Raw genomic sequence first — 461373 nt, 5'->3', positions numbered from 1 at the left:
GTACATTTCTTACGGTGCTCGGAGTCGTCATCGGAACAGCATCTATCGTAGTTATGGTGTCTCTTGGACTTGGACTTCAGAAATCAGTCTATGATGAGATGGAGCAGTCAGGGGGACTTACGACTATAAACGTAACGGGCAGCGGATCTGCCGGAGGTGGGATGATGCATTCATCGAACTCCGATAAATCCGATAACTCCGATAAATCCGATGAGGCAAGCAAATATATTGATGACAATTGTGTGAAAAAATTCGGTGAGCTGGAACATGTAAAAGCAGCAGCACCAATCTATGAAACATCCGCAATTTGTCTGAAAGGGAAATATGAAGGAAATATTTCCCTGTACGCAAGTACACCGGAGGGCTTGAGAATGAGAGATATCAAGCTGGCAGATGGAGGAACTCTTCCAAAATCCGGGACTGGAAAGCTGGAGCTGGTTTATGGTAACAATGTTCTGGCCAATTTCAGTGAGAGAGGAAATAATTCATCAGGATATTGGGAGACAGGAGAACTTCCGGATATTGATCTGATGAAGGATTCTATGTTTATGATCCTGGATCAGGATGCTTATTACAACAGGCAGAGTTCCGGTGGGCTTCAGGGCGATGCAGGAACTGACGGAAATGGAACATCCAATGTTCCGAAGTCAGCCAAGAAACATATTGTAACTGCCAGTGGCGTTGTGGCAGGAGGCGTTGACGATTATAATGTGAATTCCTACTATGTATTCTGTGATCTGGATACATTAAAACAGATTATGAAAAAGGAATTCAAAGGAAGAGTGATTCCGGGGCAGCCGTCTACAAAGTCAGGGAAAGCCTACAAAGAATTCTATTATTCTTCAGCGCAGGTCAAAGTAGATGATATGAGTAATGTCAATGATGTGGCAAAACAGATCCGCGAGATGGGATATAATGTAGAGACAAATGTTGAATATATGGACAGCATGAAAAAGCAGATGGCAGTGATCCAGGCAGTGCTTGGTGGAATCGGAGCGATTTCCCTGATTGTTGCAGCAATCGGAATTGCAAATACGATGATGATGTCCATATATGAGAGAACAAAAGAGATCGGAGTCATCAAAGTACTTGGCTGCAGCCTGAAAAACATTAAGCAAATGTTTCTGATTGAAGCAGCATTTATCGGACTCCTTGGTGGAATAGTCGGAAATATGGTGAGCTTTGCAATGTCTGGTGCAATCAATATAGTAACAGCACAAAGTTCGACACTGGGAGTAGAAGGAAATATTTCTTATATTCCGGTATGGCTGGTGCTTATTTCTATTGGATTTGCGATGCTGGTCGGTATGGTGGCGGGATATTTCCCGGCGCTTCGGGCAATGAGACTGAGTCCGCTTGCGGCAATCCGCAGTGAATAAAGTAAGCAAGAACAGGTGAAAAGGGGACAGGTGAAAAAATCACCTGTCCCCAAGTCTTTTATTCTTCTATTATATGAATTTCCAGATAGTCAAATTCAATAGAATCTACGAAGTTATCCTGATGAAATCTTGTCTTTGCATGTCTTTTGAATTCATCAATATTAGAATCCAGCCAGATTGGGTTGCTCAGATCAAATTCATGGCAGACTTCGTCAATTGCATGAAAAATCTTGTGTGTGCGGGTGTCATCGTTATCAACTTCTATGACAGTATCCCGCAGCATTCTATTATCTTTAAATTCTTTTGCCCATAATCGGAACATAGAAAATCCTCCTTGTATAATTTTTAGCGGTTGATAATAATGATGTAATCGGATTGCTCCATTGCTATGCAATTCCCGCAATCCTTGAACACCTCGAACTCCCATAAAATGGTGTATTCACACCAGTTTATTTCGTCCTCGGTGTTCAGCGTGTCAAAAAGTATAAATTGCTTATTTGTGCGAGCACAAACACAATTTATACTTTTGACACTTACATCATATCGATCACATTTCCGTCCAGATCTTTCCAGATGAATTCCTGGTCATAGATCATATATCCATGTGCGGAATTCTCTTTTGGAATAGACACAGAACCTGGATTCATGTAAGTGAAATCAGCCATATCCTGATTTGCAGGAATGTGTGTGTGTCCATTCAGGAGAATATCTCCCTTCTTTAACATTGGCGGATTTGCAGGATTATGGTGATGACCGTGAGTTGCAAAAATAGTATGACCGTCCAGTTCAATAAAACAGTAATCGGCAAGAATTGGGAATTCCAGTACCATCTGGTCTACTTCGGTGTCGCAGTTGCCGCGGACACATAACAGATCCTCTTTCATAGCATTTAACATAGCAATGACAGCCTTTGGGTTGTAGTCTTTTGGCAGATCATTTCTTGGCCCATGATAAAGAAGGTCACCTAATAATAATAGTTTGTCAGCTTTTTCCCTTTTGTATGCTTCAATCATTTTCTCGCAATAATATGCAGAACCATGTATATCAGATGCAATCATTAATTTCATAAGTTTTATTTCCTCCAGAATTCGTAAATATATTTAGTTACAACTTTTCTACGACGGATTATAGCACAAAAGCGGGCAGCCGTGTATAATTATGATAAATTCGAGTAGATTTTAAACAGAAGGGAATGGAATTATGGAAAACGAAGTACTTAAAATATATGAATATGCGGAGCAGACGATAGAGATTTCGCTTGTAAAGGAAGAGGAAATACCTGTGATGCTGGAACTGATGAATACAATATATCAGGAGCTCCCGGACAAGAGCTGGTTTAGCATGGACAGCGAAGAGAATCTTATACGATATATGTCAACTTCCGGATTTGCTTTAAAAGCTCAGGTATTTGGGAGAGATGGGCAAGGGAAATTGGCAGCAGTCTTTGTAGCGCGGACGTCAGAACTTGGGGAAGAAAATCATGGAAAATATATGAATTTAAAGGAAAAAGATCTTGAACGTGTTGCGCATATGGAGATTGCAATGGTAGATAAAAAATTTCGAGGAAGAGGAATGCAAAAGAAACTGATGGAAGTTGCAGAAGATCGTCTGGAACTTTTGGGATTTCGTTGGCTTATGGGGACAGCTCATCCAGAAAATGTATATAGTGTACATAATTTTCAGAAACTGGGATACGAGATCGTGGCAGAAGCATTGAAATACGGTGGGTTCCTGAGATATGTTTTCTGTAAAGAAATATAAAAATATCCAGAAAATAAATGTGAAAAAGAATCATTTGTTTTCTGGATATTTTCTAATTTTGAATATTAGTTGTCAGATTCCCAGCGTCCCGAAGCGCCACATGGAAGGATCAGTCCGGAGCTTGTGACCGGAAGACCGATTTCCTGAGAGTCTACATGTCCATGGAAGGATTTTAACTCTGTTCCGAGCATGTAAGTTAATACTGCAGGAGCAAGCCCTGTTGTATAGGAGTTGATCAGGAAGAAAAGCGGATCCTCAGAAAGAATCTGAGTACACAGCTTAATAAGTGGATGAATGGCATCCTCGATCTTCCAAATCTCACCTTTTGGTCCGCGTCCGTAAGACGGCGGATCCATAATGATAGCATCGTAATGATTGCCGCGACGGATTTCTCGTTCTACAAATTTTACACAGTCATCTACAAGCCAGCGGATTGGTTTATCGGACAATCCGGATGATGCGGCATTCTCCTTCGCCCAGGCTACCATACCTTTGGAAGCGTCCACGTGAGTGACATGTGCGCCGGCAGCGGCTGCTGCAAGTGTAGCTCCGCCGGTGTAGGCAAACAGGTTCAGAACTTTGACCGGGCGTCCGGCATTGCGGATCTTATCACCAAACCAGTCCCAGTTTGTTGCCTGCTCCGGAAAAAGTCCAGTGTGTTTGAAACTGAATGGTTTTAAATTGAATGTCAGCTCACCATAGTGAATTTGCCACTGTTCTGGTAAATCAAAAAACTCCCATTCACCGCCGCCTTTTTTGCTGCGGTGGTAGTGACCGTTCCTATGCTTCCAGCCTTTTTCTTTTTTTGGGGTATCCCAGATGACCTGCGGGTCCGGGCGTACCAGTGTGTAATCACCCCAGCGTTCCAGCTTCTCGCCGCCGCTGCAGTCGATGACTTCATAATCTTTCCATTTATCTGCAATCCACATAATAAAACTCCTTTAAAATTTATATAGAAAATCATTGGATATTTTACGGATTTTACCGTTCAGACTGAAGTACAGTGCTATTTTACACAAAAACTCAGTATCATAAGTGTAGCATAGGCACAACACATTTTCAATTATAGATATTTTCTATATAAACGGACAATTATTATAAAAGTCAATTTGAAGATGAGCGAGAATCTTCTTATAATATAAAGAGGAGGGAAAAATTATGTTTATTGACACACACATGCATGAAATGACATATTCACCAGACAGCTTCCTGAAGCTGGAAGAGATGGTTCGGATCGGTAAGGAGAAAGGGCTTGGAGCGCTTTGCATTACTGACCATGACAGTATGGGGCTTAAGGACTATGCAGCAGAATATACAGCGAGGACAGGCTTCCCGATTTTTGTTGGGATTGAGTATTATTCTCTTCAGGGAGACATTGTCGCATTTGGAATTGAAGATTACCCGAAAGAGCGGATTCCGGCACAGGATTTTATAGATCTTGTAAAAGCACAGGGAGGCGTTTGTTTTGCAGCGCATCCATTTCGCGATAATAACCGCGGCCTGGAGGAGAATTTGGCTGTGGTGCGCGGCCTGGACGGTGTGGAGGTGCTCAATGGAAGTACATCTTTTGCTGCATGTATGAAAGCAGCGGCATATGCAAGGCAGTATGGATATTTTACACTTGGTTCCAGCGACTGTCATGTGCTGGAAAAAGTCGGTGTGTGTGCGACATATTTTCCAAATGAGGTCAGAACGATGGATGAGTTCCTGGCAGAGTTCAAAAAAGGACAGATGAAGCCGGCATATTATGTTCAGGGTGGTTATCGTGTCCTGGAAGTCCAGAATAATGACAAAAAAGTCCAAAATAGTATAAAAATACCATTTACCTTTCCAACTATAAGTGATAGTATGTAGCTATAGTGTGCGTAAGAAATGGTATATTTTAAATAAAAGAAAGGTGGAAATATACAATGATTACAGTTGACGCAATGGGAGATAATTGTCCGATTCCGGTTATCAAGACAAAAAAAGCAATGGATGCACTTACCGGGCCGGAGACAATCGAAGTATTAGTTGATAATGAGATTGCCGTACAGAATGTGACAAAGATGGCTACAAGTGCCGGAGGAAAAGTTACATCTGAGCAGAAAGCTGAGAAAGAGTATGTTGTTACGATTGAGATGGAAGGAGCACCGGCAGCAGAGGATGATGCGCAGGACGACAACACAGTTGTTGTAATAAGCTCTGACCGTATGGGTACGGGTAACGATGAACTTGGTAAAGTCCTGATCAAAGGATTTATTTTTGCTGTAACTCAGCTTGATAAATTACCAAAGACCATGCTTTTCTATAATGGAGGAGCAACACTTACAACTGAAGAATCTGATTCATTAGAAGATCTGAAATCTCTGGAAGCACAGGGAGTAGAGATTATGACATGTGGAACATGTCTGGATTATTATGGCTTAAAAGACAAGCTTGCTGTAGGTTCTGTGACGAATATGTACAGCATTGTTGAGACACAGGCAAAAGCAACTAAGATCATTAACCCATAAGATGAGCACGCGAAGGGCGTGCCAGATGCTGTCTTGGGGGACAGCTCTGGAATTACCAGATTGAGATGAAAAAAGGAGCCTTCTGTTGTGACTGAATGGAAAGCTCCTTTTATTCATATATATTTATTCAACATTGAGGAGGAATTAAGAAAAATGAAAACAAATGTCAAGTTGACTAGCTTAAGCAAGACTTCGGGGTGAGCGGCCAAAATAGGTCCGGAGACCCTTGCTCAGGTACTGAGTAAGCTGCCAAAATTTCAGGATGATAAGTTAATAGTAGGGATTGAGACGTCCGATGATGCAGCCATCTATAAAGTCACTGACGATATCGCGATGATTCAAACAGTAGATTTTTTCACTCCGATTGTTGATGATCCTTATATGTTCGGACAAATCGCCGCAGCCAATTCATTGAGTGATGTATGGGCTATGGGTGGGGAACCGGCGGTTGCACTGAATATTGTTGGATTCCCGAATTGTCTGGATCCGGCAATCCTTGGTGATATACTGGCTGGTGGAGCAGATAAAGTAAAAGAAGCAGGAGCAGTGCTGGTAGGCGGACATTCCGTACAGGACGATGAGCCGAAGTATGGATTGTGCGTGTCTGGTTTTGTACATCCAGACAAGATATTCAAGAACTATGGATGCAGACCGGGAGACATTCTTGTATTGACAAAGCAGATTGGGAGCGGTGTGGTAAATACAGCGATCAAAGCTGATATGGCATCACCTTCCGCAATCCGTGAAGCGGAGACGGTCATGGCGTCATTGAATAAACTTGGAAAACAAGTAGTTGAGAAATTCGACGTATCTGCGTGTACAGATATTACAGGATTTGGACTTTTAGGACACTGTGTAGAGATGGCATCTGCCAGTGAAGTGACTTTCGAGATCAATGTCCGTGATATCGAATATTTTGCAGACGCAATTGACTATGCGAAGATGGGACTTGTCCCGGCGGGGGCTTACAAGAATCGAGGATACTCTATCGATCGGGTCGAGGTTGGACATGTGGAAGATTTCTATCTGGATCTTCTGTATGATCCACAGACATCAGGTGGATTGTTGATGAGTGTGGCGCCAGAGAATCTTCAGGAGATGCTTGCAGATTTTCGCGCGGCACATATGGATACAAAAGTTTCTGTTATTGGAAAAGTGGCAGAGAAGAGCGATAAACTGATTCGTCTGTATTAGTCAGACGAACAAAAGAAAAAGAAGGGGAACAAAGAAGTCATGAATAAGAATATGTTATACCGCAGCATTCCGAAAGTGGATGTATTGCTGGAAGACCCGGAGATTCAGGGGCTGATTGAAACATACAGCCGGGATACGGTAGTGGAATCGATTCATTTGGAGATGGATGCACTCAGAAAATATATCGGAACATGCGAGGATGAGGAAAAGGCAAAAGAACAGATTGAGAATTTGAATACGAATGTTCGAAGAACAGTAACTGCCATGCATACACCGAATATGCGTTCAGTCATCAATGGTACAGGAACGATTCTTCATACGAACCTTGGACGAGCACCAATCAGCCAGAAACACATGAAGCGGATCGCTCAGATTGCAACGGGATATTCTAATCTGGAATACAATCTGGAAGCCGGAAGACGCGGAGAGAGATATTCACATTTTGAAAAACTGCTCTGTAAGATTACAGGTGCAGAGGCTGCAATGGCGGTAAATAATAACGCGGCAGCTGTTATGCTTATTTTAAGTTCCCTTGCAAAAGGAGGCGAAGTCGTTGTATCCCGCGGTGAGCTTGTTGAAATCGGTGGAAAGTTCCGGGTTCCGGATGTTATGGAACAAAGTGGAGCAACACTGGTAGAAGTCGGAACGACTAACAAGACACATTATGATGATTATGAGAGTGCGATCACAGAAGAGACAAAGGCGCTTCTGAAAGTTCATACAAGTAATTATCGAATCGTAGGATTTACAGATACAGTAGGAATTGATGAATTGATTCCGATTGCGAAAGAACATGACATTCCGGTCATTGAAGATCTGGGAAGCGGTGTTCTGATCGATCTTAGCAAATATGGGATCACTTATGAACCTACTGTTCAGGATTCCATTAGAAAAGGAGCAGATGTGGTGTGCTTCAGCGGTGATAAGCTGCTTGGAGGTCCGCAGGCTGGAATTATTATCGGTAAGAAAACATATATCGATATGATGAAAAAGAACCAGCTTACTCGTGCTCTTAGAATTGATAAATTTACAGCAACAGCATTGGAACTGGTACTTCAGGAATACCTGTCTGAGGAAAATGCAATCCAGAATATTCCGGTACTTAAGATGATCACAAAGTCTTATGACGAGACGGTTGCAGAAGCAAAGACATTTAAGCGTATGCTTCAGAGAGCAAAGCTGCCTGCAGCTTATGAAGTTGTGGATTGTGAATCGCAGATTGGAGGAGGATCTCTTCCGCTGGAACGAATTCCAAGTGCTGCAGTTGCAATCCATCCGGAAAAGATCAGTGTTCCGGAACTGGAAGAACGTATGAGACATTTGCCTGTTCCGATTATTCCAAGAACGGTAAATGATACGATTCTTTTGGATGTGAGAACATTGGATAAAGATGCAATGACACTTGCTGTAAAGCAGTTAAAAGAGATGGATATATTAGAAGAAACAAGTCTTTTATAGAGACAATTAGGAGTATAGAGACAGATGAAGAATATTATCATTGGTACAGCTGGGCATATCGATCATGGAAAGACAACTTTGATCAAAGCTCTTACAGGAAGAAATACAGACCGCTGGGAAGAAGAACAGAAGAGAGGAATCACCATAGATCTTGGATTCACATATTTTGATCTTCCAAGTGGAGACCGTGCGGGAATTATCGATGTTCCTGGACATGAGAGATTTATCAACAATATGGTGGCCGGAGTTGTAGGAATGGATCTGGTGCTTCTTGTTATTGCGGCGGATGAAGGAATTATGCCGCAGACAAGGGAACATATGGATATCTTGCATCTTCTGGGAATTGAAAAGAGTATTATTGTCCTGAATAAATGCGATATCGTAGATGAAGAATGGCTGGAACTGGTGGAAGAGGAAGTGCGTGAAGAATTAAAAGGCACATTTCTGGAAAAAGCACCGGTATGTAAGGTGTCTGCTGCAACCGGTCAGGGACTGGAAGAACTGATTCAGGTGATCGAGCATATGACAAGTGATGAAGTTGTAGCTAAAGATGTGAATACAATTCCGAGACTTCCGATTGACCGCGCATTTACATTGTCTGGGTTTGGCACGATTATTACCGGAACCCTTGTGTCTGGTACGATTCGTAAAGAAGATACTCTGGAAATGTATCCGATTGGCAAAGAGTGCAAGATTCGCAGCATTCAGGTACATGGTCAGGATAAAAAAGAGTGTTATGCGGGACAACGTGTGGCAATTAATCTGTCTAATGTTAAGAAAAAAGAAATTCAGCGAGGCTGTGTGCTGGCACCGCCGGCAAGTATGAAAAATACAGACCTGCTGGATGTGAAGATGAATATACTGGACTCCTCTATGCGGGTATTGACGAATCATACGAGATTACATCTGTTTACAGGAACGAGTGAAATTTTATGCCGTGCAGTACTGCTTGATAAAGAAGAAATCGGACCAGGTGAGAGTGGATATGTTCAACTTCGCCTGGAAGATGAAATTGCAGTACGCAGAGGTGATAAGTTTGTAGTCCGTTTTTATTCTCCGATGGAGACGATTGGGGGAGGCGTGATTCTTGAGCCAAATCCGGGTGTGAAGAGACGTTTTCAACAAGATGTGATTGAAGAACTTAAGAGAAAAGAATCCGGTTCTTCAGCGGATGTAATTGAACTTCATATAAAAGAACATGGAGACACAATGATCACTTCTGCAGAACTTGCAAAGCTGACGGCATTGTCCATGGATGAGGTGAACCAGGATATAGAAGAATTAAAAGAGAATGGCCAGATTTATGTATTCCCGATGAAAAAAGATACATTTACATGGCATGCGGATTCAAAACGTGGAGCAGTACAGGCGATTGTGAAGAGTCTGGAATCCTATGAAAAAGAGAATCCGTATCGTTATGGAATGAAGAAAGCGGAAGTGCAGATGACACATTTTAAGGGAATGAAACCGAATGTGTTTGATAAAGTCATTGAGCTGTTGGAAACTGAGGGATATGTGAAACGTGTCGGAGAATTTTTGTGCACACCTCAGTTTGAAATAAAGAAAGATGAGACGTATAACAAGATAGCAAAGACCGTGCTTGGTACATTTGAAAGTGCGAAATATGACTTTGCAAAATATTCAGAGATTGACTTTGGAAAGACTCCAAGAGCAATGGCTGATGATATCCTGAATGTATTGCTGGTCGAGGGTAAAGTAGTAAAAATCGCAGAAGATATGTATACACTGACGGAATATATGGAAGAAGCAAAGAATATCATTCGGGAGAAATTAGCGGAAGATCCGGTGATTACGATTGCTCAGGTACGAGATATATTTGCGACCAGCCGAAAGAGTGCGAAACCAATTTTGGAATATATGGACAGTATCAAAGTTACCAAGAAAGTTGGAGCGGAAAGTGAAAGGGTAGCATACTAATGAACTTGAAACAATTAGAGGCTTTTGTACAGGTATCTGAAAGCGGCAGCTTTTCGAAGGCTGCCAAAGAACTTTTCCTGACACAGCCGACCATCAGTGCGCATATTTCCTCCCTGGAAAAGGAATTGAATGTACGGTTATTTATAAGAAATACAAAAGAAGTAAGTCTGTCAGATGACGGAAAAGATCTGTACCGTTATGCGAAGCAGATCACAGATCTTGAAAAGGCGATAGAAGAACGGTTTTATATGGATAGTGATGATGGAAAACATGTTATCACAATTGCGGCATCAACAATACCTGCGCAGTATCTTCTGCCGAAAGTATTGATGTGTTACAGAGAACGCTATCCAAAAGAGCAGATTAAGATTATGGAAACCGATAGTAGTGAAGTGGTTACACAGGTTGTAGATCACATGGTTGATGTCGGCTTTACAGGTACTGTACTTGAGAAAAAGCACTGCAAGTACATACCTTTCTATAAGGATGAACTGGCTGTGATCACTCCGGATACACCGGAATATAGAATACTGAAAGAACAGAATCGTGATGACATTGACTGGATCAAAAGGAAACCGCTGATTTTACGTGAAGAAGGATCAGGTACTAGAAAAGAAGCGGAAAAACAGTTGAAAAATGCTGGAATATCCATGGAGGCTTTGGATATTGTGGCGAGCATTGCGAATCAGGAGACAATTAAAAAGTCTGTAAAACAAGGCATGGGGATTACGGTTCTTTCCAGACTGGCAGCTGAGGATGAAGATGGCCTGCTTATATTCCCGATTCCGGGCGCTGATGAAGGACGAGATATCAATCTGGTCTATAATAAAAATTATCAGATGACAAGATCGGCAGACCGTTTTATCCGGATCGTAAAGGAAGTATATGACATAGAATAGTGGTTACGGAACATATAAGTGACTATGAAATATGCCAGTGACTTGTTTGAACAAAGAGATAGAATTAAGCTTATACAATAAATATATAGAAGCGACGAAAGGGGATATTAGCGTGATATATATGGATAATGCAGCAACGACTATGCATAAACCGAAGACGGTGATCGATGCGGTAGTCGCAGCTATGAGTTCTATGGGAAATGCCGGACGTGGTGCGAATGAGGCGTCTTTAAGTGCATCAAGAATTATTTATGATACGAGAGAAAGGCTTGCAAAATTATTTGGGGCAGAAAATCCGAAGCAGATTGTGTTTACAATGAATTCGACAGAAAGTCTGAATATTGCGATTAAAGGATTGATTGAACCGGGAGATCATGTGATCACAACCATGCTGGAGCATAACTCTGTGCTTCGACCACTCTATGAGATGGAAGACAGAGGCGCGAAGCTTACGATTATAAAAGCAGACAAGCAGGGGAATTTTTCCCTGGAAGATATGGAAGCTGCGATCACGCCAAAGACAAAAGCTATAGTATGTACCAATGGTTCCAATCTTACAGGAAATTATGTGGATGTTGCAGCTGTCGGTGAGATGGCACATAGACACGGAGTTCTTTTGATCGTAGATGCATCTCAGACGGCGGGAGTATTTCCGATTGATGTTCAGAAAATGAATATTGACGTGCTTTGTTTTACTGGACATAAAGGTCTGCTTGCTCCGCAGGGGACCGGAGGTCTGTATGTCAGAGAAGGGATCACAGTGCAACCATTGTTGAGCGGTGGAAGCGGAGTTCAGACTTACAATAAAAAACATCCGGTGGAGATGCCGACGGCATTGGAGGCAGGAACACTCAATGGTCATGGTATTGCGGGAATGAATGCAGCTCTTGCATATCTGAAAGAGACTGGAATTGACACGATCAGGGAGCGCGAGCAGGAACTGATGTGGAAATTTTATGAAGGTGTTAAAGATATTCCGAATGTTACGGTATATGGTGATTTCAGCACAAAGAACCGTTGTGCGATTGTCGCACTGAATATTGGAGATTATGATTCAGCAGAGGTCAGTGATGAATTGCTTACGGAATATGGTATTTCTACAAGACCGGGTGGTCATTGTGCTCCACTGGCACACGAAGCACTTGGAAATGTAGAACAAGGAGCAGTGAGGTTTAGTTTTTCCCATTACAATACAGATGAGGAAATTGAAACTGCAATCCGTGCAATTGAAGAGCTTGCACAGGATGAAGAGTAAAAAAGATAAAGCATAACTTGAGATAGAAAAGGAAGACACTGATGAGAAAAAAAGAATTGAAACTGGTAGTTACTTTCCATACAACTGCAGATGCGATGGCTATGGAAAAGGCATGTAAAGAGAATAATACACCGGGCAGAATCATCCCGGTTCCAAGAGCTATCTCAGCAGGATGTGGACTTTCCTGGTGCGCAGCACTTGACGAGAGAGAAGAAATCGTTGCCATGATGGAGAAAGTTGGGATTGAACCAGAAGACCTGCATGAGTGCCTTGTATAAAAAAATGCAATAAATACTTGTAAAATATCGAAAAATATGATATTCTATCATAGCGTGATTAAAACGTGCGTAATTTAATACGGGGGTAGTTGGGTAACTGGTGTGCCTCCTAGTCTTCAAAACTAGTGTGGGGCGTTAAGAGCGTCCCGGGTGGGTTCGATTCCCACATGCCTCCGCCAAAAGAGAGGATTCAGATCTATTGCAAGAGCGATGGATCTTTTTTATTACATCATGGAAAAATGTAAGAAAATGCATTTTTATATATAAAAACTCATTGAGAAAAACGAAAGAAATTGAAAATAGAATCTTTAAAATAATCAGGGAAGAAAAAAGGAGGACAATAAATTACAGGAAACTTCAAAAAAGAACGATAAGTTACAAAAATAATAGAAAAACATTATGAAAAGTATTAATTATATAGAAATACAATAAATAGAATGGGTAAATTGACTAAAAGAGTAGAGAATGAAAATGCTTATTTGTCATATCGTATAAAAATACAAAAAAACACTGGGATTCAATTGACGAAAGCGCTTGCAAGTGGTATATTATAAGCAACTTAAAGATGTTCAGACCAACGGCGGTTATCTTAATATGATTCATATAGATGACTGCTATTATATTTTGAGACATGTTTAAGTTAAATGACAACTTTGGTTGTGATTGCAGTTAAGCTGTTGCCGGCTGTTTCCCCCAAGAATAGTCTTGCAACGGTAAACTCCAATTAATATATATACTTCCTCTTCGGAGGAGCATTCCCCAGCTTTGTATATAATAACAAACTGCAATGCAACGAGGAAAACCTCTCAATGACATACCAAAAAGAAAGAGCACGACATGAGCAGATGTCGTGCTTTTTCTTTGTTTGCGCGCCATGGGCGCGCTCTAACGGGTGTAAGTCCCGAACATGCCCAGGTAGTGGGAAATGTATAGCCGAACAGCAAGGGTGTCTACCGTGAGGTGGAATCTGAAGGAAGCTGTAAGCAAATCTCTGGTCCGACGGACAGAAATCGCATATAAGGCTAGGCTTCGAGTGATAAGCTGGCAAAGAACAGCGAAGTCTAATAACTACCACGTTTGTAGAAGCAGAGTAAATGCGGCGGATATATGGAGAGAAAGAGCGTGCACCTTAAGCGTGGAGGTCTCACAGAGGTTTCATTAGCCTAGTAACAACGAACTGTGAGAAGTCAGCCGAGCCCATAGTAGTGAAGAAGTCTCTGTAATGGGGATGGAGCGAAGGGGCGAACAATCAATCAGTTTGAGTATGTCTCGTATTGCAGAAATGACAACATCTGCCGTAACCAATCGGGTAAAAGGTGGTCAAATCAAGCGAGACGGAAAGGAAAGAACGCATGGACACAAGTAATCTAATGGAGCAGATATTATCTAGTGATAATCTCAACAGAGCATATCTGCAAGTCGTACGAAACAAAGGTGCTGAGGGAGTGGACGGAATGAAGTACACAGAACTGAAGGAACACCTTGCAAAGAACGGCGAAACCATCAAGGGACAGTTGAGGACAAGAAAATATAAGCCTCAGCCAGTACGAAGAGTGGAGATACCAAAGCCTGATGGCGGTGTCAGAAACCTGGGAGTACCAACAGTAACAGACAGATTCATACAACAAGCCATCGCACAGGCGTTAACACCAATCTATGAGGAACAGTTCCATGACCACAGTTACGGATTCAGACCTAATAGATGTGCACAGCAGGCAATTCTAACGGCACTTGATATAATGAATGACGGAAATGACTGGATTGTAGACATCGACTTGGAAAAGTTCTTTGACACAGTAAACCATGATAAGCTAATGACTTTAATTGGAAGAACAATTAAGGACGGAGATGTCATCTCTATTGTAAGGAAGTATCTAGTGAGCGGAATTATGATAGACGATGAGTATGAGGATTCCATTGTGGGAACTCCACAAGGCGGAAACCTTTCTCCATTGCTGGCAAACATCATGCTCAATGAACTTGATAAGGAAATGGAAAAGAGAGGGCTTAACTTTGTACGATATGCAGATGACTGTATTATCATGGTCGGAAGTGAAATGTCTGCGAATAGAGTTATGAGAAATATCTCACGATTCATCGAAGAAAAGCTAGGGCTCAAGGTCAACATGACTAAGAGTAAAGTAGACAGACCAAGCGGACTTAAATACCTTGGATTTGGGTTCTACTTTGATTCAAGAGCGCATCAGTTTAAGGCAAAACCACATGCAAAATCAGTAGCGAAGTTTAAGAAGAGAATGAAAGAACTCACATGCCGTAGTTGGGGTGTTAGCAACAGCTGTAAAGTGGAGAAGCTCAATCAGCTCATAAGAGGTTGGATTAACTACTTCAAGATAGGCAGTATGAAAACACTATGCAAGGAATTAGATTCAAGAATCCGTTATCGGCTTCGCATGTGCATTTGGAAACAATGGAAAACACCACAGAATCGAGAGAAGAACCTTGTAAAACTTGGAATAGACAGAAACACAGCTAGACGAGTTGCATACACAGGTAAAAGAATAGCTTATGTATGTAACAAAGGCGCAGTAAATGTTGCTATAAGTAACAAAAGATTAGCCTCATTTGGACTAATCACAATGTTAGATTACTACACCGAAAAGTGTGTTACTTGTTAAGTTGATTGAACCGCCGTATACGGAACCGTACGTACGGTGGTGTGAGAGGTCGGAATTTCTCATTTAAGAGAAATTCCTCCTACTCGATTGTCCGATAAAATAAGCTGAGAGATGACTCCCGCCTCTATAGGTGGTGAGAAACAAGCTGGTATCAGTGACGGGAGCCAATCCCCCCAGCTGATATAGCCTCCGGCAGGATTGCAAAGGTGCGCAAACCTTGAAAATACGTGATTTTTAGATTGTACTGGAAAAAGTACAAAAAAATAAAAAAAAGACTTGCATTATTGCCTTGGATTAGATATACTAAGAGAGCTGTGACATGATAGCAATGAAGCGTGAGGTTGCCGTCGAGAATGACGGGTTTTCCGTGGAGCGAATGTCAAGTTAGGAAACTGGCGACAAGTCACTGTACGAATCAAAAACTGATTACTGATTACCATTAGGTATAAGTATGAAACAACGTGTGAGTTTCTCACGACACACACGGGAGAGTGTACAGTCACCGCTTGTCGTACTGAAGTTAAAAGTACGAAAAGGAGGCGACTTTTTTTATGGCAAGTCAAGTAATGAGAATCACATTAAAAGCGTATGATCATCAGTTAGTAGATGCATCCGCAAAAAAAATCATCGAAACTGTAAAGAAGAACGGAGCACAGGTGAGCGGACCGGTTCCACTTCCAACTAAGAAGGAAGTTGTAACAATCTTAAGAGCTGTTCACAAGTACAAAGACTCCAGAGAGCAGTTCGAGCAGAGAACTCATAAGAGACTGATCGATATCGTAACACCTACACAGAAGACTGTAGATGCGCTATCAAGATTAGAGATGCCGGCAGGTGTTTATATCGATATCAAAATGAAAAACAAATAAGACACAGTAATTCCTAAAATTTAGGATGAACGCCAAGCTGCGTTCCGCTGTAAATCACAGGAGGTAATTATAATGAAGAAAGCTATCTTAGCTACAAAAGTCGGAATGACTCAGATCTTCAATGAAGACGGAACACTGACACCTGTAACTGTACTTCAGGCTGGTCCTTGTGTAGTAACACAGATCAAGACTGTAGAGAATGACGGTTACGAAGCTGTACAGGTTGGATTCGTTGACAAGAAAGACAAAACTGTAAACAAAGACAAAAATGGTAAAAAGGAAATCGTTCATCGTCATGGTGTAACCAAGGCTGAGCAGGGACATTTCGCAAAAGCTGGAGTAACTGGAAAGAGATTCGTAAAAGAGTTCAAATTCGAGAACACAGCTGATTATGCACTTGCACAGGAGATCAAAGCTGACATTTTTGAAGCTGGCGACAAGATCGACGCTACTGCCATTTCTAAAGGAAAAGGATTCCAGGGTGCTATTAAGAGACACAACCAGCACAGAGGACCTATGGCTCACGGTTCTAAATTCCATCGTCATCAGGGATCTAACGGTGCTGCATCTGATCCGAGTAAAGTATTCAAAGGAAAGAAGATGCCAGGACACATGGGAAGCAAAAAGATTACAATTCAGAATCTTGAAGTTGTCCGTGTAGATGCAGAGAACAACCTTCTTTTAGTAAAAGGCTCTGTACCGGGACCTAAGAAATCCTTAGTAACAATTAGAGAAGCAGTAAAAGCTAACTAGGTTTTGACGAGGAAGGAGGAAGACTTAAAATGGCAAACGTATCTGTTTATAATATCGAAGGTAAAGAAGTTGAGACAATCGAATTAAGCGATGCGGTATTTGGTGTTGAGGTTAACGAGCACCTTGTACACATGGCAGTTGTTAATCAGCTTGCAAATAACCGTCAGGGAACACAGAAAGCTAAAACACGTTCTGAAGTTTCCGGTGGTGGAAGAAAACCATGGAGACAGAAAGGAACTGGTCATGCAAGACAGGGTTCAACAAGAGCTCCACAGTGGACAGGCGGCGGAGTAGTATTCGCACCAGTACCGAGAGATTACTCATTCAAGATGAACAAGAAAGAGAAGAGAGCAGCTCTGAAATCCGCTCTTACTTCCAGAGTAGAAGAGAACAAGTTCATCGTAGTTGACTCACTTACATTTGATGAGATCAAAACAAAGAATGTAGCAAACGCACTTAAGAACTTAAACGTATCTAAAGCATTAGTAGTATTAGAGGACGGAAATGTTAACGCAGAGCTTTCTGCAAAGAATATCGCTGGTGTTAAAACAGCTAAAACTAATACGATCAATGTGTATGATGTTATGAAATACAACACAGTAATCGCAACAAAGGCTGCTGTTAAAGCAATCGAGGAGGTGTACGCATAATGGCAAACGTTCAGTATTATGATGTAATCCTTAAACCAGTTGTAACTGAGAAGACAATGGAGCTCATGGGAGATAAGAAATACACATTCCTTGTACACCCGGAAGCAACAAAATCTCAGATCAAAGAAGCCGTTGAGAAAATGTTCGACGGAACAAAGGTAGCGAAAGTTAACACAATGAACTGCGAAGGAAAGAAGAAAAGAGTTCGCGGAACATTCAAATATGGTAAGACTGCTGCAACAAAGAAAGCAATCGTACAGTTAACTGAGGACAGCAAAGATATTGAGATCTTCCAGGGTCTCTAAGATCTTTGGAGAGCACATGAGGAAACTCGCCGTGCTCAATGCATACGGAAAGCAACCGTGATAATAAACAATCGAAAGGAGAAACACCATGGGAATTAAGACATATAACCCATATACGCCTTCCAGAAGACAGATGACTGGTTCTGATTTTTCAGAAATCACAAAAAAGACACCAGAGAAATCTCTGTTAGCTCCAAAGAGCAGACAGGCAGGCCGTAACAACCAGGGAAAAATCACAGTTAGACACCGCGGAGGCGGAGCTAAGAAAAAATATAGAATTATCGACTTCAAGAGAAGAAAAGATGGAATCGCTGCTACAGTAATCGGTATCGAGTACGATCCGAACAGAACAGCTAACATCGCTCTGATCTGCTACGAAGATGGTGAGAAAGCTTATATCCTTGCACCAGAAGGATTAAAAGACGGCATGACAGTCATGAATGGACCAGAGGCTGAGGTTAGAGTAGGAAACTGCTTGCCACTTTCTCAGATTCCAGTAGGTACACAGATCCACAACATCGAGCTTCACCCAGGAAAGGGCGGACAGATGGTTCGTTCTGCTGGTAACAGCGCTCAGTTAATGGCTAAAGAAGGAAAGTATGCAACACTGAGACTTCCTTCAGGAGAGATGAGAATGGTTCCGCTTGAGTGCAGAGCTTCTATCGGAGTAGTAGGAAATGGTGACCACAACCTGATCAACATTGGTAAAGCAGGTCGTACACGTCACATGGGTATCAGACCGACAGTTCGTGGTTCTGTTATGAACCCGAATGACCATCCGCATGGTGGTGGTGAAGGTAAGACTGGAATCGGACGTCCGGGTCCATGTACACCTTGGGGTAAACCAGCACTTGGTCTTAAGACAAGAAAGAAAAATAAAGCTTCTAACAAGATGATCGTAAGAAGAAGAGATGGTAAATCTATTAAATAGTTTTCGTAAGGAGGTTAGAACCTATGGCACGTTCAGTTAAAAAAGGCCCATTCGCAGATGCAAGCCTGCTTAAGAAGGTTGACGCAATGAACGCAGCAGGAGACAAGTCTGTAATCAAGACATGGTCCCGCCGTTCTACAATCTTCCCAAGCATGGTTGGACATACAATCGCCGTTCACGACGGAAGAAAACATGTACCTGTATATGTAACAGAAGATATGGTTGGACACAAACTCGGAGAGTTCGTAGCAACCAGAACATACAGAGGACATGGAAAAGACGAGAAGAAATCAAAAGTTAGATAATTATATTGTGAAAGGAGGGTTCATCCATGGCTAAAGGACAACACAGATCCCAGATTAAGAGAGAAAGAAATGCTAACAAAGATACGAGACCTTCTGCTAAGTTATCTTATGCAAGAGTTTCCGTACAGAAAGCATGCTTCGTATTGGATGCCATCAGAGGTAAGGATGTACAGACAGCACTTGGTATTTTAACTTATAATCCAAGATATGCTTCTAGTTTAATAAAGAAATTATTAGAGTCAGCAATCGCAAATGCTGAGAACAATAACGGTATGAATGCTGAGAACCTTTATATTGCAGAGGCTTATGCAAACAAAGGACCAACAATGAAGAGAATCAGACCTAGAGCACAGGGTAGAGCTTACAGAATCGAGAAGAGAATGAGCCACATTACACTCGTGCTTGATGAAAGATAAGGAGGACAATCATGGGACAGAAAGTTAATCCTCATGGCTTAAGAGTCGGTGTTATCAAAGACTGGGACTCTAAGTGGTATGCAGAAAAGGATTTTGCAGACTACCTGGTAGAAGACCATGAAATCAGAACGTATCTTAAGAAGAGATTATACAGCGCTGGTGTTTCCAAGATCGAGATCGAAAGAGCATCTGATCGCGTTAAGATTACAATTTATACAGCTAAACCGGGTGTTGTTATCGGTAAAGGCGGAGCTGAGATCGAGAAAGTAAAAGGTGAGCTTGCACAGTTTACTGACAAGAAATTAGTTGTTGATATCAAAGAGATCAAGAGACCGGATAAAGACGCTCAGTTAGTAGCAGAGAATATCGCATTACAGCTTGAGAACCGTATTTCATTCAGACGTGCTATGAAATCATGCATGTCCAGAACAATGAAGTCTGGAGCACTCGGAGTTAAAACTTCCGTATCCGGACGTCTTGGTGGAGCTGATATGGCTCGTACAGAGTTCTACAGCGAGGGAACAATCCCACTTCAGACACTGAGAGCAGACATTGACTACGGATTCGCTGAAGCAAACACAACTTATGGTAAAGTTGGAGTTAAAGTTTGGATTTACAAAGGCGAGGTTCTTCCGGAGAGAGCACATAAGGAAGGAGATAGATAATCATGTTAATGCCAAAAAGAGTAAAACGTCGTAAACAATTCCGTGGTTCCATGAAGGGTAAAGCTCTTCGCGGAAACAAGATTACTAATGGTGAATATGGTATCGTTGCAATGGAGCCATGCTGGATCCGTTCCAACCAGATCGAGGCTGCCCGTGTTGCTATGACTCGTTATATCAAACGTGGTGGTAAAGTTTGGATCAAAATATTCCCTGATAAACCTGTAACTACGAAACCAGCTGAGACACGTATGGGTTCTGGAAAAGGAACCTTAGAGTACTGGGTAGCAGTTGTTAAACCGGGTCGCGTAATGTTCGAGATTTCCGGAGTAGCTGAGGAAGTAGCTAAAGAAGCTCTTCGTCTTGCAACACACAAGCTGCCATGTAAATGTAAAGTAGTTTCTCGCGCAGACTTAGAAGGCGGTGATAACAGTGAAAATTAATGCATTTGTAGAAGATTTAAAGACAAAATCAGCTGCAGAGCTGAATGAAGAATTAGTAGCTGCTAAAAAGGAACTCTTCAACTTAAGATTCCAGAACGCAACAAATCAGTTAGACAACACAAGCAGAATCAAAGAAGTTAGAAGAAATATTGCCAGAATTCAGACAGTAATTACTGAAAAGGCAGCTCAGAATTAAGAGTAGACTCATAAACCCCAGGAAAGGAGTTACAGACTGTGGAAAGAAATCTTAGAAAAACCAGAGTTGGTAAGGTTATCAGTAATAAAATGGATAAAACCATCGTTGTTGCAATCGAAGATCATGTAAAACATCCGCTTTACAAAAAGATTGTAAAGAAGACATATAAGCTGAAAGCTCATGATGAGAACAATGAATGCAACATCGGAGACAAAGTAAAAGTTATGGAAACAAGACCTCTGTCAAAAGACAAGAGATGGAGACTTGTTGAAGTTATGGAAAAAGTGAAATAGTATAAGGAGGGAAACCTGCATGATACAGCAAGAAAGCAGACTTAAAGTAGCAGACAACACAGGTGCGAAAGAGTTACTGTGTATCCGCGTACTTGGCGGTTCAACAAGAAGATATGCAAGTATCGGAGACGTTATTGTTGCGACTGTTAAAGATGCAACACCAGGCGGCGTTGTTAAAAAAGGCGATGTAGTTAAAGCTGTAGTTGTTCGTACTGTAAACAGTACTCGCCGTAAAGATGGATCTTACATCCGTTTCGACGAAAACGCTGCTGTAATTATAAAAGACGATAAGACACCAAGAGGAACCCGTATCTTTGGGCCAGTAGCAAGAGAGCTTCGTGACAAACACTTCATGAGAATTGTTTCCTTAGCTCCGGAAGTACTGTAGGGAGGTGCAAAGGAATGGCAATGTTAAAAATTAAAAAAGGTGATACAGTTAAAGTTATCGCTGGTAAAGATAAAGACAAAGAAGGCAAAGTTATCGCTGTAGATCACAAGAACGGAAGAGTTACTGTAGAAGGCGTTAACATGCTTACAAAGCATACAAAACCTAGCATGACAAACCAGAATGGTGGAATCGTTCACCAGGAAGGATCTATCGACATTTCCAACGTTATGTACTTACACAAAGGTAAAGCTACAAGAGTTGGAATCAAAATGGATGGAGACAAGAAAGTTCGTTTTGCAAAATCTACTGGTGAAGTGATCGATTAATTGAGGAAGGAGGGCTTAAGCTTTGAGTAGACTGAAAGAACAGTACCAGAACGAAATCGTTGATGCATTAACGAAAAAGTTCGGTTATAAGAATATTATGGAAGTGCCAAAACTTGATAAAGTTGTAATCAACATGGGTGTTGGCGAGGCAAAAGACAATGCAAAACTGTTAGATTCCGCAATTGCTGATCTTGAGAAGATCACAGGACAGAAAGCAGTTGTTTGTAGAGCTAGAAAGTCCGTTGCTAACTTCAAACTGAGAGAAGGAATGGCAATCGGTTGTAAAGTTACTTTAAGAGGAGAGAAGATGTATGAGTTCGTTGACCGTCTGGTTAACCTTGCACTCCCTCGTGTACGTGACTTCAGAGGTGTAAATCCTAACGCATTTGACGGAAGAGGAAATTACGCTCTTGGTATCAAAGAACAGCTTATCTTCCCTGAGATTGAGTATGATAAGGTTGACAAGGTAAGAGGTATGGATATCATCTTCGTTACAACAGCGAATACAGATGAAGAGGCTCGTGAGCTGCTTACACAGTTCAATATGCCTTTTACAAAATAGGGAGGTAAATTATGGCTAAGACAGCAATGAAAGTAAAACAGCAGCGTCAGCAGAAATTCTCTACAAGAGAATATAATCGTTGCAGAATTTGTGGACGTCCTCATGCATATTTAAGAAAATATGGTATCTGCCGTGTTTGCTTCCGTGAACTGGCATACAAAGGACAGATTCCAGGCGTTAAGAAAGCAAGCTGGTAGGCACTGAACACTTGGCGAGGCCAAGCGCCCAGCGCCGGCCGAGTTTGGTGAGAAGGCCGTTCTCTGAGTCTGGCGAGGTATTCCACGAGCCCGGCGAAGAGAACTACATTAAACAATCCATCAGAAGAGGAGGAAAACAATTCATGACTATGAGCGATCCAATTGCAGATATGCTTACAAGAATCCGTAATGCAAATACTGCTAAACATGATACAGTAGATGTACCTTCATCCAAGATGAAGCTTGCAATCGCAAATATCTTATTAGATGAAGGATATATCGAGAAATATGACATCGTAGAAGATGGAGTATTCAAAACAATCCATATTACATTAAAATATGGTGCAGACAAGAATGAGAAAGTTATCACAGGACTTAGAAGAATTTCTAAACCAGGTCTTCGTGTATACGCTAACAGCGCAGATCTTCCGAGAGTACTTGGAGGACTGGGAACAGCGATCATTTCTACAAACCACGGTGTAATCACTGACAAAGAAGCTAGAAAGCTTGGCGTTGGTGGAGAAGTTCTCTGCTACATTTGGTAGTCACTGAACAATTGAAACTGAAAACAGAGTGAGCAAAGACTCATTCCGAGAATCTAAGTTAAGGAGGATTTAGATATGTCACGTATCGGAAGACATCCAATCGCAATCCCGGCAGGAGTTACTGTTGAGATTAAAGAAAACAATGTAGTGACTGTAAAAGGTCCAAAAGGAACACTTGAGAAAGCACTTCCTACAGAGATGGAAATCAAGCAGGAAGGTGATGAAGTTGTTGTAACAAGACCAAACGATTTAAAGAAAATGAAATCTTTACATGGTCTTACAAGAACACTGATCAATAACATGGTTATTGGTGTAACAAACGGATACGAGAAAGTCCTGGAAGTTAACGGTGTTGGATACAGAGCAGCAAAATCAGGAAACAAATTAACACTGAACCTTGGTTATTCTCATCCAGTTGAGATGACAGATCCTGAAGGCGTTGAGACAGTAGTTGAAGGTCAGAACAAGATCATCGTTAAAGGAATCAGTAAAGAAAAAGTTGGCCAGTTTGCGGCTGAGATCAGAGACAAGAGAAGACCGGAGCCTTATAAAGGTAAAGGTATTAAGTATGCTGATGAAGTTATCAGACGTAAAGTTGGTAAGACTGGTAAAAAATAAGTAAGGAGAGTGTGAAAATGGTTAGCAAGAAATCAAGAAGTGAAGTTCGTGTAAACAAGCACAGAAAATTACGTAACCGTTTAGCTGGAACAACAGAGTGTCCACGCTTAGCTGTGTTTAGAAGTAATAATCATATGTATGCTCAAATTATTGACGATACAGTTGGAAATACACTGGTTTCCGCTTCCACTCTTCAGAAAGATGTGAAAGCAAACCTTGAGAAAACTAACAACGTTGATGCAGCAGCATATTTAGGAAAAGTCATTGCCGAGAAGGCACTTGAGAAAGGTATTAAAGACGTTGTCTTCGATAGAGGCGGATTTATTTACCAGGGTAAAATTCAGGCATTAGCAGACGCAGCTAGAGAAGCTGGGTTGAATTTCTAGAAGGAGGAGCACACATGAGACAGGAACGTATTGATGCTAGTCAGTTAGAGCTAGAAGAAAAAGTAGTGTCAATTAAACGTGTAACGAAAGTTGTTAAGGGTGGCCGTAATATGAGATTCACAGCTTTAGTAGTTGTTGGTGACAAGAACGGTCATGTTGGCGCTGGTTTAGGAAAAGCTACTGAGATTCCGGAAGCAATCCGCAAAGGTAAAGAGGATGCTGCAAAGAACCTTATCAAAGTAGCATTAGATGAGAACGATAGTATTACACATGATTTTATCGGAAAATTCGGAGGAGCTTCCGTGCTTCTTAAGAAGGCTCCGGAAGGAACTGGAGTTATCGCCGGTGGTCCGGCACGTGCCGTAATCGAGATGGCAGGAATCAAGAACATTCGTACAAAATCTCTTGGTTCAAACAATAAGCAGAACGTTGTTCTTGCAACTGTTGAGGGATTACGTCAGGTAAAAACTCCGGAAGCAGTAGCTAAACTTCGCGGTAAATCAGTAGAAGAAATCTTAGGCTAAGGAGGAAGAGTGAAATGGCAGATTTAAAAGTAACATTAGTAAAATCTACAATTGGAGCTGTTCCGAAGCATAAGAAAACTGTTGAAGCTTTAGGTTTAAAGAAGCTTAATAAGACAGTAGTTCTGCCGGATAACGCAGCTACAAGAGGAATGATCAAACAGGTTCAGCACCTGGTAAAAGTTGAAGAAGCATAGATTAAAATTCAGATAAGGAGGTGTCACAATGGATTTATCAAACTTAAGACCTGCTGATGGAGCAAAACAGAGTGATAATTTCAGAAGAGGACGTGGACACGGTTCTGGAAATGGTAAGACAGCTGGTAAGGGACACAAAGGTCAGAAAGCTCGTTCTGGAGCACCAAGACCAGGTTTCGAAGGTGGTCAGATGCCATTATATAGAAGAATACCTAAGAGAGGATTTACAAACAGAAATTCTAAGACTATCGTTGGAATTAACGTAAGTGCTCTTGAAGTATTTGACAATGATGCAGTTGTTTCCGTAGAAACACTGATCGAGCAGGGAATCGTTAAGAATCCAAGAGATGGTGTTAAGATTCTTGGTAATGGTGAGCTCACAAAGAAGCTTACTGTTCAGGCAAATGCATTTAGTGCTGGTGCGGTAGCTAAGATTGAGGCGTTAGGTGGAAAAGCAGAGGTGATCTAATGTTAGAGACATTTCGAAGGGCATTTCAAACAAAGGATATTCGTAGAAAACTTGGATATACTTTTTTGATGTTGATCGTAATCAGACTGGGATCACAGTTGCCTACACCAGGAGTAGATCCGACTTATATTAAAGAGTTTTTTGCTCAGAATTCCGGGGAGGCGTTCAACTTGTTTAACGCTTTCACCGGAGGCTCTTTTGAGCAGATGTCAATTCTGGCATTGAGCATTACTCCATACATTACATCTTCCATTATTGTTCAGCTTCTTACAATCGCAATTCCGAAACTTGAGGAGATGCAGAAAGATGGAGAAGATGGAAGAAAGAAGATTGTAGCAATTACACGTTATCTGACAGTTGGACTTGCTCTTATGGAGTCAACAGCTATGGCCGTTGGTTTCGGAAGACAGGGACTTTTGAAAGAATTTAATTTTGTGAATGCTGCAATCGTAGTTCTTACACTGACCGCAGGCTCTACATTTCTGATGTGGATTGGTGAGCGGATTACTGAAAAAGGTGTAGGAAATGGAATTTCAATTGTGTTGGTAATTAATATTATCTCACGTATTCCAAGCGATATGACAACGCTCTTTACGAAATTCGTAAAAGGAAAAAGTCTCGCATCAGGTGGACTTGCTGTTGTTATTATAGTTGCTATTATCCTCGTACTTGTTGTATTCGTAGTAGTACTTCAGGACGGCGAGAGAAGAATTGCAGTACAGTATTCACAGAAGGTGATGGGAAGAAGAACTTACGGTGGACAGTCCACGAACATTCCGCTGAAAGTCAATACTGCAGGTGTTATCCCGATTATCTTTGCATCTTCATTGATGCAGTTCCCGATTGTGATTGCAACATTTGCCGGCAAGGGAAATGGAACAGGAATCGGAAGCGAGATTTTAAGAGGTCTTAATCAGGGTAACTGGTGTAATCCTCAGATGCCGAAATATAGCTGGGGACTGGCAGTATACATCATTTTGACAGTATTTTTTGCTTATTTCTATACATCAATTACATTTAATCCGTTAGAGATTGCAAATAACATGAAGAAAAATGGTGGATTTATCCCGGGTATCCGTCCAGGAAAACCGACTGTTGAGTATTTGACAAAGATTCTGAATTACATTATCTTTGTTGGCGCATGTGGTCTTGTATTGATTCAGCTTGTACCGATCATTTTTAATGGATGGTTAGGAGCAAGCGTGTCCTTTGGTGGTACATCACTGATTATCATTGTCAGTGTAATCTTAGAGACACTTAAGCAGATCGAGTCACAGATGCTTGTACGAAATTACAAAGGTTTTTTAAATAAATAAGCAGGATAACTCGCGGAAGATTCTTTCGCGGGTTATTATGCTATAAAGGAGAGTAATTATGAAGATTATTATGTTAGGTGCGCCAGGAGCTGGAAAAGGCACACAGGCTAAGAAAATTGCAGCTAAGTACGAAATCCCACACATTTCTACTGGAGATATCTTCAGAGCTAATATCAAAGAGGGAACAGAGCTTGGTAAAAAAGCAAAAACATATATGGATCAGGGACTTCTTGTACCGGATGAACTGGTAGTTGATCTCGTAGTTGACCGTGTGAATCAGGAAGACTGCAAGAATGGATATGTTCTGGATGGATTTCCGAGAACCATTCCTCAGGCAGAAGCACTTGATAAAGCACTGGCAGAGCTTGGACAGAAGATGGATTATGCAATTGATGTAGATGTACCGGATGAGAATATCATTCACCGTATGGGTGGACGTCGTGCCTGTGTTGGCTGTGGAGCTACATACCATCTGGAATATGCTCCTACAAAAGTTGAAGGAATCTGTGATGCATGTGGTAAAGAACTCATTCTTCGTGATGATGATAAACCGGAGACAGTAAAGAAACGTCTTGATGTATATCACGAGCAGACACAGCCACTGATTGATTACTACACAAATGCAGGAATCTTAAAGACAGTTGACGGAACAGTTGACATTGATGTTGTGTTCCAGAACATTGTGGAGATTTTAGGAGCGTAACAGCATGCCGGTCACGATAAAATCAGCAAGAGAAATTGAACTAATGGCAGAAGCCGGAAGAATTCTTGAGATTGTACATAATGAACTACGTGACGCGCTCCATGTGGGGATGAGTACGCTGGATATCGACAGATTAGGAGAAGAGATTATACGCAGTTATGATTGTATTCCTTCCTTCCTGAATTATAACGGATATCCGGCATCCATCTGCGTATCTCTGAATCAGGAAGTTGTTCATGGAATACCGGACAAACACCGACTGATTCAGGACGGAGATATTGTAAGTCTGGATGCAGGAGTCATCTACAAGGGGTATCATTCAGATGCGGCCAGAACTTATGGAGTAGGTGAAATCAGTAAAGAAGCAAAAAATCTGATGCAGATAACAAAAGAATGTTTCTTTGAAGGTATAAAATATGCCAGAGAAGGTAATCATTTATTTGATATATCCGGTGCGATCGGAGATTACGCCGAAGAACATGGATATGGTGTGGTTCGTGATCTGTGTGGACACGGAATTGGAACACATCTGCATGAGGCACCTGAAATTCCGAATTTCAGGATGAACCGGAAGGGAATGCTTCTGAAAGCAGGTATGACATTAGCGATTGAACCAATGATCACAGCAGGTGGTCATGAAGTTGACTGGCTGGATGATGACTGGACAGTTGTCACCAGAGATGGTTCACTAGCAGCACATTATGAAAATACAGTGCTGATCACAGAGGGAGAACCAAAACTTCTCTCGCTTAGTGAGAAGGTATTATAATAGAAGAAAACGATCTGACAGTCAGATTCGAACTCAATATTATGATTCGAGAGAAACTCAAATATAGGAGAGATCGCTATGGAACAGTTTGAAACAGGAATGATGGCCCGGTCCCAAAGTGGACATGATGCCGGAAAGGTGTATGTAATCACAAAGGTTGAAGAGGCATACGTATATTTAGTGGATGGAAAAGTAAGAACACTGGATAAGCCGAAAAAGAAAAAGAAGAAGCATGTCCAGTTGATCAAAGAAAGCTTTGATATTCAGGGCGCCACAGATGTGGACATAAAAAGATGGATCAAAATTTGGAATAAGGAAGATAATCAGAATTAGGAGGAAGCGTATATGTCAAAGGCTGACGTAATAGAAATTGAAGGAACAGTAGTAGAAAAATTACCAAACGCAATGTTTCAGGTTGAACTTGAGAATGGACATCAGGTTCTGGCACACATCAGCGGAAAACTTAGAATGAACTTTATCAAGATCTTACCAGGAGATAAAGTAACACTTGAGTTATCCCCATATGATCTTTCAAAAGGAAGAATTATCTGGAGAGATAAATAGGAAGAGATTTAAAATAATCTTGAAAAGGATATAGAAATATATCTGAAAATTCGAAAATAGACATTAAAATAAGCTAAAAAATACTCGAAAAAAATAATCGAAAAAATTAAAAAAACTCAAGAAAAAGTATTGACTTTATTTGAGATATAATGCTACAATATATAAGCGCGTTTCTGGGCGCTTATATTTGCGTTATCATATATTTGAAGAACAGTCGGTGATACAGTCTTCAGATATTTTCATGAGTTGCAAAATGATATGATAAAAGAAACCGTGCGAAACAAAAGGCAGAGCAATGGATGAAAGGAGGATCCCCTAATGAAGGTTAGATCATCAGTAAAACCAATTTGCGAAAAATGCAAAGTAATCAAAAGAAAAGGAAGCGTTCGCATTATCTGCGAAAACCCGAAACACAAACAGAGACAGGGTTAATTAATTAGGCGGCTGATAGTCAGGACACGCCAGGCGGTGTGTAGAGACTATTTTAAATATACAAGGAACACCTTTAGCCGGTGATGATTCCTCGTATATTGCTTCTAATGCCGGTCCGTCATTACCGCGCAGCTTCCATAAAAGATGCGGTGACCGGAAAGGGCATGATACCGAACATGCCTGGGACATGGAGATGTGTCCCCTATTAAAGACGATAACAAACAAAGAAAGTGGAGGAACAGTCACATGGCACGTATTGCAGGTGTAGATTTACCAAGAGACAAACGAGTTGAGATCGGATTAACTTATATCTACGGAATCGGTAGAACAAGCGCAACCCGTATCTTAGCACAGGCAGGAGTTAATCCTGATATTCGTTGTAGAGATCTTACAGACGACGATGTAAAGAAAATCAGTGCAGTAATCGACGAGACTCAGACTGTAGAAGGAGATCTTAGAAGAGAGATCGCTCTGAACATCAAGAGATTACAGGAGATCGGATGCTATAGAGGAATCCGTCACAGAAAAGGACTTCCGGTTCGTGGTCAGAAGACTAAGACAAATGCAAGAACAAGAAAAGGTCCTAAGAGAACAGTAGCAAACAAGAAGAAATAAGTAACAAATAACAAATAACACAAAAAGGAAAGCGTAGGTTAGTTTTATTATGGCAAAGAAAGTTACAAAGAAAGTGACAAAGAAACGTGTCAAGAAAAACGTTGAACATGGACAGGCTCACATTCAGTCATCTTTTAATAACACAATCGTTACATTAACAGATGCTCAGGGAAATGCTCTTTCATGGGCAAGTGCGGGCGGTCTTGGATTTAGAGGTTCAAGAAAATCTACCCCTTATGCAGCTCAGATGGCAGCTGAAACAGCAGCTAAAGCAGCATTAGTACATGGTTTAAAATCAGTTGACGTAATGGTTAAAGGACCAGGTTCAGGTAGAGAAGCAGCAATCCGTGCACTTCAGGCATGCGGAATCGATGTAACAAGCATCAGAGACGTAACACCGGTACCACACAATGGTTGCCGTCCGCCGAAGCGCAGAAGAGTCTAGTTACAATAATTACGTTAATGGATTGTAGTATCCGAATATTTATAGGAGGAAAATTAAAACATGGCAGTAAATAGAGTTCCGGTTCTTAAAAGATGTAGATCCCTCGGTATGGATCCAGTATATTTAGGAATTGATAAAAAGTCCAACAGACAGTTAAAGAGATCCAATAGAAAGATGAGCGAGTATGGTCTTCAGTTACGTGAGAAACAGAAAGCGAAATTCATTTATGGTGTATTAGAGAAACCTTTCAGAAACTACTTCGAGAAAGCTCAGCGTATGAACGGAATGACAGGTGATAACCTGATGATCCTTCTTGAGTCCAGACTTGACAACGTAGTATTCCGTATGGGATTTGCTAGAACAAGACGTGAAGCTAGACAGATCGTTGATCATAAGCATGTACTTGTAAACGGTAAGCAGGTAAATATTCCATCTTACCTGGTCAAAGCTGGTGATACAGTAGAGATCAAAGAGGCTAAAAAGAGCTCTCCAAGATACAAAGAGATCGTAGAGGTCACAGGTGGACGTATGGTTCCAGACTGGTTAGAAGTAGATCAGGAGAACCTGAAAGGAACAGTTAAAGAGCTTCCTGCACGTGAAGCAATTGATGTTCCAGTTGACGAGATGTTGATTGTCGAGTTATATTCTAAATAATAACCAGTAACCCCACAGGAGGTGGACTTAGTGTTTGATTTTAATAAACCCAATATAGAAATAACAGAGATTTCAGAAGATAAGAAGTATGGAAGATTTGTTGTAGAGCCTTTGGAAAGAGGTTATGGAACAACATTAGGTAATTCTCTTCGCAGAATTATGCTTTCATCATTACCAGGATCTGCTATCAGCCAGGTAAAGATTGATGGTGTTCTGCATGAGTTCAGCTCCATCCCAGGAGTGAAAGAAGACGTTACCGAGATCATCATGAACCTGAAGTCACTGGCTATCAAAAATACATCTGAGACAGATGAGCCGAAGACTGCATATATCGAGTTCGAGGGTGAAGGTGTTGTCACAGCTGCAGATATACAGGTAGATCAGGATATTGAGATCATGAATCCAGAGACTGTTATCGCTACATTGAATGGTGGAGCAGACAGCAAATTATATATGGAGCTGACCATTACAAAGGGCAGAGGATATGTAAGTGCTGAGAAGAATAAGAACGATGAGTTACCAATTGCAGTAATCCCAATCGATTCTATTTACACCCCAGTGGAGCGCGTGAATCTCACAGTTGAGAATACACGTGTCGGACAGATTACAGATTTTGATAAACTGACATTAGATGTATATACAAATGGTACATTACTTCCAGATGAGGCAGTCAGCCTTGCTGCAAAGGTGTTGAGCGAGCATCTGAAACTCTTTATTGATCTGTCAGAAGTAGCACAGGCTGCTGAAGTCATGATTGAGAAAGAAGATGACGAGAAAGAGAAAGTGCTTGAGATGAGCATTGATGAACTTGAGTTATCTGTTCGTTCATACAACTGTCTGAAGAGAGCTGGAATCAACACAGTTGAAGAGCTCACAAACAGAACATCTGAGGATATGATGAAAGTTCGTAACCTTGGACGTAAGTCACTGGAAGAAGTTCTTGCTAAGCTTGATGAATTAGGATTAAGCTTAAGCAAAGGAGAAGAGTAAACACTGAATACTTATAGGAATGTGAGCCGTAAGGTGATACATTCGTTAAGCATTCAGTGAAATAGATGTTATCTGCTGGTAAGACCGTAAGAGCACAGCAGAGCATTTGGCTAGTAAGCCCGAAGAGTATAACCAAGTGTTAAATATGGAGGAAATTTAAAATGGCAAAGTATAGAAAACTCGGCAGAACATCAAGCCAGAGAAAAGCTTTATTAAGAAACCAGGTAACAGCACTTCTGAATAACGGAAAAATCGTTACAACAGAAGCTAAGGCTAAAGAGATCCGCAAGATTGCTGAAGGTCTTATTGCTATGGCTGTAAAAGAGAAAGATAACTTCGAAGAAGTTACTGTAAAAGCTAAAGTTGCTCGTAAAGACGAGAATGGCAAGAGAGTAAAAGAAGTTGTAGACGGAAAGAAGAAAACAGTTTACGACGAAGTTGACAAGACAATCAAGAAAGATATGCCTAGCAGACTTCACGCTCGCCGCCAGATGCTGAAAGTTCTTTACCCTGTAACAGAGGTTCCTACAGCACAGGCTGGAAGAAAGAAAAACACAAAAGAAGTTGATCTTGTTGCTAAATTATTCGACGAGATCGCACCAAAATACGCAGATCGTAAAGGTGGATACACAAGAATCGTTAAGATTGGTCAGCGTAAAGGTGATGCAGCTATGGAAGTTCTTATCGAGCTTGTATAATTGCAAATACTTCGATAATCTGAATAAGATAATTTTAAAGCTGTCATGTGAAAACATGGCAGCTTTTTGTAATTTGTAAGAAAATAAAATATTTGCAAATAAGATATGTTGTCTTGTAGTTTACGATAGAAGGGATAGCGGTATAATAGGATATAAGGTGCGAGCTGAGAAATCAGCATAGCTGATTTCCCCTAGCAAGCGGAAGTAATTCAGCAAGCTTTGGTAAGCTGATAATAATACAGTAGGAAAATCCTATCAGGTAAGGTCTAACCAACCGCCTGTACCGAGTCCTTGGAGTCGAAGCGGTAACGTTAGGTTTAAGCGTAGGACAGGGAGCAACAGAGCCGAAACGAAAGTGAAGTGATTGAGCTGGGAAATTATTATGAGGTTGGAAATGGTCGATGTGTTCTTATTCACAGCAGACAATATCGTTGTAACCGTTAGGGCGAGGTTATGATGGCATCCCCCAGTCAGAGAACTTGGCGAGGTTGATGATAAGTATGTTATCGGAACAGCTGAGGTCCTATTATCTCCTCAAATGAGGTATGATGTACAATCAAAGGAATAAGAGAGGAAGTCAAACGGATAATAGGAAGTCCGAGTGCTCATAGTACCGAAGAAACTGCTAATCACAGTGGAGGGAAGGGGCACACCTTATATGGATGTAAAGAATTATTGCGTGGACAAGAGAGCCAATTAGTGTAATGCTCGAAGTTGAAGTATAGGGTTAAGCCGTATGCCTTAATAGGGCATGTACGGTTTGAATGAGGGATATGGGGAGCAATCCCCATATCTACTTAAGCATACGATGTGCTTATCGTCTTGCCTGACAGGGAAGAATATTAGACATTTAACTCCAGAGCGATATTGTCAGAGAAAAATGGAAGGAATAGACAGTGATATTTGTTAGCTGAAACTGCAAGATTACAAAGAAAATCGGACAGACGGTCTATATTTGTTGTCCGCTATCATTTCAATGAAGATGCAAAGGAAACAATGCAGGAGAAAATCAACTGAATGCTGGTTGCAGAAGCAAGCCGAATGGCAGTGTATTAGAATTAGGTGGATGTAATTGGAAAAATAGTATGATATCATGTAGGTAACAAATTAGAAGCTATAAGGAGGAATTAAGAAATTAATGCAAACAGAGAAAAAACAGCTTTTAATCTATGTGATTGTAGCATATGGAATTACCTATGTGCAGGGACTTCTGATGTGGTATGGCTATGGAAAAGATCTTGATCTCAGTGCTTTTCCAAAGGCGCAGATGTTGTATCCAGCAGCCGGTGTGATGATGGCTTATTTAATTACTAAAAAGGAAGATAAAAATCTTCCAAAGACCTTTTACATATTCTTTGTGGCGCTTACGGCGGTGCTGGTTGTCTGCACGGCGGCTTCTGTTCTGGCTCCGAAAAATATAGATCTGATGGGCACGATGTTTTCTCAGTGGGGGCTGATTTTGGAGTGCATTATGATAGGTGGCAGTGTTATTTTCTGGCTTCTTCTTCTGGCATCCGGTAATGAAAAGTGCAGAGTCTATGGATTGAACAGTGGCCATTGGAATATATCTGTTCTTATGATTCTGTTGTTTATCGGCTTATATCTTCTCAGATTTTTGATTGCCAGCGCTTTCAGAGGTCAGCTTTCTGAATTTGGCAAAATAATGGTAAATCCTGCTACTTGGAGCATGTTTTTTACTGTTTTGATGAATTTTTTCATATCAGTAGTGGCATTCTTCGGAGAAGAATACGGGTGGAGATATTATCTTCAACCTCTTCTTCAGAAGAAATTTGGTCTGAAAGGCGGCGTGATACTTCTGGGTTGTGTGTGGGCTGTATGGCATCTGCCGATAGACTTCTTCTATTATACTACGCCGGATATGGGGCTGACGGCTCTGGCAAGCCAGTTTGTTACCTGTATTTCACTGGGGCTTTTTATGGCATATACTTATATGAAAACTCAGAATATCTGGGTTCCGATAATTATTCATTTTCTGAATAATAATATGGCGGTAGTTTTTTCAGGAACATACTCTGCGGATGTACTTCAGAATCAGCAAATCCACTGGGGAGATATTCCTGTGGCACTGGTAATTAATCTGCTGCTCTTTGGCTGGGTGATATTTCTGAAGTCATTTAAGGAGAAAAAAGAATAATAATAAGTTCATTCAAATTATTTAGATTAATTCTGAAGCACTATGGAGATGAGACGCTGACAATCATAGAGGCTAATGCCGAATATGATTGTCGCTTTATGTTGCCAAGCATACGTCAAAACATATATTCTTACAACATACTTCTTCCTTAATCAGCGTAAATTAAAACTTCAGGAGCAAGCCAATAAACAGGAATACAAAGCAAAATACATGCCTGTGTGCGACTTGGGTACAAAGGCATGTATTTGCTTATAAGTATTCCGTCTTATTTACATTTATTTACGCTGTAATCTTCTCAACTTTAACCGTACATACTTTGTACTCCGGTGTACTTGAGATGGAATCCAGGGCATCGCTTGTCAGCCAGTTTGCTCCACCTTCGATATAGTGGAAAGGCATCCAGCATTCACCAGGATTTGTCTTGTAGGATACGGTAGCTTTTGCCTGAATCGTTCCACGTCTGGAAGAAATGGAAACCATCTCTCCGTCTTCAACGCCAAGCTTTTGTGCATCTTCTGTGTTTAACTCGATAAAGGACTCACTGGCAATCTGATTGATTCCTTCTGTCTTATCAGTCATAGCACATGCATTGTAATGATAGAGAATACGTCCTGTCATCATGATCAGAGGATACTCCTCATCTGGAAGCTCCATAGAAGGTGTGTATGCAGCTGGTCTGAAATATCCAAGACCTCTTGCAAATTTTCCTACGTGCATAATTGGTGTTCCAGGGTGATCTTTTGATGTACATGGCCACTGAAGTCCCTGTCCGTTTACTTCTTCGCTGTCCAGCCTCTCATGGCTGATACCGGCAAATGAAGGAGTTACAGATGCAATTTCATCCATAATCTGTGCAGGTGTCAGATGAGGCTGTGGATAGCCCATACGACGCATGATCTCAGTGAAGATCCAAGTATCAGGCTTCGTATCACCTTCAATCTCTACGGCCTTTCTGACGCGCTGTACACGTCTCTCTGTATTAGAGAAGGTTCCTTCTTTTTCAGCATAAGAACGTCCTGGAAGAATAACATCAGCAAGTTTTGCAGTCTCAGTCATGAACAGCTCATCAATTGCGAAGAAGTCCAGTGACTCAAGAGATTTTATTACGTGATGTGTATTCGGATCTGTTCTGACCGGATCCTCTCCGAAGATAAACAATCCTTTAATATCTCCACTGATCATCTTAGGGAAGCAGTCCGTAGCTTTTGTACCAATATTCGGATTCAGCTTCGTATCCCATGCTTTTTCAAATTTCTCAAGAACTCCCGGTTTGTCGATGTTCTGATATCCGCTGAACTGGGTCGGCGAAGCACCCATATCGCAGGCTCCCTGTACATTGTTCTGACCACGGATTGGGTTAACACCGCATCCAGGTTTTCCAAGTTTACCAACCATCATAGCCATGTTAGAAATGGACATAACACCTTCTGTACCAGTATGATGCTCTGTAACACCAAGACAGTACATAATTGGAGCCCGATCAGCTTTTGCGTAAATACGTGCAGCTTCTCTCAACATATCTGCATCGATCTGACAGATCTCTGCTACTTTTTCAGGTGTATAATCTTTGACCATTTCTTTCATAGCTTCGAAGTTCTCTGTACGGTCTTCGATGAATTTGTGGTCGATTAAGTCTTCTTCAATGAAGATATGCATCATACCATTTGCAAACGCCACGTTTGTACCTGGTTTTAATTTCAAATGGATATCAGCATCTTTACACAGGTCGATATCACGTGGGTCAACTACGATGAGTTTAGCACCGCGCTGTACGGCCTGACGAACCTGCATTCCGATAACCGGATGTGCATGTTCCGGGTTAGATCCTACAAGGAGGATAGCATCAGATTCATGAGTAATATCATAAATAGTATTTGTCATAGCTCCTGAGCCAAGTGTGGTTGCCAATCCGGCAACAGTAGGAGAATGTCAAACGCGCGCGCAGTTATCGGTATTGTTGCTCTTAAACGCTGTTCTTACCATTTTCTGAAGCATGTAAATGTCTTCGTTGGTAGAACGAGAGCAGGCAAATCCGGCCAGCGCCTCACCTCCATATTGATTTCTGATTTCTGAGAATTTGGAAGCTACGAGATTTAAAGCCTCATCCCATGTAGCACGCTCAAATTCACCAGTTTCTTTGTTCTTAATTAATGGATAACGGATTCTTGCATCACAGTCTATGAAGTCGAAAGAAGCACTACGTCCTTTGACACAGAGCAGATTGTGGTTGGAAGGACCGTCTGCACCCTGCACGTCTACGATTTTGCCGTCTTTTATGTACAGATCCATCTGACAGCCTGTAGCACAGTGCGGACAGGTTGTGCGGACTTTCTTAACTTCCCATTCACGATAATTTTTTCTTCTCTTAATCGTAAGAGCACCTGTAGGACAAGCCTGAGCACAGTTTCCACAAGACTCGCATAAGGAATTCTCCCAGCCTTCGCCGAACGGTACTTTTACATACACACGTGCACCGTTTCTCTCAAGAGAAAGAGCATGTCTTCCGGTCGCATTTGCACAAGTGCTGATACAACGCTGGCACTGGATACAAAGACCAGGGTCATAGGAGAGGAATGGATGAGCGTCAAATGGCTCATGCTGTACATCTCCGTGTGATGATTTAAAGTTTGGCACATCAATACCATATTCGCGTGCCATAGCCTGAAGCTCACAGGCACCATTTTTAATACATTTGAAACAGTTTGTTTTATGCTCAGCCATCAAGAGATGGAGAGTGTTCTTTCTGGATTCGATAACAGCTGGGCTGTCTGTTGTAATGTTCATGCCCGCTTTTACTTTTGTGTTGCAGGCAGTTACAAGTTTATTCATGCCTTCTACTTCTACGACACAGATACGACAGGAACCAATTTCATTAATTTTTTCCAGGAAGCAAAGTGTAGGAATATGGATTCCATGCTCCCTTGCGGCGCTTAAGATTGACTGACCTTCTTTTGCTTCAATCTGTACGCCATCGATTGTCAGATTAATCATAAGTCTCTACCTCCTACCATAGCTCCACATCCGAAGTGGTCACAACGCAGACAGCGACATGCTTCCTGCATAGCTTCTTCATGTGTTAAGAACTCTTCTACGTGTTCGAAATCTTTCTTGCGGATATTTGCCGGGCGCTCACCAATCTCTGTACGTCCCATAAGATCACGCATATTTTCTTTTGGTTCCGGTACAACAGCTTCACAAGTAAGTGTGTGGTGGTAACCAAGATATTCATCAATATTGTGTGCAGCTACTTTTCCGGCAGCGATTGCACGAATTACAGTAGATGGACCAGTTGCACAGTCTCCGCCGGTGAATACACCAGGGATTTCTTTTACTTCTGTGTCAAGTCCGGCCTGAAGGATATTCCATTTTGCAGGGATACCAAACTCTTCAAATGGAGCGGATACAATATCCTGTCCAACTGCGATCATAATAACATCTGCTTTGAATTCCTGTTTTTCTTTTGCAGCATCCTTTGGTGCCGGTCTGGATCCGCGGTAAGCACTAATCATCTGTGGTTGTGTGATCAGAGATTTACAGTTACCATTTTCATCTTTTGTAATCTCGACCGGAGCCTGCAGTGTTACAAGTGCGATTCCTTCCATAACTGCGGATTCAATCTCGGATTCCAGGGCAGTCATGTCTTTCTGACGACGACGGTAAATGATAGATACTTCTTCTGCGTTACATCTGACAGCACTTCTTGCACAGTCCATAGCAACGTTACCACCACCGATAACAACAACACTTTTGCCAGTGTAATCAGGAAGATTTCCATTTCCAATCTGATCCAGAATATCTACAGCAGATACAACATTTCCGGCGTCAGCACCTTCAATACGAAGTGTCTTACCTGTCTGAGCACCAATTCCAACAAAAATTGCATCATGTTTCTCGTAAATATCTTTGACAGGAATATCTTTTCCGATTGTTGTGTTGTATGTAACATGGATATCACCGCTATTTAAAATCGCACGGATATCTTCATCTAGACGATCTTTCGGAAAACGGTAATTCGGAATTCCATAACGGAGCATTCCGCCAAGTTTGTCATGCGTTTCATATATTTCAATCTTATGTCCCATAAGAGCTAAGAAGTATGCTGCAGTTAGTCCTGCAGGACCACCACCAATGACACCGATGGATTTTCCTGTAGAAGGATTCGGTTTTGGTGTAGCAACTTTGTCGGCTGGCATCATATCAACTGCATATTTTTTCAGTGCACGGATGTTGATCGGTGACTCCAGCATCTTTCTTCTGCAACGCTCCTCACAAGGATGCTCACAGACCATAGCACAGGCTGTCGGGAACGGATTGTCTTTACGGATCAGATTAATTGCTCCGGCGTAATCCTCTTCACCAACTAATGCGATATATCCAGGAATATTTACATGTGCGGGACATAAGGAGATACAAGGTACCTTCTGTCCGATGGATTCCAGACATTTTTTATTTTCAATGTGGCTCTGATATTCGTCTGCAAACAGGTCTAATCCTTTTAAGACCTCATCAGCGGCATTCCAACCGATGGCACAGTCAGCAGATGAACGGATCATCGTAGCCATCATACGGATGTTATCCAAAGTTTTTCCTGTTGCACGTCCATCTAACACTTTCTGCATCAGACGCGCTACAAGTGGAAGACCGTCGCGGCACGGAACACATTTTCCACAAGTCTGGTTTGCAGCCGTACGCAGCATAGAAATCTGCATAGTGATCGGGCAGCTTCCAGGAGGATAAACCTCAACTTTATGAGAAAAATGTCGTGCGATTTCATTCATTTTCACGTCATAACCTGACGGATCAGCAAGATATAATTTGCTCATAATTTTCCCTTTCTAAATTCAATAAAGATTTTTTAGTCGTCTTTTAAGTAAACGAACCAGTAGGCAAGACCTACCAAAACTACTCCGCCGATAATGTTCCCCAACGTTACCGGAAGAAGATTTTTGGTGAACATAGCTCCCCATGTAAGGCCAGATACGTCAGCGCCGGCAGCAGTTGCAGCTTCAAGATAGGCTGCATTTCCCTTAGCAAAAATACCGGCAGCAATATAGTACATATTGGCTACGCTATGCTCGAATCCACATAAAACGAACATCATGATTGGAAAGAACAATCCGATGATCTTGGAAGACACCTGCTTGGCAGCAAATGAAATCCATACAGCGATACATACAAGGAAATTACATGCAATTCCGCGAAGAAATGCATCGCCAAAGGAGAGTGATACCTTACCGGCAGCAGTGCTGATCATAGAAGCAGCAAGACCGTTGTTAAAAAGACCGGCCTGATGGCTGAATACACAGATTGCAGCAACACCAATTCCACCGACCATATTGCCAAGGTATACAACTACCCAGTTCTTCAGCATTCCGCCAAGAGTAATCTCTTTTTTGCAGAGCGGAATAACCAGAAGACAATTACCTGTGAACAGTTCACTTCCAGCGAGGAGTACCATAGTCAGTCCTCCTGGGAAGATGCATGCTCCAAGAAACTTGCCTGCAGATGCCAGCGGAATAGATACAGCGACTGCAGTAGAAGCAACGCCTCCAAATGCGATAAAGATTCCGGCCAGTATTCCAAGAACGAACATCTTGGCGACAGGAGTGTTTACCTTCCCCTTTCCGATAGCAATATAATTGTTAGCAATTTCTTTTGGTGAATTCATAACAAATTCCTCCCTTCCCCTAAAATTTTATTTCTAATATATATGATGCCGGCAAAAAGTTACGTAAAAACATCGTTTGCCCTGATATCATAATATATAGACTTCAAGCTTGTCGCCTGCCGCAAGAGGTTTACTTCCGGCAGGAATGATGGCCAGCAGATCACAATCGCTCATGGAAGAAACAGAACCATTGTGCTGGTTGCTAAGTGGGGTGAAATATAACATACCATTTTTGAAATCTGAATGACCTTTTAAAATTCTAGTCACAGGACTTGATTTTTTAAAATCAACCCCAAGATAAGCAGTTGCCTGTGAAAATGTGATGTCAGATCTTCCCGAGAGTTTTCTCATAAATGGAAAGCCGACACACAACAGACCTGTTGCGGCAGCACCCGGATTACCGGATAAGCCCAGAATGACTTTTCCGTCTTTAAATGCTCCAAGCATTGCACCGCCCGGTTTGAATTTTAACCGGTGGAAGAGAAGGTCGCCCCCAATACGACGTATCACTTCCGGCATATAGTCGAAATCACCGGCAGATACACCGCCTGTCGTGATTACGATATCATTGGTCTTGAGGGCTTCAAGTACGGCCCGACACAGGGAATCCAGATCATCACTGACCGTGTTAAGGTAGTTGGCAGTCATATGATGTTTTTGAATGTAACCGCCTAAAAGATATGGATTCGTGTTATAAATCTTACCGTATTCTAAAGGGGAACCCGTATTCAAAAGTTCGCTTCCGGTACTGATAAGCCCGATGGAGAGCTTTTTATAGACCCCAATTTCAGCAATCCCCTGTCCGGCAATCAGTGCCAGGTCAGAAGCGGTAAGTATTTTGCCTTTTGGAACAAGCAAAGTTCCAGCTTTAACATCTTCCCCAGGTGGAATGATGTTTGCGGAGGTAACGGGCGCCGTTAAGGTAACGGTATTCTCAGTAAAGGAAGTGCGCTCATGCATGATAATGGCATCGACACCTTCCGGAACCGGTGCGCCGGTCATGATCCGTGCAGCTTTTCCTTCTGTGATTGGATAGGTTGGAACACTTCCGGCAGGAATTACCTCGGTAACGTCTAAAGTCACGGGATGTTCCGGTGAAGCAGCGGCTGTGTCAGCCTGACGAAGTGCATATCCATCATATGCGCTTTTGGCAAAAGAAGGCACCGGAATTTTAGCTGTAATATCTTCTGCAATAATTCGTTCAAAAGCATCTTGTAGTAAAATGTGTTCTATCGTCTGAGTTTCTGGTTTTGCCAGATTCAGGAGACAGTCAGATGCTTCTTTTAAAGTCTGAATGTTCATATGTATGTTTTCCTTATATAAATGTATCGATTATTTATAAATGTTTTAAATCTCCGTTATGATAATGTTGTAATATACAGTCAGCGATAGCTTCGATATTATCCCGACAATAAACGGGTGTATCTTGTATCAACTGTTCGGTTGAAAAATCAGCAGTGATATAGGAGATACAATTAGAAGCAGAAGCGAGTAAGCTGTTATTTTGTTCATCACTTCCAGTCAATAATATAAGCTTTGGATAATCGCTCCATTTGAAGCCTTCTAAAAGAATAAGATCAGCATCGCCGACAAGCTCCGCAATTGCAGATTCCTGTAAAGGTTCCCGTTTTACAACTAAGTATTTGTCGTTATCATAGACGATGGAAGCACTCACGCCTGCCTGCCAGAACCGATAACTGTCTGTTCCGGGAGAATCAGGTTCGAAAGAATGTCCGTCATGTTTGACTGTGGCGACCTTAAGTCCCCGGTGGATCAGCTCTGGGATCAATCGTTCCATTAAAGTGGTTTTTCCGGAGTTTTTAAATCCGGAAATGGCCAGGCAGCTTTTTGCAGTCAGCTTTTGGTATTCCTCTGGTGTATTGATATTCTGTAGCTGCCAGGAATCTTCTTCTACGTGATAAAAATGAACCTTTAAGTTGTTCAAAGCATCCATGATCCGAAGATTTCCATTATCTAAGCACCTCTTTAGTACAGGGGTGCAGCTTTTGCGATAAATACCACACAGGGGGTGGATCCGATCATCCGCCGTGACACAGATAAGTGCATCCGTATCAGAATGCTTCATGACTTCCTGAAGGTGATGAGCCAGTGTTCCGGAAAAAAGAGGAACGTCACAGGGAAGAACGAGCAGCGCATCCGACTCGCAGACAGACAAGGCACTGTAAAGTCCGCTCATAGGACCGCAATCTGAATATCGGTCATCAATCATTGAATAAGGGATTTCCGGATGCCGGGCGGCATCATCGACTGAAACCAGAATCTCAGGAAAATCGCGTAGTTCAAAAATCAGTTTGTCGAGAAATGTTGTTCCATTCAGTCTCAGAGAGGATTTCCGATATCCCATCCGACGGCTTTTTCCTCCTGCCAGTATCAGGCAGCCTGTGTTCATCTGTATCACCTCGTGTTGTATTTATCTATAAACAAGCGCGCTTATAGGCGTTTCTTTCGGTTAATTATAGCATTTGAAATTTAAAACCACAAGGAAAGATATATGTTTCACAGGATTGATAAAATTGGGACGGGTTTTAAATGAAACTAACTAAATTATATTTTAGAAAATATAAGGACGTTTATAAAAAGAAACTATAGAAAAGACGCTGATATTGATAAAAAAATAGCATTGTGACTAATTTGGATAAAAGTATTTACAAAATTTTATCCAAATGTTACAATATGACCGTTACTTATTCTAAAAACAATCGGTAGAGAGGGAAGGAATAAAAAAAATGAGTAGATTAACGATCGATACTCCTAGCAGGGCAGACCTTGTTATGGAGCAGCTCTACAAGGATCTTGAGCGCAGAATCGAATCAAGCCCACCGGGATTATGTCCAGTAGACTTGTCTCGCGCATTTTTGGAGTTATGCCATGCTCAGACTTGTGGAAAATGTGTACCTTGCCGTGTCGGTCTTGGTCAGTTGAATCACCTGATCAGAAAGGTACTGAACGGCAACGCAACAATGGAGACACTTGATACTATGGAGCAGACAGCAAAGTCTATTATGGAGTCTGCCGACTGTGCGATTGGATATGAGGCAGCGCATATGGTATATAAGGGACTGATCGGATATCGCGATGATTATATCGAGCATATCAAGAACGGACGCTGTACCTGTACATATAATCAGCCGGTACCATGTGTATCCTTATGTCCTGCACATGTTGATATTCCAGGATATGTAGCGTTAGTTGGGGAAGGACGCTATGCAGATGCAATCCGTCTGATCCGTAAGGATAATCCATTCCCGACAACATGTGGATTTATCTGTGAGCATCCATGTGAGGCAAGATGCCGTCGTAACATGATTGATGATTCTATTAATATCCGTGGCCTGAAACGAGTGGCAGCAGACTTTGCAGGGGAAGTAGAGCCGCCAAAATGTGCACCAGGCACAGGTAAGAAAATTGCTGTATTAGGAGGAGGCCCGGGAGGACTCAGTGCAGCTTATTATCTGCAGCTTATGGGACATCAGACAACGGTATATGAGATGCTTCCAAAGCTTGGAGGTATGCTCCGCTATGGGATTCCGAACTACAGACTTCCGAAAGACCGTCTGGACGAGGATATCAATGCAATCTTAAAGACAGGAGTAGAAGTAAAATACGGTCTTAAGATCGGTGAAGATATTACAATCCAACAGCTTCGCAGTGAGTACGATGCTGTTCTGATTACAATTGGAGCAAGTACAGATAAGAAACTTGGACTGGAAGGCGAAGATGCAGACGGAGTCATCTCAGCAGTACAGTTCTTAAGAGATGTAGGAAAAGACGAAGCACTTGACCTGACTGGAAAAGAAGTCGCAGTTGTCGGTGGTGGTAATGTATCTATGGATGCAGTCCGTACAGCCAAAAGACTGGGTGCTAAGAAAGTCAGCATTGTATATAGAAGAAGAGTTGCAGATATGACAGCTCTTCCGGCAGAGATTGAAGGAGCAATTGCAGAGGGAATTGAAGTACAGACTCTGAAGGCCCCGGCATCTCTGGATATTGATGAAAATCATCACATTAAAGGAATGTATGTTACACCGCAGATGATCAGTGAGATCAAAGGCGGACGTGCAAGCGTAAAAGCAACAGGAGAGCCAGATCAGTATATTCCATGTGATATCCTTGTTGTGGCAATTGGTCAGAATATTGAGACAGATCATTTCGCAGAAGCAGGAATTCCGGTAGAGCGTGGTAAGATCGTGACAACTGCAGGAGGAGATTTCCTGGATATGCCAGGTGTATTTGCAGGAGGAGACTGTGCAAGTGGTCCGGCTACTGTGATCAAAGCGATTGCAGCAGCAAAAGTTGTAGCTGCCAACATTGATGAATATCTTGGATATCATCATGAGATTTCCTGTGATGTAGAGATTCCGAAAGCAAGCCTTCATGACAGAGTACCTTGCGGACGTGCAGAACTTACAGAGCGCGAGGCATGTGAGAGAGTCTGTGATTTTGAAGGAGTGGAGAACTGCATGACCGAAAAAGAAGCAAAACAGGAAGCCTGCCGCTGTCTGCGCTGCGATCATTTCGGATATGGAATATTTAAAGGAGGCAGAGAAAAATTATGGTAAATCTTACAATAGATGGAAGACAGATTTCAGTAGAAGAGAATACCACAATTATGGAAGCTGCCAGATCCGTTGGTATTCAGATTCCGAGCCTTTGTTATCTCAAAGGCATCAATGAAATAGGCGCCTGTCGCGTGTGTGTGGTAGAGCTGGAAGGAAAAGACAGACTGATCACCGCCTGCAATAATATTTGCGAGGAAGGTATGGTCATTTATACAAATAGTCCGAAAGTCAGAAAGGACAGACGTACAACAGTAGAACTGATTCTTTCTGAGCACGACTGTCAGTGTGTAACTTGTATGAGAAGCGGCAACTGCAGTCTTCAGAAAATTGCAAATGATCTGGATATTTTAGAACTTCCATTTCATCAGTATCTGGAACACCAGCCATGGGATAAAACATTTCCACTGATTCGTGATTCTGCAAAATGTATCAAATGTATGCGTTGCGTGCAGGTGTGTGACAAGGTTCAGGGGCTTGGTGTCTGGGATGTAGAAGGAACCGGTTATCACACAACAGTTAATGTGTCAGGTCATAATTCTATCCGAGAGGCAGATTGTGCACTTTGTGGTCAGTGCATTACACATTGTCCTGTCGGAGCACTTCGCGAGAGAAGTGATACGAATGAAGTATGGAAAGCAATTGAAGATCCGGATAAGATCGTGGTTGCTCAGGTAGCACCTGCTGTCCGCACAGCATGGGGAGAGGAACTCGGACTGGCACCGGAAGATGCAACAGTTGGAAAAATCATAGATGCCCTTAAGAAAATGGGAATAAACTATGTATTTGATACAACATTTTCTGCGGATCTTACGATTATGGAAGAGGGAAATGAATTTGTAAAGAGATTTACAAGTGGTGAATTAAAAGACCGACCGATGTTCACTTCCTGCTGCCCGGGATGGGTGCGCTTTATTAAGAGTCAGTTCCCACATCTGGTAAAATATCTGTCTTCCGCAAAATCACCACAGCAGATGTTCGGTGCAGTTATGAAGACATATTTTGCAGAGAAGCTGGGCGTAAGTCCGGAGAAGATCTATACTGTATCTGTTATGCCATGCGTGGCTAAGAAGTCAGAGCGTGAGATGGATCTTTATTATGAAGAATATGCAGGACATGATATTGATGCAGTTATCACCACACGTGAGCTGATTCGAATGATCCGTTCTGCACATATCAGCCCACAGACACTGGCGGATGTTGAGAGTGACCGCCCGATGCATGAGGGAACCGGAGCCGGAGTCATCTTCGGTGCAACCGGTGGAGTTATGGAGGCGGCACTTCGGTCTGCTTACTATATCATCAAAGGTGAGAATCCGCCGGCAGAGGCATTTACAGCAGTCAGAAGCCAGGGATTCAATGAAAATGACGGCGTTCAGGAAGCAAATTTCCAGATTAATGATATTACAGTGAGAACTGCAGTAGTCAGCGGACTTGGAAATACAAGAGAATTGATTCGCAAGATCGAATCCGGTGTAGTGCACTATGACTTTGTAGAAGTTATGGCATGTCCGGGAGGATGCGTCGGTGGTGGCGGACAGCCGATCCACGACGGCGAAGAGCGCGCATTTGAACGTGGAAAGAACCTGTATTATCTGGATCGCAATGCGAACCTTAGATTCTCTCATGAGAATCCAGATGTCATTCAGATGTACAAAGAGTACTTTGAGGCACCGATGTCTCACAAAGCTCACATGCTTCTGCATACTGAGCATAAGAAAAATATGTAGAAAAATGCGTAAGAAAGACAGGCAGTCTGTGTGTATCATAGTTGGGGGCTTTTGCACCCGACATCATAAAGAAAATGATGGATAAGAGAAGGGGCGTGTGAAAAAACGGAAGTTTTTTCATGCGCCCTTTTTGCATAATGTAGAATTGTATTCAAGAATGCCTCGGCATTCTTGCTGCGAGGTGCGCGTCATGCAATTGCATGACATACTTCTACTGCGCACCTCCGCAATCCTGCCGGAGGCTATATCAGCTGGGGGATTGCCCCCACCACTGATACCAGCTTGTTTCTCACCACCTATAGAGGTGGGAGTCATCTCCCGGCTGATATAGATTTACAAATGAGAACAGGTTGTTTTTACATAAGCTTAGAATTATAATAAAGAGGTAGTTAGAAAACTTGAAATACTCTTGACATTATGCGTCCTTTGAGTATAATCAGAATTAAGAGATTTCATAATATGAAAATAGGTTCCACATAATGAAACTGAAAAAGAAGAAGGAGAAGAAGATCATGAATGAAGTATTAGAGAAGATTCAGAAAATTGGTATTGTACCAGTCGTTGTATTAAATGATGCAAAGGACGCAGAGCCACTTGCAAAAGCTCTTTGCAATGGAGGACTTCCATGTGCAGAGGTTACTTTCCGTACAGATGCAGCAGAGGAGTCAATCCGTATCATGTCTGAGAAATATCCAGAGATGCTTGTTGGAGCCGGAACAGTTCTGACAACAGAGCAGGTAGACCGTGCTGTAGCAGCCGGAGCAAAATTTATCGTAAGCCCAGGACTGAATCCTAAGATTGTAAAATACTGTGTAGAGAAGAATATTCCGGTCACACCAGGAATCTGCACTCCAAGCGAGGCTGAACAGGCAATCGAAAATGGTCTTGAAGTTGTAAAATTCTTCCCGGCAGAGCCAGCAGGCGGACTGAAGATGATCAAAGCTATGGCAGCTCCATACACAGGACTGAAATTCATGCCTACAGGTGGAATCAATGCGACAAATGTAAAAGAATATCTTGCATATGACAAGATTCTTGCATGTGGCGGAAGCTGGATGGTAAAAGGAAGTCTTGTAGAGGCTGGAGAGTTCGACAAGATTGAAACAATGACAAAAGAAGCTGTAGAGATTGTAAAAGAAGTAAGAGGCTAGTCTTATGAAGAAAAAAGCATTTGATCTGCTGACATTAGGAGAGATTCTGCTTCGTCTGTCCCCACCGGACAATGAGCGTATCGTACGTGGAGAGACATTTCAGAAGCAGGTTGGCGGCGCAGAACTTAACGTAGCTTCCGGTGTATCTCTTCTTGGTCTGAGATCCGGTATCATATCAAGAATTCCAGACAGTAGTATCGGTATGTTCGCAAAGAATAAGATCCGATTCTGTGGAGTCAGCGATGATTATCTAGTATACGATACAGGAAAAGATGCAAGATTGGGCGTGTATTACTACGAGAACGGAGCATACCCGAGAAAACCGGGCGTGGTCTATGACAGACAGCATTCGTCCATGACCAGAATTGACATCGATGAATTTGATGACAGTATATATGAATCGACCAGATGCTTTCATACCTCCGGAATTACTCTGGCGCTCAGTGAAGAGTGTCGGAAGACCGGAGTAGAGATGATTAAGAGATTTAAAGAAAAAGGCGCACTCATTTCATTTGACGTGAACTTCCGCCTGAATCTCTGGTCAGGAGAAGAAGCAAGAAAATGTATTGAAGGAATCCTTCCTTATGTAGACATTTTCTTCTGCTCCGAAGACACTGCAAGACTGACATTTGGAAAAGAAGGCAATGTAAAAGAGATCATGGAAAGCTTTGCAGCTGAATATCCAATCTCCGTCATCGCATCCACCCAGCGTACTGTATTAAGTCCAAAGATACATAACTTTACTTCTGTAATTTACGACGCAAAAGCGAAGAAATTCTATGAAGAGAAACCATACGAGAATATCGAAGTTGTAGATCGTATCGGAAGCGGAGATGCTTATTGTTCCGGAGTGCTGTATGGACTTTTGAGAGAAGACGGAGGGTGTGCAAGTGCTCTTCGCTATGGAAATGCCAGCAGTGCAGCCAAGAATACTATCCCAGGTGATATGCCGTCATTGGATCGTGAGGAGATAGAGAATATTATCCATGATCACGAGACAGTCGGATATCATAGTGAGATGAATCGGTAAAATTGAATATATAAACTGTAAGAGAATGTGCTAAATCAGGTACATTCTCTTTTTTTGATATTTGCGCTACGATAAAATGGAGTATAAAGCTTCTGGAATTTGGCATGGAAAATTATAATCCTGAAAATAATAAATTCAAAACTAGCATACGGGAGGTAAATAATTATGGGGAAAATTATGGAGAAATTTACAGATTCAGTTGCACGGAAAATTTGGAATCAAATGGAAGAAGAACAGCGAAAATGTAAGGAGAGTAAAATTCAGACAATTACAGAAAAACAAATTAAAGAATTTGGAGAGAGTCTTTATGAAACGGAACACTCAGATAACACAATTCAAAGATATTGTCAGGAAGTGAGAAAATTCATGGAATTTCTTGATGGAAGGGTACCGGAAAAACAACTTTTCGTGGAATATAGGGACCTGGAAAAGAAACAATATAATGTACGTTCGGTTAATGTTAAGATTTCAGCGATTAATGCATATTTTGTGTGGAGCAAAAGACCAGAATTAAAAATGCATTTCCTTAAGATTCAGAAAAAAGCATTTATCTCAGAGAAAAGGCAACTATCTTCGGAAGAATTTTCAAGACTTCTTACAGTGGCACAGAAAAAGAGTAGTCAGAGATTATATATGCTTTTGCAAGTACTTGTAAGCACGGGAATAAGGATCAGTGAATTGCCTTTTATTACAGTTGAATCCGTGGAACAAGGTGAAGCAGAGATATCGTTGAAAGGAAAAACAAGGTCTGTAAAATTTCAAAATGAACTCCGAAAAAATATATTAGAATATTGCAGAAAAAATAAAATCGAATCAGGATATATATTCCGGACACGGAATGGAAAAGCGGTAGATCGTTCTAATGTTTATCATGAAATGAAGAAATTATGTGAAAAAGCAGGTGTGGAAAAGGAAAAAGTATTTCCGCACAATATGAGACATTTATTTGCGAGGATTTTTTATCATACAGAGCAGAATCTGGCACATCTGGCAGATGTACTTGGACACAGCAGCATCGAAACGACCAGAATATACGTGGCGGAGACGATAGATACTTATGAAAAAATACTGGAGAAAATGAAATTTCCCGTACAAGTTAATAGAAATGGATCAGAAAAACAAAAAGACCACAGAATCTATATTCTGTGGTAAATAAAGCAAACTCTAATACATATAAAAATTTTTAATACTAATAATTTTACCCCTGTATTTAGTAAATGTCAATATATTTACATGAAAATACATCACTTAAATACTGTTAAAATTCCCACAATATAAATTGAAGCATGAAAAATAATCCCTGTCTGTGATGTGACAAACAGAAAGAGGGACTTTTCATGCTTTTTATCTCAGTCGAGAAAACTCCTGGAAGGGTGGAATGTAATAATATTACCACGGAATATAGATTCTGTAGTGATAAGGCTTTTGTATATAAGGTCAGGACAGGAAAACTGTTTTAGACCATTCCCTAAAAAAGAGAAGGAGGAGAAGAGTATGAATCATAGGGGAAAATATCGTGCACATTCTAAAGTACTGCGTGTACTGGCAGTGGTGCTTACTTTGTCAATGCTTTTGGGAATGTCTGGAATACAGGCATTTGCTGAAGAAGACACAGTGGCAAAGATTCCGTCAGGAGCAAGTACAGAGTGTGATCAGGGTGAAGAAAATATGATATTCACACCTGAAAAACAAATGAAAGGAATTACAGTAAAAGCGAGTGCCGTAAAAGGGGTACTGCCAGAGGACGTAACATTTTCAGTGAAGGCGTTGAAATCCGAAGGGGAGACAGCAGAACATTATAAAGAGGTGGAGACAGCACTGACAGATGGTGAGACAGCATATGATGGATTTCAAGCTTTTGATATGTCATTTGAAGATGAAAACGGAGCTTGTCAGCCGACGGGTGGAAAAGTGGCTATTGAGCTGCAGATCGATGCCAAAACACTGGCAGAAGAAGTTGACCTGAATACCATTGCAGTACAACAGCTCATAAAAACTGAGACAGGACTTCAGATGAAAAAAGTTGCTGATGCCACAGATGGGAAAATAAGTGTAGACGGAAATGTAATCACAGCAAAATATGACGTCGAGAGTGTTTCTGCATTTGCACTGACATGGACAAAGACAACGGCTTCTGATGAGAGTGAGGGCTCAGATGGAAGTGTACAGGAAGATGTTATGCCACTGGCAGTTACGACATTTTCACTGGAGAATCATATCAAAGATCAGGGAACATTGAATGTTCCGGAATCCGTCGTTGCAGCCAGCTATAAGTGGTTCAAAAGTGACAACGGAACAAGCAACTGGACAGAAGTTGTAAGCCGTAAGATTACCGGAGATTCCTACAACATTTCAGAAGATGGAAAAAGTCTGAATGCAGCACTTGATAATGGGGCAAGAAAATACTACAAGGTGGAAATTTATGATGAACAGGGAAATAAAACTGGTGAGTCAATAGCAACTCAGGTTTCTTATTATTCAGCACTTCAGAATGGAAGCTTTGAAACGCCGCTTTGTAATAATTATAGCAATTACCAGCCGTATATAACAAGTGATACGCAAGGAATCGTATGGAAAACAACAGCTTCTGATAACAAGATAGAAATTGTCAATGCTTCAACTAATAAGAGAGAAAGCCGATGGATATGGGCAAATACATATCAAGCGTTGTCTCAAAAGCATCATCAGGTCGATGCGGCAGCCGATGGAGAACAGTTCGCAGAACTGAATGCAAATGAAGTTGGCTCTTTATATCAGGATGTGCTGACGACACCGGGGGCAACATTGAACTGGGGACTGGCTCATCGGGCAAGAGGAGATAAGACAGCCAAAGATACCATGTATGTCCTGATCATGCCGACGAAACTTGCAGAAAATATTAACAATCAGGCAGATGTCGAAAAGGTTATTCAGGCTATAAAAAATGGAGATGAGACTTATAAAGGTGCAACAGTCCAGGAGATTACAGATGATAATCAGAAATGGTATACGCATACCGGAACATATGAAGTCCCAGAGGGACAGTATCTGACCAGATTTTTCTTTGTGTCAGGACCGACCGCATATGATTCCAGTTCTGGTGCAAAAGAGAATTTGAAAGGAACGATTGGAAACCATTTGGACAATGTGTATTTTACATCAGAACTTCCACAACCGAATCCGGATACGGGACATTTGAAGATTGTAAAAACAATTCAGGGATTGACGCAGGAAGAGGCAACTGACTATTCCATTGATGTAAAAATAGAAGGACCAAATGCTTATACGACGAAAACTGTTACACTGAATCGATTTAGCTGGAACGAGGACAAGCAGGCTTATACGGCTACATATGTAGAACAGAATGTTCCAATTGGAAGTTATACCGTAAGTGAGGTTGCAGATTCCACACAGAGAGACGGATATACCGTAAGTGTGAAGGTAAATGGAACGGATAGTCCGGAGGCTTCGGGGACTGTCAGTATTCAAGACCGGAAGACTTCTGAAATCTGGTTTGAAAATACATATACTCCGAATACATATGTGCTTTCCGTTAAAAAGGTTTTGACGAAAGGAAATGATTACGCAGATCGGACGAAGGCATTTGATATCGACATTACATTAAAGGATAAAGATGGAGAAAATGTAAGCGGTGAATTTGATATAGATGATGGTGAAAAAATCAGATTTACAGATGGAAAAGCAACCGTTTCATTAAAGGATAATGAAACTATAAAGATTGTTGGAATCCCAGCGCAAGCAACATATGAAGTCCAAGAGACAAGCGACAGCTCCAAAGGATACGATGTCCAGTATGATCAGAAGACAGGAACAATGAATCGTGACCAAAGTGTTACCGTAACAAATACTGCAAAAGATATTCCGACAAGTGGCGTAGACACAGGCAACTGGGTTGCCGGAGGAATTTTGATGGCAGCATTGATGGCGGCAGCAGGATCCATCTATGTGATCATCTGCCAGAAAATGAAGCGTGTGGCAGGCCACAGACGGAGAAGATTCTAAGATGCAGGAAGAAAGACAACCGGTGCCGCTTCTTGTGGATATCGGATATCTTTTGCTAAAGATTTTGATTATAGGGGCTTTGGCAGTAGTGATGTTTACATTTCTATTTGGCATCTTCCGTAATCCAGATGCTTCCATGACCCCGGCTATGAAAGAAGGAGACCTGATAATTTATTATCGTTTGAAAAAGGATTATCAGGTTGGAGATGTAGTGGTAATCAGGCAGGAGAAAGAGACAGAACTTCGACGAATCGTAGCGCGGGCGGGGGATGTAGTGGATATTACAGAGGAAGGATTAAGTGTCAATGGCTATATACAACAGGAAGATGACATTTATATGGAAACACTTCCATACTCAGAAGGAATTACATTCCCAGTCACAGTAGGCAAAAATCAGGTGTTTTTATTGGGTGATAACAGAAGCAGTGCAAGAGACAGCCGGATATATGGACCGGTAGACATAGCAACAATCAAGGGAAATGTTATGACCATTATGCGCCGCCGTAATTTATAAAGCAGGTGGCAACAATTTCAGATAGGAAACAATCTGTTGGCAGGCAGGATTGAAGACAGGAAGAAAAATAGATTGCTTTTTATTATAAATGAAATACAAGGATATATTAAGGAGGGGAAACAATGAAATCAGGAAAAATCAAAGGAATGCTTATGGCAGGGATGCTCACAATGAGCTTATGTGCTGGAACAGCAGTAATGGCAGAAGAGGTACAGGTTCCAACAGTTGGACAGGCAGGTGTTACCAAGAATTTGCATATTGCAGAAGGAATTACCGTACCTGATACAACATTTACATTTAATATCACTCAGACCGCTGGAGATGCGACAACTGTTACAAAAACTACGACAGCAGCTTTTAAAGCGGATACGGTGACGAATGATCTTGTATCGAAAGCAGCAACAACAGAACTTGCAGATGCAACAAAATATCCACATGCAGGTGTTTACACATTTACCGTCAATGAGGTAAAAGGCGATGTAGCCGGCATGACATATGATACAAAAACTTACACAGTAAATGTATATGTAGTAAATGATGGCGATGGTTTAAAAGTAGACAGCATTACTGCAAATGATGGAGAGACAAAAGTATCAGATATGTCTTTTGACAATACATATGTAAAAGACTCTAGTCTCACAATAGAAAAGAAAGTAACAGGAGCTCAGGCAGACAAAACAAAACACTTCAACTTTACAATTAACATGACAAAAGCGTCTACAGATACAAGAGCTTCCTACACAGGAACAATTGTAAAAGGTGACAAATGTAAAGAAACACATCAGAATGTAGTACTTACATTTGATAATAATGGTAAAGCAACAGCAAATGTAGAACTGTGTGACGGAGATACAATCACATTTGACAACATTGCAGCAGGAACAAGATATACCGTTACTGAAGCAGGAGCAACAGATGGATATACACCAAGTGTAGCAGTTGTTGAGAATGGTGCAACAGCAGTGCAAACTAACGCAACCAGCGAAGCTGACGGAATTACAGCAGATAACAAGCTGATTGGCGAGAATGCAAACAGTGTCGTATTTACCAATGCTTATGCTGACACTCCGATTACAGGTGTTATCATCAATAACCTTCCATATGTTGTCCTTGTTGCAGTAGCAGCATGTGCTCTTGTGGCACTCGTACTGATCAACAGACGCAGACAGTATCGCTAAAAAATGTTGGTGCGTATAGCAGACCGGATCGTCAATTTTGTAGTACTGATATTCACCATGTTGCTGATTTTGTACGGCGTGTATGCATTTTGGGACACAAGACAGGTCTATGATGCGGCTTCTGCGCAGAAATACAAGACCTACAAGCCGGAAAAAGATGACTCGGTGTCATTTGAACAATTGCAGGCGCAAAACCCGGAAGTTATAGGCTGGCTGCATGTATATGGAACGAAAATTGATTATCCGTTCACGCAGGCAGAAGATAATTCAAAATATGTGAATACAGATGTTATGGGTGAATATGCACTGTCGGGAAGTTTATTTCTGGATTGCATGAACGCACCGGATTTTAGCAATTTTAATAATATTATTTATGGACATCATATGGAAAAAGAGTTGATGTTCGGTGATCTTGGTCACTATGAGGATGAGACGTATTTCAATACACATGAATATGGAAATCTATATTATAGTGGTCAGGATCATGGTGTGCATTTTTTCGCATTTGTGAAAGCAGATGCATATGACAACATGATTTACAGTGTCAGAATTGCAGATCAATCAGAAAAATCGAAGTATTTATCATATGTACGGGAACAGGCATTGTATTACCGGGATTTAAACATTTCTGTGGAAGATGAAAATGTACGGATTATAGCTTTATCTACTTGTAATTCACAGACTACAAATGGCAGAGATGTGTTGATCGGTGTGATTTCAGATGAAACTTATCCAGATACGTTTGCAGAAGGAGAGACAGAAAAACAGCAGGGGATAGCAAGAAATCTTCTTGAGCAAATTCCGCTTTGGTGGTATGGGCTTTTAGAAAGTGTACTTATAGGGCTGGAGATAGTAGCTATTCTTCGATATATCAGAAAGAAACATAAGAATTGTATGGCGGTAAATAATCGTGCAGTACAAGGACAGAAAGGAGGGGAGATAAATGATAAGAAACCGGAGAACGGAAAATATAAAAAATAGGGGGAGATTTTCTGCATTTGTTGCAGGGATTGCTCTTGCAGCAGTTCTGTTGCAGGGATTGCCGGTGAAGGCAGAGGCAGCCTCTCAAAAAACTGTTGCAAAAATACCAGTGTCCCAGACATTTGAAATAAAAAATCAAGCGCCGGACGGACTGAACCGAGAGTTTCAATATATAATGACCTGTGAAGAGACAAAAGTTCCGATGCCCGAGGAGACTTCAGAGGGAGCTTATACATTTACTCTAAAAGATAATGATAAAAAAGTAATCGAAATTGCTTATGAACATGCCGGAGTATATTATTATAATCTGAAACAGCAAGTATCTGACAAAAAGGATAAATTCAGTTATGATGAGACGAACTACAAGGTAGCAGTATATGTGACGAATGCAGACAATGGAGGACTTGATACACAAGTTGTTGTAAAAAATCCGGATGGGACAAAGAGTGAAGAAGCATATTTTCATAATTCTTATACTGGAGACAAACCGGCGAAAGGAAATACTATTGTAAAAACCGGCGATACACAGAATATCATATTGTGGTGTTCGACAGCAGCAATAGCAGTCGTGGTATTTTTTCTTGCAGTATTTATCAGGAGAAAGAAATGTCAGTGATTCGTGATCTGAGTGGACAGAAATTTGGAAGACTGACTGCCTTGTATCCGACAGAAAAACGTGACAAGAGAGGCTCTGTATATTGGCACTGTAAGTGTGAATGTGGAAATGAAGTAGATGTTTCTCTTAGTGGACTTGTATATGGTAATTATAAAAGCTGTGGATGCCTGAAGAAAGAATGTGAAAAAAACGTGCATGACCAGCTTCATTTATTGAACGGAACTTGTGTTGAATGGCTGAAGCACCGGAAAAATCGATGTGACAGTACGAGTGGTTTCCGTGGAGTGTACAAGACGAAAGCGGGAAAGTATCGAGTGACAATCGGCTTTAAAGGAGAACGATATCAGCTCGGGACATATCGCGAGTTTCAGGATGCAGTCGACGCAAGACTGGAGGCAGAACATCTGATTCATGACAGGTTTCTGGAAGCATATGAGAAATGGTGCAAGCGCCAGAAAGAAGATCCCAAATGGGCAGAAGAGAATCCATTGATTTTCGATGTACATCAAGAGAATAAAATTATAACAGTAGAAACAAATATGGAATAAACGAAAGAACGTGGAGGGCAGCTTCCACGTTTTTTCTAATGCCTACTTTAGAATATATCGGTGGGGAAAAATAGCGAAATAGTATCTATATTACAGGCTTTCCGCTTAGCCTGCATAATGCAATTTCGGCGTAAGCCGTCCTGCTTCCAAGCAGTTTATTATTTGGCATTTATTGGAAAACTACAGGATATGAAAAAAGCAGTTCACGGAAATTATTCCGTTTTATGTCCCGTGAACTGCTTTATATAATAATATTTCCAACAAATGACAAAAAATAAACAACAATGTTAAAAAAATATCATTTATATATTGACAAATAATTAACGATAATTTATACTACCAAATGTAAAGAATAAAAGACGTCTAATTAAGCAAACTATAATCCATACTTTTTATTTACAGGAGGGAATCCAGATGGCTAAGAAGAAAGATGTTGTACCGGTATTTGTTGACAATGTGGAAGCGTTGGAAGCGAAGATGCAGGCGATGCGCGAGGCGCAGAAAATCTTTGCCACCTATACACAGGAGCAGGTTGACAAGATTTTTTATGCGGCAGCAGTTGCAGCGAACAAAATGCGTATTCCACTTGCAAAGCAGGCAGTTGAGGAAACCGGACGTGGTATTGTTGAGGATAAAGTAATCAAAAATCACTATGCAGCAGAGTATATTTATAATGCATACAAAGACACAAAGACTTGTGGTGTGATTGAGGAAGATAAAGCATTCGGAATTAAGAAAATCGCAGAGCCAATCGGTCTTGTGGCAGCAGTTATTCCGACAACGAACCCGACTTCAACAGCAATCTTTAAGACATTGATCTGTCTGAAGACGAGAAATGCAATTATCATCAGTCCGCATCCGGCAGCAAAAGCTTCCACAATTGCAGCAGCAAAGGTTGTTCTGGACGCAGCAGTGAAAGCCGGAGCACCGGAAGGAATCATTGGCTGGATCGATGCACCGTCACTGGAACTGACCAATATGGTCATGAAAGAATCTGACATCATCCTTGCAACGGGTGGTCCGGGAATGGTAAAGGCAGCTTATTCTTCCGGAAAACCGGCACTTGGAGTTGGAGCCGGAAATACACCGGTTATTATTGATGACACAGCAGATATTAAACTTGCAGTTAACTCCATCATTCATTCCAAAACATTTGACAACGGTATGATCTGTGCATCTGAGCAGTCCGTAACGGTTCTGGACAGCATTTACGATGAAGTAAAGAAAGAATTTGCATACAGAGGCTGCTATTTCCTGAAAAAAGGAGAAGAGCTTGATAAGGTTCGTAAGACGATTATTATAAATGGAGCATTGAATAACAAGATTCCTGGAAAATCTGCATATGAGATTGCAAAACTTGCAGGTGTGGAAGTTCCGGAAAATACAAAGATTCTGATCGGTGAAGTAGAATCCGTAGATATTTCTGAAGAATTTGCACACGAAAAATTATCACCGGTACTTGGAATGTATCGTGCGAAGACATTTGACGAAGCCCTTGAAAAAGCAAAGCGCCTTGTAGCAGATGGAGGATATGGACACACGGCTTCTCTTTATGTACATCCTGCTGAGACAGAGAAAATTGCAAAACATGCTGAAGCTATGAAGACATGTCGAATCCTGATTAACACACCGTCTTCTCACGGCGGAATCGGAGATCTCTACAACTTTAAACTGGCACCGTCACTGACACTTGGCTGCGGTTCCTGGGGAGGAAACTCCGTATCTGAAAATGTAGGTGTAAAACACCTGATCAATATTAAAACAGTTGCAGAGAGGAGAGAAAATATGCTTTGGTTTCGGACTCCGGATAAGGTATACTTTAAGAAAGGCTGCATGCCGGTAGCGCTAGATGAACTTAGAAATGTACTGCACAAAAAGAAAGCATTTATCGTAACAGACAGCTTCTTATATAAGAATGGTTACGTAGCTCCGATCGAGCAGAAACTGGATGAGCTTGGAATCCAGCACACATGCTTCTTCGAGGTGGCACCGGATCCGACACTTCAGTGTGCTGAAAAAGGTGTGGATCAGATGCGTGCATTTGAGCCGGATACGATTATTGCTCTTGGCGGTGGATCTGCCATGGACGCAGCAAAGATTATGTGGGTAATGTATGAGCATCCGGAAGCTGACTTTGAGGATATGGCCATGGACTTCATGGATATCCGCAAGCGTGTATTCACTTTCCCGAAAATGGGCGAGAAAGCTTACTTTGTAGCAATCCCGACTTCTTCCGGAACAGGTTCCGAGGTGACACCATTTGCCATTATCACAGATGCTGAGACAGGCGTAAAATGGCCAATTGCAGATTATGAGCTTCTTCCGAATATGGCAATTGTAGATGTAGATAACATGATGACTCAGCCAAAAGGGCTGACCAGTGCATCTGGTATCGATGTTATGACTCATGCAATTGAGGCATATGTATCTATTATGGCGACGGATTACACAGACGGACTTGCCCTCAAGGCAGCAAAAGCAGTATTTGAGTATCTGCCGAGAGCATACGACAATGGTGCAAATGATCCGGAGGCCAGAGAGAAGATGGCAAATGCTTCCTGTATGGCTGGAATGGCATTTGCGAATGCGTTCCTTGGACTGAACCACTCCATGGCACATAAACTTGGTGCATTCCACCACCTGCCACATGGAGTCGCAAATGCAGTGATCCTGACAGAAGTCATGAGATACAATGCTGCAGAAGTGCCGACAAAAATGGGAACATTTTCACAGTATCAGTATCCACATGCACTGGAAAGATACGCTGAAATTGGCCGCTTTGTAGGCTGCCAGGGAAAAGACGATGCAGAAGTATTTGAAAACTTTATCGCAAAACTGGAAGAGCTGAAAGAAAAAATCGGTATTAAGAAGTCCATTCACGAGTACGGCATTGATGAGAAATATTTCATGGACACACTGGACGACATGGTGGAGCAGGCATTTAACGATCAGTGTACAGCAGCAAACCCAAGATATCCACTCATGAAAGAAATCAAAGAGTTATACTTAAAGTGCTGGTAAGGAGGTAAATGTGATGAAACTTACGAATCCGGAATTAATTGTGAAACGTTCTTATAAGGAAGTCTACAAGGACGGGGATAAGATTGTAAAAATATTTGAAAAAGATCACCCGAAGTCAGCCGTTTTTAATGAGGCGCTGAATACCGTTCGAGTCGAGGAGGCGGGACTGGATATTCCGAAACTTGATGAGGTCACACAGATCGATGAAAAATGGGCACTTGTTATTGAGTGTCAGGCAGGCGAGACTCTGGAAACAGTCATGGAAAAGGATCCGGATAATCTGGAAAAATATATGGCAGAGTTCGTAGATCTTCAACTTCAGATCCACGCAAAGACGGCTCCGATGCTTACGAAACTGAAAGACAAACTGGCAAAACAGATCAATCAGTTAAAAGAACTGGATGCGACCCAGAGATATGAGCTTCTGGTACGTCTGGAGAGCATGCCGAAGCATACAAAAGTATGCCATGGAGACTTTAATCCAAGTAATGTCATCGTAGGCGAGGACGGCAAGCTGACAGTTGTAGACTGGGCACATGTTACCCAGGGAAATGCCAGCGCAGATGCGGCACTTACTTACCTTCAGTTCGCACTGAAGAACCGTGTGGCAGCAGAGATGTATCTGACTATGTTCTGCAAGAAGAGTGACACTGCGAAACAGTATGTACAGCAGTGGTTCCCGATTGTTGCAGCAGCACAGCTTGAGAAGAACAATGAGCTGGAGAAGGATTTCCTGATGAAGTGGATCGACGTCATGGATTATCAATAAAAATATTTGACATAGAATAAGCAGACTGATATATAATTTGATTAAAATAAATAATAAAGCATATATAAGAAGATATATTGACAAACTTCTATGTATAATGTAAAGTGTGAATAGAACGAAACCGGTACGAAAGTTCGTGCCGGTTTTTATAAAACTAAGACATAGAGATATTTCTATATTTCTATATAATGAATTGTTTATAGAAATATCTAATGTTTAAAAGGAGACGTTATGGGTGCGATTAAGACAGGCTGGGATTTTTTTCAGGACCAGATATTAGGTATGCACTGGCTGAAAGATCTCATAGGAAATCTGCTTGTAAAGGCAGGAATGGGGGAGAGTAGATTCCCCGGTGAATTTTTACATTTTTTTATTTATGATGTGATTAAGATTTTTGTACTGCTTGCGGTGCTTATTTTTCTGATTTCTTATATTCAGAGTTATTTTCCGCCGGAGAGAAGTAAGAAGATTATGGGAAGATTCCATGGTATCTGGGCGAACATTATCGGGGCATTGCTTGGAACGGTGACACCGTTCTGCTCCTGTTCTTCAATCCCAATCTTTATGGGATTTACAAGTGCGGGACTGCCACTTGGTGTGACATTTTCATTTCTCATATCTTCTCCAATGGTAGATCTTGGATCACTGGTTCTGCTTATGAGTGTGTTCGGTGGCAAAATTGCATTTGCATATGTGATAGTAGGACTGATTGTGGCGGTCGTTGGAGGCACTTTGATTGAGAAACTTCATATGGAAGATCAGGTGGAGGAGTTCATCAGACAGGCTCAGAATGTGGAGATTGAATCCCAAAAGCTGACGGTAGGAGACAGAATGAATTATGCAAAGAATCAGGTGGTATCCACCGTGAAGAAAGTTGCACCATACATTTTTGTTGGAGTAGCAATTGGGGCGGCAATTCACAATCTGATTCCGGAGCATATAGTTCGAAGCATATTAGGAGAGCAGAAGTGGTATGCGGTGCCGCTGGCGACGGTGGTCGGAGTCCCGATGTATGCAGATATTTTCGGAACGATACCGGTTGCGGAGAGTCTGCTGGCAAAGGGCGCAGGGCTTGGAACAATTCTGGCATTTATGATGTCTGTGACGACTATTTCGTTCCCATCACTGGTGATGTTGTCAAAAGCAATTAAGAAAAAACTTCTGGGAACATTTATCGGAATCGTATGTGTGGGAATTATCATTGTAGGATACCTGTTTAATATCTTTGGATATATGTTATTATAAAGACACCAGAGACAAAAGTTAGAATCAATTTAGCAGGATGTTTGCTATATTAGCCAGAAAGTTTTAAAGCAACAAGGAAGGTGGATGAGATATGAATGATGAGGCAATGATAGATTATGCAAAATATGCCCGTATATTTAAGGTAATGTCAAACCCAAAGCGTCTGAAAATTATAGATATGCTTTCCGAAGGGGAACTTTGTGCATGCAAGATTCTGGAAGAGTTTCACATCACGCAGCCAACGTTATCTCATGATATGAAGGTAATGTGTGACCTTGGAATTGTGAAAGCGAGAAAAGAAGGAAAGTGGATGCAGTATTCACTGGATATAGAAGTTTTAAATGATGTGTATAAGACCGTCGGAAGACTTATGATACCAGGAGCTTATGCGGGACTTTTAAATTGTAATTGTAATACAGAAAGGAAGAATGAGAAGAATGAATCAGATTAAATTATATTTTCTGACAGGTTTTTTGGGATCAGGAAAGACAACACTTTTAAAGAATCTTTTAGAGAATATGGAAGGAACGAAAGTAGGAGTCATTCAGAATGAGCTTGGAAAAATCAGCATTGACGGAACAGTACTACAGAATGATGACATTCACATGGTAGAGCTGAATAGAGGATCTATTTTCTGTAGTTGTCTGCGACTTTCTTTTGTCGATGCGCTTGCGAAGATGTCACAGCAGGGATTGGAATATGTATTTGTTGAAAGTTCCGGTTTTGGAGATCCTTCCAATGCGGAGGAGATTCTGGAAGCTACAAAAGTACTGGTTGGGGAAGTATATGATTTCCGTGGCTGTATCTGTCTGGTGGACTGCTACAATTTTCTGGATCAGCTGGAGGATGAAATTACTATCGACCGTCAGTTAAAGCACTGCAACCTTGCAGTACTGACAAAAGTGGATCTTGTGGATCGAGAGAAGATTGAATTGATTAAAGAAAAAGTACAGGAGATTAATCCGGTCTGCCCAATTACAGAGAGTGAGAATGGCAATATTAAACGTTCATTTTATGATATGGATCTGATGAAGTATCAATGGGCAGAATGCGAGGAGACAACCAACTCAGCAGAGACAAAGCCAAAGACATTTTCCATGAACTTTGCAGGTGAGATTGAAAAAGACAAACTGGAAGCTTTCCTTGAGAGAATTGAGCCGAGTGTTTATCGAGCGAAAGGCTTTTTCAAGGTAAAAAATGAAGGCTGGGAGAAGGTCGATGTAGTTGGAAAGAAACTGGATTATGCGCCATATGAAGAACAGGAGAAGTCAGAACTTGTATTTATCTCCAAGATTGGAATTGCACTGATCCGGGAGATTAAGGAAGCATGGGATGGGTGTGTCGGACTTCCGATGGATCTGAAGAACTAGGATGGAATTTTAGTTGCCAAGCATGTGACAAAAAGGTCCGGTGGACCTTTTTTAGAGAATGTGATGAGATAAGGAGTCAGATATGAATATAAAAGTAATTGGTAGTGGCTGTGAGAACTGTGATAAGACGAATGCAATTATAGCAGAGTGTGTAGAGGAGCTTGGGATTGACGCGAAGATTGAGCGTGTTGCAGATCTGGTAGAGATTGTAAAGCTTGGAGTTATGACAGCTCCGTCTGTCATGATTGACGGAAAGCTTGTTATTTCGGGACAGGTACCATCAAAGAAACAGATGATGAAGGTTTTAAAAAAGTAAAGAAAATTGAAAAAACATATGCATCATGGTATCATAAATTTATGTTAATGCTGTGTGGAAGAACAGATTAAACATTCCAGTTGGTATTTCTGATTTTAGAGAAATAATATGCTCCCCTTTTATTAGTTATAAGAACTGGTAGAAGGGGATTTTTGAAAAGAACTGTTCAATTGCTTGTTGGAGTTTATATGTATGTGCTTAAAAGGAGAAATAAGAAAATGAACATCAGGATGATTGGTTTTGATCTGGATGGAACGCTTCTGACAACAGATAAGATTCTGACGGAGAGAACGAAGAAAGCATTGGAGGCAGCGGCAGATCAGGGAGTCGTTCTGGTGCCGGCAACGGGGCGTCCTTTATGCGGACTTCCGAAAGAACTTTTAGCGCTTCCGTTCATAAAATATGCAGTGACAGCTAATGGTGCCAGAATTTTGGAGACAAAAACAGAACAAGTTTTATCAGAAATGTTAATTTCGGTAGAAAAAGCGCGCGAAATATTGGATATTTTCTCAGATTATGATACACTACGAGATGTGTATTACGATGGAATCGGTTACTCAGAGAAAGAGAAGCTTGCCCATATTCAGGACTATGTCATGACAAAGGCCATGGGCGAATATATTCTTAATACTCGTGTTCCTGTTGAAAGTGTAGAAGAGAAGTTTGAGACAGAGAATCGAGGGACAGATAAAGTACAGGCTTTGTTCCGATACCAGACTGACAAGGAAGAAGCATGGAAGCGTATCCGTAAAGTGACAGGAGTGGAAGCAACCGGAGCATTGGAGAATAATATAGAGGTCAATGCAGAAGGTGTCCATAAAGGGATGGCTCTTTTGAAACTGGGCGAGATATTCGGGATCAGTCGTGAGGAAATTGCAGCCTTTGGTGATGGATCCAATGATACGATGATGCTTAAGACAGTCGGAATGGGAGTCGCTATGGCGAATGCAATGCCGGAAGTGAAGAAAGCAGCAGACAGATTGACAGATTCCAATGATGAAGAAGGCGTGGCAAGATTCATAGAAAAATACATATTAAAAACTGAATAGGAGGGTAACTAATGTTAGACGTATTGAAAGTCATTTTACTCGGAATCGTGGAAGGAATCACGGAGTGGCTTCCGGTCAGCAGTACAGGACATCTGATTCTGGTGGGGGATGTTTTAAAACCGGGACTCAGTGATGCTTTTATGGAGATGTTCAACGTAGTCATCCAGCTTGGTGCTATTATGGCGGTCGTTGTTCTGTATTTTCATAAGTTGAATCCGTTTTCACAAAAGAAGACTCAAAAACAGAAGCTTTTGACCTGGCAGATGTGGATCAAAGTATTGATTGCCTGTGTACCGGCCGCTGTAGTGGGATTGCTTTTCGATGATATTCTGGATAAGATTTTTTATAAGCCGCTTCCGGTAGCTGTGATGCTGATTGTATATGGTGTACTATTTATTATAGTAGAAAACCGTAATGAAGGAAGAAAACCGGCTGTCCACAGAATCTCTGAACTGGATATTAAGATGCTGTTGTGGATCGGTGCTTTCCAGATGCTGGCCCTGATACCAGGAACTTCAAGATCAGGTGCAACAATTGTCGGCGCGCTGATCATCGGAGTATCCAGAGAAGTGGCAGCTGAGTTCACATTTTTCCTGGCAATTCCGGTCATGTTCGGAGCAAGTGCACTGAAGCTTATCAAATTCGGATTCCACTTTACAGCAGCAGAATTCGGATTCCTGATGCTTGGCTGTGTAGTTTCTTTTGGAATGTCTGTTATTGCGATTAAGTTCCTGATGAACTATATCAAGAAGAATGATTTCAAAGTATTTGGATATTATCGAATCATATTAGGTGCACTGATTATTCTGGTAGCACTATTTAAGATGCTGCTTGGATAAAAATGGGCTTGAGTTTTAGCTGAAACGTGTTAAAATATGTATTATGCAATAAATATGTATAATCATGCAGAATAAAATTTTAGGAGGACAGGGTTATGAAAATGAAAAAATTAACCAGCGTACTTTTGGTTGCAGCATGTGCGCTTTCATTAGTAGCATGTGGCGGATCAGGAGACAAAAAGGACAGTTCCAAGGGCGGTTCATCATCAAAAACAGCAAAGGTTATCGATATTGACCTTACAAATGAAGAGTATGCATTCGGAGTAGATAAGACTCAGCCAGAGCTTCTTGAGAAGACAAATGCATTTATTGAGAAAATTAAAGGTGACGGAACATTAGATAAAATCTGTGACAAATATTTTGGAAGCGGAGAGCCAGAGGCAGTTGAATCTGCAAAACTCGACAGCTCCAAAGATCAGCTTGTAGTAGCTACAAATGCAGCATTTGAACCATTTGAGTATACAAAGGGAGACAGCTACTACGGAATCGATATGGAGATCGCTAAGCTTCTTGCTGATGAGCTTGGAAAAGAGCTTGTAATTGAGAACATGGATTTCGATGCAGTATGTCTGTCTGTAAGCCAGCAGAAATGTGATATTGCTATGGCAGGTCTTACAATCAATGAAGAGAGAGAAGAGTATGTAACATTTACAGATTCTTACTATTCAGCATCACAGAGACTGATCGTACCAAGCGACAACACTACATTTGATGACTGCAAGAGCGCAGATGATGTAGCAGCACTTCTGGCTAAGACAGAGAAATCTGATAAGATTGGTGTTCAGGCCGGAACAACAGGTCAGTATTATGTAGAAGGAAGCGAGGACTGGGATTTCCCTGGACTTCCTGCAGAGTGTGTAACATATAAGAGTGGTTCCCTTGCAGTTCAGGATATGCTCAATGGAAACATCACATATGTAATCATCGATGCAGCACCTGCATCAGCTATTACAGAATCTATCAACGAGATGCAGTAATTCTCAAGTGATAGATTAGAAGAAGAGAGAGATTATGGGTAATTTTGATCAGAAAGTAAACAAGTTTATAGAGATTTTTGTGGAACAGAATGGTTATGCAAAAGTAATTCAGGGTCTGCAGAATACACTGTTAATTGCAGTGACAGGTTTAATCATTGGTATCATTGTTGGAACTTTGATTGCAACAGTGCGTGTACTTCCAAAGTATAAAACATTGCCAAAAGTATTGAATGGCATCTGCAGCTTTTATGTAGCACTGTTTCGTGGAACACCTATGGTAGTTCAGCTGTTGGTATTTTATTATGTACTTCTTCCAATCATCGGACTGAAAATTACAGGAGTACAGGTAGCCATGCTTGTATTCGGACTCAATAGTGGTGCATATATATCAGAAATTATGCGAAGTGGAATTCAGTCTGTGGATTCCGGACAGATGGAGGCCGGTCGTGCAGTTGGCTTAAGCTTTGGGACAAGCATGATGAAAATCGTGATTCCACAGGCAGTAAAAAATATTCTCCCGACTCTTGGAAATGAGTTTATTTCCCTGATCAAGGAGACTTCAGTTGTAAGTTTTGTAGGAGCAGCAGATCTCTATGTTGCATTTAACTATATTGGAAGTAACAGCTATGAATTCATGGTTCCGTACCTGGTAATGGCACTGATTTATATTGCACTGGTATTGATTATTTCCTTACTGATAAAATTGATGGAAAGGAGCCTGAAGAAGAGTGATAGACGTAATTAATCTGAAAAAAAGCTTCGGTGATGTCGAAGTGTTAAAAGGCATCGATATAACCATCAATAAAGGGGACATCGTAGCAATTATCGGACCGTCCGGTTCCGGTAAGAGTACATTCCTAAGATGTCTGAACTGTATGGAAGATCCGACGTCCGGACAGATTATTTTTAACGGTGTAGATATTGCAGATATGAAGGTGGATATTAATATTCACCGCCGTCATATGGGAATGGTATTCCAACATTTTAATCTGTTCAATAATAAGACAGTTATTGAGAATATTATGCTTGCACCGGTTTACACAAGATGCCAGGATCTTAAAAAAGCAAAGAGAAAGAAATTATTCGGAAAAGGTGGGGCAGATGCATCACTTACAAGTCTGACAAAAGAGCAGATCAAGAAAGAAGAGAAGGAAAAGGCAATGTCCCTTCTTAAGAGAATCGGTCTGGAAGATAAGGCAGATGTATATCCGTCAACGTTATCTGGTGGACAGAAACAGCGTATTGCGATTGTCCGTGCACTTGCTATGGATCCGGATGTCATTCTTTTTGATGAGCCGACATCAGCACTTGACCCAGAGATGGTAGGTGAAGTACTGGAACTGATGAAGCAGCTTGCAAGCGAAGGAATGACCATGGTAGTTGTAACACATGAGATGGGATTTGCAAAAGAAGTGGCTTCCAGAGTTGTATTTATCGACGAGGGAGTTATCAAAGAAGAAGCGGCTCCGAAAGAGTTCTTTGAAAACCCGAAAGATGCACGATTAAAAGAATTTTTATCAAAAGTATTATAAGAAATTATAAAAAAGATATAAAGAGACAGAGTGGAAAGAAATCCATCCTGTCTCTTTTTGTATTCAATGGCTCATCGGAATGGTTTGCACAGGGAAGGAAGAGGCATGCTCTCTTATTTATACACGAAAACTATACTTTACAAACATTTTACAAATCTCCCGTTTTTGATTTTACATTCTCCTTTTATGATAATAACTGTCGACAAGGTAAATAATAAAAAAAGAATTATTGTACAAGACAAAAGGAGATTACGAAAATGAAATTGAAAAAGTTTATTGCAATGATGGCAGTAACAGTAATGGTTGCAGGAATGGCAACAGGATGTGGCGGATCAAAACCAGATGCAGGATCTGATTCGACAGGAAGTGATACAAAGACAGAAAGCTTAAGCGGAACCATTACAGCAGCTGGTTCTTCAGCATTAAAACCGCTGGCAGATGATGCAGCAGATTCCTTCTTAAATGAGAATCCGGACGTATCTATTACAATTGATGCAGGAGGATCAGGAGAAGGACTGAAGCAGGTATCCGAAGGAACAGTTGATATCGGAAACTCTGATGTAGCCGCTGAGGATAAGTTGGATGCAGATAAAGCAAAAGAACTTGTAGATCATCAGGTATGTGTTATTACAATGGCACCAATCGTAAATGAGGATGTTGCAAAGGCAGGAGTTAAGAGCCTTACAAAAGATCAGCTCATCAGCATTTTCACAGGAAAGACAACAAACTGGAAAGAAGTTGGTGGACCAGATGAGGACATCGTACTCGTAACAAGACCAGAATCTTCAGGAACAAGAGCTACTTTCCAGAAATATGCATTAGATGGAAATGAAGAAGCTTCCAATGCATCTATGGAGACAGACGATTCAGGAGTACTTCTTACAAATGTAAAAGATACAAAGGGTGCAATTGGTTATGTTGCTCTTTCTTATCTGACTGGTGATGCAGGAGTTGAGACAGTTGCAATTGACGGAGTAGAGCCTACACTTGAGAACACATACAGTGGAAAGTACCCAGTATGGACATTTGAGCATATGTATACAAAAGGTGAGCCAAATGAAGTTGTAAGTGCATTCCTTGATTACATCACAGGTGACAAATATGGAAGCCAGATGGAGAAACTTGGATATGGCGTTTCTTCTAAGATGACAAAAACAGAGCACTAATCAGGAAAAACGAGAAGTGGCAGGGCAGACGAAAATATATCAATGTCTGCCATGCCATTTCTTATGAAAATCAGGTGAATGATATGAATAAAAAACAAAGTATGTTTGCAAAAGAATATGCCTGGAGAGGACTTATGACAGCCGGAGGTCTTCTGGTTATCGTAATCACGATCTGTATCGGAGCCTTCCTTGTATATAAAGGTTCTGGCACATTTACCATATTCCACCATTCCCTTTCAGACTTTCTGTTCTCAGCAGATTGGGGACCGGCAGACAATGCCGAAGGTGGTGGTACGGTCGGAGCATTGATCTTTATCGTAGGTTCTCTTTGTACATGCGGACTTGCACTTCTGATTGCAACACCATTTGCACTGGGATCAGCAATCTTTATGATTGAAATTGCACCGAAATTCGGTGAAAAGTTTTATCGTCCGATTGTAGAAATATTTGCAGGTATTCCATCTGTTGTATACGGATGGGTCGGATTGACAGTGTTGATTCCGGCAATTAAAAAAATATTTGGATTACAGGTCGGACATTCTATACTGGCAGCGGGAATCGTACTCGCACTTATGATATTTCCAACGATCAGCAATGTGGCAGCAGATTCTATAAGTTCTGTTCCGAAAGATTATCGTATGGCGGCTTATGGACTGGGATCGACCAGATGGCAGTCAATCTATAAAGTTGTACTTCCGGCAGCAGGCTCAGGAATTCTTTCCGGTATTATCCTTGGACTTGCAAGAGCATTTGGTGAGGCGCTTGCAGTTGCAATGGTTATCGGACAGACGACAGCACTTCCAACTGGCATTTTCTCTACGACAAAGAGTCTGACAACGGAGATTGCGGCACAGATGGGAAATGCGACAGAAGGTGGAGAGATGAAGACAGCACTTTGGACAATGGCATTACTGTTATTCGTATTGTCCCTTGTATTTATTCTGCTGATCCATTATTTCTCCAGACCGAAGAAAGACAAAGTGTAAGGAGGAGACGAGAAGATGAACAGAATAAAACGTGCGCGTGGAACCAATAGCGTAATGACAGGCGTATTCTATCTGATCGCAGTTTTCTTTTTTGCACTTTTGATTTCATTTGCATCTTATGTGATTATAAAAGGATTCAGCGGTGCGACTCCGGAAATGTTCCGCTTTCTGAGAAAAGGAAGTATTGGAAACCAGTTATTCAATACGATTTATCTTGTATTCATATCACTGGTGTTTTCCGTACCGCTTGGAGTAACTGCAGGAATTTATCTGTCTATGTATGCAAAAAAAGGATTTTTGACCAAGTTTCTTCGCATCTGCATCGAGACACTTTCCTCATTACCATCTATCGTAGTCGGTTTGTTTGGATATTTGGTATTCCTTGTGTTTTTCGGACTTGGAAAAAGTCTTCTTGCCGGAGCACTTTCCATTTCCATACTGGCAATTCCAGTTATTACAACGACGACAGAGGATGCGATCAATGGACTGCCAGATGATTATCTTCAGGCAAGTCTGGGACTTGGTGCAACGAGGTGGCAATCCATCTATCACGTACTTCTTCCGGCCTGTATTCCACGAATTATGACGGGTGTGATACTGGCAGCAGGAAGAGGATTTGGTGAGGCGGCAGCGCTTCTTTATACAACTGGTTCCGGAACAGATATCCGTTGGGGTAATTGGAACCTGGCAGCACCGACCTGTCCGTTAAATATATTCCGTCCGGCAGAGACGTTATCATTACAGATCTGGGGCTTACAGATTAATGGACAAGATCCGAATCTTGCCAATCTGTCAGCGGCAGTTTTGATGATCCTCGTTCTGTTATTTAGTATCGGGGCAAATGCCTTGAGCCGACATATCAATAAAAAGACGTCAGGTGAAAGTGTGTAGAAAGGATAAAAAATTATGGCAGATCAATCAAAAAAATATAAATTTGATATCAGTAATCTGAATCTGCATTATGGTGATTTTCATGCATTAAAAGATGTAAATATGCAGATTGAAGCAAATAAGATTACTGCTTTTATCGGGCCGTCCGGATGTGGAAAGTCTACATTTTTAAAGACTTTGAACCGCATGAATGACTTGGTAGAGAATTGTAAGATCGATGGAAAGGTGCTGCTTGATGGCACAGATATTTATAAGGATATGGATGAAATTACTTTGCGTTACCGTGTCGGAATGGTATTTCAGCAGCCAAATCCTTTTCCGAAGAGCGTATATGACAATGTGGCATATGGCCCAAGAATTGCCGGAATCAAGAAAAAATCGCAGTTGGATGAGATTGTGGAGCGAAGCTTAAGACAGGCAGCTATCTGGGATGAATTAAAAGACAGGCTTCATAAAAGTGCACTTGGACTTTCCGGTGGACAGCAGCAGAGACTTTGTATCGCAAGAACACTTGCGGTAGAGCCGGAAGTCATATTGATGGACGAACCAACTTCTGCACTGGATCCGATTTCAACATCTAAGATTGAAGACCTTGCGATGGAACTGAAAAAAGATTATACTATTGTCATGGTAACTCACAATATGCAGCAGGCTGTCCGTGTATCTGACAATACTGCATTCTTCCTGTTGGGCGAAGTGATCGAGTATAACGATACAGAAAAATTATTCTCTATTCCTTCTGACAAGCGTACAGAAGACTACATTACAGGGAGGTTCGGTTAAGATATGCGTAATAAGTTTGATATGCAGCTGGAACGTCTCAACAGCCAGCTGACCCATATGGGAGAGATGTGTGAGATTGCAATTACCAGAGCAACGAAGGCTTTGGAAGATGGTAAGATTGACGAGGCGAAAGCTGTCCGTGAGGCAGATGAAGAGATTGACCAGTTAGAAAAAGACATCGAACGTCTTTGTCTGAAGCTTCTGTTACAACAGCAACCGGTGGCAAGAGATCTTCGCCAGATTTCAGCGGCACTTAAGATGATTACAGACATGGAACGAATCGGAGATCAGGCATCTGATATTGCGGAGATTATTATTTCTGAAAAGAAGGCTGAGGCAGCAGATATTCCGGTTATTGTGAAGATGTCTGAAGCAGCAGCAAAGATGGTTCGGGACAGTGTGAATGCTTATGTGGAAAAAGACCTGGAGCTGTCACGTGCTGTTATCGAATACGATGATGTTGTAGATGAGATGTTCGAGGAAAATAAAAAACAGCTGATCGATTACATTTCCAAGAATGGCGGAGAAGGCGGAAGAGAAGCCATCGATCTGATTATGGTCGCAAAATACCTGGAGAGAATTGCAGACCATGCGACCAATATTGCAGAGTGGGTAGAGTTTTCCATTACAGGAATCCACAAGGAGAGCAAAGTATGATATTTTGTGTAGAAGACGATAGTAACATTCGAGAATTAGTCATATATACACTTGAGACCACGGGCTTTAAAGCGCGTGGTTTTGAGGATGGAAAGGAATTTTTAGAAGCGCTGGCACTGGAGACACCGGAATTGATCTTATTAGACATCATGCTTCCGGGAATGGATGGGCTGGAGCTTTTAAGTAAATTAAAAGCGTCACCGAAGAACCGTGATATTCCGGTCATTATGTTGACAGCAAAAGGCTCTGAGTACGACAAAGTAAAAGCGCTGGATGCCGGGGCAGACGATTACGTGACCAAACCATTTGGAATGATGGAGCTTGTATCCAGGATCAAAGCAGTCCTTCGAAGAACACAGAAAGATACACAGGATCCACAGGACGTCATTGTTCTTGGTGACATTGAGATGAATACGAAAAAACATGAAGTAACTGCAGATGGAGAAGTCGTGACACTGACACTCAAAGAGTATGAACTTTTGAAGCGCCTTATGAAGAACCCGAACATTGTCATGACACGAGACTGTCTGCTGGAAGACATCTGGGGATACGATTTCGACGGTGAGACAAGAACTGTCGATGTACATGTAAGAACACTCAGACAAAAACTTGGCAAAAGCGGAGAGAAGATCGAAACCGTCCGCGGCGTCGGATATAGAATGAGTGAATAACAGGGGACGGGAAAGGTACGCATATGAAACTTAGAAGCAAAATTCAACATAGTATGATCATGGTCATCACAGTGACGCTTCTGGCGGCATATGCGCTGACCACACTGGTTATCTACAGACAGAATGTAGGTTTAATGGAGCGGGAGACGCGTCAGGAAGCGGATTATATTGTAAAGGCAATCGAGATATCCGGAACAGATTATTTAAAGCAGATGGACGAGGTAGAAAAGAATACAAGAATTACCTTGATTGATCCGGCAGGCGATGTTCTGTACGATTCTACGGAAGACGCGGTGACTTTACAGAACCACAAGAATCGTCCGGAAATCAAGGCTGCCCATAAGAATGGTACTGGTCAGGAAGTCAGAAGATCCATGACGATGAGCAAGGAAATGTTCTATTATGCAAAGCTTCTTCCGGATGGAAATGTACTTCGTGTATCCAAGACTATGAACACAGCGCTTCACACAGCAATTTCGATCCTGCCGATTATGGGATTGATAGCAGTTGTGGCTCTTGCATTTGCATATCTGCTTTCCAGACAGCAGGTGGCAAAGCTGATTCGACCAATTAATGAACTGGATCTGGAGGAACCTCTGGAAAACGAAGTTTATGAAGAGCTGACACCGCTTCTTGAGAGCATTGATAAGCAGAACAAAGAAAAAGAAGCCATTGCCAATATGCGAAAAGAATTTTCAGCAAATGTGTCTCATGAACTGAAAACGCCACTTACCTCAATTTCAGGTTATGCTGAGATCATGAAGAGCGGAATTGTGAAACCCGAAGATATGCCACGTTTCTCAGAGAAAATTTACAATGAGGCAAGGCGATTGATTACATTAGTAGAAGATATCATCAAGTTATCACATCTGGACGAAGGAAAAGTCGAACTAGAGAGACAAGATGTAGATTTTTATGAACTAACGAGAGAAATTATAAGCCGTCTGTCACCACAGGCTTCGGCGAAGAAAGTCCACATGGAGTTGACCGGAGAATCCGTCATTTACAATGGAGTCCGGCAGATTCTAGATGAGATGGTCTACAATATTTGCGAAAATGCCATCAAATATAACAAAGAAGGCGGAGAGATCCGCATCTGGGTCGGAAACACACTGAATGGAAAGAAGATTATCGTGACAGATACAGGAATCGGAATTCCTAAAAATCAACAAGAACGGATCTTCGAGCGGTTTTATCGCGTAGATAAGAGCCACTCAAAAGAAATTGGCGGAACCGGACTGGGACTATCCATCGTAAAACATGGCGCAATATTACACAATGCAAAGATTCATGTAGACAGTGAATTAGGAAAAGGAACGAGGATGGAATTGACATTTTAACAACAGGGGATGTAGTCAACTGGCGATTGACTATATCCCTAATTGCGTTCTTGGGTATAAAGAATAGGCCACTGTGAGAATGCAAAGGAATTCTTGAATTGACATATATTATATTTAATGTTAATATAGATATATCAAAAGAATAAGAAAGGTGCTACCGCTGACGGTTCGCCTGATATTAATGGGTTATGAATAACCGCTCATGTTTGCAGGACGATGGGCGGTTATTCTTCTGTCTTGGAGTTATGCTTTCCATGCATATACCCAAGACTATAAAAAGTCGCACACATCTACAATAACAATAAAACATTCAAAAAATATATTAAAATATGCTGAAACAATATATTGTGGAAGATACACTAAAGGAAAGAACATGTGAATTGTTTGGTAGACATGCTGTTTTCCTAAATAATCCACGATTATGTCGGTTAGAGTCTGGTCTCGGGTCTGCGCTTATATATAATAATTTCCTGTACCGTTGATGATTGTATATCCATTCTTATCTCTTAGGATACAAAAAATGTTGAACGACAACTGAAACTGTCATTCAACATTTTTTAAGGAGTTTTATTTATTTACATAATTCTTCTGCCAGGTTTTCAAGTTGTGTTGTGCTTTCTTCGTTGAGCGCTGACATAATCTTTACAGTAGTTTCTGTAAATGTGATTTCTTTGCTCTTTTCAAATAACTGACGCATGACTTTGGCAGCGGTTGCAGCCCAGGAACCGTTTTCAATCAGTCCGATGGTACGTTTCTGGTAATTGCGTTCGGTCAGTGATTCAATGAACTCTCGCATAAATGGGAAGACATCCCCATTGTAGGTTGTTGTTGCCAGTACGAGGCGGTCATAGCGGAATGCATCTTCCACAGCCTCGGCAATGTCATCTCTTGCAAGATCTGTGATCGCAACTTTCTCACAGCCTTTGTCTACTAACATCTGAGCCAGTAATTCAGCAGCTTTCTTTGTATTTCCATAGACGGAAGTATAGGCAATGAGCACGCCTTTATCTTCCGGCTCATAAGCAGACCATGTCTGATACAGGTTCAGATAGAAGTCCAGATTTTCGTTCAGTACTGGTCCGTGGAGTGGGCAGATGGTCTGGATATCAAGACCGGCAGCCTTCTTAAGAAGTGCCTGCACCTGAGCGCCGTATTTTCCAACAATTCCGAAATAATAGCGTCTTGCTTCGCAAGCCCAGTCTTCCTCAACATTCAATGCACCGAATTTTCCAAATGCATCTGCGCTGAAGAATACTTTTGCATAGGAATCGTAAGTCATAATGACTTCTGGCCAGTGAACCATAGGTGCTGCAACAAATGTAAGTGTATGTTTTCCAAGTTCCAGTGTGTCTTTTTCTTTGACTACAAGCTGGTGCTCTGCATAATCACATCCAAAGAATTGTTTCATGATGTTAAATGCTTTCGCGCTTGCCACAATTGTGGTATCTGGATAATTCTCCATAAATATGCCAATACTTGCGGAGTGATCAGGTTCCATATGTTGAATGATCAGATAGTCTGGTTTTGCATCACCGAGCACATTTTTTATATTTGCAAGCCATTCTTCTGAAAAATGTGCATCAACGGTATCAAAAATGGCAATTTTATCATCCGTGATCACATAAGAATTGTATGCCATACCATTCTCTACCTGATACTGTCCTTCAAAAAGATCAATGTCATGGTCGTTCACGCCAACATATTTGATATCTTCTGTAATAGTCATATTGATTAATACCTCCTGTATTTTGAATTTGTCATTAAAATTAAAAAGTACATCCGCAATTTTTGTAAGAACAAAAGCTGCCTCGTACAAAGCTCAAATTCGTCAGGATTATTATAACGCCATCGAAGAAAAAAAAGATAGTATTTTACAAAGTGTATTTAGAAAAATACAAAAGAGATTTCAGAATATGTTGACAATAAAAAATGTTGTGCTAATTTATAGAAAAATAATTTAATTAACTAAACCGTTGAAGCGGAGATTAAAGCAATCATGCGCGCACAGAGAGTCCGGGGAGGTGAGAGCCGGGTGGAGATGCAGTTTGCCAAATGGACCGCTGAGGGCGCAGTCGCAGTTGTGATCAGTATCGGTTCGATATCTGCATACAAGTATATCACCAGTCCGAAGGAAGAGAGCATCCCGCTCGAGACTACACTGGAAGATGCTGCAGAGCTGACCACACAGAAGATGATCATCTCAGATGTATTCAGGAGCACAAAGGGAACCATCCCGCACTGCACGATCGATGAAGATTCGATCAAGATCAAGTCCAGTGACCTGAAAATCTATGACACGAACTTCGCAATTATGAGTGTAGATAAAGAGGCAGTCATGGAATTAGTCAGGGAAGCAAAAAAGAAGGCAAAGAAAAAAGCAGAATCAGACGAATATGGATTCCTTGAAAATGCAGATGAGAATGCAAAGAAAGTAATCAAGGGGATGTTCGAAAATGTGGCAGACGGACGGGAAGTCGTCGTAGAATTCGCAAAGTAAGACGATAAAACCGGAGAATGATAAAGCAGAATAGAAAATAAAGGCAAAAGCTATTGCAGATATTGGATGCAATAGCTTTTGTCTTATGCTGCGATGTGTCCGGAAGAAGCTGCCGGATGCTGCAACGGTCATCAGAATGTCAGCATATGTCTATAAAAAAATAGCAGAGAGAAAAAGTATGCATAAAAAACAAGAAAAAGGAAAATAATGGGTCTGCTTGAATTGACTTAATGAGAAAAAGGAGTTAATATAAAATTAACTGTGGGAGTCTATGCCCACGGGGGAAAATATTTTTGGAATGAAAAATTAATAGGAGGAGAAAAGCGATGAAGAAGAGAAAGTACAAGCAGTTGCTGGCATCGGTAATTGCCTGTTCTATGGTGCTTTCAGGAATGCCGGCAACCGCATACGCTGCCGGAAATGACACCGCTCAGGAAGTACAGTCAGAAGACCAGACTTCAGGAACTGCCGGATCAGAAGATTCAAGCAGTGCCGGACAGCAGGAAAATACTGGAAACCAGACGACTGCCGGAACGAATGAAAGCACATCGACTGAATCAGACAGCAATAGTCAGACAAACAGTTCACAGGATAACACATCCAAGAACAACACAGCACAGTCAGACACAACACAGAACAACACAGCACAGTCAGGCACAACACAGAACAACACAGCTTCCCAGCCGGCAGCAGCTGATGCGCAGAGTGCGCAGGATGCGAAAGCGGTTAAGGCAGGAACACCGTTGGAGATTCATAAGAGTGAGGGAATTTCAGGCAGTGAGTTAAAACAGAAAGCAGTAGATTGTTTTGGCGGAAATATTAGAACGACAATGTATTACTATAAAGAGGGTAATGATTGGAAACTAATTAATAGATTTTCGTCAGATTCGTATAAATTTGCATCAGGCGAATTAGAAATTGGAGCAGGTTCCTTGAAAGGGATTGTATCCAAAGGGAAACTTACAATCAAAAACTACAACAATGTAACTTTTAGTGCTTCTAATGTTTCCGGTGCAGGCGTTAAGATTGACAATCAAGATGTTACAACAGCCGTAAAGATATATGATACGGAGTCTAAAAAGTTTAAAGTAAACGATGTAGAAAATTGTGATGTAACTGTAAAAATAGGTAAAATAGTACTTGAAAAAGCAGCAGATGGTACCTATACAGTGCCGGCTGGTTTAACTGAGGATACAACGGTTAATGTTGTATATGTAGCTAAAGAAGGAGTAAACATTGCTGTAACACATCCTGCAAATGGAACAATTACTATTAATGACCAGAATGTAGAATCTTCTATAAAGGTTGAAAAGAGCAAGAATTACAAAGTAACAGTAACTCCGGAAGATGGATATGCTGTAGAAAGCATATTGGTAGACAATGCTGCTGTTCCAACAGCGAATATTGTTTATGAAAATCAGACAGCAACAGTTACTTTATATTCTGGTGATGTGAATGATGCGACAATTAATATTACTGCTCAGACAGTTCAGTGTAAGTTAGATGTGAAAAATGCCGAGGTATCATATCACAATGGAATGTCAACAGATAAGATTGCGCAGAAGATCTTTGAGGCAGTTGTTGGAACAGAAAATGTACCAGATATTACATTGAATGATGTGACAATTGAATATGATGCATCAAGTAATAATTGGAAAAATCTAGATTATAACCCGAGTGGAGTGGAGGAAGTTTATTGTCATAAATTCGGAAGAACACGGTGGGATTTGAAAGATAGTGATACTGAAAAAATCCGTATCACCTACAACGGAACAGACAAGTATCCATCCATGCAGAAGACTGCTAAAATCACATTAAAAGACCTTCGTAAGGAAACTACACTTTCTATCAACGATGGAATTATGATGAAGTATCAGTCAGCTGAGATGATGGATGCAGTAATCAAAGTTCTGATCGCTCAGAATGCAACTGTAACAGATAAAGCAGGTAATAAGATTGAGACAACAGCAGATGACTTTACTTATACTCCATCTACAGATGAATGGAAAGCAGGAGAACAGGAAATCACAGTTACCTATAACGGAAATGAAGATTATCTGTCAAGTTCTGCGACAACAACCATCACAATCAAAAAAGGTGATGCAAAGGTATGGGTAAACAGCCAGAATATTAAATATGGCGAAAGCTTCTCTCAGATATTCGCAAGTGATCCATCAGATGCAGCACCACTTGGAATGATTGTTGGAATCGATGGAAATGGAAAATCATTTGTTGGATTTGATGTTTCTAATATTGTTATCAAACAGAAAGTTCCTGTAATTGGTACAATAGAAGTACCATTGGAACAGGCAATTTTAGCATTAGTACCGGATGGAAAAGTGAACGTTGGAAATCTTATGAACGTTATCAACAAGCTTCCTAATTTTGGAGATAATAAAGGTATTATTTCCGCTGTACAGAAAGTTGTTAATCAGATTCTGAAGATTTATCCGGCAGCAGCTGACTGGTCTATTTCTTTCAAACGACCAACAGAATCAGGTGTATACCTTGCAGTAGGAGCATCTACAAGCCAGAACTACAACACAGCAGTAGGTGTTGGATATCTGACAATTGCACCTCGGTCAAAAGATGTAAAACTGGAGTTCAATAGTCCACTTCCAAAGAATTGTACTTTAACGTATGAGGAAGCACAGAAATTTGATTTTAGTGGAAAAGCAACACAGAACGGGCAAACTGTTAGTGCGAATATTAAGACAAAATATGTGGGTGTAACAGCTGACGGAAAATGGGTAAGCAGTAAAGGCAATGAGCCGGAAGATGCACTCAGAGAGCCAGGTAACTATGTAGAAAAAATCTACACAGTTGGTGGCAATTATGTAGCGGCACCAATCGTCAGATGCTATACAGTAAAAAAAGCTGAGACAGAGATTAGATTTGATAGTATAGATCTTGAAGTTCCGTATGATGGACAGCCACACGGCATAACAGCAGGTGTATACCATGGGAACGAAAGAATCGCAGAAGCAGATATCATTTATATGAGTTCATCAGGATATAAGAGTGCAGAAGAGCCGACAGATGTAGGAATGTATCAGGTAATGGCTTCTTACAAAGGTGATTCTAAGTATGCATGTGTAGATGCTAAATACACAAGATTATTCATCAAACAAAAAGCAGTTACAGTTAAACCAAATGCTCCTCAGAATCCAATTTACTATCGTGATCAGTTACCAGAATTCACTTACACAGTAACAGATGAAAATGATAATACATTGTCTGAAGAAGAGATTGCAAGTCTTGGAACAATCTCTGTTGTTAAAACACCAGAAGATGTAACACCAGGACACTACACAATCAAAGCCCAGGTTGAAAATCCAAACAAGAATTATAACATTACTTGTGGAGAGACAACATTTGATATTCTTGCAAGACCAATCACAATCAAGACCATGGATATGGCCATCGAATATGGTGATGATGTACCGGATGTTGATTATTACATCTCCGACATGAACGGTGAACTGGCAGATCCAGCAATTGTAAGTGGAGCAGACTTCCCGTCATTAAGCTTCAGCATCGAAGGACAGGAAGAAGGAAAACATCTGGCAGCAAACGCAACATATGTGATTAATGTCAGTGGATTAGACAATGCAAACTTCGCTGTAAAATATGTAGGCGGAAGCCTTACAGTTAACCCAAGAAAGATCAACATCTCTATCGACTCTAAGAAGAAGGTAGAAGGTGACGCTGATCCGGAACTGACATACACAGTATCAAGAGCAACTGGAGAAGCTGTTGCACAGGCAGTTGAAGATACAGCTGCAGCAAGTGCTGTTGTAGAAGGTGACGAGCTTGGAGTTACATTAACCCGTGAAGCTGGTGAGACAGTTGGATTATATGACATTTACGCAAATGTAGAAGGATTAAATTCAAACTATGCATTAGCTGAGACACCGGACGGAACAGATAAGTTCGAGATCGTGAAGAAAGGAACTGTTATCGATGATAATAAGAAACCTTCTGATCAGAACCCATCAGGCGATAAGACGACTGTAAAGGGTGACAACAAGAACAACAAGAATACAAACACTGCCAAGAAAGCTGACAATACAAAGAAGAATCAGCCGAAGACAGGTGACAATTCACACGTTATGTTCTATCTGTTCATGATCGAGGCTGCAATGGTTGCAGCATTCATTACTCTGATCTTCAGAAGAAGACGCAGAAGGTAATCAAAGATCATAAAAGATATAATAGAAATGTCTGTCAAAGACGATAAATAGGAGACCGCAGGTCAGGCCCGTTTAAGAGCCGGATCTGCGGTCTCTCTTGTATTTTCAAAAAGGTGGTTTATACCGGTAACAGTTCAATAAACCAGGGGAGCTTGTGAGACAAAGCTGAGAGTAAGGTATGACCTTAGACCCTAGAACCTGTTTGGATAATGCCATGTAGGAAGTGTTAAGGCAACTACGAAAAGACAACACATTCAGGCGTTTTCCGGTCTGCCGGGAAATGTATTCCGACAGATATACGCCGGTTGAGGTCATGCGCATTTTAAGAAAAGAAAGCAGGCACTGCTATTTACTTGAGAGTGCGGGCCAGACCGAGCAGTGGGGACGATATTCATTTTTTGGATACGATCCATCCATGGAGATCACTTGTACCGACGGGAAGATGCGGATCAGAAAGACCAGTCTGGGAGGCTGATCAGAGGAAGAATACGAGGAAATGATAGAGAAAGCGAAGCATTATATTCGGGAGGGAGACATTTTCCAGGTAGTTCTGTCAAATCCGATGCGGGCGAAGGCTGAGGGAAGTCTTTTTGATACATACCGGGCGCTTCGGACGCACAATCCTTCTCCGTACATGTTCTATTTTTTCAGTGACGACATCGAGATCGCTCACGCAGTAGCATATGCAAAGAAAATCGTACCACAGATGGACAAAGATGAGATTGTAGTCATTACATTATCCGGACGCGGAGACAAGGACTGTGCAGCAATCGCACGTTACAGAGGGGAGGATATCCATGAATAAAAACATAAAAAAAGCATTTGAAAAAGGGAAAGCATTTATTCCATTCATCACGTGTGGTGATCCATCGCTGGCGGTGACAGAACGGATTGTGTACGCTATGGAAGAGGCAGGCGCAGACCTCATTGAACTTGGAATTCCATTTTCAGATCCGACAGCAGAAGGCCCGGTCATTCAGGCGGCAAATGTACGGGCGCTCTCAGGCGGCGTGACAACCGACAAAATATTTGACATGGTAAGGCGTATTCGTCAGAAAACTTCTATACCAATGGTTTTCATGACCTATGCAAATGTGGTATACTCTTATGGTACAGAGCGCTTTGCGAAAGCGGCAGCAGAAATCGGGATGGACGGACTTATTTTGCCGGACGTACCATTTGAAGAGAAAGAAGAATTTGCTATACCATTTAAAGAGCATGGACGGGATCTCATCTCCTTGATCGCACCGACTTCCCACGAGAGAATTGCCATGATCGCAAAAGAAGCAGAAGGATTCGGGATCTCGGAACCTAAGCAGACGAAGAAAATGGCAGCCCAGTCAGATGGAGTTATTGTAGGTTCAGCAATCGTGAAGCTCTGTGAAAAATATGGAGCAGATTGTGTCCCACACATTTCCACGTTCGTGAAAGAGATGAAGGACGCAATCCGGTAGAAAGGACATGCGTAGAAAATGGCAAGATATGTGAAAAATCTGGTGCTGAACAAACCAGAAGATTTTGTAACATTTATTATGAACGACTATTTACAGAAAAATCAGTTCGTTGTATCAGAGTGGAAAGGTGAGCCGGCTTACCGGACAGGAGATGCGCTGATCGAAGGATACAAGTATCTGAAATGGTCCTATGAAAATGGAACACTTCATCTGGAAGCATGGATGAAAAGCACATTTGGAAAAGAAATGGGTCTGGATGGATTCGTAGGAGCTTTGCAGAAAAAGCCGTACAGAGAAGGACTGGAACAGCTCTTTCATGTATTGGAACAGGCAATTCCTGAGGCCGGTATGAATGAGATGACAGGACAGCAGGGCATGAATGGGGCAAATGGACAGCCAAAAACACAGCCGGTTCAGGTGAAGACCGTGGATAATTCCAGCGCAGCAACGATGGCACTTGTGTTCGGAATTCTGGCATTTGGTATCAGCTTTTTATCACCATTGATTTCTATTATCCTTGCAATACTTGGCTACAGTAGAGCACGCATAGGCATGCAGTCCGCATTAAAAGGACGGGCAAAAGCCGGGCGCAACTTCTGTATAGTTGCAATTGTACTTTCTATAATTCTATGGGTAACGAACCTTGTGCTGACAATCATGGTCCAGTAAATGTTATGGAGCTTAGAGAGCGGATCTTTCAGGAGACAGAACGAGAAAAAGCGCAGGATTATCTATGGAACGAATTAGTCCTGCTACAGAGTCAGACCTTTCGTACCGTGAAGGGACTGGAGTATACATATCAAATCCGTGGAAATGAAATGTTAGTGTCAAGAAAGACGAAATCCATAACGAAAGCTTCCGTGAATCTGGCACTTGAAAAAATCATAGAATTAAGTGGAGAGGTGGCAGGACCTAAAAAACTGAAATGCTTCGGCGCAAGCTACCTGTATCCGATATTTATAGAAATGGGACTTATTAAGAGCAGCTAGTTTATGAGAAAACAGCTGATATAGCATCCGGCAGGGCGCACATTGTCCGGTGGACAATGGTTTTGCGCCGATCGAAACGGAGTGTAGACTTGCAGAGGCATTCTTGAATGAAATATGAAATAAAATTATGAGAGGCAGACTTAAGGAAAACATAAGAAAACATTCCTTGAGACTGCCCTTTGCTGTCGCAGGAAGGAAGATATGTTATGGAGATACAAATATTGAATTGGCTGCAGAGCTTACATACGCCAATTTTGGACAAGATCATGCAGTTGATCACACATCTGGGAGATATGGGAATTATATGGATAATTCTTACGATAGTTATGCTCCTGATTCCAAAGACAAGAAAAAGCGGTGTGATCATGGCAGCAGCACTGATTGTAGATGTGATTTTATGCAATGTAATTTTAAAAAATCTGATTGCGAGAGTGCGGCCATACGATGTCAACACAGCAGTACAGGTATTAGTTGCAAAACCGAAAGATTTTTCTTTTCCGTCCGGACACACAGCAGCGTCGTTTGCCAGTGTGACAGCCCTTTATCTGGCAGGAGAGAAAAAACTGTGGAAACCAGCCCTTGCGCTGGCAATTCTAATCGCATTTTCCAGAATGTACCTGTATGTACATTATCCGACAGACATTCTCGGTGGAGTTATCTTTGGAAGTTTAAGTGCATGGATTGGATACCAGTGTAGCAAAAAAATGTTCAACATTTTTCAAGTCGAACGTCCGTGAGACTTGGCGCGTGATTCTGGTCAGAGAAGCTGACATATTCCTATCAGAATCACTGCGCATCCTCGCGGAGCGTTTATCTCAGTCGGAGACCTAACTCCCACTGAGACAAATTTGCTATTACTCACCACCTGAAGAGGTGGGAGTCTTCTCGACTGAGATAAACATTGGAATATAAAGTAATAGAAGTTTTTAATTCAAATTTAACTCGACGATTGAATTAAAACGAGTTATATTAAAACAAGAATCAACTATTTAGTAGAAATGAGGGATTTTAGGTGGGAACGACATCTGAAACGAAACCAAAACGATATATCAGCGTGGGGCTTCTGGCACATGTGGATTCTGGAAAGACAACGCTTTCAGAAGGAATCCTTTATCTGACAGGACAGATCCGTAAGCCGGGGCGTGTAGATCATGGGGATGCGTTCCTTGACAACTACGCGCTGGAACGACAGAGGGGGATTACGATTTTTTCCAAGCAGGCAGTGTTTCAGCTTGGTGACAGCCAGGTGACACTTCTGGATACACCGGGGCATGTGGATTTTTCCGCGGAAATGGAGCGGACGCTCCAGGTGCTGGATTATGCGGTTTTGGTAGTCAGCGGAGCTGATGGCGTGCAGGGACACACCCGCACGCTCTGGAATTTGCTTGCGCGCTACCGGATTCCGACATTCATATTTGTCAATAAAATGGATCAGCCAGGGACGGACAAGGCGCTGATTCTAAAAGAGCTGAAGAAAAAACTGGATGCTTCCTGTGTGGACATGGAGGATCCGGAAGATATTGCCACGGGGGATGAACGTGCACTGGAAGAGTATCTGGAAGCGGGAGAAGTTTCTATAGATACCATAAGCCGGATGATCGCAGATCGTCAGATTTTCCCTTGTTATTTTGGTGCTGCGTTGAAATTACAAGGTGTACAGGAATTACTGGACGGGATTGGAAAATATGTGGGAGATAATGTTTCGGCCAATTATGATCAGGCAGATAATAGATTACAGAACAGTGGAGATGCTCAGCAGTTTGGTGCGCGTGTCTATAAGATTTCCCGTGACCCTCAGGGAAACCGGCTGACTCACATGAAGATTACTTCCGGTGAATTAAAAGTTAAATCTTTGCTGAAAGGTGGACAAGTCTCTGAGCCGTGGGAAGAGAAGGCAGACCAGATCCGAATTTATTCCGGAGAAAAATTCGAGACAGTACAACAGGCGAAAGCAGGCATGATCTGTGCTGTGACAGGATTAAAGCATACATTTCCAGGGGAGGGACTTGGAATTGAAGCCGGTAAACAGGCAGTAACACCGATGTTAGAACCAGTTCTGAATTATCAGGTTTATTTCCCTGATCAGGTGGATGCACACACCATGCTCGGCTATATGCGTCAGATTGAGGAAGAAGATCCCATGCTTCGGGTCATTTGGAATGAAGAACTGGGCGAAATCCATGTTCAGCTTATGGGCGAGGTGCAGACAGAGATTCTGAAAAGTCTGGTAAGCGAACGATTCGGAGTAGATGTGACATTTGGCACTGGAAATATTGTATATAAGGAAACAATAAAAAATGTCGTAGAAGGTGTAGGGCATTATGAGCCGCTCCGCCATTATGCGGAGGTGCATCTGATTCTGGAGCCGGGACTTCCGGGCAGCGGGCTTGAGTTCTCAACCGACTGCAGTACGGATGATCTGGATCTGAACTGGCAGCGGCTGATTCTCACACATCTTTTGGAACGGGAGCATAGAGGTGTGCTTCTTGGAGCGGCAATTACTGATATGAAGATCACACTGGTAGCAGGAAGAGCACATTTGAAACACACGGAGGGCGGTGACTTTCGACAGTCTACTTACCGGGCGGTGCGCCAGGGACTGATGCAGGCGGAAAGTGTACTGTTAGAGCCATATTACGAATTCCGTCTGGAAGTGCCGTCAGAAATGATCGGGCGTGCACTGACGGATGTTCAGCGTATGTACGGTGAGTTTGCGCCACCGGAGACAGACGGGGATCAGAGTGTGCTTACAGGAAGCGCGCCGGTTGCCTGTATGCGTGATTACCAGAAAGAAGTGGTGAGCTACACAAGAGGACGGGGACGGCTGACACTTGTATTTCAGGGCTATGCACCATGCCATAATACAGAAGAGATTCTGGAAAATGCAGGCTATGACCCGGAAGCGGATAACGAGAATCCGACCGGTTCTATATTTTGCAGTCACGGAGCCGGATATTATGTACCATGGCAGGAAGTGCCGGAGCATATGCACATTTCCTCTAAGTTGGAGGAGTATCTCAGAAAAGACAAAGATGCGGGGGAAATGCACGAAGGAACTGACGGCAATGGCAGAGGTGTATTAAGAAATGGTGCTGCCGGTGGAAGCCCTTCAAAATCAGGCAGAAGTCGTGATTTTGGCGCGGAAGACCGGGAATTGGAAGAGATTTTCATGCGGACTTACGGAAAGATTGAACGCAAGAAACCAGGCACCGGACCGCGTACGATCATTGCCCAGTCCCAATATAAAGAAGAAAAACCACAGGAGAAGGTTGCGGAATATCTTTTAGTAGATGGGTACAACGTCATTTTCGCGTGGGACGAACTGAAAGAACTGGCAAAGGTGAACATTGAGAGTGCCAGAAATAAATTAATGGATATCTTAAGCAACTATCAGGGATTTAAGAAATGTACCGTGATCCTTGTGTTTGATGCATATAAGGTGGATGGTGATACGCTGGAGATTCAGAAATACCACAACATTCACGTTGTTTATACGAAGCAGGCGGAGACGGCAGATCAGTACATAGAAAAGGTCGTGCACCACATCGGACGAAAACGTCATGTGACAGTCGTAACTTCCGATGGCGTGGAGCAGGTTGTGACCCAGGGACAGGGAAGCGCACTTATTTCTTCCAGAGAATTTTATGAAGAGGTAGAAATCACCCGCAGACAGATTCAAGAAGAAATTAAGGAGCGCACAGGCGGCACAAAAAATTACCTTTTCGATCATATGGATGAAGCATTTGTAAAAGAGATGGAAGATGTCCGCCTTGGAAAGAAGGATATTTGATGTTATATACCATACCAGATTATTATAAAGAATTTTCTTGTATCGCCGCAGACTGCGAGGACACCTGTTGCGCGGGGTGGCAGATTGTAATTGATGAGAAGTCGAAGCGGCGGTACGCAAAGGCAGCAACAGGACTTAATAATATTGAAAAGAATCTCGCCCGCGAGCTGCGCCGCTGTGTCAACTGGCGCGAGGGCGTCTTCCGTCAGGATACGGAAAAGCGCTGTGCATTTTTAAACCAGAATAATCTCTGCCGGCTTTATCAGATGGCGGGACCGGACAGCCTGTGCCGGACTTGTAAAATGTATCCGCGCCACATAGAAGAGTTCGAGGGAGTCAGGGAAATCACGCTCTCCCTTTCCTGCCCGGAGGCAGCAAGAATCATATTAGGCAAGAAAAATCCGGTGCATTTCTTAAGTTATGAGAAGCCGGGAGAAGAAGATTATGGCGACTTCGACCTGTTCTTTTATTCACAGTTGGTGGACGCAAGAGAAAGCATTTTAAAAATGCTTCAGGATAGAAGTCTCTCCATTCATCACCGCATGGCGTTGGCACTGGCGATCAGCCATGATATGCAGGCACATGTAGACCGCAGGGAAATGTTTTCCTGTGAGGATATTCCGAAGAAATACGAGTCCGAGACAGCCAGAAAGTACACAAAAGAACGTCTGGAAGCATTTGAAAAAGACGAGACCGGACGATTCGAATTCGCACAGAAAACATTTCAGTATCTGTATCGGCTGGAGCTTCTGAAAGAAAACTGGCTGTATGTGCTGATGGACGCAGACAAATTACTTTACGGCGGTCTGGCAAGTGTGTATGAGGATTCGGTGAAGAGCGATGCAGAACAAAAAGGCAATGCAATACAAAAAGGCAATGCAATACAAAAAGGCAATACAGCACAAAAGGGTGGAGAGGAACAGTCAGAGGAAGACATTGACCAGCTCAGATACTTTGTAAATCTCCAGGAATTTGAACTGTGGAAGCAGGAGCATATGCCGGATTGGGACATTATGCTGGAACAAATGCTGGTGTATTTTGTGTTTACTTATTTCTGTGGGGCAGTTTATGATGGACGTATTCAGGCGAAAATGCAGGTGTGCGTGTACAGTGTCTATATAATAGAAGAAATCTTGCGCGCCAGATGGCTGGAAAATGAAAAGACACTTTCCATGGAAGAAGTTGTGGAGCTGACCTACCGTTACTCCAGAGAGGTCGAACATTCCGACCAGAACCCGGAGCGTCTGGAACATTTCATGGAGAAAAATCCGTGGATCCGTGTAAAGAAGTAAAAGGAAAATAGAATAGAAAGAACCGGAAGAAACAGGAAAAGAGGGATTTAATATCGTGGAAGAAGGCAGAGAATATAAAGACACAGTGCAAAAGCTGTTTACATTTATTGAAGAGAGCCCGAGCCAGTATCATGCCGTTGATACAATGAGAAAGCATTTGGAAGCGGCTGGCTATGAGCAGCTTTTAGAGAGCGGAGCGTGGAAGCTGAAATCAGGTGGGAAATATTATGTGATCCGCAGTGGTTCATCACTCATTGCATTTCGAATTCCGGCGCAGGATTCTCAGAATTACTGTGGGTTCCAGATTGTGGCGTCCCATAGTGATTCTCCGAGCTTTAAGATTAAAACAAATCCGGAAATGAACGTGGAAGAACATTATGTAAAATTGAATGTTGAAAAATATGGCGGTATGCTCTGTGCACCGTGGTTTGACAGACCACTGTCTGTTGCAGGGCGTCTGATCGTAAAAGAAAATAACAGACTTGTCACGAAGCTGATCAACGTAGACCGGGATTTGGTCATGATTCCGAATCTGGCTATTCATATGAACCGGGAGGCAAATAAAGGCTACGATTATAACATACAGAAAGATATGCTGCCACTTTACGGCTGCGGCGAAGCAAAAGGAAAATTTATGAAGCAGATTGCAGAGGCGGCAAATGTAAAAGAGGACGCGATTCTTGCAAGTGACCTGTTCCTTTACAATCGCATGAAAGGAAGCATCTGGGGAGCTTGCGAAGAATTCATTTCCAGTCCGAAGTTGGATGATCTTCAGTGCGCATTTTCTTCATTAGAAGCTTTCTTGCAGTCTGAAGAACCTTTGCCATCGGAAAATGTACAGGCAAATGAACAAAGCGAAGTCGATGGAAAAAATGTAATCAATGAAAAAAATGTAATCAATGGAAAAAGTATCCCAGTTCACTGCGTATTCGATAACGAAGAAGTCGGAAGTGGGACAAAACAAGGAGCTGCATCTACATTTCTTGCAGATACACTGATTCGGATTAATCATGCCATGGGACGGGACGAGGCCGGATACAGGCAGAGTATTGCCAACAGCTTTATGCTCTCGGCAGATAATGCTCATGGCGTACACCCGAACCATAGCGACAAGGCATGCCCGACGAATCGGCCATATCCGGGAAATGGCGTGGTCATCAAGTACAGCGCCAATCAGAAATATACTACCGATGCAGTATCAGCAGCGGTGTTTGAGGAAATTTGCAACCGGGCAAATGTACCATATCAGATCTACGTGAACCGTTCCGATATACTGGGAGGTTCCACACTCGGGAACATTTCCACGACACAGGTACCAGTCAACACAGTAGACATCGGACTGGCTCAGCTCGCCATGCATTCCCCATATGAGACAGGAAGTGTGAAAGACACAGATTACATGATCCAGGCTATGAAGACATTTTTTGAAGCTTCCGTGCGGCAGACCGAAGATGGATATGAACTCAATTTTCTTTAACAAAAGTTAGCAAGAAAAATGTGATTTCGTGTTGAAAGAAGTAAAATTTTATAATAGTTATTATGTAAACTAATAAATGGACAAAGGAGCGGTTTTTTATCTGATTGAGATGGAAGAACCGCTTTTAGAATATAGCTTTTTAAAATGTGGTATGCTATCATGAAAATGTTGTTTTTATACACTACAGGAACGAAAGGGGAACATCATGTTAGAAAAAGTATTTAAACTTAGTGAAAACAAGACTGACGCGAAAACAGAAATACTTGCCGGAATCACAACATTTATGACAATGGCATATATTCTTGCGGTCAATCCAAGCATACTCTCAGCAACAGGTATGGATTCAGGAGCTGTATTTACTGCCACTGCTCTGGCAGCATTTATCGGAACACTGCTCATGGCAATCTTTGCAAACTATCCATTTGCACTGGCACCTGGTATGGGACTGAATGCATATTTTGCATACACAGTCGTATTAGGAATGGGATATAGCTGGGAATATGCACTGACAGCCGTATTTGCAGAAGGAATCATCTTTATTCTTTTGTCTGCAACAAATGTACGAGAAGCTATTTTCAATGCAATCCCACAGAATTTAAAAGCAGCCGTCAGCGTAGGAATCGGACTGTTTATCGCATTCATCGGACTTCAGAATGCAAAAATTGTAATCGGAGGATCTACACTGCTTCAGTTATTCTCCGTAGATAAATATAACGAAGTAAACGGAGTATCCGCGTCATTTAACGATGTAGGAATCACAGTACTCCTTGCAATCATCGGAATTATCGTTACAGGAATTTTAGTAGTAAAGAACATCAAAGGAAATATCCTCTGGGGAATCTTGATCACATGGCTGCTCGGAATCATCTGCCAGTTCACAGGACTTTATGTACCAAATGCAGATCTTGGATTCTATAGCCTGCTGCCAAATTTCAGCAACGGATTATCCATTCCAAGTCTGTCACCAATCTTCTGCAAACTGGACTTCAGCGGAATCTTCTCCCTGAACTTTATAGTCATCCTGTTTGCATTCCTGTTCGTAGACTTATTTGATACAATCGGAACACTGATCGGAGTATCCGCAAAAGCAGACATGCTCGACGAGAACGGAAAACTTCCAAGAATCAAAGGCGCACTTATGGCAGACGCAGTCGCAACAACAGTCGGAGCCGTAATCGGAACATCAACAACAACAACATTTGTAGAAAGCGCATCAGGAGTATCCGAAGGAGGAAGAACCGGACTTACATCAGTCACAACAGCAATCCTTTTCGGACTGTCACTGTTCCTGTCACCAATCTTCCTTGCAATACCATCATTTGCCACAGCACCGGCACTAGTAATTGTAGGACTTTACATGCTCACGAACGTAACAAACATAGATTTCAACGATATGTCAGAAGCAATCCCTTGCTATGTATGCATCATCGCAATGCCATTCTTCTACAGCATCTCCGAAGGAATCTCAATGGGAGTTATCACATACGTGGCACTCAACCTGATCACAGGAAAAGCAAAAGAAAAGAAAGTCAGCATACTCATGTACGTACTGGCAGTACTGTTCATATTGAAATATGTATTTTTATAAAAAATTGGGGACGGGGTTTTTTCAAAAAAACCCCGTCCCCAATTTCACTTCTACCTGTCCCTTTTTGAATTGTGTCAAAATTTCAACCGCCATTTTCCGGGACTTCCTAAAATTCTAACCTGTCCCTTTTTGAATTGCGTATAATTTGGCTCCAAATTGTTTTTTCGCCATGGCTTCTGATCCCATCGCGTCTGCGGATTGCATAAAAGGTCGACTCCCATTTTGTCTCGGAAAGTGGAAGAACGTCTACATTCCGGTTTTTGAAGATATCCAGATATGGCAGGACAGAGATGCCAAATCCGTGTTCAATCATATTTAAAATCACTTCTATTTCTTCTGCTTCGCAGGCAGGGGCTGCAGAAATTCGATAATCTTTGTAGATTTGTTCCTGAAGCTTTCGCATTGGGCTTGTCCGTGTGAAGAAAATCTGTGGGTATGTAGTAATATCACGAAAGGTGAAAGCTCCTTTTGACATTAATTCATGTCCTTTTGGAACGACGATTCCAACATAGGATTTTTGAACAGGGCAGTATTCAAATAGTTCTGATGAGGGCTGTCCGGAGCAAAAGCCAAGATCATAAGTCATATTTTCCAGACCGTGAAGAATATCCGGAGTCATTCCATTGTAAATTGCAAATGGAAACTTCACAGAACAGGATTGGATCAGTTCCGGAATGAAGCTTCTGGCCAGGGGATAGACGCTGGCAATCCGGATGATTTTATCTTCTCGGTGGAAGTCAGAGATGGTCTGTTCTAATTCGTCCAAGTTGTTTAAAATGACATCTATATATTTTTTTATTTCTAGTCCATAAGGGCTGAGCCGTACATTTCTGCCAGTCTTTTCAAAAAGTGGAAGTCCATAGTCTTTTTCCAAGGAATGAATCGCATGGCTGAGTCCCGGCTGGGAAATGTTTAATTCTTTTGCAGCATTTCCATAATGTTGGAGTTCTGCAAGAGTGGAAAAGTAGCGAAGGTAATCGGTGTTCATAAATAATCCTTTCAGTTATATGTGTCAAGAGGTCCTATGATGCCTGCGGATTGTTTCGCGCTGCGCACTCTCACAATCCTACCCAATATTATACTATATTCATTCTAAAATAGAATAGATATATTCAAAAAATACATTAGTATTTATGGATTCTTGGGTCTATACTAAAATACGGTCAGCAAAATCTGACTGAAATTATACAGAAAAATTAACATTCAAGAATGTCTCGGCATTCTTGCCACGAGGTGCACGTCATGCAATTGCATGATATACTTCTACTGCGCACCTCTGCAAGTCTACACTCCGTTTCGGTCGGCGCAAAACCATTGTCCACCGGACAATGTGCGCCCTGCCGGAGGCTATATCAGATGTATGCAGTAAAAGTATATGAGGCGTATATCACAACAAGATTAAAAGAAAAGAGGATTATCATGAATAAAAAATATCTCCCTGGAGAACTGGCTCTTTGCATCGTACTGATCATCAACAGTCTTGGAGTGTGCCTGATGGCAAAGAGTGGCTTTGGAATTTCAACGATTTCATCTGTGCCATTTGTATTCAATAAAGTATTTCCGGCACTGTCGTTTGGAACATGGAATTACATTTTCCAGACAATGCTCGTATTAACACTTATGATTTTAAAGAAAGCATTTTGTTTCGAATATATCTTTTCCTTTGTTGTAGGAATCGGTTTTGGGAAAATGATTGATGACCACGATGCGTGGCTGGCACTTCTGCCAAATACAATGGCGTTAAATGTACTGTATTTTGCATTGGGATTTTTGATTATCGGCTTTGGAATCGCACTGGCGAATCGCTGTATGCTTCCGATTATTCCGATGGATACATTTCCAAGGGATATGTCAGAGATTCTGAACAAACCATATAAATATGTGAAGACCACATTTGACTTGTGTTGTCTGACTACAACACTGGTACTTTCCATTGGAATCCTTCACGGACTTCACGGCGTAGGAATCGGAACAGTACTCTGCACATTCATCACAGGAAAGACAGTATCTATGTTTCAGAAAGTGTTAGATGACCATGTTATATTCTATCGAGCGGTAATTCGTCCGACGAAGCCGGAGATATCCGGACGGACGGTGTAAGATGGATTCTCTAAAAACTAGAACTTCAATATAGAAATAAGTTTCAGAGACATTGCTTTTTTGAAAAAAAGTTATGCCTCTTTTTTTAATCAAAAAGGAAAACAAAATATTTAATAAGACTTTTAGTGAATATATACAAGTCCATGATATACTTTTTGTTAATTCCGACTGTTTAGATATGAATGATGAGAAGATGAAAAATAGTGCAATAGATTATAACAATAAAAAGGCTTAATCATATAAATAATCAATTTGTCAATTATATGAAGAGGAGAATACAATATAGATGTTATCAATACTATATAGGAGGAAATAGAGAAATGAAAAAGAAACTAATTGGAATGATGCTTGTACTTGCAATGATGGCATCTCTGCTTACAGCATGTGGAAAGTCTAATTCAAGTTCAGACAGCAATTCAACAAAAAAGGCAAAAAATGAAAGTAGCGAAAACTTAACATCTGATGGTAAGGCAAAGAAAGCTTGCTATATTACAAATTCACCATTAGGTAACGACTTTACAGATTCTATTTGGTCCGGTTTTCAAGCTATGAAAGATAAGGGCTGGGAAGTTAAGAGTATTGAAGTTAGTGAAGAAGGCGAGTATGCAGAGCAGATTCGTGCCATGGCAGCAGAAGGATACACTGCAATCTTCACAATGTTTGATGAAGTAAGTGACGTGGCGTTAGAGCTTGCAGACGAGCTGAAAGAGGAGTATCCAGACCTTCATATTTTCATGCTTGATACATATATGGAGCACGATAAAACAAATTGCACAAGTGTTTCAGTAGATCCGTTCGAGTCATCATTCGTTGCAGGTTTCGTGGCAGCAAATATGACACAGACTGGAACAGTAGGATGGATTGGACATTCTGATATTCTCAAAATTTGGAGATTCAGAGATGGATTTAAAGCTGGGGTAACTTATGCAAATAATGGAACACAGGTTGTGACCGCATTTACAGGAGATTATAAAGATCCTGTAAAAGGACAAGAGACAGCAAAAGCAATGATTGATGAGTACCCGGTAGATATTATTTATCAGTGTGATTATCTTGGAGGAAGTGGCGTCATTTCCGCATGTGCAGATGCTGGTATCCAATGTATCGGTGTAGATGACTGGCAGGGTGGAATTGATAAATGTGTATTCTGGTCAGCAATCAAAGCTATGAATGTAGCAGTAGAGTCTATTCTTCAGGATGTAGATGACGGAAGAGAATTTCCTACGGCAATTAACTTTGACTTAAGTTCAGGCGGTAGAGTTTATGATGATCGTGACTGGAATAACATTCCAAAAGATCTTCAGGATAAAGTAACAGAACTTATCAATGGAATCAAATCTGGAGATGTAGATGTTTACGCAGGATTTGATGAGTACAGATTACAGTACTAAGAATAAGTATAATTAGCAGTGATAAGATGGCGGTTCTTTTTATAAGAATCGCCATTTGTTCTAACGAAAGAAGACAGTGGAGACGGTATGGAGAGCAACGAATATATTCTTGAATTAAATAATATATATAAACAGTTTGGCAACTTAATTGCGAATAATCACGTAAGCATTAAAATAAAAAGAAATTCCATCCATGCCATAGTGGGAGAAAATGGTGCGGGGAAAAGCACATTGATGAATATATTGACCTGTGTTTATAAGATGGATGCAGGAAAGATTCTCTTAAATGGAAAAGAAGTACATTTCCATTCACCCAAGGATGCAGCAAAGGCCGGTATCGGTATGGTACATCAGGAGTTCATGCTTTATAAAGGAATGACCGTATTAGAAAATATTATACTGGGAACAGAAAGAAGTCATATAGGTTTCCTAAATAAAAAAAGAGACTATAAAGATATTGAAGAAATCAGTAATAAATATCATTTTCAGCTTCCATTGAAGGAAAAAATTGATGAATTACCGGTTGCCATGTTGCAGCAGATTGAAATTGTAAAAGTATTGTACAGAGAAGCGGAAATATTTATTTTTGATGAGCCGACTTCAGTACTTACGCCACAGGGAGTGAAAGGCTTATTTCAGGCATTTCAGTTTTTGAAAGAGAAAGGAAAGACAATCATATTTATCACGCATAAGCTTCAGGAAGTTCTTGAAATTGCAGATTATGTGACAGTTCTAAAAGATGGAAAAGCAATTGGAACAAGAAAAAACGAGGGACTTACTGAGGAGATACTTGCAAGTATGATGGTTGGACGTGAGGTCATGCTTCATGCAAATAAACCGGCATGTGAAAGCGGTGAGATTATTTTAAGCGTCAATCATTTATCGGTGAAAGATTTTAATAATATTTTGCGAGTAGATGATGTGTCTTTTGATATTCACGAAGGAGAAATCGTTGGTATAGCAGGAGTTGCCGGATCAGGACAGAGCGAAATTGCAGCGACTCTTATGGGACTTGTTTCGCCAGAGCCGGACAGTGAAATCTGTTTTCTGGGAAAGAATATAAAGAATAAAAGTGTAAGAGAAAGAAGAGCTTTAGGAATAGGATATGTACCGCAAGATCGTATGAAAAATGGAATCAATAGACAGGGAACAGTCTGGGAAAATGCAATTATGGGATATCATTTGCAGCATGGAGTAAAAAAGAGTGGTGTCATAAATTTTAAGGAAGTACATGATTTTACAAATGATGTGGTAAATCAATATAGTGTAAAAGTGCAGAAAGATGAAGATATTGCCGGTACTTTGTCAGGAGGAAATATACAGAAACTGATTGTTGGAAGGGAATTTTCTCAAGATAAGAAGTTGTTGATTATTGAGGATCCAACCAGAGGAATTGATGTGGGAGCTATTGAATTTATCTGGAAAAAGATTATTGATATTTCGAGGAAAGGAGCTGCGGTTCTGCTTATCAGTCATGAATTGAATGAAGTTATGCAGTTATCAGACCGGATATTGATTGCATACAATAAAAAATTGCAGGCTCCAAAGAATTCAACTTCTCTTTCAGAAGAAGAAATAGGATTATTGATGGCAGGAGGAAAGATAAGTGAGCAGTAAATGGAAAGAAAAATGGAAAGATATGCGAATGATCTGCCTACAGTATGTGATTGCATTGCTACTTACGTTAGCGTTGGGAGCACTTCTGATCTATCGTCTGGGGGAGCAGCCAATGACTGCTGTTTATTACATCTGGGATGGAGCTTTTGGGAGCCTTTACAAATTTGGCAGTACATTAAGATGGATGACTCCATGCCTTTTTACCGGAATTGCAGTATCATTTGCATTTAAATCAGGAATCTTTAACTGTGGAATTCAGGGACAAGTATACATGGGGGCAATCACAGCGGCTACGATAGGTTATGCAGTGCCGATGCCAGCCGGAATTCATGCGTTTGTTTGTATCGCAGCAGCAGGGATTGTCGGAATGCTATGGGCATTGATTCCTGCAATTATGAGACTATATTTTAAAATAGACGAAGTTATTACTTCGCTGATGTTTTGCTTTATTGCAACCTATATTACTTCATATATTGTAATCTGGAAAATTATTGGTGGAAAAGCAGATTCCATGGCATCACAGGCAAATGCGTCACCACAGATTATGGACACAGCAAGAATTCCGAAGCTAATCGAGGGAACAGAATTAAATTGTGGAATGTTGTTTGGATTAGTGATAGTAATCATTATCTTTTTAATCTATAAACATACAAAAATTGGATATGAGCTGAAGCAGATAGGTCAAAATATAGAGTTCTGCAAAGCAGGAGGAGTCAATACAACAAAGTTATTCCTTGGAGTATTTTTGATTTCCGGATTGATTTCCGGATTGTGTGGTGGAATCGAAGTATCTGGTTCTTATGGAAGATTTAATACAAATTTCAGTAGTAATATCGGATGGGATGGAATTATGATTGCCAGAGTGGCAGGGAATAACCCACTTGGAGTGATTGCTGTTTCGTTTGTCTGGGGTGCTTTAAAAGCAGGAGCAATGAATATGGAACGCCTTACAACATTGAACCGACTTACAGTTAATATTATTCAGATGTTTTTTGTATTATTGATATCTGTTGATTTTAAAGCATTGTGGAAACGTTTTGGTGTTTACAGACAACGTCGGAAGATTAAAAAGATGGAGGAAACAGTATGATAAAAATATTATTTGGAACGATTACTCTGTCTGCAACATTAAGACTTGCGACTCCGATTATCATAGCAGCTGTAGGAGGAAGTTTTTCACATAAAGCGGGTACTTTTAACATTGCATTCGAATGTTTTATGTTATTTGGCGCATTTTTTGGAGCATATGGAAGTTATCTGACGGGGAGTCCGATGGCAGGAGCGCTGCTGGCGGCTGTTTCGGGAGGGGTACTTTCTCTTGTATTTGGATTATTTGTATTTATTTTAAAGGCAAACCCGATGATTATCAGTATTGCTATGAATAACGGAGCCTGGGCAGTCACGACGCTTATGTTGACACTGGTATGGGGAGTCAGAGGATCCTTTGTAAGCCCGGAAATTGTTAGTTTTAAAACACTGGATATTCCAGTACTTCGAAATATTCCTTACATAAAGAATATTGCAAATAACCAGATTATTCTTGTGTATATGGCATATGCAATTATTATCATCGGAACAATTATTATGTATAAGACAAAGTTCGGACTGCGAGTCAGAGGAATCGGTATCAATGATGTGGCAGCCCAGACCGCTGGTGTAAATGTTGGAGCGACTAAGTGGATTGCGCTGATTATTATGGGAACAATGGTTGCTTTTGCAGGAGCCTACTGTCCATTGTGTGGGTTAAGTACATTTTCAGAAAATATGACAGCAGGAAGAGGATTCCTGGCGTATGCATCAGTACTTGTTGGAGATGGAAATCCACTGGTCAGTGGTTTGATAGCGGTAGTTTTTGCATACGCAGATGCATTAATGCTTACACTGACACAAAAAGGATATCCAACACAGTTGATTCAAACATTTCCTTATGTAGCAGTTATTATTGTATTATTTGTAACAAATATAAAGAATTTTAAAAAGAGTGCAAGTGTGTAAGAAAATGGCAGGTGATGTAAATGAAAAATTTATTTAAAAGACTTCCCACTTTTTCAGCAGATTACAGTGGCGTATGCAATGCCATACAGCATATGCGCTGCCTGATAATACTACATGGTCAGGGAGGATGCATTGGCGAAGTGGAGAAAAGGCAGTTTTTCTGGAATTGGAAAAAAATTTTCCAAACCGGCAAAAAAGAAAATCGTGTGAATATTATTGGGGATACGTGTTTGTCCGGCTGGACAGAGGACAGGCGGACAAACTTAAAAAGCAACCTGCAAAGACAATACGATAAAGTCATTTCATGGAATGATAATGCTGGGATAGAAGAGTTACAGAAGATGTGTAGTGCCAGTATAAATATTGTGGCATCTGTCTCAGCACTTCCAACAGTCAGGAAGCTGGAAGAGGATTATGGAGTTCCATATATGATAGCAGAGGAGGAGTTAAAAGAGATAAAGGGAATGGAAGTATTTAATAAGACAGGATCTATTTTACTGGTTGGAGAACAGGTGATTATGAATCAATACAGAAAACAATTCCGAAAAAATGGATATACGGGTCGAATTTCCGTATGCAATTTCTTTGAGATGAATCTAGAATGGATGGAAGAAGGAGACTGCCGTCTGGAGGGCGAAGATGACTATATAAAATACCTCAAAGAGCAGGGCGGTTATGAATATATTGTCGGAGATCCGCTGTTGGAACAGTTTGGGGGATATCAAAAGGAATTTATAAATGTACCGCAAATTGCATTGAGTGGAAGATTATTAAATGACAGGTGATATGTGAAAAAGATTTTGAAGCGGGAGCGAGAAATATGAGTACAAGATCAATTTTTAGTATAGAGGAAGTTTATCAGTCAATTAAAGAGGAAAAAAATCTGACAGAAAGTCATCTTGGCGTTCCGGGAAATTCAAAAGGCTGTGGAGGAATTATAGATATTGCATTGATGATTCCAGAATCAGTGGTGCTATTTGTAGCACCACTCGGGTGTGCGCGTCATGTGACGACTCACAGCTGGCAGCGGGATGGCAGAGTATTTGCACTAGCATTGGATGAGGCAGAAGTTGTAACTGGTACACATCTCAACACCATTGAACAGGCAATTTTGGAGATTTATAATGATTGTAGAAATAAGCCAAAACTGCTTACTATATGTGGTTCCTGTATTGATCGTCTGATGGAATCGGACTTTGAAATGGTGGCAGAGCGGTTATATGGACAGATGCCTGGAAGAATCCTGGTCATCTGGATGGACCCGGTAGTAGGAAGAAAAGAACATTGCCAGGTCAGATGCTGGGATAAAGTTTATTCCATGTGGAGGACAGGTGAAAAGAAAAACCTGTCAGTGAATCTTATAGGTCGTCTGTATCCACCGGCACAGAATAGTGAACTTCCACAATTACTGAAAAAAGCTGGAGTTGAGAACGTAAAGCATATGGCTGAGTGCGAAACACTGAATGAGTTTTATGAGATGGGAAATGCATCATTAAATATTCTTGGAAGTAATCTTGGTGAGAAAGCGGCAAAAAAACTGCAGAAAACAAAAGGAATTCCATATATAAAATGTCAGCCAACATTATCGGTAGAAAAAGTGTATAATATGTACAGGCAGCTGGAAGATATTTTGAAAATTAAAATCTGTGATGAAGAAATCTATAGATTCACGAAAAAAGAAGTGGAGCAATTCAAAAAAGAGCGCAAAAACAATCCGGTACATATGGCAATAGTAGAAGCCTATGCGAGCCATGAAGATGCTTTTTCCATGGCAAAGGAGATTGCAGAATTAGGAATTAGTGTTGACTGGATTTATTCCGATGGGAAATTTAGTGGGAAATCGGAACAGATTACCTGGCTGTATGAAAATCAGAAAAATGCAAAAGTTTTGCTATTATCACATCCGGGCAGCAGGAAAATGATGCTAGATCCGCCAGAAGTGGATGTGGCATGGGGGATGAATGAAAAGTGGTTTTTAAAGAAAAAGAATAATCATTGGATTGATGTAGAAAGCAGACCAATAGACTGTGATTATGCTAGTGTTTTATGGTTTATAAATGTTGTAGAAAATGAATTGAAAAGAAGGAAAGATAAATGAAGAAGATTGCAATTTATGGAAAGGGTGGAATTGGGAAATCCACAGTGACAGGAAATCTGGCGGTAGCATTTGCACAGACTGGGTATCGGGTGCTTCAGATTGGCTGTGACCCGAAGGCAGATTCTACAATGAACATAGTAGGAGAACAGGGAATAGAACCTGCCATGGATGTTCTGCGAGGTGGGAATATATATCCAGCATTGGAGGATATTTGTAAAGTCGGATTTGCAGGAGTATATTGTGTAGAGGCAGGAGGCCCAATTCCGGGAATGGGATGCGCAGGTCGAGGAATCATTACAACATTCGAATTACTGGAAGAGCTGGAAGCATTTGAAAAATTAATCCGGACATTGTATTATTTGATGTTCTGGGTGATGTTGTTTGTGGAGGATTTGCAGCACCGATTAGAGATAATTACGCAGATGAGGTAATCATTGTTACCTCCGGTGAGAAAATGTCCCTATATGCAGCAGGGAATATTGTAAAGGCGGTAAAATCTTTTGAGGCTCGTGGATATGCGTCAGTGAAAGGCGTCATATTAAACCGACGGAATGTTGAAGACGAAGAAGTGGAAGTTGCCAGATTTCTGGAGGAAAACGAATTACCTCTATTAGGTGATATCCCACGTGATAATCTGATTCAGCAGTGCGAGAAGAAATCACAGACTGTCTTGGAAGGAGCAAAAGAGTCAGAGGTGGCGGAAATGTTTCGATATCTTGCAAAGAAGATAGTGGAGGAAAAATTATGATTCACAGAATTTTGTCACTTGGAACGATTGCAGTTGATACAATGCTTTATATTGACAAAATGCCAGGAAAAGATGGATTTGGACATGTATATTCTGAAAAAGTTGTTCCAGGAGGCAGCAGTGCAAATGTCGCTGTTGCAGTAAAAGAATTAGGAAATATAGTTTTACAGTCAGGGAAAATAGCAGATGATTCATTTGGAGTTATTATTAAAAACAATCTGAAGGAAGAAGGAATTGATACAAGATATCTGGTGACAGAACCAGGTGGGGAATCTTTACATACGTATATTGTTGTGGATAAATCAGGAGAGCATTTTATTCTAGCAAATTCCGGAAACTGTGTAATGAATCTTGAAAAAGAAGAAATACCAGATCAGTTGTTTGAAGATATTGATTTATTTTATACAGATCTTGCATCTCCAAGGGCAGCAGTTTATATTGCTGGAGAATGTTACAGGAGAGGAATTCCGGTTGTGTATAATCTTCGGAATCCACCATCTATGGATCAAGGAGTAACATCAGAAGTTATAGATGAAATGTTGGAATATACCAGTTTATTTATTACAGGTAAAGCCACAATCTGTGCGACAACAGGAATAGATGATCCAGTTCAGGCAGTGAAGACATTTATCGGAGAGCACCATCTTCCAGATGGATTCATCTGCACCCAGGGGTCTGCTGGGGCAGACTGGTTTACAGAAGAAGAATACCATTGTGGTATCTGTGAAGTAGACAGTGTCGATACGACCGGAGCCGGAGATGTATATATTGCTGGAATTATGGATTCTTATTACTGTAAACAGAAATCAAAGCAGGAAAGTATGAAAGATGCGGCAGTTGTTGCAGCATTAAAAACAATGCAGACAGGACCGCGTTTTAGTATGGACAGAGAAAAACTAGAAGAAATGAGAACGATGTATATATCGTAAAAATGATTGGTGGGAGAATTATGAATGAAAAATATCTGGTGGAAAGTTGTTTACTTACACATGGACTTCGTTCTGTTACAGATGAAGAGATGATGCAGACATGGCAGGGAGTAGATGCGACATTTGCTTGGATAGATAAGGGAAAAATCCAAACTGGTTCTGTGGAACAATTCATAGAATTTCGAAAAAGAAAGATTAAGCTCAGAGTAAATTACAAAAATATAGATGAGATGCTGGAGAAAAAGGTTCCGGGAGCATTAACTGCGTCAGGAACAATGGAAGTATGCCGGAGATTAGAAATTCCGACAGCTGTGACATGTGGAATTGGAGGAATCGGAAATATTCCGGGAGAAAAAATTTGCACAGATTTGCCTGCCTTGGCAGAGATTCCGGTAAATCTTGTTGCAACATCTCCAAAGGATATGATAAATATTCCACAGACATTTACATGGCTTCGAGAAAGAGATGTAAAAATTTTCGGATATCATACAGATTACTGTACAGGATATGTATTTTACAGTGCACATGAGAAATTGGACGGAACATTTGATACAGTACCAATGGAGCGGACAGGCAAAACATTACTTTTAAATCCAATACCGATGGAAGATAGAATTCAGGATAATCAGATTCTGGAACAGGCTGTAAAAGAAGCATTTGAGGCAGTGAAAAGAGGTGAGTATTTTCATCCGGCTGCCAATGGAGCAATAGACAAACTGACAGACGGAAAATCTTCTTATATTCAACTAGCATCTATTGTAGAAAATGCAAAACTTGCAGAAAACATAGCAAAAACCCGTTAGTCTTTCGACCAACGGGTTTTTGTTGTTGTTATAGTTATCTAAAGGAATGAGAGTAAGTGCTTTCGCACTTTATGAGGGGGAGATAGTTGATTTATGTCTCTCTCAACTATCTGACTTTATTATAGCCAAGAATTATGTCTAAAATATGTTAAAACAATAAAACAAATCTGAAATTTCTTATGAAAACCTTAAGAAAACAGGAAAGTAGGTTAAGAAATCCCAATTCAATCTAGTGTTTCAATAGAAATATCTTCACTTTTTTGAGCAAGACATTCTGCCGGTGAAATTTTATAGGTATTTTTAAATGCTCGATAAAATGAAGAATAATCATTAAATCCAACTTGTGAAGCAACTTGTTTGAACGGAACACCTGCTCGGATAAGTCGTACAGATTCGGCTAGTCGTTTTTTCCGGATATATTGATAGCAACTAATACGTAACTTTTTTTGGAATAAACTGTTCAAGCAACTTTTGCTGATATGGTATTTTATAGACAAATCTTCTAGGCTGATATTATCAGTAAAATGCTCATCAATATAGGCAATGATTTCATTAATCAATTCAGGTTGTAGTTCTGTGATTGCCTTTGTGCAGGAGGTGGCGAAGCTGGCAATTTTGACTAACAGGCAGAGTACTGCACCGCATAAATATGCTTCAGATAAAGAGCCATATGTGTCTGAAATTTTATATAATGAAGGAAAATCTATTCCAAATTCGAGTGCGCTATCTGCAGTATGAAGAATGCTCGGAAACTGAAATGAGAAATTAATATGATTAATTTCATCAAATTTATTCATTAATATTTCAAAATAATCATTACTGATCCATAATGTATATATATCAAAATAATTCGAAACCATTTCACTGGATGTAAAATGGTGATTTGTATTTGGCGGAATAATAAGAATATCACCATTTGTAAGATAGAGCGTATCTTTTCCAAGGGTAAATAATATATCACTGCTTTTACAGAAATTTATTTCATAAAAATCATGTTTATTCATGTGAAAATCATCATTTAAATATCCACTGTGATGCATACATTTTACATAACGTATATTCAAATCAAGGCTATATTTTTCTTTTGGAGTTTTTCGGTTCAGAGTAATCATAAGTACACCTCATTGTGAAAATGCATGTTAACAGATACGGTATAAGTATACCATGTTATGATAATAAATGCATGATTTAGATTGTAAAAAGTGTTATATGTATTGCAAAAAGAAGTTGAAAATAACATATAGAAAAAAACAATATATGTATAAAAAATGGAAAAAGCCTGAAAATTGGCAGTTACTTATAGGCAAAAGAAATAAATAAAAAAATGCATAAAAAAATATCTATTTGCGACGATAATTAGAAAGTGTTACTTTTTCAGAAATAAATATTTCATATATCCGTTATGAAATGTAATTCAGAACAAACAGGAGGAAGAGTAAAAAATGAAAAGAAGAGTAGTAGCAGTATTTTTGAGCCTTGCTATGGTAGCGGCTCTTGCTACAGGATGTGGAAATTCTGGAAAAGAAGCAAGTGGTACGAGTAGTGATACGAAAACTGAAAGTACGAATGATAAAGAAAGCGTGTTTATTCAGCCAATCACATCTATGCCGGCATCATTACAGCCAAGTACAAAGAGTGATGATCAGGTTACTAAAACAAGACCTGTATCAGACCGATTACTGGCTGAAACAGCCGATGGTATTGAATATTATCTGGCAGACAGTCTGGAAGTTTCAGATGATGGAAAAGAATATACACTTCATTTAAATGAAGATGCAAACTGGAGTGACGGAGAGCCGATTACCGTAGATGACATCTTATTTACAATCGATTATGCAGGTGTAAGTTCGAATGGAAATTCATCTGCAAACACTATTGCAGGACAGCCGATCAATTTTGAAAAAGTAGATGATAAGACTTTAAAAATTCAGTTACCAATGCCATATGCAACATATGTAAGAACGCTGGATCAGATGTGCGTACTTCCATCACATGCATTTGACGGAGATGCTACAAAAGTAAATGATAGTGATTATTTTAAACAGCCTGGATTTGCAAGTTCAGGAGCATATGTAGTATCAGAGATCAACGATGATAATATTGTATTTACAGCAAGAGATGATTATTACAGAGGAACACCGTCTGTTAAGAAAATTATTATGAAGACAATTGGTTCCGGAAGCACCAGTGATATCGCACTTGAAAATGATGAGATTTCTTATATGCGTGTAACAACAGCAGATCAGCTTGAAAAATATAAAAAAGCATCTGATGAGTATACATTATATGAGTTATCTGAGGCACGCTTAAACTATCTGCAGATCAATCCTGCATCAAATTTAACAGATGATGAGAGAAAAGCAATTTTCTTAGCATTAGATGCTCAGGAGATTATTGATGCAGCATATGGTACAGATGAGCTTGCACAGCCAGCTAATAGTCTGATGACACCGGATCAGAGCTTCTATGATAAAGACTGTAAAGGTTACAGCCAGGATATTGAGACAGCGAAGAAACTTGCAGAGTCTTCCGGACTTACAGGAAAGACAATCAACTATAAGTTTAATTCAGACCGTGCTAACATGGAGGCAGTTGCAACGGTTGTTCAGCAGCAGTTAGAGAAGATTGGTGTAAAGGTAAATGTACAGGGAGCAGATTCAACGACATTCTTTAAGAGCTTCTTCTATATGTGGTATGGAAGCGGTGAGAAAGATACAAGCTGGGATTTAGCTTCCAATGGTTGGGATTCTGAAAGAGGAACAGATCTTGGACAGTCCCTTTCTTATTTCAACAGTTCATTTGGATACAGTGACGAAATTAAAACACTGGCACAGCAGATCAATGCAACAGTAGATCAGGATGAAGCAAAGACATTAGCAAAAGATCTTCAGCAAAAGACATTAGATGAGTACTATCAGTATCCATTAACATATACCAATTATATTATGGTATCTAAGAAAAATGTAACAGGGCTGGATACATGTAAGATTATTCCGGAATTTAATGATTATCTGGAAATTTCAGTCAAATAATTAATGTTGAAATAATTACAAATTCGAGTAAAGAAGATAAGGCAGATATTCGAACAATATCTGCCTTATCAACATATGAAGTGAAAGAAAGGATTAGAAATGTTAAAATATTGTGCAAAAAAGATAGCTCAATTACTGATTGTATTAGTATTGATTTCCTTTTTTTCTTTTGGGATCATTTATTTTGCACCAGGAGATGTTTCTTCCATGTACATTACTCAGGATATGACAGATGAACAAAAAGAACAGGTGAGAAAAGATCTTGGATTAGACAGAAGTATGATGGAACAGTATACAGAGTGGGCGAAACGTGCAGTTCAGGGTGATTTTGGTGTATCTCTTGCAAATAAAAATTCAGTAGCACCACAGATCATGAACCGACTTCCGGCAACAATACAACTGATGGGAGCGGCATTGTTGTTGTCATTGATTTTGGCTATTCCGCTTGGACTGGTGGCAGGGGCGAAGAAAAATACATGGATTGATAATTTTATCAGCAGCATTTCCTATATAGGAATGTCAGTACCATCGTTCTGGCTTGGAATGCTATTGATCATTTTCTTTACAGCAAAGCTTCACATACTGCCATCTTCAGGTATGCATTCTGCGGGAATGACATCTCTGGGGGATACTGTAAAGCACATGATAATGCCGTGTATTACGTTAAGTCTTGGTAATCTGGCAGTTTTCATCCGCTACGTGCGGGCAAACACAGTTGGTCAGTTGAATGAAGAATATGTTGTGACAGCAAGAGCAAAAGGAACACCGGATATGAAGATTTTATTCAATCATGTGATGAAAAATACATTGTTGCCGATTATTACTTTATTGGGAATGAATATGGCATCTTTGGTATGTGGATCATTTATTATAGAAACTATATTTGGCTGGCCTGGAATTGGAACCTTGGCAATGAGTGCAATTGGTTCCAGAGATTATCCGATGATCATGGCATATGTCATGATGTCCGGCTGCATTCTTGTAATAGGAAATTTTGTGGCAGATGTTCTTTATGCTGTAGTAGATCCGAGAATCAAACGGGGGATAGATGATGCAAATGGAAAATAAACTGGAATATACCGATGATTTATTTGTCAGGACAAATAAAAAGTATAAAGAAGAAGTGAGTGTAGCTCGCCACAGTGTATGGAGAGATATTAAAAAAGAACTGTTAAGCAATAAGATTGCAGTTATCTGCCTGGTGATTTTATGTGTGATTATCATTGCATCATTTCTGGCACCATTAAGCCCGTATGATCCGAATGTAATTGATGTTACGCACAAATTAGAAGGACCGTCATCTGCACACTGGTTTGGAACAGATGACTATGGCAGAGATTACTTTACAAGGGCATTATACGGAGGAAGAGTGTCACTTACAGTTGGTTTCTCAGCAATGATCGTAACTGTGATACTTGGAACAGCAATTGGTGTCATTTCTGGATATGTAGGTGGAAAACTAGATATTCTGATGATGCGTTTTACAGATATATTTCTTGCGCTCCCAAGTATGCTTTTAATGATTGTATTAAATACTATGTTAAGTCCGGGGCTTGTGACACTGATATTAGTCCTGAGTCTGTTTTCATGGGCATCGGTTGCCAGAATTACAAGAGCGGAGACAATGTCCTTAAAAGAAAGAGATTTTGTAGTTGCTTCAAAGAATCTGGGGGCTGGAAATATTCTGATTGCAGTGAAACATATTGTTCCGAATATTATGGGACCTGTTACAGTTGCTGCAAGTCTTGGCGTTGCAAATGCAATCTTAACGGAATCCTCTTTGAGCTTTTTAGGACTGGGAGTGCAGATTCCGCAGGCGTCCTGGGGAAGCATGTTACAGGGAGCACAGTCTCATATTATGGATACCCCAATGCTGGCAATTTATCCAGGAGTTCTGATATTATTTACAGTGTTGAGTTTTAACCTGTTAGGAGATGTGCTTAGAACAGCATTGGAACCTAAGATTGTGAAGTAGGAGACAGGAATGAAATCATTAGTAGAAGTAAAAGATTTATCAGTATCATATTATACATATGCTGGAGAAGTGCAGGCGGTAAGAGGAATTTCGTTTAACATTTGTGAAGGAAAGACAGTTGCGCTGGTTGGAGAATCGGGCTGTGGAAAATCTGTAACAGCCAAGACGTTATTAGGTCTGATTGATAAGCCGGGAAAGGTAAAAAATGGAAGTGTGGTATTATTTAGGGGAAAAGATATACTGAATAATAGTAAAAAAGAATGGAATGATTTCCGAGGGAAAGACTGTTCTATGATTTTTCAGGATGCCCTGGTTTCTCTGAATCCGACAAAATCAATTGGCAAACAGATTATAGAGAACTTAAAAAATCATCAAAAGGAAAATAAACAGGAAATGTGGACGAAAGCGGTCAAGATGCTGGCAAAGGTAGGAATTCCTGATCCAGAGACATGCATGAATAAATATCCACATGAACTGTCTGGAGGAATGCGGCAGAGAGTGATGATTGCTATGGCAATGATTACAAAACCAGAACTTTTGATTGCAGATGAACCGACAACCGCTTTGGATGTTACGATTCAGGCACAGATTCTGGAGTTGATGAAGGAACTGCAGGAAGAAACAAAGATGTCAATTCTCATGATTACTCATGACATGGGTGTGGTGGCAGATATTGCAGATGAAATTATTGTAATGTACGCGGGAAAGATTGTAGAAAAAGCTCCTTGCAGAGAACTGTTCTATCACCCGCAGCATCCATATACATGGGCACTTCTGAATTCTGTTCCAAGAATTGATTATGAAGAAGACAGTAAACTGATTGCAATTGAAGGAAGCATACCGGATATGACCAATCCGCCGAAAGGCTGTGGATTTTGCGCAAGATGTCCGTATGCAATGAAGATATGTGAAGAATACGAGCCGCCGAAAACGCAGCTGGAAAAAGAGCATGAAATCAGCTGCTGGCTGATGAACGAAAAGGCAGACAGGTCAGGACTGCCGTATGAAATAGGAGGAAAGACAGATGAGTAGTGATTCTGCAAAAGAAATAGAGCTGGAAGTACGGAACCTGTGCAAATATTTCCCTGTGAAGCATAAGGGAGTGTTAAAGGCTGTGGATCATGTCTCATTTCAGATTCAAAGAGGAGAAACATTAGGAATTGTTGGAGAATCGGGTTGTGGGAAAACAACATGTGGCAAGACCTGTATTGGAATGTATGAGCCACAGTCCGGCGAAGTCTTGTATCAAGGCAAAAATATTCATAAAATGAGTAACAAAGAGCGCTTTGAACTTACAAGTAAAGTTCAGATGATTTTTCAAGATCCATATGCGTCACTGGATCCGCATCAGAAAGTATACGATATTATTGCAGAAGGAATGCGGATACATAAGCTGGTATCTAATCAGTCGGAAGAAGAAAAGAAAGTTATGGAACTTTTGGAAATGGTAGGACTTAGTGCAGAACATGCCAACCGTAATGTGCATGAATTCTCTGGAGGTCAGAGACAGCGGATTGGAATAGCAAGAGCATTGTCTGTAGAACCGGAATTCTTATTTTGCGACGAACCCATTTCAGCATTGGATGTATCCATTCAAGCACAGATTGTAAATCTTTTGGAACGGCTGAAAGAAGAACGGAATCTGACAATGTTGTTCATAGCACATGACTTGTCTATGGTAAAACACATTTCTGACAAAATTGGAGTGATGTACCTTGGAAATATGGTAGAAATGTCTTCGGCAGCAGATCTTTATAAGAATCCATATCATCCATATACCGAAGCATTGTTATCCGCAGTGCCGATTGCAGATCCGGATGTGGCAAAAACAAAAAAGAGAATTTTTCTTCAAGGAGATGTGCCAAGTCCAGTCAACCCGCCAAAAGGATGCCGTTTTTGTGGACGTTGCAGCAAATGTATGGACATTTGCCATGAGACATGCCCGGAATTAAAAGAGATTTCCAAAGACCACTGGGTGGCATGTCATCTATACGATGAATAAGATAGATGTTATAATTTTTCCATAAATGCTTTTTTCAATATTAAAACAAGTATGAGACAGGAGAGGAATAAAATGAAATACGATTTTACGAGTATTATTGACAGAAAAGGAAAGGATGCGATTGCGGTAGATGTATTACCAAATCTGCTTGGTCCGAAGAATCCGATTCAGGTAAGAGACGGTCTTGACATGATTCCAATGTGGATTGCGGATATGAACTTCCCGGCTTTACCAACGATCACTGAGGCAATTATCGAGAGGGCAAAACATCCCACTTACGGATATTTTAAGACAAGAGATGAATATTTTGACAGCATCATCAGATGGCATGAGATGAGAAATCATGTAACAGGTCTTGAAAAAGAGCATATCGGTTATGAAAATGGAGTTCTTGGAGGTGTTGCAAGTGCGCTTCATGTGCTTTGCTCTCAGGGAGATCATGTACTTGTTCATGCACCGACATATATTGGATTTACAGGAACGCTCAACAACAACGGATATCATATTGTGCACAGTAATCTGAAAAAAGATGAAGAGGGAATCTGGCGTATGGATTTTGAAGATATGGAGGAGAAAATAGTAAAAAATAAAATTCACGCTGCAATTTTCTGCTCTCCACATAATCCAACCGGACGTGTCTGGGAGCGCTGGGAGATTGAAAAAGCAATGGAACTTTATGCAAAATACGATGTGACAGTTATTTCTGATGAAATTTGGTCTGACATTATTCTGGACGGACATCAGCATATTCCGACGCAGTCTGTTTCAGAAGATGCAAAGAACCGTACAGTAGCACTCTATGCGCCATCCAAGACATTTAATCTGGCAGGACTGATTGGCAGTTATCATATCATTTATAATCGGACACTCAGGGAGCGCATTATAAAAGAATCCTCTCTGTGTCACTATAATTCGATGAATGTGCTGTCTATGTATGCGCTGATAGGTGCATATAAACCGGAAGGCTGCGAGTGGGTGGACGAACTCAGACAGGTCATCGGAGAAAATGTGGCATATGCCTGCGATTATATTGACGAGCATTTCGAAGGTGTGCATGTATCTAGACCACAGGGAACATACATGCTTTTCATTGACTGTGAAGAGTGGTGCAAGGCTCATGGAAAAACTGCAGAGGAACTGTTGAAAATGGGCTACGAGGCAGGAGTGTTTTGGCAGAGCGGAAAAGCATTTCATGGAGAATGGTATATCCGCATGAACCTCGCTCTGCCGAATTCCAGAGTGAGAGAAGCATTTGACAGACTGGATAAATACGTATTCAATGCGTAAGGACTTTTACAGCTGGTAAAGGTTCTTGCACCTGGTAAGATTTCTTGAAACTATAGGTAAACAAAATATCTCAATGAATATATTATAAATACCAATTTGTCCGATATTAATAAAAAGACTACAATAAAAATCATATTGAGATACGATATAATTTTCCATGCATAATTATATGGTGGGGAAATGAAAACTTAAGGAGGAAGCAACATGGAGTTAGTAAAAGAATTGCCTGAGATTTTCGAAGAATTTGCAGAGCAGAGGCAGAAATCATTTTTGGTCATGAAAGAGGTAAAAGATAAGGGGATTCCAGTAATTGGCGCGTATTGTACATATTTTCCACAGGAAATTGCCATGGCTATGGGAGCTGTAACAGTCGGACTTTGTTCCACATCTGATGAGACAATCCCGATTGCAGAAAAAGATCTTCCAAAGAACCTTTGCCCGATGGTAAAAGCAAGTTATGGTTTTGCTGTAACTGACAAATGTCCATTTTTCTATTTTTCAGATGTGGTTGTCGGGGAAACAACTTGCGATGGAAAGAAAAAAATGTACGAGTTAATGAAAGAGTTTAAAAATGTGTACATTATGGAACTTCCAAATACTCAGAATGAAGCAGCATTAGAACTTTGGAAAAAGGAGATTATACGATTCAAAGAATATCTTGAAGAGACATTTAACACAACAATCACAGAAGAACAGGTTCGCCATGCAGTTCATGTTGCTAACCAGGGACGGCTGGCACTTCGCAGGTTTTATGAGACAATGAAAAATGATCCGGCGCCAATGGAAGGTTCCAAGCTTTTTAATGTTCTTTATGGAAGCCAGTTCAAATTTGATAAAGAAGCAATGCCGGCAGAAATTGATGCACTGACAGAAAAAATCATGAAAGAATACGAAGAAGGAGAAAAGCCAGAGAGACGAAAGAGAATTCTCCTGACAGGTTGCCCAAGCAGCGGTGCTCCGATGAAGGTTGTAAAAGCAATTGAAGAAAATGGTGGAAATGTCGTTGTATATGAGAACTGTGGAGGTGCGAAGTCAGTGGATCGCCTGATCGATGAAGATGCAGAAGACATTTATCAGGCAATAGCAGAACGTTATCTGGCAATTGGCTGTTCTGTCATGACTCCAGACACGAATCGTTATGAATTGTTGGAAAGATTGCTTGACGAGTATCAGGTAGAAGGAGTTGTTGAGATGACCCTTCAGGCCTGTCATACATATAACATTGAGGCAAAGAGCATCGAGAAGCGTGTAAAAGAAAAAGGACTTCCTTATATTCATATCGAGACAGATTATTCACAGGCAGATGTAGGACAGCTTGATACACGAATCGCAGCATTCCTTGAGATGATTTAAGGATACTACGAACATAAAAGAGTAGCATTTGCAGACTAAAAAAGGTCCACCGGACCTTTTTGTCGTATGCTTGGCAACAAAAAGCAGGTAACTTAGTGTTATCTGCTTTTGTCATGTCGGAAAGTGTGTTATTATATCAGATATGAGATGGCTCTCGCCTTTGCAGATGGCGAGCAAAAAAATCCGAGGCATTTTTGAACAAAAGTTGTTCTATTGTCAGACTGATAGAAGGAGAGATTAGCATGCGAAAAAAAGAACTAGCTCTGGAAGTAATCCGTCGCCTGAAAGAAGAATATCCGGATGCGGATTGTACATTAGATTATGATGAAGCCTGGAAGCTTCTTGTCAGTGTACGTCTGGCAGCCCAGTGTACAGATGCGAGGGTCAATGTAGTCGTAGAAGATCTCTATGCAAAATTTCCAGATGTAAATGCACTTGCAGATGCGCCGGTGGAGGAGATAGAAGAGATCGTAAGACCGTGTGGACTTGGAAAAAGTAAAGCAAGAGACATCAGCGCATGCATGAAGATACTTCGGGATGAATATAATGGAAAAGTCCCAGATGATTTTGACAAATTATTAAAGCTCCCGGGAGTGGGAAGAAAGAGCGCGAATCTGATCATGGGGGATGTGTTCGGCAAGCCGGCAATTGTTACAGATACGCATTGCATCAGATTATGTAATCGAATCGGACTTGTAGACAAGATGAAAGATCCGAAAAAAGTAGAGATGGCATTGTGGAAGATTATACCACCAGAAGAAGGAAACAGCTTCTGCCACAGACTGGTTAACCATGGAAGAGAAGTATGTACAGCCAGAACAAAACCTTATTGCGATAAATGCTGCCTCCAGGACATTTGTAAGAAAGTGGATGTGAAATAATATGGCAAATGTAATAGATGTGTTAGATGAATTACAGAACCGGGCGTTAAAAGAACCAGAACTTAAGGAACGGCTTAAGAACACAAAGAAGGAAAAAGAACCGCTTAGTGCATTTTGCAGAGTCTGTCAGGAGCTGGGATATGAAATTTATGAAATGGATATTATTTGCGCAGGAGAGGAATTCCATGCAGCTATGAAAAGAAGTACGAATGGTGGGGGAGAAAATTCACCAATGCTTGCCGGAGAAGATGATTTTTACGAATTATTTATGGCAAATTTGAAATAAGAAATGGAGAATTGTAGATGATAGGAACTGGAAGGATACATGTATATTACGGAGACGGAAAAGGGAAAACGACAGCAGCTATGGGATTAGTGCTGCGTGCGGCAGGAAGTGGTCTGGATGTTCTGATGTTCCAGTTTTTAAAAGACAACTCTTCCAGTGAACGTGTTATTTTGGAGCAGATCCCGAATGTGACCTGTCTGCCGGGAAAAGATCGTGTGAAGTTCGTTAGCAAGATGAATGCAGACGAAAAAGCAAGATTAAAGCATTATAACAATAAAGCACTGGATGAGATTATAAAATTTTGCGGTCCATTTGATGTACTGGTACTGGACGAAATATTATGTGCAGTGCAGCTGGGCGTATTAAGTGAAGAAAAGCTGGTAGAGTTTCTGGAGCACAAACCACGTGGTCTGGAAATAGTGCTGACCGGTCATGCTGTCTCAGATAAAGTGCTGGAGCTTGCTGATTATGTAACCGAGATCCGAAAAGTCAAACATCCATATGATCAGGGAATTACAGCAAGAGAAGGAATTGAATATTAAGAAAAATCAGTGGATATTATAGAGTGGAGTCTTCAGCCCCGAATATCATTTATTAAGTTTTCGTGAACAGACCCACAAGTGAAGTGGAGTGTGTTATAATAAACAAGTACGAATTTTTCTCTTCAATATGGAGAGGAGAAGTGAGATATGGAGCGTGTAATAAAGAATTATGAAGATGTCGATAGTTGGAAAACGGTTATGTTCTTATACCAGTCGGCATTAAAAGAAGTCGGAACAAAACTGGAGATATTGAATGATGAATTTCAACATGTTCATCAGTATAATCCGATTGAACATATTAAGACAAGAGTAAAGACAGCAGAGAGTATCGTAAAGAAACTGAAACGTTACGGATATGAGACTTCCATAGAGAATATGGTAAAGTATATCAACGATATTGCAGGTGTGCGGCTCATTTGTTCCTTTACATCAGACATTTATCGTCTTGCAGAGATGATTGGTAATCAGAGCGACTTGAAGGTTCTGTCCATCAAAGATTATATCAAGAACCCGAAAGAAAGTGGATATAAGAGTTATCATATGCTGGTGTCTGTGCCGATTTTCTTGTCTGACAGTGTTGTTGATACAAAAGTTGAGATACAGATTCGGACCATTGCCATGGATTTCTGGGCAAGTCTGGAACATAAGATATATTATAAATTTGAGGGAAATGCACCGGATTACATCAGCCGGGAGTTGCGGGAATGTGCGGAGATGGTATCTTCGTTAGATGACAAGATGTTGTCACTCAACGAGGCAATCCAGACGTGTGTCCTGGAGCAGGAAGAGAAAGAAAATCGTACGAATGAAGGAAGTCTGAGTTAATATACTCAGGCTTTCTTTTGGAAAAGTGCTACTTCCAGGAAATAATTGGGAAATGCTACTTCCAGGATAATAATTGGGAAATGCTACTTTCAGGAAGTAATTGGAAAGTGCTACTTCCAGGAAGTAATTGGAAAGTGCTACTTCCAGGAAATAATTGGGAAAGGGAAATATATGAAATATCAGAATATCCGAGTAGGACATTTTATCAGCCGTCCGAACCGATTTATTGCAAAAATAGAGATTGAAGGCGCAGAAGAGACAGTTCATGTAAAGAATACCGGACGATGTGCGGAACTGCTGGTACCAGGGGCAGAAGTCTATGTCCAGGACAGCCAGCAGGAAGCCGAAGACTGGTTGTCAGATAATGAATTTTTACAAGGCGAAATGCAGGTGGCGGTTAGTTCAAAATCTACGAATATTGGGAAAAAACGTAAGACGCGCTGGGATTTGATTGCTGTAAGAAAAGGGGATAGGCTGATTAATATGGACTCCCAGATTCCCAATAAAATCGTAAAAGAATGGCTGGAACAGGAAAAATGGAATCACAATCTGCACAACCAGAGTGATCGAATCCATGGTATCACAAAAATTCAGCCGGAGTACACATATGGAAAATCAAGGATCGATCTCTATGTAGAAGCCCAGGATCGAAAAATTTTGATTGAAGTCAAAGGTGTAACATTAGAAGAAAATGGTGTTGTGCGATTTCCGGATGCCCCAAGCGAGCGCGCGGTAAAGCATGTCCATGAACTAAAAGAAGCATTAAAAGAAGGTTACGAATGCTATGTGTTTTTTGTAATACAAATGTCTGGCGTGCGTTATTTTACGCCGAACATGGACACACATCCGGAATTTAAAGAAGCACTTAAAGAGGCAGCAGAAGCCGGAGTACATGTAGTTGCTTACGATTGTTCGGTCAGAGAAGATGAAATCCGGATACAAGATCCAGTCCCGGTAATATTAGAAAACCCGGAATTGTATGAACTGAGCCAGGTGCTGGTACCATGGTATCAAAAAGCACGAAGAGATCTTCCATGGCGTCACACCACGGACCCATATCGAATCTGGGTTTCAGAAATAATGCTTCAGCAGACACGAGTAGAAGCAGTAAAGCGCTATTATGCAAGGTTCATGGAAGCACTTCCGAATGTAAATGCTCTGGCAAATGTTGAAGAAGACAAGCTCTTAAAATTATGGGAAGGCCTTGGATATTACAATCGTGTCCGGAATATGCAAAAAGCAGCCAGACAGATCATGGTAGATTACAATGGGACATTTCCAAAGACATATGAAGAAATTCAGTCACTCACCGGCATTGGCAATTACACTGCCGGAGCAATCAGTTCATTTTCCTTCGGACTTCCGTATCCAGCGGTAGACGGCAACGTTCTGCGCGTTATAACAAGAATCACTGCAGACGACAGCGACATCATGAAGCAAAGCACAAGAAAACAAATCGAAGAAAAACTTAAAAAAATTATTCCAAAAGATTGCGCAGGAGATTTTAACCAGGGACTCATTGAACTCGGCGCAATTGTGTGTGTTCCAAATGGGGAACCCAAATGCGAAGAATGTCCGGCAGCACCATTTTGCCAGGCAAGAATACAAGGAAAAATCCAGGAACTTCCAGTAAAAGAAAAAGCAAAAGCAAGACGAATCGAAAAAAAGACAGTGTTCATCTTGCGAGATGAAGATAAGATTGCTATTTGCAAACGACCAGCAAAAGGGCTTCTGGCAGGACTTTACGAACTCCCGAACATAGAAGAACACTTGAACAAAAAAGAGATAACACAGTATTGCAAAGAGATTGGACTCATGCCGATTCACATAAAAAAATTGCCCGCAGCAAAACACATTTTCAGCCACATCGAATGGCAGATGATCGGATATGATATACGCGTAGACGAATTGGAAAAAACAAACAACAAGAAATATCTTTTCATTCACCCAGAAGAAATTCAAAAAGAGTATCCTATCCCGTCAGCGTTCGAAAAGTATATGAAATTGATATAATTTTAATTGGGGACGGGGTTTTTTCAAAAAAACCCCGTCCCCAATTAAAATTTAACCTGTCCCAATTAAAATTGTCTTAATTGTACAAAAAAATCGTATTCCTTTTTCAAGGAATACGATTTGAGGTTACATATATTTAAGATCCATGTATAAATCCTGATTATAATCTTCCACCGTTTTCGCGCATATTAATATATTCTGCAACGGAACGGTCAAAACTGCTGATGTGGCGGTAGAACCACTTTACTACATGTTCTTCTACCTTCTGAACGAATGCATCGGAAGGACCTTCTTCTTCCTGGAGCATCTCATTCAACTCTTGAATCGTCTGTTTGAATTCTTCGTGTTTTGCATGGTGTTTGTCGTAATCCGGATAACAGACTTCTTTCTGAAGCGCTTCTTCATCACCAAAGTGTATGTCTGTGTACTTGGCAAGGTAGTCTAACATCTTTATTGCACTTATTTTTCCTTCGCCTGCTTCACAACTGTCGAGGAGTTTGTTGATTCGACCGATTAATTCTTCGTGCTGTGAATCGATTAATTCGTTTCCGGTAATCAGATCATCTGTAAATTCTGCTCTCATATTTATTCTACCCCTTCTTTCGTGTGTATATCAAACAGGAGACATCTCCAGTTTTAACCAAATATTAAATCAATTGCTGTGAAAGTTTTGTTTCTTTCTTTTCCTGCGTTGCATATACAAATGGATAAATCATACATGCCATTGCGAGGGCGGCAATCACATCTGTGATGGAATGCTGCTTCAAAAATACTGTAGAGAAAATAATCAAAATTCCAAGTACATAGGAGCCAATCTGAACTCCGCGGTGCTTTTTCAGGGATGTGCTGTGGGCAATTGCTGCCATAGCTCCGATGGAGTTATAAACGTGAATACTCGGCAGCACATTGGTCGGGGTATCCACCGAATATATCATTCGCACCAAATCCGTGAAGATATTTTCCCGTGGAAATGTGACCGGACGCAGGTTCAGCCCATTTGGGAAAATGGTACAGACAATGAGGAAAATGGTCATACCGCTGCACAGAAATGCTGCCAGCCGGTAAAAGTCTCTGCGGTTCGTAAAGAAAAAGTATGCACCGGTTACGGCGAGAAATACGAACCATAATAAGTATGGAATAATAAAGTACTCGACAAATGGGATATACTCATCCAGTGGTGAGTGGATGAGATAGTGGATTGTCTGACGCTTTTCCAGGTAGCAGAACCATGGCATATAAATCAGACCATATAACAGAACCCATGCATGCCGGTACTTCAGAATCAACGATTTCATTTTGGATATCGCTTTCATATGAATCCCCTTTTCAAACGAATAAATCTTAATCAGGTTACGTTCTTTTGTTTCAAACGGATAAATCTTAATCAGGTTACGTTCTTTTGTTTCAAACGGATTATAACATGAAATCATCTGTGCAACAAGAAAGTTCACTATTTGTTAATAAATTTTACCGGGTTTTCAAAAATCTGAATATCGTATTCCTGTTTCCCCTCGTGGATAGCGTCTTTTGTGCGAAGTGTCCACACTGCGATGGTTGTTCCGGAGAAAATGCGCAGCAATGTCACCGTGAGTTTGGGCAGGTCAGTCAATTTATAAGCAATAAAGTCCGGGCGCCCAAGAAAATTACACCACAGATTTTCCACAAAGAACCGTAAAAACCAGGATACATCGGATTTCTCCTTTGTCAGTCTGGAAGATAATTGTCCTCTTAGGACTTCCGGAGCATTTTTCCGGAACCAGTACAGACCTTCGGAATTAAAGGATTCAAGAAGAAATGCACCGTGGTAAGAGCGTAGCATTTCGTATGCTTTTTGGCAAATCTGCATGTTTCGTTCCGGAATTTTTAACTCTACAAGGAGTGGAACCTGGTCATTTACGAGTGCAAGCACATCGCGAAACAGCGGGATATGTTCTTTCGTACCAAGAAGCGTACATTTTGTCAGCTCCGCAGCAGTCAGATCCTCCGGACGTTCCGGCCGTCCGCAGACACGTTTCAGGTCATCGTCGTGGAAGACGACCAGCTCACCGTCGCGTGTCAGATGAAGATCCAGCTCAATTCCGTAATTTTTTTGAATTGCGGCGCGAAAAGCTGACATGGAATTTTCCGGAATTCCGTGAGTCTTACTGTGAAGCCCTCTGTGGGCGAACATAATTCCATGAAATGCTTTCATGCGCTTTTGTCTGGACATTTCCGGGAAAATCGCAAAACAATATAATAATATGAAAAGAATCAACAGTATGATGACAACATGCATGAAAAAATGCCTCCTTTATTGTTTCATATCATTAAGAGCGGATGAATCGGATCCGGTCCGGCTCCAATGCAAATGTAGCGGTGTCGGAGCGAAGATCAGCCTCACCATCCGTGTGTACAGGCAGAACCTGCACGCTTTCAATTTTAGCACTTTTGCACTGGTAGGTATAGATTCCTTTAAATTTTGTGTGCTTTCCCTTATATGCGGTCGGCAGCAGGCAGAGAATCTTGAATTTGCTTAAGCCAGACACGACAATAATATCCAGCAGATCGTCTTTGGGATCCGCTTTCGGACAGAATTCAAAGCCGCCGCCCTCGTATCTCTGGTTCATAGCTGCAATAAAATACACTTTTGGAAATGTAATCGGCTTTTGATCATCCAGTGTAATCCGCATGGATTTTGGATTGGAAGTCAAAAGCAAATGGAGCGCAATGGCAGTATAGGAAAGCTTTCCAAGTTTACATTTATTCAGGAAATGCTTCAGTTTCGAAGACAGATTATTGTGGTAGCACACATCTGCATCAAAACCGATTCCGGAACTGACGGCGTAGCGTCTCTCTATTTGTGGTGTTTTCAAAAGCCCCACATTAATGTACGCGTAGTCTGTGGGATTTAAGATATGTAAGAGGGCTTTCGTCGGATCTTTTGTCAGCTTCATAGACCTGGCAAAATCATTTCCAGAGCCAATCGGGATATAAGCCAGGGTCAGCTTTGTGAGATCACGAATTCCGTCAACAACTTCGCCGATAGTGCCATCTCCGCCAAGAACGACCAGCGTGTCAGCATCGGTGTCACAGATTTGCGCAGCAAGCCTGGTACCGTGTCCCGGACGTCTGGTGAAATAAATCTGATAATCGATATGTCTTTCTTTTAATATAAGTTCTAATTGTTCCCAGATCTTAAGGCCGAGGCCGGATCTGGAATTCGGATTTACGATAAATGCATACATAGTCGTTCCTCCACCTAATCTTTTGTGCTTGAATTCAAGAATGCCTCGGCATTCTTGCTGCGAGGTGCGCGTCATGCAATTGCATGACATACTCTACTGCGCACCGCTGCAAGTCTACACTCTTCTAGTGTATCATTATATTGCCGGAATGTCCTGCTTAATATTTGAAAATCCTTGAATTCAATCATTGTTTCGTGGTGGGATCTCGATGATAGTTGTAGTTCATTTAGACCAGAAAAACAAGAGTATTTTAAAAATATAGATAAAATCTATAAGTTACCTGCTATATAATAATAAGCAATTGGATTTTTTTTGCAACCTGGACTATAATACAAACATAAAGATATTATTGTTGGCATTAAGAAATGCCATTTCCCTTCTAAAATAGAAAGAACCTTTAAGAACGCTCACTTAAAGGTTCTTTTTATGTCTGCAAATAAAGTTCACTGCAACAAAATGCTTATTTCCAATAAAATGTTTGTTCTCAATAAAATATTTGTTCTCAATAAAATATTTGTATTTAATAAATTCATTCTGACTGTTGATTCCATAATGATAAAAAATGATGCTGCACGAAAAAATGCTTTTGAAACATTTGTATTTTTCGTACAACATCAGTTGTTAGAAGACTCCATTCATATAAGATTCCAGGGAACGTTTCATATTTCCCTCAAAATCTGCGTTCCCCTCTTTCAGGCACCATTCGAAAACATTTCCAATAACGATCATACGAATATCTGTCGTGATATCCTCAATATCCTGATTCGGGGAAATGATTCCGGCACCGATACATTTCTGCAGATAATTGTGTACAGTCACGATCGGGTACGGACGTTCGGTACGGATCAATGGGTTCAAAGACTGGTTTTTCGGAGTATAATAATTCGCCATAAATTCAACGCCGAGTTCCTGGCAATAATGCACATAATTCAGGTAGACATATACAATGGCAGATTTAACTTCATCAGCACTCTTTGGTATATCAAGAAGATCTGGGTTAATATTCGGCTGCTCTTCAATATAGTAGGAAAGCAGATCATCTTTAGTCTTAAAATGATGATAAAAACTTCCGTTAGAAACGCCGGCTTTTTCACAGATATTTTTGATAGAGAGCGCTTCATATCCGTGCTTCTGCAAAATGTGTTTTGCAGCCCGGAAGATCTTAGCTTTCGTCTCTTTTGACTTCAGTTGCTGCTTCGATAATATTTCACTCATTTTCTTAAAAATCCCTTCGGTTTAATTCTATGCGTAGTATAACATAGAAGGAGAAAATTATCAAGAAAACAGAGCAGACTCTGTTTACACACTTTTTATAGGAACTTTTTATACAAACTGCTTCTACAAAGCTTTTCTAAAAAAATGCGAAAATGTTTTTCAGCAAATATTTCAGCAAAATGTGAAAATGTTTTTAAGCAAATATTTCAGCAAAACGTGAATACAGAATAGGAAGATGCATTAAGGATTGCGCCAAGGATTTTTGAAAATGTTGTAAATAAAAAGTAGTTCGAGTATAATAATGCAATATGATGCTGCTTTTTGATACAGGCATCACGATAATGGAGAAAGGATACTATATATGGATATTAATCAGAAGATAACAGAAGAACTCGGTGTGAAACTCTGGCAGGTCGAGGCAGCGGTGAAGCTGATCGACGAGGGAAACACAATTCCATTTATTGCCAGATATCGAAAAGAAGCAACCGGAACGCTGGATGATGAACAGCTCCGTAAATTATATGAAAGACTCGTTTACCTGCGCAATCTGGAAGAAAAGAAAGAACAGGTATTAGCGTCCATCGAAGAGCAGGGAAAACTTACTGAAGAACTGAAAAAGCAGATTCTGGAAGCACAGACTCAGGTTGTTGTAGAAGACCTGTATCGTCCGTATCGGCCAAAGAGACGGACTCGCGCGACCATCGCAAAAGAAAAAGGACTGGAGCCTTTGTCCACACTGATCATGCTGCAGAAGACAAAAGAGTCTTTAGAGGAAGTTGCAAAGCAATATATAAATGAAGAAAAAGGCGTGGCAAATGTACAGGAAGCGTTGGAAGGTGCCAGAGATATTATCGCTGAGAATATTTCCGATGAGGCGGATTATAGAAGCTGGATCCGGAAGCAGACGATGCAGAAAGGACATATCATTTCCAGTGCAAAAGACGAGAAGGCAGAGTCTGTTTATGAGAATTATTATGAATTCGATGAGCCGGTGAACCGTCTGGCTGGATATCGCACGCTGGCACTGAACCGTGGCGAGAAAGAAAAATTCCTGACCGTGAAAATCGAGGCACCGCAGGAGGACATTCTCCGGTATCTGGAAAAGAAAATTATCCATGGTGAAAACCTGAGTACAACACAGATTCTCAAAGAAGCAATCGAAGACAGCTACAAGCGACTCATTGCTCCGGCGATCGAGCGCGAAATCCGAGGCGAATTGACCGAAAAAGCAGAAGATGGAGCCATCGAAGTATTTGGCAAGAATTTAGAACAGCTTCTGATGCAGCCTCCAATCGTGGGACACACAGTTCTTGGCTGGGATCCGGCATTCCGTACCGGCTGCAAACTGGCTGTCGTAGACCCAACCGGAAAAGTTGTAGACACTACCGTCATTTATCCTACAGCACCGACGACACCACAGAAAATCCAGGCTGCAAAAGACACGTTAAAAAAGCTCATTGCAAAATATAATATCAGCCTTATTTCCGTTGGAAACGGAACAGCTTCACGCGAGTCCGAGATGATCATTGTAGACCTTCTGAAAGAAATTCCACAGAAAGTACAGTACATCATCGTAAATGAGGCGGGAGCTTCCGTATATTCTGCAAGTAAACTTGCAACCGAAGAATTCCCGAACTTTGATGTCGGACAGAGAAGCGCAGCGTCCATCGCAAGAAGACTGCAGGACCCGCTGGCAGAACTAGTAAAAATCGATCCGAAATCCATCGGAGTCGGTCAGTACCAGCATGACATGAACCAGAAAAAGTTAAATGATACATTGTCCGGAGTCGTAGAGTCTTGTGTAAACCGCGTAGGCGTAGACCTGAACACAGCTTCCGCACCACTGCTTTCCTACATATCCGGCATTACCTCAGCCATAGCGAAAAATATTGTGGCATACCGGGAAGAACAAGGAAGATTCGAGACAAGAAAGCAACTCTTAAAAGTAGCAAAATTAGGACCAAAAGCATTTGAACAATGCGCCGGATTCTTACGCATTCAAAATGGAAAAAATCCACTGGACACAACAAGCGTACATCCAGAAAGCTACGAGGCAGCGGAAAAACTCCTGAAAAAACAAGGATTTACCACCGAAGATATCTGCGCCGGTAAACTAGCAGGCTTATCCCTCACCATCAAAGACTACAAAAAACTCGCAGAAGAACTGGAAATCGGAGAAATCACGCTGCGCGACATCGTAAAAGAACTGGAAAAACCAGGACGCGACCCACGAGACGAGATGCCAAAACCAATCCTACGCACAGACGTCCTGGAAATGAAAGATTTAAAAGAAGGCATGATTTTAAAAGGAACCGTCCGAAACGTAATCGACTTTGGAGCATTTGTAGACATCGGAGTCCACCAGGACGGACTTGTACACATATCCCAGATGACAAACAAAAAATTCATCAAACATCCACTAGAAGTCGTCAGCGTAGGAGACATCGTAGACGTCAAAGTCATGAGCGTAGACTTAAAGAAAAAAAGAATACAACTCACCATGAAAGATGTGTAAGTATTTAAAACAATTTAATTGGGGACGGGGTTTTTTCAAAAAAACCCCGTCCCCAATTAAACTTCAACCTGTCCCTTTTTCATTTTCCTTAAATTGCATCATTTTCATCTACAATTTCCAAGCTGATATAGCCTCCGGCAGGGCGCACATTGTCCGGTGGACAATGGTTTTGCGCCGACCGAAACGGAGTGTAGACTTGCAGAGGTGCGCAGTAGAAGTATGTCATGCAATTGCATGACGCGCACCTCGCAGCAAGAATGCCGAGGCATTTTTTTTGAATTATTGATAAAAGTTCTCAATAGGAGCACCGCTTTTTCAGGCCTTTCTATTTCTGCGTTTTGATTCTGTGATAAAATGTAGTTGCATTAAACTAACTACAGGGAGTGAGGAAACAATATATGTTTATTGAGATCAATAATCTGAAAAAGAGTTTTGGCAGTGATTCGAACCGTGTGGAAGTGCTGCGGGGTGTGGATTTTTCTATAGAGAAGGGTGACATTTGTGTATTACTTGGACCGTCTGGTTCGGGAAAGTCTACACTGTTAAATATTATCGGTGGAATTGATGATGCGGATGCGGGATACATTTCCATCGGAGGTGAGCGCATGGCCGATATGAATGAGAAAAAACTGACGGCATATCGGAGAAAGCATCTGGGCTATGTGTTTCAGATGTACAATCTGATTCCGAATCTGACTGTCCGGGAAAATATTGAGGTTGGGGCTTATCTAAGTGACAGACCGCTGGATGTTGATGAATTGTTACAGACGCTGGGACTTTATGAACACAGGAAAAAGTTACCGAACCAGTTGTCGGGCGGGCAGCAGCAGAGAACGGCAATCGGGAGGGCAATTGTCAAAAATCCGGATATTTTGCTCTGCGATGAGCCGACAGGAGCTTTGGATTATAACACGTCCAAGGATATTCTGGAGCTGATCGAGCGTGTCAACCAGAAGTACGGTAACACGGTCATTATGGTCACACACAATGACGCAATCAAAGACATGGCGGACATCGTGATTCGTCTCCGTGACGGTGCGGTGAGAAAAAGTTACCGCAATGAGAAGAAGATTCCGGCGAGAGAGCTGGATTGGTAAGGAGGACGCGTGATGAGAAGCCCGTTAAATAAACGTCTGTTCCGGGAGCTTCGTGTAGAATTTGGAAAATATCTGGTCATTTTTATCTTGATGACGCTGACAATCGGAATGGTATCAGGATTTCTGGTGGCCGATGGAAGTATGATCCAGGCGTACGAGGAAAGCTTTGAAAAATATAACATTGAAAATGGACATTTCCGGACAGAAAAGAAAATGAACAATGCTCAGATTCAGGATATCGAAGATCTGGGCATCAAATTGTACGAGAATTATTATGTAGAGGAAGCTTTAACAAATGGAAGTACAATGCGCATTTTCAGGAATCGTGATGAGGTCAATAAGGTGTGCCTGATGAAGGGGAAAATGCCTGAAAAACCAGGAGAAATCGGTATTGACCGTATGTATGCAGACAATAATGATCTGAGCGTGGGTGATGAGATTGAAAGTGGCGGACATACATGGAAGATTACCGGTCTTGTGGCGCTTTCAGATTACAGCGCCTTGTTTTCCAATAATAATGATTCCATGTTTGACTCGGTAAAATTTGGCGTGTCGGTAGTATGCCCAGAGGAGTTCGACAGCTACAAGGCCGATCAGTTGAATTACAGCTACGCATGGAAATACAATACTGAGCCCAAAAATGAAAAGGCAGAAAAAGACATTTCGGAAGATCTGATGGAAGATGTGGCAAAAGAAGTGACACTGGAAGAATTTGTCCCAAGATACACGAACCAGGCAATCATTTTCACTGGGGATGATATGGGCGGTGACCGTTCGATGATGATCGTGCTTCTTTATATCATCATCGTGATCATGGCATTTGTCTTTGCAATCACTACCAGAAACACGATCCGAAAAGAGGCAAATGTAATCGGCACCTTGCGGGCATCCGGCTATACAAGAGGTGAACTGATCCGGCATTACATGGCAGCCCCGGTATTTGTCACATTTATCGGAGCGATTATTGGGAATATTATCGGCTATACGGTAGGAAAAGATTATTGCGCGGGACTTTACTATGGAAGCTACAGCCTGCCGACCTACGTGACCATCTGGAACGCGGAAGCATTTCTTCTGACAACAGAAGTGCCGATCCTCATTATGCTTGTGGTGAATTCTGTGCTGCTGTGGTACAAATTAAAACTATCACCACTGAAGTTCCTGAGAAGGGACTTAAGCAGACGTAACCAGAAACATGCATTGCCGTTGAGTGAGCACCTTGGCTTTTTCCACAGATTCCGGATACGTGTGATCCTTCAGAATATGAGTAACTACGCGGTATTGTTTGTGGGAATTATTTTTGCAAATATGTTGTTGATGTTCGGACTGATGCTTCCATCTGTGCTGGACCATTATCAAGTGGAAATGGAAAATGGCATGCTCAGCAAATATCAGTACATGCTGCAGATGCCGGCGAGCATGGCAGGTGGAGACAGTAAGCTTGAGCAGATGGTGTCCATGATGATGTTCAGTCAGGCAGTAGAGACAGAAAATCCGGATGCAGAAAAATTCAGCGCCTATTCACTGAGCACCCTTCCTGGAAAATATAAGAGTGAGGAAATTATCCTCTACGGTGTGGAAAACAATAGCAAATATATCAACATTAAGTGGAAAACATCAGATTCCGCATCTGATACAGATGTGAAAAATGTGGAGAATATCCCTGAGGTATACCTCTCCTCTGGCTATGCAGAAAAATTTAGTCTGAAAAAAGGTGACACAATTACTTTAAAGGAAAAGTATGAAAATAAAAAATACAAGTTTAAAGTTGCAGGTGTATATGATTACGTAGGTTCACTCTCCATATTTATGCCAATACAGGAACTCAACAAAACATTTGATATGGACAAAGACAGCTTCAGCGGATATTTCTCTGATTCTGAAATTACGGATATTGATGAAAAATATATCGGTTCCACCATTGATGTTGAGGATCTGACCAAGATTTCCAGACAGCTCGACGTGTCCATGGGAAGTATGATGAATCTGATGGACGGATTTTCCGTGATCATTTTCCTCGTATTGATTTATCTCCTGTCCAAGATCATCATCGAGAAAAATGCGCAGTCTATTTCCATGGCAAAAATCCTGGGATATACAAACGGCGAAATCAGCCGGCTGTACATTATGTCCACGTCTATCGTGGTCGTGCTGTTCATCTTGATCAGCCTGCCATTGGAGCTGGAAATCATGCAGATTCTGTTCCGGGAAATGATGCTGACAAGCATTACCGGCTGGATCACATTTTACATAGATCCGAAAATTTTCGTGGAAATGTTTGTGATCGGCGTGGCGGCATATGCCATTGTGGCAGCAATTGAATATCGAAGGATCCGAAAAATTCCAATGGATGAAGCGTTGAAAAATGTGGAATAGTGATCCAATGGATGAAGCGTTGAAAAATGTGGAATAGTGATCCAATGGATGAAGCATTGAAAAATGTAGAATAGTGATTCAATGGGTGAAGCATTGAAAAATGTAGAATAGAGATTCGTAGAAATCTTGAAACAGTATGCTGGAAAAATGAATAAGGAATGTTAGAAAGATGAGAATCAGAAGGAGGAGAATATGAAACGACCAGTTGTAATGATATTATTAGCAGGTGCGCTGACGTTGTCTATGATAGCGCCGTCAGCACTTCCGGCAGTGGCAGGCAATGTAAGTGTTGTACACGCGGCAGCAAAGATATCCAATACCGCGCCGGCAGAGACATCCAATGACGCAGCAGTAAAGGCATCCAATGACGCGGCAGTAAAGACATCCAATGACGTGACAGCAGAGACATCCAGTGACGAGGATGCAGGTGAATGGAAAGATAAGACAGAAACAGTTTATGTCGATGCAAATGCAGACGGTTCAGTTAAGAAGATTACGGTCAAAGACTGGCTGCGCCGGAATGGTGACGGTGAGATCATCGATTTTTCCAATTTGAAAGACATCAAAAACACGGAAGGAGACGAAGAATATACGCAAAATGCAGACGGAACTATCACATGGGAGAACAAAGGGGAAGACATTTCCTATGAAGGTACTTCCAATCAGCAGCTTCCGGTGACTACAAAAGTAACCTATTATCTGGACGGCAAGGAAATCAAGCCGGAAGATCTGGCAGGAAAAAGCGGCAAGGTGAAAATTCGGTTTGACTATACGAATAATGAGAGCCGGACGGTGAATATCGATGGTAAAGACGTAGGAGTAAAAGTTCCATTTCTTGCAGCGTCCATACTCATGCTTCCTGGGGATAAGTTTAAAAATGTGAAAGTTTCCGGTGGAAAAGTCATGGCAGACCAGGATCAGAGCATTGTGATCGGAACCGCATTTCCAGGACTTGCAGACAGTTTGGAGTTGAAAGATTACGAGGCAACAAAAGATATTGACCTGAAAGACTATGTGGAAATAACTGCGGATGTGGAAAACTTTGAACTGGATTTCACAGCGACTGCAATTTCCACATGTGGGCTTAGCGATATGAAGGACGGTGACCTTGACGATGTCAATGACATGATTGATGGCGTAAAAGAAATGACCGGTGCTTCCGATGAACTGGTGGAATCCATGGGACAATTGAGCACCGGAGCCGGAACACTGCAGGATTATTTAAGTCAGTATACAAGAGGCGTTTCACAGGTGGATGCGGGAGCACAGGCACTGGCGGAAGGTTTGAGTGAACTGGATGAACAAGTAACTACACTCATGGGCAGCTTAAGCGCAACAGGCAGTGATGATACGACTGCGCAGGCAGTTACACAGATTCAGAAAGATCTTGGAATATTACAGCAGGAGCTTGGAAGCGTCACAACACTGGCGGAGTATGTAAATACAATCAGTGAGAATGTAACCACTGCCAAGAGCGAACTGGATAAAATCAACGTTACAGATTTGGAGACAGAAGCGTCGAATCAGGCGAAAGAAAAAGCAAAAAAAGCAGTGAACACAGCAATTTCCGAAACGGAAGCATCTACAAAGAAGGCTGTCATGGATCGTTTAAAAGAAACAGAAAGTTATAAATCGCTGACATCGGGACAACAAGAAGAATTGGAAAAGGCAGTAAATGCAGCCAGCGGTACATCAAGTTCAGCTGAGAAAGAATGTGACAGCATGAATATTTCCCTTACGAATGCGTCCGGCGTCAAGACAGCGATAGACCAGGCAGTAAGTGCGCTGGCAGAAGCAAAGGCCATGCAGGTGGATACGACTACAGCCCAGAAGGCTCTTGCGGATTTAGTGACTCAGTTTACGGCTTTATCTGACAGCCTTTCTGACATGCAGGGTATGGCCGAAATCGGCGGCAAACTCCAGTCAGTCATCAGCCAGCTTGCCCAGGGGGCGGCTACACTCAGCACCGGAACAAGCCAGTTAAGCTCCGTTGGTACACAGCTTAACACGGGCGCAGGAACACTCGCCCAGGGCGCCAGCCTTCTGGAAGCCGGAATGAAGACATTCGACGAAGAAGGAATTGAAAAACTGGGAGACCTTGCAGGAGATGACCTTGCAAATGTTCTGAATCATTTCAAGGCAGTAAAAGAGGCAGAAAAGACATACACCAACTATGGCGGGATCAGAGAAGGCGCAAGCGGAAGTGTCAAGTTTATCGTAGAAACAGCAGAAATTAAATAACGGATGGGAGATGTTCTTCCAACATTGATTCAATTGAGGGGCGTGTGAAAAAACGAGAGTTTTTTCATGCGCCCTTTCTTTTTTGGGGACTATTCTTTTTTTTACAGCCCCTCGATTTTTAGAAATGATTTTTAAAAATTGTATCAGAAAAAACAATTATCGGGAAAATATACCATGATTTTTCCATAATTTCCAAGCGAGAAAAGTGGATATATTTTGCCGATAATGCTATGATAATTCAGTTACAATGATTAAAATTGGAGGATTGATTGTGAGTAAAGGAAGTGAATTTCTGCCGGAGGTACTTGGTCTGATAGAAAAACGTCTGAGAGAGATTGATGAAAATATACAGGCGGTACGCCAGGACATTAACAGTATGAATGAATATTACTGGGATAATTACACGGAAATGGACCAGTATGGATATGAGGACTATGACAACCAGCAGGCGCTGAAAATGCAGGTGAATGCCAATCAGGAGAACTGGAAAATGCGCCGGCGTCTGAAACGTATGCTGGATGCACCATTTTTCGGAAGTGTAGAATTCGTCTATGACGGAGAAGACGAGCCGGAAGATTTTTATATCGGAATCGGTAATTTCGCAAGAGAGCGTGGCGCATTGCCGCTCATTTACGACTGGAGAGCCCCGGTGAGCAGCCTGTTTTATGACTACGACAAAGGCGAGGCGTCCTACGAAGCGCCGGGCGGGCGCATGGACGGAGAGATTCTGTCCAAATGGCAGTACAAAATCCGTGGCGGCAAGATGATCTATGAATTTGAGAGTGATGTGAAGATTGACGATGACATTTTAAAGCAGGAACTTGGCGCCAACAGCGACACGAAACTGAAAAATATTGTGCGTACAATCCAGAAGGAACAAAATGCAATTATCCGCAACACGAAGGACAAGATTCTGGCTATTCAAGGAGTGGCAGGCAGTGGCAAGACGTCCGTTGCGCTACATCGGATCGCCTATCTTTTGTATCATGACAGAGAGCATTTGAATTCGTCAAATATCCTGATTCTCTCGCCCGGCGGTGTGTTTGCCGACTACATTTCCCATATCCTTCCTGAACTTGGCGAGGAAAATATACAGGAAATGAGTTTTGATCTGTTTGCATATCATGAACTCAGGAGAAATACTGCAACGCAGGGAAATGTGATATATGGGAATGCTGGCAATCAGGAAAATGCGATATATGGAAATGCTGGCAATCAGGAAAATGTGATATATAGAAATAAAAATAGAAATCAAGGCGGAAATCAAGGGAAAAATTCAAGTGGAAATTCAAAAAGTAGTTCAGCCGGGACTGGTTGGAATAGCAAAATGATAGCCGCCGACTGTGAAGACAAATATCATCAAATTGAGCGTGAAATCGCAGGAGTGGATGATGCAGATCAAAAACGTTACGAATGGAAGCAGTCCGTGGAATACGTTCAGGCAATCGAAGGCTTTCTGATTGAGCTGGAAGATCGGCTGGTAGATTTTGAAGATGTAGAGTTCAAGGGCATTCGCAAAAGTGCCAGCGAAATCATGGAATTTTTTTATGAAAAATATACCGGTACACCACTTTTAGATAGAATGGGCGCGGTCATGGATTATTTTATCGACGAAGTCGAAACCTTACGCGGACGCAGCCTAAACGACGAAGAACAAGAAATCATTTGCAGAAAATTCATGAATATGTACGTAACTAGAGACATTTGTCAAATATACAACTGGTTCCTGGAAGACTACGGATTCCCGGCACTTCCGGACATGCCGCCAGAGCGCCGTGTACTGGAATACGAAGACGTTTACCCGATTCTCTATCTAAAATACAGCCTGACGGCAGCCGGCCAGCGCAAGAACATTCGCCATCTCGTCATTGATGAGATGCAGGATTACTCCTATTTACAGTACGTACTTCTCGCGAAAATGTTTTCATGCAACATGACAATACTGGGCGACAAGGCACAGACCATCGCCGGAAAACAACAAGACGTTCTCACATTTTTACCAAAAATATTTGGAAAAAAAGTCAAACGTATCGTCATGAACAAAAGTTACCGCAACACAAGCGAAATCGCAGAATACGCCAAATCCATCGGCGGATCCAAAGACATCCAGTATGTAGCAAGACACGGAAAAGCAGTCGAAAGACATACCATAAAAACACTAGAAAAAACATGTAAAGAAATCAGCGGAAAATTGAAATTAGGAGAAGAATACGAAACAGCAGCAATCCTCACCATGACAGAAAAAGAAGCAGAACATATTCAAGAAATCATGCACAAACTAGGCGCAGAAGCACATTACATCAACCGTGACAGCGCACAATTCAAAAAAGGCCTGACAGTAACCACCTACTATCTGGCAAAAGGCTTAGAATTCGACCAGGTATTTATTGTAGGCGGCGACCGTAACAACAAAATGTACCAAGGATATCAATACATCTGCGCAACAAGAGCACTACACGAATTGTATGTGTATGATGCATAATTTTAATTGGGGACGGGGTTTTTTCAAAAAAACCCCGTCCCCAATTAAAATTTAACCTGTCCCTTTTTGAATTGTCTTAATTGTCTACTGTGGACAGATTTCTACCCAGTAGCCGTCAGGATCATTGATGAAATAAATTCCCATGTCCGGGTTTTCGAAACACACGCAATCCATTTCTTTGTGAAGTGCCAGGGCAGCGTCCATGTCATCGACATGGAATGCCAGATGAGATTCGTTATCTCCGAGATCGTACGGGCGGTCCATGTCGCGAAGCCATGTCAGCTCCAGTGAATGTGGTGTTGTGCCGTCTCCGAGATAGACGAGTTTGAAGCTTCCGTCCGGTGCATGGAATTCTTTTGTAACTTCAAGTCCGAGAGCTTTTTTGTAAAACTCTACAGATTTGTCCAGATCCAGGACGTTGATGTTATTGTGAAAAAATGTAAATTTCATAGTGATGTCCTCCTGTGAAAATATAATTTGAATCTGTATTGTCTATAATATAACACTTACACAACACCTATGGCAAGGAAATGAAAGATATGCTATACTTAAATCTTGGTAGAGCGTTACTGTTTGCTGAAATATTGTAGACGGTAACATTGGTAGCCCTCGTATAAAATTTTGCTTTGCAAAAGGAGGACAGGATGATGGAAAAAATCATAGAGTCAAATAAAGAACAAGATACTTATGACCTGGGATATGAACTGGGGCAGCATGCGAAGCCGGGGCAAGTGTTCACGCTTGTCGGTGATCTGGGCGTAGGAAAGACCGTATTTACAAAAGGACTGGCCGCCGGACTTGGCATTACAGAGCCGGTCAGCAGCCCGACATTTACAATTGTGCAGGTGTATGATGAAGGGCGCCTGCCGTTCTATCATTTTGATGTTTACCGGATCGGTGATGTGGAAGAGATGGACGAGATCGGTTATGAGGATTATGTCTACGGCGAAGGGGTCAGCCTGATCGAGTGGGCGAATCTGATTGAGGAAATATTGCCGGAACACTTCACCGAGATTAAGATAGAAAAGAATTTGGAAAAAGGATTTGATTATCGGAGGATAAGTATATGCGAATTTTAGCACTGGACAGCTCCGGCCTTGTAGCCAGCGTAGCTGTTGTTGAAAAAATAGAAGAAGAGGAACAGGTGATCGCGGAATATACAGTGAACTATAAGAAGACACACTCACAGACGCTGCTCCCGATGCTGGACACAGTATCCGACATGATCGAGCTTGACCTGAAAACAATCGACGCCATCGCAGTTGCCGGCGGACCGGGTTCATTTACCGGGCTTCGCATCGGCTCCGCCACAGCGAAAGGTCTGGGACTTGCCATGAACAAGCCGTTGATCCACATCCCGACACTGGAAGGACTGGCGTACAATCTGTGCGGAACAGACGCTATCGTGTGCCCAATCATGGATGCGCGCCGCGGACAGGTCTACACCGGAATTTACGAGTTTTGTGGAAATGAATTGGTTGTCCTGGAAGATCAGATGGCAATCAGCATCGAAGAATTAGGCGACCATTTGAAAAAATATGACAAACGCATCATTTTCCTGGGAGATGGTGTGCCGGTATTTCGTGCGAGATTGACAGACGAGATTCTGGCAGAAGAAATAAAAGCAGGCAGAGACATTCAGTTTGCACCGGCCAACATGAACCGTCAAAGAGCAGCATCAGTAGGAACATTAGGACTTCGTTATTATGCTGCCGGAAAGACAGAGACTGCCATGGAACACGAGCCGGATTATCTGCGCCTGTCACAGGCAGAACGCGAACGCAAGGAGCGCGAAGCGAAATCTATACAGTAAAAATGTATCAAAACCCCGCGGGGCGTAAGCATAAGCAGATATGTTGAAAACCCGTGCAACTATAATATAGAAAAAGCAACATGAGAGGTATTGAAGAAATGATTCAGTTTCAGTGTGATTATGAAGAGGGCGCATGCCCACAGATTCTGGAACGTCTGGTGGAGACGAATCTGGAGCAGACGGTTGGATATAGTGAAGATGAATATTGCAAGCAGGCAAGAGAAAAGATCAAAAAAGCCTGTGATGCACCAGAGGCAGATGTACATTTTCTGGTAGGAGGGACCCAGACGAACTATGTAGTGATCCGCTCAATCCTCCGTCCGTATCAGGGCGTAATTTCAGCAGTGACCGGTCATATCAACGTGCATGAAACAGGCGCGGTCGAAGCAACTGGACACAAAGTCCTGGCACTTCCAAGCAAAGACGGAAAAATCACAGCATCACAGGTGCGCGCATATTACGATGCACACTGGAATGACGCAGATCATGAGCACATCGTACAGCCGGGCATGGTCTACATTTCCCATCCAACGGAAAATGGAACAATTTACAGCAAGTCTGAATTACAGGAACTTTACGCAACCTGTAAAGAACTTGGCCTGCCATTATTCATGGACGGAGCAAGAATGGGATATGGATTAATGTCTGAAAAATCAGACATGACACTGGCAGATATTGCGGCAAATACAGATGTATTTTATATTGGGGGAACGAAGGTAGGAGCACTTTTCGGCGAGGCAGTCGTAATTACAAAATCCGCTCTTAAGAAAGATTTTCGTTACTGCATGAAGCAGAGTGGAGCAATGCTGGCCAAAGGACGCCTTCTGGGAATCCAGTTTGATACATTGTTTACAGACGATTTATATTTCAAAATTGCAGCTCACGCAGACAAATTAGCTATGAAGTTAAAAAATGCATTTCTTGAAAAAGGATATAAAATGTATTTTGATTCTTACACGAACCAGCAGTATCCGATTTTGTCAAAGAAAGACCGCGAAAAATTAGCACAGAAATATCAGTTTAGTTTTTGGGAACAGATAGATGAAGACTATGCGGCAGTGCGCTTCTGCACAAGTTGGGCAACAAGTGAAGAAGCAATAGACGAGCTGATCCAGGATATTTAAGAAGCTATAATAAGATGGAGCCTAGAAGCAATATAGAAAAGTTAAAAGACAGAAAAATCAAAAGATAGAAGATATGGAAATAATAGAAATTAAAAAAGACCAACAGCAATATATTTCTGAGATTGCAGCGCTGGAATCCGATATCTTTCCGGATCCATGGAGTGAAAAAAGTATCAGGGATACGCTTGAAAATCCTCAGGCACGGATTTGGGCTATTATAAGCAGACAAGCGCCGCCATGCTCCTGCGCTTCAACGGCGCCGGAGCATGCAAGTGAGACTGCAGCTTCCTGCGATTCAACAGCGCCGGAGCATGCAGGCAAGCCACAACTCCTTGGCTATGTGATTTTTTATTATGTGTTAGATGAGGGAGAAATCGCCAGAATTGCGACAACGCCGCAACATCGCCGGCAGGGGGTGGCTGTAAGACTTCTTGAAAAAATGCGTGCATTTAGTTACGAGCAGAATATTACAAGATGGCTGCTGGATGTTCGTATTTCCAATGAAACAGCAATACATTTTTACAAGGCAGCAGGATTTGCCGAAGACGGTGTGCGAAAGAATTTCTATGCAAACCCGCCGGAAGATGCTATACTTATGAGTTGTGAAGTCGAAACTTCAGGCAGCGACCGAGCCTGAAGCCTGTCCAAAAGCCAGGCGTGGCTGCATGAAAAATGAAGTTGGAAATGAACTGGCAGATGCTCCAACACTTCCCACTGGGAAATGCGCATCTGACCAGATATAATATAGGCGTAATAAATCAATCCGGTGCCCGGGTGGCAGATACCACACATTTTCCACACAGGCACACCAGACTTCAAGGAGGAATTGTATGCGCCAGTATCATACAACTGTAAAAGAAACAAAAGAAATCGATAAGATCATCTGCAACCGCTGTGGCAGAAGTATTCCGGTAATCCAAGGGGATCCCCGCGAGGACGTACTGGCAGTATCCAAGCGCTGGGGCTATTTCTCGGAAAAAGACAACCGGCTGGACGAATTTGACCTCTGCGAGCAGTGCTACGATGAAATTATAAGCGAATTTAAAATAAAAATCTGATTCAGAGTCTGCACGAATATCCGGACGCTGAAGAAAATCAAAAACAAGCGGACCGGCAGGACATTTGCCTGGCGGCTCCGGATAAGAGGTAAAAAAATATGTTAGACGTATGTTTGTTGGGAACGGGTGGCATGATGCCCCTCCCGTACCGCTGGCTCACCTCGCTTCTGGTGAGATATAACGGCAGCAGTCTTCTAATTGACTGCGGAGAAGGTACGCAGATTGCAATAAAAGAAAAAGGCTGGAGTTTCAAACCCATCGATGTGATTTGCTTCACACATTACCACGGCGATCACATCAGCGGACTCCCGGGCCTGCTCCTGACTATGGGAAATGCAGACCGCACGGAACCGTTGACTCTGATTGGACCGAAAGGACTGGAGCGGGTAGTCAACTCACTTCGCGTTATTGCGCCGGAACTGCCATTTCAGATAAAATACATCGAAATCACACAGCCGGAGCAGATATTTGAGATGAATGGCTATCGCCTGAAAGCATTTCGCGTAAATCATAACGTCACTTGCTATGGCTACACGATGGAAATCGACCGCGCCGGGAAGTTCGACGTGGATCGTGCAAATGAAGCGGCGATTCCGCAGAAGTTCTGGGGCAGTCTGCAAAAAGGTGAAAATGTCCAGGACGGAGATAATTTATACACACCGGACATGGTTCTTGGACCTGCGCGAAAGGGAATTAAACTGACATACTGCACAGACACGAGACCGACGGACTCTATCCGCAACAACGCGAAAGGTTCCGATCTATTTATCTGCGAAGGAATGTACGGTGAGAAGGATAAGCTGAAAAAAGCAAAAGAATACAAGCATATGACATTTTACGAGGCAGCGCAGCTTGCAAAAGAAGCAGAAGTCGCAGAAATGTGGCTGACGCATTATAGTCCGTCGCTGACGCACCCGGAAGAATATATGGATGAGGTGAAGAAAATCTTCCAAAATTCCATAGCAGCAAAAGATAAACGAACGGTAGAACTGACATTTTCAGATTAATGAAAATGAATTCAGAAGATTGAAGGGATAGAATATGAAGGAAGATGTATTGATTCTTGCAATTGAAAGCTCCTGTGATGAGACGGCAGCAGCAGTCGTAAAGAACGGAAGAGAAGTTCTTTCAAATGTAATCTCTTCCCAGATTGCACTGCATACTCTCTACGGAGGTGTTGTGCCGGAGATTGCATCAAGAAAGCATATAGAGAAGATAAATCAGGTCGTACAGGCGGCTCTTGATGAGGCAGATGTTACATTAGACGATATTACTGCCATCGGAGTTACTTACGGACCGGGGCTTGTAGGCGCACTTCTGGTCGGTGTAGCAGAGGCAAAAGCCATCGCATATGCAGCAAAGAAACCATTAGTCGGAGTGCATCATATTGAAGGACACATTGCAGCAAATTTCATTGAGCACAAAGATCTGGAACCGCCATTTTTCTCACTGGTCGTTTCAGGAGGACACACACATCTTGTGCGAGTCAAAGATTATGGCAAATTTGACATTATCGGACGCACAAGAGACGATGCGGCAGGAGAAGCATTTGATAAAGTTGCACGCGCGATCGGACTTGGATATCCGGGCGGACCAAAGATTGATAAAGTATCCAAAGAAGGAAACCCAGAAGCCATTGCATTTCCACGCGCACACGTTGAAGATGCACCATATGACTTTAGCTTCAGTGGTCTGAAATCTGCAGTTCTGAACTATATCAACGGCTGCCAGATGAAAGGAATCGAATACAACCAGGCAGATATTGCGGCATCATTCCAGAAAGCCGTGACAGATGTTCTTGTGGCAAATGCGATGCATGCAGTGGAAGAATTTCATGTGGACAAGCTGGCGATTGCCGGTGGTGTTGCATCCAACAGCGCACTTCGCGCAGCTATGAAAGAGGCGTGCGAAAAGAGAGGGGTAGAATTCTATTATCCGTCTCCGATTTTCTGTACCGACAATGCAGCAATGATCGGCGTGGCAGCTTACTATGAGTATATCAACGGCACAAGAAGCGGATGGGATCTCAATGCAGTGCCGAATCTGAAACTGGGCGAACGGTAGAAGAACCTTAAGGCAATACGTAAAAGCAGATACAGAAATTAAGAATAAGAACGTCAATATAAACGAGGAAAATGAGGAAAATATATGGATAAGAAAAAATGTACGGCAATCGTATTATCTGCCGGTCAGGGGAAACGTATGGGAACTGCCATACAAAAACAGTATATTGAATTATCCGGAAAACCAATCATTTTTTATACTTTGGATGCATTTCAAAAATCCGAGATCATTGATGATATTGTACTTGTAGTAGGTGAAGGGCAGGAAAACTGGGTCCGTGACGAGATCGTAGAAAAGTATCAGCTTACAAAAGTACGCTCGATCATCCCAGGTGGAAAAGAACGTTATGATTCCGTATGGGCAGGACTATGCGGACTTCATGCGCTCAAAGAACAGCCGGAATATGTATTCATTCATGATGGCGCCAGAATGTTCGTGGACGAGCAGATTCTTACGCGTGGATATGAAAATGTAGAACAATTCGGTGCCTGTGTAGCTGGAATGCCGAGCAAAGATACGGTCAAACTGGTGGATGAAGATCAGTTTGCAGTGAATACACCGCCAAGAAAATTAATCTGGGCGGTACAGACTCCACAGATTTTTAAGGCAGATCTCATAGAAAATGCTTATGCAAAGCTGATGGAAGAGGTGCCGGATAATATCACTGACGACGCTATGGTAGTGGAACAGATGATGAAAGTACCGGTTAAATTATATGAAGGCTCTTACGAAAATATCAAGATCACAACACCGGAAGATTTGGAAATCGCAAAAGTATTTCTTGCGAAACGCAAAGAAAAATATCATAAATAGTTTATGCTGGTTCATAAAAAAGGTTCACAAAAAAGAAAAAATATCAAAAATTATTCTTGACAGTGCAATGGGGATATGATATGATAACTATCGTCTCTGACAGAGCGATATCAATTGCATAGATGGAGAGGTATCGAAGTGGTCATAACGAGGCGGTCTTGAAAACCGTTTGTCCGCAAGGGCGCGTGGGTTCGAATCCCACCCTCTCCGTTTCAGGAGTTTCGCAGATGCGGAACTCCTTTTTGCGTAACGGGGGACGGAAAAAATGACACAAAAAATAAAACATTACATTTGTGAAAAAGACGGAAGAATCAAGTGGCAGTTCCGCCTGATTTTATCAGCAGCTATATTATCAATAATGCTTGCTGAAAGCCGATTTTTATATTATCATAGTCCTAAAGATACAAAATGGTTGATATGTATTATTTACGCTCTGACTGGTTATTATTGTCCGGGGTGTGGAGCAGGCCGCGCGTGCTATTGCATTTTGCACGGTCAGATTTATCAGGCATTTCGCTATAACCCGTTGCTTGTACTTTTGTTGCCGTGGATAGGCGCATATCTGGCATTATGCGCGTGCCAGTGGCTATTTACAGGCAGAGAAAGCATAAGCCGCCGGATACCGATGTGGATATTATGGACAATATTGGCAGTTATACTGATATACGGAGTTTTGAGAAATGTAAATGCATATCCATTTGTGTTACTATCCCCGACAAGGGTCAGATAAAAGGAGGAATGAGCATGAAGTGTAAATTTTGCGGAAATGATTTGCCGGAAGAATCAAAGTTCTGTCCGTCATGTGGCGCACCGGTAGAGCCGGAGGAGAAGCAGGAACAGTCAGAACAATCAGCAGAAGCGAAGCAGCAGGAAAACCAGAATCCTTATGAATATGGCGTGCCAGGAACAGATAATGGAAGTGCAGCACAGAATGAGAATCCATATCAGTATGGAAGTGAAGGACAGGATAACGAGAACCCATACCAGTATGGAAGTGAAGGACAGGATAACGAGAACCCGTACCAGTATGGAAGCGCGGGACAGGATAACGAGAACCCGTACCAGTATGGAAGCGCGGGACAGGATAACGAGAACCCGTACCAGTATGGAAGCGCGGGACAGGATAACGAGAACCCATACCAGTATGGAAGTACAGGACAGAACACGTCTGCACATTATAATGCTAATAATGGGACTTATGGTCAGCCGCAGAAGCCGATCAATGGAACGACCTATTTAATATTCGCTATCATTTCAACAATACTTTGCTGTCTTCCGCTTGGTATTGTGGCAATTGTATATGCCAGCAAGATCAACTCTCTGCAGAGAAATGGAGACTATGCCGGAGCTCAGAATGCCGCAAAGAAAGCGAAGATGTTTACGATTATCGGAACAGTAGCTGCGCTTGTAGTATCTATCTTTTATATTATATTTGCAGTTGTGATCGGAATTGGAAGCAGCGATTTCGACGATGATCCGGTATCTAATGTTGTGGAAAATGTAATCAAAGATAAGAATGATTCTAAAAAAGCGGATGACAGCGATAAGTCGGATAAAACAGCAAAGACTACAGAACCGGCAGCAGCCAGCAGTGGACTGGGAACAAGCTGGGACAGTTATACAGTACAGATTAATGATAAAGTCCTGACATTTCCGTGCACAAAAGCCGATATTGAGGCAGCGGGTCTGAGTATGGATACAGAATATACAGCGGAAAATTATGTGGTGAATGCTAACCAATATGAGTTGGTTTATTTCATGGATGCCAATGATAATGAGATTATGGCATATGCGATCAACAATACAGATACAGCGATGGAAGTAAAAGACTGCCTGATTGGTGGCGTTTCTGTGGATGACTATGATCTGGAGAATGGCGGGCTTACTGTAATATTCCCAGGCGGGATTCAGATGGGTGCTTCAAAAGATGCAGTAACTGGAGCTTATGGAGAAGCAGATGACACATATGACGGAGACAGTCGGTCTATGTATAGCTGGTATTCAGATGACAGTTACTATAAGAGCTGCGAGATTGACTTTGACGCAGAGTCTGGACTTGTATGCATGATGACTATGCAAAACTTTGGTCAATAAGAGCTGTAAACTAAAAAGTAAAGTATAAAGATAATAATAAATGTCTGGTATGTGAGGGTCAGAGATTCTTTGCATATCAGACATTTTTTGCTTTCTTAAGAAAGAACTTGTCAGGAGGCACATTCATTGTTCTGCGGAGTGCATACAAAAAGTTACAAAAAAATTAAAAAAGGACTAGACAAATGTGACGAGATATTGTATAGTAATCAACGGACTGATTTGAAAGTAAATTTTAAAGAAATTTAAAGTAAATTTTTAAATCGAATTTAAAAATGAATTTTTGAGAAGTCAATTTGGAGAAATACCCAAGCTGGCCGAAGGGGCTCCCCTGGAAAGGGAGTAGGTCGTTAATAGCGGCGCGAGGGTTCAAATCCCTCTTTCTCCGTTAATCCGATATCTTATTACAAGATAGAAGATAAAAATGGAATAAAAAAGTTGTTGACAAATGTCGATGAACGTGATATTCTAATAAAGCTAATTTGCAAGACAGAGATGTCTAATGCAAAGAAAGCGAAAAATAAATTTGAAAAAAGTTGTTGACAAGCGGTTGCGAATATGATAATATAAATAAGCTGTCGCTGAGACGACGACAAAGAAAAAGAACCTTGATAATTAAATAATAGACAACAACCCTGAAGATTCTTTAAGAGAAAATTCAGAACGGACATTGAATGACAATGTCAACCTTAAAACAGTAAAAGGGATAAGAAAGCTAGTAGTTTTCTTGACCTGGAACGAACTTTGATTTTAAATCCGAGTCAAATCGGAATTAAGATTTTTAAACGAGAGTTTGATCCTGGCTCAGGATGAACGCTGGCGGCGTGCTTAACACATGCAAGTCGAGCGAAGCACTTAAGTTTGATTCTTCGGATGAAGACTTTTGTGACTGAGCGGCGGACGGGTGAGTAACGCGTGGGTAACCTGCCTCATACAGGGGGATAACAGTTAGAAATGGCTGCTAATACCGCATAAGACCACAGTACTGCATGGTACAGTGGTAAAAACTCCGGTGGTATGAGATGGACCCGCGTCTGATTAGGTAGTTGGTGAGGTAACGGCCCACCAAGCCGACGATCAGTAGCCGACCTGAGAGGGTGACCGGCCACATTGGGACTGAGACACGGCCCAGACTCCTACGGGAGGCAGCAGTGGGGAATATTGCACAATGGGCGAAAGCCTGATGCAGCGACGCCGCGTGAAGGATGAAGTATTTCGGTATGTAAACTTCTATCAGCAGGGAAGAAAATGACGGTACCTGACTAAGAAGCCCCGGCTAACTACGTGCCAGCAGCCGCGGTAATACGTAGGGGGCAAGCGTTATCCGGATTTACTGGGTGTAAAGGGAGCGTAGACGGCTGTGCAAGTCTGAAGTGAAAGGCATGGGCTCAACCTGTGGACTGCTTTGGAAACTGTGCAGCTAGAGTGTCGGAGAGGTAAGTGGAATTCCTAGTGTAGCGGTGAAATGCGTAGATATTAGGAGGAACACCAGTGGCGAAGGCGGCTTACTGGACGATGACTGACGTTGAGGCTCGAAAGCGTGGGGAGCAAACAGGATTAGATACCCTGGTAGTCCACGCCGTAAACGATGACTGCTAGGTGTCGGGTAGCAAAGCTATTCGGTGCCGCAGCTAACGCAATAAGCAGTCCACCTGGGGAGTACGTTCGCAAGAATGAAACTCAAAGGAATTGACGGGGACCCGCACAAGCGGTGGAGCATGTGGTTTAATTCGAAGCAACGCGAAGAACCTTACCTGATCTTGACATCCCGATGACCGCTTCGTAATGGAAGCTTTTCTTCGGAACATCGGTGACAGGTGGTGCATGGTTGTCGTCAGCTCGTGTCGTGAGATGTTGGGTTAAGTCCCGCAACGAGCGCAACCCTTATCTTCAGTAGCCAGCATTTAGGGTGGGCACTCTGGAGAGACTGCCAGGGATAACCTGGAGGAAGGTGGGGATGACGTCAAATCATCATGCCCCTTATGACCAGGGCTACACACGTGCTACAATGGCGTAAACAAAGGGAAGCAGAGCCGCGAGGCCGAGCAAATCTCAAAAATAACGTCTCAGTTCGGATTGTAGTCTGCAACTCGACTACATGAAGCTGGAATCGCTAGTAATCGCAGATCAGAATGCTGCGGTGAATACGTTCCCGGGTCTTGTACACACCGCCCGTCACACCATGGGAGTCAGTAACGCCCGAAGTCAGTGACCCAACCGAAAGGAGGGAGCTGCCGAAGGTGGGACCGATAACTGGGGTGAAGTCGTAACAAGGTAGCCGTATCGGAAGGTGCGGCTGGATCACCTCCTTTCTAAGGAAGATGGATAAAGTAGGCTGCAAAGCAGCCGAATCAATCCAACTAAAACGGAAGATGGATAAAGTAGGCTGCAAAGCAGCCGAATCAATCCAACTAAAACGGAAAAAGTAAGGGCTGTTGTCTGTTATTTAGTCATCAAGGACTGAGCGCGGAATTGGACGCGCGAAGGACATAATGACAAGTTATCAGTTCCGTAAAAAGAACGAATAACATTTCCGGTGGCGATGCGCTTAGGGGTAACACCCGTTCCCATCCCGAACACGATGGTTAAGACCTAAGCGGCCGATGGTACTTTACTGGAGACGGTACGGGAGAGTAGGTGGCTGCCGGATTGAAAAAATAAACTGGTTTTACCAGTGATCAGAGAGCTGAAGAGATTCAACTTCCTGATGGCTGATAAAACAGTCAAATGCTTACATTGCACCTCAAGAACTTCGTTCTTTCGGTCGCGTGCAGGCACGCTATGAAACAGAATATTTCACAGCTTATGAATGCAAGCATTCAACGCAGAAAATATTCGTTTCGCAATGTACCTTGAAAACCGCATATAAGAAATATAGATAAGATATTAAATATCTAATCAAGACATCCGAGGTAATTGTTATAAACAGAGTAATAATTACTACACAATTCGAAGAAAACGAATTCAAAAAATTGACCTAGAAGCCAACGCATGCAACGCTATGCATGTGTCGATGAAGAAAGCAACCCGTAGGCGGCGATGTCAAACCGGTTAGCTCACAAGCTTTGCTTGTTTCGCTATCCTTTGCTTCGCAAATGATTGCAGAACTTCAGACGGTTCCAGATGAATGCAAGCATTCCTCTGAGAACAGTCAGAACTTCCGCACCGCTTTCGACATCTATTGGTTATGCTAATAAGAGCGTATGGTGGATGCCTTGGCACTAAGAGCCGATGAAAGACGTGATAAGCTGCGAAAAGCTTCGGGGAGGAGCAAATATCCTATGATCCGGAGATCTCTGAATGGGGAAACCCACCTGAGCAAACCTCAGGTATCCTAACGCCAATACATAACGTTAGGAGGGGAACCCGGTGAACTGAAACATCTAAGTAGCCGGAGGAAGAGAAAACAACATGTGATTCTGGAAGTAGCGGCGAGCGAAACCGGAAGAGCCCAAACCGGAGTGCGTGCACTCCGGGGTTCGGACCGCGGAATTGATCCAAAAGACTTAACAGAACGGCCTGGGAAGGCCGGCCAGAGAGGGTGAAAGCCCCGTAAGTGAAAGGTCGATTGGCATGGCGGAATCCAGAGTAGGTCGAGACACGTGGAACCTTGACTGAATATGCGGGGACCACCCCGTAAGGCTAAATACTCCTTAGTGACCGATAGCGCATAGTACTGTGAAGGAAAGGTGAAAAGGACCCCGGGAGGGGAGTGAAAAAGAACCTGAAACCATATGTTTACAAGCTGTGGAACCACTTTAAATGTGGAACCGCGTACTTTTTGTAGAACGGTCCGGCGAGTTACGCTGGCTGGCGAGGTTAAGTCCTTAAGGGATGGAGCCGAAGGGAAACCAAGTCTGAATAGGGCGAAGAGTCAGTCGGAGTAGACCCGAAACCGGGTGACCTATCCATGTCCAGGATGAAGTTGCCGTAAAAGGCAATGGAGGTCCGAACCCACATCCGTTGAAAAGGGTGGGGATGAGGTGTGGATAGGGGAGAAATTCCAATCGAACCCGGAGATAGCTGGTTCTCCTCGAAATAGCTTTAGGGCTAGCCTCATACAAGTCTTGCGGAGGTAGAGCACTGAATTTCCTAGGGGGCGTCAAAGCTTACCGAAGAATATCAAACTCCGAATGCCGCGTAGATGGTGTATGGGAGTCAGACTGCACGAGATAAGTTGGGTAGTCAAAAGGGAAAGAGCCCAGACCTGCAGCTAAGGTCCCAAAATGTGTGTTAAGTGGAAAAGGATGTGGGATTTCGAAGACAACTAGGATGTTGGCTCAGAAGCAGCCATACATTCAAAGAGTGCGTAATAGCTCACTAGTCGAGAGGTCCTGCGCCGAAAATGTCCGGGGCTGAAACACACTGCCGAAGCTCAGGAATGTACTTGTACATTGGTAGAGGAGCATTGTATACGGGAAGAAGCAGTACCGATAAGGAGCTGTGGACTGTATAGAAGAGAGAATGCCGGAATGAGTAGCGAGAGGAAGGTGAGAATCCTTCCGGCCGAATATCTAAGGTTTCCAGAGTAAAGCTGATCTGCTCTGGGTAAGTCGGGGCCTAAGGCCAGGTCGAAAGACGTAACCGATGGACAACAGGTTGAAATTCCTGTACCGCGATATAACAGAACTGTGGGGACACGTGTGGAGAGCACAAGCCGGGAATGGAAAGCCCGGCGCAAGCGAGGTAGGAGTCGTACCGGCAAATCCGTACGGCAATCCGAAGACGTGATGCGTACCGAAATAAGAGTAGGGAAGAGTGTGAGCCATGCGTCAAGAAAAGCCGCTATTGTTTGTATCGCGCCCGTACCGTAAACCGACACAGGTGGATGAGGAGAGAATCCTAAGGCCGACGGGAGAAGCATTGTTAAGGAACTCGGCAAAATGACTCCGTAACTTCGGGAGAAGGAGTGCCACTGAGAGGTGGCCGCAGAGAATTGGCCCAAGCAACTGTTTAGCAAAAACACAGGTCTATGCAAAACCGAAAGGTGAAGTATATGGGCTGACGCCTGCCCGGTGCTGGAAGGTTAAGGGGAGAGGTTAGCGCAAGCGAAGCTTTGAACTTAAGCCCCAGTAAACGGCGGCCGTAACTATAACGGTCCTAAGGTAGCGAAATTCCTTGTCGGGTAAGTTCCGACCCGCACGAAAGGCGTAATGATTTGGGCACTGTCTCAACAATGCACCCGGTGAAATTGAAATACCAGTGAAGATGCTGGTTACCTGCGCCAGGACGGAAAGACCCCATGGAGCTTTACTCCAGCTTGATACTGGGATTCGGTATTGCATGTACAGGATAGGTGGGAGGCTTTGAAGCGGTGACGCCAGTTGCCGTGGAGCTGCTGTTGGGATACCACCCTTGCAGTACTGGGTTTCTAACCAGCGGCCTTAAACAGGTCGGGGGACAATGTCAGGTGGGGAGTTTGACTGGGGCGGTCGCCTCCGAAAGGGTATCGGAGGCGCTCAAAGGTTCCCTCAGAATGGTCGGAAACCATTCGAAGAGTGCAAAGGCAGAAGGGAGCTTGACTGCGACACCGACGGGTGGAGCAGGTACGAAAGTAGGACTTAGTGATCCGGTGGTATAAAGTGGGATTGCCATCGCTCAACGGATAAAAGCTACCCTGGGGATAACAGGCTTATCACTCCCAAGAGTTCACATCGACGGAGTGGTTTGGCACCTCGATGTCGGCTCATCGCATCCTGGGGCTGAAGTAGGTCCCAAGGGTTGGGCTGTTCGCCCATTAAAGCGGTACGCGAGCTGGGTTCAGAACGTCGTGAGACAGTTCGGTCCCTATCCGGCGTGGGCGTAGGATATTTGAGAGGAGCTGTCCTTAGTACGAGAGGACCGGGATGGACTGGCCGCTGGTTGATCTGTTGTTCCGCCAGGAGCATAGCAGAGTAGCCAAGCCGGGACGGGATAAACGCTGAAGGCATCTAAGCGTGAAGCCCCCCTCAAGATGAGATATCCCAACGAAAGTTGTAAGACCCCTTGAAGACGACGAGGTAGATAGGACAGAGGTGGAAGTGTGGTAACACATGGAGCTGACTGTTACTAATAGGTCGAGGGCATAACCAAGTAAGGTGGATAGGTAAGATGTTAAAAAGTTTCTTATATGCGATTTTGAAGGTACATGTACCTAATATTCCTCGATAGCTCAGTGGTAGAGCATTCGGCTGTTAACCGAAGGGTCGTAGGTTCGAACCCTACTCGGGGAGTTAAAACCTGTAAGTATAATACTTACAGGTTTTTTGTATAACCGGGATTGCATTTCCTATCATACAAAACTCTACGTCAAGTTGTTAAAAACTTAGCATAATATTAACGTCTTTAAAGCTTCAAAAAACAACTACATTTATGTTAAAATAATTAAAAGATGCTGGGGCGAGTCCCAAGGTCGTTAAGCGAGTCCCAAGTTCATTAAAAGAGTGTTCGAAAAGGTACTTTATTAAAGGATACATATTAATTAATACATATTAAATATAGAAGAAAGGCGTTTATGGGATTACAATTATATCAAAAAAATTTACTGGAAAAACTAAAAGAGTCATTAGGAGCTGTGTTGCCGATCATAGGCATTGTGCTGGTGTTATGCTTTAGCATTGCGCCCATTCCAAACAGCGTCCTGATGACTTTTGTTGTTGGTGCGGTTCTCCTGATCATCGGAATGATGTTCTTTACACTTGGTGCGGAGATGGCGATGACTCCTATGGGAGAACGAATAGGAACGAAACTGACTAATATAAGAAAGATAAGTGTAGTGATAGTGCTGTGTTTTATCCTTGGCTTTATCATCACCATATCAGAACCGGATCTTCAAGTATTGGCTGAACAAGTTCCATCCATTCCCAATTACACGCTGATTATTGCAGTAGCAACAGGAGTTGGAATATTTCTTGTAGCCTCAGTACTTCGAATGTTATTTGGGATTCCACTGGCACATATGCTTTTAATTTTGTACCCGATCATATTCATTTTGGCAAGCATTGTTCCACAAGATTTTCTGACAGTGGCATTTGATTCAGGCGGAGTAACAACAGGACCTATGACAGTACCATTTATTATGGCGTTAGGAATCGGATTTTCAGCAGTTCGAAGTGATAAACACGCGGAAAATGATAGCTTTGGTCTGGTTGCATTATGTTCAGTCGGACCAATTCTGGCAGTATTGCTGCTTGGCTTACTTTACCACCCAGGGGGAAGTGGATACGAACAGACAATGATTGTGAAGACCGATAATTCAGTAGAAATGTGGCAGCTTTTTCAAGAAGGGCTTCCTTATTATATGAAAGAAATGCTGATCTCTTTACTGCCAATTATTTTATTTTTCTTCTTTTTTCAGATTGTATCATTACATCTTCATAAAAAGACATTGGTAAAAATTATTATAGGAATCATTTATACATACATAGGTCTTGTACTTTTCCTGACAGGGGTAAATGTGGGATTTATGCCGGCAGGTAATTATCTGGGTCAAGTGATTGCGGGGCTTTCTTATCCATGGATCATCGTGCCGATTGGTATGCTGATCGGTTACTTTATCGTAAAAGCGGAACCAGCAGTATATGTATTAACGGAACAGGTAGAAGAACTGACTTCCGGAGCCATTTCCGCAAAAGCAATGGGAATGAGTCTGTCCATCGGAGTCGCACTCTCTCTGGGACTGGCAATGGTGCGGGTGCTTACCGGCATTTCGATTTTGTGGTTTTTGCTCCCAGGATACGCAGTAGCCCTAGGATTAACATTTTTCGTGCCCAAAATATTCACAGCAATCGCATTTGACTCAGGAGGCGTAGCATCCGGACCGATGACAGCAACATTTTTACTGCCATTTTCAATGGGAGCATGCGAGGCGCTAGGTGGAAATGTTGTGACAGATGCGTTTGGAGTGGTAGCTATGGTAGCAATGACGCCGCTTATAACAATTCAAATTCTTGGACTGATCTATCGGATTCAGGAACAGATGAAAGAAAAACAGGCAGCAAAAGATTACACAAGTATAAAAGTATGCATAGAAAATCTAGACAATGTAGACAATCAAGAAATCATTGAGTTGTAAACAGTCGAGTTGTAAACAGGGATAGAGATTTTTACAAGGCGCATATTAGTGAAGATGGAAAATGTTTAAGAAAATTAGAAAGTTCGGAGATAATTTATGAGTAGATTATATATGATGGTGACGATTACAGACAGGAACCGAAAGAAGAAATTTGAAGAATTTTATGAGAAAAATGAGCATATGGTTTTCTTTACAACATTGGGACGTGGAACCGCAAATAGTGAGATGTTGGACTATTTCGGATTGGAAGAATCAGAAAAGGTCGTAATTTTATCGGTGGTAACAGAAGAAACGTGGAAGAAACTAAGGCGGGAAATGATTGTAAAGATGCAGATCGACGTGCCGGGAACCGGAATTGCATTTATCGTGCCACTCAGCAGCATCGGCGGAGAAAAAACATTACATTTCCTGATACAGAGCGAGAAATTCGAACGGGAGGAGGAGTCCACTTTGAAAGAAACAGAATATGAATTATTAGTAGCAATTGCCAATCAAGGGTGCATCGACACCGTGATGGACGTGGCGAGAAGTGTAGGAGCCGGAGGCGGAACCGTAATCCATGCGAAAGGAACCGGCATGGAAACAGCAGAAAAATTTCTTGGCGTATCACTGGCGGCAGAAAAAGAAATCATATTGATCGTCACAAGAAAGAAACAGAAAAATGCAATCATGAAAGCCATGATGGAGCAGACAGGACTTGCCAGCAAAGAAAAAACAATTATATTTTCCCTGCCGGTCACAAGCACAGTAGGACTTAGAATGTATATAGATGAAATGGATATGGATGAGGAAGAAAAAGACTGATAATTCGTGCGTAATGATATTCAATTTCAGTTATAATGAGAACGAAAATCAATAAACCTGCTCAAGTGAGTAATAATTATCAATAAGGGAAAAAGAAGTGGAAATGAAAAAACAAATGCGTTACAATTTAGTGAATTCAAAGTGATGATATAGTACTGAACCAAAAAGTACATATCACATATACTAACATCATATAAGAACCTAGAAGTAGAAAGAAAGGCAGGAGACAAAAGATGTCAAACATTTTAAAAGGCTTAAAAAAAGTAGATGGAAAGAAGACAGGAATCTTTGCAGCAGGAGTATTATTCGGAACTGCAGGAATCAAAGTTCTGTCCAGCAAGGACGCTAAAAAATTATACACAAACTGTACAGCAGCAGTTTTAAGAGCAAAAGAGTGCGTGCTTAAGACAGCAGCTACAATTCAGGAAAATGCAGAGGACGTATATGCAGAAGCACAGCAGATCAACGAAGACAGAGCAGCAAAAGAAGAGCAGGAGTACGCAGAGGCAGTAGCAGCAGAAGAGGCCGAAGAAGCAGAGAAAGCAGCAGAAGCAGATGAGACAGATTTTGCTGAAGAGACAGCAGAGTAAGAACGCAGATAAGACAGCAAAGTCAGACAGGTAAGTAAGACAGCAAGGTCAGACAGCAGGGTAGTTCAAGGAGAACTAGCAAAAAAAATATTGTGATAATTATAAAAATGTAAGGAAAAATCGGGACACCTGTGGTTAAGACTGCAGGTGTCTTGACAAGTTGTAAGAGAATCAATAGCAAGTGAACCACTGCAAGCGAATCACTGCGAGGTAAGCTGTAAGAGAATCAACAGCAAGTGAACCACTGCAAGTGAACCACTGCAAGCGAATCACTGCAAGCGAATCACTGCGAGGTAAGCAGGGAAGGAAGAAAGCAGGGAAAGAAGGAAAATATACATGAAATTTGTAATCAAGCATGAGATTAAAGGCAGGATCCGTGCCCATGCTGTACAGTACAGAATGACATTTGAGCAGGCAGACCGGATGCAATATTATCTGGAATCCCAGGATATGATTACATCTGCAAAAGTACAGAACCGCACGGGAGATTTTACAATCTGTTACAAAGGCGACAGAGAGAAAGTAATCAAACTGCTTCAAACATTCCGTTATGAGGAAGTTGACATTCCGGAAAATTATGTACAGAATTCCGGACGCGAACTGAATCAGGAATATTGGGATAAGTTAGTTGAAAGTGTAATCTATCATTATGGAAATAAATTATTTTTGCCATATTCGGTCAGAGCATGTATCACAGCAGTAAAATCTGTGAAATATCTTTGGATGGGTGTGCGTACACTGGCAAAAGGTAAGATTGAAGTTCCGGTATTGGATGCGACCGCAATCGGAGTATCTATGTTCCGCGGAGATATCGCAACTGCAGGATCCGTCATGTTCCTGCTTGGAATCGGCGAAATACTGGAAGAGTGGACACACAAGAAATCCGTTGGTGACCTGGCAAGAAGCATGTCACTGAATATCAGCAAAGTATGGCTTGTCAGCGACGGTCAGGAAGTATTAGTACCATTTTCAACTGTAAAGAGCGGTGATATGGTACGCATCCACATGGGAAATGTAATTCCATTTGACGGAACAGTTGTGGAAGGCGAGGCAATGGTTAACCAGGCGTCTTTGACTGGAGAGTCCGTGGCAGTACGCAAGATAGAAAATGGAGAAGTGTATGCCGGAACGGTTGTGGAAGAAGGCGAGCTTACTATACGTGTAAGAGAGGCAAATGGATCAAGTAAATTTGAGAAGATCGTGACGATGATCGAAGAATCCGAGAAACTTAAATCCGGACTGGAAAGCAAGGCAGAACATTTGGCGGATAAACTCGTTCCATACACATTGGCAGGAACAGGTCTTACCTATCTTCTTACAAGAAATGTAACAAAAGCACTGGCTGTATTGATGGTAGATTTTTCATGCGCACTGAAACTGGCCATGCCGATTGCCGTATTGTCTGCAATCCGTGAGGCAAGCAGCTACAACGTCACAGTCAAAGGCGGAAAATATCTGGAAGCAATGGCAGAAGCAGACACCATCGTATTTGACAAGACAGGAACACTGACAAAAGCACAGCCGACAGTTGTAGATGTCGTACCATTCTGCGATAAGACACCAGACGAATTGCTGAGAATCGGCGCCTGCCTGGAAGAACATTTTCCACACTCCATGGCAAAAGCAGTTGTAAATGCAGCACAGGACAAAGGGCTTATCCATGAAGAGTTCCACTCAAAAGTAGAGTACATCGTGGCACACGGCATTTCCTCAAAAATCAATGACCAAAAAGTTGTTGTTGGAAGCTATCATTTCGTATTCGAAGATGAAGAGAGCCAGATTCCAGAAGGAATGGAAGAAAAATTCCAGGAACTGCCATCCGAATGCTCACATTTGTACATGGCAATCGAAGGAAAACTGGCAGCAGTCATCTGCATCGAAGACCCGCTGAGAGAAGAAGCACCACAGATCATCAAAAATCTGAAGGCAGCAGGCATCAGCAAAGTAGTTATGATGACTGGGGACAGCGACCGTACCGCAAAAGCAATCGCCAAACGAGTAGGCGTGGACGTATATTACTCGGAAGTATTGCCGGAAGACAAGGCAAACTTCGTAGAGCAGGAAAAAGCCGCCGGACGAAAAGTCATCATGATCGGAGACGGAATCAACGATTCACCGGCACTATCCGCAGCAGACATCGGAATCGCAATCAGCGACGGCGCAGAGATCGCCCGCGAAATCGCAGACGTGACCATGAGCGGCGACGACTTGAGCGAGATCGTAACACTGAAGTTGATCAGTAATAAATTAATGAAACGAATTCACAAAAATTACCGCAACATCGTAGGATTCAACACCGCCCTCATCATACTCGGCGTCACCGGAATCCTCCAGCCAACCGTATCAGCACTACTTCATAACACATCAACCCTGTACATCAGCCTGAAAAGCATGGAGAATCTGCTGGAAGAAGAAAACGAAGTGGAAGAATATATATAGGTAAAAAAGCGTCAGTTCAGAAAGAATTGACGCTTTCTTCGTATGTAAAAAGTGCGTAAAAAACAAATTGTACAAAAACATTCCACAATTCCAAAAAGGGACAGGTTAGAAAAACCGGAACCCCCACAAAAACGGAAAAGTAAAAAAATACACAATTCAAAAGGGACAGGTAGAAGTCTGTTTGGGGACGGGGTTTTTTTAAAAAAACCCCGTCCCCAAACAGAAATTGACAGCTTTTGTCTATTGCAAATATTGTCAAAACATGGTAGCCTTAATTAGTAATAAAAGGTAGTCAAGAAATAGGACTAACTAAATACTATTTTTGCAGTGCATGAAATAGTGATAACGCAGATTGATAATTTTCCCACCTTGTGTACATGTCAAAAGTATCAGGTGGCATTTGTGCTGTAAAAAATAAGTGAAATTTATATACAATACATATACAGGAGTAGAGATGAAAAAGATAGATATGCACTGTCACATACTACCTGGTATAGATGATGGATCTGCAAATCCGAAAGAGACATTAGCGATGCTACGCATGGCATTGAATCAGGACTTTGTAGGTATGATCGTAACGCCACATGGCTCAGTCCGTAATGCATCCGTAGAACGAGTGCAGGAGATTCGAACATTGTGTAAGAAGTTCAGAATTCAGGCATATCAACGACTTGGAGTCAGGCTTCCGGTATTTGCGGGACAGGAAATTATGTATTCGGTAGATACAAGACAGTTACTAAAGGAAGGAAAGCTTCTGACGCTGGCAGATAGCAGATATGTGTTATTGGAATTCCTCCCGGGGACAGCTTACTCTAAGATATTCAGCGCAGTGCGCCAGATGCAGATGGCAGGTTATGTCCCAATTTTGGCACATGTAGAAAGGTATCATGTGTTAAGAGAAGAAGGCAGACTGGAAGAGCTGGCTGATACAGGAGCAAGAATCCAGATGAATTACAGCTCTATAGATGGAGGATGGAATAATAATACAGCACAGTGGTGTAAGCGACAACTGAAAGATGGTCTGGTCCATTACCTGGGAACAGATATGCACAATAGCGGAGAACGCAGTCCACAGACAGAACACGTTGAGAAGTGGCTGAACAAGAATCTGCCTGAAGACTATGTATGGGCATTGATACAAGGCAATGCAAGAAGAATATTAGATGACCGCGGATCACACAAGCCTAAAACATAAATTGTTCCAAAATTTTTTACAATTCAAAAAGGGACAGGTTAGAAATAAAAGAAACCCTAGAAAATGGGAGGGTAAAAACACACACAATTCAAAGAGGGACAGGTAGAAGTCCAATTGGGGACGGGGTTTTTTTAAAAAACCTCCGTCCCCAAAACCCCAAAAACCCCGTCCCCCAAGAAAGGAAATCAGATTAATGGGAAAGAATTACGACAATGATGAGATGGAAATTGACTTACTGGAGCTCTTTTATGTGCTCAAGTCGAAGATACTGGCGATCCTGGGAGTGGGACTGCTGTTCGGCTGTATTGCGTGTGCGTATGCCGGATTCTTAGCGAAGCCGCTGTACACATCTTCTTCCATGATGCTTGTACTGACCAAGGAGACGACGCTTAGTTCTCTGGCGGATCTGCAGATTGGCTCACAGCTTACCAAGGACTATTCCATCTTGATCACAAGCCGTCCGGTGCTTACAGATGTTATCGATCAGTTAGATCTGGACATGGACTATAAGCAGCTGAAGAATATGATTACAGTTACAAACCAGGACGATACGCGTATTCTGCAGTTGTCTGTGGAGTATTCTGATGCCAAGCAGGCGAAGGAGATTGTAGACAAGCTGTCAGAGGTTGCTTCTGAGTATATCGGAGATAAGATGGAGGTTACACCGCCTAAGATCATTGAAAAAGGTGAGGTTCCGACTTCCAGATCGAATACAGGCGTGGCGAAGATGGCAGTGATGGGTGTGCTGGCAGGTATGATCCTGTGCGCAGGTGTGATTGTTATCCGCACGATCATGGACGATACGATTAAGTCTGAAGAAGATATAGAAAAATATCTGGGATTATCTACACTGAGTGTAATTCCGGACAGAAAGGATTATATTAATGGATCAGGAAAGAAGAAGTCAAAGAGAAATGATGCAGGAAAACGAAAAGCAAGCTAGAACTACATATACAAATGCGCAGGCAAAAGCGGCAATGTCCCGCCGTGATAATAAGGCATCTAAGCTTAGGGTGGAGCTGACGGATCCTCGTAAATCAAATTACTTTTACGAGGAGGCGTTAAAGACGCTGAGAACAAATATCCAGTTTGCGGGAGCGGATATTAAGACGATTCTTGTGACAAGCTGCTTCCCGAATGAGGGAAAGAGCGATGTTGTCTTCCAGCTCGCAAAGGAAATGGGTATGGCCGGTAAGAAGACGGTGCTTCTGGATGCGGATATCCGAAAATCTGTCCTTGTGCAGAGATATCTCGTGGATAGTGACGTGAAGGGACTATCCCAGTACTTAAGCGGACAGGCACCGGTGCGCGATATTTTATATGGAACAAATTATGAAAATATGGACGTGATCTTTGCAGGACCGATGGCTCCGAATCCATCCGAGCTTCTGAATGGCAAAGTATTTGCGAAGTTGATGATCGAATTGAAACAGAGATATGATTACGTCCTGATCGATACACCTCCTATGGCAAATGTGGTGGATGCTGCTATTGTTGGCAAGGTGTGTGATGGAGCAATTCTGCTGATCGAGAGTGGATTTGTAGGATACCGTGCAGCGCAGAAAGCAATCAAGCAGTTGGAAATGAGTGGAACACATATGCTTGGAGCTGTGCTGAATAAGGTTGATGCAAGAAAAGAAAAATATTATTCCTATTACAGTTATGGAAGTAAGTATGGTTATGGCTATGACCAGAATCATGAAAATGCGTAGGAAAGGGATGTAAAGAACAGTATGAAGAAAAGAAAGACGAACCCGAAGGTTCAGAATACTCTGCTGTTGATTGCATGTATCGTATTATTCCTGATATTAGGTTCGCTTTTATTTTTCAATCATAAGAAAGAAGCTGCAAATAGCAGTGAGTTAAAGAAAGCGGCGCAGGAAGAGATTCAGAAGGAGAAATCAGATCAGACATGGACAGAGAACCAGAACAGCGAAGATCAGAACAACGCCAGTCAGACAGACGAGAATCAGAACAGCGAAGAACAGACAGACGAGAACCAGACAGACGAGAATCAGACAGGCGAGAATCAGACAGACGGGAACTAGACAGGCGAGAATCATCAGGAAAACGCCACGGAAGATTCGCAGCAGTTATTATCGCAGGCGCTGCTGTACTTGCAGTGGCAGGTCTGGGATATGCAGGTATCCAAAAAAAGAAAGCAGCAGAAGCGGCAAGTGCGAAAGCAACCACGGAAGCAGATGATTCCAACACTGTCACCTGGCAGGGAAAGAATTACAAATACAATCAAAATCTCAGCAACTACTTATTACTTGGGGTAGACAAGCGTACACCGGCAGAGACAAGAGTCGGAAAAGCCGATGCAGGACAGGCAGATGCCTTATTCCTGTTGTCACTGAACCGCAAGACAAAGGAAATGACGCTGATTTCGATTCCAAGAGATACGATGACAGATGTGGAAAGCTTTGACCTGGAAGGAAAAAGCCTTGGAAAATCCAAAGACCACATCAGCCTCTCCTATGGATATGGAGACGGCGGTGCCGAGAGCTGCAAACTCACACAGGAAGCAGTGTCCAATCTCTTTTACGGACTTCCGATTCAGGGATATCTTGCCATGAACTTAGACGGGATTCCAGAGCTTACAAAAAGTGTAGGAGGTCTGACAGTGACTGTGCCAAATAACAGTCTGGAGTATGAATATCCGGAATTTGCCGAAGGCACAGAAGTAACACTGACCGAAGAAAATACAGAAATATTTGTCAGAAGCAGAGATGTAGATGAAAGCCAGAGCGCCATCTACCGGATGGAACGCCAGAAAGCATTCTTAGATGCGTTTTCAAAAAAGGCAAAAGAATGCTATGAGCAAAATGCAAAATTTGCAGCAAATCTGTTCGTGGCGATCAAACCATATACCGTCACAAATATCAGCGAAGACCGTCTGATGAAGTTATTCCAGACAGCAGACGAAGGAGACGGCTATACAGAATGGACTGTTCCGGGAGAAGGAACACAAGGTCTTTCCTACGATGAATATCAAGTAGACGACGATGCTCTGTATACAAAGATTATGGAGACGTTCTATCAAGAAATAAAATAGATGAAAAAACAGACAAATGAGCAATAAGACGTAAGGGGCTATAGAATCATGAAGAAACGATACGTCGTAGCAGGGATACTGGCAGCAGCCGGACTGATCTGCGGAGGAATTGCATATTACCAATATTATCAGGATGCCCATGCAGGGCAGGAATATGAAAAAATAAAAGAAAAAGTCGTGACAGAAGAACCGGAAGAGACACAAAAAAGTACCGTCGAGATACCAATCGATTTCCAGACATTACAGAACATGAATCCAGATATATATGCATGGATTAAAGTACCGGGAACCGTCATCGACTATCCAATCGTACAGAGCGAGACAGATAACAGCTATTATCTGAACCACAGTGTGGAACATGATGAGAACAAAGCCGGAGCAATCTTTACCGAGGATTACAATACGAAGACATTCGAAGATCCGAACACCGTGGTCTACGGACACGGCATGGCAAATGGCTCCATGTTCGACGGTCTGCATCAATATATGGACCGGGATTTCTTTGATCAGAACAAAGAAGTCATCATCTACATGCCGGACAAGATTTTGCACTACCAGATCTTTGCAGCATACCTGTATGACAACCGGCATCTGCTACAAAGCTTTAACTTTGATAACAAAGACATTTACCAGGCTTACCTGGATATGGTATTCGATATCCGGGAGATGAAGTCGAATATTGATACAGCAGCGAGTGTGACTGCAGATGACAAGATCATCACACTATCTACCTGCTATGCAGGTATGGACAACCGTAGATATCTGGTACAAGCCGTACTAGTATCTATAGAACAATAATTAGGAAAAGGAGGTAAGGACCAATGAAGAAGAAACTGATCAGCCTGGCTATGCTGGTAACAGTATTTGCAATGCAGGTTGTAGGTGTATCCGCTGCAAGTAAGACAGCAACAATGGCAGCAACTGGAGCAGCTCAGGGAAAATATGACGTAGAAGCTATGTCACAGAGTGAGATTGCAGATGTTGCTAAAGTTAATCAGTCAGCAGCAGATCTGATTAAAGACGTCAATGCAGGAACTAAGAAACTGGATGATATTGCAAAAGCTGAATCTAGCATCGCATCAGATCTTGCAGGGGAGTCTTTAGTTACTGCATTCATGGATGTAACACCAATTAATAGTGGCGTTCAGCTTGCAGACGGAAGATATCAGGTAACATTATCTGTACCTGCACTTACAAAAGGAATGACAGATGTAAAAGTACTTCACTTCAGTACTGCACGTAATGTATGGGAAGTTATTACACCATCTAATGTAGATCTTAACAATAAAGAGCTTACATTTGAGGCTCAGGATCTGTCACCAATCGCAATTATTGCGAAAGTTGATGCTTCACAGGCAGTGACAAACACAGCAGGAACATCACCAAAAACAGGTGTTGATTCCACAAACACAGTGCCATTCGCTGGCGCAGCAGTCATTCTTTTAGGAGCGGCAGCAGTTGTAGCATTCAGAAAAAAGAATGCTTAATTGAAAATGCTAGGGCTTAGGGGAGCTGAAGTATGAACATTATATGTCAGCTTCTCTTGGGCTTGAGAAATGAATGACATAAACGAGACAATGAATTTGAAAATAACTATCATAAGGTAAAACCGATAGATAAGATAAAATGCAACAAATGATAGCGGTAAAAAGGATTTAAGGGTAGTAATTTAAGAATGAGTAAGATGAATGAGGAAAAAATAGATTTGAAAGAACAAGTGGATAAAAAACAGTTTCATATGCCAATAATTGGTGTGTGTGTTTGGCACAGAGTGTTTCTTAGTAATGTTGAATGTCATCTACAAAGTTCCACAAAGAACTGCGTAATTTCTTATAAAAAATTTTTGCTCGTTGGAAAGTCAGATGTTTGTAACAGCTAGTTGGAAACGAACGTAATAGAATCTGAAAAAAAGAGAGAGGAAAGAAAATTATGTATAGGAAAGATTCTACGGGATGGATAAAACATGTGGATTTTATCATCTTAGACTTAATCTGTTTGCAGGTGGCGTTCGTTTTGGCGTATGCGTTAAGCGGATATGGAGCTAATCCATACCAGCTAATTCTTTATAGAAATATGGCTGTCTTTATGGAAGTAGCAGATCTGGTAGTGCTGTTTGTAATGGGGACGTTGAAAAACGTTCTGAAAAGAGGACATTATAAAGATTTTGTTGTAACCGTACAGCATGGAGTGATTCTTGGGGCAATTATGATACTATACTTGTTTATGCTTCAGGAAGGGCCGCAATATTCCAGATTGGCATTGGTGCTGAATATTGTGATCTATATCCCACTTACTTATCTGGTAAGAGAGCTGTGGAAACTTTTGCTTAGAAAGAAAATGAAAGATGGTGAAGATCGTTCCTTACTTCTGGTTGTTTCGGCAGATGTAGTGAGTGCAGTAGTAGAGAGTATGAAAGAGCATAATTATGCCAGGTATAAGATCGCCGGAATTGCTGTTATAGATAAGGAAATGACAGGAAAGTATATAGATGGCGTGAAAGTAGTTGCCAATATGGAAAACGCAGCAGAGTTTGTCTGCAAAGAATGGATTGATGAAGTTCTGATTGTGACATCCGGTGTAGTTCCATATCCCAAAGAACTGATCGAGCAGTTTACGGAAACCGGAGTAACCATGCATCTGAATCTTGCAAAGGTACAGAGCGTGCCGGGGAAAAAGCAGTTTGTAGAAAAAGTTGGAGATTATACAGTACTGACTACCAGCATTAACTATGCATCTACAAGAGATCTGATGCTGAAGCGACTGATGGATATTGCCGGAGGTCTGGCAGGATGCCTGATTACCGGAATCTTATTTATATTTGTTGCTCCGGCAATTTACATAGCATCACCGGGACCAATCTTTTTTGCACAGGAACGTGTAGGAAAGAATGGAAAAAGATTTAAAATGTATAAGTTCCGAAGCATGTATATGGATGCAGAAGAACGTAAGGCTGAACTGATGAAAGATAACAAACTTGGGGATGGCAAGATGTTTAAACTGGACTTTGATCCTCGTGTTATCGGAAATAAGACACTTCCGGATGGGACACATAAGAGAGGAATCGGTGATTTTATCAGACGAACAAGCTTGGATGAATTCCCGCAATTCTTTAACGTGTTACGTGGCGATATGTCGATTGTAGGTACTCGCCCACCTCTCATCTCAGAAACGAACTTGTATGAGCTTCACCATCGTGCAAGGCTGGCAATTAAGCCGGGAATCACCGGTATGTGGCAGGTAAGTGGACGAAGCGATATTACTGATTTTGAAGAAGTAGTTCGTCTTGACAAAGAGTATATCACAAACTGGAACATGGGGTTAGATATAAAAATATTGTTTAAAACGATATTGGTAGTCCTTAAGAAAGATGGCTCGATGTAAATCCTACAAGTAGCTTGTTTTAGAGAAAACAAGCTACAAAAGGATAAATATAGATAAGATACAAATATGAAATAACGGTTGGAGAGAAGTAATGGAAGGAAAAATCAGACTTGCGGTTTTTGGACAGAAACGTCTTTCACGTGAAGGTGGGATAGAAATTGTCGTAAAAGAATTATGCACCAGGATGGCACAGAATGGTTGTGAGGTAACTTGCTACAATAGAGCAGGCCATCATGTGAGCGGTGCAGAGTATGACAAGACGATGGAATATGATGGTATCCGTCAAAAGGTTGTTCCGACCATTGAAAAAAAGGGACTTGCAGCAGTAAGCTCTTCATTTTTCGCAACTCTTTATAGTGCTTTTGGGAGATACGATGTGGTACATATCCATGCAGAAGGGCCGGCCTTTTTCTGTTGGTTACCGAAACTTTTTGGCAAGCGTGTAGTCAACACTGTACACGGTTTGGACTGGGATCGCGAAAAATGGCGCGGGAGCGTTGCATCTAAATTTATTCGTGGCGGCGAAAAAAATGCCGTCAAATATGCGGATGAAATCATTGTTTTAAGTAAGAGCGTTCAGAAATATTTCATGGAAACATATGGAAGAGAAACGCATTTTATACCCAATGGTGTCAACAGGCCAGAGATTCGGGAAGCAAAACTGATTACGGATAAATTTGGACTGAAAAAAGATTCCTACATATTATTCCTCGGTCGTCTGGTGCCGGAAAAGGGGATTCGATATCTAGTCGAGGCATTCAAGAATGTTAAGACAGATAAAAAGTTGGTTATTGCAGGTGGCTCTAGTGATACGGATTCCTTTATGGAGGAACTAAAGGAACTGGCAAAGGGTGACGATCGGATCCTCTTTACCGGATTTGTGCAGGGAGCGATGCTAGACGAACTGTACAGCAACGCTTACATTTACACATTGCCGTCCGATCTGGAAGGAATGCCATTAAGTCTGCTGGAGGCAATGAGCTATGGTAATTGCTGTCTGGTTTCCGACATTCCAGAGTGCACAGAGGTTGTAGAAGATAAGGCATTGATTTTTGAAAAATCGAATGTTGAGGATTTGCAAGAGAAATTGCAAGATGCCTGTGAACATCCTGAAATGGTTATGAATATGAAGAAGCAGGCAGCTGACTTTATCTGTGAGAAATACAACTGGGATGAAGTTGTAAAGGAAACGATGAAACTGTACAGGAGAAAATAATAGATGAGAGTATTGCTAATAAATAATCTCCTCTAACCGAACACAGGTAGTGAGATGTACATAGTGAAAACGCCGGAAAATAGCGTATTTACGGCACTTTTCAAGAGATAGGTAGAGCTGTGAGAGCGTTTTTTATCTCGCTACCTAGGTTCAGTAACAGCAGATGATTTTATCATAAGAACTTTCTGTATCACTACCTGCGTTTGTATGGAGCACTCTGGTTTATGAGTAATACATTGGAAGTGCTTCATCTGAACAGAGCTAGTGAAATAGAACATAAATACAGTACGAAAAAAGGAAGTTAGGATATGCGAATTTTACTTGTGAATAAATTTATATTTCCCAAGGGTGGAGCGGAAACGTATACATTCGATGTAGGAAAAATGTTAGAAGAACATGGGCACGAAGTCCAGTACTTTGGTCTTGAAAATGAAAAAAATACAGTAGGAAATCGAATCGGTTCATATGTAACGAATATGGATTTTTCTCAAGGAATAAAGGCAAATTTAAATGCACCTTTTCGCATTATCTATTCAAGAGAAGCACGCAAAAAAATTCGTGCGGTTTTAGATGATTTTCAGCCAGATGTAGTGCATCTCAACAATATACAGTATCATCTGACCCCTTCTATTATTCTGGAAATTAACAAATGGCGTAAAGAAACAAAAAAAGAATGTAAGATTGTTTACACGACACATGATTATCAGCTTGTTTGTCCCAGCCATGGAATGTTCGATGTGAACATGAAGCCGTGTGAACGATGCTTGGATGGTCATTATATTCATTGTCTTCAAACTAAATGTTTGAAAAATTCCAGAGCAAAAAGTCTCCTTGGAACGTTGGATGGATATATGTGGAAATATAGCAAAGCATACTCATATGTAGATGCCTATATTTGCTGTAGCTTTTTTCTTAAATCAAAATTAGACACGCAGAAAAGATTCCGTGATAAAACTATTGGGCTGCATAATTTCAAAAAAGAGATGCCGCACTTGGATAACATTCAAAAAAAGGGTTATGTATTAGAGTTTGGGCATCTGTCGCGAGACAAGGGAACAGATACTTTGCTTGAAGTAGCCAAGAAGATGCCAAATACAGAATTTGTGTTTATTGGCTATGGCCCATCAGTTGATAAAATGAAGGATATTCCCAATGTGAAGTATCTGGGATTTAAGACAGGAGAAGAACTCTATCGCATTATTGCTGAGGCTGCAATCAGTGTTTGCCCGTCTGAGTGGTATGAGAATTGCCCGTACTCCGTTATGGAGTCGGTACTTTTGGGTACGCCTGTTGTTGGATCTAAAATGGGAGGAATCCCCGAATTAATTGAGCCTGGAAAAACCGGAGAATTGTTTGAAGCGGGTAATGTGGAAGATCTGATGAAGGCGATAAAGAAAGTTCTTCAAACACAAGACGTATTGGAAAGATATACAAAGAATTGCAGTCAGGTGAAATATGAAACGACAGAGAGCTACTATATAAAACTGATGAAAATTTATCGAGGAGAAAAGAATGTGGAACAAATTTCTTCGTAACCCACTTCATATTGTCAAGGATTATGAGCTGAGAAAACTGCTTTGGCAATCGGGGGGGGGGCACAGAGGTCTGCAAAAAATGTTTGAAGTTCAGAGATACCGTTCCTGAAAAGCTGACATTTCCAGAAACCCAAGTGGATGAGCCTATTTGGTTGTTTTGGAATACAGGGTTGGAGCAGGCACCTGAGATAGTGAAGACTTGCTATCAATCTATAAAAGAATATGCTGGCAGACAAGTTGTTTTGCTTACAGAAAACAATGTGCAGAACTATATAAATATGCCGGATTATCTGAATGAGAAATTGAAAAGCGGAGTCCTTCCATTAGCGATTTATACAGATTTGATGCGTGTAGCATTATTGGAGCATTATGGTGGGACATGGATGGATGCAACAATACTGCTAACAGATGAAATCCCACAGGAAATATTAAATAGTGATTTTTTTGTGTTTCACAATTCACTCGGTGAAATTGATAATCCCGTATTGTATCCGGTCTGGTTCATCCACGCCAAGCAACATAATAGAACGATTTGTGAGATTCGTAATGTCCTATTTGCTTACTGGAAACGAAAAAATCATGTACCAGAATATTTGTTTTCAAATATTGTAATTACACAAATAATGAGGTCATCACCAGAGGTTGAGAAAAAGATGCCTTATTTGAATAGTGACTACAGCGAATATCTGGTTAGAGTATTAGGAGATAAGTTTACAGAGGAAAAATTTAATTGGATTAAGCGACTTACTGGGATACATAAACTAACCTATAAATTAGAACCATCGATTGATAAGGAGGAAACAGTTTACCATTATCTGGTGCGGAATCTATGAGCCTTTTGAATAGTAGTTTCTGCAAGATAAAGGGAGACAATTAAATTATTATGCTGAATGACTACTATCAAAATATTGGTATGAAAGGCTTTATTCAAAGATATGGAATTGTGAATGCCGTCAAACGAGGGGCATTTATGTTTATCAAATTGCATCTTGTCAAGGATTATGAGGTGCGGAAGGTATTGTGGCAGGAACGTGTTTCATCCAAGATAAAATCATATTTAAAGTATAAAGACACAGATGTTGAGGGGCTTAGCTTTCCCGAAAATGATGTAGAGAATCCGATCTGGATTTATTGGAACAAAGGTATTGAACAGGCACCGATCATTGTTCAGAAGTGCTATGAATCTGTATGTAAACATTCCAATCAAAAAATCATTTTGCTGAATGATCAAAATCTTGCAGATTACATTCGATTGCCAGATTACATTGAAAAGAAAAAGGATGCTGGACAGATTCCGATGGCGGGGTATGCGGATCTGATGAGATTTGCATTACTGGAACATTATGGTGGAACATGGATTGATTCAACGGTATATCTTACAGATCCTATTCCAGATATGATTTTAAATAGCGATTTTTTTGCAGTACGAAATTCACTGCTGCTGATAGATAACCCTGTGCTATATCCTGCATGGTTTCTTCATGCAAAAAAGGGAAACAAAACAATTCGAGAAATAAGAAATGTTGCTTTCGCATATTGGCTCAAAAACGAACATGTAATTGAGTATCTGCTGCCGAATTTGATTATCACTTTGGTGGTAAAGAGCAATCCGGAAGTTGAGCAAGCGATTCCCTATATGAACAGTGATTATAGCGAGTATCTTGTTAAGGTTTTAGCCGATGATTATTCAGAAGAGAAATGGAATTGGATCAAAAAGCTTACAGGTATTCATAAGCTGACATATAAATTATCACCGGACATCGAAGCAGAAGGCACATTTTATAAGGCGTTGATTGAAAACAGTATAAAATAAATATTGCAAAGTGGGGTGGAAAAGAAGTATGGGCGCAATTGAGTTAATAAAAAGTGATTTGTTTCGCTATGCCGGAACAATATCATCTAAGGAATTTATTAAAACATATGTAAAAGAGGCTGGTTTTCGCTTTTCTGTGGCATTTCGATTGGTAAATGCTGGGGGGATGTTAAAACTGCTTGGAATAATCCTATGGAAATTGAGAAATCACCAGCAGATCCAGATACTTAGAAAAACGATAATTGGATATGGACTATATATTAGCCATGGAGGACCTGTTGTTGTTAACCCTTCAACAGTTATTGGAAATAATTGCAATCTTTCTCAATTTGTAACGATTGGCTCAAATGAAGGAAAAGCAGCAGTAATAGGAGATAATGTTTATATTGGCCCTAATACTTGTATAGTTGAGGATGTATGTATTGGAGATAATGCTACGATTGGTGCAGGAAGTGTTGTTACCAAGGATATTCCATCAAATGCAACGGCGGCGGGAAACTATGCAAAAGTGCTGAATTTTAATAATCCGGGTAGATATATTCAAAACAGATATTTGGAATAGTGATTTGAAGAGTAGAAGAGGAATATTATGAAAAACATATTGTTTGTGATGCCGTCGTTAGGCAGTGGCGGAGCAGAAAAAAGTCTTGTGAATTTATTAAATCTTATAGATTATGAAAAGTATGCAGTGGATTTGTTGCTATTCAAACGAGAAGGACTGTTTTTGTCTCAAATTCCTAAGAAAGTACGATTATTACAGCCTACAGATTCACTGCAATATGCTTATAAAATTGATAGAGGGATGTTTAGCTCAGTTTCAGGTATTAAAGCTGGAATTCTAAGAGGGACAAGTACATTTGTATGTAAACTTCTTTACAAGGAAAATGCAAGACAACAGAGATGGATAAAATTCTATAAACGATACTTGCCAAATTTGGAAGAAGAATATGATGTTGCTATTGGATTCTTAGAGGGCGATGCATCATATTATGTGATTGACAAGGTTAATGCAAAGAAAAAAATACTTTGGATTCATAACGATTTCAATGAAATAAAAAAATATGAAGATGCAAAGATTTACGAAAAGTATTTTCAAAAAGCAGACAGCGTTGTAAGTATCTCTGATAAATGTGTGCAGATATTAAAACAGAATTATCCTGCCTTGGTAAACAAATTTTATTACTTGCCCAATTTAACATCAGGCTCTTTATTGAAAAAAATGTCGGAAGAGTTCGATGTATCAGAGTTTGAAAAAAATCAGTTTAATGTTTTGTCAATAGGCCGTTTAACAAGACAAAAGGGCTATGATTTTGCAATCGATGCGGTGAAAATCTTGAAAGAAAAGTATTCAGATATTCATTGGTGGATTATAGGAGCAGGTGAGCTTGAAGAGCAGCTAAAAAAACAAGTAAAAGAAAATGATCTAGAGGAGTATATTACATTTCTGGGATTGAGAGCAAATCCATACCCGTATATTAGGAGTTGCGATTTGTTAGTACAGCCTTCCAGATGGGAAGGAAAATCAGTTGTTTTGGATGAAGCAAAAATACTGGAAAAACCAATACTGGCAACTAATTATTCTACAATTAAGGATCAGTTGAAGGATAAGAAAGAGGGACTGATTACTGATATAAGTCCTAATGCAATAGCAGAAGGAATAATTGAACTTAGAGAGAATCCTCAATTGTATAACTCCATTCAGTGTTACTTGGATGAACATGAGTATGGTAATGAAAAAGAGATTCTACAATATTATGAATTGCTAGAAAAACAAGGTAACTAGTGTGGATATGAAAATATAAAAAAGAGGAACAATCGTATGAGGGTTTTGTTTATATCAAAAAGCATTCATGATGTATCAGGGGCAGGAGTAGGCTCAAGAATGCATTTGAATGTATTGAAAAAATTAGTTGGAGAAGAAAATGTATATGTAGTGGATGTTGGGGTATCTGAGACTGCCTGCAGAGAAGAAAAGTATATTGCGTATGGAAAATATCACGGTATTTTAGATCGACTGAATAGGTGTTTAGAGGGAAACACATATTTATTCAGTAATAAGATTATAGGTGATATATGTCAATTGATAAAAAATGAGAGTATTTCTTTTGTTTTTGTTGATGATTCTTACTATGGAAATTTAGTAAAAACGATAAAAGAAAAATGCGATGCAGTGGCAGTTGTCACCTTTTTTCATGACGTCAAGGCAGAGTTGTTTAGAATTTGGATAAAAAACGCACCATGGTACGACAAAATTGATTTCAGAATTGGATTGACCCAGGAAAAGATCAGTACGACACATACAGACGCTAATATCGTCTTAAACCAAAATGAAAATAAGTTACTAAAAAGATATTATAATGTGGATGCGGACTTTAATTTTCCTGTATGCGTATCGAAAAATCACACGCAACAAATGGGCTTGAATCCATATTGTGGAAATAAAAAACATATTCTATTTGTTGGCACATATTATTTGCCAAACATTCAGGGCCTGCATTGGTTTTGTGATACGGTATTTGATAGTGTAAAAGAGAATTATGATATATGGGTAGTTGGAAAAGGACTAGAAAAAGTACGAGATGAGTTTAATGACAATGATATCCATGTGATTGGGTTTGTTGATAGTTTATCAGAATACTATAATTACGCAGATATGGTGATAGCACCATTAACAGATGGTGGAGGTATGAAAATAAAAACTGCAGAGGCAATCTCATATGGAAAGATGTTTTTAGGATCTTCAGAAAGTCTATATGGATACTGGGAGGAAATCCCAGATGATTTGAAAGATAAAGTTGTGTTTAAATGCGATACAGCGGAAGAATATCTGAAAGCTTTCAACAAGATAGATAGAAAGCCAATCTGTAAGAAAAATGAGGAGCTGATTACGCTTTATGATCGACTCTATTCTGAAAATGCAGCTTATAATATCATGAAGGAAATTGTCGAAAAAACAACAGGAGCTAAACTATGATTATTACAAAAACACCATTCCGCATGTCTTTTTTTGGTGGCGGAACAGATATGGAAAGTTTTTTTAGGGAAAACGGTGGAGCTGTTTTATCTACCACATTTGACAAGTACTGTTATGTGAATGTACGCCATTTACCAAGATTCTTTGACTATTCTACGGAGTTGTCGTATTCAAAGACGGAGCGCGTGACAAACATTGATGACATTCAGCACCCTGCAATCCGCAATGCAATGAAAATGTTAGATATGCATGAGATTCGTCTTACATATGAAGCAGACCTTCCGGCACGTTCTGGTTTGGGAACTTCAAGTTCCTTTGCGGTAGGAATGTTGAATGCTTTCTATGCGTTAAAGGGTAAGTATGCTGACAAGAAAAGACTAGCAGATGAAGCGATTTATCTGGAGCGGAATCTCTGTCAGGAAGCTGGTGGTTGGCAGGATCAAATTGCTGCTTCTTTTGGTGGATTTAACCGAATTAACTTTAATGCGGATGGATATGAAGTTTTGCCAGTTATTATTTCGCCGGAGAGAAAGAAGCAACTTAATCAGAATTTAATGATGTTCTTTACCGGATTTACTCGCTTTTCTTCGGATGTGCAGAAAGCAAACGCAGCAGGAAAGCGGGATAAGACAGCACAGCTGAAAGAGATGCTTGCTCTAGTTGATGATGCTGAACGCGTTCTGACAGATAAGAACGCGGATCTTGATGATTTTGGCAGAATGCTGGATCACACTTGGAAACTTAAACGTCAAACCGGAGCGGCTGTTTCTACAAATAGTATTGATGAACTTTATGCAAATGGCGTAGCTGCTGGCGCTTTGGGAGGAAAACTACTGGGTGCTGGTGGTGGCGGATTCCTTGTATTCTATGTTCAGCCTGAACGTCAGGATGCGGTGCGTTGGACGATGCGTGACCTGATGCATATTCCGTTTGCATTTGAGGATGGTGGTACGAGGGTGATTCATTATACACCAGAGGCTTATGAACCAAACATGTAAAGAGGTAGAGGCAATGAAGGAGCTTAGAAAAAAAATGAAAGAACATGTCGAACTACTGATTGCGAGATATCCGATGTTAGAAGGTTGTGAAGATAGCATAATTCGCGCCTATTTTCTACTGGAAGAAAGTTATTCTAAAGGAAATAAATTGCTTGTCGCAGGCAACGGTGGCTCTGCAGCAGATTCGGAACATATCGTTGGAGAATTGATGAAGGGATTTAAACTTCCAAGAAAATTGGATGCAGAAATTTCTCAAAAATTAATTGATGAGAGTGAAGAACTTGGAAAAATTCTTGCAGAGAATCTTCAAGGAGCTCTGCCGGCAATTGCATTAGATGGTCATCTGGCACTATCAACAGCATACATGAATGACTGCGAACCGTTACTATGTTTTGCACAACAAGTTAATGGCTATGGGGTAGAGGGGGATGTGTTTTTAGGCATATCCACAAGCGGAAACAGCAAGAATATTCTGTATGCAGCTGTTACTGCACAAGCAAAAGGGATGAAAGTAATTGGCTTGACAGGAGCTAAAAATAGCAAGCTTGAACAGATGAGTGATGTTTGCATTAAAGTGCCGCAGACAGAGACCTACATGATTCAAGAACTGCATTTGCCAGTATATCATTGTCTGTGCTTGATGCTGGAAGATAGATTTTTTAATTAAATAAAAGGATGAGGAAAAAGCATGAAGATAAAATATAGCTCAATAACAAAATTTTTAATATGTATACTGGTGTTGATGCACTTGTGCTTTTTCTTGATTCCGTTGAGTGGTACAACTATGTTTTCAACATCCTATATAACAAAACCAAGAATGTTCTTATTTTTGGCAATTGTTAGTTTGGCAGTAATATTAAGCATAATGTATACTCATCCAGATGCAAATGAATTTATTAAATATGAAATAATTTTTTTAGGAATATCCGTGGTGCGAGCGATTGTGGGTGCTTTGCAATCAGGAACAGCATGGGATGATGTAGTAGGGTTGATATGGCCATATTTGTATTTGATTATTGCTATTCCATTGATTAACTTATTTAGTGCACATAGATGGGAGCCACAAAAAGTAGCAAAATTCTTAGTTATAACTACTAGCGTAGATACATTGGTAAAGGCATTTATGTCATTTTATGAATCAAAAACAGGCGTTCTTTTGTGGCCAAATCTGGTGTATGGAGAAATGGGATATCGGAATGGGCTATATAGAATAAACCCATCGGCACTTTCGATACTTGTGATACCGTTATCATTCTGGCTGATTTCAAAATCAAAGAGAAGAAAAGAGAAGCTTTTTTATATTATTGCGATATTAATAGATATCTTGTATGCATACATCATTTGGCAGGCAAGATCGGCACTTTTATATAAAACGATTATTATTGTGATGATATTTTTCTTACAGCAGACGAATGATAAGAAAAAGGTTGTGATAGCTTTCATATTGATGATAGGAGCCGTAGTTTTGATAAACACACCTGTTTTCAATTCATTTATTGATTCGTTCAGTGCAAATAATAAGATGTATAGAGGCTCGTCTTTAGCGAGAATGAATGCCTATGCTTATTATGGAGCAATGTATTTAAAATCACCATTTTGGGGAGTCGGATGCCTTGCAACAAGTGAACGATATGCCCCGGGAGTTAAAGGAGGAATGCTGGAAGATACGGGATTCTTTTATGGATTGGTCCAATTAGGAATACCGATTGTTTTATTTTATATTATAATATTTACTAGAGGAATTTATATTTCTATAAAATTAAGAAGAAAGAATATTGCAGATTCGCTGCTGTGTTTATCTATGACACTATTATTTATCATGTTTGGAGTTAATATGGATCCATTTTATGCATTCGCACTTGCGCTTCCATTTTATGTGTCATTTGTTGAATATGTTAGATGGAATAATGTAAATGAAACAAGGTCTGATTGAGCTTAGCTAATTGAAGTAGAGAGAAGGCGCAGGATTAGCCTGTTCGTTTGTATTTGTGATAAAATACATTGATAAGAATGATTCTTGGATATTACAATAAGTCGACAAATATATGGAAAGATATATACATATTTGTCAGAATTGGAGGAAATAGTGAATCAAAAAATAATAAAGGCACTGGAACTTCATGCAAAAATTCCGTATAGTGTTATAAAGATTTTCAAAAGAAAATCTTCTAACTTTGTTAATAGAGAAATGAAAGCGGCTTGTGTTGCAGCAGAAAGCAATACAAATTGTTATGTTACATATCGTCTTCGCTCTAAATCTATGACAGATATCCCAGTTTTACCGTACTCGAGTTGTGATGTAGATGACAAAATAGCGATTGTAATGCAGGGACCATTGATGGCTGAGAATGACTTTACGTTTGAAACAGCAAAATTTTATAAAAGGTGCTACCCACAAGCAATAATTATCGTATCAACATGGAAAGACAGTGACTCAGAGACAGTCGAAAAACTTAAGCAACAGAATGTTGTTGTTGTCCTGAGCGATTTTCCGGAAAATTGTGGAAACCTGAATATTAACTATCAGACGGTGAATACTTTAGCTGGCGTAAAAAAAGCAAAAGAAATGGGTGCAGAATTTGTTTGCAAAACACGCACTGACCAGAGAATTTATCATACGGATGCAATGCACTACTTAACAAATCTGGTTAAGACATTTCCTGTAAATAATGAGGATTTTGTTGAGAAGCAAAAGGGACGTATTGTTACTATGTGTATGCCATATGGAGATTTGTTTTATCCATATTGTTTAGCAGACTTTCTATATTTTGGGTATATCGAAGATATAGAAGAACTTTTTTCTTTACCGCTAGACAAGCGGCAAAAAGGAGAATATGGAAACGGAAAAACCAGACGAAAAGTTGCAGAAGAAATGATTGCACCAGAAATTCAATTTTTGCGTGAGTACATCCGCCGCATGGGAGGAAATAATGAATGCACGGTGAAATCATACTGGCAGTTTACAAAAAATCATTTAGTGACGATTAATAAGGATGAAATAGGCCTGTTTTGGCCAAAGTATGAGGGGAGATACTCGGAGAATACTCAGAATGGCTCGTATTATTTAAATGAGGAGGAAAATGCCTTTCATTGCTACAATTTTGACTTTATTCGATGGCTAAATCTTTATCAAGGTACCTTAAAATACGATCAAAAGTATGAAGAGTACGCTGAATTTATTTTATAAGGAGGAAGTGGGATGACAGATAAAAAGGTCATTATTCCGGCTGCTAAAATTGTTCCTGAAGAACTTCAGAAACTTGGAAAGCTTCCCGGTATCATTTATCCAGTCAATCAGAAGATAACATTTGATTATTTATATGAGGAATATAAAGAGCATTGCTCTTCAATGGATATCATTTGCTTTGAAAAGGCAGATAAGGTACAAAGAAGGTTAAAAAACTATCTTGGAGAGAAAGTGAATATTAAGGTTCTCCCAGAACTAAGAGACTTAGGTCATACTATTTATTTTGCCTTAAAAGATGTTGTGGATACGGTCATTATAAATTTTGCTGATACAATTGTGCTAGATAATGTTGCAGAAATCGAAGGCGATGCTTTTTTCTGCCAAGAGGACTATATGTCTGACACGTGGACGTATTTTGATGAAAAAGATGGCAGGATTGTACAGATTTATGATAAAGAACCTGTAAAGGAAGAAGTAAGGAAGAAACTGTTTGTCGGAGTATTTCAATTTGCTGATGCTACTTGCTTTAGAAAATGTTTGGAAAGTGCTTTTAAACAAGATTCTTTGAAGATAAGTACCTTTTATTATGCATTGCAAGAGTATAGTAAAATACATCCTATGCGACCAGTTTTGACGAACAGCTGGTTTGACATTGGACATGAGGATAAATACTATAATTCAAAACTTGAGGTACGTGCTAGAGAATTCAATCATATTACAATTGATAAAAATCGTGGCATTCTAAAAAAGACAAGCGATGATAAGGATAAGTTTATCGGTGAAATTAAATGGTATTTAAAGTTGCCGGCGGACGTTGAGTATGTCAGACCTAGAATTTTTGATTATTCGACATCGTATGTTAATCCATATGTTTCTATGGAATATTATGCATATCATACTGTCCATGAATTGTTCCTCTATGGTGATTTGACATTACAGCAATGGATTGACATTTTTAATCGAATTCGTTTTGTATGTGATGATTTCAAACGTTACACAGTCCAAGACGCTAATATTCGCCAGGCACTGGAAGAAATGTACCTGACAAAAACTTTGCAGCGTTTTGAAAAGATGAAGAAAGATGAACGATTTTTAGCTTTCTTCGAGTCACCGATAACAGTGAATGGAAAGAAATATCAGTCCTTGGAGAAAATCATTGTAGCATTAGAAACGACAATACCAGAGATGCTATATGATGTGGATACTTTTAATATTATTCACGGGGATTTGTGCTTCGCCAATATTATGGTGGACTCGAATTTCTCTTTTATTAAAGTGATTGATCCGCGCGGTAAATTCGGTACATATGATATTTACGGTGATTTCCGCTATGAGCTCGCAAAATTGTTCCATAGTGTAGATGGAAAATATGATTTTATAATAAAAGATTTATTCGATCTTGATTATAATATCGAGACATCTTGCATTAATTATCGCATTCAAGATCGTAAGAGAGAATTTAATTTGTATAAAGTGTTCCTGGATACGTTTGCGGCAGAAATCGGAAATGATCTGAGAAAAGTCGAACTAATAGAAGCGTTGCTTTTCCTAAGCATGATTCCACTTCATGGTGAGAGCATTAGACACCAAATGGTTATGCTGGGAACTGGATTGGAAATTCTAAATAGAGTGGTTAATATACAAGTTGAAGGAGAAGAATGATGTTTGAAGAATATTCATTTGTTTTTGATATAGACGGAACATTGTGTCCAATAAAGAAAAAGGATGAAAAATATGAAGACCTAGTACCATACAAAGAAATGGTGGAGAAATTGAGATTTTACCATGATAATGGTGCTAGAATTGTTTTATTTACTTCTCGAAATATGAATTCCTACAATGGAAATATGGGTCTAATCAATAAAAATACTGCGAAAGTATTGTCAGCGTGGTTGGACAAGTGGAACATTCCGTACGATGAAATTTTATATGGGAAACCGTGGCCAGGACATAAAGGATTCTATGTTGATGACAGAACAGTTCGTCCAGATGAGTTCCTAAGTTGTTCAGTGGATGAGTTGAATGATATCTGCAATAAATCTAAATGCATAGATTGAGAGGAAGATTCTAAATGGATGTTATAATTACAATGGCGGGGTTGGGAAGCCGTTTTCGGAAAGCAGGATATAATTGTCCCAAGTATATGATTGAAGCTAAAGGTAAGACACTGTTTGACTGGTCAATGGATAGCTTGATTGGATACAATAAGAACGTTGACAGATATGTGTTTGTTGTCAGATCAGAGGATCATGCAGAGGAGTTTATTAAGAAGCATTGTGCTGCATATGGAATTCATGATGTGAAAATTGTTGAATTGGATCATATGACAGATGGACAGGCAACGACTTGTATGCTGGCAATTCCTTATTGCGACCAGAATTCGTCTATTATGGTATATAATATTGATACTTATGTGGAACCCAATGAAATGAAATATGAGGATATTTCTGGAGATGGGCACATTCCGTGCTTCCATGCGGATGGAGACCATTGGAGTTTTGTGAAACTGAATTCGGAAGGAAAAGCTGTAGAAGTACGAGAAAAGAAGCGTATCTCTGATAATTGTACATTGGGTGCTTATTATTTCTCATCCGCTAAATTGTATAAGGAACTCTATGAGGAGTATTACGCAGATGAGAGTCGTTTAGAGAAAAATGAGAAGTATATTGCTCCTCTTTACAATTTTATGATTGAAAAAGGCATGCCTGTAACAATTAGCATTGTTGATGCAAAGAAGGTTCATGTCTTGGGAACCCCGGAAGAATTGCAAGTTTTTTTACAGGAGAACTAAGATGTTTGAAAAAGTAATGAAAGGAATCCAGCGACGATTAAAGGAAGCTAGAAGAGGAACGCAGCTTATTTGTTCAGATCTTCTTCAAAATTGGCTTGCAGCAGGAGTGGTATGTCCTATTAAACTCAGATCCATTTTGTATCGGCTGGCTGGAAATAAAATTGGAAAAAACTGTTATCTTTCTCCAAGACTCTTTCTTGGTCCTGGACCGGGAAAACTGTCCGTGGGGGGGTCATTCATTAATTATAATTGCTGGTTTGATTTAGGAGACGACATTGAAATTGGTGAAAATTGTAATATCGCAATGAATGTTCATTTTATTAATGGAACACATGAAATTGGCGAGGAAAATAGACGTGCAGCTCAAGGGATTACAAAACGTATTGTAGTTGGTGCTGGTTCTTGGATTGGTGCGGATACAATAATAATGCCTGGAGTAACTATTGGAAAGGGTGTAGTTATTGGGACAGGTTCTCTTGTAACAACCGATCTTGAAGACAATGCCATTTATTTTGGAAGACCAGCACGTCTCTATAAAAAGTTATAATATAACAATGAAGAAATGAGGATAGATGGATGCAACACACAGTAGAAACAATTAAAAATAAGTATTTGGGAATGTCCAAACCTGTTAAAGCAGCATTTTGGTTTACCGTGTGTAGCTTCTTACAGCGTGGTATTAGCATGATAGCGACCCCTATATTTACGCGGTTGCTTTCAACAGAAAATTATGGCTTGTATAGTACATATCTTTCGTGGGAAACTGTATTGATGATGCTTGTAACACTTAGTCTATATAAGGCTATGATGAATTTGTATGTCAAATACGAGAATCAAGAGATGGTGTTATCAGCAGTATGTGGATTAGAGTTGGTATTGTCTTTAACATGGTTGGTTATTGGAATTAGCTTTAGAAATTTGGCTGCAGAATGGTTGGGATTATCTCCTCAACTTGTCTGCTGCCTTTTTGCAAGTTTTATTTTTCAAGCAGTTGTTCAATGCTGGTCATTATATAAAAGATACATCTATGATTATAAAACACTTGTAGCGGTTACACTGCTATCTACAGTTGGATCAACCTTGTTTGGAGCTGTTGCAGTAGTTTTCGTTAGTCCTACGGCAGAAGCGAGAGTTCTTTCTAATGTAATTGTAATAGCACTGATAGGAATCGCACTATATTATTCAGTGTTTAAAAAAGGAAAGAAATTCTATGATAAAAGAATTTGGTTGTTTTCATTAGGATTTTGTATTCCGTTGATGCCACACTATCTGTCGGAATTCGTTTTACAAAGTTCTGATAAGATTATGATTAACTATTTATGTGGTTCAAGTGATGTGGCTCTATATAGTATTGCGTATTCCGCAGGAAGTTTGATAAACCTTATTACAAATGCCGTTAACTCTACTTTTGCACCATACCAATATCAAAAATTAAAATCTGGTGAATATAAAGTTATGGCTAAGAGAGCGGATCAGGTGCTATTTTTTGTCGCTGCAATGCTGGCTGTCATTATGCTTTTTAGCAGAGAGATTGTATTGATCTTTGGCGGAACGAAGTATATTGAAAGTGTTGATGTAATTATCCCGATTTGTATCGGCGTTTACTTTAACTATATGTTCCAACTGTTTGCAAGAGTACAGGAATACTATGAAAGAAAATTTACGGTTGTTATTCCGTCAATCCTATGTGCAGTGCTTAATTTGATTTTGAATTATATTTTCATAAAACTATGTGGGTATCAAGCAGCAGCCTATACCACTTTCTTTTGCTATGCATTGTTTTGTTTTATTCATTATTTGTTCTACAAAAAGGTCTGTACAGAAATTTTGAATGGTACGCAGTTATACGATGTCAAAGGACTTCTTGCAATCTCAGTAGGTGTAATGTTTTCGGGTGTTGTTATTACATTCATTAACAGGTTGCTATGGCTAAAGTACACTATTCTGGTCGTGGTCCTTGTTGCACTCATTATTAATAGAAAGCGCGTTTTTAGCGCTTTAAAGTCTGTTCTTGGAAAGTAAGAGGAAGCAAAATAAAAACAGCGATGATGATACTAGTAGGCGTAATTATTCATGGGTGGTTTATACCAGGTATGGATGAAAACGAGATGATATAAAAAACGAATTCGATTTATAAGAAATAAATTAAGTGTAGGTTGGAGAACTATTAAAATGATATCAACAAAAGAAGATTTGAAAAACATAATAGCACTTGAAGAAAAGGGGTATGGCAGAAGTAGCCTAATACGCCGATACTTACGAGAATTAAGAATTTGTGAGTACTATAAAAATTGTGGGGGGGCACAACACGACTCTTATTTAAACTCCATAACTTTTATAGAAATAGGTTAGGGTTGCGATTAGGGTTTGAAATTCCGTTAAATGTTTTTGGAAAAGGACTACATATATTTCATACAGGAAACATTATCATCAATGAAACTTCATCTGTCGGAGAATATTGTAATATAATTGGATCTACTTGTTTGGGCAGTAAAGATGGTGGAAACGGTCCCACAATAGGAAATCATTGCGAATTAGGGATGAATTCAGTTGTCATTGGAAATGTTAAAATAGGAAATAATGTTTATATTGGAGCTGGGGCAGTGGTAACTAAAAGCTTTGAGCAGAATGGAGTTTCTTTGGCTGGGGTTCCAGCTAAAATTGTAGCAAGCAGAAAAGATAGTAAGAAAGTTGATTGAAAAATTATGAAAACAGTGATTATGGCCGGAGGGCGAGGAACTCGAATATCTGAATTATTCCCCGATATTCCGAAGCCTTTGATTCCGATAGAAGGTGTTCCAGTTCTTGAGCGAGAGATTATCTCGTTAAGAAATCAGGGATTTAAAGATATCATTATGACAGTTTCCCATATGGGAGACAAAATCATGAACCATTTTGGAGATGGCTCTAAACTTGGGGTTTCGATTCAGTACTACAATGAAGTCACACCGCTTGGAAATGCTGGTGCACTTTTTAAGTTGCGAGAGCAATTAGGGGATAGACCGTTTCTACTTTTGAATGCGGATGCCATTTTTGATGTTGATTTCAACCGGATGGTTAGATTCCATCAGGAACATGGTGGATTGGTGACATTGTTCATCCATCCAAATAACCATCCGTATGATAGCGGGCTCATCATTGCGGAAAAAGATATGTCAGTTAAATCTTGGCTGGCGAAGGAGGATGTTCGCCCAACATATTACAAAAATAGAGTCAATGCAGGCCTGCATGTAATTGATCCTAAAGTCCTTGATATGGTGTCGATTGATGCAGAAAAAATCGGTACTGTGGACAAGATGACAGGAAAAACTGTAAAAGTAGATTTGGATCGTCAGCTTCTAAAACCTTTGGCTGGAACTGGTAAGATGTTTTGCTATGACTCGCCAGAATATGTAAAGGATATGGGAACACCAGATCGCTTTCATCAGGTGGAAGAAGACTTCAGAGCTGGAATAGTAGCGGCTAAGAATCTTTCAAATAAGCAGAAAGCTGTGTTCCTCGACCGGGACGGTACGATTAATAAATATGTTGGATTCCTTAGAAACATTAATGATTTTGAGTTGGGTGAGGGTGTGGCGGAGGCAATCAAGAAGATCAATGCATCTGGTTATCTTGCAATTGTAGTCACAAATCAGCCTGTTATTGCGAGAGGAGAGGTGACGTTCCAAGAACTGGAAGAAATCCATAACAAGATGGAGACAGAACTTGGCTTGCAGGGAGCCTACCTTGATGCAATTTATTATTGCCCTCATCATCCACATAAGGGATATGAAGGTGAAGTTCCAGAATTGAAGATTGAATGTGATTGTCGCAAACCGAAGCCGGGAATGCTGCTGAATGCGGCTAGTGATTATAATATCGAGCTGAGCCAGAGCTATATGATTGGCGATGGTGAGAACGATGTTAAAGCTGGATTGGCAGCTGGATGCAAAGCTGTTCTGGTTAATGGAGATGGAACAGATGCTAAGAGTAAAGACTTTGGACAGGCCGACACATTGGCTTCAGTATTGGAATTTGTAGACAAGTATTTGTGTTGAGAAAAGCCTAGAATAATATTTATTGGTAAATTAAACTGCGAGTACAGAGAGGAGAAGTATGAAAACAACATTACTTATTATGGCAGCCGGTATCGGTAGTCGCTTCGGAACAGGAATCAAACAGTTGGAGCCGGTGGATGCTTCTAATCACATTATCATGGACTATTCCATCCATGATGCGATCGAAGCTGGCTTTAACCACGTGGTCTTTATCATTCGCAAGGATATCGAGAAAGAGTTCAAAGAGGTCATCGGCGACCGAATCGCCTCCATTTGCTCTTCTCATGACGTAACTGTAGACTATGCTTTCCAGGACATTAACGATATTCCGGGAGAATTTCCGGAAGGCCGTACAAAGCCGTGGGGAACCGGTCAGGCCGTGCTTGCGGCAAAGAGTGTAATCGATACCCCATTCATCGTCATCAACGCAGACGATTACTACGGCAAGGAAGGCTTTAAGGCCGTCCATGAGTATCTGGTGAATGGCGGCAAGTCCTGCATGGCTGGTTTCGTTCTGAAGAACACGCTGTCCGATAACGGTGGTGTGACCCGTGGTGTCTGCAAGATGGACGAGAAGAACAATCTGACCGAGGTTTTGGAAACAAAGAACATTGTAAAGACAGCAACTGGAGCAGAAGTAAACGGTGTGTCTGTTGACGTGAATTCTCTGGTTTCCATGAATATGTGGGGGTTAACTCCTGATTTCTTGGGTGTACTGGAGGAAGGCTTCAAAGAGTTCTTCGAGAAGGAAGTGCCGGGTAATCCGCTAAAGGCAGAATATCTGATTCCAATCTTCATCGGTGAGCTGCTGGAGCAAGGCAAGATGTCCGTAAAGGTTCTGAAGACCAATGATACATGGTACGGAATGACCTACCACGAAGATGTCGCAGCTGTAAAGGACAGCTTCAAGAAGATGCTGGAGAACGGGGTGTACAAAGCTGACTTGTTCAGTGATCTGTAAATGATGATGAAAGAAACGATTGATTTACTCGGAAAAATCCTCACAAATATACTGACTGCTCTCTATGAGCCGTTTGGTTTTTCGCTCCTGCTTTCCTTCTTGGTTATGTTCTTCTATCTATATGCTTATGAGCCTGCCACAGCAGGTAGAGGCTGGAAAAATGCCATAGTAACATGGTATCAGAAGTTCAAAGAGAGCGTGTTCTTTCGGAAGTTGTTCTTACTGGCTTTTGTGACATCAATGATCTTATTCAGAACGCTACTGAATCGGAATCTGTGGATGAATCCTTTATCTGATGTCATGGGTGGTTGGGGCATTTGGGAGACCGTGAATGGAGAGAGACAGCTGACTACCGAGTGTATAGAGAATGTGATCATGATGGTGCCGTTTTCAGCGGTAGTGATGTGGACATTCGAAGAAAAGATAGGAAAGGGCTGGAAGAAGATAGTGTGGTATAGCGGAAAGATAGCGTTTTGCTTTTCTTTGACGATAGAGATGTTGCAATTATTGCTTCGCTTGGGTACGTTCCAGCTATCAGACATCTTTTACAACACAGTCGGTGGAATGATTGGCGGTTTAATGTACTACGGAATTATGAAGGCAAGAAAGCGTCTGTAAAAGAATATAATAAGAAACAGAGGACAGCTATCGGAGCATTAGTCAGAGCAGGGAATCCTCTGTTTTGGGTGTAAGGTGATTGGATTCACATGGAAATGGGAGTTATAAAATGGCAGGAAGACCAAAAAAAAACCAGAATATGATCCGGAACTTCAATTTAATCATTTTCTTCAAGAGTTAAGAGATGCCTATGAAGAAGCAGATTTCTTAAGATCGTTGGCGGATGAGTTAAATATTAGTCTGCTTAAACTCCGTAAGTTGCTTATTACTGCCGATGCATTCACCTCAGACATATGTACAGAAATCAATGCTCTGCACCGTTCGGGAAAAAAGATTCCGGAGATTATGAAAGTAACAGGTCTTTCCAGAGCATCGGTTCATTCTTATTTGCCCTACACGAAGGGACTTTATAATGCAGCAGAGATAAGTCTCAATGCGGAGCGATCGTGTACTGCAGAAAGCCGGATACTATGCATATGGCGATGAAAATACATATGATGCATCTATGGAGAAGAATGTAGTGATTGGCGTATATCGCCTTACCATGAAGTCCAACTCTGATAACTTCCGTCAGTCATCAATTCAGGGAGTAATGAAGCGTATCAAAGCCAAAGGTGCAACAGTGATCATTTACGAACCGACATTGGAAGATGGCAGTACATTTTTTGGCAGCAAGGTAGTGAATGATCTGGAGAAGTTCAAAGAACAGAGCCAGGCGATCATTGCCAATCGATACGATAGCTGTTTGGATGATGTGAAAGATAGGGTATATACAAGAAATTTGTATGGTAGAGATTAGAAAAGAATACATATAAGGCAGATCTGTTTTCGGATTTGTAAGGGGAAGCTACGGGAGACCGTGGCTTCTGTGTTTATTTATATAGAATGTTCACGATTCCACTGGCGGATAAATTGTAGTTGCTCCTCGTCACTTGTGTACAGATCATAGAGGGTATTCGTCTTTATGGCACAATATAATAGAAAAAGAATAGTTAACATAGCAATACTCCTATAAAATGGTATAATAAATTATATGCAGCTGATAAAAAAATAGAAGAATTGAAAAGAAATATTATCATCGAAAGAGCTGGCAATCTATGAGGAACAATTAGAAAAAGCACGTGAAGATGCAAAACAGATGTCATATCCTGAGACTCGATTTTATCAAGATGAAAAATTAGAGATTGTCGGACTGAATAAGGAGGAATTAACAGAGCAGAGAACAAAAGTATTAAATTGCGGTTATCAGGTGGCGAAAGAAAGACTTTCGGAGCTTGTGAAAAATGAAGATTTAAAAAATCAACAGTCCATTATTAAAAAGATTATTTTTTATTGGGAAACGAAGAGTGAAGATATTCAACGTGCAATGAAAATTGGATTTTTGAAGAATACAGATGCAATTACGATTCGTGAAAAGAAACTAAAGAAATTAAATGGATTGTCTCTTTCGAAGGACATGATTTTTCGGGAAGGGGAAGATGTTGTTGCCTTAAAAAATAATGAGTTTACGTAGTCTGATTTTGATGAGAAGAAGAGTGCAATAAAAGAAAAAGAAAAAAAGGTGAAAGATCTTTCAGCAGATATTGAGTTGCTTTCCAAGAATAATAAGATGTTGAATCTGTTATCTTCTCTTTCTGCAAATAAACAAGTGTTAATTGAATATAGAGATGACGCACTCAAAGAGAATGGCGATGTTCATTGTCCGGTTTGTGGTTCAGAGATATTTGCCACCTTGGACAAGGAATTAATTCTTAAAGAAGCAGATGAATATATTAGACAGAATGGAGAAGTCGTAAAAATAAAAGAAGTCGAGAAAGCTTCGTTAGAGACTGAGATTCTAGAACTTTATCAGAAGATTATTAGTAGTGCAAAAATAGTAATGGAGAAAGAAAAAAAGGTTCTGGAAACAGAGATTAAGGAGTTGAAGAAGCTGAAGGATGAAATACAGCCATGGAGGAGTTACCATTTGATTAATAAATCGGTATATCTTTATCGGTAAAATAAGTCGTAAAAATACTGGAAGTTAACATATATGAAAAAGTGTTTGGAATCATCTTGACAAACATGTTGAATACGACATATTATAATTACAAAGAAGAAGGAGCATACTAATGTACGAGATCATTTTATATGATACAGAAGATGAAAGATGCCCTGTGCAGGAACTATTAGATTCCCTGGAGCCTAAGTTGCTGGCAAAAACATTGCGGACAATTGATTTACTGGAAATGAACGGACCATTGCTTCGTGAGCCATATTCAAAACCATTGGAGAATGGGATATTTGAGCTTCGTGCCAAGCAGGGATCAGATATTACAAGAGTACTGTATTTCTTTATTGTAGGCAAGAAGGCGGTACTGACCAATGGATTTATAAAAAAATCGCAGAAGACACCAAAGGCAGAAAAAGAACTGGCAAAGAAGTATAAAGCAGATTATGAACGGAGGTATGGCAATGAGTAGCTATAAAGATTATAAAAAAAGAGCATTGCAGAATCCGGAGGTAAAGGCAGAATATGATGCACTGCAACCGGAATATGATATTATCCAGGCGATGATTGATGCAAGAGTGCAGCAGAATATGACACAAAAAGATTTGTCAGCTAAAACCGGAATTACGCAGGCAGATATAAGCCGGATCGAGAACGGAACAAGAAATCCCAGTCTGAGTATGGTAAAAAAACTTGCACATGGATTAGGGATGCAATTAAAACTGGAATTTGTTCCGATGCCAACAAAAAATAAAATGTGAAGAGTATGTTTTAGGCAAAATCTCTCGTTTTGTAGTACAAATGCAAGATGATTTTGATTACTGGTTTGATATGGCAAAATGTTTATTTGCAGGAGAATATGGTAAAATTGATTATGAAAAAGGCGAGAAAACAGTTGAAATGTTACTGGTAAAGCTTGCAAAGATGGAAGTATCTATAAAAAATAGATTGAAGGAGCTTTGTGATTTTTCTTAAAAAGAAAGTTGAAGAGGTCAGACCCCAATGTGGTCAACCTAGTGTCAACTTAAGATAACTGCCTGGCCAAAGTAATGGCTGATGGTGTGAAATCGAGAAAAAGGAAAGTAGATTTGAAAAGAAGCCGCACTTTAATAAAGCTTCACGGAAAAGCCATATGAAAAGCTATTGATTATTAGAATGCCACTTTTTTGTTGTTAAAATGTGTCCTTCCTATTGCTTTGTTCTTTTTTCGTCGGAATGTTCTTCCGGGTATAATTTGAGATCTGCATCGGAGAGATGTCAAGATTCAATTGCTATACAAGAGAGATAAAAGAATATAGGGACAGGAGATGAGGCAGAAAATGAAAATTTTCTGTCTTATTTTGTCGAATGGCGTCAGTTTTTGACAGGTGAGGTGTATTATATATAAGGGAATAAATGGTATGTCTGAAGTCAAAAGGGCAATGTTAAAAACAGGGATGTAGAATAAGATATATAAGAAATGATGTAAAGTTGTAAAATATGCAATAAATGCTTGAATATAAAAAAATAAAAGTATAAAATTAAGGAAAAACAATAAAAAGTTGCATATATAGAAATAAAATGGCTAAAGGGGAGTAATGGAAATGAGCAAATTTATAGAAAATCTGAAAAAATATTTGGAAAATAGAAAGATTAGACAGACCTATGTTTCGCTTATGACTGGATGGGACAAAAGCCGGGTAAGTAAGATTCTTAGTGGGACAATTGACTTAAAAGAATCAGAAGCCGAGTTTTTAGCAAAAGCTTTGGGGCATGATATGTCTTATTTCCTTACTGATTTTTCTGATCAATATAAAGAGCAGGCAGTAAATGGACAATTAGCTTTTTTTGCAGGCACGTTAAACGATGAGGATAAAAAGACGGCTGATAAATTGGTTGAGATGCTTCGCTTTTATGATGCATTGACAATGATTGAAATATAGCTTTTATAATCCAGTATATATAATATTAGTGGGATTTAGGGGAGAAAATCTATGAATAAAGAAAAATTATATAAGATATTGGAATTTAATAAGACACACAGTAAACAAATAGCGTATGCCAAGAATATATTTTATGATTTTGTTGGAACACAAAGTTCCATGATTATCCGCGATATGCAGACATTTGCACAAATGATATTTGATAATAAAGAATATAAGTTCATGCGAATTCCGATGAAAAGCAAGGAAATTGGTGCATTTCAGCTTAGACTCAATAATTTCAATTATTTGGTGTTGAATACGGCAAAAAGTCTGGCAAATAATAATTTTGCAATTGCCCACGAATTGTATCATGTCTTGATTCAGGAAAATCCAGGTTTAGGAAATGCAGGGGAATTGTATTTAAATAATTATGAAGATATTGAAGAAGAACAGATGGCAAATGCTTTTGCCGGAGCCATTATAATGCCGACAGAAGACGTAAGACAGGTTGTTGGATTATTGAAAAATACAAAAAAAATACCAGATGAACTTCGACAGAATTTTTCGTATATTCAGGAATTGATTACGGTTTTTGCTTTGATGAGTTATTATCAGACGACATATATGTCTGTGGTAATCAGATGTTATGAGTTGGAAATTTTTGATACGCAGGATTCAGATTTGATGGAAATCTTATTGTATAATAATAGTGAAGAAAAGCAAAAGAAACTATTTGATAATATACCTATGCGTAAGGGGAATCGTTCTATAATGGAACCGACTTATGAAGATGATTTTGCACAAATGTATAACGAAGCAGAGAAAATGGGTCAAGAGAATGTTAAAAGAGGTATTTTAACAGAAGAAGATTTCAGATATCGTTTGGAAGGACTGAAAGAGGCGTATCTTTCTGTAAAGGGGGAAGCGTAGTGACAATTAAAGATTGTATTTCTCAAATGATATCTTCTTCAGGAAATATATTTGAAACAGATCAAGAAAGGGTAATAGCATCGATTTTACAATCGGAAAATGTTATGTTCTTAGATACATGTTTTATTACAAAATCATCTCATATAGAAAAAGAAGGTTTATTTGAAGCATTTGAAAAAATAGCCGGTGGTAAGGAAAAACAAAAAATAGTGTTTGTTGTTACAGAACTTGTTTTGTATGAACTTAAAGATTCTGTTTCTAATGTGTTACAAGTAAAAAATCAAGAGTTTTTAAAAAAAATGATAGAGCATGGATTTTGTTTGCTTTTGTTGATGGAAGAAACTGTTTTTGAAAATATCAAAACATTTATGAGGTATTCGAGTGAAAAGTGGAACCGGATTTTTTCGACATTAATTCATGATAATATTGCAAATTTAAGTTTTAATGGTTTGATTAGAAATGATAGAAGGATGCCATATTACGGTTTTTCGGAGTGCGGATATAATGTTCCGGCTGATAGGGATTATATAAAAGATATTATAGTGTATTTGAAAAATGCAAAGAAAAGTAAAGACAGTATGGCAGAAGAATTAATTTGTATTTCGCTTTTTAGTATATTTGAACTGACACATGGTTCAACGCGTAATACATATATTTTTTGTACACATGATTTCGGAGCAGTGGCAAGAATGAATAAGGCAATACAAACATCATATCCGGATGAATTAAAGCAATTTAAAAATATAAATGCATTTACAATGATTCAATATATGATAAAAGAAGAAATTATTACTTCAAAAACACAGGCGTTAAATTCAATGAAAAAAATTATGGGTGAAAGAGTCAAATTAATGATTCGAGAAGAGGCTCTGTTTTCGTCTATTGAAAAGACAATAGAAATAGAAGAAGCGGTTGATAGAATTTTTAATAAAGAATCAGTTGTCCTGGTTGGAAACAAGGGGATTGATTAAATTTTGGACCAGTATAGGAAAAGATATATATAAAATTATAAAAGTTATATTTTTTAATATCACTGGTCAAATAAAAGATTATTTGTTATCAGAGCTTAAATTTGGTAAGCGCTATGAGGAAATCTTAGATTTTAGCCAAGGGAAAGCAGAGGGTTCAGGTGAATAATCAAGAGAGAAAAAGAAATGCAAGGTTATGATGAAAAGCGAAGAATAAAATATGGAATATAATGAAAAGAATCTGCCGTTGGCAAAATGGCTAATCGATAAGACAAATACAAGGGACTATCGTATAGGAAATCTCTCAGGAATGAAGCACCCAAAGGTGGATGGGGATCTTTTGAAAATAGTGGGTGGCAGAGATGAACTGGTCAGACAGGCAAAAGTTTTAGAAAGAATTCCAGCATTAGGCGGAGAAGAATATCTGCATTTTGACTGGAGAGAAATGAATACAGATATCACGGAGATTGATTATCGGGTAGAAGTAATTCCTGGATTATGTGACTTAATTGGGGTCATTGATCCTAGAGAACGCCAGTTACAGGCAATAACAAGAGTGTGCAAACTGCAGGAGGATGTCTCCGGAAGCTGTCTGTTCGCTTATTGTAATCATGTGCTGGAACAGTTGAATAAAGGGAATACGAAAGAGTTATCCAAAGCGGAGGATGAAGCATTTCTTAAGTGCCTGAAAGCGTTAGCTGATCTGAAAGAACCGGAATGGAAGCGCGTGTTTAGCTCCAAAGTATTTGAAAAGAAAAAGGATATCATGCCATCTAAAGTTTTCGAACGCATTTATCAAGGTGCAGTTATCGAAGCTTTGAAATACTCTCCGCAATATGAAGAAGGCATGTCAGATGATGAGATACTGGCAGTACATGGAATATTAAGTTATTCTCAGACATTAGAATGGAAAGGTGCCGTGGAGTATTGCATGACAGATCGAAATGGCACAGCGATAGAGAAGAAAATCGACACTTCCTTGAATTATTATGGAACGGTAATTAATGCACAGACATTAGAGCATGCCGTACCAAACTTACGAAATAGTGTTGAAAAAATCATTGTGATTGAGAACAAAGCGAATTATGAAAGCATGGAATATGATCCAAAAGTTTTATATATCTTTTGTCATGGCTACTTTTCGCCAAAGGAAGTTCGCTTTTTGCAAATGTTAATGAAGACAGCACCGGAAGAAATCCAGTGTTATCATTGGGGAGATATGGATTACGGTGGAATACAGATTTTTTTGTATAATGAAAAGAATATTTTCCCAAATCTGATTCCGTGGAAGATGGACGTTCCCTCTTATAAGGCAGCGTTGGAAAAGGAAAAAGGAATTAAGCTATGCAGCAAAAAGCAGAAAAAGTTAGAAGCATTGAATGCCGGTAAATTAGAAGTACTGAAACAGTGTATATTGGAAAATAAGATGGAAATCGAGCAGGAGATGTTAATATAAAAATGTCTCGATCTCATCGACAGTCATCATATTATAGATACTCTGGCAAAGCAAATTCAATTACAATTGAGTCTCAATTACAAAGATAGATTTGAATCAGCTTCATCTCTTGCGCCAGCGCAGCTTCTATGGTATACTTACACGGATTGTAGAATTGACTATATAATGACAAATAAGAGAAATCCGGTCGCAAAAAAGCGTTTTTAGATACCGGATTTCGTATCGGGGCTCAAGAGGGAGTCTTGAAGTGTACATATACAAGAGGCGCAGTGAAAGGAGTTATAGTATGTGTGGGATTGTAGGATTTACAGGTGATATGCAGGCAGCACCAATTCTGTTGGATGGTCTTTCTAAGCTGGAGTACCGAGGATATGATTCAGCAGGAATCGCAGTAAGAGATGGAGAGAAAGAGACAGAAGTCATAAAGGCAAAAGGTCGTCTGAAAGTTCTGGCTGAGAAGACGAATGGCGGAGAATCCGTACCTGGAACATGTGGTATCGGACATACAAGATGGGCGACTCATGGAGAGCCATCAGAGACAAATGCACATCCGCACATCAGTGATGATGGCAATGTTGTAGCAGTTCACAATGGTATTATAGAGAACTATCAGGAACTGAAAGATAAGCTGATCCGCAAAGGTTATTCTTTTTACTCAGCAACAGATACAGAAGTTGCTGTAAAATTAGTTGACTATTATTATAAGAAATATCTCGGTACACCGGTTGATGCAATCAATCATGCATTGATCCGTATTCGTGGTTCTTATGCACTGGCAATGATGTTTAAGGATTATCCGGGAGAGATTTATGTGGCAAGAAAAGACAGCCCGATGATACTTGGTGTAGATGGTGAGAATTCTTACATCGCATCTGATGTTCCGGCTATTCTGAAATATACAAGAAATGTGTATTACATCGGAAATCTTGAGATGGCCCGCGTAAGAAAAGGAGAGATTACATTTTATAATCTGGACGGAGACGAGATTCAGAAAGAGTTGAAGACGGTCGAGTGGGATGCAGAAGCAGCTGAAAAGGCTGGATTTGAGCATTTCATGATGAAAGAGATCCATGAGCAGCCAAAAGCAGTTTCTGACACTTTGAATTCTGTCCTGAAAAATGGAGCGATTGATTTATCGGAAGTAGGATTATCCGAAGAGGAGATGAAAGAGATCAGCCAGATTTATATCGTAGCATGCGGATCTGCTTATCATGTAGGTATGGCAGCACAGTATGTCATCGAAGACCTGGCAAGAATTCCGGTACGTGTGGAACTGGCAAGCGAATTCCGTTATCGTAATCCAATCTTAGATCCAAAAGGTCTGGTCATTATCATCAGCCAGTCCGGAGAGACGGCAGACAGCCTTGCAGCACTCCGCGAATCTAAGGAGATGGGAATTAAGACACTTGGTATTGTAAATGTGATCGGATCTTCTATCGCAAGAGAAGCAGACAACGTATTCTATACACTGGCAGGACCGGAGATTTCTGTAGCTACAACAAAAGCTTACAGCACACAGCTGATCGCAACTTATGCACTTGCAATTCAGTTTGCAAAGGTTCGTGGACAGATTACGGAAGAACAGTATACAGGATATATTGAAGAGCTGCAGACAATTCCGGATAAGATCAGTAAGATTATTGCAGATAAAGAGAGAATCCAGTGGTTCGCAGCAAAGCAGGCTAATGCAAAAGACGCATTTTTCGTAGGAAGAGGAATTGATTATGCAATCAGTCTGGAAGGCAGCCTGAAGATGAAAGAAATCAGTTATATCCATTCTGAGGCATATGCAGCAGGAGAATTGAAGCACGGAACCATTTCTCTGATTGAAGATGGAACACTGGTAATCGGAGTGCTGACACAGCCAGATCTCTATGAGAAGACAGTCAGCAATATGGTAGAATGTAAGAGCCGTGGAGCGTACCTTATGGGATTGACTACATTTGGTCATTACAATATTGAGGATACAGCAGATTTCACTGTTTATATTCCAAAGACAGATCCACATTTTGCAACATCACTTGCAGTTATTCCATTACAGTTGATGGGATATTATGTGAGCGTGGCAAAGGGATTAGACGTAGATAAGCCGAGAAACCTTGCAAAGAGTGTAACAGTGGAATAAGAATAATAGAATAAGAATGTTAATTGAGGACATAGTGTTTATTTAAAATGCTATGTCCTTTTATAAAAAATGAAGCCTCCCACTTAAGGAGCCTTCATTTTTTATGAGTGTCTGACAAATTTCAATTATGATATTTGTTCAGATACAAAATGTTCAATTTGAAAATAATCCGATACTGGGATTTACTCAGTCTCTTCACTGTCTTCGTCATCAGCAATTGCAATATGTGATTCAGTTACAGTAACAACAGTTGTCTCAGGATCTGTAACCAAGTGGACATCTTTATCCTGTGCAAGTGACAGATCTTTTACTTTAATCGTATCGCCGACACGGAGTTCTGCTACATCAATCTCAACTTTGTCAACAAGTGCAGATGGAAGTGCTTTATAAGAAACTTCCTCTAACTGTTGCTGCAATACACCAGATTCAAGTTTGTCATGGTTTACAAGAACAATCTCTGCAACAGAGTGTACAACTTCACCTTTGACAAGAGCCTGGAAATCCATCTCGTCTACTCTGCCTTTTAATGGGTTATAATCAACCTCTTTGATCAATACATTGTGGGATTCGCCGTCAATATCCAACATGATCTGGCTTCCTTTATTGCTCGTCTTAAGCAGGCGGTCAACTGCGGCAGCATCCATTTTTACTGGAATGGACTCTTTCATCTCTTTGCCGAATACGTTACCGGTAACATAGCCCTCTCTTCTTAATTTTTTTGCCTTTACGTCAAGTGTTCTTTTTTCAGCTTTTAAAGTATTCATTTATCTTTTCCTCCAAGTCTGAATAATTTATGAGTTCTATTTGTTACAACTGTAGTATAGCACCTGCGAAATGTTATGATTAACCAAAAAATATAAAAAACAGAGAAAAAGATTATGCAAAATAGACAAAACAATAAGACCTGATGTTTCATGTATAACGGATAAAACAGATGAATAATGTTACCAGGTCGTTACCAGGTGACGTTAACGGGCAAGAAAGCATATATTGACAAATATTCATTTTTTAGTATAATTAATACAATGCTCTCGGAAGTGAGAGCGTTCTTTGATTATAGAAAAGGAGAGAGAACATGACAACAACAGTATCTATATTAATTGCATTTGGCGTCTATCTTTTGGGAATGATCGGAATTGGGATCTGGAGCATGAGACAGACGAAGGGGGCAGACGATTTTTTCCTCGGAGGACGAGGACTTTCCGCTCCGGTAGCTGCAATGTCTGCACAGGCATCTGACATGAGCGGCTGGTTGCTGATGGGACTTCCGGGCTCTGTATATGCACTTGGAACCGGGCAGGCATGGATCGCCGTAGGACTTGGACTTGGAACGATTGCTAACTGGCTTATTATCGCAAGACCACTTCGTGCATATACAATTGTAGCGGGAAATTCTATGACGCTTCCGGAATTTTTCGGAAACCGTTATCACGATGAAAAGAAGATTTTACTTGGTATTTCTTCAGTTATTATCGTCATTTTCTTTCTGGTATATACAGCTTCCGCGCTGGCAAGCGGAGGTAAGCTTTTTAACACTGTATTTGGATTGGATTATCATATAGCTTTATTTCTGGGTGCAGCAGTTATTCTGATCTACACATTTATGGGAGGATTTCTTGCAGTGTGTTCTACAGATTTCTTCCAGGGATTACTGATGTTGATTGCAATTCTTGCAGTACCGGTGCTGGCATGGGGATTTGTAGGTGGTGATTTTCATAACATGCTTGCAAATACAGGAGTGAATCCGGACAATTACTTAAGTTTTACATATAATGGAGATCGTCCGATCACAGCGGTAGAGATTATTTCTAATATGGCATGGGGACTTGGATATTGTGGTATGCCACATATCCTGATTCGTTTTATGGCAATCCGCAGTGAGAAAGAACTGAAGAAATCTTCAGCAATTGCAATTGTGTGGGTTGTACTTTCCCTTGGATTTACGATTGCGATCGGACTGCTCGGACGTGCTTTTCTCTATCCGGAGATTCTCGGAGTAACAGAGGGAGCGCCGTCAGCAGAGTCAGTATTTATTGAGATGATCCAGAAGATTTTCATCGAAAAGACTCCGATTCCATTTATTGCAGGATTATTTATCTGTGGAATTCTGGCAGCTGTAATGTCAACTGCAGATTCACAGCTTCTGGTATGTTCTTCTTCCGTATCTAAAGACATTTACCAGAACATTCTGAATCCGGAAGCTTCTGATAAGAAGGTATTAAACGTAGCACGTCTGACAACATTTGGCGTAGCTGTAGTAGCATTTTTCATTGCATGGGATCCGAACAGTTCTATCATGGACCTGGTATCTGATGCATGGGCAGGACTTGGTGCAGCATTTGGTCCGCTTGTCGTTATGAGCCTCTTCTGGCGCAGAACGAATCTTCCGGGAGCTGTGGCAGGACTGGTGTCCGGAGCAGCGACTGTGCTGATCTGGGATTATCTTCCAATTGTAAATGGACAGACGATTGGAAATGCAACAGGAATTTATTCTTTGTTAGTCGGATTTGTTATCAGCCTGTGCTTTATCGTAATCGTCAGTATGGTTACAAAAGCACCGGACGAGACAATTCTTGCGCAGTTTGATGAATATAAAAAATACGAAGAAAAAGATATGTAAGAATAGAAGTGTAAATAATAAGAAATGTAAGGATAAGGTCGCTATAGGGCTAATGTTAACTTCATGACATTGGCTGTATGGCGCCTTTTTCGTTGCCAAGCATACGACAAAAAGGTCCGGTGGACCTTTTTTTAGTTACATAGCAGGAAATGTTAAATTATCTATATTTGATATAATATTAACTCAAATTGATGAAAAAAGTTTGTTTTTTAACTATCAATCGTATTATTTATAGAAAATTGCGAAAAATAGTAAAGTAATATTGAATTGAGTGTAAAAATGTGATATGGTACGTTATACAAGAAAAGGCTTACTGAAAGGAGAATGAAATATGGGATTTTTAACAGGCAAGACAGCGATCATCACAGGAGCGGGACGCGCGGTATTAAGTGATGGCAGATGTGGATCTATCGGATATGGAATTGCAACTGCATATGCAAAAGAGGGGGCAAATCTTGTTATTACAGGACGTAATGTGCAGAAACTGACAGATGCAAAAGAAGAATTAGAGAGACTGTACGGAATAAAAGTACTTCCGGTACAGGCAGACGTATCTGCAGGCGCAGACAATAAAGCAGTTGTTGACAATGTTGTGAAACAGGCAATCGATACATTTGGGCGAATCGATGTGCTGATCAACAATGCACAGGCTTCTGCATCCGGAGTTACACTGGCAGATCATACGCAGGAACAGTTCGATCTGGCAATGTATTCAGGATTGTATGCAGTATTTTATTATATGCAGGCATGCTACCCATACTTGAAAGAGACAAAAGGAAGCGTTATCAACTTTGCTTCCGGTGCGGGACTTTTCGGTAATTATGGTCAGTGTGCATATGCAGCGGCAAAAGAAGGAATCCGTGGACTGACAAGAGTTGCAGCAACTGAGTGGGGACCGGACGGAATCAATGTCAACATTGTATGCCCGCTTGCATGGACTGCACAGCTTGAAAAATTCGAGCAGGCTTATCCGGACGCATTTAAGGCAAATGTAAAGATGCCGCCGGCAGGTCACTATGCAGACGCAGAGAAAGAGATCGGAAGAGTGTGTGTACAGCTTGCATCTCCTGACTTCAAATATATGAGTGGTGAGACACTGACACTGGAAGGTGGAATGGGTCAGAGACCATAAATAAGAATTTATCAATAAAAAGATGCATGATCGCAGAAAAAAATTCTGCAGTCGTGCATCTTTTTTCTTTATAAGTATCCCCCGTCAAATGTGACGATCTGTCCGGTGAGATATTCTGGCGCGCAGATTAGTTTCCACACCATTTCAGCAACTTCTTCAGGGGTGGCGAAGCGTCCGGCAGGGATATCTTCCGCAAGTTCTGCCCGCTCTGCTTCGTCTAATTGTTTATTCATTTCGGTATCGATGACACCACATGCAAGAGCATTGACTGGAATTTTACTTCTTGCCAGTTCTTTGGCAAGTGCCTGGGTGAGCCCGCCGACACCGGCTTTGGAAGCAGAGTAAGCCGCTTCACAGGATGCACCGTTTACGCCCCACATGGAGGAAATGTTGATGATCCTTCCGCTTCCGTGTGACAGCATAGGAGGAATGGCAGCGCGGCAGCAGTAGAAGACGGAGGAGAGATTACTGGAAAGCACCTTGTCCCAGTCTTCATCAGTCATATCCATGAGAAGCCCGATGTGGGAAATCCCGGCATTGTTTACCAGTACATCCAGATGGTCACAGGTCTTGGCAATCGTATGGAAGATTTTCCGCACAGTATCAGGATTTCCAATGTCACCTGGCACCAGTGTACATGTGCCAATCTTTTCAATTTCTTGTCTGGTTTCTTCCAGTGCGTCAAAAGAGCGGGAACAGTTCAGGAAGATATGATAGCCCTCAGCCGCGAGTCGAAGGGCAATCGCACGTCCGATGCCACGGGAAGAGCCGGTAACAAATGCATATTTTTGTGTATATTCAGACATAATGACCTCCAGGAAAATGTTTTTATGCATTACAGTTGAGGCAAAAATCCACAACATCATCTTATAAATACATATTTATATTTATTATATACTGGAATTATTGATATTTGAAGAACGAGATGCTATTATTTAAATAATAGTTGATAAGCACGCTTGTAATATAGAACTTATCAATAAGACAGTTGACTGGCAGCGAATATGGGGATAAAATTTTGAACGAATTAGAAAAGAAAGGGCAGATGGTCGCTCGTGCGATTGCATTTGCTACAAAGGCACATGAGGGGCAGTTCCGAAAAGGGACGAAAAGACCGTATATTGTTCATCCATTGGAGGTGGGTGAGATTGTCGCAACACTGACTTTTGATGAGGAGATTATTAGTGCAGCGCTTTTGCATGATACAATCGAGGATTGCCAGGGAATTACACGGGAAGTACTGGCGCAGGAGTTTTCTGAGCGTGTGGCAGCGCTGGTGGATCAGGAGAGCGAAGACAAGTCAAAAACATGGTTTGAGCGCAAGAGTCATACGATTGAGCATTTAAAATATGCACCGTATGAGGTGCGTATGATTGGTCTGGCAGACAAGCTTTCTAATATCCGTGATATCGACAGGGATTATCCGGTCATGGGAGAAGAGTTGTGGAATCGTTTCCGAATGAAAGAAAAGAACACGATTGGCTGGTATTACAAAGGATTGCGGGAATCTCTGCGCGAAGGATTTGAGCAGGAAGAAGCATTTCGCGAGTACAGTTATCTGGTAGATAAGAATTTTGGGATAGATGAGTCATCTCACATCTGATATAGCTGTGTAAAAAGGAGACGCTTCAGATTTATAATAGAATCTGAAGCGTCTCCTTTTTGTTGTTGCCAAGTTAATTGAGGAACCGGGCGACCACAACGTTTGATTAAGTGCTGTTCGCACTTAAAATTTGGGTTGGGTAAAATTAATAATACAATAAAAATTTGATTAAATTATATTGCAAAATTATGATAATATCAAGACATTTTTACAAAATAAAAAATTTTTTATAAGAAAATTTTTAACCGTAATTTTTCGCCTAAAAATTTATAAGAAATTTTTTACATGCTCCTGGAAAGTTCTTCGCAAGTTTTCATGGCTTCGATTACGGAGCTGCGGAAGCCTTTTTCTTCCAGGACACGGACAGCTTCAATAGTTGTTCCTGCCGGGGAACATACCATATCTTTTAACTCACCTGGATGCTTTCCGGTTTCCAGAACCATTTTCGCGCTTCCAAGAACTGCCTGGGCAGCGAACTGGTAAGCCTGAGCTCTTGGCATACCACCGGAAACGGCTGCATCAGCCATAGCTTCGATAAACATAAATACATAAGCCGGGGAGCTTCCGCTAACAGAAACGACGGTGTCCATCAGGCGCTCTGGAATGATCTCAACGCGTCCGAAACTCTCCAGAAGTGTGAGGACATAAGCAATCTCTTCTTTTGTCATATATTCATTCGGGCATGCGGCAGTCATACCTGCTCCCACAAGCGCCGGAGTATTTGGCATTGTACGGACAATTTTTACATTTTTACCAAACTGTTCCTTTAACCACGCCAAAGTTTTGCCTGGTGCGATTGTGATAATGATCTGATCTTCACGAACATCATTTTTGATTTCGGCAATTATCTCTGCATAGAACTGCGGCTTTACAGATAAAATGACAATATCAGAACTATTGATGACTTCATGGTTGTCAGCAGTTACCTGAATTTTGAACTGCTCTTTTACACGCTCGCGTCCAGCTTCCATGACATCTGCTCCGATAATATCATTTGCAGGGATGATCTGATTCTTTATAATACCGCCCATAATAGCAGACGCCATATTTCCAGTGCCGATAAAACCTAATTTCATAGTGATTCCTTCTTTCTTATTATTTGCCTTGCCCATGTTCGTTCATTTCCGGGTGGAAAATGTGTAGTTTAGCCGTATTGCTAAGATTCGTTTGGTAATCATTTTCCAGGCATCTTAGGAAAATAATAGCATTCTGGAAAAATGAAGTCAATCCGAAGTTAAAGGAATCGCTCTTGCGCGTTTTGACAGGGATGACATTGTGGGACTCGCTCTTGTAGGAAGTGACAGAGTTGGATATAATATACAAGAAATAATTTTTGCATTTGCATTTTTGAAATTAAGTGAAAATATATAGAAATTTGGTTAGGAAGTGACTGAATATGAAAAAAGAACTGGATTATTTTACAATAGAAGGGTGCTACGGAGGCAATCAGGACTGGTTCACGAATCTGATTATGCATATGGGTGGCTGTGCTGCAGCGACCGCATGCGACAGTTGCATTTATTTCGGACTTCAGAATGAAAAGATGAAGCCGCTTTATCCATTCAATATAGAATGCCTTACAAAAGAAGATTATAAGGCATTCAGCCAGATCATGAAACCTTACCTCAAACCACGTGCTGGCGGTGTACGGAAGCTTAGCTGGTTCGTGGAAGGTCTTGAACGATATATTCAAGATGTGAATGAAGCGAAACACACGGATATTTACATCGGGATGGAAGAATTCTGTGGTGATCATACATGGCAGGAAGCAGCTATATTTATTAAAGAACAACTAGATCAGGACATTCCTGTACCGTACCTGCTTTTGCGCCATCAGAACGAAGCCTACAAAGACTATATCTGGCATTGGTTCCTGCTCACCGGATACGAAGAAAAAGATGGAAAAATGTACATCAAAACAGCAACTTATGGGGAAAGCGACACCTTCGAACTCGAAGACTTCTGGAACACCGGCTGCGAAGAAAAAGGAGGCCTCATACGCCTTACACCACACTACAATTAATTAGGCAACGTGTTTGACCATTCAGATTTCAGATATAGAATATATATATCAGTATCAGGAAATATTGACGATACACCTAACCTACGCTACAATATTACTCAGGATTTTCGAAAATTACCGGGAACAGAATGACTGCAAATTTCGATTCGCTTTTCGGGTAATTTCCAACAATCTGAGAAAAATTAAAATAAAAATATAGAAGAAAGAGGTATACAACATGGCAAATCCAATCGTAACATTTGAAATGGAAAACGGTGACATTATGAAAGCAGAATTATATCCGGAAATTGCTCCGAACACAGTGAACAACTTTATTTCACTGGTTCAGAACGGATTCTATGACGGACTCATCTTCCACAGAGTGATTCGTGGATTCATGATCCAGGGCGGATGCCCGGATGGAACAGGCATGGGCGGTCCGGGATACACGATCAAAGGCGAGTTCTCACAGAATGGTTTTGCAAATGATTTAAGACATACAGAGGGTGTTCTTTCTATGGCAAGAGCAATGCATCCGGATTCAGCAGGTTCCCAGTTCTTCATTATGCACAAGAATTCCCCGCATCTGGACGGAGCTTACGCTGCATTTGGTAAGATTACAGAAGGAATGGATATTGTAAATAAAATTGCTGAGACAGCAACCGATTACAGTGACAGACCACTGGAAGAGCAGAAGATGAAAAAAGTTACGGTAGACACAATGGGAGTAGAATACCCGGCTCCGGAGAGAGTTTAAGATAAAAGTAAACAGTTAAATTAGAGGAGGCACAAAAAGCCCATGGATATGATACAGACAGACAAGCTGGTATTTGAATATGACAAACGGGATGAAGATGGCAATATTATCGGCAAGTCCCGGGCAATCGATGAGGTGGATATCGATGTGAAAGAAGGGCAGTTTATTGCAATTCTTGGTCATAACGGTTCGGGAAAGTCCACATTTGCAAAACATATAAATGCGCTTCTTGTGCCAACGGATGGAACGATGTGGGTAGATGGCCGTGACACAAAAGATCCGAACGAGCTGTGGAATGTAAGACAGAGTGCGGGTATGGTTTTTCAGAATCCAGACAATCAGATTATCGGAACGGTCGTGGAGGAAGATGTTGGATTTGGCCCGGAGAATCTGGGCGTACCAACCGACGAAATCTGGAAACGTGTAGAAGACAGTTTGAAATCTGTTGGAATGATTTCTTACCGGCATCATTCACCAAATAAGCTTTCCGGTGGACAGAAGCAGCGTGTAGCAATTGCCGGGGTCATCGCTATGGAGCCGAAATGCATCGTTCTTGATGAGCCGACAGCTATGCTGGACCCGATGGGGAGAAAAGAAGTTTTAAAAACAGTGCAGAAGTTAAGAGAGCAGAAGAAAGTTACGGTTATACTGATCACACATTATATGGAAGAAGTGGTCGATGCAGACAAGATTTACGTTATGGATCACGGGCATGTAGTGATGGAAGGAACACCGAAAGAAATCTTCTCTCAGGTCGATACATTGAAGCACTACAGATTAGATGTTCCGCAGGTGACGATTCTTGCGGACGAGCTTAAGAAACGAGGACTTGACATTCCGGATGGAATTTTGACGAAGGAAGAACTGGTGGAGGCATTATGTCAATTAAAATAGAACATTTGAATTATGTATACAGTGAAGGCACAGCCTACGAAAAACATGCGTTAAAAGACATTTGCCTGGAGATTCCACATGGAGAATTTGTGGGGATCATCGGACATACAGGTTCCGGAAAGTCTACGCTGATCCAGCATCTGAATGGACTGATCAAAGGAACAAGCGGAGCCATCTATTATAATGGAGAGAACATTTACCAGGATGGGTACGATATGCGGGCACTCAGAAGCCAGGTGGGGCTTGTGTTTCAATATCCGGAGCATCAGTTATTTGAAATAGATGTGCTGACGGATGTGTGTTTTGGACCGAAGAATCAGGGATTGTCACGGCAAGAGTGTGAGGCACGGGCGCTGGAGGCATTGAAGCTTGTAGGATTAAAAGAAAAATATTATAAATCATCACCATTTGAACTCTCAGGAGGGCAGAAGCGAAGAGTTGCAATTGCCGGGGTACTGGCAATGCGTCCGAAGGTGCTTGTACTGGACGAGCCGACTGCGGGATTAGATCCGAAGGGGCGCGACGAGATTCTGGATCAGATTGCATATCTGCACAAGGAATCGGATCTGACGGTGATTCTGGTTTCCCATAGTATGGAGGATATCGCCAGATATGCGGATCGGTTGATTGTGATGAACAGTGGTGAAGTGATGTATAACGATACCCCGAAAAATGTGTTCGAACATTATCAGGAACTGGAGAAGGTCGGACTTGCAGCGCCGCAGGTGACATACATTATGCATGATCTGAAGATGAAAGGATTCCCGGTAGGTGTGACTGCTACAACTGTAGAAGAGGCAGCAGATGAGATTATGCACGCATTAGGAAGACAATAGCAAAAAAAAGATAAAAGGCTTGTAAATAGATATTGGAGATATAAAAAATGATTCGAGACATTACAATAGGACAATATTATCCGGCAAAAAGTATATTGCACAGACTGGATCCAAGAGTGAAGGTTGTATCCACACTTTTATTCTTGATTTCATTATTCCTGTTTCGGAGTATTCCAGGATACATCATTGCGACCGCATTTCTTGTGATGGTAGTACGTTTGTCAAAAGTACCGTTTGGTTATATTGTGAAAGGTCTGAAGCCGATTATCATGATTTTGATGTTGACGGTATTATTTCAGTTGTTCCTGACAAGAGGCGGTGCCACATTAGTTCACTGGTGGATCTTTACAATCACAGAAGAAGGACTGGTAAATGCGGTGTATATGGCGATCCGATTGATTTATCTGATTATTGGATCATCATTAATGACATTTACAACGACGCCGAATGAGCTGACAGATGCTATTGAGAAGCTGCTTGGACCGTTGAACAAAATTCATATTCCGGTTCACGAGATCGCTATGACAATGTCTATAGCACTTCGCTTTATCCCGATTCTTCTGGAGGAGACGGACAAGATTATGAAGGCACAGATTGCCAGAGGTGCAGATTTTGAAAGTGGAAATATGCTTCAAAGAGCAAAAGCTATGATTCCAATCCTTGTACCGCTTTTTGTATCTGCGTTCCGCCATGCAAATGACCTTGCCATGGCGATGGAGGCAAGATGCTACCACGGAGGAGAAGGACGTACGAAGATGAAACCGCTTCGTTATGTGAGCCGTGACCATGTGGCCTATGCAATTGTGATTCTTTATGTGGCAGCAGTATTCGTGATTGGAAGATATGTACCGTTTCATATCTGGATTTTTTAACAGGAGGTTTTGAAGAGTGAGAAGAATTCGGATAGTAGTTGCCTATGACGGTACCAATTACTGTGGCTGGCAGATTCAGCCGAACGGTATTACAATAGAAGAAATCCTAAATAGACAGATCAGCAAACTGACCGGAGAAGATATCCGGATCATAGGTGCAAGCCGGACAGATTCCGGAGTACATGCACTTGGAAATGTAGCCGTTTTTGATACAGAATCCCGGATTCCGGGAGACCGGTTCGCATATGCACTGAATCAGAAGATGCCGGAAGATATTGTGATCGTAAGATCTGACGAAGTGCAGATAGATTGGCATCCGAGATATCAGAACGAGATATCCAAAACATATGAATATCACATTTATAACACGAAGGTGAGAAATCCGCTGAAAAACCGGTACAGCACCTTCGTTTCTTTCGATTTAGATGTGGAAAAGATGAGACAAGGTGCGAAATACATTTTAGGGGAGCATGATTTTGCAAGCTTCTGCAATGTACGGACTAATGCGAAAGATACTGTGCGTACGGTGCATGAAATAACAATTAAAGAGATTCCGATGGATAAGTTCCGGGCTTCGAATTGGGGACAGGAAAATTCAAATTTAGAAAATGAAAAAGAAATCGTTATTCGTGTAACGGGAAACGGCTTCCTATATAATATGGTTCGTATCATTGCCGGAACGTTGATCCGTGTGGGGCGTGGATTCTATGAACCAGAAAAGATCAGAGATATTCTGGAGGCGAAGGAACATACTTCCGAGGGAATAACAGCACCGCCGAATGGACTGGTGCTTGTATCAATAGATTATCCACTGTAAACGCTTTCAACAGAAGAATATAAGAAAAACGTAAGAAAAAAATAAGAAATTTGTATTTTTTCTTTGAATTATTAAGAACTCTGTGATAAACTATCTAGGATATATAATTCTATGGAGGGATTGGACAATGGACAATTACATGTATCTGGTTCCGGTTGCGGCTGTAGTAGCTTTGTTATTTGCTGCATACCTTGCAAATAAAGTAAGCAAAATGGACGCTGGAACTGACAGAATGAAAGAGATTGCAGATGCAATCGCTGAAGGTGCTCGTGCATTCTTAGGTGCAGAGTACAAGATTCTTGTTATCTTCGTTGTAGTACTTTTCGTACTGATCGGAGTAGGAATTCAAAACTGGATTGAAGCTATTTGTTTCGTAGTTGGAGCGCTGTTCTCAACAATCGCAGGATACTGCGGAATGACAGTTGCTACAAAAGCTAACGTTAGAACAGCTAACGCTGCAAAAGAGCACGGAATGAACAAAGCTCTTTCAATTGCATTCTCAGGCGGAGCAGTTATGGGAATGTGTGTAGCAGGACTTGGTGCGCTTGGTGTCAGCCTTGTTTATATTTTTACTAAGAACACAGACGTATTATTTGGATTCAGTCTTGGTGCTTCATCTATTGCGCTTTTCGCACGTGTAGGTGGAGGAATCTATACAAAGGCAGCTGACGTTGGAGCTGACCTTGTAGGTAAAGTTGAGGCTGGTATTCCAGAGGATGACCCGCGTAACCCGGCAGTTATCGCTGACAACGTTGGAGATAACGTAGGTGACGTAGCAGGAATGGGTGCTGACCTGTTCGAGTCATATGTTGGATCATTAGTATCTGCTCTGACACTTGGTGTTGGTGTGGCAGCTGTAGAAGGAGTATTATTCCCACTGGCTATTTCCGGATGTGGACTGATCGCTTCTATCATTGCTACATTCTTTGTAAAAGGTGATGAGAACTCTAACCCGCAGAAAGCTCTTACAAGAGGAAGCTATGTATCTGCAGCATTAGTTATCATCGTATCTCTGGCACTTAGCTGGACATTATTTGGAAACATGAACGCAGCAATCGCAGTAATCGCTGGTCTGGTTGTCGGCGTTATCATTGGTAATATTACAGAGTACTACACATCTGCAGATTACAAACCGGTTCAGGGAATCGGAGAGCAGTCTGAGACAGGTGCAGCTACAACAATCATCAGTGGACTTGCAGTTGGTATGAAATCAACAGCTATCCCGCTTCTTCTGATCTGTGTAGCTATCTTTATTTCATATCAGACATTTGGACTTTACGGAATTGCTCTTGCAGCCGTAGGTATGCTTTCAACAACAGGTATCACTGTTGCAGTTGATGCTTATGGACCGATTGCTGACAATGCCGGTGGTATTGCAGAGATGTCTGGTCTTGAGGAGTCAGTTCGTGACATCACAGACAAACTTGACTCTGTTGGTAACACAACAGCAGCTATGGGTAAAGGATTCGCTATCGGATCTGCAGCTCTTACAGCACTTGCACTGTTTGTATCATACGCACAGGCAGTTAAACTTGATTCCATCAGTATCCTTGATTACAAAGTAATCATCGGTATCTTTATCGGTGGTATGCTTACATTCCTGTTCTCTGCATTTACAATGGAGTCAGTATCTAAAGCAGCTTACAAGATGATCGAGGAAGTTAGACGTCAGTTCCGTGAGAAACCGGGCATCATGAAAGGTGAGGAGAAACCGGACTACAAGTCATGTGTAGGAATTTCTACAACAGCAGCTCTTCACGAGATGCTTCTTCCAGGAGTTATGGCAGTAGCAGCTCCATTGGTTGTAGGTATCGTTCTTGGCGTTGAGGCTCTTGGCGGACTTCTTGCAGGAGCTCTTGTAACAGGAGTTCTTATGGCAATCTTCATGTCCAACGCAGGTGGAGCATGGGATAACGCTAAGAAGTACATCGAGACAGGACATCACGGTGGAAAAGGAAGCGAGGCTCACAAAGCAGCCGTTGTTGGTGATACAGTAGGAGATCCGTTCAAGGATACTTCAGGACCGTCAATCAACATCCTGATCAAACTTATGACAGTAGTATCTCTCGTATTCGCACCATTATTCTTATCAATTGGTGGATTACTGTAATACATATTATGAGATTAAAAACGAGACATTGAAAAATGTCTCGTTTTTTTACGCAATTAACAATATCGGTCTCTCTTTTTATGAAGCTGATTCTCTAATGGAACGATGCTGACATATTCTGCGTTGTTCTCCTCGATGCATGTTTTGGCAGCTTCAATATCATCAGGATGTATCAGAAGCGCCATTCCACAGGCGGCTTTGCCATCTGTCGCCCGAGGGGCCGGTGCGATACGATTCGGGATATCGTGATCGCACAGAAGCTCGTGGAGCATCATCCCCTGGGTGTGATTATCAAAGAGTATGTAATAGCGGATATGTTCGTTTTTATCTTCCATTATTTGCTTAACATCTCCACAAATGCACCGATTCTTGTGCGGAGCTGTTCAGCATCTGTATCGGTGTAATCTGTTTCCAGAGAGAGAACCGGAATGTTCTTTTCTTTTAATGCTTCAGCAACTGCACGTTTCTCTGTATCATACAGGCAGCAGAACATGAGGCTGCAGTCGATGACTCCATCTACCTGGTATTCATCTACCATGCGGAGAATGTCATCGATACGTCCGGTGTTCGGTGTGAAGCAAGCACAGTTTGTCTTCATGTAACGTCTGGACAGATTCATGAACTGCTCGTCCAGTGTCTCACCAGATTCATCAACAAGGTTTTCGAAGTATCTTGTTCCGGTACACATCTCTTCACAGACAACAGCAGCGCCGCTTGTCTCAATGATGTTGTGTAATTTCCAGTTTGGAACTGCAAGAGGTGTTCCTGTGATCAGGATACGTTTTGTTCCTTCCGGAACGACAGATACACCATCTTTGATGCGCTGCTCCAGTTCGTCAGCCAGGCGGTTACACATCTGAGCACAACGTACCGGATCATCAAAGAAGGAAATCTGAGTCATAAGCAGAGCATCACGTCCGGAGATTGGCAGACATTTTGATTTTCTGCAATCATAAACTCTCTGCATTGCTTTTCGTTTTTCGTTACAGATTTTGATTGCCTCTGCAAGTTTCTCCGGTGTTACTTTGTTACCAGTGAAATCTTCTACAATTTTTGCAAAATCAGCAATTTCATCTTTCCATTTTACAATATCTTTTTCGCGTTTCATCTGAGGAACATCCATAATATGCATCGGAACGTCTTTTCCAAGAATCTCATAAGCTTTCTTTTTGCCATCACATGTAGTTTCCCCGACATACATGTCTGCAATACGGAAGAATGGGCAGGTACGTCCAAGTCTTGCACCAACAGAAGCTTTTACAAGCGGGCACATACTTTTTGGCAGGACTTTTTCACCGTCCGGAACCCAGAACTGGGAACCACCACAGAGTCCGGTCACAATACCATTAGCAGCGATGACAACTTCATCTGGTACATATACGCAAAATGTTCCGAATACTTTGCGTCCTTTTTTCTGCTCCTCAATTAATTCAGCCGGGCGGATACCATGTACCTCAGCAATGACCATATCCCAGAAATCCATTGCTTTTGGTCGGTTCTCCTGTGTCATAAATACATCCCCAACTGCTGTTGGAAGAACCTGACAGAGATTGTCGTGATTATTGATATCCATTCCAAGGTCTTCCCACATTTTTACATAATCAGCCATGTTATTATTCCTCCTCTTTGACATTGACTCTTTGATTGTTAGAACCAAACATTCATTGCGATTAATCCTATGTGATTATTGTAAGAAATAACGAATAGGTTAGTCAATGCATACGAAAGATTGTGAAAAATAACTATAAATGATGAACTCTTATAGAAAAAATAAATAGGTTAGTTTTGGCTTACATAGCCTTGAAACACAACATTTTTTGTGTTAATATAAAAAACGGAACATATTTTTGTATTTAATATCGAAGAGAGGTAATAAACGTGACAAAAGTTGACATTATATCTGGATTCCTTGGAGCCGGAAAGACTACATTTATTAAAGAACTGATTGAAAAAGTTTTCGCAGGCGAGAAGCTTGTGCTGATTGAAAATGAATTTGGTGAGATTGGTATTGACGGTGGATTTCTTCAGGATGCAGGAATCGAGATTACTGAAATGAACTCAGGCTGCATCTGCTGTACACTGGTCGGAGATTTTAGTGTAGCACTTAAAAAAGTACTGGATGAGTATCACCCAGATCACGTAATTATTGAGCCATCAGGAGTCGGCAAACTTTCTGATGTTGCAGCAGCGATTGAAAATGTAAAAGAAGATGCAGACATTGAAATAGAAGGAAGAATTACAGTTGTAGATGGAAAGAAGGCGAAAATGTACCTGGACAACTTTGGAGAGTTTTTCGAGAACCAGGTAGAGCATGCATCGACAATCGTAATCAGCAGAACTCAGAATATGACAGACGAGAAGATAGAGGCTTGTGTACATCTTTTAAGAGAGAAGAATGACAAGGCTACAATCATTTCCACACCGTGGGATCAGCTGAGCGGAGACGCAATCCGTCACGCTCTCGAGCACGGTGCAGAGATCGAAGGATTATTTGAGCATCATCATGACCATGACGAGGAGTGTACATGCGGCCATCACCATGAGCATCATCACGACCATGATGAGGAGTGTAGTTGTGGATGCGGACACCACCATCATCACCATCATCACCATGCGGATGAAGTGTTCACAAGCTGGGGTAAGGAAACTGCGCACAAGTACACAGAGGAAGAGCTGGATTACTTATTGAAAGCATTGTCTGAGACAGATGCGTATGGAACAATCCTTCGTTCCAAAGGAATTATCCAGATGACAGACGGTAACTGGAAGCAGTTTGATCTTGTTCCGCAGGAGTATGAGGTCAGAGATGGAAATGCTGATTATGCAGGACGTATGGTTGTAATTGGAACAGATCTCAAAGAAGACGAACTGGCTAAATTATTCCATGTACAATAGTAAAGATATAAAGGAGCAGCAAAAACAATGATGGAACCAACACCAGTATATATATGTACCGGATTTCTGGACAGTGGAAAGACGTTGCTTGTCAAAGATACTTTGATGGAGCAGGAATGGATCGAACCGGGACTTACACTTCTGATTCTTTGTGAAGAAGGTGAGGAAGAATATTCCAAGGAATATCTGGAAGAAAATGATATGGTGCTTTTAAAGATAGATAAATTTGAGCAGTTAAATGCAGCATTTTTTACAAACTGCGAGAAGAACTATCATCCGGCGCAGGTTGTCATTGAATACAATGGAATGTGGAAGCTGGAAGATTTGTTACAGCTTAAGTACCCACGCAAATGGCAGATTCAGGGAATTTATTCTACTGTTAATGGAACGACACTGGATATGTACCTGAAAAACATGAGAAATATGTTGATGGAGCAGCTTACCGAGTCAGAGCTTATCATTATCAACCGTTGCCCGGAAGGTGTGGATCGTTCCGGATTCAGACGTGCACTTAAGGTACAGAATCCAATGGCACAGTTGATATTTGAAGGAATGGACGGCAAGATCATTCAGCCGACAGCTGAAGACCTGCCATTTGATATTAAGGAAAATCCAATTAAAATTGAAGATGAAGACTTTGGAATCTGGTATGTAGATGCATATGATCATCCAGACCAGTATATGGATAAAGAGATTGAGTTTGTCGCACAGGCATTTCGTCCGAAAGGAATGAAGAATGATATGTTCGTTCCTGTCAGAAAAATTATGACCTGCTGTGCAGATGATGTCCGTCTGTATGGATATCCGTGTAAGATTCCAAAAGTTACAAATATCCAGATGCAGAAATGGTATCGTGTTCGTGTAAGATATTCCTTTGAGCCGACAGAGCCATTTGCACCAGAGCAGCCGATACTGTATCTGATGCACATTGAACCGGCCGAGGCACCGGAACAGGATTATGTATATCTTGGATAAATGTATTACACAATCTGCTTGACAAAGCATGTCAAATCAGTTAGCATAACAGCAGGGTAAAGAAAATATAACCAATATGCAAAGGCTATGAAGGGAAGAAGTAGTGGTGGATACACCCGTACAGAGAGCAGCCGGCAGGTGAGAGGCGCACGAAGGAAGAGACTACGAATACATCCCAAAGCTGCACACCGAAATCCAGAACCATGCAGAATGAGGAGACGTACAATCAAAAAGAACGTAAGAGAAATGTATTCTGAGGCAGGGACGAGTAGGCTGTGACGAGAAGCACCCGTTAACGTGCTTAAGCCGTGAATGCGGCTTAACGAGGCTGGCAGGCGTAAGTTGTCAGTAAAATAAGGTGGTACCACGATATATGTCGTCCTTGTCCGGTAGCGGACAAGGACGTTTTTATATAATAGGAAATTGCATTTCCTATTATATAAAAAAGCCTCCGGCAGGATGCGCACTCGCGCGAATAAGAACCAACATATCGTCCTTATAAAAATATGAATGAGATAAAGGAGAGAAAATCATGGGAATTTATGAAGAGTTACAGGCGAGAGGTCTGATCGCTCAGGTAACAGACGAAGAAAGAATCAGAGATTTAGTAAACAATGGAAAAGCAACATTTTATATTGGATTTGATCCGACGGCGGACAGTCTTCACGTAGGACATTTTATGGCACTGTGTCTGATGAAGCGTCTGCAGGAAGCAGGCAATAAACCAATTGCTCTGATCGGTGGGGGAACAGGATACATCGGAGATCCATCTGGAAGAACAGATATGAGAAGTATGATGACTCCAGAGCAGATCCAGCATAACTGTGATTGCTTTAAAAAGCAGATGAGCCGTTTCATCGATTTCTCAGAGGGGAAAGCACTTATGGTTAATAATGCAGACTGGCTTCTTGGGCTGAACTATATAGAAGTCCTTCGCGAAATTGGCCCGCATTTTTCTGTAAACCGTATGCTGACAGCAGAGTGTTACAAGCAGAGAATGGAAAAAGGACTTAGCTTCCTCGAGTTCAACTACATGATCATGCAGGCGTATGATTTCTATGAGTTGTTCCAAAAATACGGCTGTAATCTGGAATTTGGCGGAGATGATCAGTGGAGCAATATGCTTGCAGGTACAGAGTTGATTCGTCGTAAACTTGGAAAAGATGCTTCTGCTATGACAATTACACTGCTTCTGAACTCCGAAGGAAAGAAGATGGGCAAAACACAGAGCGGTGCGGTATGGCTTGATCCAAACAAGACTTCCCCATTTGAGTTTTACCAGTATTGGAGAAATGTAGGAGATGCTGACGTTCTCAAATGTATCCGTATGCTGACATTCCTTCCGTTAGAAGAGATTGACGCAATGGATAAATGGGAAGGAGCAGAGCTTAACAAAGCGAAAGAAATCCTTGCATTTGAGCTGACAAGTCTTGTTCATGGTGAAGAAGAGGCTAAAAAAGCACAGGAGGCTGCAAAGGCATTATTTAGTACAGGTGCTGCAGCAGATATGCCTAAGACAGAACTTACAGAGGCTGATCTTACAGATGGCAACATTGATATTATGACACTGCTTGTAAAATGCGGTCTGACAGCTTCCAAATCTGAAGCACGCCGTGCAGTACAGCAAGGTGGAGTGTCTGTAGATGGAGAGAAAATCACAGATATTGCCCACACATTTGCCGGAGAAGATTTTGGCGGAGAAGGAATCGTTCTGAAAAAAGGAAAGAAAAATTTCCGCAAGGTCATTGTAAAATAAAATATAATTATATAAAATGATGTTGGGGACTTTTGCCCCAACATTATAAAGGTAAATATTATCATAAGTAGAGGGTGGAGCCTATGAAGTGTCCAAGATGTGACAAACCGATTAACGATGGAGAATCTTACTGCCCACATTGTGGGTACAAACTGGAAAAAAAGAAATCAAGGACATGGATCATGATAGGCGGCGTTGCGCTGGCTGGAGTCGTGCTTGGCTCTGTTGTTGCACAGACCGGTTACCATGCGTTCGAAAAACAGGTCAGTGAGACGCAAAGTGAGCTGACTGCAGATTCGAAAGATGCACTGCCGGATCAGAAGACAATAGAGGCAAATAAGAAGAAAAACGAGACAGAACGAAAGAAGGAAGAACGGCAGGAACAGGAAGATGAAAAAGAAGCTGAGATTACAATTTCTGTAGACGAAGCAACTCCTGTGGATCTTGATTCTTATGTACAGATTCAGCCTGTATCTTCCAAGGCGAGTTCAGAACTTGATGATAACACAGCCGAGAAAGCAATTGACGGTCAGGAAGTGACGTCGTGGCAGGAAGATGTAGCAGGATACGGACAGGGTGAAAATCTTACACTTAAATTTGAAAAAACATATACGGTAAAGTATCTTGCACTGAAACTTGGAAGCTGGGAAGATGATGCTGCGTATGAGCAGAATAACAGACCGAAAGAACTGGATATTCAGACCGACCATTTCATTCGGAAAGTTACATTTTCAGATGAAAAAAAAGAATACTGGGTCACATTTTCAGATACATGTAAAACCTCTGAACTTAAGCTGATTATTGAGCAGGTATACAGAGGTCTCAAGACGAGCTGGAATGACACTTGTATTGCAGAAGTGCAGGTTTATGGAACTGAAGAATAAAAGGAGTGAATGAAATATGGCATTTCATGAAGTACCAATTGAAAGTCTTGAATTTAACCCATTTAAGAAGATAAGTAAACAGTGGATGCTGATTACAGCAGGAGATGAGAAGAAGTCAAACACGATGACAGCAAGCTGGGGAGGTCTTGGTATTATGTGGGGAAAGAATGTTGCAACCGCATATATCCGACCAAACCGTTATACAAAAGAATTTGTAGATCAGACGGATCACTTTACGTTATCATTTCTCCCGGAGGAGGAGCGTAAAGCGCTGAACTACTGTGGAACAGTCAGTGGACGTGATGTGGAGGATAAGTGGGCGGCAGCCGGACTTCATCCTTATCCGGTCGACGGAACAACAGGAGTGGAAGAAGCAGATATGATTTTTGTATGTAAGAAGTTATATCATCAGGAAATGAAACCAGAGTGCTTTGATGCACCGGAAAACGATGAGAGATGGTATCCGGAGAAAGATTACCACATAATGTACATGGCAGAAATCGAGAAAGTACTGGTGAAATAATGAAAGTTTCAACAAAAGGAAGATATGCACTTCGGATCATGATCGATCTTGCAGAGCATAACACAGGCGGATATATTCGCTTAAAAGATATTTCAAAGCGACAGGGGATTACATTGAAATATATGGAGCAGATCATGCCGATCCTCACGAAATCAGGATATGTAAAGAGCTTTCGTGGAAATAACGGTGGTTATATGCTGGCAAAAAAACCAGAAGAATATACAGCTGGAGAGATTTTACGGGCAGCAGAAGGCAGTCTGGCTCCGGTAGGCTGCATTGAAGATGAGCCAAATGCATGCAAACATTATGAACAGTGTAGGACAGTGAAGTTTTGGGAAGGTCTTTGGGATGTGATCATAGAGTACACGGATCGATTTACTCTTGCAGATCTGATGGAAAATGAAGACATTGAAAACCCAATATGCAAAGAAGGCTAAAACGTAAGACAGGAGTGTAAGATATGACACTGACACAGTTAAGATACGTGATTACAATTGCAGATACCGGGTCTATGAATGAGGCATCAAAAGCACTTTTTATCTCGCAGCCAAGTTTGTCGCAGGCGGTCAAAGAGCTGGAGACAGAGATTGGAGCAGAGTTATTCAAGCGAAGCAACCGAGGGGTGTCGGTTACCCAGGAAGGAATCGAATTTCTGGGATACGCAAGACAAGTTGTAGAACAATATGAACTGATTGAGTCTCATTATATCGAACGTAAAAATGTAAAGAAAAAATTCGGAGTGTCTATGCAGCATTATACATTTGCAGTCAATGCATTTGTGGAAATGGTCAGACAGTTTGGCATGGATGAGTACGAGTTTGCGGTCCGTGAGACGAAAACATATGAAGTCATTGAAGATGTAAAGGAATTCCGCAGCGAGATAGGAATTATTTATATCAATGATTTTAATCAGAAGGTATTGACGAAGATGATTAAGGAGTCTGATTTGGAATTTCATCCAATTTTGGACTGTGGTGTCTATGTTTATCTTTGGAAAGGGCATCCTCTTGCAAATAAGGAAGAGATTTCCATAGAAGAACTGGAAGAATACCCGTGTCTTGCATTTGAGCAGGGGAATTATAATTCGTTCTATTTTGCAGAGGAAGTGTTAAGTACTTACGAATACAAGCGCCTGATCCGGGCGAATGACCGGGCGACCCTTTTAAATCTCATGGTAGGGTTGAATGCATACACACTTTGCTGTGGCATTATATGTGAGGGACTCAACGGTGAAGATTACTGTGCAGTGAAGCTGAAATCCAATGAGCATATGACGATTGGTTATCTGAAGCGAAAGGGTGTGGCGCTTAGTCCTTTGGGACAGAAATATCTGGAAGAAATCCGAAAATACAAAGCTATGGGCATGGACATCCGTGGCGTGGAAGATATAAAAGCGGATCAAAAGCAGAGCTAGAAGTGAAGATGAAAATATGAGAAAGATACAGGAAGCTGACTATAGGAATTACTTATAGCCGGCTTTCTTTTTTACATATTAGACAGGTAGGAATTATCATGCTATTATATACCTATCAAACAGATAGGAAATGTGTTTGATAGAAACAATGAAAATAGCAGAGCAATCTGCAAAAACACGCCAGTAAAACAAGTAAGCAATAAAATGAGTAAGCTTGTTGGCAAGGTGAATAGAGATTTAGCAGAAGAAAAGGAGATAGGGATTATGAGTGAAAAAATTACAAGAGAGAACAGAAAATTTAAATTTGAGACATTGCAGTTACATGTAGGACAGGAGCAGCCGGACCCGGTTACAGATGCAAGAGCAGTTCCGATTTACCAGACATCATCTTATGTATTCCGCAACAGCGATCATGCAGCAGCAAGATTTGGTCTGGCAGATGCTGGTAACATTTACGGACGTCTGACAAACCCGACAGAAGATGTATTCGAAAAGAGAATCGCAGCACTGGAAGGTGGCGTTGCAGCACTTGCAGTTGCTTCCGGAGCTGCCGCGATTTCATACACAATCGAGAACCTGGCACAGAACGGTGACCACATCGTAGCGGCTAAAAACATTTATGGTGGATCCTTCAACTTATTAGAACACACACTTCCACAGTATGGAATCACAACAACATTTGTTGATATTTTTAATGAGGAAGAGGTTGAGGCAGCATTCCAGGAAAATACAAAAGCATTATTCATTGAGACACTTGGAAATCCGAACTCAGATGTAGTAGATGTAGAAAAATATGCAAAAATTGCACATGCACATAAAGTACCGTTGGTAGTAGACAACACATTTGCAACACCTTATCTTGTAAGACCAATCGAGTACGGTGCTGACATCGTTGTACATTCCGCAACAAAATTCATCGGTGGACACGGAACAACAATCGGTGGAGTCATTGTAGACGGAGGAAAATTTGACTGGGAAGCATCGGGAAAATTCCCTTCACTGACAGAACCAAACCCAAGCTATCACGGAATTAGCTTCACAAAAGCAGTTGGAGCCGCAGCATTTGTTACAAAGATCCGTGCAATCCTGCTTCGTGATACAGGTGCAACAATTTCACCATTCCATTCATTCCTGTTCTTACAGGGACTTGAGACACTTTCACTTCGTGTAGAGCGTCATGTACAGAATGCACTGAAAGTTGTAGAATACTTGAACAACCATCCACAGGTAGAGCATGTAAATCACCCGTCTGTATCCACAGATCCAGAGCAGCAGGAACTTTACAAGAAATACTTCCCGAACGGTGGAGGATCTATCTTCACATTCGAAATCAAAGGAGATGCACAGAAAGCAAAAGACTTTATCGATAATTTGGAGCTCTTCTCACTCCTTGCAAATGTAGCCGATGTGAAATCACTTGTAATCCATCCGGCAACAACAACACATAGCCAGTGCACGGAAGAAGAACTGTTAGACCAGGGAATCAAACCAAACACTATCAGACTTTCTATCGGTACTGAAAATATTGACGACATTATCCAAGACCTTGATGAAGCATTCAAGGCAGTAAAATAACCCTATCTCACATGAATTGGGGATGTAGCTAATCAATGATTGACTACGGCCCCAATTCAATTTTACGCAGGGCAGAACTTATTAAAATTTCAAGTACATCGTACTATATGGTGGAATTTCTAATTTTCCGTCCATTTGAATTTCTGTATCACTGATCAGGTCATGGACCGTTCCATTCAATTCCTGATGCCATGCGGTATAGGGTGAGTCAGATGCATTGACAGTGACCAGTATACGTTCTTTTTCTGAGCAACGCTCGAATATGAGTTGATGATTCTGGATCACTACATTTCGGTAAGAGCCATTGCAGAGTGCATCACTGTTTTGACGGATCTGGATTAATTTTTTAATGAATTTTGTGAGTTCATTTGGTTTTGGTGCATCAAAACATGGGCGAAGTGCATAATCATTGTCTGGTGCTTTCTCGCCTTTTTCGCCCCATTCACTTCCATAATAAAGGCATGGTATGCCTGGCATACCAAGAAGCAGACCGTATGCCGGCGGAATATGTGCCGGGTTAGTCAGGATGCTGGCGAGTCTTGTGACATCGTGGTTATCAGCAAAAGTCATAAGATGCTTTCCGCGGTAAATGCACCAATCCTCTGGTCCAAACTGGCGGTTCAGGGAATGTGCGATTTCAAAAAGATTCATGCAATTGAAGCTGGAATAAAGTCCTTTATAACATTCGTAATTCGTGCAACTGTGAAGCATTTCATCATTGACAATCTGGTTATAATCTCCGAAAAGAACTTCTCCAATCAAGGCAAAATCGGGCTTTAATTCCTGAGTGAACTGTCGCAGACGTTTCATAAATTCACGATCCAGACAGTATGCAACATCAAGCCTGAGTCCATCGATGTCAAAAGTATCAATCCAGAAGCGGACACAGTCCAAAAGATAATCGACCACTGTCGGATTTTGGAGATTTAATTTGACCAGTTCAAAATGTCCTTCCCATCCTTCATACCAGAACCCATCGTTATAACAACTGTTACCATCAAAACTAATGTGGAACCAATCCTTATATGGAGAGTCCCATTTCTTTTCCTGGACATCACGAAATGCCCAAAAGCCACGGCCGACATGATTAAACACACCGTCCAGTACAATCTTGATATCGTGATTATGCAAATCCTTGCAGACATCTGAAAAATCTTCGTTTGTGCCAAGCCGGCAGTCGATTTTTCGAAAATCTCTTGTGTCATATCCATGATTGTCGGAATCAAAGATTGGATTTAATAAAATGGAATCTACACCGAGGTCTTTTAGATAATCGGACCACTCCATGATCTTGCGGATGCGGGGAACCGTTACACCATCATTGTGCACTGGAGCACCACAGAACCCAATCGGATAAATTTGATAAAATACACTGTTATAAGTCCACATAACTATGCCTTCTTTCTTTATGTAATATTATTTTTTTTATAGTAATTTGGAACCAGATAAATAGAATCAAGCCCTTTAAAATAGAAGTGATGGAAATGCTCCACCAGATTCCGCTAAGTGCCAGTGGCGTTGCAGTCAGTGCAAGTGCCATCGGGATTCGAAGCAGATTCAAAGTAATTCCGATAATGGAAGGCGGCAGTGTCCTGCCATAACCACAAAATGCACCGGAGGTTGTAATCTCCAGGCTGGTAAATAATTGAGAAAAACCAAGGATCATCAAGTAGCTGATTCCCATCGGGATAACATCAGGTTCTGTGATGAAAATCTTAAAAATCGGAGTCGGAAAGCATACCAAAAGTATGGTGCAGAAAAGACCCCACGGAAGTACGATTTTCAGAGCGGACCGATATCCGGCATGGATCCTGTCTTCTTTTCCGGCACCGTGATTCTGAGCAATAAAGGAATTGACGGCAGAGGCAAAACCATCTGAAGTCATCCAGGAAATCGATTCAATCTGCGCGCCGACTTTTTGTACGGCAACTGCAGCATCACCATATCCGGCAACCAGTCTTGCTATGGTCATGGAAATGCCAGTAAATACAAGACTCTGCAGACAGGAAGGAAGCCCGAGCCGGAAAATTTCTGAAGCTTTCTTAGAATCTGGAGCTTGCAGTAAATAAATATGGTGAAACAGAATCTGGTCTTGGCTTGCAAAAAATAAAAAAAGTAGTGTAACAACCATTTGTGCAATGATCGTCGCAATGGCTGCTCCCGTAACTTTTAATGCAGGAAATGGACCAATCCCGAAAATCAGAAGCGGATCCAGAATGATGTTGATAACAAGTCCTACGCTGGTAGAAAGAAAGGCGGGATGACTATTTCCGATAGCAGTAAACAGTCCGGTAAATATCTGATTTAAGAATGAAAATATTACAAGCCCACATGTAATCATCAGGTAGCTGACAGCATCATTTATAACGGAGCTGCTTGTCAAATGAAAGAAAGCAATCAAAGGCTTGGAAAAAATCGTACATACCAGTCCATACAAAACGCCGAGAAGAAGTGTCATCTGAAATGTAGTGGCGGCATAACGCCCCGCAGAGTCTGTGCGCCCTGCACCAACTGCATGACCAACGTGAACCTGACCTCCCATTCTTGCTAAAGTAACAAGTCCGTTAGAAAGCCACATATACATGCCGGCAGCGCCGACAGAAGCGACAGCGGAACTTCCCAGGCGTCCGATCCAGATCATGTCAATCATATTATAAGCCATCTGGATCAGCGAAGTTGCCATGATAGGAAGAGCAAGTTTTGTAAGTGAAGATAAAATAGGGCCATTTATCAGGTCAATTTTCTTTTGCATATCAATAATCCCCCCCAACATCATTTTATCAACCATAAGTTATGATTTGAGTCAAAACCTCCCAACTATGATACCATGAATGCGAAAAGAAAGATATAGAAGTAATAGAAAGAAATATCAGAAAATAAAGAAAAAGATAGAATCAGAGACTGAAAACATGAGAAAAGAGGGGTAAAAAAAGTTCGGAAAAAGTATTGAAAATGGTTGACACACACGGGTCAGTATAATATAATATGACAGTATGGCAAAAGAAGAAACAGCATGAGGCCAAAGCCCCGGAATCATGTTGATTTCGATAGAGAAGCAAAAAAATAAACGTTAAAGAATTACAGGAGGGAATTCCATGAAGACTTATATGGCTAATCCAGATAAGATTGAAAGAAAATGGTATGTAGTTGACGCTACAGGATATACATTAGGACGCCTTGCATCAGAAGTTGCTAAGGTTTTAAGAGGTAAGAACAAACCTCAGTTCACACCACACGTTGACACAGGTGATTATGTAATCGTTGTTAACGCTGAGAAGATTAACGTAACAGGTAAGAAGATGAACCAGAAGATTTATTACAATCACTCTGAGTATGTAGGAGGAATGAAAGAGACTACATTAGCAGAGATGATGGCTAAGAAACCAGAGAAGGTTATCGAACTCGCAGTTAAAGGAATGCTTCCAAAAGGACCTTTAGGAAGATCTATGATTAAGAAGCTTCATGTATATGCTGGACCGGATCATGAGCAGCAGGCTCAGAAGCCAGTTGAGCTTACATTTTAAGGAAAGGTTGAAAGGAGGACATTACAGTGGCTAAAGCAAAATTCTACGGAACAGGAAGAAGAAAAAAATCAGTTGCAAGAGTTTACCTTGTACCAGGAACAGGTAATATTACAATCAATAAAAGAGATATCGATGAGTATCTCGGACTTGAGACATTAAAAGTTGTTGTTCGTCAGCCATTAGTTGCTACAGAGACAGCAGACAAATTTGATGTAATCGTTAACGTAAAAGGTGGCGGATACACAGGACAGGCTGGAGCAATCCGTCATGGTATCGCCAGAGCACTTCTTGAGGCAGATTCTGAGTACAGACCAGTTCTCAAGAAAGCTGGATACCTTACACGTGACCCACGTATGAAAGAGCGTAAGAAGTACGGTCTCAAAGCAGCTCGTCGCGCTCCGCAGTTCAGCAAGCGATAATCGACTGCTCAGACTATATCAAAATGGTTAAAACACCCCGGAAAATCAAGGTTTTCCGGGGTTTTCTTATACCTAAACGGGTGACAAAAGTTTGACCTCATTTGACCAAATGAGAGCCGTTTTCACCCAATTTTTAGTGGTTAAATATAGGACAACCGGCAAAAATGGGGTCAAAAAACGGCCTTAGTGGTTAAAAAATAGGACAACCAGAGAACAATTTCGGGGGTATTTTTGAGGGCGATTTTGGCACTCTCAGACACCGGATTTTTCGCTGGAGGGTTTGGCATAATCTGACCAAATCTGAACAATTAAATACGATTCTAATGCAGGTACTCAGTAACAAATAACAGGGTGCTTTTTTTGTTTCAGAGATTCCGGCATTAGAAAGGGCCGTCACTTTATGATTTTGAAGTGGCGGCTTTTTCGTGTGCCAGGCATGGCACAAGTCTTACGGGTGAAAGTCCCGTCACGGGTATTTACCGCCAAGTGTAGCGAACCACAAGCCGAAGACAGCAATGTTTAGGGGGAGGAAGTGGTGTAGCAAAACCGTTGAGCCTACGAACAGAAACTGGATATGAGACTAAATGGCGGGCAAGATTGCGAAACAAATCGAAGCCCAAAAGGTAAACGTAACGCCAAGAGAGTAAATCCAGAGGTTGTGCGGTGAAAGACTTGTGTCTTACCTTGGGAGGCCTAGGTAGCGTACAACTTGTACGTGCGATAAAAAGTTCATACCTAGGAGTCAGCTGAGACCATAGTATCCCGAAGCACCAATGGGAAAAGGGTCTAATGTCAATATATTGCAAATCGCTGTAAGCAAGGTTAGAATAATCCGAAATCAAAGATATGCTTAACAAGTGGAAACGTATGTCTACGGAAGCAAAAGGTAGAGGGGATAGTATCTGTGATAAAAGCCGCTGATGAAACAGAACCTCGGGAGGTTGCAAGAAACATGCATCTGGCGCTACCTGTGATATTTCGTATTCTCTATGGCTGTGGACTTCGTGTGTCTGAAGTTGTTGGTCTTCGCTATAAGGATGTAAATCTCGAAGATGGGATTCTTACAATCCGTGAAGCCAAAACTGACCGTGACCGATATATCCCATTATCAGACTCTGTGAAAGAGGCTTGTATCGGAAGTTGGGAAAGGCTCAACCTTTTCTGTTTTCCTGCTCCGAAAGTAGCGCCGACACGCCCCAAAAATTGAAATGTCACAGACTTGTGACATTTGGGGTCGAATTTAGCGGAAATTTTTTGTGGCTCGTGACATTTCTGTGAGGTTTGGTCGTTACAATGGGTTTATCAAAAAGAAAGGATGGTGTTCTTTATGAGAATTTTGCAAACGACTGAACTGAAAAAATATTATGGCACAGAGCCGGACATTACCAGAGCCTTGGATGGTGTGACCCTCTCCATAGAAACTCTCCAAACTTTCATAACAGGGATAGATACTCCATTTGCGGAGGGAGGAACGGCGTTTCTTCGCCGCACCTTCCTCCGCTATTTCTTTTTGTCTGTATCCTTGTCTTTTGCCTGTCCGCACCGGATAATATGAGTAGAATAAGAAGCGTAGTAAAGGAGTGAAAACAGATGCTGACCTTTGAAAAGGTGCTGGAGATTTTTACGGATTACCTGACCGCAGACGAGACCATAGAAGTTTATATCAGCCGCCATGGATGTGTAAGAGTTGAATTTGACCAAGATTTTCACTATTGCTCTGGCGAGGTGTGCCATACTCCCAAGGAACTGTTCGACCTCTTAGCCGATGATTACCGGACTTATCTGGAGATTGAACTGACCAAAGGAAAACGGGAAGTGACGGAAGATGATGAGAGAGAAGCGGATGCCCAGTGCAAACGGCATCTGGAGCGTTGGAAGGAGGAACAGGAATGAAGATTTTGAAATGTCTGCTGATGATCGTAACTGTACCGGTCATTTTGGTGTTGACGCTTTTTGTCTGGCTTTGTACGGGGCTGATCTACATATCCGGTCTGGTGCTTGGTCTGCTCAGCACGATAATTGCTCTGCTTGGCGTGGCTGTGATTATTACCTATTCCCCGCAAAATGGTGTGATTTTGCTGGTTATAGCTTTTTTGATTAGCCCGATGGGATTGCCGCTTGCGGCGATCTGGCTGTTGGGTAAGGTGCAGGATTTGAAATATGCAATTCAGGACAGGGTGTATGGGTGAAGGTATCTTACTCACAATCTTGGTCACTGACTAAGATGGTGTGGTTATAGTACGATAAATATTTTGTGAAAAATGGTTGAGAAAGAATTTATTCATAAATTTTGCAGAAAAACTGCAAAAACAAGCTATAAATATTGACCAAAGCATTTTTAACTGTTATAATAGTGGCTGAAAATACGAATACTGAGAATGGAGGTATTCAATTATGTTGATTCAGTTTACAGTTGAAAATCACAGGTCAATAAAGAACAGTGCCGTAATCAGTTTTGCGGCCTCTAAGGATAAGTCATTTGAAGAATATCTGCTTCATCCAGATGAAAAGAAGGCATTGTTGCCCGTACTTGCAATTTACGGTGCCAATGCAGCCGGAAAAAGTAACGTATTACACGCAATGATGACAATGAAAGAAATGGTTGTAGGAAATGCAGCAAAAGTTTCTAAGGGACAAAAGTTGCCGTGGGAGCCGTTTGGCGGAACAAAGGAACCGACGTCTTTTGAGATGGTATTTATTTTTCAGGGAGTTCGTTACACATACGGTTTTTCTTTTGATGCAAAGAAGATTTATAAAGAGTATCTTTACCATTGGCCAAATGGTCGTGAAGCCTTAATCTTTTCAAGAGAAAACGGAGTATATGAGTTCCGGGAAAATGTAAATGAGCAGGTAACTCTGAGCAATCGAACACCAGACAATAAGCTCTATCTGGTATCTTCTAATGACTGGAATCTGCCTCAGACGGAAAATGCTTATCGGTGGTTCCTGGAAAAGTTGACATTCTTGATGGATGAAGAACCAGCTACCTCAGAAACTGTTGCCCAGATTGCCAGTGGTGATGATAAGAAAGCTCGAATCTTAAAGGAATTGTTGCTTGCCGATCTTGGAATTACCGATGTTACAATCAAGAACACTTCCGGTAAAATTCCGGTTATTACGACAACACATCGAATTATTAACGAGGATGGTACAACAGAATACTTCCAGCTTTTAATGGAGCAGGAATCTGTCGGTACACAACACTTTTTTGCCCGCATTGGAGGATGGTTGCAGGCACTTGAAAACGGCGCACTTTTAGTTGTTGATGAAATTGAGGATAGTCTGCATCCTCTTTTAACCAGAAGGCTGATTGAAATGGTGCAGGATAAGGCTGTCAATACAAAGGGAGCGCAGCTGATTTTTACAACACACGATGCAATGCTACTTGACTTGAATTTCTTCCGTAGAGATCAGATTTGGTTTGCTGAAAAGAATGATGAGACTTGTGCAACAGAGCTTTACTCGTTGGCATCTTTCTCTCCAAGAAAAGGAGAAAATGTGCGTAAGGGTTATCTTCAGGGACGGTTTGGTGCAATCCCTTTTATCGGAGGTGACGCCTGATGAGCAAGATGCGAAAAGAGTATGACCCGAACAAAGTTAAGCGGCGTAAGCGTAAACCGATTGTTTATATCATCTGCGAAGGAAAAGAAACAGAGACACTTTATTTCAAACATTTTCGTTCACGAAACTGCCTAGTGGATATTATCCCAATTCCATCGAAACATAAGGCGGCGGAACATTTGGTGAAACACGCAAAATCCCTGATTTCTCAAGCAGATTATTATCCGAAAGATGGAGATCAGCTTTGGTGTGTATTCGATTGTGATGATAATAAAGACTCTGAGCTTCAAGCCGCAATTTCTTATGCGGAGAAGCATGGGTACAAAATCGCATATTCCAATCCAGCATTTGAGTATTGGTATCTGCTCCATTTTGAAAAACGGAATGGATATTTGAAAGATTCCGCTACGGTAATTGACATTTTGAAAAACAAAGGGTATTTGGAGAACTACGGAAAAAGTGTGGATGTTTTTGAAGAACTGCAGGAACATCAACCGGAAGCTATTCAGTACGCAAAAGAACGGGTGGAGCGATTAACCAGAGATCAGGTTGCTGTGATCTGCCGGGATAGTAATCCGGTAACAACAGTCTATGAGCTGGTTGAATTTTTGAATAGTAAAAGAACATAAAAACACCATTGCAGAGGTGTGCATAATGACAGAAAGCTGTCACTTCAACGATAAAAATTCGTTGGGTGGCAGCTTTTGTGTTTGGAGAGGAGGAAGCATTATGGCAACTACAAGAATCATGCCGCTTCATGTCGGCAAAGGCCGCACAGAAAGTCGGGCAATCAGTGACATCATCGACTATGTGGCCAATCCAAAGAAAACAGATAACGGCAGGCTCATTACCGGCTATGCGTGTGACAGCCGGACTGCGGATGCGGAGTTCCTTCTGGCAAAGCGGCAGTACATTGCCGCTACCGGACGAGTGCGTGGTACAGATGATGTGATCGCCTATCATGTGCGCCAGTCCTTCCACCCTGGTGAGATTACCCCGGAAGAAGCAAACCGACTGGGCGTAGAATTTGCCAAGCGGTTTACCAAGGGCAATCATGCCTTTGTGGTCTGCACCCACATAGACAAGTCGCACATTCATAATCACATTATCTGGTCATCGGTCAGCTTAGAATATGACCGGAAATTCCGAAACTTTTGGGGCAGCACCAAGGCGATTCGTCGGCTAAGTGACACCAGCTGTATTGAGAATAGACTGTCCATTGTAGAGAATCCGAAACCTCACGGAAAGAGCTATAACAAATGGCTAGGCGATCAGGCAAAGCCCTCTCACCGAGAGCTGCTTCGTGTGGCGATTGACAACGCATTATCACAAAGTCCTGCTGACTTTGAAGAACTGCTGAAGCTGTTGCAAGAGTATGGTTGTGAAGTCTCAAAGCGCGGAAAATCGTATCGACTGAAGCTCTCTGGTTGGGAGAAAGCCGCCCGCATGGACAGTCTGGGCGAAGGATATGGATTGGAAGATTTACAGGCAGTTCTCTTAGGGAAGAAAGCACGTACCCCGCGAAAGAAAACCGTCACACAGGCAGAGACGCCGAAGGTCAATCTGCTGGTGGACATTCAGGCAAAATTACAGGCTGGAAAAGGTGCTGGCTATGCGCGATGGGCTAAAGTTTTTAATCTGAAACAAATGGCGCAGACCATGAATTACCTGTCAGAGAACAATCTGCTGGAGTATGCGGTTTTGGAAGAAAAGGCTACGGCTGCTACGGCACATCACAATGATCTTTCGGCGCAGATCAAAGCGGCTGAAAAGCGCATGGCAGAGATCGCTGTTCTGCGTACTCACATCGTAAATTATGCCAAGACCCGTGAGGTCTATGTGGCATACCGCAAGGCGGGTTACTCTAAGAAATTCCGGGAGGAACATGAGGAAGAAATTCTGCTCCACCAGGCTGCTAAGAATGCCTTTGATGAGATGGGCGTCAAGAAGCTGCCCAAGGTCAAAGAGTTGCAGACAGAGTACGCAAAATTGCTGGAAGAAAAGAAAAAGACTTATTCCGAGTATCGGCGTTCCTGCGAAGAAATGCGGGAGCTTTTGACTGCAAAAGTGAATGTAGATCGAGTGCTGAAAATGGAGGTAGAACAGGATGTTGAAAAAGAAAAAGACCACGGCCAGCGGTAAGCTGGTCCTGGTCAAAAGCGATCGCAGGCACTGGACATCCGGGGGATGTCCGTTTAGTGCCGACCGTAGTGGAACGGAGACCGCGCAGCCACAGAATGAAATTCTGTGTTCAAAGGGGCTTGGGGGCGCTGCCCCGGGCAAGCAAGCGGAGAGGAAAATCACGGAGGGATTTTTTTCTCTGCTTGCTTGCCTCTTTTCTCCGAAATTGAAAAGAACCAGTGAGAGAATCGTTAAATTTCACTCACTGGCTCAATTCGTTTCAAATTTTTCGGACAACTCTGTCAGTTCTTTCACCGTTTCCTGGGTGTGATGCAGCAGGGTGTCACGCATTTCTGGCGGACAGCTGGAATAAAGCATTTTCATCTGATTGACACCCTCATCCTCCAGAGAAATATCTGGATTTATAAGCGTATCTAAAGAGATGTGCAGGACCTTTGCCAATGCTCTCAAAATCAAATAAGAAGGATTCATTTTCCCCTTTTCGATATTGGCGATTTGCTTTACAGAAACATGGCTCAGATCCGCAAGCTCCTGTTGTGTCAGGTCTTTTTTCTTTCGGGCTTCCCGCATTTTTTGCCCTAAAGCAGTCAAATCATCAATCGGCATAATCGTTCACCTCAATAATATTGTATCGTTCCGGTTTATATGATGGAATGACCTTATTATGCCTGACGAGCTGTACGATTATGCCGATTATATAAAACTGCGATTGGTGATAAACTTGTATTGTTCGAGACAAAGAACTATAATGTACTCTGTGGAGGTGCATAATGGATTATATGACACTAAAAGAGGCCGCCGAAAAATGGGGCGTGACACCTCGTAGAGTAAATTACTATTGCGCTGCTGGGCGTATCCCCGGCGCTGTAAAGATGGCTGGTGTTTGGCTGATCCCAAAGAACGCAGAAAAGCCGATTGACGGAAGAACGAAAAAGTTGAGAAATTTTTGAGATTTTCATGCGATACTATATGCTTGCGAAAGGAGGCGTTGATTTGTGAACGAAAAGCTACTCATCGTGGATGATGAAAAAGGCGTCGTTGATATGCTGAAAAGCTATTTTGAAATGCAGAGCTTTGTGGTCTATACGGCGTATGATGGCGAAACAGCATTGAAACAGGCGGCTTGCCATCCTGATCTTGTGCTGCTGGACATCAATATGCCCGGCATGGACGGACTTACCGTATGCGAGAAAGTCCGCAGCCACATTTCTTGTCCCATCTTATTTTTGACGGCCAGAATAGAAACCGCCGATAAGATCAAAGGGTTTCAGGTTGGAGCGGATGACTATATCATAAAGCCGTTTGACATTGATGAATTAGGCGCAAGGGTCGCTGCACACTTGCGGCGGGAAAACAGAAAGCAGGGGCAATCCGAACTCCGCTTTTTCTCTGAAATGGTGATCGACTACTCCAAACGGGAGGTATCTATCAACGGAACGCCTGTCAACTTATCAAAAAAGGAATTTGACATTGTGGAGCTGCTTTCACTGAACGCTGGGCAGGTATTTGACCGGGAAGGAATTTATGAAGCTGTGTGGGGACTTGATGGCGAAGGCAACAGTGATACCATTATGGAGCATATCCGAAAAATTCGAAGCAAGTTTACTGCCTTGTCGCATCACAGTTATATCGAAACAGTTTGGGGGGTGGGTTACAAATGGAATGGATAAAAAATATGAGCCTGAAAAAGTCCTTGTTCACGCTGACGCTCATCAACCTATTGCTGGCATTAAGCCTTTCGGCTGTTGTTTTTGTGGACTGCACAAAATTGAGTGCAGTATTCGCCCCATCTGGCGTGCAAATTATCGTTGGAGCAGATTCCACAATAAAGACAGAGTTTCCGGAACCGGTAGCAGGAGCAACCGCAGTTAGAAATGCGTTGGTCATTTTTCAGTTCGTTTTGCCGATGCTATTCTTCATTGTCGCTTTGATATTAACTGCATCTCTGTTCTATCGCTGTAAGCTGAAAGAGCCACTTGCTATTCTTATGGATGGTGCAAATCGCATGATGCAGAATGACTTGGACTTTATCATTCCGGCCGTGTCCGAGGATGAACTGGGACAGCTCTGTGTCACGTTTGAAACCATGCGGCAATCACTTTTGAACAGCAACCGTGAGTTGTGGCGACAAACGGAAGAACGGAAACGGTTAAATGCGGCGCTCGCCCACGATCTCCGAAATCCGATAACAGTCCTGAAAGGATCAGTGAAAATGGCAAAACATTGTGCAGGCACCGGCAACACACCGCAGCTTATGGACGATCTTGATCGTATAGATGCCTATACAGGACGCATCGAACGCTATGTAGAAACTATGAGCAAGGTTCAACGGTTGGAGCAAGTTCAGCCGAAAAAAGCTCTTTTTGACACCGGTGCCCTGAGTGCAGATTTGGAAAAAGATCTTGGCTTTTCTATAACCGAATATGGTAAGCAGCTTCGCTTTCATGGCCTGTCTGTATGTGGCACTGTCTCTTTGGATAAAGGAATGTTGTTTCAAATTGCTGAAAATCTCACAACAAATGCTCTGCGGTTTGCAAAAGAGAATGTCGCGGTAAAACTTGCCATAGAAGGTGAAAATCTGATATTAGAAGTTACGGATGATGGTGATGGATTTCCGACGGTTCTTTTGAAAAATGGCATTCAACCGTTCCGTAAGGGTACAGAAGAAGCAGAGCATTTGGGCATGGGACTTTATATCTGTGATCTTCTTTGCCACAAACACGGAGGTGCTTTGAAAATTGCAAATACCAATACCGGGGCTGTTGCATCCGCAATTTTGAAAATCTCGTAACTCTTGAGTGTTTTTTGAGATTTCTCTTTTATACTCTCCTTATCAAAACGATAAGGAGAGTTTTTTCATGGATATTCAAGTAAACGATGTTTCCAAAATCTACGGTACAGGCGAGAACAGAGTCGTTGCGCTGTGCCATGCAAATATGACAATCCACTCCGGTGACTTCATCTCCATTATGGGGCCGTCAGGCAGTGGAAAAAGTACGCTGCTTCACATCATCAGCGGATTGGATACGCCAACTTCCGGCAAGGTGTTGTATGGCGATACCGACATCCATCACGGCAGTGACAAGGAGTTATCGGCGTTCCGCCGCCAAAAGATCGGCTTCATCTTCCAGCAATTCAATCTGCTCCCGGTGCTGACAGCGCAGGAGAATATTATCATGCCGCTGCTTCTCGACAAGCGCAAGCCGGACAATGCCTATTTACAGGAGATCGCAGCCTTTTTAGGGATCGACAGCCGTTTGAACCATCTGCCCCATGAACTGTCCGGTGGGCAGCAGCAGCGCGTGGCAATCGCCCGCGCTCTGATCGCAAAGCCAGACATCATCTTCGCCGACGAGCCGACAGGAAATCTTGATACCAAAAGCGGCAGTGAGGTTATGGAAATGCTCTGTGATCTTCGGGCGAAAATGAAAAAGACACTTATTGTCATTACTCACGACCCTCATATTGCAGAAATGGCAGAGCGTCGTTTTACCATCATTGACGGAGTGCTTTCGGAGGTGACAGTAAGATGAAATCCTATTTAGCTCTTACATGGAAAGAACTAAAAACGCAAAAAATTACAGCGACTTTAATCCTGATTGCAGTTATCATGTCAACGATCATAACAACCGTTGTTGGTCAGTCCATTGGAATTTTGCAGTCTATGAGAATAGAGCAGGCTGCGAGCCTAAACGGAAACCGATATGTAACATTTCATCAACTCAGCAGGGAACAAGCACAGAAACTCCACGAGGATGATCGAGTATATGATGTAGGAGATACCGTCTTTGTAGGCAGCACAACCCTTGGTAATAGCAGCCTGAACTTGTATCTCAGAGAGTATCATGATAACGCTTTGGCGATGTACCCAGCAATCAGCAAGATAAAAGAGGGGCATTTGCCGGAGAAAGCAAGTGAAATTGCATTATCAGAGGATAGCTTGAGGTATCTTGGATTAAATGCTGCGGTTGGAGATACCGTTTCTTTGGATATGCGCGTATCTGTTATGGATGGTTCACTTCCTGAATTTGAATATTGCGGAAAATTCATATTAACGGGTATTCTTGAAAGCAGCTATATCGGCTATTCAACAGGTACAGTTGAAGGAATTGTAGGAAACGGAACCGCAGAAAAACTATTACCAGAAGAATATCTGCTTTATTCTACTGACTTTAAGACTCATGACAAGAAAAACTTTCAGAGCATCGTTTATGATCTTGCGAAGAACTTGGATGTAGAGGATCGGTATATCCAATATAACTGGATTCTTCTTGATGCTGTCGGTATTTCTTATGATGAGACATCCAATAGTGATGCTGGTGCAGGTTTTTCCTTTATGACGGTGGCGTGTGTTTTGGTAGGCTTGTTGGTTTTGTTTGCAGCTGGACTGGTAATTTATAATATTCTAAAAATTTCCATTACAAAACGAATTAAAGAATATGGAACACTTCGTGCAATCGGCGGAGAGCGTGGACAAATCTATCGTCTTGTTTCCTTGCAGCTCCTGATCCTTTGCGGAATCAGTATTCCGATTGGGCTGGTACTTGGCACATTAGCAGCAAAGGCTACGCTAATTGCTGCTACGGGTGTTCTCAATCCTGATATATTCATGGCAAATAGTGTTTCCGAATTAAACGAAGCAATCAGCGCTGCCAGTGCGGTAAAATTCCCCATGCTCCTTGCAAGTATTGCGGTCACACTTTTATTTGCGCTAATGGCTGCCTTTCCAGCTGCTCGGTACGCATCGCGTGTATCCCCGACAGTTGCTATGTCTGGCCAGTCTGTTAAGATCAAACGCCGCAGAAAAAGAAATCACAAAATCTACAATTTTGAAGCCTACTATGCAAGACTCAATTTGAAACGCGGGCGTGGCAGGACGCTTCTTACAATACTGTCTCTTGTTATGAGCATTACCGTCTTTGTTGCTCTGCAGAGCTTTACTGGGCTGCTTGATGCCAGCAGTTCGATTCAGGATATGTATTTCAGCGATTATGCTGTTACAAATGAAACATCAGGTATTCCGGCAGAAGCTATAAGCACATTGGAGGCAAACGACACTGTAAAAGACATTTCCACTGTCAGGCTTTCTGTATTTACGCCGGGTGCTGGTGACGAACTTCCCTTTGAAACAGATTTGTCCGTGCAGAGCCACGAAACTTTTCAGCTTGTCAATATTGACGATGGGCTATTAGAAATCTACGCTCCCAATCTTTCTGATCAGGATAAGCAGGCGCTAAATAATGGAACAGGCTGCCTTGTCAAAAATCCTATTCCCTTTTCTTACGGGGATACGCCTGTGGAGCATACGGAGCTTTCTATTGGTGATACGATCCAGTTGGGCAGCAGGGCGCTTCGTGTGATAGGGATAATTGATACTCCTATTACAATCAACAATGAAGGTTTCACCAACGGTGTGCAACTTATCGTGAACGAAGAAATATATTGCTCGCTGATGCAGGATGATACCTATTCTGAAATCTATTTGACATTGCAGGATGGCGTAGATACGAATTCTTTTGAAAGTATATTGGATGATTGGTGCAGCAAATATCCGGGTGCTCACTGGCTTTCTTACCTTGAAAGCAGCAATGAAATGGCAGAGAGTTTTGAACAAATCAAAATGCTTTGCTGGGTACTGATTATCTTTATTGGCATCATTGGCATATTGAATATCATAAACACCGTTTACAGCAACATCCATACACGTGTCAATGAAATTGGTATGCAGCGGGCTATTGGCATGAGTGCCGCAAGCCTTTATAAAACATTCTTGTGGGAAGGTGCCTATTACGCTATCTTTGCCTCTGTGATTGGCGCAGTGCTGGGCTATGTCTGCTGTATCTTTGTCGGGGCTGCAAAGACGGATGCCTTACAACTGGTTGCCGTTCCTGTTATTGCGATTATAGAGGCTACTGTGGTTTCTGTTGCTGCCTGCCTGCTGGCAACGGCGATCCCGCTGCACTCTATTGCAAAAATGAACATTGTTGAAACAATTGAGAATATCGAATAACACCTGAGCAAAAGCCGTCCGGCTTTGCAAAGATGACGGAGGCTTGAAAATATTGCATTTCAGGCCGCCGTTTTCCTTTTGAAAAAATGGATTTACGGAGGGTGTGATAAAGTCACCCTTTTTTAAGGATACGGCGGTGTCCGAGGAGGTATCGCCGTGTCCTTTTTGCCTTTTTGCAGTATCCATGATCTGCACCAGCTAAAAAAAGCCTTGCTCCTCCTCCGGGCAAGTATAACATTGCATCGGCATTATCGTTCCATGTAATTCAGTATAATAATGGCTGTTCTTGGCGCGCCAGTTTTCCCTCACGGAAATCTGGCGTTTTTTGTTGCCATTTTTTCGGAGATGACCCGGTTGTCTGCCGTTGTCGGTCTCCGCCTCTATTCGATCCACCCGTCAATCACCCGTGAATCGAAATGGAGGTACATAATGAAGAAAATTAACCTTCGGGAACTTTATCCTAATGTTTATACAACAGACTTTTTTGTAGATGTGACAGAGGAAGTAATGGAGACTATTCGAGCAGCTGAACGTGCGGAAGCTGCGTATGAGCGAAAGCTGTATCGCTATAAGGCGTACTACTCCCTGGACTGCGACAACGGCATTGAAAATGCGATTCTGATGAAGCCCCAGACACCGGAGATGCTTCTGGAGGAAAAACAGTTTCAGGAGCAGGTCTATGCCGCTGTGATGAAGCTGCCGGAGAAACAGGCAAAGCGAATTTATGCCCGATACTATCTGGGAATGACGGTAAATGAAATTGCCGAAGTAGAAGGTGTAGACCCAAGCCGTGTCCGAGACAGTATCCGCCGTGGATTAAAGCAGCTTGTAAAATATTTTTGATAAAATTTCATTTGATGCGCCTGTTTTTTGCCTTTTTTGTCAGTGTTAATAAGAAGGACAAGTTTTCCTCCTTCATCAGTACATTGACAATCGAATAGACAGCACAACAGGTACATAACCCATGTACGAGCGAATATGAAACGCCGCGAAGATGGAGCAGTCAGGGAGGTGATGAAAGAACTGCTTCGGAGCGATCTACGATTTCATAAAACGGATTGTGGCAGATTTGGCGCGATGACTGCATGGGGGCTTAAAGATACTTCCTCACGGCCCGCCAAAGACTTGGGGGGAACCCTGCGGCACACGATACGAACGATGTTGCGGAGTTATGACAGCCGCGCCAGCGGAGACCTGTTGTGTTCCCATCGTCAGGGGCGTGGCAAATGTGACGAAAGCTGAGAAATATAAATAGGAAGCGTTTGCCGCTTTCTGTTCAAAATCAGATACCATGCGCTGGCAGTTTCGGCTGCCAGCGTATTCATGTGATTTTGAACAAACACGATGACAAACTTGACAGATTGGAGGAAATATGCTTTATGGAAAAACTTATTACACGAAAAGAAGCAGCAGAAATTTTAGGTATCAGCATTGCAACGCTGGACGCGGCCCGTAACAATGGTCTTATTTCTTATGTGCAATATGTGCAGAATGGCTGTGTGTACTTTACTTCAGCGGGCCTTCAGGAGTATATCGCAAAATGCACCCACAGAGCAAAGCCAGCAGAAAAGAATGCAACTTATCGTAAACCTCGCAGAGCTGGAGTGTGAGCCGGTTCGTATCCTTGTCGAAATCATAATGGTCTGATAAAACATAGATACAGCGCTGGAGTCTATTCTTAGGAGGTGACGGAATTGGCCAAACGGCAAACAATAATTCCTCAATATGGCACAGTTATGAAAAGAGGTGTCCTATATTATAGGACCAGAATCAAAGACGCGAATGGTAAGCTCGTAGCTATCTACGCAAAAACACCTGAAGAACTATACAACAAAGAAACGCTTGCGTTGGAACAGATTGAGAATGCCACTTTTCATCGGAAAACGCCCACAGTTGCAGAGTATTGTGAAAAGTGGCTGCTGATGCAGTCGGTTCATGTACGAGCTACTACTTTGACGGATTACACCTCAAAGGTTAGGCGGCATATTATAGCGGAATTGGGAGATAAACGGATGGGTGAGGTTAGCCTGGATGATATTCAGCTTGCCCTTGTTCCGGTTTCCAAAAAATCTGCATCGGTTTATAAATCTGTGGTAATCCTTTACAAATCTATCTTTCGCGCAGCGATGGAAAGCAGGATTATTGACCACAACCCAACGATTTATCTGACAACAAAAGGTGGCGGTGTTCCACAAGAGGATTGTCAGGCTTTGACAGATGAACAGGTGGAGCGCCTTTTGGATGCTATCCGAGATTTGCCGCCTTATGTCTTTGTCATGATTGGTTTATATGCAGGGCTACGCCGGGAAGAAATTCTTGATCTGCAATGGGATTCAGTATATCTGGATACAGATACTCCATATCTGACGGTAAGACGGGCATGACCCAGAAAAATCAACCCAAAATCAGATATACGCTGGACTTTGATGTAACCCCGCATCAGCTGCGGCACACTTACATTACCAATCTTCTCTATGCTGGTGTTGATCCAAAGACCGTCCAATACCTTGCCGGACACGAAAACAGCAAAACAACTATGGACATCTATGCAAAAGTGAAGTACAATAAACCAGAGGAGCTGTTTGGGGTAGTAAATGGTGCGTTTCATCAGGCTATTGCTGAATGAAAAAATGCCGTTTTTTATGGTCCGCACACCGGATAACTGAGAGGCAGAAAGCCGGAAAAGCCCGGAGTATCAAGGGAAAACAGCTCAAAAACTCGCGCAATACGGTCTCAAATCCGCTCGTCGCGCACCACAGTTCAGCAAGCGATAATTTCAGTTACGCAAGAGATAATCTTCGGAACTCGGATTTGCGTTCAAATCCTTGTTTTACAAGGGTTTGTGGAGTTGTCAGATGTGGTGAAAAGCGGTGGGATTTACTCAGTTCGCAACGCATTTGCAACACGTTTGCAACAAAAATATCTAAAAAATATAGGACACTTTTCGGTGGTAGGCACTGGAGAGTGTCCTTTTTTGTTATGCAGATTCTGCATCGGCAATTACGATGTCCTCATTTTCTAAGGTTTTGTTGATTGCGTCTACAAGAACTTGCATATCTAAGTGAGTATAAACTTTTTCTGTCAAAGTCATAGCACCGGAGTGCCCCACAATTTTCTTGATTGTTGTATCCTGAACACCAGCTTCCGATAACATGGAAGTACAGGTATGCCGGGTACAATGTGGTGTACGGTCAATTCCAATCTGTTCCACAAGAGGAGTCCAATAGCTGTCATAGTAATTGCGATAAAGAAATCTTTTGCCATCCTCTGTATGAAGAAGATATTCGCAATCAGGACAAGAATTATACCAGTTTTTATAGTAAGGCAGGAGCTTATCAGCAATCGGAACTTTTTGGATTCCGTTTTCTGTTTTACTGTCAATTACATCAAAATACTGTTCTTCCAAATGCACATTTTTTTCTTCAAATCAAGAAATTCGGAGATACGTGTGCCATTATAGAGCAGCATGAGGATGATCTGATAGTATTTGTCCTCTTTCATTGTCCAGACTTTTGCAACTTCTTCTTTCGTGAATTTTGTACGTGTATGCTTGTTTGGATTGCGGTCTTTGTACTGGGCGATCTCAACAAAAGTAGAATAATCTTTGTTGCAGATGTCATTCTTTAATGCAAATTCATATAACTGGTTAAACAGGATTTTGATTTTCTTCAATGTGGGAAAATTCTTTCCGCAGGTGTCGATAACCTGTTGCAGGTCTGCCAGTTTTAAATCCTTAAAAACTCGATTGCAAAGAATGCCACATGTTTTGTAAGATGTCTTGTATCCTTTAATATTGCTTTCGGATACCGTAGGAAATTTTTTCTTAGACCATTCCTCATACACTTCCTCAAAAGTCATTTTGGCTGCCTTCGTATCATAAGGATTCCGGTTGTAATCAGCCAGCATTTGTAACCCCTCAGTTTTTGTGGCGGCATATCCAATAATGATATATTCATTTACTTTCTTTTCTTTGACTGGATCGATGCGATAGCCTGTGGTTTTACGAACCATCCAAGGTTTTCTTCTTTTTCCAGATAGTTTTACTACACTTCCGTAGCCGTTCGGTAATTTCATATTCTAAAAATCCTCCTTAAAAATTAGGACTCTTTCTTACCGTACCGCTTGTTCATAATTTTTTGAAATCTTTGGATTCGTTCTTCATTTGAGATTTCTTCCGTTTCTTTTTCGGTCAGTTTTGCATTTGCGTAATAAGCAAGTGTTTTATCCTGCCACTTCTGATAAGATTCGAGACTTGTCTGATAGTCCTTGACTTCATTTCGTTTATCCTCAAATTCTTCCAAGAATAGACAGAGATCCTGATTTAACTCCGTAGAAACATCTTTGCCATTAAAAGTAATAGCACATTCCCATCCATCATAATGTGGTGGTCGTTTGACTTCGATATTGAAGCCAAGTTCCTTTATCTTATCTAACTGAAATAAGAAATTCACAATATCAGAAAGATTTTCTAAAGGTTTTCTCTCAGTATCATATCCTATAAGATATGTGGATTCGCAGTCTAAAACTTTTGCGATTTCATTGAGCATAGCAATGGAAACTTCGATTTCTCCACTTTCATATTTTTGGATTGTGCGAAGCGATTTCCCTAACAAATTTGCAAGCTCTGTTTGGTTGATACCTTTTTCTTTTCGAGCAGTACGGATTCTAAGTCCGATTTGATTGTTATGTAACTTCTCATTACTCATCATTATTCACCTCACGCTTATCATATCATAGAAAAATGCGAATTATAAGTGCATATTAAAAAAGAAAGGAGAAATAAAATGAAGATAAACGTATTTAAAATGCAGATTTTGATGGGAGAAAAAGGATTAACAATTAAGAAATTGGCTGAGTTAAGTGGAGTGTCAAGGCAGACGATTTCCTGCATTATATCAGGAAAGAGCTGTACACCGCAGGTGGCATATAAAATTGCTACAGCTTTAGATCAAGAACTTAGTCAGATTGTAAAGGAGGATGTGGAAAATGGATAAAAGATTATATGTAGAATTTAAAAATAATCGAATTTTATGTTTTACATAAATTTAGGAGAAATTATATATGTCTTTTTGACTATCTTTTTATATCTTCTTAAATGTCCGCAAAGCCTTATTTTATCGGCTCTACGGGCATTTTGCTTTTGTGGTAAACCTCACATATCTAGGTCTATCTTCTTATATTTTCGCTATCAATCGTGGTTAAAATCGTGGTAAATACTTCTTATGCGATTAGACGCTGAACCTCTGNTTATTTTATAGGCTCTACGGGCATTTTGCTTTTGTGGTAAACCTCACATATCTAGGTCTATCTTCTTATATTTTCGCTATCAATCGTGGTTAAAATCGTGGTAAATACTTCTTATGCGATTAGACGCTGAACCTCTGATTTTGCGGTATCTATGGACGCATGAGCGTACCAGTTCATTGTGATACTGATGTTTGAATGTCCCATGATATACTGTAAATCTTTTGGGTTCATGTTCTTGCTTGCCAGCCTTGTGCAGAATGTATGGCGTAGCGTATGCGGTGTGATATGTGGCAAGGGATTGTCCTTGTGGTGCTTGTTGTATTTCTTTACCATACGGATAAATAAGGCATTGTAATCAATCGCAACTTTGGGTTTGCCTTTATGATTGACAAACAGAAAATTGCTCCGTCCGTCTATCACAAATGGTTCTGCCTCTGGGCGTTTTTTCATAACCCGTTGAAATGCCTGTATTGTTTCTCTGCTTAATGGTACTTGCCTTATTCCGCTCTTTGTTTTAGGCGTTTCAATATAATAGCCCTGTTCCTTGCTCTTTAATAACTGATGGTTGATAATCACAACTTCATTCTTGAAATCAATATCGGCTACTGTCAGTCCGCACAGTTCCGAGATGCGAAGTCCTGTTTTTAACAGTATCAGCACATCATCATAATGCTTGTGATACACATTGTCCATCTTAATAAATGACAATAAGGCTTGTTCCTGTTCCTCTGTCAATGCGACTTTCTCTTTGGTATCATTTTCTAGGACTTCATTTAACTTGAAATCAAAAGGGTTCTTCCTTACGCAATCGTCTTGTATAGCGATATAGAATGACGCTTTTAACGAGCGTTTATGGTTGTTAATGGTGTTATAGGAAAAGCCTTTTTCTTTCATGCGTAACGCCCATTCCTTAGCGTCAGAGGGTTTTATCGTATCAATGCTCCTAGCACCTAACTTATCCTCTTTTAATAACCGCATGAGTTGTTCCCGTTGTTTCTGTGTGCTTTTCTTCACATTTGCCCTCTGTGCGTTCTGTTTGGCGTAAAGTTGGCAAAGCGTCATTTTCTTGCCTGTGCTGTCGATACCGTCCTCAATATCCCGTCTTATCTGCTGTTCCAGTTCTCGAAGTGAGGGTTTTTCCCGTTTTCCCTTTGGTGTCGGGTCTGTGGGTGTCAATCTCCAAGCATACACATATTTTGTGTTTCCAAATGCGTCCACATATTTATATAAGTATTTTCCGTCTGTTCGTTGGCTCTCTCCAGTATGCAGGATACGACCTTTGTTATCCCGTCTTTTTTCTTTCATGGTGTCTGCTCCTTTCTTTGTTGGAAAGAGCCTTGATATGACTTGTGTTCATCATAACACATACAAGGCTCATTTGCACTAGATAGCGTCCAATTTATCAATGACCTGTTCAAACTGTCGGCGTTTAATCTGTATGCGGTTGCCATTCATAATGAGCCAGCCAGCGTCCTTGTTTTCCTCTGCCAAGCGTCTTAACTTATTTTCTCCAATGCGGAAATATTTTGACGCTTCTTCAATGGTAAGGGTATATTTTTCCCATACGGGAATATCGTTGTTATTCATCAGATACCCCCTTTCCCTTGTTTCGTGTCATACTGGATATAGGGGATAAGGTCGGTACGGTCTATCCTCTGTAAGTGGGCGGTTAATTTACTGGAAAGGGAACTGCTGTATCTTGCCCTGTCAAGCATAGTTCCCACTTTTTCCAGTCCACCTAATGCATCATGTTCTTCTAAGAAATAAAAACTTTTGACAGCAGAAATCACGCCACCCTCTGTGAGCCATTGCTGTGTTTCCTCAAGGGAATTATGTAGTTTCGGTACTTGCAGTTTCAAGACTTCCACAGCCCCTAAAAATCGTTCCCAAAACCGACACGTTTTCCATCTGCTCTTATTACTTTCATTTCTGTTTGGCACGACAAAGCGTAGGTTGTTTGCTAATAGCCCGAAAGCCAGTTCCCCAAGTTCCAGCGGTCTGTCTTTGAATGTCATGGCAAAAACATGAGCCTTATCATCACGCAGTTGCATTTCTGTCCGTTTCCAACTGCCGACTTCATCAAGTGTCTTATTATGTTTTGAACAGACTTCCTTATCCTTATCATAAAAGCGGTAGGATAATCCCGATTTACCAGCACCGATATAAACAGTCTTTGCGGTGTCGAAATCATCAAACTTGCTTTCGTCAAAGTGGTAGCCCTCACTATTAGAAATAAATTCCTCTTTTTCGCATTTCTTCTTTATCTGCTCTATGGTAAAGAATGGCTTTTCGTTCTTATCATCAATGGCAATATCAAGTCTTGTGAAATGAAAGTTATCCAGTCCGTATCTTCGCTCACAGCGTCGAAACATATCCCCAAAGGTATAATTCCTACTGTCGAGAATACGGAAAATATCATCACAACCTCTGCCAGTCATAACAAGATAACAGCCTAGCCCCTGTGGGTTATCCTCTGTCTTTCTTGCGTCCCCCGATACATAAATATCTCCAATCTGCCAGCGTGCTTGATAAGTCTTGAATTTTATCATTGCTGGATAAACATTGAAAATGTCAGTCGGTAAATCTAAAATGTGCATGATTACATCTTCAGCGGTTGCCGTTTCAAATACAATGCTGATGTAATCAATCTTAACGGATAAATTTTTGTGTGTAGTTATAGTGCATTGCTCCTTTCGTATGCCCCGTTTTTTTGCGGGGTAAAAATCGTGTTTTTTCCTTTATTTATCACAGTTTCTAGGTACTATGACATGTATACGCAGGGCGGTGTTACATATACGCCCTTTACGAACGCCGAAAGGCGTTCCCTTTCTTCCTGTGTCTGCTCCGTTCTTAACGCTCACGAGCCTTGTAAGGCTCGTGGCTAAACGGAACAGCCCCAGTCAGAAACCTTATTTTCGGTCTGATAGTCCATGTTTATTCATGCTATCAAAGTGAAAATATATCTTTTCTATGCTTACTCAAGCGTGTGATTGACCCTAGCGTGCTTAATCACTCTATCTGATACGATAATAACGCCATTAGAATTACTTGTCAAGAAGTTTTTGTTGACTTTTAGATACATATTAAGTATGATATGCTTATAAACACCAAAAAAAGCAACGAAAGGAGCGGTTATACTAAGTTATGGAGGGTTATATAAAGAAAATCAGTTTCTTAGGAGAGAACATACAGACCATAAGAAAACATAGAGGAATGAAACAGCAGGAACTTGCGGATAAAATCGGTATCAATATGCAGAGCCTTTCCAAGATTGAACGAGGTGTGAATTATCCTACCTTTGATACGCTGGAAAAGATAATGGACGTGCTGGGTGTAACGCCCAATGAATTATTGTCGGGAGAATGGAAGTATATCGACCACACCGAGCCATATATCATGGATATTATCAAACGGGAACAGGACTTCAATGTTTCTTTAGATTATCTGTCTGAAAATGAATTTTTCAATGATGAAAAAGAATGCAGATTTTACATGGAAACCAAACTCATACAGTATATCCATAACTACATTACCAATGAGGTTACGGAGTTAGAAGAACTTATGGAAATCAAGCAGTTGATACAACGTCAAAAAATAGAACGCATGATGAAAGTACATAAGGAAATGCGAGGGTTAGACCGATACAGAGAACAGCCCAAAGAGTATAAATACCATGACCCTTATGATGACTGGATATTCCGTCAACTTGCGGACATAGACAGCAGAAATAACATTCCCGACACTTCGCCACAGTTAGATTTTGATGAAACGGACTATGAAGATTATCTGAAAGAGAAATGGAACAGAGGTCTTTAATTTTCCTCTTGCATGGAAGATACAGCAAACAAAAAGCCCAGTAAAGAGTGCAAAGCACCACCAATGGTGGCAAGGCTCTTGACAGGGCTTTTTCTTTTCTGTGATTGGTAATCAAGAGGAAGAAAGGAAAAGTGTGCATTTTCAATGCAGAAAATATTTAAAGGGTATGCTGATTTTTATTGTGGTGGATATATGGAACTGTTATAATATGAGTATGAAGAAAGCGACAAATTGGAAGTTGTAGAGGTATAAAGAATTATGAAAAGTTTAATTATATATGGTAGTCAATATGGAACAGCAAAAGCATACGCTACAAAACTTTCAGAGATAACAGAAATTCCTTGCATAAGTTATGAAAACATAAAGGATATAAAGGATTACGAGCAGATAATTTATTTTGGGGGGTTGTATGCAGGTGGTGTAAAAGGATTAAAAAACACATTTAGACTATTGAAAAATAGCAATATCAAAACGATTCTGGTTACTGTAGGGCTTGCAGATGTAAATAATAAAGAAAATACTAATAACATTAAAGCCTCCCTTGAAAAACAACTTGAAAAAGATATTTATAAAAACTCTTTAATCTTTCACTTAAGAGGTGGTATAGACTACAGTAAATTGAATTTCAAGCACAAGACTATGATGAAAATGTTATATCATTCTCTTAAAAACAAGCCAATTGAAAGCCTTACGCAAGAAGATAAGGAACTGATAGAAACCTATAACACAAAAGTAGATTTTGTTGATTATGATTCGCTAAAACAAATTGTAGAGGTGATTCAATAAATCTCAGTTTGAAAAGGGGAAATGAAAAAGTGGCAATTTCAAATATAAATACAATTATTAGTAATGATTTTCAAAAAGTTTGGAACATTGTTTTAGCTGTTGATAAATATAACTCATGGCGAAGTGATTTGAGCAAAACAGAAATAATAAATGACAAACAATTTATTGAATACACAAAAAATGGATATGCTACTACATTTACCGTCACCGTTGTAGAACCATACAAACGCTGGGAATTTGATATGGAGAATAGCAACATGAAAGGTCATTGGATTGGTGTTTTTATAGACAAAGGGAATGAAACACAAATAGACTTTACAGAAAATGTGATACCTAAAAAGTGGTTTATGAAACCTTTTGTAAAAACCTATTTAAAAAAACAACAAAAGCAATTTGTTCTGGACTTAAAGAAAGCATTGGAATAATAAAATTCAAGATTGGAGGGTTGGAAATGGCTTCAAGTAAAGATTATTTACAATTTGTTTTAGAACAATTATCAGAATTACAAGAAATAACATATCGTGCAATGATGGGAGAATTTATTATCTATTATCGTGGAAAAATCATTGGCGGTATATATGATGATAGGTTACTGGTAAAACCAACAAAGTCTGCAATTTCTTATATGCCAACAGTTACTTATGAAATTCCATACGAAAATGCCAAAGAAATGTTATTGGTGGAAGAAATTGATAATAAAGATTTTCTGACGGGGTTATTTAATGTGATGTATGATGAACTACCAACGCAAAAACCTAAAAAGAAAAAATAAACAGTTTTTAACTTGACAATTTCATATCCATACACACAAAGCAGTTAGTCTTAGGATTGACTGCTTTTTTCTTACCAAAATTATAGATTGGAGTGATGAAATGATATACTCTTAGAACTTTTTAACAAGATTATTGAAGCATAAAATTTTGTTGTAGCGCTTATATGTGAATGGTATAATCGGGGTATGAAAAAAGATAAAATAGATTAGGAGTCAAGTTATGGATTATATCATAAGGGAAATTAAAAAAGCAGAATATGATTTACTCAATGACTTTTTGTATGAAGCAATTTATATTCCAGACGGTGTTGAGCCACCACCTAAATCAATAATTAACTGTCCAGAATTACAAGAATATGTTTTTGAATTTGGAAAGCGAAAAGATGATAGGGCTTTAGTTGCGGAAGTTCAAGGAAATGTCATAGGTGCTATTTGGGTACGAATAATGAACGATTACGGACACATTGACAATGATACACCGTCCCTTGCTATGTCTGTTTTTCAAAAGTATAGAGGACAAGGGATTGGGACTTCATTATTGCAACAATTATTGTTAGTGGAAAAATCTTTTGGTTATTCAAAAATTTCCTTATCTGTTCAGAAAAATAATTATGCAGTAAAAATGTATAAGAAAGCAGGTTTTCTTGTTGTTGATGAAAACAGCGAAGAATATATTATGACTATAAATCTATAACAGACAATCTAGTTTACAATTTCATATCCCTACATACAAAGCAGTTAGTCTTATGATTGACTGCTTTTTAAAAAGACACCATTTAGGTGTAATGATGTCTTTTGGGTGTTATTTTATAGTCATATCAAGGCTCATTCAATCGTGGTAAATTAGTGGTAAAATGAATGGTTTTCTATACTCCAAAATGCTTGAAAGTATAGTGGTTATGCGAATAATCCAAAATTAGATATAAAAATTAATATAACTTTTACTATTTTCAGATTGACTATGTTAGGGCTTTTTGTTATACTCTGCAACAATATTAATTAAGGAGGAATATTTAACATGGACGAAAGTGATAATGATTCTGAAGCGAACCAATTCAATAGAATTTTTATTTATATATCGCAAGGCATGGACTATGTATTCGGAACATAGACCATGTCTTTTGTTGCTTTTAAGTAAGTGTGATATTTAGATAATTTTATTGTGGAAAGGTTTTATTTATGAGTACATCAATTTTTATTCTTTTAGTAGTGCAGATTATTTTAATTATATTAAACGCGATTTTTGCGAGTGCAGAGATTGCTGTTTTATCAATGAATGAAACAAAGCTAGAACGAATGGCAGAACAAGGTAATGGTCGGGCAAAGAGATTAGTACGATTAACACAAGAGCCGGCACGATTTCTTGCGACAATTCAGGTTGCAATCACGTTGTCGGGATTTTTAGGAAGTGCTTTTGCAGCAGATAATTTCTCAGAACCTTTAGTTGATTGGGTTATTGGAATGGGAGTGAATATTCCACGTTCTACTTTAGATACCATAGCTGTTATATTGATTACATTGATTTTATCATATTTCACGTTGGTTTTTGGCGAATTAGTTCCAAAGAGAATCGCAATGAAAAAATCTGAAGAACTGGCAATGGGGATTTCAGGATTGGTTACGGGAATCTCTATCTTATTTAAGCCAATCGTTTCATTTCTTTCACTATCAACAAATATTGTCTTGAAAATTTGTGGTATTGATCCAAATGAAGCGGAAGATCAAGTGGGTGAAGAAGAAATACGTATGCTTGTTGATTCGGGAAGTGAAAAAGGAACAATAGATCATCAAGAAAAAGAATTTATTCAAAATGTTTTTGAATTTAATGATATTATGGCTGGTACGATTGCTACACGTCGAACAGATGTGACAATATTATGGCTGTCTGATGATGTGAAGGAGTGGGATGAAACAATCCACAATACACGACATACCCTTTATCCCGTCTGTGGAGATTCGATAGATCATGTTATTGGTATTTTAAATGCAAAAGACTATTTTAGATTAAAAGAAAAAAGTAAGGATATGGTTATAGATTCTGTAATTTCTGCACCATACTTTGTTATGGAAACTACAAAAGCAGATGTGCTTTTTAAAAATATGAAACAATCGAAGCAATCTATGGCGATTGTATTAGATGAGTATGGTGGAGTGGTTGGAATAGTGACTCTTTTTGATTTATTAGAAGAAATTGTTGGCGATTTAAACGATATTGAACCAATATCGTCGGAAGAAGAAACTGTTATTATAAGAATAAGTGATAACAAGTGGGAAGTGAAAGGCAATATACGATTAAGTGATATTGAAGACGCTATAGGTGTTACATTTACAGCAGAAGATTGTGACACATTTACTGGATTTGTATTTCAAAAATTTGGTATGGTACCAAAGGATGGGGATACAAAAATAGAATTGGAAATAGAAAATATGCATATAATCATTGACAAAATAAAAGAGCATCAAGTTGAACATGCAATTATAGAAATTTTAGAATAAAAATCTTGAAATCGCATTTGCAAATTATTTTAGAAACAAGTGGATATATCAGAAGAGTACATATACATTTTACGATCCTTATACTTTACAACATCGACATATGGCAGCAGATATCTCTCCAATAGAAACGCTTGGTTATCGTCCAACCCATAAAACCGTAAAAGAAAGAAAAGCAGGAAAGGGGAAAGTAATAGCAAGACTTTCTATGGAGCAGTTTACAAAGGATAAGAAAAGAACTGCGGTGGTACTGTTGTCTTTGGCAGCCAGTCTGTCTGTGTACCTTTGTATTGTGACCATGCTGGACAGTCAGGCAGCAAGAATCATAGTGTCAAATTATATGGATACGGATATGGTCATTCAAAATGATACGGCATGCAAAGAAAAATCAGAAGACAGAAGAGACGTTCTGGATGAATCTCTCGTGAAGTCGATCAAAGAAAATGCTGGAGTCTCTGAAGTACATTCTATGATATTTGCCGAGATTACAGTTCCATGGGAACCGGATTTTGCTGAGATGTGGATGAAAGAATTTTATGCAAAGTGGATGAGCATTCCATATGGTAAGGAAAAGGACGAGTATCAGAATCATCCTGAGAATTTTGGATCCTCTCTGATTGGAATTGATGAACAGGAATTTGATTATTTAAATAACAGTCTTGAGCATCCGATCAATAAAGGGGACTTCCTTTCGGGAAAAGCATGTATTGTTTATCGAAATGGTTTGGATCTCGCAGATGCTGATATCATAGGGAAAATGTGACATGTGCTTTGTATGAAGATCAACAAATGACAAAAACCTTTACCATAGAAGGAGTTACGGACGAGAATTATTATACGGCACTCCTTGGATACCCACCGACGATTATAGCCAGTGATCAGGTGGTGAAAACATTTGCCAATCATCCAATTACACTTAAGACCAGCATAAAATATCACAAAGAATATGATAGAGATACAGAACAAGAAATCCTGGCGTTATTAGAAGAAAATGACAATGCAAAAGACTTTTCCTGGGAATCCAAAATTGAAGATGCAGATGAGATTGAAAAAGCACAGGACAATATGCCGCAACTGGGAATCGGGATCGTGTTGATTACTTGGATTGTTTTGGAAAAGAATGGAACTGTTGTTGAGAGAATTAAGGGAGCTGAGTGATATTGAAGCAACGCACCATAATGGTGACACCATAATTTAAGGTGGTACTTGATGTTGTTTTGGATTTAGGTGATACTATAATCACATCTGCAGATGATAAAATCAAAATGAAAGGAGCAGATTGGATATGGTCGAATTTGGCGAACAACTAAGAAGAGCAAGAGAAGGTAAGGGAATGACTCAACAATCTCTTGCAGAGCAATTATACGTAACAAGGCAGTCTGTTTCCAGATGGGAATGTGGAGTTTCCCAAACAAAAGGATATTAAGAAATAACCTGTGTTTGCCTGCTTGCAAACAAAAGAATATTGCTACTAAGCTAAGAGATACTGCATAGGTGTGTTGGTATCTCTTTTTTTATGCTGCGAAACAGCACACTATTTCATCTCTGCTTGTTCGTTATCAACGTCTTAGCTCATAGCTTGTCAAGAACCTGTTGCAACGCAATGCGTCAGTACTCTTTACAAGCTGTGTGATAAGGCGTATCTTCTTGATGGCAGAAATTACCAAGCATTTTACTTTTACAGTAAGGTGCTTTTTTGTTTATGATATTTATCTATATCCATAGGAAGGAGGATTGATAAAAAATGGCACAGGTTTATGGATATGTACGGGTTTCCAGCATAGACCAAAATGAGGAACGACAGATTGTCGAACTATCAAAAAGAAATGTACTTTCAAAAAATATCTACATAGACAAGCAGTCTGGAAAAAGTTTTGAACGTCCGCAATATAAAAAGCTTGTAAGAAAGCTAAAACAAGGCGATTTGCTTTATATTTTAAGCATTGACCGACTAGGCAGGAACTATCTTGAAATACAGGAGCAATGGAGAATACTGACGAAAGAAAAAGGGATTGATATATGCGTTATAGATATGCCCTTGTTAGATACAAGGAATGGAAAAGATTTAATGGGAACATTCATTGCCGACCTCGTATTACAGATACTATCGTTCGTGGCACAGAATGAGCGTGAAAATATCAGAAAAAGACAGGCACAGGGTATTGCGGTGGCAAAGGCAAAAGGAATAAAATTCGGCAGACCAGAAATCGCGCTTCCAGAGAACTTTGGGGAACTTGTCCATGAATGGGAAAAGAAAAGGCTTCCTCTATCGGAAGTCTTGGAAGTATGCAAAATGAGTGAAGCCACATTTTACAGGAAATTAAGGGAATATCGCTTATTAAAACAAAAATAATTTGTGCTGAACTCTTAAAAGGTACACTTTTTAACAGTCTATTGTATCACTTCCATTATAAGCGATAATGCCTATTTTTTCAATACTCGTGGTATTTTTAGCCGTTTTTCTAACCATAATCTCTTGCTAAGGTTGATGGTATTCCCTGACTCATGATTATCAAAAAGTGTACTTTTTGATAATGATATAAAAGCAGGAAAGGAGGAATAGAATTTTTTAATTGTCTGTTGTAAATTTAAGAAAGGAGAAAGAACAATGAATCTAAAGAGGTTCACAAGTTTTGCACTTGCACTTATCTTGTGTTTCGCATTAGCACCTGTTAACGCTGACGCTCTTGCCAGTGAAAACGATGCAGTGAAAAATGGTTATTATGACAGTTCTGGTCAATGGGTTGAAGGTAAATTACAGCAGACGCTACCAGAAGGAATTCATTCTGTTAATAAAACTGCCACGCCTGTTGCTGACAACACTTATGAGGTTACCTTGGAAGTTGTTACTAAACAAAAGGTTGAATCATTCACCAAAAAGTCTGCAACTGTTCTTGTGCTTGATACATCAAAGAGTATGAACGATGATTCACGCCTAAAAACTTTAAAAAATTCGGCTGCTGAATTTATCACGACATACGCAGGAAAGAAAGAAAACACGGGACGTTATTTAGCCGTTGTCCAATTTTCTACTGGAACTAAGGTAGTTCTAAATTGGACAGATGTTTCTACGGAACAAGGAAAGAAAAGTGCTATCGATTCGATTCAAGCATTAAAGGCAAATGAAGGAACTAATTTGCAAGCTGGATTAAAACAGGCATCTTCTTTATTTAAGCAGTCTACGGTTCAGGAAATTCAAAAGGAGAATAGAAACACAGTTGTATTAACCGATGGAGCACCAACCTATTATCTTGAAAAATGCTCTGGTGGAATATTTACATGGACACATACGCATGTTGTAATTGATGGTGTCATCTATGATGAAAAAGGTTCTGGAAGCAGTGGAAGTCAAAATATTATTGATTTGACAACTAAAGATGCTAAAGTTCTTAAGGATGAATCAAAGGTTTATACCGTGTGTTATGGAGCACAGAATCAAACCACCTATAAAGGCGGTCCGTTGGTTTCTGATTTTCTGGCAGATAATATCGCACAAAGTTCAGATACAGCATTTATCGCTGGAAAAACTGAAGATTTAATGAAAGTCTTCGAAGCTATTTCTGAAAGCGTTGTCAGCGGGATTACTGGTGAAAATCTAACTGTTACTGACGGTTCTGCTCCATTTGTTACAGTGAGCAACTTGCCAACAACAATTCAGCAAGATGAGAATGGCTTTACATGGAAGTTGACGAATGCAACTACAACAACGGAAGGTAACCAAACTTATTATACTTATCAGCTAAAGTATACTGTCAAATTAGATGTAGATAATGCTGAATTTAAGGAAGAAAACTGGTATCCGCTTAATGGCAAGACCGAAATCAATATGCCAAGTGGAGAAAAAGTTAAATTCCCGATTCCTGCAGCACAGGGAACAAAGACACGTTATACCGTCACTTATACTGATGGGGTCGACAATGAAGAAGTATTCAAAGACAAAGTGTTTGAGAACATCGTAACAGGTTCTAAAACACCGGATTTCGGAGAAATACCGGTAAGAGATGGATATACTTTTAAAGGATGGTCACCTCAAATTGAAGATACAGTAACAAAAACAGTCGTCTATAATGCAACTTGGGATATGAACCTGATTGACTTAAACATAGCACCAACCATCACGGCAACGGATAAAGTACTGACTGTCGGTGATACCTTTGACCCAAAAGCAGATGTAACAGCAAGCGATAAGGAAGACGGCGATATCACAGCAAATCTCGAAGTTGTGAAGAATGAGGTGGATACAACCAAAGCTGGGGTATATGAAGTAACCTACAAGGTAACAGACAGCCAAGGAGCATCCTATACAACAACAATTCAGGTTACAGTGAATCCGAAGATGGAAACACTGAACGAAGCGCCAATTATCACAGCGACCGATAAAACAATTACAGTCGGTGATACCTTTGACCCAAAAGCAGATGTAACAGCAAGCGATAAGGAAGACGGCGACATCACAGCAAATCTCGAAGTTGTGAAGAATGAGGTGGATACAACCAAAGCTGGGGTATATGAAGTAACCTACAAGGTAACAGACAGCCAAGGAGCATCCTATACAACAACAATTCAGGTTACAGTGAATCCGAAGATGGAAACACTGAACGAAGCGCCAATTATCACAGCGACCGATAAAACAATTACAGTCGGTGATACCTTTGACCCAAAAGCAGATGTAACAGCAAGCGATAAGGAAGACGGTGACATCACAGCAAATCTCGAAGTTGTGAAGAATGAGGTGGATACAACCAAAGCTGGGGTATATGAAGTAACCTACAAGGCAACAGACAGCCAAGGAGCATCCTATATTAAGACGATTAAAGTCACAGTCAAAGAGAGAAAAATATCAACACCAAATACGGATAAAGAGAAAAAGCCGAATAACGGTGGAGATAAAATAAACAATACAGGCAATCCAAAAACAGGCGATCAGACAAATGTAGGTCTATTCACTTCTTTATTAGTCATCAGTGCATTAGGTATCGCAATTCTAGCGGTATTTAAGAAAAAGAAAGCCTTAGAGCATAAATAAGGTGTTTCTTTAAAAACATGGAAAGATAAAGAGATAACAGGCTGTTGTGTGTTATCATAAGCAATTTTTATACCGATGGAGTGAACCGGACACGGTGGCGGAAGTCTTCAGACTTTTCGGCACGCCAGCTTGCTGGCGAGGGGCTGGTTCACTTCGTCGGTTGGGCGAGCCTGCGAGCCGTTCAAAGTTCCCGTTATCTAACAAGGGGGGCACAAAAAACAAGAGACAATATACACTAACAAGCGGAAAACGCTGTATTTATAAGGCAAAACCGCATTTTATATGGCGTGATATAAATTATGCCATTATCACTATGAAAAATTAAATAAGACATAAGAAAGACAGTTGATTTCAAATAAGAAATTGATTATCTTTTTTTAACAGAAATGTAGGCAATTATCAATACAGGGTAGTTGCCTTTTTTAATTGGAGGAATTTAAAAATGAATGATAAAAACTTTATTGAAGAACTAAGACAAAAGCGTGAGGAATACGGAGTAACACAAACAAGGCTTGCTGTTGCCTGTGGTATCAGCCGTGAATATTACAACCGCATTGAAAAAGGAAAACAGCCATTGAATGATGAATTAAGAGAAGTCATAGAAAAACAGATTGAGCGTTTCAATCAACAAGAACCGTTGTTCCTGTTGATTGATTATTTTCGTGTCCGCTTTCCTACTACGGACGCATTGACGATTATCCGTGATGTATTACAACTGAAAGCCGATTATATGCTTTATGAAGATTATGGAAAATACGGATATGAAAGCAAATATGTACTTGGCAACATCAATATCATGTGTTCCATGCAGGAACATTTAGGTGTTTTATTGGAACTGAAAGGCAAAGGCTGTCGGCAAATGGAATGTTATCTGCTGGCACAGGAACGCTCATGGTATGACTTCATACTGGATTGTATGACGGCTGGTGGTGTGATGAAACGGCTTGATTTGGCTATCAATGATAAAGCAGGAATATTGGATATTCCAAAGTTAAAGGAAAAATACAAGGCTGGCGAATGTATCTCCTACTTCCGTATGCAGAAAGATTACAGCGGTACAGAAAAATTATGAGCAGTATGTCAAGAATGGCACAGAAATTGAAGATATGGAGATTAAGAACCGTTTTGAAATACGCATGAAGAATGAACGAGCCTATTATGCGGTTGTAGATTTACTGACCTATCGGGACGCTGAACGCACCGCTTTTTCTATCATCAATCATTATGTCCGTTTTGTCGATAGAGAGGACGATAAACCAAAAAGTCAATGGAAAACCAATGATGATTGGGCGTGGTTTGTAGAGTAATGAAGAAATAAAATCATTTCTGACCAGACAGAAAGACACTTACCGGAATCCCTATGATAAATATGAGGAAGACAGGAAGCGTCAGTGTGTTTTTGCCGGGTCAACGAACACAAGGCAGTTCATTCCCTTTGACCGTACCGGGGCAAGACGATTCCTGCCGATTGCCATTGATAGCAGTAGGGCAGAGAAGCATATCCTTGATGATGAAAAAGAAGCCAGAGCCTATTTTGATCAGCTATGGGCAGAAGCAATGGAAATCTACTGGTCAACGGAGAATAAGAACAGTCTGTTGAAGTTCTCAAAAGAAATGGAACAGGAAATCAGTGAATACCGAAAACAGTTCATACAGGAAGATACGATGGCAGGAATGATTCAGGGTTGGCTGGATGCCTATAAAGGGACTCATGTATGTTCCGTCCAGATCTGGAAAGGAGCCTTTGACCATTTTGACCGGGAGCCGAAAAAATTCGAGACAAATGAGATCTGCTCCATTATGGATACGCAGATCACCGGCTGGAAGAGGGCAGGAGTTCACAGATTTTCAAAGGAAGGATATGGTAGACAGAGAAGCTGGGTCAGGGAAGGAACAGAAGAGGGTGGCAACGAACCGGACAAAGATGGATTTACGAAACTGACGAAGGCAGAACAGTTGGAACTGCCATTTGACTTGCCCGACAAAGAGAAAGGCTGATTATGATACCGGAAAGCTGCTGATTACCCGGAAATTTATCGCTTGTTGACAATTTTGTTGACACCTAAATCCCCTGTGTTTACTGGTATTTCAGCTACTTTTTAACAGGTGTCAACAAGAACATTCAAAAAACTTTTCAATAGTATTTTGGAAAATAAAAAAACGACCAGTAAAAAGTTTCAAACCCCATGTTGACACTTACGTTGTCAGCGTACCGATAAACTTCCGGCAGGGACAAAGACAATCCTCTCTCTGTCGGGCACAGGAAAGAAAGGAAATAGATGATTATGGAGAAAATGATGAATACAAAAGCAGAAAGAAACACATTTACAAAGAAGATCGGGCAGACAGTATATATTGTCCGTTATTATTTCAACGAAGAGGCAAAGGAAACCATGCAGGAAAAGATTAACCGGATGCTGGTTACAGAAGCAAGCCGACAGGAAATGTAGCTGAGCGAAGTGACTTGACTGAGTAAATTGAAATGGAAATATGTCTGATAGTGTGATATGATGATAGCGGTTGCAAATGAAATTCAAACAACAGAGCCAAAACCAGAATATGAGAAAATAGTGAAAGATCCTTATGTTATGGAATTTCTGCAGATTCAGCCTGACACACATGTATATGAAGGAGACACGCAGTCTATTGGGATCGTACTTTGTGCAGATAAGGGAGATTCTATTGTAAAATATACGCTTCCTGACGATAATCACCAGATATTTGCATCGAAATATTTCACCTATCTGCCGTCAGAGGAAGAATTGAAACGTGAATTAAATTTGAAAGAATTTCACAAAAAGGAATAAAAACGAAAATACAAATCGTTGAGGAAAGAATCGAAGGTGGTGCAAACGAAAAAGCAGTATGGAGACTTTTCATTAACTGCCCTTTCGTTTGCATCAATTTCGATTTTTTCTGGTTGAACAAAGCGCGTCAACTCTATATGGACTTTTAATTCTGACACTCTATTTATAATAGGATAGCGTGTACACATAGAAACACATAGAATTTATCATTCAGTCCTGTATTATGACACCAGAAATAAGCCTCCCTAAGGAAGCTAAAAAAATATACAGTTATGATACGTTAACAGAGCATATGTGGTTTTGGTTTTATAAAATGTTGTTCTGTAGGCAGAGGAATAATCTTACCACCACAGGAAGAACACTTGCATATATCTTTAGCGTCATAATTCCGATTGCGGAAGAGACTGGAAAATGTTATTCTTATCATAGGTAGTGGAGCTTTCTTAGTTCAGTTGTTTCGTGTGGTAACTTAACAATAACGGATTATGGAAAGTAATTCCACTGCTTTTTTAATAAAAATAAAACTGCGCCACAGCCTTGGCAGGCCATCGCGCAGCGATTTTGTTCAATCGAAATTTAACGCTTGAAAAAAGGAGAAATAAACATGGCAAAGAAAGAAGAAAGATTTGAAGTTACATTTAGAGACGGAAGTTGGCTTAAAGATGAAGGAATTCGTCAAATCCTTGTAGATAAGAAGACTGGGGTTAATTACCTTTGTTGGAACTCCGGATTTGGAGCCAGTATTACACCTCTTCTGGATTCGGAAGGAAAAGTCATAGTGACAAAGTAAAAATCGCATTTGTTCATTTGTAAAGTAATTGTACACAATGTCTGCTACGTATTGTAGCAGGCATTGTAAATGGCGGTTTCTTGTTAAAAACTCGAAAATCGTTATAATGAGTTTACCAAATAATAAGGAGGACTCAAAAATGAATTTAGGAGAAAAAATCAAAGAATGCAGAAAGCAGGCAGGTTTTTCACAGGAGCAGCTTGCTGAAAGACTAAATGTATCAAGACAAGCAATTACAAAATGGGAAACTAATAAAGGTATTCCCGATATTGCTAATCTAATAGCGATTAGCGATGAATTTGGATTGAGTTTGGACGAGTTGATTAAGGATGATGTTGCCGTAAAAAAGAAAATAATTACGGATAGTTCAGCTAAAAAGTGGCACATTTTGATGATTGTATACTTGGTGGCTATCGTAGCATATATTGTTTATTTTGTAATCTGCCATAAAATATTGATGATTGGATTTTTGGTTGCTACTCTATTTATGCTGTTCTTTGAATTGAGAATTTTTATTAGAGAGAAAATATACAGAAAGCGTAAGGAATAAGCACTGTTTGCCTCGTTAATGCAAGCCGGAGAAAGGTGGCAGATTCCTCGTTGGTCATGCCCTTTGCTTCTGGCACAATACTTTCAAAGACTGCGCCCCGGACGATAAGGCGGTGGCTGCGCGTTCTGCGTTCCTCTTTGAATAGCTTCTGACGCAACATCTTTTCCCGATTTTCAAACTGCCGGATTTTCTTCTTTTCCCCCCTCAATCTCGGCTTGCAGCTCCTCGCGGGTTTTCTCTCTTGGCTTTGTCATGGGTGGTCGCTCCTTTCTGCTCATAGGCATAGAAAAAGGACAGTCGATTTTCTCGACTGTCCTCCCGGATTGGTTATGTAATTGTAAAATGTTATTTTTCATTAAACTTTTGAATATCTCCGTAATCTTTAAGCTCACTATTTTCAAAAGCTTGTTGTAAATTATCGCTATCCAAAAACAACACATTTCCACTTGAGGTCAAGGGCAACATACAAGAATCAGCTTTCAGTATTTCTGCCGGATTGTCTATTAGCATAACCAGAGGATTTTTTGCTTCTATCGGCTTCGCTGATCCAAGAGTTACATTTACAGGAAATGCAAGCAGACCGCCACCTTTGTATTCGTATAACCCTGTTCCTTCTGGCAATACACTTCCGTCGTTTGTCAATATCGGCATTTGATTGTCTAAAAACTCTTGCATACTTTTTGATAAGCTGCTATATTCTATGGGTTTTAATTTGCCAGAATCGCCAAAGTTTTCAATCCATTTGGGATTTGTAAACACCAAATGGTCATAATCTCCCAGCTCGGCAGAAAGTTCAATAGCGCTATCTACTACATAGGAGAGGAGCAAATTGTCCTCTTGGTCAGATAGCAAATTGCTTCCAGCAGTTATCAGTTCTTCATCTTCGCATACTGCATCTATGTCAGTATATTCTATAAAGCTAATTCCGGTCATGTCATATTCGGAAAGCTTATTTGTATTTCCGCACCCGGTTAAACTAATCACAAGTGCTAATGCAGACATGATTATAATGTTGTTATGTTTCATAGATTCCTCCATTTTCTGTTTGTTGCCCAGTTATTAAAGAAGTATAACACAAACTTATGAACAAATCCACGTCATTTCAGCCTGTCGGCAGCATCGCGTTCTCTGGCATACTCCCACGCCGCCTCTCGGCGTTCTTCACTGTATGGGGCGGTCAGATGGAAAGAGAAACCGTCAAGATATAACTGGGCATATTCTAATGGCTCATCAATGGCAAGTGCGTTTAATGTGAACAATCCGATCCGGGAGTGGTTTTTAAGTCCTTCTCAGCTTCCTAACAGTCAATGCGAAGCGTATAACCAGCAGAAGTATAAACATCAGAAGCATTTCAATCAGTTCACCATGTCGTTTTCATTTTGTGTTATACTGTTTTATAGATTTTTCTTGGTCTCCGCTGCCGCTTCGGTCGGCACAGAGCAGATGTCCACCGGACATCTTGTGCCCTTGTATTTGCCCTTATGAGAGTTCGTAAACACTGACGGGACGATATAACACAAGGGAAATAATAAGGAAAAGCTCACCTGCGATAAACGTAGTGTTTTCAAGGGCTTGAGAGATATTTGATAATAAAATATAACAGTTATTAAATCCCTTTGAATATATGAAATCTTAATTCCAGTTTGTAGAATTCAAAAAATTTAATATGAAATGTGAGATAGAGCGTATGGAAATGATCTATACGTTCTATTTTTTTGCCTTTTTTGGAAAAAAGCGATTAAAAAATTATTGACATTTTGTTACTGGCAAAACCGCTAAATCGATTTTGATTTCCTGCGGTGCGCGTCTGGCCGTATTTGATATTGCGGAGCTGCGCGAGGTTACATCCTGCGATGAGTTGGAACTGGATACGCTGGGAGACAGAAAAAACGGCTCTGTTCCTCATTATGAGTGATACGGATGACAGTTTTAACTTTCTCATTTCCATGTGCTACACCCAGTTATTCAACCTGCTTTGTGAAATGGCCGACGATGTGTATGGTGGCAGGCTTCCGGTTCATGTGCGCTGTCTGATTGATGAGTGTGCCAACATCGGGCAGATTCCGAAGCTGGAAAAGCTGGTGGCCACCATCCGAAGCCGTGAAATCTCTGCCTGTCTGGTGTTGTAGGCACAGAGCCAGCTCAAGGCAATTTACAAAGATAATACCGATACCATCATCGGCAATATGGATACTTCCATCTTCCTGGGTGGCAAAGAACCAACAACGTTGAAAGAGTTGGCGGCTGTTCTGGGAAAGGAGACCATAGACACTTACAACACCGGAGAGAGCCGGGGACGGGAGACCTCCCACTCGCTTAACTATCAGAAATTGGGAAAAGAGCTGATGAGCTAGGACGAGCTGGCAGTTATGGATGGCGGCAAGTGCATCTTGCAGTTGCGCGGTGTGCGTCCGTTTCTTTCAGACAAGTATGACATTACCAGACACCCTAATTTCAAATACACAGCTGATGCAGACAAGCGAAATACCTTTGATATTGAAGCATTTTTGTCTGCCAGACTAAAACTAAAGCCTGATGAGGTCTGCGATGTATATGAAGTAGACACGGAGGGCGTGTAATATGGTTCCGCTGAGAAAGGAGTGATCGTATCTATTTGCCGCAACTGCCTCTGTTGAGGCCATTGGTGTACAAAGCGGGCAATCATCAACAAAATAATGAAAAGGAGGGCAGCCGGAATCAGGCTCTCATATATCGAGGGCAGATTGTTCCGGCTTTTGTGCGCTTATGAAACAAACCTAACTAATCATTCAAATGATTCCGGCTAATATTATTTATGGCATTTTTTGAACAGGCAATTACCGTACTTCAGACTCTCGTTATTGCTCTGGGTGCTGGTCTTGGTATCTGGGGTGTCATCAACCTGTTGGAAGGTTACGGCAACGACAACCCTGGCGCCAATGCTCATGTGCGATAAAGTAATACACATATTTACAGACAGTAGCCCTCTATTCTGAAATTTTGTTGCATTAGTGTAGTTTTTGAGCGAATGTTATTTGTGGTTGACAGGTTTCCAACCATTATTGGTAGAATGACAGTCTATGATTTTGTTATAATCAAGACACGATAAAAAACAAAGGAGCTTTAGAGTATGAATTTTAATGAAAAACTGATTTCTTTGAGAAAATCCAAAGGGCTGTCACAAGAAGAACGGGGGCAAAATTGAATGTGTCAAGGCAAACAATTTCAAAATGGGAAAGCTGCCAGTCTTATCCCGATTTTCAACGGCTGGTATTGTTGAGTGATTTCTTCGGCTTGACATTAGATGAACTTGTTAAGGACATTGATGTGCAGGAAGTACGGGAAAAAAACTTAAATAGTGAACGGCTAAATTCCATATACAGTGATGTGGAAAATGCAAAAAAAATCATTAAATGGGGAATTATCATCGGAGGTAGCATTGCCGTTATTCTTCTGATGGTTGTGATTGTTTTGATTTTTAGCTTTGTATATTGATAGCTATATTTCAAGAAAGGATATGTGGTATGAGCAAAGAATGTTTGTTACAAGTGCAAAATGTAACGAAAAGATATGGAGATAAAATCGCTTTGAATGATTTTTCTATGGATATTTGTCCGGGCGAAATCGTTGCATTGATTGGAGAGAATGGAGCTGGAAAAACAACACTATTGAATATTATTTGCGGATATATTAGACCCAGTGCTGGACAGGTACAATATAAAGGGGAGAACATCATTGAAAAAACGTTGACAATACGAGAATTTGGCATTTTGATTGAGCCACAATTTTTAGATTATATTTCGGCGGAGGAAAATCTGCGATTGCTTTCACAACTGGTTAATCGGAAGCAGGACACACGAATAGAGGGACTGTTGGAAAAGACAGAACTTTATAGCAGCCGTAAGAAGAAAGTCAAAGAATTTTCTTTTGGTATGAAACAACGGCTCGGTCTTTGCCAATGTTTACTTACAGAAGTCGGTTTCATTATTTTAGATGAGCCCTTTGTCGGTCTTGATCCAATCGGTAAGGAGATTTTCAAACAGACTATTATGGATATAGCGCATAAACAGAATGTACCCGTATTGTTTTCAAGCCATGATTTAGATGATGTAGATCAAATTTGTGACAGATTGGTTATGATTTCAAAAGGCAACAAGCAGTTAGACCAGCCACTTGAGCATAAGCAAACTTATACTGTAAAGATAGAACGCATGATTTCTGATGATATAAAGCAGTTGCTTTTAGAAAAATGCAGCGATTTGCATTTCGTTGAGGATAAGATTATGTTTCAGGACGAAACGCTTATTATAGATATCCAAAAGATATTACTACAAAAAGGACATTATATATGTGGCTTCTCTGTCCAAAAAAATAATCTCAAAAGCCTGTTTGGAATGGAGGAATAAAAATGAACACTCTTACAACCATCACTAAGATAGAATTAAAAAAGCTATTCAAAAGAAAAGATTCGTGGCTCATGTTTACAATTTTGCTTGTGCCAATTTTATATTCTGTAGGCTTAGCTGCTAATTCAGATGTTATTACATATACAGGTGCAGGCAATATAACAGCCATAGGATTTGCAAATGCAATGTTTCAAATGAGTCAGTCTATGTTTATTTTCAATGTTATTTTATCTGCAATTATCGGGAGAAGTTTAGCATCAGAAATTGAGAATAAAAGTATTCGATTATATATAAACCGAGTTGGTGTCCGAAAATTGATTTATTTGGGTAAGGAATTGTCATTATTGCTATTTTCAATATTTATAGATATTTTACTTGTTTTAACGAGTATTATCTTTTATTATGCTGTACTTATTCATAACCCAAAAGTTGCAAGTGGTATATTATATGATAGTAATGCAGGTATGGAAATTGCTCAAATTATTTGTAATTGTATGTTTTGGCTGATAACAATTTATCTTGTGATGTTAATAGCAACAAAGCTAAAGACACTTGTATGTGTAGGCACCTATATGATTCTCTATATCATAATGAATTTGATGTCTTATATGGACGGGATAAAGTATCTATCACCATTACACTATATTGTTGCAGTTTCCTCAAATACCCTACAGTTCACATTCTCCACAATGATTTTTTCCCTTTATACTATTTGTATGGGAATTTTATTTACCCACATTGGTATTCGTAGGATTGAAAAAATGGATTTATAAAAAGAGCAGTAAACCCAGCCGAGCCAGTCAAAGGCAAGTAAATGGGCTTTGCCTACCTTTGACAGCCCCGTCCGTCCTTGCTGGCGGGGAATTAAGGGGCGACAGCAAAAAAGTGCTGCCGTCCTTTTCCATAATCGAAGAAAGGGTGAGTGTCCATGACTGAACAGGAAGCCTATCAAGAACATATCCGCTATACCCATGATACCTATTGTCGGATTGTTATTCGCCATGCGTCCTTTGACGCTACCCATGTGCTTTTTCGCTTTCAATATATATAGCCACAGTGTTGCTACTAATGCTAAAACAAGAAAATTGTAACTGTTCAGAACCCCTGATATCATTTTCAACTAATGGGGTTCTGAACAGTTACAATCGTTATACATTATCGTTATACATTATATAGAGATAAATGGTTTATATTGTGTTACAAAGTGTTGTAAAGGCTGGAATTACAGACTTTTTTAAAATTGACTTACATATAAAGTGTTATATTTATTTATCCTGATTTGACCGAAATTTGACCCTAGATTCTTTGTTTGGATTTGTTTGAAAATATTTTGATAAAAATGAAATAGAATGCAATATTTTAAATAAACATAAAAATATAGATAAAATAGGAAATAAGATATATAATTAAAGTAAATATATAATCTAAGGAAGAATGATATTTATGAGAAAAATTTTTAAACGATTGATTTTGTTAATCATACTTTTGTTTGCAATAGTATTAATTGTGCTTGGTGTAAAAGGAAATGTTTTTAAGGAGAATCGTCAAAATATGGAGTTGCGTTCTAGTGGAGATGATAATGCTCATTGGTTTCATTTGAGTGGGGTTGTTGTAGAGAAAACTTTTGATACACTTTTAATAGAACTAAATGAGAAGGAAGAAAGTAGTCTATTTTTTGATACGACAAAAGTTAGTTTAGATTGTACTAAGTGTAAAGGTGATCTAGAACAAGTATCAGAAGGAAATGTTATTAAATTTTATTTTTTTAAGTATAATGTTGATGGTGAAACGGTAAAAATTGAAAGAATAGTAAAATAAAAGTATAAGTAAGAGTTGGAGAAGGGGCTTCTTTTAATAAAGCATAGACAGCGTGCTGATGCAGACCGGATTTGAAAAAGTATTGAATTTCCGGGCATACCTGACAACATAGGTTGTCAGTTGGATTTTCAACCGGGTACGTTGCTTTATGGTTTTCTGACGGAAACGTCCCAAAGCCTTCAGATTCATCATATCGAGATCAAAGAAACTGACGAATCTCAGGTTGTCTTGCATCATAAGAGTTTTAGCAATCACATAAGTGTCGACCTTATCTGTCTTAGTTTTGCGAATGTTATTTTTACGCATCTGACAGGTTTTGATGGGGTTCAACACACACACTTGGTAAAACTCAGCAACAAGGTATCGAACAAGGTTGTCACCGTAGTGTGCCGTTGACTCAAGACCGATGATGATGCTGTTCTTGTCGAATGATTCGAGCTTAGAGACCAGCAGTTGGAAGCCATCAGCGTCGTTAGTGAATTTGAACGGCTCAAGAATTATTTCACCGTCGGAAGAAATCGCAGCGGCGAAATGGTTGAGTTTGGCAATATCAATGCCTACATAAATTTTCATGGGGTTGTACCTCCCTTTCCTAAAGTCTGATACCATGATGTCCACCATCGATTATCATCGTATCGCAGTTATCTGAAACGGTGAAAGGAATGGGATTCTCAAATACACAGGAAGCATTTGAAAATGTGAATGAATAAAGGAAATGGCATTAACCGTAAAAAAGTTAGTGCCTTTTATTTTGTCTATTATTATATTTCCACAAAATCCGATGCAGAGGATTTTCGAAAAATAGATGGAACGGAGATCATGCCGAAGGGACAGCGGCAGGAGTTACGTTTCGCCATATGGTACTGGGTACTATCTGTAATGGCGACAGAGCCCTTAAGCAGCTTCGCTGCAATCCCTTCGGTGAAACAACTTGAAAGAAAACCTTGCAAGTCCTCTTGTTTATCTTATGGGTTACTTCTGTCGGATTGCATTTTCCGATAGACCGCTTCTTTCGTGGCTTCTCGGAAAAAGCTATCCTGTCTGCTATATGCCAGATGTTCATTCTGGATATAAGCGTCTGATTCGCAATCATATTCGTAAGGGATTACCTGTGTTGTTCCCTGTTTTTCATCAATTCCATAGATAATTACTTTGGAATCTCTCAATGCCAGTCCGAGTGTCAGAAAGCCGGAAGTGAAATAATTGTTGTTGTGTGGAGCGGTTATGCTTTTCAGTGCATGAAAGAAGTCTGCTGCTTCCTCAGTCTGTCCATTCTCAAAAGCCGGAATGATATGTAGTATGTGATTACGCTGATCGCTTCGGTAACAGTAATCACCGGATGGTTAATCTTAAGAAAGAAGAAAATGAAATAAAGAAGATGACGAGCACTCCTGTGGATTTACCACAGGAGTTTTTCGGAATCAATAGAGACATAAGGCAGGCACTAACTATAAAAGTTGGTGCTTCTTTTTTGATTTTCTAAAAAATAATCTGACATTCTTCAAGTTCCCACGTGTGATTAGTAGAAAAATGATTTTTTCTGCGAAAATACCGTCCAAATGCCCTCTGAAACTTGCTATTAGTGAGGGAATATTTCATTTTTGCGAAAAAAATTGCAAAAGGGGGTTGGTAAATATACTTTCAAAAGCTTTATAGGTAGAGGAACAAAACTTTTTCATAATTTTTCAAAATCATGTCCGCTTTTAGCTCTCCCAATACAGAGTAAGTGAAGGGGCTAACAAAAGTAAAAGAAAAAATGATAAAAATGCAAAAAAATATCACGAATTTTTTGCATCATGCCAAGTCATTTGACTTTAGTAATCAGAGGACGTTTTGGAATGTTCCTTCGCTGAACCTTGACAATCGATAAGTGCACCCTGGAAGCCTACCAGGAGTTCTGCCATGACCTTTCTTTTTCTGAGAGCGAGCGGAATCATAATGACACTCCCGATGATGGGCGGCTGACCGGAGCCTTATGGTCAGTGACCTGCTGATGCAGGCAGAGGCAGTCTGAGACGGCTGCAGGTGGCAGGGAAACGCACGCCAGACCGCCGGACGAATGAAACTGATGACAATGTTTACAGGGCGAAATGCCCGGAAAGGAGCAGTTTATGACAGAACTGAAAATGAAAGAAATGCAGCTGATCAACTGGTTTGGATGCCCGAATCTGATTTATACAAGGGAGAGAATCCATCTGGCCGCCATGCTTGTAACGGATGCAGAGATGAAAAAGAATCTTTATAGAGTATGCAGATTCCTTGCAAGAGAGGAAATTGCATATCGGTATCCGATTATGTATGAAATGATCCGGAGAATGTTTTCACCGGATGATACCACTCCACCGGAAGCATGTGCAATGTTTATGCCAGACTGTGAAGTAGATGATGAAGAATATACAATGGCAGTGTAGCTGCGGAAAGGACAATGATATGGCAGTAGCAAGATATACACTGGCAGTGAACAGAAGATATAAACGTGACGGTGAACAGGAAGCAGATTTTATTTCCTGTGTTACATTTGGGAAAAGTGCAGAGTTTGCACAGAGATATCTCCACAAGGGAATGAGAATTGTGATTGGCGGTCGTATCTGTACCGGCAGTTATAAGGACAAGGACGGAAAGATGATTTATACCACAGATGTGATTGTGGAAGAACATGAATTTGCTCAGAACAAGGATAACGGTGCCGGTGCAGATTCGTCAGGAACACAGATAAGGATGGATTCATGGAAGCACCAGATGGTGAGATTCCATTTGATTAATCAGGATTAAATGGATTGAGAGGTTGCCTTTTGCTTAGGCATCCTCTTTTCCATTTTACAGAAGATATCAAAAACTAAAGATATTCAACCTAACGAAATCGTGATAGAATCAAAATATGTTTAAACGAAAAGATGGAGGTAGCTTATGGGCGTAAGTTATAACAGGTTATGGAAAATGCTCATAGATAAAAATATGAAGCGGATAGAGATGCAGTACCTTACCGAAATCAGCGGAAACATTCTTGCAAGGATGGGAAAAAATCAGTATGTATCAATGGAAACGATTGAGAAGATTTGCAAGAAGCTGGACTGCACCGTTGATGAGATGATGGAATTTACAGATGATGAGTAACAAGAGAAGACATGTCAAATTATTAAAACTGGCAGAATGCTTCAGAAGTCGAAAAAAGAAATTGAAAAAAGATAACACGCCGGATACGGCATAAATCTCTTAGCAAAGCTAAGAGCGCACTTCTATACAGGCAATTTCATCTGCCTGTATCGTGCGACCTGCGGTGCTGCTCCCGGTTTTGAGAAATCTCAATCCGGAAAATACAGCGAAATCAGAGATTTCGTACAAGGGGAGTTTCCCCTTGCGGCACAAGTGCCTATCCCCGATAAAGTTTGTGGCTGAATATTTCAGATACAGACATATAAAGTGATAGAAAGCATGAAATATAAATTTGAAGGGTGACAATATATGAAGTATTTATATTTGCATGGACTAGGGCAAAAACCAGACAGTTGGAATAGAGTAATAAAAGAAACGAAAGTATCGAAAAGCAGTCGCAGTTTGAGTTTATCAGAGATGTTAGAAGGGAAAGCTGCTGCATATAAGGAATTATATTCAGCATTCTCATCAGAATGCGACAAGGAGAATGAAGAAATTGTCTTATGTGGGCTTTCTCTGGGAGCTGTTTTGACACTTAATTATGCGATAGACCACCCGGATAAAGTAAAGGCACTCGTATTAATTGCAGCACAATATAAAATGCCAAAAAAATTATTAAAAGTTCAGAATATGTTGTTTCATCTTATGCCGAATTCGGCATTCAATAAAATGGGCTTCAAAAAAGCAGATGTTATTAACCTATGTGGTACGATGGCTGAATTAGATTTCAGCGACTCACTTCATAAGGTGTCATGTCCGGTATTAATCGTTTGCGGAGAGAAGGACAATGCAAACAAAAAAACTGCAAAAGAACTTTGCCATTATTTGAACAATTCCAACTTCCATGAACTTATGAAAACAGGTCATGAAGCAAACATAGAAGCTCCGGAAGAGTTGGCAATCGTGTTGCAAAGATTTTATGATAGTATCAATTAACTTCCCGTTTATCGGGAAGTCGCAGAGAACGAAAAAACGGTATTTGGAGGTATTCACTATGAAAAAGATTATAACCGTAATGCTTTGCATTGTGCTGGTTCTTCTCTTTGCCGGATGCGGAAAGAACGGCGATACATCAAAAGTGGAAATTGATTATGGAGCATCTTTCGTTTATTCAAAAGAAGAAATAGACTCTGCCATTGAGATTATAAAAAAGCAGTTCGCTTCGTTTGAGGGCTGTGAATTGCATAGCCTTTCTTATATGCCGGATGAAGAATGCAACAATGCAGATAACATTGAATGGATGAACAATTTAAGAACGGATGATAATAAAGAAGCCTTTACGCAATGTATTGCATTTGAAAGCAGTTTCCGTTCGCCGGAAAAAGGTGGCGGTGCATGGGAAGCTAACGAAGAATACACTTGGTCATGGTGGCTTGCACGGAGTGAAGGCGGAGAATGGAATCTGATGACTTGGGGTTATTGATAAGAGTAGAAAATTCCAGTATTACTGACCAAGAAATTAGGAGGATTCATTATGAGTGAGAAAACAGAGATTACTTTCATGCAAACAAGACTAATCCGGCTTGCTTCAGAAGAGTGGCATTTACCTGTTGAACAGATTATCCACTTGTTTAAAGAAGCGGATGTTCTTGGATATATAGAAAAATGCTATGGGATTTTTCATTGTGAGGGGGATGAAGCTGTGCTTGAAGACATTACAGAATTTGCAAATAATTCAGACCGTATTTTCAAACAGGGAGATCTAATAGAAGAACAGAAAAACAGTTAGAGAAGCTTACTCTTTCTTATATAAGAAACACTCTATAGCAATACCCAATTTTGTATCAAATACTGTATAGCCGATACCGATAGTTTGCCTGTTTTTGTATTTCTAGTATTTAACCCTGAATCATTCACGGAACAGCAGTGAGTAATTCAGGGTTAAGTATCATAGTGTTGTATTTTTTTTGACTAAAATAGCTGGAACGATGGTTTCACAGGGAATATAGTTGTCTAGTGACTGAATTGCTACTTGAGCCATGAGCGAAATATTCTGATCAATTGAAGTGATAGGATAAACAGCATAGTTTGATACAGGAGAATTATCATAACCAATTAGTTCAACCATATTTGGAACATCAAAATCCTGTTTGATACACTCACGTTCAAAGAGGTTGGCTATATCGTCATTAGAACAAAAAACCCCTATTTTTTTGTTTGGATATTTGGTTAGTAAGTTTTGAACTACTTTTTGCATTGTACTTTCTGCTTTTGAAGTATAGGGGTCAGTAAAATTATTTTCTACAATACGTTCATAACAGCGATCTTTTATTCCGAATTCAAACCCTAATATACGTTTGAAAGAAGGCCAATTTTCCTGATAGTCATTATTGATATGGATAAAAACATCGCAGTCATTTTGGATTAAAAGCTCTGCGGCTAGTTTTCCTCCAGTAAAATTATCATTGTTAATCTGTTTATAATTTCCACCTGTACGTTCGATAGTAATAACAGGTACAGGAAGCTCTTCTATTTCTTGAGGAGACAAGAGGTGACTTAATAGAATCAGCCCTTTGACCCTATAGGACAAAAGATTTTGGATAAGTTGTAATTCTTCCGATTTGGAGTTGTTGGAAGTGTAGACGATTAAATGGTATCCTTTTTCTTTTGCATATTTGATCAACTGATTTAGTAGTTCTGTGTAAAAGCTTAAATGTAAATGTGGAAAGATAACTCCTACGAGATTCGATTCTCCAGTTACAAGAATTCTGGCAAGATGATCTTGCTTATAGTTCAGTTTTTGGATTGCATCTTCTATTTTAGTTTGTGTTTCTTGTGATAAAAGTTCAGGATGATTAAAATATCGCGAAACCGTAGTTGGAGATACTTTGCTTTGTTTTGCAATATCTGTGATCTTAACTTTATCCATATACTCACCTCGTGATTATAATATATATCTTAGTATGAAAATTGCATAGCATAAGATAGAAATCTTATGAAAATAAATATAACATGATTTTCAGAAAAAGGAAAGATAAAATGAAAAAAATTTCATAAAATTAAAAAATAGAAGGATATATAGAGAGATGTTGTGAAAAACATCTAAAAACAAAACTTTTGATTTGTGAAAAATATGGAAACTGATGAAACGATAATGAAAACGATTGACATACAAATTTTCACATTATAGAATATCAATAAATCAATAAACAAAACGAATGGAGGTATAAAAATGAAAAGAAAAATTATTGCAAGTATTCTTGTAATGTCGATGGTTGGATCAATGTTGGTTGGATGTGGAGCAAACGGTGGGAAAAAACAAGCATCCAATAAAAACAGTATCACAGTGCTTGTAGAAAGTGGTTCTCCGGCTGAAGCACTTGCGAAAGAAACGGCAGCAGAATTTAAAGAGGAAACTGGCTGTGAGGTGGTTGTAGATGCAGTTGCTTATACGGGAATGTATGATAAACTTTCAACTGAAATAAAGGCAAAACAAGCAACTCATGATGTGGCGTGTATGGATGTAGTGTGGCTGGCAGCTTTTGCAGGCGCAATTGAACCATTAAAAGATGCTGACACAAGTGATTTTCTTCCGACACTAGAAGAGAGTGGTACGATTGATGGAAATCTTCTTGGATACCCTATGTGGGTAAATTCTAAAATTCTCATTTACAGAAAAGATCTTATTCCAGAAAACAAGGTACCAAAAACTTGGGAAGAGTATCAGAAGCTTTCCCAGGAACTTTCAACAGATGAGATGTACGGGACTACAGTTTTTGGAAGCGGAACCGATGCGGTATGCTCCTTCCTTGACTTTGCATGTCAGGCAGGCGCAGACGGGCTTGTGTTTGACAAAGAAGGTAATGTAAATATAACAGATCAGGCTTATGTGGATGCATTAAACTTTATGGTTGAAAATGCAAATGCAGATTATACACCGTCAGACTCCTTATCTACAGCAGCGACAGAGTCTCAGGAACTTTTTACTAATGGAAAAATCGCCATGCAGTTAAACTGGAGTCATCAATATCCGGCGGCTGTTGCGGCATTAGGCGCAGATAAAGTTGGATGTGCACCGATGATTGCAGGAAGTGCAGGAATTGGTGCAACAACAGGTCCTTGGTATGAATGCGTTATGAAGGATTCTAAAAATAAGGAAATGGCACAAAAATATGTAGAATTCATGTATGAACATAATGAAGACTACATGGATCTTACATTAAAAATTGCGGGAAGGACTTCTGTATACGAAGAAAAAGGAAAGGAAGCAGGAAATGAACATACAACCGCGGTTCTGGAAACGTTGAATTCAAAGCAGTCTCAGGCAAGACCTATGGTAAAGACATGGCCACAGATCGAAGAAGTGCTGGTAGGTGTTGTAGAATCTACTTTGGGAGGAGCTGATATCAATGAAACACTGGAGTCAGCAAAGGCTGAAATAGAGGCAATTGGAAAGTAGTAAACATAGATTACGTAATTGTAGAAAGGGATTCTTGAGGAGTCAATCTTGTCAAGAATACCTTTCTAGTTAAAAGGTGGTAAAAATGAGATTGATTTCAAAAAAAACCTTATTATTATTCTTCCTTCCGGGTGCGGTATTTATGGGTGCATTCCTGATATATCCTATATTCAAGATGGTCATAGACAGTTTTTTTGAGATTGGCATTACGGGAGATAAAACATTTATCGGTTTAGAAAACTATATTCATGCATTTACAGCCGGCGGCTTTTTGAAACAATTAAAAAATACTCTCATCTATATCATTGTTGCCGTAGGAATCGAAACAGTGATGGGACTATTATTTGCACTGTTTTTTGAATTGGATTATAAAGGTAGTAAAGTGCTCCGCTCATTTCTTATGGCGCCTCTTATGATAGCGCCACTGGTAGCTGGTCTTACATGGAAATTGATGATGAGTTCAAGCTTTGGAATTGTCAATGAACTGCTGGCACGAGTAGGAATCTTATCAAGTAGCAGTGATATTCTCTGGCTTGCGGATGAAAAATGGTCATTATTAGCTTGTTGTATTGCAGACATCTGGTTGACAACACCATTTATGATGTTGATGATCTTAGCGGGACTACAGGGGTTGGACAGTAGCATGCTGGAGGCAGCAAAAATAGACGGTGCAAACAAATTACAGCAGATATTTGCGATCAAATTACCAGTCATCAAACCAGTTTTATTGACGGCGTTGTCTGTAAGGATCATTGATGCGGCCAGAACATTTGACATTATCTGGGCAATGACAGAAGGTGGACCGAACAGTTCTTCAGAAACGATCAGTATTATTATATATAAGACATTGACAAGATATAACGACATTGGTTATGCAAGTGCGATGGCAGTTGTATTTATTGTAGTTTTAGTAGTATTCACGCTGGTATTTATGCAGAGCTTGTGGAATCCGAAGAAAAAGAATGGTTAGTTGATTGGGATAGGAGGCATAAAAGTGAAGAAAAAGAGTGAAATAGGAAAAAAGATAGGGATCATATTATCAGTGGTTCTGACAATAGGCTGGCTTTTTCCGTATATATATGTGATTTGTTGCTCTTTTAAACCGGGTTCAGAAGTAATCGCAGTTCCGCCAAGTTTTTTCCCTAAAAACTTTTCAGTTGAAAATTTTTCAGGTTTGCTGGAAAGAATGGATGTTTTTAAATTTCTTTTCAATAGTCTGAGTACTGCGTTACTCAGTACGATTATTGCACTGATCTTAGGATCTCTTGCGGCATATGCGATTCAGCGTTCAGGTGCAAAATTGTCAATTTTGTTAGTGGTTCTGGTCTTGTGTTTAAAAATGATACCTACTTCAAGTATCGTGGTGCCTATTTATGAACTGATATGCAATTTGGGATTATATGATACAAAAATTGCTTTAATACTGGTATATGCAGCAATTAACATGCCATTTGTTATGTGGACAATGTTGAGTTTCTTTGAAGGAATACCTTCAACGCTGGACGAAGCGGCTTATATTGATGGGGCTAGCAGTCTGCAGACATTCAGGAAAGTAATCCTTCCAATCTGTAAACCAGGTTTAGCGACTGCATTTATATTCACATTGTTTTTGGCATGGAACGATTTTCTTGTTGCGTTATTGCTCACCAGCACAAATGCAAAGACGTTTACTGTTGGCTTAGCGGGCTTTTTATCAGCGTATAATCTGGATTTAGGTCCGATGTGTGCAGGAGCATTTTTGTTTAGTTTTCCTGTTATGATCATTTCTCTGGCTGTTCAGAAATATATTGTACAGGGAATGACAGCCGGAGCTGTGAAGGGATAGGGATGATAGAAACAGACAGGAGGATTTATGAATGAAATGTAACAATTATTACGATGTTACAAAATGGAAGACGGGAAATCCGTATGAAGATATTGGAGAAGTGATCAACAGCATGATCGCAGACATCAAAAGCAGGCAAACAGACTCGGATGTTAAAGAAGGAGGAAAGCCGGGAGCAGTAATATATATTCCACCGGGCGATTATCATCTGCATACTCAAGTGGTAATTGACATCAGTTACCTAAAAATCATGGGATCGGGACATGGTTTTGTCTCTTCCAGTATCCGATATAATCTGCCGCAAGATGAATGGAAAGACCTGCATGAGGTATGGCCGGGAGGAAGCCGTATTCTGGTGGAACTGTCTGGTAATAATGCATCGGAGAAAGACGGAGCTGCATTTTACGTGGAAAGAGATGGAAATCCTAGGATTAGCTCTGTTGAATTTGAAAATTTCTGTATTGATGGATTACATTTTGAAGATGATGGCACCCAAAAAAATGATCCGGAGAATACATATATTAATGGGAAGACAGGAATTTACATAGCAAGTGCTCAAGATTCATTTCGTATCACAGGAATGGGATTTGTATACTTAGAACATGGGGTTGTTATTTATCATGCAGATGCATTGTCAATCCATGACAATTTTATTGCAGAATGCGGCAACTGTATTGAACTACGTGGTTGGGGACAGGCTTCTAAAATTACAGATAACCTGATCGGTGCAGGGTATAATGGGCATTCGATCTTGGCGCAAAGTTTTGGTGGTCTTTTGATCAGTAACAACAATGTTTTCCCAAGAGGAAAAAGTAGTGTGTGTTTTCAAAATGTAGCAAAATCGATTATTTCAAACAATAGGTTTCATTCGTTTTACCCTGGAATGCTTTCGTTAGAAGATAATTGTTCTGAAAATATGATCTCCTCTAATCATTTCTTAAGAGACAATGAGCCGTGGAAACCGATGTTAGATAATGACAATGGTTTGGATGACAGTTACGGTCTTTTGTATATAAATGGAAATAATAATTCTATAGTTGCAAATCATATTTCAGAAATGATTCAAAGGAGATATATCAAGCCTCTAGATGCAATGCCTGTGATTATACGTATTGCTTCTGGAAGAGGGAACTATATTTCAAATAATCATATCGTAGCTACTTGTGATATTGAAAACGAGTTGCAAGATGCATCTGACTCTTGCTATTCGGCACAGGTAGACGCTTTGACATCATTAAATAATATCCGGGAGATGTCGGTAGTTTATGTATTGGTTGAGCAAGAAGCGACTAATAATACGATTCTTGATTCGGGAAATGAAAAACAAGTGATTTTAGATAGAACCGTAAATGTTTTCAGACCGACACCTGCTTTGGGAGATTAAGATATGGGACAACATAATACTTAAACAATGGTAAAAGATAATTGCAAAAAGACTGACAGAGAGTTCGATGCCAGTCTTTTTATTAAATGCTGTTATTGAAACAATAAAGTATATAATTTCCGGAGGAAGAAAGAGTATGCAGAAAATACATGTAAAAGCGAACAGGCACTGGATGAATGATCCAAATGGTTTCATCTACTATAAGGGTAAATATCATTTATTTTATCAGTGTTTTCCATATGAAGCTAGATGGGGAAGGATGCATTGGGCTCATGTGGTGAGTGATGATCTGGTAAACTGGGAGTATCAGGGAATTGCAGTATTTCCCAGTAAAACGGATGATAGAGATGGCTGCTTTTCAGGGAGTGCCGTTGAAGATGAGGGTAAATTATATTTATATTATACTGGTGTAAGGTATTTAGTGGAAAATCCTGAAGATATTAATTTGTTTCTAGACGAACAGTTTGTTTCGGCACAAATGCTGATTACATCAGAAGATGGATATCATTTTGATAACATAAAAGATAAAAAAACTATTATTCCGGTTTTTAATAACAGTGAGATCGGAGATGCACGGCATACAAGAGATCCCAAAGTCTGGAAAGAAGATGACGGATGGTATATGGTTCTTGGAAGTACGATTAATAATAAGCAGGGAAAGCTATTGTTTTTTAAAAGTACGGACAAGAAAAATTGGACATACATGAATTTTGTCACAAAAGATAACGGTTTCGGCTGGATGTGGGAGTGCCCTGATTATTTTCAAACAGATGGAGAACAGATTTTAATTTTTTCTCCGATGGATTTTAATAAAGGAGGGAAATCTTATTCTGACCAGTCAATCTGTATGAAAGTCATGTTTCAGAAAGAAACATGCCATATGGAGATGCCAGATACATATCAATATTTGGATTATGGACTGGATCTTTATGCGCCTCAGACTACTGTGGATGAAGCGGGCAGAAGAGTCCTGTTAGCATGGTTACGTATGCCAAAGCCGGTTGACGGACAATGGAGCGGGATGCAATGCATTCCAAGGGTTATTGAGGTGAAAAATGATCATATTTATTTTCGTGTACATCCTAATATAAGAAATGCTTTTTCCAAAAAGATTAACAGCCCGGATGAAGCGGATGAAAATGGATACAGAGTATCATTTTCATTAGAGGATGGGGAGACTGTTGATATTGGAGGATATCAAATTACAAGAAAAGGAAATAAGATCCATACGGATAGAGGTAGGCTGGTAGATACTTCATGGGAAATGCAAACAGAATTTTCCACTCCTGATTTAAAAGACGGATTCCAGATAGATGTATATGTGGATCCGAATCTAATTGAAGTTTTTGTAAATGACGGAGAATATATAATATCCAATTGTGTTTACAACCTAGGCACTGATATTCATCAACAGGGGAATGTGAAATATGAAATGTACACGTTGGAAGGAACAGAGGTATCGGAGGTGTAAAAATGTATGATGTAATTGCTTTAGGAGAATTACTGGTCGATTTTACGAATAATGGAACAAGTGATCAGGGAAATATGCTTTTTGAAGCCAATCCCGGAGGCGCGCCATGCAATGTGCTTGCTATATTGGCAAAGCTGGGGAAAAAAACAGCCTTTATAGGAAAGGTTGGAAACGATATGTTTGGTGCGATGCTAAAGGGAACGATCGAACGAGTGGGAATTTCATCAAAGGAACTAAAAGTAGATAAAAATGTGAACACAACGCTTGCATTTGTACATACATTTCCAGACGGAGACAGAGCATTTTCCTTTTATCGGAATCCAGGTGCAGATATGATGCTTACAGAAGACGAGGTAGATGACACGTTTGTTCAGTCTACAAAGATTTTCCATTTTGGTACTTTGTCCATGACACATGAAAATGTTCGGAATGCAACAAAAAAAGCTGTTAAAGCTGCAAAGAAGAATGGATCTCTGATTTCTTTTGATCCGAACTTGAGGGAGCCTCTTTGGGAATCCTTGGAAGAGGCAAAAAAGCAGATGGAATATGGATTTGAGCAATGTGACATTCTAAAGATATCCGATAATGAGATTCAGTTTATTACAGGAATAGAGGATTATGACCAAGGAGTCTTATATTTACAGAATAAATATGAGATACCATTGATTCTTCTTACTATGGGGAAAAAGGGGAGTAGAGCTTACTATAAAGACTTTAGGATAGAAGAAAAAGGATTTCAGGTATCAGCGATAGAAACAACAGGAGCGGGAGATACTTTTTGCGGGTGTTCCTTGGCATATATTTTGGAACACGATATTAACAACTTGACAGAGGATCATTTGAGAGAAATGCTTATCTTTGCGAATGCAGGTGCGGCTCTAGTTACAACAAAAAAAGGTGCAATTTGTTCTATGCCTGAACGGAGAGAAATTGTAGATCTAATTGATGTTGGTAGAAATGCAATTCATCAGTTTTGATACGGAGGATGTGGAAGAAAATAATCTCACTGCAGAAAAGGCACAGCAGCTGTGTCTGAAATATGCTCGATTTTTCCGCTGTTTTCGGTTACGTAAACGTTAATTGTTTGGAACAACAGAATGCAAATCAAACCCCAGGAACTTTGTGTTTCTGGGGTTTTTTAATCAAAGACAGGATAAAACAACTGTAGTTTTATCCTGTCTTTGAATGGAATTATTTGTTTGTGCTGTCTGCATCAATTACAGACTGAATCTGTTTCATCAAAGTATCATAGTTGTCTTGATTATCAATTCCGCCGAGCATCGGATCACCTACAATATTACCATTTCTATCGACCAGTATTGTTGTAGGAAATGCCATAATATCGGACGCATATTTCCCTGCATCTGAAGAAGAGTCAATGGAAAGATTGCGATATTTAGCACCCTGCTTTTCGAGAATAGTCTTTGCTTCTTTTATAGCAGTTTTGTTTCCGTCGAAGGTTTCTGTGTTGATACCTACAACTTCTCCACCCATTGATTTGATTGCATCGTTTAATTCGTTAAGTTTAGATAATTCGGCAACACAAGGTTTGCAGCCGGTGAACCAGAAATTGATGACAGTTACTGCATTTTTGGAAAACAGGCTTTCATCAACAGAATTTCCATCATAATCCTGACCAGAGAAATTCTTGAAAGGAGATGCGCCTTTGGAACTGTTTTTCTGATCGGTGTTATCAGATCCTGTATTTTTCTTTTCAATCTCAGCAATCTGTTCCTCGATTTTTCGGATAGTTTCAATATCAGCGGTCAGTGTTTTCAGCTCGTCATCTGTAAAAGACTCCTTGTTTGATTCAATAGTGGCAGCCAGAGAGTCCGCATAATTTCCATTTGGATCCGCATCACTTTTATTCATCATGCCAAATGCTTTGTCCCATACATCTTTGTGATCTGCGAAGATCTGATTTTCCTGCTGATATAAATCATTCAGTTTAGAGTTGGAATCGTCTGCAGATTCTGAGCCGGATTCAGTCTTGGTATTCGAAGATTCTGTGCCTGCAGTTCCTTTCCCGCTACATGCTGTAAATAATAATGCTATGCAAAGTGTTAAAATAGAGAGAAATGTTCTTTTTGTTTTCATAAATAATTGCTCCTTAAAATAATAGTAATAAAATGAATAGTTACCGGTTGGTTATGGTTGACTGCTGCTGTTCTTTTTTGGGGCATGTTTTTCCCAGAAACTGATATTGAATCGCATCTTTTGGACAAGCCTTGATGCAAGCCCCGCATCGTATACATTCTGGATGATTTGGAGTCTTGCACACATCAATATCCATTTTACATGCCTTTGAACATAGATTGCATCCGACACATTTGCTGCCTTCAACCTTAATATTAAGAAAGCTGATCTTATTAAATAATGAATAGATCGCTCCAAGAGGACAGATCCATTTACAGAACGGTCTGTAAAACAAAATACTCAGCACAACAACTGTAATTAAAATAAAGCATTTAAAAGAAAAAAGTGTTCCAAGTGCAGACCTTATAGCAGTATTTCCAAGTGACAGTGGTATGGCTCCTTCCAAAACACCTTGTGGGCAAATGTATTTACAGAAGAATGGATCCCCCATCCCTATAGAGTTCGTTACAAACAATGGCAGAAGAATAACGAAAACAATGAGGATTATATATTTCAGGTATCTTAGCGGTTTCAGACGGGCTGTGGAAAATTTTTTTCCGGGGATTTTATGAAGTAAATCCTGAAACCAGCCAAACGGGCATAAAAAACCACAGATAAATCTTCCGAGTGTCACACCGAGCAGAATGAAAAAACCGGTTATGTAGTATGAAAATTTAAATCTGGAGGATCCGATAACCGCCTGAAAGGCTCCAATGGGGCAGGATCCTGTCGCAGCAGGACAGGAATAGCAGTTTAATCCCGGCACACATACAGTTTTGATTTTGCCTTGATATATTTTACCCTTAAATAAATTGGAAATATGAATATTGGTAAGTAATGTGGCAACTGCCTGTATCCATCCGCGTATTTTGGCAACTCTTTTTGATAGTAATTTCGTTTTTTTATCCAATTCCGACACACTCCAGACATAATTTTATTGCTTTGCCAAGTACGACGTCTCCTTCACCTCTGAACGCACCATAGCAAATCATAGAGATACCCGTGATGAGCATTACAAATTGAGATATTTTTCTGCACTTCAAGATTTTGTTACTCCTTTCGTTTGTTGTATTTGTTGACCAGCTGACTTCAGTATTATACAATAGTTGGTGTGAAATTTTCGTTAAGAAGAAGGTGGAATGATTTTGAGATTATTAATAGTTGAAGATGAAAAACAAATATGTGATGCAATTGCGAAAAGTCTGTATGATGCCGGGTATGAGGTGGATACTTGTTATGATGGGGAAGAAGCGCTGGAATGCATTCTGACAGAGAATTATGATTTGGTTGTTCTGGATCTGAATCTGCCAGGCATGGATGGGATGGAAATCCTAAAGGAACTAAGACAGAGCAATGAGGAGACAAAGGTTCTTATATTATCGGCAAGAGGGCAGATTGCAGATAAGGTCGAAGGGCTGGATGCTGGTGCGAATGATTATATGGAAAAGCCGTTCCATCTACAGGAGCTTGAGGCTCGTATCAGAAGTCTGACAAGAAGGAAATTTGTACAAAAGGATGTATGCCTGGAAAGCGGCGATATTAAGTTTGACACGATAAAGCGTGAGGCATATGCAAAGGAAATAAAGATTTCCCTGACAAGAAAAGAAAAAGGTATTTTGGAATATCTGCTTCTTAATCTGGGCAGACCGGTAAGCCAGGAGGAATTGATGGAGCATGTCTGGGATGCCTCCGTGGATAGCTTTAGTGGAGCTATCCGAGTACATATGTCTTCACTAAGAAGAAAGCTTAAAGCAGTGCTTGGACATGATGTAATCATGAACAAGGTGGGAGAAGGGTATAAAATACGAGAGGAGTCCGATCGATGAAAAAGATGTCACTGCAGTGGAGACTTACCTGTATCACTACATTGTGTATTGCAATCATATGTGGGTGTCTGACGATGTTTGTCTATAAAAATGGTGTGTATTATATAGATTCTTTGCAGAAGGCTGTTAATGCGCAGGGCGATGATAGTGCAGACAATAGTGGAAATGATTCAGAAGAAATATATATTAGCATACCAGAGGATAAGTGGGATGAGTTCGCAAATGATTTTTCTGTTCAAGTGTACAATAATAAGGAAGACTACAGAAAAAACAGTTTGGTAATTTCAGCTTTATTGGCGATTCTTGGCGGGGTAGCTACATATTTTATAAGTGGACACGCACTCAAACCACTCCGTGAGTTTTCTGATAAAATAGAAGAGGTGCAGATACAAAATCTGGCAGACTCGCGAATCGAAGAAAGCAAGATTAAAGAACTGAATCAGCTTAGTGTTTCATATAACAAGATGCTTGAACGCCTTCAGGATGCATTTGAGGTACAGAGACAATTTACTGCAAATGCAGCACATGAGCTTCGCACCCCATTATCTTTAATGCAGGTACAGCTTGACCTATATCACTCCACCCAGCATCCAGGCAGTGATGCAGACACCTTACAGATGATAAAGATGGTGACGGAACAAAATGACAGGCTTGGCAAGATGGTAAAGACACTTCTCGATATGAGTGAGCTTCAGACGGTAGGCCGGGATGAACAAATTATCATGGATGACCTTGTTGATGAGGTGTTGGAGGATTTGGAACCTCTTGCACAGGAAAAGAATATAAAACTTATTGGGAAATGTAAGGATATAACGATGGTTGGAAGTGATATTCTTATTTACAGGCTGGTATATAATCTTGTTGAAAATGCTATAAAATATAATCATTCAGGTGGACAGGTTACAGTAACTGCATATAAGGAGCAAAAACACATTTGCCTGTCAGTAGCGGATACAGGAAGTGGAATCCCGAAAGAGCTCAGGGAGCGTGTATTTGAACCATTCTTTCGCGTGGATAAGTCCAGAAGCCGAAAGCTTGGCGGTGTAGGACTGGGACTTGCACTGGTCCATGAGATCGTGAGAGTGCATGATGGCAGTATTACAGTTAAGTCCAATCCGTCGGGAGGTACAATCCTTGAGGTGATTTTCAATCAGTAATAAAATGAACAATTATTGAGATGATTTTTAATCGTAATAAAATGAACAATTATTGAGATGATTTTTAATCGTAATAAAATGAACAATTTTTGCAGATAAAGGAGAAAGTAAAAATGAGTATTTTAAATGTTTAACATCTTACTCATGGCTTTGGTGACAGGGCAATTTTCTCAGATGTTTCATTCCGTTTTTTAAAAGGGGAACATATCGGACTTGTAGGAGCTAACGGTGAAGGAAAGTCCACATTTATGAATATTGTGACTGGAAAGCTGATGCCGGATGAAGGAAAAGTAGAATGGTCAAAGAATGTCCATGCAGGATATCTGGATCAGCATGCAGTACTGGAAAAGGGAATGACAATCGGCGGCGTATTAAAGTCAGCATTTGATCCACTTCTTCAAAAAGAGCAGCGCATGAATGAAATCTGTGACCAGCTTGGAGACACAGATTCAGAGCAGATGGAGCAGTTGATGGAAGAACTGGGAACGATTCAGGATGAGCTGACTTTACATGATTTCTACCCCATCGATGCAAAAGTAGAAGAGGTAGCAAGAGCACTTGGACTTCTGGATCTCGGACTGGAACGCGATGTCACAGATTTAAGCGGAGGTCAGAGAACGAAAGTGTTCTAAAAGGGACACCGATAATGAATGATGGGGACGTAGTACTTTTAAAGTTTACTACGTCCCCAATTGATTTACGCGAGCAACGAGCCAAAGTCCGTGCTTGCACGAGACCTTGGCGACTGCCGCGATAACTTGAGAAACTCGCGAAGCGTGTTTCTCATAGTTTATTTTGTCTTATATGTGAGCTGTTTTACATCTGGAATTGCCATTAATACCGGGTACAGTACGAAGGAGATAATCAGTCCACCGACTCCCTGAATAATATTGGCCGGAATACTTGCTGCTGCAGATGATCCATAAAGGAAAAATTCACAGATAAAATATCCACCGGCTACCAGTACGATATCAATCACGCCACCGAGAAGCACTGCTACATAACGTGATTTGGAATCTTTTGCAATTTTCTGGTAAACAAGTCCTGAAAACAGAGCAATCAGTCCTTTGATTACAAATGTAATCGGAACGTATACAAAATATCCACCAAGGAGGTCTGACATTGCGGAACCGATACCGGCTGCCAACAGTCCATAACTTGGTCCAAGAACAACTCCTGACAGGATTACGATTGCATCACCTGGATGTATATATCCGCCTGTTCCAGGTGTTGGAATACGGATAGACATGGTGGCAACACATGCAAGTGCAGCAAAAAGTGCTGTCATCACAATTTTTTTCAAATTTGAATTCATAGTAAAAACCTCTTTCCTTATATGATTACTTATCTTTCGATTGAACCTACTGTACAACACTCATGGCTTGATATAAAGGTCCAATTCTGATAAAAAACAACAGGCCAGTTTGTGGATTTATGGGAGAACTGTAAACTGGTCTGTTGTTTTTAGATAGCATTTATTTTAGAAACATATGTAACAACTTATTATTTATCTTCTTGTAAGGCTGATATCGTATTGGAAGATCCAGCCAGGTCTTCTTATCCACAATACTTTTGTAATGTGTAAATGTATCAAATCCGGTCTTTCCGTGGTAACTGCCCATGCCGCTTTCGCCAAATCCGCCGAAAGGCATTTCGCTTGTGGCAAGGTGAATCAGTGTATCGTTAATGCAGCCTCCGCCGAACCCGATTCTTGCAATTACATTTTCCGCTACATGTGTATCTCCTGCGAAAATATAAAGTGCAAGCGGATGGGACATGGCACGGATATTATTCACGGCTTCGCTGATAGAATCGTAAGTCAGGATTGGAAGAACGGGTCCGAAGATTTCTTCCTGCATGACAGCGTCCGCAAAGGTGACGTTGTCCATGATTGTTGGCTCGATCTGTAAAGTGTGATGGTCGAAAGTGCCGCCATAGACCACTTTGTCGTAATCAATTAGTCCAAGCAGCCGGTCAAAATGTTTTAAATTGATAATTTTGCCATATTCTTTATGTGCCAGAGGCTGTTTACTATATTGTTTTTGAATCTGTTTTTTCAATTCTTTTATAAGTTTATCTTTGACTGTGCGGTCGCAGTAAATGTAATCAGGAGCAACACATGTCTGCCCACAATTTAAAAATTTACCAAAAACAATACGTTTAGCAGCAAGTTTGATATCGGCACTTTTATGAACGATGCAAGGGCTTTTACCACCGAGCTCAAGGGTGATTGGAGTCAGATGGTTGGAAGCATGCCGCATCACTTCCTTCCCTACTTCCTGGCTTCCGGTAAAGAAGATGTAGTCAAAATGTTCATTTAGCAAGAAATTATTTTCCTCGCGCCCACCTGTGACAACGGCCACATATTTTTCATCGAAGCATTCCTGGATCATACGGCTGATCAGAGCAGTAGTATGTGCAGAATAGGCACTTGGCTTCAGGATTGCGGTATTTCCAGCTGCCAGCGCATCGATCAACGGCTCTATGGTGAGCATGAACGGATAATTCCATGGACTCATAATCAGTGTGACACCATACGGGGACGGTTTTTGATAGCTCCTGGAGTGAAACTGTGCCAGCGGGGTCCTGACTGTGCGCTTTTTCGAAAATTTGCGTGTATGTTTCAGCATGTAAGTCAGTTCGCTTAAGACGAGACCAGTCTCGCACATGTAGCTTTCAAAAGCACATTTTCCCAAATCTGCACGGATTGCGATATTCATTTCATTTTCATATTTTAAGATGCATGCTTTTAATTTTTGAAGTGCATGTATACGATATTCTACATCAAGCGTAGCATCGGAATGAAAAAAAGTCCGCTGTTTCTGAATCAGTTGTTTGATTTCAGCCTGTGTCATAAGAAAAGCCCTCCTATATAATTGAATTCATTTTTAAATTTGTAATTGGTCCCCCAAATACAGCTCTGGTTTGCTGGACTGCAAGTACGATGCCTACGGATTGTTCCGTGCTTTGCACTCCCATAATCCTCCCAATTATTCGCATATCGTGGGATTGTCATCCCACTTTTAGGCTCATATTGGGGCGCGTCCCAAGGTCTTTCATCCACTTATGAGCAAGTTCATGTGGATGAAAGACCTTTTGACCCTGGCATCATATTTATATGATTATGATAGATGCATTTGTCTGATAATTCAAGAAACAAATTGAAAGAAATGTTGATGTTATCGGACTGCATGATACAGGCATGGGTTAAAGCTACAGAGAATATTAAGAATATTCTAAAGAAGTTGTTAAGAAATGTATTCTAATATATCAGGTGTGAAGATAAAGGCTGGAAAAAGGAGAGAAAATGTTATGGATTATGTGAGGATTTTATATATTTATATAGTTGAGGATTTTATGTACAGTGGTTATCTGCTTCTTACGCTGCTGCTGCCGTGTCTGATATATCAGGGACTAATGGAAATCAAAGCAAAGCAAAATTCCAGACGTGTGCCTGCAAAATATTATTTTGGAGTTTATGTAATGCTCGTTTATCTGTGGGCGGTATTTAAAGTGACAGGGATTGGCCTGTTGGCAGACATTGTAAGACTTAAAGGTGCCATCAGTGGTGGATATAACTGGAATCCACTGGCAGGATTGGGCATGGGGTTTGTGTTAAATATAATCATGTTTCTGCCGCTTGGGCTGTTGATACCATGTATATGGAAGCAATGCAGAAATATAACAAATGTCACAGTCACAGGATTTTTACTGTCGTTAACAATTGAAATTTCTCAGATATTTAACGCGCGTGCAACAGATATTGATGATCTGCTTGCAAATACGATCGGCGCGTGCGCAGGATATCTGATCTGGAGAGGTATTTATGTGTTAGTTTGTGGAAAACAGAAAGAAAAAGGTGATGGACATGTGGAAAATCCAATAGAGGCTGATGGAAGAAAATGGGAACCAATGATATATCTGGCGCTGGCTTTTTCCGGAGCGTTCTTTCTGTATAATCCATATGTGCAATAATGAATTGCAGAAGACAATAAAAAAGATGCAGTTTTAAAGCTGCATCATTCCTGACATAATACACCCGCCGCAGGCACCTTGTTTTTTCAGGCTGTTCCATTGCTGCGGGTCAAATTTTATTCCGCCGATTCCGTAGACAGGAATCGTGACTGCATCACAGACATTTTTCAAAAAATCAAGTCCACGTGGCGGCAGGCCTTTCTTACAATCTGTTGTGAAAATGTGTCCGGCTGTCACATAGGTCGCACCGAGCTGTTCTGCTTCCATGGCATCCTCGACAGAATGAACAGATGTGCCGATTTTATGGAAGTCCGTAACATGAAAACTCTGCGAGATTGTCGAATCCTGACTTTGTAAATGCTTCTGCGACTCGGCAGACAACTCCCGTAACAGAGGCAGTGGCAAATGAATGGCATCATGTCCGAGTTCCAGCGCTGCTTTCCAGTAAGTATGTAAGATACATGGAACATCGTAAGCTTTACAGATATCCAGAATACTTTTTGCTAATGCTTTGTATTCGTCTTCTGGCAAATCCTTTTCTCTAAGAATGAGAGCGTCCGGGTGCCATTCGCAGACCCGTTTAATCTGGTCTTCAAAAGGTTGATTGCAGAGATGTCGGTTTGAAATGGCAAGGATTTGGAAATTTCTGCCAGGATCATCCCTCTTCTTGAGAATAGAATTATTTATCATAGAATCATTACAGTTCATATTGGATTCCTACTTTCTGAAAACTTCTCACAGCCTATTACATAAGCTCTTCTTTGAAATTTACATTTCCCAGTATAAAAAGTCTGATATGGAATGTCAATGTATGCTTCAAAGAAACACGAAAATATTCATAATATATGCTATACTCTAATTGCAATGTTCGACTTGAATTTGCGTGTGACAGAAAACTCGCAATCATTATTAGTGACAAAAACTTGAAATGATAGAAAAGGATTACGGGAAATTACATGGAACAGTACTATTATAATAGGATGAATAAAATAGAACAGGCAGTTTATCATGCCTTGTATCAGGGATTTTTAAATATAGATGAAGAGATTCAGATTCCAAGACTGGAGGGTGAGGCACTTTATAATGTCTTTTTCAAGCTCCGGCTGGATCATCCGGAAATTTTCTGGGCAACAGGCTATAAGTATAAATATTACAACGATTCTCCCAATCTGATTTTTGTGCCGGAATATTTATTTGAAAAAGCAAAGATAAAAGAACATCAGAAAGCCATGACAGCCCGAGTAGAGAAAATCACAAGAGAAGCGAAAACATTTTCCCAGTGGGGCAAGGAAAAATATATACACGACTTTTTATGTGAAAGTATACATTATGATAAGCTGAAAAAACCTTATTCCCATGAGATTATCGGACCTTTAGGGCATGGGGTAGGCGTATGTGAAGGAATTGCAAAATCCGTGAAGGTATTGTGTGATGTCCTTGGAATCTGGTGTATGATCGCAGTGTGTGGAAATAATCCGGAAAAAGGGATTAAGTACCGTCATACATGGAATATCGTAAAGATTGACGGACAGTATTATCACCTGGACGTAACATTTGACAATACGCTTGGCAATTATGAGAAAAAAGAAAATCAGAAACCGGAAAACAAAACTCCACGCAACACATCGGGAAAGAACAAAGCCGGAAAAGCAGAACAGATGGATTTCAGGTACGATTATTTTAACCTGGATGATAAAAACATTTTCCGGGATCACGAACCACTGTTGTATCCGGCTCCAGCATGCAACGAGGGCGGACACTTCTATTATAAAGAAAAGAAACTGTCATTTACAAAGATAGAAGATGTATACAAGCGGTCGCTTCAGGCAGCGAAGAAAGGACGCGTGCTGACCTTTCACTGGCGAGGCGGCTATCTGACCAAAGAAGTGTTAAAAGAACTTCTGGAAGAAATCGAGAGAGCCGGACGTGAGAAAAATAAACAGCCTCAGATCAGTCTGAACTGGGCACAGGCAGTCTTGAGGGTGGAGTATCAGGAACTGCCGGAAGGCATGATCAGAGAAACGAAAGTTGTGATGGAAGATGCCAATGAAGGAGAGCGAGAGATAATTGGAAACGGAGAAAAACACAGAAAATGTGTGGAAAGCAGAGCAAAAGAATAAAGAAAATGTGGAAAATCAGGCGTACCAGATTAGTCAGGAGAGAGCTTTGGAGATGCTGGAAGAACTTTTGGAACAAGATCAGTTCGAATTACTTCTGCCAGAGTATAAACTGGTTTATATGATGAACGATGCAGTGGAAAGTTTTCTTGTATTTCACGGTGCGCGAATGACCGGAATTCTGCACACCGACAGAACAGAAACTGGCAATGTTAGAACAGTTCCCGCCACTCAATTACTGCTGTTACCCGGCAGTGCCGGATCAATATATTGTACCAAAAGATAATCCGTGGCAGCCGTCAGAAGAGGCAATCACAGTCATGGAAGAATTCGCAGAAGAAGCAGACGATAAAAGCATGATAAAGTTATTAAAATATTACCGGAAACATCATGGTATGAGAATGAGTCGTTACATAGCCGTAAAATTACATCAGACAAAACATGTACGCTTCATAGAACTTCTGACAGAAAAACTCAAACAAGAAGCCGCAAACTATCCAAACCGGAGTTTCGGAAAAGAAGCTGATGAAAGACATCAGAAACTTATCAGTCAGGCAAAAAAAGAGCAGGCAGAACTTTATCAGCAGGGAATCAAATCCGAGGTACTAAGAGAAGAGCCATTCGTCACCGCACAAGACGAACTCGACTATAAGGTTTATCTCATGATTTATAAGTGGCAGGGAAAAAACAGGGGCGTCAATGTCAGAAGAATAAATTAAATTTCCAAAATAAAAAGAGCCCTCCCACCGGAAGACTCTCAAAGGAAAAAGTATGAAAAAGAAAATTGTTATTTATATCTCAGCATCTCTCTTGCTGATGTCTATATAATAATGAAAAAATGTTTTCGATTTGTGTTTAGATTGTTAAAAAAGTGTGAATCATGGAAAAGAAAAGTTTTGATGCAATTTTTATCTGTTATAGACAAGAAAAAAGGGAAAAAAGAGGCTAAAATGAATTTTATAATTCAAAATCTTGCAAATTTCATTGTTATTTTCTTAACTATCGTCAAAAAATGAAGTTGTCATATTTTTATCTTGCATTTCTCAGAAAAATCCTGTAAACTAAATCAAAAGTGCATGTAATCCGTGTGGGGCAGATGAACTATCATGCGACTTTTCGGTCAATTTGTAATTGCCCGTGGGATTAGAGAGAAAAAGGCTAATTGCAAACCAATAAAAAAAGAGAGGAAGAAGACAATGAAACAGTTCAAGAAAGTTCTGGTGGCGAACCGTGGGGAAATCGCCATTCGAGTATTCCGCGCGCTCAATGAGCTCGGAATTGTGACAGTCAGCATTTATTCTAAGGAAGACAGATACGCTCTTTTCCGTTCCAAAGCAGACGAATCCTATCCCCTGAATCCTGATAAAGGACCAATCGATGCATATCTTGATATTGATACAATTATTAAGATCGCACTGAATGCAGGCGTAGATGCAATCCATCCTGGATATGGGTTCCTGTCAGAGAATCCGGAGTTTGTAGATGCATGTGAACAGAATGGCATTACATTTATTGGACCTTCCAGTGATATTATGAGAGCAATGGGAGATAAGATTTCTTCCAAACAGATTGCCATTGCAGCAGATGTACCAATCATTCCTGGAGTAGATCACGCGATGAAGTCTTATGAAGAGGCAGCGAAGATTGCAGACATGGTCGGATATCCGATTATGCTGAAAGCTTCCAACGGTGGTGGCGGACGCGGTATGCGTATTGTCAATGATCCGGCTGATCTGGAAAAAGAATTCAACGAAGCGAGAAACGAATCTAAAAAAGCTTTCGGTGATGATATGATCTTCGTTGAGAAGTATCTGAAAGGACCAAAGCATATTGAGGTTCAGGTAATCGGAGATAATTACGGCAATGTTGTGCATCTGTTCGACCGTGACTGTTCTGTGCAGAGACGTCATCAGAAGGTCGTAGAGTATGCGCCGGCATTTACCATTCCAGACGAGACAAGAGAGAAGATTTTTGATGCAGCAATCCGTCTTTGTAAAAATGTTGGATATGTTAATGCAGGAACACTGGAGTTTCTGGTAGACAGAGATAACAATCCATACTTTATTGAAATGAACCCTCGTATTCAGGTAGAGCATACAGTCAGTGAGATGGTGACAGGAATTGATATCGTGCAGGCTCAGATCCTGGTTGCAGAAGGATATGCTCTTGATTCAGAGGAGATACATATTAAATCACAGGAAGATGTTACATGTAACGGATATTCTATTCAGACTCGTGTTACTTCTGAAGATCCGGCAAATAACTTCCTGCCGGATACAGGTGAGATGACAGTATATCGTTCCGGTTCCGGTAATGGTATCCGTCTGGACGGTGGCTGTGCATATGTCGGAGCCGTTGTATCACCACACTATGACAGTCTGCTTGTAAAGATTATTTCTCATGACCGTACCTTTGCAGGCGCAGTGAGAAAATCCGAGCGTGCCCTTCAGGAGATGCGTATCCGTGGAGTTAAGACAAATATTCCGTTCCTGATCAATGTGCTGAACCACCCGACATTCCAGTCCGGTCAGTGTTACACAACATTTATCGAGGAGACACCGGAGTTATTCCGCCTGACACACAGCCTGAACCGTGCGACTAAGATCATTGAGTTTATCGGTGATCGTATCATCAATTCTGACATGGGTAAGAAGAAACAGTTCGATAACCGTATTCTGCCGACATTTGACCATGATAAACCGGTCTATGGTGCAAGAGATGAATTTTTAAAACTTGGTGCAGAAGGCTACATGCAGAAGATTTTAAAAGAAGAAAAGCTTTATGTTACAGATACAAGTATGCGTGATGCGCAGCAGTCACTGGTGGCAACACGTATGCGTAGCAAAGATCTGTGCGGTGCCGCTTATGCGACAAATGCATTTATGCAGAACGCATTTTCAGTAGAGGCATGGGGAGGTGCTACATTTGATACAGCGTACCGATTCCTGAAGGAGTCACCGTGGAAACGTCTTACAACTTTAAGAGAGCGTATGCCGAATACATTGATCCAGATGTTGCTTCGTGCGTCCAATGCCGTTGGATACAGCAACTATCCGGACAACCTTGTAAAAGAGTTCATTCAGATCTCAGCAGAGAATGGAATCGATGTATTCCGTATTTTTGACAGTCTGAACTGGATCGAGACTATGAAACTGCCAATCGAGGAGGCACTTAAGACTGGAAAGATCGTTGAAGGTGCAATCTGCTACACAGGAGATATTACAAGTCCGAACGAGACAAAGTATACATTAGATTATTATGTGAAGATGGCGAAAGAACTGGAGTCTTTAGGATGCCATTCTATTGCAATCAAGGATATGGCAGGACTTCTGAAGCCGCTGGCAGCAAAAGAACTGATCAGCACACTGAAGAGAGAACTTCATGTACCACTACATTTGCATACACACGATTCCACGGGAAATGGTGTAAGTACTGTTATGATGGCGGCAGAAGCCGGCGTAGATATTGTTGACCTGGCAATTGAGTCTATGTCATCACTGACCAGTCAGCCGTCTATGAACGCAGTAGCAGAGGCACTTCGTGGAACAAGACGTGACACAGGCCTGAAGCCGGAGGAACTGACAGAATTAAGTCACTACTACAGCCGTGTGCGTGAAGTATATGCACCATTTGAAAGTGATATGAAATCTCCAAACACAGAGATTTACAAATATGAGATTCCGGGAGGACAGTACTCCAACTTGCTTGCACAGGTAACAAGTATGGGGTCACCGGATGATTTTGAAGCAATCAAGGGACTTTACAAAGACGCCAATGATCTGCTTGGAAACATCGTAAAAGTAACTCCAACTTCCAAGGCAGTCGGTGATCTGGCTATCTTTATGTACAAGAATGGCCTGACAAAAGATAATATTCTGACAGAAGGTGCCGGATTATCCTATCCGGATTCCGTCGTATCTTATTTCCAGGGTATGATGGGACAGCCGTATGGTGGATTCCCGAAGGAGCTGCAGAAGATTGTCCTGAAAGATATTAAACCACTGACAGAACGTCCAGGTGCACTTCTCCCGGCAGTTGATCTGGATCAGATTAAGAAGGATCTGTGCGAGAAATATCATTATGAGGATCGCTCAGAAGCAGATATGTGCAAGAAAGCAGTCAGCTATGCACTGTATCCGAAGGTATATGAGGACTATTGCGAACACTTTGAGATTTACAATGACGTTACAAGATTGGAAAGTCACGTATACTTCTATGGCCTTAGAAAGGGTGAGGAGACTTACTTGAAGATTGGCGAAGGAAAGGAACTTCTGATCAAATATCTGGAAGCAAGCGAGCCGGACGAGGAAGGATACCGTACATTGATGTTCCAGGTAAATGGATCTATCCGTAACGTCAAGATTCTGGATAAGAAACTGGAGATCAAGACAGATCGTAAGCTTAAGGCAAGCAAGTCCAATCCGAAACAGCTTGGAGCAAATATCCCAGGTATCGTAGGAAATGTCCTTGTCAAAGAGGGAGATACGGTCAAAGTCAATACACCGCTTCTTACTCTGGAAGCTATGAAGATGGAGACAATTGTTGTATCTACGATCGAAGGTGTTGTAGACAAGATTTATGTAAAACCAGGTGAAACAGTGCATCAGGACGATCTGATGATGTCCTTCCAGTAAAAAGATTTTTGAAAAAAGCCTTGAAAAGGACTAATCAGAGGATTATAATCAAATACAGATAAGAGAGATTCTTCGGGGCAGGGTGTAATTCCCAACCGGCGGTAAAGTCCGCGACCCGCTGTGTAAGTGTATGCAGTGGCTGATCTGGTGAGATTCCGGAACCGACAGTAAAGTCTGGATGAGAGAAGAATTATGGTGAATGTATGTCAGTCCCCCGAAGCGTAAGCGTCGGGGGATTTTGTGTTGTCAAGCATACGACAAAAAGGTTCGGTGGATCTTTTTTAGTGATACATTCTAAAGAAGCATAGTTCCAAAAGAAGTATTCTTTCTTACTTAAAATAAAAGAGGGCGGTGCCTGAGGTTTTCATTTGCACAGCTCAGACACACCGCAGATAAAAAGTCCAGCTAATAAATGTCAATAGTTAAATGAGAAAAAAATTATTTTGTTTTCTGACTAAAAAAGGGCAAACTTCCCCCTTGGTGAAAATATCATTTTTTGAAAGATATTGAATCATTGGGTTCATAGTATTTTANAAAGTCCAGCTAATAAATGTCAATAGTTAAATGAGAAAAAAATTATTTTGTTTTCTGACTAAAAAAGGGCAAACTTCCCCCTTGGTGAAAATATCATTTTTTGAAAGATATTGAATCATTGGGTTCATAGTATTTTATGCAGCTATGTCGCATTTAGCAGCATTGTATTGTTTGATATGCTCCTGAGGAGCAATGATTTTAAATGGTTTGTTGTCTCTGAGTATTGCAAATATCATATTGCATACCTTATGTGAAACAGCTCCCATTGCTACGAGCTTTGGTTTTGAGTCACATTTCTTGAGGTAGTACTCACGAAGAACTGGATTTTTAGCTTCTCCATTACGGGAGATACTGATGCTTTGTAAGGTTAACGTGTGAATCACACGTCTAGCTATGGCAGAACCACGCTTAGACATTTGAACCTTGGTACCTTCAAATTTTCCGGATTGTTTTACTGCCGGATCAAGACCGAAATAAGCGAAAAGTTGTTTTGGTTTTGAAAATGCTGAAAAGTCACCAATCTCACCCATGATGGATACAGCAGACAAGAAACCGGCACCTTTAAATGTTTCAATCAAATGAATCTGCTTGACAAAGTCGGCATCTTCATTAGCATCAACAAGCTCATGGAGCGATTCAAGAATGTTGTTGATTTCTTCATCATATTTACGTATGAAGCTGATATAAAGGCGAATACGCTTGATGTTGCTGTCTATGATGTAACCAAACTGATTTGCATCAGTTGCCGCCTGAATTATGGCATTATACTTATTTTGAGCATATGTAAGTCCAAAGCGAGCTGTTGATTTGATGATATCAATAATCTCTTGCTTGTCTGCTTTAAGAAAAGCTGATGGAGAGGTATAAGTCTCCAATAATGTAAGAGAAGTGTTGATAGTAACCTTGGAAAAGATGTCAAGATACTGTGGAAACACCATGCGTAATTCACCCTGAAGCTTATTCACATAGGCACTGCGATTATCCATTAAATCGTAGTATTCACGGCATAGGTTACGGCAGTTTAGAGCAAGATCTGAAGGCATAAGTGAAACCTTTAAATCAGGTTTCAAACCAACCAAAGCAGCTTTTTTAGAATCAAAACGATCATTATGTACTTTTCGTATGTTGATGTTTGTGCTATTCTTAGTGATGATAGGATTAATAACCGAGCAGTTAAAACCCTTATCACGAAGATAGCAGAAGAGTGGGTAATGATAAATTCCCGTGGATTCGAGGAAAATGTGACTTTCCAAAGAATACAACTCTTCTGCTTCTTTTATTTTAGAAACAGCGGTTGTAAGGGAATCAATACTGTTATGTAGGATTTTGTAAGGTTTTCCTACGAATTGTTGGTTTGGAAGTGCTATAGACATCCATGAGAAATCAGCACCGATATCAATACCAACAGAGATGAATAAATCATCGAGATTAAAGAAAACTTTGTTTGACATGAGCAATAGCTCCTTTCTGATAGGAATCCATTTCCAATCTGGCAGGTACACAACCTAGCGCGTTATTCGGGTATGGCCTTCCGGCTCCCAACCAGCTAAAACATAAAACCCTGTCGAATGGACTAATTGACTTAATTACAGGTATCCACTGATAATCAGTGTCCCAAGGAGAAATACATTCTTTGTCCTATCCTAAGAGATGATACCTTATGTTTTATCTAGTGTCTATCAGGAACCGTCAGACATGATCATTATTATGGATAACATCTGATGAAGGAAGAATCCCTTCTTCTGTTATCTGATTTATAGAAACTTATTAACCAAGTAGTCTTGATTGACTACATCATTATTATACTAGGAGAGAAAGAAATGAGTACAAATGTAGCAACACAGAACAAGTCAAACACAGCAGGTATGTCAAAAGTAAGATTCATTACCCAGGTGGGAATGCTGGGGGCAATTGCAGTTATTTTAATGGCATTTGAAATACCGCTTCCATTTGCACCGGCATTTTACAAGATTGATTTCAGCGAAGTTCCGGCACTGATCGGCTGCTTTGCAATGGGACCGGCAGCAGGAGCAATGATCGAACTTATTAAAATCGTATTACATCTTCTGATCAGTGGAACATCTACAGCAGGTGTCGGTGATATTGCCAACTTTGCAATTGGCTGTGCCTTTATCCTTCCGGCAGCATGGATCTATAAAGCAAAACACTCCAGAAAAAGTGCAATGATCGGAATGGCAGCAGGAACTGTATTTATGGCATTTATCGGTTGCTTTTTAAATGCATATGTATTACTCCCGGCTTATGCAAAAGCATTTAGCATGCCAATCGATGCGTTGGTAGGAATGGGAACAGCAGTAAATGGTCATATTACGAATTTACTTACATTTGTCGTATTTGCAGTAGCACCATTTAACCTTTTGAAAGGTGCAATGGTATCCGCTGTAGTACTTCTGATCTACAAGAAGATCAGTCCGATTCTGAAAATGAGATAATATCAGCTGGGAGATGACTCCCGCCTCTATAGGTGGTGAGAAACAAGCTTGTATCAGTAGGGGGATGTTCCAACATCATTATATAGAAGGAAAATATTAAAAAATAGCAGGTGGATATATGGCACTCAATGTCAGAGCTTAAATATGACATTGAAAGCGATATGTTTACCTGTTATTTTTTATATAATAAGAAATTGTAATTTCTATTATGTATAAAAGATTGTACTGATAAAAAAACAGAGTGAAATCTAAAATTTTCATTGACAGACGGAAAAGAAGGAGATATTATAAGGTCAATACAAAAACAGAGTTGGAGGATAGGAATTATGAAATTTAAAAAAGTTGTAAGTGCTGTATTAGTATCAGCACTGGCAGTCAGCATGATGGCAGGCTGTGGTTCTAAGAGCGGAAGCTCAGATTCAAAATCAGATGTATTTAAAATTGGTGGAATCGGACCGATGACAGGAGATGCAGCAGCATATGGTGAAGCAGTAGACAACGGTGCAAAGCTTGCTGTAGAAGAGATTAATAAAAATGGTGGAATCAATGGTAAGCAGGTTGAGTTCAAGACAGAAGATGATCAGGCAGATGCAGAGAAAGCTGTGAATGCTTACAATACTCTGAAAGACTGGGGTATGCAGATTCTTATGGGAACTGTAACATCTGGTTCTTGTACAGCAGTAGCATCTGAGACAGACAGTGATCACATGTTCCAGATCACACCTTCCGGAACAGCAGTAGAGAGCGTTGAGGATCACGACAACGTATTCCGTCTTTGTTTCTCAGATCCTGAACAGGGAACAAAATCTGCAGAGTACATTGCAAAGAACAAACTTGCAACAAAGATAGCAGTTATTTATAACAGCTCCGATGTATATTCTAATGGAATTTACACAAACTTCGCAGCAGAGGCTAAGAAAGAAGGCCTTGATGTTGTAGCAGCAGAAGCATTTACAGCAGATAATAAGACAGACTTTTCTGTACAGTTAAAGAAGGCACAGTCATCAGGAGCTGATCTTGTATTCCTTCCAATCTACTATCAGGAAGCATCTGCTATCTTACAGCAGGCAGCTAAGTTAGATTATCATCCGACATTCTTTGGATGTGATGGACTTGACGGAATCCTTGGTGTAGAGGGATTTGATAAATCTCTTGCAGAGGGAACGATGCTTCTGACACCTTATGCATCTGATGCACAGGATGAGAAGACTCAGGCATTCACAAAAGCATATGAAGATAAATACGGCGATACACCAATTCAGTTTGCAGCAGATGCATATGATGCAATTTACGCTATCAAAGCTGCAGCAGAGGAAGCGGATGTAACACCGGATATGGATTACTCAGAGATGTGCGACAAATTGATGGACGCTATGACAAAGATCAAGATTGACGGTCTGACAGGTGTAGACGGAATCACATGGGAGAAGAACGGTGAGCCGAACAAGGCACCTAAGGGTGTTAAGATTGAAAATGGTGTATATGTATCCATGGACTAATTCAGCCCGATAAGTTAAAATAGTGATAAGCGGCTGCTACAGAATTGCTGTGGCAGCCTTTCTCACATATTGCATCATAGTTGGGGCTTTTGCCCCCAACATCATTATAATTGAGAGGTAAAAATTTTAGTTAAAGGAAGGAGAAGAAAAATGAGTTTTATATCTTATCTCATTAATGGTATCAGCCTTGGAAGTGTATATGCGATCATCGCTCTTGGCTATACCATGGTATACGGTATTGCTAAGATGTTGAACTTCGCCCATGGTGACGTTATTATGGTCGGAGCATATATCGTATTGACTTGTGTGACAGGCACAGGTCTGAATCCAATTGTTGCAATCATTATTGCGACGATCGCCTGCACAATTTTTGGAATTGTAATTGAAGGAGTTGCTTATCGCCCGCTTCGTAATGCGGCATCTCCACTGGCAGTTCTGATTACAGCAATCGGTGTCAGCTACCTGCTTCAGAACCTGGCACTTCTGATTTTTGGTTCTAATACGAAATCATTTCCAGAAGTCATCAAATTGCCAAACTTAAAATTGGCAGGTGGAAAGCTTACAATTACAGGAACAACCATCCTGACAATTGTACTATGTATTGTTATTATGGCAGGTCTGATGCTGTTTATTAATAAGACAAAAGCAGGTCAGGCAATGTTGGCTGTATCCGAGGACAAAGGTGCAGCACAGCTTATGGGAATTAATGTAAATAAGACTATTTCCATGACATTTGCAATCGGATCCGCACTTGCTGCAATCGCAGGTGTACTGCTCTGCTCTGCATACCCAAGCCTGACACCTTACACAGGTTCCATGCCTGGTATCAAGGCGTTCGTAGCAGCTGTATTTGGTGGAATCGGTTCTGTACCGGGAGCGCTGATAGGAGGAATTATTCTTGGAATCATTGAGATTCTCGGAAAAGCATACATTTCTTCACAGCTTGCAGATGCAATCGTATTTGCAGTTCTGATCGTGGTACTTCTTGTAAAACCTACTGGAATTCTTGGTAAGAATATCCAGGAGAAAGTGTAGGTGGCAGGAATGTTAAAGAATATGAATAAAACAACAAAAAACAACATGATTACATATCTTATGGTAATCGTAGTTTACGCAGTAATCCAGGTACTTGTTACAAGTGGAAGCCTGTCTAGCTTATTTACAGGATTACTTGTACCAATCTGTACTTACATCATTTTGGCAATTTCTCTGAACCTGGTCGTAGGTTTTCTTGGAGAACTGAGCCTTGGACATGCCGGATTCATGTGTATCGGAGCATTTACAAGTGCATTTTTCTCTAAATGCATGAAAGGTGTCATTGAGCCGGATCTTTTAAGATTCATGATTGCTCTTCTGCTCGGAGCAGTGTGCGCAGGAATTTTCGGAATCCTAATTGGAATTCCGGTACTTCGTCTGAACGGAGATTACCTGGCAATCGTAACACTGGCGTTTGGCGAGATTATTAAAAATGTAATTAATGTCTTTTATATTGGCAAAGATTCTAAAGGATTCCATTTTTCAATGAAGGATTCCGTCTCTTTGAACATGGAGCCGGATGGAAAGATTCTTCTGAACGGACCACAGGGAATCAGCGGAACACCGAAAGACAGTACATTTACTATCGGATTTATATTAATTCTGATCACACTTGTCATTGTTCTGAATCTGATCAGCTCCAGAACCGGACGCGCGATCATGGCGATTCGCGATGACCGTATTGCAGCAGAATCCGTAGGAATCAATATAACAAAATATAAACTGATTGCATTTTCTCTGTCTGCAGCAATTGCAGGAATGGCTGGAGTGCTTTACTCACATAATCTGTCATCGCTGATGGCAACACCACAGAACTTTGGATACAACATGTCTATCATGATTCTTGTATTTGTTGTTCTGGGAGGCATTGGAAGTGTGAGAGGTTCTATTATTGCAGCAGCAATCCTGACACTGCTTCCGGAACTTCTGCGTGGGCTGTCCAATTACCGTATGCTGATCTACGCAATTGTACTGATTGTCATGATGCTCTTTAACTGGGCTCCGAAAGCAATTGAGTGGAGAGAAAAACATTTGGCAAAATTCAAACGGAAAAAAGCAGTAAAGGAGGAAGCATAAGATGGCATTATTAGATGTAAAAAATCTGTCCATTTCCTTCGGAGGACTGCGTGCAGTAGACGGGTTTGAAATGCAGATCGAAAAAGGGGAACTTTACGGACTGATCGGACCGAACGGAGCCGGTAAAACAACGGTATTCAACCTTCTGACAGGTGTGTATAAGCCAAATGAGGGAATTATCAAACTGGATGGCGAGGATATTACAGGTAAGAAGACGATTGACATCAACAAAGCAGGTATTGCAAGAACATTTCAGAATATCCGTCTGTTCAAGCAGTTATCAGTACTTGATAATGTAAAAGTAGGACTTCACAATCACTATAAATATTCTACACTGGAAGGAATCTTACGGCTTCCAAAATACAAAAAAGTAGAGAAAGCCATGGACGAGAAGACTATGGAAATCTTGAAGGTTTTTGATCTTGACGGTGAAGCAGATGTGCTGGCAACGAACCTTCCATATGGTAAGCAGAGAAAGCTGGAGATTGCCCGTGCTATGGCAACAGAGCCGAAGCTTCTTCTTCTGGACGAGCCTGCCGCAGGTATGAACCCGAATGAGACGGGAGAACTGATGGAGACGATCCAGTTCGTGAGAAAACATTTTGGAATGACAATACTTCTGATCGAGCATGACATGAAACTGGTATCCGGAATTTGCGAAGAACTGACAGTTCTGAATTTCGGTCAGGTACTGGCACAGGGAAAAACAGCAGATGTGTTGAATAACCCTGAAGTTATTTCTGCATATCTTGGAGATGAATAAGAGAACCGGAAACAAACGTAAAGAAAAGCCAGACAGGAGGAAATAAGAATATGGCAATGCTTGAAGTAAAGGATTTGGAAGTATATTACGGAATGATCCAGGCAATCAAAGGCATTTCGTTTGAAGTAAACCAAGGAGAAGTTGTGGCTCTTATCGGAGCAAATGGAGCCGGAAAGACAACCACACTTCATACAATTACAGGTCTTCTTCCGTCAAAGAAAGGAACTGTAACATTTGAGGGACAGGATATTACAAAAGTGCCTGCTCACAAAATTGTATACATGGGAGTCGCACACGTACCGGAAGGACGTCGTGTATTTGCAGATCTGAGCGTATACCAGAATCTGAAAATGGGTGCATACACAAGAAAAGACAAAGAGGAGATTGAACAGACGCTTGCTATGGTCTATGAGAGATTCCCTCGTTTGAAAGAAAGAAAGGACCAGAGAGCCGGAACACTCTCCGGTGGCGAGCAGCAGATGCTGGCAATGGGACGGGCGCTTATGTCAAAACCGAAACTGATCGTCATGGACGAGCCTTCCATGGGACTTTCACCAATCTTTGTAAACGAGATCTTTGACATTATCAAAGAAGTAAGAAAAACGGGAACGACAGTACTTCTCGTAGAGCAGAATGCGAAGAAAGCATTGGAAATCGCAGACCGCGCCTATGTATTAGAGACAGGTAAAATCTTGCTCAGCGGAGATGCAAAAGAGCTGATGAACGACGATGCAGTTAAGAAGGCATATCTTGGTGAGTAGAGGATAAATGTGTAGAAGTTCAGGGAAGAGTAATGTTTTCTTCTATGAGTTTCAGATTGAGGCTTGTTAGAGCAAGACTTGCATAAAAGAGATGTTACATTTAAAATATAAGTAACAGAAAAAGATTGGGGGAATTGCTATGAAAAGAGTAGTAATAACAATCAACAGACAGTATGGAAGCGGTGGAAAGACCATCGGGTACATGCTGGCAGAAAAACTCGGAATTCCATGCTACAGCAGAGAAATCCTGCAGCGTGCCTCCGAGGAAAGTGGTATTAATGAGAGTATGTTCAATGCACGAGATGAACGCCTGAAAAGGTTACCGAAATTCCTGCTATCCACCAACGTATATAGCGGAGAACTCCTTCCACCGGAAAGCAAAGAATTTACATCAGATCAGAATCTCTTTAACTACGAAGCTGAGATCATTAAAAAATACGCAGCAGAAGGTTCTTGTGTATTGATCGGACGATGCGCTGACTTTGTCTTAAAAGACGATCCGGATATGATCAGCGTATACGTTCATGCAGATCACGATTTCCAGATGAAATCCGCATTAGAGCGTGTCAGCATGAGCGAAAAAGAGATGGAGAAATACATCGAACGAGCCAACAAATACCGTTCAGACTTCTATCATTATCACACAGGAAGAAGCTGGGATGATGCAGAAAATTATGACCTGTGCATCAACAGCGGAAAACTTGGATTCGAGAAGACAGTAGAGTTGATTGAATCTTATATCAAGATAAAATAGTAAGATGGGGACGTAGCACTTTGCAAAAGTGTTACGTCCCCATCAACGATTCAGGGTATCCCCAATTTAGTGTTTCAGACTTTTTCTATAGATCCACACAGAAGCTATTGCGCTGATAAGTTCTGTGATCCAGAATGCATTCCATACTCCGACAGCACCCCGGATACGGCTTAAAATAAAGGCCGCCGGCATAATGATAACTACATAACGCATCAGAGAAATGAGCAGTGACTGTACCCCTTTTCCGAGGCCTTCCAGTGCGCCGGAAGCAGTAACGGAGATACTGGAAACAATAAATCCGGAGCTGATAATGCAAAGTGCAAGACCGCCCGCCTGAATTGTTTCAGGATTCGTAGTGAACATTCCGATAAGACCATTTGCAAAAAACAGACACAGAAGTGTTCCGCCTGTCATGATTCCACCACACATAAGCAGCGCCAGACGGAAAATTTTTCTTACGCGCTCCATTTCTCCGGCACCATAGTTGTAACCAATGACTGGACGCATTCCCTGGACAATTCCACTTGCCGGAAGATAAAGGAACGTCTGCAATTTGTAGTAAATTCCAAGCACTACGACGTAAATGTCGGAGTAGGCGGAGAGAACACCATTAAGAAATGATACTAAAAATGAAGGCAGAGCCAGGTTTAAAATGGCTGGTACGCCAATTGTGTAGAGCCTAAAATCCAAGGATCGTTGAAGGGGCAGACAAGATTTTTTTAGCTTTACCGGAAGTGGCTTCTTCACATAATAGATTAGATAAACAATTACAGTAATAATCTGTCCGATGCCGGTTGCAAGCGCAGCACCTTTAATTCCGAGTTTTGGGAAGAATCCAATTCCGAAAATCAGCAGCGGATCCAGTATGATATTGGAAATACAGCCGCATAAAAGTGCAAACATCGTCTCATTCATTCGTCCTACAGCCTGAAATATTTTCTCAAAAGCCAGACTGATCATAATCACTGGCGCGAACAAAAACACAATTCTGGAATATTCTAATCCAAGTTTTATAACATTTTCATCTTTCGTAAATGCTCCTAAAAATGTTGGCATAATTGCAATGCTGATGATCAGAGCAAGAAATCCATGTATCACTGAAAGAATCATTCCGTGAGTTGCGGAAGCATTTGCATTTTCTTTATTGCCAGCTCCGAGATGGAATGCGATCATAGCGTTGATTCCGACGCCAAATCCAATGGCAGTCGCATTCACAAAGTTCTGTACCGGAAAAACCAGTGACAGGGCAGCCATTGCCTGCTCATTGATCTGAGCTACGAAAAAACTATCTACAATATTATAAAGCGAGTTCACCAACATTGAAATGACCATAGGAAGCGCCATAGAAGTCAAAAGAGGCAGAATCGGCTTTTCTTTCATAAATGTATCATTCATAAATATTTCCTCCTTAAAAATATGTTAACCGAATTATTTCGGGCATACAAAAAGCCGTACAATTATAAAAAGTCTATAATTGTGCGGCGAAAAAAAGTTGAACTGAAAAAGTCCACACTGTAGTTTTTAGAATATGTATTTTGTAAATGTTACTTTGAATCCGAAATATTAATCAGATTTAGCGAGATAAGAATAGCATAAAGATTTTTATACGTCAACCTGTCATTTTTATAGGACATCTAAATATGTAAACTATAGCTATAAGAAAGCAAAGAGACAATGGAAACTATATAAATTACAGATTATGTCTAAGGAGGATGAAGAATATGAAAGGATATGCAACATCAGAAGGGTATATGGGATTAGTGCAAGGAAGATATATGTTATTCGCAAGTGAAGTAGATTATAGAGAATATATGGAGGATTAGATAAAATCCTTTTGAAATTGGAGGAAGATTACATGTGTGAAAGAACCGGATAATTATTATGATCAGGAGGCTTAATTAAATAATGATGATTGCCTGATGATTGTACGTGTAAATGGAAGACGGGATATTCTTATTATGATACAATAAGGATAAACTATAAGAATAACAAAAGAGGTATTTCCATGGACTTTAAGTATTGTAAATTAGAAATCTTTCTTCCGCCATCGCACCTGGAGGTCTTACAGAAAGCTCTCCAGGAGGTTGATGCGGGACACATCGGCAATTATGATTCCTGTATGTCGGTGAGTCCGGTAACTGGTTATTGGCGTCCGCTTGACGGCTGTAATCCATATATAGGGACGAACGGAGAAATCAGTTGTGAGCCGGAGTTAAAAGTGGAGGTTACAGTATATACAGAAAATGTTGATAAGACAATCGAAGCGGTGAAGACAGTTCATCCGTATGAAGAGCCTGTTATTAATGTGATTCCACTTTGGAGGACAAGCTTTTAATCATGGATATCATTGAACGGGACATTTATGCCCTGATTGCCTCTGGCGATGGAATTAAAGCACGGGAGATTGCTAAGAAACTGAATAAAGACAGAAGCACAGTGAATCATTATCTTTATAATTCGCCTTATATGAAGGATTTGTGCTACCGTAATGAGAATTATGAGTGGTACGGACTAATCAGGCAGAGCAGACCACACATGGGGCTGGGTGATTATAGCGGATATTATGGAACAGTAGCTGAGTTTCTGGAACTTACTGAGAATGAATGGTTTCAGATGTTGACGGAAGGGCTGTGTCGGTATGGCAGCTAACATGATCGGTGTCAAGAAGCGGATTATTGCAGTGAATATGGGATTTATGAATGTTGCCATGTTCAATCCGAGAATTGTGAAGAAAAGTGGTTCTTATCAGACAGAAGAAGGATGTTTGTCACTGATTGGCGTGCGTCCATGTACCAGATATCAGGAGATTGAACTCGAGTATCAGGACATGAACTGGAAAAAACAGCGTCAGAAATATACTGGTTGGATTGCACAGATTATTCAGCATGAGATAGATTATTGTAACGGGATTGTAATTTAATTTACGCGTATTTTACACAATCATGAAATAAAATCAATATTCCCTTGTTATATTAGATGATGCAAGGTCGACAACTTGCAGAATAAGTTTGAAAATGCAGAGCAGGAGAGATGTTGATGATTAAATCGTATGTGATTGATACTAATATATTGATTCAGGCGCCGTATGCATGTCAGTGTTTTGAAGAAAACCGGGTTATTTTACCATTGGTCGTACTGGAAGAATTGGACGGACTCAAGAAAGCAGAAGGTGAAAAAGGGGCAAATGCCAGACGGGCCATACGTTTCTTAGAAAAGCTTCGAATGAAAGGTGACTTGTTAAAGGGAGTAGAGTTGGAAAATGGTGGTTTTTTAAGAGTCGAGGCTAATTGTGTCGGAGTGGAACTTCCTAAAAGTTTGCCGGAAGATAAAGCGGATAACAGGATTTTGAAAGTCTGCAAAGGGATTTCTGATGAGGAAAAACCAGTAGTACTTGTGACAAAGGATCTGGTGCTTCGAATAAAAGCTCAGATTATGGGGATTGAGGCTCAGGATTTTAGTACGGAGCAGGTAATTGCAGAGGAAGAACAGTATAGTGGCAGACAACAATGCTTTGTGGCGGAGGATAAGTTCAAAGATTTTAAGAAAAAAGGAGTTTCTGTCAAAGAATTATATTTGTCAGATGAAATGGGAAATAAAATTCAACCGGAACTTGTGGAAAATGAATTTATTATTTTAAAAGCAGATCAGTCGTTGAAGAAAACACATCTTGGAAGAGTGGAAGGTAAGAAAGTTGTGCCTTTAAAATACAAAAAGAATTTACCATATGGAGTGAAGCCGAGAAATTCAGGTCAGTATTTTCTTCAGGAAGCACTTATGAAACCGGCTGATGAGGCACCGCTTGTGATTGTAAAAGGTATGGCAGGCACAGCTAAGACATTTTATTCTCTTGCAGTTGGTCTGGAGAAGATCTTGAACAATCCGACGGGGGAATATCGCAGAATTCTGATCTGCAGACCTAATGCACAGTTTGATTCGGATATTGGATTCTTGCCGGGAGATGAGCAGGAGAAGATATCTCCGTTAATGCGCCCGATCATGGATAATCTGGAGCAGTTAATTGATTCTGATGAGGAAGCCCGTTATCAAGATGAGCAGGAACTTCAAGGGAAAATAGAAGAAATATTTGCCAGAGGCATCATACAGGCTGAAGCAATGAATTTTATAAGAGGACGTTCATTTGTAAATACATATTTAATCATCGATGAAGCTCAGAATATGACTCCAAATCAAGTGAAAGGAATTATTACAAGAGCCGGAAAAGGAACGAAAATTGTGCTGCTTGGAGATCCGAATCAGATTGACCGCCCATTTCTTGATGAGAGAACGAATGGTCTCAGTTATGCATCGGAGTATATGAAAGGAAGTCCGCTTTGCTATCAGATTACGATGTCAACAGAAGAATGTGAGCGATCGGAACTGGCGATGGACGCAATTCGAAGATTATAAATAACAGAAGGGAACATATTTAAATTGGATAAAATAACTTATAAATCGATCAAAAAGATGCCGGAGGTGAATGCATATATTGAACAGGGAAATAGAGTTTTAGGAATCTTAGGATATACAGAACATTCCAGAGGACATGCAGTTAAAGTTGCCGAGACAGCAGGAGAAATTTTGGAAAAATTAGGATATAACGAACGTACAGTAGAACTTGCCCAAATTGCAGGATATATGCATGATATGGGAAATTGTGTCAACCGTGTAGATCATGCACATAGTTCTGCCCTGATGGCATTTCAGCTGCTTCGGGAATGGAAGTTTCCAGATGAAGATATCGCGGCAATTGTCAGTGCAATCGGTCAGCATGATGAACAAACTGGGACTGCAGTAGATGCTGTTTCTGCGGCATTGATCCTGGCAGATAAGACAGATGTCAGAAGAAACCGTGTAAGGAATCCGATCAAAGAGAATTTTGATATGCACGATCGTGTTAATTATGCGGCAGTTGCCTCCAGTCTTCAGGTTAATGTTGAGAAAAAAGTAATCTTATTGGAAATTGAACTTGATGAAGAAATATGCTCCATTTTAGATTATTTTGAAATATTTCTGCAGCGCATGCTGATGTGTAAAAGAGCAGCAGAAATACTGGGGTTAAAATTTAAGATGAAAGCCAATGGAAATAAAATCTGTTGATCATAAAGAATAAAAAGTGCAAATAAAATGCAAATAAAAAGAAGTGCCACTGTGGGATGTGACACTTCTTTTCGTTGCCGAAGCATCTGGAAGAACCTGCCAGTGACAGGTTCTTCCGGTAAGAGGGGAAATTACATTTATGAGAAAATTCTATCTCACAGGAAAACACTCTCAATGGGAGAGAAAATTATCCTTCAATGGAGATGAATTTTTTCTCTGGTTCAGCTGGTTTTGCTTCTTTCTTTGGAATGAAGAGTTTCAAGATACCGTGTTTGAACTCAGCTTTGATATCCTCTTCTGTAACATCTTCTCCAACATAGAAAGTTCTCTGGCAGGCTCCGGCGTAACGCTCACGACGAAGATAACGTCCGGTATCTTTCTCCTGTTCGTCCTGATCCAAACCTTTTGCTGCACTGATGGTCATGTAACCGTCTTTCAATTCAGCGGTGATTTCATCTTTCTTAAAGCCCGGAAGATCCATCTCTAACTCATAACCGTCTTTTTTCTCTTTGATGTCAGTTTTCATAAGGTTGTGAGCATGATGTCCGTAAAGTTTTTTCTCTGCACGACGCTCTGCTTTGTCATTGTAAAATGGAAAGTTAAAGAAATCATCAAATAAATTATCATTAAAAATGCTAGGTAACATAAGTCATTCCTCCTAAAAATATATACTAAAATTGTTATAATCAAATTACTCATCTATGTGATCCGCAGGCGGTTCTTTTGAACCGCCACGGTTACAAAGAAGGTGTAACAAATCTAAAACTTGTATACAGCTTTGCTGTGAAATTATCCTTCAATGGAAATGAATTTCTTCTCCGGTACAGCCTTTGCTTCCTTCTTAGGAATTGTCATCTTCAAAGTACCATTCTCGAAGCTGGCCTTAATATCTTCCTCTGTAACAGCATCTCCAACATAGAAGCTACGGTTGCAGGAACCACTGTAACGCTCACGGCGGATATATTTGCCATCTTCATCTTTCTCATCTTTGTTCTGATTAGATGTAGCATGGATTGTTAAGTAACCATCTTTCAGCTCTGCTGTGACATCTTCTTTTTTAACACCTGGAAGATTCATTGTCAGTTCATAATCATTATCATTCTCTTTAACGTCTGTGTTCATGAGGCTTGTATTGCTGTAATCCCATGAATTCCAACCATCATCAAACCAATTGTCCAATAAGTTTTCTCCAAAAATACTAGGTAACATCATAAGTCATATCTCCTTTCAAAAGACATTCATAAAATATATTTAAGCACTGTCGGAGAAATCCGATGTGTTGTGTGCCAGAACCTTTCGGATCAGGAATCTTATCTTTCTTTTGTTCCCCTTCCTTTGTTCTAACTGTAATATAGCACCTATTATTAGCACTGTCAAGAGGTGAGTGCTAATATTTTTCATATTTTTTTGCAAACCCTTTAAAATCAATGGTTTGCAGTATCTTATTTCTTTTGAAATTGTGATTTTTTCTGTTTTGACACCAATTTGACACCAATTTTTCTTTTTATGGTGTCAAGCGTTTAACGCCATGCTATCCAGTCTTGCAATCTCTTTTTCAATCCTTGTCAGCTCTCCGATATGGTTATACACTTCCATTGTTACATCTATATGGGCGTGTCCCATAATATATTGAAGAACCTTTACGTCCATACGGCACTCTGCCATTCTGGTGCAGGCGGTATGTCGCATGACATGAGCTGAAAACTTCGGTAACAGCTCCGCTTTCCTATGCTCTTTTTTTGCCCATTCTACTTCGACTTTGTTATATGCGTCTACAATGTTATATAAAACACTATTTACGCCATTCGGCATAAGCGGTCTGCCCGATTTCGCTGTAAAGACAAACCCCGAATACCCGTCCACCTCAATGCTCTTATCCTTTGCAAGCATGAAATTGATTTTCCTTTGTTCCTCAAAGGCTTTTGCAACTTCTTGTGTCATAGGTATAATACGAATACCCGACTCCGTTTTTGGTGTTGAGATATGAAACTTGCAACCGTCGCCTAAATTCTTATATATGAGCTGGTGGTCTACATTAACCGTTTTTGCCTTGATGTTTATATCTTTCCATGTAAGACCAATCAACTCTCCACACCTTAATCCCGTACCAATCATTATGGTAAACATAGGATAATATGTGTTATAGACATTGCTCTGTTTTACAAACTCCATAAACTTTTCTTGTTGAGAAACAGTTAAGGCTTCTTTTTCCTCTGCTGGTTTTCCATAATCGCTAATGGAACTTTTTGCAGGGTTCTTTCGGATAATATCATCATCAACAGCCATTTCTAATGCAGGATAAAGCAGGTTGTGGATATACTTGATTGTAGAATAAGCATATCCAGCTTTGGAAAGTTTCGCATAATACTCTTTAATATGTGAGGGTAAAAGCTGAACAACTTTAATATTTCCAATCTCGTCTTTTACTCTGTTTTCCCAAGCACGAACATAACTAACTCTTGTAGTATCAGCCAGCTCACGAGTTACCATATAACGCTCAAATAACGTGTTGAGCGTCATTTTTTTGATTGCTCCGTCTGTCAATATGTTATCTTCCATATCCTTTGCAATCTGCTTCTCTTTTTCTCGAAGCTCTGGTAAATCTTGTGCATAGACTGTCAATCTCTTGCCTGTTCTTACATCTGTATAACGATAACTGTATCTTCCGTCATTCCGCCAGTTTTCGCCCTCTCTTAATTTTCTTCCTTTTGGGTCTTTTCTACTAATTGCCATGAGAACCATTCCTTTCTGAAAAAGCCTCTTTTCTTGTTCTCACAGCGTGCTTTGTCCTTTCTTATTATACTACACACGCCAGAGAACATAAATAGAAAATCGCTCTATTCTTCCAAATATATCAAGTATTTTTTGACTTTTTCTATGGAATAAAGAACCCTGCGACCTATCACAATTTTTGCTCCTGCCTGCTCGCCAATCTTTCTTGCAGTAGCACGACCGCAAGATAACATAGCAGACAGTCCCTCTATATCAACAGCAATCGGCTGTTCCGTTGCTCTTATCTTCGTTTTATTCATATTCCAACACCTTACCTCGCTGGAACATCACATCATTTAACACATCAGTATTTAACATAATGTAACACCCCCTTTACTGTGTATCTATTTACAAGTTACATAAGCAGACAGACGGCTTTGGAAAGCTCCGTTAGTATCCCAACCATTCCCATTCTTGTGGGCAGAACCGCACCATGCGGACGTATCATTATTCTGTGAGGATAGGTCGTGGCAAAGCGACTTTTCCAACGGTCGCTCTCGGATCACTGCGTGGGTCGCTCGCTTTCTTTTGGAAAGGTCATGGCGTACAGTCCCCGTGGCTTGCTATCTCACAAACGTATCTGTCTGCTTTATTCAGTTGTCAAAGACCAGACGGGCATAATCAATCCCGATATAAATTAGAAGCGTTTAATATCAAAGTTTAAGATTTTACGAATAATTGCTTCTTTGATAAAACCTTTCATTTCCAAATCTACCGCAAGACGTAAGTTGTTGTTATCGTCGTAAAACGGACGCATACAGCACTGATTGATATATGGGTCATAAAATTCCAAGATTTTTGAAATTGCTGTTTCGTCGCCGTCGCAGGCTTTGGAAATAACCGTGAAAGTCGGTGTCAGCTCTTTTGGCATTTTTATTTTTCCTCCTCAATCAGTTGCTTTAACTTGTCTAGTGCTTGTATTCTGCACTTCGTTACATTCGCTCTGGAACAGTCAAGCATTTTCCCAATGTAAGTGTCCGTGTCCCCAATGAAAAAATACTGTAAAACGATATTACGCTTTCGTTCTTCAATAGCTTTCAATGCACGAGCCAGTTGTTCATCTTCGATTGATACTTTTTCTCCACAGACTTCAAATACTGCAACATAATCCGTAGAATATGTATCTTCTGTACCTATGGAATTTAAGAGGTCGTCCATAATTTCGGCGAATGGCATTTCTTTTTTCTCTGAACGACGTATCGCTCGATAGAAGTCAATCGCTCTATGACGTATAACTGTTTTAATAGCACAATCGAATTGATGACAGGTTTTTTCTTGTAGTTCTGACGGTTTCATTTTCCTCACCTCCTTTCGCTAGTCGAAAAGAGGTGTCTGCCCCTTTTCATATATACCGCGTTGAAAGTGGGGTACAGCGTAACCAAAATCAAAAAAAACTTAAAAAAATTTTTTCTGGCATGAAAAAAGCCCGCACAAAACATATAGTCTGTACGAGCCTTTGAAACTGTATTGTATTTAGTTCTTATAACAATGCCGTTAGGGTCAAATTGATTGTGTCGAGGTATATCTAAAATATTCCATAATGACAGCTCCTTTACGGCACTATTCTTGTTTATTCAGACAGAAAAGAAATTGCACCGTTTTTAATTTCTAAGATTTCGTCGGCTTCTTCTGCCAAATGCTTACTGTGTGTAACCACAACAACACATTTTCCTAATTCATGTGCAGTCTTTTTCAGCAAAGCAATGATTTCATCAGCGGTAGTTTCATCAAGATTTCCCGTGGGTTCATCTGCCAAAAGTACATGAGCGTCGCTGGCTAAAGCTCTTGCAATCGCTACACGCTGTTGCTGTCCGCCAGATAGTTGCAATACATTTCTCTGCCAGTATTCTTTGCCAATACCAACTTCTTCCAATAATTTTTCAGCATTCCCACTACCGCCTAATTTGACGTTTTCAACCGTTGTCAAATAATCAATCAGATTATAATTTTGAAATACCAATGAGATATTATGCTTTCTGTGGTAATTCAGCCCTTTTTTTGTAATATCCTCGCCATTGCAAAGGACAGTCCCTTTTACTGCTGTATCTAAGCCTGCTAACAACGATAAGAGTGTTGTTTTTCCTGCACCACTCGGACCGATAATGGTATAAAAGATACCCTCCTCGAAAGTAGCAGATACATTATTCAAAATGGTTTTATCTTTTTTTGTTTTGTAAGCATAGCTTACATTCTTTACTTCTAACATTTTCGTCGTCCTCCTAACTCATTTCCGATAAAATATCTTTCGGGTTTCTCTTTAGTATTACAATTCCAGATACCAGAACAGAAGCCGTTATCAACACAAGAACACTTACACCGTCCAACAGATACATTTCTGGTGTAACCTCTACGCTGATACTCTGCACGTCCTGCTTTGGTGCAACGTATTCTGTGGATACTTTTCCCTCATTATTCTTTTCTTCCTCCTGCATTTGCTGAACCTGCTGTGATACCAGATAATTTGCAGTTACTTTGGAAACGGCAGGAGCGACAGCAAAGGATAACATAAGGGAAAGAACAGCAATCATAATCGCTTCGCTCCAAATCTGTCCGATAATTCTAAATTTCGGAACACCGAGAGATAAGAAAATACCGACTTCCTGCACTCGATTTTTCAGCCAGAAAAGGAATACTAAAACAAGGATAACAAAACTTGCAACAGAGATTACCAATATCATCATTTCGCTTACTTTTGCTAAATCATTGAAGTTTGAGGACATGGTTTCGGAATTTCCGTTATTGTCAATCAAATCATATTGCTCCCAGTTGATGTCTACTTTTTGCAGATTTTCTTTTACTTCGTCGTAAGCTTCCACATCTTCTACTTTGAAATAGGCTCTTTCATATAAAGGACTTGTTTCACCCTCTGCCTTTTCTGGAAATCTCAAATCTGTAAATATTACATTTTCCGAACGGTAAGTATCGCCCTGCATAAGTGGGGACATCTTTTGATCCACTTGATAAATTCCAACAATCTCAGCTTCTGATACCTTTGAATTTACAGTATCGTGGTAATCATTAAAAGAAATCTTATCGCCGATTTTCAGATTATTTTGCTTTGCAAGTTCTTCTGAAATAACACACATATCTTTATCCTCTGGGGTTATCCTTCGTCCCTCTTTGATATGCAGGTTTCCAGATAAAACATTTCTGTCAAGTTTCATATCTTTGTTTCCAATTAAGCTTACCCCTCCCACATCTACGCTTTGGTCTACATCTTTATCTTCAATTCTTTGGAAATTTACAGGGTTTACAGGAGTTGTTGCTGTTGTAATATTGTAATCAGCAATTCCTTTTGTTTTTGCCAGTTTCTCAATGTCTTTTATATCTAAGCTTTCAAATTCATTTGTTGTCCAGCCTGACCAAGTCTCCACACCATTGATAATCTCTTTTTCCTGATGGTAGCCACCAAAACTACCTTCCTTATCATTACCAATCTTTTCTGAGCATTCACGAAGTCGTTTTGTTCGGTACTCTGCATTTCTTTCTAAAAGAAAGCCTGCACCTATGGCTTGTCTGGTTTTGTCCTGCACCTCAATACTGGCATTTTTGCTCGCCACACCTGCAAGAAGCAGGGTACTGATTGCAAAAACAATCAACAATAAGAGAATACTTTTTACGGGCTTTCTGAACACAGAACGCCTTGCCAATCCAAAAAAATTCATGTACTATCCCTCCATTTTCGCTAATATATCTTTTGGGTTTGCTCGTAATATCGGAAGAATGGAACAGCACAATGCCACCAGAATAACTGCACCACCTAAAAGAAACAACATTCCAATATCTTGTATCTGCAACACCACTTTCAGATTTTCTGTTACGCTTTCTGAACTGGTAATGATGTTTTGCAAAACGCCCGAGAACAATTTACCAATGGCTGTTGCTCCTAAAACTGAAAGTGTAAATACACTGCCTGCTTCTAATAAAGTTTGCAGGAAAATTTCACTTTTTGTCTTGCCGAGACTCATAAAGATTGCCACCTCTTTTTGCCTTGTCCGCATCCACATACATAACAGCAGGGAAACAACAACAGTACCAGTTACCAATGTAAGTACCAGCATAAGATTTGCCACCTTACTGATTTGCTCTAATGGAGCAGACATCTGTTGATAAAGGGTATCGGAAGTGCTAAGTCCTACATCATTTCCGAATATTTTTTGCAAGCTGGTTTCCAGCACATCTAATTTTTCTGGTCTTTTTGAATAAACGCAGAGTTTTTCAAATTCAGCTTCTTTGAACAATTCTTTGTAAGTGCTGTTGTCAATAAAGATTTGATTTTCTATTCGATTGACCGCCGTAGTTTTTGACGGCTGGTCTTTTTCAACATTTCCTGCGGACATGAAAATCCCAATAATCTGAACAGATACTTTTGTTCCGTTTTCTGTACTTAGCTCAATCGTATCTCCAACTTTTAGTCCATTTTGATTTGCAAGGTTCGCATTGATAACAGCACCTTTTTTCTTGTGTTTGATATAATCGCCAGAAGCTAAGCGGTACTGCATTTCTGAAAAAGGACTGTCTTTTTCCAAATCATCATAGGAGAGCAACGCTATTTTCAAATTTTCCTCATTCGTAGAAGTATTGAGCGTAACGGGAGCAAAATCATTCGGAAATACCTCTTGTCTGCCGATACGGTTGATAGACGAAACATCTTCCAGCGTTTCAATCTTGTTTACTTCATTCTCTGTTATCTTGCTGTCCTTACTTGTAATTTCAGCTACAATCTTAGAATTTGTCTTTTCCTGCATGGCTTGTTTGGACTCATTTGTAGTCCTTAAAATCATGCTTGTACCTAAAATCATACTGTTTACAAGTATCAAAACAATCAACAGAAGAATGGTTTTTCCTTTTTTTCGCTGTAAATAGCGAAAACCAAGTTGATAAAACTTCATACTTCACACCTCTATTCCCAACGGGCTATGACAACCTTTGTTGCATTGAAATGATTTGTGTCTGCAAATTCTCCATAGAGATATACTTCAGATTGCTTTTTCACATCGGATATAGAACCCGTTGTTACATTTGTAACACCAGACTGGGCGCTTACTGTGGCAATGACAAATTCACAATCTGGGTTATAGGTTACAGAAACAGCATTGTCTTTATTTTCCATTCCAGGTGCTTCTATTTTTACCCCAGCTCCCCCCTCAATATCTTTTGCTTGACTTATGGAACAACCATTGTCTGTAAATTCTAAAACACTTCCCATCAAATTAGCAGACTCTAATATGTCATCTCCTTTATTTTCTGAAGAACCATTTGTATTTTCTTCATTCGTATTAGAATTGACAATAGGATTCGGCGTATCTGGTTTTTCATCTGGACTTGCACCACACCCCGTCAATGCACAGATACATAATCCAACTGCTACAAATTTACTGATGTTTGTTTTTTTCATTTTTGTATTCCACCTTTCTTGTTCGATATGCCCCTATTGTAAAGGCAAACCATTCTAAAAATCCTGTAAAAAAGTAAGAAAATCATCATCATTTTTTAGAGGATTTTTACAGACTTTTCTGTTATACTGTCTATAATTTATATAGAAAAGGATTGATACATTATGAAAGTACTTCTTCTGGAAGATGATTTAGAATTATGTAAAAATATAAAAATTTCGCTGGAAAAAGAAAACTATATGGTTGATTGTTGCAACGACGGGGAAACTGCTATGCTGTATGCTTTAAATACAGACTATGCTTATGACCTTGCCATTGTAGACCGTATGCTACCGATTATTGACGGTTTGACAATCATAAAATCTATGCGTAGAAAAGGAATATCTATTCCTATCCTTATCATTACTGCCATGAGTACCCTTGACAATCGGGTTGAGGGTTTAGACGGCGGTGCTGATGATTACTTAGTAAAGCCGTTTCATATCAAAGAATTGCTTGCAAGAGTTCGAGCATTGACAAGGCGACCTGCCAATATCCAGTTATCGTCTAAATTACAATATGGAGATTTAACTTTCGATAAAGACAGTAGAACCTTATCCACACCAAATAATTCTCTTTTATTAACTTCAAAAGAAACCGAGTTGACTTTTGTATTTATGCAGAACCCAGAAACACTATTTTCCCGTGAACAGCTTATCCTTAAAATCTGGGGCAGTTCTTCCGAAGTAGAAACTGGCAATGTAGACAGTTACATTTCTTTTCTGCGAAAACGCCTAAAAGAATTAAAAAGTTCATGTAAAATAACAACGGTCTACGGTGCAGGGTACAAACTGGAGAAAGAAACATGTTAAATAATTTATACCGAAAACTTCATATTCTGTTTGCAAGTTCTGTTATGCTGATTATTACCCTTGTGATTTCCTTTGTCGTTGCGAACACAGTTCATACAGAGAAAATCAACGAAAGCACCTTGTTTCAAAGATTGACAACCTTGCTAATTTATCAAGTGGAAAGTGCTTCTTCGGATATGGATAAATCACTCAAAGCCTACGAAAAAAGTTATCATATTTTTTCTTTGATTAGCGATACAAAAGGGAATACCATTTATCAGAGTGATTTCCCATTTCCAACTTCTGCGAACAATCTGTTGCATGATGTAGAAAAACAGATTTCTACACAGCCATTATCACAAACAGAAAGCAACACAACTTCACAAGGCGGTTTTCTGGAAATAAGAGGAAAACATCACGATACTTATTTTGTTATTCCTGCTACCATTCGGACAGCAAATGATACCGTATATCATGCAACCTTTCTTTATCAGACAGCCAGTTTGACGGATATTTTACAAAAGACATTGCCTATCTATCTTCTTATCTGGTTTTTGGCTTGTATCGTTGTTATCGTGCTGACCCGTTATCTGCTGAAAAAGTCGTTTGCTCCAACGGAACGGATACTGCAAAGCCAAAAAGATTTTGTTGCAACAGCGTCCCATGAATTAAAATCTCCACTTGCTGTTATGATTTCCAACACGGATATGCTTCTTGATAATGTTCCCTTAAACGAACAGGCAAGGCAAGCCGTACAGACCATAGATTTTGAATGTATGCGGTTATCCCGTTTAGTCAAAGATATGTTACTTTTAGCTTCTTCTGACGCAAAAACATGGACATTGCATAAAAGCACAATCAATGTAGATACCTTGCTCATTACGTTATATGAAACCTACGAACCCGTCTGCATGAAGCAGAATTTAGAACTAAAACTGCATTTATCCGAAGAAAGTTATCCTGCCATGCTTACTGACAAAGACAGACTGTTTCAAATCTTGTGTGTCTTTATGGATAATGCCATTCAACATTCCAAGAATAATTCTTTGATAGAGATAGAAGTAATCGCCACCGAAAAGAATATTGCTTTTTCTGTGGCAGACCACGGACAAGGCATTTCCGATGAAGATAAGCAGTATATTTTTGACCGCTTTTATAGTGGCGACAAGTCCCATACGAACAAATCAAATTTTGGACTGGGACTAAGTATCGCCAAAGAATTAACCCAAATGCTGAACGGCACAATAACTATCAATGATACTGCTGGTGGCGGTGCTACTTTTACTGTTAAATTTCCTCTGAAATAGATTAAGGCTTGCAGATCATACAAAATGTATGGAGCAAGCCTTTTTTCAAATCTTTGTCTTTTTGGTAATCTTGTAAATATATTCTTCTGGGGTAGGGCGTTTATTACCAAAATATTTTTTGAAATTTGCCTGCACCTCTGGGTCTGGGCTGTTCATGGCTTCATCAATCGTTGCTTCAATATCAGCCCGTATATCAGCCAATGAAACACCGCCAGCTTTTGCACCTGCTTTCAAGGCTTTTTTAATATCTCGTTTTTTAAGTCCTATCATAATAACCTTTCTATACTTTTTTCATAACATTAATCTGATTGTTCCACGAAAGCCAAAGACGAAAATTCAAATATAATGAAATACATAGTGTTAATATTTCGGCAACGGGAACAGCCAACCATACACCTGTTATTCCAATAAACTGTGGCATTATTAACAAGCCTATCATTATAAAGCCAAATGTTCTTAAAAAAGAAATCAAAGCAGATAGCTTACCATTAGATAATGCAGTAAAAATTGCTGATGAAAATATATTGAAACCCGAAAAAAGAAAACTAAATACAAATATCATAAACCCGTTTATTGCAATTTTATATACCGCTTCATTTGTCCCAGTAAATAAACNTAGCTTACCATTAGATAATGCAGTAAAAATTGCTGATGAAAATATATTGAAACCCGAAAAAAGAAAACTAAATACAAATATCATAAACCCGTTTATTGCAATTTTATATACCGCTTCATTTGTCCCAGTAAATAAACGCACCAAACTATTTCCATTTATAAAGGATAACGCAAAAATAAATAATGAGCCTACAAAAATGAAAGAAATACAGATTTTATATATTTTCTTTAATCCGTAATAATTGTTTGCTCCAAAATTATAGCTAATAACTGGGGCAACACCCATTGAAAAACCAATAAATAATGTTGTAAGCAAAAATTGTGTATATATAATTATGGTAATAGAAGCCACACCATTTACACCTAATAAATTCATCATTGTACGATTGAAAAAGAATGTAGTAATTGCCGTTGAAAGCTGACTAACCATTTCTGATGAACCATTTATACAACTTTCTCCAAGTACTTTAATATCTATAATAGGTTTTACAAAAGACAATGTTCCCGATTTTTTACTAAAGACAACTATTCCCGTAATGGCTGGTATCAAATAACCAATTCCGGTTCCAAATCCTGCACCAGCAATCCCCATGTCAAATATAACCATAAAAAGATAATCAAATACGATATTCATTGCACCAGCACATACAGAAAGAACCAGTCCTAAAGTTGGTTTTCCTGCTGTTACAAATAAATTTTGAAATAGTACCTGCAACATACTTGCAGGTGTAAACAGTAAAATAATAGTTAAATAGTCTTTACAATATGGAAATAAAACCTTATCAGCTCCAAGAGTATATATAATTTCATCAATAAAGATAATTCCTAGAATGAAAATTACTACTCCCAAAATAAAACCAAATAAAATAAGTAGTGTAAAATCTTGTTTTGCTCGTTTGGGTTCTCCTGCCCCCATTTTTCTTGCAACTATGGCACTACCACCCGTAGCTATCATTGTTCCCAATCCTACTATTAAATTGATAACGGGACAAACAATATTGATTGCTGATAAAGCATTTGTATTGACAAATCGTGATACAAATATGGTATCTACAATTGTGTAAAGCCCCATAAATAACATCATGGATATGGTCGGGAAAGCAAATTTTAATAAAGACCCAGTATTAAAATCTTTTGCAAGAGGATTACTATTCATTTGTACTACCCCCATTTTTTGAAAATAATACTAATTTTTGTGTAGGATAACCAAATTCAACTAATAATTCTGCTTCTGCAAAGCCTAATTCTTTGTAAGTCTTACGATACCCCGTATCAGCTTTGTCGCCCTCACGAAATGTTGTTACAGAAATGTCTTTATCAACTAAAAGTTCATTCATAACCTTATCTAAAAATAATTTTGCAATACCACATTTACGATATAACGGGTGTACTCCAAAGAAATCAATACTTCCCGTATGATAGTTAATAGACATCAAAGCAATAGCAATAGTATTATCAGTTAAAATCAACACTCTTTGCTCTAAAATACCTCTTTCTAATTCTGTTAAGTATTCATTCTCGTTCAAATTTGGAAAACCGTCTATTACTAAATAAGCTAGTTCTAGGCAGGCAGGTATATCTGTTGTTGTAGCAAATCTGATATTTTCTTCCATTTCTTGTTGCGATAATTTTTGTTTAACTGTCTGTATCAAATCAAATCTAAGCTGTAACGGATAAAATTCTTCGTTCATTCGATATTCGTTAGGCGTTTTCTTATACATCTGCTTAAAAATATTTGTAAATGCCTGCTGACTTTCATAACCAGCAATAAGCGAAATTTCAAGAATAGATTTATCAGAAAACACTAAAAGTTTTGCGGACTCTGTTAATTGTCTGCGTTGTACATAGTCATGTATAGACAATCCAACAGTTTCGACAAACATTCTATGCAAATGATATTTTGAATAACCAACACCCATTGCAATAGAAGATAAGTTTAGTTTTTCTGTGAGATTGTCTTCTATGTAATTGATAACAGTTATAATGTTTTCAACCTTATTGACCATTACAGCACCCTCCTTTCAGCTTAGATTATAATACCTTGCTTTCTTCTAATTTTAATATATATTGCGGTTTTTACATGAAATTTTATATCTAATTTTTGATTATCCGCATAAACACTATATTTTTAAGCGTTTTGAAATATAAAAAAAACACTCGTTTTACCACGAATTTACCACGATTGAATGAGTCTTGATATGACAAAAAATGACTAAGGGAGATAGCACAATAACTGTATATCTCCCTTATCTTCATTTATACTACTAATTACTTCATTTGATTTAAAACTTCAATGCTTTTTACCATCTCGTTTTTAGTCTTATCATATTTTCACTCCTATATTAAAAAACAAAAATCTTCTCTATCGGAGCATTCACAACTCTTGAAATATCAATCGCTAATTTTAGGGAGGGATTATACTGTGCCTTTTCTAAACGCATAATCGTTTCCCGGCGAACACCGACCTTTTCTGCGAGTTGTTCTTGTGTTAATCCCTGTGCCACACGATATACTTTTAGATTACATTTGAAATTTACTCCCATACTTATTCCTCTTTTTCATAGTGATACAATAAATAGCTTTTTTGAAACAATATAATTGCCACAATAAGAGAAACGGATATAAGCAGAAAGATTGCACACCATTCTGCATTGAGGGCAAGTACATGCCACCGACTAAACAGAACAACAAACACTAAAAGGATAAATCCCGTTTTATAGGCTTTTAAATCTGCTCGCACTTTGTTCTGTTGAAACAATTCATCTTTCAAAGTGTGTGAGAGTTTCCCCTCAAAAAACAATCCAAATAGCCCAAAGAGAGCGAAAAATAGGAACGGAGACACAACACCATATTCACTATATGTCCAAAAACCTAAAAATCCCAGAAAACCGCATATTCCAAATATTCCCATAAAAGACGGTATTTTTTTTGTATAACTCGGATTGGAACTATCCTGTGGAAAAAGAACATTGAAAATGATTTTAAATGCTACCATAACGACATAAATCCCCCAAAGAATAGTCAATACACCAACTGCCAGCATAGGAATGTCCTTTACAGAAAAATATAAATTTTCCAAATCCATTTCTACTACCCAGCGTCCTTCATTATATAGAAGTGAATGTGTGATGCCTGCAATAAGGCAAACTAGCCATATAATACTAGTAATGATAAAAGTTTTAATTTGTTTCTTTGACATAATCATACCTCTTTCCAATGTGATGTTTTTGTATCTTTACAAGACAAATATATCACTTTGATGAAAGAGTGTCAATAGAAAATGATATAAATATATCGCATTTATAATTTTCTATCGGATAGGTGTGTGCCCCTTGCAGAGATACACGCTTTTGTCTGATTTAACACAAATCACTTTTATCCCTTTCTTCCTCTTGATTACCCACAACAGAAAAGAAAAAGCCCTGTCAAGAGCCTTGCCACCATTGGTGGTGCTTTGCACTCTTGATCGGGCTTTTTGTTTGCTGTATCTTCTCGCAAGAGGAAAAAGATTACTCGTCCTCGTTGTAAAAATGGCTGTTTTTTAATATCTCCCGTAAAAGCTCCCTATCTTCTTTTGAGTCTGTGTCTATCCTTTTGACAGTATAGTAAGGCGTATATATGCTTGGAGATTGACACCCATAGACCCGACACACCAAAGGGAAAACGGGAAAAACCCTCACTTCGAGAACTGGAACAGCAGATAAGACGGGATATTGAGGATGGTATCGACAGCACAGGCAAGAAAATGACGCTTTGCCAACTCTATGCCAAACAGAACGCACAGAGGGAAAATGTGAAGAAAAGCACACAGAAACAACGGGAACAACTCATGCGGTTTATTAAAAGAGGACAAGTTAGGTGCTAGGAGCATTGATACAATCAAACCCTCTGACACTAAGGAGTGGGCGTTACGCATGAAAGACAAAGGCTTTTCCTATAACACCATTAACAACCATAAACGCTCGTTGAAAGCGTCATTCTATATCGCCATACAAGACGATTGTGTACATGAATTATTATTTTAGCTTATTCGGAACTATTTGTGAACATAATTCAATGAAAATGTAGTTTGCAAACCATATTTCTATGAAATGCAAACTACTTCTTTTGATTTATTCAATTATCTTCCAGTTACTATCCTTATGTAGCACAAGCTCATACTGCGATACCTGCGTTGCCTTTGTCTGATTATCAAGGAATTTCACAGCAACCTTGACTTTCACATTGTCCCCGTCCTTTGTAAAGATAGAGTTTACCAATTCAGAATAAAGGTAGTCCCTGCCGATAGGTTCAAGTACATTACCCGATACATAATAGGCAAGCTCTTTTTCTGTGGCTGTCGGGTACAGCTTAAAGAATGTTTCCAGAAATGCGGTAGCGTCGTTTACAGTATCAGCGTCCACGCTTGCGTCTGCTTCTGATGTCTTAGGCTCATAGTCTGATTTTTCGATTGCTGGTGCAAGGGTAGGGTTCTGAACGATTACCATATCCCCGTCAGCGTCTACATGGACTTTTACGGTATAGGTTGCTTTCACATTGCTTGTCTGTTCTCCCTCTTTTATCTGCTGATCCACTTCGTAGGTAGCAGAAAAAGTGTCCGTTCCCGACTGTTCAATACTCCATACAATCACATCTGTAACTGTGGAGCTGGTCGGTATATCGGTTCTAATGGTATCCACATTCAAGTCCTGCAATTCCTTTGTCAGATAACCGCTGATTGCCTGCGTCCTTGCTTCAATCGCTTCTTTGCTGTTACTCCATGTGTAGTAGGACTTTGCAAAGTTCTTCACAAAATTTTCTATCCCGTTGGTGTCCTGCAAGCGAAGCTCTATGATTTCTTTTTCATGGGTCGTGTGCTGGTCGATAGCCGTAAAATTTTTATACACCCCAAAGCTCACGCTTGCGATAAGCACCACCCACAACGCAATCACAGTTTTCTTATGTGTGCCTACCTTGACAGTACGCACCTTTTTTTCTTTTGGTTCTTTGATAGTTTCTGTCTGTTTCTTATTCTTCTTAAACATATTTTCAAGTCCTTTCTATTGTTTTACTCGTCCTGCACCGATTAAGTGCTGTTGCCAGTAACTACTACTTAGGTCTGCATATCCTATCGGGTCGCCTGCATGGTACATTTTGTTATTTCCTACATAAATGCCGACGTGGGTTACATACGAACCAGCGTTATAGGTGGAATGGAAAAACACCAAGTCCCCAGCCTTTGCCTGCGAGAGTGGAAGATGTTGGGTAGCGTCATACTGTGCTTGTGCGGTTCTCGGTAAGGAGATACCAGCTTTTCCATAACACCATTGCACAAGTCCGCTACAATCAAAGGAAGTGTTCGGGTTACTGCCACCATACACATATTTCCAGCCTTGATATTTCAACGCTTCATTCATAATCGCTTGTGCCGTCGCATTATCAAAATGTGCCACGGTCAGATATTGATTGACTAATTCCACATAGAACATATTTCCATAGCCATACCGCCAGCCCCCGTTCTTCGCAACGGCTATCGGGTTGGTGTAGGTTACTTTCTTTCCACCCGATTTCTCACGGGCGAAGCTCTCTGCAAGATTAAAGGTGTGTTCCTTTCCTTTTCCTGCCACATATCCCACATAGCCACCGCCATAGTTATAAGACTGTATTGCTACATTCAAATCGTCGATACCTTGATTTTTGCTGGAAGAAAGCAGGGACGCAAAATACTTACACCCCTGCTTGATTGAGCTTTCCGTATCTAAGGAATTAGGCGGTAAACCAAGACTTTCTGAACTCTGCATAACATCTTCTGCCTTACCGCCACTTTCTACTTGAATGATAGCCAATAGCACATTGACATACTCGGAGATACCGTATTCTCTGGCATACTTTTCCACCATAGGCTGATGTTTCAAGACTTCTGCGGATAAGTTCATACCCGTAATCCCAGAAGAAAAATTGCTGTTCTCGTCGTCGCTGTCCGCACTAATCAAGACACCAAAGAAAAGCACCAGAGAAAAGAGGATAGGAAACAGACTGCCGATAAGAGCGATATGTTTCAGTTTCATTTTTTCTTCTGTCCTTTCTTCGTTACAAGGTTACGAGTTTTCTCTGTTGTCTGCTGGTTCTTCTGAACGGTTTGCGTCTGCTGAACCTTTGTCCTGTGGTCTTTGGTGTAATTCTGGCGTGTTTCCTGCGATACCACTTTTTCAACATTCTGCCTATGTACTGGCTGTGCAGGTTGGGTCGCTTTCTTATCAGAAGCACCAGAAGATAACGGACGCTCTTTGATAACATTTGTCTTGACTGGCTCACTTGCTTTCGGAGTTGGAGCTGTGGCAGGGCGTTTGACTTCCTGCGTTTTTTCAACACTCGGCTTTGAAGCTGTGGCTGGTCGCTCATGGGGACGGGTAGCTCCCGTTGTCGCTGATCCGTCAGCCTTTCGCTGTGCCTGCCTTGCTTCTTGTGCTTTTTGAAGCTCCATACGCTTGTCAGCAATATTCTGCCTGCGTTGCTCCTGCTTTTCCAATCGTCCCGTCTGTCTGGACTGCTGTTCCTGCACCATGCCACGCTTGAAATCTGATACGCTGGACTTTGCCTTTTCCTTTGCGGAATATACCGCATAAGCGGTCTGTGTCGGCATATCCTTGATGTTTTCTTTGACAGCATTTGCCTTGTCTTTCACTTTATTTTTCGTATCTAAGACAGCACCCACCTTTGAGCCTGCTCGCTGTCCCATGCTGGAAGTGGTATTGCCCCGATTTTCTTTAGAAGCGGTATTTTTTCTTTCAGCCCTCTTGCCAGCAACGGCACTTCCAGCCACCGCACCAGCCACACCGCCCGAAATACCGCCAGCACTTACTGCCCTTGCAATACGGTGTTCCATACGCCTAGCCCTATGTCGCATAAACAGATACGGTCTGCGGAAAATTCTTCGTCCCATGCTTTGACTGTCGCCAGCATTAAGAGAGAACATACTCATTAAGTCGCCCAGCTTCATGTAGATACCAGCGAAACATACTATCTGCAAGAACGCCACCATAAAGAACGGGTAATCCGTGGAAATGTTATAAAACATACTGGAAATGCTGAACGCCACCGTTACAATGAGCGTTATCCCTGCCCGTGTCATTATGGTATTAAACACCCTTACGATTGCCTGCTTTGCCATACTTTCATAGCTCGGTATCATGGAGAGTAGAAAACTAATAGGTAAAAACATTGCAAAGATAATAAAAAGTATCTGGCTAAACAACATCATGCCCGTAAGCAAGAATACAAATATCGTGATACCTAAGTTAAAGAACAAAAGGAAAAACACCATACCTAAACGGTTTACGACCTGCGGTATCGTCAGATTGTTGTTGTCGTTATCCTCGATTTCTGTTTTCACGACTTCCTCTCTGGTTTTTCCGTCCTCGTCCTCTGGGCTTGCCGATACAAGAGCTTCCACACGGTCTGTCCCGATTTCTTCTGCGTTGCTGTTTCCAAATTGCAGAAGTAGCCACGGCTGTTCCACTTGAATGGAAAATAGGCTGTCCCGTATCAAGTCCACGCTGTCCTTGCCCTCGCTGTCAGAGTTTGGGAGCATGATTTTTGTTCCCAAGTCAAGTGAAGCGGTACTGATGTCTGATGAAAACTCATTTATCTTTTTGATGTAGTCGGGAGCATAAGCAATAAACGAAGCGGACAGCACGAACACCACTACAAAGTTGATAACAGCGTGAAGTGCCTTACTGGTTTCCCGTTTGATAAGTCCCGTATAGGCAACATAAAGTCCTACCACCAAAATAATGAGAAGCAGAAAACCAACATAGAAGCCCGTAGAAGAAAAGCCGTTCTGTGTTACGCCTGCAAGGGTCTGTATGCTTTTTCCGATACTGTCTGCCATATCGTTGATGAAGTCTAATTTATAGGCTTCCTGCACCACATAGCCCGTTGCATTGCTTAAATAAAGGCTTATCGTCCAGACAAAGTTGGTAATGCAGTAAAGCCCGTACTGTACCGATTTTCCGATACCGTCCAGCCAGTTCCACGGCAACCACGACCAGCTATTATCCACATAAAAATCAAGCTGGTAGTTGGAAAGGGGATATTTTGAGTAAAGATTTTCTGCGTTTATGGTATCGTCCACAAGCCCCGTCGCATGAGCCACCGTCCCCAGAAGTGAAAGCAGGATAAGGGAGAGTGCCACCACGAACAGAGCCATTTTGAGAAAGTGAAGTATCTTCCTTTTTGTGAACGCACCTTTTATCCTTTCTTTCATCACTCCACCTCATTTCTCTGTACGGGCGGTCTGGTATCAAAGGCGTGTAGCAGTTCTTCAAAGACTGGGTGTATCTGCACCACGCCGACACGCCCGTATAAGTCCTGCAATAAGCATTGTCCGTTCTCCAAATCACGCAAGCGTTTCTGGTTGTTCTCGTCGTCCTTGTCGATACCGAAAAACTCTAAGGTCTGCTTTATCTCGTTAATGTCAGTAGAACGAAAGGCAAATTTCAAGCCGATATTGTTTTTCAGACTTTCTTTTGACACGTCGCCAGAAGATTGTGTAACAAAATAAACGCCTGCCTGCATAGCTCGCCCAGCACGAACCAGCTTATTTGATAAGGTTTCGCCTTGTGCCACATTTAAGAACGCCCATGCTTCGTCCAAATCTACAATCTTAAAAATACTTCTGTCCGAATGGATAAAATCAAGGGCAAAGGTGCTAATCACAATCAGCATAGACACCGACAACAATTCAATGGTCGTGTATTCCTCAAAAGTGGTATCTTTATCTGGCAACACAAGGTCTGCTACTTGAATGATATTGAGCTGGTTATCAAGGCTGATTGCATTTTCCACCGTACCGTCTGAAAACAGCAGATGTGCAAAGTCGTAGTCCGTGAAGCTGTCGATATGGTCTGCAATATTTCTTGATATGGGCGTATCTTCACTGCGTAGCTCGTCTATCACATGGAGCAAGCCCCGACTGTCGCTCTGGGTAACGGAACGCACCGCTTTACGTAACACGGGGAATTTTTCGCCATCCCTAGAAGAAATACCCGTAAGGAATGTTAAGATGTCGATTGCCAGACTTTCAGCGTCTTTTACATTCTTCATAATCACGAATGGGTCAAGAAGTCCTGCATTTTCTTTTTCGCTTGTGAGATTGACAATGTTTATCTCATGGGCTATCTCTGGGAGCGTTTCTTTCCAGTTGCCACGCTATAGCGATAGGTAACTTTTTGATGTTATCTCCAAGTTTTCCCCCGCTTCACACCGTACATGAAACTTTCGCTTCATACGGCGTTCCATCATATCCAAATAGATTTATAAGTTATTTCCAGTTATTGTCTGGTATCCGTAATTCGTCCGTATTCTGTTCAGTTTTTTCTTCTGCTGACTATTAAGAACATAACCTTTTAACAGTGATTTTGCTTCGTCTGCTGATTCTGTTAGGATTGCCTTTGCAATGGGAAGTTCCACAAATGCCAGATTAGAATATCTATCAAGGTTATCTCCTTTGTCTGATTTGTGAATACATATCAGAGTGGACGGAGTTCCTCGACGATTCATTACATAGCAGTTGCCTTGTTGTGCGATATATGCCGAAATACGATTGTCGTTAAACTCTACGCTATCGGCAGGGTTTTCATTTTCCAACAACGCTCGGATTTCTTCTTTTGTTACAACTACAACGTCCTCATGCACCTTGTTTCTCCCTTGCTTTGTAAAATTACAAATATCTTGCGAGAAATTCATAGGATTTTTGTGTTGTACTCCTTGAATCGGCAATAGCGGATTATCCGCAATCATCACTATTTTTGTTTTTGGTCTGATTCCTTTTGTCCTGCTCTGAAATTCTGAACTTGTACTTTCAAATGGAACTGATTTTGCAATGTTCCTTAAACGGATTCGTATGGTCGGTAAGAGAGCGTAACTTACTTCTGTCAGGTTGTTATATACGTTAGTTGCTATGCAGTAGTAATTCTGCATACCGATAACTGTCAGATTATATCTGCTGATATTGAAGCCAGTCGTATGTCTGGCTATATCTTTTACCTTTAACTTTAGATTTGTTTTCGCTTTCTTTAATGCTTTTTGGTTCATATCTGTTTTGGCAACATAACCGTGTTTCGTTCTTCCTTTTGGAATGACTTTGATTTTGAACCCCAGAAAATCTGATGAATTTTTCTTCAGATTTACTACCTTTGATTTCTCTGGACTGATTTCTAATTTCAGCCTTTTATTAAGAAAATCTACGGTACTGTGGTAAAATCTTTGTGCTTCTCCATAGGTTGAACACATGATTTTAAAATCATCAGCGTAACGTACAATAAAACCGCTTTTCAGTTTGGTATATTTCTTTGCGTATTGAAGCCACCCATTTTTACTGCGGTTCTTCGGCTGGAATGTTTCCCACTGACTGCTTACCCACCAGTCTAATTCATTAAGGACTATGAGGGAGAGCAGTGGACTTAACAGACCGCCTTGTGGCGTTCCTTTTTCTGGGACACCCTCGCCGTCAATTTCGGCTTTCAGCATTTTGCTGATAATGCAAATCAATCTTTTATCCCGAATACCAAGTGTCCAGATTTGTTTTAATAGTTTTCCATGATTGACATTATCGAAAAATCCTTTAATGTCTACGTCAACACAGTAATGATATTTTGATAAATTTATCAGTGTCGTTACTCTGCTGACTGCATGGTGGGCACTTCGATTCGCACGGAATCCATAGGAATGATTATGGAACTTTGGTTCGCATATCGGCTCTAGGACTTGCAGGATACATTGTTGTACCAGCCTGTCCCAGATACACGGAATCCCCAATGGACGCATTTTATCGCTCCCAGCTTTTGGAATGAAAACACGTCTGACTGATTTGGGGCGGTAGTTGCTAAGGCTTTCCCGAACGGTAGCAACAATCTCAGCATTGCTGAGTTGTTTTATATCGTCTATCGTCATTCCATCCGTTCCAGCCGTTTTACTGCCACTGTTTGATTTCAGATTACGGTAAGCTAAACAAATATTTTGTTCCGAACCAATAATTTCAAGTAACTTATAAAAGTTATTACCGTTCTTGCTCTGTGCGTATAACTCGTCATAAATATGTTGCATATCATAATACTCGTTATAGCGGAGCTTGTTTTTCTTTAGCATGGTCTGTACCCTCCTTGTTTGCAGGAGCAAGTACATCTCTTAGTCTTACTCGAACCCATACCATTTTTCTTAGTAATTCTATTCTTCATATGACTAGTGGCTATCCCTCCACCGCTTGTTATCACGGTTTCATAGGTACTGTGCCACCACTCTCACTGACATTAACACACCTTATATCATTGCTAATCTCACAATAACTTTCTGATGTGAACACTTCACAGACAGTAAAATCTCCATGTTGTCAGCTTTCAACGTTCCAAACACACTATCTGTACATATATCCTTAGGTTTCCTCTATAAGCCTGCTACCTTGATAACGCCTTTAACGTTATATGGATTTTCATAAATGCGGAGTCTTACTCACCCACAGTAGCGACACTGTTTGTGTCACTGGACATTTCTATCCAGCCCCGATATAGACCTGTACATTCAAGGATTCGTCAGTAGACCTCTCATCTACATTCTAACCATAGATATTTTATAGACTTCCGGCATATAGGACACAACGCCCACCTCTGGGAATCTTTCGTCAGCATTATCTGTTACGGTGTCTGTCTGCCGACTTCACCGAGCTTCTGACAGAGCCTTGTTTACTCAAGTTTCTGCCAGTCGGAGTATTAAAGTAGCCTTTCAGGGCGTTACCCCGTCATTCGACTATTCGTGTGTTTAGTTCTCCAACACACATTAAATATTGATTTAATGAAGTGCTGTGCCTACTCTTTTCAAGTAGGAACGTTTCGCACCTGATTTTGGGTCTAAGATAACCGCTTGTCCCCCAAAGAGAACAGAGTAGTACACAAGAAGATTGTTGCAGAACGACTTTCCACCGCCAAGCGAACCGACAAAAGCAGACGCTAAAGCGTTGGTAACTGTACCTTTTACACCTTGACTGGCAAGGGACGGTTGCAGGTACACATTTCTTCCCGTATCAACGGAATAGCCCATATAGATACCCGTAGTTTCTCCTAACTGCTGGGTCGCTCCAAAGCCAAGCCCAGCCAAGAAGTCTGATTTTACATACTGCACATAGTCATTGATATATCGCTTGCTGGCAGGAAGAAATTCAGAATGAAGCCCCAGCATATCCCCAGCAGGACGCACCAGCTTTACATTGAGGTCGTCGTAAAAGTCCTTGACTTCATCACAACGGCGTTTCAGCTCGTCAAGATCGGGTGCAGACACCCGTATCACGTAGCTTAACTTATACATACTTTCTTTGCTCTGGTCTAAGTCCGTTTCCAGTTCGTCCACACTGTCTAATGCGTCCACCACATTTGAGCTGGTTTCACTTCCTGCTTGATAAGCGTGATTGTCAAGGTCTTTCAATTCCTTTTTCTTATTTCTTACGGTGGTAAGTGCTTTTCGGTTCTCCACGATTTCTACATTCATAGAAGTATCAACGGGGAATGTGAATTGCTGTTGCTGGAAATAGAAGATTTCACTTGACGGAAAATCAAGCTCGCCTACAATCGCATTGACGGTAAAATAGGACACATAGCTTTCCTTGTCCTCATGTTCCAAGCGTAAATACCGCTGGCTTTCCTCAATCACACACCTTGTCGGACGGATAAGGTCGTAGTATTTTATCAGCGTTTCTTTGTTCAATTTCTTCTTTGGTAGCTGGTACTCATAATCTTCATAGGCAATACCGTCCCTACCGTAAAGATGTTCCATGAGATACCCAAAATCATTGATTTCCAAGCGACGCACCTTAAAGCGACGGGAGATTTTATTTTCCAGTAACTTTTCCATTTTCATGTAACGGTTGATTTCATCATTCGGCATGGAAACAAAGTCATTCATCAGCGTGTGGTTCACTTCATGGAGAAATTCCGTGAACGTCAGCCACGTCGATTTTTTGATGTTCTTCAGATTGAGCTGTTCTTCCGTAACCATGAGCTTAAAGCCGAGAAAAAAGCGGTAGTCCACTTGATTGTCCCCAATCATAGATACTAACGCTTCGGTCTGTTCGTCTATCTTCTGATAGGCAACTTCCTTTAATTTTCCAGTTACCAGCTTCTTTGACTGCTCCTGCATACTTCGTATGGAACTTTCTGTGGCAATCTGCAACGCATGAATTTTACCCTCACGGGACTGTGCGATGAGCTGTCGAAAGCTGTCATGCACGATAAATTTTTGCTCTGCGGATAGAAAAGAATAGTTGTACGGTATCAGCTCATAGTAAGCGAACACCTCATTGTCCTTGTTCCAGACAAGGTTATTGTCAATATATTTTATCGGGAACATAGTTCACACTCCTTACTGCCGTGATTGTTTCATTCAATATCTGCTTATGCAGTTTTACGGCTTTTCCTGCATAAGTGATTTTAGGTCGCAGGGCATAGGTTATCTGTGATTTCAAAAAGCTGTACGGCTTCTTTCCGTCAAAGGTTTTCTGCGACATAAACCAAGTAAGAGCAACGGGAATACCAAAGTATTTGAGAAATGCTCCCTCAATCATGGAAAGTGGGGGAATATCCCCAAACAGAATGATGATAAATTCTGTAATCACAAACCATGTAATCTGTGTAAAAGTAACGGGAAAGGGTAAGTTAAAGTCATTGATTGCATACAAGACTTTTTCCACGTTCCAGATACCCGTGTAGCTTTTAATCTTTTTCAAGTTCTTTCAGCTCCTTTCGTAAGTTTCTAAATAGAAAAGGACAGCCATGTTTCAGACTGTCCCTTAAAAGAGAAATACGCTGTCAGTAACAACCATGCTTGTCGCTGATCTTCCAGCGTTAATATGGTATCTCGCACATACCTCGGCTTGTTTCAATAAAGCAACCACCCATATCCAAATCTCGCCCGTAGGCTTCATAGTCAATGTAGTTCTGTAAGCTGGGTGGAATGTCGCCAAGTGCCTGCAATTCGTCTATGTAGTAGTAGGCAACGTCTGTCATAGTTTCACAGTCGGGATAATAATAAATATCGTCCTTGTGTTCCACGACTTCTTCCAGCGTCCCGTAGTGGCTGATAAATTCGTCCAGACACTCTACGATATAGTCGGGAAGTTCCTCTATCATTTCATACATCTCATTGAGTTCTTCAATGGAAACATACTCGCCAATCGCAATGGGGAAGTTATCGGTATCATGGATAGCGTATTCCTCATATTGTTCATTCAAGCCGATTTTTTCTTTCACATCTTCCTCGTCAATAGGAAACGTGAACCAAGCACCGACTAAATAGCCCTCATTGTATTTGCCAAGATTAGCAATGTAAACCGCCATATCATCAATCATAAGCACCACCTCATTTCCTACTCTGGCAGTTCAAAGATACCGTGTTCCGTTACTAAAAATTTCCCGTGTTCCTGCAAGTGAGAGGCGTAGGCTTCAAAGTCAAAATAGTATTCTTGACAGTCCTCGGATAAATGCTTGAACGTCGGGTCGTTCATCAGCTTTTGCCTTGCAACATCTATCATGCTTTTGCAGTCGGGATAAACCGTAATCACATTTCTGCAAATATAAAGTGCTTCTAAATTTTCATACACCGTAAGTAGTGATACATATTCTTCCTGCATATCACTTGAAAGCTGGCGGTACATAAAATCTAATTCGTTGAGCTGGTACACGCTGGTGTGTTCGTGGACTTCATCAGCATAAGGCAACACCTTTTCGATAATACGATAATCTTGACTTTCTGCACCGATACCTAACTTTTCTTCAAACTCGGCAACATCTATCGGCAGGTCGAACCAGTATGATGTTGTTTCTTCGCCAGTTGTTCCTCTCGTTTCCACCAGCACCCTTGTTTCCTGCATTGTTCCTCACGTCCTTTCTGTTGTTTCATCACATCTTTTAAGGTCTGGTACGACATACCAAACACATATTTAGAAAAATCTTCTAACTGTCTTTCTTCATAGTCGGCAGGGTTCAGTCGTTTCATTTCATGCCATACCTTACGCTTGTAAGAGGGCAGGTCGGAAATGTATTCACAGCCGACGTTTGCCTGCATATCCTTAAAAATATCGCTCATTTCATCACTCCAATCTGAAATTTTGGTAAGAAAAAAGCAGTCAATCCTAAGACTAACTGCTTTTTAAAACATATAAGAACTTATATTTTATTTTGAGAAAAACACACCATAAAGAACGATAAGTGAAAAAAATATTAGCACTCCAGTTCCAATTATATAACATAGTCTAATAAATTTTTTTCCCTCATTTATATCATCGTATATGGAAGATAATTTTTCATTATTTAAATTTTTTTCTCTTACTTCTTGCACGTCAATATCTCTTACCAGTTCATCTAATGTCAATCCAAAGAAATCACTCAATAATACTAATCGTTGAAAATCTGGGTATGATTGACAAGACTCCCATTTTGAAATTGTTTGTCTGGAAACCTTTAGTTCATTTCCCAATTCTTCTTGTGAAAGACCTTTGGACTTTCTTAAATTTATCAGTTTTTCATTAAAGTTCATAAGTAGCCTCCTAAAATAAATTATATTTGCGACCGCAAAATGAGTATTGCAAATATGATGATTTCTTGCAACCAACCTTTGTTGGCAATTTGTCAACCATTCATTACATCAGTATAATTCACTAATATTTGTCATAAAGTAAAGAAATATTAACCACATATAAGTTCATTTTTCATGCTCCAATTATAGCATTCTCATATCAGCACCACAATAAAATTTTACGTACCGATAATCTTATTGAACAGCTCCAACAGACACTATTTCATTACTCCAATCTGAAATTTTGGTAAGAAAAAAGCAGTCAATCCTAAGACTAACTGCTTTGTGTGTATGGATATGAAATTGTTTATCAGACATATTGTTTGAAAAATACATTTAACTTTTGCCCTAGTAGTGTTGGCGTATCTGTATTTACTTCATGTCCTGCATTTTCAATAATAGCTATTTCTGCGTTTTCTATCTGTTGTTGCAATTCTAAAGAAGCTTTTTTATTTATCTTATCCTTATCGCCACAGACAACAAGTACCGAACATGATATTTTTTTCAGTTCATGTTTAAAATTAAGTTCTGTCATAGATTTGCATAGATTGATAAAATCTGTTTTCTGAAAGCCCATTTTTTCAAATGCTGAACAAGGCATAATACGGAATATCAGATTTTGCATTTTTAACAGATACTTTGGCATTTCATATTGTGTGCCTATTAACACTAATGAGTTCATTTTTTCTGGGTGTTCTATCGCATACTGCATAGCAAGAATACCACCTAAAGAAAGTCCACAAATATTTAGCGGTTCTTCAAACTGTTCACAGTATGTTTCCAATGTCCGATACAATGTATCATAACATGGTGTTTTCCCAGAAAGCCAATCTGATAAATTAGGGCATAAAACTTCAAAATCATCATTGAATACTTTTACGGTATCACTCCAACTTTCAGAAGATTGTCCCAAACCATGAAGCATTATATATTTCATTTCATCACTCCTAGATACTGTGTTTCATATCCACATTATAACATTCTCATATCAGCACCACAATAAAATTCTATGCACCGATAATCTTATTGAACAGCTCTAACAGACACCATTTCATCACTCCAATCTGAAATTTTGATAAGAAAAAAGCAGTCAATCCTAAAACTAACTGCTTTGTGTGTGGGGATATAAAATTGTTTTTAATCTTGAATAGGTATCCAAATTTCAATAACTGAATTATCTCTATTCCAATGGAAACGGTAATCATATTTTTCAAAGTGCAGGATAATATTTTTTATAGGGGTATATGGTGTATTAGGAATAATTTGTGATAAACTTTATATCTGATTTTTGATTATCCCTATAAATATTACACTTTCAAGCATTTCGAAGTATAGAAAAACACTCATTTTACCACGAATATACCACGATTGAACGAGCCTTGATATGACGATAAAATANATTTGTGATAAACTTTATATCTGATTTTTGATTATCCCTATAAATATTACACTTTCAAGCATTTCGAAGTATAGAAAAACACTCATTTTACCACGAATATACCACGATTGAACGAGCCTTGATATGACGATAAAATAGCACTAAAAAGACACCATTGACACATTGAAGTGGTGTCTTTTATTAATAAGCAGTCAATCCTAAGACTAACTGCTTTTGCAAAATAAAGGTAATCACTATTTTGTTTGTTTCTTTAGAATAATATAGCTTGCAATCACAACTACAAAGAATACTAACACGAAAACTAAAGTATGAAATATTCCTATCGGATAAGGTGCAATCCACCCTTCTAGTTTGAAAACCAATCCTGAAATATATCCTGTAATCATAGAAATAGGCATAAAAGCAACTCCGATTATATTAAGCCAATTTACATAAAAGGGGGATTTTTCTTCCGATAGTATTCTCGCTATAAAATATCCAACAATCCCTATAGCTTGAATAATCATTGAACCCCAAACTGCTTCCATTGTTTGTTCTGCATACCAATTACCAAATGCACAAAACAGCCCAATAGCAACAAAAGCTGTTGATGATATATAAAGTACCTTACTCGTAAGCTCTTTATTTTTTTGTTCTTTGTCTGCTACTGGTTCAATTCCCTTTAGGATATAGTCAGTTGTTACTCCAAAAAAATCACTCATTATAATTATTTTTTCTAAGTCAGGCGTACTTTGTTCACTTTCCCATTTAGAAACAGCCTGCCTTGAAACTCCAACTTTATCCGCAAGTTCCTCTTGTGATATTCCTTTTGATTTCCTTAAATATTGTATTCTGTCTGCCATATTCATTAGCTAACACTCCTTTCTTTCATGGTGTAATTTTAGCAATATTATCAGTTGCATAGCCACCATTTAGATATGGAAATATGTCAACTGGCAGTTGCAATGATGTTTTTTGACAAATCAGCAGAATATTCTTGCTTATAACGTAATTTAAACATATCCATATTATAACAGTTCCATATATCCGCCACAACAAAAATCAGCACACCCCCCCCTTGACATTTTTCTGTCTTGAAAAATACACACTTTTTCTTTCTTCCTCTTGATTACCAACCACAGAAAAGAAAAAGCCCTGTCAAGAGCCATGCCACCATTGGTGGTGCTTTGCACTCTTTACTGGGCTTTTTGTTTGCTGTATCTTTCATTCAAGAGGAAAATTAAAGACCTCTGTTCCATTTCTCTTTCAGATAATCTTCATAGTCCGTTTCATCAAAATCTAACTGTGGCGAAGTGTCGGGAATGTTATTTCTGCTGTCTATGTCCGCAAGTTGACGGAATATCCAGTCATCATAAGGGTCATGGTATTTATACTCTTTGGGCTGTTCTCTGTATCGGTCTAACCCTCGCATTTCCTTATGTACTTTCATCATGCGTTCTATTTTTTGACGTTGTATCAACTGCTTGATTTCCATAAGTTCTTCTAACTCCGTAACCTCATTGGTAATGTAGTTATGGATATACTGTATGAGTTTGGTTTCCATGTAAAATCTGCATTCTTTTTCATCATTGAAAAATTCATTTTCAGACAGATAATCTAAGGAAACATTGAAGTCCTGTTCCCGTTTGATAATATCCATGATATATGGTTCGGTGTGGTCAATATACTTCCATTCTCCTGATAATAATTCATTGGGCGTTACTCCCAGCACGTCCATTATCTTTTCTAATGTGTCAAAGGTAGGATAATTCACACCCCGTTCAATCTTGGAAAGGCTCTGCATATTGATACCGATTTTATCCGCAAGTTCCTGTTGTTTCATTCCTCTGTGTTTTCTTATGGTCTGTATATTCTCTCCTAAGAAACTGATTTTCTTTTCGTAATGTTCCATAACTTAGTATAACCGCTCCTTTCGTTGCTTTTCTCGGTGTTTATAAGCATATCATACTTAATATTTATTAAAAAGTCAATCAAAACTTCTTGACAAGTAATTCTAATGGCGTTATTATCGTATTAGATAGGGTGATTAAGCACGCTAGGGTCAATCACACGCTTGAGTAAGCATAGAAAAGATATATTTTCACTTTGATAGCATGAATAAACATGGACTATCAGACCGAAAATAAGGTTTCTGACTGGGGCTGTTCCGTTTAGCCACGAGCCTTACAAGGCTCGTGAGCGTTAAGAACGGAGCAGACACAGGAAGAAAGGGAACGCCTTTCGGCGTTCGTAAAGGGCGTATATGTAACACCGCCCTGCGTATACATGTCATAGTACCTAGAAACTGTGATAAATAAAGGAAAAAACACGATTTTTACCCCGCAAAAAAACGGGGCATACGAAAGGAGCAATGCACTATAACTACACACAAAAATTTATCCGTTAAGATTGATTACATCAGCATTGTATTTGAAACGGCAACCGCTGAAGATGTAATCATGCACATTTTAGATTTACCGACTGACATTTTCAATGTTTATCCAGCAATGATAAAATTCAAGACTTATCAAGCACGCTGGCAGATTGGAGATATTTATGTATCGGGGGACGCAAGAAAGACAGAGGATAACCCACAGGGGCTAGGCTGTTATCTTGTTATGACTGGCAGAGGTTGTGATGATATTTTCCGTATTCTCGACAGTAGGAATTATACCTTTGGGGATATGTTTCGACGCTGTGAGCGAAGATACGGACTGGATAACTTTCATTTCACAAGACTTGATATTGCCATTGATGATAAGAACGAAAAGCCATTCTTTACCATAGAGCAGATAAAGAAGAAATGCGAAAAAGAGGAATTTATTTCTAATAGTGAGGGCTACCACTTTGACGAAAGCAAGTTTGATGATTTCGACACCGCAAAGACTGTTTATATCGGTGCTGGTAAATCGGGATTATCCTACCGCTTTTATGATAAGGATAAGGAAGTCTGTTCAAAACATAATAAGACACTTGATGAAGTCGGCAGTTGGAAACGGACAGAAATGCAACTGCGTGATGATAAGGCTCATGTTTTTGCCATGACATTCAAAGACAGACCGCTGGAACTTGGGGAACTGGCTTTCGGGCTATTAGCAAACAACCTACGCTTTGTCGTGCCAAACAGAAATGAAAGTAATAAGAGCAGATGGAAAACGTGTCGGTTTTGGGAACGATTTTTAGGGGCTGTGGAAGTCTTGAAACTGCAAGTACCGAAACTACATAATTCCCTTGAGGAAACACAGCAATGGCTCACAGAGGGTGGCGTGATTTCTGCTGTCAAAAGTTTTTATTTCTTAGAAGAACATGATGCATTAGGTGGACTGGAAAAAGTGGGAACTATGCTTGACAGGGCAAGATACAGCAGTTCCCTTTCCAGTAAATTAACCGCCCACTTACAGAGGATAGACCGTACCGACCTTATCCCCTATATCCAGTATGACACGAAACAAGGGAAAGGGGGTATCTGATGAATAACAACGATATTCCCGTATGGGAAAAATATACCCTTACCATTGAAGAAGCGTCAAAATATTTCCGCATTGGAGAAAATAAGTTAAGACGCTTGGCAGAGGAAAACAAGGACGCTGGCTGGCTCATTATGAATGGCAACCGCATACAGATTAAACGCCGACAGTTTGAACAGGTCATTGATAAATTGGACGCTATCTAGTGCAAATGAGCCTTGTATGTGTTATGATGAACACAAGTCATATCAAGGCTCTTTCCAACAAAGAAAGGAGCAGACACCATGAAAGAAAAAAGACGGGATAACAAAGGTCGTATCCTGCATACTGGAGAGAGCCAACGAACAGACGGAAAATACTTATATAAATATGTGGACGCATTTGGAAACACAAAATATGTGTATGCTTGGAGATTGACACCCACAGACCCGACACCAAAGGGAAAACGGGAAAAACCCTCACTTCGAGAACTGGAACAGCAGATAAGACGGGATATTGAGGACGGTATCGACAGCACAGGCAAGAAAATGACGCTTTGCCAACTTTACGCCAAACAGAACGCACAGAGGGCAAATGTGAAGAAAAGCACACAGAAACAACGGGAACAACTCATGCGGTTATTAAAAGAGGATAAGTTAGGTGCTAGGAGCATTGATACGATAAAACCCTCTGACGCTAAGGAATGGGCGTTACGCATGAAAGAAAAAGGCTTTTCCTATAACACCATTAACAACCATAAACGCTCGTTAAAAGCGTCATTCTATATCGCTATACAAGACGATTGCGTAAGGAAGAACCCTTTTGATTTCAAGTTAAATGAAGTCCTAGAAAATGATACCAAAGAGAAAGTCGCATTGACAGAGGAACAGGAACAAGCCTTATTGTCATTTATTAAGATGGACAATGTGTATCACAAGCATTATGATGATGTGCTGATACTGTTAAAAACAGGACTTCGCATCTCGGAACTGTGCGGACTGACAGTAGCCGATATTGATTTCAAGAATGAAGTTGTGATTATCAACCATCAGTTATTAAAGAGCAAGGAACAGGGCTATTATATTGAAACGCCTAAAACAAAGAGCGGAATAAGGCAAGTACCATTAAGCAGAGAAACAATACAGGCATTTCAACGGGTTATGAAAAAACGCCCAAAGGCAGAACCATTTGTGATAGACGGACGGAGCAATTTTCTGTTTGTCAATCATAAAGGCAAACCCAAAGTTGCGATTGATTACAATGCCTTATTTATCCGTATGGTAAAGAAATACAACAAGCACCACAAGGACAATCCCTTGCCACATATCACACCGCATACGCTACGCCATACATTCTGCACAAGGCTGGCAAGCAAGAACATGAACCCAAAAGATTTACAGTATATCATGGGACATTCAAACATCAGTATCACAATGAACTGGTACGCTCATGCGTCCATAGATACCGCAAAATCAGAGGTTCAGCGTCTAATCGCATAAGAAGTATTTACCACGATTTTAACCACGATTGATAGCGAAAATATAAGAAGATAGACCTAGATATGTGAGGTTTACCACAAAAGCAAAATGCCCGTAGAGCCTATAAAATAAGGCTTTGCGGACATTTAAGAAGATATAAAAAGATAGTCAAAAAGACATATATAATTTCCTGATAAATTTTTCCATAAGTTTCATATATTTTTTCCATAGCACCGATATGCTCCATGACCAAATACTTATAAGACGGTATTTCTTTATACAGAAAGTTGTCTGGAATAATAGTTCGCTTTGGTATAGAACAGAAATAATAAAGTTTTCCATTTCTCCGTTCCATAAAAGCATATTTTACCCAATTTCCCGATTGTGAAAGATATGATTTCTTCAAATTACTGTTAAACTTTCTCCAAAACTGCGTACTAATCTGAATATTCCTTTTTTGGTAATTCGTAAGCTCTACTTCCTGCCCAATAACTGAAAATGCGTCTAATTCTCTTATAGAATAATTCATCATTTTACTTTGTGAGCAGTGATAATGGTATAACTGTACGCATTTATTGTAATGATACAATTATCAATCGTTATGTACCAGTTTTTCCCTTTTCTTATAATTTCTGCATTAGAAAGACTGATTTTTTCTTTGCACCATTCAATCACGTTTTCTACATTCAAAGATAAGTTCTTTTTAATTCTAATAACGCCAAGTTCAGTTGTATGAAGTCTATCCAAGTTTTCCAGTAATTCATTTGCCATATTTTGACACCTCATTTTTCAACAGATTTATTTGTATATTTCATATCCCAATTATATCATTCTCATATCAGCACCACAATAAAATTTTATGCACCGATAATCTTATTGAACAGCTCTAACAGTACATCTTTCACACCGCCAGCGTTGAATACCAAACCGACAGCAATCAAGGCAACTACCAAGAAGCCGATAAGTTTGGAAAACTCACGCTTGAAACCTAAGTAGATACCGATAACCACAATCGCCATAAGCACTAAGCTCTGTGCGTTTGATAAAAACCATTGATACAAATTTTGCCCGAAATTCATTTAATTGTCCTCACTTTCTCTTAATTGTTTCATTTTATAGTCGGCTTCTTTGCCGACGCTTAACATACACATCAAGACCACGCCGATACCCATTCCCATAGATACCAGCAGGAAGTCTTTTACTAATTCCCACATTTTTTATCACTCCTAACTTTCTACTAAATCTTTTGCAGGGGTCGTCTGCTGTTTGATTATCATTTCATGCTTTTCTGTGAGCTTTGCCTGCTGTTCGATTGTTTCCATGTAGTCTGTGCCGTTTCCTTTATCAATCCTTTTCAGCATTTTCAAGGTCGGTGCTACCTGCCTTTGTACCCAACGCAACGTGCGGTCTAAGGTATAAGGCTCTGGCTTTGTCGTCAGCTTCAAACTCTGTCTGTTATCGCCGATAAACCAAGCCCAGCGGTCATTGAGTTTCCAGTCATTTTTTCGCTTGTCTGGTTCTTCATCAACAAACCGCACATACTGGTTGATGATAGAAAAGGCGGTCTGCTCTGCGTCATAATAGGTCAGCAAATCTCGTACTGCATAATAGGCACGTTCATTCCGAAGCCGTATCTCAAAACGGTTGATAATGTCGGCTTCTTCAAGCGGTGTCCCTAACTTGATATACTGCTCATAGTCCTTTTCATAGATACAAAAATACACATCTGATTTCAGCGACCCAAGATAAAGGGTACGTCCCATATATTCTCTGTCGTCCTCTCTGTGCTTGATAAGCTCGCCCGACTGGTAAAACTTATAACTTCTGGACTTTCCGATATATTCCCGTTTCCTGCATTTTTCCGCAAGCTCTGGAATATCCAAAATGCCCGTATGGTCGTTGATAGCAAGGTCGATACGCTTCATCACGCCACCGTCTACCAATGCGTCCATGAGAAAGTCATACCAGCTTCGTTGCTGTGCCAGCAGGTAACTTTCAAACTGTCGGCAACCACGCCCCTTTAACTCTAAAAGGACACCTTTTTCTTCGTCAGCCGACGTATAGATAAAGATGTCCCCTAAAGAATAATGCTCCGTATAACTGTAACGCCCGTAATCTTCATGGAGCATATAATTGATATTCAGTTTTAATATATCTTTGATGATGTGCTGTATATCCAGCGTGGGAAAACGAATTTTCACATAATCAAACAGCATGGTAAGCGGTGCTTCTGGATTGAACCTTGCCAGTTCTTTATGCAGAGTTTCCAGAAGTTCCTTTGACGGCTTCATTTTTCCGCTTTCTATCTTGTTGAGATATTCCCTTGTGATACCAGAAGCCACCGCCAGCCTGCCTTGTGAGATACCGTAAGCAATCCGTTTCTCCCGTAATTCTTTTATCCATTGTTCTTCATTCAGAACCATACCCCCAATCTGTAAAGTGTGAAGTTTTTTAAGGCAACTTCACAGCCGATTTTTGCTAGGAAACCATGCCAGAAGCCTTATGTTTCCTATGTTTTTTGTCTATTGTCTATTTGCAAACGTACCCCTCTGTTAGATACCGAGGGGTTTTACCTGCTGGCGTGGCTGACGCCACACCAGCAACGGCTAGTCCGTGCCGTCGCCTTTCGCTTCGCACGTCGCCGTCCCGTCCTGCCTTGCTTGTGCAAGAGAACCGATAGTCTGTAAAAAATCATGTCCTTTCGGGACTAAAGGCGTATAAAATTCACTTATGACGCTTGTTCCCACATCACAATAGCCACGCCCTTTGATACGCTTCTGGAAAAACTGTTTCTTCACATCAGAACCAAACAGCATACCGTAACCAAGCTCACTGATACGCCCCAGTCCTACACGAAAGTTGAAGTTATCCCTTATCCCGTCCGAGAAATACTTTGCGTCTGGTCTTTGACAAGCAACGATAAGGAAATAGCCTGCTTGTCGTCCCAACATAACGATTTTCTTTAACTGGCTAAGTAAGCTCACGCTTTCTTTTGTCCCCAGCATTTCAAAAAACGCCACATATTCATCAAAGATAAGAAAGCAGGGTGGCAGTCCCAGATAGGCGTAATTTTCGCCCGTCTTATAGTTCGGGTGTTGCTTCATTTCCTCACTTCGCTGTACCATTCCCTCATAAAAAGCATTGACGCAATCAATCATTTCTTCTTTGGTGTGAAAAACGTTCGGCATGACTGTTCCTAAGTCCGCAAGGTCGGCGTTCTTTGGGTCTAAAATGTAAAGGACAGCGTTGGTATGCAGTAGAGCTTCAATGAGCGTCAGCAGAAAATAAGTTTTACCGCCACCCGTCCCACCAGCAATCAGAGCATGAGGAAGTGCGTCATATTCCCAGACAAGATTTTTCATCAGCCTAAGACAACCGTTCTCTGCCCGTACTTCATCAATGGTAATGCGGTTTGCTATCATATCATAAAGCAGGGTATATTCGATATAGCCGTCATGCAGGGTCTTGTCGGTCAGTTCGCAATACAAGCCACTTTCCAGTTTATCCTCTAACCGTAAAAGCTGGTCTTGATATTTTCCTAATGTGATTTCACAGCGGATATGAAGCAGTCCTTTTTCCATTTGATAGTAAATCTTCGGAAACCAGACGATTTTTTCCCTTGATCTGCTTTGCAGGTCAGTAAAAAAACCGCTGTCTTGTACGGTATCGGCTTCATACCACTTATTTTCCAGTATCATTCTTGCCAGCTTTTGACAGTGCAGGAGCTTCTTGAAACTGTCGTAACAGAAGCGGTAATACAGAAAAGCGACCAATGCACAAACACCAGTCGCTATCAGTATGGTTATGAAGTTGTAAGGGGAAAGCGTCAAGCCGTTTTCTAACAATCTGAAATGCTCCCAATCGGTACGCATGAGCTGTTTGATATTCAATAGCAGAAGAACCGCCACGAACACAAACAGAAGCGTCCCTATGGAAAAGTGGTAGACAATGTGCTTGTCGCTGGCTCTGATACGGTGTCCTTTATTAAAAATCATTCTCATAAATCAATCACTCCTTTCTGGGTACGAAAAAAACAGTTAATCCTAAGACTAACTGCTTTGTGTGTATGGATATAAAATTGTCAAACTGAAATTTTGTTATTTCATTTTTTCTTGACATTCGCTACATTCTTTATCGTGAATAGAAATAATGCCACCGCATTTAGGACAAGTATATTTTATTTTCTGCTGTTCCATGAAATGTTCCAAACCATGTCCTTGAACAAAACGGCTATTTTCTATAAGACTTGCTTGATACCGTTTATTATAGCTTTTTTCAAGATTTTTAATCAACTTACATGGATATTCAGCACATTCAAAACAATAGGATAACGATTTTCCTTTGATGCAATCCTTTATTTTGCATTTACGACAATGTTCTGGTTTCCCTTTATCACTATTCAAGCACCCAGAACAAGGTTTTTTATTGTAACAGTGCTTATAACAAACCTTACAATTCATTCCGCATGGGGCAAACATGCTTATATCAATTTTTTCTTTTGACATTTTCATAGTTGTTTGCTCCTTTCAATTCTAATTTGTCGCTTTCTTCATACCCATATTATAACAGTTCCGTATATCCTCTACAACGAAAATCTATTCAGCAAGTCTATTTTTTCGGTTGTCCCTGCGGTGTATGGTTCTGTGAAGTGCCTGTGTTCTGATTGCCTTTATTCTTCAACACAATATCTTCTGCCTTTACATACCAATCCACATCAGCACCCGTATAGGTCTTTCGTGATACCGTATCGGCTACGGGATTGACAAGTTCCACAACTGCATTGTACGGAAATTCCCTTAACGGTACTTCTGGCGGTACAGACACGGGGATAATTCCACCGTGCAGACTGCATTTCAAATCATAGATACGCTTTTTAAGCTGGCTGCTCGGTGTCCCGTCCTCATTCTGCAAGAACACATCACGCACCGCTGTAAATTTTAATTCTCCAAATGTTTTCTCTCTGTCAATAACAAACCCGTTTGATAATCTCATAAATTCTTCACTCCTTTACTTTTCTTCAACTGCTACAATATCATCAGCAACTAGCACATAATCGGTATGTCCCATATCCCCGATTGCGTAACCTCTGCCGTATAACTTCGGATTGACAAGTTTTACTTTCTGCTCATACTTGAAATGCTTTTCGCCAGCCTGCACGGGAATTTCTACCACAACATTTTCCCCTCTCTGCACATCTGAATAAAGGTTGTAGCTTCTTCTTGCGAAAAATCTGCGGTTATCTTTATCTCTGTCAAAAACATGGTCGCTTTCGCCTGCAAATTCAAGAGTTCCAAAAGACTGTGCCATATCTGGCACGACATATTTCATTTCCATATTGTTTTACCTCGTTTCTTTCTATATTTGATAAGTTTTTTGATTGTGATTTCTTATTCTGGCGGTTCGGGAAGTACCAGCAATCCCACCGATAGTAAAGGGTAAAATCAATGCTTACGCACCCTTGACTATCCGTGTTCTTGCAGGTTGTTGGCAGACAAGCCAGAATAAGCGGAAGTCTGCCTTTGACAGCTTCGGCGGAGAGCGTGATTTTCCTTTTTTCATATCGTTACCGCCTTATGATTTCTTTATTTTACAGCGTTTGTAGAAGAAGATACTTGCCAGTCCAGCACCAGAAGTCAAAAGAAGTGCAAGCAGTCCGTAAAGGTTGGTGTTATCGCCCGTTTTGGGACTGTCGCTAGGTCTGCTAGGCTTTTCTGGTGTCGGTGGTGTTTCGGTTTTCTCTGGTTCTTCTGGCTTTTCTTTAAAGGTAATCGTCTGTCCCTTATCCTCAATATCCTTATGCTCGGTAACTTTCTTCGGTTCGTCTGGATTGCTTAAATCGTATAATTCCTCAAAAGCTACAAGCTGTTTACCGTCAAGAGAAGTAGCGTCAAAGGTAAAGATAACTTCCACTTTCATAGTTTCGCTGTCAGCAGTAAAAGTGTAATCACTTTCCACACGCTTTCCATTGATAAGAAGTTCTGCATTTTCTTCTTTCAACATCTGCCAGCCCACAAGTTTGTACTGTGTACCGACTTCTAAGCCCTCTAAGGTTACGGTATCAATGATTGTAACGTCTTTTCCAGCTTCAAGCTCTTTGTTGCCGTCCTTATCCGTAGCAGTCGTATGAATTTTGATGATACGCTCTGTGATAAGTACGGTCTGCCCGTCGTCCTCAATGTCTTTGTGTTCTGCAACTTTTACGGGTTCGTCTGGATTGCTTAAATCATACAATTCTTCAAAGGTAACAAGGTTTTTGCCACCTAAAGCAGACGCATTGAACGTATAGGAAATTTCCACTTTCATTTCTTCCTCATCAGCGACAAAGGTATAATCGTTTTCTACACGTTTCCCGTCAATGATAAGCTCGGCGTTTTCTTCCTTTAACATCTGCCAGCCTTTGAGCTGATATTTTGTGCCTTTTGTAAGTCCGTCTAATTTGACCGTATCAACGATTGTAACCTCTTTTCCTGCAAGGATAGTCTTTTCGCCGTCCTTGCTGGTCGCTGTGGTATGGATAGAGATTTCTTTTTCGTATTCATCAGTCAGCGTTCCTAAATCAATCACAAGATTATTTCTTGATACCACGATTTCAAAAGGTGGGATAAGTTCAAAGCCTTTGTTACTATCAGAGCGTAATTCTTCAATGATGTAGGTATCATAAAGTAATGCACCCTTGCTGTCGTCTGGTTCAGAAGTCCCAAACCACACACCGTCCTCACTGGTCTTTCCTGCGTTTGTATTGTGCTTATGAGAAGCCCATTCAGCAGAAGTGGAGAATTGCCCGTTATCATCAGTTACCACTACATGATTTTCACCCGTCGTCTTGCTTGTGATCCTAAAGGGAACATTAGCAAGACGCTTGTGTGTACCTGCACCGATTTTTACACCCTCAATATCTCCACGCTTAATCTGATTGTAGATAGAATGAGCTTCGTCGGTTAAGTCCACGATTTTTCCATTTTCTGTGATTGTAAAATCAATCGGTTTTGCACCGTCAGTTAAGTAACCGTCGGGAGCTTGTTTCTCAACGATACGGAAATTTCCGTAAGGCAAAAGGTCAGCGGAAGTAGAAGCGATACCCTCAATGTCCGTATGGATTGTTTTTACGACTTCATTTTTCTTGTATAGCTTGCCCTCAACCAAAACAGAATTATCATTTAAGGAAATGATGTCAAAGGCAGTATCTTTCAAGGTTGCACTTCCTTGTGGTTTGGTATCGCCCGTTTCTAAATCTCGTTTCTGAATTTTGACACCGCCACGAATGACTTTGTCTGATACAGAAAACTGGTTACTTCCAGTTAATACGGCAAGGTCGCCGTCCTCAGTAATCTGTGTAAGGTATAAGCCTTTTATCTGTTCTTCACTACCGTTTGCCTGCATATATGCACCGTCTAATAAGTAGCCCGTTGGTGATTTTGTTTCTTCGCAAGTTAGTGTACCAAGAGGTAAAACCGCTTTTCCGTCCTGCATATAGAAACTGTCGCCAGATACTTTGTATGCGTCTGCTAATTTTGTGATGTAGTGGGTTGTCCCGTTGCTGTCTGTTTCAGCGATTGTCTTTGTAACCCATGTACGAGTAGCTTCGGCAGGGAGATTGTCTTTATTATAGAAGCCTGCATAATACTTCCATGTAAATTCCGCACCTGCTAAAGAAGCGCTCCCTTGCGGATTGTCTTTCTGTGTTTCCATATCAATCTTGAAAAGCTCAATCAAAGTGTCCGTTACTTTTGGCGTATCAGATACTTTCAATGTTGCTGTCTTTCCAGCTTCAACCTTTAAGGAATATACAGTTTTATCCACTTTATATCCTGCTGGTGCGGATAATTCCTTGATATAGACTGTGCCTGCTTTTACCTCTACAATATCTGTATTTCCGTTTTCATCAGTCGTAAGGGGAGCAAGCTGTTTCGTGCAGTCCTTATCAGAAAAGACACCATAGGTTGCACCTGCAATAGAGTAATTCCCGTTACCGTCTGTAATGCTAGTATTACTGGAAGTCTTTTGTAATTTCGCATTTCCGACATTCAGCTTCGCCCAGAATTGTCCCAATTCCTGCCCCTCGCCAGAGTAGATATAACCGCCACATTCATAGCGTCCTTTATTTTCTTTGACAAAGGCTCTTGCACCAGAGAAAACTTCGTCCTGCGTTGCCTTTGGAATTTCATCATAAGAAGCTCGCACGTTATCACATTGCCAGCCAAGATGTACGCTCAATCTCTGCCAGACTACACATTGTTCCAACAGATAGACTTGCTTGTAGTTCAATTCCTTGTGAGTTTCGCCATACTGTTTGACATACTCTAAGGATAACGCCACATCTGAAATCTGGTCGGCACTCATGCGTGAGCTTGCGTCAGCTCTGGTCTTGTAGCCATTCTTAAAATCTGTATTGATGTCGATACAATAGGCAGTTTCGCCCTCGACTTTCATATAGCCCTCATTGAATGTCGAACCGATAGAACCGTCATTCATTACTTTTTCAATGATACCGACACGCTCTGCACTTTCCGTCCAGTATTGCTTACTTTCTGCATGGACAGGTGTAATCGGTAAAGCAGTAACGACAGTTGCAAGAACTAAGAAGCCCGTACACAATCGTTTCCATGTCTTTTTCATAAATCTAATGCTCCTTTCATTTTGGGTAATAAAATAGCCGTCCAATAAGAACGGCTGGAAATAGAAAAGGAACGTCATTTTAGGCGTTCCATAATCTATAAAATATTCAATTTTTTATACTGATGTGTTGCTCATCAAAATCTCAAATTAAGGTTATTTGACACCAATTTTGACACCAATTTTTTGTATATTGACGATTTTTGATGAAATATGATAAATTCATAAAACCCGTGAAAAGCCTGTAAATAGGCACTTTACGGCACTCTATGAACTAAGACAAAAGCTACGCTGTAATAACAAGAGATGAGTGCTAATTGTTTTGTGAAAAATCTGTGAACTGTTTTTTTGTATAAAAATAAGAGGTTGTGGCACTGAAATTTCAATGCTGTAACCTCTTATTTTCAATATTAATATTTTTTTGCTGCTTTTCCAACATATTCTTTTGTGTCCATGTTTTCAAATCCCTTTCGTTTTCAGATGAATTTCATTATACAGTATTTTATTCGACAGAACAATATGATTATACTGAATACATCGCAGAAATACACTGCTTTCTACACTAGATAAAAGGTGTGATTTATGATAAAATGAATCAATACGGCAAAAGATAAATCAAGAATAGCCGGGATTAATTTAAAGCCAGGGCATAGAGGCTTTGGGCGTGAGAAAGGGAAAGCCTGATCTGCAATAAGAGCAGATCAGAGGTAAAAGAGAGATGGAAACACAAAAGAACAAAAGAAGCACCTTTTCGGGGAAGATAGGTTTCGTACTGTCTGCGGCGGGTGCATCAGTAGGATTGGGAAATATTTGGAGATTCCCGTATCTTGCAGCAAAGTATGGTGGAGGAATTTTTCTTCTTATTTATATTTTGCTCGCATTGACATTCGGTTACACAATGATTGTTGCCGAATCAGCTTTGGGACGTATGACAAGAAAAAGTCCTGTAGGAGCATTTAAAGCATTTGGAAAGAAAGCGGGGTGGCTCTCCTTTGGAGGCTGGATCAATGCAATCATTCCAGTGCTGATCGTACCATATTATTCCGTGATCGGAGGCTGGGTCATTAAGTATCTGATTGAGTATGTGAAGGGAAATGGTATAAAACTGGCGGCAGATGGATATTTTTCTGAATTCATTTCAAATGGAGCATCGACAGAAATCTGTTTTGTAATTTTCTGTATGTTCACATTGTCGATCATCTATGCAGGTGTGAGAAATGGAATCGAAAGGGTTTCAAAGTTCATGATGCCGATTTTGGTCGTTCTGTCTGTCATTATTGCGATTTATTCGGTGACAAGACCAGGAGCTATGGCAGGAGTGAAATATTTCCTCGTGCCGAATCTGAAGAACTTTTCATGGATGACGGTTGTGGCAGCTATGGGACAGATGTTCTATTCCCTGTCTATTGCTATGGGTATTCTGATTACATTTGGCTCTTATATGAAAAAAGACAGTTCCATTGAAGATTCTACAAGAAATGTAGAAGTATTCGATACAGCAATTGCAATTATGGCAGGACTTATGATTATCCCGGCAGTTTTTGCATTTTCCGGAGGAGATCCGGATACACTGCAGGCAGGTCCGGCATTGATGTTCATTACAATCCCGAAAGTATTTGCAAATATGGGATTTGGAACAGTTGTAGGAATTTTATTCTTCCTGTTGGTATTATTTGCAGCAGTGACAAGTTCTATTGCACTGACAGAAAGTGCAGTTTCGACCTTTGAAGATGAGATTGGCTGGAGCCGAAGAAAATCTACAGCCGTAATCGGAATTATAATGATTGCCCTTGGAACATTATCCTGTCTTGGATATGGACCGCTGGCATTTGTAGAAATCATTGGAATGCAGTTCCTGGATTTCTTTGATTTCCTGACAAATTCAGTGATGATGCCAATCGCAGCTATGATGACAAGTATATTTGTATCAAAAGTAGTTGGCATAGACCGCATAGAAGAGGAAATCAGACATGGGGAAGCTGCGTTCCGCAGAAAGAAGATATTTGTAGTCATGATTAAATATCTCTGCCCGATTTTTGCTATGATTATTCTGGCAAGTTCCGTGGCAAACGCATTTGGCTGGATTTCCATGTAAATATGTAATTTATATACCATAAAATAATCCCTGGCAGGTACACGCGTGATAGTACCTGCTATGGGATTATTTTATTTTGAGGAGAATTCTATTTTCACATAAAAGAAATGCTTGGCAGGTTAAATCCACATAAATTACAGACCAGTATTATGGTATGATAAAATAAGCTTAACAAATCAAGAAAGTACGTAAGAAAAGGAGAACTTTACTAAGGGAATTGACTGGGGAGAAATATTAGATGTAGAAGGCGCAGATATGGTAGAGGTTTACAATGAGAATATACCGGAAGAGGATTCTAAGTATTATGGACTAGTAGTAGAAAATCATTATTCAGGATCAGGGGATACTGTTGGGGCATATATTTATAGCATAATGTGGCACTTTAACCAAGCTGTAGCTTCCTGGTGTTATCGCGGTCTAACACATGTGTTAGAGAGAGATCCCGAGGGCCAGTACCAGTAATCCTACTAAGTAAAAGCCCCCACGGTAAATGTAATTCTTTTGCATTAAGCTAATTTTTCTCCAGTTAACATCTCATAGCTCTGTAAGTATTTGTCGATTGTTTTCTCGACGATTTCATCTGGAAGGGTCCAGTCATTATCCGGATTTGCTTTCAGCCAGTCACGGGCGAACTGCTTGTCGAAGGACGGCTGTCCATGACCCGGCTCATAACTATCTGCTGGCCAGAAACGGGAGCTGTCTGGTGTGAGCATCTCGTCACCAAGTACCATGTTACCGTTCTCATCAAGACCAAATTCAAATTTTGTATCAGCAATGATGATACCGCGTGTCAGTGCGTAGTCCGCACATTTCTTATAAAGAGCGATGGTGTAATCGCGAAGCTTCTTGGCATACTCTTCGCCTTTTCCAGGGAAGTATTTTTCAAGATGAGCAATGCTCTGCTCATAGGAAATATTCTCGTCGTGGTCACCAATCTCAGCTTTTGTAGATGGTGTGTAGATTGGTTCTGGAAGTTTGTCGGACTCTTTTAATCCTTCCGGAAGAGTGATTCCGCAGACTGTTCCATTTTCTTTATAGCTTGCCCATCCGCTTCCTGTAATGTATCCGCGGACAATGCACTCGATTGGAAGCATTTCAAGCTTGCGGCACATCATACTGTTGCCATCGAACTCTGGTTTCTGGAAGAACTCAGGCATATCTTTTACATCAGTAGAGATCATATGGTTTGGAATAATGTCTTTTGTCAGATTGAACCAGAACTTGGACATCTGAGTCAGAACAGTTCCTTTTTTTGTAACGACGTTATTAAGAATCACATCAAAACAGCTGATGCGGTCCGTAGCAACCATAATCAGGCTGTCACCGTTATCATAGATTTCACGTACTTTTCCTTCTTTGATTGGTTTCATCTTAATACCTCACTATTATCAATAATTTTATTCGGGTTATCCTGGCGTGGTTTATATCGCCTACTTATAAGTTAAGCAGATTTTATTACAAAAAACAATAGCTAATTGCTTCAAAACATGAAAATTCATGCTGTTTTATAAGGATTATAAAACAATATTGTAAGCATTTATAAACGCAGCTTATCTAAAGAGACATATTTCTCAACAATCGATAGTTGATATTCCGCTTGTTAGAAAAACAGCAGGTCAGAGCATGTCATCGGAGTGGGAACCAAAGTGTAACTTCAAAGACTCCGGATACATTTTCAGAGGCGAAGGCTGAACTTGTTTTCTGAGAAATGTTATGGTTTCCCGGGCTGTCTGATGATGGTTTCTTTGTCAGAAGCATTTCGCCGTCCATCATCTGCATCATCCGCTGGACATTACGAAGTCCGATATTGCTGCTTCCGACATCAGAATGTTCTTGCTTGATTGCATTGGAAACAGTCACAGTAAAGCGCTGTTTACGGACGGAACTGCGGATGATGACCGGAGTTCCTTTGTCTCCATATTTTAAAATATTAGAGAACAGATTGGTAAAAATGCGATTGATCATTGTTTTGTCGCTGAGCAGAATACCAGTCACTTCTGGAATTTTAACATTTGTCGTAAATCCGGCCAGACTAATGAAATCGCAATTTTCCTGAATACATTGAAAAATGTAATCGGTAGACAGCCAGGACATGTCAGGAGTTTCCTGCTCTTCGGAAACAAGGGCGTAACTGAACATTTGATCCGTCAGTTCTTTAATATCGGAAGCTTTTTTCAGACACCGGTCCAGATAATCCTCCTGCTTTTCAGGAGTTCTTCCAAGCTTTAATACTTCCAGATATCCGGTCAGAATTGTAAGTGGCGTCCGTAAATCATGGGAGAGTGCTGTGATCAGATCCTGATTTGCTTTTCGGCTTTCTTGCTCACGGACAATATTCTCATTTAAAGAGATACGAAGATGATTCAACTCATTTGCCAAAATGCCAATTTCATCTTTACTATATTGCGGAACCGGGTGGGTCAGATCCCCTGTGGACATCAGCAAAATTTCCTGCTCCAGAGCCAGTACTTCGCGCATCTTCCGGTTCATGAAGAACAGGACGATTCCAAGAAAGACCAGGACACTTAAAAGTAGCGAAAGAAACATATAAGGGTAAATGAAAAGGGCACGCTGGTAATTGGCAACAACGACTTGAGCTTTTCCGTTTTGAAATTGGAGATACCCTTGACGAAAATCTTCCCCTTCCCCATCAGTTAACCTGTATCCAAGATCGAAAAAAGTCCGGAAACCGGAATGCTTTTCGTCCATAATTTTTGCATATTGTCCTGTAATATAAAGGCCATCCTCCTGTTCGTAAAGATAAATGCTTGTGTATTTATCTGCCAGATCTAGAAGGGGTTTTATTGCTTTTGCGGCAGATTCATCGTCTGAGGATTCTGGAAGTGATAAATTTTGTGCAGTTTTGTCCAATTTCGTCCAGAAATCTTCGTCATCAATCTGGGACTGTAAAATTTCAAAATTTCCTGTCCAGTTTACCAGAGTCCATTTATTTAGCCAAAGCAGTTCGAATAATGTTGCAGAAATCGTCAGAGCCAGAAGCAAGATCAAAAGAAAACGGTTCTGTAATTTCATGGTACTGAATTTTTTTTTCATGCTGTTACCTCATTGTTACTTAATGAAAATTATTAGTCGCAACGATACCCTTTTCCCCAGACTGTTTTAATTAGTTCAGGATTACCGGGATTATCTTCCACTTTGGAGCGTAAGTTTCGAATATGTACGGTGACAGTATTATTTGCACCGTAGTAATAAGGCTCCTGCCAGACAGACTCAAAAAGACGCTGGGCAGAAAATGTCTGGTGGCGGTTCGCGACCAGCAGTTCCAACATGGAGTATTCCGTTTCTGTAAGGTCTAAAAGCTGCCCATTTTTATGAACCTCCCGGACAGTCTGGTTTATTTCCAGATCATGAAAGAGCAGGATACGATGCCTGGAGTCAGAAGCATTCGATGTACTAGATATTGGATCAGCAGTCGGATTAACAGAAGCACTATTGACACTTTGATTGCCGCTTTCATTTTTCCCTTTGTATACCTGGTAACGCCGAATCAATGCCTTGCTCCGGCTGATCAGTTCGTTGTAGGAAAATGGTTTTTCCAGATAATCATCACCACCACTGGAAAAGCCAAGTGTCTTATCGCTTTCCTTTGTGCGGGCACTTAAAAACAGAATTGGCGCATTGCTCAGTTCCCGGATTTTCCGGCATGTCTGATAGCCATTTGGCCCCGGCATCATAATATCCAGAATAATCAGGTCGAAATCCTGCTGCTCAATGAGTGTAAGTGCCTGCGCCCCATTTGCCGCTTCAGATACTTCGAAACCTTCCCCACCAAGCAGCACATTTATAATTTCCCGGATTTCCGGGTTGTCATCTACGATTAAAATACAAGTCTTATCCATAGAAATAACTCCTTTCGATAGATCTATTATACAGGAGTTTAGAAAAAATAAAAAATCTTCTTAAGAAACTTTAAGATTTAATTAGGCATTTTCTTAAGGGATGAGTGTTAAACTTTGGGCATACTGAATGATAAAGCAGAGATGATGAGTAGTGTCTTCTGCAGGAACTGAATTTATGGAGGTATGCAAAATGGACAGAATCAGTATTGTGGTTCCGTGTTTTAACGAAGAGGAAGCGTTGCCGGTGTATTATCGGGAGATGAAGCGCGTCATGGGCGAGCTGTCAGAGGTTTCCTTTGAGATCCTTTTCGTGGACGATGGTTCCAGCGACAAGACTTTAGAAATATTGAAACAATTAAATGCAAAAGATGGAAGATGTGAATATTTATCTTTCTCCAGAAACTTTGGAAAAGAAGCAGCTATATACGCGGGGCTTAAACATGCAAGTGGAGACTATGTGGCAACGATGGACGTAGATCTCCAGGATCCACCTGGACTTCTTCCGGAAATGTATCGTATTTTGAAGGAAGAACCTTATGACAGTGTTGCAACAAGACGTGCCACCAGAACCGGAGAGCCAAAAATCCGCTCCTTCTTATCTGAGACATTTTATAAGTTTATTAACAGCATTTCCAAGACAGAAATTGTCAATGGTGCAAGAGATTATCGGTTGATGAAACGGATTATGGTGGACGCCGTATTGGAAATGAGTGAATATAATCGTTTCTCGAAGGGAATTTTCGGCTGGGTCGGATTCCGTACAAAATGGCTGGAATTCCAAAACGTGGAGCGTTCGGCAGGAGAAACAAAATGGTCTCTTCGGAAACTATTTTCTTATTCGCTGGAAGGAATTACCGGATTTTCAGTAGCACCTTTGTCCCTGGCATCTGTTATGGGAGTAGGGTTCTGCGTGTTGGCATTTATTATGATTGCAGTAATCATAGTACGGACATTAATTTGGGGCGATCCGGTTGCAGGCTGGCCGTCAATGGTATGTATTATCTTTTTGGTGAGCGGGGTTCAACTGTTCTGTCTTGGAATCGTGGGAGAGTATCTGGCTAAGACATATCTGGAGACGAAGCACCGTCCGATATTTATATTGAAAGAAAGTAAAGTTCAGACGGCAGGAAAAGCAGCAGGAGACAGCTTTGTGGGAAGCGGTGTGAATGCTGTAATGCGAGAAAAGAAATCCGGGGAGGAATCTCATGAAGACAAGACAGTCAAAGCGTCTGCATAATCAAAATGTTGGAACAACAAAGCCGGTGCATCTGCATAATAATGAAGAAACAACGATGTCAAAATATCTGTATTATGCAGGGTATGTAATACTCGCAGCACTGACATTATTTTTCTGCTGGATGTTTTGCCTCAGATGGGGAGTATTTGGATCGAAGGTGGACTGGATCAGCCAGCACAGTGTTATTCCGGATTATTTCAGAAAACAGTTTTATGAGACGGGAAATCTATTCCCGGAATTCGCTATGAACCTGGGCGGAGGACAGAACATATACAATTATTCATATTATGGACTTTACAGTCCGTTATTTTTGTTGTCCTACGCATTGCCTTTTGTGAAAATGTCTACGTATGTTATTGTTATGGAAATGCTATGCTTGATGGCTTCGGTGCTTTTATTGTATCTGTGGCTGAATCGAAAAGGATTTGGCAGAGCTGTCAGCTTCGCTGTGGCTGTTATTTTTTTGCTGACGGGGCCTATGATCTGCCAGTCCTACAGCCAGATTATGTTTGTTAATTACATGCCATTTTTAATCCTGGCTATGATGGGTGTGGACAGATACTTTGAAAAAAGGCGTTCAGGGCTTTTGGCAGGCAGTACATTTCTTATGATCATGACCAGCTTTTACTTCAGTATCGGAGGAATGCTGGCGTTGGTAATCTATGGAATTCATTGTTACGGACGAAAACTGGAAGGAAAAAATGAGCGTGCCACAGTAAAAGGGTTTCTGTGCGAGGGCGTGAGATTTCTTCTGCCTATGATTTTTGCAGTACTGGCAAGCGGAGTCCTTCTTGTGCCGACAGCCCTTGCATTGATTGGAAGAAGTTCCGGTGAATCTTCCGGAGGCAGCGCGAATGCAGAAAGTCTGTCGGTATTGCTTGGAAGTGGAAATGCAACAAAAATCCTGAAAGGACTTTTCTTTCCACAACTTAGATTGTCAGGAGTTTTTTATTCACCGTATGGTCTGGGATTCGGAACGTTGATGCTGACGGTGCTTGTTGCGACCATGTTCAGGCGAAGATGGAGTGACAGCGTAATGGCGTGGATCATTGCCATTGTCGCAGGCGTGCCGGTTTTTGTATACATTTTAAATGGGGGACTTTATCTGAGGGACAAGGCACTGATCCCGTTAATTCCGCTTTTTTGCTATATGCTTGCCATGTATTTAAAGAAGGTGAGCTGTGAAGAGTTTTCGTGGGGCGGCTGTATTCCATATGTTGTCACGATGGAACTTATCTATATAGGAAGAAACCAGGAAGGAATGGGAAATCTGTGGCCATTTTTGATGACAGAATCTCAGATTATGTTTGGTTGTTATCTGGCAATAGGTGTGATAAAAGAAGTGTGGAGAAAACGAAGGAAGACAATCTGGAGAATTAGAGGAACAGTTTTAATTTTAGCAGGTTCTATGGCGGTATTTCTGGCAGTATTTGATAATCAGTATGCCAAAGAAAAACAGGAGATGCTGGATACAACATTTTATAAACAGGTAACAGATTCTAAAATCACAGATGCAATTCAGACAGCAACCGATGAGGCAAAAAAAGATGGAGGATTTTACCGGACAGTCCAGCTTGGCAATGACGATGAAAATGCAGCAAATTTAAATCGTGTGTGGAACACAGATCAGTACATTTCTTCCATCTATTCTTCTTCCTATAATAAGACCTACCAGAATTTTAGAAAGGATACATTTGGGCTGGAACAGCCTTACCGGAATTTCCTGATGCAGTCTGAGGAGTCAAATCCGATTTATGCGAGATTCATGGGCGAAAAATACATTGTTACAAAGTCTAAGATGAAAGGTGTCAGGCTTCTTGGAAAGTCGGGGGAGTGGAAGATTTATGAAAATGAAAGTGCAGCTTCGATCATCTATGGAACAAGCCAGGTTATGAGTGAGAAAAATTATGATAAGTTGGACTATCCATATAATCAGACAACACTTCTTCAGAAGGCAGTTGTGCCGGAGAGTGCCACGAAGCAGACGGACAGTATAGAGGCGGTGGACAATTTGCACAACGCAGTACTGCAATTTGGGGAAAACTCCTGTATTTCTGAGACAGACGGTGGATATCATATTTTTGCCAAAAAGGATACAAAAGTAAAAGCAGAGATTGTGAGCCAGATAGACATAAATTCAGTGAATACAGTGAATACAGTGAATACAGAGAATGCCGGTGAAAACACAAACGTTGCGAATGAAACAAAAACAGATTCTGGTAACAGAGTTTTATTGCTTCGGTTCAAGGTCAAGAATCTGAAACCCTCAAAAGATCTGACAATCTGGGTGGATGGCAATCGTAATAAACTGAGCGCTAAGCAGCGGGTCTATTATAATGATAACACAACGTTTACTTATGCAGTGGCACTTGAGGGTGATGAAAATCAGGTAGAGGTTACATTTAGCAAAGGAAAATATAATCTGTCTGATGTGGAAGCATATATAGCACCGTTGCCGGGAACAGAGCTTTACGAATCAGAGTTTTTACAAAATAGCACAAAGACAAAGGGAAACGTAATTGCCGGAAATCTGACAATGCAAAAGTCAGGATATCTGATTACTTCGATTCCATACGATTCCGGATTCAAAATTCAGGTTGATGGAAAAAATGTAAAAAGTGAGAAAGTAAATACAGCGTTCCTTGGCTGTAAGATGAAGGCAGGGGAGCATAACATTGTCATCACATACCATGCACCGGGGATGGCAGCAGGAAAAGTGATGTCCTCTGTCGGAATGATGGGATTTCTTATTTTATCTGTGTTAGAACATAGAGAATTACAAAAGAAAACAAAGCAGAATATGTGAGAAAATCTAAGGGAAAAAAGGAAAAAAATGAAAATTGAGGGTTCCTGACTGGTTGACACAAAAAAATGAAAGTGGTAAATTGAAAAGAGAAGTTAGCGAGTGCTAAATACGTCAGATGAGCCTGAAATCATTTGACCGACACCGCCAGTGAGTCTCGAATCATATAGGAAAGAGGGAATCTAACATGGGAAGATATTATCGTTTATCTAAGAAAATCACAGATGATATGGCAACCGCAATTTTGAACGAGATTAATGAACTGGAAAATGTTCAGACAGCAAGAATCACAGAAGATAATAAGTATCTGTTCGTGGACACGAAGGATCAGCAGTATCCAGAGGTTATGACACGTGCATTGAATATCTGTAGCCGTCTGGGTGGCAAATGCGAACTTTCATTTGCAGGTTTTGAAGGTGGATTCCAACCATAAGGTGTAAGAAAAAATATAAAAATCCGGATTTGCGTAATATCACATGGTTAGTGAGGACTGCGAAAAATCCGGATTTTTTGATTTTGTTGTTTTTTTTAACGGTTATTTCGTTCATGCAGCTTATACAGAACAATTAGTTGTTCTCATTATCTGCGAGGTAATTTTTTAAAGCGGAAAAACTCTCTGAGCTGATGACATGCTCAATCTTACATGCATCTTCAGCGGCAGTTTCCGGATCCACCCCAATTGAAGTCAGAAAACTTGTCAGGAATGTGTGACGTTCGTAAATTTTCCCGGCAATTGCCATACCACTGTCTGTCAGGTTGATATAACCATTTTCATCAACAGTAATATAATTATTTAATCGAAGATTCTTCATTGCAACGCTGACACTCGGCTTAGAAAAAGAGAGCTCATGTGCAATATCAATTGACCTGACATTTCCAAGTCTGTTTTTCAGAACCAGTATTGTTTCCAGATAATCTTCTGCAGATTCACGTATTACCATAATAAACACCTCGCTTTGCGGTAAAATAATCCCCTGTCCGTTGGAATTGTAATAGAAATTATATCATAAAATGGGAAGTTGTTCAATTTCTATTGGAGAAATTGAACTGATAATAAATTTCAAGAAATTTCTCACTGACGGAAACCATGAGAATTTTTCTTCCGGGAAACGACCGGGGATTTTACAATTTGTTTTATGAGGCATTCGAGTATGGTCAGGCACATTTTTTAAAAGCAGTATTTTGAGGTAAAAAAAGAAACAGAAGTAATCTGATCATAAAGCCGATGCAGGATTTTTGAATCCTGTATCGGCTTCGGAGATTCCATAGAGATTTAAAGAAATTTATTTGTTATAATTCATCAGCGTTTTGATGTCTTCTTCCGGCGTGGTGATAGGTGCTATACCGTAATTTTCTACCAGAAAATTCAAAATATTAGGAGACAAAAATGCCGGAAGAGAAGGGCCAAGACGAATGTTCTTGATACCCAGGTGTAAAAGTGTTAACAGGATGCAGACGGCCTTCTGTTCGTACCAGGAGAGAACGAAGGAAAGCGGAAGTTCATTTACGGAGCATCCAAATGCATCTGCAAGTGCTACAGCAACCTGAATCGCACCATAAGCATCATTACACTGCCCCATATCCATTAGTCGCGGCAGACCACCGATTTCTCCAAGATCGAGATCGTTGAAACGGAATTTTCCGCATGCCAGAGTAAGGACAATACTGTCAGAAGGTGTCTGTTTTACAAATTCTGTGTAATAGTTTCGTCCAGGTTTAGCACCATCACAGCCGGCAACCAGAAAGAAATGACGGATTGCACCTGATTTTACTGCTTCAATTACAGTGTTTGCATGGGACAGGATGGCTGCATGACCAAAACCGGTTGTCACTTTTGTACCGCCATTGATGCCGGTGAGTACCTGATCTTCCTTGTAACCACCAAGTTCCAGCGCTTTTTCAATAACCGGCGTAAAATCTTTCTTCTCATCAATATGAACAGCACCGGGGAAGGCAACCATTTCTGTTGTAAATACTCTGTCAGCATAACTGCTTTTTGGCGGCATCAGACAGTTGGTGGTGTAGAGAATTGGAGCTGGAAGATGATCAAATTCTTTTTGCTGATTCTGCCATGCGGTTCCAAAATTCCCTTTTAAGTGTGAGAATTTTTTTAAGAGTGGATAGGCATGGGCAGGGAGCATTTCACCATGAGTATAGATGTTGATTCCTTTTCCCTTTGTCTGTTCAAGTAAAAGCTGCAGGTCTTTCAAATCATGTCCGGTTACAACAATAAATGGTCCCTTTTCTATTGTAAGTGTAACATTGGTTGGTTCTGGTGTCCCATAGGTTTCTGTATTTGCCTTATCAAGAAGTGCCATACACTTCAGGTTGATTTCTCCTACTTTTAGTACTGTAGGAAGCAGTGCATCTGCATTTTCTTCATAACCAATCTTAAATAATGCTTCACAGAAGAAGCGATTCACTTCAGTATCTTCATAATTCAGAACATTTGCATGATAGGCATAGGCAGCCATTCCACGAATTCCGAAAAGAATCAGAGATTTCAAAGAGCGTATATCTTCGTTGGCATTCCACAGCTGTTGCATATCGTATTCGTCTGTTTTACCGCAAGATGATTGACATTTGCTGCAGTCAGGAACCAGTCTTTCTTTTTCAGCTCGGACTTTTTGTATCATGTTTTCAATTGAGACATCGTCAAAATTTACATTTGTAACTGTGGTAAACAGCCCTTCAATTATAATCTGTCCGGTTCTTTTGGAAATAGCTGTTGTACTATCGACAGCTCTTGCAAGACCAATCAAGGCACCCGTCAGTTCATCCTGTAATCTGGCTGTATCTGCCTTTTTTCCACAGACACCGGCATTTCCTGTACATCCGGCGCATCCGACGGTCTGCTCACACTGAAAGCAAAACATTTTCTTATCCATTATTGTATCCTCCTTTTTTATTCTATAGTTTTCCCATCAATACTTATCGTTATAACCTGCCATGGTAAGAATTTTCCACTATCCTGAAGCGCCTTTTTTGCTGCCATCTCCAGACCACCACAGCAAGGAACTTCCATCCTTACGATGGTTACACTTTGAATATTGTTATTTTGAATAATCGCAGTCAATTTCTCGCTATAATCTACCTGATCTAATTTAGGACAGCCGATTAATGTTACCTTATTCCGAATAAAATCCTGATGAAAGCTTGCATATGCATAAGCAGTACAATCGGCTGCGATTAATAGTTTTGCGCCGTCAAAATATGGTGCACTTACAGGTGCCAGTTTAATCTGTACTGGCCAGTTCTGAAGTTTTGATAGCTGCTCTACGCCTGGAGTTGATTTTATGGTATCAGGTGTTTCGGATCGCTGAATCTGCATGCTTCTAGAACCAGGACAGCCGGTGTGTGTAGACATTGCCTGATTTTTGGCAAATACTTTTTTCTGCGCTTCTTTTACGGCTTCTTCATCATATGCAGGAGCCTCTCTTTCTTCAAAAGAAATGGCACCTGTAGGACATTCCGGGAGACAATCACCAAGCCCGTCACAGAAATGTTCTCTTACCAATTCTGCTTTTCCGTTAATGATGTCAATGGCACCTTCATGACAGGCATCTGCACAGGCACCGCATCCATTACATTTTTCTTTATCAATTCGAATAATCTTTCTTATCATTTTTAACCTCCGTCTATAGCATAAAATTTTTATTTCTGTTAGAATCATAGTATAATAAATGCAACTTGTATGTTTGATTTCCAACAGGAGGAACAATTTTGAAAAAATTTTTACCCATTTTAAGGAACAGTCCTTTCTTTAAAGGTCTTACGGATGACGAGATATTATCCATATTGCACTGTGTAGAGGCAACAACAGTTTCAAAAGAGAGAGGTTCTTATATTTTCAGAGCAGCAGATTCTACAGAAGTAATGGGACTTGTGGTGTCAGGCTGTGTTCTTGTTATCCAGGAAGACCTTTGGGGGCATCGAAATATTTTATCAAAATGTCATGCCGGTGATTTTTTCGGAGAACCATATGCGGCAAGTCCGGGTGCTGTTTTGAATATCAGTGTGGTAGCAGATGAGGACTGTGAAATTATTTTCCTAAATGTCCAGAAGCTTCTGGTTACTTGTCCAACTGCATGCGAGCATCATCAGAAGTTGATTCGTAACCTGGTCAGTGTCCTGGCAAATAAGATACTGATCTTGAACGATAAGATCACACATGTTGGCAAGCGAACGACAAGAGATAAACTATTGTCATATCTGTCAGCCGAATCCATCAGACATTCATCTTTATCCTTTGATATTCCTTTTGACCGGCAGCAGTTAGCAGATTATCTTTGTATTGACCGTGCAGCAATGTCTACGGAGATATCAAAGTTACAAAAAGAAGGTTTTATAAAAACAAATCGAAAGCATTTTGAATTAATGGTTTCTAATGATATGGATTCAACAAGGAAAATGTGATGGATATCAAGGGAAATATAGGATTAATTTGAGAATTATTATAATGTGCAAGAGGAGGAAATTTTAGATGATAAATAAATTACATTTAGCAATGATTGAGTTATATAGAGGAGATTCAAAGAGAATTCAACATTTTTGTAAAGTGCATAGTTATGCAAAATTGATAGCAGAAACGGAAAATGTAGATAAGAAAGGTTTGTTTACCATTGAAGCAGCAGCTTTGACACATGATATTGGAATTCATTTCTGTGAAGAAAAATATGGTGATTGCAATGGAAAACTACAGGAAAAAGAAGGTCCTGCAATAGCAGAAAAGCTGCTTAGAAAATTAGGATTTGAACAAGAGGTATCGGAGCGGGTGCAGTATTTGATTGCACATCATCATACGTATAATAATATTGATGGTATAGATTATCAGATATTGGTAGAGGCTGATTTCCTGGTGAATATTATGGAAGATGGTTTATCGAAAGAAGCGGCTTTAAAAGCCTATCATAATATTTTCAAAACATCATGTGGAAAAATGATTTGCAGGGAAATGTTTGATATAACAAGATAGAGCGTGATAAACGAACAGTAGATAAATGTTTTACAGAAGAATGAGAATGGATGGAGGTAAAAATGATTATCAGAAAAGCGAAAGAAAAAGATATTCCGAGAATTTTAGAGTTATTAGAGCAAGTGTTACAAATTCATGCAGATATAAGGCCTGATATTTTTATTCCGGGCACGACCAAATATACGATAGACGAATTGAGAGAGCTTTTGAAACATAAAGAAAAGCCAATATATGTTGCGGTGGATGAGGATGATGTTTGTGTAGGGTATGCATTTTGTCAATTACAAGAGCAGCCTTTTTCAAACAACATGGTTCCGTTTAAGACGTTTTTTATTGATGATCTTTGTGTCAGTCAAGAGGTTCGAGGTCAGCATGTTGGCGAAAGTCTGTTTGAATATGTAAAAAATGAAGCGAAACAGATAGGGTGCTATGAAGTGACATTGAATGTATGGGAAGGAAATACTTCAGCAGAGAAATTTTATGAAAAAATGGGAATGCGAACGAAAGAAAGACAAATGGAATATATATTGGTAGAAAAATAATATGCAGAAATAGAAAACATGGCAGAAGTTTTTCAAGGAACACGCAGGTTATCCGAAGTTTAAGAGTAAACACAATAATCATAAGTCATATACAACAAATTTTACGAATGGCAATATAACAGTAGATTTCGGGTGCAATAGAGTAAAACNGAAAACATGGCAGAAGTTTTTCAAGGAACACGCAGGTTATCCGAAGTTTAAGAGTAAACACAATAATCATAAGTCATATACAACAAATTTTACGAATGGCAATATAACAGTAGATTTCGGGTGCAATAGAGTAAAACTGCCTAAATTAAAAGGAATAAAAGCAAAACTGCATAGAAATTTTATCGGACAGATAAAATCGGCAACGATATCACAAGTTCCGAGTGGAAAGTATTATGTATCAATTTTAGTGGAAACAGAACACGTGGAACTGCCACATATAAAACAAAATACAGGAATAGATTTAGGTATTAAGGAGTTATGTATTACTTCTGCTGGAAAGAAATACGAAAATCCAAAAATCATCAGAAAATACGAAAAGAAACTGGTGAAACTGCAAAGGCAGTTAGCCCATAAAGAGAAAAGAAGTCAAAATTACTACAAAACAAAGAAAAAGATAGCAATATGCCATGAAAAAATAACAAATACCAGAAAAGATTATCTGCACAAGATGTCCCATGAGATTATCAGCGAAAACCAAGTGATAGTTTCGGAAGAATGCAAATACATGTCTTCGTATTTTTAATTCTATACAGTAGAAAGCAAATGCGAACACGCCGATGGCGAAAGGTCCTTTTGCTAACTTCCTGACAAAACTGTCTTATGTGCAGCAGATGTTTAAAGAAAAGGGGTGTATCCATTAATGAAGCATTTTTCCTTGGTGGGATCAGCAAGACAGAAGTGCTCGCAGCAAGAATGGATACAATAAAAAATTTGTAGGAATATGAAAGATATGGAATTAAGACTATTACGCTATTTTCTAACCGTAGCAAAAGAACAGAGCTTTACAAAAGCAGCAGAACAATTGCATATTACCCAGCCAACGCTATCTAGACAGATGGCGGCATTTGAAGAGGACCTGGGAATAACATTATTTATTCGAAGAGGGAAGAAAATTTCGCTTACTGATGAGGGAATTTTATTAAAAAGGCGTGCCCTGGAGATTCTTAATCTTGAGGAAAGGACGCTGGAGGAACTGAAAGGAAAAGAAGAGGTTGTAGAGGGAACTATAACCATTGGATGCGGTGAATTTGCGGCAGTGGAGACATTGGCGAAGATATGTAAAACGTATAAAGAAAAATATCCGCTGGTTCAGATTGTATTGCATACTGCAACAGCAGATGCAGTGTATGAGATGATGAACAAAGGACTTGTAGATATTGCATTATTCATGGAGCCGGTGGACACCGAAGGGCTGGATTATATCAGAATCACAGATTGTGATCACTGGTGTGTCGGAATGCGGCCGGATGATCCACTGGCAGAAAAAGAGTTTATAAAAAAGAAGATCTCATAGGAAAACCATTGATACTGCCCGAAAGAGTGAGTGTTCAAAGTGAACTTGCCAATTGGTTTGGAAAAGACTATTCAAAACTTCAGATTGCTTTTACAAGTAATCTTGGAACCAATGCAGGAGTCATGGCGGTAAATGGACTGGGCTATCCAATATCAATCGAAGGTGCTGCAAAGTATTGGCGAGAGGATATTCTTGTACAGCGAAGAATTTCTCCTGAAATCACGACAAGCACTGTGATTGCCTGGCGACGGAATATCCCATATTCGCTGGCAGTCCGTAAAGTGATCGAGGAGATTAATGCTTTCCAGGCATAAAACAAAATTCAATATAAGCATTAGACATAATGAAGTGATAGAGCTTAAAATAGATGTGTAAGATGAATGTAAATCTTATACATCTATTTTTGTGAAAAATACGCAAAGAAAGGGGCTTTTTATTATGAGTAAAAAATTAGTGGCATTTTTCAGTGCAAGCGGAACAACAAAAAAAGTAGCAGAGATGATCGCAGAGGAAGTAAAAGCGGATTTGTTTGAGATTGAGCCGAAAGTTCCATATACAAAGCCTGATCTTGACTGGATGAATAAAGAATCCAGAAGCAGTGTGGAAATGAGTGATAAAAAATATAGACCGGCGATTATGAAAAAAGAGATGGATATGAGTTCTTATGACGAGATCCTTCTGGGATTCCCAATCTGGTGGTATGTGGCTCCGACAATCATCAATACATTTTTAGAAGCTTATGATTTCAGTGGTAAAAAGATTGTGCTTTTTGCAACGTCCGGAGGAAGTGGATTTGGGAACACTGTGAAAGAATTGCAGTCATCTGCACCAGACGCAGTTATTATAGAAGGCAGACTGTTAAATCGTGGAACAAAACAGGAAATCTGTGAATGGGTAAACTCTTTATAAACAACAGTATTATGGAGGTATACAGAAAATGGGAAAAATAATACAGACAGCAGGAAGAAATACACTTGGTGAATTCGCACCGGAATTTGCACATTTTAACGATGATGTACTTTTCGGCGAAAACTGGAATAACCAGGATATCGACGTAAAAACAAGAAGTATTATCACAGTGGTTGCGCTGATGGCTTCCGGAATTACGGATTCTTCTTTAAAATATCATCTTCAAAATGCAAAAAATCAGGGTGTGACACAAAAAGAGATTGCTGCTGTAATCACACATGTTGCATTCTATACAGGATGGCCAAAAGCATGGGCTGTTTTCAATCTTGCAAAGGAAGTGTGGGAAGCAGGCGAAGGAGATTTGCCATACGAAGAGGAAGCGATGCGTGCGCATGCTAAAGAGATGGCATTTCCAATCGGTGCACCAAATGATGGCTTTGCACAGTATTTTTCCGGCAGAAGTTTTCTTGCACCGATTTCTACTTCTCAGGTTGGAATTTTTAATGTGACATTTGAACCTGGATGCAGAAATAACTGGCACATCCATCATGTAAAAAGTGGAGGTGGACAGATCCTGGTATGTGTTGCCGGAAGAGGATATTATCAGGAAGAAGGTAAAGAAGCTGTAGAAATGAAGCCAGGTGACTGCATCAATATTCCTACAGATGTTAAGCACTGGCATGGAGCCGCACCGGATGAATGGTTTTCACATCTGGCAATAGAAGTGCCGGGCGAAAATAGTTCCAATGAATGGCTTGAACCGGTAAGTGATGAAGAATATAGAAAACTAAAATAGGAAGATTGAAAAAAGTATATCAGCTGGGAGTCAATCCCCCAGCTGATATAGCCTCCGGCAGGGCGCACATTGTCCGGTGGACAATGGTTTTGCGCCGACCGAAACGGAGTGTAGACTTGCAGAGGTGCGCAGTAGAAGTATGTCATGCAATTGCATGACGCGCACCTCGCAGCAAGAATGCCGAGGCATTCTTGAATTCATTGAGCGGGGTAAGCGAAAGGGCGTTGATGCAGTATCTTGCAGATCATAAAAATATCCGAAAGATTTATCTCTGCCTTGATAATGATACTGCCGGAAACGCCGCCTGTGAGAATCTTGCAGAAAAAATCCCAAACGATAAGGTGGTAATGCGATTAAGACCAGTAAAGAAAGACTGGAATGAATGTCTGACAGCAGGAATTATCTGCTTTGGTTTTTTCAATAATTTCTAAGATTGAGGTTGCTTTGAGAGTGCGATTGGTGGAAGCATTGCTTATACACGGAGAACCACTTGTTTTGCAAGATTCATCGATTTTTATATGTAAAATAAAAGCTCTACATCTTTAAAACCGCGTGTGAGCGTTGTTTTATTAAAAGATGCAGAGCTTCTTCTTTTATTGAAATTCACCGATTCCAAGAAGAGCGCGAATACCGGCGCAAGACCATGCATAGGAAGCATTTGGATCGGTTGAGTTACCTTCATCAATTGCAGCAAGATAATAAATCGAACTATAGTAACTAGAATATGAGGAATCACTTACTGTGCCATAATCTGTTGTTTCACCGATTTTATATGCTTCATATTGTTTGGTATCGGAACTGTACAATCCCAAGTATCCTCTAGCAGTATAAATGATGCTATGGACCTTTCCGTTTCCATTGATGAGAGCTAAGAAATGACCGGATCCGTCCTGCAAACTTGGTACTTCGGATAATTTTACCGTTTCAATGTAGGAATCTTTCAGATTAACACCAGCAAGCCCATTACTGGCTGGGGCAGGATTTCCAGAAGAACTGGCAAGTGTTATCGCTCCACTAGAGGCTTTCCATTGCGTTGAACCTGCATATAATTCAGAGGTTACAGTTTGTACTGCTTCGTGCAGCATTCGAGTTTCTGCGATGACTTTATCTTTTTTCGCTTTTTCGATATAGCCTGTTAATGCCGGAATTAGTAGTGCGGCAAGAATTGCTAAAATTGTTAATACAACAATCAGTTCTATTAAAGTAAAACCACTTTTTTTACTTTTAGAATGTTTCATTTTGTAATGTCCCCCTATGAAATAAGAACTATATTTCTTTATTTAATAAGTATAAGGGATAGCTTGTCTGAAAACAAGAAGAATTATAATAATTGTAAGTATGAAGAGCATGCAATATGGGAAGATTTCGAGTGTTTCTAATGGAGGCACCAGATTTATTCTGCTATACTAATGTATAGAATGCGGCTGGAAATATTCGCTGCAATTTAGGAGGGGAATAAGTATGAGTTGAAGTATTTTGCAAAAAGTGTAGTTTTAAACAAAAAAATATAATACCCTGAAAAGCCGATAAAACAACGCAAAACTCGGCAATACAGGGCATTTCAGAACAGGAGAATTTTATGATTAGAGTACTTTTTATCTGTCACGGCAACGTTTAAAGTATGGCGAGAAAGACTTGATTTTGTAGGATTTTCTAGATAGAAACAGATAATTTACACCTTATTTATACCTTTGGAAGACCGAATCGGAATAATTAAAAAAGTTGTCATAATTCAGTTGGTCAAAAAATAATACTACACTCAAAATCAATTAAAAAATCAATCGTAAAAAAATACGATTGATTTTTTGCGCATTTTTGCATATAATGTAATCATTATGGTTGGAAAGGGAACGATTACTATGCGTGAAACAAGAATATTAGAATTCAAGGAAACGATTACGAATACTTTTTTGAAAACAGTTAGTGCCTTTTCGAATTACAATGGTGGAACAATTCTTTTTGGGGTTGATGATAATGGAAATGTGAAAGGATTGCCAGATGTAAAACAGGCCTGTCTGGATATCGAAAATAAAATCAATGACAGTATATCACCTCAACCAAACTATACACTTGAAATACAGAATAATGACCAGACGATAAAACTTACTGTAAAAAGTGGTCTTCAAAAACCGTATTTATATAAATCAAAAGCATACAAACGAAATGATACAGCAACGATAGAGGTAGATACATTGGAATTTTCAAGGCTTGTATTAGATGGAAAAAATATTAGCTTCGAAGAATTACCTTGTAAAGATCAGGAGCTATCTTTTAAAATTTTACAGTGTAAACTGAAAGAAAATATTTACATTGAAACTTTCAATCAAGATACTTTAAAGACATTGAACCTGTATGACAATATAAATGGTTATAATAATGCAGCGGGACTTTTGGCAGATAAAAATCATTTTTCAGGAATTGATATTGTTAAGTTCGGTGAGAATATCAGTATTATTCAAAAAAGAGTAATGTTTGAACATATATCGGTTTTAGAAATATATGAAAAAGCACTTGCTGTATTTAGAGATTATTACCAATATGAAGTAATACAGGGGGCTGACAGAAAGATGGTAGAGAAAATACCGGAAGCAGCTTTCAGAGAAGCAATTGCAAATGCTTTGATTCATAGGGTATGGGATATTAATTCACACATCAGAGTTTCTATGTTTGATGATAGAATAGAAGTAGTGTCTCCTGGTGGATTGCCGGCTGGAATAACGGCAGAAGAATATTTATCAGGTAAACTATCTATTTTAAGAAATAGAAATCTTGCAAATGTATTTTACAGACTGGGATTGGTAGAGAGATTTGGAACAGGAATTACACGAATCAAACAACTGTATGCAGAGAGTTTGATAAAACCAGAATTTGAAGTGTCAGAAAATGCTATAAAAATTGTACTACCGATATTTGAAATGAATGTCAATTTAACCGAAGACGAAAAAGTGATTTACAAATTTTTAAGTAAGACGATGCTGAAACCAATAAGTGAAATTGCACCATATGTCCCATTTGGCAAATCAAAAACAACACAATTACTGAAAGCTATGGAGAAAAAGGGTGTGATTGCAGTTGAAGGAAAAGGCAGAGGAACAAAATATATCATTAAGTGATTGAGAACATAGAGAGGCCAAATTACACAATCTTTCAATAACACAAGGAGAAAATCATATGATAAAAATTTTATTTATATGTCATGGAAATATTTGCCGATCAACGATGTCTGAATATGTTATGAAATATCTAACAGACCAGGCGGGGCTTGCCAGTGAATTCTATATTGATTCGGCTGCAACTAGTCGTGAGGAGATTGGTAATGGTGTTCATCATGGCACGAGACAGAAGTTAAAAGAAGTAGGAATTCCGTGTGGCAACCACAGGGCACGGCAGATGATGAGAAGAGACTATGAAGAGTTTGATTATATTATCGGTATGGATGCGTGGAATATCCGAAATATTATGAGAATCATCGGTTCAGATCCAGAGAAAAAAGTTTCTATGCTTTTAGACTTTACGGATCGTCCGGGAACAGAAATTGCTGATCCGTGGTATACGGGCAATTTTGATGCGACCTATGATGATGTACTGGAAGGTTGTACAGGATTGTTAGAGCATTTGAAGAATATCAGCTGGGAGATGACTCCACCTTTATAGGTGGTGAGAAACAAGCTGGTATCAGTGGTGGGAGTCAATCCCTCAGCTGATATAGCCTCCGGCAGGGCGCACATTGTCCGGTGGACAATGGTTTTGCGCCGACCGAAACGGAGTGTAGACTTGCAGAGGTGCGCAGTAGAAGTATGTCATGCAATTGCATGACGCGCACCTCGCAGCAAGAATGCCGAGGCATTCTTGAATTTATAACAAAAAATAACTTGAAGGAGTGTAAGAGTGATTTATGAAAAGTTTGTCTATGAGAAATAGATGTGTAATCGGATTTACGCTGTTTTCCATGTTTTTTGGAGCAGGCAATCTGATATTTCCGCCGTTTCTGGGTGCTGAAGCGGGCAGCAGTACGATACCGGCTATGGTTGGAATGTTACTGACGGCGGTGGTATTACCTGCTCTTGCGGTGATATCTGTGGCAAAGCATGATGGATTGAAGAATTTGGCGGGAAGCATACACCCGGCATTTGCGACAGTTTATGCGGTGCTGATCCATTTGTTAATCGGACCTTTTGTTGCAATTCCAAGGACAGCATCTACCAGTTTTGAGATGGCGGTCGTGCCATTTTTATCTGACGGAGTCAGTGCTGAGTCTTTATTGATTATGCGGTGTATATACTCGTTTACATTTTTTGTGATAGCAACGATAGTCGCGCTGAAGCCAACGAGACTTAAGGATTTACTGGGAAAAGTAATGACACCGATTCTGTTGATTTTGATTGCAGTTATTTTCGTGGGAGTTGTTGTAAAGTTCCCGACAGTTGTAAGACAGGCAGATGCGAGCTATAAAGGGCATGCGCTTCAGCATGGTTTTGTCACGGGATATCAGACAATGGATATTTTAGCAGCATTTAACTTTGGTGCAGTTATAGCTATGAACATTGAAGCATTTGGTGTGAAGAATCGGAAAGGTGTGGCTAAAGAGACGATTCTGGCGGGAATTGGAGCTGGAATCTTACTTTGTATTGTATATAGCGCAACAGCATATATTGGTGTATTGTGCAGTAGTAAGGTCGGAAATGTGGAAAATGGAACGCAGATTCTGACCTATGCAGTTCACGCATGTTTTGGTATCTATGGAAAAGTATTGATTGGTATTATATTTTTCATAGCATGTTTTAATGTATGTGTAGGTTTGCTATGTTGCTGTTCTGCATATTTCCACGAATTAGTTCCGAAGATTTCGTATTTTAAATGGTTACTTGTATTTGCTGTCTTCAGTTTTGTGATTTCCTGTGCGGGATTAAATGCGATTTTAAATGTATCATTGCCGATTCTGAAAGTGATGTGTCCTATAGCAATTGCATTGACTTTTTATGGTCTTGTCAGACGTAAAAGGCAGTAATAAATATTTATCTCAGTCGAGAAGACTCCCCCTCTTCAAGTGGTGAGTAATAGCAAATTTGTCTCAGTGGGAGTTAGGTCTCCGACTGAGATAAATGCTCCGCGAGGATGTGCAGTGATTCTGATAGGAATATGTCAGCTTTGCTGACCAGAATCACGAGCCAAGTCTCACGGATGTTCGACTTGAACCTAATTGAGAAGTTTTAAGTACGTTTGACTGAAATAGTGAAAAATCTGTAATATGGAGAATTTTAGAAATATATCAAAATCTCCTATATTACAGATTTTTTAGTTACATATGGATGTAGTTAAAGTGCTCTAAAAATTTATACCTCGCAGGATCGAGAAAATGTGCAGAAGATTATTTTAGTCAAATAATTCTTTCAACATAGCAGCATCAAATGTAACAGAGGATACATGATTTACCTCGATTTGATATAGTGCATTTGCTGCGATATGCTCGGCAGCCTGCTCCAGATCACGGATTCCAGTCGTATCTGAGAATTTTTCAATAACAGCGTCCAGAGCTTCTGGTGACACGATACATTCGCTTTCTTTTAAACTCATACGTTTTAAAATCTTTGGCAGTGCAAATTTGGAGAAAATAACTTTCTTCTCTTCTGGTGTGTAATCCGGAATATCAATAACAGCAAAACGTGACATTAACGGTGCACTGATCTGGGATTTATCATTGGCTGTTGCGATTGGATAAACACCGGAAGTTGGAATCATACACTCAATGTAGTTGTCTGTAAATCCAAGATTATCTAATAGTGTCAACAATACATCGGCTGGATTTCCATTTCCTTTACCGGAAGCAGCTTTATCAAGCTCGTTGATAATGAAAACCAGGTTAGATTCTCCTGCCATTGCAAATGCATCCATAATAATACCGGTCTTGGCATTTGCGTATATACGGGAACTTCCGGTCAACTGTTCCGGGTCATTGATGGAGCTCATATCCAAAGTTGTCCAAGGCAGTTTAAGGATTCTTGCAACAGCGTAGGCAATTTGGGATTTTCCTGTTCCTGCAGGTCCTACCAGGAGAAGTCCGTAAGCCGGAAGGGTATGTGTACGGTTAATCTGGATGATTGTCTCTATAATACGTTGCTTTACGCGTTCCATACCGTAGAGTTCTTCGTCTAAGATACGTCTTGCTTCATCAGGATCAATTGATTCAAAATAATCTGTCTTCCACTGGATATTCATCATAATAGAAAGCGCACGCTGTGCGTGGCGTCGTTCTTCCGGGGATACTTCGTGGGATTTTGCAACTGCCAGATTACGTCTTGCCCAGAGACGGATGTTATCAGGAAGAGTTCTTCCGGCACAAGTAATGAAGTCGGTAATACTCTGAATACTTGTAAGTTTCATATCATCACCAAGTTCAGAGTCTTCCTCTTTCAGTGTCTCGTCAAGCGGAGCGCTGCTGGAAAAGAGCCGTTCCATCATAAACTGAAGGAAACCGTCTTCAGCAGATAATTTTGTGGCACCGCCATAGGCAATTTCACGAATTTTGTAGACTGCATAACCGTCTGGGAGGTTCTTACCGGACAGACGAACGTTGATATGATTTTCGCCGAGCCATTTGATCAGGCTTACAAAGCGGGAATCAATCTGAAGAATATTGGCACTGACAATACCATCTTCTTCTTCAAATTCAAATGCTGTGTGCTTTGCAGGGTTTGTGAATACACCGCAGGAATGATGAGCCCACTGGCGGGGAGCATTGTCCAGAAGAAGAATCGGATCTTCCGGAGTAGCAACATTTTTATCAGAGTGAAATGTAGTGTAAGTAACTTCGGTTGTTGTCGTTGTTGATTCAGGATTACTAAAATCAAATACTGGCATGAGAGAGTCTCCTTTGTAATTTATTTTTCTAAGATACTATGGATAGATTCATGCGATACATTTCGTAATTCTGATATCTTACATGAATTGTGCAAATACGGACGCACCAATGACAGTGATAAGTCCGGATACTACGATGGACAAGCTGCTCATTGCGCCTTCAATATCCCCAAGCTCCATAGCTTTGGAAGTTCCGATTGCGTGGGAAGCAGTGCCGATGGCAATACCCTTGGCAATAGGTTCTTCGATTTTGAAAAGCTTACATAAGCTTTCTGCACACATATTTCCCAGTACACCTGTTAATACGATGATAGCAACGGTGATGGAAACGTATCCTCCAAGTTCTTCTGATACATCCATTCCAATCGCAGTTGTAATAGATTTTGGAAGAAATGATACATATTCCTGATGCGTAAATCCAAATAGGACTGCCATGGCAAGAATACTTCCAAGGCTTGCAAGTACACCACTGAAAATACCGACCGCAATTGCTTTCCAGTTGGATTTCAATAATTCGAACTGTTCATAAAGCGGAATAGCAAGGCAGATTGTAGCTGGTGTAAGCAGATAAGAAATGTATTTCGCTCCTTCATTATATACCTTATAATCAATTCCGGAAACTGCTAAAACAGCAATTACTATAATTACTGCGATAAGGAGCGGATTGAAAATGGCAAGTTTGAATTTCTGTTTTAATAATGCGCCAATACCGTAGGCGAGAAGGCTTAACAGTACCCCGAAAAAGACAGAGTTGTTAAAAAATTCCATAGCCACATTCCCCTTCCTTGGCAGACAAAGCTTTTTTTAACGCTGCTTTTTTTGAAGCGGAATAACGAATCATATATTGAGTAGTCATGCCAGAGACAGCCATAACAAATATAGTAGAGAAAATAGTAACAACAAGGTACAGAATCCATACTGACCGAATAATATCCCATGCTTCTAAAAGTCCTACAGCAGCTGGAATAAACATTAGTGGCATGATTTCAATCAGAAATCGACCTGTTTCTTCAATCTCTGAAAGAGGGAAGAAACCCAATTTTAAACAGGTGAACATCAATATAATTCCATAGATGCTTGCAGGAACTGGAAGCGGAAGTACATGGTTCAACAATTCTCCGATGAAAGAAAAGACAAGAATAATCCCGAATTGTTTCAAAAATTTCATTTGTAAAATCTCCTTATTTCTTATTAATATGTAGTTGAAAAGTAATGCTTGTCTATCGTAGCACACACGAAAGATGGTATCAAGGGAAAAACTTTGCAAAATACAATGATACATTTTATCGTAGTTTGTGTAAATTTCCTAAAATAAAAAGGAGATGATTTAACAACAAATCAACGAACAAAATTATGACTATCTTGATAGGAAGGTAAAATTTTTGGGGGAAAGTTATAATCCTGAAAACACTGTATTTACGGGGCTTTTCGGGGATTATAAAAAGTTTTTGCAAAAAAAATAAAAAAAATTAAAAAAAGGGTTGCCAAAACACTTGCGCTATGATATTATAACATTCGTCGCGAGTGATACACACGAAAAACACACAAGCGATAAAGAATATGGCTCCATGGTCAAGCGGTTAAGACATCGCCCTTTCACGGCGGTAACACGGGTTCGATTCCCGTTGGAGTCATTTTTATTATGCCGATGTGGCTCAATTGGCAGAGCAGCTGATTTGTAATCAGCAGGTTATCGGTTCGAGTCCGATCATCGGCTTAGTTCCTAAACGGGACTTAATGATTTTGGACCTTTAGCTCAGCTGGTTAGAGCAATCGGCTCATAACCGATCGGTCCTGGGTTCGAGTCCCCGAAGGTCCATTTATCTGGCCCAGTGGCTCAGTTGGTTAGAGCGCCGCCCTGTCACGGCGGAGGTCGAGAGTTCGAGTCTCTTCTGGGTCGTTGATATCATTTGTATGATATCACGTTTATTTTTTTGAATATGGGATCATAGCTCAGCTGGGAGAGCATCTGCCTTACAAGCAGAGGGTCATAGGTTCGAGCCCTATTGGTCCCATTTCGTGATAGTAAGTTATCACGATTTGCAAGTAGTGTAATCACGAAATGTGACGCGATGCTTCGCATCGATGCACACAACTCCTTCGGAGTTGGCGCGATTCATCTTGTACGCCGCAGTGGCGGAACTGGCAGACGCACAGGACTTAAAATCCTGCGGGACTTATACTCCCGTACCGGTTCGATTCCGGTCTGCGGCATTAGTTAAAAATGGGAGAAACGTTGAATTTACAGCGTTTCTCTTATTTTTTTGTTTTAAAATGTTTGAACACCTTTGAACACTTTATGATGAAATACCAAGATTCTGAAAAGCAAGCCTGTCATTCTTCCTCTTATTGACATTCCGCAAGTAATGCAATGTTGTAGCTGTCTCACTATGTCCCATTAAATAACTAAGGGTTGTAAGATTATTTCCGTCAAAAGCTGTTGAAGCATTGTAAAAGCGGATTTTATGACTGGAATGATAAGGAACACCGGCTTCTTTGCAATATTTCTTCAAACGGCGATTAAAGCTGTCTGTTGTCATAATCTCGCCGTTGGGTTCAAAGACATATATTCCATTTGGATTTAATTCCTTTGCTTTGTGAAGAATTTTAAGTGCTTCGTCTGTAAGGAACTGTTTACGGAATCCATGAGAAGTATTTCCTTTCATTTGATTTACTACTTTTACTTTTCGGCTTGAGAATGTTAAATCATCATTCAATGTACGTTCACAGGTCGCCTGTCTGTGAAGATATACAAGCCTGTTATTGTAGTCAATATCTTCCCAACGGATAGCTTTTGTTTCTCCAACACGGATAAACAGATAGAAAGATAACTGTATTGCAAGAGAATATGGCTCTATGATACACCGAAGATAATTTAATAACTTATGCGTATCATCACGGGAAAATACATTGTCACTTTGTAATTCTACTGGCTTATAGGTAAACTGTTTGAAATTCACATCAGAGACAGGATTATGTGATATAATTTCTTCTTCAATCGCATAACTCATGATTCCATTCAAAACAGAACGGGCATTACTGACTCGCTTGTGCGTGAACTGTCGGTCTTTTGTAGCTTCTCTGAAAAAGCGGATAAGCGTGATTGGTTTGATTTCGCCTATCTTCATTTTAACAAGTTCTGTATCTTTGAAAAATCTATTCCATTCAGATACATATTCTTGAATTGTTTTTGCTTTTACGGAAGTATAATCTCTTTTATACAAAAGCCATTCAGCATATAATTCTTCCAGTGTGACATTCTGACGGTTTTCAGCTTTCTGCTTTTCGATATAAAATCTGATGATTTCTTTTTCAAGGTTCTCTTTACTCTTCCTCTTAACAGGACGACGCTTGTTAGGTTTGGTTTCATCGGGTAAATAAGTACGCCAGCTTTTTTCTGATTCCGAGTAATAAATTTCATATTTGTGATTCTTCAAGATTTTTTTATTTGCCATAATTTTAAAATCTTTGAAGACTTCATCTGTGGTCATGTTAGCACAGGTGGCTAACGTATTCAATAATGTTATATCTGAAAACGTAACGGGATTATCCATAAGATTCCCCCTTTACGCAAGGATTTTCTTTTTTAATTTTGATGTAGATAACACTGCTGTCCTTTAAGCATGAACCAGTAGATAAGAAAGCGTTGGTATCGTAAATTTGCCTTGTGTATTCTTTCTGAAAGACGATATTTTCTTTTTGTAAGTCATGTAAAATGTCTTCGGTCAGCATGACTTTTGTTTCGTGTGGAACTTTCAGATTTTGAGATTTAAAAAAGGCTTTTTTCTTATGTTCTTTCAAATCAAGGTCTTTTCCAAAATATTTGCTAAGATAACGACCTCTGTTTTCTTTGCTGTCTACATCAATGCGATTGATTTTAATAAATCCATGTGACCATAAATTCTGTAATTTTTCTTTTGCTATATACGGAAAATCAAAGAAAATAACATGATAATGGATTGCTCCACGCTTCTGTTTCTCCCACGTTGCAAGGTATTTTAATAACTGGGTTTTGGTATGGTACAAATAATAATTTAATCGCTGGATAAAATACTTAAATTCTCGGTTAGTTATCAGGATTTCCTGAATGTTTTCTTTAAATGTCAGCGTTACAAATTTTGTTTTGTTATCAAAGTTGCAGTCAACAATACGGGCAATATCCCAACGAGCCTGTTCGTAATGCTTCTGCTTGCGTTTTAAACTGTCATATTGCTTATGAGCTGACATTTCATCAAATTTTTTTCGGTTACTTGTGTCTGTTAAATCTGCCTTTTCTTTCGAGTGAATAAAAATAGGGTTTTCGTAAATATATACTTCTTTTGTAGTAGGAGTTTCAATGATTTTCGTATTGTATGCAAAACACTCTTTTGTTTTGCTCACGAATCTCACCTCATATCCCAATTTTTGTAATGAATGTTCCGATTATTTTCGGAAGATGTTGTTTTATATATCAAGTATAGAGGTCAGCCAGTTCAGCACCTATGACGTTGTCCGGCACTGACTGGCTGACATAATGGGAAAAATTATTTCATTCCCACTTTTCTGATTTTGGAAGCTTCTGCTTTGACAGAAAGACGTCCATTATAGAGACTAGCCCAAGTATGTAATCCATCAAATGAGACTGGAATCTGCCCTTTTTGTTCAAGTTCTTCGTTGGTAACAATCGCTGTGTTAGCTTTAATGCCTACTTTGACTTTTTCAAACTTTAATTTTGGAAGAAGAACTGTATAGTAGAATCCTAATTTTTCTTTTGTAGAAAAGTCTACCCAGTCAGAAACTTCTACTAACTGAAATTCCTCGTGCAGTTTGTCTGGATTTAAAATAAAGTCATTTCCTCTAATCATCGTTTCACCTCCTTATAAATATCTGATTATCAGATATTAAGATAATCTTATGATAAAACAAGCATTGCAGAATGTCAATAGAAAATATCTGAATATCCGATAAAAAGATTGACGGACGGAAAATCTTGAAATATAATGTGTTTATGAAGGAGGTGCTTGAACGTGAACAAAATAAAAGAATTGAGAAAAGAAAGCAATATCACGGTTGCGGAACTGGCAAAAGAACTGGGTATTTCGCAGAGTATGCTGACAAACTATGAGAACGGCAATGGAACACCGAGAGATGAATCTATATGGGAAAAGCTGTCGCAGATATTTGGAGTAAGTAAAAGCCATGTCATGGGACTGACTACGGATATTGAAACTACACAGAAAACCAATCGGCTGAAAGTAGTGGTTGATATGTCCCAGCCAGTATCCGTACATCCAAAGAACCAGACAGAACTTGATATACTGGTGAAAATGGATTTACTGGACGATGATGACACGGAGATACTGCTGTGTTTTATCAATGAACTTCTTGCGAAAGACAAATATGAGGGAAGAAGAGAATCGGCGATAGAATATCTGGCAGAATAGGGAATGTGTAGAGAACCGTCCACTTGCCCAGCCGACCCTCCGCCCTGTTAGGAACCGTCGCTCTGGGCATCCTGCGGAACGTTAGTCTTTGAAAGATACGGACAGCGAATGAATAATGGTGGTAAGTCGAAAAGGATAGCAGACAGCACAGGTGGTGTGTTGTTATGTTATTCTTTTTTATTGAATTGCTTAGAAAATGGAACTATAATGTGGGGGGAGAATTAGACAATCTTGAAGTTATAAAGGAGAAACACTATGGGATTATTTGGTAAAAACAAAAAAGAGCGAGAAAAAGAGTATATGAACAGATTAGATGTTCCATTATGTTTAAAAGAAGACTTTGAATTGATTATTGATGATGTATTTACAATTATGGGGGTTGGAACAGTTGCCACAGGAAACATATCAACAGGAATGTGTAGAGAAGGAGAAAATGCGTGTGTTTATAAAACAAATGGAGGTGTATTAGAGACTATAATTACTACCATCGATATACATACAAAAGAACGAAAATCAAATGGTTGTGGATATAAAACAGAACATGTTGGACTTGGGTTAAGAGGAGTTTCTAAGGAACAATTAGAAAAAGGAGATAGAGTGATTGTAAAGAATGCCAATATGTATGGAATGTAATTACAAATTCCAGCTTGTCGAGATGAAAAATCAATTTATTGAACTGAAAACTATTGACTCTCACGGAACGTCATAGATTAAAGTTATCTTATCAGGAACAGGAGGTCAGCAGTTATGAGGACAGTAAAAGAAATATCAGATTTAACAGGTATCAGCGTTCGCACGCTTCACTATTATGATGAAATTGGATTGTTAAAGCCAACAGAAAAAAGTGATGCGGGATACCGGCTTTATGACGATAAGGCATTGGAAACATTACAGCAGATTTTGTTTTTCCGTGAGTTTGATATTCCATTGAAAGAAATCAAAGCTGTTATGGATAACCCGGTTCTTGAAAGAAACCAGCTTTTGCAAATGCAGAGAAAAATGTTGGTAGCAAAAAAAGAACGTATGGAACGTCTGATTACCAGCATTGATGATATTCTGAAAGGAGAGAATAAAATGGATTTTGCAATTTTCAGTAAAACAGAAGTGAAAGAAATGTTTCAAACTATGCTTGAACATATGCCCGACAATATGAAAGAACTTGCTGTCAAAGAGTTTGGAAGTGTTGAAGAATGGAAAAAGCATTATATTGAGGCAGTCTCATCAGAAGAAATGCAAAAAGGCTATGCCAAAGTTGTTGAGTGGTATGGAGGAAAAGAAAAATATTTATCTGTAGTCAACAATCCTATTAGCAAAGACGTAGCTGACAGTTACAACAAACGAATAGAAGCAGTTTTGCAAGAACTAATTGCAAAAAGAAATTGTGATGTAAATTCTTCGGAAGTTCAAGAAGTTGTTGAAGAATATGGCTTACTTATGAAGCAGTTTTCACAAATAAAAGAAGAACAAGGTTTTATGATGGCACAGGCACAGTATTATCGCAACGAAAGAATTAAGTCTATGACTGATGAGAAATATGGTGAAGGTACTGCTGATTTCTTAGCACAAGCTATTGAAGCATTTTACAAGTAAAAATACGGTTTGTGAATGAGAAACATTTGAACACCGCAGACTTGATGAAGTCTCCAAAGTCCCTTTCTATCAGTATTTTTGATTACTTAAAACGGTTCGATTCCGGTCTGCGGCATTTATTTGAAAAGTCTTAAACTTTATTTGCAAAGTTTAAGACTTTTTTCTTGTCTTTTGCAAATTATTTTTCACTATGTTATTATAAGATTGTTTAAGAGTGAAAGATTGGAGGAGAGATGATAATGACTTTATTTGAAATAAGGCTACCGCAATCCCACTGGCTTTAGACGGTGGGTTAAGGTAGCAAAAAATCAGAAATTATTGTATATTCATGGCATGGGAACATGGAAATCTAAAAACAGACACAAATACCTATTACAATATCACATTATTTTCGTCTGCAAATATAGGAAGAAATTACTGGTTTCGAGACAGATATCAGATGATATAAAGCAGTATTCATATGAGATATGTCAAAGAAACAGTGTTATTATCAGATATATGGAAACGGATAAAGACCATATTCATTACATGATAGAGACAGGACCAACAATGTCTATTAGTAAGATTGTAAACCTGATGAAGAGCTATACAACATACCATATATGGAAAAGATATCCCCAATATTTACGAAAACAATTCTGGAAAGAACATACCTTTTGGACAGATGGATATTTTGCCTGTAGTGTAGGAAATGTATCGGAAGAAATGCTGAAGAGATATATAGAAATTCAAGGTTGAGAAAGAAGATGACAGTGGATGTTAAAGGCATATAAATATAGAATATATCCTAATAATGAGCAGAAAATACAAATTGCAAAAACATTTGGCTGTTGCCGTTTTGTATATAATCAGACACTGGCATGCCGGAAAGAAGTATATGAGAAAGAGAAAAAGTCAGTTAGTAAAACTGACTGTAACAATTACTGCAACAGACAATTAAAGAAAGAATATGAATGGCTGAAAGAAGTGGATAAATTTGCTCTGACAAATGCGATTTACAACATGGATGCTGCATATCAGAAATTTTTTAAGGAACATGCAGGTTATCCGAAGTTTAAGAGTAAACACGATAATCATAAGTCATATACAACAAATTTTACGAATGGCAATATAGCCGTAGATTTCGAGGAAAATAGAGTAAAACTGCCTAAATTAAAAAATGTAAAAGCAAAACTGCATAGAAATTTTAGCGGGCAGATAAAATCGGCAACGATATCACAAATTCCGAGTGGAAAATATTATGTATCAATTTTAGTGGAAACAGAACATGTGGAACTGCCACATGTAAATCAAAATACAGGAATAGATTTAGGTATTAAGGAGTTATGTATTACTTCAGCTGGAAAGAAATACGAAAATCCAAAAATCATCAGAAAATACGAAAAGAAACTGATAAAACTGCAAAGGCAGTTAGCCCATAAAGAGAAAAGAAGTCAAAATTACTACAAAACAAAGAAAAAGATAGCATTATGCCATGAAAAAATAACAAATACCAGAAAAGATTATCTGCACAAGATGTCCCTTGAGATTATCAGCGAAAACCAAGTGATAGTTTCAGAAGATTTGCAGATAAAAAACATGGTAAAAAATCATCATTTGGCAAAGTCTATAAGTGATGTATCATGGTATGAGCTTACAAGACAGTTAGAATATAAGGCAAAGTGGAATGGCAGAAAATATATCAAGATAAATACATTTTATGCTAGTAGTCAGCTGTGTTCAGTCTGTGGATACCAAAATACAGAGACGAAAAATCTATCAGTAAGGGAATGGATATGTCCTGTCTGTGGAACAAACCATGACAGAGATATCAATGCGGCAAAGAATATACTGGAAGAAGGATTAAGACAAATAGCATAAAAGGAATAACAATATAGGACAGGGACTGTCCGAATTAACGCCTGTGGAGATAGTAGGTTACGAGGTCTGCGAAGCAGGAAGCCCATTGGCTTTAGACAATGGGTAGTTCACACAGGCAGAAGGAATTGTTTCAAATTATGTGACACAGAAAAACGAAAACTTACTTTCTTTTTTAGATGGAGAGACTATGATTTCATTTGTTCCCTTTCCAAATAATATTCGAAGAAGTGTGGTTCATGAAGAATTAAAAAATGTTTTTGAAGAGATAAAAAAGGTCATTTCAGGAAGAACTTGGAGTGCGGTAGTAGGCTCTTTGGTGAAAAATCTGGATGATTTACCAGATTTCGATTACAATTAGCAATTATTGCATATCAGCATTTACAACAAAGTGAATGCAAAGTTTAGAAAATAAATGACAGAAAATATAGAATATTAAAGAAGAAGAATTAATTGCCAGAAAATACAAAAATCTTCTTCTTTTTTTGTTTTAAAAAACAATGATTTCATATTTTTATAAAACTATAATATACATACAGTAAGACAAGGAATCAGAGACCTTGAAAAAAGATAATATGTTATGTAAGGAGGAAATGGCATGTCACAGAGAAATTTTGAAAAATTGAATGACAAAGGATCTCAACTTATTGCGGAAAGTAACAGGATTACCGACATTACAGATTCGAAATGGGGACACCCGGATGGAGCAGATTTCTGGTACATAGATCCGGCTTTAAATGTTGAGACGGCAACTTTGTACAACCCAGAAGTTTCGGATGAAGAAAAACTTAAGTTGGGAAAAAAGAGACAGCAGGCATATTATGATCAGTGGTGGAGTACAGAACATACCTGCGATATCGAAAAACACGAAGTGCCAGGGTGTGAAGAAGAGCCTGACACACCAGTGGAAGTGTGGGTAGTGAAACCTAAAAATATAAAACCACGTAAGAATCGTGTGCTTTACTATGTGGTTGGAGGAGCACTCGTTTCACTGAATCCTAATGCATATCCGATTGAGCGACTTTGTGAGGAACATAAATGCATTGGTATTGTTCCGATTTATCGACTTTCATGGGAGGCAAAGTATCCGGCTGCAATCAATGACCTACATGCAGCATATAAATGGATGGATGACAATGCGGATATGCTTGGTATTCATCCAAACAAAGTTGTATTGAGTGGATCAAGTACAGGCGGACACCTTGCATTGGCATTAGCATTCCGTTTGAAGAGATATGGATATAGTCCAAGAGGAATTGTAACGGTTAGTGCACAGACAGACGATAGAGAGAAAGATGGATCTTCTTTCTATAGTGGTGTATGGGATTCTGTTGAACAGCATGATGGATTATATCAATGGTTAGGTAGAAACTTTGATTCTAACAGGGTAGGACCAGAGGCACTTGCTAATCATGCAACAGTAGAGGATTGTATTGGATTCCCGCCAACATTTATGTATCAAAGTGAAATGGATCCGGATATTTTTGGAAATATTGAATTTTACACGAAGCTTTTGAAATCACATTCATTTGCTGAATATCATGTGTTTGGAGGAGCTCATCATAACAATGGAGTATGGTCAGTCATTAAGAATTGTGGTGAACCAAATGATTACTCTATTCGTATTGCACAAATGTTTGATAGCAATATAGAAGATTGTTTTAAATATGATTTAAGAAGACCATGGGTTGTGGAAGATTATAAAGCTGCGTTTAAAGAAAAATTTGGTGAGTAATGGCATTTCATAAAAAATGAAAAGAGGTACAGGTATGAATGTAGATTTTTATGAATATGATGAGTTGGGTTATGCAGTAGATCCGGAAAGTGATACAAAAGAAATTACCGTAATTTTGGTTGGAAAACAAACGGTAAAAGCAAATCCAAGACCAGCAGTAATTTATGTAACGGGTGGAGCAATTAACGAATCTTATGAAAAACTTGAAGAATTAAAGAAATATTGTGCAGATAATAAAGTCGTATTTCTGTGCCCAAAGGCAACGGATGTGGAAGAATTGGCAAAAACATATCAGTATGCTGTTGGTAATTTTAAAAAATTGAATATTGTTCCAGAAGAAATTTCAGTAAAATCAGACGATGATCATACAAAGCAGGCAGAAGAGTTAGTTGATTATGTATTGGATGAGTATGATGCGGAGTTGGATACAGTCGAAAAATTTTCATTATAGGTAAATATTGTAACTTAATAATATAAATATTTGTAACACATGTTTTTTCTCTTTCAAGATTAATTAAAAAGCCCTAATGCTGCAACATTAGGGCTTTTTGTGCAGTATAGAGAAGTGTACAAATTCTGAACATTCTGAATTTATGAAGAGTGAAAGATATAGAATGAAGTGGTAACATTAAATTAGAAAGAAAAGTTATTGCAGTAACTTTTTTTGAAAATTAATTCCGAAGGAAAAAGTATCATGTGTTATGAATAGGGATTAAGAAACCAGGGAGGTAAAAAAATGGGACTTGAAAAATTTAGAATTCGTGATGATGTTAAATGGGCACATCCAGAACTGGAGCAGGCATATGCACTGATGGGAAATTCTGTTGGATATGCAGAAGTACTTTTAAATGATGATCTGTCATTTGAAGAACGACAGGAATTTGCAGCACATGCGGAAGATGGATTTAAAGATTACCTGCCAGATTATGATTGGAGCCGTGTAACAGAATATGAAGCAAAAGGTTGTATTGATGAACCAGATGCTCCAAAAGTAAAAGTTCTTGTTGCAAATCCAAGAGAAGGGAAATGGCGTTATAAGAGAAATAGTCCATGCATTCTTATAATTCCAGGCGGAGGACTTACAACATGTTTCCGCTTTACAGCTGCAATTGAAGATTGGGCAGATAAGTATGGAGTTCCGGTAGCAACCTTTAATTACCGCACACTTTGTATGGGCGCTCAGTATCCACAACCGATGAATGATTGTGAAGCTGCATATAATTTCCTTACAGAGCATACAAAAGAACTGAATATTAGTGCTAATAAGATTATTATTCATGGTAATAGTTCTGGTGGACATTTGTCATTGGCTCTGTGTCACAGACTGAAAAAACGTGGAATCACACCACGCGGTTGTCTGGTATGGGTGCCGATTATTGATGATCGTCCGTTGCCACAATATCGCTCATTAAGTATAAATTCTGCATTTTGGGGTGGCTCTGATGCTGCACAATCTGCACGTCAATACTTAGGAAAAATGAACAATATGGTTGATGTTCCGGCAGAAGCATTCCCAGGACGCGCTACGGTAGAAGAATGTGTAGGATTACCACCAACATTCATTCATGCTATGGCTAATGATAATGGTGTGGATCAGGCTTATGATTATGCAAGTAAACTTGCAGCTGCAGGTGTTTATGTTGAACTTCATAACTGGGGCGGAAGTCAGCATTGTTCATTGTCAACAGCAGCAAATGTATTGGATAAAGACGATCCAACAGCAGAGTACGCACAGCTGTTTAATGCAGTGAATGAAAAGGAATTCAAAGATATGTTTGAAAACGATTTAAGACGTCCATGGACAGTCGAAGAATTTAATGAAAAGAACTGATTGAAATAATCAGATGAAAAGGTGATTATTATGGCAGAATTTAAAGAATATGAAGGACTTGGATACTTTATTGACCCAGAGAGTGATACAAAACAGGTGTTTATTCCATCCCCGCCGACTATGGCAACTGTAAAAATTAATCCAAGACCTGGGATTATTTATGTGACAGGTGGAAAAGTAAAAGAAGGATATGAGCAGTTGGAAGCGTTAAAGGATTATGCAGAAAAAAATAAAGTTGGAATTTTCTGTCCGACTTCTTTGGAGGCAGAAGAGATCTCTAAGACCTATCAGCATATCCAGAAAAGCGGAAAAGTGCTGAACATTAAAAGAAATGAATTGACAGTCATGGGAGATGCAGAACATATGGATGCTGCACAGGAAGCTGTAGATTATATGGTTGATGAATGTGATGCAGATATGGATGATGCAGAAGAGCTCACAATATAGATAGTTTTTAGAATCCTGTTTAATGAATGGGGCTGTTGCAAAAGTAGATAGATAATCTACTGGAGCAGCAGCCCCTTTGTTATACCTTAAACAGAAAAGGATCTGTACTTTTGTTATTCAAATGTAATAACTTGTTCGGGAGTATGAAAGCTTTCGGATTTTTATACAGAGAGCAAGGGTATCGCTCAATCCTCTGATTTGATGATTTTGCGACACCCTCTGATAATATGATAATAAGAAAGTATATGTTTAAAACGACTGTAATGTTTGGACAGATGACTTTGATTCTCTTACTTTAATAATTCAGGCATTGGGTTAATTCCTGATGCCATGAAGATTCCGACAACGGTAGCAACAATTACACAGTATATGATGCAAGGAATAATGTTGGTCTTGATTAATTTACCTTCATTACCGCTGGTTCCAGTTGTAGCACATACAGATACGATATTGTTTATACATACCATATTTCCAATTGCACCACCACAGTTTTGAAGGGCTACAATCAATACCTGGGACATGCCTAGCAGAGAAGCTGTTTCAAATTGCAGGGAAGCAAATAAGGTGTTGGATACGGTACATGATCCTGACATAAAGGCGCCGAGTACACCGATAAATGGAGCGATAATAAAGTATGCACCATGAAAAATATTTGCTAGCGCATCTGCCATGACATATAACATACTACTGTTTGTATAATCAAAAGTATCAATTACTGTGGAAGCAACTTTTGCACCTATGTTAGCATTACTTGTGTAGCGATAAAGATTAACCATGGCAACACCGAAAAGTAATGCAATAGCAGCACCGGATATCTGACAAAAAGAATCTTTGATTGCTACCTTGGCTTCATGTTTACTCATTTTGTGAAGCAGAATGGTAATAAGAGCAATTAATGTAAATGGCATAATACCAGGATTCCATAAGAATTTAAAATCCCAGTTGATCGTGTCAAATCCAAGAATATGATCAATGTGCAGAATAAATGGTTCATCTGTGAGAATCGGTTTTATTTTGAAAAAGCCAACACGTGTTAAAACAAGGATAATACTGATGATTACGTATGGCATCCATGCTTTAACAGGCGACATACCTTTATCTTGTGGCTGGCTGACGGTTTGCGTTGAAAGCCAGCTTTGGTCGCCCCATTTTTCCACTCCATCAAAAGTCATAACTTCTTTTGGCATTAAAAATCCTTTTTTGGCAGCGAGGATTAAGATTGGCAATGCTGTAAGAAAAGCAACCATAGAAGTTAATTCTGGACCTACAAAAACTGCCATTGTAAGATAGAGAACTCCGACAACAACACCTGTAAGGATGCAGAATGGAAGTGCTTTTAATGCATCTTTAAAACTGTGGTTTTTTCCGAAGACTTTACAAAGGACACAAAGTCCGATAAAAATAATGAACAGACCACCAACCATATGTGGAATACAGGTCCATTTGGTCAGCATAGCGGTAAACTTATCCGGATCACCGCCAAGAGCTGTTACGGAAGAGGATACAACACTGGAAGCTGTCAGTGTTGGAACACCGACAGGCCCCGGGCAAACAGGTGTAGAGTTGTAAATTAAACATACAGCAGCTGCTGCCAACGGTGGGAATCCAAGTGAGATTAAGATTGGAGCAGAAAGTGCAGCAGGTGTTCCAAATCCGGCAGCGCCTTCGATAAATCCGGCAAATACATATCCTACAAGGATTGCTTGAATCCTGGCATCTTTTGTAATATTTGAAAAGATATTATTAATAGAAGCCATTGCGCCAGATTGTTTCAAAATATTCATAAGTAAGATTGCACCAAAAATAATTGCAAGTGTTTCAAAAGCACTCAGAAAACCCGCAAGAGTCTGAGCACCAATTTCGAGTATTCCCATTTTCCAGATAAATCCGGCAACAAAACAGGCAATAAGCCAAGATGCGGGCAAGGCCCGTTTTGCCGGCCAGTTAAAGCCGACCATTAGTATGACGGTCAAGAAAATAGGAATAGCAGCAATAAGTGCATACATAAAAAATCCCTCCTAAAATGCGAAATGTGCTTGTTTATAACAGTAGAAAATGGCATATTTCATGGTTTTAGAATAACAAAAAAAGTTGGGGATTTCATTTTACAAAGCCGTTGTCTGTTTTAAATATGAACAATAAAAAAAAGTGTGTTGTTTTTTGTTGAAAATATTGAACTAATAAATTGTATGGGATGAAAAATTAGACAAAAACGCTAAAATGTACAAAAAATAATTAATGATTGAGGTTGATTGGTTAAATAATCTATAATAGAATATTGTTAGAGAGAAAAAACATACAATTTAAAGCTTATAAGAGAGTAAATATCTCAAAGGAGTGTAATGTATGGCTAATAATCAGATAATGAAAGAAGCGTTGGCGACCGCATTAAAGAAGTTATTGGAGAAACAACCATTATCTAAAATCTCTGTCAAGTATATTACAGATTATTGTAATATAAGCAGGAACACATTTTATTATCATTTTCAAGATAAATACGAATTAATTAACTGGGTTTTTTATACGGATATGCTTCAAAATGTAAATTCGTTTAATGATCCATCTAAACTGACAGATAGCTTTTTAAATGTATGTAAGTGTTTATATGCAAATCGAAAATTCTATCTTGCATGTTTTCAGTACGTGGGTCAGAATTCATTATATGAATATCTGAATGATCTTTATTATGAAATGTGGAAAATTAATATTGACATGCGCTATTCCGAATCCGGATTTAAATTAACAGAGTCAGAGTTGCAGCTCATGGCGAAAATGAAAGCGCATTCTTTCGTTGGAATTATTTCGGACTGGGTCAAGGATGGAATGCGAGATAATTATATGAGTTATTTTGAACAAGTACATGCAGTATTGGAATTTGAAGCTTCAGGTTATGCACATTTAACAGAAGAGCGAATGCTGGGAGAGCATATGGAAAAAGCGAATATGATTGGCAGAAAGAAGTGTTTGAAAGCATGTTAGAACGTTCAGAGTATATTTATTCAATTCCTGACGGGCTGACTGGAGAAAAAAATCAAGATAACATAGTTCCATTTATTAATTATAAGGAAGCAGCGCCCCAAAGATGCCTTGAGATGTTGTTAAAAAAGCATCGGGGAGAACATTTTCAAAGTGAGGTTATCATGGTGTCGCACGAAAAACGCAAAAATATGTCTGGCGTACAGTATTCAGGGCTGCGAGGCATTGAAGCCAGACAAATATGAAGTCAGCCATCAGGGTTATGATAATCAGTATGTGAATGCAGATCCGAATCGTTTGTTGCCGGTAGATATTATGAGAGAGTTGGAGAAAGAAGGAATTATTGGAAAATTATGTGATATCTTTCTAACAACAGCAGGAGTGATGACATCGACAGAAGAAGGTATTCGTCTCGGGAAACGAATTGCATCTTCAATCAGACAATATGAAGTGGATGCTGTGATTATTACATCAGCGTGTGGAACAAGTACTCGATGTGGAACCTATATTGGAAAAGAAATTGAAAATATCGGAATTTCGGTTGTACAGGGTACCAATCTGACGCGCATAGCTATTGACTCTGGTAGTGTGAGGATAGTAAAAGGTAATAATGTTTGTTATCCCTTTGGAAATCCGCAATTGCCCTTGGAACAGGAAAAAGAACAGCGCAGACGATTAGTCATGGAAACGTTAAATCAGTTACAGCAGGTCATCAAATAAGAAGGAATATAAGAAAATAAGAAAATAAGAAAAGAATCTTTTATTGCAGAAAAAGAAAATCTGTAATGAGAGGTTCTTTTTTTACTAAAAAATGGTACATATATGATATTTGTAATAGAATTAGACACAATACTTTTCTGTAAATTGAGAATGAAAAAAAAGAAAGATAAAATATATACAACAGTAGAGTTTGGCTAAGTATCACTGCATGGAAGAATGCAGCGTCTCAATGTGAGAAAGGAGAAAATGCCATGAGTAAAAGGTTACAAATTGATTACATTCGTGTCAAAAAGGTTCAATTTGGAAAGAAAACAGAACTGTCAGAAGGTGTATTGACAGTCAACAAAGAAGAGCTTATAAATCAGGCAAAAAGTGAATTGTTCGGAAGTCTGGATATTAAGCTGGCTGTACCAGGAGAAAGCTGCAGAATCCTGGGAATTCATGACGTAATGCAGCCGCGTTGTAAAGCAGATGCACCAGAAACATCTTATCCTGGAATCTGGGGAAAACTTGCACCTATGGGAGAAGGCCGTACCGTTGCATTAAAAGGAGTGGTTGTATCGGATATTTATTATGCAAAATGCAACATCAAATATTATTTGGATATGGGAGGAGAATGTGCAAAATACTCTAACTTTTCCAGACATTACCATATTATTTTAGATGCGACTCCGGCAGAAGGTGTCAGTGATGCAAGTTATGCAGAGGCTTTAAAATATGCATCGTTAAGCATTAACGTTTATCTGGCAAAACTGGCAATTGCTGTGAAACCGGATGAATCAGAGGTTTATGAACTGGGACCGGTAGGTCTTGGAGCGGATGGTAAACCACTTCCGAAGGTAGCATATCTGGTTACGCATATGGCTTCTCATGATACTTGGAATTTCCTTGTATATGGGCAGAGCGCGTTAGGATTTCTCCCAACAATTCTTCAACCAACAGAAGTGCTCGATGGAGCTATGGTATGGAGATATTGGGAGCCGAACTATTATCTTCAAAATGAAGTCTATATCAAAGAATTGATGAAACGTCATGGAAAAGACATTGAGTTCGTCGGTTTTGTTATGGACAACAATGTTATGAAAATTGATGGAAAAGATGCAATGAGTATGATGGCAGCTACCTTGTGTAAAGAAACTTTAAAAGCAGATTGCGTTATTGTAAATAAATCAGGTATGGGACATTGCCAGCTGGACAGTGCACTTGCATTTAACTGGGCAGAAAAAATGGGAATGACATGTGTTATGAATTTGTCTGCTGTATCTAATGATAAACCTGGTGATATGCTTGTCATATCAGATTCAAAGATTGATGCCGTTATAAACAGTGGACGAAATTACGACCTTCATCATCCGAGAGTAGAACGGGTGATTGGAGAAGGAGCCAATGTGCCTAGTTTGATGGGAATAGATGTGAGAGGGCCGTTTACACATACTACGAATTTTGCTTATCAGGGAATTTGGTCACAACTGGGTGACTGTTATGTAACTACAGATTCAGATTTGCCGGAAGTACCGGAAAAGGAGGCGTAGATCATGACAGAAAAAATCAGAGTCGTACATTATATTAATCAGTTTTATGGTGGATATGGCGGAGAAGACACTGCTAGTATGGGGATTGTTATAAAAGAAGAACCGGTAGGACCAGGACTTGCTCTTGCCAAAAATCTAGGAGAAAATTATGAAATTGTAGCTACATTTATTTGTGGAGATAATTATATAGCAGAGAATACAGACGAAGTGTGCAGACAGTTGATAGACACTGTGAAAAAATATAAAGGACAGCTTTTTGTGGCAGGGCCTGGATTTAATGCAGGAAGATATGGAATCGGTTGTGGTGCTGCGACTTCTGCGGTGACAAGAACATTGAAAATCCCAGCAGTTACTGCATTGTATGCGGAAAATCCTGGTACAGATCTCTACAAGGATCAGTGCTATATTCTTCAGACAGAAAACAATGCTGCAAAGATGCGACAGGTTGTAAAACAGGTTGCAGTTTTTGCTAAACGCCTTGTAGAAGGTGATTTTATTGGAGATGGTAAGAAGGAAGGATATCATGGATCAGGTCCGGAAATTGAAATCGACTATACAATTCCGGCACCAAAGAGAGCGTTAGCTATGTTGCTTAAAAAGTATCATCACGAGAACTTCTATACAGAAGTCATCATGCCGAACCATGAAGATATACCACTTCCGGTTCTGGATAAGCCATTAGATGAGATAAAAATAGCAGTAGTCACTGACGGAGGGCTTGTGCCAAAGGGAAATCCGGATAACCAGGTTCCGACAAATTCAAGATATTATAAGATATATGACACTCATGGAGTGGATGCACTGAATGCAAAAGATTATGAGGTCAGTCATCAGGGATACAATAATGCATTTGTACTGGCTGATCCGAACCGTCTTGTTCCGGTGGATGCACTTATGAAGTTGAAGAAAGAAGGTAAAATCGGAGAGGTATATCAGAAGTTTTATTCTACAGCAGGAGTTATGACTCCGATGGAAATGGGAAAGAAATTTGGAGAAGGAATTGCAAAAGACATGAAAGAAAATGGAGTGGATGCTGCAATTCTGACATCTACTTGAGGGACCAGCTCTCGCTGCGGTGCAGTGATGACAAAAGAAATTGAAAGAGCTGGAATCCCAATTATCCATGTAACAAATCTTACCAAAATTTCTGAGGGAATCGGTGCTCATCGAATTTTACGAGGAAATAGTGTGCTTCATGTATTTGGTAATCCGTCACTTCCACATGAGCAAGAAGTTGAATATAGAAAAGAAATGGTGGAAGAAGCATTGGAAATGTTAACAGAAAAGCCAGAAGAAGGACAACATGCTTTAATTTGTGAATAAAGGGGAGTCGGATATGTTACAGCAATATGGTGGAATTCAAGCATATGTGTTGCGGATTAGAAGGGATTTGCACAAGATTCCAGAAATAGGGCTGGAACTTCCTGAGACAGAAAAATTTATAAAAAAGGAATTAGATGCGTTGAACATACCATATGTCTGTTCAGAAAGAGGCAGTGGAATTATGGCAACCATAGAGGGTGCATATCCCGGAAAAACAATTGCGTTTCGCACAGACATGGATGCTTTGCAGTTGGAAGAGGAATTAGATATTGATTATAAATCTCTATATCCGGGATATATGCATGCCTGTGGGCATGATGCGCATATGGCAATTATGCTTGGGACAGCAAGAATGCTCCTTACGTGGAAAGATTCTATGCATGGAGTGGTAAGATTAATTTTTCAGCCTGGTGAAGAAACAGCCAGAGGAGCAGAAATTGCTATTGAGGATGGATATGTTAAAAATGTCGACGCGATTTTTGGACTGCATATAGGTACTTTATTTGGAAAAGAAATTCCTTGTGGAAAGTTTATCATATCTTCAGGCTGCTGTATGGCCTCTTATGATCATTTTATTATTAAAATAAAGGGAGAATCTTGTCATGGATCAAATCCGGAAAAGGGGATTGACCCGGTTCAGATAGCTTCGCATCTTGTATTAGCACTACAGGCTATTCAGACAAGAGAACTTATGGGAACAATTGCCAGTGTGATTTCAATTGGTAAGATTATAGGTGGCAATCAGTATAATGTTATACCGGATTCAGTGATACTGGAAGGAACAACTCGTGCGGTGGATGAAAGTGTACGGCAATATCTGGCAAAAAGAATTGAAGAGATTGCAAATATGACAGCTATGACTTTTGGCGGTGAATGCGAATTCCAAATTATATGGGGAGCACCACCGGTCGTAAATGACAGACATATGGCAGATTTGGCAGCAGATGCCATAGAAGGGACTCTCGGAATTCAATATGTGGAGCGGCATATGGAGTCACCATGTATGGCAGGTGAAGATTTTGCAAATTATTTAAATATAGTTCCGGGGGCTTTTTTATATCTGAGTTCTTCTAATACAGAAAAAGGAACAGACTATCCACATCATTCTTCACGCTTCAATGTAGATGAAGATGTATTGTGGGAAGGGGTTGCTGGATTTAATTCAATAGCAAAACAGATACTTCAAAATTAGAAAAGAGGAAATATATAGTGGAATTATATACAGAAAAAGAAGTGTATCGTCCATTTTGGGAAAAGGACAGCGCATTATTAGAAACAGAGCTAGGATGTAGTTGGCATAAATGCGCATTTTGTGATTTTACAAAGGATGATTTTTATATATTTCCTCTTGAAGAAATAGAGAAAAAAGCAAAAATGCTCGTACCATATGCAAAAGCAAAAAGACGTATTTTTTTGCTGGGAGAAAATCCATTTGTAATGGATACGGGGAAAATATTGGCAATTACTGGATATGTAGAGCGTTATATGCCATGGATTCATGAAATCAGTATGTATGCAAGGGTTGATGATGTTTTAAGAAAGGATGAGAGAGAGCTTCTTGTACTACGAAAAAAAGGAATTTGTCATTTGCATATTGGAATAGAGTCTGGAAATGCAAAAGTGTTGAAACAAATGAATAAAGGGGTAACACCAGAACAGGGTATAGAAGCTTGCGAACGATTACACAGGGCAGGAATTACATATTCAGTTACGGTAATTCCGGGACTTGGTGGTAAAAAAATGTCAGAAGAACATGCGGAAGATACTGCAAAATTTTTGAATGTCATACAACCTGAAAGAATATGGATGATTGGATTAAAAATCTGGAACGATACAGATTTGTATAAGCAATATAATCAAGGTCTGTTTGTACCTTTAGATTTACGAAGCCGTATGATGGAAGCAAAAAAAATACTGGAGAATCTGAAAATGTCAGACTGCATATTTGCGGATACAACTGTATTGAATAAATATACAGTCATAGGTAAACTGCCGTATGATAAAGAAAAAATGATAAACTGGATGAATGAATTAGCAAAAGGAACTGAAAACTAACTCGGAAGCTGACTGGCAAGAAAGTAAGTTCCGTAGCTGTGTGATTTTCATATTTTTTGTATCCGCATATTTGTACTTTGAGGTGCAAGGAGAGATGTTTGGAAGTGCAAGATTTTTATTTGCAATCATGATTTTTGTTTCATTATATGGGATGGCAAAATATAAAAAGAATATAGAAGGGATTGTTTCAAGAAATACTTTGGAGCATTGGATTGTGGGGGCTCATTCAGGAGTTTTGCATATCCGATAAAAGGTAGTAAAGATTTTGGGAACAGAAAAGCTATAAAGGCAGCACCACAATGAAGGTGCTGCCTTTTCCTGTATTGCTTTCCACGGTGACTGTACCGCGATGCAGCTCTATGATTTTCTTTACAAGTGCAAGTCCCAGACCATTGCCTTCCGACTGGTGTGAAGTATCGCCCTGATAGAACTTGGTAAAGATTAAATCAGAGGTTGCCTGATCCATGCCGGGACCGTGATCCTGAACTTTGACGATGCAGGTTCCATCTTTTGTGTGAAGAGAGACAGATAATTTTCCAAACTCTGGGGAAAACTTAATTCCATTGTCCAGAAGATTGATCCATACCTGTTTTAGCAGTGCTTCATCAGCGAGGATGTCCAACTCTTCCAGATTAAGATCCAGCTTCAGATGTTTTTGGGACCACTTATATTCCAATAACAGAATTGCTTCCCGGATCTGTTCGCTTAAGGAAAATGTTGTCTGTCCGGAAAGGGAAGAGAGACTTTCAATTCTGGAAAGGTCAAGTATGGTCGTGGAAAGTTCTGATAAGCGCCTGGACTCTTCTATAATAATGTCCAGATATTCTTCGCGTTGATCTTTTGTGAGTTGGTCGGATTTTAATAATTTCGCGAATCCAAGAACGGAGACAATCGGGGTCTTGAATTCGTGAGAGAAGTTGTTGATAAAATCTGAGCGTAACATTTCTGTACAGGACAATTCTTCGGTCATGTGATTAAAGCAATCAGATACTTCTCGGAATTCTGCTGGGTGTTCCAAGTGGATTTTAACATCATAATTTCCTGTGGATACTTGATGAATAGCCTCGACCAATGTATGGAGAGGTTTGAGCGGCAGGTGGCTGATCAGAAGTGTGATCAAGGTGCCGATGATAATACTGATGATCCCGGTCTGGATCAGAAGCGGAATCTGTGAGGACGGTGGTCCGGCATTGATGAAGCCATGATGGATGAGCAGGATCATAACTCCGTTTCCGAGAAATGTGGATAATAACAGTAGGACAAAGATTAAACCGGTTGTAAGAAGGTTCATTTTTGTTCGAAAATTTAGTTTTAATTTGCCTGCATTTGTATGTGTAAAGTATTTCATCATTATTTTAATCTCCATATATTTCATTTACATGAGTGCCTCTTGCACCTGTGCTTTATATCCAAGCCCCCGAATTGTTGTGATGGAAAAATCATGACAATTCTGGAACCGGTTCCGGAGACGGTTGATGTGTACGCTGACAGTCGCATCGCCGGAATCAGAATCTGGGCCCCAGATATCGTCCATAAGCTGCATGCGGGTGAATATCTGGTTTGGGTAAGAAAGCAGCTTATATAATAGAAGGAACTCTTTCTGAGGAAGCAGCTGGGTATCCTTATCTGTAGTGACGGTCAGGGCATCATAATTTAGTATAGTATGTCCAATGCGAAGCTGGTGTTCCGCAGTGATTTTTGCCCGTCGCAGAAGCGCTTTGATTCTAAGAAGAAGGACATCCTCATCAGCCGGTTTCGTCATATAATCGTCAGCGCCGGCAAGAAATCCTGTTTTAATGTCATCCGGAAGCTGCTTTGCAGTATGCATCAAGATAGGGATATCATTTTTACAATCGCGCAGAAGCTTTGTGAATGTAAACCCGTCTGTTCCGGGGAGCATAATATCAAGAATGATGAGTGCAATATTGTTTGTCTCCATAATATGTAGTGCCTCATTGGCTGTTTCCGTGCAGATTGGAGTGTACCCGGCGGCCAGAAGAATTGTTTTTAAATAGCGTCGTATATTTTTGTCATCATCAATAATCAAAATTTGTAGCATAGAAAAGCCTCCAATTCAACTGATATAAATTTTTCAGTGATGTTATCCCCTCTTTCATTCTATGAGAGAGTTTAGCACAAAAATTCATTTAAAAATCTATTTTCACAAACTTTTCACTTTTGGACATGCAAAAGTTTAATTTGAGTTTAGATTCATTTTCTTTAATAAGACTTGGAAGAAAATGTAGGAGGTTTGTGATGATTTCAGTAAAACATTTAACAAAATGTTACGGTGAATTTACCGCAGTAGACGATTTGTCCTTTGAGATTGATGAGGGTCATGTCTATGGTTTTCTGGGACCTAATGGTGCCGGAAAGTCTACAACTATGAATATCATTACCGGCTGTCTGTCAGCGACATCCGGTCAGGTCACGATTGATGGTCATGATATTTTTGAAGAGCCGAAAGAAGCTAAGAGAGCAATCGGCTATTTGCCGGAGATTCCACCGCTTTATACGAATGAGACACCAGAGGAATATCTTAAGTTTGTTGCAGAAGCGAAAGGATTAAAAGGAAAAGAAATGGATTGTCAGATCGAGGGTGTCATTTCCCAAACGAGAATCCAGAATGTGAGAAAACGTCTGATTTCCAAGTTGTCGAAGGGGTACAGACAGAGAGTTGGGATTGCCCAGGCACTTCTTGGAAATCCGAAAGTTATTATTTTAGATGAGCCTACCGTAGGATTGGATCCGATTCAGATTATTGAGATCCGTGATCTGATCAAGCAGTTGGGAAAAAATCATACAGTTATTTTAAGTTCCCATATTTTATCAGAGGTGCAGGCAATCTGTGAAAAAGTGTTGATTATTTCTGGTGGGAAATTAATTGCATTTGATGAACCGGAACATTTAGAGAAGTCGCTGGCAGGTTCTAACGAAATCTTGTTTACAACAGAGGCAACGCGGGAAGAAGTAGAGGAAGTGAAGTCTTTACTTGGTGAAATTACAGAGGTGTCTTACCGTGAGACGCAAGACGGCCTTTTAAGTGTGACAATGAAGACAGATTCTGATGATATCCGTGGAATCAGCCGTAAGCTTTCTATGGAATTTGCAAAGAGAGAAAAAGCGCTTTACGAGCTGACCTCCAAGAAAGCAAATTTGGAAGATATCTTCCTTGAGCTGACAGAAGCTGCTGACCCGGCAGATGTTCCTGAAAAAGATAGTGAACAGGTGAAAGCAGATCTTCAGAATATGGAAATCAGTGGTCTGGAAGAAATTGGTGGTCTTGAGAAAGACGAGACTGATGAGGAAGAATACAGGAATAAAAAGAAACAGGAAGAGGAGGAGAAAACAGAGTGAAAGCAGTATTAAAACATGAGCTGTCCGGTTATTTTCATTCATTGACGGCATATGTATTTGGAACATTTCTTCTTGTATTCGTAGGAATCGGATCTATGCTCTACAATATCCAGCAGGCAGTTGCGAACTTTGAATATGTGCTTGGATTTATCAGCCTTATATTTGTCGGATTAGTGCCGATCCTGACTATGAGAGTTCTGGCAGAAGAGCGAAAACAGAGAACAGACCAACTTCTTTATTCGCTGCCGATTACAACGACAGATATTATCCTTGGAAAATATCTTGCGCTTTTAGTTGTATTTTTAATTCCACTAGTAATTGTTGCTTTTTATCCATTAATCTTTGCAAAGTTTGGAGATGTCTATCTTTTGACATCGTATGGAAGCTTGATCGCATTTTTCATTATGGGTGCAGCACTTATTGCGATAGGAATGTTTATTTCTTCGTTGACAGAGAATCTTGGAATGGCAGCAGGTATCTGTGTGGCAGTTGTATTGTTCAATTATTACAGTGTCAGTTTGGCAGATTACATTTCCAGCAGTGTGATAGGTTCCATTATCGCACTTGTTGTATTGATTTTGATTGTCGGCCTGATTATTAAGATCCTGACGAAAAATGATGCGGTTGCGGCAGGTGTTGGTGCAGTTTTATTGATTGCAGTTGCTGTGATTTATTTTGCAAAGAAAAGTGTGTTCGAAGGACTGCTTCCGAATATTATGAAGACGTTGTCCTTGTTTGAACGGTTTTATACATTTGTAAATGGAGTGTTTGATATGACAGCTATTGTATTTTATCTGTCTGTCATTGTATTCTTCTTGTTCCTCTGTGTTCAGTCACTTGAGAAAAGGAGGTACAACTAATGAAGAACAAAACAGCTTTAAAAGGCGGTACTTATTCTATTGTATTGACAACAATTGTGCTTGCAATTCTGGTCGTGGTAAATATATTTGTCCAGGCGCTGCCGTCTTCTGCAACCCAGTATGATATCAGTTCCACGAAACTTTATTCTATCACAAGCAACACAAAAGTTGTTGTAAATGCGTTGAAAGAAGATGTGACGATTTACTGGGTCGTACAGAATGGTAAAGAAGACGATGTCATTGAAAAGCTTTTGGACAAATATGATACATTATCTGATCATATTAAAATAAAAAAGAAGAATCCGGATATTTATCCGACATTTACCCAGAAATATACAAGTGATGAGGTTGCCAACAACAGTCTGATCGTAGAGTGTGGGGATCGCAATCGTTATATCGCATATAGTGACATCTACGTAACCAGTGGAAGCGCATATTCAGGCTACAGCAGAACGACTTCATTTGACGGAGAAGGAGCAATCACTTCTGCGATTGATTATGTAGTGAACAGCGAACAGCCAAAGATGTATATATTGAATGGACACGGCGAAGCAGAACTTTCCACAACATTTAGTAATCAGCTTACAAAAGAAAATATTGAGACTGAGAAATTTTCACTTCTGACAACCAATGAAGTTCCGGACGATGCAGATTTTGTGTTAATAAATGCGCCGTCCAGTGATATTTCCGAGGAAGAAAAAAATATGCTGGAAGATTATTTTAACAACGGAGGTAAGCTGCTTGTTATGGCAGGACCGGTGGAGAGTGGAGACCTTCCGAACCTTTATAGCCTTTTATCGGATTATGGTGTGAAATCTGATAACGGAGTTGTTGTTGATACAGACCATGATCACTATGCTTTCCAGGCACCGTATATCCTGATGCCGACCATTGAGAGCAGCGACATTACAGATCCGCTTCTGGATGAGAGTTATTATGCAATCGTACCGATCGCAAGAGGACTGGAGGTTGGAAATACGGATAAAGATGTAAATGTAACATCGCTTCTCACAACATCAGACGAGGCATATTCAAAGACGGCAGGATACAATCTGACAACTTATGATAAAGAAGACGGGGATACAGATGGACCATTTTCGTTAGGAGTAGATATTACACAGGATGAAAATGATGGACAGATGATCTGGTATGCATCTTCTTATCTGGTCGATGATACTTACAACAGTTATTCTTCCGGAGCAAACCTGGATCTGGTCATGAATTCTATATCCTCACTGGTAGGGCAGCGTGACGCAGTTTCAATCAGAAGCAAATCCTTACAGTACAATTACCTGACGATCAGTGATTCTACTTCATCAATTCTGAAGCTTGTCATGATTGGAGTATTCCCGATTGTTTATCTGGCTGTTGGTATTGCGATTGTTGTGAAGAGGAGACGGGCAAATGAAGCGAACTAAAAAATTATATATCCTGCTTGGAGTTTTAGTGGTGATATGTATTGCCACATTTGCTCTGAGCAAGACAGAAGAAAAGAAAGAAAATATTAAAAACAGTGACAAAACGGTTTTGGAAGTGGACAGTGATTCTGTGAATAAAATCTCCTGGAAGAGCAGTTTGGGAAGCCTTGCCTTTGAAAAAAAGGATGGTACATGGACTTACACCGATGATGCAAACTTCCCGGTAGATCAGGATAAGATTGCCGAGAGATTAAAACTATTCAAAGAATTTGGAGTGGCATTTGAGATTGAAGATGTGGACGATTATGGACAGTACGGTCTGGATGATCCGGAATGTACAATCACATTGGAGACGGACGATAAGACTTATGAAATCTCACTGGGTGATTATAGTACCATGGATTCTCAACGTTATGTTTCAATCGGAGATGGAAATGTGTACCTTGTGAAAAATGATCCGATGGATAGTTTTAATGTGACGATTGACGCACTTGTGAAAAATGATGAGATTCCAAACTTTAATCAGGTGGAGAAGATTTCAGAAATTAAAGTTTCCGGGTCTACTTCTTTGGATGCAAAATACAAAGAAAATGATGGTCTTTCTGACAATGAAGACGACATTTATTTTGTGAACAAAGATAAAGAAGAACAGCCGCTGGATACGAATCTTGTGAAGACCTATCTGAACAATGTAAATGCACTGAATCTTGGAACGTATGTGACTTATAATGCAACAGATGAAGAACTTGTAAAATATGGACTTGATGAACCACAGTATAATCTGGAGGTAAAATATACACCGAAGTCCGAGGATTCTTCTGAGGATTCCGGTGACAGTAAAGATTCAGAAGCAGGCAGCAGTGAGAAAACATTTATACTTCATGTCAGTGCAAAACAGGACGACAAAGCCTATGTCAGAATCGGAGATTCCAAGATTATCTACGAGATTACAGAAGACGAATATAAGAATGTGACAGATGGTTCTTATGATTCGCTGAGACATAAATCAGTTGTAACAGCGGATCTTTCCGATGTGGACAGGGTAAAAGTGACGCTGGAAGATAAAGATTACACCATTGATCTGTCTGAGAAGAAGGGCGATGTTGTCAGTACTTATGACGGAGAAGAAATTGAAGGAACAGACTTTACAGATGCACTTAAAGCGCTGAAAGCAAGTGACTTTACAAGTGAAGAACCTTCTGAGAAAGAAGAAATCAGCTTTACGTTACATTATAAAGATGACAAATATCCGGAAAAAGAAGTTAAAATATATCGATATGATGGAACGAATTGTCTTGTGACAATTGACGGAAAATCCATATCACTAGTAAAACGAGATCTGGTCGTAGATTTGACGGAAGCAGTGAATGCAATTGTGTTGAAGTAAATGTCGTATCCCTTGAATCTGCGCGTAGAACATAAATGTACAGGACCCTGGTGGAAGTAATCTTGCCAGGGTCCTGTACATTTATGTAATCCCGCCGGAAGTTCGACTTGAATTGTACTCGTATGTTAGAAGTGTATGTTAAAATTCTGTGATAAGAGAGGCTTTGCCCTAGACAAGAAAAAATATATGTGCTATTCTAGTCCCTATTGAAAAAGGAGACGGTCATTTGGATATTTATCAGATATTAGTTACACATAACAGAGAATGGACGGCAAGAGAGTTCCTGTTTTTTGTTATTGTGTTTATAGTCGTAGCATTTTGCCTGCGGCAGTTGGTAAAAAGAGACAAAATGAAAGGCTTTCAGGCGTATGCATGTCTCGCAGCTCTTACATTTCTTGCGATTGTATATGCATCGACAGTATTTACAAGAAATCCACAGACAGATTATCATTATAACCTTGATTTATTCTGGTCCTGGCGGGCAGTACTTCGTGGCAGCAGAGAGATGTTGAAAGAAGATATTTTAAATATTGTGTTGTTACTTCCGCTTGGTGGATTACTTCCATTTGTCTTTGACAAGAAGATCCGCTGGTGGCAGGGATTGTTATGTGGAATAGTGGTTTCACTCGGAATCGAGATATTGCAACTTGTTCTGAAAAGAGGGCTGTTTGAGTTCGATGATATTATGAATAACAGTATAGGCTGCATGTTGGGGTGCATGTTTGGAAATCTAGTGGCTTATCTGTTAGCGGGAAAACCAATATGGCATAGAGACAGATAGAAAAGAGTTTGAGAGGTTCATGAAAAAAGTTTTATTTGCAATTAATACATTAAATAATGGCGGGGCGGAAAAGGTGCTGCTTACATTGTTGCGGTATCTGGATCCAAAAAAGTATGAGATACATCTGCTGGTCGTGCAGTACGATAAGACTGTATTCGTGTCAGAGGCAATTCGCGTCGCATTTGGAGAAATGTTCGGTATAGAATTAGTTCAAAATGCAGCGGTCTGTTATAATCCTTTAGAAGCAAAGACAATCCGCAGAATGGCAAAAGCCTATAAAGTGGCACATGACAAATTTACAATTTGTGCAGTGGGACGAGTGATTCCGGAAAAAGGATTTCTTCGTCTGACCAGTATCTGTGAGCATATGGTAGAAGATGGCAGAGACTTTACTCTTAATATAGTAGGAGATGGAAAAGAATATGACCGTCTAAAAGAAATGGTCGAGTCTCATCATTTGGAAAAATGGGAGCATTTGATTGGATTTCAAGAGAACCCATATCCATATATAAAAAATGCAGACTTATTTGTCTGTTCTTCCTTGAATGAAGGATATAACCTTGCAATCAGTGAGGCGGTTATACTTGGTGTGCCGGTTATATCTACAGATTGTAGCGGAATCAAGGAAAATCTCGGTAACGGAAAATGGGGATATATTGTAGAAAATAGAAAAGAAACATTGTATCATGCAATTTCCAGATGCTTTGATGAACCAGGATTCTTAGAAGAATTAAAGAAAAAATCTGAGGCAGGTAGTATACAGGATACGTATGAAGGAAGATTAAAGAAGATAGAGAGCATAATAGAGGGTGTAGTAAACTGATAAAAGTGCTATGTCCCAACTAACGGGCAAAGGTGCCCTTTTTTGATTACCTCTTCTGATTTGTGAAAAAAGAGAGGTTTTCGATTCAGATGGGAAAATGAATTGTATAAATTATGCAAATAAAATAAATAATAAAAACAATATTGACAATTCTGGACGGGCATGATATATCAGATGGGAGATGCAGTGGTGGGAGTCAATCCCCCAGCTGATATAGCCTCCGGCAGGGCGCACATTGTCCGGTGGACAATGGTTTTGCGCCGACCGAAACGGAGTGTAGACTTGCAGAGGTGCGCAGTAGAAGTATGTCATGCAATTGCATGACGCGCACCNGTCAATCCCCCAGCTGATATAGCCTCCGGCAGGGCGCACATTGTCCGGTGGACAATGGTTTTGCGCCGACCGAAACGGAGTGTAGACTTGCAGAGGTGCGCAGTAGAAGTATGTCATGCAATTGCATGACGCGCACCTCGCAGCAAGAATGCCGAGGCATTCTTGAATATATAAGCTGTTGCGTGAGACAAGACTGGAAAGTGCTTAAGAGCTCATGGGAACGCAAAAAAAATAAATGAAATTTCCTGTTGACAAATGTCGATAGAAATGATATTCTAGATAAGCTGTTTCGAACGACAGAGATGATCGAAGCGGACAGTGAAAAAGAAAAATAAAAAAGTTGTTGACAAGCGATTGTGAATGTGATAATATAAATAAGCTGTCGCTGAGACGACAACAAAGAAAAAGAACCTTGATAATTAAATAATAGACAACAACCCTGAAGATTCTTTAAGAGAAAATTCAGAACGGACATTGAATGACAATGTCGACCTTAAAACAGTAAAAGGGATAAGAAAGCTAGTAGTTTTCTTGACCTGGAACGAACTTTGATTTTAAATCCGAGTCAAATCGGAATTAAGATTTTTTAACGAGAGTTTGATCCTGGCTCAGGATGAACGCTGGCGGCGTGCTTAACACATGCAAGTCGAGCGAAGCACTTAAGTTCGATTCTTCGGATGAAGACTTTTGTGACTGAGCGGCGGACGGGTGAGTAACGCGTGGGTAACCTGCCTCATACAGGGGGATAACAGTTAGAAATGGCTGCTAATACCGCATAAGACCACAGTACTGCATGGTACAGTGGTAAAAACTCCGGTGGTATGAGATGGACCCGCGTCTGATTAGGTAGTTGGTGAGGTAACGGCCCACCAAGCCGACGATCAGTAGCCGACCTGAGAGGGTGACCGGCCACATTGGGACTGAGACACGGCCCAGACTCCTACGGGAGGCAGCAGTGGGGAATATTGCACAATGGGCGAAAGCCTGATGCAGCGACGCCGCGTGAAGGATGAAGTATTTCGGTATGTAAACTTCTATCAGCAGGGAAGAAAATGACGGTACCTGACTAAGAAGCCCCGGCTAACTACGTGCCAGCAGCCGCGGTAATACGTAGGGGGCAAGCGTTATCCGGATTTACTGGGTGTAAAGGGAGCGTAGACGGCTGTGCAAGTCTGAAGTGAAAGGCATGGGCTCAACCTGTGGACTGCTTTGGAAACTGTGCAGCTAGAGTGTCGGAGAGGTAAGTGGAATTCCTAGTGTAGCGGTGAAATGCGTAGATATTAGGAGGAACACCAGTGGCGAAGGCGGCTTACTGGACGATGACTGACGTTGAGGCTCGAAAGCGTGGGGAGCAAACAGGATTAGATACCCTGGTAGTCCACGCCGTAAACGATGACTGCTAGGTGTCGGGTAGCAAAGCTATTCGGTGCCGCAGCTAACGCAATAAGCAGTCCACCTGGGGAGTACGTTCGCAAGAATGAAACTCAAAGGAATTGACGGGGACCCGCACAAGCGGTGGAGCATGTGGTTTAATTCGAAGCAACGCGAAGAACCTTACCTGATCTTGACATCCCGATGACCGCTTCGTAATGGAAGCTTTTCTTCGGAACATCGGTGACAGGTGGTGCATGGTTGTCGTCAGCTCGTGTCGTGAGATGTTGGGTTAAGTCCCGCAACGAGCGCAACCCTTATCTTCAGTAGCCAGCATTTAGGGTGGGCACTCTGGAGAGACTGCCAGGGATAACCTGGAGGAAGGTGGGGATGACGTCAAATCATCATGCCCCTTATGACCAGGGCTACACACGTGCTACAATGGCGTAAACAAAGGGAAGCAGAGCCGCGAGGCCGAGCAAATCTCAAAAATAACGTCTCAGTTCGGATTGTAGTCTGCAACTCGACTACATGAAGCTGGAATCGCTAGTAATCGCAGATCAGAATGCTGCGGTGAATACGTTCCCGGGTCTTGTACACACCGCCCGTCACACCATGGGAGTCAGTAACGCCCGAAGTCAGTGACCCAACCGAAAGGAGGGAGCTGCCGAAGGTGGGACCGATAACTGGGGTGAAGTCGTAACAAGGTAGCCGTATCGGAAGGTGCGGCTGGATCACCTCCTTTCTAAGGAAGATGGATAAAGTAGGCTGCAAAGCAGCCGAATCAATCCAACTAAAACGGAAGATGGATAAAGTAGGCTGCAAAGCAGCCGAATCAATCCAACTAAAACGGAAAAAGTAAGGGCTGTTGTCTGTTATTTAGTCATCAAGGACTGAGCGCGGAATTGGACGCGCGAAGGACATAATGACAAGTTATCAGTTCCGTAAAAAGAACGAATAACATTTCCGGTGGCGATGCGCTTAGGGGTAACACCCGTTCCCATCCCGAACACGATGGTTAAGACCTAAGCGGCCGATGGTACTTTACTGGAGACGGTACGGGAGAGTAGGTGGCTGCCGGATTGAAAAAATAAACTGGTTTTACCAGTGATCAGAGAGCTGAAGAGATTCAACTTCCTGATGGCTGATAAAACAGTCAAATGCTTACATTGCACCTCAAGAACTTCGTTCTTTCGGTCGCGTGCAGGCACGCTATGAAACAGAATATTTCACAGCTTATGAATGCAAGCATTCAACGCAGAAAATATTCGTTTCGCAATGTACCTTGAAAACCGCATATAAGAAATATAGATAAGATATTAAATATCTAATCAAGACATCCGAGGTAATTGTTATAAACAGAGTAATAATTACTACACAATTCGAAGAAAACGAATCCAAAAAATTGACCTAGAAGCCAACGCATGCAACGCTATGCATGTGTCGATGAAGAAAGCAACCCGTAGGCGGCGATGTCAAACCGGTTAGCTCACAAGCTTTGCTTGTTTCGCTATCCTTTGCTTCGCAAATGATTGCAGAACTTCAGACGGTTCCAGATGAATGCAAGCATTCCTCTGAGAACAGTCAGAACTTCCGCACCGCTTTCGACATCTATTGGTTATGCTAATAAGAGCGTATGGTGGATGCCTTGGCACTAAGAGCCGATGAAAGACGTGATAAGCTGCGAAAAGCTTCGGGGAGGAGCAAATATCCTATGATCCGGAGATCTCTGAATGGGGAAACCCACCTGAGCAAACCTCAGGTATCCTAACGCCAATACATAACGTTAGGAGGGGAACCCGGTGAACTGAAACATCTAAGTAGCCGGAGGAAGAGAAAACAACATGTGATTCTGGAAGTAGCGGCGAGCGAAACCGGAAGAGCCCAAACCGGAGTGCGTGCACTCCGGGGTTCGGACCGCGGAATTGATCCAAAAGACTTAACAGAACGGCCTGGGAAGGCCGGCCAGAGAGGGTGAAAGCCCCGTAAGTGAAAGGTCGATTGGCATGGCGGAATCCAGAGTAGGTCGAGACACGTGGAACCTTGACTGAATATGCGGGGACCACCCCGTAAGGCTAAATACTCCTTAGTGACCGATAGCGCATAGTACTGTGAAGGAAAGGTGAAAAGGACCCCGGGAGGGGAGTGAAAAAGAACCTGAAACCATATGTTTACAAGCTGTGGAACCACTTTAAATGTGGAACCGCGTACTTTTTGTAGAACGGTCCGGCGAGTTACGCTGGCTGGCGAGGTTAAGTCCTTAAGGGATGGAGCCGAAGGGAAACCAAGTCTGAATAGGGCGAAGAGTCAGTCGGAGTAGACCCGAAACCGGGTGACCTATCCATGTCCAGGATGAAGTTGCCGTAAAAGGCAATGGAGGTCCGAACCCACATCCGTTGAAAAGGGTGGGGATGAGGTGTGGATAGGGGAGAAATTCCAATCGAACCCGGAGATAGCTGGTTCTCCTCGAAATAGCTTTAGGGCTAGCCTCATACAAGTCTTGCGGAGGTAGAGCACTGAATTTCCTAGGGGGCGTCAAAGCTTACCGAAGAATATCAAACTCCGAATGCCGCGTAGATGGTGTATGGGAGTCAGACTGCACGAGATAAGTTGGGTAGTCAAAAGGGAAAGAGCCCAGACCTGCAGCTAAGGTCCCAAAATGTGTGTTAAGTGGAAAAGGATGTGGGATTTCGAAGACAACTAGGATGTTGGCTCAGAAGCAGCCATACATTCAAAGAGTGCGTAATAGCTCACTAGTCGAGAGGTCCTGCGCCGAAAATGTCCGGGGCTGAAACACACTGCCGAAGCTCAGGAATGTACTTGTACATTGGTAGAGGAGCATTGTATACGGGAAGAAGCAGTACCGATAAGGAGCTGTGGACTGTATAGAAGAGAGAATGCCGGAATGAGTAGCGAGAGGAAGGTGAGAATCCTTCCGGCCGAATATCTAAGGTTTCCAGAGTAAAGCTGATCTGCTCTGGGTAAGTCGGGGCCTAAGGCCAGGTCGAAAGACGTAACCGATGGACAACAGGTTGAAATTCCTGTACCGCGATATAACAGAACTGTGGGGACACGTGTGGAGAGCACAAGCCGGGAATGGAAAGCCCGGCGCAAGCGAGGTAGGAGTCGTACCGGCAAATCCGTACGGCAATCCGAAGACGTGATGCGTACCGAAATAAGAGTAGGGAAGAGTGTGAGCCATGCGTCAAGAAAAGCCGCTATTGTTTGTATCGCGCCCGTACCGTAAACCGACACAGGTGGATGAGGAGAGAATCCTAAGGCCGACGGGAGAAGCATTGTTAAGGAACTCGGCAAAATGACTCCGTAACTTCGGGAGAAGGAGTGCCACTGAGAGGTGGCCGCAGAGAATTGGCCCAAGCAACTGTTTAGCAAAAACACAGGTCTATGCAAAACCGAAAGGTGAAGTATATGGGCTGACGCCTGCCCGGTGCTGGAAGGTTAAGGGGAGAGGTTAGCGCAAGCGAAGCTTTGAACTTAAGCCCCAGTAAACGGCGGCCGTAACTATAACGGTCCTAAGGTAGCGAAATTCCTTGTCGGGTAAGTTCCGACCCGCACGAAAGGCGTAATGATTTGGGCACTGTCTCAACAATGCACCCGGTGAAATTGAAATACCAGTGAAGATGCTGGTTACCTGCGCCAGGACGGAAAGACCCCATGGAGCTTTACTCCAGCTTGATACTGGGATTCGGTATTGCATGTACAGGATAGGTGGGAGGCTTTGAAGCGGTGACGCCAGTTGCCGTGGAGCTGCTGTTGGGATACCACCCTTGCAGTACTGGGTTTCTAACCAGCGGCCTTTAACAGGTCGGGGGACAATGTCAGGTGGGGAGTTTGACTGGGGCGGTCGCCTCCGAAAGGGTATCGGAGGCGCTCAAAGGTTCCCTCAGAATGGTCGGAAACCATTCGAAGAGTGCAAAGGCAGAAGGGAGCTTGACTGCGACACCGACGGGTGGAGCAGGTACGAAAGTAGGACTTAGTGATCCGGTGGTATAAAGTGGGATTGCCATCGCTCAACGGATAAAAGCTACCCTGGGGATAACAGGCTTATCACTCCCAAGAGTTCACATCGACGGAGTGGTTTGGCACCTCGATGTCGGCTCATCGCATCCTGGGGCTGAAGTAGGTCCCAAGGGTTGGGCTGTTCGCCCATTAAAGCGGTACGCGAGCTGGGTTCAGAACGTCGTGAGACAGTTCGGTCCCTATCCGGCGTGGGCGTAGGATATTTGAGAGGAGCTGTCCTTAGTACGAGAGGACCGGGATGGACTGGCCGCTGGTTGATCTGTTGTTCCGCCAGGAGCATAGCAGAGTAGCCAAGCCGGGACGGGATAAACGCTGAAGGCATCTAAGCGTGAAGCCCCCCTCAAGATGAGATATCCCAACGAAAGTTGTAAGACCCCTTGAAGACGACGAGGTAGATAGGACAGAGGTGGAAGTGTGGTAACACATGGAGCTGACTGTTACTAATAGGTCGAGGGCATAACCAAAAGCAAGAGTACTTAGAGAAGACGAGCAAAGCGAAGGCTGAGCTTAGTACGATGCTTGTTCGAAGGAACTTAGCGAGGTTCTTTCGAGCTTAGTGAATCGAACTTCCTTAAGTGCGAAGCACAGGTGGATAGGTAAAGATGTTAAAAAGTTTCTTATATGCAGTTTTGAAGGTATATATTTATATAAGAAGTGATTGGTATGAACCAGTCACTTTTTTTGTACATAGAAAGTCGCATTTCCTATTATACAAGAAGTCTCCGGCAGGGTGTGCACTCGCGCGAATTAGAATTATATCAAAAGAATACAATTCTCGTTCATTGTGTGTTGTCGCGCAATTCAGAATCCGTTACAATAAAGTTATGATTAGTGTGTACAAAAAAGACAAAATCACATACGAGATGAAATATGTAACAAGGAGGTCGTGGTATGTCGGATTTGAAATATGACATCATCATTATCGGTGCGGGTGTTTCAGGTTGTGCTGTGGCACGGGAATTATCACGTTATGATTTGAAAATCTGTGTGCTGGATAAGGAAAGTGATGTCTGTGAGGGGACGAGTAAGGCGAACAGTGGAATTGTTCATGCAGGACATGATGCAAAGCCAGATACATTGAAAGCGAAACTGAATGTTCAGGGAAATCTTATGATGGAAGAGATGGCAAAAAAGCTGGATTTTCCGTTTAAAAGAAATGGTTCACTAGTTGTCTGCCAGAACGAGGAAGAACTTTCAAAACTAGAAGAACTGAAAGAGCGAGGCAAAGAAAATGGAGTGGAAGGGTTAAGAATCCTGACAAGGGAAGAGGCACTTGAACTGGAACCGGCACTTGCAGATTCTGTGTATGCGGCGCTTTATGCACCAACCGGAGGAATTGTCTGTCCATTTCTTATGAATATTGCTTATGCAGAAAATGCAGCAATCAATGGTGTAAAGTTCCAATTTGGAACGTGTGTGCAGGATATACAGAGATGCCATCAAGTAAGTGGATTTGAAGTCATTACAAATCAGGGAACATTATATTCAAACTATGTAATCAATGCTGCCGGAGTTTATGCGGACGAAATCCACAACATGGTCAGTGAGAAGAAACTTCACATTACACCGCGAAGGGGAGAATATTGTCTCCTTGATAAAAATGCGGGAACTCTGGTCAGTCATACTATTTTTCAAGTGCCAGGGGAAATGGGGAAAGGTGTTCTTGTAACTCCGACCATACATGGCAATCTGATGATCGGGCCAACTGCCGATGATGTTCCAGATAAAGAAGATGATGCGACGACGAGAGCAGGGCTTGATAAGGTGTTAAATGATTCTGCGAAATCCGTAAAAGGCATTCCGACACGCCAGGTCATCACATCATTTGCAGGACTTCGTGCACATGAAGATGGTGGAGATTTCCAGATAGAAGAATTAACTGATGTGCCAGGATTTATCGATGTGGCTGGAATCGAATCACCAGGACTTACCAGTGCCCCGGCAATCGGAGTGTATGTCTGTGATTTAGTAAAAAAAATGATGGAAGATACAGATCGGCAAATAAATCCAGGAGATTCGGGGAATTTAAGAAGCTTCGAAGTAGCTGATAAACAAAAAAGTTCAGGCAGATTACAGGAAAAAGAAAATTTCATAGAGACGCGTAAAGGAATCGTACATTTTGCAGAACTAAGTCTGGAAGAACAAAAGGAACTGATTCAGAAAAATCCAGCGTATGGACAGGTCATCTGTCGCTGTGAAACCGTGACTGAGGGAGAGATTCTGGATGCAATCCGAAGACCGCTTGGAGCGCGGACGCTGGATGGAGTAAAGCGAAGAGCCCGGGCAGGCATGGGACGATGCCAGGGAGGTTTCTGTACACCGAGGATTATGGAGATACTGTCCAGAGAGTGTGGAATTCCGTTGGAAGAAATCTGTAAAAATAATCCGGATTCCCGAATCATTGTAGGAACAAATAAGGACAGGCTGTAGGGAGGTGCAGGAATGAAAACTTGTGATTTAGTCATTATCGGAGGCGGTCCTGCAGGACTTGCAGCAGCGCTTGGAGCAAGAAAGCAGGGAATAAAGGACATTTTAATCGTAGAAAGAGACAAAGAACTTGGTGGAATTCTAAACCAGTGTATTCACAATGGTTTCGGACTTCACACATTTAAAGAAGAGCTGACTGGACCGGAATATGCAGGACGTTATATTGAGCAGGTAAAAGACGCCGGGATTCCATATGTGATCGATAGCATGGTGCTGAGCATTCAAAGCATGAGCCAGTATAAGAGTAGTCTTCAAGCAGATCAGTGTGAATATAACAAAGAAAAATATTCAGAAGCAGATCAAGATAAATATAGCAAGAAGAAATATACAGATAAAATTATCACTATGGTTAGTCGTACGGAAGGTATCATTCAGATTCAGGCAAAGGCAGTAATACTTGCCATGGGTTGCCGGGAGCGTCCAAGAGGAGCGCTTAATATTCCGGGATATCGCCCGGCTGGAATCTACAGTGCCGGAACGGCACAAAGACTTGTAAATATGGAAGGATATCTTCCAGGGCGCGAGGTTGTAATTCTTGGTTCCGGTGATATTGGACTGATCATGGCAAGACGTATGACACTGGAAGGGGCACATGTAAAAGTAGTTGCGGAACTGATGCCTTATTCCGGTGGACTAAAGAGAAATATTGTGCAGTGTCTGAATGACTATGATATTCCACTGAAGTTAAGCCATACAGTCGTTGATATTCATGGAAAAGAACGGGTGACAGGAATTACGCTTGCCAAGGTCGATGAGAAAGGAAAGCCAATTCCGGGAACGGAAGAAGAATATGCATGTGATACGCTGTTGTTATCCTGTGGATTGATCCCGGAAAATGAATTGTCACGGGAACTGGGCGTGAAATTAAATCCAGTGACCAGCGGACCGGTTGTAGACGAGAGTCTGGAGACAAATGTGCCGGGAGTATTTGCCTGTGGAAATGTGCTTCATGTTCATGATCTTGTGGATTTTGTATCAGAGGAAGCGGACAGAGCAGGAACATGTGCGGCGAGATACATTTTACAAGAGAATCAAAGCAGTAATCCTGGCATAGACCAAGAGAGTCAGTATAGTGATTCGGATATAGGTAAGGCTTCCAAGATGAATGATAATAATGATCCAGTGATTCCACTCATTTCTCTTGGCTGTGTCCGCTATACCGTTCCATCTGCCATTCATTTGTCCAAGATGCCGGATAAATTGAAAGTGCGGTTTCGTGTCGGAAAAGTTGTAAAAAACTGTGCAGTCGATGTATACTGTAATGAAGAGAATAGCGAGAAACGGATTAAGACAAAGAAACGTCCAGTCGTAGCACCTGGGGAGATGGAAGAGATTCTGCTTGGCAGGGAAGAACTTTTAAAATATCCGGATTTACAACAGCTTATCATCACGGTGAAGGAGGGATAGACTATGGAGGAGAAGAAACTAATCTGTATCGGCTGCCCTCTTGGATGTGAATTATGTGCAGTATTGGAACGTGGAGAGGTTATAAGTGTTACAGGAAATACTTGCAAGCGCGGAGATGCTTATGCCAGAAAGGAACTGGTAAGTCCGGAGCGTACCGTGACAAGTACGGTGAAAATGAGTGACGGGCGCATGCTTCCGGTGCGCACGAAGACGGATATTCCTAAGGCGAAAGTATTAGAATGCGTGCGAGAATTAAAACATGTTGTCGTAGAAGCGCCAGTGGAAATGGGGCAGATAATTGTGCAGGATATTGTGGGGACAAATGTACCGGTGATCGCGACAAAGAAGATGGGAGAACGTGTATGAAAAAATATGTAATGGCTCTGGATCAGGGGACAACCAGTTCCAGATGTATTTTATTTGACAAAAAAGGAAATATTTGCAGTGTAGCTCAAAAAGAGTTTGAGCAGATTTATCCAAAACCGGGCTGGGTCGAGCATGATCCGATGGAGATTTGGGCCTCTCAGTTATCTGTTGCGACCGAAGCAATCAGTAAAATCGGTGCAAGTGCTGATGAGATTGCGTCCATTGGAATTACGAATCAGAGAGAGACGACGGTTGTGTGGAACCGTGAGACGGGTATGCCGATTTACAATGCAATCGTGTGGCAGTGCCGCAGAACTGCAGAACGGATCGATCAATTAAAAGAAGATGGTCTGACGGACTATGTGAAAGAGACGACAGGACTGATACCTGATGCATATTTTTCAGCGTCAAAGGTGGCATGGATCTTAGAGCATGTAGAGGGAGCCAGAAAGCAGGCAGAAAATGGAGACCTTGCTTTTGGAACAATTGATACATGGTTGATCTGGAATCTGACCCGTGGGGAAGTACATGCGACAGACTACACCAATGCCTCCAGAACGATGATGTTCGATATTCATAAATTAGACTGGGATCAGAAGATTCTGGATTATTTCAAGATTCCAAAGAACATGCTGCCAAAAGTAAAACCATCCAGTGGAATTTTCGGATATACAGAAGTCGGTATGTTTGGCGAGAGTATTCCAATCGCCGGGGCAGCAGGTGACCAGCAGTCAGCATTGTTCGGCCAGTGCTGTTTTGATGCCGGAGAAGTGAAGAATACATATGGAACCGGCTGTTTCCTGCTTATGAATACAGGAGAAAAGGCTGTGACTTCAGAAAATGGACTGCTTACGACTATTGCAGCCAGCGCAGACGGAACCGTCCAGTATGCATTAGAAGGAAGTATTTTTGTGGCAGGAGCGGCGATCCAGTGGCTGCGTGATGAGATGCGTATGATCCGCAAAGCGGCAGATACGGAGCGTTATGCAACTGCGGTCGAAGATACTGCAGGCGTTTACCTTGTTCCGGCATTTACCGGAATCGGAGCGCCGTACTGGGATCCATATGCAAGAGGTACGGTCGTGGGCATCACAAGAGGCTGCAAAAAAGAACATTTTATCCGGGCGGCACTGGAATCTATGGCGTACCAGACCAATGACATTTTGAAAGTGATGGAAGAAGAATCTGGTGTACAGATCCGGACGCTCAAAGTAGATGGTGGTGCATCAAATAATAATTTTCTGATGCAGTTCCAGGCCGACATTCTTGGTGTTGATGTGCTCAGACCACAGTGTGTGGAGACAACAGCTCTCGGAGCGGCATATCTTGCAGGAATTGCAGTGGGTTACTGGGAAGATGTAGAGGACGTGCGCGCAAACTGGGCACTGTCCCGAACATTCCATGCAGACATGACAGACGAAAAGAGACAACATTTGTTAAAAGGCTGGAAGAAAGCAGTCGGTCGCGCATTCGAGTGGGCGGAGGACTAGATTATGAAGCGGGAATTTCAATATCCGTCGCGGGACGGAGTGACACAGATTCATGCAATCGAATGGGAGCCGGAGGGGGAGATCCATGCGGTTATGCAGTTATGTCATGGTATGGTCGAATTTATCGACCGATATGATGCATTTGCAAAATATCTGAACGAACATGGAATTTACGTGGTCGGACATGACCATCTGGGACATGGAAAATCTGTGCAAAATGAAGAATATCATGGATATTTTCATAAAACGAATGGAAATGAATATGTAATCGGTGACATTCACAAACTTCGGGAAATAACGCAGAAAAAATATCCGGATAAGCCGTATTTTATGCTTGGGCATAGTATGGGGTCTTTCCTGATCCGTCAGTATATGGAAATGTACGGACCTGGGCTTTTTGGAGTCATAGTCATGGGAACCGGAGCACAGCCTGGAGCCGCATTATTTTTTGGAAAATTACTGTGCAAAGTCATTGCCGCATTTAAAGGTGATGATTACCGGAGTACATTTGTGGATAACATGGCATTTGGTGGATATAATAAACGGTTTGAGCCTGCCAGAACAGATAAGGACTGGCTGACGCGTGATGAAAAAGAGGTGGACGCCTATCTGGCGAATCCATGGTGTACGTTCCGCTTTACAGTCAATGCATATTATCATATGTTCTGTGGCATTGAGTATGCACAGAAAAAAGAGAATATTGAAAAGATCCCGAAAGATTTGCCGTTGTATCTGGTGGCAGGATCAGACGATCCCGTTGGAAACTTCGGAAAAAGTGTGGAAAATGTTGCAAAAACGTATCGGGAATGTGGAATTAAAGATGTGTCCCTTAAGCTTTATGAGAAAGACCGCCATGAGATATTAAACGAGCTGGACCGGCAGGTGGTTTACGAGGATATACTGGCGTGGGTGGAAGCGCATCTGCTATAGCCAGCATCGACTGAAACGGGAGAAGACTTGTAAAAGGTGAACTAGAAAAACGCGAGGAGATGAAAAATTGGCTAAGAGAGAAAGAAGAGTTATTTCGCTGGTCGGCGGTGGTGGCAAGACAACGACCATGTATGCGCTGGCTGAAATTTTCAGAGAAGAAGGGAAAAAAGTAATTGTGACGACAAGTACACATTTGCAGATCCCTCCAGAAGAAATCCGTGCGTGGAATATTGAAGAAGTGAGAAGTCTCTGGAAATCTGACCAGATTGCGGTCATCGGTACAGATTGTGAAAGTAATAAGAATCTTGCAGCAGGAGATCAGGCATCAGTAAATCAGATGGAAAATAAGAAATCTGTGAAAAAGATGCGTATGCCAGATGGTTCATTTTTACAGGAAGTTCTGCAGGAAGCGGAGGTTGTACTAATTGAAGCGGACGGAGCAAAGCATCTTCCCTGTAAGGTGCCAATTGAGAAAGAACCAGTCATTATTCCGGAGTGTACAGATGTCATTGCGGTTGTGGGAATGGACGCATTAGGGAAGCCATTAGAAGAAGTCTGCTTTCGAAAAGACCTTGCAGTTCAGTTTTTAAATACGAGTTATAAACATCTGATAGCAGAAGAGGATATTGCAAAAATCCTTTCATCAGTGCAAGGTGCACGAAAAGGCGTGGAAGACCGGAAATATTGTGTCGTTCTGAATAAATGTGACGATGAAATCCGCAAGGAGCGGGCCGAGAAGATCCGCTCCTTGTTAAAAGAAAAGAGCATTGAAAATGTAATGATCACAAATTGTGAAAATCGTCAAAATGAGTTGAAGAAATATTTCTGATAAAATTCTTGAATTATTCCTGCATAACCCGCGCCATATCTTCTGGCAGCGGTGCAGTGAAACTCATATGTTCTCCGGTAATCGGGTGGGTGAATTCCATGTGGTGGGAGTGCAGAGCTTGACGTGTCATGTACTCCATGTCTGGGTTGTACAGGTAGTCACCAATCAGTGGATAACCGAGATATTTCATATGAATACGGATCTGGTGGGTGCGGCCGGTCTCAAGACGAAGAGAGACAAGGCTGTGCCCATTTGCTTCTTTTACCACTTTATAATGGGTGACTGCATCTTCTCCATGTTCCCAGTCTACGGTCCGTTCGATGATGGTTCCTTCCTTGCGCCCGAGCGGAGCCTGGATGGTTCCTTCGGAAGGTGTGACAGAACCTCGTGCAATCGCGAGATATTCCCGGTGGACTTCCCGGTATTTTGTCATGTCCGAGAGAATACTGCCACTGACCAGATGCTTGGAAACAATGGTAAGTCCCGAAGTATCCCGGTCCAGACGGTTACAGCACCGGAAAATGAAAGGTTTTCCCTGAGACTGAAAGTAGTAAGCCAGAGCATTTGCTATAGAGTTTGTGTAATTATTTAAAGACGGGTGAATCGGCATGCCGGCAGGCTTGTTCAGCACAAGAAGATCTTCATCTTCATAAACGATATCGAGTGGAAGTTTCGTCGGTGGGATTTTCTCAGAATTTTGTGTCTCACAGATCCGCACTTGCAGATGGTCTCCTGTAGAAAGTTCCTGACGCATATAATAATGTACCCCATTTACAAGGATACTTTTCGGCATTCTTTTAATCTCCGACAGATTCTGCCCCGAGTAGCGCTTCCGGCGTAAGAATTGCTCAACTCTAAGGCCGGCACTGTCTTCATCTATAATATAATCGATATTTCGATTCATTGCATTTCTCCCATATAATGTCTATAATAAAAAGTAATCTGGCGATTAGTGCTAGTATAGCACATTTTTCAGTGTAATGGAAATCCAGTGAATTACGTTATTTATCAGCCATTATTTATAAGAAAAGAGGTTGTTAACAGTTAAATATAAATTATAAAATTATATAAGTTGGTGTTGAGCTTTATAAGATATTAGAGTAGAATATTATTGAAAGGAGTTGATACTTTGAGTAAATATTATTCTATACATGAATTTTCAAAAATTATAGGCGTATCTGCTCAGACATTACGAAATTGGGATGCCAATGGAAAACTTCATCCGCATCATACTACAGTAAGTGGCTATAGATATTATTCCGATGAGCAACTCAGCCAAGTAATAAATGTAAAGCCTAAAAATCGCATTACAATTGGATATTGTCGCGTTTCCAGCCATAAACAAAATGATGATTTGGAACAACAGATTGATAATGTTAAGACATATCTTTTGGCAAAAGGACAGCCGTTTGAGATAATAAGCGATATCGGTTCTGGGATTAATTATAAGAAAAAAGGACTTCAGGAATTGATTAGACGAATCTCTCAAAATCAAGTTGAAAAGGTTGTTGTTTTATATAAAGACAGGCTATTGCGATTTGGTTTTGAGTTGATAGAATATATCGCTTCACTTTATAATTGTGAGATTGAGATTATTGATAATACTGAAAAATCGGAACAGCAGGAACTTGTTGAAGATCTGGTTCAAATAATCACAGTATTCAGCTGCAAATTACAAGGAAAACGAGCGAACAAAGCTAAGAAACTTATCCGGGAATTGATACAGGAGGAAACAGATGGTAAAAGCCATAAAAGTAATGCTGATACCAAACAACGTACAGAAAACTAAGATGTTTCAGTACGCAGGTGCTTCAAGATTTGCTTATAACTGGGCTTTGGCCAGGGAAAAAGAAAATTATGAAAAAGGTGGCAAATTCATTTCAGATTCAGAACTCAGAAAAGAATTTACAAAGCTCAGACATTCTGAGGAATACGCATGGTTATTAAATATTTCAAATAATGTAACCAAACAGGCAATCAAAGATGCCTGTACTGCGTATAAGAACTTTTTCAAGGGCTTGCAAAAATTCCCAAGATTCAAGTCTAAAAAGAGATCAATGCCGAAGTTCTATCAGGACAACGTTAAGATACAATTCAGTAATACCCACGTTAAGTTTGAAGGCTTTTCTTCCAGCAGGAAAGCAAATAAGCAAAAAATGAATTGGGTAAGACTTGCAGAACATGGACGTATTCCAACAGATGTTAAATATATGAATCCGAGAATATCCTTTGATGGATTGAACTGGTGGATCAGTGTATGTGTAGAATTTCCTGACTGCAAGGAAACACTTAATGATGATGGAGTTGGCATAGACTTAGGAATTAAAGACTTAGCTGTCTGCTCTGATGCCGTTAAGTATAAGAACATCAATAAGAGTCAGAAAGTAAAGAAACTAGAAAAACAGAAACGCAGATTACAGCGTAGTATCTCTCGTTCTTACGAGAAAAATAAGAAAGGGGAAAGTTACTGTAAAACAAATAATGTAATCAAAAAGGAAAAACTTTTATTAAAACGAAATTACAGATTAACAAACATCCGTAAAAACTATTTGAATCAGACCATATCTGAGATCGTAAATCGAAAGCCAAGATTTATTTGTATTGAAGATCTGAATGTCAGTGGAATGATGAAAAATAGACATTTATCCAAAGCAGTACAGGGACAAGGATTTTTTGGGTTTAGAAAACAGCTTGAATACAAATGCAATGATAAAGGGATCCAGCTTATTATGGCTGAACGGTTTTATCCATCATCAAAGCTTTGCAGCTGCTGTGGAAACATCAAAAAAGATTTGAAGTTATCTGACAGGGTTTATAGATGTGAATGTGGGAATATGATTGACAGAGATTTCCAGGCATCTATAAATCTTAAGGCCTATGGAGAACGATTTGCAAGCTAACACTGAAACGTTAATGCAAATATGTACGGATACGTTAGTTCGGAATTTACGCCTATGGAGAGTACAAGAACTTGTGAGTAGATAGATATTTATATCATCAAAAGCATACTCGTTGAAGTAGGAATGAAACATGGGAGTTTATAACTTTTTATAAGTTTTCAGTAACGGAAACCAATAATGACATCACTTAGTACTTTATGTTATATAGAAAAAGATGGGCAATATCTAATGCTTCACCGTACAGTGAAGAAAAATGATGTGAATAAGGATAAATGGATTGGTGTGGGCGGACATTTTGAAGCAGATGAAAGTCCGGAAGAGTGTGTGCTTCGTGAAGTGAAAGAGGAGACAGGATATACGTTGACTTCTTATCGGTTCCGTGGGATTGTGACATTTGTATCCGGAAATGGTGTGACAGAGTATATGCATCTGTTTACTGCTGATGAATTCGAAGGAAAATCCATAGCATGCGATGAAGGTGAACTGGAATGGGTGAAAAAAGAGGACGTGTTGAAACTAAATATCTGGGAAGGCGACCGGATATTTTTACGGCTTCTTGCAGATGAAGAGCCATTCTTCTCACTGAAGCTTGTCTATGATGGTCATGATACACTGGTGTCAGCAGTGTTGAATGGAAAGCCAATGGAGCTTTTTTGAGTCAGCCATTCGCGAGCTGAAAGAAGAAGTGGAAGCGGTTCGCTGGATGGATTACGAGGAGTGCAGGCAGAAAGTTCATGACGGCGCGATGCCGAACTGTATTTACGAAGATGAATTTCGAATGGTCGGGGAATACCTTGACAGAGTAAGTGTCTGCCGTTAAGATGAAGTCAGAGAAAATATAGTACAGACAGGCTGCACAAAGATGCAGTTATAAAAAATGAATCTGTGCAGATAATGAATAGATGAAAGGAAGGTAAGCATATATGGCAGTTGTACATGTAACAGGAGATACATTTGAACAAGAAGTATTGAAAGCAGAAGGAAAGGTACTGGTTGATTTCTGGGCCGGCTGGTGCGGACCATGTCAGATGCTGGGACCGGTTATTGAAGAAGTGGCAGCAGAAGTAGATGACGTAAAGATTTGCAAAGTGGACGTAGACCAGTGCATGGATCTTGCAAGACAGTATAAGGTTGTGTCCATTCCGATGCTTGTTGTATTTGAAAACGGAGAAGTGACAGGAAAGCAGCTTGGACTGATCAGTAAAGAAGAAGTATTACATTTAATTGGGAAATAAAAAGGAAACGGGTATACAAATGACAAGAACGGGAATTGTAAATGGAAGATTTCAGGTGCTTCACCTGAAACATATGGAGTATATTCTTGCAGCAAAGATGCACTGCGACAAATTATATATTGGAATCACGAATCCGGATGGAGCTCACACGCGGGATACGGTGCATGATGAGAACAGAGGAACGAAAGCAGGGAATCCATTGACCTATTTTGAGCGGTGTGAAATGATCCGTGGTGCAATGGAAGAATTTAATGTGCCTGCGAAAGAGTATGATTTTATTCCATTCCCGATCAGCATGCCGGAGTATATCGCACAGTATACACCAAAAGAAGCAGTATACTATGTAGGAATGTTTGATGACTGGGATGAGGAAAAGTACAAGATTTTACGAAGCCTTGACCTGGATGTGAATATTCTTTGGAGAAAAACGGAAGAAGAGAAAGGAATTACTGGATCAAAAGTACGAGAGCTTATCGCCACAGATCAGGAGTGGAAACAGTTTGTTCCCAAAAGTGTGTATCATTATCTGACAGAAAATGAACTGGACAAGCGTGTAAAGCGTCTGGAACTTATGAGGATTGAAGAAAAAAAGGCCATTGAACAGATGAACATTGCAGAGGCAGTGGAACGTCTCGAAATGATGGAATCCCAGGATATGGATTAAAGGAATAGACAAAAAGTATGGTTGATAACAATGGAGAGAGATTTTTGTTATCAACCATACTTTTCTTTTAAAACATTTTTAAATTCAGGATGAAATCTAACGAATCACTGTTCCGGTCTTTCCTTCCAGCGCCTCGTTTAATTTATCGTAAGAAGTGATGAGTGCACTTCTGCCTTCTCTGCCTTCTACAAAGTTTACGGAAGCATTGAATTTCGGGAGCATGTTGTAAACTCCAAAATGTCCTTCTTCCATATATTTTTTAGCCTGATCGACTGTAATTTCGCCAAGGTCTTTTTCATCGGCACGTCCCATATGGATCTTAACTTTCTCAACACTTGTCAGAATGATCAACATATCAGCATCTGTCTCTTCTGCCATCTTACCGGCAGTCAGATCTTTTTCAATAACAGCGCTGGCTCCTTTAAGATGATTGTCCTGCTCAAGTACCGGAATTCCCCCACCGCCACATGCGATAACAACCTGATCTGCATCTAACAGGGCTTTGATCGCATCAATCTCGACAATGCTGACTGGATTCGGTGCAGATACGATTCGACGGAATCCCTTTCCCGGCTCTTCCACGATATAATTTCCCTTTTTCCGCTCCAGATTAGCTTCTTCTGCATTCAGATAACGGCCGAGAACTTTGGTTGGTGTATAGAATGCCTCATCATAAGGATCCACAACAACACTGGTAAGAACGGTACTGACTGTGCGGAAAATCCCGCGGTCTAAAAGCTCTTCGCGAATGCTGTTCTGGAGATCATAACCGATATATCCCTGACTCATGGCTGAACAGATACACATAGGTGCTGCTGTATAATCTTCATGCTGCTTTGCAAACTCATTCAATGCGGTATGTATCATTCCGACCTGAGGTGCATTACTGTGTGTAATAGCTACCTGATATCCGTTCTGGATAAGATCGGCAATTACTTTCGCTGATTTTTTCACTGCCTCTAACTGTTCCGGCAATGTTGTTCCAAGTGCCCGGTGTCCCAGAGCGACAACAACTCGTTTCTTCATAGTATAGCCTCCTGCTAAAAGTATTCTACCTTTAATCATACATGAGTGGGTTAAAATTGGCAAGATTTTAAGTGATTCTTGAAGAAAAAACAATGCATAAATCCATGAAGGACCTCGACATTCTTACTGCATATATTATATTAGCTGGGAGATGGCTCCCACCTATAGGTGGTGAGAAACAAGCTGGTATCAGTGGTGGGAGTCAATCCCCCAGCTGATATAGCCTCCGGCAGGATTGCAGAGGTGCGCAGTAGAAGTATGTCATGCAATTGCATGACGCGCACCTCGCAGCAAGAATGCCGAGGCATTCTTGAATAAAAATATATGTGGAGGATGAATATGCGCCTGAACGATTTTCAAGGAAAAGAAGTCATCAACGCCTGTGACGGTAAAAAATTAGGCTACATTGTAGATTTTGTCTTTGACGAAAAATGTGGACAGATCGAAGCAATCATTATTCCAAAGACATCAAAGTTCTGTAACTTCTTCTGTGACGGCTCCGAATATATCATTCCTTACAAATGCATTTGCAAAATCGGACCAGATGTCATACTGGTAGAAATGCATGAGAAAAAATAAGAAAAATTTAAGAAAAAGTCCGGGAAATGGGAGTAATAGTGGTTTGACTTCTCGTACGCCACAAGATATACTAATAAGGAAAGATTAGGAAAAGGAGCGCAAAAGAATATGAAATGTCCATATTGTGGAAATCCTGACACAAAAGTAATTGATTCCAGACCTGCAGAGGACGGAAGCTCCATTCGAAGAAGACGTGCCTGCGATATATGTGGGAAGCGTTTTACAACTTATGAAAAGATAGAGACAATCCCTCTTATAATTATAAAAAAAGATAACAACAGAGAACAGTACAGCCGTCAGAAGATTGAAAACGGAATTATCCGGGCATGCTATAAGCGTCCGGTGCCGACAGAGAAGATCCAGCAGGCGGTGAACAATATAGAGACAAAGGTATTCAGTCTGGAAGAAAAGGAAATTCCGAGCAGTGTGGTCGGCGAACTTGTCATGGACGAACTGAAAGACCTGGATGAAGTAGCATATGTAAGATTTGCATCTGTATACCGTGAATTTAAAGATGTGAATACTTTTATGGACGAGCTAAAGAAGATATTAGATAAGGAAGAAAAATGAGAACATACAAATTAACAATTTCTTATGATGGCACCCGCTATCAGGGGTGGCAGAGACAGGCGACGACAGATAATACAATTCAGCATATATTAGAGTGGAGCATTGGAAAACTGGTCGGATACAGAGTCCGTGTAGATGGCTCCGGGAGAACTGACGCAGGGGTTCACGCACGTGGACAGGTTGCAAGCGTACAGCTCTCCAAGCTTTACGATGTAAAGGAATTGAAGGATTCCATTAACAGATATTTACCGGAAGATATCCGGATCATGAAAGTGGAACTGATGAAAAATGGGTTCCATGCGAGAAAAAGTGCAAAAGGCAAGAAGTACGAATATTATATTGACTGCAGAGAAAAACCAGATGTATTTTCCAGAAGATATTGCTATCATTATCCACATAAGCTGGATATCGAAGCAATGCGCGAGGCAGCAGATTATATGATCGGACCGAAGAATTTTACAAGCTTTACGGATGACAGTGAGAATAAGGATCCAGTCCGCAGGGTTACCAACATTAAAATTGTAAGTAATGGAGAAAAGCTCCGTATTACTTATTATGGAACCGGGTTTATGTATCATATGGTCCGGATTATGACAGGCACACTTCTGGAGGTCGGAACAGGAGAGCGTGAAGCCTCTATGATTCCGGTCGTCATTGCAGCAGAAGACAGAAGCCTGGCAGGATTTCTGGCACCGGCAAGGGGTCTGTTTTTAAGAAAAGTGTATTACTAATGCCGTTACTGTCAATTTTGAAAATGGAAGAAAAAAATAGAAGACAAGAACACAGGAGACTAAAATGAAATTTATATCATGGAATGTAAATGGTATCCGTGCATGTGCCGGAAAAGGATTTATGGATTTTTTTCAGGAGACGGACGCAGACATTTTCTGCATTCAGGAGACGAAGATGCAGGAAGGACAGCTTGAACTGGACACACCGGGATATCATCAGTACTGGAATTATGCGAAGAAAAAAGGTTATTCGGGGACAGCAATATTTACCAAGCAGGAACCAATCAGCGTAAGCTACGGACTTGGAATCGAGGAGCACGACCAGGAAGGGCGTGTGATCACATTGGAATTTGAAGATTTTTACTTTATTACCGTGTATACACCAAACTCCCAGAGCGAGCTTGCAAGACTGGATTATCGTATGAAATGGGAGGAAGATTTTCTTACATACTTGAAAAAGCTGGAAGAGACAAAACCGGTTATTTTCTGCGGTGATCTGAATGTAGCGCACACAGAGATTGATCTGAAGAATCCAAAGACGAATCGGAAAAATGCCGGATTTACCGATGAAGAGCGTCAGAAATTCACAGAGCTTCTGAATGCCGGATTTGTAGATACATTCCGGTATTTTTATCCGGAGCAGACAGGTATCTACTCCTGGTGGTCTTACAGATTTAGTGCAAGAGCCAAGAATGCAGGTTGGAGAATTGACTATTTCTGTGTATCCGAGAGTCTGAAAGACAGACTGGAAGACGCGAAGATACTGACAGATATTATGGGATCAGATCATTGCCCGGTGGAATTGGATATAAAGTAACTTTAAATTTTAAAATGCGGTTTTGGATTTTAACTATCAAAATCGCATTTTCTCTTGAAATATAGGGATTTTGTGGGTATAATAATGTCATTAAAAAGAGGTTGAAAAATCCAATGGTGGAACAAGCTTATTGGTTTTTTGCACCTCTTTTTTCGATATCAGGAATAAAATTTCCAATATCAGATGCTTCCGGAAGAATGTATAAAAGCATCTTTCCAATGGATTTCTAAAAAAAAACAGGAAAAAATAACAGAAACAACACATGAAAAGAGAGGATGACAGACATGAAATTTAAAGAGATTAATCCATCACCACGTACACTTATGACACCGGGACCAGTTGAAGCAGATCCTCGCGTACTTCGCGCAATGGGCGCACACATTCTCGGACAGTTCGATCCGGAATTTACAGCACTTATGAATGAGACAATGGAGATGGAGCGCTATGTGTTCCAGACACAAAATAAAATGACATATCTTGTAGATACCACATCAAGAGGAGGTCTTGAGACAGTTCTGACAGGAGCAATCTGTCCGGGAGACAAAGTTTTGATTCCTGCATTCGGACGTTTTGGATATCTGCTTGCAGAGATTCTGGAGAGATGTGGAGCAGATATCACACTTCTTGAGAGAGAATGGGGAACTGTATTCGAGCCGGAAGAGATTGAAGAGGCATTAAAGAAAGACAGCTACAAAGCCGTTGCATTTATCCACGGTGAGACTTCTACATCTATGATGCAGCCATTGAAAGAGATTGGTGAAATCTGTGAGAAATATGGTGCACTTCTGATTGTAGATGCAGTTGCAACACTTGGCGGAGCAGAAGTACACGTTGACGACTGGAAGTTATCCGCATGTATCTCCGGTACACAGAAATGTATTTCAGCACCTTCAGGTTCTGCACTGATCACATACAATGAGCAGATTGAAGAGATTGTTAAGAAGAGAAAGAAAGTAGAGAAAGGAATCCGTACAGCAGATGATGTAAATGGTTCACTTGCAGGAATCCCAAGCAACTATCTGGATCTTGCACAGCTTGAGGATTACTGGAGTCCAAGACGTCTGAACCATCATACAGAGGCTACAAGTATGCAGTATGCAGTACATGAAGCACTCCGCTGTATCGTGGACGAGACTCTGGAAGCAAGATGGGCAAGACACAGCCTTAATGACAAGGCTCTGTGTGCTGGTCTGAATGCAATGGGTCTTAGCATTTTCGGAGATATCGAGCACAAGATGCCGGTTGTAACAGCAATCAATATTCCGGAAGGAGTAGACGGAAAGGTAATCCGTGGAACACTTCTCAACGAGTTCGGAATCGAAATTGCAACATCATTCGGACCACTGGACGGCAAGATTTTAAGAATTGGTAACATGGGATATTCAAGCCAGAAGAGAAATATTCTGATACTTCTTGGTGCTCTTGAAGCAGTTATGCTTCAGAATCATGTTAAGATTGCTACAGGCGAAGGTGTGGCAGCAGCTATGGAAGTATACAAAAATGCTGAGAAATAAATAATGATATTGAAAAATATATGACAGATAAATGCCTCTTGGTGAATTGATTGCCAGAGGCATTTTTAATTGCATGTGTAATAATAATTTAATATTTATTTATACTAAAAGTATAGATAATTAAAACATAACATGTTATAATATGACATAAGGATTTACAGGAAAGGAGCAATACAATATGCCGTTATTGAAAGAGGACATTTACACAATAAAAGATATATATGCATTACCAGCCGGAGAACGTGCAGAACTGATTGAGGGAAAAATATATGACATGGCACCGCTGTCAGCAGCTCATCAAAGAATATTAATAGCATTAAGTACAGCAATATATAATTATATTGATAGTAATAAGGGCTCTTGCGGTGTATATTTAGCGCCGTTTGCTGTTTTTCTGAATGAAGATGACAAGAATTATGTAGAGCCGGATATATCTGTGATTTGCAATCCGGATAAGTTGGACGATAAAGGGTGCAATGGGGCACCGGACTGGGTGATTGAAATTGTATCGCCAAGCAGTCAGAGAATGGATTACATGATAAAGTTGTTTAAGTACCGTACCGCAGGGGTTAGGGAATATTGGATTGTAGATTCATTGAAAAATAGAATTACTGTATATAATTTTGAAGAAGATACCATGCAGGAGTACACATTTTCAGAAGATATACCTGCAGGAATATATCAAGGCAAGCTTACAATTAATTTATCAAATATTCAGAGATAAGTGTAGAATATATGATTTACTCCGGAACATATACTGTTATAAAGGCAGATGTTCCGGAGTTTTTTCGTAGGTTGAAAATAGTAAATATATATATAAAATATCTATATGCATATGATGATTATCGAGAAAAGCAATTTGAAAAAGCTGATTATGAGTGCTAAAATATTCAAAAATACAACAAAAAAGAAAGAGGAAAAAGTATTATGAAAAGAATGAAGAAATTTGCAGCTCTTCTTCTTGTAGTAGCCATGACATTTGGTATGGTTGCCTGCAGCAGTTCAGACAAAAAAGAAGAGTCTACAAAAAAAGAAACTAAGACAGAAGAAAAAAGTACCAAAAAGCTTGATGGTACTTTGAAAGTTGTTACAACTGGAGATGCTTATCAGCCATTATTTGATAAGTTTACTGAAGAAGTTGGACCTAAAGTAGAATTTATTTCTATGTCTTCCGGAGAGGTATTATCAAAATTGAAAGCAGAAGGTGGAACGCCAGCAGCAGACCTTTGGTTTGGTGGCGGAATTGACGCATTTATGGACGCAAAAGATAATAATCTTCTTGAAAAAGTAGATTTTGATGCGGCAGATGAACTTTCACCAGACTTTAAGGATAGTGATAATTACTGGTTCTCTAAAGGTGTTACTGTAGTAGGATTTATTGTAAACAATGATATTTTAAAAGAAAAAGGACTGGAAGCTCCGAAGACATGGGATGATCTCACAAAGGAAGAGTATCAGGGAGAGGTACTGATGTCTAATCCGGCTATCTCAGGAACAAACTATGCAGTAGTAAATGCACTTCTTCAGACAAAAGGACAGGACGAAGGTTGGAAGTATTTTGAAGCACTTAATAAGAATGTAGATTATTATTCAAAACGTGGTTCAGATCCAAGTACTAAGACGGCAGCAGGAGAAGTTGGTATTGGTATCACATATATCAATGGTACACTTGATGAGTTAAAAGAACAGGCAGATGTTGATGTTATCTATCCTGAAGATGGAATGCCATATGTCCCAGAAGGTGTTGCAGCATTTGCAAATGCAGAGAACACAGAGGCAGCAAAAGCATTTATCGAGTGGTTCTTCTCTGATGATGAGAACATGAAAATGATGGCTGGTATTGACAAGAATAATACATGCCTTCTTGTAAAACCAAGCTTGAAGGGACTGGAACTGAATTTTGACGAGAGCCAGCTTATGAAAGAGGATCTGTCATTATTTGGATCAGAAAGAACAGAAATTCTTGACAAGTGGAGTACTTTGATGGGAGATAAAGGTGAACAATAGAAAACCTATAAAAAAACGGGCATCATTATATGATGCCCATTTTTATAATATATTAGATTATTTTATATTGGCAATACTGGTAGCCGGAGTATTGATATTTATTCTTTATCCGCTTCTTTGTATGGTGAAGCAGAGCTTCGCAGGAACAGAAGGATTTTCAACGGAAGTTTATAAAAGTATTTTCAGTGATAATCTGGTGTTAGTAAAAAATAGTGTATTTGTCGGAAATTTATCAGCATTTTTTTCTACGATTGCAGGACTTCTTGTAGCAATTTGTGTGTGGGCAGCTGGAAAGAAAATGGGAAAAGTCCTGGAGACAATTTTATTGATTAGTATGGTCTCTCCGCCATTTATTGCATCGCTGGCATACATTCAATTATTTGGAAGAAATGGATTGATTACAAAAGGAATTTTAGGCTTGTCATTGAATCCATATGGCTGGCTTGGGGTTGTTGTTATGCAGACTCTATTTTTTGCTTCATTAAATGCACTTATGATTCTTGGAATGCTGAAGAAAATGGACATGTCATTGGTCAGGGCATCTTTTGATTTAGGAGCATCATCTGGCTACACTTTATGGAGAATAGTAGTACCGTTGTTGCGCCCAATACTTTTAAGTTGTTATTTGCTTTCCTTTATCCGCTCAATTGCTGATTTTGGAACTCCAGTAGTAATTGGAGGCCGCTTTGAAACAGTTTCAACAGAAATATATATGCAGGTCATTGGCTATTCTAGATTGGACAAAAGTGCTGCGCTTAATGTATTGCTTCTTGTTCCTACAATTATTGTATTTGTATTATACCGTTATTTGATGAAGAAAAATGAAAAAGTTATTGATGGAAATAGCAATAAGACGATTGAGGCTGGAAATACTTTCAGACTACGAGGTATGTCGGCAATTGTTGTATGGCTGGGAGCAGGTTTCTTTTTTGTTATGATGGCGCTGGAATATGGATCTATTTTCTTGAATAGTTTCAGTAGAAATCTGCGAGGCAAAATTACATTTACAACCATGTATTTAAAAGCATTGCTTGAACGAGATATGGACACTTTTGTACGAAGTGTGGAATATGCGTTGATTGTTGCAATAGTAGGAAGTGTGATTGGAATGTTGCTTTCTTACTATATTGAAAGAAGAAAAATAAAATTAGGAGGAGTGCTAGATTTTATTATTACATTACCATATATGCTTCCGGGAAGTTGCTTTGGAATTGGTTATATTCTTGCATTCAATCATAGTCCGTTAAAGTTTACCGGAACAGCAGCTATTGTTGTGTTAAATATGATTTATAAGCAGATGTCCATTACAACAAAGGCTTCGTTTTCTTCACTGCAACAAATCAGCATAGAACTTGATGCTGCAGCAAGAGATCTTGGGGCAAACAAATTTTTGGTGATGAAAGATGTAATTCTTCCTAATATGAAACAAGCTTTTGCAACAGGATTTATTAATAATTTTACAAGTGCAATGGTTACGGCAGGTGCTGTAATCTTTCTGGTGACACCAGGACAAAAGATTGCTGTATTTACATTATTTGACTGTATTAATACAGGGCGATATGGCGAAGCATCAATGATTGCAACATTTATTATTGCTATTACAATTACTGTAAATGTGATATTTTCAATACTTGTTGCTTGGAAAGGAAGAAGAAAACGTGTATTTAGAACTGAAAAATGTAAGTAAAAGTTTTGGTGAAAAAGAAGTAGTAAAAGATTTATCACTTTCGCTTCCTAAGGGAGAGCTGTTATGTTTGTTAGGAGCATCAGGTTGTGGAAAGACGACAACGCTTAAAATGATTAGTGGTTTCTTAAAGGCGGATAAGGGGCAGATTTTGATTGATGGACATGATATTACTGAACTAGATCCAGAAAAGCGCCCAGTATCAACTGTTTTCCAGTCATATGCATTATTTCCGCATATGACGGTTTTGGAAAATGTAATATATGGATTAAAATTTCAGGGAATTCAAAAAAAGAAAGCCAGAGAAATGGGGATGGAGTATTTGAAAATCGTGGATATGGAAGAATATGCAGGATTTTCAATTGGCGAAATATCTGGTGGACAACAGCAAAGAGTTGCATTAGTCAGATCGTTAATTACAAAGCCGAAGGTACTTCTTTTAGACGAGCCACTTAGTAATTTGGATGCGAAACTTCGAGTCAAGATGCGTGAAGAAATTCGGGAAATTCAAAAAAAGTATGAGATTACAATGGTTTTTGTAACCCATGACCAAGAAGAAGCAATGGTACTTGGTGACAAGATTGCTATTATGGATCAGGGTAAACTTGTCCAAATCGGAAGACCGGAAGAAGTGTATTTGCATCCACAAAATGATTTTGCAAGAGATTTCTTGGGAATATCGAATCAGTTTACCGATATGCGAGGAAACCATATATGTTGTAGACCAGAAGAACTCGAATTTGTGGATAATGGTACTGTAAAAGGAATTGTAAAGCAGGAAGAGTTTTTAGGATTTTACCGACAATATTGTGTTGAAACAGAAACCCATGAAACCATCATTGTAAGAACGGATAGAGGGGTAAAAAAGGAAGTAGGAAAAGAAATTCAGCTTCAAGTTAAATAGAAGATTAAAAAGGATATAATTTATCAAAAAATAAAGATTCTTATAGAAGAATATATGATTTACTCCGGAACATATACTGTTATAAAGGCAGATGTTCCGGAGTTTTTTTATGAGAAAGTTAATAAAACTTGAGAAAATAAGTATCAATTGCAAGCGTATTCAAAAGAAATGGAATAAGAAATGGTTGACTCGTGGGATTTTTACATGTGTGATTGCAATAGCATTGATAGGTTCATGTAGGTACATATCAGGAATTGTCAAGGTTTCAAGCAATGTCAATGGGAAAGAACTTCCGATTTACTGTGTCCAGACTGATGAAAAGAAGGTTGCGCTCTCATTTGATGCGGCATGGGGGAATGATGATACCCAGAGAATCCTGGACATTTTAAAGGAACATGATGTACATGTCACATTTTTCATGACTGGCGGGTGGGTCGAAAGTTATCCTGACGATGTGAAAGCAATCTATGAGGCAGGCCATGACCTTGGAAATCATAGTCAGAATCATAAGAATATGTCTCAGCTTTCCGATGAGGAGAAGACGCAAGAGTTAATGAGTGTTCATGAAAAAGTGAAGGAGTTGACAGGAGTCAAGATGCAGTTGTTTCGCCCGCCATATGGAGATTATGATGACGCCGTTGTTTTAAATGCCAGGGAAAATGGATATTATCCGATTCAGTGGGACGTGGATAGTTTGGATTGGAAAGACTACGGGGTTGATAGTATTTTAAATACGGTGCTGAATCATAAGGCACTTGGAAATGGTTCGATTATCTTGTGCCACAATGGAGCGAAATATACGGCAGATGCTCTGGATGCATTGCTGGACGGATTGAAAGAAAAAGGTTATCAGGTAGTGCCGATATCGCAACTGATTTATAAAGAAAATTACCATATGGACGTGACCGGAAGACAAATTCCGGACGCGAAGTAGATACCTAGAAAAGCCCGTAAAATGGACGAAAAATCAGAATATACACATCAATTAAAGAACATATATAGAATAGTTTAATATTTGCTGTCCTTTTATTTAAATTCTTGATTGGACAATGGAAAAGTAATTGTGGTAACATTAAATGTATACTTGTTAACGTTGATAATTACTGCATAATAAAGCAGTGATACAACTGGAGAAAAAGAAAAGGAGAACTTAATGAAAAAGAAAATTGTAAGCGCACTTTTATGTGTCGCAATGATCGCAACTATGGCAACAGGTTGTGGTGGCAGCAAATCCAGTTCTACATCTGGAAATGCAGATTCTACAGCTAAGCAGTTTGAGATTAATGCAGCAATTGCAGCAAATCCACCTGCACTTGATCCACACACTGTAAATGCTAATGTTACAGGTGGAATTGGAATTCATATTTATGAAGCTCTGTTCCAGATGGATGAGAATTATGAACCGCAGCCAGTACTTGCAGAGTCTTATGAGATGAGCGATGATGGAAAAGAGTACACAATCAAACTTCGTCAGGGAGTAAAATTCCACAACGGAGATGAGATGAAGGCAGATGATGTAGTAGCATCTATGAATCGTTGGGTGAAGCTTTCACCAAAGGCTAAAACACTCATTGACGGTTCAGTGTTTGAAAAAGTAGATGATTATACAGTGAAACTTACTGTAAATGAGCCATCTTCTGATATCATCATGGTTCTTGCAAGCCCGATTCAGTTTGCAGCTATTTATCCAAAGTCAGTTGTTGATTCAGCAAGTGATGAGGGTGTAAAGGAATATATTGGAACTGGTCCGTACAAAGTAGCAGAGTGGAAGCAGGATCAGTATGTAAAACTCGAAAAATATGAGGATTATCAGCCGGCTGAAGGAGAATCCAGTGGTCTTGCAGGAGCAAAAAATGCACAGGCTGACACAATCACATTTAACATTGTAACAGATACAGCGACTCGTATTGCAGGTGTACAGAATGGTCAGTATGACATTGCTGAGGATATCCCGGCAGATCAGTACAAAGATCTTGCAGCAGACAAGAATCTGACTATGGATGTTCGTAGTGGTGGTACACTGAACCTGTTCCTGAATACAACAGAGGGTGTTATGGCTGATGAGAAAGTACGTCAGGCAGCTCTTGCAGCACTTAACTGTGATGATATTCTGATGGCAAGTTATGGAGATGCTGATCTTTATAAGCTGAATGCAGGTTGGTGTAATCCGGATGATGCTCAGTGGGGAACAGAGGCTGGCTCTGAATATTACAATCAGAACGATGTAGAGAAAGCGAAAAAGCTTCTTTCTGAGTCAAGCTACAACAACGAAAAAATCGTATTAGTTACAACACCAGAATACAATGAGATGTACAACGCAACATTAGTTGTTCAGGAGCAGTTAAAAGCAGCAGGATTCAATGCAGAAGTTGAAAGTTACGACTTCAGCACATTCATGGAGCACCGTGCAGATCCGAAACAGTTTAGTATGTATATTACAAGTAACAGCTACAATATGCTTCCAATTCAGTTATCAGTACTGGATAAAGGATGGGCAGGACTGGATCGTCCGGAAGTAACAGACGGAATCAAAGCAATCCGTTCAGCATCTTCTAACGAAGAAGCAAAAGCTGCATGGGAAGATCTTCAGTCATTCATTTATGAATATGGTGCAGCAAGTGTTATCGGACATTTCACAAATATTACAGCTATGAACAGCAAAGTTGAGAATTATCAGTACCTGAGATTCCCAATTTACTGGAATATCACTTTTGCAGAGTAATAGATGGAAGAGTTTGCTTACATCTAGGTGAGTCTTGAATAGTAAACACAGCGGCGGAATGCGAAAGCAACCGCCGCTTTTGCAAATTTAAGTAATATTTTCATTGAACTTAAAAATCATGGAGGAGGAAATTATATGTTATCTTATATTGGAAAACGTATTCTGTCATTGATTCCTGTACTCTTTGTTGTGTCGTTTGTGGTTTTTCTGGTTGTATATATGATACCGGGAGGACCTGCAACAGCAATTTTAGGACTGGAAGCATCAGCAGATCAGATAAATGCTTTGAATGCGCAGCTTGGTTTTGACAGACCATTTCTTGTGCAGTATGGTGACTGGATCGTCAATGTATTTCAGGGAAACTGGGGGGATTCATTCTTTTTACATGAGTCTGTAACAGAAGCAATTGCTGAATATTTTGGCCCAACAATCAGCCTTGCAATTCTTGCGCAGTTAATTGCATTAGTTCTTTCTATACCACTTGGGATTCTTGCAGCATATAAGAGAGGAAGCGCGACTGATGTAGCAGCAGTATCTGTGTCATTGCTTGGTATTGCAATTCCAGGATTCCTTTTAAGTATGTTTTTAATGTTATTTTTTAGTGTGTATCATCACTGGTTCCCGGTAGCAGGGTATGCACCATTGGCAAATGGACTGTTGGAACATTGGAAATATCTGTTTGTTCCTGCACTCTCACTTGGAATTGTACAAGCTGCTTATATTACACGAATGACAAGATCATCACTTCTTGAGGTGTTATATAAAAATTATATTCGTACAGCAAGAGCAAAAGGATTAAAAGAAAGAAAAGTAGTTCTTCGCTATGCACTTAAAAATGCGGCGCCTGCAATTCTTACAGCAGTCGGACAGTCATTTGGAAGTCTGATTACAGGAACAATCGTAACGGAGACGTTGTTTAATATTCCGGGGCTTGGAATGTTGACAATGGGTTCTATTAATCGAAGAGATGTATATGTAATCCAGGGAGTTGTATTATTTGTAACATTATTGTATGTACTGGTAAATCTTGTGGTTGATATTTTATATGGATTTGTAGATCCAAGACTGCAGCCAGGCAGAAATAAATAACGGGAGGGCGGAAAATGGTATTAACAAGAAAAGGAATTTCTGCCTCCAGTGAGGCAATTATAAAAGAACAACGACAGATTACAAGAGAAAAATTACTCGCAAGTCCGGGACTGATTATCGGAACAATTGGATTTTTATTAATTCTGGTTACTGCAATATTAGTTCCGATTCTCAACACGCAGGATCCAAATGCAATGGTGGTCATGGATCGTCTGAAAGCACCAAGTGCTGCACATATTTTTGGAACAGATGAATTAGGAAGAGACTTATTTATCCGTGTAATGTACGGAGCAAGAGTTTCTCTTTGGGTTGGCGGTTGTGTTGCAATCTTTTCCTGTGTTTTGGGAACAATTATCGGACTTTATGCAAGTTATTTCAAAGTGCTTGATCAGATCCTTATGAGAATCTGTGATGGATTGATTGCAATTCCGGGAATCTTACTTGCGATTGCATTGATTGCGGCACTTGGAACATCAAGCTGGAATGTAGTTGTAGCACTTACAATTGTATATACTCCAAACGTAGCGCGTACAGTACGTGCCAGCGCTATGGTTATTCGTGAGCAGACTTATGTAGAAGCTGCAAAAGTACAGGGAAGCGGAAATTTCAGAATCTTATGGAAACTGATTCTTCCGGGCGTTATTTCACCGCTGACAGTTCAGGCTTCTTACATTTTTTCACAGGCAATTATTTCAGAAGCATCTCTTAGCTTCCTTGGAGCGGGTGTTCCGGCACCGGCAGCCAGTTGGGGAAATATGCTGGAAGCAAGTAAAGCAGTACTTTCAAAGGCACCTTGGACAATGATTGTACCAGGAGCAGCAGTTATTATATGTGTACTGAGTCTAAATCTTTTTGGAGATGGACTTCGTGACTTTATGGATCCGAGAACAAAAGGAGGCGTGAAAAAATAATGAATGATACAATATTAGAGATTAAAGATTTACACGTTCTGTTCCCGGTACATAAAAAGTGGCTTCCGGCAGTAGATGGCGTGAATTTGAAGATTGAAAAAGGTGAGATCACTGGCGTAGTTGGTGAATCTGGTTCCGGAAAAAGTGTTATGTCCCAGACAATTCTAAGACTTCGTGATCATGATACAAATGTCCGCTATGAAGGTGAAATTTTATTCGAAGGTGAAGATTTGTTAAAGCAGCCTTTAAATAAAATCCGTGATATCAGAGGAGACCGTATTTCGGTTATTTTTCAGGATCCATTGACTTCATTGAGCCCGGTTCATACTGTAGGCAGTCAGTTGAGTGAAGTACTGACTTTGCATAAAGGGTTAAATAAAGAACAGGCAAAAGAAAAAGCAATTGAAATGTTAAAATTGACAGGAATCCCAAATCCGGAGAACTGTTTTAAACAGTATCCATATGAACTTTCAGGTGGTATGCAGCAACGTGTTATGATTGCAATGGCATTATCCTGTGAACCAAAGCTTTTGATTGCGGATGAGCCAACAACAGCACTTGATGTAACAATTCAGGAACAGATTCTGCAGCTGATCCGTGAATTGAACGAAAAGCTTGGAATGTCTGTATTGTTTATTACCCATGACATGGGAGCAGTTGCAAATTTATGCCATAATGTAAAAGTTATGTATCTTGGTCAGGTGGTTGAAGAAGCATCTACAGAAGAATTGTTCCAGAATCCGCTGCATCCATATACACAGGGACTACTGACATGTATTCCGCACCTTGGAGTGAAAAAAGGAGAACCGCTGCCAGTGATTGAAGGATCAGTGCCTCCGTTATCTAAAGTACCGGTAGGGTGTCATTTCTGTACCAGATGTAAGATGGCAGATCAGCACTGCATGGAACATGAGCCGCCAGCCTGTGAAGTTGCTCCGGGGCATGTAGTGAAATGTTGGAAATATGCCGAATCCGGAAAGCAGGAGGTGTAAAGATGAGTGAACATTTGCTGGAAGTAAAACATTTAAAAAAATCATATCCGGTGTATGATAATTCTGGAAAATTATTTGCAAAGAAGAAACATATGTGTGCGGTCGATGATATGTCTTTCTTTATTGAAAAAGGAGAAACTTACGGACTGGTAGGAGAATCTGGATGCGGAAAATCTACGACAGGAAGAACAATTGTTGGTCTGAATCATGCAGATAGTGGAGAGATTTTATACGATGGAAAGGACTTATGTAAATTAAGTGATAAAGAATTTCGCCTACTGCGTAAAGACATTCAGATGGTATTTCAAGACACTTTATCAGCGCTTAATCCGAGACAGAGAATCGGAGATAGTTTAAGTGAGACTTTAAAAATCCACGGAATGACAGATAATGAGAAGAGAAGAGAAGCCGTAGTTGAAATCCTGAAAAAGGTAGGACTTTCCGAAGAGCATTATTTCAGGTTTCCACATGAATTATCAGGCGGACAGGTTCAGAGACTTGGAATTGCCGGAGCTTTGATTATCCAGCCGAAGCTGATTGTCTGCGATGAGCCGGTATCTGCGCTGGATGTATCTATTCAGGCTCAGATTTTGAACATGCTTGTGGAACTTCAAAAAGAATTGGGACTGAGTCTTTTGTTTATTTCTCATGATATCGGTGTAGTACGTTTTATTTCAGACAGAATCGGAGTTATGTATCTTGGAACTCTGATGGAAGAGACAGGGACAGAAGAACTTTTTGAGCATCCATTGCATCCATATACGGAAGCGTTGTTTGAGGCGGTTCCTGATCCGTATATCAAACGTACGGAATTAAAAGGATTAAGTGGAGAACAGCCGGTTCGAACAGAAGATTTCAAAGGCTGTGCGTTCTATACAAGATGCCCATATGCAACAGATCGTTGTAAGACAGAAAGACCGGAACTTAGAGAAGTGAAACCGGGACATAAAGTAGCCTGTCATAGATATAATAATGACTAGTATAAGCCTTTTAAATTAGCATAATAAATCAGAAAAAGCGTCACTCATATTTTGTATGAGCGGCGCTTTTTGGTACTATTGAAAGTATGTAGTCGTAATTATCTTTTGGGCAGATTATTTTGAAAATGTAGAATATATTTTTACCAGTTCTATGACCATGTCTACAACTTTATCCATGCTTTGGGCAGAAATGTGTTCATAAGGACCGTGATAAGCGTGTGCCCCAGTTCCGATATCAGGGCATGGAAGTCCGCGAAAACTAAGATGACAACCGTCAGTTCCTCCACGGATTGGAGAAACATTTGGAATTAGTCCAACTCTTTCACACGCAGATTTTGCATTTTCAATTAAGTGGATATTTTGTTCAATGATATCTTTCATATTATAATACTGGTCGGTTATACAAAGTTCTACGGTTCCTGCGCCCCATTTTGCATTTAATTGTTCAGCAATGGAAAGAAGGTGATTTTTGCGATTTTGAAACTCAGTGTTGTCATGATCCCGAATAATATAATCCATATGAGCAGAACCACAGTCTCCAGCTATATGAACTAAATGATAGAAGCCTTCATAACCTGCAGTATCACGTGGTGTTTCGTGCTTGGGAAGTTGGTTATTAATTTCCATGGCGATCAGGCAGGCATTGATCATAGTGTCTTTAGCAGAACCAGGGTGGACGCTCACGCCATGAATGTCAAAAGAAGCGCTGGCAGCATTAAAGTTTTCATATTGTAAGTTCCCCTCTGTAGAGCCGTCAAGTGTATATGCAAAATCGGCATCGAACAAATCTATATCAAAAAGGGAGATACCGGTTCCAATCTCTTCATCAGGCGTAAAAGCAATACAAATCGGGCCGTGAGGTATCTGCTGGGACTGCAAGCGTTCAACCAGTGTCATAATCTCAGCAATTCCGGCTTTATCGTCAGCTCCCAGAATGGTTGTGCCGTCGGTCGTGATCAGTGTGTGGCCGGTTAGAGCTTTGAGATGTTCAAACATATCAGGACTAAGAATAAGACCACTGCTTCCAAGGGGCAGATCTTTGCCATTATAATTTTCAGTTATGACTGGCTGAATTGCATGTTTGCAATAATCAGATACAGTATCTATATGAGCAATAAAACCAAGTGCAGGAGCATTTTCATATCCTTTTGTGGCTGGAAGTTTTCCATAGAGAAAACAATGTTCGGTGAGGTGAATGTCAGAAACACCGAGGAGTTGCATTTCATCTTTCAGAAGATTAGCCAGGTCAAATTGACATTTCGAAGAAGGTGTTGTGTTACTGGTTCCATCGCATGGAGTGTTGATTGCGACATATTTTAATAAACGTTCATAAGCTTTCATAGAGCTCTCCTTGTGTGTGATTTATATTATATATCGTAGCATATTTTAAGGGAAAATGCATTAGTTTTAAATCCCAGGAAAGCCCGTAAAATGGGCAAAAAACTAGAGTACACTCTATTTAAAGAACATATATAGAATAGTTTAATATTTGCTGTCTCTTTTATTTAAAATCTTGATTGGACAAATGAAATGTTAGCTTGATATAATAATGCTCGTACTTATGAATTGTTGACAATATGTGACAGGAAAAATACAGTGTCAACATGTAATGAATAATGCAAAGAAACAAAAGTAAACCTAAGGAGGAAACGAATGAAAAAGAAAATCATCAGCGCACTTTTATGTGTAGCAATGGTAGCAACTGTAGCAGTTGGTTGTGGAAAAAGTTCCGACAGCAAATCTACAGATTCTGCTTCCAGCAGTGATAGCAGTTCACTGGTAATGCCGGTATCTGCAACAGTAACAAGCTTAAACGGTGACTTAGAGACAATGGCAGAGGGAGCTTTCCAGCTTGCTCCATACCAGGATAAACTCTACTATGTTGACCAGGACGAGACAAGATGGTACCTGGCTGATAGCTGTGAGGTTTCTGAGGATGGTCTTGAGTATACATTAAAATTAAAAGATAATCTGAAATGGCATGATGGTGAGCAGATTACAGCAGATGACGTAATCTTTACATTTAACTGTAACCAGAACACAGACAACGGTGCCGGTTATACCAATGTTGTATTTGTAGGTGACAAAGAAGTTAAGGCTGAGAAGGTTGATGACCTGACAGTTAAATTCACACTTCCAGAAGTTTCTGCTTCTTACTATGAGCTTCTTGGAAAATTAATTCTGATTCCAGAGCATGCATTTGACGGAAATACAGACATCAAGTCTGCAGATGCTAACCTTACAGATATCGGATCTGGTCCGTACAAACTTGTAGAGTTCAAAGACGGTGAGTCTCTGACATTTGAGAAGTTTGAGGACTATTATGGTGATGAGCCGCAGATTGACCAGATTACATTCAAAGTTATTCCAGATGCAAGTTCACAGGAAGTTGCATTTAAGAATGGAGAGATCAATTTCTTCGCAGTATCTTCTGATGATGTAGCAACAGAGATGGAAGAGACAGACGGAGTTACTCTTCATAAATTAGCAGAGGGACGTGTAAAATACCTCGCTTGGAACAAATACTGCCCTACATGGGAGAACCGTGATGCAGTAAAAGCTGTATTTATGGCACTGAACCAGGAAGAAATCGTTAAGGGTGCTTACGGAGATTCTATGGGAACAACAGCAAACTCTGTTTTCAGTAACAGAAACCTGTTCTATGATAAGGATGTAAAAGGGTATGAGCAGAATCTTGACGAGGCTAAGAAGTTAGCTCAGAGTTCAGGACTTGCAGGAAAGACAATTACTCTTCACTATAACACAGACAGAAGTTACATGGAGGCAACAGCACTTCTGATTCAGGAGCAGTTAAAAGCAATCGATGTAAATGTTGACATTCAGGGAATTGATGCAAACGGATTCTTCGATGTAGTATTCACAGATAAGGATGATTATGAGTTATACCTGAATGAGTATGCAGCAATCGGTGACCCAGGTGAGGTCGTAGCTGGTATGTTCGATGGAACATGGGGCAATAACATCGATACTCCACAGGAGATTCTTGACCTCTTCGAGCAGGGTAGAAAAACTACAGATGTAGAGAAGAGAACAGAGATCTACAAAGAGTTACAGGAGAAAGCAATGGAGTCTTATCTGACATACCCAATCGCTTACCCTAACTACTGCTTTGCTACAAGCGACAACCTTGAGGGAGCAGAGACATATTCAACAACACCAGTATTTGAGGATTATACAAAACTGTCTTTCAAATAAGATAAATGTAACAAGATAACGAAAAGCCGAAATAGATTCTGTTTTATGCAGAATCTATTTCTGAATATAGGAGAAAAATCAGAATGAAAAAATTTATTGCAAAGCGGCTTGCACAGATGCTCGTTGTATTTGTTGCAGTATCCATGTTTGCGTTTTCTATTATTTATTTCTCTCCTGGAGATCCACTGTATCTGTATACTTCACCGGCAGTTTCATCATATAAGATGTCGGATGAACAGTTAGATGCCATGCGTGAATCTTTGGGGCTGAATGGAAATGTAGCAGAGCGTTATGTGAGCTGGGCAGGAAAAATGTTACAAGGTGACTGGGGACTGTCTGTCAGTAACCACCAGCCGGTTAAGAAACAGATTATGGATAAACTTCCGAATACAATCGGACTTATGGGAGCAGCGTTGGTACTGTCAATTCTGTTATCTATACCACTTGGACTTTTAGCAGGATATTATAAGAATAAATGGATTGATAATATCGTCAGTGGAATTTCGTACCTTGGAATTTCCCTGCCAGCTTTTTGGTTCGGAATTATGATGATCATTTTATTTTCCCTGAATCTGGGCTGGCTTCCAAGTTCAGGTATGCACGCAATTGGAAATACATCTACTGGAGATCTGATTAAGCATGCAATCCTTCCGGCACTTGTATTGAGTGTAAATAATACAGCAGTATTTGTACGATATATCCGTGCAAATACCATTGAGCAGATGGAAGAAGATTATGTTATGACTGCAGTTTCAAAGGGTGTGCCACAGTTCCAGGTCATGAAAGGACATGTACTGAAGAACTGTCTGCTCCCAATTATTACAATGGTTGGAATGAACTTTGGAACACTGATTACAGGTTCATTCGTTGTAGAGTCTGTCTTTGGGTGGCCGGGACTTGGAACTCTTTGTATGAGTGCAATCAACAGCCGTGACTATACGATGATTATGGGAATCACGATGCTTGCCTGTGTCGTACTTTTAATTGGTAACTTCCTGGCAGACATTTTATATGGATTTGCGGATCCGAGAATTAAACAGGGAAAGGAGAAGAGTAATGGATAGAAAAGCAATGAAGAAAATGTTTCTTTCAAATAAAATGGCTGTTGTCTGTACAGTTCTGATTTTGATTATAGTAATTGCCTCTTTAATGGCTCCTCTTTCTCCGTATGATCCAGATGCATCTAACGTAGCAGAAAAAATGCAGGGAATCAGCAGTACACATATTCTTGGAACTGATGATATCGGACGAGATACATTTACAAGAACTTTATATGGGGGACGTATCTCATTGCTTGTTGGATTTGCAGCAATGTGCGTGGCAGTTATAGTAGGTACACTGTTTGGAACCATCAGTGGATACATGGGTGGTGCAGTTGATGCATTTATGATGCGTATCGTTGATGTATTTATGTCTGTCCCAAGCTTGCTGTTTATTATTGTTGTATATGCATTTATGCCACGTAACCTTGTAACATTGGTAGGAATGCTGGCCTTTTTCTCATGGACCAAGGTAGCCAGAGTTGTGCGTGCACAGACCCTGACACTCAAAGAGCGAGATTTTGTGATTGCTGCAAAAGCTCTGGGTGTAAGCCAGGGAACTATTATTCGTAAGCATATCATTCCGAATCTGATGCCGCAGATCATCGTGTCAGCAAGCCTTAGTATCGCAAATGCGATTCTGGATGAGTCTACACTTAGTTTCTTAGGTTACGGAGTTCAGCTTCCGATGGCTTCCTGGGGAAGTATGTTGCAGACAGCTCAGAAATTTATTTTACATAACCCAATTATGGCAGTGGCACCTGGAGTGATGATTCTTGTAACAGTTTTATGCTTTAATGTATTAGGAGATATGTTACAGCAGATGTTAGATCCGAAATTAGTGAAATAGTCAGGAAGGAGAGCAGAAAATGAGTAAAGTACTAGAAGTGAAAAATTTATCTGTATCATTCCGGACATTAAAAGGGGAAGTACAGGCTGTACGGGATGTATCATTTGATATAGAAAAAGGTAGTGTGACAGCTATCGTAGGAGAGTCCGGCTGTGGAAAATCCGTTACATCAAAGTCGATTATGGGATTGATTAAAAAGCCTGGATATGTAAGCAAAGACAGTCAGATAATTTTCCAGGGGGAAAATATTCAGGAATATAATAGGAAACAGTGGGAAGCTTACCGGGGACCGAAATGTTCCATTTGCTTCCAGGATGCGCTGACAGCGTTGAATCCGACTATGACTGTTGGAAAACAGATTATGGAAAAAATCCGAGTTCATAAGAAAGTGAGCAAACAGGAAGCGTGGGCAGAAGCAGTTCAGATGCTGGAGAGAGTAGGAATCCCGAATCCAGAGCTGCGTATGAAGCAGTATCCGCATGAGTTTTCCGGTGGAATGCGCCAGCGTGTTATGATTGCTATTGCAATGACACTGAATCCGGATCTTCTTATTGCCGATGAGCCGACAACTGCACTTGATGTAACAGTTCAGGCGGACATTCTGGATATGATGAAAGAGATTCAGAAAGAGCACCCGATGAGTATTATCCTGATTACACATGATCTTGGAATTGTTGCAAATTTTGCTACAGATATTATTGTTATGTATGCAGGAAAAATCGTGGAGCGTGGCACGGCAGAAGATATTTTCTATCATCCGACCCATCCTTATACAAAGGCACTGCTGCGTGCAGTTCCACGTCTGGATATGGAAGGCGAGAAACTGGAGACAATCGAAGGCGCACCGCCGAACATGATTAATCCGCCGAAGGGGTGTCCATTCGCACAGAGATGTAAAGAAAGAATGGACATCTGTGAAACAGCATTTCCGGAAGAAAGTAAGCTGAGTGAATGTCACGAAGTATGCTGCTGGCTTCAGAAGGAGGGACGATAGTGGAGAAGAACGAATATTTGTTAGAAGTAAAAGGACTGAAAAAATATTTCAAAGTCGGAAAAGGAACTTTAAAAGCCGTTGACGATGTCTCGTTCTACATTCGTCCGGGTGAGACACTTGGCGTCGTAGGAGAATCCGGCTGCGGAAAGACAACATGTGGAAGAACAGTTCTTGGTCTGTATGACAGAACAGATGGAGAAGTTCTCTACCGAGGAAAAGATGTACACAAACTGAAAGGTGAGGAGCGCAAGCAGTTCACGAAGCACGCGCAGATTATTTTCCAGGATCCGTATGCGTCTCTGGACCCGAAGATGAAAGTTCAGGACATCATCGCAGAAGGAATCCGAGCACATGGACTGGCAAAGAGCGAGAAAGAGATTAAAGAGAGGGTTAATGAACTTCTCGTAACAGTCGGTCTGGATGCACAGTATGGAGAGCGTTATATCCACGAGTTTTCAGGTGGACAACGGCAGCGTATCGGAATTGCCAGAGCACTGGCAGTAGAACCAGAATTTATCGTGTGTGATGAGCCGATTTCTGCTCTTGACGTGTCTATTCAGGCTCAGATTGTAAATCTGCTCGATAAATTGCAGGAAGAAAAGGGTCTGACTTATATGTTTATCGCCCATGACCTTTCTATGGTAAAATACATTTCCGACCGTGTTATGGTCATGTACCTTGGAAAAGTAGTGGAGATTACAGCCGCTGACCGCTTGTATGAGCAGCCGGCACATCCATATACACAGGCACTTCTGTCTGCGATTCCGATTCCAGATCCACACGTAGAGGCGAAGAAAGAGCGAATTAAGATGGGTGGAGAAATCCCAAGTCCGGTAGACCCACCAAAGGGATGCCGTTTCCAGAATCGCTGCAAATACGCAACAGAAAGATGCCGAGAGGAAGAACCAGCACTTCGCCTGATTGGGGAAGACCACTACGTGGCATGCCACTTGGAGGACGAATAAAGAAGTTACAGATGTGTAACAAAAATGTAGTGATTATAATTTTTCAAAAACCTATTGACCTTTCTCTGAATATAGAGTAATATTTATGTAACGCAAAAACAGATTGCGCTCTATAATTTAAATTCTGTGAAGAGAAAGAGTAGAGATAAGAGATTTCCCTACAGAGAGCTGTCGGTGCTGAAAGACAGCGGGAGGCTTATTTTGAAAATCATCTCTGAGAAGGAAAGCTGAAAGAATCACATCAGGTAAGTTTTCACGGGGATTTCCCGTTATAGAAATCACGTATGATTGTACGTAGTGAATATCACTTGTTTTAGAAGAACAGGGTGGTTGCGGAACTGATAATATGTCCGTCCCTATTTCAGGGGCGGACTTTTTGTATATATGATGCCAGTGACACAAGCTTTGCACTAATAGAAGCATAGACGTAGAAGAGTTAAAGCGTGGAGTAATCTGTAGGCATCATACTTATACACAACAAGAGAAAGGAGAAGATGCATGAGTAATCACACAGAGATCAGATGGCATGGCCGTGGCGGTCAGGGTGCCAAGACAGCAGCATTACTGTTAGCTGATGTTGCATTTAAGACAGGAAAATACGTACAGGGATTTCCGGAGTATGGTCCGGAGCGTATGGGTGCGCCGATCACAGCGTACAACAGAATCAGCGATGAGGTGATCCGTGTACATTCTAACATTTATGACCCAGAGTTCGTAGTTGTTGTAGACGAGTCACTTCTTGAGACTGTAGATGTAACAGCAGGACTGAAAAAAGAGGGGGCGATCCTTGTAAATACAGCCCGCCCAAAAGAAGAGATTATTCCACATCTGAAAGGATACGAAGGAAAACTTTACACGATAGATGCACATAAAGTATCTATGGAAGCTATGGGAAAATATTTCCCGAATACACCGCTTCTTGCAGCAATCGTAAAAGTTGCAAATATCATGGACGAAGAGACATTTTTAAGAGAGATGCAGGCTTCTTTCAAACATAAATTCGCCAGCAAGCCAGAGGTTATCGACGGTAACATGAAGGCTCTTGAGATGGCACTGAAGGAGGTAAAATAATGGCTACAGATATCAGCAAATTAGGAGTTAAGACAAAATGGCAGGATCTGACTGAAGGAATGATCGTTGCCGGAGCAGGGACTTCAAAGGATTTCCACACCGGTGAGTGGACAAGTGTAAAGCCGGAATTTATTGAAGACAAATGTAAACAGTGTCTGTTATGTGTACCTGTCTGTCCGGACAGTTGTATCCCGGTTAAGGATATGAAAAGAGGAGCATTTGATTATGACCATTGCAAAGGATGCGGTATTTGTGTAAAAGCATGTCCGTTCGGTGCAATTACGATGGAAGGAGTGAAATAAGATGGCAGGAAAAAGAGATCGTTTATCAGGAAATGAAGCAATAGCAATCGCTTTAAGACAGATTAATCCGGACGTATTTCCGGCATTCCCAATTACACCATCTACGGAGATTCCGCAGTATTTCGCTTCATTTGTAGCAAATGGACAGGTGGATACAGAATTTATCCCGGTTGAGAGTGAGCATAGTTCTATGTCAGCAGCAATCGGAGCATCTGCTGCAGGAGCACGAAGCCTTACAGCAACTTCTTCCTGTGGACTTGCTTATATGTGGGAGGAACTTTACATTGCAGCTTCTAACAGACTTCCGCTTGCACTTGCACTTGTAAATCGTGCACTGTCCGGTCCGATCAATATCAACTGTGATCATTCTGACAGTATGGGAGCAAGAGATGCAGGCTGGATCCAGATTTACGCAGAGAATAATCAGGAAGCTTATGACAACATGGTTCAGGCTTTCCGCATTTCCGAGCATAAAGATGTACGCCTTCCAATCATGATCTGTCAGGATGGATTTATCACAAGCCACGCCGTAGAGAACATTGAACTTCTGGAAGATGCAGACGTCAAGAATTTTGTTGGTGAGTATGAGCCGGAAGATTATCTTCTGAATCCGGAGTGCCCGATGGCAGTCGGCCCTTACTCTATTACAGATTATTATATGGAAGCAAAGCGTAACCAGGCAGAAGGAACAAGAAATGTCAGCCGTGTCGTAAAAGAAGTGGCTGAGGATTTTGAGAAGCTTTCCGGCAGAAAATACGGACTTTTCGAGGAGTATCGTATGGAAGATGCTGAACGTGCAGTTGTTATCATTGGTTCCGCAGCAGGAACAACAAAAGATGCAGTAGACAGACTTCGCGAGCAGGGAGAGAAAGTCGGACTGATTAAGATCCGTCTGTTCCGTCCATTCCCGGCTGATGAGATTGCAGAAGCATTGAAAAATGTCAAGGCAATCGCGATCATGGACCGTGCAGAGAGTTATACAAATCACGGTGGCCCACTTGGAGCAGATGTGATGTCTGCATTATTCCGTGCAAGAAGCCAGGCACTCGCAATTAACTATGTATATGGACTTGGTGGACGTGATGTGCGTGTCGAAGATATGGAAAATGTATACGAAACACTGAAACAGGTCATTGCAGATGGTGATGCCGGAGAAATGTATCGTTACATGGGAATCAGAGAATAAGGAGGCGCGAAGAAGATGAGTTATAATTTTAAAGAGACAATGAACAAACCAGAGCGTCTTGCTCCTGGACACAGAATGTGCGCCGGATGTGGCGGAACAATTGCAGTAAGAAATGTCCTTCGTGGTCTTCATGAAGGGGACAAAGCAGTCATCGGAAATGCAACAGGATGTCTGGAAGTTTCTACATTTACATATCCATACACAGCATGGGAAGACAGCTACATTCACAATGCATTTGAAAATGCAGGGGCAACACTCAGCGGTGTTGAAGGCGCTTACAAAGCGTTAAAGAGAAAAGGAAAATTACAGGATACAAATTACAAATTCATTACATTTGGTGGAGACGGCGGTACATACGATATCGGACTTCAGTCATTATCCGGGGCAATGGAGCGTAATCAGGATCTTGTATATGTGTGCTACGATAACGGAGCTTATATGAACACAGGTATCCAGCGTTCTTCTGCAACACCAATGTATGCAGATACAACAACAACACCAGTTGGAAGCGAGAGCAATGGTAAACCGCAGAACAGAAAAGATCTGGCATCTGTAATTGCGGCACACGATATTCCGTACGTTGCACAGACTACATTTGTACAGAACTTTAAAGATCTGCACATCAAATCCGAAAAAGCTATCTATACACCGGGTGCAGCATTCCTAAACATTATGGCACCATGCCCGCGTGGATGGAGATACAACACACCAGACATTATGGAAATCTGTAAACTTGGTGTAGAGACATGTTACTGGCCGCTGTTCGAGGTCGTAGAAGGAAAATGGATCCTGAACTATGAGCCAAAGAAGAAACTTCCAATCGAGGACTTCTTAAGACCACAGGGAAGATTCAAACATTTATTCAAGAAAGGTAACGAAGACCTTCTTGGGGCATTCCAGAAGGAAGTAGACAGAAGATGGGAAGACCTTCTGTTCAGATGTTCAAGATAAATGTAAGATGCGTTCATAATCTGCAGGCGTGGAGCGGCAATAGGTTCGCTCCGGGCTTGTAGATATAGAATATAGTAAGATTTATGAATTAGGGAAATGAGGTAAAGGCATGGGACTTGCAATACCAATCGAGACAAGTGCAAGGCACATTCATCTGTGCCGGGAAGATTTTGAAATATTATTTGGAAAAGGAAAAGAACTGACATTTAAGTCAGAACTCAGCCAGCCGGGACAGTTTGCCTGTGAAGAACGCCTGGAGGTCCGCGGACCAAAAGGAGCATTCGAGAGGGTTGCAGTTCTTGGACCTTTCCGTGGGGAGACTCAGGTGGAAATCTCAATGACAGATTCCAGAAAACTGGGAATTCCAGGAATGATACGTCAGTCCGGAGACACTGCAGGGACACCTGGATGTACACTGGTGGGACCGTGTGGAAGCGTGGAATTAGACCACGGTGTGATTGTGGCAAAACGCCATATACACATGACACCGGTACAGGCATATCAGTTAAATGTAAAAGATAACGACTCTGTATTCGTCATTACACAGAGCTTTGAACGGGCACTGATATTTGCAGATGTCATCGTTCGCGTCAGTCCGCAGTTCGCACTTGCAATGCATGTAGATACAGACGAGGCAAATGCATTCGCAGGAACCGAGAACCCGACAGGAACACTGCTCAAGCTCTTCGGAGGAAAATCCGAAGAACTACAAAGATGGGCAGATGAGATTCAGAGTGGTATTCATCGGATATAAAATTATATAATACAGGCACAAGAATAGTCCTATAAGGCACGCTCGCGCTACCTTCCGCTGGCAGCACTTACGATTATGGTTGCAGAATCAAAACCAGATGAAATGGAAATGATGATTACAGTTATTATGAATTGTATGAAATAGATTACTTGCACCTGTGTCGGTTTGTGTGTATACTTGATTTAGAATATTTGTGCGTGAGTACGAGAAATAGGAGGTAGTGGTATGCGTGATTTTTTAGATAAGGTGAAGGAAGTTTTTGACCGTGAATGGTCAGGTGAAGAGAAAGTTCTGATTATGCTTTGTTGTGTTCTTTTAGGAGTGATTTATGGATTTTTAATTTCTCCAATTAAAAAAGGAATTTCCGTTGGCAATAACAATGGAAATAATTATAACGAATATGCAGATGACTACTGGTTAGATGACGAAGAGTAGAATAAAAAGTAAGAAATATTGATGCCGGATCAGAGTGATATGTGCCTGAAAATTTGGACATATTTTATGAGGTAACTTAAACAAATGAGGATTTTCTGTGTTGAACAGAAGGTCTTCATTTTTTATGCAGATATATTTGCTCATAGGATTTAACTTTGCAATTGAGTTCCATTTGAAATATACACTATTAATCAATTGTCAGGATTGACAAAGCATCATTTTCTTTTTATAATCATAAACATGTGAGACAACGGCGTTTTCATCCTTGTATGAGAGCGCCCTTTTTTGCTATAAAAGTATTATCAATAGATAGCTTGGAGGCATGTTTACATGCATTACAGGCTATCTATTAGATAATCTGAGCTGCATGAACAAGAAGGGCGAAAGCCCGGATTGTGAATGTGGCAGCAGATGCGGGAGTGCAAAGCACGGAGCATCTGGCTTTTATAGAGTCAGATAGTAAAAAATAAAACAAGCGGGAGGTTTCTTATGAACAATTACACACGCGAGGATATTTTGAGGATGGTGGAAGAGGAGGACGTTGGTTTCATTCGTCTTCAGTTCACAGATATGTATGGAACTTTGAAAAATGTAGCAATCACCAGCAGCCAGCTTGAGAAGGCGCTGGATAATGAGTGCATGTTCGATGGTTCTGCCATTGAAGGTTTTGCGAGAATGGAAGATTCGGATATGTATCTTCGCCCGGATCTGAATACATTTGAAATCTTTCCGTGGAGACCGCAGCAGGGGAAAGTAGCAAGGCTGCTCTGTGATGTACAGAAAGCGGACGGCAGTATGTTTGAAAGTGATCCAAGATATGTGTTAAAGAAAGTGATTGCCGAAGCAAAAGAGATGGGGTATACATTTGACGTGGGACCAGAGTGTGAGTTCTTCTTATTCCATACGGACGAAGACGGACTTCCGACTACATTTTCTCATGAGAAGGCAAGCTATTTTGATCTGGGACCGTTAGATTTAGGAGAAAATGCAAGGCGTGATATTGTTCTGACACTGGAGGATATGGGATTTGAAGTAGAAGAATCTCACCATGAATTTGCACCGGCACAGCATGAAGTGGATTTTAAATATGATGAGGCACTTTTAACTGCGGATAATATTATGACATTTAAACTAGTCGTAAAGACGATTGCCAAGCGTCACGGGCTTCATGCTACATTTATGCCGAAACCGAAGTACAATGAAAATGGCTCTGGTATGCATATGAATATGTCCCTTCATAATGAAGCGGGGGAAAATGTATTCAATGACAAGAATGACCCGAATGGTATGAGTAAAGAGGCATACTATTTTATTGGCGGTTTGATGAAGCACATTAAAGCCATGACATTTATCACGAATCCTATTGTAAATTCTTATAAACGGTTTGTGCCGGGATTTGAGGCACCGGTGCATATCGCATGGTCCAGAAAGAATCGGACGCCACTTATCCGAATTCCGGCAGACCGTGGGGGGAACGTCAGAATCGAACTTCGTAGTCCGGATACTGCAGCAAACCCTTATCTGGCACTGGCAGTATGTCTGGCAGCAGGACTGGACGGTATCCGTAGTAAGATCATGCCACCGGATAGCATCGACCGCAACTTATTTGAGATGAGCGAGGAAGAACTCAAAGAGGCAGGAGTAGAAAAGCTTCCAATGAATCTGATGGAAGCGTGTCAGGAATTTGAAAAAGACGAGTATATTAAAAATGTACTTGGAAATGATCTGGTGCAGAAGTATACACAAGCTAAGAAAAAGGAATACGAGGAATATGTAACCCAGGTCACAGAATGGGAGCTTAATAAATATTTACATCGAATCTAAGCCCGCTGTTGTGTGAAATATTTCTTATCAGAGAGAAGAAAAGATTCAGGAAGCCGCTAAAAGCGGACAGAAGGTCGGTTTTAGCAGCGATACACAGCAGGAGGTGGCAAATTGGTAGGTATTATAGTTGTATTTCCGAACAAGGATAATGCGACCAATATCCGAAATCTGTTAGTGCGTGCAGGGCTTAATGTTACTGGAGTGTGCACGACAGGAGCGCAGGCGATGAACTACGCAGATTCTGTTGATGAAGGAATTATCGTGTGTGGATACAAACTAAAAGATATGATGTATTCAGAATTAAGAGAATATTTGCCGGATCGCTTTGAGATGCTTTTGATTGCGTCACAAGGGAAATGGGAAGAAGGGCTGGCAAGTGGTGTCATGGGACTGACTATGCCGATCAAAGCGTATGATCTTATGAATACCCTTCAGATGATGCTTCAAAATATGGACCGGCGGCGCAGAAAACGTAAGAAAACGATTAAGAGCAGGACTCCTGAACAGGAAGCATTGATCCGAAAAGCAAAAGAATTGCTGATGGCGCGAAATAATATGACAGAAGAAGAGGCACACCGGTATCTTCAGAAGAACAGTATGGACAGCGGAACGAATATCGTAGAGACAGCGGAGATGGTACTTAGCATTATGAATGAATAAAGATGGGAGAAATAATAAAAATGAAATTCACAAAAATGCAAGGTCTGGGGAACGATTACGTTTATGTAAATTGTTTCAAAGAAAAAATCGACAATCCACCTGAGGTGGCAAAGATTGTCAGTAACAGACATTTCGGAATCGGGTCAGACGGTCTGATCATGATCAATCCGTCTAAGGTGGCTGATTTTGAAATGGAGATGTATAATGCAGATGGTTCCAGAGGAGAAATGTGTGGAAATGGAATCCGTTGTGTTGCAAAGTATGTCTATGATTACGGACTGACTGATAAGACACACATTTCCGTGGAGACACTTGGAGGAATTAAATATCTGGATCTGACGGTGAAAGATGGAAAAGTTGCACTGGTACGTGTTGATATGGGAGAACCGGAGCTTGACCCGGAGAAAATTCCGATTATAATGAAAGGGTATTCCGATGAAACTGATAGGGTACTAAATGCTCAGATTAAAGTAGACGGGAAAGAGTATCATATGACTGGTGTATCAATGGGAAACCCTCACGATGTTGTCTACATTGATGATGTACAGGGACTTGACATTGAAAAAATCGGACCGAAATTCGAGAACCATGAGAGATTTCCACAGCGGATTAATACAGAATTCGCAAGAGTTATCGACAGAAAGACCGTGGAAATGCGTGTGTGGGAGAGAGGATCCGGCGAGACACTTGCATGTGGAACCGGAGCATGTGCTGTAGCAGTCGCGAGCATTTTAAACGGATATACAGAGCGAGAAGTAGAAATCCGTCTTCTGGGAGGAAATCTTCAGATTGAATGGAATGAAGAAGATAATCATGTCTATATGACAGGTCCGGCGACCGTTGTATTTGACGGGGAGATAGATCAGCTGGGAGATGACTCCGCCTCTATAGGTGGTGAGAAATAAGCTGATGTGTCCCATGGATTGTGAAAGATATTGTAAGACGCCATGTAAGAATGGATAGAAACGACATTGTAAGATATCACATAATGAATAAATAAAGGAGACTAGAAAGATGTTTAAAGTAAACGAAAATTATCTGAAATTACCAGGAAGTTACCTTTTTTCAACGATTGGAAAGAAAGTATCAGCATATCAGGCAGCTAATCCAGACAAGCAGATCATCCGACTTGGAATCGGTGATGTAACACAGCCACTTGCACCGGTAATTATCGAGGCAATGCACAAGGCTGTTGATGAGATGGGCCATGCCGAGACATTTCACGGATATGCACCAGATCTTGGATACGAATTTTTAAGAAGCGCCATGGCAAAGAACGATTATCAAGATAAAGGCTGCGACATTCAGGCAGACGAAATCTTTATTTCTGATGGTGCAAAATGTGATTCAGGAAATATTCAGGAAATTTTTGCGGCAGACAGTAAGATTGCAGTGTGTGACCCGGTTTACCCTGTGTACGTTGATACAAATGTAATGGCAGGACGTACCGGAACTTACGATGCAAAGACAGAGACATGGAGCAATGTGATCTACATGCCTTGTACAAAAGAAACAAACTTTGCACCGGTATTGCCGGAAGAGACACCGGACATCATTTATCTGTGTTTCCCGAATAATCCGACAGGTTCTACAATCACAAAAGCACAGCTTCAGGAGTGGGTAGATTACGCTAATAGAGTCGGAGCAGTCATCATCTACGACTCTGCATATGAAGCATATATCTCCGAGTCAGACGTACCACACACCATTTACGAGTGCGAAGGAGCAAGAACATGCGCAATAGAGCTTCGAAGCTTCTCTAAGAATGCAGGATTTACAGGAGTACGTCTTGGAGCAACCGTTATTCCAAAAGATCTGAAATCCGGAGACGTGATGCTTCATTCCCTGTGGGCAAGACGTCATGGAACAAAATACAACGGAGCACCTTACATCGTACAACGTGCAGGGGAAGCGGTATACAGCGAAGCGGGAAAGGCTCAGTTAAAAGATCAGGTCGCTTATTACATGAACAATGCAAAAACAATCAAACAAGGACTGAAAGACGCAGGATACAACGTATCCGGCGGCGTGAATGCACCATATATCTGGTTAGAAGTACCAAAAGGAATGACATCCTGGGATTTCTTCGATTATCTGCTTGAAAAAGCAAACGTAGTCGGAACACCAGGTTCAGGATTCGGACCAAGCGGAGAAGGATATTTCCGCCTGACAGCATTTGGAACATACGAAAACACAGTAGCAGCAATCAAGAGAATCAAAGAAATGTAAATTGCAGTAAAATTGTAGATGGGGACGTAGCATTTTGTGAAAATGCTACGTCCCCATTAGCGATTTGAAAAATGTCTGGTGAAAAAGGGAAAATGTGAAAAGGGAAAATGCAAAAAATCTATTGACATTCTCTTGAATACGTGTATAATTAATATTCGCTGGACAAATAAAACAGCAGAGTAAGTCACATTAATGCGGATTGGTGTAATGGCAGCACAGCAGACTCTGACTCTGTTAGTAGAGGTTCGAGTCCTCTATCCGTAGTTATTGATGCTGAGTATTTCGTAAGAGATACTCAGCATTTTGCGTATACGGGTGCTGCGTTCGGGACGTAGAGGGTGAAAGAGTAAATATTGACGCTTTTTATTTTCACACAATAGATGCAGATTTCCTAATATATCAGCTAGAAAATGAGAGATATAAATTTGGTGAAAAATTGCGAAAAAATAAAAAAAAGGGTATTGACTTTTTTTCAGAATTAAGTATAATAATATTTGTTCGCTGATAACGCAGAACATCACACTAATGCGGATTGGTGTAATGGCAGCACAGCAGACTCTGACTCTGTTAGTAGAGGTTCGAGTCCTCTATCCGTAGTTCCTTGGCAGGGGCGCCGGATACTTGAATGAGTATCCGGTTACTTAATTAAAGATATATCGGAGTGTGGCTCAGCTTGGTAGAGCGCTACGTTCGGGACGTAGAGGTCGCAAGTTCAAATCTTGTCACTCCGACTATGATTGGTCGCAAAGCTGATATATGGTTAGTTTTGTGGCTTTTCTTTTTATAAAATTGTAGTTTAAATATTTTCCATGGTATACTGAGTTTATAGAGTTGGAAGGGGGGAATATTATGACTGATAAAAAAGAAAAGTCAATGATACAGTATTTCTTATTATTCATGTTTAGTTTTGAAATTCTATTTATTTTTTTGGGGATTTTATATAATCAGGTGTTTCATTTAAAAAAGTTCTCAGAAGGTTATATTTTGATGCTTTTACCAACCATGAGTACTTTGTTTGCAAAACAACGGGCATCAAGTCAGAATGAATCCAATAAATTTTTTCGGTTTTATAAAATTTGTTTTGCAGGAATGACGATATATACTGTAATATCCGTTATTATTCCAAGTAGTGTCTTTATATCTCAAATATTGATGATAGCTGAATCATTATGCAGTATTTACTTTTTACAATCCATTGGGGAAAATATTTTGGTCAATATAGGTCTGTCTTATAATGTTTCGTTTAAGGAAGTATTGAAATATGCGTTGCTTTATATTGCTATTTTTATCCTTATGGTTCGAGTGGAATTCGTATGTGATTATCTAAAAACAGGAGATGTAGCGCAATTAAAGGTTCCATTGGCAGATGTGAAACAGCTAGTTGGTTTTGCGCCACTGTTTATCTTTACATTTATTATATTCTTGGGCGAGGAATATGGGTGGGGATATTTTTTGTTTCCATTGCTGGAGAAAGAATATGGAGTTTATAAAGCAATATTTTTCCTGGGAACGATAGAAGTGCTTTTTCATTTGCCGATAGACTATATGATAACTAAACTTCCAATTACTTTTTTTATTGGACGGTCTGTTATGCTTATTAGCCATACAATTTTTATGTGTTGGATTTATAAGCGGACATCAACTATATGGATTGCAGTGGTGATTCATTTCTTAAATAATAATTTATTAGGATTATGGAAATTAACAGAGAATAGCTTTACATTTTCAACGCCATTGGCAGTCATTTGTTATGTTGTAATATTCGGCTCGTTTATCTTTTCAAAAACATTAAAAAATCAAAGAAAGCCAGTTGCAAAGGAATTTTCTGTGCTATAATGAAGAAACAGCTTGATTGTGCCAAGGCACATTCATTGTTCTAGGAGTGACATCATGAAAATAGGTATTTTTGACTCGGGCATGGGTGGGCTGTCTGTTCTGCACCGTGCACTTCGCATGATACCAGAAGCAGATTTTCTCTATTATGCGGACGAGGAGCACGTCCCATATGGGGAAAAAACAAGAGAGCAAGTCCGGGGATATATTGACGAAATTATAGCATTTATGATCAAGAAGCAGGTAGATGCGATTGTGATTGCCTGCAATACAGCTACGAGTGTGGCCACAAAAGAATACAGAAGTCAGTTTCCACTGCCGATTGTGGGCATGGAACCGGCAGTGAAAAAAGCAGTAGAAGAATATGCTGACAGACCGGGAAGAATCCTGGTGGCAGCAACACCAATCACAATTCAAGGAGACAAGCTTCATCACTTGGTGGACCGGGTGGATAAGCGTGATATGGTAGATCTGGTTGCGCTTCCAAAGCTGGTTAGATTTGCAGAGCAGGAAATATTCGATCAGAATCAGATCGTGCCGTATCTTAAGGAGGCGCTGAAGGATTATCCATTAGAGGAATATAAAGCATTTGTCCTTGGCTGTACCCATTTTAATTATTTCAAAGAGAGCTATCAGGAGATTTTCCCGAATAAGATAGAATTTGTAGATGGAAATGAAGGAGCACTTCGGGAATTAATCCGTAGAATGGAAAAAGAGTGTGATACGATCAGTGTGAAGAATGGGACTAATGATGCAGAGGAATTTTCAAAAACTGATCGGGTTACATATTATTTTTCTGGTAAGCAGATTTCAGCGGCAGACCAGATACGTATTGACAAATATATGTGTCAGTTAGACCGAATGGCACTTATATAAAATTCCATATAAAGGAGGATGACAAATATGAGGTATCAGATTCAGGGAGATACTCTTCCGGTTGTGATCTGCCAGCTTGAAGCAGGTGAGCGGATGATTACGGAAGGGGGCGGTATGTCCTGGATGTCTCCGAACATGAAGATGGAGACAACGACCAATGGAGGGATTGGGAAAGCTGTAGGAAGAATGTTCTCAGGAGAGAAGATGTTCCAGAATATTTACACTGCACAGGGAGGAAACGGAATGATCGCATTTGCTTCTTGCTTTCCAGGATCGATTCGTGCATTTAACATCAGACCGGGGCAGGAAATGATCTTCCAGAAGAGTGCATTTCTGGCAAGTGAAGCGGGAGTACAGTTGTCTGTACATTTCCATAAGAAAGTGGCTTCCGGATTATTTGGAGGAGAAGGATTTGTTCTTCAGAAAGTCAGTGGACAGGGAGTTGCATTTGCGGAATTTGACGGACATGTAGTGGAATATGAACTGCAGCCGGGACAGCAGATTGTGATTGATACGGGACATCTTGCAGCAATGACAGCCAGTTGTCAGATGGATATTCAGACTGTGCCGGGCGTGAAGAATATGCTTTTTGGAGGCGAAGGACTGTTTAATACCGTGATTACAGGACCGGGAAGGGTATGGCTTCAGACAATGCCGATCAGTAATGTTGCCGGGGTACTTAGACCATATATTCCGTCAGGCTCATAAGGTGAGGTATTTATAAGGCGCACGGATAAAAAACTGGTTATTATAGGTGCAATTCAAATTTGCATATAGCCAAGTTTTGAATCCGTGCGTTTATAATTTTAACAATACAGGAATAGAGGAAGTGAGATGGAAATGGAGAAGGTGAAGAAGGAGCTCATGCATATGTTTCATGCGTGGAGAATATTGTTAGGGAGTCTGGTGAAATGGATTCTATTATCAATTGTGATTGGCGGTGTGATTGGTGTCATCGCCAGTGCATTTGCGAATCTGATCGCGTGGGCAACGGACTTTCGTATGGGGCATATGTGGATGGTATATCTGCTGCCTTTTGCAGGTCTCATGATTGTTTTTCTTTATCATGTTACGGGGCAAGAGAAGAATGCCGGAACAGATATGGTGCTTATGGTAGTACGGTCAGATCAGAATACGATGCCGGGAAGAGTGGCACCATTGATTTTGATTGCAACAGCTTTGACGCATTTGTTTGGAGGTTCTGCCGGCCGGGAAGGTGCGGCACTTCAGTTTGGGGCAAGTCTCGGAAACTGGCTAGGACGTAAGATACATTTGAATGAGAGTGATAAACGTATTATGACGCTGGCGGGTATGAGCGCAGCTTTTGCAGCACTATTTGGAACGCCGATGGCAGCAGCATTGTTCCCGATGGAGGTTATCAGCGTCGGGATTATGTATTATGCAGCGCTCGTTCCGTGCGTGTTCTCCGCATTTATCGGAGAGCGGATTTCAATCCTTATGGGAGTTCGGACACTGACTGCGCCGTATCCCGTAGAAAAAGTACCGAATTTTTATGGAATCGCGTGGGGGAAAGCGATTCTTCTGGCAATCTGTTTTGCATTTGCCGGAGCGCTGTTTTGCGTGATGTTACATATTTTTGAAAAGCAGTTGAAAAAATGGTTTCAGAATCCGTACCTTCGAGTGTTTGTTGGAGGTGTGACAGTCGTTCTTTTGTGGAAGATTACGGGAACAGATACCTATCTGGGACTTGGTGGAGGTACGATTGCGCAGAGTTTTGCAGAATCTCAGAAATTGTGGGTATTTTTGCTGAAAATATTATTTACATGTATCACACTTTGTTCTGGTTTTAAAGGCGGTGAGATAGTCCCGTCACTGTTTATTGGGGCAACATTCGGCTCCGCACTGGCACCGATATTTGGCTTGCCGGTAGATATCTGTGCAGCGTGTGGGATGGTAGGCGTGTTCTGTGCTGTGACAAACAGTCCGATCAGTTCCCTTCTGATCGCATTTGAGCTGTTTGGATTTGCGGGTATGCCGTATTTTTGTACCGTGATTGCGGTCAGTTATCTGCTGTCCGGATATCAGAGCCTTTATAAAGCGCAGAAGATTGTGTACTCCAAGACGGAAAACAAATACATAGATAGGAATACGACCTCTTAAGATAATAAAAATGCCACACAGACAGGTGACGAAAGAAAGCCTTGAATCTGTGTGGCGCTTTCGCTAAAAAAACAATCAATTGAAATTAATTAGCGTCGCAGGACTGCAATCACGACTCCGAATTTTAACCATTGTACCATATCGGTATGATTGTTCGGGTCAACTGTGATAATATCGCCATAACCGTTGATCGGGAGCAGATGACAAGGATTTCCCTGTTGCATCTTGCGGATAAATGCGCGGCCGGTCGGCTTGTGGATCAGGATACAGGTGTCACCGTCACGCGGAGGTTTCTTTGAAATCCCCAGGATATCATTTCTGACATACACAGGATTAAGGTGGTTGGAAGTAATGCGAATGCCACAATGCAGGCGTTCACCATATTTCTTAATATATTCCGGACAGTAGATACGTTCTTCATTCGCAGAATCCAGTACCATACCATCTTCCATGTTGCCGGTCAGTACAAGAACATCCAGCATATTTTCTGAATCCTGCTCGTGACTCATCATTTCCAGTTCGAAATCAATCTTGCCACTGATGTATGCCTTCTGGCGATTATTTAGCAGACGAAACTTTTTCAGACATTCCATTTCCGGATTATCATTTCCAAATAACTCATAAAGAAAATGCCCTGTCAGTTTGTAGATTTGCATGGCGATCATGATATCAATTTTGTCAGTCCTCCGAGAAATGATATTTTTGTAAGTAGACACCGAAATTTCCAGTTTGGATGCAAATTCTGCCTGTGTCATTCCGAGATTTAAACGTTCTTTTTCCAGATTCTGGACAAAACAGTCCAATAATACATTTTTCGTCATATTTGTCTCAAATTCCCCTCTTTTTTGTTTGCTGGAATAATGGACAAAAAACTGACCATTTATAAAATAATGTTGAAAAAAAGTCGTAAATTTCGGTTAAGTAATTAGCTTAGTAGTTGGATATAATACTTTATGTAAGTATTATAGCAAGTGCATTTTTTCAAATCAACTACAGAATCAGGGGGAATGTAACATGGAGGATGCAACACTACAAGTTTTATCGAAATGCAATATTACGCCAAAATATAAAGGGTATACATATTTACCAGTGGCGGTCAGACTGGCGGATCAGTACATGAGAGAGCCGCTGTGCATTATGGCTGATATTTATCCTGTTATTGGACAGATCTATGACGAATCGCCAAGAAAAGTAGAGCGGGCAATCCGGAAGGTTGTAGAAGTGGGGTGGCAGAACAACCGGGAATATATGGTGGAGATCATGGGATTTGGTGCGAAGAAATGTCCTGGAAATGCGCAGTTTATTGATGCACTTGTGTATTATATCAGCTGGAAATTCAACAGTAATCCACAGCCAGCTTTGAGAGGAATTGTCTAAGAGAAGATTGAAAGAAAGGAAAAGAAAAAAAAGAACATAAAAAAGTTGAAAAAATGTCTTGCAAAGAAAAAAAACATGTGCTAACATAAGAGCATCTTTTTAGAGACAGTATAGAAAATGCAGAGAAAGAGACTCTGTTCGTGATAACTTGACAGGAATATGACGCCACCGACTGAGAGCGTCATTTGAGGGAAAGGAACAATAGGGAACACTCTGGAGCAGACTGAGCGAAAGCAATTTAGGTTTAAATTTACAGCAATTGCAAGTAGAGCAGTACGCTGGCACGCGTTATGTGCGAGAGATGAATTCAAAGACGAGTTCAAAAGCGGGTGGTACCGCGGATATTAAGATAATCCGTCCCGGAATACGATTATGTATTCCGGGACTTTTTGCATTAAGGAAAATACTTTCTGAAAGAAAAATATTAAAAGAGTAATAAAAATGGAACAAAATTTAACAGGAGGGAAACAGTCATGGAATACCAGACAGGCGTAAAGAAAAAAGATACATTGGAGATTACAGAACTTTTAAATGCAAAGACCGGCGAGGCAGTAAAAGTCAATGGTGCAGTGCATACAATCCGTGATATGGGTACAGTTGCATTTGTAATCTTAAGAAAAAGAGAAGGCCTGCTCCAGTGTGTATACGAAGAAGGCAGTGCCACATTTGATCTGAAAGAAATCAAAGAAGCATCAACGCTTGAAGTCGAAGGGGTGCTTGAGCAGAATGAAAAAGCGCCGAATGGCATTGAAATCCGCATGAAAAAAGTTAAAATCTTAAGTCAGCCGGAAGATGAGATGATGCCGCTTGCAATTTCCAAGTGGAAATTAAACACTTCTCTGGAGGCAAAGTTAAATTATCGTTCCATTTCTCTTAGAAATATCAGGGAGCGTGCAAAATTCCGGATTCAGGAAGGATTGACAAGAGCATTTCGTGATTTCTTATATAGTCAGGAATTTACCGAAATTCATACACCGAAGATTGGAGCCAAAAGTGCAGAAGGTGGTGCAAACTTATTTAAGCTGGAATATTTCCACCGTCCGGCAGTGCTCCAGCAAAGTCCTCAGTTCTACAAACAGATGATGGTCGGTGTGTTTGACCGGGTATTTGAAACGGCGCCGGTGTTCCGTGCTGAGAAGCATAATACGAAGAGACATTTGAACGAATATACGAGTCTGGACTTCGAGATGGGCTATATTGATGGATTTGAGGATATTATGGGAATGGAGACAGGATTTCTCCAGTATGCCATGGAACTTTTAAAAAAAGATTATGCCAGAGAACTGAAGATTCTGAATGTGGAACTTCCGAAAGCAGATCAGATTCCGGCAGTAAAATTCAGTGAGATCAAAGAGCTGGTAGCTGAGAAATATAATCACAAGATGCGTAACCCATTTGATCTGGAACCAGAGGAAGAAGTACTGATCGGAAAATATGCAAAAGAAGAGTGGGGCAGCGATTTTGTATTTGTTACGCACTATCCGTCAAAGAAGCGTCCATTTTACGCGATGGACGATCCGGAGGATCCGAAATATACACTGAGCTTTGATCTTCTCTTCCGTGGCCTTGAGATTACGACCGGAGGTCAGAGAATCCACGATTATCAGACACTTCTAAAGAAGATTGAAGCAAGAGGCATGACGACAGAAGGTATGGATCAATATCTTGCTACATTTAAACATGGCATGCCGCCACACGGAGGACTGGGAATTGGACTGGAACGCTTGACGATGCAGCTGCTTGGGGAGGATAATGTAAGAGAAACAACATTATTCCCAAGAGACTTAAGCAGACTGGAGCCATAGAGAATTCTCAGACAGTTCTTCTCATCTATGCTCCCCCATAAAAGTGGAAATGTACCTGCTTAACCACCCGGGAGCGAAATGAGAAGAAAGGATGGAAGAAGCTATGTTTGGAAAGAGATGTTCTTTATGTGGAGGAAAACTGAATAGTAATGGAATCTGTACGGAGTGTGGATTAGACAATAACAAATCCGATAAAAATTATCGAATAAACCAAAGTGAATGTGATCATGAACCATTGACTCATGTGCATTATGGCAAGAATGAAAAACCGGAGAAACAGCCGAAGCCGAATACACCGAGACAGTCCTGGCAGGGGAGGCAAAAAAATAACAACTGGCAGCAGGATCGGTCCTGGCAGGGGAGTACAACTACTTACTCTGGAAATACAGGAAGTACAGGGCGTAAGAAAGTCGGTAAGAAGAAAAAGCCGGGAAGGATCATCAGTAAGATTATAGCAGTCATTGTCATCTTCAATGTATTTTTGGGTATTTTCCAACCGATGGTCAGTGATATTTTAGATGATGTAATCAGCGGATATCAGGAGAATACACAAGACTATACAAGAAGTGACCCGTATGAAAATGTGACAAAAGAACTTCCGGCAGATGGTGAGAGTGTAAGTTTTGAGCTGACCAGTGGTGACTATGTGGTCGGTGTGCACATTCCGGAAGGAAATTATCAGGCGGATGTATCTTATGATTACGATACGGTCCAGGTTGATGACTGGGACAGTGGATTTTACCTTTATGAATATGCAGGGCGGACAGACGGTGATTATCTGGATGACTTAAGATTATACAATGGAGCGATTGTTCACATTTCTTCACAGACAACGATTACACTTTATTCAGATAATGCGCAGACAGAAAACATTCTTTATGAAAATAATCCACTGGCAGGACAAGAGCCTTTGGTAGTAAAAAAAGACCTGACCGTAGGTCCTGACCTTCCGGCAGGGGTGTATGATCTCATACTGGTCAGTGGAGAAGGCAGTGTGGACGTTGATATTTATACAGAATATGGTGAATCTATGGAGACAAAAGATCTGTATCTGGGCGAGAATTGCACAGACGGAAAAGAATATAAGAATCTTGTTCTTCCGAAAAATGCGCAGATTACATTAGATGACAATATGGAACTCAGACTGACTCCAAGCGAGCATATATCAACGACGGATTATTATGAATATTACAATTATTAAAGATAAGAATTAAGATGTAAGATAACTGGCAGACAGGAGGGTGCTTAAAATGGCAAACAAAATCTCAGACGAGACCATTGAGTATGTGGGTATTCTGGCGAAGCTGGAACTTTCAGAGAAAGAGAAAGAAGAAGCCAAGGCAGATATGGAAAAAATGTTGGACTACATTGATGTATTAAATGAACTTGACACGGATGGAATTGAACCGATGTCTCATGTATTTCCGGTGAATAATGTATTTCGCGAAGACGTTGTGATAAATGGTGATGGCAGCAGTGATACATTGGCAAATGCACCGCTTATGAAGGATCAGAGCTTCAAGGTGCCGAAGACGATCGGATAGGAGGAGACGAGTTATGGATATTAGGAGTCTGACAGCAGTGGAACTCGGAAAGAAAATAAAAGCAAAAGAAATTTCAGTTACGGAAGCCACGCAGGCATATCTGGATCAGATTGAAAAGGTAGAGAATGATGTGCACAGCTATGTGACCATTGATAAAGAGGGTGCATTAAAGCGTGCCGAAGAAGTTCAGAAGATGATCGATGACGGAACACTTCTGAGTCCTCTTGCAGGTGTTCCGGTGGCAATCAAGGATAATATGTGCACGAAAGGGATGAGAACAACTTGCAGTTCCAAAATTCTGGAAAATTTTGTTCCAACCTTTACTTCGGAGGCAGTTTTGAACTTGGAAAAAGCCGGTGCAGTCATAATCGGAAAGACGAATATGGATGAATTCGCCATGGGAAGTACAACCGAGACTTCTTATTATGGAGTGACAAGAAATCCATGGAATCTGGGACATGTGCCAGGCGGTTCTTCAGGCGGCTCCTGCGCAGCAGTGGCAGCAGGTGAGTGCGCTTATGCACTTGGTTCTGATACAGGTGGATCGATCCGTCAGCCGAGTTCATTTTGTGGTGTAACGGGGATTAAACCGACTTATGGAACGGTATCCAGGTACGGACTGATTGCTTACGGTTCTTCGCTGGATCAGATCGGACCAATTGCGAAAGATGTGACAGATTGTGCGACTATCCTTGAGACAATCGCTTCTCATGATGTAAAAGACAGTACTTCCGTGGAGCGGGAATATGACTTTACTTCGGCATTGGCAGACGACGTGAAAGGTATGAAGATTGGTATTCCGAGAGATTACTTTGGGGATGGATTAAGCGCAGACGTAAAAGAGCAGATTTTAAATGCAGTGAAGGTCCTGGAAGAAAAAGGCGCAGCTGTAGAAGAATTTGATTTAAGTCTTGTGAAATATGCGATTCCGGCATACTACATTATTGCAGATGCTGAGGCAAGTTCCAACCTGGCACGTTTTGATGGCGTAAAATATGGTTACCGCACAGAAGAATACGAAGGACTTCACAACATGTACAAAAAGACACGTTCCGAAGGATTCGGAGCAGAAGTAAAGCGCAGGATCATGCTTGGATCTTTCGTATTAAGCTCTGGATATTATGATGCTTACTATCTGAAAGCACTTCGTACAAAGGCACTGATTAAACAGGCATTTGACAAAGCATTTGCAAAATATGATATGATCGTGGCTCCGGCGGCTCCGACAACGGCACCAGAGCTTGGAAAGAGCTTAAGTGATCCGATGAAAATGTATTTGAGTGACATTTACACAATCTCCGTGAACCTGGCAGGACTTCCGGGAATCAGTATTCCGGTAGGAAAAGATTCCAAAGGTCTTCCGGTCGGCATGCAGCTTATCGGAGACTGCTTCCAGGAGAAAAAAATTATCCAGGCAGCCTACACATTTGAACAGACAAGAACTTATGAAGCACCACAGTTTGTGAAGGAGGGAAGATAATTATGGCAAAGCAGTATGAGACAGTCATTGGACTTGAGGTTCACGTAGAACTTGCGACAAAGACAAAGATTTTCTGTGGTTGCAGCACCCAGTTCGGAGGTGCGCCAAATACCCACACATGTCCGGTATGTACTGGTATGCCAGGTTCCCTTCCGGTACTGAACAGACAGGTAGTAGAGTATGCAATGGGAATCGGACTTGCAACTCACTGTGATATTACAAGAGTATGCAAATTCGATCGTAAGAATTACTTCTATCCGGATAACCCACAGAATTATCAGATTTCCCAGTTATATTTACCAATCGCAAGAAATGGTTATGTAGAGATTGAAGTTGGCGATACGAAGAAAAAAATACGGATCCATGAAATGCATATGGAGGAAGATGCCGGTAAGCTGATCCATGACGAGTGGGACGATACATCACTGGTAGATTACAACCGAAGCGGTGTACCGCTTGTGGAGATTGTATCGGAGCCGGATATGCGCTCTTCTGAGGAAGTTATTGCATATCTGGAAAAGCTTCGTACAACGATTCAGTATCTTGGTGCTTCTGACTGCAAATTGCAGGAGGGCTCTATGAGAGCGGACGTGAACCTGTCCGTTCGTGAAATAGGAACCAGTGAATTCGGAACAAGAACGGAGATGAAGAACCTGAACTCCTTTAAGGCAATTGCAAGAGCCATCGAAGGAGAACGGGAGCGTCAGATCGAGCTTCTGGAAGCCGGAAAGAAAGTTGTTCAGGAGACGAGACGCTGGGATGACAACAAAGAATCATCACATGCAATGCGTTCCAAAGAAGATGCACAGGATTACCGTTACTTCCCGGAACCGGACCTTGTCCCGATTGTTATCAGCCAGGAATGGATTGACCGGGTTAAGAAACGACAGCCGGAATTTCGTGAGGAAAAATTAAAGCGTTACAAGAAAGAGTTCGATATTCCACAATATGATGCAGAAATCCTCACAGAATCTAAACATATGGCGGATATCTTTGAAGAAACAACTGCTTTATGTGGAAAACCTAAGAAAGTTTCCAACTGGCTCATGGTGGAGACGATGCGGCTCTTAAAAGAACATAACATGGAATCAGAAGATATTACATTTACACCGGAGAACCTTGCGAAACTAATCGAGCTTGCAGATGCAGGAACAATCAACAGCTCGGTGGCGAAAGAAGTTTTTGATCATGTGTTCGAGGAAAATGTAGATCCAGAAAAGTATGTTGAAGAACACGGGCTTAAAACGGTCAATGACGAAGGAGCACTTATAGAAGTTCTCGAAAAAGTTATTGCAGATAATCCACAGGCTGTAGTAGACTATAAGGGTGGAAAAGAGAAGGCACTTGGAGCACTGGTAGGTCAGACGATGAAAGCAATGAAGGGGAAAGCAAATCCCGGACTGGTCAACCAGAAGCTTCGTGAGATGTTAAAGTAAAAAGAGTGACCTGGCTTTTGCCGGGTTACTTTTTTGCACGGAATAAATAGTTATAAAAACAAAAGAGTATATAAGGAGGTCGCCATGGGAGGATTTTTTGGTGTAGCATCAAAGCAGGACTGTGTCCTGGAATTATTTTACGGAGTAGACTATCACTCACATCTTGGTACAAGACGAGGAGGAATGGCAGTTTATGGAGAGGATGGATTTTACCGTGCCATTCATAATATAGAGAATTCTCCATTCCGTACAAAGTTTGATCATGATGTGTCAGAAATGAAAGGATATCTTG

444 protein-coding genes, 13 tRNA genes, 6 rRNA genes, 15 pseudogenes, 1 riboswitch and 1 other annotated feature (2 of these 480 cut by a window edge) are annotated in these 461373 nt (G+C 40.5%); of the genes and pseudogenes, 374 read left to right on the top strand and 104 right to left on the bottom strand.

Translation table 11 applies throughout. From position 1 onward, the window contains the following. Positions 1-1379, top strand: partial view of an ABC transporter permease gene (locus C7E02_RS12110; RefSeq protein ID WP_105309672.1) — the 3' portion only. The gene continues 58 nt to the left of window position 1, outside the view; 1379 of the gene's 1437 nt are visible here — the last part of the coding sequence; its start codon lies beyond the left edge, outside the window; its stop codon occupies positions 1377-1379. A gap of 58 nt (positions 1380-1437) precedes the next feature. Here the strand turns inward: C7E02_RS12110 and C7E02_RS12105 are convergent, their stop codons facing one another. Continuing rightward, positions 1438-1701 (bottom strand): hypothetical protein, encoded by a 264-nt coding sequence (locus C7E02_RS12105; protein WP_005332422.1) that lies wholly within the window; start codon positions 1699-1701, stop codon positions 1438-1440. 211 nt (positions 1702-1912) lie between these two features. Continuing rightward, positions 1913-2446 (bottom strand): phosphodiesterase, encoded by a 534-nt coding sequence (yfcE, locus tag C7E02_RS12100; protein ID WP_029731221.1) that lies wholly within the window; start codon positions 2444-2446, stop codon positions 1913-1915. A 133-nt stretch (positions 2447-2579) separates the two neighbouring features. Here yfcE and C7E02_RS12095 point away from each other — a divergent pair, with 133 nt between their 5' ends. Then, entirely contained in the window at positions 2580-3140 is a 561-nt protein-coding gene (locus C7E02_RS12095; RefSeq protein ID WP_105309671.1) for a GNAT family N-acetyltransferase, read from the top strand. A 65-nt stretch (positions 3141-3205) separates the two neighbouring features. Here C7E02_RS12095 and C7E02_RS12090 read toward each other — a convergent pair whose 3' ends face one another. Further along, complete coding sequence (locus tag C7E02_RS12090; RefSeq protein ID WP_105309670.1) at positions 3206-4069, bottom strand: class I SAM-dependent methyltransferase; 864 nt, start codon at positions 4067-4069, stop codon at positions 3206-3208. 229 nt (positions 4070-4298) lie between these two features. On the opposite strand from C7E02_RS12090, the gene C7E02_RS12085 reads away from it, so the two are divergent. From C7E02_RS12085 to C7E02_RS11865, 44 genes are all read left to right on the top strand, one after another. Next, positions 4299-4994 (top strand): PHP-associated domain-containing protein, encoded by a 696-nt coding sequence (locus C7E02_RS12085; protein WP_105309669.1) that lies wholly within the window; start codon positions 4299-4301, stop codon positions 4992-4994. 56 nt (positions 4995-5050) lie between these two features. Next, positions 5051-5635: a sulfurtransferase-like selenium metabolism protein YedF gene (gene yedF / locus C7E02_RS12080; protein ID WP_105309668.1), complete on the top strand. Its 585-nt coding sequence runs from the start codon at positions 5051-5053 to the stop codon at positions 5633-5635. Positions 5636-5788: 153 nt separating this feature from the next. Continuing rightward, complete coding sequence (selD, locus tag C7E02_RS12075) at positions 5789-6829, top strand: selenide, water dikinase SelD (RefSeq protein ID WP_105309848.1); 1041 nt, start codon at positions 5789-5791, stop codon at positions 6827-6829. A gap of 39 nt (positions 6830-6868) precedes the next feature. Further along, a complete protein-coding gene (gene selA / locus C7E02_RS12070) occupies positions 6869-8287 on the top strand; it encodes an L-seryl-tRNA(Sec) selenium transferase (RefSeq protein WP_105309667.1) in 1419 nt (472 codons plus the stop codon). Positions 8288-8311: 24 nt separating this feature from the next. Then, positions 8312-10225 carry a selenocysteine-specific translation elongation factor gene (selB, locus tag C7E02_RS12065; protein ID WP_005332409.1) on the top strand — a complete coding sequence of 638 codons (1914 nt, stop codon included), beginning with the start codon at positions 8312-8314 and terminating at the stop codon, positions 10223-10225. Continuing rightward, positions 10225-11124: a selenium metabolism-associated LysR family transcriptional regulator gene (locus C7E02_RS12060; protein ID WP_105309666.1), complete on the top strand. Its 900-nt coding sequence runs from the start codon at positions 10225-10227 to the stop codon at positions 11122-11124. Before selB ends, C7E02_RS12060 begins: the two co-directional genes overlap by 1 nt. A 112-nt stretch (positions 11125-11236) precedes the next feature. Further along, entirely contained in the window at positions 11237-12379 is a 1143-nt protein-coding gene (locus C7E02_RS12055) for an aminotransferase class V-fold PLP-dependent enzyme (RefSeq protein WP_203226961.1), read from the top strand. Between the two features lie 41 nt (positions 12380-12420). Then, positions 12421-12657 (top strand): DUF3343 domain-containing protein, encoded by a 237-nt coding sequence (locus tag C7E02_RS12050; RefSeq protein WP_005332406.1) that lies wholly within the window; start codon positions 12421-12423, stop codon positions 12655-12657. An 81-nt stretch (positions 12658-12738) separates the two neighbouring features. Beyond that, positions 12739-12836: transfer RNA gene (locus C7E02_RS12045), tRNA-Sec, on the top strand. Positions 12837-14009: 1173 nt separating this feature from the next. Beyond that, entirely contained in the window at positions 14010-15293 is a 1284-nt protein-coding gene (gene ltrA / locus C7E02_RS12035; RefSeq protein ID WP_029731837.1) for a group II intron reverse transcriptase/maturase, read from the top strand. A gap of 551 nt (positions 15294-15844) precedes the next feature. Further along, entirely contained in the window at positions 15845-16162 is a 318-nt protein-coding gene (rpsJ, locus tag C7E02_RS12030) for a 30S ribosomal protein S10 (protein ID WP_005332402.1), read from the top strand. 72 nt (positions 16163-16234) lie between these two features. Beyond that, positions 16235-16915, top strand: a complete 681-nt coding sequence (gene rplC / locus C7E02_RS12025; protein WP_029731230.1) for a 50S ribosomal protein L3 — start codon at positions 16235-16237, stop codon at positions 16913-16915. 29 nt (positions 16916-16944) lie between these two features. Then, a complete protein-coding gene (gene rplD, locus C7E02_RS12020) occupies positions 16945-17565 on the top strand; it encodes a 50S ribosomal protein L4 (protein WP_005332400.1) in 621 nt (206 codons plus the stop codon). Continuing rightward, complete coding sequence (rplW, locus tag C7E02_RS12015) at positions 17565-17870, top strand: 50S ribosomal protein L23 (protein WP_005332398.1); 306 nt, start codon at positions 17565-17567, stop codon at positions 17868-17870. The genes rplD and rplW overlap by 1 nt, the downstream gene beginning before the upstream one ends. Before the next feature lie 88 nt (positions 17871-17958). Then, positions 17959-18801 (top strand): 50S ribosomal protein L2, encoded by an 843-nt coding sequence (gene rplB / locus C7E02_RS12010; RefSeq protein WP_105309665.1) that lies wholly within the window; start codon positions 17959-17961, stop codon positions 18799-18801. Positions 18802-18824: 23 nt separating this feature from the next. Next, complete coding sequence (gene rpsS / locus C7E02_RS12005; RefSeq protein WP_005332391.1) at positions 18825-19106, top strand: 30S ribosomal protein S19; 282 nt, start codon at positions 18825-18827, stop codon at positions 19104-19106. Between the two features lie 26 nt (positions 19107-19132). Then, on the top strand, positions 19133-19522 hold the full coding sequence (gene rplV, locus C7E02_RS12000; protein WP_005332390.1) for a 50S ribosomal protein L22: 390 nt from the start codon (positions 19133-19135) through the stop codon (positions 19520-19522). An 11-nt stretch (positions 19523-19533) separates the two neighbouring features. After that, positions 19534-20187 carry a 30S ribosomal protein S3 gene (gene rpsC / locus C7E02_RS11995; RefSeq protein ID WP_005332389.1) on the top strand — a complete coding sequence of 218 codons (654 nt, stop codon included), beginning with the start codon at positions 19534-19536 and terminating at the stop codon, positions 20185-20187. A 2-nt stretch (positions 20188-20189) separates the two neighbouring features. Then, positions 20190-20627 carry a 50S ribosomal protein L16 gene (rplP, locus tag C7E02_RS11990; protein ID WP_005332388.1) on the top strand — a complete coding sequence of 146 codons (438 nt, stop codon included), beginning with the start codon at positions 20190-20192 and terminating at the stop codon, positions 20625-20627. Further along, positions 20617-20823, top strand: a complete 207-nt coding sequence (rpmC, locus tag C7E02_RS11985) for a 50S ribosomal protein L29 (RefSeq protein ID WP_005332387.1) — start codon at positions 20617-20619, stop codon at positions 20821-20823. Before rplP ends, rpmC begins: the two co-directional genes overlap by 11 nt. 38 nt (positions 20824-20861) lie before the next feature. Further along, positions 20862-21116, top strand: coding sequence for a 30S ribosomal protein S17 (rpsQ, locus tag C7E02_RS11980; protein ID WP_005332385.1), 255 nt, complete (start codon positions 20862-20864; stop codon positions 21114-21116). 19 nt (positions 21117-21135) lie between these two features. Beyond that, the gene (rplN, locus tag C7E02_RS11975; protein WP_005332383.1) at positions 21136-21504 is read left to right on the top strand and encodes a 50S ribosomal protein L14; all 369 of its coding nucleotides are present in this window, start codon (positions 21136-21138) and stop codon (positions 21502-21504) included. Between the two features lie 14 nt (positions 21505-21518). Then, complete coding sequence (gene rplX / locus C7E02_RS11970; RefSeq protein WP_005332381.1) at positions 21519-21830, top strand: 50S ribosomal protein L24; 312 nt, start codon at positions 21519-21521, stop codon at positions 21828-21830. Between the two features lie 22 nt (positions 21831-21852). After that, a complete protein-coding gene (gene rplE / locus C7E02_RS11965; protein ID WP_005332380.1) occupies positions 21853-22392 on the top strand; it encodes a 50S ribosomal protein L5 in 540 nt (179 codons plus the stop codon). Between the two features lie 11 nt (positions 22393-22403). Further along, complete coding sequence (locus tag C7E02_RS11960; RefSeq protein ID WP_005332379.1) at positions 22404-22589, top strand: type Z 30S ribosomal protein S14; 186 nt, start codon at positions 22404-22406, stop codon at positions 22587-22589. A 143-nt stretch (positions 22590-22732) separates the two neighbouring features. After that, entirely contained in the window at positions 22733-23134 is a 402-nt protein-coding gene (rpsH, locus tag C7E02_RS11955) for a 30S ribosomal protein S8 (protein WP_005339031.1), read from the top strand. A gap of 75 nt (positions 23135-23209) precedes the next feature. Continuing rightward, on the top strand, positions 23210-23752 hold the full coding sequence (rplF, locus tag C7E02_RS11950; protein WP_005332376.1) for a 50S ribosomal protein L6: 543 nt from the start codon (positions 23210-23212) through the stop codon (positions 23750-23752). Between the two features lie 17 nt (positions 23753-23769). Continuing rightward, positions 23770-24138 carry a 50S ribosomal protein L18 gene (gene rplR / locus C7E02_RS11945; protein WP_005332375.1) on the top strand — a complete coding sequence of 123 codons (369 nt, stop codon included), beginning with the start codon at positions 23770-23772 and terminating at the stop codon, positions 24136-24138. A 14-nt stretch (positions 24139-24152) separates the two neighbouring features. Continuing rightward, positions 24153-24662, top strand: coding sequence for a 30S ribosomal protein S5 (rpsE, locus tag C7E02_RS11940; protein ID WP_005332371.1), 510 nt, complete (start codon positions 24153-24155; stop codon positions 24660-24662). Positions 24663-24676: 14 nt separating this feature from the next. Next, positions 24677-24856 (top strand): 50S ribosomal protein L30, encoded by a 180-nt coding sequence (gene rpmD / locus C7E02_RS11935; protein ID WP_005332368.1) that lies wholly within the window; start codon positions 24677-24679, stop codon positions 24854-24856. A gap of 28 nt (positions 24857-24884) precedes the next feature. Further along, positions 24885-25325, top strand: a complete 441-nt coding sequence (gene rplO / locus C7E02_RS11930) for a 50S ribosomal protein L15 (protein ID WP_005339030.1) — start codon at positions 24885-24887, stop codon at positions 25323-25325. Continuing rightward, positions 25325-26641 carry a preprotein translocase subunit SecY gene (secY, locus tag C7E02_RS11925; RefSeq protein WP_005332362.1) on the top strand — a complete coding sequence of 439 codons (1317 nt, stop codon included), beginning with the start codon at positions 25325-25327 and terminating at the stop codon, positions 26639-26641. The genes rplO and secY overlap by 1 nt, the downstream gene beginning before the upstream one ends. A gap of 58 nt (positions 26642-26699) precedes the next feature. Further along, positions 26700-27344: an adenylate kinase gene (locus C7E02_RS11920; RefSeq protein WP_005332354.1), complete on the top strand. Its 645-nt coding sequence runs from the start codon at positions 26700-26702 to the stop codon at positions 27342-27344. Between the two features lie 4 nt (positions 27345-27348). Continuing rightward, positions 27349-28113: a type I methionyl aminopeptidase gene (gene map, locus C7E02_RS11915; RefSeq protein ID WP_029731232.1), complete on the top strand. Its 765-nt coding sequence runs from the start codon at positions 27349-27351 to the stop codon at positions 28111-28113. Positions 28114-28191: 78 nt separating this feature from the next. Then, positions 28192-28446, top strand: coding sequence for a KOW domain-containing RNA-binding protein (locus C7E02_RS11910; RefSeq protein ID WP_022279200.1), 255 nt, complete (start codon positions 28192-28194; stop codon positions 28444-28446). A 12-nt stretch (positions 28447-28458) separates the two neighbouring features. Then, a complete protein-coding gene (gene infA / locus C7E02_RS11905; RefSeq protein ID WP_004607275.1) occupies positions 28459-28677 on the top strand; it encodes a translation initiation factor IF-1 in 219 nt (72 codons plus the stop codon). Positions 28678-28995: 318 nt separating this feature from the next. Further along, on the top strand, positions 28996-29109 hold the full coding sequence (rpmJ, locus tag C7E02_RS11900; RefSeq protein WP_005339020.1) for a 50S ribosomal protein L36: 114 nt from the start codon (positions 28996-28998) through the stop codon (positions 29107-29109). A 246-nt stretch (positions 29110-29355) separates the two neighbouring features. Continuing rightward, positions 29356-29724: a 30S ribosomal protein S13 gene (gene rpsM, locus C7E02_RS11895; RefSeq protein WP_005339006.1), complete on the top strand. Its 369-nt coding sequence runs from the start codon at positions 29356-29358 to the stop codon at positions 29722-29724. A gap of 49 nt (positions 29725-29773) precedes the next feature. Continuing rightward, on the top strand, positions 29774-30169 hold the full coding sequence (rpsK, locus tag C7E02_RS11890) for a 30S ribosomal protein S11 (protein ID WP_005332330.1): 396 nt from the start codon (positions 29774-29776) through the stop codon (positions 30167-30169). Between the two features lie 60 nt (positions 30170-30229). After that, entirely contained in the window at positions 30230-30823 is a 594-nt protein-coding gene (gene rpsD / locus C7E02_RS11885) for a 30S ribosomal protein S4 (protein ID WP_105309664.1), read from the top strand. A gap of 30 nt (positions 30824-30853) precedes the next feature. Continuing rightward, positions 30854-31813, top strand: a complete 960-nt coding sequence (locus C7E02_RS11880) for a DNA-directed RNA polymerase subunit alpha (RefSeq protein ID WP_005339004.1) — start codon at positions 30854-30856, stop codon at positions 31811-31813. Between the two features lie 161 nt (positions 31814-31974). Then, the gene (locus tag C7E02_RS11875; RefSeq protein ID WP_005332321.1) at positions 31975-32511 is read left to right on the top strand and encodes a bL17 family ribosomal protein; all 537 of its coding nucleotides are present in this window, start codon (positions 31975-31977) and stop codon (positions 32509-32511) included. 903 nt (positions 32512-33414) lie between these two features. Beyond that, complete coding sequence (locus tag C7E02_RS20675) at positions 33415-33528, top strand: hypothetical protein (protein WP_117612860.1); 114 nt, start codon at positions 33415-33417, stop codon at positions 33526-33528. 121 nt (positions 33529-33649) lie between these two features. Further along, positions 33650-34666, top strand: a complete 1017-nt coding sequence (locus C7E02_RS11865) for a CPBP family intramembrane glutamic endopeptidase (RefSeq protein WP_105309663.1) — start codon at positions 33650-33652, stop codon at positions 34664-34666. A gap of 279 nt (positions 34667-34945) precedes the next feature. On the opposite strand, the gene fdhF is transcribed toward C7E02_RS11865, so the two are convergent. The 5 genes from fdhF to mobB all read right to left on the bottom strand — a co-directional run bounded on the left by fdhF (position 34946) and on the right by mobB (position 42744). Further along, the gene (gene fdhF / locus C7E02_RS11860) at positions 34946-37657 is read right to left on the bottom strand and encodes a formate dehydrogenase subunit alpha (protein WP_105309662.1); all 2712 of its coding nucleotides are present in this window, start codon (positions 37655-37657) and stop codon (positions 34946-34948) included. Beyond that, positions 37654-39489: an NAD(P)-binding protein gene (locus C7E02_RS11855; protein WP_105309661.1), complete on the bottom strand. Its 1836-nt coding sequence runs from the start codon at positions 39487-39489 to the stop codon at positions 37654-37656. Before C7E02_RS11855 ends, fdhF begins: the two co-directional genes overlap by 4 nt. 32 nt (positions 39490-39521) lie before the next feature. Continuing rightward, positions 39522-40334: a formate/nitrite transporter family protein gene (locus C7E02_RS11850; protein WP_105309660.1), complete on the bottom strand. Its 813-nt coding sequence runs from the start codon at positions 40332-40334 to the stop codon at positions 39522-39524. An 87-nt stretch (positions 40335-40421) separates the two neighbouring features. Next, positions 40422-41636, bottom strand: coding sequence for a molybdopterin molybdotransferase MoeA (locus tag C7E02_RS11845; protein ID WP_105309659.1), 1215 nt, complete (start codon positions 41634-41636; stop codon positions 40422-40424). A gap of 34 nt (positions 41637-41670) precedes the next feature. Continuing rightward, positions 41671-42744, bottom strand: a complete 1074-nt coding sequence (mobB, locus tag C7E02_RS11840; RefSeq protein ID WP_105309658.1) for a molybdopterin-guanine dinucleotide biosynthesis protein B — start codon at positions 42742-42744, stop codon at positions 41671-41673. A 337-nt stretch (positions 42745-43081) separates the two neighbouring features. Between mobB and C7E02_RS11835 the strand changes: the two genes are divergently transcribed. From C7E02_RS11835 to C7E02_RS11695, 29 genes are all read left to right on the top strand, one after another. Beyond that, positions 43082-44914 carry an NAD(P)-binding protein gene (locus C7E02_RS11835; RefSeq protein ID WP_005332310.1) on the top strand — a complete coding sequence of 611 codons (1833 nt, stop codon included), beginning with the start codon at positions 43082-43084 and terminating at the stop codon, positions 44912-44914. Next, positions 44908-46641 (top strand): [FeFe] hydrogenase, group A, encoded by a 1734-nt coding sequence (locus C7E02_RS11830; RefSeq protein WP_105309657.1) that lies wholly within the window; start codon positions 44908-44910, stop codon positions 46639-46641. The genes C7E02_RS11835 and C7E02_RS11830 overlap by 7 nt, the downstream gene beginning before the upstream one ends. Before the next feature lie 512 nt (positions 46642-47153). Further along, on the top strand, positions 47154-47792 hold the full coding sequence (locus C7E02_RS11825; RefSeq protein ID WP_105309846.1) for a bifunctional 4-hydroxy-2-oxoglutarate aldolase/2-dehydro-3-deoxy-phosphogluconate aldolase: 639 nt from the start codon (positions 47154-47156) through the stop codon (positions 47790-47792). Between the two features lie 4 nt (positions 47793-47796). After that, positions 47797-48822, top strand: a complete 1026-nt coding sequence (locus C7E02_RS11820; protein ID WP_105309656.1) for a sugar kinase — start codon at positions 47797-47799, stop codon at positions 48820-48822. A gap of 165 nt (positions 48823-48987) precedes the next feature. Then, positions 48988-49974 (top strand): tyrosine-type recombinase/integrase, encoded by a 987-nt coding sequence (locus tag C7E02_RS11815; RefSeq protein ID WP_105309655.1) that lies wholly within the window; start codon positions 48988-48990, stop codon positions 49972-49974. A 342-nt stretch (positions 49975-50316) separates the two neighbouring features. Further along, positions 50317-52824 carry a DUF7601 domain-containing protein gene (locus tag C7E02_RS11810; protein ID WP_105309654.1) on the top strand — a complete coding sequence of 836 codons (2508 nt, stop codon included), beginning with the start codon at positions 50317-50319 and terminating at the stop codon, positions 52822-52824. 1 nt (position 52825) lies between these two features. Further along, positions 52826-53338 (top strand): signal peptidase I, encoded by a 513-nt coding sequence (lepB, locus tag C7E02_RS11805; protein ID WP_105309653.1) that lies wholly within the window; start codon positions 52826-52828, stop codon positions 53336-53338. A gap of 122 nt (positions 53339-53460) precedes the next feature. Further along, on the top strand, positions 53461-54516 hold the full coding sequence (locus C7E02_RS11800) for a Spy0128 family protein (RefSeq protein ID WP_105309652.1): 1056 nt from the start codon (positions 53461-53463) through the stop codon (positions 54514-54516). A 3-nt stretch (positions 54517-54519) separates the two neighbouring features. Next, a complete protein-coding gene (gene srtB, locus C7E02_RS11795) occupies positions 54520-55497 on the top strand; it encodes a class B sortase (RefSeq protein ID WP_081646510.1) in 978 nt (325 codons plus the stop codon). After that, the gene (locus C7E02_RS11790) at positions 55460-56113 is read left to right on the top strand and encodes a Spy0128 family protein (RefSeq protein WP_105309651.1); all 654 of its coding nucleotides are present in this window, start codon (positions 55460-55462) and stop codon (positions 56111-56113) included. The genes srtB (C7E02_RS11795) and C7E02_RS11790 overlap by 38 nt, the downstream gene beginning before the upstream one ends. After that, positions 56104-56661 (top strand): hypothetical protein, encoded by a 558-nt coding sequence (locus C7E02_RS11785; protein WP_022279216.1) that lies wholly within the window; start codon positions 56104-56106, stop codon positions 56659-56661. The genes C7E02_RS11790 and C7E02_RS11785 overlap by 10 nt, the downstream gene beginning before the upstream one ends. A gap of 414 nt (positions 56662-57075) precedes the next feature. Then, positions 57076-59682 (top strand): bifunctional acetaldehyde-CoA/alcohol dehydrogenase, encoded by a 2607-nt coding sequence (adhE, locus tag C7E02_RS11780; protein ID WP_105309650.1) that lies wholly within the window; start codon positions 57076-57078, stop codon positions 59680-59682. A 13-nt stretch (positions 59683-59695) separates the two neighbouring features. Continuing rightward, the gene (locus tag C7E02_RS11775; RefSeq protein WP_005338990.1) at positions 59696-60451 is read left to right on the top strand and encodes an aminoglycoside phosphotransferase family protein; all 756 of its coding nucleotides are present in this window, start codon (positions 59696-59698) and stop codon (positions 60449-60451) included. Between the two features lie 231 nt (positions 60452-60682). Continuing rightward, positions 60683-61696, top strand: a complete 1014-nt coding sequence (locus tag C7E02_RS11770; protein WP_105309649.1) for a permease — start codon at positions 60683-60685, stop codon at positions 61694-61696. Between the two features lie 91 nt (positions 61697-61787). After that, positions 61788-62147, top strand: a complete 360-nt coding sequence (locus tag C7E02_RS11765) for an ArsR/SmtB family transcription factor (protein ID WP_105309648.1) — start codon at positions 61788-61790, stop codon at positions 62145-62147. Further along, positions 62134-63066, top strand: coding sequence for a CobW family GTP-binding protein (locus tag C7E02_RS11760; protein ID WP_105309647.1), 933 nt, complete (start codon positions 62134-62136; stop codon positions 63064-63066). Before C7E02_RS11765 ends, C7E02_RS11760 begins: the two co-directional genes overlap by 14 nt. Positions 63067-63148: 82 nt before the next feature. Then, positions 63149-63382, top strand: coding sequence for a thioredoxin family protein (locus C7E02_RS11755; RefSeq protein WP_029731256.1), 234 nt, complete (start codon positions 63149-63151; stop codon positions 63380-63382). A gap of 218 nt (positions 63383-63600) precedes the next feature. Continuing rightward, positions 63601-64431 carry a Cof-type HAD-IIB family hydrolase gene (locus C7E02_RS11750; RefSeq protein ID WP_005338980.1) on the top strand — a complete coding sequence of 277 codons (831 nt, stop codon included), beginning with the start codon at positions 63601-63603 and terminating at the stop codon, positions 64429-64431. An 11-nt stretch (positions 64432-64442) separates the two neighbouring features. Beyond that, positions 64443-65270, top strand: a complete 828-nt coding sequence (locus C7E02_RS11745; protein WP_105309646.1) for an undecaprenyl-diphosphate phosphatase — start codon at positions 64443-64445, stop codon at positions 65268-65270. Positions 65271-65365: 95 nt separating this feature from the next. Further along, positions 65366-66247 (top strand): transporter substrate-binding domain-containing protein, encoded by an 882-nt coding sequence (locus C7E02_RS11740; protein WP_005338977.1) that lies wholly within the window; start codon positions 65366-65368, stop codon positions 66245-66247. 34 nt (positions 66248-66281) lie between these two features. After that, positions 66282-66992 carry an amino acid ABC transporter permease gene (locus tag C7E02_RS11735; RefSeq protein ID WP_005332292.1) on the top strand — a complete coding sequence of 237 codons (711 nt, stop codon included), beginning with the start codon at positions 66282-66284 and terminating at the stop codon, positions 66990-66992. Next, a complete protein-coding gene (locus C7E02_RS11730; protein ID WP_105309645.1) occupies positions 66976-67779 on the top strand; it encodes an amino acid ABC transporter ATP-binding protein in 804 nt (267 codons plus the stop codon). The genes C7E02_RS11735 and C7E02_RS11730 overlap by 17 nt, the downstream gene beginning before the upstream one ends. Positions 67780-68036: 257 nt before the next feature. Next, positions 68037-68945 (top strand): phosphate ABC transporter substrate-binding protein, encoded by a 909-nt coding sequence (locus tag C7E02_RS11725; RefSeq protein ID WP_005338973.1) that lies wholly within the window; start codon positions 68037-68039, stop codon positions 68943-68945. Positions 68946-69028: 83 nt separating this feature from the next. Continuing rightward, on the top strand, positions 69029-69931 hold the full coding sequence (pstC, locus tag C7E02_RS11720; protein WP_105309644.1) for a phosphate ABC transporter permease subunit PstC: 903 nt from the start codon (positions 69029-69031) through the stop codon (positions 69929-69931). A gap of 15 nt (positions 69932-69946) precedes the next feature. Next, on the top strand, positions 69947-70822 hold the full coding sequence (gene pstA / locus C7E02_RS11715) for a phosphate ABC transporter permease PstA (protein ID WP_005332271.1): 876 nt from the start codon (positions 69947-69949) through the stop codon (positions 70820-70822). Between the two features lie 15 nt (positions 70823-70837). Continuing rightward, entirely contained in the window at positions 70838-71605 is a 768-nt protein-coding gene (gene pstB, locus C7E02_RS11710; protein WP_105309643.1) for a phosphate ABC transporter ATP-binding protein PstB, read from the top strand. A 3-nt stretch (positions 71606-71608) separates the two neighbouring features. Next, complete coding sequence (phoU, locus tag C7E02_RS11705) at positions 71609-72262, top strand: phosphate signaling complex protein PhoU (RefSeq protein WP_105309642.1); 654 nt, start codon at positions 71609-71611, stop codon at positions 72260-72262. Beyond that, complete coding sequence (locus C7E02_RS11700; RefSeq protein WP_105309641.1) at positions 72259-72933, top strand: response regulator transcription factor; 675 nt, start codon at positions 72259-72261, stop codon at positions 72931-72933. The genes phoU and C7E02_RS11700 overlap by 4 nt, the downstream gene beginning before the upstream one ends. Positions 72934-72956: 23 nt before the next feature. Then, complete coding sequence (locus tag C7E02_RS11695) at positions 72957-74273, top strand: sensor histidine kinase (RefSeq protein WP_105309640.1); 1317 nt, start codon at positions 72957-72959, stop codon at positions 74271-74273. A gap of 571 nt (positions 74274-74844) precedes the next feature. Here the strand turns inward: C7E02_RS11695 and C7E02_RS11690 are convergent. Next, positions 74845-75999, bottom strand: a complete 1155-nt coding sequence (locus C7E02_RS11690; RefSeq protein WP_105309639.1) for an FprA family A-type flavoprotein — start codon at positions 75997-75999, stop codon at positions 74845-74847. A 270-nt stretch (positions 76000-76269) separates the two neighbouring features. Between C7E02_RS11690 and C7E02_RS11685 the strand changes: the two genes are divergently transcribed. From C7E02_RS11685 to C7E02_RS11630, 11 genes and pseudogenes are all read left to right on the top strand, one after another. Further along, positions 76270-76770: a DUF4230 domain-containing protein gene (locus tag C7E02_RS11685; protein WP_105309638.1), complete on the top strand. Its 501-nt coding sequence runs from the start codon at positions 76270-76272 to the stop codon at positions 76768-76770. Positions 76771-77096: 326 nt separating this feature from the next. Beyond that, entirely contained in the window at positions 77097-80963 is a 3867-nt protein-coding gene (locus tag C7E02_RS11675) for an MBG domain-containing protein (protein ID WP_158683031.1), read from the top strand. 223 nt (positions 80964-81186) lie between these two features. After that, positions 81187-81639 (top strand): annotated as a pseudogene (locus C7E02_RS20475) (chorismate-binding protein); the annotation flags it as partial. Positions 81640-81760: 121 nt separating this feature from the next. Then, a complete protein-coding gene (gene trpA, locus C7E02_RS11665) occupies positions 81761-82417 on the top strand; it encodes a tryptophan synthase subunit alpha (protein WP_105309636.1) in 657 nt (218 codons plus the stop codon). Positions 82418-82435: 18 nt separating this feature from the next. Beyond that, entirely contained in the window at positions 82436-83086 is a 651-nt protein-coding gene (locus C7E02_RS11660) for a hypothetical protein (RefSeq protein WP_105309635.1), read from the top strand. 5 nt (positions 83087-83091) lie between these two features. After that, entirely contained in the window at positions 83092-83406 is a 315-nt protein-coding gene (locus C7E02_RS11655; RefSeq protein WP_242978808.1) for a hypothetical protein, read from the top strand. Positions 83407-83612: 206 nt separating this feature from the next. Then, positions 83613-84143 carry a phosphatase PAP2 family protein gene (locus tag C7E02_RS11650; RefSeq protein ID WP_105309633.1) on the top strand — a complete coding sequence of 177 codons (531 nt, stop codon included), beginning with the start codon at positions 83613-83615 and terminating at the stop codon, positions 84141-84143. A 275-nt stretch (positions 84144-84418) separates the two neighbouring features. Next, complete coding sequence (locus C7E02_RS11645) at positions 84419-87196, top strand: translation factor GTPase family protein (RefSeq protein ID WP_105309632.1); 2778 nt, start codon at positions 84419-84421, stop codon at positions 87194-87196. Continuing rightward, positions 87196-88488 carry a flagellin lysine-N-methylase gene (fliB, locus tag C7E02_RS11640; RefSeq protein WP_105309631.1) on the top strand — a complete coding sequence of 431 codons (1293 nt, stop codon included), beginning with the start codon at positions 87196-87198 and terminating at the stop codon, positions 88486-88488. The genes C7E02_RS11645 and fliB overlap by 1 nt, the downstream gene beginning before the upstream one ends. A gap of 55 nt (positions 88489-88543) precedes the next feature. Further along, positions 88544-89965: a M18 family aminopeptidase gene (locus C7E02_RS11635; RefSeq protein WP_105309630.1), complete on the top strand. Its 1422-nt coding sequence runs from the start codon at positions 88544-88546 to the stop codon at positions 89963-89965. Positions 89966-90170: 205 nt separating this feature from the next. Beyond that, positions 90171-91553 (top strand): NCS2 family permease, encoded by a 1383-nt coding sequence (locus C7E02_RS11630; protein WP_105309629.1) that lies wholly within the window; start codon positions 90171-90173, stop codon positions 91551-91553. 106 nt (positions 91554-91659) lie between these two features. Here C7E02_RS11630 and C7E02_RS11625 read toward each other — a convergent pair whose 3' ends face one another. Further along, positions 91660-92541, bottom strand: coding sequence for a LysR family transcriptional regulator (locus tag C7E02_RS11625; protein WP_105309628.1), 882 nt, complete (start codon positions 92539-92541; stop codon positions 91660-91662). A gap of 368 nt (positions 92542-92909) precedes the next feature. On the opposite strand from C7E02_RS11625, the gene C7E02_RS11620 reads away from it, so the two are divergent. From C7E02_RS11620 to C7E02_RS11575, 11 genes are all read left to right on the top strand, one after another. Then, entirely contained in the window at positions 92910-93653 is a 744-nt protein-coding gene (locus tag C7E02_RS11620) for a DUF6198 family protein (RefSeq protein WP_203226960.1), read from the top strand. Between the two features lie 320 nt (positions 93654-93973). Then, the gene (locus C7E02_RS11615; protein ID WP_158683029.1) at positions 93974-95044 is read left to right on the top strand and encodes a BMP family ABC transporter substrate-binding protein; all 1071 of its coding nucleotides are present in this window, start codon (positions 93974-93976) and stop codon (positions 95042-95044) included. Positions 95045-95131: 87 nt separating this feature from the next. After that, positions 95132-96661 carry an ABC transporter ATP-binding protein gene (locus C7E02_RS11610; RefSeq protein ID WP_105309626.1) on the top strand — a complete coding sequence of 510 codons (1530 nt, stop codon included), beginning with the start codon at positions 95132-95134 and terminating at the stop codon, positions 96659-96661. Further along, positions 96651-97751 carry an ABC transporter permease gene (locus C7E02_RS11605; protein ID WP_105309625.1) on the top strand — a complete coding sequence of 367 codons (1101 nt, stop codon included), beginning with the start codon at positions 96651-96653 and terminating at the stop codon, positions 97749-97751. The genes C7E02_RS11610 and C7E02_RS11605 overlap by 11 nt, the downstream gene beginning before the upstream one ends. Continuing rightward, positions 97748-98656 (top strand): ABC transporter permease, encoded by a 909-nt coding sequence (locus C7E02_RS11600; RefSeq protein WP_005332182.1) that lies wholly within the window; start codon positions 97748-97750, stop codon positions 98654-98656. Before C7E02_RS11605 ends, C7E02_RS11600 begins: the two co-directional genes overlap by 4 nt. Before the next feature lie 20 nt (positions 98657-98676). Further along, on the top strand, positions 98677-99441 hold the full coding sequence (locus tag C7E02_RS11595) for a hypothetical protein (protein WP_105309624.1): 765 nt from the start codon (positions 98677-98679) through the stop codon (positions 99439-99441). Positions 99442-99476: 35 nt separating this feature from the next. Next, positions 99477-100754, top strand: a complete 1278-nt coding sequence (locus C7E02_RS11590; protein ID WP_158683027.1) for a nitrogenase component 1 — start codon at positions 99477-99479, stop codon at positions 100752-100754. Then, entirely contained in the window at positions 100751-101185 is a 435-nt protein-coding gene (locus C7E02_RS20255; protein ID WP_330406775.1) for a nucleotide-binding protein, read from the top strand. The genes C7E02_RS11590 and C7E02_RS20255 overlap by 4 nt, the downstream gene beginning before the upstream one ends. Further along, positions 101092-101502, top strand: a complete 411-nt coding sequence (locus tag C7E02_RS20250; RefSeq protein WP_330406804.1) for a hypothetical protein — start codon at positions 101092-101094, stop codon at positions 101500-101502. The genes C7E02_RS20255 and C7E02_RS20250 overlap by 94 nt, the downstream gene beginning before the upstream one ends. Continuing rightward, positions 101499-102431 (top strand): carbohydrate kinase family protein, encoded by a 933-nt coding sequence (locus C7E02_RS11580; RefSeq protein WP_105309622.1) that lies wholly within the window; start codon positions 101499-101501, stop codon positions 102429-102431. The genes C7E02_RS20250 and C7E02_RS11580 overlap by 4 nt, the downstream gene beginning before the upstream one ends. A gap of 20 nt (positions 102432-102451) precedes the next feature. Further along, complete coding sequence (locus C7E02_RS11575) at positions 102452-103234, top strand: pseudouridine-5'-phosphate glycosidase (RefSeq protein ID WP_158683025.1); 783 nt, start codon at positions 102452-102454, stop codon at positions 103232-103234. 224 nt (positions 103235-103458) lie between these two features. Here the strand turns inward: C7E02_RS11575 and C7E02_RS11570 are convergent, their stop codons facing one another. Beyond that, positions 103459-104346: an AraC family transcriptional regulator gene (locus tag C7E02_RS11570; RefSeq protein ID WP_105309620.1), complete on the bottom strand. Its 888-nt coding sequence runs from the start codon at positions 104344-104346 to the stop codon at positions 103459-103461. A 330-nt stretch (positions 104347-104676) separates the two neighbouring features. Between C7E02_RS11570 and C7E02_RS11565 the strand changes: the two genes are divergently transcribed. The 12 genes from C7E02_RS11565 to mutY all read left to right on the top strand — a co-directional run bounded on the left by C7E02_RS11565 (position 104677) and on the right by mutY (position 117430). Beyond that, positions 104677-106266: an ABC transporter substrate-binding protein gene (locus C7E02_RS11565; RefSeq protein ID WP_105309619.1), complete on the top strand. Its 1590-nt coding sequence runs from the start codon at positions 104677-104679 to the stop codon at positions 106264-106266. Positions 106267-106365: 99 nt separating this feature from the next. Next, a complete protein-coding gene (locus C7E02_RS11560) occupies positions 106366-107334 on the top strand; it encodes an ABC transporter permease (RefSeq protein WP_105309618.1) in 969 nt (322 codons plus the stop codon). Then, on the top strand, positions 107318-108241 hold the full coding sequence (locus C7E02_RS11555; protein WP_081646570.1) for an ABC transporter permease: 924 nt from the start codon (positions 107318-107320) through the stop codon (positions 108239-108241). The genes C7E02_RS11560 and C7E02_RS11555 overlap by 17 nt, the downstream gene beginning before the upstream one ends. 9 nt (positions 108242-108250) lie before the next feature. Then, positions 108251-109273: an ABC transporter ATP-binding protein gene (locus C7E02_RS11550; RefSeq protein WP_105309617.1), complete on the top strand. Its 1023-nt coding sequence runs from the start codon at positions 108251-108253 to the stop codon at positions 109271-109273. After that, positions 109266-110243 carry an ABC transporter ATP-binding protein gene (locus tag C7E02_RS11545; RefSeq protein WP_105309616.1) on the top strand — a complete coding sequence of 326 codons (978 nt, stop codon included), beginning with the start codon at positions 109266-109268 and terminating at the stop codon, positions 110241-110243. The genes C7E02_RS11550 and C7E02_RS11545 overlap by 8 nt, the downstream gene beginning before the upstream one ends. Positions 110244-110315: 72 nt before the next feature. Continuing rightward, entirely contained in the window at positions 110316-111530 is a 1215-nt protein-coding gene (locus C7E02_RS11540; RefSeq protein ID WP_105309615.1) for a MalY/PatB family protein, read from the top strand. A gap of 204 nt (positions 111531-111734) precedes the next feature. Further along, the gene (locus C7E02_RS11535; RefSeq protein WP_005338879.1) at positions 111735-112883 is read left to right on the top strand and encodes a double-cubane-cluster-containing anaerobic reductase; all 1149 of its coding nucleotides are present in this window, start codon (positions 111735-111737) and stop codon (positions 112881-112883) included. A 242-nt stretch (positions 112884-113125) separates the two neighbouring features. Further along, on the top strand, positions 113126-113764 hold the full coding sequence (locus C7E02_RS11530) for an endonuclease III domain-containing protein (RefSeq protein WP_005338846.1): 639 nt from the start codon (positions 113126-113128) through the stop codon (positions 113762-113764). Between the two features lies 1 nt (position 113765). After that, positions 113766-114050 (top strand): hypothetical protein, encoded by a 285-nt coding sequence (locus C7E02_RS11525; protein ID WP_005338844.1) that lies wholly within the window; start codon positions 113766-113768, stop codon positions 114048-114050. Positions 114051-114067: 17 nt separating this feature from the next. Then, complete coding sequence (locus tag C7E02_RS11520) at positions 114068-114592, top strand: cob(I)yrinic acid a,c-diamide adenosyltransferase (RefSeq protein WP_105309614.1); 525 nt, start codon at positions 114068-114070, stop codon at positions 114590-114592. A 147-nt stretch (positions 114593-114739) separates the two neighbouring features. After that, positions 114740-115417: a GTP pyrophosphokinase gene (locus C7E02_RS11515; protein ID WP_005338843.1), complete on the top strand. Its 678-nt coding sequence runs from the start codon at positions 114740-114742 to the stop codon at positions 115415-115417. 171 nt (positions 115418-115588) lie between these two features. Further along, a complete protein-coding gene (gene mutY, locus C7E02_RS11510; RefSeq protein ID WP_105309844.1) occupies positions 115589-117430 on the top strand; it encodes an A/G-specific adenine glycosylase in 1842 nt (613 codons plus the stop codon). 160 nt (positions 117431-117590) lie between these two features. On the opposite strand, the gene C7E02_RS11505 is transcribed toward mutY, so the two are convergent. The 5 genes from C7E02_RS11505 to C7E02_RS11480 all read right to left on the bottom strand — a co-directional run bounded on the left by C7E02_RS11505 (position 117591) and on the right by C7E02_RS11480 (position 121869). Further along, entirely contained in the window at positions 117591-118013 is a 423-nt protein-coding gene (locus C7E02_RS11505; protein ID WP_005342727.1) for a bacteriohemerythrin, read from the bottom strand. Between the two features lie 64 nt (positions 118014-118077). Further along, positions 118078-118881, bottom strand: a complete 804-nt coding sequence (locus tag C7E02_RS11500; RefSeq protein WP_005342728.1) for a phosphatase PAP2 family protein — start codon at positions 118879-118881, stop codon at positions 118078-118080. Beyond that, positions 118881-119705: a glycerophosphodiester phosphodiesterase gene (locus tag C7E02_RS11495; protein WP_105309613.1), complete on the bottom strand. Its 825-nt coding sequence runs from the start codon at positions 119703-119705 to the stop codon at positions 118881-118883. Before C7E02_RS11495 ends, C7E02_RS11500 begins: the two co-directional genes overlap by 1 nt. A gap of 31 nt (positions 119706-119736) precedes the next feature. Beyond that, a complete protein-coding gene (locus tag C7E02_RS11490; protein ID WP_022279602.1) occupies positions 119737-120654 on the bottom strand; it encodes a diacylglycerol/lipid kinase family protein in 918 nt (305 codons plus the stop codon). 621 nt (positions 120655-121275) lie between these two features. After that, positions 121276-121869: a TetR/AcrR family transcriptional regulator gene (locus C7E02_RS11480; RefSeq protein ID WP_022279601.1), complete on the bottom strand. Its 594-nt coding sequence runs from the start codon at positions 121867-121869 to the stop codon at positions 121276-121278. Positions 121870-122230: 361 nt separating this feature from the next. Here C7E02_RS11480 and C7E02_RS11475 point away from each other — a divergent pair, with 361 nt between their 5' ends. The 5 genes from C7E02_RS11475 to C7E02_RS11455 all read left to right on the top strand — a co-directional run bounded on the left by C7E02_RS11475 (position 122231) and on the right by C7E02_RS11455 (position 132580). Further along, positions 122231-124384, top strand: coding sequence for a Tex family protein (locus tag C7E02_RS11475; protein WP_005332150.1), 2154 nt, complete (start codon positions 122231-122233; stop codon positions 124382-124384). Positions 124385-124782: 398 nt separating this feature from the next. Next, positions 124783-125481: an ABC transporter ATP-binding protein gene (locus tag C7E02_RS11470; RefSeq protein ID WP_005342734.1), complete on the top strand. Its 699-nt coding sequence runs from the start codon at positions 124783-124785 to the stop codon at positions 125479-125481. A 12-nt stretch (positions 125482-125493) separates the two neighbouring features. After that, positions 125494-127857, top strand: coding sequence for an ABC transporter permease (locus C7E02_RS11465; protein ID WP_105309611.1), 2364 nt, complete (start codon positions 125494-125496; stop codon positions 127855-127857). A 192-nt stretch (positions 127858-128049) separates the two neighbouring features. Continuing rightward, on the top strand, positions 128050-130098 hold the full coding sequence (locus C7E02_RS11460) for a hypothetical protein (RefSeq protein WP_105309610.1): 2049 nt from the start codon (positions 128050-128052) through the stop codon (positions 130096-130098). A 247-nt stretch (positions 130099-130345) separates the two neighbouring features. After that, positions 130346-132580, top strand: a complete 2235-nt coding sequence (locus C7E02_RS11455; RefSeq protein WP_105309609.1) for a HelD family protein — start codon at positions 130346-130348, stop codon at positions 132578-132580. A gap of 84 nt (positions 132581-132664) precedes the next feature. Here C7E02_RS11455 and C7E02_RS11450 read toward each other — a convergent pair whose 3' ends face one another. Continuing rightward, positions 132665-133030 (bottom strand): VOC family protein, encoded by a 366-nt coding sequence (locus C7E02_RS11450; RefSeq protein ID WP_005332140.1) that lies wholly within the window; start codon positions 133028-133030, stop codon positions 132665-132667. A gap of 197 nt (positions 133031-133227) precedes the next feature. Here C7E02_RS11450 and tsaE point away from each other — a divergent pair, with 197 nt between their 5' ends. From tsaE to glmS, 60 genes and pseudogenes are all read left to right on the top strand, one after another. Next, positions 133228-133659, top strand: coding sequence for a tRNA (adenosine(37)-N6)-threonylcarbamoyltransferase complex ATPase subunit type 1 TsaE (gene tsaE, locus C7E02_RS11445; RefSeq protein WP_022279595.1), 432 nt, complete (start codon positions 133228-133230; stop codon positions 133657-133659). Beyond that, the gene (gene tsaB, locus C7E02_RS11440) at positions 133647-134393 is read left to right on the top strand and encodes a tRNA (adenosine(37)-N6)-threonylcarbamoyltransferase complex dimerization subunit type 1 TsaB (protein WP_105309608.1); all 747 of its coding nucleotides are present in this window, start codon (positions 133647-133649) and stop codon (positions 134391-134393) included. The genes tsaE and tsaB overlap by 13 nt, the downstream gene beginning before the upstream one ends. A 98-nt stretch (positions 134394-134491) precedes the next feature. Beyond that, positions 134492-135517 carry a threonine aldolase family protein gene (locus tag C7E02_RS11435; RefSeq protein WP_022279593.1) on the top strand — a complete coding sequence of 342 codons (1026 nt, stop codon included), beginning with the start codon at positions 134492-134494 and terminating at the stop codon, positions 135515-135517. 73 nt (positions 135518-135590) lie between these two features. Beyond that, the gene (gene rimI, locus C7E02_RS11430; protein WP_005342958.1) at positions 135591-136154 is read left to right on the top strand and encodes a ribosomal protein S18-alanine N-acetyltransferase; all 564 of its coding nucleotides are present in this window, start codon (positions 135591-135593) and stop codon (positions 136152-136154) included. Positions 136155-136347: 193 nt separating this feature from the next. After that, on the top strand, positions 136348-136575 hold the full coding sequence (locus C7E02_RS11425) for a hypothetical protein (RefSeq protein WP_105309607.1): 228 nt from the start codon (positions 136348-136350) through the stop codon (positions 136573-136575). Positions 136576-136673: 98 nt separating this feature from the next. After that, positions 136674-137582 carry a ribonuclease Z gene (locus tag C7E02_RS11420; protein ID WP_005342955.1) on the top strand — a complete coding sequence of 303 codons (909 nt, stop codon included), beginning with the start codon at positions 136674-136676 and terminating at the stop codon, positions 137580-137582. Positions 137583-137616: 34 nt separating this feature from the next. Continuing rightward, positions 137617-138639 carry a tRNA (adenosine(37)-N6)-threonylcarbamoyltransferase complex transferase subunit TsaD gene (tsaD, locus tag C7E02_RS11415; RefSeq protein ID WP_105309606.1) on the top strand — a complete coding sequence of 341 codons (1023 nt, stop codon included), beginning with the start codon at positions 137617-137619 and terminating at the stop codon, positions 138637-138639. Between the two features lie 84 nt (positions 138640-138723). After that, positions 138724-139452, top strand: a complete 729-nt coding sequence (gene ispD / locus C7E02_RS11410) for a 2-C-methyl-D-erythritol 4-phosphate cytidylyltransferase (RefSeq protein ID WP_105309605.1) — start codon at positions 138724-138726, stop codon at positions 139450-139452. 124 nt (positions 139453-139576) lie between these two features. Further along, positions 139577-139662, top strand: a tRNA-Ser gene (locus tag C7E02_RS11405). A 55-nt stretch (positions 139663-139717) separates the two neighbouring features. Continuing rightward, on the top strand, positions 139718-140182 hold the full coding sequence (locus tag C7E02_RS11400) for a DUF2752 domain-containing protein (RefSeq protein WP_005332129.1): 465 nt from the start codon (positions 139718-139720) through the stop codon (positions 140180-140182). Between the two features lie 14 nt (positions 140183-140196). Then, positions 140197-141546: a CD225/dispanin family protein gene (locus C7E02_RS11395; protein WP_105309604.1), complete on the top strand. Its 1350-nt coding sequence runs from the start codon at positions 140197-140199 to the stop codon at positions 141544-141546. Between the two features lie 295 nt (positions 141547-141841). Next, a tRNA-Ser gene (locus C7E02_RS11390) sits at positions 141842-141931 on the top strand. A gap of 393 nt (positions 141932-142324) precedes the next feature. After that, positions 142325-143855, top strand: a 16S ribosomal RNA gene (locus tag C7E02_RS11385). A 220-nt stretch (positions 143856-144075) separates the two neighbouring features. Next, positions 144076-144193 (top strand): 5S ribosomal RNA (rrf, locus tag C7E02_RS11380). A 533-nt stretch (positions 144194-144726) separates the two neighbouring features. Further along, positions 144727-147615: ribosomal RNA gene (locus tag C7E02_RS11375) — 23S ribosomal RNA — on the top strand. Together the 16S, 23S and 5S rRNA genes with 2 tRNA genes alongside form the textbook arrangement of a ribosomal RNA operon. 68 nt (positions 147616-147683) lie before the next feature. Then, positions 147684-147755 (top strand) — tRNA-Asn (locus C7E02_RS11370). A 281-nt stretch (positions 147756-148036) separates the two neighbouring features. Then, a complete protein-coding gene (locus C7E02_RS11365; protein ID WP_105309603.1) occupies positions 148037-149596 on the top strand; it encodes a DUF1538 domain-containing protein in 1560 nt (519 codons plus the stop codon). 96 nt (positions 149597-149692) lie between these two features. Then, positions 149693-150400, top strand: a complete 708-nt coding sequence (locus tag C7E02_RS11360) for a P-II family nitrogen regulator (protein ID WP_105309602.1) — start codon at positions 149693-149695, stop codon at positions 150398-150400. 233 nt (positions 150401-150633) lie between these two features. Beyond that, positions 150634-150990: a DUF6110 family protein gene (locus tag C7E02_RS11355; RefSeq protein ID WP_005341035.1), complete on the top strand. Its 357-nt coding sequence runs from the start codon at positions 150634-150636 to the stop codon at positions 150988-150990. Between the two features lie 336 nt (positions 150991-151326). After that, complete coding sequence (locus C7E02_RS11350; RefSeq protein ID WP_005341037.1) at positions 151327-153429, top strand: heavy metal translocating P-type ATPase; 2103 nt, start codon at positions 151327-151329, stop codon at positions 153427-153429. 454 nt (positions 153430-153883) lie between these two features. After that, positions 153884-154624 carry a CpsB/CapC family capsule biosynthesis tyrosine phosphatase gene (locus C7E02_RS11345; RefSeq protein ID WP_105309601.1) on the top strand — a complete coding sequence of 247 codons (741 nt, stop codon included), beginning with the start codon at positions 153884-153886 and terminating at the stop codon, positions 154622-154624. Between the two features lie 193 nt (positions 154625-154817). Next, positions 154818-155567, top strand: a complete 750-nt coding sequence (locus C7E02_RS11340; protein ID WP_105309600.1) for a YveK family protein — start codon at positions 154818-154820, stop codon at positions 155565-155567. Next, the gene (locus C7E02_RS11335; protein ID WP_105309599.1) at positions 155509-156336 is read left to right on the top strand and encodes a CpsD/CapB family tyrosine-protein kinase; all 828 of its coding nucleotides are present in this window, start codon (positions 155509-155511) and stop codon (positions 156334-156336) included. The genes C7E02_RS11340 and C7E02_RS11335 overlap by 59 nt, the downstream gene beginning before the upstream one ends. A 21-nt stretch (positions 156337-156357) precedes the next feature. Next, positions 156358-156672 (top strand): hypothetical protein, encoded by a 315-nt coding sequence (locus C7E02_RS19805; RefSeq protein ID WP_105309598.1) that lies wholly within the window; start codon positions 156358-156360, stop codon positions 156670-156672. A gap of 74 nt (positions 156673-156746) precedes the next feature. Beyond that, positions 156747-157682 carry an LCP family protein gene (locus C7E02_RS11325; protein ID WP_105309597.1) on the top strand — a complete coding sequence of 312 codons (936 nt, stop codon included), beginning with the start codon at positions 156747-156749 and terminating at the stop codon, positions 157680-157682. A gap of 48 nt (positions 157683-157730) precedes the next feature. Then, complete coding sequence (gene srtB / locus C7E02_RS11320) at positions 157731-158480, top strand: class B sortase (protein ID WP_105309596.1); 750 nt, start codon at positions 157731-157733, stop codon at positions 158478-158480. A gap of 23 nt (positions 158481-158503) precedes the next feature. Continuing rightward, the gene (locus C7E02_RS11315; protein WP_105309595.1) at positions 158504-159169 is read left to right on the top strand and encodes an LPXTG cell wall anchor domain-containing protein; all 666 of its coding nucleotides are present in this window, start codon (positions 158504-158506) and stop codon (positions 159167-159169) included. 442 nt (positions 159170-159611) lie between these two features. Next, positions 159612-161063, top strand: a complete 1452-nt coding sequence (locus C7E02_RS11310) for a sugar transferase (RefSeq protein ID WP_105309594.1) — start codon at positions 159612-159614, stop codon at positions 161061-161063. A 91-nt stretch (positions 161064-161154) separates the two neighbouring features. Then, positions 161155-162279 (top strand): glycosyltransferase family 4 protein, encoded by a 1125-nt coding sequence (locus C7E02_RS11305; protein WP_105309593.1) that lies wholly within the window; start codon positions 161155-161157, stop codon positions 162277-162279. 308 nt (positions 162280-162587) lie between these two features. Continuing rightward, a complete protein-coding gene (locus C7E02_RS11300; RefSeq protein ID WP_105309592.1) occupies positions 162588-163814 on the top strand; it encodes a glycosyltransferase in 1227 nt (408 codons plus the stop codon). A gap of 83 nt (positions 163815-163897) precedes the next feature. Beyond that, positions 163898-164647, top strand: coding sequence for a capsular polysaccharide synthesis protein (locus tag C7E02_RS11295; protein WP_105309591.1), 750 nt, complete (start codon positions 163898-163900; stop codon positions 164645-164647). 50 nt (positions 164648-164697) lie between these two features. Further along, positions 164698-165627 carry a capsular polysaccharide synthesis protein gene (locus C7E02_RS11290; RefSeq protein WP_105309590.1) on the top strand — a complete coding sequence of 310 codons (930 nt, stop codon included), beginning with the start codon at positions 164698-164700 and terminating at the stop codon, positions 165625-165627. Positions 165628-165655: 28 nt separating this feature from the next. Beyond that, positions 165656-166189: a serine acetyltransferase gene (locus C7E02_RS11285; protein WP_105309589.1), complete on the top strand. Its 534-nt coding sequence runs from the start codon at positions 165656-165658 to the stop codon at positions 166187-166189. Between the two features lie 27 nt (positions 166190-166216). Then, positions 166217-167410, top strand: coding sequence for a glycosyltransferase (locus tag C7E02_RS11280; protein ID WP_105309588.1), 1194 nt, complete (start codon positions 166217-166219; stop codon positions 167408-167410). Between the two features lie 36 nt (positions 167411-167446). Then, positions 167447-168601 carry a glycosyltransferase family 4 protein gene (locus C7E02_RS11275; protein WP_105309587.1) on the top strand — a complete coding sequence of 385 codons (1155 nt, stop codon included), beginning with the start codon at positions 167447-167449 and terminating at the stop codon, positions 168599-168601. Then, positions 168598-169599, top strand: a complete 1002-nt coding sequence (locus C7E02_RS11270; RefSeq protein WP_105309586.1) for a GHMP family kinase ATP-binding protein — start codon at positions 168598-168600, stop codon at positions 169597-169599. The genes C7E02_RS11275 and C7E02_RS11270 overlap by 4 nt, the downstream gene beginning before the upstream one ends. A 13-nt stretch (positions 169600-169612) precedes the next feature. Then, entirely contained in the window at positions 169613-170266 is a 654-nt protein-coding gene (locus C7E02_RS11265) for a D-sedoheptulose-7-phosphate isomerase (protein ID WP_105309585.1), read from the top strand. Between the two features lie 21 nt (positions 170267-170287). Further along, positions 170288-171532: an O-antigen ligase family protein gene (locus tag C7E02_RS11260; protein WP_158683023.1), complete on the top strand. Its 1245-nt coding sequence runs from the start codon at positions 170288-170290 to the stop codon at positions 171530-171532. Between the two features lie 153 nt (positions 171533-171685). Then, positions 171686-172786, top strand: a complete 1101-nt coding sequence (locus tag C7E02_RS11255; protein ID WP_105309583.1) for a WavE lipopolysaccharide synthesis family protein — start codon at positions 171686-171688, stop codon at positions 172784-172786. A 12-nt stretch (positions 172787-172798) separates the two neighbouring features. Beyond that, positions 172799-174448, top strand: a complete 1650-nt coding sequence (locus C7E02_RS11250; RefSeq protein WP_105309582.1) for a capsular biosynthesis protein — start codon at positions 172799-172801, stop codon at positions 174446-174448. Further along, positions 174448-174843, top strand: a complete 396-nt coding sequence (locus tag C7E02_RS11245) for a capsular biosynthesis protein (protein ID WP_105309581.1) — start codon at positions 174448-174450, stop codon at positions 174841-174843. The genes C7E02_RS11250 and C7E02_RS11245 overlap by 1 nt, the downstream gene beginning before the upstream one ends. Before the next feature lie 14 nt (positions 174844-174857). Continuing rightward, entirely contained in the window at positions 174858-175577 is a 720-nt protein-coding gene (locus tag C7E02_RS11240) for a glycosyltransferase family 2 protein (RefSeq protein WP_105309580.1), read from the top strand. A 1-nt stretch (position 175578) separates the two neighbouring features. Next, on the top strand, positions 175579-176124 hold the full coding sequence (locus tag C7E02_RS11235) for an acyltransferase (RefSeq protein ID WP_158683021.1): 546 nt from the start codon (positions 175579-175581) through the stop codon (positions 176122-176124). A gap of 29 nt (positions 176125-176153) precedes the next feature. Further along, positions 176154-177599, top strand: a complete 1446-nt coding sequence (locus C7E02_RS11230) for a lipopolysaccharide biosynthesis protein (RefSeq protein ID WP_105309578.1) — start codon at positions 176154-176156, stop codon at positions 177597-177599. A gap of 332 nt (positions 177600-177931) precedes the next feature. Beyond that, positions 177932-178276, top strand: a complete 345-nt coding sequence (locus C7E02_RS11220; RefSeq protein ID WP_105309576.1) for a serine O-acetyltransferase — start codon at positions 177932-177934, stop codon at positions 178274-178276. Positions 178277-178282: 6 nt separating this feature from the next. Continuing rightward, complete coding sequence (gene gmhB, locus C7E02_RS11215; protein ID WP_105309575.1) at positions 178283-179614, top strand: D-glycero-beta-D-manno-heptose 1,7-bisphosphate 7-phosphatase; 1332 nt, start codon at positions 178283-178285, stop codon at positions 179612-179614. Between the two features lie 58 nt (positions 179615-179672). Then, positions 179673-180575 carry a sugar phosphate nucleotidyltransferase gene (locus C7E02_RS11210; protein ID WP_105309574.1) on the top strand — a complete coding sequence of 301 codons (903 nt, stop codon included), beginning with the start codon at positions 179673-179675 and terminating at the stop codon, positions 180573-180575. Further along, positions 180576-181193 carry a VanZ family protein gene (locus C7E02_RS11205; protein ID WP_306418644.1) on the top strand — a complete coding sequence of 206 codons (618 nt, stop codon included), beginning with the start codon at positions 180576-180578 and terminating at the stop codon, positions 181191-181193. 439 nt (positions 181194-181632) lie between these two features. Further along, positions 181633-181992 (top strand): annotated as a pseudogene (locus tag C7E02_RS11195) (UDP binding domain-containing protein); the annotation flags it as partial. 339 nt (positions 181993-182331) lie between these two features. Continuing rightward, positions 182332-182706 carry a hypothetical protein gene (locus C7E02_RS11190; RefSeq protein ID WP_105309573.1) on the top strand — a complete coding sequence of 125 codons (375 nt, stop codon included), beginning with the start codon at positions 182332-182334 and terminating at the stop codon, positions 182704-182706. Between the two features lie 48 nt (positions 182707-182754). Further along, positions 182755-183192: a hypothetical protein gene (locus C7E02_RS11185; protein ID WP_105309572.1), complete on the top strand. Its 438-nt coding sequence runs from the start codon at positions 182755-182757 to the stop codon at positions 183190-183192. Between the two features lie 112 nt (positions 183193-183304). Next, positions 183305-183655, top strand: a complete 351-nt coding sequence (locus C7E02_RS11180) for a type II toxin-antitoxin system RelE/ParE family toxin (RefSeq protein WP_005336015.1) — start codon at positions 183305-183307, stop codon at positions 183653-183655. Beyond that, positions 183642-183944, top strand: coding sequence for a helix-turn-helix domain-containing protein (locus tag C7E02_RS11175; protein WP_003863952.1), 303 nt, complete (start codon positions 183642-183644; stop codon positions 183942-183944). Before C7E02_RS11180 ends, C7E02_RS11175 begins: the two co-directional genes overlap by 14 nt. A gap of 40 nt (positions 183945-183984) precedes the next feature. After that, positions 183985-184158: a hypothetical protein gene (locus tag C7E02_RS19215; RefSeq protein WP_158683019.1), complete on the top strand. Its 174-nt coding sequence runs from the start codon at positions 183985-183987 to the stop codon at positions 184156-184158. A gap of 608 nt (positions 184159-184766) precedes the next feature. Further along, positions 184767-185105, top strand: a complete 339-nt coding sequence (locus C7E02_RS11170) for a helix-turn-helix domain-containing protein (RefSeq protein WP_158683017.1) — start codon at positions 184767-184769, stop codon at positions 185103-185105. A gap of 51 nt (positions 185106-185156) precedes the next feature. Next, positions 185157-186017, top strand: coding sequence for an ImmA/IrrE family metallo-endopeptidase (locus C7E02_RS11165; RefSeq protein ID WP_105309570.1), 861 nt, complete (start codon positions 185157-185159; stop codon positions 186015-186017). Further along, on the top strand, positions 186017-186988 hold the full coding sequence (locus C7E02_RS11160; RefSeq protein WP_105309569.1) for a hypothetical protein: 972 nt from the start codon (positions 186017-186019) through the stop codon (positions 186986-186988). The genes C7E02_RS11165 and C7E02_RS11160 overlap by 1 nt, the downstream gene beginning before the upstream one ends. Next, a complete protein-coding gene (locus C7E02_RS19210) occupies positions 186981-187154 on the top strand; it encodes a hypothetical protein (protein WP_158683015.1) in 174 nt (57 codons plus the stop codon). Before C7E02_RS11160 ends, C7E02_RS19210 begins: the two co-directional genes overlap by 8 nt. A 51-nt stretch (positions 187155-187205) precedes the next feature. Next, a complete protein-coding gene (locus C7E02_RS11155) occupies positions 187206-188441 on the top strand; it encodes a Wadjet anti-phage system protein JetD domain-containing protein (RefSeq protein WP_105309568.1) in 1236 nt (411 codons plus the stop codon). A 286-nt stretch (positions 188442-188727) separates the two neighbouring features. Next, positions 188728-190566, top strand: coding sequence for a glutamine--fructose-6-phosphate transaminase (isomerizing) (glmS, locus tag C7E02_RS11150; RefSeq protein WP_005336007.1), 1839 nt, complete (start codon positions 188728-188730; stop codon positions 190564-190566). A 182-nt stretch (positions 190567-190748) separates the two neighbouring features. Here glmS and C7E02_RS11145 read toward each other — a convergent pair whose 3' ends face one another. Beyond that, on the bottom strand, positions 190749-191330 hold the full coding sequence (locus tag C7E02_RS11145; RefSeq protein WP_005341124.1) for a 50S ribosomal protein L25: 582 nt from the start codon (positions 191328-191330) through the stop codon (positions 190749-190751). A 311-nt stretch (positions 191331-191641) separates the two neighbouring features. Here C7E02_RS11145 and putP point away from each other — a divergent pair, with 311 nt between their 5' ends. Beyond that, complete coding sequence (gene putP / locus C7E02_RS11140; protein WP_105309567.1) at positions 191642-193186, top strand: sodium/proline symporter PutP; 1545 nt, start codon at positions 191642-191644, stop codon at positions 193184-193186. Between the two features lie 331 nt (positions 193187-193517). Further along, positions 193518-194318, top strand: a complete 801-nt coding sequence (locus tag C7E02_RS11135; RefSeq protein WP_005341128.1) for an SDR family NAD(P)-dependent oxidoreductase — start codon at positions 193518-193520, stop codon at positions 194316-194318. Between the two features lie 68 nt (positions 194319-194386). Here C7E02_RS11135 and C7E02_RS11130 read toward each other — a convergent pair whose 3' ends face one another. Continuing rightward, complete coding sequence (locus tag C7E02_RS11130) at positions 194387-195124, bottom strand: SDR family NAD(P)-dependent oxidoreductase (protein WP_105309566.1); 738 nt, start codon at positions 195122-195124, stop codon at positions 194387-194389. Between the two features lie 239 nt (positions 195125-195363). Between C7E02_RS11130 and C7E02_RS11125 the strand changes: the two genes are divergently transcribed. Continuing rightward, positions 195364-195921 (top strand): HD domain-containing protein, encoded by a 558-nt coding sequence (locus C7E02_RS11125; protein ID WP_029730877.1) that lies wholly within the window; start codon positions 195364-195366, stop codon positions 195919-195921. Positions 195922-196202: 281 nt separating this feature from the next. On the opposite strand, the gene proC is transcribed toward C7E02_RS11125, so the two are convergent. Next, a complete protein-coding gene (proC, locus tag C7E02_RS11120; RefSeq protein ID WP_105309842.1) occupies positions 196203-196997 on the bottom strand; it encodes a pyrroline-5-carboxylate reductase in 795 nt (264 codons plus the stop codon). Positions 196998-197317: 320 nt separating this feature from the next. Here proC and C7E02_RS11115 point away from each other — a divergent pair, with 320 nt between their 5' ends. The 7 genes from C7E02_RS11115 to C7E02_RS11085 all read left to right on the top strand — a co-directional run bounded on the left by C7E02_RS11115 (position 197318) and on the right by C7E02_RS11085 (position 204209). Next, positions 197318-197944: a hypothetical protein gene (locus C7E02_RS11115; RefSeq protein WP_029730879.1), complete on the top strand. Its 627-nt coding sequence runs from the start codon at positions 197318-197320 to the stop codon at positions 197942-197944. Positions 197945-198161: 217 nt separating this feature from the next. Then, entirely contained in the window at positions 198162-198680 is a 519-nt protein-coding gene (locus C7E02_RS11110) for a peptidylprolyl isomerase (protein ID WP_005335991.1), read from the top strand. A 42-nt stretch (positions 198681-198722) separates the two neighbouring features. Beyond that, the gene (locus C7E02_RS11105; RefSeq protein ID WP_005335990.1) at positions 198723-199574 is read left to right on the top strand and encodes an energy-coupling factor transporter ATPase; all 852 of its coding nucleotides are present in this window, start codon (positions 198723-198725) and stop codon (positions 199572-199574) included. Then, positions 199559-200410: an energy-coupling factor transporter ATPase gene (locus tag C7E02_RS11100; protein ID WP_105309565.1), complete on the top strand. Its 852-nt coding sequence runs from the start codon at positions 199559-199561 to the stop codon at positions 200408-200410. Before C7E02_RS11105 ends, C7E02_RS11100 begins: the two co-directional genes overlap by 16 nt. 47 nt (positions 200411-200457) lie before the next feature. Further along, positions 200458-201282: an energy-coupling factor transporter transmembrane component T family protein gene (locus tag C7E02_RS11095; RefSeq protein ID WP_005341141.1), complete on the top strand. Its 825-nt coding sequence runs from the start codon at positions 200458-200460 to the stop codon at positions 201280-201282. 16 nt (positions 201283-201298) lie between these two features. Beyond that, complete coding sequence (gene truA / locus C7E02_RS11090; protein WP_105309564.1) at positions 201299-202099, top strand: tRNA pseudouridine(38-40) synthase TruA; 801 nt, start codon at positions 201299-201301, stop codon at positions 202097-202099. Positions 202100-202226: 127 nt separating this feature from the next. Continuing rightward, on the top strand, positions 202227-204209 hold the full coding sequence (locus tag C7E02_RS11085; RefSeq protein ID WP_022279236.1) for a sodium-translocating pyrophosphatase: 1983 nt from the start codon (positions 202227-202229) through the stop codon (positions 204207-204209). A 56-nt stretch (positions 204210-204265) separates the two neighbouring features. Here C7E02_RS11085 and C7E02_RS11080 read toward each other — a convergent pair whose 3' ends face one another. Together C7E02_RS11080 and C7E02_RS11075 are read right to left on the bottom strand one after the other, a co-directional pair. Beyond that, positions 204266-204544: a DUF3343 domain-containing protein gene (locus C7E02_RS11080; RefSeq protein ID WP_105309563.1), complete on the bottom strand. Its 279-nt coding sequence runs from the start codon at positions 204542-204544 to the stop codon at positions 204266-204268. Further along, on the bottom strand, positions 204544-205818 hold the full coding sequence (locus tag C7E02_RS11075; RefSeq protein ID WP_105309562.1) for a double-cubane-cluster-containing anaerobic reductase: 1275 nt from the start codon (positions 205816-205818) through the stop codon (positions 204544-204546). The genes C7E02_RS11080 and C7E02_RS11075 overlap by 1 nt, the downstream gene beginning before the upstream one ends. Positions 205819-206087: 269 nt before the next feature. Between C7E02_RS11075 and C7E02_RS11070 the strand changes: the two genes are divergently transcribed. From C7E02_RS11070 to C7E02_RS11035, 8 genes are all read left to right on the top strand, one after another. Further along, a complete protein-coding gene (locus C7E02_RS11070) occupies positions 206088-207104 on the top strand; it encodes a CobW family GTP-binding protein (protein ID WP_105309561.1) in 1017 nt (338 codons plus the stop codon). A 27-nt stretch (positions 207105-207131) separates the two neighbouring features. Beyond that, positions 207132-208079 (top strand): TIGR03943 family putative permease subunit, encoded by a 948-nt coding sequence (locus C7E02_RS11065; protein ID WP_105309560.1) that lies wholly within the window; start codon positions 207132-207134, stop codon positions 208077-208079. Positions 208080-208611: 532 nt separating this feature from the next. Continuing rightward, positions 208612-209835: a tyrosine--tRNA ligase gene (gene tyrS / locus C7E02_RS11060; RefSeq protein ID WP_105309559.1), complete on the top strand. Its 1224-nt coding sequence runs from the start codon at positions 208612-208614 to the stop codon at positions 209833-209835. Between the two features lie 83 nt (positions 209836-209918). Beyond that, positions 209919-210719: a zinc ribbon domain-containing protein gene (locus tag C7E02_RS11055; RefSeq protein ID WP_029730887.1), complete on the top strand. Its 801-nt coding sequence runs from the start codon at positions 209919-209921 to the stop codon at positions 210717-210719. Between the two features lie 16 nt (positions 210720-210735). Then, the gene (locus tag C7E02_RS11050; RefSeq protein ID WP_105309558.1) at positions 210736-211242 is read left to right on the top strand and encodes a flavin reductase family protein; all 507 of its coding nucleotides are present in this window, start codon (positions 210736-210738) and stop codon (positions 211240-211242) included. Further along, on the top strand, positions 211242-211679 hold the full coding sequence (locus C7E02_RS11045) for an RrF2 family transcriptional regulator (protein WP_105309557.1): 438 nt from the start codon (positions 211242-211244) through the stop codon (positions 211677-211679). The genes C7E02_RS11050 and C7E02_RS11045 overlap by 1 nt, the downstream gene beginning before the upstream one ends. A gap of 23 nt (positions 211680-211702) precedes the next feature. Then, a complete protein-coding gene (locus tag C7E02_RS11040) occupies positions 211703-212656 on the top strand; it encodes a LysR family transcriptional regulator (RefSeq protein ID WP_005341157.1) in 954 nt (317 codons plus the stop codon). A gap of 264 nt (positions 212657-212920) precedes the next feature. Next, positions 212921-214231, top strand: a complete 1311-nt coding sequence (locus C7E02_RS11035) for an O-acetylhomoserine aminocarboxypropyltransferase/cysteine synthase family protein (protein WP_040015740.1) — start codon at positions 212921-212923, stop codon at positions 214229-214231. Between the two features lie 81 nt (positions 214232-214312). On the opposite strand, the gene C7E02_RS11030 is transcribed toward C7E02_RS11035, so the two are convergent. Then, on the bottom strand, positions 214313-215620 hold the full coding sequence (locus C7E02_RS11030; protein WP_105309556.1) for an alpha-amylase family glycosyl hydrolase: 1308 nt from the start codon (positions 215618-215620) through the stop codon (positions 214313-214315). Next, positions 215607-216983: an MATE family efflux transporter gene (locus tag C7E02_RS11025; RefSeq protein ID WP_105309841.1), complete on the bottom strand. Its 1377-nt coding sequence runs from the start codon at positions 216981-216983 to the stop codon at positions 215607-215609. Before C7E02_RS11025 ends, C7E02_RS11030 begins: the two co-directional genes overlap by 14 nt. Positions 216984-217326: 343 nt before the next feature. Between C7E02_RS11025 and rplM the strand changes: the two genes are divergently transcribed. The 9 genes and pseudogenes from rplM to C7E02_RS10975 all read left to right on the top strand — a co-directional run bounded on the left by rplM (position 217327) and on the right by C7E02_RS10975 (position 223877). After that, positions 217327-217755 carry a 50S ribosomal protein L13 gene (rplM, locus tag C7E02_RS11020; protein ID WP_022278613.1) on the top strand — a complete coding sequence of 143 codons (429 nt, stop codon included), beginning with the start codon at positions 217327-217329 and terminating at the stop codon, positions 217753-217755. Positions 217756-217781: 26 nt separating this feature from the next. Beyond that, positions 217782-218174, top strand: a complete 393-nt coding sequence (gene rpsI / locus C7E02_RS11015; RefSeq protein WP_005335953.1) for a 30S ribosomal protein S9 — start codon at positions 217782-217784, stop codon at positions 218172-218174. Between the two features lie 904 nt (positions 218175-219078). Continuing rightward, entirely contained in the window at positions 219079-219381 is a 303-nt protein-coding gene (locus C7E02_RS11005; RefSeq protein WP_242978806.1) for a tyrosine-type recombinase/integrase, read from the top strand. Positions 219382-219501: 120 nt separating this feature from the next. Further along, positions 219502-219630: pseudogene (locus C7E02_RS19800) on the top strand (ABC transporter ATP-binding protein); the annotation flags it as partial. A gap of 134 nt (positions 219631-219764) precedes the next feature. Continuing rightward, entirely contained in the window at positions 219765-220067 is a 303-nt protein-coding gene (locus C7E02_RS10995) for a hypothetical protein (RefSeq protein WP_105309555.1), read from the top strand. Then, entirely contained in the window at positions 220064-220363 is a 300-nt protein-coding gene (locus C7E02_RS10990; RefSeq protein WP_005341165.1) for a CD1845 family protein, read from the top strand. Before C7E02_RS10995 ends, C7E02_RS10990 begins: the two co-directional genes overlap by 4 nt. A 205-nt stretch (positions 220364-220568) precedes the next feature. Then, positions 220569-221735, top strand: a complete 1167-nt coding sequence (locus C7E02_RS10985) for an AAA family ATPase (protein ID WP_005341167.1) — start codon at positions 220569-220571, stop codon at positions 221733-221735. Further along, the gene (locus tag C7E02_RS10980) at positions 221735-222364 is read left to right on the top strand and encodes an RloB family protein (RefSeq protein WP_005341169.1); all 630 of its coding nucleotides are present in this window, start codon (positions 221735-221737) and stop codon (positions 222362-222364) included. Before C7E02_RS10985 ends, C7E02_RS10980 begins: the two co-directional genes overlap by 1 nt. A 100-nt stretch (positions 222365-222464) precedes the next feature. Next, positions 222465-223877 carry a relaxase/mobilization nuclease domain-containing protein gene (locus C7E02_RS10975; RefSeq protein WP_105309554.1) on the top strand — a complete coding sequence of 471 codons (1413 nt, stop codon included), beginning with the start codon at positions 222465-222467 and terminating at the stop codon, positions 223875-223877. Positions 223878-224126: 249 nt separating this feature from the next. On the opposite strand, the gene C7E02_RS10965 is transcribed toward C7E02_RS10975, so the two are convergent. Then, on the bottom strand, positions 224127-224483 hold the full coding sequence (locus C7E02_RS10965; RefSeq protein WP_105309553.1) for a helix-turn-helix domain-containing protein: 357 nt from the start codon (positions 224481-224483) through the stop codon (positions 224127-224129). A gap of 164 nt (positions 224484-224647) precedes the next feature. On the opposite strand from C7E02_RS10965, the gene C7E02_RS10960 reads away from it, so the two are divergent. The 8 genes and pseudogenes from C7E02_RS10960 to C7E02_RS10915 all read left to right on the top strand — a co-directional run bounded on the left by C7E02_RS10960 (position 224648) and on the right by C7E02_RS10915 (position 232513). Next, positions 224648-224827: a helix-turn-helix domain-containing protein gene (locus tag C7E02_RS10960; protein ID WP_105309552.1), complete on the top strand. Its 180-nt coding sequence runs from the start codon at positions 224648-224650 to the stop codon at positions 224825-224827. A 45-nt stretch (positions 224828-224872) separates the two neighbouring features. Then, the gene (locus C7E02_RS10955) at positions 224873-225547 is read left to right on the top strand and encodes a response regulator transcription factor (RefSeq protein WP_105309551.1); all 675 of its coding nucleotides are present in this window, start codon (positions 224873-224875) and stop codon (positions 225545-225547) included. Continuing rightward, positions 225535-226668, top strand: a complete 1134-nt coding sequence (locus C7E02_RS10950; protein WP_105309550.1) for a sensor histidine kinase — start codon at positions 225535-225537, stop codon at positions 226666-226668. The genes C7E02_RS10955 and C7E02_RS10950 overlap by 13 nt, the downstream gene beginning before the upstream one ends. 67 nt (positions 226669-226735) lie before the next feature. Further along, positions 226736-227410 (top strand): ABC transporter ATP-binding protein, encoded by a 675-nt coding sequence (locus tag C7E02_RS10945; protein ID WP_105309549.1) that lies wholly within the window; start codon positions 226736-226738, stop codon positions 227408-227410. Then, positions 227407-229887 carry an FtsX-like permease family protein gene (locus C7E02_RS10940; protein WP_105309548.1) on the top strand — a complete coding sequence of 827 codons (2481 nt, stop codon included), beginning with the start codon at positions 227407-227409 and terminating at the stop codon, positions 229885-229887. Before C7E02_RS10945 ends, C7E02_RS10940 begins: the two co-directional genes overlap by 4 nt. 429 nt (positions 229888-230316) lie before the next feature. Beyond that, a complete protein-coding gene (locus C7E02_RS10930; RefSeq protein ID WP_105309547.1) occupies positions 230317-230730 on the top strand; it encodes a sigma-70 family RNA polymerase sigma factor in 414 nt (137 codons plus the stop codon). Between the two features lie 536 nt (positions 230731-231266). Next, positions 231267-231497 (top strand): helix-turn-helix domain-containing protein, encoded by a 231-nt coding sequence (locus C7E02_RS10920; RefSeq protein ID WP_008728422.1) that lies wholly within the window; start codon positions 231267-231269, stop codon positions 231495-231497. 84 nt (positions 231498-231581) lie between these two features. After that, positions 231582-232513: pseudogene (locus tag C7E02_RS10915) on the top strand (tyrosine-type recombinase/integrase). Positions 232514-232864: 351 nt separating this feature from the next. Here the strand turns inward: C7E02_RS10915 and C7E02_RS19795 are convergent. Genes C7E02_RS19795 through C7E02_RS10900 form a run of 3 tightly spaced genes read right to left on the bottom strand, consistent with a single transcriptional unit; the run spans position 232865 to position 234596 of the window. Then, complete coding sequence (locus C7E02_RS19795; RefSeq protein WP_242978804.1) at positions 232865-233299, bottom strand: tyrosine-type recombinase/integrase; 435 nt, start codon at positions 233297-233299, stop codon at positions 232865-232867. Beyond that, entirely contained in the window at positions 233269-233961 is a 693-nt protein-coding gene (locus C7E02_RS19790; protein WP_242978802.1) for a hypothetical protein, read from the bottom strand. The genes C7E02_RS19795 and C7E02_RS19790 overlap by 31 nt, the downstream gene beginning before the upstream one ends. A 23-nt stretch (positions 233962-233984) precedes the next feature. Then, complete coding sequence (locus C7E02_RS10900; RefSeq protein ID WP_105309545.1) at positions 233985-234596, bottom strand: helix-turn-helix domain-containing protein; 612 nt, start codon at positions 234594-234596, stop codon at positions 233985-233987. A 75-nt stretch (positions 234597-234671) separates the two neighbouring features. On the opposite strand from C7E02_RS10900, the gene C7E02_RS10895 reads away from it, so the two are divergent. After that, positions 234672-234881 carry a helix-turn-helix transcriptional regulator gene (locus C7E02_RS10895; RefSeq protein ID WP_105309544.1) on the top strand — a complete coding sequence of 70 codons (210 nt, stop codon included), beginning with the start codon at positions 234672-234674 and terminating at the stop codon, positions 234879-234881. A gap of 364 nt (positions 234882-235245) precedes the next feature. Here C7E02_RS10895 and C7E02_RS10885 read toward each other — a convergent pair whose 3' ends face one another. The 3 genes from C7E02_RS10885 to C7E02_RS10875 form a co-directional block, all read right to left on the bottom strand. Then, positions 235246-236439 (bottom strand): tyrosine-type recombinase/integrase, encoded by a 1194-nt coding sequence (locus tag C7E02_RS10885; RefSeq protein WP_105309543.1) that lies wholly within the window; start codon positions 236437-236439, stop codon positions 235246-235248. 78 nt (positions 236440-236517) lie between these two features. Continuing rightward, entirely contained in the window at positions 236518-236721 is a 204-nt protein-coding gene (locus C7E02_RS10880; protein ID WP_002607397.1) for an excisionase, read from the bottom strand. Beyond that, positions 236721-237782, bottom strand: coding sequence for a replication initiation factor domain-containing protein (locus tag C7E02_RS10875; protein ID WP_278336559.1), 1062 nt, complete (start codon positions 237780-237782; stop codon positions 236721-236723). The genes C7E02_RS10880 and C7E02_RS10875 overlap by 1 nt, the downstream gene beginning before the upstream one ends. Positions 237783-238278: 496 nt before the next feature. Here C7E02_RS10875 and C7E02_RS10870 point away from each other — a divergent pair, with 496 nt between their 5' ends. From C7E02_RS10870 to C7E02_RS10790, 17 genes and pseudogenes are all read left to right on the top strand, one after another. After that, positions 238279-238950, top strand: coding sequence for a helix-turn-helix domain-containing protein (locus tag C7E02_RS10870; RefSeq protein WP_105309542.1), 672 nt, complete (start codon positions 238279-238281; stop codon positions 238948-238950). 258 nt (positions 238951-239208) lie between these two features. Continuing rightward, positions 239209-239736 carry a flavodoxin domain-containing protein gene (locus C7E02_RS10860; protein WP_105309541.1) on the top strand — a complete coding sequence of 176 codons (528 nt, stop codon included), beginning with the start codon at positions 239209-239211 and terminating at the stop codon, positions 239734-239736. Positions 239737-239765: 29 nt separating this feature from the next. Continuing rightward, positions 239766-240161, top strand: a complete 396-nt coding sequence (locus tag C7E02_RS10855; RefSeq protein WP_011068146.1) for an SRPBCC family protein — start codon at positions 239766-239768, stop codon at positions 240159-240161. 26 nt (positions 240162-240187) lie between these two features. Continuing rightward, entirely contained in the window at positions 240188-240508 is a 321-nt protein-coding gene (locus C7E02_RS10850) for a TfoX/Sxy family protein (protein WP_105309540.1), read from the top strand. A gap of 220 nt (positions 240509-240728) precedes the next feature. Further along, the gene (locus C7E02_RS10845) at positions 240729-241202 is read left to right on the top strand and encodes a GNAT family N-acetyltransferase (RefSeq protein ID WP_021422709.1); all 474 of its coding nucleotides are present in this window, start codon (positions 240729-240731) and stop codon (positions 241200-241202) included. Positions 241203-241687: 485 nt separating this feature from the next. Beyond that, positions 241688-243004: a hemolysin family protein gene (locus tag C7E02_RS10840; RefSeq protein ID WP_105309539.1), complete on the top strand. Its 1317-nt coding sequence runs from the start codon at positions 241688-241690 to the stop codon at positions 243002-243004. A 100-nt stretch (positions 243005-243104) separates the two neighbouring features. Then, positions 243105-243764 (top strand): hypothetical protein, encoded by a 660-nt coding sequence (locus tag C7E02_RS19785; RefSeq protein WP_242978800.1) that lies wholly within the window; start codon positions 243105-243107, stop codon positions 243762-243764. A 26-nt stretch (positions 243765-243790) separates the two neighbouring features. After that, positions 243791-244159 (top strand): hypothetical protein, encoded by a 369-nt coding sequence (locus C7E02_RS19780; RefSeq protein ID WP_242978798.1) that lies wholly within the window; start codon positions 243791-243793, stop codon positions 244157-244159. A gap of 127 nt (positions 244160-244286) precedes the next feature. Beyond that, positions 244287-244427 (top strand): helix-turn-helix transcriptional regulator, encoded by a 141-nt coding sequence (locus C7E02_RS10830; protein ID WP_005341198.1) that lies wholly within the window; start codon positions 244287-244289, stop codon positions 244425-244427. Between the two features lie 318 nt (positions 244428-244745). Continuing rightward, on the top strand, positions 244746-245354 hold the full coding sequence (locus C7E02_RS10825) for a recombinase family protein (RefSeq protein ID WP_005341199.1): 609 nt from the start codon (positions 244746-244748) through the stop codon (positions 245352-245354). 255 nt (positions 245355-245609) lie between these two features. Next, on the top strand, positions 245610-248027 hold the full coding sequence (locus C7E02_RS10820; protein ID WP_105309538.1) for an immunoglobulin-like domain-containing protein: 2418 nt from the start codon (positions 245610-245612) through the stop codon (positions 248025-248027). Positions 248028-248469: 442 nt separating this feature from the next. Further along, positions 248470-249328: pseudogene (locus C7E02_RS10815) on the top strand (replication initiation factor domain-containing protein); the annotation flags it as partial. Positions 249329-249341: 13 nt separating this feature from the next. Continuing rightward, a complete protein-coding gene (locus tag C7E02_RS10810) occupies positions 249342-250025 on the top strand; it encodes a VapE domain-containing protein (RefSeq protein WP_105309537.1) in 684 nt (227 codons plus the stop codon). Between the two features lie 287 nt (positions 250026-250312). Beyond that, positions 250313-250477 carry a transposon-encoded TnpW family protein gene (locus tag C7E02_RS10805; RefSeq protein WP_081472173.1) on the top strand — a complete coding sequence of 55 codons (165 nt, stop codon included), beginning with the start codon at positions 250313-250315 and terminating at the stop codon, positions 250475-250477. 57 nt (positions 250478-250534) lie between these two features. Then, positions 250535-250834: a PDDEXK nuclease domain-containing protein gene (locus C7E02_RS10800; RefSeq protein WP_330406771.1), complete on the top strand. Its 300-nt coding sequence runs from the start codon at positions 250535-250537 to the stop codon at positions 250832-250834. Between the two features lie 604 nt (positions 250835-251438). After that, positions 251439-251624, top strand: a complete 186-nt coding sequence (locus C7E02_RS10795) for a DUF6440 family protein (RefSeq protein WP_005341211.1) — start codon at positions 251439-251441, stop codon at positions 251622-251624. A 139-nt stretch (positions 251625-251763) separates the two neighbouring features. Continuing rightward, positions 251764-252174: a helix-turn-helix domain-containing protein gene (locus C7E02_RS10790; RefSeq protein ID WP_105309536.1), complete on the top strand. Its 411-nt coding sequence runs from the start codon at positions 251764-251766 to the stop codon at positions 252172-252174. Here the strand turns inward: C7E02_RS10790 and C7E02_RS10785 are convergent. The 3 genes and pseudogenes from C7E02_RS10785 to C7E02_RS19775 form a co-directional block, all read right to left on the bottom strand. After that, positions 252140-252334, bottom strand: a complete 195-nt coding sequence (locus C7E02_RS10785) for a DUF3847 domain-containing protein (RefSeq protein ID WP_330406803.1) — start codon at positions 252332-252334, stop codon at positions 252140-252142. The genes C7E02_RS10790 and C7E02_RS10785 overlap by 35 nt on opposite strands. A 185-nt stretch (positions 252335-252519) precedes the next feature. Further along, the gene (locus C7E02_RS10780; RefSeq protein WP_105309534.1) at positions 252520-253200 is read right to left on the bottom strand and encodes a DUF6619 domain-containing protein; all 681 of its coding nucleotides are present in this window, start codon (positions 253198-253200) and stop codon (positions 252520-252522) included. A gap of 71 nt (positions 253201-253271) precedes the next feature. After that, a pseudogene (locus C7E02_RS19775) lies at positions 253272-253525 on the bottom strand (DUF6061 family protein); the annotation flags it as partial. 414 nt (positions 253526-253939) lie between these two features. On the opposite strand from C7E02_RS19775, the pseudogene C7E02_RS10770 reads away from it, so the two are divergent. The 6 genes and pseudogenes from C7E02_RS10770 to C7E02_RS10740 all read left to right on the top strand — a co-directional run. Beyond that, positions 253940-254753: pseudogene (locus C7E02_RS10770) on the top strand (VirD4-like conjugal transfer protein, CD1115 family); the annotation flags it as partial. Between the two features lie 215 nt (positions 254754-254968). Continuing rightward, complete coding sequence (locus C7E02_RS10765; RefSeq protein ID WP_007037419.1) at positions 254969-255109, top strand: Maff2 family mobile element protein; 141 nt, start codon at positions 254969-254971, stop codon at positions 255107-255109. A gap of 251 nt (positions 255110-255360) precedes the next feature. After that, positions 255361-255648 (top strand): helix-turn-helix transcriptional regulator, encoded by a 288-nt coding sequence (locus C7E02_RS10760; RefSeq protein ID WP_330406770.1) that lies wholly within the window; start codon positions 255361-255363, stop codon positions 255646-255648. A 29-nt stretch (positions 255649-255677) separates the two neighbouring features. After that, the gene (locus tag C7E02_RS10755; protein ID WP_105309533.1) at positions 255678-256559 is read left to right on the top strand and encodes an ABC transporter ATP-binding protein; all 882 of its coding nucleotides are present in this window, start codon (positions 255678-255680) and stop codon (positions 256557-256559) included. A 2-nt stretch (positions 256560-256561) separates the two neighbouring features. Beyond that, a complete protein-coding gene (locus tag C7E02_RS10750) occupies positions 256562-257332 on the top strand; it encodes an ABC transporter permease (protein ID WP_005341246.1) in 771 nt (256 codons plus the stop codon). Positions 257333-258002: 670 nt separating this feature from the next. Next, positions 258003-258377, top strand: a complete 375-nt coding sequence (locus C7E02_RS10740) for a hypothetical protein (RefSeq protein WP_105309532.1) — start codon at positions 258003-258005, stop codon at positions 258375-258377. A 33-nt stretch (positions 258378-258410) separates the two neighbouring features. Here C7E02_RS10740 and C7E02_RS10735 read toward each other — a convergent pair whose 3' ends face one another. Both C7E02_RS10735 and C7E02_RS19770 read right to left on the bottom strand, forming a co-directional pair. After that, the gene (locus C7E02_RS10735) at positions 258411-258950 is read right to left on the bottom strand and encodes an IS110 family transposase (protein WP_242978796.1); all 540 of its coding nucleotides are present in this window, start codon (positions 258948-258950) and stop codon (positions 258411-258413) included. Between the two features lie 392 nt (positions 258951-259342). Beyond that, complete coding sequence (locus C7E02_RS19770) at positions 259343-259543, bottom strand: hypothetical protein (RefSeq protein ID WP_242978795.1); 201 nt, start codon at positions 259541-259543, stop codon at positions 259343-259345. Positions 259544-260488: 945 nt separating this feature from the next. Here C7E02_RS19770 and C7E02_RS10725 point away from each other — a divergent pair. The 6 genes and pseudogenes from C7E02_RS10725 to C7E02_RS10700 all read left to right on the top strand — a co-directional run bounded on the left by C7E02_RS10725 (position 260489) and on the right by C7E02_RS10700 (position 263259). Continuing rightward, on the top strand, positions 260489-260788 hold the full coding sequence (locus tag C7E02_RS10725; RefSeq protein ID WP_242978794.1) for a hypothetical protein: 300 nt from the start codon (positions 260489-260491) through the stop codon (positions 260786-260788). 10 nt (positions 260789-260798) lie between these two features. Further along, positions 260799-261139: pseudogene (locus C7E02_RS10720) on the top strand (single-stranded DNA-binding protein); the annotation flags it as partial. A gap of 145 nt (positions 261140-261284) precedes the next feature. Then, positions 261285-261491 carry a helix-turn-helix domain-containing protein gene (locus C7E02_RS10715; RefSeq protein ID WP_105309530.1) on the top strand — a complete coding sequence of 69 codons (207 nt, stop codon included), beginning with the start codon at positions 261285-261287 and terminating at the stop codon, positions 261489-261491. 348 nt (positions 261492-261839) lie between these two features. Continuing rightward, positions 261840-262466, top strand: a complete 627-nt coding sequence (locus C7E02_RS10710; RefSeq protein ID WP_105309529.1) for an alpha/beta fold hydrolase — start codon at positions 261840-261842, stop codon at positions 262464-262466. 58 nt (positions 262467-262524) lie between these two features. Continuing rightward, complete coding sequence (locus C7E02_RS10705; protein ID WP_029730910.1) at positions 262525-262953, top strand: hypothetical protein; 429 nt, start codon at positions 262525-262527, stop codon at positions 262951-262953. Positions 262954-263004: 51 nt separating this feature from the next. Further along, entirely contained in the window at positions 263005-263259 is a 255-nt protein-coding gene (locus C7E02_RS10700; protein ID WP_044994025.1) for a DUF3791 domain-containing protein, read from the top strand. A gap of 159 nt (positions 263260-263418) precedes the next feature. Here the strand turns inward: C7E02_RS10700 and C7E02_RS10695 are convergent, their stop codons facing one another. Next, a complete protein-coding gene (locus tag C7E02_RS10695; protein ID WP_105309528.1) occupies positions 263419-264399 on the bottom strand; it encodes a LacI family DNA-binding transcriptional regulator in 981 nt (326 codons plus the stop codon). 303 nt (positions 264400-264702) lie between these two features. Here C7E02_RS10695 and C7E02_RS10690 point away from each other — a divergent pair, with 303 nt between their 5' ends. The 6 genes from C7E02_RS10690 (at position 264703) to C7E02_RS10665 (ending at position 271586) form a co-directional block, all read left to right on the top strand. Continuing rightward, positions 264703-265929, top strand: a complete 1227-nt coding sequence (locus tag C7E02_RS10690) for an ABC transporter substrate-binding protein (protein WP_029730912.1) — start codon at positions 264703-264705, stop codon at positions 265927-265929. Between the two features lie 85 nt (positions 265930-266014). Beyond that, positions 266015-266899 (top strand): carbohydrate ABC transporter permease, encoded by an 885-nt coding sequence (locus tag C7E02_RS10685; protein WP_005341275.1) that lies wholly within the window; start codon positions 266015-266017, stop codon positions 266897-266899. A 24-nt stretch (positions 266900-266923) separates the two neighbouring features. Further along, positions 266924-267754: a carbohydrate ABC transporter permease gene (locus tag C7E02_RS10680; protein WP_005341277.1), complete on the top strand. Its 831-nt coding sequence runs from the start codon at positions 266924-266926 to the stop codon at positions 267752-267754. 31 nt (positions 267755-267785) lie between these two features. Beyond that, the gene (locus tag C7E02_RS10675) at positions 267786-269138 is read left to right on the top strand and encodes a right-handed parallel beta-helix repeat-containing protein (protein WP_105309527.1); all 1353 of its coding nucleotides are present in this window, start codon (positions 267786-267788) and stop codon (positions 269136-269138) included. 136 nt (positions 269139-269274) lie between these two features. After that, positions 269275-270609: a glycoside hydrolase family 32 protein gene (locus C7E02_RS10670; RefSeq protein WP_105309839.1), complete on the top strand. Its 1335-nt coding sequence runs from the start codon at positions 269275-269277 to the stop codon at positions 270607-270609. A 2-nt stretch (positions 270610-270611) separates the two neighbouring features. Next, positions 270612-271586, top strand: coding sequence for a PfkB family carbohydrate kinase (locus C7E02_RS10665; protein WP_005341282.1), 975 nt, complete (start codon positions 270612-270614; stop codon positions 271584-271586). A gap of 214 nt (positions 271587-271800) precedes the next feature. On the opposite strand, the gene C7E02_RS10660 is transcribed toward C7E02_RS10665, so the two are convergent. From C7E02_RS10660 to C7E02_RS10650, 3 genes are read right to left on the bottom strand one after another with little or no spacing between them, the layout of a single operon-like run. Then, complete coding sequence (locus tag C7E02_RS10660; RefSeq protein ID WP_005341284.1) at positions 271801-272706, bottom strand: TlpA disulfide reductase family protein; 906 nt, start codon at positions 272704-272706, stop codon at positions 271801-271803. A 40-nt stretch (positions 272707-272746) separates the two neighbouring features. Then, a complete protein-coding gene (locus C7E02_RS10655; RefSeq protein WP_005341285.1) occupies positions 272747-273655 on the bottom strand; it encodes a 4Fe-4S binding protein in 909 nt (302 codons plus the stop codon). Continuing rightward, positions 273648-273758, bottom strand: a complete 111-nt coding sequence (locus tag C7E02_RS10650; protein WP_173785556.1) for a CD1871A family CXXC motif-containing protein — start codon at positions 273756-273758, stop codon at positions 273648-273650. The genes C7E02_RS10655 and C7E02_RS10650 overlap by 8 nt, the downstream gene beginning before the upstream one ends. A 126-nt stretch (positions 273759-273884) precedes the next feature. On the opposite strand from C7E02_RS10650, the gene C7E02_RS10645 reads away from it, so the two are divergent. The 3 genes and pseudogenes from C7E02_RS10645 to C7E02_RS10635 all read left to right on the top strand — a co-directional run. After that, positions 273885-274571, top strand: a complete 687-nt coding sequence (locus tag C7E02_RS10645) for a response regulator transcription factor (protein WP_005335748.1) — start codon at positions 273885-273887, stop codon at positions 274569-274571. Further along, the gene (locus tag C7E02_RS10640; protein ID WP_005341288.1) at positions 274568-275728 is read left to right on the top strand and encodes a sensor histidine kinase; all 1161 of its coding nucleotides are present in this window, start codon (positions 274568-274570) and stop codon (positions 275726-275728) included. The genes C7E02_RS10645 and C7E02_RS10640 overlap by 4 nt, the downstream gene beginning before the upstream one ends. 164 nt (positions 275729-275892) lie before the next feature. Next, positions 275893-276354 (top strand): annotated as a pseudogene (locus tag C7E02_RS10635) (ATP-binding cassette domain-containing protein); the annotation flags it as partial. Between the two features lie 164 nt (positions 276355-276518). Here C7E02_RS10635 and C7E02_RS10630 read toward each other — a convergent pair. Both C7E02_RS10630 and C7E02_RS10625 read right to left on the bottom strand, forming a co-directional pair. Further along, the gene (locus tag C7E02_RS10630; RefSeq protein ID WP_005335742.1) at positions 276519-277043 is read right to left on the bottom strand and encodes an ECF transporter S component; all 525 of its coding nucleotides are present in this window, start codon (positions 277041-277043) and stop codon (positions 276519-276521) included. A gap of 160 nt (positions 277044-277203) precedes the next feature. Next, entirely contained in the window at positions 277204-278583 is a 1380-nt protein-coding gene (locus C7E02_RS10625) for an aldehyde dehydrogenase (RefSeq protein WP_105309526.1), read from the bottom strand. A gap of 457 nt (positions 278584-279040) precedes the next feature. On the opposite strand from C7E02_RS10625, the gene C7E02_RS10620 reads away from it, so the two are divergent. Beyond that, positions 279041-279703, top strand: a complete 663-nt coding sequence (locus C7E02_RS10620; RefSeq protein WP_005341296.1) for a VanZ family protein — start codon at positions 279041-279043, stop codon at positions 279701-279703. Positions 279704-279736: 33 nt separating this feature from the next. On the opposite strand, the gene C7E02_RS10615 is transcribed toward C7E02_RS10620, so the two are convergent. Next, positions 279737-280411: a thiamine phosphate synthase gene (locus tag C7E02_RS10615; protein ID WP_330406768.1), complete on the bottom strand. Its 675-nt coding sequence runs from the start codon at positions 280409-280411 to the stop codon at positions 279737-279739. 248 nt (positions 280412-280659) lie between these two features. Here C7E02_RS10615 and C7E02_RS10610 point away from each other — a divergent pair, with 248 nt between their 5' ends. From C7E02_RS10610 to C7E02_RS10600, 4 genes are all read left to right on the top strand, one after another. Next, entirely contained in the window at positions 280660-281823 is a 1164-nt protein-coding gene (locus C7E02_RS10610) for a transglutaminase domain-containing protein (protein ID WP_105309525.1), read from the top strand. Next, on the top strand, positions 281771-282106 hold the full coding sequence (locus tag C7E02_RS19765) for a DUF3878 family protein (RefSeq protein ID WP_242978793.1): 336 nt from the start codon (positions 281771-281773) through the stop codon (positions 282104-282106). Before C7E02_RS10610 ends, C7E02_RS19765 begins: the two co-directional genes overlap by 53 nt. Further along, entirely contained in the window at positions 282030-282539 is a 510-nt protein-coding gene (locus C7E02_RS10605; RefSeq protein ID WP_242978792.1) for a DUF3878 family protein, read from the top strand. The genes C7E02_RS19765 and C7E02_RS10605 overlap by 77 nt, the downstream gene beginning before the upstream one ends. Before the next feature lie 477 nt (positions 282540-283016). Beyond that, positions 283017-286454, top strand: a complete 3438-nt coding sequence (locus C7E02_RS10600; RefSeq protein WP_105309524.1) for a pyruvate carboxylase — start codon at positions 283017-283019, stop codon at positions 286452-286454. A gap of 64 nt (positions 286455-286518) precedes the next feature. After that, a riboswitch (FMN riboswitch) is annotated at positions 286519-286648 on the top strand. A gap of 474 nt (positions 286649-287122) precedes the next feature. Here C7E02_RS10600 and C7E02_RS10595 read toward each other — a convergent pair. Then, positions 287123-288439, bottom strand: a complete 1317-nt coding sequence (locus tag C7E02_RS10595) for an IS110 family transposase (RefSeq protein WP_055304676.1) — start codon at positions 288437-288439, stop codon at positions 287123-287125. 369 nt (positions 288440-288808) lie between these two features. Here C7E02_RS10595 and C7E02_RS10590 point away from each other — a divergent pair, with 369 nt between their 5' ends. The 7 genes from C7E02_RS10590 to C7E02_RS10560 all read left to right on the top strand — a co-directional run bounded on the left by C7E02_RS10590 (position 288809) and on the right by C7E02_RS10560 (position 295330). Next, positions 288809-289441, top strand: coding sequence for an ECF transporter S component (locus tag C7E02_RS10590; RefSeq protein ID WP_022278791.1), 633 nt, complete (start codon positions 288809-288811; stop codon positions 289439-289441). 326 nt (positions 289442-289767) lie between these two features. Next, positions 289768-290940 carry an ABC transporter substrate-binding protein gene (locus tag C7E02_RS10585; protein WP_022278792.1) on the top strand — a complete coding sequence of 391 codons (1173 nt, stop codon included), beginning with the start codon at positions 289768-289770 and terminating at the stop codon, positions 290938-290940. A gap of 150 nt (positions 290941-291090) precedes the next feature. Next, positions 291091-291975: a branched-chain amino acid ABC transporter permease gene (locus C7E02_RS10580; RefSeq protein ID WP_005341308.1), complete on the top strand. Its 885-nt coding sequence runs from the start codon at positions 291091-291093 to the stop codon at positions 291973-291975. A gap of 9 nt (positions 291976-291984) precedes the next feature. After that, entirely contained in the window at positions 291985-293052 is a 1068-nt protein-coding gene (locus C7E02_RS10575; protein ID WP_105309837.1) for a branched-chain amino acid ABC transporter permease, read from the top strand. A gap of 1 nt (position 293053) precedes the next feature. Further along, the gene (locus tag C7E02_RS10570; protein WP_105309523.1) at positions 293054-293815 is read left to right on the top strand and encodes an ABC transporter ATP-binding protein; all 762 of its coding nucleotides are present in this window, start codon (positions 293054-293056) and stop codon (positions 293813-293815) included. A gap of 50 nt (positions 293816-293865) precedes the next feature. Continuing rightward, the gene (locus tag C7E02_RS10565) at positions 293866-294576 is read left to right on the top strand and encodes an ABC transporter ATP-binding protein (protein ID WP_005330898.1); all 711 of its coding nucleotides are present in this window, start codon (positions 293866-293868) and stop codon (positions 294574-294576) included. A gap of 139 nt (positions 294577-294715) precedes the next feature. Next, positions 294716-295330: a cytidylate kinase-like family protein gene (locus C7E02_RS10560; RefSeq protein WP_105309522.1), complete on the top strand. Its 615-nt coding sequence runs from the start codon at positions 294716-294718 to the stop codon at positions 295328-295330. 66 nt (positions 295331-295396) lie between these two features. On the opposite strand, the gene C7E02_RS10555 is transcribed toward C7E02_RS10560, so the two are convergent. Continuing rightward, a complete protein-coding gene (locus tag C7E02_RS10555; protein WP_105309521.1) occupies positions 295397-296725 on the bottom strand; it encodes an MATE family efflux transporter in 1329 nt (442 codons plus the stop codon). 610 nt (positions 296726-297335) lie between these two features. Between C7E02_RS10555 and C7E02_RS10550 the strand changes: the two genes are divergently transcribed. From C7E02_RS10550 to C7E02_RS10530, 5 genes and pseudogenes are all read left to right on the top strand, one after another. After that, complete coding sequence (locus C7E02_RS10550; protein WP_029730923.1) at positions 297336-297665, top strand: cytochrome c biogenesis protein; 330 nt, start codon at positions 297336-297338, stop codon at positions 297663-297665. Between the two features lie 2 nt (positions 297666-297667). Continuing rightward, positions 297668-297979, top strand: a complete 312-nt coding sequence (locus C7E02_RS10545; protein WP_242978791.1) for a winged helix-turn-helix transcriptional regulator — start codon at positions 297668-297670, stop codon at positions 297977-297979. Then, positions 297951-298250, top strand: a pseudogene (locus C7E02_RS10540) (peptide deformylase); the annotation flags it as partial. The gene C7E02_RS10545 and the pseudogene C7E02_RS10540, both read left to right, overlap by 29 nt. A 116-nt stretch (positions 298251-298366) precedes the next feature. Then, complete coding sequence (locus C7E02_RS10535; RefSeq protein ID WP_022279728.1) at positions 298367-299737, top strand: PhoH family protein; 1371 nt, start codon at positions 298367-298369, stop codon at positions 299735-299737. A gap of 57 nt (positions 299738-299794) precedes the next feature. After that, a complete protein-coding gene (locus C7E02_RS10530; RefSeq protein WP_105309836.1) occupies positions 299795-300427 on the top strand; it encodes an HD domain-containing protein in 633 nt (210 codons plus the stop codon). A gap of 187 nt (positions 300428-300614) precedes the next feature. On the opposite strand, the gene C7E02_RS10525 is transcribed toward C7E02_RS10530, so the two are convergent. The 10 genes from C7E02_RS10525 to C7E02_RS10475 all read right to left on the bottom strand — a co-directional run bounded on the left by C7E02_RS10525 (position 300615) and on the right by C7E02_RS10475 (position 308597). Then, positions 300615-301073, bottom strand: a complete 459-nt coding sequence (locus C7E02_RS10525; protein ID WP_105309520.1) for an Hsp20/alpha crystallin family protein — start codon at positions 301071-301073, stop codon at positions 300615-300617. A 143-nt stretch (positions 301074-301216) separates the two neighbouring features. After that, on the bottom strand, positions 301217-301639 hold the full coding sequence (locus C7E02_RS10520) for an Hsp20/alpha crystallin family protein (protein WP_105309519.1): 423 nt from the start codon (positions 301637-301639) through the stop codon (positions 301217-301219). A 300-nt stretch (positions 301640-301939) separates the two neighbouring features. Continuing rightward, a complete protein-coding gene (locus C7E02_RS10515) occupies positions 301940-303160 on the bottom strand; it encodes a tyrosine-type recombinase/integrase (protein WP_105309518.1) in 1221 nt (406 codons plus the stop codon). Positions 303161-303264: 104 nt separating this feature from the next. Further along, positions 303265-303459 (bottom strand): hypothetical protein, encoded by a 195-nt coding sequence (locus C7E02_RS10510; protein ID WP_101880270.1) that lies wholly within the window; start codon positions 303457-303459, stop codon positions 303265-303267. A gap of 377 nt (positions 303460-303836) precedes the next feature. Beyond that, positions 303837-304070, bottom strand: a complete 234-nt coding sequence (locus C7E02_RS10500) for a helix-turn-helix domain-containing protein (protein ID WP_003431885.1) — start codon at positions 304068-304070, stop codon at positions 303837-303839. Between the two features lie 2 nt (positions 304071-304072). Further along, on the bottom strand, positions 304073-304495 hold the full coding sequence (locus C7E02_RS10495; protein WP_077707567.1) for an RNA polymerase sigma factor: 423 nt from the start codon (positions 304493-304495) through the stop codon (positions 304073-304075). Positions 304496-304769: 274 nt separating this feature from the next. After that, positions 304770-305405 (bottom strand): ABC transporter ATP-binding protein, encoded by a 636-nt coding sequence (locus tag C7E02_RS10490; RefSeq protein ID WP_021423054.1) that lies wholly within the window; start codon positions 305403-305405, stop codon positions 304770-304772. 13 nt (positions 305406-305418) lie between these two features. Continuing rightward, entirely contained in the window at positions 305419-306864 is a 1446-nt protein-coding gene (locus C7E02_RS10485; RefSeq protein WP_105309517.1) for an ABC transporter permease, read from the bottom strand. Positions 306865-306867: 3 nt separating this feature from the next. Continuing rightward, complete coding sequence (locus C7E02_RS10480; protein ID WP_105309516.1) at positions 306868-308091, bottom strand: ABC transporter permease; 1224 nt, start codon at positions 308089-308091, stop codon at positions 306868-306870. 11 nt (positions 308092-308102) lie between these two features. Continuing rightward, a complete protein-coding gene (locus C7E02_RS10475; RefSeq protein ID WP_105309515.1) occupies positions 308103-308597 on the bottom strand; it encodes a chitinase in 495 nt (164 codons plus the stop codon). A gap of 162 nt (positions 308598-308759) precedes the next feature. Between C7E02_RS10475 and C7E02_RS10470 the strand changes: the two genes are divergently transcribed. Together C7E02_RS10470 and C7E02_RS10465 are read left to right on the top strand one after the other, a co-directional pair. Next, positions 308760-309446, top strand: a complete 687-nt coding sequence (locus tag C7E02_RS10470; RefSeq protein ID WP_074441456.1) for a response regulator transcription factor — start codon at positions 308760-308762, stop codon at positions 309444-309446. Then, positions 309440-310732 carry a sensor histidine kinase gene (locus C7E02_RS10465; protein ID WP_105309514.1) on the top strand — a complete coding sequence of 431 codons (1293 nt, stop codon included), beginning with the start codon at positions 309440-309442 and terminating at the stop codon, positions 310730-310732. The genes C7E02_RS10470 and C7E02_RS10465 overlap by 7 nt, the downstream gene beginning before the upstream one ends. A 45-nt stretch (positions 310733-310777) precedes the next feature. Here C7E02_RS10465 and C7E02_RS10460 read toward each other — a convergent pair whose 3' ends face one another. The 5 genes from C7E02_RS10460 to C7E02_RS10440 all read right to left on the bottom strand — a co-directional run bounded on the left by C7E02_RS10460 (position 310778) and on the right by C7E02_RS10440 (position 314546). After that, entirely contained in the window at positions 310778-311002 is a 225-nt protein-coding gene (locus C7E02_RS10460; protein WP_003431901.1) for a hypothetical protein, read from the bottom strand. 10 nt (positions 311003-311012) lie between these two features. Further along, on the bottom strand, positions 311013-312503 hold the full coding sequence (locus C7E02_RS10455) for an MATE family efflux transporter (protein ID WP_242978790.1): 1491 nt from the start codon (positions 312501-312503) through the stop codon (positions 311013-311015). After that, positions 312496-313353, bottom strand: coding sequence for a GNAT family N-acetyltransferase (locus tag C7E02_RS10450; RefSeq protein WP_105309513.1), 858 nt, complete (start codon positions 313351-313353; stop codon positions 312496-312498). The genes C7E02_RS10455 and C7E02_RS10450 overlap by 8 nt, the downstream gene beginning before the upstream one ends. A 336-nt stretch (positions 313354-313689) precedes the next feature. Beyond that, positions 313690-313890, bottom strand: coding sequence for a helix-turn-helix transcriptional regulator (locus C7E02_RS10445; protein WP_101871258.1), 201 nt, complete (start codon positions 313888-313890; stop codon positions 313690-313692). 2 nt (positions 313891-313892) lie between these two features. Beyond that, on the bottom strand, positions 313893-314546 hold the full coding sequence (locus C7E02_RS10440) for a DUF3796 domain-containing protein (protein ID WP_105309512.1): 654 nt from the start codon (positions 314544-314546) through the stop codon (positions 313893-313895). Positions 314547-314961: 415 nt separating this feature from the next. Here C7E02_RS10440 and C7E02_RS19760 point away from each other — a divergent pair. Further along, a pseudogene (locus tag C7E02_RS19760) lies at positions 314962-315360 on the top strand (integrase DNA-binding domain-containing protein); the annotation flags it as partial. A 99-nt stretch (positions 315361-315459) separates the two neighbouring features. On the opposite strand, the gene C7E02_RS10430 reads toward C7E02_RS19760, so the two are convergent. The 14 genes and pseudogenes from C7E02_RS10430 to C7E02_RS10355 form a co-directional block, all read right to left on the bottom strand. Further along, positions 315460-316371, bottom strand: coding sequence for a conjugal transfer protein (locus C7E02_RS10430; protein ID WP_105309511.1), 912 nt, complete (start codon positions 316369-316371; stop codon positions 315460-315462). A 15-nt stretch (positions 316372-316386) separates the two neighbouring features. Beyond that, positions 316387-317394, bottom strand: a complete 1008-nt coding sequence (locus C7E02_RS10425) for a bifunctional lytic transglycosylase/C40 family peptidase (RefSeq protein ID WP_105309510.1) — start codon at positions 317392-317394, stop codon at positions 316387-316389. Beyond that, entirely contained in the window at positions 317391-319592 is a 2202-nt protein-coding gene (locus C7E02_RS10420) for a CD3337/EF1877 family mobilome membrane protein (protein ID WP_105309509.1), read from the bottom strand. Before C7E02_RS10420 ends, C7E02_RS10425 begins: the two co-directional genes overlap by 4 nt. After that, positions 319592-320536 (bottom strand): annotated as a pseudogene (locus tag C7E02_RS10415) (ATP-binding protein); the annotation flags it as partial. The gene C7E02_RS10420 and the pseudogene C7E02_RS10415, both read right to left, overlap by 1 nt. A 105-nt stretch (positions 320537-320641) precedes the next feature. After that, complete coding sequence (gene ltrA, locus C7E02_RS10410) at positions 320642-322474, bottom strand: group II intron reverse transcriptase/maturase (RefSeq protein ID WP_105309508.1); 1833 nt, start codon at positions 322472-322474, stop codon at positions 320642-320644. A gap of 744 nt (positions 322475-323218) precedes the next feature. Next, positions 323219-324721, bottom strand: a pseudogene (locus C7E02_RS10405) (ATP-binding protein); the annotation flags it as partial. After that, positions 324699-325097 carry a conjugal transfer protein gene (locus C7E02_RS10400; protein ID WP_003061368.1) on the bottom strand — a complete coding sequence of 133 codons (399 nt, stop codon included), beginning with the start codon at positions 325095-325097 and terminating at the stop codon, positions 324699-324701. The gene C7E02_RS10400 and the pseudogene C7E02_RS10405, both read right to left, overlap by 23 nt. Before the next feature lie 118 nt (positions 325098-325215). Beyond that, on the bottom strand, positions 325216-325719 hold the full coding sequence (locus C7E02_RS10395; protein WP_002323345.1) for an antirestriction protein ArdA: 504 nt from the start codon (positions 325717-325719) through the stop codon (positions 325216-325218). A gap of 17 nt (positions 325720-325736) precedes the next feature. Next, complete coding sequence (locus C7E02_RS10390; protein WP_105309507.1) at positions 325737-326240, bottom strand: antirestriction protein ArdA; 504 nt, start codon at positions 326238-326240, stop codon at positions 325737-325739. Next, positions 326159-326455, bottom strand: a complete 297-nt coding sequence (locus C7E02_RS10385) for a conjugal transfer protein (RefSeq protein ID WP_105309506.1) — start codon at positions 326453-326455, stop codon at positions 326159-326161. The genes C7E02_RS10390 and C7E02_RS10385 overlap by 82 nt, the downstream gene beginning before the upstream one ends. A gap of 87 nt (positions 326456-326542) precedes the next feature. Beyond that, the gene (locus C7E02_RS10380; protein WP_021422740.1) at positions 326543-326905 is read right to left on the bottom strand and encodes a helix-turn-helix domain-containing protein; all 363 of its coding nucleotides are present in this window, start codon (positions 326903-326905) and stop codon (positions 326543-326545) included. 349 nt (positions 326906-327254) lie between these two features. Continuing rightward, complete coding sequence (locus tag C7E02_RS10375) at positions 327255-327881, bottom strand: alpha/beta fold hydrolase (RefSeq protein ID WP_105309505.1); 627 nt, start codon at positions 327879-327881, stop codon at positions 327255-327257. Positions 327882-328576: 695 nt separating this feature from the next. Beyond that, on the bottom strand, positions 328577-329191 hold the full coding sequence (locus tag C7E02_RS10365) for a helix-turn-helix domain-containing protein (protein WP_008393242.1): 615 nt from the start codon (positions 329189-329191) through the stop codon (positions 328577-328579). A 371-nt stretch (positions 329192-329562) separates the two neighbouring features. Then, entirely contained in the window at positions 329563-330234 is a 672-nt protein-coding gene (locus C7E02_RS10355) for a helix-turn-helix domain-containing protein (protein WP_008393244.1), read from the bottom strand. A 496-nt stretch (positions 330235-330730) separates the two neighbouring features. Between C7E02_RS10355 and C7E02_RS10350 the strand changes: the two genes are divergently transcribed. The 3 genes from C7E02_RS10350 to C7E02_RS10340 all read left to right on the top strand — a co-directional run bounded on the left by C7E02_RS10350 (position 330731) and on the right by C7E02_RS10340 (position 333267). Next, a complete protein-coding gene (locus C7E02_RS10350) occupies positions 330731-331792 on the top strand; it encodes a replication initiation factor domain-containing protein (RefSeq protein ID WP_278336559.1) in 1062 nt (353 codons plus the stop codon). Further along, positions 331792-331995, top strand: coding sequence for an excisionase (locus tag C7E02_RS10345; RefSeq protein WP_002607397.1), 204 nt, complete (start codon positions 331792-331794; stop codon positions 331993-331995). Before C7E02_RS10350 ends, C7E02_RS10345 begins: the two co-directional genes overlap by 1 nt. Before the next feature lie 78 nt (positions 331996-332073). Next, on the top strand, positions 332074-333267 hold the full coding sequence (locus tag C7E02_RS10340; RefSeq protein ID WP_105309503.1) for a tyrosine-type recombinase/integrase: 1194 nt from the start codon (positions 332074-332076) through the stop codon (positions 333265-333267). A gap of 100 nt (positions 333268-333367) precedes the next feature. Here the strand turns inward: C7E02_RS10340 and C7E02_RS10335 are convergent, their stop codons facing one another. From C7E02_RS10335 to C7E02_RS10280, 10 genes are all read right to left on the bottom strand, one after another. Further along, complete coding sequence (locus C7E02_RS10335; protein ID WP_442873150.1) at positions 333368-333775, bottom strand: effector binding domain-containing protein; 408 nt, start codon at positions 333773-333775, stop codon at positions 333368-333370. Next, positions 333775-334017 (bottom strand): DUF3781 domain-containing protein, encoded by a 243-nt coding sequence (locus tag C7E02_RS10330; RefSeq protein WP_002347257.1) that lies wholly within the window; start codon positions 334015-334017, stop codon positions 333775-333777. Before C7E02_RS10330 ends, C7E02_RS10335 begins: the two co-directional genes overlap by 1 nt. Positions 334018-334103: 86 nt before the next feature. Next, positions 334104-334325: a hypothetical protein gene (locus C7E02_RS10325; protein ID WP_002323342.1), complete on the bottom strand. Its 222-nt coding sequence runs from the start codon at positions 334323-334325 to the stop codon at positions 334104-334106. Then, entirely contained in the window at positions 334326-334460 is a 135-nt protein-coding gene (locus C7E02_RS10320) for a DUF3789 domain-containing protein (RefSeq protein ID WP_021739068.1), read from the bottom strand. A gap of 12 nt (positions 334461-334472) precedes the next feature. Then, positions 334473-335669: a MobT family relaxase gene (gene mobT, locus C7E02_RS10315; protein WP_105309501.1), complete on the bottom strand. Its 1197-nt coding sequence runs from the start codon at positions 335667-335669 to the stop codon at positions 334473-334475. 183 nt (positions 335670-335852) lie between these two features. Then, positions 335853-337247 carry an FtsK/SpoIIIE domain-containing protein gene (locus C7E02_RS10305; protein WP_105309500.1) on the bottom strand — a complete coding sequence of 465 codons (1395 nt, stop codon included), beginning with the start codon at positions 337245-337247 and terminating at the stop codon, positions 335853-335855. 96 nt (positions 337248-337343) lie between these two features. After that, entirely contained in the window at positions 337344-337757 is a 414-nt protein-coding gene (locus C7E02_RS10300) for a DUF3795 domain-containing protein (RefSeq protein WP_021738773.1), read from the bottom strand. 97 nt (positions 337758-337854) lie between these two features. Further along, positions 337855-338238, bottom strand: a complete 384-nt coding sequence (locus tag C7E02_RS10295; RefSeq protein ID WP_074048122.1) for a YdcP family protein — start codon at positions 338236-338238, stop codon at positions 337855-337857. A gap of 15 nt (positions 338239-338253) precedes the next feature. Next, positions 338254-338580 (bottom strand): YdcP family protein, encoded by a 327-nt coding sequence (locus C7E02_RS10290; protein ID WP_032684675.1) that lies wholly within the window; start codon positions 338578-338580, stop codon positions 338254-338256. Between the two features lie 237 nt (positions 338581-338817). Next, positions 338818-341862, bottom strand: coding sequence for an SrtB-anchored collagen-binding adhesin (locus C7E02_RS10280; protein WP_105309499.1), 3045 nt, complete (start codon positions 341860-341862; stop codon positions 338818-338820). Between the two features lie 715 nt (positions 341863-342577). Between C7E02_RS10280 and C7E02_RS10275 the strand changes: the two genes are divergently transcribed. After that, positions 342578-343954 (top strand): sodium-dependent transporter, encoded by a 1377-nt coding sequence (locus tag C7E02_RS10275; protein ID WP_105309498.1) that lies wholly within the window; start codon positions 342578-342580, stop codon positions 343952-343954. Positions 343955-344460: 506 nt separating this feature from the next. On the opposite strand, the gene C7E02_RS10265 is transcribed toward C7E02_RS10275, so the two are convergent. The 3 genes from C7E02_RS10265 to C7E02_RS10255 all read right to left on the bottom strand — a co-directional run bounded on the left by C7E02_RS10265 (position 344461) and on the right by C7E02_RS10255 (position 347814). Continuing rightward, positions 344461-345324: a phosphoribosylaminoimidazolesuccinocarboxamide synthase gene (locus tag C7E02_RS10265; RefSeq protein ID WP_005341341.1), complete on the bottom strand. Its 864-nt coding sequence runs from the start codon at positions 345322-345324 to the stop codon at positions 344461-344463. A gap of 256 nt (positions 345325-345580) precedes the next feature. Next, positions 345581-347008: a HAMP domain-containing sensor histidine kinase gene (locus C7E02_RS10260; protein WP_105309496.1), complete on the bottom strand. Its 1428-nt coding sequence runs from the start codon at positions 347006-347008 to the stop codon at positions 345581-345583. A 32-nt stretch (positions 347009-347040) separates the two neighbouring features. After that, complete coding sequence (locus C7E02_RS10255) at positions 347041-347814, bottom strand: response regulator transcription factor (protein WP_105309495.1); 774 nt, start codon at positions 347812-347814, stop codon at positions 347041-347043. Positions 347815-348004: 190 nt separating this feature from the next. On the opposite strand from C7E02_RS10255, the gene C7E02_RS10250 reads away from it, so the two are divergent. The 3 genes from C7E02_RS10250 (at position 348005) to C7E02_RS10240 (ending at position 352287) form a co-directional block, all read left to right on the top strand. Further along, complete coding sequence (locus C7E02_RS10250) at positions 348005-349051, top strand: glycosyltransferase family 2 protein (protein WP_005341347.1); 1047 nt, start codon at positions 348005-348007, stop codon at positions 349049-349051. Further along, a complete protein-coding gene (locus C7E02_RS10245) occupies positions 349020-351857 on the top strand; it encodes a YfhO family protein (protein WP_105309494.1) in 2838 nt (945 codons plus the stop codon). Before C7E02_RS10250 ends, C7E02_RS10245 begins: the two co-directional genes overlap by 32 nt. A 184-nt stretch (positions 351858-352041) precedes the next feature. After that, on the top strand, positions 352042-352287 hold the full coding sequence (locus C7E02_RS10240) for a hypothetical protein (protein ID WP_005330927.1): 246 nt from the start codon (positions 352042-352044) through the stop codon (positions 352285-352287). 133 nt (positions 352288-352420) lie between these two features. Here the strand turns inward: C7E02_RS10240 and C7E02_RS10235 are convergent, their stop codons facing one another. From C7E02_RS10235 to C7E02_RS10225, 3 genes are all read right to left on the bottom strand, one after another. After that, on the bottom strand, positions 352421-352795 hold the full coding sequence (locus tag C7E02_RS10235; RefSeq protein WP_005341353.1) for a metal-dependent transcriptional regulator: 375 nt from the start codon (positions 352793-352795) through the stop codon (positions 352421-352423). 342 nt (positions 352796-353137) lie between these two features. Continuing rightward, on the bottom strand, positions 353138-354742 hold the full coding sequence (hcp, locus tag C7E02_RS10230; protein ID WP_105309493.1) for a hydroxylamine reductase: 1605 nt from the start codon (positions 354740-354742) through the stop codon (positions 353138-353140). A gap of 17 nt (positions 354743-354759) precedes the next feature. Beyond that, complete coding sequence (locus C7E02_RS10225) at positions 354760-355479, bottom strand: 4Fe-4S binding protein (RefSeq protein ID WP_105309492.1); 720 nt, start codon at positions 355477-355479, stop codon at positions 354760-354762. A gap of 98 nt (positions 355480-355577) precedes the next feature. Between C7E02_RS10225 and C7E02_RS10220 the strand changes: the two genes are divergently transcribed. From C7E02_RS10220 to C7E02_RS10180, 8 genes and pseudogenes are all read left to right on the top strand, one after another. Continuing rightward, on the top strand, positions 355578-356270 hold the full coding sequence (locus C7E02_RS10220) for a Crp/Fnr family transcriptional regulator (protein ID WP_105309491.1): 693 nt from the start codon (positions 355578-355580) through the stop codon (positions 356268-356270). A gap of 67 nt (positions 356271-356337) precedes the next feature. After that, complete coding sequence (locus C7E02_RS10215) at positions 356338-356829, top strand: HD domain-containing protein (RefSeq protein ID WP_105309490.1); 492 nt, start codon at positions 356338-356340, stop codon at positions 356827-356829. Positions 356830-356891: 62 nt separating this feature from the next. Next, on the top strand, positions 356892-357371 hold the full coding sequence (locus tag C7E02_RS10210) for a GNAT family N-acetyltransferase (RefSeq protein WP_005341362.1): 480 nt from the start codon (positions 356892-356894) through the stop codon (positions 357369-357371). A 19-nt stretch (positions 357372-357390) separates the two neighbouring features. Then, positions 357391-358074, top strand: a pseudogene (locus tag C7E02_RS10205) (RNA-guided endonuclease TnpB family protein); the annotation flags it as partial. Between the two features lie 237 nt (positions 358075-358311). Beyond that, a pseudogene (locus tag C7E02_RS19755) lies at positions 358312-359189 on the top strand (LysR family transcriptional regulator). A 124-nt stretch (positions 359190-359313) separates the two neighbouring features. Further along, positions 359314-359784 carry a flavodoxin gene (locus tag C7E02_RS10190; RefSeq protein WP_105309487.1) on the top strand — a complete coding sequence of 157 codons (471 nt, stop codon included), beginning with the start codon at positions 359314-359316 and terminating at the stop codon, positions 359782-359784. A gap of 28 nt (positions 359785-359812) precedes the next feature. Then, positions 359813-360580 (top strand): carboxymuconolactone decarboxylase family protein, encoded by a 768-nt coding sequence (locus tag C7E02_RS10185; RefSeq protein ID WP_105309486.1) that lies wholly within the window; start codon positions 359813-359815, stop codon positions 360578-360580. A 191-nt stretch (positions 360581-360771) separates the two neighbouring features. Then, complete coding sequence (locus C7E02_RS10180) at positions 360772-361011, top strand: toprim domain-containing protein (RefSeq protein ID WP_144125803.1); 240 nt, start codon at positions 360772-360774, stop codon at positions 361009-361011. A 162-nt stretch (positions 361012-361173) separates the two neighbouring features. Here the strand turns inward: C7E02_RS10180 and C7E02_RS10175 are convergent, their stop codons facing one another. Then, positions 361174-361818 carry a pilus assembly FimT family protein gene (locus C7E02_RS10175; protein WP_105309485.1) on the bottom strand — a complete coding sequence of 215 codons (645 nt, stop codon included), beginning with the start codon at positions 361816-361818 and terminating at the stop codon, positions 361174-361176. A gap of 621 nt (positions 361819-362439) precedes the next feature. On the opposite strand from C7E02_RS10175, the gene C7E02_RS10170 reads away from it, so the two are divergent. From C7E02_RS10170 to brnQ, 3 genes are all read left to right on the top strand, one after another. After that, positions 362440-363693: an ATP-binding protein gene (locus C7E02_RS10170; RefSeq protein WP_105309484.1), complete on the top strand. Its 1254-nt coding sequence runs from the start codon at positions 362440-362442 to the stop codon at positions 363691-363693. Between the two features lie 58 nt (positions 363694-363751). Next, positions 363752-364234 (top strand): low molecular weight protein-tyrosine-phosphatase, encoded by a 483-nt coding sequence (locus C7E02_RS10165; protein ID WP_105309483.1) that lies wholly within the window; start codon positions 363752-363754, stop codon positions 364232-364234. Positions 364235-364475: 241 nt separating this feature from the next. Then, positions 364476-365588, top strand: coding sequence for a branched-chain amino acid transport system II carrier protein (gene brnQ / locus C7E02_RS10160; RefSeq protein WP_005342417.1), 1113 nt, complete (start codon positions 364476-364478; stop codon positions 365586-365588). 365 nt (positions 365589-365953) lie between these two features. On the opposite strand, the gene C7E02_RS10155 is transcribed toward brnQ, so the two are convergent. The 3 genes from C7E02_RS10155 to C7E02_RS10145 form a co-directional block, all read right to left on the bottom strand. Further along, positions 365954-367438 carry an AAA family ATPase gene (locus C7E02_RS10155; protein ID WP_022278692.1) on the bottom strand — a complete coding sequence of 495 codons (1485 nt, stop codon included), beginning with the start codon at positions 367436-367438 and terminating at the stop codon, positions 365954-365956. Between the two features lie 78 nt (positions 367439-367516). Continuing rightward, positions 367517-368206, bottom strand: coding sequence for an LrgB family protein (locus C7E02_RS10150; protein ID WP_005342414.1), 690 nt, complete (start codon positions 368204-368206; stop codon positions 367517-367519). Continuing rightward, positions 368193-368606, bottom strand: coding sequence for a CidA/LrgA family protein (locus C7E02_RS10145; RefSeq protein ID WP_005342412.1), 414 nt, complete (start codon positions 368604-368606; stop codon positions 368193-368195). The genes C7E02_RS10150 and C7E02_RS10145 overlap by 14 nt, the downstream gene beginning before the upstream one ends. A 394-nt stretch (positions 368607-369000) precedes the next feature. Between C7E02_RS10145 and C7E02_RS10140 the strand changes: the two genes are divergently transcribed. The 6 genes from C7E02_RS10140 to C7E02_RS10115 all read left to right on the top strand — a co-directional run bounded on the left by C7E02_RS10140 (position 369001) and on the right by C7E02_RS10115 (position 369652). Continuing rightward, a tRNA-Glu gene (locus C7E02_RS10140) sits at positions 369001-369072 on the top strand. Between the two features lie 10 nt (positions 369073-369082). Beyond that, positions 369083-369155 (top strand) — tRNA-Thr (locus tag C7E02_RS10135). A gap of 28 nt (positions 369156-369183) precedes the next feature. Beyond that, positions 369184-369257, top strand: a tRNA-Ile gene (locus C7E02_RS10130). Between the two features lie 7 nt (positions 369258-369264). Continuing rightward, positions 369265-369338 (top strand) — tRNA-Asp (locus C7E02_RS10125). Between the two features lie 42 nt (positions 369339-369380). Then, positions 369381-369453: transfer RNA gene (locus tag C7E02_RS10120), tRNA-Val, on the top strand. Positions 369454-369565: 112 nt separating this feature from the next. Beyond that, positions 369566-369652, top strand: a tRNA-Leu gene (locus C7E02_RS10115). 83 nt (positions 369653-369735) lie between these two features. Here the strand turns inward: C7E02_RS10115 and C7E02_RS10110 are convergent. From C7E02_RS10110 to C7E02_RS10100, 3 genes are all read right to left on the bottom strand, one after another. Further along, the gene (locus C7E02_RS10110) at positions 369736-370992 is read right to left on the bottom strand and encodes a tyrosine-type recombinase/integrase (protein WP_105309482.1); all 1257 of its coding nucleotides are present in this window, start codon (positions 370990-370992) and stop codon (positions 369736-369738) included. After that, on the bottom strand, positions 370985-371818 hold the full coding sequence (locus tag C7E02_RS10105; RefSeq protein WP_173794097.1) for a rolling circle replication-associated protein: 834 nt from the start codon (positions 371816-371818) through the stop codon (positions 370985-370987). Before C7E02_RS10105 ends, C7E02_RS10110 begins: the two co-directional genes overlap by 8 nt. A gap of 143 nt (positions 371819-371961) precedes the next feature. Further along, positions 371962-372282, bottom strand: a complete 321-nt coding sequence (locus C7E02_RS10100; RefSeq protein ID WP_105309481.1) for a hypothetical protein — start codon at positions 372280-372282, stop codon at positions 371962-371964. A 162-nt stretch (positions 372283-372444) separates the two neighbouring features. Here C7E02_RS10100 and C7E02_RS10095 point away from each other — a divergent pair, with 162 nt between their 5' ends. The 10 genes from C7E02_RS10095 (at position 372445) to C7E02_RS10050 (ending at position 380321) form a co-directional block, all read left to right on the top strand. Beyond that, on the top strand, positions 372445-372861 hold the full coding sequence (locus C7E02_RS10095) for a helix-turn-helix domain-containing protein (protein ID WP_105309480.1): 417 nt from the start codon (positions 372445-372447) through the stop codon (positions 372859-372861). A 255-nt stretch (positions 372862-373116) separates the two neighbouring features. Then, on the top strand, positions 373117-373494 hold the full coding sequence (locus C7E02_RS10090) for a hypothetical protein (protein ID WP_105309479.1): 378 nt from the start codon (positions 373117-373119) through the stop codon (positions 373492-373494). Between the two features lie 114 nt (positions 373495-373608). Next, positions 373609-374451, top strand: coding sequence for a MerR family transcriptional regulator (locus C7E02_RS10085; RefSeq protein ID WP_105309478.1), 843 nt, complete (start codon positions 373609-373611; stop codon positions 374449-374451). Between the two features lie 333 nt (positions 374452-374784). After that, positions 374785-375189 carry an IS200/IS605 family transposase gene (gene tnpA, locus C7E02_RS20470; protein ID WP_105309477.1) on the top strand — a complete coding sequence of 135 codons (405 nt, stop codon included), beginning with the start codon at positions 374785-374787 and terminating at the stop codon, positions 375187-375189. Between the two features lie 18 nt (positions 375190-375207). Continuing rightward, entirely contained in the window at positions 375208-376311 is a 1104-nt protein-coding gene (tnpB, locus tag C7E02_RS10075; protein ID WP_105309476.1) for an IS200/IS605 family element RNA-guided endonuclease TnpB, read from the top strand. Between the two features lie 139 nt (positions 376312-376450). Then, on the top strand, positions 376451-376669 hold the full coding sequence (locus tag C7E02_RS10070) for a hypothetical protein (RefSeq protein ID WP_005342630.1): 219 nt from the start codon (positions 376451-376453) through the stop codon (positions 376667-376669). A 237-nt stretch (positions 376670-376906) separates the two neighbouring features. Then, positions 376907-378043, top strand: coding sequence for an alpha/beta hydrolase (locus C7E02_RS10065; protein ID WP_105309475.1), 1137 nt, complete (start codon positions 376907-376909; stop codon positions 378041-378043). 34 nt (positions 378044-378077) lie between these two features. Beyond that, positions 378078-378494, top strand: a complete 417-nt coding sequence (locus C7E02_RS10060; RefSeq protein WP_105309474.1) for a hypothetical protein — start codon at positions 378078-378080, stop codon at positions 378492-378494. 285 nt (positions 378495-378779) lie between these two features. Next, the gene (locus C7E02_RS10055) at positions 378780-379874 is read left to right on the top strand and encodes an alpha/beta hydrolase (protein WP_005342624.1); all 1095 of its coding nucleotides are present in this window, start codon (positions 378780-378782) and stop codon (positions 379872-379874) included. A gap of 30 nt (positions 379875-379904) precedes the next feature. After that, positions 379905-380321 carry a hypothetical protein gene (locus C7E02_RS10050; RefSeq protein ID WP_105309473.1) on the top strand — a complete coding sequence of 139 codons (417 nt, stop codon included), beginning with the start codon at positions 379905-379907 and terminating at the stop codon, positions 380319-380321. Positions 380322-380611: 290 nt separating this feature from the next. Here the strand turns inward: C7E02_RS10050 and C7E02_RS10045 are convergent, their stop codons facing one another. After that, a complete protein-coding gene (locus C7E02_RS10045; RefSeq protein WP_029732541.1) occupies positions 380612-382327 on the bottom strand; it encodes an L-lactate permease in 1716 nt (571 codons plus the stop codon). Between the two features lie 340 nt (positions 382328-382667). Here C7E02_RS10045 and C7E02_RS10040 point away from each other — a divergent pair, with 340 nt between their 5' ends. The 7 genes from C7E02_RS10040 to C7E02_RS19200 all read left to right on the top strand — a co-directional run bounded on the left by C7E02_RS10040 (position 382668) and on the right by C7E02_RS19200 (position 389177). Then, complete coding sequence (locus tag C7E02_RS10040) at positions 382668-383300, top strand: TetR/AcrR family transcriptional regulator C-terminal domain-containing protein (RefSeq protein WP_005342618.1); 633 nt, start codon at positions 382668-382670, stop codon at positions 383298-383300. A gap of 150 nt (positions 383301-383450) precedes the next feature. Next, a complete protein-coding gene (locus C7E02_RS10035; RefSeq protein WP_242978789.1) occupies positions 383451-384017 on the top strand; it encodes a glycine/betaine/sarcosine/D-proline family reductase selenoprotein B in 567 nt (188 codons plus the stop codon). A 251-nt stretch (positions 384018-384268) separates the two neighbouring features. Then, complete coding sequence (locus C7E02_RS10030) at positions 384269-385549, top strand: glycine/sarcosine/betaine reductase component B subunit (RefSeq protein WP_105309472.1); 1281 nt, start codon at positions 384269-384271, stop codon at positions 385547-385549. Positions 385550-385552: 3 nt separating this feature from the next. Then, positions 385553-386872: a glycine/betaine/sarcosine/D-proline family reductase selenoprotein B gene (locus C7E02_RS10025; RefSeq protein ID WP_242978788.1), complete on the top strand. Its 1320-nt coding sequence runs from the start codon at positions 385553-385555 to the stop codon at positions 386870-386872. Positions 386873-386885: 13 nt separating this feature from the next. Then, a complete protein-coding gene (locus C7E02_RS10015; protein ID WP_022278343.1) occupies positions 386886-388064 on the top strand; it encodes a M20 metallopeptidase family protein in 1179 nt (392 codons plus the stop codon). A gap of 17 nt (positions 388065-388081) precedes the next feature. After that, positions 388082-388927, top strand: a complete 846-nt coding sequence (locus C7E02_RS10010) for a radical SAM protein (RefSeq protein WP_022278344.1) — start codon at positions 388082-388084, stop codon at positions 388925-388927. Positions 388928-389021: 94 nt separating this feature from the next. Beyond that, positions 389022-389177: a hypothetical protein gene (locus C7E02_RS19200; protein WP_155961861.1), complete on the top strand. Its 156-nt coding sequence runs from the start codon at positions 389022-389024 to the stop codon at positions 389175-389177. Positions 389178-389207: 30 nt separating this feature from the next. Here C7E02_RS19200 and C7E02_RS10005 read toward each other — a convergent pair whose 3' ends face one another. Further along, positions 389208-390278, bottom strand: a complete 1071-nt coding sequence (locus C7E02_RS10005) for a HAMP domain-containing sensor histidine kinase (RefSeq protein ID WP_105309833.1) — start codon at positions 390276-390278, stop codon at positions 389208-389210. Between the two features lie 24 nt (positions 390279-390302). Further along, positions 390303-390986, bottom strand: a complete 684-nt coding sequence (locus C7E02_RS10000) for a response regulator transcription factor (protein WP_005342605.1) — start codon at positions 390984-390986, stop codon at positions 390303-390305. 197 nt (positions 390987-391183) lie between these two features. Between C7E02_RS10000 and C7E02_RS09995 the strand changes: the two genes are divergently transcribed. The 15 genes from C7E02_RS09995 to yqeC all read left to right on the top strand — a co-directional run bounded on the left by C7E02_RS09995 (position 391184) and on the right by yqeC (position 410807). Further along, the gene (locus tag C7E02_RS09995) at positions 391184-392284 is read left to right on the top strand and encodes an ABC transporter ATP-binding protein (RefSeq protein WP_005342603.1); all 1101 of its coding nucleotides are present in this window, start codon (positions 391184-391186) and stop codon (positions 392282-392284) included. Further along, positions 392281-393144, top strand: a complete 864-nt coding sequence (locus tag C7E02_RS09990) for an ABC transporter permease (RefSeq protein WP_005342602.1) — start codon at positions 392281-392283, stop codon at positions 393142-393144. Before C7E02_RS09995 ends, C7E02_RS09990 begins: the two co-directional genes overlap by 4 nt. Further along, positions 393144-394562 carry a GldG family protein gene (locus C7E02_RS09985; RefSeq protein WP_105309471.1) on the top strand — a complete coding sequence of 473 codons (1419 nt, stop codon included), beginning with the start codon at positions 393144-393146 and terminating at the stop codon, positions 394560-394562. Before C7E02_RS09990 ends, C7E02_RS09985 begins: the two co-directional genes overlap by 1 nt. Further along, on the top strand, positions 394549-395949 hold the full coding sequence (locus C7E02_RS09980) for a DUF4340 domain-containing protein (protein ID WP_105309470.1): 1401 nt from the start codon (positions 394549-394551) through the stop codon (positions 395947-395949). The genes C7E02_RS09985 and C7E02_RS09980 overlap by 14 nt, the downstream gene beginning before the upstream one ends. A gap of 226 nt (positions 395950-396175) precedes the next feature. Next, entirely contained in the window at positions 396176-396730 is a 555-nt protein-coding gene (locus C7E02_RS09975) for a VanZ family protein (protein WP_105309469.1), read from the top strand. A 19-nt stretch (positions 396731-396749) separates the two neighbouring features. Beyond that, positions 396750-397553 carry a glycosyltransferase gene (locus C7E02_RS09970; protein ID WP_105309468.1) on the top strand — a complete coding sequence of 268 codons (804 nt, stop codon included), beginning with the start codon at positions 396750-396752 and terminating at the stop codon, positions 397551-397553. 918 nt (positions 397554-398471) lie between these two features. Beyond that, positions 398472-400002, top strand: a 16S ribosomal RNA gene (locus tag C7E02_RS09960). A 220-nt stretch (positions 400003-400222) separates the two neighbouring features. After that, positions 400223-400340: ribosomal RNA gene (gene rrf, locus C7E02_RS09955) — 5S ribosomal RNA — on the top strand. A gap of 533 nt (positions 400341-400873) precedes the next feature. Beyond that, positions 400874-403762: ribosomal RNA gene (locus tag C7E02_RS09950) — 23S ribosomal RNA — on the top strand. Positions 403763-404189: 427 nt separating this feature from the next. After that, positions 404190-405728, top strand: a complete 1539-nt coding sequence (locus tag C7E02_RS09940) for an NAD(P)/FAD-dependent oxidoreductase (RefSeq protein ID WP_105309465.1) — start codon at positions 404190-404192, stop codon at positions 405726-405728. Between the two features lie 12 nt (positions 405729-405740). Then, positions 405741-407192, top strand: a complete 1452-nt coding sequence (locus C7E02_RS09935; protein ID WP_105309464.1) for an NAD(P)/FAD-dependent oxidoreductase — start codon at positions 405741-405743, stop codon at positions 407190-407192. Between the two features lie 3 nt (positions 407193-407195). Further along, positions 407196-407558, top strand: a complete 363-nt coding sequence (locus C7E02_RS09930; RefSeq protein ID WP_105309463.1) for a DUF1667 domain-containing protein — start codon at positions 407196-407198, stop codon at positions 407556-407558. Next, on the top strand, positions 407555-409048 hold the full coding sequence (gene glpK / locus C7E02_RS09925) for a glycerol kinase GlpK (protein ID WP_105309462.1): 1494 nt from the start codon (positions 407555-407557) through the stop codon (positions 409046-409048). Before C7E02_RS09930 ends, glpK begins: the two co-directional genes overlap by 4 nt. Positions 409049-409051: 3 nt before the next feature. Further along, on the top strand, positions 409052-409978 hold the full coding sequence (locus C7E02_RS09920; RefSeq protein ID WP_005341020.1) for an alpha/beta fold hydrolase: 927 nt from the start codon (positions 409052-409054) through the stop codon (positions 409976-409978). A 67-nt stretch (positions 409979-410045) separates the two neighbouring features. Further along, positions 410046-410807 carry a selenium cofactor biosynthesis protein YqeC gene (gene yqeC, locus C7E02_RS09915; RefSeq protein ID WP_105309460.1) on the top strand — a complete coding sequence of 254 codons (762 nt, stop codon included), beginning with the start codon at positions 410046-410048 and terminating at the stop codon, positions 410805-410807. 13 nt (positions 410808-410820) lie between these two features. Here the strand turns inward: yqeC and C7E02_RS09910 are convergent, their stop codons facing one another. After that, the gene (locus tag C7E02_RS09910) at positions 410821-411711 is read right to left on the bottom strand and encodes an RluA family pseudouridine synthase (RefSeq protein WP_105309459.1); all 891 of its coding nucleotides are present in this window, start codon (positions 411709-411711) and stop codon (positions 410821-410823) included. Positions 411712-411936: 225 nt separating this feature from the next. On the opposite strand from C7E02_RS09910, the gene C7E02_RS09905 reads away from it, so the two are divergent. The 6 genes from C7E02_RS09905 to C7E02_RS09880 all read left to right on the top strand — a co-directional run bounded on the left by C7E02_RS09905 (position 411937) and on the right by C7E02_RS09880 (position 415606). Continuing rightward, positions 411937-412596, top strand: a complete 660-nt coding sequence (locus C7E02_RS09905; protein ID WP_105309458.1) for an IS607 family transposase — start codon at positions 411937-411939, stop codon at positions 412594-412596. Further along, positions 412544-413707 carry an RNA-guided endonuclease InsQ/TnpB family protein gene (locus C7E02_RS09900; RefSeq protein ID WP_105309457.1) on the top strand — a complete coding sequence of 388 codons (1164 nt, stop codon included), beginning with the start codon at positions 412544-412546 and terminating at the stop codon, positions 413705-413707. Before C7E02_RS09905 ends, C7E02_RS09900 begins: the two co-directional genes overlap by 53 nt. A 177-nt stretch (positions 413708-413884) precedes the next feature. Continuing rightward, the gene (locus C7E02_RS09895; RefSeq protein ID WP_005341014.1) at positions 413885-414364 is read left to right on the top strand and encodes an NUDIX hydrolase; all 480 of its coding nucleotides are present in this window, start codon (positions 413885-413887) and stop codon (positions 414362-414364) included. Next, positions 414339-414527, top strand: a complete 189-nt coding sequence (locus C7E02_RS09890; RefSeq protein WP_105309456.1) for a hypothetical protein — start codon at positions 414339-414341, stop codon at positions 414525-414527. The genes C7E02_RS09895 and C7E02_RS09890 overlap by 26 nt, the downstream gene beginning before the upstream one ends. A 103-nt stretch (positions 414528-414630) precedes the next feature. After that, complete coding sequence (gene trxA / locus C7E02_RS09885; RefSeq protein WP_005330538.1) at positions 414631-414942, top strand: thioredoxin; 312 nt, start codon at positions 414631-414633, stop codon at positions 414940-414942. Positions 414943-414961: 19 nt separating this feature from the next. After that, positions 414962-415606 (top strand): nicotinate-nucleotide adenylyltransferase, encoded by a 645-nt coding sequence (locus C7E02_RS09880; RefSeq protein ID WP_105309455.1) that lies wholly within the window; start codon positions 414962-414964, stop codon positions 415604-415606. 96 nt (positions 415607-415702) lie between these two features. On the opposite strand, the gene arcC is transcribed toward C7E02_RS09880, so the two are convergent. After that, the gene (gene arcC, locus C7E02_RS09875; protein WP_022278332.1) at positions 415703-416632 is read right to left on the bottom strand and encodes a carbamate kinase; all 930 of its coding nucleotides are present in this window, start codon (positions 416630-416632) and stop codon (positions 415703-415705) included. 339 nt (positions 416633-416971) lie between these two features. Between arcC and C7E02_RS09870 the strand changes: the two genes are divergently transcribed. From C7E02_RS09870 to C7E02_RS09800, 15 genes are all read left to right on the top strand, one after another. Further along, positions 416972-417211: a YlmC/YmxH family sporulation protein gene (locus C7E02_RS09870; RefSeq protein ID WP_022278453.1), complete on the top strand. Its 240-nt coding sequence runs from the start codon at positions 416972-416974 to the stop codon at positions 417209-417211. A gap of 108 nt (positions 417212-417319) precedes the next feature. Next, a complete protein-coding gene (gene nrdR / locus C7E02_RS09865) occupies positions 417320-417781 on the top strand; it encodes a transcriptional regulator NrdR (RefSeq protein ID WP_005330544.1) in 462 nt (153 codons plus the stop codon). Beyond that, the gene (gene truA, locus C7E02_RS09860) at positions 417778-418512 is read left to right on the top strand and encodes a tRNA pseudouridine(38-40) synthase TruA (RefSeq protein WP_005330545.1); all 735 of its coding nucleotides are present in this window, start codon (positions 417778-417780) and stop codon (positions 418510-418512) included. Before nrdR ends, truA (C7E02_RS09860) begins: the two co-directional genes overlap by 4 nt. A gap of 64 nt (positions 418513-418576) precedes the next feature. Further along, entirely contained in the window at positions 418577-419329 is a 753-nt protein-coding gene (locus C7E02_RS09855) for an exodeoxyribonuclease III (protein ID WP_005330547.1), read from the top strand. 284 nt (positions 419330-419613) lie between these two features. Further along, entirely contained in the window at positions 419614-420843 is a 1230-nt protein-coding gene (locus C7E02_RS09850; RefSeq protein WP_005341008.1) for a pyridoxal-phosphate-dependent aminotransferase family protein, read from the top strand. A gap of 178 nt (positions 420844-421021) precedes the next feature. Then, the gene (locus C7E02_RS09845; RefSeq protein WP_105309454.1) at positions 421022-421567 is read left to right on the top strand and encodes a Uma2 family endonuclease; all 546 of its coding nucleotides are present in this window, start codon (positions 421022-421024) and stop codon (positions 421565-421567) included. Positions 421568-421770: 203 nt separating this feature from the next. Further along, the gene (locus C7E02_RS09840; RefSeq protein WP_005341003.1) at positions 421771-422850 is read left to right on the top strand and encodes an ABC transporter substrate-binding protein; all 1080 of its coding nucleotides are present in this window, start codon (positions 421771-421773) and stop codon (positions 422848-422850) included. Continuing rightward, on the top strand, positions 422840-424537 hold the full coding sequence (locus tag C7E02_RS09835) for an ABC transporter permease (RefSeq protein ID WP_005341002.1): 1698 nt from the start codon (positions 422840-422842) through the stop codon (positions 424535-424537). The genes C7E02_RS09840 and C7E02_RS09835 overlap by 11 nt, the downstream gene beginning before the upstream one ends. Then, positions 424509-425438: an ABC transporter ATP-binding protein gene (locus C7E02_RS09830; RefSeq protein WP_105309453.1), complete on the top strand. Its 930-nt coding sequence runs from the start codon at positions 424509-424511 to the stop codon at positions 425436-425438. The genes C7E02_RS09835 and C7E02_RS09830 overlap by 29 nt, the downstream gene beginning before the upstream one ends. A gap of 109 nt (positions 425439-425547) precedes the next feature. Next, positions 425548-426372, top strand: a complete 825-nt coding sequence (locus tag C7E02_RS09825) for a polysaccharide deacetylase family protein (RefSeq protein WP_105309452.1) — start codon at positions 425548-425550, stop codon at positions 426370-426372. 219 nt (positions 426373-426591) lie between these two features. Next, positions 426592-428160, top strand: a complete 1569-nt coding sequence (locus C7E02_RS09820) for an ABC transporter substrate-binding protein (RefSeq protein ID WP_029731555.1) — start codon at positions 426592-426594, stop codon at positions 428158-428160. A gap of 135 nt (positions 428161-428295) precedes the next feature. Beyond that, a complete protein-coding gene (locus C7E02_RS09815; RefSeq protein ID WP_105309451.1) occupies positions 428296-429249 on the top strand; it encodes an ABC transporter permease in 954 nt (317 codons plus the stop codon). 14 nt (positions 429250-429263) lie between these two features. Then, a complete protein-coding gene (locus C7E02_RS09810) occupies positions 429264-430160 on the top strand; it encodes an ABC transporter permease (protein ID WP_029731557.1) in 897 nt (298 codons plus the stop codon). Beyond that, on the top strand, positions 430160-431152 hold the full coding sequence (locus C7E02_RS09805; protein WP_105309450.1) for an ABC transporter ATP-binding protein: 993 nt from the start codon (positions 430160-430162) through the stop codon (positions 431150-431152). The genes C7E02_RS09810 and C7E02_RS09805 overlap by 1 nt, the downstream gene beginning before the upstream one ends. Before the next feature lie 2 nt (positions 431153-431154). Further along, positions 431155-432132, top strand: a complete 978-nt coding sequence (locus C7E02_RS09800; protein ID WP_105309449.1) for an ABC transporter ATP-binding protein — start codon at positions 431155-431157, stop codon at positions 432130-432132. A gap of 114 nt (positions 432133-432246) precedes the next feature. Here C7E02_RS09800 and pepT read toward each other — a convergent pair whose 3' ends face one another. Next, the gene (gene pepT / locus C7E02_RS09795) at positions 432247-433473 is read right to left on the bottom strand and encodes a peptidase T (RefSeq protein ID WP_105309448.1); all 1227 of its coding nucleotides are present in this window, start codon (positions 433471-433473) and stop codon (positions 432247-432249) included. A 312-nt stretch (positions 433474-433785) separates the two neighbouring features. On the opposite strand from pepT, the gene C7E02_RS09790 reads away from it, so the two are divergent. From C7E02_RS09790 to C7E02_RS09685, 22 genes are all read left to right on the top strand, one after another. After that, the gene (locus C7E02_RS09790) at positions 433786-435348 is read left to right on the top strand and encodes an ABC transporter substrate-binding protein (RefSeq protein WP_105309447.1); all 1563 of its coding nucleotides are present in this window, start codon (positions 433786-433788) and stop codon (positions 435346-435348) included. Between the two features lie 83 nt (positions 435349-435431). Continuing rightward, positions 435432-436412, top strand: a complete 981-nt coding sequence (locus C7E02_RS09785) for an ABC transporter permease (protein WP_105309446.1) — start codon at positions 435432-435434, stop codon at positions 436410-436412. Next, entirely contained in the window at positions 436405-437238 is an 834-nt protein-coding gene (locus tag C7E02_RS09780) for an ABC transporter permease (protein ID WP_029731562.1), read from the top strand. Before C7E02_RS09785 ends, C7E02_RS09780 begins: the two co-directional genes overlap by 8 nt. 19 nt (positions 437239-437257) lie before the next feature. After that, positions 437258-438232 (top strand): ABC transporter ATP-binding protein, encoded by a 975-nt coding sequence (locus tag C7E02_RS09775; RefSeq protein ID WP_105309445.1) that lies wholly within the window; start codon positions 437258-437260, stop codon positions 438230-438232. Beyond that, the gene (locus tag C7E02_RS09770; RefSeq protein ID WP_105309444.1) at positions 438232-439197 is read left to right on the top strand and encodes an ABC transporter ATP-binding protein; all 966 of its coding nucleotides are present in this window, start codon (positions 438232-438234) and stop codon (positions 439195-439197) included. Before C7E02_RS09775 ends, C7E02_RS09770 begins: the two co-directional genes overlap by 1 nt. 117 nt (positions 439198-439314) lie before the next feature. Continuing rightward, positions 439315-439558 (top strand) — a binding site (T-box leader). A gap of 137 nt (positions 439559-439695) precedes the next feature. Then, positions 439696-440268: a 2-oxoacid:acceptor oxidoreductase family protein gene (locus C7E02_RS09765; RefSeq protein ID WP_005340983.1), complete on the top strand. Its 573-nt coding sequence runs from the start codon at positions 439696-439698 to the stop codon at positions 440266-440268. After that, on the top strand, positions 440268-440570 hold the full coding sequence (locus tag C7E02_RS09760; RefSeq protein ID WP_005330565.1) for a 4Fe-4S binding protein: 303 nt from the start codon (positions 440268-440270) through the stop codon (positions 440568-440570). Before C7E02_RS09765 ends, C7E02_RS09760 begins: the two co-directional genes overlap by 1 nt. A gap of 1 nt (position 440571) precedes the next feature. After that, positions 440572-441756 (top strand): 2-ketoisovalerate ferredoxin oxidoreductase subunit alpha, encoded by a 1185-nt coding sequence (gene porA, locus C7E02_RS09755; RefSeq protein ID WP_005330570.1) that lies wholly within the window; start codon positions 440572-440574, stop codon positions 441754-441756. Between the two features lie 15 nt (positions 441757-441771). Next, complete coding sequence (locus tag C7E02_RS09750; protein WP_105309443.1) at positions 441772-442707, top strand: thiamine pyrophosphate-dependent enzyme; 936 nt, start codon at positions 441772-441774, stop codon at positions 442705-442707. 109 nt (positions 442708-442816) lie between these two features. After that, on the top strand, positions 442817-443461 hold the full coding sequence (locus C7E02_RS09745) for a PduL/EutD family phosphate acyltransferase (RefSeq protein WP_029731566.1): 645 nt from the start codon (positions 442817-442819) through the stop codon (positions 443459-443461). Between the two features lie 225 nt (positions 443462-443686). Then, complete coding sequence (locus C7E02_RS09740; RefSeq protein WP_022279229.1) at positions 443687-443896, top strand: hypothetical protein; 210 nt, start codon at positions 443687-443689, stop codon at positions 443894-443896. Positions 443897-444385: 489 nt separating this feature from the next. Further along, positions 444386-445720 carry a glutamine synthetase family protein gene (locus C7E02_RS09735; RefSeq protein WP_029731567.1) on the top strand — a complete coding sequence of 445 codons (1335 nt, stop codon included), beginning with the start codon at positions 444386-444388 and terminating at the stop codon, positions 445718-445720. A gap of 111 nt (positions 445721-445831) precedes the next feature. Then, complete coding sequence (locus C7E02_RS09730; RefSeq protein ID WP_005330590.1) at positions 445832-446380, top strand: ANTAR domain-containing response regulator; 549 nt, start codon at positions 445832-445834, stop codon at positions 446378-446380. 20 nt (positions 446381-446400) lie between these two features. Next, positions 446401-447285, top strand: a complete 885-nt coding sequence (gene dapF, locus C7E02_RS09725; protein ID WP_105309442.1) for a diaminopimelate epimerase — start codon at positions 446401-446403, stop codon at positions 447283-447285. Between the two features lie 109 nt (positions 447286-447394). After that, on the top strand, positions 447395-448609 hold the full coding sequence (locus tag C7E02_RS09720) for an LL-diaminopimelate aminotransferase (protein WP_005340962.1): 1215 nt from the start codon (positions 447395-447397) through the stop codon (positions 448607-448609). A 193-nt stretch (positions 448610-448802) separates the two neighbouring features. Further along, positions 448803-448873, top strand: a tRNA-Gln gene (locus C7E02_RS09715). A gap of 262 nt (positions 448874-449135) precedes the next feature. Continuing rightward, positions 449136-449206, top strand: a tRNA-Gln gene (locus tag C7E02_RS09710). Positions 449207-449266: 60 nt separating this feature from the next. Further along, positions 449267-449340: transfer RNA gene (locus C7E02_RS09705), tRNA-Pro, on the top strand. A gap of 118 nt (positions 449341-449458) precedes the next feature. Beyond that, positions 449459-450445, top strand: a complete 987-nt coding sequence (locus C7E02_RS09700) for a CPBP family intramembrane glutamic endopeptidase (RefSeq protein WP_029731570.1) — start codon at positions 449459-449461, stop codon at positions 450443-450445. Between the two features lie 54 nt (positions 450446-450499). After that, entirely contained in the window at positions 450500-451318 is an 819-nt protein-coding gene (gene murI / locus C7E02_RS09695; RefSeq protein WP_105309441.1) for a glutamate racemase, read from the top strand. 27 nt (positions 451319-451345) lie between these two features. Next, positions 451346-452026 carry a TIGR00266 family protein gene (locus C7E02_RS09690; RefSeq protein ID WP_005340959.1) on the top strand — a complete coding sequence of 227 codons (681 nt, stop codon included), beginning with the start codon at positions 451346-451348 and terminating at the stop codon, positions 452024-452026. A 126-nt stretch (positions 452027-452152) separates the two neighbouring features. Next, positions 452153-453439: a chloride channel protein gene (locus tag C7E02_RS09685; RefSeq protein WP_022278799.1), complete on the top strand. Its 1287-nt coding sequence runs from the start codon at positions 452153-452155 to the stop codon at positions 453437-453439. Positions 453440-453528: 89 nt separating this feature from the next. On the opposite strand, the gene C7E02_RS09680 is transcribed toward C7E02_RS09685, so the two are convergent. Further along, positions 453529-454260, bottom strand: a complete 732-nt coding sequence (locus C7E02_RS09680; RefSeq protein ID WP_005340954.1) for a helix-turn-helix domain-containing protein — start codon at positions 454258-454260, stop codon at positions 453529-453531. 193 nt (positions 454261-454453) lie between these two features. On the opposite strand from C7E02_RS09680, the gene C7E02_RS09675 reads away from it, so the two are divergent. The 7 genes from C7E02_RS09675 to C7E02_RS09645 form a co-directional block, all read left to right on the top strand. Then, positions 454454-454816 carry a sporulation initiation factor Spo0A C-terminal domain-containing protein gene (locus C7E02_RS09675; protein ID WP_005340952.1) on the top strand — a complete coding sequence of 121 codons (363 nt, stop codon included), beginning with the start codon at positions 454454-454456 and terminating at the stop codon, positions 454814-454816. A gap of 473 nt (positions 454817-455289) precedes the next feature. Beyond that, positions 455290-456621: an aspartate--tRNA(Asn) ligase gene (gene aspS, locus C7E02_RS09670; RefSeq protein ID WP_105309440.1), complete on the top strand. Its 1332-nt coding sequence runs from the start codon at positions 455290-455292 to the stop codon at positions 456619-456621. 91 nt (positions 456622-456712) lie between these two features. Next, positions 456713-457822 carry a hypothetical protein gene (locus tag C7E02_RS09665; protein ID WP_029731571.1) on the top strand — a complete coding sequence of 370 codons (1110 nt, stop codon included), beginning with the start codon at positions 456713-456715 and terminating at the stop codon, positions 457820-457822. 49 nt (positions 457823-457871) lie between these two features. Beyond that, positions 457872-458165 carry an Asp-tRNA(Asn)/Glu-tRNA(Gln) amidotransferase subunit GatC gene (gatC, locus tag C7E02_RS09660; RefSeq protein WP_105309439.1) on the top strand — a complete coding sequence of 98 codons (294 nt, stop codon included), beginning with the start codon at positions 457872-457874 and terminating at the stop codon, positions 458163-458165. Between the two features lie 13 nt (positions 458166-458178). After that, on the top strand, positions 458179-459645 hold the full coding sequence (gene gatA, locus C7E02_RS09655; protein ID WP_105309438.1) for an Asp-tRNA(Asn)/Glu-tRNA(Gln) amidotransferase subunit GatA: 1467 nt from the start codon (positions 458179-458181) through the stop codon (positions 459643-459645). A gap of 2 nt (positions 459646-459647) precedes the next feature. After that, on the top strand, positions 459648-461081 hold the full coding sequence (gene gatB / locus C7E02_RS09650; RefSeq protein WP_105309437.1) for an Asp-tRNA(Asn)/Glu-tRNA(Gln) amidotransferase subunit GatB: 1434 nt from the start codon (positions 459648-459650) through the stop codon (positions 461079-461081). An 84-nt stretch (positions 461082-461165) separates the two neighbouring features. Continuing rightward, a protein-coding gene (locus C7E02_RS09645) for an amidophosphoribosyltransferase (protein WP_005340942.1) crosses the window boundary here: on the top strand, positions 461166-461373 show its beginning. 1208 nt of this gene lie beyond the right edge of the window; 208 of the gene's 1416 nt are visible here — the first part of the coding sequence; the start codon lies at positions 461166-461168; the stop codon falls past the right edge of the window.

Source organism: Dorea sp. Marseille-P4042 (assembly GCF_900290215.1).
Taxonomy (GTDB): domain Bacteria; phylum Bacillota; class Clostridia; order Lachnospirales; family Lachnospiraceae; genus Dorea; species Dorea formicigenerans.
This window is presented reverse-complemented; position numbering and strand designations above follow the sequence as displayed.

Coding starts and splice junctions, on each gene's coding strand:
- C7E02_RS11100 (WP_105309565.1), top strand. CDS start 199,559: ATGTCAATTAAAATAGAACATTTGAATTATGTATACAGTGAAGGCACA.
- C7E02_RS11165 (WP_105309570.1), top strand. CDS start 185,157: ATGAATAAAGAAAAATTATATAAGATATTGGAATTTAATAAGACACAC.
- C7E02_RS11765 (WP_105309648.1), top strand. CDS start 61,788: ATGAATGATGAGGCAATGATAGATTATGCAAAATATGCCCGTATATTT.
- C7E02_RS10145 (WP_005342412.1), bottom strand. CDS start 368,606: ATGAAATTTTTGAAACAATTCGGGATTATTCTTGTCTTTTCTTTCATC.
- C7E02_RS10085 (WP_105309478.1), top strand. CDS start 373,609: ATGAGGACAGTAAAAGAAATATCAGATTTAACAGGTATCAGCGTTCGC.
- rpsK (WP_005332330.1), top strand. CDS start 29,774: ATGGCAAAGAAAGTTACAAAGAAAGTGACAAAGAAACGTGTCAAGAAA.
- C7E02_RS09810 (WP_029731557.1), top strand. CDS start 429,264: ATGGTATTAACAAGAAAAGGAATTTCTGCCTCCAGTGAGGCAATTATA.
- C7E02_RS11855 (WP_105309661.1), bottom strand. CDS start 39,489: ATGAGCAAATTATATCTTGCTGATCCGTCAGGTTATGACGTGAAAATG.
- C7E02_RS11315 (WP_105309595.1), top strand. CDS start 158,504: ATGAAGAAGAAACTGATCAGCCTGGCTATGCTGGTAACAGTATTTGCA.
- C7E02_RS10850 (WP_105309540.1), top strand. CDS start 240,188: ATGGCTTCAAGTAAAGATTATTTACAATTTGTTTTAGAACAATTATCA.
- C7E02_RS11850 (WP_105309660.1), bottom strand. CDS start 40,334: ATGAATTCACCAAAAGAAATTGCTAACAATTATATTGCTATCGGAAAG.
- C7E02_RS11810 (WP_105309654.1), top strand. CDS start 50,317: ATGAATCATAGGGGAAAATATCGTGCACATTCTAAAGTACTGCGTGTA.
- gatC (WP_105309439.1), top strand. CDS start 457,872: ATGGCAAACAAAATCTCAGACGAGACCATTGAGTATGTGGGTATTCTG.
- aspS (WP_105309440.1), top strand. CDS start 455,290: ATGGAATACCAGACAGGCGTAAAGAAAAAAGATACATTGGAGATTACA.
- C7E02_RS10805 (WP_081472173.1), top strand. CDS start 250,313: ATGGAGAAAATGATGAATACAAAAGCAGAAAGAAACACATTTACAAAG.
- rpsJ (WP_005332402.1), top strand. CDS start 15,845: ATGGCAAGTCAAGTAATGAGAATCACATTAAAAGCGTATGATCATCAG.
- C7E02_RS10165 (WP_105309483.1), top strand. CDS start 363,752: ATGATAAAAATTTTATTTATATGTCATGGAAATATTTGCCGATCAACG.
- C7E02_RS10645 (WP_005335748.1), top strand. CDS start 273,885: ATGATTTTGAGATTATTAATAGTTGAAGATGAAAAACAAATATGTGAT.
- C7E02_RS10325 (WP_002323342.1), bottom strand. CDS start 334,325: ATGAATTTCGGGCAAAATTTGTATCAATGGTTTTTATCAAACGCACAG.
- ltrA (WP_029731837.1), top strand. CDS start 14,010: ATGGACACAAGTAATCTAATGGAGCAGATATTATCTAGTGATAATCTC.
- rplV (WP_005332390.1), top strand. CDS start 19,133: ATGGCTAAAGGACAACACAGATCCCAGATTAAGAGAGAAAGAAATGCT.
- C7E02_RS11740 (WP_005338977.1), top strand. CDS start 65,366: ATGAAAATGAAAAAATTAACCAGCGTACTTTTGGTTGCAGCATGTGCG.
- C7E02_RS10660 (WP_005341284.1), bottom strand. CDS start 272,706: ATGAAAACAAAAAGAACATTTCTCTCTATTTTAACACTTTGCATAGCA.
- C7E02_RS09820 (WP_029731555.1), top strand. CDS start 426,592: ATGAAAAAGAAAATTGTAAGCGCACTTTTATGTGTCGCAATGATCGCA.
- C7E02_RS10290 (WP_032684675.1), bottom strand. CDS start 338,580: ATGGAAATGAAATATGTCGTGCCAGATATGGCACAGTCTTTTGGAACT.
- fliB (WP_105309631.1), top strand. CDS start 87,196: ATGTTATATACCATACCAGATTATTATAAAGAATTTTCTTGTATCGCC.
- C7E02_RS11815 (WP_105309655.1), top strand. CDS start 48,988: ATGGGGAAAATTATGGAGAAATTTACAGATTCAGTTGCACGGAAAATT.
- C7E02_RS19780 (WP_242978798.1), top strand. CDS start 243,791: ATGACAAAAACCTTTACCATAGAAGGAGTTACGGACGAGAATTATTAT.
- C7E02_RS09735 (WP_029731567.1), top strand. CDS start 444,386: ATGAACAATTACACACGCGAGGATATTTTGAGGATGGTGGAAGAGGAG.
- C7E02_RS11300 (WP_105309592.1), top strand. CDS start 162,588: ATGCGAATTTTACTTGTGAATAAATTTATATTTCCCAAGGGTGGAGCG.
- C7E02_RS10430 (WP_105309511.1), bottom strand. CDS start 316,371: ATGTTTAAGAAGAATAAGAAACAGACAGAAACTATCAAAGAACCAAAA.
- pepT (WP_105309448.1), bottom strand. CDS start 433,473: ATGAAAGCTTATGAACGTTTATTAAAATATGTCGCAATCAACACTCCA.
- C7E02_RS11115 (WP_029730879.1), top strand. CDS start 197,318: ATGAAAAAAGAACTGGATTATTTTACAATAGAAGGGTGCTACGGAGGC.
- C7E02_RS11435 (WP_022279593.1), top strand. CDS start 134,492: ATGATTCAGTTTCAGTGTGATTATGAAGAGGGCGCATGCCCACAGATT.
- C7E02_RS11575 (WP_158683025.1), top strand. CDS start 102,452: ATGAATGAAAAATATCTGGTGGAAAGTTGTTTACTTACACATGGACTT.
- C7E02_RS11365 (WP_105309603.1), top strand. CDS start 148,037: ATGGGATTACAATTATATCAAAAAAATTTACTGGAAAAACTAAAAGAG.
- C7E02_RS10790 (WP_105309536.1), top strand. CDS start 251,764: ATGAATTTAGGAGAAAAAATCAAAGAATGCAGAAAGCAGGCAGGTTTT.
- C7E02_RS11145 (WP_005341124.1), bottom strand. CDS start 191,330: ATGAATACTTTAAAAGCTGAAAAAAGAACACTTGACGTAAAGGCAAAA.
- tyrS (WP_105309559.1), top strand. CDS start 208,612: ATGGGAATTTATGAAGAGTTACAGGCGAGAGGTCTGATCGCTCAGGTA.
- selB (WP_005332409.1), top strand. CDS start 8,312: ATGAAGAATATTATCATTGGTACAGCTGGGCATATCGATCATGGAAAG.
- porA (WP_005330570.1), top strand. CDS start 440,572: ATGGCAGGAAAAAGAGATCGTTTATCAGGAAATGAAGCAATAGCAATC.
- C7E02_RS10950 (WP_105309550.1), top strand. CDS start 225,535: ATGGAATGGATAAAAAATATGAGCCTGAAAAAGTCCTTGTTCACGCTG.
- C7E02_RS10710 (WP_105309529.1), top strand. CDS start 261,840: ATGAAGTATTTATATTTGCATGGACTAGGGCAAAAACCAGACAGTTGG.
- C7E02_RS11590 (WP_158683027.1), top strand. CDS start 99,477: ATGAGTACAAGATCAATTTTTAGTATAGAGGAAGTTTATCAGTCAATT.
- C7E02_RS10685 (WP_005341275.1), top strand. CDS start 266,015: ATGAGATTGATTTCAAAAAAAACCTTATTATTATTCTTCCTTCCGGGT.
- C7E02_RS10495 (WP_077707567.1), bottom strand. CDS start 304,495: ATGAAACCGTCAGAACTACAAGAAAAAACCTGTCATCAATTCGATTGT.
- C7E02_RS10535 (WP_022279728.1), top strand. CDS start 298,367: ATGATTAAATCGTATGTGATTGATACTAATATATTGATTCAGGCGCCG.
- C7E02_RS11625 (WP_105309628.1), bottom strand. CDS start 92,541: ATGAACACCGATTACCTTCGCTACTTTTCCACTCTTGCAGAACTCCAA.
- rplM (WP_022278613.1), top strand. CDS start 217,327: ATGAAGACTTATATGGCTAATCCAGATAAGATTGAAAGAAAATGGTAT.
- rpsC (WP_005332389.1), top strand. CDS start 19,534: ATGGGACAGAAAGTTAATCCTCATGGCTTAAGAGTCGGTGTTATCAAA.
- C7E02_RS10715 (WP_105309530.1), top strand. CDS start 261,285: ATGGGCGTAAGTTATAACAGGTTATGGAAAATGCTCATAGATAAAAAT.
- C7E02_RS09880 (WP_105309455.1), top strand. CDS start 414,962: ATGACAAGAACGGGAATTGTAAATGGAAGATTTCAGGTGCTTCACCTG.
- ispD (WP_105309605.1), top strand. CDS start 138,724: ATGGATAAGAAAAAATGTACGGCAATCGTATTATCTGCCGGTCAGGGG.
- C7E02_RS10340 (WP_105309503.1), top strand. CDS start 332,074: ATGAAAGAAAAAAGACGGGATAACAAAGGTCGTATCCTGCATACTGGA.
- C7E02_RS11450 (WP_005332140.1), bottom strand. CDS start 133,030: ATGAAATTTACATTTTTTCACAATAACATCAACGTCCTGGATCTGGAC.
- C7E02_RS10795 (WP_005341211.1), top strand. CDS start 251,439: ATGGCAAAGAAAGAAGAAAGATTTGAAGTTACATTTAGAGACGGAAGT.
- C7E02_RS11455 (WP_105309609.1), top strand. CDS start 130,346: ATGATTAAAATTGGAGGATTGATTGTGAGTAAAGGAAGTGAATTTCTG.
- C7E02_RS10300 (WP_021738773.1), bottom strand. CDS start 337,757: ATGAAAATGTCAAAAGAAAAAATTGATATAAGCATGTTTGCCCCATGC.
- C7E02_RS11030 (WP_105309556.1), bottom strand. CDS start 215,620: ATGTGGACTTATAACAGTGTATTTTATCAAATTTATCCGATTGGGTTC.
- C7E02_RS10780 (WP_105309534.1), bottom strand. CDS start 253,200: ATGAAACATAACAACATTATAATCATGTCTGCATTAGCACTTGTGATT.
- C7E02_RS11515 (WP_005338843.1), top strand. CDS start 114,740: ATGGAGCGTGTAATAAAGAATTATGAAGATGTCGATAGTTGGAAAACG.
- C7E02_RS10940 (WP_105309548.1), top strand. CDS start 227,407: ATGAAATCCTATTTAGCTCTTACATGGAAAGAACTAAAAACGCAAAAA.
- lepB (WP_105309653.1), top strand. CDS start 52,826: ATGCAGGAAGAAAGACAACCGGTGCCGCTTCTTGTGGATATCGGATAT.
- C7E02_RS09850 (WP_005341008.1), top strand. CDS start 419,614: ATGAAATTTAAAGAGATTAATCCATCACCACGTACACTTATGACACCG.
- C7E02_RS12095 (WP_105309671.1), top strand. CDS start 2,580: ATGGAAAACGAAGTACTTAAAATATATGAATATGCGGAGCAGACGATA.
- C7E02_RS10235 (WP_005341353.1), bottom strand. CDS start 352,795: ATGGTAATACGTGAATCTGCAGAAGATTATCTGGAAACAATACTGGTT.
- C7E02_RS11655 (WP_242978808.1), top strand. CDS start 83,092: ATGGAGCTTAGAGAGCGGATCTTTCAGGAGACAGAACGAGAAAAAGCG.
- C7E02_RS10480 (WP_105309516.1), bottom strand. CDS start 308,091: ATGAAGTTTTATCAACTTGGTTTTCGCTATTTACAGCGAAAAAAAGGA.
- C7E02_RS11525 (WP_005338844.1), top strand. CDS start 113,766: ATGGCAAATGTAATAGATGTGTTAGATGAATTACAGAACCGGGCGTTA.
- C7E02_RS11580 (WP_105309622.1), top strand. CDS start 101,499: ATGATTCACAGAATTTTGTCACTTGGAACGATTGCAGTTGATACAATG.
- hcp (WP_105309493.1), bottom strand. CDS start 354,742: ATGGATAAGAAAATGTTTTGCTTTCAGTGTGAGCAGACCGTCGGATGC.
- C7E02_RS09685 (WP_022278799.1), top strand. CDS start 452,153: ATGGAAATGGAGAAGGTGAAGAAGGAGCTCATGCATATGTTTCATGCG.
- C7E02_RS11095 (WP_005341141.1), top strand. CDS start 200,458: ATGATTCGAGACATTACAATAGGACAATATTATCCGGCAAAAAGTATA.
- C7E02_RS09985 (WP_105309471.1), top strand. CDS start 393,144: ATGAAGAACAAAACAGCTTTAAAAGGCGGTACTTATTCTATTGTATTG.
- secY (WP_005332362.1), top strand. CDS start 25,325: ATGTTAGAGACATTTCGAAGGGCATTTCAAACAAAGGATATTCGTAGA.
- C7E02_RS09825 (WP_105309452.1), top strand. CDS start 425,548: ATGAGAAAGTTAATAAAACTTGAGAAAATAAGTATCAATTGCAAGCGT.
- C7E02_RS10345 (WP_002607397.1), top strand. CDS start 331,792: ATGAATAACAACGATATTCCCGTATGGGAAAAATATACCCTTACCATT.
- C7E02_RS10355 (WP_008393244.1), bottom strand. CDS start 330,234: ATGGAACATTACGAAAAGAAAATCAGTTTCTTAGGAGAGAATATACAG.
- C7E02_RS10765 (WP_007037419.1), top strand. CDS start 254,969: ATGGCATTTTTTGAACAGGCAATTACCGTACTTCAGACTCTCGTTATT.
- C7E02_RS09920 (WP_005341020.1), top strand. CDS start 409,052: ATGAAGCGGGAATTTCAATATCCGTCGCGGGACGGAGTGACACAGATT.
- C7E02_RS10705 (WP_029730910.1), top strand. CDS start 262,525: ATGAAAAAGATTATAACCGTAATGCTTTGCATTGTGCTGGTTCTTCTC.
- C7E02_RS10740 (WP_105309532.1), top strand. CDS start 258,003: ATGAGAAAAATTTTTAAACGATTGATTTTGTTAATCATACTTTTGTTT.
- C7E02_RS11135 (WP_005341128.1), top strand. CDS start 193,518: ATGGGATTTTTAACAGGCAAGACAGCGATCATCACAGGAGCGGGACGC.
- C7E02_RS10450 (WP_105309513.1), bottom strand. CDS start 313,353: ATGGTCAATAAGGTTGAAAACATTATAACTGTTATCAATTACATAGAA.
- C7E02_RS11080 (WP_105309563.1), bottom strand. CDS start 204,544: ATGGAAGATAAAAACGAACATATCCGCTATTACATACTCTTTGATAAT.
- rplB (WP_105309665.1), top strand. CDS start 17,959: ATGGGAATTAAGACATATAACCCATATACGCCTTCCAGAAGACAGATG.
- C7E02_RS09800 (WP_105309449.1), top strand. CDS start 431,155: ATGAGTGAACATTTGCTGGAAGTAAAACATTTAAAAAAATCATATCCG.
- map (WP_029731232.1), top strand. CDS start 27,349: ATGCCGGTCACGATAAAATCAGCAAGAGAAATTGAACTAATGGCAGAA.
- C7E02_RS10255 (WP_105309495.1), bottom strand. CDS start 347,814: ATGGATAAGACTTGTATTTTAATCGTAGATGACAACCCGGAAATCCGG.
- C7E02_RS10585 (WP_022278792.1), top strand. CDS start 289,768: ATGAAATTTAAAAAAGTTGTAAGTGCTGTATTAGTATCAGCACTGGCA.
- rimI (WP_005342958.1), top strand. CDS start 135,591: ATGGAAATAATAGAAATTAAAAAAGACCAACAGCAATATATTTCTGAG.
- C7E02_RS11800 (WP_105309652.1), top strand. CDS start 53,461: ATGAAATCAGGAAAAATCAAAGGAATGCTTATGGCAGGGATGCTCACA.
- C7E02_RS10475 (WP_105309515.1), bottom strand. CDS start 308,597: ATGAAAAAAACAAACATCAGTAAATTTGTAGCAGTTGGATTATGTATC.
- C7E02_RS10725 (WP_242978794.1), top strand. CDS start 260,489: ATGACAGAACTGAAAATGAAAGAAATGCAGCTGATCAACTGGTTTGGA.
- rpsE (WP_005332371.1), top strand. CDS start 24,153: ATGAGACAGGAACGTATTGATGCTAGTCAGTTAGAGCTAGAAGAAAAA.
- C7E02_RS11245 (WP_105309581.1), top strand. CDS start 174,448: ATGTTTGAAGAATATTCATTTGTTTTTGATATAGACGGAACATTGTGT.
- C7E02_RS11865 (WP_105309663.1), top strand. CDS start 33,650: ATGCAAACAGAGAAAAAACAGCTTTTAATCTATGTGATTGTAGCATAT.
- C7E02_RS10305 (WP_105309500.1), bottom strand. CDS start 337,247: ATGAGAATGATTTTTAATAAAGGACACCGTATCAGAGCCAGCGACAAG.
- C7E02_RS10260 (WP_105309496.1), bottom strand. CDS start 347,008: ATGAAAAAAAAATTCAGTACCATGAAATTACAGAACCGTTTTCTTTTG.
- C7E02_RS10565 (WP_005330898.1), top strand. CDS start 293,866: ATGGCAATGCTTGAAGTAAAGGATTTGGAAGTATATTACGGAATGATC.
- C7E02_RS10150 (WP_005342414.1), bottom strand. CDS start 368,206: ATGGAATTTTTTAACAACTCTGTCTTTTTCGGGGTACTGTTAAGCCTT.
- C7E02_RS09790 (WP_105309447.1), top strand. CDS start 433,786: ATGAAAAAGAAAATCATCAGCGCACTTTTATGTGTAGCAATGGTAGCA.
- tnpB (WP_105309476.1), top strand. CDS start 375,208: ATGTTAAAGGCATATAAATATAGAATATATCCTAATAATGAGCAGAAA.
- C7E02_RS10665 (WP_005341282.1), top strand. CDS start 270,612: ATGTATGATGTAATTGCTTTAGGAGAATTACTGGTCGATTTTACGAAT.
- C7E02_RS10275 (WP_105309498.1), top strand. CDS start 342,578: ATGGAAACACAAAAGAACAAAAGAAGCACCTTTTCGGGGAAGATAGGT.
- rplC (WP_029731230.1), top strand. CDS start 16,235: ATGAAGAAAGCTATCTTAGCTACAAAAGTCGGAATGACTCAGATCTTC.
- C7E02_RS10845 (WP_021422709.1), top strand. CDS start 240,729: ATGGATTATATCATAAGGGAAATTAAAAAAGCAGAATATGATTTACTC.
- C7E02_RS10640 (WP_005341288.1), top strand. CDS start 274,568: ATGAAAAAGATGTCACTGCAGTGGAGACTTACCTGTATCACTACATTG.
- C7E02_RS11425 (WP_105309607.1), top strand. CDS start 136,348: ATGCGCCAGTATCATACAACTGTAAAAGAAACAAAAGAAATCGATAAG.
- gatA (WP_105309438.1), top strand. CDS start 458,179: ATGGATATTAGGAGTCTGACAGCAGTGGAACTCGGAAAGAAAATAAAA.
- C7E02_RS10250 (WP_005341347.1), top strand. CDS start 348,005: ATGGACAGAATCAGTATTGTGGTTCCGTGTTTTAACGAAGAGGAAGCG.
- C7E02_RS11035 (WP_040015740.1), top strand. CDS start 212,921: ATGAGTGAAAAAATTACAAGAGAGAACAGAAAATTTAAATTTGAGACA.
- srtB (WP_105309596.1), top strand. CDS start 157,731: ATGAAGAAACGATACGTCGTAGCAGGGATACTGGCAGCAGCCGGACTG.
- C7E02_RS10860 (WP_105309541.1), top strand. CDS start 239,209: ATGAAAAGTTTAATTATATATGGTAGTCAATATGGAACAGCAAAAGCA.
- adhE (WP_105309650.1), top strand. CDS start 57,076: ATGGCTAAGAAGAAAGATGTTGTACCGGTATTTGTTGACAATGTGGAA.
- C7E02_RS11760 (WP_105309647.1), top strand. CDS start 62,134: ATGAATCAGATTAAATTATATTTTCTGACAGGTTTTTTGGGATCAGGA.
- tsaE (WP_022279595.1), top strand. CDS start 133,228: ATGGAAAAAATCATAGAGTCAAATAAAGAACAAGATACTTATGACCTG.
- C7E02_RS10380 (WP_021422740.1), bottom strand. CDS start 326,905: ATGAACTTTAATGAAAAACTGATAAATTTAAGAAAGTCCAAAGGTCTT.
- rplP (WP_005332388.1), top strand. CDS start 20,190: ATGTTAATGCCAAAAAGAGTAAAACGTCGTAAACAATTCCGTGGTTCC.
- C7E02_RS11025 (WP_105309841.1), bottom strand. CDS start 216,983: ATGCAAAAGAAAATTGACCTGATAAATGGCCCTATTTTATCTTCACTT.
- C7E02_RS10930 (WP_105309547.1), top strand. CDS start 230,317: ATGAAGAAAATTAACCTTCGGGAACTTTATCCTAATGTTTATACAACA.
- C7E02_RS11290 (WP_105309590.1), top strand. CDS start 164,698: ATGCTGAATGACTACTATCAAAATATTGGTATGAAAGGCTTTATTCAA.
- selA (WP_105309667.1), top strand. CDS start 6,869: ATGAATAAGAATATGTTATACCGCAGCATTCCGAAAGTGGATGTATTG.
- C7E02_RS09765 (WP_005340983.1), top strand. CDS start 439,696: ATGAGTAATCACACAGAGATCAGATGGCATGGCCGTGGCGGTCAGGGT.
- C7E02_RS10945 (WP_105309549.1), top strand. CDS start 226,736: ATGGATATTCAAGTAAACGATGTTTCCAAAATCTACGGTACAGGCGAG.
- C7E02_RS09745 (WP_029731566.1), top strand. CDS start 442,817: ATGGGACTTGCAATACCAATCGAGACAAGTGCAAGGCACATTCATCTG.
- C7E02_RS10990 (WP_005341165.1), top strand. CDS start 220,064: ATGAAGATTTTGAAATGTCTGCTGATGATCGTAACTGTACCGGTCATT.
- C7E02_RS10030 (WP_105309472.1), top strand. CDS start 384,269: ATGAGTAAAAGGTTACAAATTGATTACATTCGTGTCAAAAAGGTTCAA.
- C7E02_RS11075 (WP_105309562.1), bottom strand. CDS start 205,818: ATGGCTGATTATGTAAAAATGTGGGAAGACCTTGGAATGGATATCAAT.
- gatB (WP_105309437.1), top strand. CDS start 459,648: ATGGCAAAGCAGTATGAGACAGTCATTGGACTTGAGGTTCACGTAGAA.
- C7E02_RS10960 (WP_105309552.1), top strand. CDS start 224,648: ATGGATTATATGACACTAAAAGAGGCCGCCGAAAAATGGGGCGTGACA.
- C7E02_RS12085 (WP_105309669.1), top strand. CDS start 4,299: ATGTTTATTGACACACACATGCATGAAATGACATATTCACCAGACAGC.
- C7E02_RS19790 (WP_242978802.1), bottom strand. CDS start 233,961: ATGAAATTACCGAACGGCTACGGAAGTGTAGTAAAACTATCTGGAAAA.
- dapF (WP_105309442.1), top strand. CDS start 446,401: ATGAAATTCACAAAAATGCAAGGTCTGGGGAACGATTACGTTTATGTA.
- C7E02_RS11085 (WP_022279236.1), top strand. CDS start 202,227: ATGGACAATTACATGTATCTGGTTCCGGTTGCGGCTGTAGTAGCTTTG.
- C7E02_RS10295 (WP_074048122.1), bottom strand. CDS start 338,238: ATGAGATTATCAAACGGGTTTGTTATTGACAGAGAGAAAACATTTGGA.
- C7E02_RS10510 (WP_101880270.1), bottom strand. CDS start 303,459: ATGAATAAAACGAAGATAAGAGCAACGGAACAGCCGATTGCTGTTGAT.
- C7E02_RS10110 (WP_105309482.1), bottom strand. CDS start 370,992: ATGGATAATCCCGTTACGTTTTCAGATATAACATTATTGAATACGTTA.
- C7E02_RS11535 (WP_005338879.1), top strand. CDS start 111,735: ATGGAGTTAGTAAAAGAATTGCCTGAGATTTTCGAAGAATTTGCAGAG.
- C7E02_RS09845 (WP_105309454.1), top strand. CDS start 421,022: ATGCCGTTATTGAAAGAGGACATTTACACAATAAAAGATATATATGCA.
- C7E02_RS09760 (WP_005330565.1), top strand. CDS start 440,268: ATGGCTACAGATATCAGCAAATTAGGAGTTAAGACAAAATGGCAGGAT.
- C7E02_RS11235 (WP_158683021.1), top strand. CDS start 175,579: ATGTTTGAAAAAGTAATGAAAGGAATCCAGCGACGATTAAAGGAAGCT.
- arcC (WP_022278332.1), bottom strand. CDS start 416,632: ATGAAGAAACGAGTTGTTGTCGCTCTGGGACACCGGGCACTTGGAACA.
- C7E02_RS10485 (WP_105309517.1), bottom strand. CDS start 306,864: ATGAATTTTTTTGGATTGGCAAGGCGTTCTGTGTTCAGAAAGCCCGTA.
- C7E02_RS10245 (WP_105309494.1), top strand. CDS start 349,020: ATGAAGACAAGACAGTCAAAGCGTCTGCATAATCAAAATGTTGGAACA.
- C7E02_RS10700 (WP_044994025.1), top strand. CDS start 263,005: ATGAGTGAGAAAACAGAGATTACTTTCATGCAAACAAGACTAATCCGG.
- C7E02_RS10440 (WP_105309512.1), bottom strand. CDS start 314,546: ATGTCAAAGAAACAAATTAAAACTTTTATCATTACTAGTATTATATGG.
- ltrA (WP_105309508.1), bottom strand. CDS start 322,474: ATGCTAAAGAAAAACAAGCTCCGCTATAACGAGTATTATGATATGCAA.
- C7E02_RS11340 (WP_105309600.1), top strand. CDS start 154,818: ATGGGAAAGAATTACGACAATGATGAGATGGAAATTGACTTACTGGAG.
- C7E02_RS11110 (WP_005335991.1), top strand. CDS start 198,162: ATGGCAAATCCAATCGTAACATTTGAAATGGAAAACGGTGACATTATG.
- proC (WP_105309842.1), bottom strand. CDS start 196,997: ATGAAATTAGGTTTTATCGGCACTGGAAATATGGCGTCTGCTATTATG.
- C7E02_RS10375 (WP_105309505.1), bottom strand. CDS start 327,881: ATGAAATATATAATGCTTCATGGTTTGGGACAATCTTCTGAAAGTTGG.
- C7E02_RS11530 (WP_005338846.1), top strand. CDS start 113,126: ATGCGAAAAAAAGAACTAGCTCTGGAAGTAATCCGTCGCCTGAAAGAA.
- C7E02_RS11270 (WP_105309586.1), top strand. CDS start 168,598: ATGATTATTACAAAAACACCATTCCGCATGTCTTTTTTTGGTGGCGGA.
- C7E02_RS11595 (WP_105309624.1), top strand. CDS start 98,677: ATGAAAAATTTATTTAAAAGACTTCCCACTTTTTCAGCAGATTACAGT.
- C7E02_RS10500 (WP_003431885.1), bottom strand. CDS start 304,070: ATGCCAAAAGAGCTGACACCGACTTTCACGGTTATTTCCAAAGCCTGC.
- C7E02_RS10735 (WP_242978796.1), bottom strand. CDS start 258,950: ATGAAAATTTATGTAGGCATTGATATTGCCAAACTCAACCATTTCGCC.
- C7E02_RS10555 (WP_105309521.1), bottom strand. CDS start 296,725: ATGAATGATACATTTATGAAAGAAAAGCCGATTCTGCCTCTTTTGACT.
- C7E02_RS19805 (WP_105309598.1), top strand. CDS start 156,358: ATGAAGAAAAGAAAGACGAACCCGAAGGTTCAGAATACTCTGCTGTTG.
- glmS (WP_005336007.1), top strand. CDS start 188,728: ATGTGTGGGATTGTAGGATTTACAGGTGATATGCAGGCAGCACCAATT.
- C7E02_RS11345 (WP_105309601.1), top strand. CDS start 153,884: ATGAAAAAGATAGATATGCACTGTCACATACTACCTGGTATAGATGAT.
- truA (WP_005330545.1), top strand. CDS start 417,778: ATGAGAACATACAAATTAACAATTTCTTATGATGGCACCCGCTATCAG.
- C7E02_RS11475 (WP_005332150.1), top strand. CDS start 122,231: ATGGATATTAATCAGAAGATAACAGAAGAACTCGGTGTGAAACTCTGG.
- C7E02_RS11250 (WP_105309582.1), top strand. CDS start 172,799: ATGACAGATAAAAAGGTCATTATTCCGGCTGCTAAAATTGTTCCTGAA.
- C7E02_RS11785 (WP_022279216.1), top strand. CDS start 56,104: ATGTCAGTGATTCGTGATCTGAGTGGACAGAAATTTGGAAGACTGACT.
- C7E02_RS10550 (WP_029730923.1), top strand. CDS start 297,336: ATGGACTTTAAGTATTGTAAATTAGAAATCTTTCTTCCGCCATCGCAC.
- C7E02_RS11465 (WP_105309611.1), top strand. CDS start 125,494: ATGAGAAGCCCGTTAAATAAACGTCTGTTCCGGGAGCTTCGTGTAGAA.
- C7E02_RS10975 (WP_105309554.1), top strand. CDS start 222,465: ATGGCAACTACAAGAATCATGCCGCTTCATGTCGGCAAAGGCCGCACA.
- C7E02_RS11920 (WP_005332354.1), top strand. CDS start 26,700: ATGAAGATTATTATGTTAGGTGCGCCAGGAGCTGGAAAAGGCACACAG.
- C7E02_RS11910 (WP_022279200.1), top strand. CDS start 28,192: ATGGAACAGTTTGAAACAGGAATGATGGCCCGGTCCCAAAGTGGACAT.
- C7E02_RS09805 (WP_105309450.1), top strand. CDS start 430,160: ATGAATGATACAATATTAGAGATTAAAGATTTACACGTTCTGTTCCCG.
- C7E02_RS11260 (WP_158683023.1), top strand. CDS start 170,288: ATGAAGATAAAATATAGCTCAATAACAAAATTTTTAATATGTATACTG.
- C7E02_RS11065 (WP_105309560.1), top strand. CDS start 207,132: ATGATGGAACCAACACCAGTATATATATGTACCGGATTTCTGGACAGT.
- C7E02_RS10045 (WP_029732541.1), bottom strand. CDS start 382,327: ATGTATGCACTTATTGCTGCTATTCCTATTTTCTTGACCGTCATACTA.
- C7E02_RS10965 (WP_105309553.1), bottom strand. CDS start 224,483: ATGCCGATTGATGATTTGACTGCTTTAGGGCAAAAAATGCGGGAAGCC.
- C7E02_RS11285 (WP_105309589.1), top strand. CDS start 165,656: ATGGGCGCAATTGAGTTAATAAAAAGTGATTTGTTTCGCTATGCCGGA.
- mobT (WP_105309501.1), bottom strand. CDS start 335,669: ATGGTTCTGAATGAAGAACAATGGATAAAAGAATTACGGGAGAAACGG.
- C7E02_RS11175 (WP_003863952.1), top strand. CDS start 183,642: ATGGCAATGAGTAGCTATAAAGATTATAAAAAAAGAGCATTGCAGAAT.
- C7E02_RS11155 (WP_105309568.1), top strand. CDS start 187,206: ATGGAATATAATGAAAAGAATCTGCCGTTGGCAAAATGGCTAATCGAT.
- C7E02_RS11540 (WP_105309615.1), top strand. CDS start 110,316: ATGAAATACGATTTTACGAGTATTATTGACAGAAAAGGAAAGGATGCG.
- rplO (WP_005339030.1), top strand. CDS start 24,885: ATGGATTTATCAAACTTAAGACCTGCTGATGGAGCAAAACAGAGTGAT.
- C7E02_RS09995 (WP_005342603.1), top strand. CDS start 391,184: ATGATTTCAGTAAAACATTTAACAAAATGTTACGGTGAATTTACCGCA.
- rplX (WP_005332381.1), top strand. CDS start 21,519: ATGGCAATGTTAAAAATTAAAAAAGGTGATACAGTTAAAGTTATCGCT.
- C7E02_RS11275 (WP_105309587.1), top strand. CDS start 167,447: ATGAGGGTTTTGTTTATATCAAAAAGCATTCATGATGTATCAGGGGCA.
- C7E02_RS10335 (WP_442873150.1), bottom strand. CDS start 333,775: ATGAATTATTCTATAAGAGAATTAGACGCATTTTCAGTTATTGGGCAG.
- C7E02_RS10785 (WP_330406803.1), bottom strand. CDS start 252,334: ATGTTGCGTCAGAAGCTATTCAAAGAGGAACGCAGAACGCGCAGCCAC.
- C7E02_RS10830 (WP_005341198.1), top strand. CDS start 244,287: ATGGTCGAATTTGGCGAACAACTAAGAAGAGCAAGAGAAGGTAAGGGA.
- infA (WP_004607275.1), top strand. CDS start 28,459: ATGTCAAAGGCTGACGTAATAGAAATTGAAGGAACAGTAGTAGAAAAA.
- C7E02_RS10625 (WP_105309526.1), bottom strand. CDS start 278,583: ATGACACAGGCTGAAATCAAACAACTGATTCAGAAACAGCGGACTTTT.
- C7E02_RS10055 (WP_005342624.1), top strand. CDS start 378,780: ATGGGACTTGAAAAATTTAGAATTCGTGATGATGTTAAATGGGCACAT.
- C7E02_RS10515 (WP_105309518.1), bottom strand. CDS start 303,160: ATGGCAATTAGTAGAAAAGACCCAAAAGGAAGAAAATTAAGAGAGGGC.
- C7E02_RS09775 (WP_105309445.1), top strand. CDS start 437,258: ATGAGTAAAGTACTAGAAGTGAAAAATTTATCTGTATCATTCCGGACA.
- C7E02_RS10190 (WP_105309487.1), top strand. CDS start 359,314: ATGAGTAAAAAATTAGTGGCATTTTTCAGTGCAAGCGGAACAACAAAA.
- C7E02_RS11620 (WP_203226960.1), top strand. CDS start 92,910: ATGTATGCAGTAAAAGTATATGAGGCGTATATCACAACAAGATTAAAA.
- C7E02_RS10060 (WP_105309474.1), top strand. CDS start 378,078: ATGAATGTAGATTTTTATGAATATGATGAGTTGGGTTATGCAGTAGAT.
- C7E02_RS11725 (WP_005338973.1), top strand. CDS start 68,037: ATGAAATTGAAAAAGTTTATTGCAATGATGGCAGTAACAGTAATGGTT.
- C7E02_RS10395 (WP_002323345.1), bottom strand. CDS start 325,719: ATGATTGATGATATGGCGGTTTACATTGCTAATCTTGGCAAATACAAT.
- C7E02_RS11545 (WP_105309616.1), top strand. CDS start 109,266: ATGAGTAGTGATTCTGCAAAAGAAATAGAGCTGGAAGTACGGAACCTG.
- C7E02_RS11040 (WP_005341157.1), top strand. CDS start 211,703: ATGACACTGACACAGTTAAGATACGTGATTACAATTGCAGATACCGGG.
- C7E02_RS10615 (WP_330406768.1), bottom strand. CDS start 280,411: ATGAACTGTAATGATTCTATGATAAATAATTCTATTCTCAAGAAGAGG.
- C7E02_RS09930 (WP_105309463.1), top strand. CDS start 407,196: ATGGAGGAGAAGAAACTAATCTGTATCGGCTGCCCTCTTGGATGTGAA.
- rplD (WP_005332400.1), top strand. CDS start 16,945: ATGGCAAACGTATCTGTTTATAATATCGAAGGTAAAGAAGTTGAGACA.
- C7E02_RS09740 (WP_022279229.1), top strand. CDS start 443,687: ATGCGTGATTTTTTAGATAAGGTGAAGGAAGTTTTTGACCGTGAATGG.
- C7E02_RS11055 (WP_029730887.1), top strand. CDS start 209,919: ATGAAGTGTCCAAGATGTGACAAACCGATTAACGATGGAGAATCTTAC.
- rpsD (WP_105309664.1), top strand. CDS start 30,230: ATGGCAGTAAATAGAGTTCCGGTTCTTAAAAGATGTAGATCCCTCGGT.
- C7E02_RS10590 (WP_022278791.1), top strand. CDS start 288,809: ATGAGTACAAATGTAGCAACACAGAACAAGTCAAACACAGCAGGTATG.
- C7E02_RS10995 (WP_105309555.1), top strand. CDS start 219,765: ATGCTGACCTTTGAAAAGGTGCTGGAGATTTTTACGGATTACCTGACC.
- C7E02_RS10985 (WP_005341167.1), top strand. CDS start 220,569: ATGTTGATTCAGTTTACAGTTGAAAATCACAGGTCAATAAAGAACAGT.
- C7E02_RS11550 (WP_105309617.1), top strand. CDS start 108,251: ATGAAATCATTAGTAGAAGTAAAAGATTTATCAGTATCATATTATACA.
- C7E02_RS11265 (WP_105309585.1), top strand. CDS start 169,613: ATGAAGGAGCTTAGAAAAAAAATGAAAGAACATGTCGAACTACTGATT.
- C7E02_RS11335 (WP_105309599.1), top strand. CDS start 155,509: ATGGATCAGGAAAGAAGAAGTCAAAGAGAAATGATGCAGGAAAACGAA.
- C7E02_RS10465 (WP_105309514.1), top strand. CDS start 309,440: ATGTTAAATAATTTATACCGAAAACTTCATATTCTGTTTGCAAGTTCT.
- rpmD (WP_005332368.1), top strand. CDS start 24,677: ATGGCAGATTTAAAAGTAACATTAGTAAAATCTACAATTGGAGCTGTT.
- putP (WP_105309567.1), top strand. CDS start 191,642: ATGACAACAACAGTATCTATATTAATTGCATTTGGCGTCTATCTTTTG.
- C7E02_RS11565 (WP_105309619.1), top strand. CDS start 104,677: ATGAAAAGAAGAGTAGTAGCAGTATTTTTGAGCCTTGCTATGGTAGCG.
- C7E02_RS09970 (WP_105309468.1), top strand. CDS start 396,750: ATGAAAAAAGTTTTATTTGCAATTAATACATTAAATAATGGCGGGGCG.
- C7E02_RS11750 (WP_005338980.1), top strand. CDS start 63,601: ATGAACATCAGGATGATTGGTTTTGATCTGGATGGAACGCTTCTGACA.
- C7E02_RS10385 (WP_105309506.1), bottom strand. CDS start 326,455: ATGAGCGATATTTTTAAGGATATGCAGGCAAACGTCGGCTGTGAATAC.
- C7E02_RS11050 (WP_105309558.1), top strand. CDS start 210,736: ATGGCATTTCATGAAGTACCAATTGAAAGTCTTGAATTTAACCCATTT.
- C7E02_RS10015 (WP_022278343.1), top strand. CDS start 386,886: ATGTTACAGCAATATGGTGGAATTCAAGCATATGTGTTGCGGATTAGA.
- C7E02_RS11505 (WP_005342727.1), bottom strand. CDS start 118,013: ATGAGAGCAGAATTTACAGATGATCTGATTACCGGAAACGAATTAATC.
- C7E02_RS09935 (WP_105309464.1), top strand. CDS start 405,741: ATGAAAACTTGTGATTTAGTCATTATCGGAGGCGGTCCTGCAGGACTT.
- C7E02_RS10090 (WP_105309479.1), top strand. CDS start 373,117: ATGGGATTATTTGGTAAAAACAAAAAAGAGCGAGAAAAAGAGTATATG.
- murI (WP_105309441.1), top strand. CDS start 450,500: ATGAAAATAGGTATTTTTGACTCGGGCATGGGTGGGCTGTCTGTTCTG.
- C7E02_RS11755 (WP_029731256.1), top strand. CDS start 63,149: ATGAATATAAAAGTAATTGGTAGTGGCTGTGAGAACTGTGATAAGACG.
- C7E02_RS09980 (WP_105309470.1), top strand. CDS start 394,549: ATGAAGCGAACTAAAAAATTATATATCCTGCTTGGAGTTTTAGTGGTG.
- C7E02_RS09815 (WP_105309451.1), top strand. CDS start 428,296: ATGTTATCTTATATTGGAAAACGTATTCTGTCATTGATTCCTGTACTC.
- C7E02_RS10920 (WP_008728422.1), top strand. CDS start 231,267: ATGGAAAAACTTATTACACGAAAAGAAGCAGCAGAAATTTTAGGTATC.
- glpK (WP_105309462.1), top strand. CDS start 407,555: ATGAAAAAATATGTAATGGCTCTGGATCAGGGGACAACCAGTTCCAGA.
- C7E02_RS10100 (WP_105309481.1), bottom strand. CDS start 372,282: ATGATTAGAGGAAATGACTTTATTTTAAATCCAGACAAACTGCACGAG.
- C7E02_RS10225 (WP_105309492.1), bottom strand. CDS start 355,479: ATGATAAGAAAGATTATTCGAATTGATAAAGAAAAATGTAATGGATGC.
- rpmJ (WP_005339020.1), top strand. CDS start 28,996: ATGAAGGTTAGATCATCAGTAAAACCAATTTGCGAAAAATGCAAAGTA.
- C7E02_RS10390 (WP_105309507.1), bottom strand. CDS start 326,240: ATGCAGGAAACAAGGGTGCTGGTGGAAACGAGAGGAACAACTGGCGAA.
- C7E02_RS10210 (WP_005341362.1), top strand. CDS start 356,892: ATGATTATCAGAAAAGCGAAAGAAAAAGATATTCCGAGAATTTTAGAG.
- rpsM (WP_005339006.1), top strand. CDS start 29,356: ATGGCACGTATTGCAGGTGTAGATTTACCAAGAGACAAACGAGTTGAG.
- tsaD (WP_105309606.1), top strand. CDS start 137,617: ATGAAGGAAGATGTATTGATTCTTGCAATTGAAAGCTCCTGTGATGAG.
- C7E02_RS11470 (WP_005342734.1), top strand. CDS start 124,783: ATGTTTATTGAGATCAATAATCTGAAAAAGAGTTTTGGCAGTGATTCG.
- C7E02_RS11305 (WP_105309593.1), top strand. CDS start 161,155: ATGGAAGGAAAAATCAGACTTGCGGTTTTTGGACAGAAACGTCTTTCA.
- C7E02_RS11180 (WP_005336015.1), top strand. CDS start 183,305: ATGTACGAGATCATTTTATATGATACAGAAGATGAAAGATGCCCTGTG.
- rplR (WP_005332375.1), top strand. CDS start 23,770: ATGGTTAGCAAGAAATCAAGAAGTGAAGTTCGTGTAAACAAGCACAGA.
- C7E02_RS12060 (WP_105309666.1), top strand. CDS start 10,225: ATGAACTTGAAACAATTAGAGGCTTTTGTACAGGTATCTGAAAGCGGC.
- C7E02_RS11555 (WP_081646570.1), top strand. CDS start 107,318: ATGCAAATGGAAAATAAACTGGAATATACCGATGATTTATTTGTCAGG.
- C7E02_RS09900 (WP_105309457.1), top strand. CDS start 412,544: ATGGTAAAAGCCATAAAAGTAATGCTGATACCAAACAACGTACAGAAA.
- C7E02_RS10155 (WP_022278692.1), bottom strand. CDS start 367,438: ATGCCAGTATTTGATTTTAGTAATCCTGAATCAACAACGACAACAACC.
- C7E02_RS09890 (WP_105309456.1), top strand. CDS start 414,339: ATGGAAAGCCAATGGAGCTTTTTTGAGTCAGCCATTCGCGAGCTGAAA.
- C7E02_RS10885 (WP_105309543.1), bottom strand. CDS start 236,439: ATGAAAGAAAAAAGACGGGATAACAAAGGTCGTATCCTGCATACTGGA.
- C7E02_RS10675 (WP_105309527.1), top strand. CDS start 267,786: ATGAAATGTAACAATTATTACGATGTTACAAAATGGAAGACGGGAAAT.
- C7E02_RS11190 (WP_105309573.1), top strand. CDS start 182,332: ATGTCATATCCTGAGACTCGATTTTATCAAGATGAAAAATTAGAGATT.
- C7E02_RS11460 (WP_105309610.1), top strand. CDS start 128,050: ATGAAACGACCAGTTGTAATGATATTATTAGCAGGTGCGCTGACGTTG.
- C7E02_RS10175 (WP_105309485.1), bottom strand. CDS start 361,818: ATGAAACATTCTAAAAGTAAAAAAAGTGGTTTTACTTTAATAGAACTG.
- C7E02_RS10595 (WP_055304676.1), bottom strand. CDS start 288,439: ATGTCAAACAAAGTTTTCTTTAATCTCGATGATTTATTCATCTCTGTT.
- trxA (WP_005330538.1), top strand. CDS start 414,631: ATGGCAGTTGTACATGTAACAGGAGATACATTTGAACAAGAAGTATTG.
- yfcE (WP_029731221.1), bottom strand. CDS start 2,446: ATGAAATTAATGATTGCATCTGATATACATGGTTCTGCATATTATTGC.
- C7E02_RS10265 (WP_005341341.1), bottom strand. CDS start 345,324: ATGAAACCAATCAAAGAAGGAAAAGTACGTGAAATCTATGATAACGGT.
- C7E02_RS10610 (WP_105309525.1), top strand. CDS start 280,660: ATGGAACAGTACTATTATAATAGGATGAATAAAATAGAACAGGCAGTT.
- C7E02_RS11105 (WP_005335990.1), top strand. CDS start 198,723: ATGGATATGATACAGACAGACAAGCTGGTATTTGAATATGACAAACGG.
- C7E02_RS19215 (WP_158683019.1), top strand. CDS start 183,985: ATGCAAGATGATTTTGATTACTGGTTTGATATGGCAAAATGTTTATTT.
- C7E02_RS10560 (WP_105309522.1), top strand. CDS start 294,716: ATGAAAAGAGTAGTAATAACAATCAACAGACAGTATGGAAGCGGTGGA.
- pstB (WP_105309643.1), top strand. CDS start 70,838: ATGGCAGATCAATCAAAAAAATATAAATTTGATATCAGTAATCTGAAT.
- C7E02_RS11420 (WP_005342955.1), top strand. CDS start 136,674: ATGTTAGACGTATGTTTGTTGGGAACGGGTGGCATGATGCCCCTCCCG.
- rpsS (WP_005332391.1), top strand. CDS start 18,825: ATGGCACGTTCAGTTAAAAAAGGCCCATTCGCAGATGCAAGCCTGCTT.
- C7E02_RS10240 (WP_005330927.1), top strand. CDS start 352,042: ATGGGAAGATATTATCGTTTATCTAAGAAAATCACAGATGATATGGCA.
- C7E02_RS11490 (WP_022279602.1), bottom strand. CDS start 120,654: ATGTATGCATTTATCGTAAATCCGAATTCCAGATCCGGCCTCGGCCTT.
- C7E02_RS10460 (WP_003431901.1), bottom strand. CDS start 311,002: ATGATAGGACTTAAAAAACGAGATATTAAAAAAGCCTTGAAAGCAGGT.
- tnpA (WP_105309477.1), top strand. CDS start 374,785: ATGGGAACATGGAAATCTAAAAACAGACACAAATACCTATTACAATAT.
- pstA (WP_005332271.1), top strand. CDS start 69,947: ATGAACAGAATAAAACGTGCGCGTGGAACCAATAGCGTAATGACAGGC.
- C7E02_RS10470 (WP_074441456.1), top strand. CDS start 308,760: ATGAAAGTACTTCTTCTGGAAGATGATTTAGAATTATGTAAAAATATA.
- C7E02_RS09870 (WP_022278453.1), top strand. CDS start 416,972: ATGCGCCTGAACGATTTTCAAGGAAAAGAAGTCATCAACGCCTGTGAC.
- C7E02_RS10320 (WP_021739068.1), bottom strand. CDS start 334,460: ATGTGGGAATTAGTAAAAGACTTCCTGCTGGTATCTATGGGAATGGGT.
- C7E02_RS11775 (WP_005338990.1), top strand. CDS start 59,696: ATGAAACTTACGAATCCGGAATTAATTGTGAAACGTTCTTATAAGGAA.
- rplN (WP_005332383.1), top strand. CDS start 21,136: ATGATACAGCAAGAAAGCAGACTTAAAGTAGCAGACAACACAGGTGCG.
- C7E02_RS11310 (WP_105309594.1), top strand. CDS start 159,612: ATGTATAGGAAAGATTCTACGGGATGGATAAAACATGTGGATTTTATC.
- C7E02_RS09910 (WP_105309459.1), bottom strand. CDS start 411,711: ATGAATCGAAATATCGATTATATTATAGATGAAGACAGTGCCGGCCTT.
- C7E02_RS10330 (WP_002347257.1), bottom strand. CDS start 334,017: ATGGCAAATGAATTACTGGAAAACTTGGATAGACTTCATACAACTGAA.
- pstC (WP_105309644.1), top strand. CDS start 69,029: ATGAATAAAAAACAAAGTATGTTTGCAAAAGAATATGCCTGGAGAGGA.
- C7E02_RS11480 (WP_022279601.1), bottom strand. CDS start 121,869: ATGAGTGAAATATTATCGAAGCAGCAACTGAAGTCAAAAGAGACGAAA.
- C7E02_RS11495 (WP_105309613.1), bottom strand. CDS start 119,705: ATGCATGTTGTCATCATACTGTTGATTCTTTTCATATTATTATATTGT.
- C7E02_RS11395 (WP_105309604.1), top strand. CDS start 140,197: ATGAAGTGTAAATTTTGCGGAAATGATTTGCCGGAAGAATCAAAGTTC.
- C7E02_RS11690 (WP_105309639.1), bottom strand. CDS start 75,999: ATGACTATTACAGAAGATATCAAATATGTTGGCGTGAACGACCATGAC.
- C7E02_RS11745 (WP_105309646.1), top strand. CDS start 64,443: ATGTTAGACGTATTGAAAGTCATTTTACTCGGAATCGTGGAAGGAATC.
- C7E02_RS10525 (WP_105309520.1), bottom strand. CDS start 301,073: ATGTTACCTAGCATTTTTAATGATAATTTATTTGATGATTTCTTTAAC.
- C7E02_RS11960 (WP_005332379.1), top strand. CDS start 22,404: ATGGCTAAGACAGCAATGAAAGTAAAACAGCAGCGTCAGCAGAAATTC.
- yedF (WP_105309668.1), top strand. CDS start 5,051: ATGATTACAGTTGACGCAATGGGAGATAATTGTCCGATTCCGGTTATC.
- C7E02_RS11845 (WP_105309659.1), bottom strand. CDS start 41,636: ATGAACATTCAGACTTTAAAAGAAGCATCTGACTGTCTCCTGAATCTG.
- C7E02_RS10900 (WP_105309545.1), bottom strand. CDS start 234,596: ATGATGAGTAATGAGAAGTTACATAACAATCAAATCGGACTTAGAATC.
- C7E02_RS10545 (WP_242978791.1), top strand. CDS start 297,668: ATGGATATCATTGAACGGGACATTTATGCCCTGATTGCCTCTGGCGAT.
- C7E02_RS11210 (WP_105309574.1), top strand. CDS start 179,673: ATGAAAACAACATTACTTATTATGGCAGCCGGTATCGGTAGTCGCTTC.
- C7E02_RS09895 (WP_005341014.1), top strand. CDS start 413,885: ATGACATCACTTAGTACTTTATGTTATATAGAAAAAGATGGGCAATAT.
- C7E02_RS10420 (WP_105309509.1), bottom strand. CDS start 319,592: ATGAAAGAAAGGATAAAAGGTGCGTTCACAAAAAGGAAGATACTTCAC.
- C7E02_RS10605 (WP_242978792.1), top strand. CDS start 282,030: ATGTTAGAACAGTTCCCGCCACTCAATTACTGCTGTTACCCGGCAGTG.
- C7E02_RS10520 (WP_105309519.1), bottom strand. CDS start 301,639: ATGATGTTACCTAGTATTTTTGGAGAAAACTTATTGGACAATTGGTTT.
- C7E02_RS10170 (WP_105309484.1), top strand. CDS start 362,440: ATGCGTGAAACAAGAATATTAGAATTCAAGGAAACGATTACGAATACT.
- C7E02_RS11615 (WP_158683029.1), top strand. CDS start 93,974: ATGAAAAAGAAACTAATTGGAATGATGCTTGTACTTGCAATGATGGCA.
- C7E02_RS11045 (WP_105309557.1), top strand. CDS start 211,242: ATGAAAGTTTCAACAAAAGGAAGATATGCACTTCGGATCATGATCGAT.
- C7E02_RS09855 (WP_005330547.1), top strand. CDS start 418,577: ATGAAATTTATATCATGGAATGTAAATGGTATCCGTGCATGTGCCGGA.
- C7E02_RS11830 (WP_105309657.1), top strand. CDS start 44,908: ATGGTAAATCTTACAATAGATGGAAGACAGATTTCAGTAGAAGAGAAT.
- C7E02_RS19200 (WP_155961861.1), top strand. CDS start 389,022: ATGTTTGGAAGTGCAAGATTTTTATTTGCAATCATGATTTTTGTTTCA.
- C7E02_RS10490 (WP_021423054.1), bottom strand. CDS start 305,405: ATGTTAGAAGTAAAGAATGTAAGCTATGCTTACAAAACAAAAAAAGAT.
- C7E02_RS10000 (WP_005342605.1), bottom strand. CDS start 390,986: ATGCTACAAATTTTGATTATTGATGATGACAAAAATATACGACGCTAT.
- C7E02_RS11675 (WP_158683031.1), top strand. CDS start 77,097: ATGAAGAAGAGAAAGTACAAGCAGTTGCTGGCATCGGTAATTGCCTGT.
- C7E02_RS11700 (WP_105309641.1), top strand. CDS start 72,259: ATGATATTTTGTGTAGAAGACGATAGTAACATTCGAGAATTAGTCATA.
- C7E02_RS10690 (WP_029730912.1), top strand. CDS start 264,703: ATGAAAAGAAAAATTATTGCAAGTATTCTTGTAATGTCGATGGTTGGA.
- C7E02_RS10530 (WP_105309836.1), top strand. CDS start 299,795: ATGCCGGAGGTGAATGCATATATTGAACAGGGAAATAGAGTTTTAGGA.
- C7E02_RS09750 (WP_105309443.1), top strand. CDS start 441,772: ATGAGTTATAATTTTAAAGAGACAATGAACAAACCAGAGCGTCTTGCT.
- C7E02_RS10895 (WP_105309544.1), top strand. CDS start 234,672: ATGAAGATAAACGTATTTAAAATGCAGATTTTGATGGGAGAAAAAGGA.
- rplW (WP_005332398.1), top strand. CDS start 17,565: ATGGCAAACGTTCAGTATTATGATGTAATCCTTAAACCAGTTGTAACT.
- C7E02_RS09690 (WP_005340959.1), top strand. CDS start 451,346: ATGAGGTATCAGATTCAGGGAGATACTCTTCCGGTTGTGATCTGCCAG.
- C7E02_RS09720 (WP_005340962.1), top strand. CDS start 447,395: ATGTTTAAAGTAAACGAAAATTATCTGAAATTACCAGGAAGTTACCTT.
- gmhB (WP_105309575.1), top strand. CDS start 178,283: ATGAAAACAGTGATTATGGCCGGAGGGCGAGGAACTCGAATATCTGAA.
- C7E02_RS09700 (WP_029731570.1), top strand. CDS start 449,459: ATGACTGATAAAAAAGAAAAGTCAATGATACAGTATTTCTTATTATTC.
- C7E02_RS11650 (WP_105309633.1), top strand. CDS start 83,613: ATGGAGATACAAATATTGAATTGGCTGCAGAGCTTACATACGCCAATT.
- C7E02_RS11560 (WP_105309618.1), top strand. CDS start 106,366: ATGTTAAAATATTGTGCAAAAAAGATAGCTCAATTACTGATTGTATTA.
- C7E02_RS11600 (WP_005332182.1), top strand. CDS start 97,748: ATGATAAAAATATTATTTGGAACGATTACTCTGTCTGCAACATTAAGA.
- C7E02_RS09785 (WP_105309446.1), top strand. CDS start 435,432: ATGAAAAAATTTATTGCAAAGCGGCTTGCACAGATGCTCGTTGTATTT.
- C7E02_RS10800 (WP_330406771.1), top strand. CDS start 250,535: ATGATGATAGCGGTTGCAAATGAAATTCAAACAACAGAGCCAAAACCA.
- C7E02_RS11685 (WP_105309638.1), top strand. CDS start 76,270: ATGCGCGCACAGAGAGTCCGGGGAGGTGAGAGCCGGGTGGAGATGCAG.
- C7E02_RS10840 (WP_105309539.1), top strand. CDS start 241,688: ATGAGTACATCAATTTTTATTCTTTTAGTAGTGCAGATTATTTTAATT.
- C7E02_RS11230 (WP_105309578.1), top strand. CDS start 176,154: ATGCAACACACAGTAGAAACAATTAAAAATAAGTATTTGGGAATGTCC.
- C7E02_RS20255 (WP_330406775.1), top strand. CDS start 100,751: ATGAAGAAGATTGCAATTTATGGAAAGGGTGGAATTGGGAAATCCACA.
- C7E02_RS09940 (WP_105309465.1), top strand. CDS start 404,190: ATGTCGGATTTGAAATATGACATCATCATTATCGGTGCGGGTGTTTCA.
- C7E02_RS12050 (WP_005332406.1), top strand. CDS start 12,421: ATGAGAAAAAAAGAATTGAAACTGGTAGTTACTTTCCATACAACTGCA.
- C7E02_RS10695 (WP_105309528.1), bottom strand. CDS start 264,399: ATGGATAAAGTTAAGATCACAGATATTGCAAAACAAAGCAAAGTATCT.
- C7E02_RS10630 (WP_005335742.1), bottom strand. CDS start 277,043: ATGAATTCAAATTTGAAAAAAATTGTGATGACAGCACTTTTTGCTGCA.
- C7E02_RS11240 (WP_105309580.1), top strand. CDS start 174,858: ATGGATGTTATAATTACAATGGCGGGGTTGGGAAGCCGTTTTCGGAAA.
- trpA (WP_105309636.1), top strand. CDS start 81,761: ATGAATAAAAACATAAAAAAAGCATTTGAAAAAGGGAAAGCATTTATT.
- C7E02_RS09675 (WP_005340952.1), top strand. CDS start 454,454: ATGGAGGATGCAACACTACAAGTTTTATCGAAATGCAATATTACGCCA.
- C7E02_RS10670 (WP_105309839.1), top strand. CDS start 269,275: ATGCAGAAAATACATGTAAAAGCGAACAGGCACTGGATGAATGATCCA.
- mobB (WP_105309658.1), bottom strand. CDS start 42,744: ATGAACACAGGCTGCCTGATACTGGCAGGAGGAAAAAGCCGTCGGATG.
- C7E02_RS11610 (WP_105309626.1), top strand. CDS start 95,132: ATGGAGAGCAACGAATATATTCTTGAATTAAATAATATATATAAACAG.
- C7E02_RS10575 (WP_105309837.1), top strand. CDS start 291,985: ATGTTAAAGAATATGAATAAAACAACAAAAAACAACATGATTACATAT.
- C7E02_RS11735 (WP_005332292.1), top strand. CDS start 66,282: ATGGGTAATTTTGATCAGAAAGTAAACAAGTTTATAGAGATTTTTGTG.
- C7E02_RS10825 (WP_005341199.1), top strand. CDS start 244,746: ATGGCACAGGTTTATGGATATGTACGGGTTTCCAGCATAGACCAAAAT.
- C7E02_RS10820 (WP_105309538.1), top strand. CDS start 245,610: ATGAATCTAAAGAGGTTCACAAGTTTTGCACTTGCACTTATCTTGTGT.
- C7E02_RS11695 (WP_105309640.1), top strand. CDS start 72,957: ATGAAACTTAGAAGCAAAATTCAACATAGTATGATCATGGTCATCACA.
- C7E02_RS10650 (WP_173785556.1), bottom strand. CDS start 273,758: ATGCTCATCACGGGTATCTCTATGATTTGCTATGGTGCGTTCAGAGGT.
- C7E02_RS11170 (WP_158683017.1), top strand. CDS start 184,767: ATGAGCAAATTTATAGAAAATCTGAAAAAATATTTGGAAAATAGAAAG.
- C7E02_RS10050 (WP_105309473.1), top strand. CDS start 379,905: ATGGCAGAATTTAAAGAATATGAAGGACTTGGATACTTTATTGACCCA.
- mutY (WP_105309844.1), top strand. CDS start 115,589: ATGAAATATCAGAATATCCGAGTAGGACATTTTATCAGCCGTCCGAAC.
- C7E02_RS11835 (WP_005332310.1), top strand. CDS start 43,082: ATGAGTAGATTAACGATCGATACTCCTAGCAGGGCAGACCTTGTTATG.
- C7E02_RS11820 (WP_105309656.1), top strand. CDS start 47,797: ATGAAGAAAAAAGCATTTGATCTGCTGACATTAGGAGAGATTCTGCTT.
- tsaB (WP_105309608.1), top strand. CDS start 133,647: ATGCGAATTTTAGCACTGGACAGCTCCGGCCTTGTAGCCAGCGTAGCT.
- C7E02_RS10580 (WP_005341308.1), top strand. CDS start 291,091: ATGAGTTTTATATCTTATCTCATTAATGGTATCAGCCTTGGAAGTGTA.
- srtB (WP_081646510.1), top strand. CDS start 54,520: ATGTTGGTGCGTATAGCAGACCGGATCGTCAATTTTGTAGTACTGATA.
- C7E02_RS10040 (WP_005342618.1), top strand. CDS start 382,668: ATGGCTAATAATCAGATAATGAAAGAAGCGTTGGCGACCGCATTAAAG.
- C7E02_RS10600 (WP_105309524.1), top strand. CDS start 283,017: ATGAAACAGTTCAAGAAAGTTCTGGTGGCGAACCGTGGGGAAATCGCC.
- C7E02_RS11875 (WP_005332321.1), top strand. CDS start 31,975: ATGGCAAAGTATAGAAAACTCGGCAGAACATCAAGCCAGAGAAAAGCT.
- C7E02_RS09665 (WP_029731571.1), top strand. CDS start 456,713: ATGGAAGAAGCTATGTTTGGAAAGAGATGTTCTTTATGTGGAGGAAAA.
- C7E02_RS11825 (WP_105309846.1), top strand. CDS start 47,154: ATGAATGAAGTATTAGAGAAGATTCAGAAAATTGGTATTGTACCAGTC.
- C7E02_RS11520 (WP_105309614.1), top strand. CDS start 114,068: ATGATAGGAACTGGAAGGATACATGTATATTACGGAGACGGAAAAGGG.
- C7E02_RS10570 (WP_105309523.1), top strand. CDS start 293,054: ATGGCATTATTAGATGTAAAAAATCTGTCCATTTCCTTCGGAGGACTG.
- C7E02_RS10755 (WP_105309533.1), top strand. CDS start 255,678: ATGAGCAAAGAATGTTTGTTACAAGTGCAAAATGTAACGAAAAGATAT.
- rpsH (WP_005339031.1), top strand. CDS start 22,733: ATGACTATGAGCGATCCAATTGCAGATATGCTTACAAGAATCCGTAAT.
- C7E02_RS11130 (WP_105309566.1), bottom strand. CDS start 195,124: ATGTCTGAATATACACAAAAATATGCATTTGTTACCGGCTCTTCCCGT.
- C7E02_RS10425 (WP_105309510.1), bottom strand. CDS start 317,394: ATGAAACTGAAACATATCGCTCTTATCGGCAGTCTGTTTCCTATCCTC.
- C7E02_RS11205 (WP_306418644.1), top strand. CDS start 180,576: ATGATGATGAAAGAAACGATTGATTTACTCGGAAAAATCCTCACAAAT.
- C7E02_RS09680 (WP_005340954.1), bottom strand. CDS start 454,260: ATGACGAAAAATGTATTATTGGACTGTTTTGTCCAGAATCTGGAAAAA.
- C7E02_RS11280 (WP_105309588.1), top strand. CDS start 166,217: ATGAAAAACATATTGTTTGTGATGCCGTCGTTAGGCAGTGGCGGAGCA.
- nrdR (WP_005330544.1), top strand. CDS start 417,320: ATGAAATGTCCATATTGTGGAAATCCTGACACAAAAGTAATTGATTCC.
- C7E02_RS09780 (WP_029731562.1), top strand. CDS start 436,405: ATGGATAGAAAAGCAATGAAGAAAATGTTTCTTTCAAATAAAATGGCT.
- C7E02_RS10750 (WP_005341246.1), top strand. CDS start 256,562: ATGAACACTCTTACAACCATCACTAAGATAGAATTAAAAAAGCTATTC.
- C7E02_RS10215 (WP_105309490.1), top strand. CDS start 356,338: ATGATAAATAAATTACATTTAGCAATGATTGAGTTATATAGAGGAGAT.
- C7E02_RS11790 (WP_105309651.1), top strand. CDS start 55,460: ATGATAAGAAACCGGAGAACGGAAAATATAAAAAATAGGGGGAGATTT.
- C7E02_RS11770 (WP_105309649.1), top strand. CDS start 60,683: ATGGGTGCGATTAAGACAGGCTGGGATTTTTTTCAGGACCAGATATTA.
- C7E02_RS09840 (WP_005341003.1), top strand. CDS start 421,771: ATGAAAAGAATGAAGAAATTTGCAGCTCTTCTTCTTGTAGTAGCCATG.
- C7E02_RS19785 (WP_242978800.1), top strand. CDS start 243,105: ATGGCAGCAGATATCTCTCCAATAGAAACGCTTGGTTATCGTCCAACC.
- brnQ (WP_005342417.1), top strand. CDS start 364,476: ATGAAAAGTTTGTCTATGAGAAATAGATGTGTAATCGGATTTACGCTG.
- C7E02_RS12090 (WP_105309670.1), bottom strand. CDS start 4,069: ATGTGGATTGCAGATAAATGGAAAGATTATGAAGTCATCGACTGCAGC.
- C7E02_RS10980 (WP_005341169.1), top strand. CDS start 221,735: ATGAGCAAGATGCGAAAAGAGTATGACCCGAACAAAGTTAAGCGGCGT.
- C7E02_RS10065 (WP_105309475.1), top strand. CDS start 376,907: ATGTCACAGAGAAATTTTGAAAAATTGAATGACAAAGGATCTCAACTT.
- C7E02_RS11355 (WP_005341035.1), top strand. CDS start 150,634: ATGTCAAACATTTTAAAAGGCTTAAAAAAAGTAGATGGAAAGAAGACA.
- C7E02_RS10005 (WP_105309833.1), bottom strand. CDS start 390,278: ATGATGAAATACTTTACACATACAAATGCAGGCAAATTAAAACTAAAT.
- C7E02_RS10185 (WP_105309486.1), top strand. CDS start 359,813: ATGGGAAAAATAATACAGACAGCAGGAAGAAATACACTTGGTGAATTC.
- C7E02_RS11630 (WP_105309629.1), top strand. CDS start 90,171: ATGTTAGAAAAAGTATTTAAACTTAGTGAAAACAAGACTGACGCGAAA.
- C7E02_RS10870 (WP_105309542.1), top strand. CDS start 238,279: ATGGAGGGTTATATAAAGAAAATCAGTTTCTTAGGAGAGAACATACAG.
- C7E02_RS12105 (WP_005332422.1), bottom strand. CDS start 1,701: ATGTTCCGATTATGGGCAAAAGAATTTAAAGATAATAGAATGCTGCGG.
- C7E02_RS10365 (WP_008393242.1), bottom strand. CDS start 329,191: ATGAATATGGCAGACAGAATACAATATTTAAGGAAATCAAAAGGAATA.
- C7E02_RS11360 (WP_105309602.1), top strand. CDS start 149,693: ATGAGTAGATTATATATGATGGTGACGATTACAGACAGGAACCGAAAG.
- rplF (WP_005332376.1), top strand. CDS start 23,210: ATGTCACGTATCGGAAGACATCCAATCGCAATCCCGGCAGGAGTTACT.
- C7E02_RS10445 (WP_101871258.1), bottom strand. CDS start 313,890: ATGGGAGTAAATTTCAAATGTAATCTAAAAGTATATCGTGTGGCACAG.
- C7E02_RS11660 (WP_105309635.1), top strand. CDS start 82,436: ATGGCAAGATATGTGAAAAATCTGGTGCTGAACAAACCAGAAGATTTT.
- C7E02_RS10620 (WP_005341296.1), top strand. CDS start 279,041: ATGGATTATGTGAGGATTTTATATATTTATATAGTTGAGGATTTTATG.
- phoU (WP_105309642.1), top strand. CDS start 71,609: ATGCGTAATAAGTTTGATATGCAGCTGGAACGTCTCAACAGCCAGCTG.
- C7E02_RS11125 (WP_029730877.1), top strand. CDS start 195,364: ATGGTCGCTCGTGCGATTGCATTTGCTACAAAGGCACATGAGGGGCAG.
- C7E02_RS11350 (WP_005341037.1), top strand. CDS start 151,327: ATGAAATTTGTAATCAAGCATGAGATTAAAGGCAGGATCCGTGCCCAT.
- C7E02_RS11570 (WP_105309620.1), bottom strand. CDS start 104,346: ATGATTACTCTGAACCGAAAAACTCCAAAAGAAAAATATAGCCTTGAT.
- C7E02_RS11400 (WP_005332129.1), top strand. CDS start 139,718: ATGACACAAAAAATAAAACATTACATTTGTGAAAAAGACGGAAGAATC.
- C7E02_RS10280 (WP_105309499.1), bottom strand. CDS start 341,862: ATGAAAAAGACATGGAAACGATTGTGTACGGGCTTCTTAGTTCTTGCA.
- C7E02_RS10880 (WP_002607397.1), bottom strand. CDS start 236,721: ATGAATAACAACGATATTCCCGTATGGGAAAAATATACCCTTACCATT.